At 73.0% G+C, this 457,929-nt stretch carries 410 protein-coding genes, 1 other RNA gene, 4 pseudogenes and 2 riboswitches (2 of these 417 cut by a window edge); of the genes and pseudogenes, 238 read left to right on the forward strand and 177 right to left on the reverse strand.

Annotated features, from left to right (window positions below; translation table 11 throughout):
- A protein-coding gene (locus BJY14_RS26130) for a gluzincin family metallopeptidase (RefSeq protein ID WP_179846029.1) crosses the window boundary here: on the reverse strand, positions 1–295 show its 5' portion. It extends 1,151 nt beyond the left edge of the window; 295 of the gene's 1,446 nt are visible here — the first part of the coding sequence; it begins with the start codon at positions 293–295; its stop codon lies beyond the left edge, outside the window.
- A gap of 360 nt (positions 296–655) precedes the next feature.
- Here BJY14_RS26130 and pcrA point away from each other — a divergent pair, with 360 nt between their 5' ends.
- Positions 656–2,911: a DNA helicase PcrA gene (pcrA, locus tag BJY14_RS26135; RefSeq protein WP_218905595.1), complete on the forward strand. Its 2,256-nt coding sequence runs from the start codon at positions 656–658 to the stop codon at positions 2,909–2,911.
- A 68-nt stretch (positions 2,912–2,979) separates the two neighbouring features.
- Here pcrA and BJY14_RS26140 read toward each other — a convergent pair whose 3' ends face one another.
- A complete protein-coding gene (locus BJY14_RS26140; RefSeq protein ID WP_179846030.1) occupies positions 2,980–3,945 on the reverse strand; it encodes a helix-turn-helix transcriptional regulator in 966 nt (321 codons plus the stop codon).
- Between the two features lie 62 nt (positions 3,946–4,007).
- Here BJY14_RS26140 and BJY14_RS26145 point away from each other — a divergent pair, with 62 nt between their 5' ends.
- Positions 4,008–5,183, forward strand: a complete 1,176-nt coding sequence (locus BJY14_RS26145) for an epoxide hydrolase family protein (protein ID WP_179846031.1) — start codon at positions 4,008–4,010, stop codon at positions 5,181–5,183.
- A gap of 68 nt (positions 5,184–5,251) precedes the next feature.
- Positions 5,252–5,872, forward strand: a complete 621-nt coding sequence (locus BJY14_RS26150) for a dihydrofolate reductase family protein (RefSeq protein ID WP_179846032.1) — start codon at positions 5,252–5,254, stop codon at positions 5,870–5,872.
- Here BJY14_RS26150 and BJY14_RS26155 read toward each other — a convergent pair.
- Positions 5,869–6,834: a GlxA family transcriptional regulator gene (locus BJY14_RS26155; RefSeq protein ID WP_179846033.1), complete on the reverse strand. Its 966-nt coding sequence runs from the start codon at positions 6,832–6,834 to the stop codon at positions 5,869–5,871. The two genes, BJY14_RS26150 and BJY14_RS26155, sit on opposite strands and share 4 nt — an antisense overlap.
- A gap of 71 nt (positions 6,835–6,905) precedes the next feature.
- Here BJY14_RS26155 and BJY14_RS26160 point away from each other — a divergent pair, with 71 nt between their 5' ends.
- On the forward strand, positions 6,906–7,238 hold the full coding sequence (locus tag BJY14_RS26160) for a cupin domain-containing protein (protein ID WP_246396099.1): 333 nt from the start codon (positions 6,906–6,908) through the stop codon (positions 7,236–7,238).
- A 13-nt stretch (positions 7,239–7,251) separates the two neighbouring features.
- On the opposite strand, the gene BJY14_RS45625 is transcribed toward BJY14_RS26160, so the two are convergent.
- Positions 7,252–8,745 (reverse strand): class I SAM-dependent methyltransferase, encoded by a 1,494-nt coding sequence (locus BJY14_RS45625; RefSeq protein WP_246396100.1) that lies wholly within the window; start codon positions 8,743–8,745, stop codon positions 7,252–7,254.
- Between the two features lie 61 nt (positions 8,746–8,806).
- Here BJY14_RS45625 and BJY14_RS26175 point away from each other — a divergent pair, with 61 nt between their 5' ends.
- Together BJY14_RS26175 and BJY14_RS26180 are read left to right on the forward strand one after the other, a co-directional pair.
- Complete coding sequence (locus tag BJY14_RS26175) at positions 8,807–9,436, forward strand: TetR/AcrR family transcriptional regulator (protein WP_179846034.1); 630 nt, start codon at positions 8,807–8,809, stop codon at positions 9,434–9,436.
- Positions 9,437–9,666: 230 nt separating this feature from the next.
- A complete protein-coding gene (locus BJY14_RS26180; RefSeq protein WP_179846035.1) occupies positions 9,667–10,494 on the forward strand; it encodes an alpha/beta fold hydrolase in 828 nt (275 codons plus the stop codon).
- Between the two features lie 33 nt (positions 10,495–10,527).
- Here BJY14_RS26180 and BJY14_RS26185 read toward each other — a convergent pair whose 3' ends face one another.
- Complete coding sequence (locus BJY14_RS26185; protein WP_179846036.1) at positions 10,528–11,271, reverse strand: AraC family transcriptional regulator; 744 nt, start codon at positions 11,269–11,271, stop codon at positions 10,528–10,530.
- Positions 11,272–11,404: 133 nt separating this feature from the next.
- Here BJY14_RS26185 and BJY14_RS26190 point away from each other — a divergent pair, with 133 nt between their 5' ends.
- Positions 11,405–12,535, forward strand: coding sequence for an MFS transporter (locus tag BJY14_RS26190; protein ID WP_312879403.1), 1,131 nt, complete (start codon positions 11,405–11,407; stop codon positions 12,533–12,535).
- A gap of 11 nt (positions 12,536–12,546) precedes the next feature.
- Here the strand turns inward: BJY14_RS26190 and BJY14_RS26195 are convergent, their stop codons facing one another.
- The 3 genes from BJY14_RS26195 to BJY14_RS26205 are packed head-to-tail and all read right to left on the reverse strand — an operon-like array spanning position 12,547 to position 14,168.
- Positions 12,547–13,041, reverse strand: a complete 495-nt coding sequence (locus tag BJY14_RS26195) for a MaoC family dehydratase (RefSeq protein WP_179846038.1) — start codon at positions 13,039–13,041, stop codon at positions 12,547–12,549.
- Positions 13,013–13,540 (reverse strand): PH domain-containing protein, encoded by a 528-nt coding sequence (locus BJY14_RS26200; protein ID WP_179846039.1) that lies wholly within the window; start codon positions 13,538–13,540, stop codon positions 13,013–13,015. The genes BJY14_RS26195 and BJY14_RS26200 overlap by 29 nt, the downstream gene beginning before the upstream one ends.
- A gap of 7 nt (positions 13,541–13,547) precedes the next feature.
- The gene (locus BJY14_RS26205) at positions 13,548–14,168 is read right to left on the reverse strand and encodes a TetR/AcrR family transcriptional regulator (RefSeq protein ID WP_179846040.1); all 621 of its coding nucleotides are present in this window, start codon (positions 14,166–14,168) and stop codon (positions 13,548–13,550) included.
- A 52-nt stretch (positions 14,169–14,220) separates the two neighbouring features.
- On the opposite strand from BJY14_RS26205, the gene BJY14_RS26210 reads away from it, so the two are divergent.
- Both BJY14_RS26210 and BJY14_RS26215 read left to right on the forward strand, forming a co-directional pair.
- Entirely contained in the window at positions 14,221–14,766 is a 546-nt protein-coding gene (locus BJY14_RS26210) for a GNAT family N-acetyltransferase (RefSeq protein WP_179846041.1), read from the forward strand.
- 99 nt (positions 14,767–14,865) lie between these two features.
- Positions 14,866–15,633 carry a sulfite exporter TauE/SafE family protein gene (locus BJY14_RS26215; protein ID WP_179846042.1) on the forward strand — a complete coding sequence of 256 codons (768 nt, stop codon included), beginning with the start codon at positions 14,866–14,868 and terminating at the stop codon, positions 15,631–15,633.
- A 6-nt stretch (positions 15,634–15,639) separates the two neighbouring features.
- Here BJY14_RS26215 and BJY14_RS45630 read toward each other — a convergent pair whose 3' ends face one another.
- Entirely contained in the window at positions 15,640–16,383 is a 744-nt protein-coding gene (locus BJY14_RS45630) for a glycoside hydrolase family 15 protein (RefSeq protein ID WP_246396101.1), read from the reverse strand.
- Positions 16,384–16,499: 116 nt separating this feature from the next.
- On the opposite strand from BJY14_RS45630, the gene BJY14_RS45635 reads away from it, so the two are divergent.
- The 5 genes from BJY14_RS45635 (at position 16,500) to BJY14_RS26235 (ending at position 21,547) form a co-directional block, all read left to right on the forward strand.
- Positions 16,500–16,670, forward strand: coding sequence for a hypothetical protein (locus tag BJY14_RS45635; RefSeq protein WP_246396102.1), 171 nt, complete (start codon positions 16,500–16,502; stop codon positions 16,668–16,670).
- A gap of 27 nt (positions 16,671–16,697) precedes the next feature.
- Positions 16,698–16,847, forward strand: coding sequence for a hypothetical protein (locus tag BJY14_RS45640; RefSeq protein ID WP_246396104.1), 150 nt, complete (start codon positions 16,698–16,700; stop codon positions 16,845–16,847).
- A gap of 606 nt (positions 16,848–17,453) precedes the next feature.
- Complete coding sequence (sucC, locus tag BJY14_RS26225; RefSeq protein ID WP_179846043.1) at positions 17,454–18,635, forward strand: ADP-forming succinate--CoA ligase subunit beta; 1,182 nt, start codon at positions 17,454–17,456, stop codon at positions 18,633–18,635.
- 2 nt (positions 18,636–18,637) lie between these two features.
- Complete coding sequence (gene sucD, locus BJY14_RS26230) at positions 18,638–19,525, forward strand: succinate--CoA ligase subunit alpha (RefSeq protein WP_179846044.1); 888 nt, start codon at positions 18,638–18,640, stop codon at positions 19,523–19,525.
- A gap of 147 nt (positions 19,526–19,672) precedes the next feature.
- Positions 19,673–21,547, forward strand: a complete 1,875-nt coding sequence (locus tag BJY14_RS26235; RefSeq protein ID WP_312879405.1) for a cell division protein PerM — start codon at positions 19,673–19,675, stop codon at positions 21,545–21,547.
- A gap of 36 nt (positions 21,548–21,583) precedes the next feature.
- Here the strand turns inward: BJY14_RS26235 and BJY14_RS26240 are convergent, their stop codons facing one another.
- Positions 21,584–22,057 (reverse strand): DUF4190 domain-containing protein, encoded by a 474-nt coding sequence (locus BJY14_RS26240; protein ID WP_179846045.1) that lies wholly within the window; start codon positions 22,055–22,057, stop codon positions 21,584–21,586.
- 102 nt (positions 22,058–22,159) lie between these two features.
- Here BJY14_RS26240 and purN point away from each other — a divergent pair, with 102 nt between their 5' ends.
- From purN to BJY14_RS26260, 4 genes are all read left to right on the forward strand, one after another.
- Positions 22,160–22,876 carry a phosphoribosylglycinamide formyltransferase gene (gene purN / locus BJY14_RS26245; protein ID WP_179846046.1) on the forward strand — a complete coding sequence of 239 codons (717 nt, stop codon included), beginning with the start codon at positions 22,160–22,162 and terminating at the stop codon, positions 22,874–22,876.
- Entirely contained in the window at positions 22,873–24,438 is a 1,566-nt protein-coding gene (gene purH, locus BJY14_RS26250) for a bifunctional phosphoribosylaminoimidazolecarboxamide formyltransferase/IMP cyclohydrolase (protein WP_179846047.1), read from the forward strand. The genes purN and purH overlap by 4 nt, the downstream gene beginning before the upstream one ends.
- 188 nt (positions 24,439–24,626) lie before the next feature.
- The gene (locus tag BJY14_RS26255) at positions 24,627–25,253 is read left to right on the forward strand and encodes a GAP family protein (protein ID WP_179846048.1); all 627 of its coding nucleotides are present in this window, start codon (positions 24,627–24,629) and stop codon (positions 25,251–25,253) included.
- 160 nt (positions 25,254–25,413) lie between these two features.
- Positions 25,414–25,590, forward strand: a complete 177-nt coding sequence (locus BJY14_RS26260) for a hypothetical protein (protein WP_179846049.1) — start codon at positions 25,414–25,416, stop codon at positions 25,588–25,590.
- A gap of 8 nt (positions 25,591–25,598) precedes the next feature.
- On the opposite strand, the gene BJY14_RS26265 is transcribed toward BJY14_RS26260, so the two are convergent.
- Entirely contained in the window at positions 25,599–26,192 is a 594-nt protein-coding gene (locus tag BJY14_RS26265) for a GNAT family N-acetyltransferase (protein ID WP_179846050.1), read from the reverse strand.
- A 128-nt stretch (positions 26,193–26,320) separates the two neighbouring features.
- Positions 26,321–26,406: riboswitch (ZMP/ZTP riboswitch) on the forward strand.
- A gap of 61 nt (positions 26,407–26,467) precedes the next feature.
- Here BJY14_RS26265 and BJY14_RS26270 point away from each other — a divergent pair.
- Positions 26,468–27,328, forward strand: a complete 861-nt coding sequence (locus BJY14_RS26270; protein WP_179846051.1) for a bifunctional methylenetetrahydrofolate dehydrogenase/methenyltetrahydrofolate cyclohydrolase — start codon at positions 26,468–26,470, stop codon at positions 27,326–27,328.
- 186 nt (positions 27,329–27,514) lie between these two features.
- Here the strand turns inward: BJY14_RS26270 and BJY14_RS26275 are convergent, their stop codons facing one another.
- A complete protein-coding gene (locus BJY14_RS26275) occupies positions 27,515–28,246 on the reverse strand; it encodes an FHA domain-containing protein (RefSeq protein ID WP_179846052.1) in 732 nt (243 codons plus the stop codon).
- A 294-nt stretch (positions 28,247–28,540) separates the two neighbouring features.
- Here BJY14_RS26275 and BJY14_RS26280 point away from each other — a divergent pair, with 294 nt between their 5' ends.
- From BJY14_RS26280 to BJY14_RS26300, 5 genes are all read left to right on the forward strand, one after another.
- Entirely contained in the window at positions 28,541–28,981 is a 441-nt protein-coding gene (locus BJY14_RS26280; protein WP_179846053.1) for a DUF3017 domain-containing protein, read from the forward strand.
- A gap of 138 nt (positions 28,982–29,119) precedes the next feature.
- Entirely contained in the window at positions 29,120–30,337 is a 1,218-nt protein-coding gene (locus tag BJY14_RS26285; protein WP_179846054.1) for an NADP-dependent isocitrate dehydrogenase, read from the forward strand.
- A 266-nt stretch (positions 30,338–30,603) separates the two neighbouring features.
- Positions 30,604–31,593, forward strand: a complete 990-nt coding sequence (locus BJY14_RS26290) for a malate dehydrogenase (protein ID WP_179846055.1) — start codon at positions 30,604–30,606, stop codon at positions 31,591–31,593.
- Between the two features lie 191 nt (positions 31,594–31,784).
- Positions 31,785–33,560 (forward strand): HSP90 family protein, encoded by a 1,776-nt coding sequence (locus BJY14_RS26295; protein ID WP_179846056.1) that lies wholly within the window; start codon positions 31,785–31,787, stop codon positions 33,558–33,560.
- Positions 33,547–36,213, forward strand: coding sequence for a hypothetical protein (locus BJY14_RS26300; protein ID WP_179846057.1), 2,667 nt, complete (start codon positions 33,547–33,549; stop codon positions 36,211–36,213). Before BJY14_RS26295 ends, BJY14_RS26300 begins: the two co-directional genes overlap by 14 nt.
- On the opposite strand, the gene galK is transcribed toward BJY14_RS26300, so the two are convergent.
- On the reverse strand, positions 36,206–37,354 hold the full coding sequence (gene galK / locus BJY14_RS26305; RefSeq protein ID WP_179849635.1) for a galactokinase: 1,149 nt from the start codon (positions 37,352–37,354) through the stop codon (positions 36,206–36,208). The two genes, BJY14_RS26300 and galK, sit on opposite strands and share 8 nt — an antisense overlap.
- Positions 37,351–38,304, reverse strand: coding sequence for a UDP-glucose 4-epimerase GalE (gene galE / locus BJY14_RS26310; RefSeq protein ID WP_179846058.1), 954 nt, complete (start codon positions 38,302–38,304; stop codon positions 37,351–37,353). The genes galK and galE (BJY14_RS26310) overlap by 4 nt, the downstream gene beginning before the upstream one ends.
- Before the next feature lie 100 nt (positions 38,305–38,404).
- Between galE (BJY14_RS26310) and BJY14_RS26315 the strand changes: the two genes are divergently transcribed.
- The 4 genes from BJY14_RS26315 to BJY14_RS26330 all read left to right on the forward strand — a co-directional run bounded on the left by BJY14_RS26315 (position 38,405) and on the right by BJY14_RS26330 (position 42,384).
- Positions 38,405–39,418 carry a hemolysin family protein gene (locus BJY14_RS26315; protein WP_179846059.1) on the forward strand — a complete coding sequence of 338 codons (1,014 nt, stop codon included), beginning with the start codon at positions 38,405–38,407 and terminating at the stop codon, positions 39,416–39,418.
- A gap of 18 nt (positions 39,419–39,436) precedes the next feature.
- The gene (gene trpS / locus BJY14_RS26320) at positions 39,437–40,513 is read left to right on the forward strand and encodes a tryptophan--tRNA ligase (protein ID WP_179849636.1); all 1,077 of its coding nucleotides are present in this window, start codon (positions 39,437–39,439) and stop codon (positions 40,511–40,513) included.
- An 82-nt stretch (positions 40,514–40,595) separates the two neighbouring features.
- The gene (locus BJY14_RS26325; RefSeq protein ID WP_179846060.1) at positions 40,596–41,156 is read left to right on the forward strand and encodes a 2'-5' RNA ligase family protein; all 561 of its coding nucleotides are present in this window, start codon (positions 40,596–40,598) and stop codon (positions 41,154–41,156) included.
- A 94-nt stretch (positions 41,157–41,250) separates the two neighbouring features.
- A complete protein-coding gene (locus BJY14_RS26330) occupies positions 41,251–42,384 on the forward strand; it encodes a YihY/virulence factor BrkB family protein (protein ID WP_246396106.1) in 1,134 nt (377 codons plus the stop codon).
- A 31-nt stretch (positions 42,385–42,415) separates the two neighbouring features.
- Here BJY14_RS26330 and BJY14_RS26335 read toward each other — a convergent pair whose 3' ends face one another.
- Both BJY14_RS26335 and BJY14_RS26340 read right to left on the reverse strand, forming a co-directional pair.
- On the reverse strand, positions 42,416–42,868 hold the full coding sequence (locus tag BJY14_RS26335; RefSeq protein WP_179846061.1) for a nuclear transport factor 2 family protein: 453 nt from the start codon (positions 42,866–42,868) through the stop codon (positions 42,416–42,418).
- Between the two features lie 141 nt (positions 42,869–43,009).
- Positions 43,010–44,287 carry a D-alanyl-D-alanine carboxypeptidase family protein gene (locus BJY14_RS26340; protein ID WP_246396107.1) on the reverse strand — a complete coding sequence of 426 codons (1,278 nt, stop codon included), beginning with the start codon at positions 44,285–44,287 and terminating at the stop codon, positions 43,010–43,012.
- Between the two features lie 512 nt (positions 44,288–44,799).
- On the opposite strand from BJY14_RS26340, the gene BJY14_RS26345 reads away from it, so the two are divergent.
- The 10 genes from BJY14_RS26345 (at position 44,800) to BJY14_RS26390 (ending at position 58,578) form a co-directional block, all read left to right on the forward strand.
- Positions 44,800–45,966 (forward strand): glutamate--cysteine ligase, encoded by a 1,167-nt coding sequence (locus tag BJY14_RS26345; RefSeq protein WP_179846063.1) that lies wholly within the window; start codon positions 44,800–44,802, stop codon positions 45,964–45,966.
- 175 nt (positions 45,967–46,141) lie between these two features.
- On the forward strand, positions 46,142–47,617 hold the full coding sequence (locus tag BJY14_RS26350) for an amidohydrolase (RefSeq protein ID WP_376770054.1): 1,476 nt from the start codon (positions 46,142–46,144) through the stop codon (positions 47,615–47,617).
- A gap of 304 nt (positions 47,618–47,921) precedes the next feature.
- Positions 47,922–48,947, forward strand: a complete 1,026-nt coding sequence (locus BJY14_RS26355; protein WP_246396109.1) for a BMP family lipoprotein — start codon at positions 47,922–47,924, stop codon at positions 48,945–48,947.
- Positions 48,948–49,028: 81 nt separating this feature from the next.
- Positions 49,029–50,567, forward strand: a complete 1,539-nt coding sequence (locus BJY14_RS26360; protein ID WP_179846065.1) for an ABC transporter ATP-binding protein — start codon at positions 49,029–49,031, stop codon at positions 50,565–50,567.
- Positions 50,564–51,907 carry an ABC transporter permease gene (locus BJY14_RS26365; RefSeq protein WP_246396111.1) on the forward strand — a complete coding sequence of 448 codons (1,344 nt, stop codon included), beginning with the start codon at positions 50,564–50,566 and terminating at the stop codon, positions 51,905–51,907. Before BJY14_RS26360 ends, BJY14_RS26365 begins: the two co-directional genes overlap by 4 nt.
- A complete protein-coding gene (locus tag BJY14_RS26370; RefSeq protein ID WP_179846066.1) occupies positions 51,904–53,262 on the forward strand; it encodes an ABC transporter permease in 1,359 nt (452 codons plus the stop codon). The genes BJY14_RS26365 and BJY14_RS26370 overlap by 4 nt, the downstream gene beginning before the upstream one ends.
- 84 nt (positions 53,263–53,346) lie before the next feature.
- Complete coding sequence (locus BJY14_RS26375; protein ID WP_179846067.1) at positions 53,347–53,751, forward strand: cytidine deaminase; 405 nt, start codon at positions 53,347–53,349, stop codon at positions 53,749–53,751.
- A 58-nt stretch (positions 53,752–53,809) separates the two neighbouring features.
- Positions 53,810–55,084, forward strand: a complete 1,275-nt coding sequence (locus BJY14_RS26380; RefSeq protein WP_179846068.1) for a thymidine phosphorylase — start codon at positions 53,810–53,812, stop codon at positions 55,082–55,084.
- A gap of 90 nt (positions 55,085–55,174) precedes the next feature.
- Positions 55,175–57,028 carry a Xaa-Pro dipeptidyl-peptidase gene (locus BJY14_RS26385; protein ID WP_246396115.1) on the forward strand — a complete coding sequence of 618 codons (1,854 nt, stop codon included), beginning with the start codon at positions 55,175–55,177 and terminating at the stop codon, positions 57,026–57,028.
- Between the two features lie 137 nt (positions 57,029–57,165).
- On the forward strand, positions 57,166–58,578 hold the full coding sequence (locus tag BJY14_RS26390; protein WP_312879406.1) for a serine/threonine-protein kinase: 1,413 nt from the start codon (positions 57,166–57,168) through the stop codon (positions 58,576–58,578).
- A gap of 24 nt (positions 58,579–58,602) precedes the next feature.
- Here the strand turns inward: BJY14_RS26390 and BJY14_RS26395 are convergent, their stop codons facing one another.
- Complete coding sequence (locus BJY14_RS26395) at positions 58,603–58,785, reverse strand: hypothetical protein (RefSeq protein ID WP_246396117.1); 183 nt, start codon at positions 58,783–58,785, stop codon at positions 58,603–58,605.
- 7 nt (positions 58,786–58,792) lie between these two features.
- Here BJY14_RS26395 and BJY14_RS26400 point away from each other — a divergent pair, with 7 nt between their 5' ends.
- The 3 genes from BJY14_RS26400 to BJY14_RS26410 all read left to right on the forward strand — a co-directional run bounded on the left by BJY14_RS26400 (position 58,793) and on the right by BJY14_RS26410 (position 60,643).
- Positions 58,793–59,287 (forward strand): TetR/AcrR family transcriptional regulator, encoded by a 495-nt coding sequence (locus BJY14_RS26400; RefSeq protein ID WP_312879407.1) that lies wholly within the window; start codon positions 58,793–58,795, stop codon positions 59,285–59,287.
- A gap of 165 nt (positions 59,288–59,452) precedes the next feature.
- On the forward strand, positions 59,453–59,962 hold the full coding sequence (locus tag BJY14_RS26405) for a hypothetical protein (RefSeq protein WP_179846069.1): 510 nt from the start codon (positions 59,453–59,455) through the stop codon (positions 59,960–59,962).
- 57 nt (positions 59,963–60,019) lie between these two features.
- Positions 60,020–60,643: a class F sortase gene (locus BJY14_RS26410; RefSeq protein ID WP_179846070.1), complete on the forward strand. Its 624-nt coding sequence runs from the start codon at positions 60,020–60,022 to the stop codon at positions 60,641–60,643.
- Between the two features lie 21 nt (positions 60,644–60,664).
- Here BJY14_RS26410 and BJY14_RS26415 read toward each other — a convergent pair whose 3' ends face one another.
- Positions 60,665–61,027, reverse strand: coding sequence for a hypothetical protein (locus tag BJY14_RS26415; protein WP_179846071.1), 363 nt, complete (start codon positions 61,025–61,027; stop codon positions 60,665–60,667).
- A gap of 217 nt (positions 61,028–61,244) precedes the next feature.
- Between BJY14_RS26415 and BJY14_RS26420 the strand changes: the two genes are divergently transcribed.
- Positions 61,245–62,900: an MFS transporter gene (locus BJY14_RS26420; protein WP_312879408.1), complete on the forward strand. Its 1,656-nt coding sequence runs from the start codon at positions 61,245–61,247 to the stop codon at positions 62,898–62,900.
- 52 nt (positions 62,901–62,952) lie between these two features.
- Here BJY14_RS26420 and BJY14_RS26425 read toward each other — a convergent pair whose 3' ends face one another.
- A complete protein-coding gene (locus tag BJY14_RS26425) occupies positions 62,953–63,540 on the reverse strand; it encodes a CGNR zinc finger domain-containing protein (protein WP_179846072.1) in 588 nt (195 codons plus the stop codon).
- Between the two features lie 84 nt (positions 63,541–63,624).
- Here BJY14_RS26425 and BJY14_RS26430 point away from each other — a divergent pair, with 84 nt between their 5' ends.
- From BJY14_RS26430 to BJY14_RS26440, 3 genes are all read left to right on the forward strand, one after another.
- Complete coding sequence (locus BJY14_RS26430) at positions 63,625–64,494, forward strand: alpha/beta fold hydrolase (protein ID WP_246396121.1); 870 nt, start codon at positions 63,625–63,627, stop codon at positions 64,492–64,494.
- A 96-nt stretch (positions 64,495–64,590) separates the two neighbouring features.
- Positions 64,591–65,682, forward strand: a complete 1,092-nt coding sequence (locus tag BJY14_RS26435; protein WP_179846074.1) for an adenosine deaminase — start codon at positions 64,591–64,593, stop codon at positions 65,680–65,682.
- Between the two features lie 7 nt (positions 65,683–65,689).
- The gene (locus BJY14_RS26440; protein ID WP_179846075.1) at positions 65,690–66,352 is read left to right on the forward strand and encodes a PH domain-containing protein; all 663 of its coding nucleotides are present in this window, start codon (positions 65,690–65,692) and stop codon (positions 66,350–66,352) included.
- 190 nt (positions 66,353–66,542) lie between these two features.
- Here BJY14_RS26440 and BJY14_RS26445 read toward each other — a convergent pair whose 3' ends face one another.
- The 3 genes from BJY14_RS26445 to BJY14_RS26455 are packed head-to-tail and all read right to left on the reverse strand — an operon-like array spanning position 66,543 to position 69,460.
- Positions 66,543–68,171 (reverse strand): phospho-sugar mutase, encoded by a 1,629-nt coding sequence (locus BJY14_RS26445; protein ID WP_179846076.1) that lies wholly within the window; start codon positions 68,169–68,171, stop codon positions 66,543–66,545.
- Positions 68,168–68,968: a purine-nucleoside phosphorylase gene (locus tag BJY14_RS26450; RefSeq protein ID WP_179846077.1), complete on the reverse strand. Its 801-nt coding sequence runs from the start codon at positions 68,966–68,968 to the stop codon at positions 68,168–68,170. The genes BJY14_RS26445 and BJY14_RS26450 overlap by 4 nt, the downstream gene beginning before the upstream one ends.
- A gap of 39 nt (positions 68,969–69,007) precedes the next feature.
- Positions 69,008–69,460 (reverse strand): gamma-glutamylcyclotransferase family protein, encoded by a 453-nt coding sequence (locus tag BJY14_RS26455; protein WP_179846078.1) that lies wholly within the window; start codon positions 69,458–69,460, stop codon positions 69,008–69,010.
- A gap of 156 nt (positions 69,461–69,616) precedes the next feature.
- On the opposite strand from BJY14_RS26455, the gene BJY14_RS26460 reads away from it, so the two are divergent.
- Positions 69,617–71,002 carry an NAD(P)H-quinone dehydrogenase gene (locus tag BJY14_RS26460; protein WP_179846079.1) on the forward strand — a complete coding sequence of 462 codons (1,386 nt, stop codon included), beginning with the start codon at positions 69,617–69,619 and terminating at the stop codon, positions 71,000–71,002.
- A gap of 21 nt (positions 71,003–71,023) precedes the next feature.
- Here BJY14_RS26460 and BJY14_RS26465 read toward each other — a convergent pair whose 3' ends face one another.
- Together BJY14_RS26465 and BJY14_RS26470 are read right to left on the reverse strand one after the other, a co-directional pair.
- Positions 71,024–72,307, reverse strand: coding sequence for an ArsB/NhaD family transporter (locus BJY14_RS26465; RefSeq protein ID WP_179846080.1), 1,284 nt, complete (start codon positions 72,305–72,307; stop codon positions 71,024–71,026).
- Positions 72,308–72,347: 40 nt separating this feature from the next.
- The gene (locus BJY14_RS26470) at positions 72,348–72,770 is read right to left on the reverse strand and encodes a CBS domain-containing protein (RefSeq protein WP_312879409.1); all 423 of its coding nucleotides are present in this window, start codon (positions 72,768–72,770) and stop codon (positions 72,348–72,350) included.
- A gap of 341 nt (positions 72,771–73,111) precedes the next feature.
- Between BJY14_RS26470 and BJY14_RS26475 the strand changes: the two genes are divergently transcribed.
- A complete protein-coding gene (locus BJY14_RS26475) occupies positions 73,112–73,783 on the forward strand; it encodes a response regulator (protein WP_179846082.1) in 672 nt (223 codons plus the stop codon).
- Positions 73,784–73,792: 9 nt separating this feature from the next.
- Here the strand turns inward: BJY14_RS26475 and BJY14_RS26480 are convergent, their stop codons facing one another.
- From BJY14_RS26480 to BJY14_RS26490, 3 genes are all read right to left on the reverse strand, one after another.
- Entirely contained in the window at positions 73,793–74,767 is a 975-nt protein-coding gene (locus tag BJY14_RS26480) for a HAMP domain-containing sensor histidine kinase (protein ID WP_179846083.1), read from the reverse strand.
- Positions 74,768–74,779: 12 nt separating this feature from the next.
- Entirely contained in the window at positions 74,780–76,177 is a 1,398-nt protein-coding gene (locus BJY14_RS26485) for a hypothetical protein (protein ID WP_179846084.1), read from the reverse strand.
- 142 nt (positions 76,178–76,319) lie between these two features.
- Positions 76,320–78,086: an acetyl/propionyl/methylcrotonyl-CoA carboxylase subunit alpha gene (locus BJY14_RS26490; RefSeq protein WP_179846085.1), complete on the reverse strand. Its 1,767-nt coding sequence runs from the start codon at positions 78,084–78,086 to the stop codon at positions 76,320–76,322.
- A 207-nt stretch (positions 78,087–78,293) separates the two neighbouring features.
- Here BJY14_RS26490 and BJY14_RS26495 point away from each other — a divergent pair, with 207 nt between their 5' ends.
- The 4 genes from BJY14_RS26495 to BJY14_RS26510 all read left to right on the forward strand — a co-directional run bounded on the left by BJY14_RS26495 (position 78,294) and on the right by BJY14_RS26510 (position 80,871).
- A complete protein-coding gene (locus tag BJY14_RS26495; protein ID WP_312879410.1) occupies positions 78,294–79,334 on the forward strand; it encodes an SPFH domain-containing protein in 1,041 nt (346 codons plus the stop codon).
- Between the two features lie 32 nt (positions 79,335–79,366).
- Positions 79,367–79,696, forward strand: a complete 330-nt coding sequence (locus tag BJY14_RS26500) for a hypothetical protein (protein ID WP_179846086.1) — start codon at positions 79,367–79,369, stop codon at positions 79,694–79,696.
- Between the two features lie 74 nt (positions 79,697–79,770).
- Positions 79,771–80,325 carry a hypothetical protein gene (locus tag BJY14_RS26505; protein ID WP_179846087.1) on the forward strand — a complete coding sequence of 185 codons (555 nt, stop codon included), beginning with the start codon at positions 79,771–79,773 and terminating at the stop codon, positions 80,323–80,325.
- A gap of 276 nt (positions 80,326–80,601) precedes the next feature.
- Positions 80,602–80,871: a WXG100 family type VII secretion target gene (locus BJY14_RS26510; RefSeq protein WP_179846088.1), complete on the forward strand. Its 270-nt coding sequence runs from the start codon at positions 80,602–80,604 to the stop codon at positions 80,869–80,871.
- Between the two features lie 102 nt (positions 80,872–80,973).
- Here BJY14_RS26510 and BJY14_RS26515 read toward each other — a convergent pair whose 3' ends face one another.
- From BJY14_RS26515 to BJY14_RS26525, 3 genes are read right to left on the reverse strand one after another with little or no spacing between them, the layout of a single operon-like run.
- Positions 80,974–85,500, reverse strand: coding sequence for a type VII secretion EssC family protein (locus BJY14_RS26515; protein WP_179846089.1), 4,527 nt, complete (start codon positions 85,498–85,500; stop codon positions 80,974–80,976).
- 42 nt (positions 85,501–85,542) lie between these two features.
- Positions 85,543–86,484 carry an NAD-dependent epimerase/dehydratase family protein gene (locus BJY14_RS26520; RefSeq protein WP_179846090.1) on the reverse strand — a complete coding sequence of 314 codons (942 nt, stop codon included), beginning with the start codon at positions 86,482–86,484 and terminating at the stop codon, positions 85,543–85,545.
- A gap of 44 nt (positions 86,485–86,528) precedes the next feature.
- Positions 86,529–87,002: an SRPBCC family protein gene (locus tag BJY14_RS26525; protein ID WP_179846091.1), complete on the reverse strand. Its 474-nt coding sequence runs from the start codon at positions 87,000–87,002 to the stop codon at positions 86,529–86,531.
- A 158-nt stretch (positions 87,003–87,160) separates the two neighbouring features.
- On the opposite strand from BJY14_RS26525, the gene BJY14_RS26530 reads away from it, so the two are divergent.
- The 11 genes from BJY14_RS26530 (at position 87,161) to BJY14_RS26580 (ending at position 97,868) form a co-directional block, all read left to right on the forward strand.
- Complete coding sequence (locus tag BJY14_RS26530; protein WP_179846092.1) at positions 87,161–87,862, forward strand: TetR/AcrR family transcriptional regulator; 702 nt, start codon at positions 87,161–87,163, stop codon at positions 87,860–87,862.
- 225 nt (positions 87,863–88,087) lie between these two features.
- Complete coding sequence (locus BJY14_RS26535; protein ID WP_179846093.1) at positions 88,088–88,960, forward strand: CpaB family protein; 873 nt, start codon at positions 88,088–88,090, stop codon at positions 88,958–88,960.
- A 2-nt stretch (positions 88,961–88,962) separates the two neighbouring features.
- Positions 88,963–89,916 (forward strand): hypothetical protein, encoded by a 954-nt coding sequence (locus BJY14_RS26540; RefSeq protein WP_312879411.1) that lies wholly within the window; start codon positions 88,963–88,965, stop codon positions 89,914–89,916.
- Positions 89,917–91,218, forward strand: a complete 1,302-nt coding sequence (locus tag BJY14_RS26545) for a TadA family conjugal transfer-associated ATPase (RefSeq protein WP_179846094.1) — start codon at positions 89,917–89,919, stop codon at positions 91,216–91,218.
- 19 nt (positions 91,219–91,237) lie between these two features.
- A complete protein-coding gene (locus BJY14_RS26550) occupies positions 91,238–92,176 on the forward strand; it encodes a type II secretion system F family protein (protein WP_179846095.1) in 939 nt (312 codons plus the stop codon).
- On the forward strand, positions 92,173–93,090 hold the full coding sequence (locus BJY14_RS26555) for a type II secretion system F family protein (protein WP_179846096.1): 918 nt from the start codon (positions 92,173–92,175) through the stop codon (positions 93,088–93,090). Before BJY14_RS26550 ends, BJY14_RS26555 begins: the two co-directional genes overlap by 4 nt.
- A 55-nt stretch (positions 93,091–93,145) precedes the next feature.
- Entirely contained in the window at positions 93,146–93,367 is a 222-nt protein-coding gene (locus tag BJY14_RS26560) for a Flp family type IVb pilin (RefSeq protein ID WP_179846097.1), read from the forward strand.
- Between the two features lie 5 nt (positions 93,368–93,372).
- Positions 93,373–93,813, forward strand: coding sequence for a TadE/TadG family type IV pilus assembly protein (locus BJY14_RS26565; RefSeq protein WP_312879412.1), 441 nt, complete (start codon positions 93,373–93,375; stop codon positions 93,811–93,813).
- Between the two features lie 8 nt (positions 93,814–93,821).
- Positions 93,822–94,268 carry a TadE family protein gene (locus tag BJY14_RS26570; protein ID WP_246396123.1) on the forward strand — a complete coding sequence of 149 codons (447 nt, stop codon included), beginning with the start codon at positions 93,822–93,824 and terminating at the stop codon, positions 94,266–94,268.
- A complete protein-coding gene (locus BJY14_RS26575; protein WP_246396125.1) occupies positions 94,265–94,750 on the forward strand; it encodes a TadE/TadG family type IV pilus assembly protein in 486 nt (161 codons plus the stop codon). Before BJY14_RS26570 ends, BJY14_RS26575 begins: the two co-directional genes overlap by 4 nt.
- Positions 94,751–94,814: 64 nt before the next feature.
- Positions 94,815–97,868 (forward strand): BTAD domain-containing putative transcriptional regulator, encoded by a 3,054-nt coding sequence (locus tag BJY14_RS26580; protein WP_179846098.1) that lies wholly within the window; start codon positions 94,815–94,817, stop codon positions 97,866–97,868.
- 10 nt (positions 97,869–97,878) lie between these two features.
- Here BJY14_RS26580 and BJY14_RS26585 read toward each other — a convergent pair whose 3' ends face one another.
- The 4 genes from BJY14_RS26585 to BJY14_RS26600 form a co-directional block, all read right to left on the reverse strand.
- Complete coding sequence (locus BJY14_RS26585; RefSeq protein ID WP_179846099.1) at positions 97,879–99,093, reverse strand: YncE family protein; 1,215 nt, start codon at positions 99,091–99,093, stop codon at positions 97,879–97,881.
- A gap of 257 nt (positions 99,094–99,350) precedes the next feature.
- Positions 99,351–100,409, reverse strand: coding sequence for an NYN domain-containing protein (locus BJY14_RS26590; protein ID WP_179846100.1), 1,059 nt, complete (start codon positions 100,407–100,409; stop codon positions 99,351–99,353).
- Between the two features lie 90 nt (positions 100,410–100,499).
- Positions 100,500–100,742 (reverse strand): acyl-CoA carboxylase subunit epsilon, encoded by a 243-nt coding sequence (locus BJY14_RS26595; protein ID WP_179846101.1) that lies wholly within the window; start codon positions 100,740–100,742, stop codon positions 100,500–100,502.
- A 30-nt stretch (positions 100,743–100,772) separates the two neighbouring features.
- Positions 100,773–102,365: an acyl-CoA carboxylase subunit beta gene (locus tag BJY14_RS26600; RefSeq protein WP_218905599.1), complete on the reverse strand. Its 1,593-nt coding sequence runs from the start codon at positions 102,363–102,365 to the stop codon at positions 100,773–100,775.
- 166 nt (positions 102,366–102,531) lie between these two features.
- Here BJY14_RS26600 and BJY14_RS26605 point away from each other — a divergent pair, with 166 nt between their 5' ends.
- The 5 genes from BJY14_RS26605 to BJY14_RS26625 all read left to right on the forward strand — a co-directional run bounded on the left by BJY14_RS26605 (position 102,532) and on the right by BJY14_RS26625 (position 107,962).
- Positions 102,532–105,132 carry a phosphoenolpyruvate carboxylase gene (locus BJY14_RS26605; protein ID WP_179849648.1) on the forward strand — a complete coding sequence of 867 codons (2,601 nt, stop codon included), beginning with the start codon at positions 102,532–102,534 and terminating at the stop codon, positions 105,130–105,132.
- Positions 105,129–105,578, forward strand: a complete 450-nt coding sequence (locus BJY14_RS26610) for a GNAT family N-acetyltransferase (protein WP_179846102.1) — start codon at positions 105,129–105,131, stop codon at positions 105,576–105,578. The genes BJY14_RS26605 and BJY14_RS26610 overlap by 4 nt, the downstream gene beginning before the upstream one ends.
- A gap of 34 nt (positions 105,579–105,612) precedes the next feature.
- Positions 105,613–105,948 carry a YciI family protein gene (locus tag BJY14_RS26615; protein WP_179846103.1) on the forward strand — a complete coding sequence of 112 codons (336 nt, stop codon included), beginning with the start codon at positions 105,613–105,615 and terminating at the stop codon, positions 105,946–105,948.
- Entirely contained in the window at positions 105,945–107,156 is a 1,212-nt protein-coding gene (locus BJY14_RS26620; RefSeq protein ID WP_179846104.1) for an RNA polymerase sigma factor, read from the forward strand. Before BJY14_RS26615 ends, BJY14_RS26620 begins: the two co-directional genes overlap by 4 nt.
- 80 nt (positions 107,157–107,236) lie before the next feature.
- Positions 107,237–107,962 (forward strand): DUF899 family protein, encoded by a 726-nt coding sequence (locus BJY14_RS26625; protein WP_179846105.1) that lies wholly within the window; start codon positions 107,237–107,239, stop codon positions 107,960–107,962.
- A gap of 322 nt (positions 107,963–108,284) precedes the next feature.
- Here the strand turns inward: BJY14_RS26625 and BJY14_RS26630 are convergent, their stop codons facing one another.
- Positions 108,285–109,073, reverse strand: a complete 789-nt coding sequence (locus tag BJY14_RS26630) for an enoyl-CoA hydratase/isomerase family protein (RefSeq protein WP_179846106.1) — start codon at positions 109,071–109,073, stop codon at positions 108,285–108,287.
- 80 nt (positions 109,074–109,153) lie between these two features.
- On the opposite strand from BJY14_RS26630, the gene BJY14_RS26635 reads away from it, so the two are divergent.
- Together BJY14_RS26635 and BJY14_RS26640 are read left to right on the forward strand one after the other, a co-directional pair.
- Positions 109,154–110,014: a biotin--[acetyl-CoA-carboxylase] ligase gene (locus BJY14_RS26635; RefSeq protein WP_179846107.1), complete on the forward strand. Its 861-nt coding sequence runs from the start codon at positions 109,154–109,156 to the stop codon at positions 110,012–110,014.
- 123 nt (positions 110,015–110,137) lie between these two features.
- A complete protein-coding gene (locus tag BJY14_RS26640; protein WP_179846108.1) occupies positions 110,138–111,145 on the forward strand; it encodes an adenylate/guanylate cyclase domain-containing protein in 1,008 nt (335 codons plus the stop codon).
- A gap of 3 nt (positions 111,146–111,148) precedes the next feature.
- Here BJY14_RS26640 and bfr read toward each other — a convergent pair whose 3' ends face one another.
- Positions 111,149–111,646: a bacterioferritin gene (gene bfr / locus BJY14_RS26645; RefSeq protein ID WP_141581003.1), complete on the reverse strand. Its 498-nt coding sequence runs from the start codon at positions 111,644–111,646 to the stop codon at positions 111,149–111,151.
- 95 nt (positions 111,647–111,741) lie between these two features.
- Positions 111,742–111,987, reverse strand: coding sequence for a (2Fe-2S)-binding protein (locus tag BJY14_RS26650; RefSeq protein WP_179846109.1), 246 nt, complete (start codon positions 111,985–111,987; stop codon positions 111,742–111,744).
- A 237-nt stretch (positions 111,988–112,224) separates the two neighbouring features.
- Between BJY14_RS26650 and glgX the strand changes: the two genes are divergently transcribed.
- From glgX to BJY14_RS26675, 5 genes are all read left to right on the forward strand, one after another.
- Positions 112,225–114,390: a glycogen debranching protein GlgX gene (gene glgX / locus BJY14_RS26655; RefSeq protein WP_179846110.1), complete on the forward strand. Its 2,166-nt coding sequence runs from the start codon at positions 112,225–112,227 to the stop codon at positions 114,388–114,390.
- A 16-nt stretch (positions 114,391–114,406) separates the two neighbouring features.
- Positions 114,407–116,818: a malto-oligosyltrehalose synthase gene (gene treY, locus BJY14_RS26660; protein ID WP_246396126.1), complete on the forward strand. Its 2,412-nt coding sequence runs from the start codon at positions 114,407–114,409 to the stop codon at positions 116,816–116,818.
- Positions 116,815–118,656, forward strand: a complete 1,842-nt coding sequence (treZ, locus tag BJY14_RS26665) for a malto-oligosyltrehalose trehalohydrolase (RefSeq protein ID WP_179846111.1) — start codon at positions 116,815–116,817, stop codon at positions 118,654–118,656. The genes treY and treZ overlap by 4 nt, the downstream gene beginning before the upstream one ends.
- Before the next feature lie 123 nt (positions 118,657–118,779).
- Complete coding sequence (locus BJY14_RS26670) at positions 118,780–119,451, forward strand: response regulator transcription factor (protein WP_019629095.1); 672 nt, start codon at positions 118,780–118,782, stop codon at positions 119,449–119,451.
- A gap of 100 nt (positions 119,452–119,551) precedes the next feature.
- Entirely contained in the window at positions 119,552–120,823 is a 1,272-nt protein-coding gene (locus BJY14_RS26675) for an ATP-binding protein (RefSeq protein WP_179846112.1), read from the forward strand.
- A gap of 3 nt (positions 120,824–120,826) precedes the next feature.
- Here BJY14_RS26675 and BJY14_RS26680 read toward each other — a convergent pair whose 3' ends face one another.
- Positions 120,827–121,417, reverse strand: coding sequence for a GtrA family protein (locus BJY14_RS26680; RefSeq protein ID WP_312879413.1), 591 nt, complete (start codon positions 121,415–121,417; stop codon positions 120,827–120,829).
- A gap of 259 nt (positions 121,418–121,676) precedes the next feature.
- Here BJY14_RS26680 and BJY14_RS26685 point away from each other — a divergent pair, with 259 nt between their 5' ends.
- On the forward strand, positions 121,677–122,834 hold the full coding sequence (locus tag BJY14_RS26685; protein WP_179849650.1) for a 5-(carboxyamino)imidazole ribonucleotide synthase: 1,158 nt from the start codon (positions 121,677–121,679) through the stop codon (positions 122,832–122,834).
- 50 nt (positions 122,835–122,884) lie between these two features.
- The gene (purE, locus tag BJY14_RS26690; RefSeq protein ID WP_179849651.1) at positions 122,885–123,352 is read left to right on the forward strand and encodes a 5-(carboxyamino)imidazole ribonucleotide mutase; all 468 of its coding nucleotides are present in this window, start codon (positions 122,885–122,887) and stop codon (positions 123,350–123,352) included.
- Between the two features lie 43 nt (positions 123,353–123,395).
- On the opposite strand, the gene BJY14_RS26695 is transcribed toward purE, so the two are convergent.
- Positions 123,396–123,815, reverse strand: a complete 420-nt coding sequence (locus tag BJY14_RS26695; protein ID WP_179846114.1) for a CoA-binding protein — start codon at positions 123,813–123,815, stop codon at positions 123,396–123,398.
- A 50-nt stretch (positions 123,816–123,865) separates the two neighbouring features.
- Positions 123,866–125,200 carry a UDP-glucose dehydrogenase family protein gene (locus tag BJY14_RS26700; protein WP_179846115.1) on the reverse strand — a complete coding sequence of 445 codons (1,335 nt, stop codon included), beginning with the start codon at positions 125,198–125,200 and terminating at the stop codon, positions 123,866–123,868.
- 114 nt (positions 125,201–125,314) lie between these two features.
- Here BJY14_RS26700 and BJY14_RS26705 point away from each other — a divergent pair, with 114 nt between their 5' ends.
- Positions 125,315–126,487, forward strand: coding sequence for an acyl-CoA dehydrogenase family protein (locus BJY14_RS26705; RefSeq protein ID WP_179846116.1), 1,173 nt, complete (start codon positions 125,315–125,317; stop codon positions 126,485–126,487).
- Positions 126,488–126,554: 67 nt separating this feature from the next.
- Here the strand turns inward: BJY14_RS26705 and BJY14_RS26710 are convergent, their stop codons facing one another.
- The 3 genes from BJY14_RS26710 to BJY14_RS26720 all read right to left on the reverse strand — a co-directional run bounded on the left by BJY14_RS26710 (position 126,555) and on the right by BJY14_RS26720 (position 129,848).
- Entirely contained in the window at positions 126,555–127,193 is a 639-nt protein-coding gene (locus BJY14_RS26710) for a hypothetical protein (RefSeq protein WP_179846117.1), read from the reverse strand.
- A gap of 114 nt (positions 127,194–127,307) precedes the next feature.
- Complete coding sequence (locus BJY14_RS26715; protein ID WP_179846118.1) at positions 127,308–128,114, reverse strand: thioesterase family protein; 807 nt, start codon at positions 128,112–128,114, stop codon at positions 127,308–127,310.
- Between the two features lie 66 nt (positions 128,115–128,180).
- The gene (locus BJY14_RS26720) at positions 128,181–129,848 is read right to left on the reverse strand and encodes an LCP family protein (RefSeq protein WP_179846119.1); all 1,668 of its coding nucleotides are present in this window, start codon (positions 129,846–129,848) and stop codon (positions 128,181–128,183) included.
- Between the two features lie 271 nt (positions 129,849–130,119).
- Here BJY14_RS26720 and BJY14_RS26725 point away from each other — a divergent pair, with 271 nt between their 5' ends.
- Entirely contained in the window at positions 130,120–131,172 is a 1,053-nt protein-coding gene (locus tag BJY14_RS26725) for a glycosyltransferase family 2 protein (protein WP_179846120.1), read from the forward strand.
- 111 nt (positions 131,173–131,283) lie between these two features.
- A complete protein-coding gene (locus BJY14_RS26730; protein WP_179846121.1) occupies positions 131,284–132,009 on the forward strand; it encodes a hypothetical protein in 726 nt (241 codons plus the stop codon).
- A gap of 12 nt (positions 132,010–132,021) precedes the next feature.
- Here the strand turns inward: BJY14_RS26730 and BJY14_RS26735 are convergent, their stop codons facing one another.
- Entirely contained in the window at positions 132,022–132,771 is a 750-nt protein-coding gene (locus BJY14_RS26735; RefSeq protein WP_179846122.1) for a glycerophosphodiester phosphodiesterase, read from the reverse strand.
- Positions 132,768–133,469, reverse strand: a complete 702-nt coding sequence (gene ispD / locus BJY14_RS26740; protein ID WP_179846123.1) for a 2-C-methyl-D-erythritol 4-phosphate cytidylyltransferase — start codon at positions 133,467–133,469, stop codon at positions 132,768–132,770. The genes BJY14_RS26735 and ispD overlap by 4 nt, the downstream gene beginning before the upstream one ends.
- A gap of 84 nt (positions 133,470–133,553) precedes the next feature.
- Here ispD and BJY14_RS47365 point away from each other — a divergent pair, with 84 nt between their 5' ends.
- The 6 genes from BJY14_RS47365 to BJY14_RS26770 all read left to right on the forward strand — a co-directional run bounded on the left by BJY14_RS47365 (position 133,554) and on the right by BJY14_RS26770 (position 138,572).
- On the forward strand, positions 133,554–134,315 hold the full coding sequence (locus BJY14_RS47365; RefSeq protein WP_179846124.1) for a DUF5941 domain-containing protein: 762 nt from the start codon (positions 133,554–133,556) through the stop codon (positions 134,313–134,315).
- Positions 134,312–134,965, forward strand: a complete 654-nt coding sequence (locus BJY14_RS47370; RefSeq protein ID WP_179846125.1) for a DUF5941 domain-containing protein — start codon at positions 134,312–134,314, stop codon at positions 134,963–134,965. Before BJY14_RS47365 ends, BJY14_RS47370 begins: the two co-directional genes overlap by 4 nt.
- Entirely contained in the window at positions 134,962–135,693 is a 732-nt protein-coding gene (locus tag BJY14_RS26755; RefSeq protein ID WP_179846126.1) for a phosphocholine cytidylyltransferase family protein, read from the forward strand. The genes BJY14_RS47370 and BJY14_RS26755 overlap by 4 nt, the downstream gene beginning before the upstream one ends.
- A 65-nt stretch (positions 135,694–135,758) precedes the next feature.
- On the forward strand, positions 135,759–136,814 hold the full coding sequence (locus BJY14_RS26760; RefSeq protein WP_179849652.1) for an iron-containing alcohol dehydrogenase family protein: 1,056 nt from the start codon (positions 135,759–135,761) through the stop codon (positions 136,812–136,814).
- The gene (locus tag BJY14_RS26765) at positions 136,804–137,694 is read left to right on the forward strand and encodes a CDP-alcohol phosphatidyltransferase family protein (protein WP_179846127.1); all 891 of its coding nucleotides are present in this window, start codon (positions 136,804–136,806) and stop codon (positions 137,692–137,694) included. Before BJY14_RS26760 ends, BJY14_RS26765 begins: the two co-directional genes overlap by 11 nt.
- A gap of 23 nt (positions 137,695–137,717) precedes the next feature.
- Positions 137,718–138,572 carry a glycosyltransferase family 2 protein gene (locus BJY14_RS26770; RefSeq protein ID WP_218906913.1) on the forward strand — a complete coding sequence of 285 codons (855 nt, stop codon included), beginning with the start codon at positions 137,718–137,720 and terminating at the stop codon, positions 138,570–138,572.
- A 342-nt stretch (positions 138,573–138,914) separates the two neighbouring features.
- On the opposite strand, the gene BJY14_RS26775 is transcribed toward BJY14_RS26770, so the two are convergent.
- The 6 genes from BJY14_RS26775 to BJY14_RS26800 all read right to left on the reverse strand — a co-directional run bounded on the left by BJY14_RS26775 (position 138,915) and on the right by BJY14_RS26800 (position 144,714).
- Positions 138,915–139,553, reverse strand: a complete 639-nt coding sequence (locus BJY14_RS26775) for a TetR/AcrR family transcriptional regulator (protein WP_179846129.1) — start codon at positions 139,551–139,553, stop codon at positions 138,915–138,917.
- A gap of 70 nt (positions 139,554–139,623) precedes the next feature.
- A complete protein-coding gene (locus BJY14_RS26780; RefSeq protein WP_179846130.1) occupies positions 139,624–142,068 on the reverse strand; it encodes a HelD family protein in 2,445 nt (814 codons plus the stop codon).
- Positions 142,069–142,156: 88 nt separating this feature from the next.
- Positions 142,157–142,783 carry an SDR family NAD(P)-dependent oxidoreductase gene (locus BJY14_RS26785; protein ID WP_179846131.1) on the reverse strand — a complete coding sequence of 209 codons (627 nt, stop codon included), beginning with the start codon at positions 142,781–142,783 and terminating at the stop codon, positions 142,157–142,159.
- Complete coding sequence (locus BJY14_RS26790; protein WP_312879415.1) at positions 142,780–143,517, reverse strand: acetoacetate decarboxylase family protein; 738 nt, start codon at positions 143,515–143,517, stop codon at positions 142,780–142,782. The genes BJY14_RS26785 and BJY14_RS26790 overlap by 4 nt, the downstream gene beginning before the upstream one ends.
- A 69-nt stretch (positions 143,518–143,586) precedes the next feature.
- The gene (locus tag BJY14_RS26795; RefSeq protein ID WP_179846132.1) at positions 143,587–144,084 is read right to left on the reverse strand and encodes an SRPBCC family protein; all 498 of its coding nucleotides are present in this window, start codon (positions 144,082–144,084) and stop codon (positions 143,587–143,589) included.
- A gap of 33 nt (positions 144,085–144,117) precedes the next feature.
- On the reverse strand, positions 144,118–144,714 hold the full coding sequence (locus BJY14_RS26800) for an HD domain-containing protein (protein WP_179846133.1): 597 nt from the start codon (positions 144,712–144,714) through the stop codon (positions 144,118–144,120).
- A 159-nt stretch (positions 144,715–144,873) separates the two neighbouring features.
- Here BJY14_RS26800 and BJY14_RS26805 point away from each other — a divergent pair, with 159 nt between their 5' ends.
- Entirely contained in the window at positions 144,874–146,844 is a 1,971-nt protein-coding gene (locus BJY14_RS26805) for an outer membrane protein assembly factor BamB family protein (protein WP_179846134.1), read from the forward strand.
- A 21-nt stretch (positions 146,845–146,865) separates the two neighbouring features.
- Here the strand turns inward: BJY14_RS26805 and BJY14_RS26810 are convergent, their stop codons facing one another.
- The 3 genes from BJY14_RS26810 to BJY14_RS26820 form a co-directional block, all read right to left on the reverse strand.
- Entirely contained in the window at positions 146,866–147,999 is a 1,134-nt protein-coding gene (locus tag BJY14_RS26810) for a glycosyltransferase family 4 protein (protein ID WP_179846135.1), read from the reverse strand.
- A 204-nt stretch (positions 148,000–148,203) separates the two neighbouring features.
- Entirely contained in the window at positions 148,204–149,466 is a 1,263-nt protein-coding gene (locus BJY14_RS26815) for a nucleotide sugar dehydrogenase (protein ID WP_179846136.1), read from the reverse strand.
- A gap of 19 nt (positions 149,467–149,485) precedes the next feature.
- Positions 149,486–150,940 (reverse strand): glycosyltransferase family 4 protein, encoded by a 1,455-nt coding sequence (locus tag BJY14_RS26820; RefSeq protein WP_312879418.1) that lies wholly within the window; start codon positions 150,938–150,940, stop codon positions 149,486–149,488.
- A 23-nt stretch (positions 150,941–150,963) separates the two neighbouring features.
- On the opposite strand from BJY14_RS26820, the gene wecB reads away from it, so the two are divergent.
- The 4 genes from wecB (at position 150,964) to BJY14_RS46710 (ending at position 155,375) form a co-directional block, all read left to right on the forward strand.
- Positions 150,964–152,076: a non-hydrolyzing UDP-N-acetylglucosamine 2-epimerase gene (gene wecB / locus BJY14_RS26825; protein WP_179846137.1), complete on the forward strand. Its 1,113-nt coding sequence runs from the start codon at positions 150,964–150,966 to the stop codon at positions 152,074–152,076.
- Entirely contained in the window at positions 152,069–152,764 is a 696-nt protein-coding gene (locus tag BJY14_RS26830) for a hypothetical protein (protein ID WP_179846138.1), read from the forward strand. Before wecB ends, BJY14_RS26830 begins: the two co-directional genes overlap by 8 nt.
- An 11-nt stretch (positions 152,765–152,775) precedes the next feature.
- Positions 152,776–154,941 (forward strand): glycosyltransferase family protein, encoded by a 2,166-nt coding sequence (locus tag BJY14_RS26835; RefSeq protein WP_179846139.1) that lies wholly within the window; start codon positions 152,776–152,778, stop codon positions 154,939–154,941.
- A 131-nt stretch (positions 154,942–155,072) separates the two neighbouring features.
- A complete protein-coding gene (locus tag BJY14_RS46710) occupies positions 155,073–155,375 on the forward strand; it encodes a class I SAM-dependent methyltransferase (protein ID WP_376770055.1) in 303 nt (100 codons plus the stop codon).
- 108 nt (positions 155,376–155,483) lie between these two features.
- Here BJY14_RS46710 and BJY14_RS26845 read toward each other — a convergent pair whose 3' ends face one another.
- Complete coding sequence (locus BJY14_RS26845) at positions 155,484–156,497, reverse strand: CDP-alcohol phosphatidyltransferase family protein (RefSeq protein ID WP_179846140.1); 1,014 nt, start codon at positions 156,495–156,497, stop codon at positions 155,484–155,486.
- Between the two features lie 123 nt (positions 156,498–156,620).
- On the opposite strand from BJY14_RS26845, the gene BJY14_RS26850 reads away from it, so the two are divergent.
- Entirely contained in the window at positions 156,621–158,120 is a 1,500-nt protein-coding gene (locus tag BJY14_RS26850; RefSeq protein ID WP_179846141.1) for a hypothetical protein, read from the forward strand.
- Between the two features lie 14 nt (positions 158,121–158,134).
- Here BJY14_RS26850 and BJY14_RS26855 read toward each other — a convergent pair whose 3' ends face one another.
- The 13 genes from BJY14_RS26855 to BJY14_RS26915 all read right to left on the reverse strand — a co-directional run bounded on the left by BJY14_RS26855 (position 158,135) and on the right by BJY14_RS26915 (position 175,489).
- Positions 158,135–158,962, reverse strand: a complete 828-nt coding sequence (locus BJY14_RS26855) for an urease accessory protein UreD (protein WP_179846142.1) — start codon at positions 158,960–158,962, stop codon at positions 158,135–158,137.
- Positions 158,959–159,648 carry an urease accessory protein UreG gene (gene ureG / locus BJY14_RS26860; protein ID WP_179846143.1) on the reverse strand — a complete coding sequence of 230 codons (690 nt, stop codon included), beginning with the start codon at positions 159,646–159,648 and terminating at the stop codon, positions 158,959–158,961. Before ureG ends, BJY14_RS26855 begins: the two co-directional genes overlap by 4 nt.
- Before the next feature lie 19 nt (positions 159,649–159,667).
- The gene (locus tag BJY14_RS26865) at positions 159,668–160,342 is read right to left on the reverse strand and encodes an urease accessory protein UreF (protein ID WP_179846144.1); all 675 of its coding nucleotides are present in this window, start codon (positions 160,340–160,342) and stop codon (positions 159,668–159,670) included.
- Between the two features lie 25 nt (positions 160,343–160,367).
- The gene (locus BJY14_RS26870; RefSeq protein WP_179846145.1) at positions 160,368–162,176 is read right to left on the reverse strand and encodes an urease subunit alpha; all 1,809 of its coding nucleotides are present in this window, start codon (positions 162,174–162,176) and stop codon (positions 160,368–160,370) included.
- Positions 162,169–162,831 carry an urease subunit gamma gene (locus BJY14_RS26875; RefSeq protein ID WP_179846146.1) on the reverse strand — a complete coding sequence of 221 codons (663 nt, stop codon included), beginning with the start codon at positions 162,829–162,831 and terminating at the stop codon, positions 162,169–162,171. Before BJY14_RS26875 ends, BJY14_RS26870 begins: the two co-directional genes overlap by 8 nt.
- A 100-nt stretch (positions 162,832–162,931) precedes the next feature.
- Complete coding sequence (locus BJY14_RS26880) at positions 162,932–164,131, reverse strand: glycosyltransferase family 4 protein (RefSeq protein WP_179846147.1); 1,200 nt, start codon at positions 164,129–164,131, stop codon at positions 162,932–162,934.
- Positions 164,128–164,886: a hypothetical protein gene (locus tag BJY14_RS26885; RefSeq protein ID WP_179846148.1), complete on the reverse strand. Its 759-nt coding sequence runs from the start codon at positions 164,884–164,886 to the stop codon at positions 164,128–164,130. The genes BJY14_RS26880 and BJY14_RS26885 overlap by 4 nt, the downstream gene beginning before the upstream one ends.
- A 71-nt stretch (positions 164,887–164,957) precedes the next feature.
- Positions 164,958–168,371 carry a bifunctional glycosyltransferase/CDP-glycerol:glycerophosphate glycerophosphotransferase gene (locus BJY14_RS26890; protein ID WP_179846149.1) on the reverse strand — a complete coding sequence of 1,138 codons (3,414 nt, stop codon included), beginning with the start codon at positions 168,369–168,371 and terminating at the stop codon, positions 164,958–164,960.
- Positions 168,372–168,443: 72 nt separating this feature from the next.
- Positions 168,444–170,663 (reverse strand): bifunctional glycosyltransferase/CDP-glycerol:glycerophosphate glycerophosphotransferase, encoded by a 2,220-nt coding sequence (locus BJY14_RS26895; protein ID WP_312879420.1) that lies wholly within the window; start codon positions 170,661–170,663, stop codon positions 168,444–168,446.
- 59 nt (positions 170,664–170,722) lie between these two features.
- A complete protein-coding gene (locus BJY14_RS26900; protein WP_179846150.1) occupies positions 170,723–171,880 on the reverse strand; it encodes an acyltransferase family protein in 1,158 nt (385 codons plus the stop codon).
- A gap of 47 nt (positions 171,881–171,927) precedes the next feature.
- Positions 171,928–173,088: an acyltransferase family protein gene (locus BJY14_RS26905; protein ID WP_179846151.1), complete on the reverse strand. Its 1,161-nt coding sequence runs from the start codon at positions 173,086–173,088 to the stop codon at positions 171,928–171,930.
- A 12-nt stretch (positions 173,089–173,100) separates the two neighbouring features.
- Positions 173,101–174,522: an LCP family protein gene (locus tag BJY14_RS26910; protein WP_179846152.1), complete on the reverse strand. Its 1,422-nt coding sequence runs from the start codon at positions 174,520–174,522 to the stop codon at positions 173,101–173,103.
- A 115-nt stretch (positions 174,523–174,637) separates the two neighbouring features.
- Positions 174,638–175,489, reverse strand: coding sequence for a TIGR03089 family protein (locus BJY14_RS26915; RefSeq protein ID WP_179846153.1), 852 nt, complete (start codon positions 175,487–175,489; stop codon positions 174,638–174,640).
- A 170-nt stretch (positions 175,490–175,659) separates the two neighbouring features.
- Between BJY14_RS26915 and BJY14_RS26920 the strand changes: the two genes are divergently transcribed.
- The 3 genes from BJY14_RS26920 to BJY14_RS26930 are packed head-to-tail and all read left to right on the forward strand — an operon-like array spanning position 175,660 to position 179,857.
- Positions 175,660–177,726: a hypothetical protein gene (locus BJY14_RS26920; protein WP_179846154.1), complete on the forward strand. Its 2,067-nt coding sequence runs from the start codon at positions 175,660–175,662 to the stop codon at positions 177,724–177,726.
- 39 nt (positions 177,727–177,765) lie between these two features.
- The gene (locus BJY14_RS26925) at positions 177,766–178,770 is read left to right on the forward strand and encodes a glycosyltransferase family 2 protein (RefSeq protein ID WP_376770017.1); all 1,005 of its coding nucleotides are present in this window, start codon (positions 177,766–177,768) and stop codon (positions 178,768–178,770) included.
- A 4-nt stretch (positions 178,771–178,774) separates the two neighbouring features.
- Positions 178,775–179,857, forward strand: a complete 1,083-nt coding sequence (locus tag BJY14_RS26930; protein WP_179846155.1) for a glycosyltransferase family 4 protein — start codon at positions 178,775–178,777, stop codon at positions 179,855–179,857.
- Here BJY14_RS26930 and trxA read toward each other — a convergent pair.
- Together trxA and BJY14_RS26940 are read right to left on the reverse strand one after the other, a co-directional pair.
- Complete coding sequence (gene trxA / locus BJY14_RS26935; RefSeq protein WP_179837481.1) at positions 179,838–180,161, reverse strand: thioredoxin; 324 nt, start codon at positions 180,159–180,161, stop codon at positions 179,838–179,840. The two genes, BJY14_RS26930 and trxA, sit on opposite strands and share 20 nt — an antisense overlap.
- On the reverse strand, positions 180,158–181,144 hold the full coding sequence (locus tag BJY14_RS26940) for a lysylphosphatidylglycerol synthase transmembrane domain-containing protein (RefSeq protein WP_179849658.1): 987 nt from the start codon (positions 181,142–181,144) through the stop codon (positions 180,158–180,160). Before BJY14_RS26940 ends, trxA begins: the two co-directional genes overlap by 4 nt.
- Before the next feature lie 66 nt (positions 181,145–181,210).
- Between BJY14_RS26940 and BJY14_RS26945 the strand changes: the two genes are divergently transcribed.
- The 3 genes from BJY14_RS26945 (at position 181,211) to manB (ending at position 184,308) form a co-directional block, all read left to right on the forward strand.
- Positions 181,211–181,927: a class I SAM-dependent methyltransferase gene (locus BJY14_RS26945; protein WP_179846156.1), complete on the forward strand. Its 717-nt coding sequence runs from the start codon at positions 181,211–181,213 to the stop codon at positions 181,925–181,927.
- A 134-nt stretch (positions 181,928–182,061) separates the two neighbouring features.
- Positions 182,062–183,210, forward strand: a complete 1,149-nt coding sequence (locus tag BJY14_RS26950) for a glycosyltransferase family 4 protein (protein WP_179846157.1) — start codon at positions 182,062–182,064, stop codon at positions 183,208–183,210.
- 30 nt (positions 183,211–183,240) lie between these two features.
- Positions 183,241–184,308: a mannose-1-phosphate guanylyltransferase gene (gene manB, locus BJY14_RS26955; RefSeq protein WP_179846158.1), complete on the forward strand. Its 1,068-nt coding sequence runs from the start codon at positions 183,241–183,243 to the stop codon at positions 184,306–184,308.
- 56 nt (positions 184,309–184,364) lie between these two features.
- On the opposite strand, the gene BJY14_RS26960 is transcribed toward manB, so the two are convergent.
- The gene (locus BJY14_RS26960; RefSeq protein WP_179846159.1) at positions 184,365–184,601 is read right to left on the reverse strand and encodes a hypothetical protein; all 237 of its coding nucleotides are present in this window, start codon (positions 184,599–184,601) and stop codon (positions 184,365–184,367) included.
- A gap of 263 nt (positions 184,602–184,864) precedes the next feature.
- Positions 184,865–185,716 (reverse strand): GON domain-containing protein, encoded by an 852-nt coding sequence (locus tag BJY14_RS26965; protein ID WP_179846160.1) that lies wholly within the window; start codon positions 185,714–185,716, stop codon positions 184,865–184,867.
- A gap of 283 nt (positions 185,717–185,999) precedes the next feature.
- Here BJY14_RS26965 and BJY14_RS26970 point away from each other — a divergent pair, with 283 nt between their 5' ends.
- On the forward strand, positions 186,000–186,938 hold the full coding sequence (locus BJY14_RS26970) for a DNA-3-methyladenine glycosylase family protein (protein WP_312879421.1): 939 nt from the start codon (positions 186,000–186,002) through the stop codon (positions 186,936–186,938).
- 287 nt (positions 186,939–187,225) lie between these two features.
- Positions 187,226–188,170 (forward strand): LysR family transcriptional regulator, encoded by a 945-nt coding sequence (locus BJY14_RS26975; RefSeq protein WP_179846161.1) that lies wholly within the window; start codon positions 187,226–187,228, stop codon positions 188,168–188,170.
- 39 nt (positions 188,171–188,209) lie between these two features.
- Here BJY14_RS26975 and BJY14_RS26980 read toward each other — a convergent pair whose 3' ends face one another.
- The 3 genes from BJY14_RS26980 to cofD all read right to left on the reverse strand — a co-directional run bounded on the left by BJY14_RS26980 (position 188,210) and on the right by cofD (position 193,170).
- The gene (locus BJY14_RS26980) at positions 188,210–190,774 is read right to left on the reverse strand and encodes a bifunctional FO biosynthesis protein CofGH (protein WP_179846162.1); all 2,565 of its coding nucleotides are present in this window, start codon (positions 190,772–190,774) and stop codon (positions 188,210–188,212) included.
- A 126-nt stretch (positions 190,775–190,900) separates the two neighbouring features.
- Complete coding sequence (locus BJY14_RS26985) at positions 190,901–192,220, reverse strand: coenzyme F420-0:L-glutamate ligase (RefSeq protein ID WP_179846163.1); 1,320 nt, start codon at positions 192,218–192,220, stop codon at positions 190,901–190,903.
- Positions 192,217–193,170 (reverse strand): 2-phospho-L-lactate transferase, encoded by a 954-nt coding sequence (gene cofD / locus BJY14_RS26990; protein WP_179846164.1) that lies wholly within the window; start codon positions 193,168–193,170, stop codon positions 192,217–192,219. Before cofD ends, BJY14_RS26985 begins: the two co-directional genes overlap by 4 nt.
- Before the next feature lie 117 nt (positions 193,171–193,287).
- Here cofD and BJY14_RS26995 point away from each other — a divergent pair, with 117 nt between their 5' ends.
- The 4 genes from BJY14_RS26995 (at position 193,288) to BJY14_RS27010 (ending at position 199,648) form a co-directional block, all read left to right on the forward strand.
- Positions 193,288–194,229 carry a hypothetical protein gene (locus tag BJY14_RS26995; protein ID WP_179846165.1) on the forward strand — a complete coding sequence of 314 codons (942 nt, stop codon included), beginning with the start codon at positions 193,288–193,290 and terminating at the stop codon, positions 194,227–194,229.
- A 236-nt stretch (positions 194,230–194,465) separates the two neighbouring features.
- A complete protein-coding gene (locus BJY14_RS27000; protein ID WP_021594342.1) occupies positions 194,466–194,729 on the forward strand; it encodes a WhiB family transcriptional regulator in 264 nt (87 codons plus the stop codon).
- A gap of 183 nt (positions 194,730–194,912) precedes the next feature.
- The gene (locus BJY14_RS27005) at positions 194,913–198,206 is read left to right on the forward strand and encodes a glycosyltransferase family 2 protein (protein ID WP_179846166.1); all 3,294 of its coding nucleotides are present in this window, start codon (positions 194,913–194,915) and stop codon (positions 198,204–198,206) included.
- Complete coding sequence (locus tag BJY14_RS27010) at positions 198,206–199,648, forward strand: DUF5719 family protein (RefSeq protein ID WP_179846167.1); 1,443 nt, start codon at positions 198,206–198,208, stop codon at positions 199,646–199,648. The genes BJY14_RS27005 and BJY14_RS27010 overlap by 1 nt, the downstream gene beginning before the upstream one ends.
- 180 nt (positions 199,649–199,828) lie before the next feature.
- Here the strand turns inward: BJY14_RS27010 and BJY14_RS27015 are convergent, their stop codons facing one another.
- The gene (locus BJY14_RS27015; protein ID WP_258942735.1) at positions 199,829–200,257 is read right to left on the reverse strand and encodes a metallopeptidase family protein; all 429 of its coding nucleotides are present in this window, start codon (positions 200,255–200,257) and stop codon (positions 199,829–199,831) included.
- Between the two features lie 173 nt (positions 200,258–200,430).
- On the opposite strand from BJY14_RS27015, the gene BJY14_RS27020 reads away from it, so the two are divergent.
- The 7 genes from BJY14_RS27020 to BJY14_RS27050 all read left to right on the forward strand — a co-directional run bounded on the left by BJY14_RS27020 (position 200,431) and on the right by BJY14_RS27050 (position 207,255).
- Positions 200,431–200,811: a DUF3499 domain-containing protein gene (locus tag BJY14_RS27020; protein WP_179846169.1), complete on the forward strand. Its 381-nt coding sequence runs from the start codon at positions 200,431–200,433 to the stop codon at positions 200,809–200,811.
- A gap of 115 nt (positions 200,812–200,926) precedes the next feature.
- Entirely contained in the window at positions 200,927–202,282 is a 1,356-nt protein-coding gene (locus tag BJY14_RS27025; protein WP_179846170.1) for a phosphomannomutase/phosphoglucomutase, read from the forward strand.
- A gap of 43 nt (positions 202,283–202,325) precedes the next feature.
- Positions 202,326–202,508, forward strand: coding sequence for a Trm112 family protein (locus BJY14_RS27030; protein ID WP_089315918.1), 183 nt, complete (start codon positions 202,326–202,328; stop codon positions 202,506–202,508).
- Positions 202,505–203,644 (forward strand): SIS domain-containing protein, encoded by a 1,140-nt coding sequence (locus BJY14_RS27035; protein WP_179846171.1) that lies wholly within the window; start codon positions 202,505–202,507, stop codon positions 203,642–203,644. Before BJY14_RS27030 ends, BJY14_RS27035 begins: the two co-directional genes overlap by 4 nt.
- Complete coding sequence (locus BJY14_RS27040; protein WP_179846172.1) at positions 203,645–204,604, forward strand: cation diffusion facilitator family transporter; 960 nt, start codon at positions 203,645–203,647, stop codon at positions 204,602–204,604.
- Positions 204,605–204,999: 395 nt separating this feature from the next.
- Entirely contained in the window at positions 205,000–206,550 is a 1,551-nt protein-coding gene (locus BJY14_RS47375) for a sensor histidine kinase (protein ID WP_258942738.1), read from the forward strand.
- A 33-nt stretch (positions 206,551–206,583) separates the two neighbouring features.
- A complete protein-coding gene (locus BJY14_RS27050; protein ID WP_179846174.1) occupies positions 206,584–207,255 on the forward strand; it encodes a response regulator in 672 nt (223 codons plus the stop codon).
- Positions 207,256–207,461: 206 nt separating this feature from the next.
- On the opposite strand, the gene BJY14_RS27055 is transcribed toward BJY14_RS27050, so the two are convergent.
- Positions 207,462–207,815: a MerR family transcriptional regulator gene (locus BJY14_RS27055; RefSeq protein WP_179846175.1), complete on the reverse strand. Its 354-nt coding sequence runs from the start codon at positions 207,813–207,815 to the stop codon at positions 207,462–207,464.
- A 159-nt stretch (positions 207,816–207,974) separates the two neighbouring features.
- Between BJY14_RS27055 and ahcY (BJY14_RS27060) the strand changes: the two genes are divergently transcribed.
- From ahcY (BJY14_RS27060) to BJY14_RS27075, 4 genes are all read left to right on the forward strand, one after another.
- A complete protein-coding gene (ahcY, locus tag BJY14_RS27060; protein ID WP_179846176.1) occupies positions 207,975–209,405 on the forward strand; it encodes an adenosylhomocysteinase in 1,431 nt (476 codons plus the stop codon).
- Positions 209,406–209,682: 277 nt separating this feature from the next.
- Positions 209,683–210,939 (forward strand): adenosylhomocysteinase, encoded by a 1,257-nt coding sequence (gene ahcY / locus BJY14_RS27065; protein WP_179846177.1) that lies wholly within the window; start codon positions 209,683–209,685, stop codon positions 210,937–210,939.
- Between the two features lie 3 nt (positions 210,940–210,942).
- A complete protein-coding gene (locus BJY14_RS27070) occupies positions 210,943–211,518 on the forward strand; it encodes a hypothetical protein (protein WP_179846178.1) in 576 nt (191 codons plus the stop codon).
- 146 nt (positions 211,519–211,664) lie between these two features.
- Positions 211,665–212,564, forward strand: a complete 900-nt coding sequence (locus BJY14_RS27075) for an LppU/SCO3897 family protein (protein WP_179846179.1) — start codon at positions 211,665–211,667, stop codon at positions 212,562–212,564.
- Here the strand turns inward: BJY14_RS27075 and BJY14_RS27080 are convergent.
- Together BJY14_RS27080 and BJY14_RS27085 are read right to left on the reverse strand one after the other, a co-directional pair.
- Positions 212,561–213,970 (reverse strand): cellulase family glycosylhydrolase, encoded by a 1,410-nt coding sequence (locus tag BJY14_RS27080; RefSeq protein ID WP_179846180.1) that lies wholly within the window; start codon positions 213,968–213,970, stop codon positions 212,561–212,563. The two genes, BJY14_RS27075 and BJY14_RS27080, sit on opposite strands and share 4 nt — an antisense overlap.
- Before the next feature lie 63 nt (positions 213,971–214,033).
- Entirely contained in the window at positions 214,034–215,071 is a 1,038-nt protein-coding gene (locus BJY14_RS27085; protein ID WP_179846181.1) for an RDD family protein, read from the reverse strand.
- Between the two features lie 70 nt (positions 215,072–215,141).
- Here BJY14_RS27085 and BJY14_RS27090 point away from each other — a divergent pair, with 70 nt between their 5' ends.
- Complete coding sequence (locus BJY14_RS27090; RefSeq protein ID WP_179846182.1) at positions 215,142–216,137, forward strand: stage II sporulation protein M; 996 nt, start codon at positions 215,142–215,144, stop codon at positions 216,135–216,137.
- Positions 216,138–216,321: 184 nt separating this feature from the next.
- Here BJY14_RS27090 and BJY14_RS27095 read toward each other — a convergent pair whose 3' ends face one another.
- The 5 genes from BJY14_RS27095 to BJY14_RS27115 all read right to left on the reverse strand — a co-directional run bounded on the left by BJY14_RS27095 (position 216,322) and on the right by BJY14_RS27115 (position 221,609).
- The gene (locus BJY14_RS27095) at positions 216,322–217,614 is read right to left on the reverse strand and encodes a DUF58 domain-containing protein (protein ID WP_179846183.1); all 1,293 of its coding nucleotides are present in this window, start codon (positions 217,612–217,614) and stop codon (positions 216,322–216,324) included.
- Positions 217,614–218,552, reverse strand: a complete 939-nt coding sequence (locus BJY14_RS27100) for an AAA family ATPase (RefSeq protein ID WP_179849660.1) — start codon at positions 218,550–218,552, stop codon at positions 217,614–217,616. The genes BJY14_RS27095 and BJY14_RS27100 overlap by 1 nt, the downstream gene beginning before the upstream one ends.
- 98 nt (positions 218,553–218,650) lie before the next feature.
- Positions 218,651–219,850 carry a DUF4350 domain-containing protein gene (locus BJY14_RS27105; protein WP_312879424.1) on the reverse strand — a complete coding sequence of 400 codons (1,200 nt, stop codon included), beginning with the start codon at positions 219,848–219,850 and terminating at the stop codon, positions 218,651–218,653.
- Positions 219,844–220,521: a DUF4129 domain-containing protein gene (locus BJY14_RS27110; RefSeq protein WP_179846184.1), complete on the reverse strand. Its 678-nt coding sequence runs from the start codon at positions 220,519–220,521 to the stop codon at positions 219,844–219,846. The genes BJY14_RS27105 and BJY14_RS27110 overlap by 7 nt, the downstream gene beginning before the upstream one ends.
- Positions 220,518–221,609: a hypothetical protein gene (locus BJY14_RS27115; RefSeq protein WP_179846185.1), complete on the reverse strand. Its 1,092-nt coding sequence runs from the start codon at positions 221,607–221,609 to the stop codon at positions 220,518–220,520. The genes BJY14_RS27110 and BJY14_RS27115 overlap by 4 nt, the downstream gene beginning before the upstream one ends.
- Positions 221,610–221,895: 286 nt before the next feature.
- Here BJY14_RS27115 and mtrA point away from each other — a divergent pair, with 286 nt between their 5' ends.
- From mtrA to BJY14_RS27155, 7 genes are all read left to right on the forward strand, one after another.
- Positions 221,896–222,573, forward strand: coding sequence for an MtrAB system response regulator MtrA (gene mtrA / locus BJY14_RS27120; RefSeq protein WP_021598338.1), 678 nt, complete (start codon positions 221,896–221,898; stop codon positions 222,571–222,573).
- A gap of 90 nt (positions 222,574–222,663) precedes the next feature.
- On the forward strand, positions 222,664–224,289 hold the full coding sequence (mtrB, locus tag BJY14_RS27125) for an MtrAB system histidine kinase MtrB (RefSeq protein WP_179849662.1): 1,626 nt from the start codon (positions 222,664–222,666) through the stop codon (positions 224,287–224,289).
- Positions 224,286–226,082, forward strand: a complete 1,797-nt coding sequence (locus tag BJY14_RS27130) for an LpqB family beta-propeller domain-containing protein (protein ID WP_179846186.1) — start codon at positions 224,286–224,288, stop codon at positions 226,080–226,082. The genes mtrB and BJY14_RS27130 overlap by 4 nt, the downstream gene beginning before the upstream one ends.
- 138 nt (positions 226,083–226,220) lie before the next feature.
- Positions 226,221–226,886 (forward strand): ComF family protein, encoded by a 666-nt coding sequence (locus BJY14_RS27135; RefSeq protein WP_179846187.1) that lies wholly within the window; start codon positions 226,221–226,223, stop codon positions 226,884–226,886.
- 653 nt (positions 226,887–227,539) lie between these two features.
- On the forward strand, positions 227,540–228,205 hold the full coding sequence (gene hpf / locus BJY14_RS27140; RefSeq protein ID WP_179846188.1) for a ribosome hibernation-promoting factor, HPF/YfiA family: 666 nt from the start codon (positions 227,540–227,542) through the stop codon (positions 228,203–228,205).
- A gap of 260 nt (positions 228,206–228,465) precedes the next feature.
- Positions 228,466–229,233 carry a response regulator gene (locus BJY14_RS27145; RefSeq protein ID WP_179846189.1) on the forward strand — a complete coding sequence of 256 codons (768 nt, stop codon included), beginning with the start codon at positions 228,466–228,468 and terminating at the stop codon, positions 229,231–229,233.
- 54 nt (positions 229,234–229,287) lie between these two features.
- Positions 229,288–230,691, forward strand: coding sequence for a winged helix-turn-helix domain-containing protein (locus BJY14_RS27155; RefSeq protein WP_312879425.1), 1,404 nt, complete (start codon positions 229,288–229,290; stop codon positions 230,689–230,691).
- A gap of 317 nt (positions 230,692–231,008) precedes the next feature.
- Here BJY14_RS27155 and BJY14_RS27160 read toward each other — a convergent pair whose 3' ends face one another.
- The gene (locus BJY14_RS27160) at positions 231,009–231,347 is read right to left on the reverse strand and encodes an HGxxPAAW family protein (RefSeq protein WP_179846190.1); all 339 of its coding nucleotides are present in this window, start codon (positions 231,345–231,347) and stop codon (positions 231,009–231,011) included.
- Between the two features lie 182 nt (positions 231,348–231,529).
- Between BJY14_RS27160 and secA the strand changes: the two genes are divergently transcribed.
- On the forward strand, positions 231,530–234,397 hold the full coding sequence (secA, locus tag BJY14_RS27165) for a preprotein translocase subunit SecA (protein WP_179846191.1): 2,868 nt from the start codon (positions 231,530–231,532) through the stop codon (positions 234,395–234,397).
- A gap of 185 nt (positions 234,398–234,582) precedes the next feature.
- Here the strand turns inward: secA and BJY14_RS27170 are convergent, their stop codons facing one another.
- The 3 genes from BJY14_RS27170 to BJY14_RS27180 all read right to left on the reverse strand — a co-directional run bounded on the left by BJY14_RS27170 (position 234,583) and on the right by BJY14_RS27180 (position 237,360).
- A complete protein-coding gene (locus BJY14_RS27170; protein WP_179846192.1) occupies positions 234,583–234,993 on the reverse strand; it encodes an Rv3235 family protein in 411 nt (136 codons plus the stop codon).
- Between the two features lie 235 nt (positions 234,994–235,228).
- A complete protein-coding gene (locus tag BJY14_RS27175; RefSeq protein ID WP_179846193.1) occupies positions 235,229–236,596 on the reverse strand; it encodes a PTS transporter subunit EIIC in 1,368 nt (455 codons plus the stop codon).
- A 23-nt stretch (positions 236,597–236,619) separates the two neighbouring features.
- Positions 236,620–237,360: a GntR family transcriptional regulator gene (locus BJY14_RS27180; RefSeq protein WP_141581197.1), complete on the reverse strand. Its 741-nt coding sequence runs from the start codon at positions 237,358–237,360 to the stop codon at positions 236,620–236,622.
- Between the two features lie 453 nt (positions 237,361–237,813).
- Here BJY14_RS27180 and nagA point away from each other — a divergent pair, with 453 nt between their 5' ends.
- The 7 genes and pseudogenes from nagA (at position 237,814) to ptsP (ending at position 243,416) form a co-directional block, all read left to right on the forward strand.
- Complete coding sequence (gene nagA / locus BJY14_RS27185; protein ID WP_179846194.1) at positions 237,814–238,974, forward strand: N-acetylglucosamine-6-phosphate deacetylase; 1,161 nt, start codon at positions 237,814–237,816, stop codon at positions 238,972–238,974.
- Positions 238,971–240,011 carry an SIS domain-containing protein gene (locus BJY14_RS27190; protein WP_246396132.1) on the forward strand — a complete coding sequence of 347 codons (1,041 nt, stop codon included), beginning with the start codon at positions 238,971–238,973 and terminating at the stop codon, positions 240,009–240,011. Before nagA ends, BJY14_RS27190 begins: the two co-directional genes overlap by 4 nt.
- Before the next feature lie 28 nt (positions 240,012–240,039).
- Positions 240,040–240,276, forward strand: a pseudogene (locus BJY14_RS27195) (PTS sugar transporter subunit IIB); the annotation flags it as partial.
- 37 nt (positions 240,277–240,313) lie between these two features.
- Positions 240,314–240,763: a PTS sugar transporter subunit IIA gene (locus tag BJY14_RS27200; RefSeq protein WP_179846196.1), complete on the forward strand. Its 450-nt coding sequence runs from the start codon at positions 240,314–240,316 to the stop codon at positions 240,761–240,763.
- A 4-nt stretch (positions 240,764–240,767) separates the two neighbouring features.
- The gene (locus tag BJY14_RS27205) at positions 240,768–241,445 is read left to right on the forward strand and encodes an HAD family hydrolase (RefSeq protein WP_179846197.1); all 678 of its coding nucleotides are present in this window, start codon (positions 240,768–240,770) and stop codon (positions 241,443–241,445) included.
- Between the two features lie 14 nt (positions 241,446–241,459).
- Complete coding sequence (locus BJY14_RS27210; RefSeq protein ID WP_179846198.1) at positions 241,460–241,732, forward strand: HPr family phosphocarrier protein; 273 nt, start codon at positions 241,460–241,462, stop codon at positions 241,730–241,732.
- A gap of 1 nt (position 241,733) precedes the next feature.
- The gene (gene ptsP, locus BJY14_RS27215) at positions 241,734–243,416 is read left to right on the forward strand and encodes a phosphoenolpyruvate--protein phosphotransferase (protein ID WP_179846199.1); all 1,683 of its coding nucleotides are present in this window, start codon (positions 241,734–241,736) and stop codon (positions 243,414–243,416) included.
- A 7-nt stretch (positions 243,417–243,423) separates the two neighbouring features.
- On the opposite strand, the gene BJY14_RS27220 is transcribed toward ptsP, so the two are convergent.
- The 3 genes from BJY14_RS27220 to BJY14_RS27230 form a co-directional block, all read right to left on the reverse strand.
- On the reverse strand, positions 243,424–243,918 hold the full coding sequence (locus tag BJY14_RS27220) for a hypothetical protein (RefSeq protein WP_179846200.1): 495 nt from the start codon (positions 243,916–243,918) through the stop codon (positions 243,424–243,426).
- A 74-nt stretch (positions 243,919–243,992) separates the two neighbouring features.
- Positions 243,993–245,630, reverse strand: coding sequence for a glycoside hydrolase family 3 protein (locus BJY14_RS27225; RefSeq protein ID WP_179846201.1), 1,638 nt, complete (start codon positions 245,628–245,630; stop codon positions 243,993–243,995).
- Between the two features lie 288 nt (positions 245,631–245,918).
- A complete protein-coding gene (locus tag BJY14_RS27230; protein ID WP_258942765.1) occupies positions 245,919–247,136 on the reverse strand; it encodes an N-acetylglucosamine kinase in 1,218 nt (405 codons plus the stop codon).
- Positions 247,137–247,197: 61 nt separating this feature from the next.
- Between BJY14_RS27230 and BJY14_RS27235 the strand changes: the two genes are divergently transcribed.
- Positions 247,198–248,178, forward strand: coding sequence for a MurR/RpiR family transcriptional regulator (locus BJY14_RS27235; RefSeq protein ID WP_246396134.1), 981 nt, complete (start codon positions 247,198–247,200; stop codon positions 248,176–248,178).
- Positions 248,175–249,071, forward strand: a complete 897-nt coding sequence (locus BJY14_RS27240; protein ID WP_179846202.1) for an N-acetylmuramic acid 6-phosphate etherase — start codon at positions 248,175–248,177, stop codon at positions 249,069–249,071. The genes BJY14_RS27235 and BJY14_RS27240 overlap by 4 nt, the downstream gene beginning before the upstream one ends.
- A gap of 281 nt (positions 249,072–249,352) precedes the next feature.
- On the opposite strand, the gene BJY14_RS27245 is transcribed toward BJY14_RS27240, so the two are convergent.
- Complete coding sequence (locus tag BJY14_RS27245; protein ID WP_179846203.1) at positions 249,353–250,549, reverse strand: acyl-CoA dehydrogenase family protein; 1,197 nt, start codon at positions 250,547–250,549, stop codon at positions 249,353–249,355.
- 61 nt (positions 250,550–250,610) lie between these two features.
- On the opposite strand from BJY14_RS27245, the gene BJY14_RS27250 reads away from it, so the two are divergent.
- From BJY14_RS27250 to BJY14_RS27275, 6 genes are all read left to right on the forward strand, one after another.
- The gene (locus tag BJY14_RS27250; protein WP_312879426.1) at positions 250,611–251,246 is read left to right on the forward strand and encodes an HAD family hydrolase; all 636 of its coding nucleotides are present in this window, start codon (positions 250,611–250,613) and stop codon (positions 251,244–251,246) included.
- A gap of 25 nt (positions 251,247–251,271) precedes the next feature.
- Positions 251,272–251,781, forward strand: a complete 510-nt coding sequence (locus BJY14_RS27255) for a DUF6912 family protein (RefSeq protein ID WP_179849667.1) — start codon at positions 251,272–251,274, stop codon at positions 251,779–251,781.
- A gap of 66 nt (positions 251,782–251,847) precedes the next feature.
- Positions 251,848–253,476 carry an L-glutamate gamma-semialdehyde dehydrogenase gene (gene pruA, locus BJY14_RS27260; protein WP_179846205.1) on the forward strand — a complete coding sequence of 543 codons (1,629 nt, stop codon included), beginning with the start codon at positions 251,848–251,850 and terminating at the stop codon, positions 253,474–253,476.
- 131 nt (positions 253,477–253,607) lie between these two features.
- The gene (locus tag BJY14_RS27265; RefSeq protein WP_179846206.1) at positions 253,608–254,318 is read left to right on the forward strand and encodes an HAD family hydrolase; all 711 of its coding nucleotides are present in this window, start codon (positions 253,608–253,610) and stop codon (positions 254,316–254,318) included.
- Positions 254,319–254,421: 103 nt separating this feature from the next.
- Entirely contained in the window at positions 254,422–254,736 is a 315-nt protein-coding gene (locus tag BJY14_RS27270; RefSeq protein ID WP_179846207.1) for a hypothetical protein, read from the forward strand.
- Between the two features lie 276 nt (positions 254,737–255,012).
- A complete protein-coding gene (locus BJY14_RS27275; RefSeq protein ID WP_179846208.1) occupies positions 255,013–256,968 on the forward strand; it encodes an acetoacetate--CoA ligase in 1,956 nt (651 codons plus the stop codon).
- Here BJY14_RS27275 and BJY14_RS27280 read toward each other — a convergent pair.
- Positions 256,958–257,551, reverse strand: coding sequence for a hypothetical protein (locus tag BJY14_RS27280; protein ID WP_179846209.1), 594 nt, complete (start codon positions 257,549–257,551; stop codon positions 256,958–256,960). The genes BJY14_RS27275 and BJY14_RS27280 overlap by 11 nt on opposite strands.
- 301 nt (positions 257,552–257,852) lie before the next feature.
- Between BJY14_RS27280 and BJY14_RS27285 the strand changes: the two genes are divergently transcribed.
- The 3 genes from BJY14_RS27285 to BJY14_RS27295 all read left to right on the forward strand — a co-directional run bounded on the left by BJY14_RS27285 (position 257,853) and on the right by BJY14_RS27295 (position 265,169).
- A complete protein-coding gene (locus BJY14_RS27285; protein ID WP_179846210.1) occupies positions 257,853–259,433 on the forward strand; it encodes a serine/threonine-protein kinase in 1,581 nt (526 codons plus the stop codon).
- A gap of 179 nt (positions 259,434–259,612) precedes the next feature.
- Complete coding sequence (locus tag BJY14_RS27290; RefSeq protein WP_179846211.1) at positions 259,613–264,445, forward strand: NAD-glutamate dehydrogenase; 4,833 nt, start codon at positions 259,613–259,615, stop codon at positions 264,443–264,445.
- Between the two features lie 466 nt (positions 264,446–264,911).
- Positions 264,912–265,169 carry a hypothetical protein gene (locus BJY14_RS27295; RefSeq protein WP_179846212.1) on the forward strand — a complete coding sequence of 86 codons (258 nt, stop codon included), beginning with the start codon at positions 264,912–264,914 and terminating at the stop codon, positions 265,167–265,169.
- Between the two features lie 418 nt (positions 265,170–265,587).
- Here BJY14_RS27295 and BJY14_RS27300 read toward each other — a convergent pair whose 3' ends face one another.
- Positions 265,588–266,571 carry a DUF8094 domain-containing protein gene (locus tag BJY14_RS27300; protein ID WP_179846213.1) on the reverse strand — a complete coding sequence of 328 codons (984 nt, stop codon included), beginning with the start codon at positions 266,569–266,571 and terminating at the stop codon, positions 265,588–265,590.
- Positions 266,572–266,697: 126 nt separating this feature from the next.
- Positions 266,698–267,807, reverse strand: a complete 1,110-nt coding sequence (gene prfB / locus BJY14_RS27305) for a peptide chain release factor 2 (RefSeq protein ID WP_179846214.1) — start codon at positions 267,805–267,807, stop codon at positions 266,698–266,700.
- A 150-nt stretch (positions 267,808–267,957) separates the two neighbouring features.
- Between prfB and BJY14_RS27310 the strand changes: the two genes are divergently transcribed.
- Positions 267,958–269,013 carry a DUF8094 domain-containing protein gene (locus tag BJY14_RS27310; protein WP_179846215.1) on the forward strand — a complete coding sequence of 352 codons (1,056 nt, stop codon included), beginning with the start codon at positions 267,958–267,960 and terminating at the stop codon, positions 269,011–269,013.
- Positions 269,014–269,026: 13 nt separating this feature from the next.
- Here the strand turns inward: BJY14_RS27310 and BJY14_RS27315 are convergent, their stop codons facing one another.
- Complete coding sequence (locus BJY14_RS27315; RefSeq protein ID WP_179846216.1) at positions 269,027–269,212, reverse strand: hypothetical protein; 186 nt, start codon at positions 269,210–269,212, stop codon at positions 269,027–269,029.
- A gap of 409 nt (positions 269,213–269,621) precedes the next feature.
- Between BJY14_RS27315 and ftsE the strand changes: the two genes are divergently transcribed.
- The 6 genes and pseudogenes from ftsE (at position 269,622) to ssrA (ending at position 275,822) form a co-directional block, all read left to right on the forward strand.
- The gene (gene ftsE / locus BJY14_RS27320) at positions 269,622–270,311 is read left to right on the forward strand and encodes a cell division ATP-binding protein FtsE (RefSeq protein ID WP_067453578.1); all 690 of its coding nucleotides are present in this window, start codon (positions 269,622–269,624) and stop codon (positions 270,309–270,311) included.
- A 183-nt stretch (positions 270,312–270,494) separates the two neighbouring features.
- Positions 270,495–271,400, forward strand: coding sequence for a permease-like cell division protein FtsX (ftsX, locus tag BJY14_RS27325; RefSeq protein WP_179846217.1), 906 nt, complete (start codon positions 270,495–270,497; stop codon positions 271,398–271,400).
- 93 nt (positions 271,401–271,493) lie between these two features.
- Positions 271,494–272,672, forward strand: coding sequence for a S41 family peptidase (locus BJY14_RS27330; protein ID WP_312879428.1), 1,179 nt, complete (start codon positions 271,494–271,496; stop codon positions 272,670–272,672).
- Between the two features lie 30 nt (positions 272,673–272,702).
- A pseudogene (gene smpB / locus BJY14_RS27335) lies at positions 272,703–273,195 on the forward strand (SsrA-binding protein SmpB).
- Positions 273,196–273,204: 9 nt separating this feature from the next.
- Positions 273,205–275,142, forward strand: coding sequence for a penicillin-binding transpeptidase domain-containing protein (locus BJY14_RS27340; protein ID WP_246396136.1), 1,938 nt, complete (start codon positions 273,205–273,207; stop codon positions 275,140–275,142).
- Positions 275,143–275,449: 307 nt separating this feature from the next.
- Positions 275,450–275,822: a transfer-messenger RNA gene (ssrA, locus tag BJY14_RS27345) on the forward strand.
- Between the two features lie 196 nt (positions 275,823–276,018).
- Here ssrA and BJY14_RS27350 read toward each other — a convergent pair.
- Both BJY14_RS27350 and BJY14_RS27355 read right to left on the reverse strand, forming a co-directional pair.
- The gene (locus BJY14_RS27350; RefSeq protein ID WP_179846218.1) at positions 276,019–276,300 is read right to left on the reverse strand and encodes a hypothetical protein; all 282 of its coding nucleotides are present in this window, start codon (positions 276,298–276,300) and stop codon (positions 276,019–276,021) included.
- Positions 276,290–276,505 (reverse strand): hypothetical protein, encoded by a 216-nt coding sequence (locus BJY14_RS27355; RefSeq protein WP_179846219.1) that lies wholly within the window; start codon positions 276,503–276,505, stop codon positions 276,290–276,292. Before BJY14_RS27355 ends, BJY14_RS27350 begins: the two co-directional genes overlap by 11 nt.
- 138 nt (positions 276,506–276,643) lie before the next feature.
- Between BJY14_RS27355 and BJY14_RS27360 the strand changes: the two genes are divergently transcribed.
- Positions 276,644–277,930: an XRE family transcriptional regulator gene (locus BJY14_RS27360; RefSeq protein ID WP_179846220.1), complete on the forward strand. Its 1,287-nt coding sequence runs from the start codon at positions 276,644–276,646 to the stop codon at positions 277,928–277,930.
- Complete coding sequence (locus tag BJY14_RS27365) at positions 277,927–278,478, forward strand: GNAT family N-acetyltransferase (RefSeq protein ID WP_179846221.1); 552 nt, start codon at positions 277,927–277,929, stop codon at positions 278,476–278,478. The genes BJY14_RS27360 and BJY14_RS27365 overlap by 4 nt, the downstream gene beginning before the upstream one ends.
- Positions 278,479–278,506: 28 nt before the next feature.
- Here BJY14_RS27365 and BJY14_RS27370 read toward each other — a convergent pair whose 3' ends face one another.
- Genes BJY14_RS27370 through BJY14_RS27380 form a run of 3 tightly spaced genes read right to left on the reverse strand, consistent with a single transcriptional unit; the run spans position 278,507 to position 282,241 of the window.
- On the reverse strand, positions 278,507–279,187 hold the full coding sequence (locus BJY14_RS27370; protein ID WP_179846222.1) for a DUF3841 domain-containing protein: 681 nt from the start codon (positions 279,185–279,187) through the stop codon (positions 278,507–278,509).
- Between the two features lie 13 nt (positions 279,188–279,200).
- Entirely contained in the window at positions 279,201–281,228 is a 2,028-nt protein-coding gene (locus tag BJY14_RS27375) for an AAA family ATPase (RefSeq protein WP_179846223.1), read from the reverse strand.
- A 32-nt stretch (positions 281,229–281,260) separates the two neighbouring features.
- Complete coding sequence (locus BJY14_RS27380) at positions 281,261–282,241, reverse strand: right-handed parallel beta-helix repeat-containing protein (RefSeq protein ID WP_218905603.1); 981 nt, start codon at positions 282,239–282,241, stop codon at positions 281,261–281,263.
- A gap of 177 nt (positions 282,242–282,418) precedes the next feature.
- On the opposite strand from BJY14_RS27380, the gene BJY14_RS27385 reads away from it, so the two are divergent.
- Complete coding sequence (locus tag BJY14_RS27385) at positions 282,419–282,853, forward strand: NUDIX domain-containing protein (protein WP_179846225.1); 435 nt, start codon at positions 282,419–282,421, stop codon at positions 282,851–282,853.
- An 81-nt stretch (positions 282,854–282,934) separates the two neighbouring features.
- The gene (locus tag BJY14_RS27390) at positions 282,935–284,275 is read left to right on the forward strand and encodes a serine/threonine-protein kinase (RefSeq protein WP_179846226.1); all 1,341 of its coding nucleotides are present in this window, start codon (positions 282,935–282,937) and stop codon (positions 284,273–284,275) included.
- Between the two features lie 5 nt (positions 284,276–284,280).
- On the opposite strand, the gene BJY14_RS27395 is transcribed toward BJY14_RS27390, so the two are convergent.
- Both BJY14_RS27395 and BJY14_RS27400 read right to left on the reverse strand, forming a co-directional pair.
- Complete coding sequence (locus BJY14_RS27395) at positions 284,281–284,892, reverse strand: dihydrofolate reductase family protein (RefSeq protein WP_179846227.1); 612 nt, start codon at positions 284,890–284,892, stop codon at positions 284,281–284,283.
- Positions 284,893–284,967: 75 nt separating this feature from the next.
- Entirely contained in the window at positions 284,968–285,810 is an 843-nt protein-coding gene (locus BJY14_RS27400) for a helix-turn-helix domain-containing protein (RefSeq protein WP_179846228.1), read from the reverse strand.
- A gap of 231 nt (positions 285,811–286,041) precedes the next feature.
- Here BJY14_RS27400 and BJY14_RS27405 point away from each other — a divergent pair, with 231 nt between their 5' ends.
- On the forward strand, positions 286,042–287,157 hold the full coding sequence (locus tag BJY14_RS27405; protein ID WP_179846229.1) for a glycoside hydrolase family 25 protein: 1,116 nt from the start codon (positions 286,042–286,044) through the stop codon (positions 287,155–287,157).
- 32 nt (positions 287,158–287,189) lie between these two features.
- Here the strand turns inward: BJY14_RS27405 and BJY14_RS27410 are convergent, their stop codons facing one another.
- The 7 genes from BJY14_RS27410 to BJY14_RS27440 form a co-directional block, all read right to left on the reverse strand.
- Positions 287,190–287,750 carry a GNAT family N-acetyltransferase gene (locus tag BJY14_RS27410; protein WP_179849670.1) on the reverse strand — a complete coding sequence of 187 codons (561 nt, stop codon included), beginning with the start codon at positions 287,748–287,750 and terminating at the stop codon, positions 287,190–287,192.
- 77 nt (positions 287,751–287,827) lie between these two features.
- Positions 287,828–288,241 (reverse strand): VOC family protein, encoded by a 414-nt coding sequence (locus BJY14_RS27415; RefSeq protein ID WP_179846230.1) that lies wholly within the window; start codon positions 288,239–288,241, stop codon positions 287,828–287,830.
- Entirely contained in the window at positions 288,238–288,735 is a 498-nt protein-coding gene (locus BJY14_RS27420) for an SRPBCC family protein (RefSeq protein WP_179846231.1), read from the reverse strand. Before BJY14_RS27420 ends, BJY14_RS27415 begins: the two co-directional genes overlap by 4 nt.
- Positions 288,732–289,067, reverse strand: a complete 336-nt coding sequence (locus BJY14_RS27425) for an ArsR/SmtB family transcription factor (RefSeq protein ID WP_179846232.1) — start codon at positions 289,065–289,067, stop codon at positions 288,732–288,734. Before BJY14_RS27425 ends, BJY14_RS27420 begins: the two co-directional genes overlap by 4 nt.
- Before the next feature lie 128 nt (positions 289,068–289,195).
- Positions 289,196–290,947 (reverse strand): phospholipase D family protein, encoded by a 1,752-nt coding sequence (locus BJY14_RS27430; protein WP_179846233.1) that lies wholly within the window; start codon positions 290,945–290,947, stop codon positions 289,196–289,198.
- Positions 290,948–291,166: 219 nt separating this feature from the next.
- A complete protein-coding gene (locus tag BJY14_RS27435) occupies positions 291,167–291,604 on the reverse strand; it encodes a nuclear transport factor 2 family protein (RefSeq protein ID WP_312879429.1) in 438 nt (145 codons plus the stop codon).
- A 17-nt stretch (positions 291,605–291,621) separates the two neighbouring features.
- Complete coding sequence (locus BJY14_RS27440) at positions 291,622–292,491, reverse strand: TIGR03619 family F420-dependent LLM class oxidoreductase (protein ID WP_179846234.1); 870 nt, start codon at positions 292,489–292,491, stop codon at positions 291,622–291,624.
- An 85-nt stretch (positions 292,492–292,576) separates the two neighbouring features.
- Between BJY14_RS27440 and BJY14_RS27445 the strand changes: the two genes are divergently transcribed.
- From BJY14_RS27445 to BJY14_RS45660, 9 genes and pseudogenes are all read left to right on the forward strand, one after another.
- Complete coding sequence (locus BJY14_RS27445) at positions 292,577–293,446, forward strand: SDR family NAD(P)-dependent oxidoreductase (protein WP_179846235.1); 870 nt, start codon at positions 292,577–292,579, stop codon at positions 293,444–293,446.
- Positions 293,447–293,457: 11 nt separating this feature from the next.
- Positions 293,458–294,396 carry an EI24 domain-containing protein gene (locus BJY14_RS27450; RefSeq protein ID WP_312879430.1) on the forward strand — a complete coding sequence of 313 codons (939 nt, stop codon included), beginning with the start codon at positions 293,458–293,460 and terminating at the stop codon, positions 294,394–294,396.
- A 99-nt stretch (positions 294,397–294,495) separates the two neighbouring features.
- Positions 294,496–295,737: a flagellar basal body-associated FliL family protein gene (locus tag BJY14_RS27455; protein WP_179846236.1), complete on the forward strand. Its 1,242-nt coding sequence runs from the start codon at positions 294,496–294,498 to the stop codon at positions 295,735–295,737.
- A 66-nt stretch (positions 295,738–295,803) separates the two neighbouring features.
- Positions 295,804–297,936 carry an acyl-CoA dehydrogenase family protein gene (locus tag BJY14_RS27460; protein ID WP_179846237.1) on the forward strand — a complete coding sequence of 711 codons (2,133 nt, stop codon included), beginning with the start codon at positions 295,804–295,806 and terminating at the stop codon, positions 297,934–297,936.
- A 30-nt stretch (positions 297,937–297,966) separates the two neighbouring features.
- Positions 297,967–299,679 carry an MmpA family trehalose lipid delivery protein gene (locus tag BJY14_RS27465; protein WP_179846238.1) on the forward strand — a complete coding sequence of 571 codons (1,713 nt, stop codon included), beginning with the start codon at positions 297,967–297,969 and terminating at the stop codon, positions 299,677–299,679.
- A complete protein-coding gene (locus BJY14_RS46715; protein ID WP_258942032.1) occupies positions 299,679–299,810 on the forward strand; it encodes a hypothetical protein in 132 nt (43 codons plus the stop codon). Before BJY14_RS27465 ends, BJY14_RS46715 begins: the two co-directional genes overlap by 1 nt.
- A gap of 13 nt (positions 299,811–299,823) precedes the next feature.
- The gene (locus BJY14_RS27470; RefSeq protein ID WP_179846239.1) at positions 299,824–300,753 is read left to right on the forward strand and encodes a glycosyltransferase; all 930 of its coding nucleotides are present in this window, start codon (positions 299,824–299,826) and stop codon (positions 300,751–300,753) included.
- Positions 300,750–301,934 carry a glycosyltransferase family 4 protein gene (locus BJY14_RS27475; protein ID WP_179846240.1) on the forward strand — a complete coding sequence of 395 codons (1,185 nt, stop codon included), beginning with the start codon at positions 300,750–300,752 and terminating at the stop codon, positions 301,932–301,934. The genes BJY14_RS27470 and BJY14_RS27475 overlap by 4 nt, the downstream gene beginning before the upstream one ends.
- Positions 301,935–301,970: 36 nt before the next feature.
- Positions 301,971–305,144 (forward strand): annotated as a pseudogene (locus tag BJY14_RS45660) (alpha-(1->3)-arabinofuranosyltransferase domain-containing protein); the annotation flags it as partial.
- Between the two features lie 1,021 nt (positions 305,145–306,165).
- On the opposite strand, the gene BJY14_RS27480 reads toward BJY14_RS45660, so the two are convergent.
- Together BJY14_RS27480 and BJY14_RS27485 are read right to left on the reverse strand one after the other, a co-directional pair.
- Positions 306,166–307,368: an acyltransferase family protein gene (locus BJY14_RS27480; RefSeq protein ID WP_312879433.1), complete on the reverse strand. Its 1,203-nt coding sequence runs from the start codon at positions 307,366–307,368 to the stop codon at positions 306,166–306,168.
- Positions 307,369–307,512: 144 nt separating this feature from the next.
- Entirely contained in the window at positions 307,513–308,304 is a 792-nt protein-coding gene (locus BJY14_RS27485; protein WP_179846242.1) for a class I SAM-dependent methyltransferase, read from the reverse strand.
- Between the two features lie 110 nt (positions 308,305–308,414).
- On the opposite strand from BJY14_RS27485, the gene pgfA reads away from it, so the two are divergent.
- The 3 genes from pgfA (at position 308,415) to BJY14_RS27500 (ending at position 312,329) form a co-directional block, all read left to right on the forward strand.
- Positions 308,415–309,650, forward strand: a complete 1,236-nt coding sequence (pgfA, locus tag BJY14_RS27490) for a cell envelope lipid trafficking protein PgfA (protein ID WP_246396138.1) — start codon at positions 308,415–308,417, stop codon at positions 309,648–309,650.
- 286 nt (positions 309,651–309,936) lie between these two features.
- Complete coding sequence (locus BJY14_RS27495) at positions 309,937–311,046, forward strand: NAD(P)H-dependent flavin oxidoreductase (RefSeq protein WP_179846243.1); 1,110 nt, start codon at positions 309,937–309,939, stop codon at positions 311,044–311,046.
- Positions 311,047–311,210: 164 nt separating this feature from the next.
- The gene (locus BJY14_RS27500; RefSeq protein WP_179846244.1) at positions 311,211–312,329 is read left to right on the forward strand and encodes a hypothetical protein; all 1,119 of its coding nucleotides are present in this window, start codon (positions 311,211–311,213) and stop codon (positions 312,327–312,329) included.
- A gap of 137 nt (positions 312,330–312,466) precedes the next feature.
- On the opposite strand, the gene BJY14_RS27505 is transcribed toward BJY14_RS27500, so the two are convergent.
- Both BJY14_RS27505 and BJY14_RS27510 read right to left on the reverse strand, forming a co-directional pair.
- Entirely contained in the window at positions 312,467–312,865 is a 399-nt protein-coding gene (locus BJY14_RS27505; RefSeq protein WP_179846245.1) for a hypothetical protein, read from the reverse strand.
- A gap of 104 nt (positions 312,866–312,969) precedes the next feature.
- A complete protein-coding gene (locus BJY14_RS27510) occupies positions 312,970–313,782 on the reverse strand; it encodes a crotonase/enoyl-CoA hydratase family protein (RefSeq protein ID WP_179846246.1) in 813 nt (270 codons plus the stop codon).
- 180 nt (positions 313,783–313,962) lie between these two features.
- On the opposite strand from BJY14_RS27510, the gene BJY14_RS27515 reads away from it, so the two are divergent.
- The 6 genes from BJY14_RS27515 (at position 313,963) to BJY14_RS27540 (ending at position 320,976) form a co-directional block, all read left to right on the forward strand.
- A complete protein-coding gene (locus tag BJY14_RS27515) occupies positions 313,963–315,522 on the forward strand; it encodes an acyl-CoA synthetase (RefSeq protein ID WP_179846247.1) in 1,560 nt (519 codons plus the stop codon).
- On the forward strand, positions 315,512–316,486 hold the full coding sequence (locus tag BJY14_RS27520) for a Zn-ribbon domain-containing OB-fold protein (protein WP_312879434.1): 975 nt from the start codon (positions 315,512–315,514) through the stop codon (positions 316,484–316,486). The genes BJY14_RS27515 and BJY14_RS27520 overlap by 11 nt, the downstream gene beginning before the upstream one ends.
- A complete protein-coding gene (locus BJY14_RS27525; RefSeq protein WP_179846248.1) occupies positions 316,486–317,526 on the forward strand; it encodes a thiolase family protein in 1,041 nt (346 codons plus the stop codon). Before BJY14_RS27520 ends, BJY14_RS27525 begins: the two co-directional genes overlap by 1 nt.
- The gene (locus tag BJY14_RS27530; protein WP_179846249.1) at positions 317,519–318,676 is read left to right on the forward strand and encodes a thiolase family protein; all 1,158 of its coding nucleotides are present in this window, start codon (positions 317,519–317,521) and stop codon (positions 318,674–318,676) included. The genes BJY14_RS27525 and BJY14_RS27530 overlap by 8 nt, the downstream gene beginning before the upstream one ends.
- Before the next feature lie 18 nt (positions 318,677–318,694).
- The gene (locus tag BJY14_RS27535) at positions 318,695–320,263 is read left to right on the forward strand and encodes an acyl-CoA synthetase (protein ID WP_179846250.1); all 1,569 of its coding nucleotides are present in this window, start codon (positions 318,695–318,697) and stop codon (positions 320,261–320,263) included.
- 242 nt (positions 320,264–320,505) lie between these two features.
- Positions 320,506–320,976 carry a MarR family winged helix-turn-helix transcriptional regulator gene (locus BJY14_RS27540; RefSeq protein ID WP_179846251.1) on the forward strand — a complete coding sequence of 157 codons (471 nt, stop codon included), beginning with the start codon at positions 320,506–320,508 and terminating at the stop codon, positions 320,974–320,976.
- Between the two features lie 83 nt (positions 320,977–321,059).
- On the opposite strand, the gene BJY14_RS27545 is transcribed toward BJY14_RS27540, so the two are convergent.
- Positions 321,060–321,575 carry a hypothetical protein gene (locus BJY14_RS27545; RefSeq protein ID WP_179846252.1) on the reverse strand — a complete coding sequence of 172 codons (516 nt, stop codon included), beginning with the start codon at positions 321,573–321,575 and terminating at the stop codon, positions 321,060–321,062.
- Positions 321,576–321,912: 337 nt separating this feature from the next.
- Between BJY14_RS27545 and BJY14_RS27550 the strand changes: the two genes are divergently transcribed.
- The gene (locus BJY14_RS27550) at positions 321,913–322,269 is read left to right on the forward strand and encodes a PLAT/LH2 domain-containing protein (protein WP_179846253.1); all 357 of its coding nucleotides are present in this window, start codon (positions 321,913–321,915) and stop codon (positions 322,267–322,269) included.
- Between the two features lie 174 nt (positions 322,270–322,443).
- Positions 322,444–322,965 (forward strand): pyridoxamine 5'-phosphate oxidase family protein, encoded by a 522-nt coding sequence (locus tag BJY14_RS27555; protein WP_179846254.1) that lies wholly within the window; start codon positions 322,444–322,446, stop codon positions 322,963–322,965.
- Here BJY14_RS27555 and BJY14_RS27560 read toward each other — a convergent pair whose 3' ends face one another.
- Genes BJY14_RS27560 through BJY14_RS27570 form a run of 3 tightly spaced genes read right to left on the reverse strand, consistent with a single transcriptional unit; the run spans position 322,966 to position 326,313 of the window.
- Entirely contained in the window at positions 322,966–323,541 is a 576-nt protein-coding gene (locus BJY14_RS27560; RefSeq protein ID WP_179846255.1) for a TetR/AcrR family transcriptional regulator, read from the reverse strand.
- A gap of 16 nt (positions 323,542–323,557) precedes the next feature.
- A complete protein-coding gene (locus BJY14_RS27565) occupies positions 323,558–325,675 on the reverse strand; it encodes a YhgE/Pip domain-containing protein (RefSeq protein ID WP_179846256.1) in 2,118 nt (705 codons plus the stop codon).
- A gap of 17 nt (positions 325,676–325,692) precedes the next feature.
- On the reverse strand, positions 325,693–326,313 hold the full coding sequence (locus BJY14_RS27570) for an ATP-binding cassette domain-containing protein (RefSeq protein WP_312879435.1): 621 nt from the start codon (positions 326,311–326,313) through the stop codon (positions 325,693–325,695).
- A gap of 363 nt (positions 326,314–326,676) precedes the next feature.
- On the opposite strand from BJY14_RS27570, the gene BJY14_RS27575 reads away from it, so the two are divergent.
- Positions 326,677–327,048, forward strand: a complete 372-nt coding sequence (locus BJY14_RS27575; RefSeq protein WP_179846257.1) for a DoxX family protein — start codon at positions 326,677–326,679, stop codon at positions 327,046–327,048.
- 75 nt (positions 327,049–327,123) lie between these two features.
- Complete coding sequence (locus tag BJY14_RS27580; protein ID WP_179846258.1) at positions 327,124–328,731, forward strand: serine/threonine protein kinase; 1,608 nt, start codon at positions 327,124–327,126, stop codon at positions 328,729–328,731.
- 6 nt (positions 328,732–328,737) lie between these two features.
- On the opposite strand, the gene BJY14_RS27585 is transcribed toward BJY14_RS27580, so the two are convergent.
- Both BJY14_RS27585 and BJY14_RS27590 read right to left on the reverse strand, forming a co-directional pair.
- Positions 328,738–329,928 carry a lipid-transfer protein gene (locus BJY14_RS27585; protein WP_179846259.1) on the reverse strand — a complete coding sequence of 397 codons (1,191 nt, stop codon included), beginning with the start codon at positions 329,926–329,928 and terminating at the stop codon, positions 328,738–328,740.
- Positions 329,925–330,374, reverse strand: coding sequence for a Zn-ribbon domain-containing OB-fold protein (locus BJY14_RS27590; protein WP_258942055.1), 450 nt, complete (start codon positions 330,372–330,374; stop codon positions 329,925–329,927). Before BJY14_RS27590 ends, BJY14_RS27585 begins: the two co-directional genes overlap by 4 nt.
- A gap of 221 nt (positions 330,375–330,595) precedes the next feature.
- Between BJY14_RS27590 and BJY14_RS27595 the strand changes: the two genes are divergently transcribed.
- The 3 genes from BJY14_RS27595 (at position 330,596) to BJY14_RS27605 (ending at position 332,752) form a co-directional block, all read left to right on the forward strand.
- Complete coding sequence (locus tag BJY14_RS27595) at positions 330,596–331,363, forward strand: SDR family oxidoreductase (RefSeq protein ID WP_179846260.1); 768 nt, start codon at positions 330,596–330,598, stop codon at positions 331,361–331,363.
- A gap of 35 nt (positions 331,364–331,398) precedes the next feature.
- Positions 331,399–332,358 (forward strand): LLM class F420-dependent oxidoreductase, encoded by a 960-nt coding sequence (locus BJY14_RS27600; protein WP_179846261.1) that lies wholly within the window; start codon positions 331,399–331,401, stop codon positions 332,356–332,358.
- A gap of 94 nt (positions 332,359–332,452) precedes the next feature.
- A complete protein-coding gene (locus tag BJY14_RS27605) occupies positions 332,453–332,752 on the forward strand; it encodes a Fe-S cluster assembly protein HesB (RefSeq protein WP_067637647.1) in 300 nt (99 codons plus the stop codon).
- A 63-nt stretch (positions 332,753–332,815) separates the two neighbouring features.
- Here BJY14_RS27605 and BJY14_RS27610 read toward each other — a convergent pair whose 3' ends face one another.
- From BJY14_RS27610 to BJY14_RS27620, 3 genes are all read right to left on the reverse strand, one after another.
- Positions 332,816–333,016, reverse strand: a complete 201-nt coding sequence (locus BJY14_RS27610; protein ID WP_179846262.1) for a hypothetical protein — start codon at positions 333,014–333,016, stop codon at positions 332,816–332,818.
- Between the two features lie 99 nt (positions 333,017–333,115).
- On the reverse strand, positions 333,116–334,216 hold the full coding sequence (locus tag BJY14_RS27615; protein WP_179846263.1) for an Rv3169 family protein: 1,101 nt from the start codon (positions 334,214–334,216) through the stop codon (positions 333,116–333,118).
- Entirely contained in the window at positions 334,213–335,280 is a 1,068-nt protein-coding gene (locus tag BJY14_RS27620) for a phosphotransferase family protein (RefSeq protein WP_179846264.1), read from the reverse strand. The genes BJY14_RS27615 and BJY14_RS27620 overlap by 4 nt, the downstream gene beginning before the upstream one ends.
- A gap of 116 nt (positions 335,281–335,396) precedes the next feature.
- On the opposite strand from BJY14_RS27620, the gene BJY14_RS27625 reads away from it, so the two are divergent.
- From BJY14_RS27625 to BJY14_RS27645, 5 genes are all read left to right on the forward strand, one after another.
- Positions 335,397–336,047 (forward strand): MBL fold metallo-hydrolase, encoded by a 651-nt coding sequence (locus BJY14_RS27625; RefSeq protein ID WP_179846265.1) that lies wholly within the window; start codon positions 335,397–335,399, stop codon positions 336,045–336,047.
- A complete protein-coding gene (locus BJY14_RS27630; protein WP_312879436.1) occupies positions 336,044–336,814 on the forward strand; it encodes an HAD family hydrolase in 771 nt (256 codons plus the stop codon). The genes BJY14_RS27625 and BJY14_RS27630 overlap by 4 nt, the downstream gene beginning before the upstream one ends.
- 145 nt (positions 336,815–336,959) lie before the next feature.
- Complete coding sequence (locus tag BJY14_RS27635) at positions 336,960–337,163, forward strand: PspC domain-containing protein (RefSeq protein WP_173397798.1); 204 nt, start codon at positions 336,960–336,962, stop codon at positions 337,161–337,163.
- A gap of 83 nt (positions 337,164–337,246) precedes the next feature.
- The gene (locus BJY14_RS27640) at positions 337,247–341,293 is read left to right on the forward strand and encodes a hypothetical protein (protein WP_179846266.1); all 4,047 of its coding nucleotides are present in this window, start codon (positions 337,247–337,249) and stop codon (positions 341,291–341,293) included.
- An 89-nt stretch (positions 341,294–341,382) separates the two neighbouring features.
- Entirely contained in the window at positions 341,383–342,471 is a 1,089-nt protein-coding gene (locus BJY14_RS27645; protein ID WP_179846267.1) for a winged helix DNA-binding domain-containing protein, read from the forward strand.
- A 12-nt stretch (positions 342,472–342,483) separates the two neighbouring features.
- Here BJY14_RS27645 and BJY14_RS27650 read toward each other — a convergent pair whose 3' ends face one another.
- The 3 genes from BJY14_RS27650 to BJY14_RS27660 are packed head-to-tail and all read right to left on the reverse strand — an operon-like array spanning position 342,484 to position 344,563.
- Positions 342,484–343,971 carry an alpha/beta hydrolase gene (locus tag BJY14_RS27650; protein ID WP_179846268.1) on the reverse strand — a complete coding sequence of 496 codons (1,488 nt, stop codon included), beginning with the start codon at positions 343,969–343,971 and terminating at the stop codon, positions 342,484–342,486.
- A 14-nt stretch (positions 343,972–343,985) separates the two neighbouring features.
- Positions 343,986–344,285: a type II toxin-antitoxin system RelB family anti-toxin gene (gene relB / locus BJY14_RS27655; RefSeq protein WP_179846269.1), complete on the reverse strand. Its 300-nt coding sequence runs from the start codon at positions 344,283–344,285 to the stop codon at positions 343,986–343,988.
- Complete coding sequence (locus BJY14_RS27660; RefSeq protein ID WP_179846270.1) at positions 344,285–344,563, reverse strand: type II toxin-antitoxin system RelE/ParE family toxin; 279 nt, start codon at positions 344,561–344,563, stop codon at positions 344,285–344,287. Before BJY14_RS27660 ends, relB begins: the two co-directional genes overlap by 1 nt.
- A 110-nt stretch (positions 344,564–344,673) precedes the next feature.
- On the opposite strand from BJY14_RS27660, the gene BJY14_RS27665 reads away from it, so the two are divergent.
- Positions 344,674–345,159, forward strand: a complete 486-nt coding sequence (locus BJY14_RS27665) for a hypothetical protein (protein WP_179846271.1) — start codon at positions 344,674–344,676, stop codon at positions 345,157–345,159.
- Here the strand turns inward: BJY14_RS27665 and lysX are convergent.
- Positions 345,156–348,455, reverse strand: coding sequence for a bifunctional lysylphosphatidylglycerol synthetase/lysine--tRNA ligase LysX (gene lysX, locus BJY14_RS27670; protein ID WP_179846272.1), 3,300 nt, complete (start codon positions 348,453–348,455; stop codon positions 345,156–345,158). The two genes, BJY14_RS27665 and lysX, sit on opposite strands and share 4 nt — an antisense overlap.
- Before the next feature lie 158 nt (positions 348,456–348,613).
- Here lysX and BJY14_RS27675 point away from each other — a divergent pair, with 158 nt between their 5' ends.
- The 3 genes from BJY14_RS27675 to BJY14_RS27685 are packed head-to-tail and all read left to right on the forward strand — an operon-like array spanning position 348,614 to position 353,722.
- On the forward strand, positions 348,614–350,458 hold the full coding sequence (locus BJY14_RS27675) for a serine/threonine-protein kinase (RefSeq protein WP_179846273.1): 1,845 nt from the start codon (positions 348,614–348,616) through the stop codon (positions 350,456–350,458).
- Positions 350,458–352,158, forward strand: coding sequence for a serine/threonine-protein kinase (locus BJY14_RS27680; RefSeq protein WP_179846274.1), 1,701 nt, complete (start codon positions 350,458–350,460; stop codon positions 352,156–352,158). The genes BJY14_RS27675 and BJY14_RS27680 overlap by 1 nt, the downstream gene beginning before the upstream one ends.
- Before the next feature lie 22 nt (positions 352,159–352,180).
- Positions 352,181–353,722, forward strand: a complete 1,542-nt coding sequence (locus BJY14_RS27685; protein WP_179846275.1) for a serine/threonine-protein kinase — start codon at positions 352,181–352,183, stop codon at positions 353,720–353,722.
- Here the strand turns inward: BJY14_RS27685 and BJY14_RS27690 are convergent.
- From BJY14_RS27690 to BJY14_RS47380, 10 genes are all read right to left on the reverse strand, one after another.
- Positions 353,638–354,774, reverse strand: a complete 1,137-nt coding sequence (locus BJY14_RS27690) for a DUF6114 domain-containing protein (RefSeq protein WP_179846276.1) — start codon at positions 354,772–354,774, stop codon at positions 353,638–353,640. The two genes, BJY14_RS27685 and BJY14_RS27690, sit on opposite strands and share 85 nt — an antisense overlap.
- Before the next feature lie 4 nt (positions 354,775–354,778).
- Entirely contained in the window at positions 354,779–355,372 is a 594-nt protein-coding gene (locus BJY14_RS27695) for a DUF6230 family protein (protein ID WP_179846277.1), read from the reverse strand.
- Positions 355,373–355,637: 265 nt separating this feature from the next.
- A complete protein-coding gene (locus BJY14_RS27700) occupies positions 355,638–356,249 on the reverse strand; it encodes a response regulator (RefSeq protein ID WP_179846278.1) in 612 nt (203 codons plus the stop codon).
- Between the two features lie 89 nt (positions 356,250–356,338).
- Positions 356,339–357,004 (reverse strand): response regulator, encoded by a 666-nt coding sequence (locus tag BJY14_RS27705; RefSeq protein WP_179846279.1) that lies wholly within the window; start codon positions 357,002–357,004, stop codon positions 356,339–356,341.
- Positions 357,001–358,272, reverse strand: coding sequence for a sensor histidine kinase (locus tag BJY14_RS27710; protein WP_179846280.1), 1,272 nt, complete (start codon positions 358,270–358,272; stop codon positions 357,001–357,003). Before BJY14_RS27710 ends, BJY14_RS27705 begins: the two co-directional genes overlap by 4 nt.
- A 58-nt stretch (positions 358,273–358,330) precedes the next feature.
- Positions 358,331–359,392 carry an alpha/beta hydrolase gene (locus tag BJY14_RS27715; RefSeq protein ID WP_179846281.1) on the reverse strand — a complete coding sequence of 354 codons (1,062 nt, stop codon included), beginning with the start codon at positions 359,390–359,392 and terminating at the stop codon, positions 358,331–358,333.
- 39 nt (positions 359,393–359,431) lie between these two features.
- Entirely contained in the window at positions 359,432–360,565 is a 1,134-nt protein-coding gene (locus BJY14_RS27720; protein ID WP_179846282.1) for an alpha/beta hydrolase, read from the reverse strand.
- A gap of 31 nt (positions 360,566–360,596) precedes the next feature.
- Positions 360,597–361,469 (reverse strand): cytochrome P450, encoded by an 873-nt coding sequence (locus BJY14_RS27725; protein ID WP_179846283.1) that lies wholly within the window; start codon positions 361,467–361,469, stop codon positions 360,597–360,599.
- Between the two features lie 101 nt (positions 361,470–361,570).
- Positions 361,571–362,218, reverse strand: a complete 648-nt coding sequence (locus BJY14_RS27730) for a response regulator transcription factor (RefSeq protein ID WP_179846284.1) — start codon at positions 362,216–362,218, stop codon at positions 361,571–361,573.
- Positions 362,215–362,946: a sensor histidine kinase gene (locus BJY14_RS47380; RefSeq protein ID WP_179846285.1), complete on the reverse strand. Its 732-nt coding sequence runs from the start codon at positions 362,944–362,946 to the stop codon at positions 362,215–362,217. Before BJY14_RS47380 ends, BJY14_RS27730 begins: the two co-directional genes overlap by 4 nt.
- Before the next feature lie 339 nt (positions 362,947–363,285).
- Here BJY14_RS47380 and BJY14_RS27740 point away from each other — a divergent pair, with 339 nt between their 5' ends.
- Both BJY14_RS27740 and BJY14_RS27745 read left to right on the forward strand, forming a co-directional pair.
- The gene (locus BJY14_RS27740) at positions 363,286–364,848 is read left to right on the forward strand and encodes a Rieske 2Fe-2S domain-containing protein (RefSeq protein ID WP_218905605.1); all 1,563 of its coding nucleotides are present in this window, start codon (positions 363,286–363,288) and stop codon (positions 364,846–364,848) included.
- A 177-nt stretch (positions 364,849–365,025) separates the two neighbouring features.
- Positions 365,026–365,178: a hypothetical protein gene (locus tag BJY14_RS27745; RefSeq protein ID WP_179278664.1), complete on the forward strand. Its 153-nt coding sequence runs from the start codon at positions 365,026–365,028 to the stop codon at positions 365,176–365,178.
- Between the two features lie 22 nt (positions 365,179–365,200).
- Here the strand turns inward: BJY14_RS27745 and BJY14_RS27750 are convergent, their stop codons facing one another.
- The 8 genes and pseudogenes from BJY14_RS27750 to BJY14_RS27780 form a co-directional block, all read right to left on the reverse strand.
- On the reverse strand, positions 365,201–366,121 hold the full coding sequence (locus BJY14_RS27750; RefSeq protein ID WP_179846286.1) for a hypothetical protein: 921 nt from the start codon (positions 366,119–366,121) through the stop codon (positions 365,201–365,203).
- Between the two features lie 26 nt (positions 366,122–366,147).
- Positions 366,148–366,441, reverse strand: a complete 294-nt coding sequence (locus BJY14_RS47385; RefSeq protein WP_312879824.1) for a hypothetical protein — start codon at positions 366,439–366,441, stop codon at positions 366,148–366,150.
- A gap of 61 nt (positions 366,442–366,502) precedes the next feature.
- A pseudogene (locus BJY14_RS47390) lies at positions 366,503–366,898 on the reverse strand (sugar transferase); the annotation flags it as partial.
- 2 nt (positions 366,899–366,900) lie between these two features.
- Entirely contained in the window at positions 366,901–369,606 is a 2,706-nt protein-coding gene (locus BJY14_RS27760; RefSeq protein ID WP_179846288.1) for a lipopolysaccharide biosynthesis protein, read from the reverse strand.
- Positions 369,603–370,823, reverse strand: coding sequence for a glycosyltransferase (locus BJY14_RS47395; protein WP_179846289.1), 1,221 nt, complete (start codon positions 370,821–370,823; stop codon positions 369,603–369,605). Before BJY14_RS47395 ends, BJY14_RS27760 begins: the two co-directional genes overlap by 4 nt.
- Positions 370,820–371,968: a DegT/DnrJ/EryC1/StrS family aminotransferase gene (locus BJY14_RS27770; protein ID WP_179846290.1), complete on the reverse strand. Its 1,149-nt coding sequence runs from the start codon at positions 371,966–371,968 to the stop codon at positions 370,820–370,822. The genes BJY14_RS47395 and BJY14_RS27770 overlap by 4 nt, the downstream gene beginning before the upstream one ends.
- Before the next feature lie 4 nt (positions 371,969–371,972).
- Positions 371,973–373,298 (reverse strand): YveK family protein, encoded by a 1,326-nt coding sequence (locus BJY14_RS27775; RefSeq protein WP_179846291.1) that lies wholly within the window; start codon positions 373,296–373,298, stop codon positions 371,973–371,975.
- A gap of 110 nt (positions 373,299–373,408) precedes the next feature.
- Positions 373,409–374,062, reverse strand: a complete 654-nt coding sequence (locus BJY14_RS27780; protein ID WP_179846292.1) for a response regulator — start codon at positions 374,060–374,062, stop codon at positions 373,409–373,411.
- A gap of 262 nt (positions 374,063–374,324) precedes the next feature.
- Between BJY14_RS27780 and galE (BJY14_RS27785) the strand changes: the two genes are divergently transcribed.
- Complete coding sequence (galE, locus tag BJY14_RS27785) at positions 374,325–375,329, forward strand: UDP-glucose 4-epimerase GalE (protein ID WP_179846293.1); 1,005 nt, start codon at positions 374,325–374,327, stop codon at positions 375,327–375,329.
- Between the two features lie 65 nt (positions 375,330–375,394).
- Here galE (BJY14_RS27785) and BJY14_RS27790 read toward each other — a convergent pair whose 3' ends face one another.
- Positions 375,395–376,093: a trypsin-like serine peptidase gene (locus BJY14_RS27790; protein ID WP_179846294.1), complete on the reverse strand. Its 699-nt coding sequence runs from the start codon at positions 376,091–376,093 to the stop codon at positions 375,395–375,397.
- 268 nt (positions 376,094–376,361) lie between these two features.
- On the opposite strand from BJY14_RS27790, the gene BJY14_RS27795 reads away from it, so the two are divergent.
- The gene (locus BJY14_RS27795) at positions 376,362–376,529 is read left to right on the forward strand and encodes a hypothetical protein (RefSeq protein ID WP_179846295.1); all 168 of its coding nucleotides are present in this window, start codon (positions 376,362–376,364) and stop codon (positions 376,527–376,529) included.
- A gap of 97 nt (positions 376,530–376,626) precedes the next feature.
- Entirely contained in the window at positions 376,627–376,902 is a 276-nt protein-coding gene (locus BJY14_RS27800) for a hypothetical protein (RefSeq protein ID WP_179846296.1), read from the forward strand.
- Positions 376,903–376,989: 87 nt separating this feature from the next.
- Here the strand turns inward: BJY14_RS27800 and BJY14_RS27805 are convergent, their stop codons facing one another.
- Entirely contained in the window at positions 376,990–377,613 is a 624-nt protein-coding gene (locus BJY14_RS27805; protein WP_179846297.1) for an NAD(P)-dependent oxidoreductase, read from the reverse strand.
- Between the two features lie 102 nt (positions 377,614–377,715).
- Here BJY14_RS27805 and BJY14_RS27810 point away from each other — a divergent pair, with 102 nt between their 5' ends.
- From BJY14_RS27810 to BJY14_RS27825, 4 genes are all read left to right on the forward strand, one after another.
- Positions 377,716–378,084, forward strand: a complete 369-nt coding sequence (locus BJY14_RS27810; protein WP_179846298.1) for a winged helix-turn-helix transcriptional regulator — start codon at positions 377,716–377,718, stop codon at positions 378,082–378,084.
- The gene (locus BJY14_RS27815) at positions 378,081–378,527 is read left to right on the forward strand and encodes an NlpC/P60 family protein (RefSeq protein ID WP_179846299.1); all 447 of its coding nucleotides are present in this window, start codon (positions 378,081–378,083) and stop codon (positions 378,525–378,527) included. Before BJY14_RS27810 ends, BJY14_RS27815 begins: the two co-directional genes overlap by 4 nt.
- Before the next feature lie 67 nt (positions 378,528–378,594).
- Positions 378,595–379,221 (forward strand): ABC transporter ATP-binding protein, encoded by a 627-nt coding sequence (locus tag BJY14_RS27820; RefSeq protein ID WP_179846300.1) that lies wholly within the window; start codon positions 378,595–378,597, stop codon positions 379,219–379,221.
- A complete protein-coding gene (locus tag BJY14_RS27825) occupies positions 379,218–380,708 on the forward strand; it encodes a DUF6297 family protein (protein WP_179846301.1) in 1,491 nt (496 codons plus the stop codon). Before BJY14_RS27820 ends, BJY14_RS27825 begins: the two co-directional genes overlap by 4 nt.
- Positions 380,709–380,864: 156 nt before the next feature.
- On the opposite strand, the gene BJY14_RS27830 is transcribed toward BJY14_RS27825, so the two are convergent.
- Positions 380,865–381,047: a hypothetical protein gene (locus BJY14_RS27830; RefSeq protein WP_179846302.1), complete on the reverse strand. Its 183-nt coding sequence runs from the start codon at positions 381,045–381,047 to the stop codon at positions 380,865–380,867.
- 78 nt (positions 381,048–381,125) lie between these two features.
- Here BJY14_RS27830 and BJY14_RS47400 point away from each other — a divergent pair, with 78 nt between their 5' ends.
- A complete protein-coding gene (locus BJY14_RS47400) occupies positions 381,126–382,280 on the forward strand; it encodes a sensor histidine kinase (RefSeq protein ID WP_179846303.1) in 1,155 nt (384 codons plus the stop codon).
- Positions 382,265–382,876: a response regulator gene (locus BJY14_RS27840; protein WP_179846304.1), complete on the forward strand. Its 612-nt coding sequence runs from the start codon at positions 382,265–382,267 to the stop codon at positions 382,874–382,876. Before BJY14_RS47400 ends, BJY14_RS27840 begins: the two co-directional genes overlap by 16 nt.
- 175 nt (positions 382,877–383,051) lie before the next feature.
- On the opposite strand, the gene BJY14_RS27845 is transcribed toward BJY14_RS27840, so the two are convergent.
- The 3 genes from BJY14_RS27845 to BJY14_RS27855 form a co-directional block, all read right to left on the reverse strand.
- Positions 383,052–383,663, reverse strand: a complete 612-nt coding sequence (locus BJY14_RS27845) for a hypothetical protein (protein ID WP_179846305.1) — start codon at positions 383,661–383,663, stop codon at positions 383,052–383,054.
- A gap of 18 nt (positions 383,664–383,681) precedes the next feature.
- Positions 383,682–385,004, reverse strand: a complete 1,323-nt coding sequence (hisS, locus tag BJY14_RS27850; RefSeq protein WP_179846306.1) for a histidine--tRNA ligase — start codon at positions 385,002–385,004, stop codon at positions 383,682–383,684.
- A gap of 624 nt (positions 385,005–385,628) precedes the next feature.
- Positions 385,629–386,027 (reverse strand): ATP-binding protein, encoded by a 399-nt coding sequence (locus tag BJY14_RS27855; protein WP_179846307.1) that lies wholly within the window; start codon positions 386,025–386,027, stop codon positions 385,629–385,631.
- Between the two features lie 178 nt (positions 386,028–386,205).
- Here BJY14_RS27855 and BJY14_RS27860 point away from each other — a divergent pair, with 178 nt between their 5' ends.
- From BJY14_RS27860 to BJY14_RS27880, 5 genes are all read left to right on the forward strand, one after another.
- Positions 386,206–386,991: a helix-turn-helix domain-containing protein gene (locus BJY14_RS27860; protein WP_246396140.1), complete on the forward strand. Its 786-nt coding sequence runs from the start codon at positions 386,206–386,208 to the stop codon at positions 386,989–386,991.
- Positions 386,982–387,167 carry a DUF397 domain-containing protein gene (locus BJY14_RS27865; protein WP_179846309.1) on the forward strand — a complete coding sequence of 62 codons (186 nt, stop codon included), beginning with the start codon at positions 386,982–386,984 and terminating at the stop codon, positions 387,165–387,167. The genes BJY14_RS27860 and BJY14_RS27865 overlap by 10 nt, the downstream gene beginning before the upstream one ends.
- A gap of 277 nt (positions 387,168–387,444) precedes the next feature.
- Entirely contained in the window at positions 387,445–388,023 is a 579-nt protein-coding gene (locus BJY14_RS27870; protein ID WP_179846310.1) for a PadR family transcriptional regulator, read from the forward strand.
- Positions 388,020–388,640, forward strand: coding sequence for a GyrI-like domain-containing protein (locus BJY14_RS27875; protein ID WP_312879437.1), 621 nt, complete (start codon positions 388,020–388,022; stop codon positions 388,638–388,640). Before BJY14_RS27870 ends, BJY14_RS27875 begins: the two co-directional genes overlap by 4 nt.
- Positions 388,641–388,717: 77 nt before the next feature.
- A complete protein-coding gene (locus BJY14_RS27880; protein ID WP_179846312.1) occupies positions 388,718–389,653 on the forward strand; it encodes a cyclase family protein in 936 nt (311 codons plus the stop codon).
- 75 nt (positions 389,654–389,728) lie between these two features.
- On the opposite strand, the gene BJY14_RS27885 is transcribed toward BJY14_RS27880, so the two are convergent.
- Positions 389,729–391,390: a hypothetical protein gene (locus BJY14_RS27885; protein ID WP_218905606.1), complete on the reverse strand. Its 1,662-nt coding sequence runs from the start codon at positions 391,388–391,390 to the stop codon at positions 389,729–389,731.
- A gap of 197 nt (positions 391,391–391,587) precedes the next feature.
- A complete protein-coding gene (locus tag BJY14_RS27890) occupies positions 391,588–393,324 on the reverse strand; it encodes a selenium-binding family protein (protein ID WP_218905607.1) in 1,737 nt (578 codons plus the stop codon).
- Between the two features lie 377 nt (positions 393,325–393,701).
- Between BJY14_RS27890 and BJY14_RS27895 the strand changes: the two genes are divergently transcribed.
- Together BJY14_RS27895 and BJY14_RS27900 are read left to right on the forward strand one after the other, a co-directional pair.
- Positions 393,702–395,255, forward strand: a complete 1,554-nt coding sequence (locus tag BJY14_RS27895; RefSeq protein ID WP_218905608.1) for an MFS transporter — start codon at positions 393,702–393,704, stop codon at positions 395,253–395,255.
- Positions 395,256–395,263: 8 nt separating this feature from the next.
- Complete coding sequence (locus BJY14_RS27900) at positions 395,264–395,833, forward strand: TetR/AcrR family transcriptional regulator (RefSeq protein WP_179849680.1); 570 nt, start codon at positions 395,264–395,266, stop codon at positions 395,831–395,833.
- A gap of 20 nt (positions 395,834–395,853) precedes the next feature.
- Here the strand turns inward: BJY14_RS27900 and BJY14_RS27905 are convergent, their stop codons facing one another.
- Positions 395,854–397,017 (reverse strand): cytochrome P450, encoded by a 1,164-nt coding sequence (locus tag BJY14_RS27905; RefSeq protein ID WP_179846315.1) that lies wholly within the window; start codon positions 397,015–397,017, stop codon positions 395,854–395,856.
- Between the two features lie 200 nt (positions 397,018–397,217).
- Between BJY14_RS27905 and BJY14_RS27910 the strand changes: the two genes are divergently transcribed.
- From BJY14_RS27910 to BJY14_RS27945, 8 genes are all read left to right on the forward strand, one after another.
- Positions 397,218–397,829: a TetR/AcrR family transcriptional regulator gene (locus BJY14_RS27910; protein ID WP_179846316.1), complete on the forward strand. Its 612-nt coding sequence runs from the start codon at positions 397,218–397,220 to the stop codon at positions 397,827–397,829.
- Between the two features lie 67 nt (positions 397,830–397,896).
- Entirely contained in the window at positions 397,897–398,526 is a 630-nt protein-coding gene (locus BJY14_RS27915; protein ID WP_179846317.1) for a LysE family translocator, read from the forward strand.
- Between the two features lie 144 nt (positions 398,527–398,670).
- Positions 398,671–399,900: a PucR family transcriptional regulator gene (locus tag BJY14_RS27920; protein ID WP_312879438.1), complete on the forward strand. Its 1,230-nt coding sequence runs from the start codon at positions 398,671–398,673 to the stop codon at positions 399,898–399,900.
- A gap of 31 nt (positions 399,901–399,931) precedes the next feature.
- Positions 399,932–400,540: a TetR/AcrR family transcriptional regulator gene (locus tag BJY14_RS27925; RefSeq protein ID WP_179846319.1), complete on the forward strand. Its 609-nt coding sequence runs from the start codon at positions 399,932–399,934 to the stop codon at positions 400,538–400,540.
- Positions 400,537–401,877, forward strand: coding sequence for an MFS transporter (locus tag BJY14_RS27930; RefSeq protein WP_179846320.1), 1,341 nt, complete (start codon positions 400,537–400,539; stop codon positions 401,875–401,877). The genes BJY14_RS27925 and BJY14_RS27930 overlap by 4 nt, the downstream gene beginning before the upstream one ends.
- The gene (locus tag BJY14_RS27935; RefSeq protein WP_179846321.1) at positions 401,867–403,291 is read left to right on the forward strand and encodes a pyridoxal phosphate-dependent decarboxylase family protein; all 1,425 of its coding nucleotides are present in this window, start codon (positions 401,867–401,869) and stop codon (positions 403,289–403,291) included. Before BJY14_RS27930 ends, BJY14_RS27935 begins: the two co-directional genes overlap by 11 nt.
- A 16-nt stretch (positions 403,292–403,307) precedes the next feature.
- Positions 403,308–404,060, forward strand: a complete 753-nt coding sequence (locus BJY14_RS27940; RefSeq protein ID WP_179846322.1) for a helix-turn-helix domain-containing protein — start codon at positions 403,308–403,310, stop codon at positions 404,058–404,060.
- Between the two features lie 49 nt (positions 404,061–404,109).
- A complete protein-coding gene (locus BJY14_RS27945) occupies positions 404,110–404,490 on the forward strand; it encodes a VOC family protein (protein ID WP_179846323.1) in 381 nt (126 codons plus the stop codon).
- Between the two features lie 164 nt (positions 404,491–404,654).
- Here the strand turns inward: BJY14_RS27945 and BJY14_RS47405 are convergent, their stop codons facing one another.
- A complete protein-coding gene (locus BJY14_RS47405) occupies positions 404,655–407,180 on the reverse strand; it encodes a D-alanyl-D-alanine carboxypeptidase (protein ID WP_312879440.1) in 2,526 nt (841 codons plus the stop codon).
- A 211-nt stretch (positions 407,181–407,391) separates the two neighbouring features.
- Between BJY14_RS47405 and BJY14_RS27955 the strand changes: the two genes are divergently transcribed.
- The 3 genes from BJY14_RS27955 (at position 407,392) to BJY14_RS27965 (ending at position 409,493) form a co-directional block, all read left to right on the forward strand.
- Positions 407,392–407,973: an RNA polymerase sigma factor gene (locus tag BJY14_RS27955; RefSeq protein ID WP_246396142.1), complete on the forward strand. Its 582-nt coding sequence runs from the start codon at positions 407,392–407,394 to the stop codon at positions 407,971–407,973.
- Positions 407,970–408,992 carry an LCP family protein gene (locus tag BJY14_RS45680; RefSeq protein ID WP_179846324.1) on the forward strand — a complete coding sequence of 341 codons (1,023 nt, stop codon included), beginning with the start codon at positions 407,970–407,972 and terminating at the stop codon, positions 408,990–408,992. The genes BJY14_RS27955 and BJY14_RS45680 overlap by 4 nt, the downstream gene beginning before the upstream one ends.
- Before the next feature lie 72 nt (positions 408,993–409,064).
- Positions 409,065–409,493: a CBS domain-containing protein gene (locus BJY14_RS27965; RefSeq protein ID WP_179846325.1), complete on the forward strand. Its 429-nt coding sequence runs from the start codon at positions 409,065–409,067 to the stop codon at positions 409,491–409,493.
- A gap of 58 nt (positions 409,494–409,551) precedes the next feature.
- Here the strand turns inward: BJY14_RS27965 and BJY14_RS27970 are convergent, their stop codons facing one another.
- Positions 409,552–410,706 carry an aminotransferase class V-fold PLP-dependent enzyme gene (locus tag BJY14_RS27970; RefSeq protein ID WP_312879441.1) on the reverse strand — a complete coding sequence of 385 codons (1,155 nt, stop codon included), beginning with the start codon at positions 410,704–410,706 and terminating at the stop codon, positions 409,552–409,554.
- 123 nt (positions 410,707–410,829) lie between these two features.
- Between BJY14_RS27970 and BJY14_RS27975 the strand changes: the two genes are divergently transcribed.
- Entirely contained in the window at positions 410,830–412,710 is a 1,881-nt protein-coding gene (locus BJY14_RS27975) for an ABC transporter ATP-binding protein (protein ID WP_179846327.1), read from the forward strand.
- Positions 412,711–412,858: 148 nt separating this feature from the next.
- Here the strand turns inward: BJY14_RS27975 and BJY14_RS27980 are convergent, their stop codons facing one another.
- The 5 genes from BJY14_RS27980 to BJY14_RS28000 all read right to left on the reverse strand — a co-directional run bounded on the left by BJY14_RS27980 (position 412,859) and on the right by BJY14_RS28000 (position 415,867).
- On the reverse strand, positions 412,859–413,293 hold the full coding sequence (locus BJY14_RS27980) for an SRPBCC family protein (RefSeq protein ID WP_179846328.1): 435 nt from the start codon (positions 413,291–413,293) through the stop codon (positions 412,859–412,861).
- 16 nt (positions 413,294–413,309) lie between these two features.
- Positions 413,310–414,104, reverse strand: a complete 795-nt coding sequence (locus BJY14_RS27985; protein WP_179846329.1) for an ABC transporter permease — start codon at positions 414,102–414,104, stop codon at positions 413,310–413,312.
- Positions 414,105–414,258: 154 nt separating this feature from the next.
- On the reverse strand, positions 414,259–415,203 hold the full coding sequence (locus BJY14_RS27990; protein WP_179846330.1) for an ATP-binding cassette domain-containing protein: 945 nt from the start codon (positions 415,201–415,203) through the stop codon (positions 414,259–414,261).
- Entirely contained in the window at positions 415,200–415,511 is a 312-nt protein-coding gene (locus tag BJY14_RS27995) for an ArsR/SmtB family transcription factor (protein WP_179846331.1), read from the reverse strand. The genes BJY14_RS27990 and BJY14_RS27995 overlap by 4 nt, the downstream gene beginning before the upstream one ends.
- The gene (locus BJY14_RS28000) at positions 415,508–415,867 is read right to left on the reverse strand and encodes a VOC family protein (protein ID WP_179846332.1); all 360 of its coding nucleotides are present in this window, start codon (positions 415,865–415,867) and stop codon (positions 415,508–415,510) included. The genes BJY14_RS27995 and BJY14_RS28000 overlap by 4 nt, the downstream gene beginning before the upstream one ends.
- 103 nt (positions 415,868–415,970) lie before the next feature.
- On the opposite strand from BJY14_RS28000, the gene BJY14_RS28005 reads away from it, so the two are divergent.
- Positions 415,971–416,891, forward strand: coding sequence for an NADP-dependent oxidoreductase (locus BJY14_RS28005; RefSeq protein WP_179846333.1), 921 nt, complete (start codon positions 415,971–415,973; stop codon positions 416,889–416,891).
- A 3-nt stretch (positions 416,892–416,894) separates the two neighbouring features.
- On the opposite strand, the gene BJY14_RS28010 is transcribed toward BJY14_RS28005, so the two are convergent.
- Positions 416,895–417,695 (reverse strand): hypothetical protein, encoded by an 801-nt coding sequence (locus tag BJY14_RS28010; protein ID WP_179846334.1) that lies wholly within the window; start codon positions 417,693–417,695, stop codon positions 416,895–416,897.
- A 135-nt stretch (positions 417,696–417,830) separates the two neighbouring features.
- Between BJY14_RS28010 and BJY14_RS28015 the strand changes: the two genes are divergently transcribed.
- From BJY14_RS28015 to BJY14_RS28025, 3 genes are all read left to right on the forward strand, one after another.
- Positions 417,831–418,076, forward strand: coding sequence for a hypothetical protein (locus BJY14_RS28015; RefSeq protein ID WP_179846335.1), 246 nt, complete (start codon positions 417,831–417,833; stop codon positions 418,074–418,076).
- A complete protein-coding gene (locus BJY14_RS28020; RefSeq protein ID WP_179846336.1) occupies positions 418,073–418,537 on the forward strand; it encodes an SRPBCC family protein in 465 nt (154 codons plus the stop codon). The genes BJY14_RS28015 and BJY14_RS28020 overlap by 4 nt, the downstream gene beginning before the upstream one ends.
- A 172-nt stretch (positions 418,538–418,709) precedes the next feature.
- A complete protein-coding gene (locus tag BJY14_RS28025) occupies positions 418,710–419,588 on the forward strand; it encodes a sigma-70 family RNA polymerase sigma factor (protein WP_312879442.1) in 879 nt (292 codons plus the stop codon).
- Between the two features lie 79 nt (positions 419,589–419,667).
- On the opposite strand, the gene BJY14_RS28030 is transcribed toward BJY14_RS28025, so the two are convergent.
- From BJY14_RS28030 to BJY14_RS28040, 3 genes are all read right to left on the reverse strand, one after another.
- Positions 419,668–420,405 (reverse strand): SDR family NAD(P)-dependent oxidoreductase, encoded by a 738-nt coding sequence (locus BJY14_RS28030; protein WP_179846337.1) that lies wholly within the window; start codon positions 420,403–420,405, stop codon positions 419,668–419,670.
- Positions 420,406–420,571: 166 nt separating this feature from the next.
- Positions 420,572–423,259 (reverse strand): ATP-binding protein, encoded by a 2,688-nt coding sequence (locus BJY14_RS46730; protein ID WP_179846338.1) that lies wholly within the window; start codon positions 423,257–423,259, stop codon positions 420,572–420,574.
- Between the two features lie 123 nt (positions 423,260–423,382).
- Positions 423,383–423,601, reverse strand: coding sequence for a hypothetical protein (locus tag BJY14_RS28040; protein WP_179846339.1), 219 nt, complete (start codon positions 423,599–423,601; stop codon positions 423,383–423,385).
- Between the two features lie 217 nt (positions 423,602–423,818).
- Here BJY14_RS28040 and BJY14_RS28045 point away from each other — a divergent pair, with 217 nt between their 5' ends.
- A complete protein-coding gene (locus tag BJY14_RS28045; RefSeq protein WP_179846340.1) occupies positions 423,819–424,277 on the forward strand; it encodes an SRPBCC family protein in 459 nt (152 codons plus the stop codon).
- Positions 424,278–424,450: 173 nt separating this feature from the next.
- Here BJY14_RS28045 and BJY14_RS28050 read toward each other — a convergent pair whose 3' ends face one another.
- From BJY14_RS28050 to BJY14_RS28065, 4 genes are all read right to left on the reverse strand, one after another.
- Positions 424,451–425,356 carry an ROK family protein gene (locus BJY14_RS28050; protein ID WP_179846341.1) on the reverse strand — a complete coding sequence of 302 codons (906 nt, stop codon included), beginning with the start codon at positions 425,354–425,356 and terminating at the stop codon, positions 424,451–424,453.
- The gene (locus BJY14_RS28055; protein ID WP_179846342.1) at positions 425,353–426,168 is read right to left on the reverse strand and encodes a carbohydrate ABC transporter permease; all 816 of its coding nucleotides are present in this window, start codon (positions 426,166–426,168) and stop codon (positions 425,353–425,355) included. The genes BJY14_RS28050 and BJY14_RS28055 overlap by 4 nt, the downstream gene beginning before the upstream one ends.
- A gap of 73 nt (positions 426,169–426,241) precedes the next feature.
- Positions 426,242–427,186, reverse strand: a complete 945-nt coding sequence (locus tag BJY14_RS28060; RefSeq protein ID WP_312879443.1) for a carbohydrate ABC transporter permease — start codon at positions 427,184–427,186, stop codon at positions 426,242–426,244.
- On the reverse strand, positions 427,187–428,434 hold the full coding sequence (locus BJY14_RS28065; RefSeq protein WP_179846343.1) for an extracellular solute-binding protein: 1,248 nt from the start codon (positions 428,432–428,434) through the stop codon (positions 427,187–427,189).
- A 367-nt stretch (positions 428,435–428,801) separates the two neighbouring features.
- Here BJY14_RS28065 and BJY14_RS28070 point away from each other — a divergent pair, with 367 nt between their 5' ends.
- Together BJY14_RS28070 and BJY14_RS28075 are read left to right on the forward strand one after the other, a co-directional pair.
- On the forward strand, positions 428,802–429,605 hold the full coding sequence (locus BJY14_RS28070) for an SRPBCC family protein (RefSeq protein ID WP_179846344.1): 804 nt from the start codon (positions 428,802–428,804) through the stop codon (positions 429,603–429,605).
- An 11-nt stretch (positions 429,606–429,616) separates the two neighbouring features.
- Entirely contained in the window at positions 429,617–430,780 is a 1,164-nt protein-coding gene (locus BJY14_RS28075; protein WP_218905610.1) for an SRPBCC family protein, read from the forward strand.
- Between the two features lie 15 nt (positions 430,781–430,795).
- Here the strand turns inward: BJY14_RS28075 and BJY14_RS46735 are convergent, their stop codons facing one another.
- A complete protein-coding gene (locus BJY14_RS46735) occupies positions 430,796–433,546 on the reverse strand; it encodes an AAA family ATPase (protein WP_179846345.1) in 2,751 nt (916 codons plus the stop codon).
- A 277-nt stretch (positions 433,547–433,823) separates the two neighbouring features.
- Here BJY14_RS46735 and BJY14_RS28085 point away from each other — a divergent pair, with 277 nt between their 5' ends.
- On the forward strand, positions 433,824–435,080 hold the full coding sequence (locus tag BJY14_RS28085; RefSeq protein WP_179846346.1) for a PucR family transcriptional regulator: 1,257 nt from the start codon (positions 433,824–433,826) through the stop codon (positions 435,078–435,080).
- Between the two features lie 6 nt (positions 435,081–435,086).
- On the opposite strand, the gene BJY14_RS28090 is transcribed toward BJY14_RS28085, so the two are convergent.
- A complete protein-coding gene (locus BJY14_RS28090) occupies positions 435,087–435,968 on the reverse strand; it encodes a poly(ethylene terephthalate) hydrolase family protein (RefSeq protein WP_376770018.1) in 882 nt (293 codons plus the stop codon).
- A 130-nt stretch (positions 435,969–436,098) separates the two neighbouring features.
- Positions 436,099–436,935 carry a class I SAM-dependent methyltransferase gene (locus tag BJY14_RS28095; protein ID WP_179846347.1) on the reverse strand — a complete coding sequence of 279 codons (837 nt, stop codon included), beginning with the start codon at positions 436,933–436,935 and terminating at the stop codon, positions 436,099–436,101.
- 271 nt (positions 436,936–437,206) lie between these two features.
- On the opposite strand from BJY14_RS28095, the gene BJY14_RS47410 reads away from it, so the two are divergent.
- The gene (locus BJY14_RS47410; protein ID WP_218905612.1) at positions 437,207–439,282 is read left to right on the forward strand and encodes a sensor histidine kinase; all 2,076 of its coding nucleotides are present in this window, start codon (positions 437,207–437,209) and stop codon (positions 439,280–439,282) included.
- 174 nt (positions 439,283–439,456) lie between these two features.
- Here BJY14_RS47410 and BJY14_RS28105 read toward each other — a convergent pair whose 3' ends face one another.
- A complete protein-coding gene (locus tag BJY14_RS28105) occupies positions 439,457–440,062 on the reverse strand; it encodes a response regulator transcription factor (RefSeq protein WP_179846349.1) in 606 nt (201 codons plus the stop codon).
- Positions 440,063–440,177: 115 nt separating this feature from the next.
- On the opposite strand from BJY14_RS28105, the gene BJY14_RS28110 reads away from it, so the two are divergent.
- Both BJY14_RS28110 and BJY14_RS28115 read left to right on the forward strand, forming a co-directional pair.
- A complete protein-coding gene (locus tag BJY14_RS28110) occupies positions 440,178–440,909 on the forward strand; it encodes an ABC transporter ATP-binding protein (protein ID WP_218905613.1) in 732 nt (243 codons plus the stop codon).
- Complete coding sequence (locus BJY14_RS28115) at positions 440,909–443,335, forward strand: ABC transporter permease (RefSeq protein ID WP_179846350.1); 2,427 nt, start codon at positions 440,909–440,911, stop codon at positions 443,333–443,335. The genes BJY14_RS28110 and BJY14_RS28115 overlap by 1 nt, the downstream gene beginning before the upstream one ends.
- A 6-nt stretch (positions 443,336–443,341) precedes the next feature.
- Here BJY14_RS28115 and BJY14_RS28120 read toward each other — a convergent pair whose 3' ends face one another.
- A complete protein-coding gene (locus tag BJY14_RS28120; protein ID WP_179846351.1) occupies positions 443,342–444,091 on the reverse strand; it encodes an SDR family NAD(P)-dependent oxidoreductase in 750 nt (249 codons plus the stop codon).
- Positions 444,091–444,786 carry an SDR family NAD(P)-dependent oxidoreductase gene (locus BJY14_RS28125; RefSeq protein WP_179846352.1) on the reverse strand — a complete coding sequence of 232 codons (696 nt, stop codon included), beginning with the start codon at positions 444,784–444,786 and terminating at the stop codon, positions 444,091–444,093. The genes BJY14_RS28120 and BJY14_RS28125 overlap by 1 nt, the downstream gene beginning before the upstream one ends.
- Before the next feature lie 176 nt (positions 444,787–444,962).
- Here BJY14_RS28125 and BJY14_RS28130 point away from each other — a divergent pair, with 176 nt between their 5' ends.
- The 3 genes from BJY14_RS28130 to BJY14_RS28140 all read left to right on the forward strand — a co-directional run bounded on the left by BJY14_RS28130 (position 444,963) and on the right by BJY14_RS28140 (position 448,120).
- Positions 444,963–446,006 (forward strand): PucR family transcriptional regulator, encoded by a 1,044-nt coding sequence (locus tag BJY14_RS28130; protein WP_179846353.1) that lies wholly within the window; start codon positions 444,963–444,965, stop codon positions 446,004–446,006.
- A gap of 335 nt (positions 446,007–446,341) precedes the next feature.
- On the forward strand, positions 446,342–447,145 hold the full coding sequence (locus tag BJY14_RS28135; protein ID WP_179846354.1) for an SAM-dependent methyltransferase: 804 nt from the start codon (positions 446,342–446,344) through the stop codon (positions 447,143–447,145).
- 138 nt (positions 447,146–447,283) lie between these two features.
- Positions 447,284–448,120 (forward strand): helix-turn-helix domain-containing protein, encoded by an 837-nt coding sequence (locus tag BJY14_RS28140; protein WP_179846355.1) that lies wholly within the window; start codon positions 447,284–447,286, stop codon positions 448,118–448,120.
- Positions 448,121–448,127: 7 nt separating this feature from the next.
- Here BJY14_RS28140 and BJY14_RS28145 read toward each other — a convergent pair whose 3' ends face one another.
- Positions 448,128–448,898, reverse strand: a complete 771-nt coding sequence (locus tag BJY14_RS28145; RefSeq protein WP_179845595.1) for a transposase family protein — start codon at positions 448,896–448,898, stop codon at positions 448,128–448,130.
- Between the two features lie 449 nt (positions 448,899–449,347).
- Between BJY14_RS28145 and hpnC the strand changes: the two genes are divergently transcribed.
- From hpnC to hpnH, 6 genes are all read left to right on the forward strand, one after another.
- The gene (gene hpnC / locus BJY14_RS28150) at positions 449,348–450,214 is read left to right on the forward strand and encodes a squalene synthase HpnC (RefSeq protein ID WP_179846356.1); all 867 of its coding nucleotides are present in this window, start codon (positions 449,348–449,350) and stop codon (positions 450,212–450,214) included.
- Positions 450,215–451,075 (forward strand): presqualene diphosphate synthase HpnD, encoded by an 861-nt coding sequence (gene hpnD / locus BJY14_RS28155; RefSeq protein WP_179846357.1) that lies wholly within the window; start codon positions 450,215–450,217, stop codon positions 451,073–451,075. It abuts the gene before it with no gap.
- Positions 451,072–452,475 carry a hydroxysqualene dehydroxylase HpnE gene (hpnE, locus tag BJY14_RS28160; protein WP_312879444.1) on the forward strand — a complete coding sequence of 468 codons (1,404 nt, stop codon included), beginning with the start codon at positions 451,072–451,074 and terminating at the stop codon, positions 452,473–452,475. Before hpnD ends, hpnE begins: the two co-directional genes overlap by 4 nt.
- On the forward strand, positions 452,472–453,482 hold the full coding sequence (locus BJY14_RS28165) for a polyprenyl synthetase family protein (protein ID WP_179846358.1): 1,011 nt from the start codon (positions 452,472–452,474) through the stop codon (positions 453,480–453,482). The genes hpnE and BJY14_RS28165 overlap by 4 nt, the downstream gene beginning before the upstream one ends.
- 32 nt (positions 453,483–453,514) lie before the next feature.
- The gene (shc, locus tag BJY14_RS28170; protein WP_179846359.1) at positions 453,515–455,380 is read left to right on the forward strand and encodes a squalene--hopene cyclase; all 1,866 of its coding nucleotides are present in this window, start codon (positions 453,515–453,517) and stop codon (positions 455,378–455,380) included.
- 61 nt (positions 455,381–455,441) lie between these two features.
- A complete protein-coding gene (hpnH, locus tag BJY14_RS28175) occupies positions 455,442–456,446 on the forward strand; it encodes an adenosyl-hopene transferase HpnH (protein WP_179846360.1) in 1,005 nt (334 codons plus the stop codon).
- A gap of 69 nt (positions 456,447–456,515) precedes the next feature.
- Here the strand turns inward: hpnH and BJY14_RS28180 are convergent, their stop codons facing one another.
- Positions 456,516–457,253, reverse strand: coding sequence for an NlpC/P60 family protein (locus BJY14_RS28180; protein ID WP_179846361.1), 738 nt, complete (start codon positions 457,251–457,253; stop codon positions 456,516–456,518).
- A 9-nt stretch (positions 457,254–457,262) separates the two neighbouring features.
- Positions 457,263–457,403, reverse strand: a riboswitch (cyclic di-AMP (ydaO/yuaA leader).
- Between the two features lie 228 nt (positions 457,404–457,631).
- On the opposite strand from BJY14_RS28180, the gene BJY14_RS28185 reads away from it, so the two are divergent.
- A protein-coding gene (locus BJY14_RS28185) for an MFS transporter (protein WP_179846362.1) crosses the window boundary here: on the forward strand, positions 457,632–457,929 show its beginning. 1,178 nt of this gene lie beyond the right edge of the window; the window shows 298 of its 1,476 coding nt (coding positions 1–298); the start codon lies at positions 457,632–457,634; its stop codon lies beyond the right edge, outside the window.

Consider the following 457,929-nt stretch of genomic DNA (forward strand, 5'->3'; position numbering starts at 1 on the left):
TGTTGCGCGCGACCGGGGTGACGCCCTGCAACTCGGTCTGGACGCGCACGTCCATGGGGCCGTTCAGCACCACGGTCGGGATGAAGGTCAGACGCGCGCCCATTTCGGTGACCGACGGGTCCTGCTTGTAGATCAGGAACCTGTGGCCGGGCTGCGCCGGAACCGGTACCGGCACCGGCCGCGGGACGGCGCGCGCGAGCGGCGGTGCCGCCGCCTGGGTCGTCCTTCCCGACCACTGCGCGGGTACCACGATCTCGGTGTCGAGCTGTGTCTGGAGTTCTTGCTGGTGGGTCATCAAAGCCACCTCCCCTGTGACAGTGCGCGAGTCCCTGATGACTCTGCGCCGCTGTGCGCGGACATGCGGGGATGCAATACGGGTCTTGCACTCCGGGTCCGGGCCGGGGGCCCGGCCGGTGTCCGCTCCATCTCCAACGTCTGCCGGGACGTGAGATCGAGTCAACCCACCGTGTCCAAATGGCGCCCCATCTGTCCACATGCTGCCGCCGGGCCCCTGATCAAGGTCACCGCGGGTATCGGCCGGGCGGAGGCGGGGGCGGCGCGGGGGGCGTCCGGGGCGCGGGCGGAGCGGGGCCGGGACACCCCGGCTCGGCGGACGCGCCGAAAACGTCCGCGCGGCGCCGTAGACTCGCACGTGATGTCGAAGACCGAAGCTCACCCCTTGCTTGACGGCCTCAACCCGCAGCAGCGCGCCGCCGTCGTGCACTCCGGCAGCCCCCTGCTGATCGTCGCCGGCGCCGGCTCGGGCAAGACCCGGGTGCTCACCCACCGCATCGCCCACCTGCTCGGCGAGCGGGAGGTGCACCCCGGCCAGATCCTCGCGATCACCTTCACCAACAAGGCCGCCGCCGAGATGAAGGAGCGGGTGGACGCCCTCGTCGGGCCGCGCTCGCGGGCCATGTGGGTGATGACGTTCCACTCCGCGTGCGTCCGGATCCTGCGCCGCGAGGCCAAGCGCCTCGGCTTCCCCACGAGCTTCTCGATCTACGACCAGGCCGACGCGAACCGGCTGATGGCGCTCGTCTGCCGCGAGCTCGACCTCGACCCCAAGCGCTACCCGCCGAAGTCGTTCAGCGCCCAGGTCTCCAACCTGAAGAACGAGCTGATCGACTACGAGACGTTCAAGGCGCGGGCGTCCACGCACATGGAACAGACGCTCGCCGAGGCCTACGAGATGTACCAGGCGCGGCTCCAGCAGGCCGGCGCCATGGACTTCGACGACCTGATCATGATGACGGTCAACCTGCTGCAGGTGTTCCCGGAGGCCGCCGAGCACTACCGGCGCCGCTTCCGCCACGTCCTGGTCGACGAGTACCAGGACACCAACCACGCGCAGTACGAGCTCGTCCGCGAGCTGACCGCGCCCGTGGAGGGGGTCGGGGCCGCCGAGCTGTGCGTCGTCGGCGACGCCGACCAGTCGATCTACGCGTTCCGCGGCGCGACCATCCGCAACATCCTGGAGTTCGAGCGCGACTACACCGACGCGACCACGATCCTGCTGGAGCAGAACTACCGCTCCACGCAGACGATCCTGTCCGCGGCCAACGCCGTCATCGAGCGCAACGCCGACCGCAAGCCCAAGAAGCTCTGGTCCGACCAGGGCGAGGGCCACAAGATCATCGGCTATGTGGCCGACAACGAGCACGACGAGGCCGCGTTCGTCGCCCGCGAGGTCGACCGGCTCACCGACGACGGCGAGGCCCGTCCCGGCGACGTCGCCATCTTCTACCGCACCAACGCGCAGTCCCGTGTCTTCGAAGAGGTCTTCATCCGGGTCGGGCTGCCGTACAAGGTCGTCGGCGGCGTCCGGTTCTACGAGCGCAAGGAGATCCGCGACGCGCTCGCCTACCTGCGCTGCCTCGCCAACCCCGAGGACACCGTCTCCCTGCGCCGCATCCTGAACGTCCCCAAGCGGGGCATCGGAGACCGCGCCGAGGCCTGCGTCGAGGCGTACGCGTCCCGCGAGCGCATCTCGTTCTGGCAGGCCCTCCGGACGCCCGAGGACGTCCCCGGCATGGCGACCCGCTCGCTCAACGCCGTCCGCGACTTCGTCGCCCTGCTGGACGAGCTGCGCGCCGCCGCCGAGTCGCTCGCCCCCGCCGACCTGGTCGCCGAGGTGCTGAAGGCCAGCGGCTACCTCGCCGAGCTCCAGGCCTCCAAGGACCCGCAGGACGAGACCCGCATCGAGAACCTCCAGGAGCTCGAAGCCGTCGCCCGCGAGTTCGAGGAGCGCCTCGACGGCGAGCCCGCCGAGGGCCGCCTCCCCGAGTTCCTGGAACAGGTCGCCCTGGTCGCCGACGCCGACTCCATCCCCGGGGGCGCGAAGGGCGGGCCCGTCCCGCCGGGAGAGCAGCCCGAGGAGAGCGACCACGGCGTCGTCACCCTGATGACGCTGCACACCGCGAAGGGCCTCGAATTCCCCGTCGTGTTCCTCACCGGCATGGAGGACGGCGTCTTCCCGCACCTGCGCGCCATGAGCAACCCCAAGGAACTCGAAGAGGAGCGCCGCCTCGCCTACGTCGGCATCACGCGCGCCCGGCAGCGCCTCTACGTCTCCCGGGCCACGATGCGCAGCTCGTGGGGAGCGCCGCAGGTCAACCCGCCGTCCCGTTTCCTCGGCGAGGTTCCGAAATCCCTCGTCGAGTGGGAACGCGAGGCGTCCTCCACGTCCGGCTCCGCCATGTCGCGGATGGCGGAGCGCCCGGGGACCCGCTCGCCCGGCAACCGTCCCGTCCCGTCCCTGTCCCCAGGCGACAAGGTCACCCACGACGCCTTCGGGCTGGGCACCGTCGTCTCCGTCTACGACAAGGGCGAGAAGGCCAGCGTCGACTTCGGCGGCGACTACGGCGTCCGCACCCTGGTCCTCCGCTTCGCCACCATCGAGAAGCTCTGACCCCTCACCGCCACCGCGGGCTGGACGCATCTGTTCCAGCGGGCAAGCCGACCGATCCGTGAGGACGTCTACGGGCGGGCATCGGTGGCGCGGGTGTACCGGGCGGCGAGGATGCGCAGGGTGTCGGCGAGTTCGGGGTTCGCGGTCTCGTCGATCTGGAAGTCGGCGTCCAGCATGCCGAGGTAGACGGTGAGCATGGACGGGTCGTCGGAGCCGACCTCCACGACGCAGGTGTCGTCCCCGGCGGGTTCCACGGTGATGCCGGCGGGCACCCGAGCCGCGATCTCGGTGGCCGGCGCGTTCACCACCACCCGCGCCCTGTAGGCCCACATCGCCTGGGCGAGGCCGGAGGAGATGCGGGCCGCGACGTCCTCGTCCGGCATGTCCCGAGGCGTGAACCGGGGCCCGGCGGGCGGGCGCGGGACGATGCGGTCGACGCGGAAGGTCCGCCAGTCGTCCCGCTCCAGGTCCCAGGCCAGGAGGTACCAGCGGCGGCCGGAGGCGACGAGGCGGTGGGGTTCGGTCACGCGGTGCCCCTCCGCGCCGCCGTGCGTGCGGTAGCCGAAGCGCAGGCGCTCGTGATCGCGGCAGGCGGCGGCGATCGCGGTCAGCACGGACGCGTCCACGGACGGCCCGGAGCCGGGCAGCGCGACCGTCGTCGACGCGAGCGTGCCGATCCGGTGGCGCAGCCGCGACGGCAGGAGGCGCTCCAGCTTCGCGAGCGCGCGGACCGAGGCCTCCTCGATGCCGGAGACCGCGCCGGTCGCCGCCGTCCGGAGCCCGATCGCCACCGCGACCGCCTCCTCGTCGTCGAACAGGAGAGGCGGCAGCACGGCGGCCGTGCCGAGGCTGTAGCCACCGCCGACGCCCGGGGTCGCGTCCACCGGATATCCGAGCTCGCGCAGTCGCTCGACGTCGTTGCGGACGGTCCGGGTGGTGACGTCGAGGCGCTCCGCCAGCTCGGGCCCGGTCCAGTCGCGCCTGGCCTGGAGGAGGGACAGCAGCCGGAGCAGCCGGACCGAGGTTCGCATCATTCCTCCATGATGCCGCGAATCGCGGAACGATCTGTTCCGCATTGCCGTCTAGCGTTCACGTCATGACGAACGAGATCCGTCCCTTCCGCATCGACGTCCCGGCGGCCGAGATCGAGTGCCTGCGCGCCCGCGTCTCCGCGACGCGCTGGCCGGCGACCGCGGGACCGGACGACTGGAGCCGCGGCGTCCCCGCCGGATACCTGAGAGAACTCGCCGCGTACTGGGCCGACGGTTTCGACTGGCGTGCCGAGGAGGCGGCCCTGAACGAGATCCCGCATTTCCGGACGGAGATCGACGGCCAGACGGTCCACTTCTTCCACGCGCGGTCGCCGGAGCCGGAAGCGCTGCCGATCGTCCTCACGCACGGCTGGCCCAGCTCGCCGGTCGAGTTCATGAAGGTCGTCGGGCCGCTGACCGATCCCCGTGCCCACGGCGGCGATCCCGCCGACGCCTTCCACGTCGTCCTGCCCTCGCTGCCGGGCTACGGATTCTCCAACCCGATCGGCGAGGCGGGCTTCAACCTGTTCGGCGTCGCGCGGATGTGGGCGGAGCTGATGCGCCGCCTCGGATACGAGCGGTACGTCGCCCAGGGGACCGACGTCGGGTCGGGGGTGGCGGGCATGCTGCCGCTGGTCGCCCCGGAGCGGGTCGCCGGCGTCCACCTTTCGGGGACGGGCGCGGCCCCGCCGTTCGGGCCCGCCCTTGAGCCGGATCTGTTCACCGGAGCCGATCGGGACCGGGCGCGGAAGTTCAACAGGTTCAGGGAGGAGGGGACCGGCTACCTGGCTCTCCAGTCGACCCGCCCGCAGACCCTGGCGTACTCCCTCAACGACTCGCCGGTCGGCCAGCTGGCCTGGATCGTGGAGAAGATCCACGAGTGGACGGACCCGGCGGCCGGCCTCCCCGACGACGCGGTGGACCGGGACCAGCTCCTCGCCAACGTGAGCCTCTACTGGTTCACGGGCTCCGGGGCGTCCTCGGCGCACGCCGTCTACGAGGGCATGCAGGCGTGGAAGGCCTTCGCGGCGCAGCAGAGCGGGCCCTCGCCGAAGCCGGCTGCGCCGGTGGGGGTCGCGGTGTTCGCCGCGGACACCACCATCCGTTCTCTCATGGACCCGGACGGCGCCATCGGGCACTGGTCGGAGTACGGGCGGGGCGGCCATTTCGCCGCCATGGAGGTGCCGGAGCTTCTGGTGGAGGACGTCCGGCTCTTCAGCCGTTCCCTGCGGCGCCGATGAGTTCGGGGGGCGGTGCCGGTCTCCATTCGTGAGCACCATGGCCGACACGCTGTTCAAGGAGTCCCAGCATGCGGAAGATCACCGCAGGGTTGTTCATCTCGCTCGACGGAGTCGTCGAGGACCCGCAGGACTGGCATTTCCCGTACTTCAACGAGGAGATGGGCCAGGCCGTCGACGCGCAGATGGGGTCGGCCGACACCCTCCTGCTCGGCCGCAGAACCTACGACAGCTTCGCGGGGGCGTGGCCGGACCGCGAGAAGGCCGGCGGTGAGGACGCCGACTTCGCCAGGAAGCTCGGGGACGCCCGCAAGATCGTGGTGACCGGCCAGGACCTCGACTTCACCTGGCGCAACTCCGAACGGCTCCGGGGCGACCTCGTCGAGGCCGTGACCGCGCTGAAGAAGGAGCCGTCCACGTCGGACATCGCGATGAGCGGTTCGGTCTCGGTCGTCCGGCGGCTCCTGGAGGCGGGCCTCCTCGACGAGCTGCACCTGCTCGTCCACCCGATCGCCGTCCGCAAGGGGATGCGGCTGTTCGAGGACGCCGACGCGCCGCTGCCGTTGAAGCTCGTCTCCTCGGAGACGTTCGGAACCGGTGTGGTCCACCTCGTCTACCGCCTGGACGACGTGCCTCCGACCGGCGACTACGAGACGGCCAAGGCCGACCTTCCCCAGTCCGGCGACGCTTAGGGCGAGTCGAGCCGGCGGGGCGCGGCGCGGAAGGTGCGGCGGTAGGCGCCCGGCGTCGTGCCCAGGGTGTTGAGAAAACGCCTGCGGAGGTTGGTGGCCGAGGAGAGGCCGACGCGCCGGGCGATGGCGTCCAGGGGGAGGTCGGAGGACTCCAGCAGGTCCCGCGCCGCGGCGATCCTCCGGGTGAGCAGCCACTGCCCCGGGCTGGTGCCGAGCTGCTCGGCGAACCGGCGGGCGAGGGTGCGCGTGGAGACGCCCGCGTGCGCGGCCATGCCCTCGACGGTCACCGGTTCGCCGAGCCGCCCGGCGATCCAGTCCAGCAGCGGCGCCAGCGTGCCGTCGATCTGGACGGGGTGCGGCGGCGCCGAGTACTGCAGCTGGCCGCCCTCGCGGTGGGGCGGCATGACCATGGTCCGCGCGACGTGGGCGGCGTACCGGGCGCCCTGGTCGGTGCGGAGCAGGTGCATGCACAGGTCGATGCCGGCTCCGGCTCCGGCGCTGGTGGCCACGTCGCCGTGGTCCACGTACAGCACGTCCGGGTCGACCTCGACGCGCGGGAAGGCCGCCGCGAACTCGTCCGTCAGGGCCCAGTGGGTGGTCGCCGTGCGTCCGTCCAGCAGACCGGCGTGGGCCAGAGCGAAGGCGCCGGAGCAGATACTGACGACCCGGGCGCCGCGAGCGTGTGAGCGGCGCAGCGCGTGGACGACCCCGGGGGACGGCGGCCTCCCGGCGGGCAGCCAGCCCGGGACGACCACGGTGTCGGCCTCGTCGAGCGCGTCCAGCCCCTCGGCCACGAGCATGTCGTACCCGGCCAGCGTCGCGACGGGGCCGGGGCTCTCCGTGCACACGCGGAAGGCGTACCTGACCGGGAGCCCGGCCCGCTCGATCCCGAACACCTGGGCCGTGAAGCCGAGTTCGAAGGCCGATTGCGGTGGCCGCACGAGCGCCGCGACGCGATGCATGGCATGAAAGTACCGCATCATGTCTTTCCTGACACTCGGCCGGACAGGGCGCCGGTCGCCAGGCTTGTCCCATGACGACAGAACAGGGCATGGCCGGCTATGTGTGGTCCACCCTCCAGGACGCCCCGGTCCGTGAACTCTTCCCGGGCATCCATCTGCGGCCGCTGTGGGAGGGGGGCGACGGCGCGAAGGCCTTCGTCCTGCAGATGGATCCGAACACGTGCTGGGAAGGGGTTGACGTCCACGCACCGGGGCCTGAAGAGGTGTTCGTGGTCTCCGGAACCTTCAACGACGGCGAACGGGACTACCCGGCCGGCTCGTTCATTCACGCCCCCGCGGGGTCCTGGCACGTCCCGCAGACGACGACCGGCTGCACGCTTTTCCTCTTCTACCCGGAAGGCTGACCACGCCACGAAGTCAGGGACGGATGGCGCTCACCAGCCACACGGAGCCGCGGATGCGCACACCGTCCGGAGTCTCGTAGGCCGTGAGTGCCGCCTGGAGTTCCTGGCGGACGCCGGTGATGGCGGACTGGTCCACGTCCTGGAGGTTGTAGCGGACCGGCCCCTGGCCGAGGACGAAGTCCGCGGCGTCGGCGGCATCGGTGCCGTAGTCCATCGGCGCCTGGACCGGACTCGCGGTCACGTCCGTCAGGCCTGCTTCATGGAGTACCTGGCGGATGCGGTCGGGGTCGGACAGCGAGCCCATGCCGCGGGCCGCGGGCGAGGGGCGGCGCATCAGCGGCGCGAGAGCGGCGGTCGCCTTGGCGTACTCGCTGTCGGGGCCACCGGCCTGCGGGACGATGAACACCATCCGGCCGCCGGGCCGCAGCGCGCGGGCGATGTTGGCGAACGCGGCGGCGGGATCGGAGAAGAACATGACGCCGCCGCGGCTGACGACGACATCGAAGCCGCCCTCCTCGAAGGGATGGGCCTGCGCGTCGGCCTGATCGAACCGCGCGTTCCCGATGCCCTGCTCGGCCGCGTCGGCGCGGGCGCGGGCGAGCATGGGGTCGGAGATGTCGACGCCGACCGCCCGCGCCGCCCGGCGTGCGGCCAGCAGGGTGAGCTGTCCGGTGCCGCAGCCGATGTCCAGGACGGTCTCGTCCTCACCGATCGCGGCGAGTTCCAGGAGCGGCTGGTTGAAGCCGCCCATCATCGCGTCGTACCGAGAGGCGTTCTCGGCCCAGGCCGTCCCCTCCCAGCCGTTCCATGCCTCGGCCTGCTGGACGTTGATGACCGTGTGCATCTCGCTCCTTTCCTGTGGTGTGGCCGTGCCGGTGCGCCTGAGCGTGAACCAGAAGGTGGGCACCGGGTTCGTTCCGGGTGTGGCGTCGACCAGCTCCCAGCCGGGGAACCTGGCGCGCAGCTCGTCCGCGGTGACGCCGGAGATCGGGTCGTCGAACGCCTCGGGGCCGTAGCCGAACATCAGCAGTAGCGCGCCGGGAGCGGCGCGGCCGGTCAGGCCGGCGGCGTAGGCGTCGCGGCGGTGCGGGGGGATCCCGCAGAAGCAGCTCAGGTCGAAGAACAGGTCGTACGGACCGGGCGCGTCCAGCTCATCGAGCCGGGTGGCGTCTCCGTGCAGCAGCCGGACCGCCGTCCCCGATGCGGTGGCCTTGGCCCGGGCCTGGTCGACCGCCCCGCCGATCAGATCGACCGCCGTGACGTCCCAGCCGTGCCGGGCCAGGTAGACGGCGTTGGTTCCGGTGCCGCAGCCGAGCTCCAGCGCGCGGCCGGGCGGCAGCGCATCGCCGCCTTCCACCAGGGCGACGAGCTCCGGCGGGGTCACGCCGCTGTCCCACGGCGGCCTGCCCGAGCGGTAGTAGGTCTCCAGCTCCCGGCGGACGGCCTCCTCCTGGTCGCGTTCGGCACCGACCCCGTGTGCCTCCGCCCCCTGAACGGCGTGGTCCATGGCCCCTCCGAAGTTTTTAGATGTGAACTCTAGTGACGGACTCTAGAGATATACTCCCGCCATGGACACCGTCAAGCGGCCGGACAAGAGGGCCGAGCGCTCACGCCGGACCCGGGGGAAGGTCGTCGAGGCGGCCCGGGAGCTGTTCGTCGCGCAGGGCTACGGGGCGACGAGCCTGCAGGAGGTCGCCGACCGGGCGGGGGTGGCCGTCCAGACGGTGTACTTCGTCTTCGGCAACAAGCGCGCGCTGTTCAAGGACGTCGTGGACACGTCCATCGCCGGGGACGCCGAGCCGGTCGCCACGATGGAGCGGGAGTGGTTCCGCGCGGCGTGCGCCGCGCCCACCGCGGCCGGCCAGTTGCGGGCGCACGTGCGCGGCACCGCGGAGATCCTCGGGCGGGTCGCCCCGATCATGTCGATGATCGCGGCCGCCGGTGCCGCCGACCCGCAGATCGCCGCGCAGTGGCCCGACGGCCCCGACCCGCGCTACACCGTGCAGCACGCCGCGGCCGAGGCGCTGGTCGCCAAGCCCGGCGCAGGCCCCGGCGTCTCTGCCGCGATGGCCGCGGACCTGCTGTTCGGCCTGCTCAGCCCGCAGCTGTACCTGGTCTTCGTACGGGACCGCGGCTGGGCGCCGGACGCCTGGGAAGAGTGGGCCTACGCCACCCTGGCCGCCCAATTGTGCGGCTGAGAACCGGCGGGCAACGGTGAAGCGGTCGGCGCAGACGCCGCTCGCCGCGCGTGCGGGCCGAGGTCCGTGTTCGTGGTGGAAGGCCAGGTAAAGACAGTTCGACCGGCCATTGGTCGTTTCGGGCGGTAGTCGGGGTATCGGTGCGGCTGGTTGCTGGACGGCCGTTTTGTCGCTGGGGGCGCGGGCCGTCCCGGCCATCGTGTCCACAGGAGCGCTACGGGGGTTCGAGCATGGGATTCGTCACCACTCGCGACGGCAACGAGATCTTCTACAAGGACTGGGGCGGCGGGCACACCGTGGTCTTCATCCACGGCTGGCCGCTCAACGCCGACGCGTGGGAGGACCAGATGAAGATGGTGGCCGACAACGGCTACCGCGGCATCGCCCACGACCGCCGGGGGCACGGACGCTCCAGCCAGCCCTTCAACGGCTACGACTTCGACACCTTCGCCGACGACCTCAACGACCTGATCAACAAGCTCGACCTGCGGGACGTCACGCTGGTCGCGCACTCGATGGGCGGCGGTGAACTGGCCCGCTACATCGGCCGGCACGGCACCGGACGGGTCCGCAAGGCCGTCCTGCTGTCGGCGATCACGCCGCTCATGCTCCAGGGCGAGGACAACCCCGAGGGCGTGCCCGCGGAGGCCTTCGAGGAGATCAAGAAGGGCATCCTGCGCGAACGCTCGCAGTACTGGAAGGACGCATCGGAGGCGTTCTTCTCGGCGAACCGTCCGGGCACCAAGGCCACCCAGGGCAACCGCGACGCGTTCTGGGTCATGGGCATGCAGGAGTGCATCCAGGCCAGCGTGAAGTGCGTGGACGCCTTCGCCCGCACCGACTTCCACGAGGACCTGCGCAAGTTCGACATCCCCACGCTGATCGTGCACGGCGACGACGACCAGATCGTGCCGATCGACGCGACCGCCCGCAAGGCCGCCAAGATCATTCCGAATGCCGTCCTGAAGGTGTACCAGGGGTCCTCGCACGGGATCGCGCTCGTGCCGGGCGACAAGGAGAGGTTCAACGCCGACCTGCTGGACTTCCTGAAGAACTGACCCCGCCGAGGGCCGGCACCGCCGGCGGCCCGCTCACGCGGGGTGGTGGGCGCCGGGGGTGTGGCCGAAGGCTCGGCGGAAGACGTCGATGAAGCCGCTGGCGGACGACCAGCCGCACTGGTGGGCCACGGCGGTCACCGGCGTGTTCTCGGCCAGGAGGATCAGGGCGTGGTAGAGGCGCAGCTGGGTGCGCCACTGCGGGAACGTCATCCCGAGGTCGCTCCTGAAGAGCCGGGACAGGGTGCGGTCGCTCGCGCCGACCTCCCTGCCCAGCTCTGCGAGAGTGCGGGCGTCGGCCGGGTCGGCGTGCAGGATGTCGCACAGTGCCTTGAGGAGCGGGACGGCCGGGGCGGGCAGATGCAGCGGCTGCTGGGACGAGACGCGCAGCTGGTCCAGCAGGACGGCGCGCAGCCGGGCCCGGGCGGGGGTGTCGTCGTCCGGGTCGCGGGTGTAGGCGAGGATCAGTTCGCGCAGCAGGGGGCTGACGCCGAGCACCGCCGGCTCGTCCAGCCCGAGCGGGTTGTCGGACGCGGGCAGGCCGACCAGGTGCAGTTCGAGCTCGCCGTGGGCCTGGTGGGCGTGGACGGCACCGGCCGGTATCCAGATGGCGCGGTCGGCGGGCGCCACCCAGGAGCCCGCGCCGGTGGTGACGGCCACCACGCCCCGTCCGGCGTAGGCGATCTGGTGGTCGTCGTGGCGGTGCGCGTCGATGGCGGCGCCCGGCGCCAGCGAGCGCGCCCGGGTCGGGGCGATCGGTTGATGGCGGGTTTCCTGCATCGGTTGGCAGATTATCGGAAGTCCGACACGGGCTCCCGGCGCGAGCATGAGGGACGTGTCAACGAGTTCACGAGAAGCGGCGCGTTCACGAGAAGCAAGGCCGATCCTCCTGCTGTCCGCCGGGCATGCGTGCGTGGACGTCTACCAGGGGTCCGTGACGGCGCTCGTCCCGTTCTTCGTGGCCGAGCGCGCCTACACCTATGCCGCCGCGTCGGGCATCGTGCTCGCCGCGTCGTTGCTGTCCTCGGTGGCGCAGCCGCTGTTCGGCGCGCTCACCGACCGGTGGGCGATGCCCTGGCTGCTCCCGCTGAGCACCCTTCTCGGAGGGGTGGGGATCGCCCTGAGCGGTCTCAGCGGCGACTACGCCCTCACCCTGGCGTTCGTGGCGGTCTCCGGCATCGGGGTCGCGGCCTACCACCCCGAGTCCGCCCGGGTCGCGCGGAGGGCGAGCAGGGGCAGCCACACCGCGATGAGCTGGTTCTCCGTCGGCGGCAACGTCGGGTTCGCGCTCGCGCCGCTCCTGGTCGCGGCGGTCGTCGCGACCGGCGGCCTGCGGTGCACGCCGTTCCTCGTGGTGCCGGCGCTCGCGGGCGCCGTGCTGTGCCTGCCCGTCCTGCGCGCCCTTGGAGGGACGGCCTCCGGCGGACGCGCCGGGGCGACGGCCGGGGTGGACGACGCACGCTCCTTCGTCAAGCTGTCGCTCGCCGTGGTCTGCCGGTCGATCGTGTTCGTGGGCCTGAGCACGTTCATCTCGTTCTACGCGAGGCAGCGCACGGGAGGTGGCGTGGCGGCGGGCACGGCGGCGCTGTTCGTCCTGTACGTCGGCGGCGCTGCGGGCACGGTGGCGGGCGGTTCCTTGGCCGCCCGCTGGGACCGGGTCACCGTCGTACGCCGGTCGTACCTGCTGACCGTCCTCGCCGTCGCGGGCATCGTGTTCGTGCCCGGCCCCGCGTTCTACCTGTTCGTCGCGCTGACCTCCGCCGGGCTCTACGTCCCGTTCTCGCTTCAGGTCACCCTCGGGCAGGACTACCTGCCCACGCGCGCCGGCACCGCCGCCGGCGTCACCCTCGGCCTGACGGTCAGCGTCGGCGGGCTCGCGAGCCCCGTCCTCGGCGCGGTCGCCGACGCCGCGTCGCTGCGCGTCGCCCTCGCCCCGCTGATCGCGCTGCCCGCGCTGGCCTGGCTGCTGTTCCGGACGCTGCCCGAGCCCGCCGTCCCGGCGCCGGCCGCCGAGCCCCGGCCGGTGCGGGAGTACGCCCCCTGATCAGGCGCCGCTCAGGCCGTGCGGCGGCGCAGGAGGTTCGCCGGCAGCGTGTGCAGGACGATCTGGTCGTCCTGGTTGAGGAGTTCGGCGCGGGTGGCGACGATGCCGCGGTCCGGCTTGGAGCGCGACGGGCGGGCCTCCAGGACGGCGACGCGCAGGCGCAGGGTGTCGCCGGGACGGACGGGGGCGGGCCAGCGCAGCTCGTCCACGCCGGGGGAGGCGAGGCTGGCGACCCGGGACAGGAAGTGGTCGGCGAACAGCCGCATCATGATCGAGCCGGTGTGCCAGCCGCTGGCGATGATGCCCTTGAACGGGCCGGACGCGGCGAAGTCCGGGTCCACGTGGATGGGCTGCGGGTCGAAGCGGCGGGCGAACTCGATGATCTCCGCCTCATCCACCGTGACGTGGCCGTACTCGTAGCTCGTGCCGGCGGTGTAGTCCTCGAAGTAGCGGTCGTCGATGGGGGCGGCGAAGTCGTCACCGAGGGCGCGCGTCCTGATCGTCATGGGACCAGGATGGCTCAGCTGCGCCGGGCTCGGTGTTGCGTCGCCATTCCTCCCAGAGCCCGGCGTGCAGCCGGTAGAGGCCGTAGGGGGTGTCGCCGGACGGCTCGCTGAAGCGGGTGCCCTGGTCCACCGGCATCGACGCCAGCCTGACGGGGAAGAACGCGGCCTGGCGCTCGCGCTCCTCGGAGCGCACCTGGAGCAGCCAGTAGGAGTGGTGGGCGTCCGCGCTGATCTCGAGGATCTCCGTCCACGCGAACCGGCGGCGGCCGTACCCCGAGACGAGGGTGAGGCCCTCCGCGTCCAGGATCATGCGCGTCCGCAGCTGGGGGACGACTCCGAGCGCGAGGGCGAAGCACGCGATCCCGGCGGCGAGCGCCGGGGCGCCCGCGCCGTCGCGGGCCTTGTCGACCGCCACGACGCCGAAGAGGGCGGCGATGGCGACCCCGGCCAGGATCATGCCGAGGTGGCGGGGGCAGCGCAGCGTTCGCGGCTTGGTCATCGGGGCATTATTCCTCGTCGCCGGGCGCCGGGGGGAGGGGGGAAGCCGTGGTCAGGGCGGCCAGGAAGGCCTCCAGGAGCGCGGTCTGGCGGGCGGGCGGGTAGGCGTCCGGGTCGAACAGGGCGTGCACGACGAGGCCGTGCGCGAACGCGGCGGCGGCCGCGACGGTGCCGTCCACGCCGGTCCCGGCGGGCAGTTCGCCGCGTTCGACGGCGGCCGCGGCGTGCGGCCGGAGCCGCGCGCGCCAGTTCTCGTAGCGGCGCCGCTGGCGCTCTCCGAGTTCGGGGTCGGCGAGCGCGACGTCCCACGAGCTCACCCAGATGCGGTTCATGCCGGACGCGGCGGGGGTCAGCGGCAGGACGTCCAGGAGCGCCGCGCGCAGGGACGCCAGGCCTGGCGGTGCCTCGCGGAGCGGGCGGTTCGCGGTGCGCTCCTCGGCGAGGTCGAGGGCGTACGCGACGAGGGCCCGCTTGTTCGGGAAGTAGTGCGTGAGCAGTCCGGTGGACGCGTCCATCTCCGCCGCGACCGCGCGCAGGGTCAGGCCGCCGAAACCGCGGCCGGCCAGGACGCGCCAGACGGCCTCGGACACGTCCCGGCGGCGGGCGTCGTGATCACCTCGGGCGGGCATTCCCGTAGAGTACATAACAAACGTTCGGTACGTACCCTCCCGGGAGGCCCCCATGTTCGCTCGCACGCTCGCCGAGGGCGCTGAGCTGCGCCCGTTGGAGCCCTGGCAGGCGGCCGAGTTCGCCGAGCACGCCGACCAGGTCCGGGCGGACATCGACCGGTACATCCCCTGGGCCCGGACCGTGGTGGACGAGAAGACGGCCCGCGAGCTGCTCCAGGCCTACGCCCACAGGCAGGCCAGGGACGAGGGGCGCCTCTACGGCATCTGGGTGGACGGCGTCCTCCAGGGCGGCACGGTCTTCCGGACGTTCGACGCCGCGCAGGGCGTCTGCGAGGCGGGCGTCTGGCTCGCGGCCGAGGCCCGGGGGCGCGGGCTGGTCACCGCGGCCGTCCGCATCATGATCGACTGGGCGGTCGGCGCCAGGGGGATGCGCCGGGTGGAGTGGCTGTGCGACCCGCGCAACACCGCGAGCGCGGCCGTGGCCGAACGGCTCGGGATGACGTGCGAGGGCGTCCTGCGGCAGGCGTTCGTGCTCGACGGCGAGCGGCGGGACGTCCAGGTATGGGCGATCCTCGCCGACGAGTGGCGGGCCGCCTGAGGGAGCGGGGCCTGGCCGGAGGCGGCGGCCGGTCGGTCGGGACGGCCCGCTAGGGTAATTGGTGATCTGACTTTCACTCCTTACCTCCCGGGAGCCCCCGTGCACGCCGAGCAGGTCGTCCTGCTGCTGGCCGCCGCCGTCGCGGCGGGATGGGTCGACGCCGTGGTGGGAGGCGGCGGGCTGATCCAGCTGCCCGCGCTGCTGCTGCTCAACCCGGGGCAGCCGGTCGCGACCGCGCTCGCCACCAACAAGCTGGGCTCGATCGCGGGCACCACGTCCGCCGCCGTCGCCTACGCGCGCAAGGCCAAGCCGGACGTGCGGGTGGCCCTCCCGGCGGGCCTGCTCGCGGTGTGCTGCGCCGCCGGCGGCGCCCTCTGCGCGGCGGCGATCTCCTCGGACGTGCTGAAGCCCGTCATCATGGTCGTGCTGCTGGCGGTGGCCGCGATCGTGGTGCTCAGGCCCGACCTCGGCCGGACCCCGCGGCCGGTGCTGCGGACGCGCCGCCGGGTCGCCGCCGCCGTCCTCGTCCCCGGCGTCGCGATCGCGTTCTACGACGGGCTGGTCGGGCCGGGCACCGGGACGTTCCTGGTGATCGCGTTCACCACGCTGCTCGGCATGGACTTCGTCGACGCCTCCGCCACCTCGAAGATCATCAACACGGGCACCAACCTGGGCGCGCTCGCCGTGTTCGCGGCGCAGGGGCACGTGCTGTGGGCCATCGGGCTGGCGATGGCGGTCTGCAACATCGTCGGCGCGCAGCTCGGCGCCCACATGGCGATCAGCCGCGGTGCCGGTTTCGTTCGGGTCGTCCTGCTCTGTGTCGTCAGCGCCCTCGTGCTGAAGCTCGGTTACGAGCAGTTCGGCTGATCCCCGTCACGGGACGGGGAGCGGCCGGTCCAGCGCGGAGAGGCTCAGCAGGACCAGCGACGCCGTCCAGCCCAGGGGCGCCGGGCCCGCGGGCCTGCCCGTGACGCCGACCTTCTCCGGCAGGACGCCCAGCGATGTGCGGTGCGCGGAGAGCCAGTCGAGCCGGTCCAGCGCCTCGTCCTCGCGGCCCGACGCGGCCGCGTTCAGCCCGAACAGCGCGGTCTCCGGCGTCCAGGCGACGTCGGGATCGCCCGACCAGCGCTCGCCCGGCAGGACGCCGCCGTTCGGCAGCGCCTGCTTGCGCGCGGCGTCCGCGATCGCGGCGGTCACCCCCGGATCGGCCGGCCCGAACGGCGGGGCGAGGAACGTCACCGAGGTGTCCATCAGCCCGCCGGGGATGGGGGAGCGCGGGTAGCCGTAGGGGGCGAACTGCCTGGCCAGCGCGTCCGAGACCCGCTGCGCCCCGTGCCGCCACTGCGCCGCCTTCGCGTCTTCGCCGCGCATCCGCGCGAGGTCGGCCGCCGCGCGCAGCCCCGCCAGCGCGGGGCCGACCACGCCGAGCGTCGGGCGCCGCGGGTCCTGCTCGCGCCGGTGGTCGCGTTCCCAGTAGTCGGACGAGGCGGGCGGCAGCCCCTCGGCGTCCAGGGAGCGCGCCAGATGGTCGGCGGCGCGCCGCACCATCGGCCACAGCGTGGGCAGCTCGTCCTGGCCCGCGGCCCTGACGGCGTAGAACCACGTCGACCACAGCACCCATCCGAGCGAGTCCAGCTGCGGGGGCCCGGCCGTCGGCGACGGCCGTCCCGTCGGCGTTGTACCGCGCGGCCCACATGCCGTCGTCGTGCTGCGCCCGGGCGAGGAAGTACAGGATGCGGCGCGCCTCGGCCGGATGCCCGGTCACGGTGAACGCGGCCACGGCGAACGCGGAGTCGCGGGGCCAGCAGTACCGCCACTTCGAGTACCAGGACGCGAGGGACGCGCCGTTCGGGCGGGTGAGGAGCCGGAGGTCGAGCAGGGCGCGCGTCGCCATGTCGCGGTAGGCGCCGTCCGTCGCGGCACCCGGGACGGTGCCCTGCGCCAGCCACGCGCTGTCGGACCGGACCGCCCGCTCCACCCGCGGGTCGGAGGCGTCCACGGTGATCGGCGTCTCCCCGCCGGACGGAACGAGCCGGACCTGCCCGTCCGGGAGCCTGACGACCGAGCTGCCCGGCAGGTAGGAGGCCCCTTCGGCCTGGTCGGGGGCCAGCGGGACGCCCGCGAACGGCCACCCGCCGCCGCCGACGAGCCCGGGGCTCGCCCAGCCGGGCGCGGGCGGCTCGGGGACGGTGGCGCCGCCGGTCGCGACGAGCGCCGCCACGATGAGCAGGCCGGCGGTGCGCCGCACCTTGCGGGCTCCCGACCGGCCGCGCGGCGCGGCGCGGCGGCGCGGGGCGGTGGGCCCGCCCGCGGGCGGCGGGACGGATATGACGGGCGCGACGGTGACGGGTGCCGCGACGGATGTGTCGCGTCTCTCAGCCATCGCCATGCGTTCGCCCCCTGTCCGCCTGGCCGTCTCGCCGAATTAGTACATCAAACTATGTCAATCGGTTCATCCTCCTCACGAGCCACTCGTGCCCTCCCTTGAGGATGAGCACACCTACCGCCCGGCGCGCTCCCGTTCAAGCGAAGTCCGCGTGACATACGGACCCGGCGGCCTCACCATGTGGATGGGTTGACTAGGCTGCATCGACGGAGCGGACCGCCGAGTGCCGGCCGCACGGACACCCGTGTAACCCCCACTCGTGTGGTCACATTTGGCAGTCGATCCGTAAAAGGACGCCCTCGTGGACCTGTTCGAACATCAGGCGAAGGAACTCTTCGCCGAGTACGGGGTACCGGTGCCGACCGGCAAGGTCGCCCATACTCCCCAGGAAGCCCGAGACATCGCGGCGGAGCTGTTCGCCGCGGGGAGCTCGAAGGTCGTGGTCAAGGCCCAGGTGAAGACCGGGGGCCGCGGCAAGGCCGGCGGCGTGAAGCTGGCCGACTCCGCCGACGAGGCCGAGCAGCTCGCCGGCCGGATCCTCGGCATGGACATCAAGGGCCACACGGTCCACAAGGTCCTGGTCGAGGAGGGCAGCGCGATCGCGCAGGAGTACTACTTCTCCTTCCTGCTCGACCGCGCCAACCGGACCTTCCTGTCCATCTGCTCCGTCGAGGGCGGCGTGGAGATCGAGGAGGTGCCGCACGACCGGCTGGCGATGGTGCCGGTCTCGCCGCTGGAGGGCGTCGACCGCGCCCGGGCCCGCGAGATCGCCGAGAAGGGCCGCCTCCCGCAGGAGGCCCTCGACGGCGCCGCCGAGCTGATCGAGCGGCTGTGGGCCGTGTTCACCGACGAGGACGCCTCCCTCGTCGAGGTGAACCCGATGATCCTCACCGCCGACGGCCAGGTGAAGGCCCTCGACGGCAAGGTCTCCCTGGACGACAACGCCTCGTTCCGCCAGGACGACCACGAGAGGCTCGAGGACAAGGCCGCGGCCGACCCCCTGGAGGCGGCGGCGAAGGCCAAGGACCTCAACTATGTCAAGCTGGACGGCAGCGTCGGCATCATCGGCAACGGTGCCGGGCTCGTCATGTCCACCCTCGACGTGGTCGCCTACGCGGGCGAGCAGTTCAACGGCCAGAAGCCCGCGAACTTCCTCGACATCGGCGGCGGCGCGTCCGCCGAGGTGATGGCGAACGGGCTGGAGATCGTCCTGTCCGACGCCGACGTCAAGTCCGTCTTCGTCAACGTCTTCGGCGGCATCACCGCCTGCGACGCCGTCGCCAACGGCATCGTGTCGGCCTACAAGCTCCTGGCCGACCGCGGCGAGACGGTCAACCGCCCGCTCGTCGTCCGGCTGGACGGCAACAACGCCGAACTCGGGCGCAGGATCCTCAACGACGCGGCGCTGCCCGGCGTCCAGCAGGTCGACACCATGGACGACGCGGCCAGGCGCGCCGCCGAACTCGCAGCGGCAGGTGCATGACAATGGCCATCTGGCTCACCGAGAACAGCAAGATCATCGTCCAGGGCATCACGGGCTCCGAGGGCACCAAGCACGGCCGCCGGATGCTCGCCTCCGGCGCCCAGGTCGTCGGCGGCGTGAACGCCCGCAAGGCCGGGCAGACGGTCGACTTCGACGGCACGACCCTTCCGGTGTTCGGCACCGTCAAGGAGGCCATGCAGGAGACCGGCGCCGACGTCTCCGTCGTGTTCGTCCCGCCGAAGTTCACCAAGGACGCCGTGGTCGAGGCGATCGACGCCGGGATCCCGCTCTGCGTCGTCATCACCGAGGGCATCCCGGTGCACGACACCGCCTTCTTCTGGGCGTACGCGGAGTCCAAGGGGAACAAGACGCGGATCATCGGGCCGAACTGCCCCGGCATCGCGTCCCCCGGCAAGTCGAACGCCGGCATCATCCCGGCCGACATCACCACGCCCGGCCGCATCGGCCTGGTGTCCAAGTCGGGCACGCTGACCTACCAGATGATGTACGAGCTGCGCGATATCGGCTTCTCCACCTGCGTCGGCATCGGCGGCGACCCCGTCATCGGGACCACCCACATCGACGCGCTCCAGGCGTTCCAGGACGACCCGGAGACCGACGCCATCGTGATGATCGGTGAGATCGGGGGCGACGCCGAGGAGCGCGCCGCCGCCTACATCGAGCAGCACGTGACCAAGCCGGTCGTCGGCTACGTCGCCGGGTTCACCGCCCCCGAGGGCAAGACCATGGGCCACGCCGGCGCCATCGTGTCCGGCTCCGCCGGCACCGCGCAGGCGAAGAAGGAGGCCCTGGAGAAGGTCGGCGTCCGGGTCGGCAAGACCCCGAGCGAGACCGCCGTCCTCATGCGGGAGATCATGCAGAACCGCTGATCCCCCCGGACCATCCGAAAGACGCCCGAGCCGCCCCGCGGTCCGGGCGTCTTTCGCGTCCCGGCCGCCGCCGCGGGGCGTGATCACAAAGGCGACACGCCGGGCGGGCGGGCCTTGCGGGGGCGGGCGCGGTGCCAGCATGGACCGGTGAGCGACAAGACCCCCGGGCAGCGCGCGAAGCGGGAGCCGTCGAAGGCCGCACCGGCGAAGGGTGCGGGGCCGAAGGGCGCCCCCTCCAAGGGCGCCCCCTCCAAGGCCGCGCCGCCGCCGGCCGAGGCGGGCCGGGCCGCCGCGCCGCCGGGCGCGGACTCCGCGCGCGGACGCCCGCCGGCCGCCCCCGCCAGGCCGCTGTACGTCACGGGGCTCGTCGCGGCGCTGTGGTGCATCGGCATCGGGCTCGCGGTGCTCACCACGATCACGCTGATCGGCTGGATCGCCGCGCCGAAGACCGCGCTCGGCCACGGCATGGCCGGGGTGTTCCGGACGGCCGTGAACTTCTGGCTGGTCTCGCACCACGCGGGCTTCTCCTACGGGCAGGGGCGGTTCGGGCTCCTCCCGCTCGGCGTGCTCGTCCTGCCCGGGGTCCTGCTGTACCGGGGCGGCGGGTGGATGATCCGGGTGGCGGGCCTGCCGCACCGGCAGCGCACCGCCGTCCTGCACGTGGCCGTCGCGCTGGCCGTCCCGTACGCGGCGCTGGCCGGGCTGCTCGCGCTCGCGGCGTCGTCGAAGGAGGTCCGGCCGTCGGCGTGGCAGGCGCTCGTCGGGTGCTTCCTCGTCGCCGCCGTCGCGGGCGGGCTCGGCGCGGCGCGGGCGATCGTGGTGGCGGAGGCCCGGGGGCGGCGCGTCCGGTCCGGGCTGGGCGCGCTGCTGCGGCTGCTGCCCGAGCGGCCGCGCTCCCTGGTGATCGGCGTGGCGGGGTCGCTGAGCGTGCTGCTCGCCTCGGGCGCGCTGCTCGTCGGCGGGTCCCTCGCCACGCACCTGTCGGACGCCGGCGACCTCTACGACATGCTCGCCCCCGGAGCCGTCGGCGGCGTCCTCCTGCTGCTGGTCGAGCTGGCGTTCCTGCCGAACGCGGCGATCTGGGGCATGGCCTACGCGGTCGGCCCCGGCTTCTCCGTCGGCGCCGGGACGAGCGTCTCCCCGACCGGGGTGTTCCTGGACGCCGTGCCCGCGTTCCCGCCGCTCGCGGCCCTTCCCCAGCCGGGCCCGGCGCCCGCGGTCTCGCTGCTGGCGCTGGCGGCGCCGTTCGTCGCGGGCGCGGTGGGCGGCGTCCTGACGATCCGGTCGCTGCCGAGCCCGGTGTCGGAGGGCGCGCCGCTGTGGGGCTTCGTGTCGGGCGCCCTGACCGGGGCCGTCGCGGCGCTGCTGAGCGCGCTGGCCGGAGGGCCGCTCGGCGGCGGGCGGATGGCGACCGTGGGCCCGTCGGCGTGGCAGGTGGGGCTGCTGGCCGCCCTCGAGGTGGGGATCTCGGCGGCGATCGCGGCGTGGGTGGCGAACTGGATGGTGCTGCGGCGTCCGGCGGGCGCCCCGTCCAGGAGATCGGGTTCCGGGAAGCGGGCGGCGAAGAAGGCCGCCGCCGCGAAGGCGCCTTCCAAGAAGAGGGCGGCGAAGAAGGCCGCCGAGCCGAAGAAGCAGGTGCGGGCGGCTCCGGAGCCCGCCATGCCGCTGTCGGCGCCCGTCCCCGAGGACTACGACCTGCGCCTGGAGGGCCCGCCCAAGCCGGCGCCGAAGGCCCCGCACGCGCCGGATCCGCTGGAGTTCGAGGAGGCCGAGCCCGTCCTCGCGCCCCGGCGGCCCCGCCGCCGGGCGGACCCGGTGCCGGGGCCCGTCGAGGACGAGCCCCCGCCGCCGGGCGACGGCACGATCGTCGTCGAGGGCCACCTGGAGCCCGAGGAGCCCGCCGGGCACGAGCCCGCCGAGGAGCGGCGCCCCGTCCCGCCGCCCCGCGAGGACTCGGGACGCACCGAGAACCGGGGCGGCGCCATCTACGTCCTGCGCGACGACCCTGACCAGGACCTCTAGCCGCGATCAGGGCGGGTCAGAGCAGGTCAGAGCAGGTCAGAGCAGGTCGCCGTACTTGTCCATGCTGCCGGCGGGAAGGTCGAGCTTCTTCTCGATCTTCGGGTAGTACTTCGCGCGGCACGCCTGCTTGTCGGTGGTGGTGTTGGACGTGCTGACGCAGCTCTGGTAGCCGCTCAGCTCCGTCCACAGGAACGCCGTCAGGGAGACCGACAGCAGCGAGAACACGAGCCCGATCGAGCCGAGCACCATGCCGGGGACGGCGCCGGGGGCGGCGTCGTGCGTGCGGCGCGCGCTCCGGCGGGCCCTGATGCCGACGACCAGCGCGGCGATGCCGAGCACCAGGCCGAGCGGGTAGAAGAAGAACGCGGTCAGCAGGGCGATGCCGCCGAGCCACAGGGCCCGCCAGCCGGTGCCCCGCCCGCCCTGGCGCGGCCCCGCGGGCGGCTCTCCCGCGGGCCGCGCGTCCGGGCGGTCTTCGGGCTGGGCCGGACGGTCCGGCTGGTCGCTCACGTTCTTCTCCTCCATGCGGGGTGTTCGTACGGTCTGGGGTGAGGCGGCGCCGGGGCCGCCCGATAGGCTTCGTGTCGTCCCAGTAACGTCCACCGGGGAGTCATGGTGTCCGCCCGGCTCGTCGTCCTCGTCTCCGGCGCGGGGACCAACCTACAAGCGCTGCTCGACGCGTGCGCGGATCCAGCCTACGGTGCGAAAGTGGTGGCCGTGGGGGCGGACCGCCCCGATATCGGCGGAACCGAGCGCGCCGAACGGGCGGGATTGCCGACTTTCACCCTCTGCATACCTGATTTCCCGTCCCGGGACGACTGGGACGCGGCGCTCGCCGGGACGGTCGCCGAGTACGAGCCCGACCTCGTGGTGTCCGCCGGCTTCATGAAGATCCTCGGCCCGCGGTTCCTGGCGCGCTTCGGCGGCCGGACGGTCAACACCCACCCCGCGCTGCTGCCGTCATTCCCCGGCGCGCACGCCGTACGGGACGCCCTGGCGTACGGGGTGAAGGTCACGGGCTGTACGGTTCACTTCGTCGACGAAGGCGTGGACACCGGACCCGTCATCGCCCAGGAGAGCGTCCCCGTGGGCCGGCATGACGACGAGGACTCCCTGCACGAGCGGATCAAGCAGGTGGAGCGCCGGCTCCTCGTCGACGTCGTCGGACGGCTGGCCCGCGACGGATGGACCGCGAGCGGCAGGCGGGTCTCGATGAAGTGCCGGACCGGCGCGGACGCGCCCGGCGGTGAGGGCTCCGCCACGGGTTCGTCCGGCAGCGGTTCGTCTGACAGGGGTTCGTCCGAATCAAGAGGGGAGCTCGGCCGGTGAGTCGGGTGGCGATTGAGCGCGCGCTGATCAGTGTGTACGACAAGTCCGGACTGGAGGAGCTGGCCCGCGGCCTGCACGAGGCGGGAGTGGAGATCGTCTCGACCGGGTCGACGGCGGGCCGGATCTCGGCCGCCGGGGTCCCGGTGATGAAGGTGGAGAAGCTCACCGGGTTCCCCGAGTGCCTGGACGGACGGGTCAAGACCCTGCACCCGAAGGTGCACGCGGGCCTGCTCGCCGACCGGCGCAAGGAGGACCACCTCCAGCAGCTCGACGACCTGGCCGTCGAGCCGTTCGACCTCGTCGTCGCGAACCTGTACCCGTTCGCCGACACGGTGGACTCGGGCGCGGCGCCGGACGAGTGCGTCGAGCAGATCGACATCGGCGGCCCCACGATGGTCCGCGCCGCCGCGAAGAACCACGCGAGCGTCTCCGTCGTGGTGGACCCCTCCGCCTACGGGACGGTCCTGGACGCCGTGCGGGCCGGCGGGTTCACGCTGGAGGAGCGCCGCCGCCTGGCCGCGCGGGCGTTCGCGCACACCGCGTCCTACGACGTGGCCGTGGCCTCCTGGTTCGCGGGCGACTACGCGCCCGACGAGACCGCCGCCGAGACGCGGTGGCCCGACTTCCTCGGTGCCACGTGGGAGCGCTCGAACACCCTGCGGTACGGCGAGAACCCGCACCAGCGGGCCGCCCTGTACCGCTCGCCGGGCGAGAAGGGCCTGGCCGGGGCCGAGCAGCTCTACGGCAAGGAGATGTCCTACAACAACTACGTCGACACCGACGCCGCGCGCCGCGCCGCCTACGACTTCACCGAGCCGTGCGTCGCGATCATCAAGCACGCCAACCCGTGCGGCATCGCGGTCGGCGCCGACATCGCCGAGGCGCACCGCAAGGCGCACGCCTGCGACCCGGTGTCGGCGTACGGCGGCGTGATCGCGGCGAACCGGCCGGTCACCGCGGACCTGGCCCGCCAGGTCACCGAGAGCTTCGCCGAGGTGCTGGTCGCCCCGTCCTTCGAGGACGAGGCCGTGACCGTCCTGAAGGACCGCTTCAAGAACATCCGCCTGCTGGTCTGCCCGGACGCCCCGGCGGGCGGCGCCGAGTACCGTCGCGTCGACGGCGGCGTGCTGCTGCAGGAAGTGGACCGCGTGGACGCCGGCGGCGACGACCCGTCCGCCTGGGAGCTGAAGACCGGAACCGCCGCGGACGAGGCGACCCTGCGCGACCTGGCGTTCGCGTGGCGGGCGATCCGCTCGGTGAAGTCCAACGCGATCCTGCTGGCCGCGGACGGCGCCACCGTCGGCGTCGGCATGGGCCAGGTCAACCGGGTCGACTCCGCCAAGCTCGCCGTCGCGCGGGCCGGGCAGGAGCGCGCCGCGGCGTCGGTGGGCGCGTCCGACGCGTTCTTCCCGTTCCCGGACGGCCTGGAGGTGCTGGCCGAGGCGGGCGTCCGCGCGATCGTCGAGCCCGGCGGGTCCGTCAACGACGACAAGGTGATCGCCGCGGCGGAGAAGGCCGGCGTCACCCTCTACTTCACCGGCGTCCGGCACTTCTTCCACTAGGAGGCCGCGGGCACGCCGTCCTGCCGGGCGCGCCGGCGGGGTCCGCCCCGCCGGCGCGCCCGTGTACGGAAAGGATCAGTTCCCGGTCAAGAACGCGTTGACCAGGGAATCCTCCGTCCGCTGCTCCTCTACCGTGAGTCCTGACGAGGGCGGTTCCCGCGCTGCGGGAGGCACGGCGGGGAGGGGCCATGAGTCTCCAGGTGCTCCCGCTGGCCATCACGATGATGGCCGGGCCCCAGATCATGTCCGCGATCATCCTGGTGACGACGCCGCGGCCCGTGCGGGCCTCGCTGGCGTTCCTGGCGGGCGTGGCCGTCTCGGCGAGCGCGGGGGTCGCCGTCGCGCGGGGCATCTTCGCGCTGGTGGGCAGCGGAGTCGACATCGGCAAGCCCTCCGACGACAGCTCGGTGGGAAAGATCGTCCAGTACGTGCTGATCGCGCTGCTGCTGCTGGCCATCCTGCGCAACTACGTGAAGCGGGCCACGATCGAGCCGCCCAAATGGCTCGGGTCGCTGATGAGCGCCGGACCCGGCCGGGCCTTCAAGACCGGGCTGCTGCTGATCATCCTGATGCCCTCCGACCTCCTCGTGATGCTCACCGTGGGCGCCAACCTCGCGCAGCACCACGAGGGCGTGGCGGCGGCGGCCGTCTTCGTCGGCGCGACGCTGCTGGTCGCGGCGCTGCCGCTGCTCGCCCTGCTGCTGTTCCACCGGCGTGCCGAACGCGCCATGCCCCGCGCGCGGGAGTGGATGACGAACAACAGCTGGATGGTCAACATCATCTGCTGCCTGATCTTCATCGCGATCATCCACTGAGGGACGGCCCCGCTCACCCCCGCGCTCTCCGCGATCCATGCTTTCGTGTCCGGTTTTCCGCCGCGGGACCGCGCATGGCCTTCGCACAGGTAGCCTCGTGGCTGCCGCGCCCCCTGACCCTCCCTTGACCTCGGCGCGGGCGTTCCGTGGTGGAGGCGGGATGAATCTGCTGATGTCCCTCATGCTCGGCGTCGTCTACCAGGCCGACTTGCTGCTGATGGAGTCCCGGCAGGTGATCGGGCTGATCGCCGCCTTCCTTGCCGCGATGCTCGCCGCCCAGCTCGGCTGGCACGGCACCGACCGCCTCATCGGCTGGCGCCAGCGCTCCGAGGACTGAAAGGCCGGTCAGCGCAGTCGCGCGCGCAGGGCGCGTTCGGCGGCGGGCCAGTCGTCGTCCGTCATCGCGTAGGCGGCGGTGTCGCGGATCGAGCCGTCCGCGCGGATCCGGTGCTTGCGGTGGACGCCCTCGAACGCCGCCCCGAGCCGCTCGATCGCCGCGCGCGACCGCTCGTTGCGGACGTGCGTGTGCCAGCCGACCCTGATCGCCCCCAGGTCGCCGAACGCGCGGCCCATGAGGAGCAGCTTCGCCTCGGTGTTGAGCCCCGTCCGCTGCCACCGCGACCCGATCCAGGTGTGGCCGATGCACAGGCCGCGGTCGGACGGGGAGATCTCGTAGTAGGACGTCGTCCCGGCGACCTCGCCGGTCGCCGCGTCGATCTGGACCCAGGGCAGGCGCAGCCCGCGCTCGCAGGCCGCCAGCGCCTGGTCGACCTGCGCGCGCATGTCCCCGGCGTTCCGCGGCTGCCGCTGGCTCATCCAGGTCCACAGATCCGGGTCCTTGGACGCCTCGAACAGGCCCGCCGCGTGCTCGGCGGAAAGCGGCTCCAGCCGCACGTATCGCCCGGTCAGGACGGGCCGCTCGAACCATTCGTCGGTCATGCGCAGCACGCTAGGAGCCAGGGACGGCATCCGGCAGAGCCACTCGGCGTCCTTTTTCGCAAGCCACTCCCGCGTCCGCCCTCCGCGCGAAGCCGCGGAGCCCTCGGATCCAGGCGGCCGGTTAGCATGGGGGCCTACGCGACTGGCGCGGTCAAGGTGGATCACCACCGGGGAGCGAACGACAGTCCGGACACCGCGCGCCTGGGTGACCGGGACCCCTCAGGCCGGGCTCCGCGCCCGGGGCCGGTCCCGGCCGAGATCACCCGGAGGAACGCATGACGGCACAGATTCTGGACGGCAAGGCCACGGCCGCCGAGATCCGCTCGAACCTCAAGGTCCGCGTCGAGGCGCTCCGCGAGCGCGGCGTCTCCGTCGGGCTCGGCACCGTCCTGGTCGGCGACGACCCCGGCAGCCACTCGTACGTGAACATGAAGCACCGCGACTGCGCCGAGGTCGGCATCGAGAGCATCCGCCGCGACCTGCCCGCCACCGCCTCGCAGGACGAGGTGGAGCGCGCCGTCGCCGAGCTGAACGCCGACCCCGCCTGCACCGGCTACATCGTCCAGCTGCCGCTCCCGAAGGGCCTGGACGAGCAGCGCGTGCTGGAGCGCATCGACCCGGCCAAGGACGCCGACGGCCTGCACCCGACCAACCTCGGCCGGCTCGTCCTGATGCAGCCGGGCCCGCTGCCGTGCACGCCGAAGGGCATCGTCGAGCTGCTGCGCCGGTTCGACGTCCCGCTGAAGGGCGCCGAGGTCACCGTCGTCGGCCGCGGCATCACCGTCGGCCGCTCCCTCGGCCTGCTGCTGACCCGCCGCAGCGAGAACGCGACCGTCACGCTCTGCCACACCGCCACCCGCGACCTCGCCGAGCACACCCGCAAGGCCGACATCGTCGTGGCCGCGGCCGGGGTCCCCGGCCTCATCACCGCCGGCATGGTCAAGCCCGGCGCCGCCGTCCTGGACGTGGGGGTGTCCCGCGTGGACGGCAAGCTCGCCGGGGACGTCGCCGCCGACGTCCGCGACGTCGCCGGCTGGGTCGCGCCCAACCCCGGCGGCGTCGGCCCGATGACCCGCGCCATGCTCCTGTCGAACGTCGTCGAGGCCGCCGAGCAGGCCACCGGACCGGTGGCCTGACCGGACGCGGTACCGGCACCGGCACCGACCTCGGACGGGCACGCCGCGGGGGCCGCCACCAGCACCCAGGTGGCGGCCCCCGCCCGCATGGCCCTGGGCCGCGCCGTCACTTGCGCGGCCGCGTCGGGGGCTGAGCGATCGCCCTCCGGGTTGCGCTGCCGGGGGAGGGCGACCGCGGGTCTCACATCAGCTGGCCCTCCGTCCCGCGGCCGTGCTGTGCGCCGGGCGGCCCGGGGCGTGAGCATGGCCGGTCGTGCCCGGCCGGCGCGTCTCGGTGGTGCCGCGCACCCCGGGGACGCGCCCGTCCATCGGCGGACGGCCCTGCTGGGGCACGTGCACCGGCGGCAGCGGGCGGACGAGGCCCATCGCGATGACCTCGTTGGCGAGCCGAGTGCGCCGGTTGGCGCCCTCGGGGATCCGGAACTTCTGGTAGAGGCGCAGCAGGTGCTGCTTGACCGCGGCCTCCGTGACGACCAGCTCGCCGGCGATGTCGCGCGCCGTGGCCGGGGCCACGAACGCCTCGTCGGACAGGGCGGGCCGGCACAGCGAGGTCAGCACGTCGACCTCCCGGCGGGTGAGCTCGGGCGCGACGGCGCGCCGCAGTTCGACGTCCGGGTCGACCTCCTCACGGGGGATGCCCCCCAACCGGCAGCGCGCCGTGCCGAAGCTCACGACGTCACCGTCCTCCAGCACACGGCGGGCGATCGGCCGGCCGTTGACGCGCGTCCCGTTGCGGGACAGGCCCATGTCCACCACGTAGACGTACGGGCCGCGTCGGACGATCTCTGCGTGCAAACGGGACACAGACGGGTCGTCGAGGCGGATGTCCACTCCTCTCCCTCTCCCGACCGTCGTAACGTCGGGGCGCAGCGGCACCACCAGCCCGCTGTCCTCGATCCGCATGAACGGCCCCTCCACGGCAGTCCTCCCAGCTAGTTAGCGACCCCTGTCTGCCGGGTTACCCGGGTGCCATGCCGTCACACCCTCCTACTGGCGAGTAGGACCGATGGCGCAGGGGATTGCGGGCTCTCGGCCATCACCTTGGGCACATAGGTCCCATCCGCATTTCGGCGGCGGGCGACAAGCCGGACTCTTCCCCCGCCGCTCCCCTTGCCTCTCCGTCCCGACCCATTCGCGTCCCCTCGCGGCTCGCTCCCGCCGGCCGGGGGCGCGATGTCGTGCCGGGGCCCGATTGCCTATACCGTGAGGGCCATGAGCACCCAGGTGCACCGGCGCAGGCGCAAGGCGCCGCGTCGGAGGAGCGCCGCCCCGCACTGGCTCGCGCGGCTGCCGTACCTCCTCGTGCTCAGCGGCGTCGGCGCCGGGCTCGGGCTGTGCGCCTTCAACTACTTCCGCAAGGGCTCGGGCCTGATGGCCGCCGCGCTGCTCATCGGCGCGCTCGCCCGGCTGCTGCTGCCCGAGTCGCAGCTCGGCCCGCTCGCCGTCCGGAGCCGGTCGGTCGACTGCTGGACGCTCGTCATCCTCGGCGAGATGGTCGCGTTCGTGTCGCTGAGCGTCCCGCCGATGAACAAGACCGGGCTCGTCCTCGCCGGCGCGTTCGGCGTGGTGATCGCGCTCACGATGCTGGTGCGCGGTGTGCGGCTGGTCCTCGCCGGGCGCTCGGCCCGGGCCGGTGAGCCGCCGCCCGGCTAGGGCGTCGGCGCAGGTCAGGGCGGAGGCGGTGGGTCCCGGGGCAAGGCCAGGTCTAGACCTCATGACCGCCTCGGCTAGCCTAGCCAGTTGAGCCTTACAAGGACTGCTGGCCAGGTGTAGGAAAGGGACAGCAACAGCATGCCCAAGATCAAAGTAGCGGGCCCGGTCGTCGAACTCGACGGCGACGAAATGACGCGGATCATCTGGAAATTCATCAAGGACCAGTTGATCCTGCCTTACCTCGATGTGGACCTGAAGTACTACGACCTGGGGATCGAGCACCGTGACGCCACGGACGACCAGGTCACCGTCGACGCCGCCAAGGCCATCCTGGAGCACGGCGTCGGCGTGAAGTGCGCGACCATCACCCCCGACGAGGCGCGCGTCGAGGAGTTCGGCCTGAAGAAGATGTGGCGGTCCCCGAACGGGACGATCCGCAACATCCTGGGCGGCGTGATCTTCCGCGAGCCGATCGTCGTCTCCAACATCCCGCGCCTGGTCCCCGGTTGGACGAAGCCGATCATCATCGGCCGCCACGCCCACGGCGACCAGTACAAGGCCACCGACTTCGTCGTGCCGGGCCCCGGCAAGGTGACGATCACCTACACCCCCGAGAACGAGGGTGAGCCGATGGAGTTCGAGATCGCCTCGTTCCCCGGCGGCGGCGTGGCCATGGGCATGTACAACTACGACGACTCGATCCGCGACTTCGCCCGGACGAGCATGCGGTACGCGCTGAGCCGCGAGATGCCGCTGTACATGTCGACGAAGAACACGATCCTCAAGGCCTACGACGGCCGGTTCAAGGACCTCTTCCAGGAGATCTACGAGACCGAGTTCAAGGCCGAGTTCGAGTCCAAGGGCCTCACCTACGAGCACCGGCTGATCGACGACATGGTCGCGGCGGCGCTGAAGTGGGAGGGCGGGTTCGTCTGGGCCGCCAAGAACTACGACGGCGACGTCCAGTCCGACACCCTCGCGCAGGGCTTCGGCTCGCTCGGCCTGATGACCTCCGTCCTCATGACCCCCGACGGCAGGACCGTCGAGGCGGAGGCCGCGCACGGCACGGTGACCCGGCACTACCGGCAGCACCAGCAGGGCAAGCCGACGTCGACCAACCCGATCGCGTCGATCTTCGCCTGGACGCGCGGGCTGGAGCACCGCGGCAAGCTCGACGGCCAGCCCGAGGTCATCGACTTCGCCCGCAAGCTGGAGCAGGTCTGCATCGAGACCGTCGAGAGCGGCCAGATGACCAAGGACCTGGCACTGCTCGTCGGCGGGGAGACCCCCTGGCTGACCACGCAGGGCTTCCTGGAGGCGCTCGACACCAACCTCCAGAAGAAGATCGGCGGCTAGAACGCGGCGGTCCCCCTCGCGCAGGCGATCACGAAGGCCGTTCCGGATCCGTCCGGGACGGCCTTCCGCCTGCCCGGACGGGGGCCGCGCGCCGGGAGGCGCACCTGCGCGGTGGCGGGCGGGACGTGCGCGATAGCCTGGCACCGCAACTATCTCGACGGCGAGAGAACCCGCGCCACGCAGGGCGGGCGGGCGGCCTCTCGGGCGGTCGGGTTCCCCAAGGATGGCCGCCTGAGCCCCGTCAGGTCACAGCAGGAGAAGGACGCATGACTCGCACCCCAGTCACCGTTACCGTTACCGGCGCCGCGGGCCAGATCGGCTACGCGCTGCTGTTCCGCATCGCGTCCGGGCACCTCCTCGGCGCGGACGTGCCCGTACGCCTGCGCCTGCTGGAGATCCCGCAGGCGGTCAAGGCCGCCGAGGGCACCGCGATGGAACTGGACGACTGCGCGTTCCCGCTGCTGTCCGGCATCGACATCTTCGACGACGCCGCGCGGGCGTTCGAGGGGACGAACGTCGCGCTGCTGGTCGGCGCCCGCCCCCGCACGAAGGGCATGGAGCGCGGCGACCTGCTGGAGGCCAACGGCGGCATCTTCAAGCCGCAGGGCGAGGCGATCAACGCCGGCGCGGCCGACGACGTCAGGATCCTGGTGGTCGGTAACCCGGCGAACACCAACGCGCTGATCGCGCAGCAGCACGCGCCGGACGTCCCGGCCGGGCGGTTCACCGCGATGACGCGCCTGGACCACAACCGCGCCCTCGCGCAGCTGGCGAGGAAGACGGGCGCCTCGGTCGCCGACATCCGGAAGATGACGATCTGGGGCAACCACTCCGCCACGCAGTACCCGGACCTGTTCCACGCCGAGATCGCCGGCAGGAACGCCGCCGAGACGGTGAACGACCAGAACTGGCTGGAGAACGACTTCATCCCGACCGTCGCCAAGCGCGGCGCCGCGATCATCGAGGCGCGGGGCGCGTCGTCGGCGGCGTCGGCCGCGTCCGCCGCGATCGACCACGTGCACACCTGGGTGAACGGCACCGCCGACGGCGACTGGACGTCCATGGCGGTCGTGTCGGACGGCTCCTACGGGGTGCCCGAGGGCCTGATCTCCTCCTTCCCGGTCACCACCCGGGACGGCGAGTGGGAGATCGTCCAGGGCCTGGAGATCGACGACTTCTCCCGCGCCCGGATCGACGCGTCCGTCGCGGAGCTGTCGGAGGAGCGCGAGGCCGTCCGCAAGCTCGGCCTCATCTGAGCCGCACCTGCTCCGTACCTGAGCGAGCCCTGAGCGGGCCTGCGTCACGAGCCCCGGACCGTGCCCCGGTCCGGGGCTCGTCCGCGTCCGCCCCCGGCGGGCCCACTGATCTGCGGACAAAAGATCTGAAGGCGTCGGTATCGGTCGCTAGGGTGTGATCGCTCGAAAAGTGATCGGGGGAGGGCGTGCCGGTGGCCGAACAGGCGTTCCAGGTGGACCTGCGGGGCGTGGTGGATCTGCTGAGCCGCCACCTCTACGCGAGTCCACGTGTCTACCTGCGGGAACTGCTGCAGAACGCGGTGGACGCGATCACGGCGCGCGGGGCGGGCGGGCGCGTCGAGATCGAGACGGGCGGCGGCGTCCTGCGCGTCCACGACGACGGCGTCGGCCTGACCGAGGACGAGGTCCACACGCTGCTCGCGACGATCGGCCGGTCGTCCAAGCGGGACGAGCTCGGATTCGCGCGCCACGACTTCCTCGGCCAGTTCGGGATCGGGCTGCTGTCGGCGTTCCTCGTCGCGGACGAGATCGAGGTCGTGACCCGGTCCGCGCGCGGCGGCGGAGCCGTCCGGTGGACCGGCCGCTCCGAGGGCAGCTACCGGGTCGAGCCCGGCGAGCGGGACGAGCCGGGCACGACCGTGACGCTGCGGGCGCGGCCGGGCTCGGCGGAGCTGCTGAGCCCGCCGGTCGTCGCCGAGCTGGCCGCCACCTACGGGTCGCTCCTCCCGGTCGAGCTGGTCGTGGACGGCGTCGCCGTCACCGGCGGCGCGCCGCCGTGGCGGGCGTCCTACCGCGACCCCGCCGACCGCAGGCGGGCGCTGGAGCGGTACTGCGAGGAGGTCTGCGGGTTCACCCCGTTCGACGTCGTGGACCTCGACGTGCCGGAGGCCGGGCTGACGGGCGTGGCGTTCGTCCTGCCCGGGCCGGTGTCGCCGTCCGCGCGCGCCGCGCACCGCGTCTACCTGAAGCGGATGCTGCTGGCCGAGAGCGTCGAGGGACTCCTTCCCGACTGGGCGTTCTTCGCGCGCTGCGTCGTGGACGCGGGGGAGCTGCGGCCGACAGCGAGCCGCGAGGCCCTGTACGAGGACGAGTTGCTCGAATCGACGCGGCACGGCCTCGGCGAGGTGCTCCGGCAGTGGCTGGTGAAGCTCGCCGAGACCGATCCGGCGCGGCTGCGGGCGTTCCTGCGGCTGCACCAGCTCGGCGTCAAGGCGATGGCCCTGCACGACGACGACATGCTGCGGATCGTCGACCGGTGGCTGGAGTACGAGACGTCCTCCGGGCCGATGACCCTGCACGAGTTCCGCCGCCGCCACCCGGGCGGCCGGTTCACCTCGGACGTGGACGAGTTCCGGCGGCTCGCGGCGGTCGCGGGCGCCCAGGGCGTGGGCCTGGTCAACGGCGGATACGTCCATGACACCGAGATCATCGAGCGGCTGCCGGACCTGGACCCCGATATCCGGCTCGCACGGCTGGACGCGGCGGAGCTGACCACCACGTTCGGCGTCGTCGACCCGGCGGCGGAGCTGGCGCTGCGGCCGTTCCTGGCGGCGGCGCAGAAGGCGGTGGAGCGGCTCGGCTGCGAGGTCGTCGTCCGCGACTTCGACCCCGCGTCGCTGCCCGCGCTGTACCTGACCAGCCGGGACGCGCAGTTCCGCGACGAGCTGGCCCGCGCGCGGGAGGAGGCGGGCGAGCTGTGGGCGGACGTGCTCGGCGCGGTCGGCGCCACCACGAGCGCCGACCGTCCCCAGCTGGTGCTGAACCACCGCAACCCGCTGGCGCGGCGCGTCACCTCCCTCGGTGACGGCGGACCGGTCGAGGCGGCCGTCCAGGCCCTCTACGGGCAGGCGCTGCTGCTCGGCCACCACCCGCTGCGTCCCGTCGACACGGCGGTCCTGAACCGTTCCTTCATCGGCCTGCTGGAGTGGGCCGTCCACTCCCCGGAGGGCCCTGATGAGCACGGATGACGTCTACGCGCTGATGGCGCGATCGCAGGAGCTGCCCTACGGGGAGGCCCGCACCGTCCTGATCGAGGACGCGCTGCGCCGCGCGGAGGCGGCCGGTGACGAGGTGCTGGCGTTCCACGTGCGGGTGAGGCTGACCGACGCCTACCGGTACGGCGGCGAGCCCGTGAAGGCGTTCGCGACGTTCAGCCGCACGCTGGCCGACCACGACCGCGACCCCGTCCGGTTCGACGAGACGCACAGCCTGCTGTGGCAGATGAAGGCCGTGGTCAGCTCCCTGACCTCGTTCCCGCAGATCCCGCTGGACCGCGCCTACGCCGTCCTGGACGACATGGAGCGGCGCTACAAGGCGGGCGGGCACAGCCTCCAGGCGGAGTACCACTACCGCAACGTGGTGGCGCGGCACATCGGCGACGGTTCGGCGCACGAATGGTTCGTGAAGTGGCGCGCGGCCGAGCGGGACGAGCTGTCCGACTGCGAGGGCTGCGACCCGACCGGCATGGCCCGCCACCTCGTCGAGGCCGGACGGTACGAGGAGGCGTTCGAGATCGCCGCGCCCGTGCTGAGCGCGCGGCTGTCCTGCAACGAGCAGCCGCAGTCGATCCAGACGGCGCTGCTGCCGGTGTACCTGCGCACGGGCCGCCTGGAGGAGGCCGCCGGCGCGCACCGCCGCGCCTACCGGGTGCACCGGGCGCGCCTCGCCGACCTCGGCGACGTCGCCGAGCACCTGGAGTTCTGCGCGGCGACGGGCAACGGGGCGCGCGGGCTGGAGATCCTGCAGCGGCACCTCGGCTGGCTGGACCGGGCCCCGAGCGCGCACGCCGACATGGAGTTCTCCGCCGCGGCGGCCCTGCTGCTGCGGGTGGTGGAAGAGGCGGGCCACGGCGCGGCGACCGTCCGCCGCCCGGCGGCGGACGACCGCCCGGCGGCGGACGTGCCCCTGCCCGAGCTCCGCGCCGAGCTGGCCGAGCGCGCGACGGAGCTGGCGGCCCGGTTCGACGCCCGCAACGGCACGTCCCACCAGGGCGACAAGGTGCGCGGCACGCTGGAGGCCGAGCCGGTCGTCGAGTTCCTGCCGCTGGCCGCCCACCACCGCCGCCCCGCGCCCGCGCCCGCCCCGCGGACCCCCTCCGCCGGCGCCCCGGCCGCCGCGGACGACCTCGCGTCCGTGGACGATCTCGGCGAGCTGCTCGACCTGGTCGAGCGGCGCCGCCAGGACGGCGACCTGCCCGGCATGCTGGCCGCCTTCCGGCGGTTCGACGCCGTCGCCGAGACCACCGAGCCGACGCCCTTCCAGAAGGCCCGCCGCCTCGACGGCCGCGGCGTCGAACTCGCCGTCGAGGGCGACGGGCAGGGCGCCGCGCGCTGCTGGGAGGAGGCGTCCCTGCTCTACGCGGAGCTGGGCGACGAGACCCGCCGGCACCGCGCGCTCGGCCGCCTCGGCGCGATGCGCGTCGACCTCGGCGACGAGGGCGGCATGGAGCAGCTGAACGCGTCCGCCGAGCACTTCTCCGCGCATCCCGGGGAGGACGGCGACGTCACGGCCGCGCTGCTCCGCCTCGCCACCGCGCATCTCTCCCTGGACCGTCCGGACGAGGCCCTCGCCGCCCTGGACCGGGCCGACGCCGGCGACGCGCCCGACCGCGCCGGCGAGCTGTGGTTCCTGCGGGGGCAGGCGCTCCTGCGGACCGGCGACACCGGCGGCGCGGTGGCGGCGCTGCGCCGCTCCGCCGACGAGGCGCGCGCCTCCGGCGAGCCGGAGACCGTCGCCTCGCCCGGCCTGCTGCTCGCCCGCACCCTGGCCCGCCAGGAGAACGGTCCGGACGAGGAGGTGTTCGCCCTGCTCGACGAGGTGATCGCCGTGCTGCCCCCGTCGCCGATGCGCGCGGCGGCGCACTGCGACCGCGGCCTGGCGCTCCTCGCCGCCGACCGGGCGGCGGACGCCGCCGCCGACCTCGCCGAGGCCATCGCGGCCTGGACGGCGGAGGGCATGCACGAGCAGGCCGTCCACCTGCGCGTGGACCTCGCCGCCGCGTACCTTGCCGCGGGCCGCCACCTGGAGGCCGCCGAGACCGCCGAGGAGGCGCTGCCCGGCCTGGACGACGACGCCGCCCGGCGCTGCCGCCTGATCCTCGCGCACGCGCAGAAGGAGATGGGCGAGGAGGACGCCGCCGCGACGTTCGCCGCCCTCGCCGAGGACGCCGCGCGGGACGGCCGGCACGACGCCGTCGCGCACTTCCTGGAGGAGGCCGGGGGCGTCCTGACCGCCCTCGACAGGGACGCCCAGGCCGCGGCCCGGTTCGCCGAGGCGGCCGAGGCCGGCGAGAAGGCGGGCGACCCCTACGCGGTGGTCCGCACCCGCCGCCGCGCCGCGATGTGCCTGCTGTGGAGCGGCGAAGCCGACGAGGCCGTCGCCGCCATGGACGCGGCCCGCGCGGCGCTGGCCGGGCTGCCCCCGGACAACGAGCCCGCCCGCGTCTGGGAGACCGCCCTCGTCTCCTACGACCAGGCCCGCGTCCTCGGCCAGGTCGGCCGCCTCTCCGAGGCCGCCGCCCACGCCGCTGCCGCCGCGGACGGCTTCAGCACCCTGGACGAGACCGACGCGGCCGAGGAGGCCGCCCGCCTCCACAAGGACCTGAAGGCGGCCCTCAACTGACGCGGTGGGCGCCCTCGGAGGGGGGCGCCTCCAGGAACTCAGGGGGCGTCCAGCCGCGCCGGGCGTAGGCGGCCGTGATCGCGTCCCGCACCGTGGCGGCGCGAGCGGCCGGGGTGAGGACGATGGCGGAGCCGCCGAAGCCGCCGCCCACCATGCGGCCGCCCCGGGCGCCCGCGCGCACCGCGGCGTCGACGGTGGCGTCGGCCTCGGGCCAGGAGACCTCGAACTGGTCGCGCAGTGACAGGTGCGAGGCGTTCAGCATGGCGCCGAGCTCGGGGAGGGCGCCGGCGCGCAGCAGCCCGACGGCGGCCTCGACGCGGTGGTTCTCGGTGACGACGTGCTGGACGCGGCGGCGCAGTACGGGGTCGCGCAGCGCCGCGAGGGCGGCGGCGAGGTCCTTCACGTCCCGCAGGGCGCTCACGCCGAGGAGGGACGCGGCCTCCTCGCACTCCGCGCGGCGGCGCCCGTAGTCGCCGCCCGTCAGGGCGTGCGAGGCCCGCGTGTCGACCACCAGCAGGACCATGCCCGAGGCCGCCGGATCGAACGGGACCTGCGACGACAGCCCGCTGCGGCAGTCGAGCATCAGCGCGCGGCCGGGCGCGCACAGCAGCGACGCCGACTGGTCCATCAGGCCGCACGGCATGCCGACCTGCTCGTTCTCGGCGCGCTGCGCCAGCCGGGCCAGCGCGGGGCGGTCGATCTCCACGCCGTACAGGTCGCACAGCGCCAGCGCCGTCGCGCACTCCAGGGCGGCGGACGAGGACAGGCCCGCGCCCTGCGGGAGGTCGGAGTCGATCAGCAGGGACGCGCCGCCCGTGCCGTGCTCGCGCAGCACGCGCGCGACGCCGACCGGGTACGCGGCCCACTCCCGGTCGGCGGGCCAGTTCTCGGAGGCGACCGTCCCGCCGTCCACGGGCGCGGTGACGGCGGTGGCGGCCTGCAGCGAGCGGACCTCCACCACCCCGTCGTCGCGGCGGGCGGCGGCGACCGAGACGCCGAGCGGGAGCGCGAACGGCAGCACGAAGCCGTCGTTGTAGTCGGTGTGCTCGCCGATCAGGTTGACCCGGCCGGGCGCGTGCCACACGCCCTCCGGGGCCCGCCCGAACGCCTCGGCGAAGCCCTCGCTGAGCGCGCCGGTCATCGGGAGCGCAGGAAGGTCCACGCGTCGCCGACCATGGCGCGCAGGTCGCGCTCGGGCTTCCAGCCGAGCCGCGCCTGGATCTTCTCCGAGGAGGCGACCAGCACGGCCGGGTCGCCGGCGCGGCGCGGCGCCACCTCGGCGGGGATGTCGCGGCCGGTGACCTCGCGGCAGACCTCGACGACCTCGCGGACGGAGTTGCCGGTGCCGCTGCCCAGGTTGAAGATCTCGTGGCGGCCGGGCTCGCAGGCGTCCAGCGCGAGCAGGTGGGCGCGGCCGAGGTCGGTCACGTGGATGTAGTCGCGGACGCAGGTGCCGTCCGGCGTCGGGTAGTCGTCGCCGAACATCTTCACGGCGTCGCCGCCGCCCTGCGCGATCCTCAGCACGTTCGGGATCAGGTGCGTCTCGACGGTGTGCCGCTCGCCGTGCCGCCCGTGCGCGCCGGCCACGTTGAAGTACCGTAGCGACACCCCGCCGATGCCGTGCAGCCGCGCGTACTCGGCGAGGGCCGTGTCGATCGCCAGCTTGGACGCCCCGTAGGGGTTGGTCGGCCGGGTCGGGTCGGTCTCCAGGATCGGCGTCGACTCCGGCTCGCCGTAGGTCGCGGCGGTCGAGGAGAACACGATCCGGGGGACGCCCGCGACGCGCATCGCCTCCAGCAGGGCGAGGGACTCGCCGAGGTTCTTGTCCCAGTACAGGCCGGGCTTCTCGACGGACTCGCCGACGAGCGACCGGGCCGCGAAGTGCAGCACGGCGCCGAACCCGGCGCCGCCGAGCACCTCCGCCGCCGCGTCGCGCAGCGTGCCGCGCACCAGCCGGGCGCCCTCGGGCACCGCGTCCGCGTGCCCGGTGGACAGGTCGTCCAGCACGACGACCTCGTGCCCCGCCTCCACCAGCAGAGCGGAGACGACGCTGCCGACGTAGCCGGCGCCTCCGGTGACGAGCAGCTTCACTGACGTACCTCCACGACGAGACTCTGGGACGGCGGGGGCGCGTCCAGGCTAGGGGGTCCGCCCAGGCTATCCGGAACGCCGAACGGGGAAGGCTGAACCCATGGACCGGACGCCGTCCCGCCCGCCGGCGGGACCGGCGGGCGCGCTCGCCCGCCCCCTGGTGTGGCTGCTGTCGAGCTCGACCCACCTCGTCGTGCGGCTGTCGGGCGGCGACCCGGGCGCGCTGCGCGAGGAGATCACCGCCGAGCGGATGCGGGCGCTGGTCGCGCAGAACACGCAGCTCACCCCGGACGAGCGGGCACTGATCGGGGAGGTGTTCGCGGCGGGGGAGCGGCCGCTGCGCGAGGTCCTCGTCCCGCGCACCGAGGTGGAGTTCCTGGACGCCGCGCTCCCGCTGGCCGCCGCCGCGCGGATCGCCGCGGGCAGCCCGCACTCGCGCTTCCCCGTCTGCCGCGACTCCCACGACGAGGTGGTCGGCTTCGTGCACATCCGCGACCTGCTGGCGCCCGCCCCGCCGGACGCGCCCGCCCGCGGCGGCGGCGCGGTGGGCGATCTGGTGCGTCCGGTGAAGTTCCTGCCGGCCTCGAAGCGGGTGCTGCCGGCGCTGTCGGAGATGCGCCGCGAGGGCTGCCACCTGGCGATCGTCATGGACGAGTACGGCGGCGTCGCCGGGATCGTCACGCTGGAGGACCTCCTGGAGGAGCTCATCGGCGACATCCGCGACGAATATGATGTCCAGGACGCGCAGGCACGGCGCCTGCACGGCGGGGTGGTCGAGGTCGACGGCCTGCTCAACCTGGACGACTTCGCCGCCGAGACCGGCATCCGGCTGCCGGACGGGCCGTACGAGACGGTCGCCGGGCACATCATGGCGGCGCTGCGCCGCGTGCCCGCCGAGGGCGACTCGGTGGAGGCCGGCGGACGCCGGCTCGCGGTGGTCCGGATGGAGGGCCGGCGGGTGGCCCGCGTGCGCGTCATGCCGCGGGCGTCGCCGCAGGCCGCACCGGTGCCGCCCGGCACGCCGTCCGCGACCCCGCGGGCGGCGATCGGCGACGCCGCCGCCGGCCCCGGCACCCGGCAGGCCACCGGCGGCGAAGCCTCAAGCGACACCTGAGAGAATCGGTCCGTGCACATGCCCGAAGCGCCCAGCCCCGAAGCGTCCGCCGGAACGGCCGCGGCACCGCCGCGCGTGCTGTCCGGCATCCAGCCCACCGCCGACTCGTTCCACCTCGGCAACTACCTGGGGGCGCTCCGGCAGTGGGTCTCGATGCAGGACACCCATGACGCCTTCTACTGCGTGGTGGACCTGCACGCGATCACCGTCGAGCACGACCCCGCGCTGCTGCGCCGCCGGACCAAGGTCGCCGTCGCCCAGCTCCTCGCGATGGGCCTGGACCCCGAGCGCGCCACGGTGTTCGTGCAGAGCCACGTCCCCGAGCACGCCGAGCTGGCCTGGGTGCTCGGCTGCCTCACCGGCTTCGGCGAGGCCCAGCGGATGACCCAGTTCAAGGACAAGTCGTCCAAGCAGGGCACGGGCGGGACGACCGTCGGGCTGTTCACCTACCCGGTCCTGCAGGCCGCCGACATCCTGCTCTACTCGCCCGACCCCACCACCGAGGCCGGCCGGGCGATACGCGTCCCCGTCGGCGAGGACCAGCGGCAGCACCTGGAGCTGACCCGCACCCTCGCGCAGCGGTTCAACCACCGGTTCGGCGACACGTTCGTGCTGCCGGACGCGCACATCCCCGAGGGCGCCGCGAAGATCACCGACCTCCAGGAGCCGGAGGCCAAGATGAGCAAGTCGGCCTCCTCGCCGCAGGGGATCATCGACGTGCTGGAGGAGCCCGCACCGATGCGCAAGAAGATCATGCGCGCGGTCACCGACACCGGTTCCGAGGTCGTCTACGACGAGGAGAAGAAGGCCGGCGTCACCAACCTCCTGCGGATCTTCTCCGCGCTGGAGGGCACCTCCGTCCCCGACCTCGAGAGCCGGTACGCGGGCTCGGGGTACGGGCAGTTCAAGAAGGACCTCGCGCAGGTCGTCCTCGACACGTTCACGCCGATCAGGGAGCGCACCCTCACGCTGCTGGAGGACGAGGAGCGGCTCGACCGGGTGCTCGCCCTCGGCGCCGAGCGCGCGTCCAGGGTCGCCACCGCGACGATGGAGACCGTGCGCCAACGGGTGGGATTCGTGGGACGTGGTCGCTGACGGCCCCGCTCCCGACGCAGCGGAGGGCCCTCGGAAGGCGCCCTCCGCCGCCGGGGGCGCGACCCCTGGCGAGGGCGGCGGCGTGCGCACGATCGGCGTCGCCATCCCCATTCCCGACCCGTACGGCGCGTTCCTGCAGGCCCGGCGCGCCTCGTTCGGCGACCCGCTCGCCCACGCGATCCCGACGCACATCACGCTGCTGCCCCCGACCGAGGTCCCCGAGCCCGAGATCGACGCCATCGAGGCGCATCTGCGCGGCGTCGCGAGCACCGAGACCCCGTTCCCGATCAGGCTGCGCGGCAGCGGAACGTTCCGGCCGGTTTCGCCGGTCGTCTTCGTGGCCCTCGCCGAGGGGATCGGCGGCTGCGAGCGGGTCCAGGCGAAGGTGCTGACGGGTCCGCTGGCTCGGCCGCTGCCGTTCCCGTACCACCCGCACGTCACCATCGCCCACCACCTCCCCGAGAGCGTCATGGACCAGGCGTTCAAGGAGCTCGCCGGCTACAGCGCCGACTTCGAGGCGTGGGGCTTCTCCTTGTACGAGCACGGGCAGGACGGCGTGTGGCGCCCGCAGTGCGACTTCATCTTCGGGGACGGCGCGGTGCCTTCGCCGGGCGGCAACCGCGGCGGGCCCGCGCCCCGATGAACGGATCCGGGGTGAGCGGCGCCACAAGACGCTGCGTTGACCGGATGATTACCGTCTGCGGCATCGAGTGACGCGCGTTGGGTACGTTGCGTGCATGCGGCAGGTGATCGGCAGGGTCCAACGGCGGAGCGAGTCCCTGTTCGGCGACGGGAAGGCGCTGCTGCAACGTTCCCGGGAGCGGTCCCGGTGGTTCGACCACCAGGCGCGCGCGTTCGAGCGGTACCAGGAGCGCCGCGGCGACCGGCTCGCGGCCGCCCTCACCAGCTACGCGTTCCTGTCGTTCTTCCCGCTGATGGCGCTGGCGTACGCGCTGCTCGGCTACCTCGTCGGGGTCAGCGACGAGGCCCGCGCCTACTTCGTCCGGGCGATCAACTCGCAGCTGCCGGGGCTCGCCGGCCAGCTCGACGTCGAGCAGATCGCGCAGTCCAAGACCGCCGTCGGCGTCCTCGGGCTGGTCGCGCTGCTGTTCACCGGGATCGGCTGGGTGCAGGTCCTGCGCGAGTCCCTGCGCGACATCTGGGGCAACGAGCCGGGCGGCGGCGGCAACTTCTTCCTGAAGCGGCTCTGGGACGCGTCCGTGCTGGCGTTCCTCGGCCTGATCCTGATCTGCGGCATGGCGGTCACGACGGTCGCGACCTCCGCCACCCACACCGTCCTCGGCTGGCTCGGCCTGGAGGACGTCCCCGGCGCCGGGACCGGGCTGCGGCTGCTGTCCCTCGCCTGCGCGATCTTCTTCGACACCGTGGTCTTCCTGGCCCTGTTCACCCGGCTGTCGGGCACCCGGGCGCCCTGGCGCCGGATCATCCGGGGCGCGCTGTTCGGCGCGGTCGGCTTCGAGATCCTCAAGCAGATCGCGGCGTTCCTGATCGGGCGGACGACGCAGAACCCCGTCTACGGCACGTTCGCGGTGCTGGTCGGGCTGATGGTGTGGATCAACATAGCGACCCGGTTCGCCCTGTTCGTCGCCGCCTGGACGGCGACCCGCCGCGTCGTGCTCACCGCGGACGCCGCCAACCCGGAGAACAGCGCCGACCGCGCGGAGGTGGAGGCGCTCCAGGAGCGCGCGGGCGAGAAGCCCGGCCGCCACGAGAAGCCGTCCTCGGGCGAGGACCCGCCCGAGGACGAGGCCCCGGATCGCCGGAGCGGGCCGGGCCGCCACGAGAGGCCGGCCGGGACCGGCGACGCGGTCAAGGACGAGAAGCCGCTGGGAACCGGGAAACCGGCCTGACCCGGAAGCCGGCCGAGCCGGGGAAGGCCGCTCAGGACCAGAAGGCGTCGTCGGCGTACTGGTCCTCGGCCAGCGTCCGGATCTCGGTGATCTTCCCGTCGCGGATGCGGAACAGGTCGACGGCGCGGGCGTCCAGGATCCGGCCGGCGCGCTCGGCGTAGGTCTGCACGAGGGCCGCGCCGTGCTCGTCGTTGGCCATGACCGAGTAGGGCTCGGTGTGGAACGTCCCGCCGGACAGCTCGAACAGCCGGACGTAGAAGCCCAGGACCTCCTCGGGCGTCCGGTACTCGCCGCAGACGGGCCCGCGCCCGGGGACGCGGTGGACGACGTCGTCGGCGAGCAGCCCGCGGATGAGGCCCATGTCGCCCTTGGCGAAGGCCGTGTAGCCGTCCTTCAGCAGCGTGACGTTCGGATGCTCGTACGCCGGCGGCGGCTCGGGTGCGAGGGCGGGTGCGCCGGGCATGGGGACGTACAAGTCGGACATGGCGCATTTCCTCCCCGCGGCGCCGTTCCGCCGTCCCCCGGCGGTGACGCGATCACCGGCGCCACCGCGAGCGTAAGCCCGCCGGAGGCGGAGGTGCCAGGCTCGTGGGAAGGGGTGGACGAAGCTTTACCGGCCTGCGCTCTACCGGCCGGCGCGGTAGCGGGCCGCCTCCAGGCGCCGCCTGCGGCGCAGCACCACGAACAGCGCCGTGATCGCGAGCAGGGCGCCCACCGCGCCGCCGCCGACGAGCAGCCACATGCGGGAGGAGTCGTCGGAGGCGAGCGGCGCGTCGGGCAGCACGCCCGAGCGGCCGTCCTTGCGGGTCTGCTCGATGTCGCCGGGCGGCACGAGCGAGCCCACCGGCGCGACCTTGCCGCGGGCGGCGAAGCCCCAGTTCAGCAGCTTGGCCGCGTACGCCGAGGGCGGCATGTCCGCGCGCATCAGCGAGATCACGATCGTGTGCCCGCCGCGGCGCGCCTGGGCGACGAACGTCTGCTGGGCGGCGATCGTGTAGCCGTTCTTGCCGCCGAGCATCCCCGGGTAGGCCAGCCGCTCGCCCGGGAGCATGTGGTTGTGCGTGTGGATCGGGTACCCGCCGACCTTCTTGCCCTTCTTGCGCTCCTTCTTCGTCGGGGGCGCCGGGAACTGGAAGTCGATCGCCTGCATGTAGGCGCGGTACTCGGGGTTCTTCATCCCCTCGCGCAGGATGAGCGCGAGGTCGTAGGCCGAGGTGTGCTGCGTCCGGACGTTCAGCCCGAGGTCCTTGTCCAGGCCGTTCGGCGACCCGGCGAGCGTGTCGCGCGCGTTGATCCGCCTGGCCTCGGCGTTCATGTCGGCGAGGGTCGTGCGCATCCCGCCGTCGGCCTCGGCCAGCGTCACCGCCGCGTCGTTGGCCGACATCATCAGCAGCGCGTGGAACAGGTCGGAGACCTTGTACTGCATCTTCGGGGTCAGCCCGACCTTGGTGCCCTCGGTGTCGCACGCCTTCTGGGACGGCCGGACGAGCCGGTTCGGGTCCAGCTTGGGGACGAGCGTCAGCGCGGTGAGGGTCTTGAGCGTGCTGGCGGGCAGGTAGTGCCCGTGCGGGTCCTTGGCGGCCAGGACCTGGCCGGTGTCGGCGTCCGCGATCAGGTACGAGGCCGCCTTGATCTTCGGCGGGGCCGGGACGCCCGGGGCGGTGCCCGCGACGACGCCGCGGCTCGCGAGCTGGGGCCCGCCCACGGTCTGCCCGGACGGCGGCGGCGCGCTGGGCGACGCCTCGACGCGCACTCCCGTGCCGGAAGGGCCCGCGGCGCGGGCGGCGCCGGCCGGGGCGGCGGCGAACGCGGGGGCCGCCGCGAGCGAGGCGGCCGTGACCGGCAGGGTGATCAACGTCAGGGCGCGGCGGACGCCGGCCGGCCCTCGTCGCTGTCGTGGCAAGCTCCCGACGCTCCTCAATCCTGTGGGAGCGCGATCGCTCCCGGCGCGCAGGCGCCCAACGCCCATGACTCCCCCCGAAGACTAGGCGACCTATCCGGCGAAGAGGTACCCGATCGCGAATCCGGCATGCGCGGGGCGGAGGCGACGGACGTGACGTACGGAGCGCCGGTCGTATCGCGGTACGTATGGGGCGGGGCCGATCGGTTACCATCCGTCATGGACGGGATTTTGAGACGGGCTGACGGTATTTTGGACGGGCTGACTAGTTCGATCTAGTGGTGCGCAGACCGAGATCGATGACCGAAAAGTAGGACGTCCGCCCGCGTTCCGACGGCTCGCATGAGTCAATTGATCCGCAAAGGGCATGGACGCCCGGCAGGGGGCGGGCACGGACGCCATCATGGAACGAACACGTGACCTGGACCGGCGTTTGTCCAGGCTTAGGGACCCGCTGGCTGAATTGCGCCACGTGCCACGCAACGACCTGCAAGGATTGTGGACGGAGGTTGGCCGTGGCCATTGACTTCAACGCATCGCACGGGTCGACGCTGGGCGTCGAGTGGGAGATCCAGCTCGTCGATGCGGAGACCAGGCACCTGCGGCAGGACGCACGCGAGGTGCTCGCCGCCCTGCCTTCGCTCAGCGAGGACGGCGACAACCCCCGCGTCCGCCACGAGCTGATGGAGTCCACCATCGAGGTGGTGACCGGGATCAGCGACACCGTCGGCGAGGCCAAGGCCGACCTGTCCGGCACCCTCACCGCCCTGCGCACCGCCGCCGCCGACCGCGGCCTCGCCCTGGCCTGTACGGGCACCCACCCGATCAGCGACTGGCGGGAGGCGGTGATGGCGCCCATGGGGCGCTACGCCCAGCTGATCGAGGAGATGCAGTGGCTGGCCCGGCGCATCCAGACGTTCGGCGTTCACGTCCACGTCGGCATCTCCGACGCCGCCAAGGTGATCCCGATCGTCAACGCGCTCTCGTCCTACCTTCCGCACTTCCTCGCGCTCACCGCGTCCAGCCCGTTCTGGAGCGGCAGCGACACCGGCCTCGCGTCCTGCCGGGCGGTCGTGTTCGGCCAGATGCCCACGGCCGGACCGCCCCACTTGCTAGACGACTGGGCGGCCTTCGAGGATTACATGGACACGCTGATGCGTTCGGGAACCATAAGGAGCATCAAGGAGGTCTGGTGGGACATCCGGCCGCATCCTGACTTCGGCACCGTCGAGATCAGGATGTTCGACGGGATTCCCACCCTGCGTGAGGTGGGGATGGCCGCCGCGCTGTGCCAGAGCCTCGTCACGCTGTTCGAGCAGCAGCTGGACCGCGGGTACACGCTGCCCCGGCCGGCCGCCTGGGTGGTCCGCGACAACAAGTGGCGCGCCACGAGGTACGGTCTCGACGCCATCGTCATCACCGACGACACGGGGAACACCGCTCCGCTCCGCGACGACCTGTACGAGCTGATCAGGGAGCTGGAGCCGGTCGCCGACCGGCTCGGCTGCGCCGAGGAGCTCAAGGTGGCCGGCGAGGTGCTGGAGCACGGCGCCCCGTACGAGCGCCAGCGCGCGATCCGCGCCGGCGGCGGGACGCTGGAGAACATCGTCGACGCGGCGGTCACCGAGCTCGCGGAGGACAGGTTCGTCACACTGGGGGAGGTCGCACATGCCGGAGCCTGAGCAACCGGACCGCGCCGGGAACCCCGCGAACACCGATCCCGCGAGCACCGATCCCGCGAGCAGACCCGAGAACGACACGTCGTACGAGAACGATTCCGAGAACCGCACCGCTTCCACCAACGAGAACATCACCCGGCGGGCGCCGTTCGGCACCGCCATCGCGCAGGGGGCGCACATGACACATCCGGGACCCGGGGTGATGCCCGGCCTTGAACCACCCGCCGCCCCGGGACTTGAGGGTCCCGAGGGCCGGGAGGACCGGGGGGCCGCCTCCGGCCCCGCCGGAGCGAACCCGATGGTGCCCGGCGGGCCCGTCCCGGGCGACGCCGAGCGCGCCGCGCCGCGGCGGGACGCCTCCGTCGCGGCGGCCGGAGCCCCGGTCGTGGCCGGGATCCCGGCGGTGCTCGGCGGTGCCGTGCTGCAACCGCAGCTCGACGCGTTCCTCGCCGCGCACGAGGCGGAGCTGATCGCGTTCCGCCGCGACCTGCACATGCACCCCGAGCTCGGCTACGCCGAGCACCGCACGACCCGCAGGCTCGCCGAGCGGCTCCGCGCGGCCGGGCTGGAGCCGGTGATCCTGCCGAAGGGCACCGGGCTGTTCTGCGACATCGGCCCCGCCGACGGCACCACCGTGGCGCTGCGGGCCGACATCGACGCGCTCCCGCTGCAGGACGAGAAGGAGGGCGTCGCCTACCGGTCGACCGTCCCCGGCGTCGCGCACGCGTGCGGCCACGACGTGCACACCACGATGGTGCTGGGCGCGGGCCTGTTCCTGGCCCAGCAGGCGGAGGCGGGGCTGCTGCCCGGCCGCGTCCGGCTGCTGTTCCAGCCGGCCGAGGAGACGCCCGGCGGCGCGCTGGACGTCATGGCCGCCGGCGGCATCGCGGGCGTCGACCGCGCGTTCGCGCTGCACTGCGACCCCCGCATCGAGGTCGGCCAGCTCGGGCTGCGCACCGGCCCGATCACCGCGGCCTGCGACAAGGTCTACGTGAAGGTCACCGGGCCCGGCGGGCACACCGCCCGGCCGCACCTGACCGCCGACCTGGTCTACGCCCTCGCCAAGATCGTCACCGAGCTGCCGTCCGCGCTGTCGCGGCGCGTCGACCCGCGCTCCAGCCTGTCGCTGGTGTGGGGGCGCGTGTCGGCCGGGTCGGTCGCCAACGCCATCCCCGACGACGGGATCGCCGAGGGCACCGTCCGCTGCCTGGACGACGAGGCGTGGCACCGGGCGCCGGAGATGATGAAGGCGCTGCTGCAGTCGGTCGCCGCCGCCTACGACGTGGAGGCGTCGCTGGAGTACGTCCGGGGCGTCCCGCCGACCGTGAACGAGGCGGCCAGCGTGCAGATGTTCCGCGACGCCGCCGCCCAGGTCATGGACGAGGACGGCGTCGTGCCGACCCCGCAGAGCCTCGGCGGCGAGGACTTCGGCTGGTACCTGGAGTCGATCCCGGGCGCCCTCGCCCGGCTCGGCGTCCGCACTCCCGGCGCGCCCGGCGAGTACGACCTGCACCGGGGCGACTTCGACGTCGACGAGCGGTGCATCGCCGTCGGCACGAAGGTGCTGAGCGCCACCGCGCTGACCGCGCTGTGGGACGGCGGCCGTCCCGGTGACGGTGACGCCGAAGCGATCGAGGGCGCCGCGCTCGCCTGACCTCCGCCCGCCGGCCGGGCCTGATCACCAGGAGTGATCGCCCGGCCGGTCGCCTTCCGTCCTTCCGGACGCCGCGCACGAGGGCTCACGTGCCGGTCAGCGCCGTGCATGGCCGCGCTGACCTGTGGCGATATGCCTACGCATTGGTAACGGACCTGTTGCGAAACCGTGCAAGCGGGAAGTTTGCCCTCATTAGCGAGGTAGCGTCCCAACGATTTCGGTGACCGGATCGGTCACCGGACCGTGGGTGGGGAACGGAAGGAGCGCTACCTTGCGCCGTGGACTGAAGATTACGCTCGTCACCATGACGGGTGCGGCGCTGACGCTCAGCGCTTCCGCGTGCGGTGGCAAGAAGGCCGACAGCGGTGACGACGGCGGCGACGGCAAGAAGACCCTCAAGATCGGTCTGGCCTTCGACATCGGCGGCCGCGGTGACCAGTCCTTCAACGACTCGGCCGCCGCGGGCCTCGACAAGGCCAAGAAGGACCTGGACGTCAAGACCGAGGAGATCTCCGCCAAGCCGGACGAGCCCGACTCCGACAAGGAGTCGCGCCTGCGGCTGCTGGCGAACAAGGGCTACAACCCGGTCATCGGCGTCGGCTTCGCCTACACGGCCTCGATCAACAAGGTCGCCAAGGACTTCCCGAACACCAAGTTCCTCGTCGTCGACGCCGACCAGTGCAAGGTCGAGGGCGCGAACGTCAGCGGCGCCTGCTTCTCCGAGGAGCAGGGCTCCTACCTGGTCGGCGCCGCGGCCGCGCTGAAGTCCAAGACCGGCACGATCGGGTTCATCGGCGGCGTCAACGTCCCGCTGATCAACAAGTTCTTCGCCGGGTACCAGGCGGGCGCGAAGAAGGCCAAGCCGGGCATCAAGGTGCTGCCCGCCAAGTACCTCACGCAGCCCCCGAACTTCAACGGCTTCAAGGATGCCGGCCTCGGCAACGAGGCGGCCAAGGGCCAGCTCGACGAGAACGCCGACGTGATCTACCACGCGGCGGGCGGCGCGGGCATCGGCGTCATCAAGACCGTCGGCGCGGCAAAGAAGTGGGCGATCGGGGTCGACTCCGACCAGTACAACCAGCCCGCGGTCGCCGGGGTGAAGGCCCAGATCCTGACGTCCATGGAGAAGCACGTGGACGTCGCGGTGTACGACTTCGTCGAGAGCGTCGCCAAGGGCACCTTCAAGGCCGGCACCACGCAGTACAACCTGAGCAACGACGGCATCGGGTACGCCACCTCCGGCGGCAACGTCGACGACATCAAGGCCAAGCTCGACGAGCTCAAGGCGGAGATCGTCAGCGGCAAGATCACCGTTCCGACGAAGGCCTGACGCCGCGGCCGGGCCGCGGGAGCCCGCTCCCGCGCCCCGGCCGCGTCCTCTCTCACGTTCTAGGCAGGAGGAGGGGCACTCGTGCCTGACCAGGTGCCGGCCGTGCGGCTGACATCGATCACCAAGCGGTTCCCCGGAGTGGTGGCCAACCGCGACATCAACCTCACCATCGAGCGCGGCGAGGTGCACGCGCTCTGCGGTGAGAACGGCGCCGGCAAGTCCACGCTGATGAAGATCCTTTACGGGATGCAGCGGCCGGACGAGGGCTCCATCGAGGTCGACGGCGAGCAGGTCTCCTTCCGGACGCCGGCCGACGCGATCGCCCGCGGCGTCGGCATGGTGCACCAGCACTTCAAGCTGGCCGACAACCTCACCGTCCTGGAGAACGTGATCCTCGGCGCCGAGCCCCGCGTCCGGGGCCGGCGGCGCGGCCGGATCGACTTCGCCGCCGCGCGCGCCAAGATCAAGGAGATGTCGCAGGCGTACGGGCTGCGCGTCGACCCCGACGTGCTGGTCGAGACGCTCGGCGTCGGCGAGCGGCAGCGCGTGGAGATCCTCAAGGTCCTCTACCGCGGCGCCCGCGTGCTCATCCTGGACGAGCCGACCGCGGTGCTCGTCCCGCAGGAGGTCGAGGAGCTGTTCGGCAACCTGCGCGAGCTGCGCGCCGAGGGCCTGACCGTCCTGTTCATCTCCCACAAGCTGGACGAGGTGCTGACCGTCGCCGACACGATCTCGGTGATCCGGCGCGGCACGACGGTCGCGACCCGGCTCGACCCGCGTGAGGTGACGTCCCGGCGTCTGGCCGAGCTGATGGTCGGGTCCGAGCTGCCCACCCCGGAGCTGCGCGAGTCCACCGTCACCGAGGACGTCCAGCTGGACGTGGCCGGGCTCACCGTGCTGACCCCCGAGGGCCGTCCCGTGGTGGACGGCGTGTCGCTGCGCATCCGCCGCGGCGAGATCGTCGGGCTGGCCGGCGTCGAGGGCAACGGGCAGAGCGAGCTCATCGAAGCGATCATGGGGATCCGCGGGGCCGACGCCGGGACCATCGGCTACGGCGGCGAGGACGTCACCTCGTGGACGACGCGGCGGCGCCGCGAGGCCGGCATCGCCTACATCCCCGAGGACCGGCACCGCCACGGGCTCGTCCTGGAGGGGACGCTCTGGGAGAACCGCATGCTGGGCCACCAGACCCAGCGCCCGAACGTGCGCGGCCCGTGGATCGACCGTCGCGGCGCCCGCCGCGACACCACCCGGATCGTCCAGGCCTACGACGTGCGGACGCCGGGGATCGACGTGCCCGCCGCCGCGCTGTCGGGCGGCAACCAGCAGAAGCTCATCGTCGGGCGGGAGATGTCCGGCGACCCGCGGCTGCTGATCGCGGCGCATCCGACGCGCGGCATCGACGTCGGCGCCCAGGCCGCCATCTGGGAGTACCTGCGGCAGGCCCGCGCGGACGGGCTGGCCGTCCTGCTGATCAGCGCCGATCTTGAGGAACTCATCGGTATGTCCGACACCCTGCACGTGATCCTGCGGGGACGGCTGGTCGCGGAGGTCGATCCGCGGACCGTCACCCCCGAGGAGCTCGGCTCCGCCATGACCGGCGCCGGAGCGCCCGCATGAGCGACGAGCGCAAGGACCTGGACCCGGCGGGCGAGGAGCCCGCGGGCGGCGGCGGACCGGCGGGCGGCGAGCCCGCGGGCGCGAAGCCCCCGGCCGGCGTTCCCGCGCCCCGTCCGGGCGAGGGCCCCGATCCCGGGAAGCGGCCCGCGAAGGCGTCCGGACCGGTGGAGCCGGAGACGGTGCCGTCGTGGAAGGCGATGCTGCAGGGCCTCGGCCCGCGGGGCCTCGGACTGAAGATCGGCGCGCCGGTGCTGGCGCTGCTGATCTCCCTCGCCATCACGATGATCCTGCTGCGGGTCACCGGCGCCGACCCGGTCAGCTCGATCCAGAGCATGATCGACTACGGCACCACCGACAACTCGATCGTAGACATCGTCAACCGCGCCGCCCGCTACTACCTGTCGGCCGTGGCCGTGGCGATCGGGTTCCGGATGGCGCTGCTGAACATCGGCGTGGACGGCCAGTACCGGATGGCCGCGTTCCTCGCCGCCGCGCTCGGCGGCGCGCTGGCGCTGCCCGCGCCGTTCGGCCAGATGCTGACGATCGCCGCGGCGATGGTGGTCGGCGGGCTGTGGGCGGCGATCGCGGGCGTGCTGAAGGTGACCCGCGGGGTCAGCGAGGTGCTGTCCACGATCATGCTGAACGCGATCGCGACCGGTCTGATCGCCTACCTGCTGAACGACAAGCGGCTCGCCGAGGTGCGGCCGGGCAGCAACAACGTCGCGACGCCGAAGATCCCCGAGTCGGGACGGGTCGGCGGCCTGAACAGCTTCCTGTCCTCGATCGGCATCGACCTGCCGGGCGACGTGTACGGGTTGCTGCCGCTGGCGATCCTGGTCGGCGTCGTGTTCTGGATCGTCATCAACCACACCAGGTTCGGGTTCGACCTGAAGATGTCGGGGCTTTCGCCGTCGGCCGCGCAGGCCAGCGGCGTCAACGCCCGCCGCATGATCGTCTACACGATGGTCGCGTCGGGCGTGGTGGCGGGCCTGATCGGCATGCCGGAGCTGCTCGGCGCGTCCTACGAGTACTCGCTGAACTTCCCGGCCGGGCTCGGCTTCACCGGCATCACGGTCGCGCTGCTCGGCCGCAACCATCCGGCCGGCATCGCGCTCGCCGCGCTGCTGTTCGCGTTCCTCGACCAGACCTCCGACGTCCTCCAGGAGGTCGACGTCCCGAAGGAGATCGTCGGGGTCATGCAGGGCGTGGTCGTGCTGACCGTCGTCATCGTGTACGAGCTCGTCCGGCGCTGGGAGATCCGGCTCCAGCAGCGGGCCGTCGCCGCCGAGCTGGCCACCGGCCACGACCTGGCCCGCGAGGCCGCTGGGAGTGCCTCATGAGCACCGCCACCGAGACGGCCCCCGCCCGGAAGGCCGCGGGCGGCGGCCGCCGGCTGCGCTGGCCGCACTACCTGCTCATCGCGTCCGGCCTGCTGGTGCTGCTGTCGCTGGTCCGGGTGATCGACGACGCCGACCCGGTGACCTCCAGCGGGACGGTGAGCGCCTCGCTGCGCCTCGCCGTGCCGATCTTCCTCGCCGGGCTCGGCGGGCTGTGGTCGGAGCGCTCCGGCGTGATCAACATCGGCCTCGAGGGCATGATGATCCTCGGCACCTGGACGGGCGCCTGGGCCGGCTACCAGTGGGGCCCGTGGATCGGCGTCCTCGCCGGGATCATCGGCGGGGCGCTCGGCGGGCTGCTGCACGCGATCGCGACCGTCTCGTTCGGCGTCGACCACATCGTGTCCGGCGTCGCGATCAACATCCTCGGGCTGGGGCTCACCCAGTTCCTCGCCGGACTGATCTTCGACAAGGGGGAGGCGAAGGCGCTCGGCGGCGGCCCCCGGCAGTCGCCGCCCGTCGATCCGATCCAGACGCTGACGCTGCCGGTGCTGTCCGGAGGCAAGATCGGCGGCTGGCAGAGCCCCGACTGGCTCGGCTCGCTGGAGAGGCACCACTGGTTCCTGGTGTCGGACCTCGCGGGCATCGTCCGCGGCCTGACCAGCGACATGTCGCTGCTGACGCTCGTGGCCCTGCTGCTCCTCCCGGCCAGCTTCTTCGTGCTGTGGCGGACGGCGTTCGGGCTGCGGATCCGCTCGTGCGGCGAGGACGCGTACGCGGCCGAGTCGCTCGGCGTGCAGGTCTACCGGATGAAGTACGCCGCCGTGATGATCTCGGGCGGTTTCGCTGGCCTGGCGGGCGCGTTCCTCGTCATCGTCGCCGCGCCGATCTACCAGGACGGCCAGACCAACGGCCGCGGGTTCATCGGCCTCGCCGCCATGATCTTCGGCAACTGGCGTCCGGGCGGCCTCGCCGCGGGCTCGCTGCTGTTCGGCTACACCGACGCGATGAACGTGCGCGGCGGCGGCCAGTCGGTGCACGCGCTGCTGCTGTTCGTGGCGATCCTGCTGATCGGCGTCGCCGTCTGGCAGGGCGTGCGCGCGAACCGCCTGCTCCCGCAGGCGGCGCTGGACGCGGCGCACCGCCGCGACATGCGCGGCGCCGTCGTCGGCTCCGCGCTGTCCCTGGTCACGGCCGCCGCGCTCCTCGCGTGGTTCCTGCTGAGCGACATCGTCCCGGGCGAGCTGGTCTCCTTCACCCCGCACCTGACGACGCTCCTCGTCCTGGCCCTGGCCAGCCAACGCCTCCGCATGCCCGCCGCCAACGGGCTCCGGTACCGGCGTGGTGAGGCACGCTGACCGGCGGCCGGAGCGAAGCGGAGGACGCCGGTCAGCCGCCTGTCGGGGGGTTTGGGGGGTCGTCCCCCCAGAAAGGTAGGGCTCATGGAGATTGATTGGGCTGCTTTGCGTGTTGCGGCGCGGGAGGCGATGGGGCGTGCTTACTGTCCGTACTCCGGGTTTCCGGTCGGGGCCGCCGCACTGGTGGACGACGGCCGGGTGATCACCGGGTGCAACGTGGAGAACGCCTCGTACGGCGTCGGCCTGTGCGCGGAGTGCGCCGTCGTCTCGGCGTTGCACGGGCCGGGGAAGTCGGAGCGGCCCCGGCTGGTCGCCATGGCGGTGGTGGACCGGCACGGGAACCCGCTGATGCCGTGCGGGCGCTGCCGGCAGTTGCTGTGGGAGCACGGCGGCGCCCCGATGCTGCTCGAGACGACGCGTGGCATCCTGCCCATGTCGGATGTCCTGCCGGACGCGTTCGGTCCCGATGATCTCGTGGACCGGGCCTGACCGACTCGTTCCGGCCGGCGCACCCTGGCCGGCCCGGCTTCACCCCTGAGAGGATTTCGTGGACGCCACCGATGTCATCCGCGCCAAGCGCGACGGCGGGACGCTGACCCCCGAGCAGATCGACTGGGCGGTCGACGCCTACACGCGGGGCGTGATCGCCGAAGAGCAGATGTCGGCGCTGGCGATGGCGATCCTGCTGAACGGCATGTCGCGGGCCGAGGTGGCCCGGTGGACCGAGGCGATGATCCGGTCCGGCGAGCGGATGGACTGGTCGGGGCTGGACCGTCCGACCACCGACAAGCACTCCACCGGGGGCGTCGGCGACAAGATCACCCTGCCGCTGGCGCCGCTGGTGGCGGCGTGCGGCGCGGCCGTCCCGCAGCTGTCGGGACGCGGCCTCGGGCACACCGGCGGGACGCTCGACAAGCTGGAGTCGATCCCGGGCTGGCGGGCGTCGCTGTCGAACACCGAGATGCTGGACGTGCTGCGCGCGGCGGGCGCCGTCATCTGCGCGGCGGGCAGCGGCCTCGCGCCCGCCGACCGCAAGCTCTACGCGCTGCGCGACGTGACCGGCACGGTGGAGTCGATCCCGCTGATCGCCTCCTCGATCATGTCGAAGAAGATCGCCGAGGGCACGGGCGCGCTGGTGCTGGACGTCAAGGTCGGCTCGGGCGCGTTCATGAAGACGGTGGACACGGCCCGGGAGCTGGCCGAGACGATGGTCGCGATCGGCGGCGACCACGGGCTGCGCACGGTCGCGCTGCTGACGGCGATGGACCGTCCGCTCGGCAACGCGGTCGGCAACGCCGTGGAGGTGGCCGAGTCGGTGGAGGTGCTCGCCGGGGGAGGCCCGTCCGACGTGGTCGAGCTGACCCTGACGCTGGCGCGGGAGATGCTCGCCGCCGCCGGGGTCTCCGGGAAGGACCCGGCCGACGCGCTGAAGGACGGCTCCGCCATGGACGCCTGGCGCCGCATGATCATCGAGCAGGGCGGCGATCCGGACGCGCCGCTGCCGGCCGCCCGCGAGACCCATGTGGTCACCGCCCCGTCCTCGGGCGTGCTGACCAGGCTGGACGCCTACGGAGTGGGCGTCGCGGCCTGGCGTCTCGGTGCGGGCCGGGCCCGCAAGGAGGACCCGGTCTCGTTCGGCGCGGGCGTCATCTGCCACGCCAAGCCGGGCGACACGGTCGAGGCGGGACGGCCGCTGCTGACGCTGCACGCCGACGACGAGGCCAGGTTCGGCCGCGCGCTGGAGGCCCTGGACGGCGCCTTCGACGTCGAGGCAGGCGGCACCGTGTCCGCGCACCCGCTGGTCATCGACCGGATCGCGTGAACCGGCCGATTTGTAAATAATCACCGTTGACGGGCGTTGTGTCCGCTCTGGAAGCTGATCAGGTTTCTCTCAGCAGCCAAGGAGCGGACGTTGCGACTCACACTCCTGCCCGTCGCGGCGCTCGCGGGCACGGTCGGCCTCGTGGCCGGCACGGTGCCCGCGTTCGCCGACGCGGGACGTCCTCACATCGTGGTGAAGGACGGCAAGACGCAGCCCACGTTCTCGTTCAAGGACGCCATCCGCGAGAAGGTGTTCGTCGAGACGAACGTGGACAGCGACGGTGACGGCGAACGCGACCGCGTCTCCGTCTACATCACCCGTCCCAAGGAGACGACCGGGGGCCTCAAGGTCGCCTCGATCCTTGAGGGCAGCCCCTACTACGCCGGCCTCCAGGATCCGCCGTACCACCCGGCCGACGTCACCGACTACCCGCGCCTCGCGCCGTGGACGCCGCCGCCCGGCCCGCCCGCTCCGACGAGCTACTCGCGCGTTTACTACGACAACTACTTCGTCTCGCGCGGCTACGCCGTCCTCGCGGCCGACACCCTCGGCACGGGAGACTCCGACGGCTGCCCGACCGCCGTCGGCCCGAACGAGGCGCAGGGCATGAAGTCGGTCGTCCAGTGGCTCACCGGCAAGGCGACCGCCTACGACGCCCAGGGCAACAAGATCAGCGCGGGCTGGTCGACCGGGAACGTCGCGATGGCCGGCAAGTCCTACGACGGCACGCTGCCCCTGGCGGCCGCCGCGACGGGGGTGTCCGGCCTCAAGACGGTCGTGTCCATCTCCGGTGTCTCCAACTGGTACGACGAGTACCGCGCCAACGGCGGCGTGGTCGCGCCGGACGGCTGGGAGGGCGAGGACCTCGACCTGCACGCCAAGGCCGTGCTGTCCCGGCGCGACCCCGCGGTCTGCGCGCCCGTCATGCACGACCTCGAAAAGAAGATGGACCGGGTCACCGGCGACTACAACCGGACCTGGGACGAGCGGAACTTCGCCAAGTCCGCGCCCCACTTCAAGGCCAGCGTCTTCATGACCAGCGGCCTCGCCGACTGGAACGTCAAGCCGATCCAGATGTCCCTCCTGTGGGACGGGCTGAAGAAGGCCGGCGTCGACCGAAAGCTCTGGATCCACCAGGCGGCGCACGACGAGCCGCTGGACGTCCGCCAGAGCGTGTGGCTCGAATCCCTGAACCTGTGGTTCGCGCATGAGCTCTACGGCGTCCGCAATGACATCATGCGCCAGCCCAAGGTCGACCTGGAGCGCACCCCCGGCCAGTGGGAGACGCACAAGGACTGGCCGGAGGCCTCGGCGCGCCCCGTGCCGCTCGGCCTGTCGGCCAAGGGCCTCGGCGGGCGCGGGCACGGCACCCAGCAGCTGGTGGACGACCCGTCCCGCAAGGCCGAGGAACTGGCCGCGAACCCGGACGCGGCGGACCCGAACCGCCTGGTCTACCTCACGCCGAAGCTGACCAGGGCCACCAGGCTCAGCGGCACGGCGCGGATCAAGCTGCGCGCCTCCGTGGACGGCCGCTCGCCGTACCTGTCGGCCCTCCTGGTCGACTACGGCTCCGACGAGCGCGTCTCCGGCTTCGTCCCGACGTCCGGCAGGTGGTGCTACGGCGACTCGATCCCCGGCGACGAGGGCTGCCGCACCGTCCGCGAGTACACGACCGCCGTCACCCCGTTCAAGATCGTGACGCGCGGCTGGACGGACGTCCGCAACCGCGAGTCGATCTGGCGCAGCACCCCGGTGAAGCCCGGCAAGGACTACACGTTCAGCTGGCCCATGCAGCCGTACGACTACGTCTTCAAGCCCGGTCACCGGATCGGCCTCATGGTGCTGGCCACCGACCACGCCTACACGCTCCGCTACCCGGCGGGCACGAAGGTCAAGGTCGACCTGGACGGCAGCACCCTGACCCTGCCCCTCACCAAGGGCTGACCCGTCGAAGGGCGTGCGCCCGGAACGCCGGATGGGCGTTCCGGGCGCACGCTTTCGGGAACCCCCGAGGCCCGGCGTCTGAGATGATCCCGACCAGGGTCGGTCAGACACGAGTGTTCCTGTGAGGGGTGCCGCCGGTGGAGCCGTTGGGACGGGAGGGCTCGCGGCAGGCGACGGGCGCGGACGAGCAGGTGCTGGCGGGCCGGTACCGGCTGGTCTCCCTGCTCGGCCGCGGCGGCATGGGAGCGGTCTGGCGCGCCCGTGACGAGGACCTCGACCGTGAGGTGGCGGTCAAGGAACTGCGGCTGCCCGAGCACCTGGACGACGCCGGGCGGCGGACCTGGATCGCGCGGCTGGAGCGGGAGGCCCGCGCCGCCGCCCGGCTGCGGCATCCGGGCATCGTCACCGTCCACGACCGCGTCACGGGCCCGGACGGGCGGCCCTGGATCGTCATGGAGCTGGTGCGCGGGCGCTCGCTGGAAGACCTGCTGAAGGCCGAGGGGCCCCTGCCGCCCGGCCGGGTGGCGCAGATCGGGCTGCAGGTGCTCGACGCTCTGCGGGCGGCCCACCATGCGGGCATCACGCACCGCGACATCAAGCCCGCGAACGTCCTGCTGGAGGACGGCCGCGCCGTCCTGACCGACTTCGGCATCGCGGCCGTCGAGGGCGACGCGACCCTGACCTCGGCGGGCGCGGTCCTGGGCACTCCCGCCTACATGTCGCCCGAGCAGGTGAGCGGTCACGAGGTCACGGCCGCGTCCGACCTGTGGTCACTCGGAGCCGCGCTCTACACCGCGGTAGAGGGACGCCCACCGTTCGAGGGCGCGAGCACGGGGGCGGTGTTCATCGCCATCGCCACCCGGGATCCCGGCCCGTGCGTGCACGCCGGCCCTCTGGAGCCGGTGCTCAGGGCGTTGATGCAGCGTGAGCCGTCGCAGAGGCCGACCGCCGAACAGTTGCACGCCTGGCTCGCCTCGCTCGCCCAGAGCCGCCCGCCCGCGCCGCCGACCGTCCCCCAGCCGCCGGAGCCGCAGGGCCCGCGCCCGGCCCGCTCGCGGAAGCGGAAAGCGGTCCGTCTCGTACTCGTCGCGACGTCCGCCCTCCTGGCGGTCGGCCTCACGCTGGCGGTGGTCTGGCTCGTCGACGTCACGCAGCAGAAGGCCCGGGACAAGAAGGAACGCGCGGCCTACACGACGAACCGGAGGGCGGTCGAGAGGATGACCTCGATCCCGGGAAGAGTCGTGGTGATCAGGGAGGCCAACGAGGCGGGCAAGGTGTACGTGGAGTCGGAGCTGTGCGATGACGCCCGATTCTCCGCGCATCAGTGCGACGTGGACGCGATGGTCGACTCCGTCCTCGGCTGGCTGAGGGTGCAGCCCTCGGTGATGTCCGTCCGGTTCGACGGCCCCAAGACCAGATGCGAGGAGAACCCCGGCTGCGATTTCACGGTCCTGAACCGTGGGGCCCCGAGGTTCGGCGAAGTCAGCGTCTACAGCCAGTACCTGTCGGAACCCGATCGTTCGATCGTTCTCGGCTTCCGCGTCGGCTGAGGCGGGCGGCGCTGTGCCGTGAGCTCAGCGGGCGGCGTCGGCGGGAGCGGTGCGAGTGGCCATGTGGGCTTGGCGCATCCGACCGTCGGGGGCGAACCAGCCGAAGAAGTAGACCTCGATGGAGAGGTCCTTGCCGCGCTGGCGGACGTGCAGGGTGTAGCGGGCGGCGAGGCGGTCGCCGTCCGCGACGGCCTCGTGCACCTCCACCCTGCTCGTGGGAGACGCCGGTCTGGGGGCGGTCGCGGACGCCGCCGGGGTGACCCGCCAGACCGTCTACGCCCACTTCCCCTCACGGGAGAAGCTGCTCCTCGCGCTGGCCGAGCGGCTCACCGGGGAGACGGTCGCCGCCATGGACGCCGCCGATCCCGAAGCGGGACCTGCCGCCGACGCGCTGGTGCGGCTGCTCGACGCCGCCGCGCGGGCGGCCGGGCGCCACCCCGCCCTGACGCGGCGGATCAGTGCGGTGCCCGTGAGCACGCGCGCCGACCACGAGCGGCACGAGCCCGTCGCCGACCGGATCGGGCGGGTGATCGAGCGGGGGCGGCGCGGCGGCGAGTTCGACGACCGCCTCCCGGTCGGCTGGCTGGTCGCGGCCGCCATCGCGCTGGCCCATGCCGCGAGCGAGGAGCGGCAGGCCGGCCGCATGCCCGGTGCGGTCGCCGACGACGCGCTCCGCGTCAGCCTCCTGCGGCTCCTCGGCGCCTCCTGACCGGTGCGGGCGGCCTTTTCGAATTCTCGGCCGGGGCGGCGGCCGGCCATTGAGAAAAAGGATCACCGAACCAAACGGGTGGCGCTCTCATCAGATGAGGGCATAAGGGGGCACGGTCTCGCGGGCTGAAAGTCGAGTAAGCCGCCGTGTCGATATGGAGAGAACATGCGACACGGTAAGGCGGCCGTTCTCGGCCTCGTGGTCGGCGCGGGGACGCTCGGCATGGCCGCGCCCGCGATGGCCGACCCCGGCGACGTCATCGTGAAGCCCGCGCAGGCCCGCCCCGGCGAGACGGTCACCGTCGTGGGGAAGAAGTGCCAGGTCGACGGGACGGCGGGCTCGCTGGCCTTCGTGGGCGGGGCCGTCCCGCTGAACGGCGCGGAGGAGGTCGACGGCCGGGCCGGTCTCGCGACCGTCAAGAAGGACACCTTCGCCGGCACCTACACGGTGCTGGTGCGGTGCGGCGCGTACAAGGGGACCGGCGAGGTCCACGTCGTGGACGGCAAGGCGCGTCCGATGGCGCAGCCCACGCCGACCGGCGGGCCGGCGACGGGCGTCGGCGGCGGGGCGGGCGGCGGAAACACCGCCCTTCTTGCCGGGGGAGGGGTCCTGCTGCTGGGCGGGATCGGCGCGGGCGCCATTACCGTCCGCCGCCGGAATGGCGCGAAAGCGTGACGGCCAGCCTTTCTGGCGAGTGCTGACACCGGCAATTCCGACGGGGCGGGAAGGGCGATGAGAGGAAAGGGCGGCCGGTGGGTTCCGGGGGCGCTGGCGGCGGTCCTGACGGCCGTCGGCCTCGCCCTGGTGGTCCTCGGGCTGCGCGGCCCGGCCGGGCCGCCGAGCCCGCCCGCATGGGCCGCGACGACCCGGGCCGTCGACCGGCACGGGCCGGCGCTGGACCGGTCCCTGCCCGTCCGGGTGTCGATCCCGTCCATCGGGGTGCGGGCGCCGCTGGCCCGCCTGGGGCTCGGGAGCGGCGGCGAGGTGCGGGTCCCCCCGGCCGACCGGCCGGGGGAGGCCGGCTGGTACGAGGGCGGGCCCGCCCCCGGCGAGCGGGGCGCGGCGGTCATCCTGGGCCATGTCGACTCCGCGAAGGGCGCCGCGGTCTTCTACGACCTGGGCCGGCTGAGGCCGGGGCATCGCATCGAGGTGAGCCGCGCGGACGGCAGGGTGGCCGTGTTCACCGTCGAGTCCGTGGAGCGCGTCCCGAAGGGGCGGTTCCCCACCGGGCGCGTCTACGGTCCGCTCGGCCATCCCGGCCTCCGCCTCGTCACATGCGGCGGCGCGTTCGACCGCGCCGAGCGCGGCTACCGCGACAACGTCATCGTGTACGCGGCCGAGACGGCGGTCCGGTAGCCCCGCCGAAGGCCCGTCCGGTCACTGCGCCGGCGAGACGAGGGTGCCGGAGGACTGGAACGCGGTGGTCAGGATCCGGCCGACCTCGTCGAGCTTCCTCCGCAGCTTGACGGCGCCGGCGGCGCCACCGGACAGGCCGGTCGTCGCGAGCCCGAGCTCGACGACCACGGTCCCGTCGGGCTGCGGCCTCAGGAGCACGTGGTACTTGTAGTGCGTGGCGAACACCCCGAGGAGCATCGCCTTGGTGCGGGTCCCCTTCTCGACGATGCCCTGGCCGGCGTGCTCCCACGTGAAGCGAAAGCCCTCGGGCTGCAGGGCGGCCTCCACGACGGCGCGGACCTGGTCGAGGGCACCGGACACCCTGAGGCTGACGGAATTGGCCATGGTTCTCCTTGGTCGGATGAGGTCTGGGGGACCGGCGCCGCCGGCCCCCTCGACAAGAGACGTCCGTCCACCCTGCGAGTACGCAACCCGCTGAGGCCCGCCCACGCCGGGATGACACCGAATGGTTGTGGTCCAGGGCCCGGCGGTTGTTTGATCCGCTGGCCCGCCGCCCGCTTTGATCTCCCTGACCGACGGAGGCGCGGCCGGTGGAAGGGGCGTGGCGAGGGTGCGCAGGGGGCGGGGCAGGTCGCTCGGGCGGCGGTTCGGGTGGCTCTGGACGGCCTACGCGGTCAGCGCGCTCGGGACGTGGCTCGCCTTCGACGCGCTCCCCCTGATCGCGATCACCGTGCTGCACGCCGGACCGGCCCGGGTGTCGGCGCTGGCCGCCGCGGGCCTGCTGGTGGGGGCGGCGGTGGCGGTGCCGCTCGGCCCCTGGGTGGAGTTCCGCCGCAAGCGGCCCGTGATGATCGCGATGGACCTGGTCCGGTGCGCGGCGCTGCTGAGCCTGCCCGCCGCTTTCGCCCTCGGCGGGCTCGGCTTCGCCCAGCTGCTGGTCGTGTCGGTCGTCGTCGCGGCGGCCGACATCGCCTTCACCTCCGCGAGCGGCGCCTGCCTGAGGGCGCTCGTCCGGCCGGGCGACCTGCTCGCCGCGAACGGGCGGCTGGAGTCCACGACCTGGACCGCCACCATGCTCGGGCCGCCGCTCGGCGGGGCCGCGATCGGGCTGTTCGGGCCGCTGGTCACCGTGGCGGCCAACGCGGTCAGCTTCCTGCTGTCGGCGGCCGGGATCCGCGCGATGGGCGGGACGGAGCCTCGCCCGGCCCGGAGCGGGGGCGCCCGGCTCCGCGCCGGTGACCTGCTCGAAGGCTGGCGCCACATCCTCACCGGCCGGGCGCTGCGGCCGCTGTTCCTCAACCAGATCCTGGTCAGCGGGCTGATCATGGCGACGGCGCCGGTGCTGGCCGTCCTGATGCTCGGCCGCCTCGGGTTCGCGCCCTGGCAGTACGCGCTGGCGTTCGCCGCCCCGTGCGTGGGAGGCCTCGCCGGTTCCCGGGCGTCCGGGCGGCTCGCCGCGCGGTTCGGGCGCCCGAGGACCATGCTCGTCTTCGGCACGCTGCGCGCGTGCTGGCTGCTCGGGCTGGCCTTCGTCCGTCCGGGCGCCGCCGGGCTGCTGCTCGTCATCGCCGTCGAACTCGGGCTGATCACCTGCATGGGGGTGTTCAACCCGCTGCAGGCCACCTGCCGGCTGGAGTGGACGCCGCCGGACCGCGTCGCCCGCGTCCTGTCGGCGTGGTCGGTGTCGAGCAAGCTGACGATCGCGGCCATGACCGGCCTGTGGGGGCTGCTGGCGGGCCTCACCGGCCCCCGCACCGCCATCGCGGTCGCCGGCGTCCTGTCCCTGGCGACCCCGGCGCTGCTGCTCGGCAACCGCCGCGCACTGTCGGGCCCGGACGCCTTGACGCAGGTCGGCACCAGTGCAAGCGTGAAAAATGAGGGGGAAGGGGGACCCATCATGATTGAGATCAAGAGCATCGAGAAGCCGGACGACCGGCGGGACTTCCCCAGGGGCCACGTGGAGATCGCCAACCTCAGCGGCCTCGTCTTCGGGAAGGCGACGTTCGAGCCCGGATGGCGCTGGACGGAGTCGGTGAAGGACATCGCGGGCACCGACCTTTGCGAGGTCCACCACAACGGATACGTCGTCCAGGGGCGGATGCACATCCGCATGCGCGACGGCGCGGAGCAGGAGGTCGGTCCGGGTGACGTGTTCGTCGCCACGCCCGGCCATGACGCGTGGGTCGTCGGTGACGAGGCCTGCGTCATGTTCGACTTCGCCGGCGGCATAGGCGACTACGCCAAGGCCAGTCACTGAGCGTTCGGTTCCGTGAAGCGGGGGCGCCGTCACATGCCCCCGCTTACGCGTGTCAGGAGGACCCCGGGCCCGGTTCCGCGGGCCTGTGCCGCCGGTAGTGCCGCGCGACCCGGACGCGGTTGCCGCAGCGCGCCGCCGAGCACCAGCGACGGCGCGGGTGCGCGGGCAGGAAGAGCAGCACGCAGTCGTCGGCCTCGCACTTGCGGATGCTGGTGACCGCCGGGTCGGCGAGGAGTTCGGCGGCGGCCTCGGCGAGCCACGACGCCGGGCGCAGTTCCGGCGGGCCGGTGCGGCGGCGGGCCGCGAGCAGGGACCGCCCGTCCCAGACCGGCTCGATGACCGCGGGCGCCGCGCACTGGGCCCGGGTGAGGGCCTCCAGGTCGGCGGCCGAGGGTGGTTCGCCGCGGCGGACGCGGTCGAGGGCCCGGGCCGTGTGCTCCCGGACGTCCCGGACGGCGGCCAGCGACGCGGCTCCCGTCTCCGCGGCGGCGAACGCCGCGGCCTCGTCGGACCGGTCGGCCTCCAGGCGCAGCCAGGCCCGGAGGTCGTCGGGCGTGGACAGCAGGTCGGCGCCCGCCGGTCGCGTGTTGACCAGGTCCAGGGCCGGGGGCTCGCCGGTCAGCGGGGTCGGGTCGCTCATGTTCTAACGGTACATCGACCGATTGACCCGTTAGGCAGGCGACCGCTATACCTAATGCATCATCCAGACAGACAGGCATTAGCTATGCTCTCGATCGCCCGCACCGCCCACCGGCACGTCGACGTGAACGGTGTCCGCGTCTTCTACCGCGAGTCCCTGCCGGAGAGGGAGGACGCGCCCGTCCTGCTGCTCCTGCACGGTTTTCCGTCCGCCTCGCACCAGTTCCGCCGGCTCGTCGACGTCCTCGGCGCTCGCCACCGGCTGATCGCCCCGGACTACCCGGGCTTCGGCCACACGCGGGCGCCGGACGACTTCACCTACTCCTTCGACGGGCTCGCCGACGTCATGGAGGGCTTCGTCGAGCGGCTCGGGCTCACCCGTTTCGCCATGTACGTGTTCGACTTCGGAGCACCGGTCGGGTTCCGGCTGGCCGAGCGGAGGCCCGAGCGCATCGCGGGCCTGGTCGTCCAGAACGGCAACGCCTACGCCGAGGGCCTGTCGGACGCCGCCCGCGACTTCATCGCCCTGCGTCCCGGTGCGCCGGGGGCGGAGGAAGCCGTCCGGAGCCTGCTGACCCTGGACGGGACGCGGAGCCAGTACGAGACGGGCGTCGCCGACCCCGAGGCGCTCGCACCCGATGGCTGGACCCTCGACCAGCACTTCCTCGACCTGCCGGGACGCAGAGAAGCCCAGATCGCGCTGGCCTTCGACTACCACTCCAACGTCGAGCGCTACGGCCGCTGGCAGGCCTGGCTGCGCCGGTGCACGCCGCCCACCCTCATCGTCTGGGGAGCCGGCGACCCGTTCTTCACCGCGTCCGGCGCCCGCGCCTACCTGCGGGACGTCCCGGACGCGGAGCTCCACCTTCTCGACACCGGCCATTTCGCCCTGGAAACCCACCTCCGCGAGATCGCGCCCCTCGTCGCCGCGTTCCTCGACCGTCTCGGGGCGTAGCGGGCCGGAAGGTCCGCAGGTCGCGGGGGGCGGGGGCGGCGAGGTCGGCGACAAATGACGACGCCCCCGGCAGGCCGGTACGGGTAGGTTCGGGGGATGAACGTTCGCCCGACTCTTGAGGACATCCGCCGCGCACCGAAGGTGCTTCTGCACGACCACCTGGACGGCGGGCTGCGGCCCGCCACCATCGTGGACCTGGCGCGGGAGACCGGGTACGAGGACCTGCCCACCACCGACGCGGACGCTCTGCGGACGTGGTTCGAGGAGGCGTCCAACTCCGGATCGCTCGAACGGTACCTGGAGACGTTCTCCCACACGGTCGGGGTGATGCAGACCGTCGAGTCGCTCACCCGGGTGGCCTACGAGTGCGCCGAGGACCTCGCCCGCGACGGGATCGTCTACGCGGAGGTCCGGTACGCGCCCGAGCAGCACCTGCGGAACGGGCTGTCGCTGGAGCAGGTCGTCGAGGCCGTCCTGGACGGTTTCGCGCGCGGCCGCGAGGACTTCGGGATCCGCGTCGGGACGCTCGTCACCGCGATGCGGCACCAGGCGCGCAGCATGGAGATCGCGGAGCTGGCCGTCCGGTACCGGGACGCGGGCGTCGTCGGGTTCGACATCGCGGGCGCCGAGGCCGGGTACCCGCCGACCCGGCACCTGGACGCGTTCGAGTACCTGCAGCGCGAGAACGCGCACTTCACGATCCACGCGGGCGAGGGGTTCGGGCTGCCGTCGATCTGGCAGGCGATCCAGTGGTGCGGCGCCGACCGGCTCGGGCACGGCGTGCGGATCATCGACGACATCGAGGTGGAGGACGGCGAGGCGCGGCTCGGCCGGCTCGCCGACTACGTGCGCGACAAGCGGATCCCGCTGGAGATGTGCCCGACCTCCAACATCCAGACGGGCGCGGCCAAGTCGATCGCCGAGCACCCGATCGGGCTGCTGCGGCGGCTGAGCTTCCGCGTCACGGTCAACACCGACAACCGGCTGATGAGCGGCACGACGCTGTCGGAGGAGTTCGCCAAGCTCGCCGACGCGTTCGGCTACGGATGGGACGACCTGCAGTGGTTCACGGTGAACGCGATGAAGTCGGCGTTCGCGCCGTTCAACGAGCGGCTCGAACTGATCAACGGCGTGATCAAGCCCGGTTTCGCGCAGCTCAAGTGGAGCGGCGCCCGGCCCCTGGCATGATCGAGCCATGACCATTCGCTCCACCGGCGGGCGCGTCGCCGCGTACGCGTGGCTGGTGTTCGCCGCCCTCAACCTCGTCGACCTGTTCGTCGGCATCACCGGCGACCCCGACTACTCGCTGACGACGGTGACGATCGCGTTCCTGCTGCTGCTCGGCTGCGGGATCGCCTACACGGTCGGGCTGCGGCCGGTGATCGTCGGCGACGAGGCCGGGGTGACGATCCGCAACCCGCTGCGGGACGTCCGGGCGCCGTGGGCCGCGATCCGCCGGATCGAGGGCAGGAACGCGCTGACGGTGGTGTTCGCCGGCCCGGACGGGACGGAGCTGGAGACCCGGGCGTGGGTGCTCCAGACCTCGCCCCGGGCGCAGGCCAAGGCGGAGGCCCGCGCCGAGAAGGAGGCCCGCAAGGGCAAGGGCCAGGCCCAGGGCTTCGACCTGCGGGGGCGGACGCCGACCGCGTACGCGGCGCAGCAGCTGAACGAGATGAGGGAGCGGCAGCGCCCCAAGGCCCGGTCGGGCGCGCCGGACAGGGCGGCCAAGGCCAAGGCCGAGGCGGAGGAGGAGGGGCCCGCCAGAGGGACGGTCCGCTGGTCCGTTCCGGCCGTGGCCTCACTGGCCGTCCCGCTGGTGGTGATCGTCGCCCTACTGGTCGCGGGCGCGGTCAGCTAGGGCTGTGTTCCAACAGTTCCGGCCCACTTCGCTCGCCTGGCGGCTCGCTACGTGACCGGTACTGGGCGAACGCGGCATCGCTTCGCGATCTGCCCGGCTCCGCTCGCCTCCGGCCTCGCTCCACCGGCCAGCTCACGCGTTCGCGCGCTTGACCGAAGCCACTCCGAGACAACCCCTAGGGCCGTCCCGGTCAGTCGAGGGCGGCGGCGACGTCCGCGCGCAGCGCCTCCAGGTCGGAGGCGGCGCGGGCGCGGACCGCGGCGACGTCGTCGTCCACGGGGAGGACGACCTCCAGGTAGCACTTCAGCTTCGGCTCCGTCCCGGACGGGCGCACGACCACCCGCGACCCTCCGGCCAGGCGGAACCGCAGCCCGTCGGTGGGCGGCAGGTCCCCGGCGGGCCTGGCGAGGTCGTCGAACGACTCGACGCGCCGCCCGCCGAGCTCGCGCGGCGGGCCGGAGCGCAGCCGGGCCATCGCCGCGGTGATCAGCGAGAGGTCGCTCACCCTGACCGACAGCTGGGACGTCGCGTGCAGCCCGTACCGGCGGGCCTGCGCGTCCAGCAGGTCGAGCAGCGTGCGGCCGTCGCGCCTGGCGTCCGCCGCGAGCGCGGCGACGGCGAGCGCGGCGCCGATGCCGTCCTTGTCGTTGACGAGCACGCCCCGGTCGTCGCCGACGCTGTAGCCGAGCGCCTCCTCGTACCCGAACACCATCCGGAGGCCCGGTGCTCCCGCCTTCATGATCCACTTGAAGCCGGTGAGCGTCTCGGCGAACCGGACCCGGTGCGCCGCGGCGATCGCGCGCAGCAGCGACGAGGACACGATCGTCGTCGCGACCAGGCGGTCGTCGCCCGTGGTGTGGCGCAGCACGTGCTCGGCCAGCAGCCCGCCGACCTCGTCCCCGGTGAGGGTCCGCCACCCGGACGGGCCCGGGACGGCGACGGCGCAGCGGTCCGCGTCCGGGTCGTTCGCGATCACCAGGTCGGCGCCCCGGGCCTCGGCGAGGCGAAGCGCCAGGTCGAGCGCGCCCGGCTCCTCCGGGTTGGGGAAGTCCACCGTCGGGAAGTCAGGGTCGGGCTCGGCCTGCTCCGGGACGACGGCCGGCGCGGGGAACCCGGCGCGCTCGAACGCGGTGAGCAGGACGTCGCGTCCCACGCCGTGCAGGGGCGTGTAGACGATCGAGACGTCCCGGTCGCCGCCGAGCCGCAGGGACGACACCGCGTCCAGGTACGGCCCGGCGCCCTCGTGGACGGGCCAGCCGTCGCCGAGGGGCAGCTCGTCCACGCGGCCGACGGCGTCGATCGCGGCGGAGATCTCCGCGTCGGTCGGCGGGACGATCTGCGCCCCGTCCGCCCAGTACACCTTGTAGCCGTTGTCGCGCGGCGGGTTGTGGCTGGCCGTGACCATGACGCCCGCCACGATGTCGTCGAACGCCCGGGTGAAGTGCGCCAGGACGGGCGTCGGGACGGGGTCGGCGAACACCTCGGGACGCAGCCCCGCCCCGCTCAGCACGGCGGCGGTGTCGTCGGCGAACCGCCGGGAGCCGTGCCGCGCGTCGAACCCGACGATGACCCGGCCGCCGGCGGGCAGCCGGGCGGCCAGACCGGCGGCCGCGCGCATGACCGTCACCCGGTTCATCCGGTTGGGTCCGGCGCCGAGCTCGCCGCGCAGCCCGGCCGTCCCGAACTCCAGCCGCGCCCCGAACCGGTCGGCGAGGGCCGCCTCGTCGCCCGCGTCGAGGATCGCCCGCAGTTCGGCGCGCGTCCGCGGGTCGGGGTCCTGCCCGAGCCACTCCTCGGCCCGCGCGCGCAGGTCGCTCACAGCTTCGCCAGGACGGTGCCGAGCAGCGTGCCCATCCGGCCGGCAGACGCGCGTCCCGCCGCGAGGACCTCCTCGTGGTCGAGCGGCTCGTCCGACAGCCCCGCCGCGATGTTGGTGACCAGGGAGATGCCGAGCACCTCCGCGCCGCCCTGGCGGGCGGCGACCGTCTCCAGGACGGTCGACATGCCGATCATGTCGGCGCCCAGCGTGCGCAGCATGCGGATCTCGGCGGGCGTCTCGTAGGTCGGGCCGCGGAACGCCGCGTAGACGCCCTCCGACAGGCTCGGGTCGGCCTCCTTGGCCAGGGCCCGCAGGCGTCCCGAGTACGCCTCGGTGAGGTCCAGGAACGTCGCGCCGGTCAGCGGGTTGGCGCCGGACAGGTTCAGGTGGTCGGAGATCAGCACCGGGTCGCCCACCCGCTGGTGCTCGGGCCGCAGCCCGCCCGCCGCGTTCGTGAGCACCATCGTCTTGACGCCCGCGGCGAGCGCCGTCCTGACGCCGTGCACGACGGCCTCGACGCCGCGCCCCTCGTACAGGTGCGTGCGGCCGAGGAACACCAGCGCGTTGCGCCCGCCGATCTCCACGACCCGGATCCGCCCGGCGTGGCCCTCGACGGCCGGCGGCGCGAACCCGGGCAGCTCGGTCACCGTCAGCTCGGCGACGGGCTCGCCCAGCCGGTCGGCCGCCGGAACCCAGCCGGACCCCATGACGAGGGCGACGTCGAAGGAGTCGATGGACGTGCGGGAACGCAGCTCGTCCGCCGCGTCCCGTGCCAGTGCAAAAGCGTCGTTGCTCACACGGCCGACACTACCGCCGCGCCATCACGCCACCGCCGGTCAGTCGCCCAGCGACTTGCAGGGACGTGTGCGCAGCTCCTTGACGTAGTCGTCGGGGGCGCCGGCCTTCTCGGCGGCGTCGGCGAGGATGCCGAGATAGCGCGCGGACGGCAGGCCGCCCTCGTAGTCGTCCAGGACGTACATCCAGCACAGCGCGTCGCCGTCGAGCGTCTGCACCCGCACCCTGATCTTGCGGTAGACGTCGAGCGCGGCCCCCTCCCAGGCGTCGAGCTCCTTCTCGTCCCAGGCGGGCACGTCGTAGATCACGACGAAGACCTGTTCGGAGTCGTCCTCGACGACGGTCGCGAGGGCGCCGTCCCAGCCCTTGTCCTGCCCGCCGAAGGTCAGGCGCCATCCGGCCAGCCAGCCGGTGCCGCGCATGGGCGAGTGGGGAGCCCGGCCGGACATCTGCTCGGGGTCCATGTTGGAGGCGTACGCCGCGTACAGAGCCACGGAGGCAGGCTACGCCACGCCGGAGGCCGGGGTGTTGCGGTTGGGTCGTGCGATGGAACGCGCCACACCGGTTGATGGGCTCCGGCAGGGTTGTTGCAGGAAGAAAGGGTCCGGAGCGGGACTTTTCACTGCCGGGAGTAGGAAACAATGGAAGATGTGACCCGCATCGTGATCATCGGAGGAGGCCCGGGCGGTTACGAGGCCGCGCTCGTCGCGGCGCAGCTCGGCGCCGACGTGACCGTCGTCGAACGGGACGGTCCGGGCGGCGCGTGCGTGCTCACCGACTGCGTGCCCTCCAAGACGCTCATCGCCACCTCGACCCGCATCGCGGTCATGTCGGAGTCGGCCGGCCTCGGCCTGCGCTTCAACGGCGGCCCCGACGGGATCGTCGGCGCCCTGGAGGCCGACATGGCGACCGTGAACAAGCGCGTGAAGGACCTCGCGCGGGCCCAGTCGTTCGACGTCGCCGAACGGCTCTCCTACGAGGACGTGAAGATCGTCCGCGGCGAGGCGCGACTGGTGGAGCCGCACGTCGTGGCGGTCGGCGACCGCCGCATCGACGCCGACATCGTGCTCATCGCGACCGGCGCGACACCGCGCGTGCTGCCCGGCGCCGAGCCCGACGGCGAGCGCATCCTGAACTGGCGCCAGCTCTACGACCTGCCGGAGCTGCCCGAGGAGCTGATCGTGGTCGGCTCCGGCGTGACCGGCGCCGAGCTCGCGGGGGCCTACCTGTCGCTCGGCTCGAAGGTGACGCTGGTCTCCTCGCGCGACCGGATCCTCCCGACCGAGGACGCCGACGCCGCGGCCGTCCTCCAGGACGTGTTCCTGCGGCGCGGCATGAACGTCATGTCGCGGTCGCGGGCGGCGGCCGTGGAGCGGTCGGGCGACGGCGTGATCGTCACGCTGGAGGACGGGACGAAGGTCGAGGGCACGCACTGCCTGATGACCGTGGGCATGGTCCCGAACACGCGGGGCATCGGCCTGGAGGAGGTCGGCGTGCGGTGCGACGCGCGCGGCTTCGTCGAGGTCGACAAGGTCTCGCGGACGTCCGTCCCGCACATCTACGCCTCCGGCGACTGCACGGGCGTGCTCATGCTGGCGTCCGTCGCCGGCATGCAGGGGCGCATCGCGATGTGGCACGCGCTGGGCGAGGCCGTGCAGCCGCTGAAGCTCGGCTGGGTCTCCTCCAACATCTTCACCGACCCCGAGGTCGCGTCGGTCGGCGTGACGCAGCACATGGTCGACTCCGGGGACGTCAACGCCCGGGCGGTCATGCTGCCGCTGTTCACCAACGCGCGGGCCAAGATGCAGGGCTTCGAGGACGGTTTCGTGAAGCTGTTCTGCCGCCCGTCCACGGGGATCGTGCTCGGCGGCGTCATCGTGGCGCCGCGGGCCAGCGAGCTGATCCTGGGCGTGTCGATCGCCGTCCAGCAGCACCTCACCGTCGACCAGGTGGCGCACACGTTCGCGGTCTACCCGTCGCTGTCGGGCAGCATCACCGAGGCGTCCCGCCGGCTGATGGCCGAGCACGCCTACTAGGGGCGTGCCCGGCCGGTCCGGCTAGAAGTAGCGCAGGGCCACGTAGACCCACGCCATCAGCGTGCTCAGCACCGTCACGACGATCCCGTAGCGGGTGAACTGCCAGAAGCTGATCGGGTTGCCGGTCTTGGCGGCGATCCCGATCGCGACCACGTTGGCGCTCGCGGCCACGGCCGTCCCGTTGCCGCCGAAGTCGGCGCCGAGGGCGAACGACCACCACAGCGCCTGCGCGGTCGTCGGGTCGGGCGCTCCCGCGGCCATCCCCTCCACGATCGGCGCCATCGTCGCCGCGTAGGGGATGTTGTCGAAGAACGCGCCGAGCACGGCCGACCCGAACAGCAGGGCGGTGGCGGCGGCGAAGTAGTTGTCGCCGACCGCGTCCGCCGACCAGGTCCCGATCCTCTCGATGACCCCGGTGTGCCCGAGGGCGGCCACCATCACGAACAGCCCCATGAAGAAGACCAGGACGGGCCACTCGACCTCTTCGAGGACGTCGGAGACCTGGACGCGCGAGACCAGCAGCATCACGCCCGCGCCGACGAGCGCGACGATGGACGGCTCGACGTGCAGCACCGAGTGCAGCGAGAACCCGGCGATGACGAGGCCGAGCACGGCCAGGCACCGGGTCAGCAGCGCCGGATCGGTGATCGCCTTGCGCTCGTCCAGCGACATCACCTCGGCCGCGTACCGCTCGTCGTACCGGAAGGAGGAGCGGAACAGCACCCGGGCGAGCAGCACGAACGCGATGAACACGATCACCACGATCGGCGCCATGTGGACGAGGAAGTCGTTGAACGTCAGCCCCGCCCGGCTGGCGATGATGATGTTCGGCGGGTCCCCGATCAGGGTCGCGGCGCCGCCGATGTTGGAGGCCAGCACCTCGGCGATGAGGTAGGGGTGGGCCGGGACGCGCAGCCGGTTGCAGACCACCACCGTCACCGGCGCCACCAGCATGATCGTGGTGACGTTGTCCAGGAACGGCGAGGCGATCGCGGTGATGAGCATCAGCATCACCAGCAGCCGGTACGGCCGGCCCCGGGACCGCTTGGCCGCCCAGATCGCCAGGTAGTCGAACAGCCCGGTGCCCTTGATGATCCCTACGATGATCATCATTCCGAGCAGCAGGAAGATGACGTTCCAGTCGATCCCGTCGTGCTCGGAGAAGAAGACCTCGGCGCCGGGGGTGAGCCCGAGCACCGTCAGCAGGCCGGCGGCGACGAGGACGACCTTGACCTTGTCGACCTTCTCGGTCGCGATGAAGAAGAACGCGACCGCGAACACGGCGAGGGCCGCGACCGCGGTCACCGCGCGCCCGCTCGCCGGGCGCCGGCGGGAGAGCCGTCCCTCAGTCGGCGGGCCTGGTCAGCGCCAGCGCCGACACCAGCCGGTCGAGCGTGACCGCGCCGGCCAGCAGCCCGGCCTCGTCCACCACGGCGACGAGGGGGCTGCGCTGCCGCGCCATCAGGGTGGCGAGCTCCAGCAGCGTCGCGGACGTCTTGACGATCACCGGGCGGGGAGTGGGCGTTGCGAGGCAGTCGCCGACCGTCAGGTCGCGGATCTCGTGCCAGAACACGTCGGCGTGCGCCTCGTCCACCGTCCGCGTCAGCGCCGGATCCTCCTGGAAGGCGACGGGGACCGCCAGCCGCAGCACCTGCGTGCCCGGCAGGACGACCCGGGGGCGCTGCGCCTCGTCGATCACGATCAGGCCGGGCAGCCGCCCGAGCGCGAGGACCTGGATCGCGTGGGCGATCGAATCGCCCAGGGTCACGGTGGGCACCTGTACGGCGATGTCCCGTGCTTGCATCTCGTCCTTTCGGCTTCCGGAAAGCCTGGTCCTCCGGGTGGATAGGGTCCTCCTTCTGGCGCCGGGGGCGGGCCCGCCACGGGACGGCCTCCGCGGTGCCATGGGCGGGGTACGGTGCCCTCCGCCTGTGAGCCGTGCCATGCGTCCGCCCCTTTCGTCCTGCGGCTTCCAGTCTTTTCGGCGGCGGCCCGCGTCCCCATCGGGTGCGTCACCCATTTCGGGGGGTGCGGATCGTGTATTCGCAGGCGGCCGCCGGTCGGTGCCGGGCGGCGCGCCTAGGATGAAGGCGAGAGCGGAGGTGATCGGTGCACGCGGGAGCCCACACCCGGGAGTCGGCCACCCGGATCCTGCTCGCCGACGACCACGCGCTGGTGCGCCGGGGGCTGCGCCTGATCCTGGACGCCGAGCCCGACCTGACCGTGGTGGCGGAGGCCGCCGACGGGGCGGAGGCGATCGACGCGCTGGCCGCGGGCGGCGTCGACCTGGCGATCCTCGACATCGCGATGCCGCGCATGACGGGGCTGCAGGCCGCGCGGGAGATCTCCCGCCGCTTCCCCGAGGTGCGGACGCTGATCCTGTCGATGTACGACAACGAGCAGTACCTGTTCGAGGCGCTGAAGGCGGGCGCGTCCGGGTACGTGCTGAAGTCCGTCGCCGACCGCGACCTGCTGCACGCCGTCCGCGCCGCGATGCGCGGCGAGCCGTTCCTGTACCCGGCGGCCGTGACGGCGCTGATCCGCGAGTACCTCGACCGGGACCGGCGCGGGGAGGGCCAGGGCAGCATCCTGACCCCGCGCGAGGAGGAGATCATCAAGCTGGTCGCGGAGGGCTACTCGTCCAGGCGGATCGCCGAGACCCTCACGATCAGCGTCAAGACCGTGGACCGGCACCGCGCCAACATCCTCGGCAAGCTCGGGATGCGCGACCGGCTGGAGCTGACGAAGTACGCGATCCGCGTCGGGCTCGTCGAGCCCTGACGCGGCGGGTCAGGCCCGGCGGGCGCCGGGCGGCGGGACGACCAGCCTCACCTCGGTGCCGCCGCCGTCGGCAGGGCCGATGGTGAGCTGCGCGCCGATGAGCATCGCGCGCTCCCGCATCCCGTGGATTCCGGAGCCCACCCTGTCCGGCGGGCCCGACCCGTCGTCGGCGACCCGCAGGACGACGCGCCCCTCCCCGTCCCGGGTGAGCGACAGTTCGGCGTTCCGCGCGCCCGAGTGCCGCCAGACGTTCGTCAGGCTCTCCTGCGCGATCCGGTAGATCACCAGTTCGGCGTCCGCGCCGAGCCCCTCCAGACCCGGCTGGACGCGGCGGGTCACGCGCGGGCCGCCGGTCCCGGAGAAGTCCGTGGCGAGGGCGGTGAGCGCGCTGGTCAGCCCGAGGTCGTCCAGGACGCCCGGACGCAGCCGCCGGGCGACGCGGCGCACCTCGTCCAGGCTGGACCGGACGGTCTCCTGGACGTCCCGCAGTTCTTCCGCGACGCCCTCCGGCGCCCGGTCCACCACCGGCTTCAGCTCCAGCAGCACCACGGTGAGGGTCTGGCCGATCTCGTCGTGGAGCTCCTGGGCGATGCGGCGCCGCTCGGCCTCCTGCGCGTCCAGGACGAGGGCGGTGCTGGAGCTGCGGTCGGCCTCCAGCCGGTCGAGCATCGCGTTGAACTGATCGACCACGTGGAACAGGTCGCCGTTCCCGCCGGCGGGCAGCCGGTCGCCGGAGCGCAGCGAGTCCATGCGCGCCATCAGCGCGGTGAGCCCCTCCAGCGGTGCCAGGCTGGCGCGCAGCAGCAGCGCGTTCGCGGCCACCATGACCGTCAGCCCGCCCAGCAGCACGAAGAACTCGCCCAGCAGGATCGGCGTCGACACGGTCACGGGCCCCACCGCGAGGACGAGGGTGCCGGCCACGAAGATCAGGCCGTTAATGCCGAGGATGCGCCAGAACAGTGCCGACGCGGGTGTCCTTCTCACGGGGCACGTCCCTCAGAAGCCGCCGAAGTCGCCGCCCCCTCCGAAGTCGCCACCGCCCCCGAAATCGCCGCCGCCGAAGTCCCAGCCTCCTCCGATGTCGCCGTCGCCCCCGCCGAAGCCGCCGCCGAAGCCGCCGCCCCAGATCGAGCCGAGCGCGGTGCCGATCAGCATGCCGCTGAGCAGGTCGACCCCGCCGTAGCCCTGGTAGTAGCCGCCCGCGTAGGGCGCGTACGCGGGACCGGCGTTCCAGTACGGCTGCCGACCCCCGCCGACCGGGACCATGCGGACGTCAGGGTCGCTCCCGCGCAGGACGGCCTCCGCGTCGGCCGCGCACGCCGGGACGGAGCGGGCGACGCCGCCGGGCGGCGCCCACGTCACGTCCTGGACGGACGGCCCGTGCTGCGGGTTGAAGAAGCAGGGCGCGCGCCGCTCGGGCACCGGGTCCCCGGCGAGCCGGGCGCGCGTCGCGGTCATGTAGTAGCGGCCGTCCTCCAGCGCCGTCGTGACCTCCTGCATGTCCTGCGGCCGGGCGGCGCGCTCGGTCGAGGACTTGGCCCGGTCGTAGGAGTTCATCGCGCGCTCGTAGTCGGCGCGCGTGTCGGGATCGAGGTCGCTGTCCATGACGGGCAGGTCGAGGCGGGCGATGTCCTCGCCCAGGAGCGTCACGTCCTCCTGCACGCCCGCCTTGAGGTCGTCCATCTCGCGGGCCGCGCGCTCCCGCCGCTTCTTGCGGGCGTTGAGCATGACGCCCACGATCGCCGCCACCACGAGGGCGAGCACGCCGAGCAGCACGTAGCCGACGGTCGCGCTGGTCCGGGCGCCGCTGTCGACCTTCTTCTCGGCGAGGTTCCCGAACTGGATCAGGCGCTGCTTCAGCGGCGCGCCCTCGGTGCGGGTGACGATCTGGTTGATCTCCGGGCGGTCGAGCTTCTTGGAGATCGCGCCCATCCGGCTGCCGTCGGCGGTGATCGCGACGTAGGTCCCGCCCTTGCCGACGCGCTCGGCGACGGCCGGGAGCATCTGCCGGACCTCGGTGGACGTGACGTCGTTGCGGACGACGACCGCGCGGATGTCGGCGTCGCTGTCGCCGCCCAGCGACGTCTCGATCTCGTTCCGGTCGGCGGGGGTCAGCGGGTTCCCGGCGCCGCTCGTCACGAACAGCCGTGAGTCGAGCAGGCCCTTGGCGATCTGTCCGACGGTGTCGTCGGCGGGCGCCCGCGGGACCACCGCGGGTGCCCCGGCCGCCTGCGCCCCCGCCGTCTGCGTCGTCGCGGTCGTGTGCGCGGTGGTCTCGGACGCGGCGGCGCCCGCCGGGGCGGCCAGGGCGAACGCCGGGACGGCGACGGCGACGATGATCGCCGCGGCGGCGCCCCCGCGGGCCGCCCGGGCGGCCCGGTTCTCGGTGCTCATTCCCCCAGTCTGCCCACGTGGACGCCCCGTTACGTCCTTCGCGGGACGGATTTGCGCACGCGCCGTATGGGCATCGCGCCCCATCCCGCCCGGAGACCCCGGTTCGGGGCCCCCGGGCGAGGACGCGGCGCGGCGGCCGGGGTCAGGAGTCCTTGATCTCGCAGATCACGGCGCCCGCGGAGACGGTCTGGCCCACCTCGGCGGACAGGCCGGTGAGCGTCCCCGCCTTGTGCGCGGTGAGCGGCTGCTCCATCTTCATGGCCTCCAGAACCACGATGGTGTCGCCCGCCGCCACGGTCGCGCCCTCCTCGACGAGGAGCTTGACGATGGTGCCCTGCATCGGGCTGACCAGGGAGTCGCCGGACGCCTGCGCGCCGCCGCCCTTCTTGGCGCCCCGCCGCTTGGCGGGCGCCGCCTTGCCCGCGGCCGGGGCTGCGGAGGCGCCGAACCCGGCGGGCAGGACGACCTCGATGCGCCGGCCGCCGACCTCGACGGTGACGCGCTCGCGCTCGCCCTCGTCCTCCTCGCCCGCGTGGGGGCCCTCATAGGGCGCGATCCGGTTGTCGAACTCCGTCTCGATCCACCGGGTGTGGACGCTGAACGGGGTCTCGTCGTCCGCCGGGACGAACGCCGGATCGTCCAGTACCGCCTGGTGGAACGGCAGGACGGTCGGCATGCCGTCGATGGCGAACTCGGCGAGGGCGCGGCGGGAGCGCTCGACGGCCTGCCGCCGCGTCGCGCCCGTCACGATCAGCTTGGCGATGAGCGAGTCGAACTCCTGCGGGACGGTCTGCCCGGCCTCGTAGCCGGCGTCCAGGCGGACGCCGGGACCCGTCGGGGGGTGCCAGGCGGTCAGGGTGCCGACGGCGGGCAGGAACCCGCGCCCGGCGTCCTCGGCGTTCAGCCGGAACTCGATCGAGTGGCCGCGCAGCTCCGGGTCGCCGTAGCCGATCTCCTCGCCGTCGGCGACGCGGAACATCTCGCGGACGAGGTCGACCCCGGCGACCTCCTCGGTGACGGGGTGCTCGACCTGGAGCCGCGTGTTGACCTCCAGGAACGAGATCGTGCCGTCCTGGCCCACGAGGAACTCGCACGTCCCGGCGCCGACGTAGCCGGCCTCCTTGAGGATCGCCTTGGACGAGGAGTACAGCAGGTCCAGCTGCTCCTGCGACAGGTACGGCGCGGGCGCCTCCTCGACGAGCTTCTGGTGGCGCCGCTGGAGCGAGCAGTCGCGGGTGGACACCACGACCACGTTGCCGTGCTGGTCGGCCAGGCACTGCGTCTCGACGTGCCGGGGCTTGTCGAGGTACCGCTCGACGAAGCACTCGCCGCGCCCGAAGGCGCCCACGGCCTCGCGGACGGCCGACTCGTACAGCTCGGGCACCTCCTCCAGCGTCCGGGCGACCTTCAGGCCGCGTCCGCCGCCGCCGAACGCGGCCTTGATCGCGATCGGCAGGCCGTGCTCGCGCGCGAACGCGACGACCTCGTCCGCGCCCGACACCGGGTCGGCGGTGCCGGCGACGAGCGGGGCGCCGACCCGCTGCGCGATGTGCCGGGCCTGCACCTTGTCGCCGAGCGCGGTGATCGCGGCGGGCGGCGGACCGATCCAGGTCAGCCCCGCGTTCCGCACCGCCGCGGCGAAGTCGGCGTTCTCCGCCAGGAACCCGTAGCCGGGGTGGACGGCGTCGGCGCCCGACTCCGAGGCGATCTTCAGCAGCTTGTCGATGTCCAGGTAGCTCTCGGCCGCCGTCCGCCCGCCCAGGGCGAACGCCTCGTCGGCGACCCGAACGTGCAGCGCCTCCAGATCGGGCTCGGCGTACACCGCCACACTGACCAGCCCAGCGTCGCGGCAGGCACGGGCGATACGGACCGCGATCTCGCCGCGGTTGGCGATCAGGACTTTGCGCACGTGGGTCTCCTCCTTCAACCTCGCAGGCAGTCTAGATAACCGCGATCCCAGGTTTTCGTAAGCCCCTCCTTATTGGGGGCGTGGTCCCGGATAGCGGGAGGTTTCACGAGAAAGCGGTACCCCTACGGGGATCCCGGCGGGGCTCCGCGCCGTCTCACCCAGGAACCCGCGGCACGACCCCCCCGCGCGGGTGTGAGAGGAGCCACTGTGGCCGAGAAGAAGACGTCCGCCGCCAGGGAGCGGGCCGGTGCGACCCGGCTCTCCGGGGTGAGGGCGCCCAGCAAGCGGACCGCCATCGTCACCGCCGTGCTGCTGGTCGTCGTGGGATGGCCGGTGCTGAGCGCGCTGTTCGGCGGCTTCGAGCGCACCGGCGGCGGCGAGATCGCCGTCGTCCGCAACGGCGGCTTCTTCGACAACAACAGGATCCGGCAGGTCATCGACCCCGGATCCGGCCGCGTCTGGATCGGGCTCTACTCGCAGGTCCACAAGTACCCGGCCCAGCAGCGCTTCTACACGATCACCTCGGACGCCGGGAAGGGCGAGGAGTCCGGCGTGGACGTCGTCACCGTGCCGAGCTCGGACGGCGTCAACATGGGCATCGAGGGGACGCTGTACTTCACGCTCAACCAGGACCACAAAGCCCTCAGGCAGTTCGACGACAAGTACGGCACCCGCAAGTTCCGCAGCGCGAGCGGCGAGACCTTCAACGTCTACGACGGCGACAAGGGTTGGTCGGCGTTCCTCGACCAGATCGTCCGGCCGGTCATAGACAACGACCTGCGCAGCCAGATCAACAGCTTCCGCTGCGCCGAGCTCGTCTCCTCCTGCGCCCTCGTGCAGAACTCCTCCGCGCCGAGGAACGTCCAGACCGCGGGCCAGCAGGCGCAGAGCAACAACGGCAACATCGCCAAGGTGCAGACCGCGATCAACACGAGCCTGGCCGCGGACCTGGAGCAGACGCTCGGCGGCAAGTTCGTCACCAACATCCACTTCAACCTGGTGCGGATCACCCTGCCGGCCAAGGTGCAGGACGCGGTGGACCGCGCGCAGGCCGCGTTCGCGCAGATCAGCGAGGCCCAGGCGAAGGTCGCCTCCGCCAAGGCGGAGGCCGCGGCCAACAAGGCCCGCCAGGACGGGTACAACAAGTGCCCGACCTGCGCGAGGATCGAGGAGCTGAAGGCCCTCCCGCAGGGCATCACGGTCTACGCGCCCGGCAACCCGAACGGCTCGCTCCTGCGGGGCAGGTAGGCGCCCGGACGCGGACGGCGAGGGAGGCGGTCATGCGGTTCCTGATCGTTCTGGTGGCGCTGGCGGTGGCGGCCGTGGTGGTCGTCCTGCTGGTATACGGGTTCTCCGACCGGTCGTCGCGGAGCCGGGCGCGGCTGGAGGGCGGCGCCCGGTGGGAGACGCACACCGAGTCGACCGGCGGCGTCACCGCGGTCGTCGTCCGGCGGGTCTCCCGCGGGGGCGGCGGGGACGTGCTCGCGGAGATCGGCCGCCAGACGGTCGCCACCATTCCGGACGGCGATCCGGAATGGGAGGAGCGCTACCACGAGGCGATGGCGCGGGCCCGCTCCCGCGTCGCCGCGCTGGAGAGCGAAAGGGACTGAACCGGCGTTCCACCCGGGGCCCGGCGTGTAATGTCGGCTCGGATCTACCAGCCTTTGATCAGCGGGAGAGGCCGATGGTTCGCCCGTGGCCCCGGGCGGGACTGGCGGTCGCCCTGGCCGCCTGCCTGCTGGCGCCCTCGTCCGGTGTGCGCGGGCCGACCCCCGCGGTGGAGGACTACGTCACCCGCCAGCTCACGGTCGCCGCGAACACCTACCTGGCGCGCCGCTCCCAGGCCCTCGTCCAGAAGGACGGCCGGGACCGCCGCGCCGCCGCGCCCACCGAGGTGCTCGGCGTGCGGATCTCCCCGTCGCTGGTGCGGTCGCAGGAGAACGCCGTCCGGGAGCTGGAGACCCGCAACCGCGCCCCCGTCGAGGGCGGCCCCGCCTACACCGGCGCCCGCACCCGGCTGGACGAGGGCCGCGCCGTCCGCACGGGCGACCGCATCACCCTGGAGGCGGTCGAGCACACCGAGATGCGCTACGGCCGAGGGGGCCGCGGGAAGGTCACCCAGTCGGTGCGGCGCCGGTTCGAGTTCCGCGCGACCGGCGAGCAGATCACCATGGTCGGCGAGCGCGTCCTGGACCCGGGGGCGCACCCGGTGAACGACCCGCTCGGCGAGAGCCGCTGACGCCCCGCTTTCCCTTTCCCGCCGCGGTCGTCCATTCGGCCGCGGAAACCGCTCTGAAACTCTCTTGACGGACAGTAATTATGCTCGTCACAAGCCATCCGGCCATGGCCTTCCTGGCCACATCCGGACAGGCGGGGATGGTAGGAATGTGGCCGTTTCGACGGGGGATCAGCAGGAGGACGCTGGCTGGAAGTGATCGGTGGGGCGTAGGCTGGCGCCATTCCCGCGGTAGCGGCTGGAAACGTTCCAACGATCAGCGAGGAAAGGGCCGGGGCGATGGGTGACAAGCGCGGCGCCAACCTGGGCGAGCTAGAGGAACTGTCCCGCATCTTCAGCAAGCACTCCCGCAACCTCGACGCCCTCATCAAGGACCTCAACGGCCGCACCGTGAGCAGCAGCGCGGCCTGGTGGGGCCCCGGGGCCGACCGCTTCCGCGCCGCCTGGGCCGAGGCCAAGACCTCCTTCGACAAGATGGCCGTCGCCCTCGAACAGGGCAGCCAGGACATCCGCAGGTCCCAGCAGAACATCGAGGCCGCCACGCGCTGAGCCTCCGCGAGCCGCGGGTCCCGGCCCATCCCCCCGAGGCCGGGACCCGCCTTTTTTCTGCCCGGGGTCTTTTCGCCCGGCTTTTCGCCGTCCGGGCGGCGATCAGTCGGCGCTGACCGGTGGGGGAAGCGCCACCTGGATCCGGGTGGTGGCGCCCGCGGCGACGAACAGGCCGCGGCCGGTCGGCCCGCCCAGCGGCGCGTTGCGGGGCAGCCGCAGACCGAACAGGTCGCCGTCGTCCGGCGAGTCCACCGACAGCAGGACCCCCGACCGGGAGCGCCGGGCGTCGGACAGGAAGCCCCGGTAGCCGCGGCCGAGATCGTCGGTGGTGCCGCCGATGACGACGGCGTGCTCCCCGTCGCGGGCGGTGCGCAGGACGTCGCTCAGGGCCTCGTCCAGCTCGGTCTCGTCCAGGAGTTCGGCGTCGTCCACGACGACGGCGTAGCGGTGCTCGTCGCCGATCGCGCGCTCCAGGTCGCCGGCGTCGGCGTCGGAGGCGAGCACGCCGAGCACGCCGGGCCGGCCCGACAGCAGGCGGAGCGGGGAGCGGCGCGGCGTGACCAGGACGACCGGGACGAGCCCGCCGCCGACCGCGGGGTCGAGCAGCGAGTGGACGATCGTGCGCAGCGTCGTCGAGCGGCCCGAGCGGGGCGGCCCGGCGACGGCGAACCCCGGGCCCTCGCCCAGCAGGTCGATCCCGACGGGCGCGAGCGTGTCGCCGCCGACGCCGACCAGCGCCCACAGGGGCGACGGGGCCAGGAACTCCGGGTCGAGCGACATCGCCTCCCGGTAGGTGACCCGGACGGGCAGCTCGTCCACGTGCAGGGGCCCCCGGCGGCGCGGCAGCCGGCCGTAGCGGGACACGGAGGTGCGGGCGATCTCCTGCAGCGCCGCGACCTGGGACGCGCCGGACGCGTCGTCACCGAGGAGCGCGATCTGCGACTCGCGGGGCGGCGCGCCTGGGCCGGAGGGTTCCAGGGCGCGTCCGGGCGGCATCTCGGCGGGGATCTGCCGGTCCTGCAGCCCGCCGTACCCGTAGTCGTTCGGGTCGGCCATGCGCAGGAGGAGGCGGCGGTCGAAGACGGTGGAGACCTGGCCGCCGAGACCGGAGCGGTCGCCGGTGAACACGGCGCGCAGCCCGGCCGCGGCGCCCTCGCGCAGCAGCCGGACGACCTGGTCCACGAGGCGCCCGTAGTCGTAGTGCTCGAACGCGCCGAGGAAGCCCTCCCAGCGGTCGAGGAGCAGGACCATCCAGGGGAGGCGGTCGGTGGCGGCGACGGCGGCGCGCTGCTCGGCGAGCGAGGAGAACCCCGCCTCGGCGAGCACCTGCTGGCGGCGGGCGACCTCGGCGGTGAGCGCGGTGAGCAGCCGCTCGCAGCGGTCGAGCTGGTCGCGGGTCACGACGGCGCCGCAGTGCGGCAGGGAGACCAGCGGGAGCAGCGCGTTCGCGCCGCAGTCGACGGCGTACAGGTGGGCGTCGTAGGGGGAGCAGGCGCCCGCGAGGGACCCGGCGATCGTGCGCAGCGCCGTGGAGCGGCCCGACTGCGCCGACCCGGCGATGTACAGGTGGCCGCCGGTCGCGAGGTCGAGCGCCAGCTCCTCGCGGGACTGGACGGCGGGCAGGTCCGTGACGCCGAACGGGACCGGCGGGACGTCCACGACGGAGCCGCCCGCGGCGGTGCGGGGCGCCAGCGCGACCCGCTCGGGCAGCGGGCTCAGCCACGGCGAGGGCTGCCGCGCGATCCCGGCGCGGCGGGCGGCCTCGTCGACCGCCTGGACGAGCACCGCGAGGTCGGTGGCGAGCACCGCGTCGTCGGCCGCCTCCCGCGGTGCGGGCAGCGGATGGCCGAGGCCCTGCCACGGCAGCGGGTGGACGGTCGGCCCCCCGGACCCGGCTCCGGCCCCGGGGCGGCGGCCGCCGATCCGCGCCGACTGGACGGCCTGCGGCGCCGACACCCCGGAGCGGACGTAGCAGCGCCCGGGCGTGGACTTGGAGATCTGCGCCGCGTCCGGGGAGTCGAGGACGTCGGCTGACTCGTCCGGGTCGGTGACGCGCAGCGCGATGCGCAGGTTGGTGTTGGCGCGGATGTCGGCGGTCACGACCCCGGCGGGGCGCTGCGTGGCGAGGACCAGGTGGACGCCGAGGGAGCGGCCCCGGCGGCCGATGTCGACCAGGCCGGTGACGAAGTCGGGCAGCTCGGTGACCATGGCGGCGAACTCGTCGATGACGAGGACGAGCCGCGGCATGGCCGGCAGCCCCGGATCGGAGGGGCGCAGGTCGTCGTAGTCGTCGACGTCCTTGGCTCCCGCGCCGAGCAGGATCTCCTCGCGGCGGCGGAGCTCGGCGGCCAGCGACTCCAGGGCGCGCTCGGTGGCGTGGCCGTCCAGGTCGGTGACCATGCCGACGGTGTGGGGGAGGTTCGCGCAGTCCTTGAACGCCGCGCCGCCCTTGTAGTCGATGAGGACGAACGTCATCTCGTCCGGGCGGTTCGCCACGGCGAGCGAGGCGATGAGGGTCTGGAGCAGTTCCGACTTGCCCGCGCCCGTGGTCCCGGCGATGAGGCCGTGGGGGCCGTCCACGCGCAGGTCGATCTCGTGGCGGCCGCCCGAGGCGAGCCCGATGGGGACGCGGGTCGTCCGCCCGCCCGTCCTGTTCCACGACTGGAGGACGTGCTCGGCCGTCGGCTCGGGCATGTCGAGGACGTCCAGGAGGCGCACGTCGGCCGGGAGCGAGTCCTCGGCGTCCTCGCGGGACACGTCCCGGACGGGGGCCAGCGCCCGCGCCACCCGGTCGGTCCAGGTCGCGGACACCTGGTCGGCCAGGACGGGGCCGACGGCGTCCAGGCCCTGCCCCTGGAGCAGGAGCGTCGAGTGGCGCTGCGCGTCCCAGGCGGCGACGGCGCTGCACTCCTCGGGGAGCATCCGCTCCTCGTCGTCCACGCAGATGGCGTAGAGCCCGTACTCGGCGCCGCGCGACAGCAGCATCGGCATGCCGGGGATGCGGCGCAGCGCGCGGGCGCCGTCCAGGACGATCAGGATGTTGTAGGGCGCGGCGTCGGCCGGCCGCGAGCCCTGCCCGAAGAACGACGACTCGGCCTGCGCGGCCCGCCGCCGCTCGGTCACCCGGATCGCCAGTTCGGTGACGCGGTGCGCCGCCGACTCGGGGTCGGTGCCGACGAGGGCCACGCAGTCCTCGCCCTCGCGCGGCGCGCAGTGCGGCAGCCAGCGCACCCAGTTCCACTCGTTCCCGGCGTCCTGGTCGGCGGACAGCACGACGATGGCCAGGTCGCGGGGGCTGTGCAGGGCCGCGGCCTGCGCGACCAGCCAGCGGGCCAGGGCGCGCGACGCGTGCCGGGGCCCGGTCAGCCCGATGACGCCCAGCTCGGTGAGGGGCAGCACCACCGGCACCTGCCGGGCCTTCGGGACCCGGATCCCGCTCCCGCCGTGGGAGGACGGCGCCTCCGGCCCGGTCTGCTCGCTGCCGGGCCTCGCCGGCAGTTCGGCGTCGCCGGTCAGCTCGATGCGGGCGGGCAGGTCGGCGAGGCCCACCCGGAGATGGAGGACGTCGGGGTCGTCGCGGCGGCGCTCCCACAGGCGGCGCCGGGGACCCGTCGCGGTGAGCAGGACCTCGGCGGCGTCGGGGTGCAGCGCGCGGCGCTCGGCCTCGTCCTCGCGCCGCAGCCGCTCCAGCTCGCCGTCGAACTCGCCCGCCTTGCGGTGGTACTCCTTCAGCGACCTCTTGTAGGACTTGCGGCCGTGCATCCGGTCGCCGAGCCACTCGCCCAGCGTCATCACGGGCCAGGCCAGCGCGAACAGCGCCCACCACCACTGGCCGAGCCCGAACGCCATGGCGAGCCCGAACGCCGAGAACAGCAGCGCGCCGAAGAGCCGGAGCCGCTCGCGCGGGTTGCGCTCGGGACGCTTCGGGACCTCCAGCGTCCGCGCCCGCCGCGGCCGGTTCAGACGCGGAGGGCGGTTGAACGCGAGACCGCCCTCCGGCAGCGGCTCCAGATGGGTGTCGGGGGCGGCGCACGGCGCGAGCGCCAGAACGCTGGCCCCCACCGTCAGCAGCGCGCCCATCGGCCATGCCGTCCTCGCGCCGAGGGGCGTCCCGTCCAGAGCGACCGCGCCCTGCATCGTCAGGGCGGACGCCTCGACCTGGACGGCCGCGCGCTCGACCGTGAGCCGCAGGGACCGGGCAGGGACGGACGGGTCGTCCAGCACCACGTCGACGTCGTGCCCGGACCCGATCGTGCAGACGCCGAGCCCCAGCCGGTGGACGGACCCGGCCGCAGGGCCGCCGACGACGCGCACCTCGACCAGCCCGGTCGGCTCCGTCAGGACGGTCGCGGCGGCGCCGCGCCGCTCGACCGCCACGACGGCGCCGTCCCGCAGCTCCTTCACGGCGAGCGCCTGCGGGTCCAGCATCCGGCCGTCCATCCAGAGGGCCTTGCGCGCGCCCCTGGACAGCAGCGCGTCCTTGGAGAAGCGCGGCGCCGGGACCGCGGGGCGGCCGTCCAGCGTGGCGGCGAGCGTCTGCGCGACGCCGTCGACGGTGGCCTCGGAGTCGAGGTTCAGCACGACGTCGCGGGGGCCTCCGCCGGTAAGCGCCGTGAACGAGATCCGCATCCGAGCCTGCCCTCCGCCGTCCTCGGGACAACCGGGCCTAGCTTAATTACCCGCACCCTCCGCCATCCGCGAAGCCGACACGACCGCCTTCAGAGCGTCGTCCAGCGGCGTCGGGGCCATCCCGAAAGTCGACTCGAAGGCCGAAGAGTCGAGGATGTAGGGCTTGTCGAACTGGTACCGGGTCTCCCGCAGCTCCTTGACCATCGGGGAGAAGAACCCGGCCGCGTGGAAGATCGGGCGGGGCACCTCGTGGATGCGCGGCGCCGGCGCCCCCGCGATCTCGCACAGCCGCTTCCCGACCTCGACCGTGGACACCGCCGGGCCGGTGGGGACGTGCCAGGGCCGGCCCCAGGCGCGCTCGTCCGTCCCGGCGATGGCGAGGGCCTGCGCGACGTCCGGCAGGTAGGTCCACGCGTGCGGGACGGACGGGTCGCTGAAGTACGGGACGCGCTTGCCCGCCAGCAGCGGCTTCACGAAGCGCGTCTCGCCGATGTACGCCTGGTCGGTGCTGCGCGGTCCGTAGTAGTCGGATCCGCGGAGCTCGGTGACCCTGGCGCGGCCCGCCTCGTGCGCGGCCAGGGCGTCCCTCCACATCGTCGCCCGCACCCGTCCCTTGGTGCCCGTCGCGGCGAGGGGCAGGTCCTCGGTCATCGGCCCGTCCACGGGCCCGTATCCGTAGAGGCAGCTCAATGTCACCAGGACGGCCCCGGTGTCCTCGGCGGTCCCGAGGAAGGACGCGGCCATCGGCGGCCAGTCCAGCGCCCACCGGTGGTACTGGGGGTTGACGCAGTTGTAGAGCGCGTCGGCGCCCTTGGCGAGCCGGGTGAGGCGCTCCCGGTCGGCGACGTTCGCCGCGACCCGCCGGGCCCCGTCCGGGCCCGACCCGGACCGCGTCACGACGGTGACGTCGTGCCCCCGCCCGGTCAGCAGTTCGGCGAGGTGCGTCCCGACCTGCCCGGCTCCGACGATCACGTGCTTGCCCATGCTTCTCTCCTGATTCAGGTGTGCTCGGTGGTCTCGGTCTCCGCTCAGGCGGAGCGCTCGACGTGGACCTTGAGGGCGGCGAGGCGGGCCTCGTGGCCCGCGCGGAGCCTGCGCTCCCCGTAGAACAGCCGGATCAGCGGGCCGTCCAGCGACTCCTCCACGGTCACGCGGGTCCGGCCGCCCTCGTCGGCCAGGACCATGCGGTCCACGGCCCGGTAGAGGGCGAGGAAGGTGCCCGTCCAGCTCAGCTCGCGGCCCGGGTCGACCACGGCGAAGCGGGACCGCAGGGGCGTGCCGCCCTGGCTCCAGCGGAACTCCCGGCCCGGCTCGACGGCGTCCAGGGCGCGCAGTTCGAAGTCGGGCGACCAGGCCTCCCAGCCGCGCAGGTCGGCCAGGACGTCCCAGACCCGCGCGACCGGCGCGTCGATCAGGACGGCCGAGGCGCTGGTGACGGGCGCGGCGTCGTCGATGCGTCCGCGCAGTGCGTACTCGTCGTGCAGGGTCGCGAGGCTTCGCATGGGACAGGCTCCTTGGTCGGTGCTCCGTTATGAGAGCAATGCTCTCTTTTGAGAGCAGTGTTGTCAAGAGCGGTGCTCTCGAAAGAGCGCGGCGCTCTGCTAGCCTGCGGGAAACGGGCGGAACGGAGGGGCGGGAGACCGCCCCCGAGGAGGTGGGCATGGGCGCGGGGCAGACGGCGCGCGAGCGGGTCCGGGCGGAGCTGGTCCGGGAGATCACCGAGATCGCGAGGCGGCAGCTCGCCACCGAGGGCGCGACGGGGCTGTCGCTGCGCGCCGTCGCCCGCGAGATGGGCATGGTCTCGTCGGCGATCTACCGGTACTTCCCGAGCCGCGACGACCTGCTGACCGCCCTGATCATCGACGGCTACAACGCGGTCGGCGAGGCCGTCGAGCGCGCCGACGCCGAGGCCGGCGCGCGCGACCACGGCGGCCGCTGGCTCGCCGTGTGCAGGGCCGTCCGGGAGTGGGCCCTCGCACACCCGCACGAGTACGCGCTGCTCTACGGGTCGCCCGTGCCCGGCTACCAGGCCCCGCAGGACACCGTCGCCGCCGCCATGCGCGACACCGTCGTCATGGCGCGGATCGTCACCGAGGCGCACGCGGCCGGCGCGCTCGCCCCCGCCGGGCCGTGCCCGCCGCCCCCGCCCGCCATCGCCGAGGACATGGCCCGCGCACGCGCGATGCTCCCCATGGACGTCCCCGACGACGTCATGGCGCGGGCGTTCACCGCGTGGGCCGCTTTGTACGGGACCGTCAGCTTCGAATTGTTCGGGCAGTACAACAACGTGATCGAGGAGCGGGCCGCCTATTTCGACCACACGACGGCCCTGCTCGCGCGCCTCGTCGGCCTGGAACCGTGACGCGGCGGGCCCTCCGGGCCGCCCGGTCCGGGGTCAGTGACGGATGTGACTGGTGGTAAGTGGCCATGTGATCCGTGAATTCGCAGGTCATCGCCGTCTGCTCGGATATGGGCGCGCCCGGCTCCCGCGAATCCATTGACGTGACCTCTCCGCCCCCGCGAGCATGGATCGCTCGAAGGCGCGGATTCCGGTGGGACGGGGCCGCGTCAGGGCGGGAAGGAGCGCGTGGGCAGCGCGATGAAGGCCAACCAGTCGACCATCTCCGGCGGCGGCGCGGCGGGCTCGTCCGGCGGGACGGGGCTCGGGCGGTCGGGGCTCGGCACCTCGGGGGGACAGCGGCTCCCCGCGTCGTCGCGCGAGCGCAAACCGGCGCTCGCCGCGCTCGCGGTGCTGCTGATCCTCGGCGGCGCTCTCGCCAGCGCCTACCTCGTGATGGCCAGCGGCGAGCGGGTCTCGGCGATCCGGATCGCCCAGCCGGTCGCGGCCGGGCAGCGGATCCCGGCGAGCGCCCTCGAAGAGGTGCAGATCGGCGACACCGGTATCCAGTACCTCAAGTGGTCCGAGCGGGCGAAGGTGAGCCGGTACTTCGCGGCCGTCCCGCTGGTGAAGGGCGCGCTGCTGACCAACTCCATGATCAGCCCGGCCGACGCGCCCGCGAGCGGCCGGCTCGTCGTCGGGCTCGCGCTCAAGCCCGGCCAGATGCCCTCCGGCGACGTCACCCGCGGCGCGCACGTCACCCTGTTCGCCGTCGGCGGCGGGACGGGCGGCGGCCCGCGGGCCGGGACCGTCCTCGCGCGGGACGCGGTCGTGCTGAACGTCGGCGCCGGGGACGGCGGCGGCCCCACGCGGCTGCGGTCCGAGCAGACGAGCGTCGACGTCGCCGTGCTCCCGGCGGACGCGGCGCGGGTGACGCAGGCGGCCTCCGCCGGGACGGTCGCGCTCGCGCTGATCCCGCCCGGCACGAACGTCTCGGTGCCGCCCGCGGCCCCCGAGGGGCAGGACGGCGGCAACGGCGTCCAGCCCGTCCCCGGGTCCGGCGGCTCCGGCAACGGTACCCAGGGCACCGGCACCCCGGGCCCAGGGGCGGGCGGTAACTGACGGTGGCACTCATCGCGCTGGCGGCCGACAAGGGGGCGCCGGGCGTCACGACCGCGGCGGTCGCGCTCGGCGCCGTGTGGCCGCGCCCCGTGCTCGTCGCCGAGTGCGACCAGGCGGGCGGCGACCTGGTCTACCGGCTGCCCTCCGCCCAGCCCGACGGCGACGCCGACGGCGGCATGCTCAACCCCTCGCGCGGGCTCCTCAGCCCCGCCGCCACGGCCCGCCGCGGGCTGCGCCCCGACCAGGTCGCCGAGCACTGCCAGCGGCTCGCCGGCGGCCTCGACGTCCTCGTCGGCGTCACCAACGCCGAGCAGGCGCAGGCGATGACGTGGCTGTGGGGGCCGCTCGGCCGGGCGTTCGCCGGCCTCGCCCCCGTCGACGTGATCGCCGACTGCGGGCGGCTCGGCGCGGCCAGCCCGCTGGTCGAGCTGATGCACGAGGCCGACCTCGTCGTCCTGCTCACCAGGGCCACCCTGGAGCAGGTCGCCCACCTGCGCGAGCGCGTCGCCGCGCTGACCGCGGAGCTGCGCGGCGGGCCGCCCGTCGGCGTGCTGGTGCTCGCCGACCCGCGCGACTTCCGCGGCTCCATCTCCGAGGTCGACCGGATCCTCGCGGGCGCGCGCGGCCGCGCCCCCGACGCCGCGCAGGGGCCCCCGCCGCCGGACGTCACCGTCCTCGGCGGCCTGGCCCTCGACCCGAAGGGCGCCGACCTGCTGTCGGGCAGCTGGGGCGGGCGCCTGGACCGCTCGCTGCTCATCCGGTCGGCGCGCGAGGTCGCCGCCGACCTCACCGCGCGCCTCCCCGCCGCGCCCCCGGCCCCGCCTCCCGCCGGGCACCCCGGGACGCCGCCCGCGCGGCAGGACGTCCCGTCCCCGGCGGGGCCGGCCCAGCAGCCGCCGTCGCAGCCGGCGCCGCACGTGCCCGCGGGCGGCGGGCACGAGGAGGGGAGGGGCTAGATGGACCACGCTCTGGTCAAGCGCCTCCGCCAGGAGGTCGGCGACCGGCTGGCCCGGCAGCGGCGGCTGGACGCCGCCAACGGGCTGCCGCCGATGTCCGGCGAGGACGAGCGGCAGTTCGCCCGCGCCCTGATCGGCCAGGTGCTGGAGGAGTTCGCGCGCGGCGAGATCACCTCGGGGCGCCGCCCGCCGAACGCCGAAGAGGAGGAGGCCCTCGCCGCGGGGGTGCACGCGGCCCTGTTCGGCGTCGGCCGGCTCCAGCCGCTGCTGGAGGACCCCGAGATCGAGAACATCGACATCAACGGCTGCGACCGCGTGTTCCTCGGCTACGCCGACGGCCGCGAGGTGATGGGCGAGCCGGTCGCCGAGAGCGACGAGGAACTGGTCGAGCTGATCCAGATCCTCGCCGCCTACAGCGGCCTGTCCTCGCGTCCGTTCGACACCGCGAACCCGCAGCTGGACCTGCGCCTCCCCGACGGGTCGCGGCTGTCGGCGGTGATGGACGTGACCGTCCGCCCGGCGCTGTCGATCCGCCGCGCCCGCCTCGGCAAGGTGTTCCTCGCCGACCTGGTCGGCAACGGAACGATCACGCAGGAGGTCGGGCAGTTCTTTCGCGCCGCCGTGCACGCCCGCAAGAACATCATGCTCGCGGGCGCCACCAACGCGGGGAAGACGACGCTGCTGCGCGCCGTCGCCAACGAGATCCCGCCGCACGAGCGGCTGATCACCGTCGAGCGCGCGCTGGAACTCGGCCTCGACGCGTTCCCCGAGCTGCACCCGAACTGCGTGGCGTTCGAGCAGCGGCTGCCGAACTCCGAGGGCCAGGGCGCGATCTCGATGGCCGAGCTGGTCCGCCGGTCGCTGCGGATGAACCCGTCCCGGGTGATCGTCGGCGAGGTGCTCGGCGACGAGATCGTCACGATGCTGAACGCGATGACGCAGGGCAACGACGGGTCGCTGTCGACGATCCACGCCAACTCCTCGGCGGAGGTGTTCAACCGCGTCGCCACGTACGCGATCCAGTCGGAGGAGCGGCTGCCGGTCGAGGCGACCCACATGCTGATCGCGGGCGCGATCGACTTCGTCGTGTTCATCGAGAAGCGCAACGACTACGCCTCCGGCGGGCGGCTGCGCCGCTACGTGGCCAGCGTCCGGGAGGTCACGGGCGTGGACGGGCGCGTGCTGTCCTCGGAGATCTTCGCGCTCGGGCCGGGCGGGTACGCCGTCCCCGCCGCGCCGATCGCGTGCGTCGCCGACCTCGTCGACCACGGCTACGACCCGTCCGCCGGAGGCGGCTGGTGACGCGCGGGGGTGGTGGGCGATGTACGCGCCGGACGTGATGCTCGCCGTCGCCGCAGGCGGCGCGGTCGGCGGCGGCCTGCTGCTGCTCATCGTCGCGATGCGCGGGCTGCCGCCGCGCCGCGGGCCCGCCCGCGGCCGCAGCCGCGAGGACCTGGTCCGCACCCTCACCACCCGTACCGCCGTCGCCGCCATCGTCGGCGCCGTCGTGCTGATCGTGACGCGCTGGCCGATCGCCGCCGCCGGCACCGCGGCGCTCGTCCTCGCCTGGAACGGCCTGGCGGGCGGCGCCGCCGAGGAGCGCAGGGGCATGGCGCGGCTGGAGGCCCTCGCCGCGTGGACCGAGTCGCTGCGCGACACCATCGCCGGCGCCGTCGGGCTGGAGCAGGCCATCCCCTCCTCGCAGCGCGCCGCCGCGCCCGCCCTCCAGCAGCCGCTGCGCAACCTCGTCGACCGGCTGCACACCCGCGTCCCGATGCCGGAGGCGCTGCGCCGGTTCGCCGACGACCTGGACGACCCGTCCGCCGACCTGGTGATCGCCGCCCTCATCCTGAACGCCAAGCTGCGCGGCCCCGGGCTGCGCGACATGCTCGGCGCCCTCGCCGACTCGGCCCGCGCCGAGCTCGACATGCGGCGCCGCGTGGAGGCCGACCGCCGCGCGACCCGCCGCAGCGTCCGGATCGTCGTCGCCGTCTCCGTCGGGACGGCCCTGGCGCTCGCCGTGTTCAACCACTCCTACGTCGAGCCGTACGACGACGTGCTCGGGCAGCTCGTCCTGTGCATCGTCGCCGCCCTGTACGGCGCCGCGTTCCTGTGGCTGCGCCGCCTGTCGCGGTACGAGATGCCCGGGCGGTTCCTCAGCGAGCCGCGCGGGGCCGCCCAGCCCGGCGTGCCCGGCGAGGTGCCGAGCACCGTCGCGGGCTGGCAGGGCCGGACCGCCGAGGGCGGTGGAGCCCCGTGAACGGCGCGATGATCGCCGGCGCCGTCGTCGGCTTCGGCCTGTACATCCTCGTCCGGGCGCTGTTCCCGTCGCGTCCGGGCCTCGCCGCGCGGATGGCCGCGCTCGACGCCGCCCGCCGCCGCGACCTGGAGGAGCAGCGGGCCGGGACGGCCTCGCCGACGCTGGAGCGGGTCGGCGGGACGCGGGCGAAGATCGGGCGGGAGCTGGCGCGGATCTGCGAGGCGCGCGGCTGGCGGCTGCGGTCGGTGCGCGCCGACCTGGCGATCACCGAGCGGTCGCTGGAGGCGTTCCTCGCCACGAAGTTCCTGCTGCCCGCCGCCGCGCTGCTGTTCATCCCGCTGATCGTCGCCTACTTCACGCTGCTCGGCCTCGGCTCCTCCGTCGCCGTCCCGGTGTGGATCTGCGTGCTGTTCGCCGCCCTGTTCTTCTTCTTCCCCGACATGCAGCTCCGGCAGGAGGCGCAGGCGCGCCGGCAGGACTTCCGGCACGTCGTCGGCGCGTTCCTCGACCTGGTCTCGATGAACCTCGCGGGCGGACGCGGCGTCCCCGAGGCGCTGATGACCGCCTCGAACGTCGGCGAGGGCTGGGCCATGCACCGCATCCGCGACGCCCTGTCCAACGCCCGCATCACCGGCCGGACCCCCTGGCAGGCGCTCGGCGGGCTGGGCGAGGAGGTCGACATCGCCGAGCTGCGCGACCTCGCGGGCGCGCTCGCGCTGGTGTCCGACGACGGCGCCCAGGTCCGCAAGTCCCTCGCCGCCCGCGCCGCGTCGATGCGCAGCCGCGAGCTGTCGGAGCTGGAGGGCAAGGCGGGCGAGCGCTCCCAGTCGATGCTCATCGCGCAGCTGTTCCTGTGCGCCGGCTTCCTGATCTTCCTCGCCTATCCGGCCCTGATGCGGGTGCTCGCCTCATGACCGCGACCTGTATGACCGTTGACAAGTCCCGCCGAACCCCTCTGGAGGTGTCACGATGAGTCCGCTCAATCCCCTGAACGACCCGGCCGTCGTCTACTTGCGCGCCCTGATCGGCACCCGGCTGGCGCGGCTGCGAGACGAGGAGGAGCGGTGCCGCGGCGCGTCCGCGATCGAGTGGGCGATCATCACCGCGATCCTGGCGCTGATCGCGATCACGATCGGGGCGGTGATCCAGAAGAAGATCCAGGACAAGGCCAACAGCATCAACACGGGCTGACCGCCGTGCGGCCCAGGGAACCCGGCGTCTCCTCCGACGCGGGGGCCTCATCGATGGAGTGGGCGCTGCTCACCCCCGTCCTCATCCTCATGATGCTCGTCGCGGTGCAGTTCGCCATGGTCTTCCACGCCCGGCACGTCGCCCTCGCGGCGGCGCAGTCGGGCGCCCGAGTCGCGCGCACCTCCCCGGTCGGCGGCGGCTGGGAGGGCGCGGCGACCGCGAAGGCGGCCGGCAGCGTGCGCGAGATCGGCCCGGACCTGCTCGGCGGACTCCAGGTCAGGGCGGGGGAGGACGACGACGAGCGCTGGGTCGAGGTCAGCGGCGAGGCCGTCCAGGTCGTCCCGTTCATGACGTTCCACGTGTCGCAGCGCTCGCAGGGTCCGATCGAGTGCTTCCGTCCCGACGTCGGCTCCGGGACGGCCTGCCAGCGGGGAGCCGCCGGATGAGGGCCCGCATGCCGCGTCCCGCCGCCGACGGCGGTTCCATGTCCCTGGAGATGGTCCTCGTCACGCCCATCTTCGTGGCGTTCCTGCTGTTCCTCGCGGGCGCCGGGCGGATGGTGGACGCCAAGAGCCAGGTGGACGGCGCGGCCCGCGACGCCGCCCGCGCCGCGTCCATCGCCCGCAGCTCCGGAGCCGCGCAGAGCCTCGCCGCCGACACGGCGTCCGCCGGCCTGCGCGGAACCGCCTGGTGCTCGGGCGGCCCCTCCGTGCAGACCGACGTGTCCCGCTGGGGGCCGGGAGGCAGCGTCGGCGTGACCATAACCTGCGACGTCGACCTCGGCGACCTGGCGTTCATCGGGCTGCCCGGCAGCAAGCGGCTCCAGGGCCACGCGATCGCGCCCGTCGACACCTACACCTTCCGCGGGACCGACGGCGAGCCGCCGGAGGACGCGCCATGACGAGACCGCCCACCGCCTCGGAGGCGCGGGCCGCCGGCGACGGCCCGGCCGGGGACGACGGCCGCGACCGGGGCACGATCGCGATGTACACGGTGCTGTTCACCCCGGTCGTCATCCTGCTGGCCGGGCTGCTCGTGGACGGCGGGCTCGCCATCCACGCCCGGCAGCGCGCCGCGGACATGGCCGAGCAGGCCGCCCGCGCCGGGGCGAACCAGATCGACACCGACGCCCTGCGGCGGACCGGGGAACCCGTCCTGGACCCGGGCCGGGCCCGCGCGGCGGCGTGCGACCTGCTGGCCTCCTACAGCGACCAGGTGACCGGGTCCCGGTGCGACGCCGACGAGCAGGAGGTCGCGGTCACCGTGCGGATCGGCGTCCGGCCGCAGCTGCTCGGGATCATCCCGGGCTTCGGCGAGTTCCAGCTGACCTCCAGCGCGACCGCCCGCCCCGTCACGGGCGGACCGGGAGGAGTCAACCCGTGAGCATCGGCGAGAACGGCTTTACCATGAGGACGACGTCCAGCGACCGGAGAACGGCAGGGGCGCGATGGTGACACGGCAGGGGCGCAGGGCACCCGTCCGGGTGCGCAGGCAGCGCAGCGCGGGTGACGTACTGGCCGGGATCGGGGCGCTCGTCCTGCTCGCCGCGCTGATGGCGGGCGTGCCGTTCGCGCTGCTGACGATCTTCGGTTCGCCGCTGCCGGACCACGTGCCGTCCGCGTCCGACCTCACGCACAAGGTGGGGCCGGGCTCGCTCATCGCGATCCTCGTGGTGCTGGTGTGGCTCGCCTGGATCCAGCTCGCGGCGTGCGTGGCCGTCGAGGTGTACGCGGGGATCCGCGGCGTCGGCGTGCCCGCGCGGGTGCCGCTCGCGGGCGGCACGCAGTCGCTCGTGCACCGGCTCGTCGTGGCCGCGCTGCTGCTGTTCACCGCCACCACCGCGATCATGCCGGCGCTCTCCGGCGGCGGGCTGTCCCAGCGGCCGCCCGCCGTGCAGATGCAGCCGCAGTCGCAGGAGTTCCACCGGATCCCCGAGGCGCCGGAGCGCCCCGCCGCCGCCCCGGCCGCCGAGAACCTCGCCGCGCACCCGGCGGAGAAGGCCGCCACCACCAAGATCTACCGGGTGCACCCGCCGGAGGGCCGGCACCACGAGTCCCTGTGGGAGATCGCCGAGAAGTGCCTCGGCGAGGGCCGCCGCTACAACGAGATCTACTCCCTCAACAAGGGCCACATCCAGCCGGACGGGACGCGGCTGACGATCGCGAGCCTGATCCGTCCCGGCTGGATCCTGGAGATGCCCGCGGACGCCAAGCACGCGCAGGTCATCCCCACCAAGGACCTCCACGACTACTTCAAGCACGGGCACGCCGTCCCCGACGCGCCCGCCAGGCCGAATCCGGCCCCGCCCGCGGCGCCGAAGCCCACCCCGCCGGCGCAGCAGACACCGCCCGCGCAGCAGGCGCCGCCGACTCAGGCTCCGTCGACGCAAACTCCGCCGACGCATCAGCCGCCCGCGCAGGAGGCCCCGCCGGCGCAGCCGCCCGCCTCCCAGGCCCCGCCGGCCGTCCCGCGGCCGTCGGCCACGCCGACCCCGGCGCCGCAACACACCGAGCCGAAGGCGCCCTCGACCGAGAAGCCCGCATCGGAGAAGCCGGCGCCGGAGAAGCCGGAGACGGCGCAGCCGCCCGCGCACGACGGCGGGACGGAGCGGCCCTCGGACGAGACCGGCCGCCCGTTCGACGTGAGCTGGCCGCACGGCATCGCGGCGGCGTCGCTCCTCGCCGCGGGGCTGCTCGGCGCGCTCGGCCGGCGGCGCCGCACCCAGATGTGGCACCGCGCGTTCGGGCACATGATCGTCCGGCCGGAGGGGGCGGCGGTCGAGGCGGAGCGGGCGCTGCGGATCGGCGCCGACGAGGACGCCGCGCGGCTGCTGGACCTCGGGCTGCGGCACATGTCCAAGTCGATGGCGGCGGGCGGGCGCGCCCTGCCGACCATCTACGGCGTGCACCTCGGGCACGGCAGCCTCGACCTGTGGATCGCGCCCGCCGACCGGAACCCGCCCGCGCCCTGGCAGGCGTTCGACGACGGGCAGGTGTGGCGGCTGGGCGCCGACGCGCTGCCGGGCCTGGAGGCCTCCGACCTCGTCGACGTCCTCGCCCCCTACCCCGGCCTGGTCTCGATCGGCACGAACGACAACGGCCGCATCCTCGTCGACCTGGAGGCCGCGCACGGGCTGATCGCGCTGCGCGGGCCCGAGGACACCCGCCGCGCCGTGCTGTCGGCGGTCGCGCTGGAGCTGGCCACCAACCGCTGGTCCGACCACATGCGGATCACGCTCGTCGGGTTCGACGCCGAGCTCGGCGAGGGCCTGGCGGAGATCGCCCCGGACCGCGTCCGGTCCGTCCCGACGCTGGAGGACGCGCTGCCCGAGCTGGAGGGGCGCAGCGAGGAGGTGCGGCAGGCGCTCGCCGCGTCCGGCGTCGACTCGGTGCTCACCGGACGCTGCCGCGGCGTGTTCGGCGAGGCGTGGATGCCGCACTACCTGATCATGGCGGACCAGCCCCCGGAGCGGGACGCCGACCGGCTCGTCGCGCTGGCCCGCACCGGCACCCGGATGGCCGCCGGCTACGTCGTGCCCGGCGACGTGCAGGGCGCCACCTGGACGTGGGACGTCGACGCCGCCGGGCGCCTGCAGGCCGGCGTGCTCGGCTTCGACGTCGAGGCGCAGCTCGTGGGCGACGACGACTACCGCGGCGTGTTCGAGCTGTTCCGGACGGCCGCGCGGCTGGAGCCGGTGGAGCTGCCCGGCCTCGCCGGCGGCGAGGAGCCGCCGACCGCGCAGGAGTCGTCGGTGGAGGTCCGGCTGCTCGGCCCGATCGAGGTCGACGCGCCGGGGCCGATGGACGAGTCCCGCCGCGAGCTGTGCACGGAGCTGCTGGTGTACCTCGCGGCGCACCCGGAGGGCGTCCACCCGACGGTGCTGTCCGGCGCGATCTGGCCGCGCGGCACCAGCGCCGGGGTCCGCGACGCGTCCGTGGCCCGCGTGTCGGACTGGCTCGGCCGCGACGCCCGCGGCCGCCCCAACCTCTACCACGACGACCGGGGCCGGATCCGGCTCGGCTCCGAGGTGCGCGTCGACCTGAACGTGTTCCGCTGGCTGGTGTGGCGGTCGGCGGCCGAGCCCGCGTCCGAGACCGCCTACATGGCGTACGCGCTGGACCTCGTCCGCGGCCCGCTCCTCGCCGACCGGCCGCGCGGCCGCTACGCCTGGCTCGCCGACCACGACCTGGAGTTCGAGGCGCCCGCACGGGTGATCGACGTCGCGCATCGCCTCGTCGTGCTGCGGCTGGAGGAGGGCGACCCGCGCGGCGCGGTGAGCGCGGCCCGCGCCGGGCTGCGGCTCGCCCCCGAGGACGAGGGCCTGTGGCGCGACCTGCTCCGCGCCACCCACGCGACCGGCGACGTGGCGCAGGTCGAGGTGGCCGTGGACGAGCTGCGCGGCCGCGTCGGCCGGGACCCGCTGTTCGACGGGCTCCAGCCCGAGACGGAGGCGCTCGTCGAGGAGCTGCTCCCCGACTGGAACCCTGTCGGTTCGCGCTAGTCGGGTCGCGCTAGCGGTACAGGCCGGTGCCGCCCAGCGAGTAGCGGCCGGGCTGCGGATGCACGCACAGGCCCGCCGGGCGGCCGCCGACCCGGACGGACCGGACGACGCGCCCGGTCCGGGTCGAGACGGCGTAGACGAGCCCGGCGGGGTCGGCGAGCCACAGCACCGTGCCGTCCGAGGACACCCCGCCCGGCGCGGGCGAGCCGCCGCCGGGCAGCGGCCAGCGGGCCGCGACCCGCCGCGATCCGAACTCGACGGCGGTGAGGGCGCCGCCGCCCACGACGAAGAGCCGCCGCGCGTCCCTGCTGATCGCCAGGCCCCGCGCGCCGGGCCCCGTCCGGACGAACCCGGCCAGGGCGAACCGCCGGGCGTCCACCAGCCACACCCCGCCGTGGCGGGCGTCCGCGACGTAGAAGGCGGACCCGTCGGGGGAGAGCCGCAGGTCGCCGGGCCGGGCACCGTCCGGCAGCCGGATCGTGCCGGAGACGGCGCGGTTCGCGATGCCGACGCGGGTGAGCAGGCCGGCGGCGGTGCACGTGGCCACGAGGGACGCGCCGTCGGGCGTGAAGTCGGCGTGCCCGGCCGCGCACGGCAGGGGCGCCGACCCCCGCGGCGCCATCGTGCGCGGGTCGCGCAGGTCGACCCGGTCCGGGCGGCGCGCCAGGACGAGCGCGTCGCGGCCGTCGGGGGTGAAGTAGAGCCCGGTCGGCGCGGTGACCCCGACCGGGCGGCCCCGCCGCCCGCTGCGCGGCCCGAGCGGGATGAGCAGGCCGTTCGCGCGGTCGGTGGCCCACAGCCGCCGCAGATCCCACGACGGCGCCAGCCGCGACGCCGCCCCGGTGTGGAAGCGGCCGACGAGCCGGAGCCCGGCGGCGTCGAGGACGTCGACGTACGGGCCGTTCGGCACGTACAGCCGCGGCGGCAGCCCGCGCGCGGTCGGCGCGAGCATTCCGGGGCCGGTGGCGGCGTAGACGGCGCCGCCCGCGGGCGCGACGGGCACCCCGCCGGGCGGCCCGGACTCGGACGCGCGCGGAGCGGCGCCGCCCGGGCGCGCCGGCAGGTAGGGCGCCGGCCCGCCGAGCCCGACGACCGGGTCGTCCGGGGAGCCCTCCCCGGGCCGGTAGAAGGGGACGGGCGACTCGCACCCGGCCAGGCCGGTCAGCGCGAGGCCCGCGGCGAGCGGCAGCGCGGCGGCCCGTGATCGTCCCTTGTGAGTTCGCATGCGCGGTCTCCCCCATTCACGGCGGGGACCTTACCTACGGACGACGCTCGGTATCCGGTTAATTGCCAAACGTGTTCCCCGCGGAGGCGGTATCGGGTGCCGGCCGGCCCGCGGGGTGCGCGGTCCACCGCCACGAAAGACGCAAAGCCGTCCAGGCTCGTCTACCGGCTCGGAGTGGGCGCCGCCATGCGCGTCGCCCGGCGACGCGCGCGCCGTGCGGGCCACGACATCCTCCACTGAGGCACCGCGGCCGGTCCTCAGTCGGACTTGCCGATGCCGATGCCGAACTCGCGGTAGACGCGCTCCCAGAAGCCGTCGCGCAGCCAGGTGCGGGCCTCCTGGTAGGGGCGCAGCGAACCGCCGAGCTCCTTCTCCGCCTCGATCAGCAGCTCCTTGTCGATGACGGGCGGCAGGATCGGGCCGGGCAGCAGGTCGCGGATGTTGTCCCGGCCCCGCTCGAAGATCCACTTCTGGGCGACGTGCTCGCCGATCTCCAGCATGTGGTCGCGGTCGGGGCCGAGCTTGCCGTCGGACGGCGCCGCCGTGGCGGAGTTCAGCGACGCGGCCACCGTGGCGGGCGTGGCGGCGCCCGGCACCGGGACGGCCGCGCGGGCCGCCGCGGGCGTCGGCTTGACCGACGGGGGGCGCCCCGCGAACACCTGCGACGGTGACGGGACGGGGCTGGAGCGCTGCGCGGCGGCCGCGGCGTCGCGGACCGCGGCGGCGGACCCGGGCGCGGGCACCGGCAGCACCTTGGCCTTGGTGAAGTACGGGCGCAGGAACTCGGCGGGCAGCACCTCGACCGTGTCGGACTCCCAGACCAGCCACTCGGCCTGGTTCGAGCCGTGCGTCGGCTCGACGCCCCACAGGTGCACGCGGATGCCGTAGCGCTGCGCGGCCTCCACGGCGGGCAGCATGTCCTCGTCGCCGGCCAGCAGCACCGCGTCGGTGATCCCGCGGTGCCGGGCCAGGGCCTCCAGGTCGGCGCGCAGCTGGGCGTCCACGCCCTTCTGCTGCCCCTGGGCGTTCAGGTTGCCGAGGCGCAGCTTCACCAGCGGCAGGTTGGCGATCACCCGCTGGTCCACGGTCGGCTGGCGCTTGGGCGCGGCGTCGAACCAGTACACCCGCAGCAGCTCGCCCCGCCGCTGCTCGTCGGCGTGGTCGGTGAGCGCCTTGATGAGCTTCTCCGCGGCGACCCGGTACTCCCGCCGGGATCCGCAACCGAGCAGCAGGGCACCGGAGGCCGCGTAGAGGTATCCCGCGTCGACGAAGATCGCGTATCGCGCGGGCTGTGGGACGTACTCCGAGGTGGCCATGGCCTTCCACCTTATTCGTGCGGAGCGCCCCGCCGGGTGCGAACCACGGTTACATGTCGCGGGGCGGCCCGGCGTGGCCCGCGTCGGGCGTCAGCGCGGCAGGCCGCTCGCCCGCCACGCCCCGGGCCCCCGCGGCCGCGGCCCGCCCGCGAGCGTGGTGCGCACGAGCCGGGAGCGGTCGGCCCAGCGCGACGGCGGGGGCGGGGCCGCGCCGTCGCGGGCCGCGGCGGCGGCCCCGGCGCGGGCGGTCAGCACGGCGACCAGCGCCGCGATCTCCTCCGGACCCGGGTCGCCGCGGACGATCCGCAGGAACGGCTTGCTGTCGGCGGTCACGAGATATCCCACCTTCCGGGCGTGTCCCCGCTAGAGCGGGATGTTCCCATGCTTCTTGGGCGGCAGGGTCTTGCGCTTCTCGCGCAGCGCCCGCAGCGCCCGCACCACCTGCCCGCGCGTCTCCGACGGCTTGATCACGTTGTCGATGTAGCCGCGGTCCGCCGCGATGTAGGGGTTGGCGAGCGCGTCCTCGTACTCGGTGATCAGCTCGGCGCGGCGGCCGTCGGGGTCCTCGGAGGCGGCCAGCTCGCGCCGGTACAGGATGTTCACCGCGCCCTGCGCGCCCATCACCGCGATCTGTGCCGTCGGCCACGCCAGGTTGATGTCGGCGCCGAGGTGCTTGGACCCCATGACGTCGTAGGCGCCGCCGTAGGCCTTGCGCGTGATGATCGTGACGAGCGGGACGGTGGCCTCGGCGTAGGCGTACAGCAGCTTCGCGCCGCGCCGGATGATCCCGTTCCACTCCTGGTCGGTGCCGGGCAGGAAGCCGGGGACGTCCACGAAGGTCAGCACCGGGATGTTGAAGGCGTCGCACGTCCGGACGAACCGGGCGGCCTTCTCGGAGGCGTCGATGTCGAGCGTCCCGGCGAACTGCATCGGCTGGTTGGCGACGATGCCGACCGAGTGGCCCTCGACCCGGCCGAACCCGACGATGATGTTGGGCGCGTACAGCGCCTGGACCTCCAGGAACTCGCCGTCGTCCAGCACGTGCTCGATGGCGGTGTGCATGTCGTACGGCTGGTTCGGCGAGTCGGGGATGAGGGAGTCGAGCTCCTCGTCCACCTCCGACGGGTCGACGGGCACGTCGAACGCGGGCGCGTCGGACAGGTTGTTCGACGGCAGGTACGACAGCAGCGCCTTGACGTACTCGATCGCGTCGTCCTCGTCCGACCCCTGGTAGTGGGCGACGCCGGAGCGCGAGTTGTGCGAGTGGGCGCCGCCGAGCTCCTCCATGGTCACCTCCTCGCCGGTGACCGTCTTGATGACGTCCGGCCCGGTGATGAACATGTGGGACGTCTTGTCCACCATGACGATGAAGTCGGTGATCGCGGGGGAGTACACGGCCCCGCCCGCGCACGGCCCCATGACCAGCGAGATCTGCGGGATGACGCCGGAGGCGTGCACGTTCCGCTTGAAGATCTCCGCGTACAGGCCGAGCGCGACCACGCCCTCCTGGATCCGCGCGCCGCCGGAGTCGTTGATGCCGATCACCGGGCAGCCGGTCGTGACGGCGTGGTCCATGACCTTGCAGATCTTCTCGCCGAAGACCTCGCCCAGGGAGCCGCCGGAGACGGTGAAGTCCTGGCTGAAGACCGCGACGGGACGCCCGTCGACCGTGCCGTACCCGGTGACGACGCCGTCGCCGTAGGGGCGGTTCTTCTCCATCCCGAAGCTGGTGGAGCGGTGCCGCGCCATCTCGTCGAACTCGACGAACGAGCCGGGGTCCAGGAGCGCGTCGATCCGCTCCCGGGCCGTCATCTTGCCCTTGGCGTGCTGCTTCTCCACGGCGCGCGCCGAACCGGCGTGCACCGCCTCGTAGCGGCGCCGTTCCAGGTCCGCGATCTTTCCCGCCGTGGTGTGGATGTCGTAGTCCACCGGGGGTTCAGGGGCTTCCATCGCCATGCGCGCCAGGGTAACCGCCCGCTGATGCCGCGCTCGCGGCCGGGGCCCGCTGACCGGGACCGACGGGGGCCCGGGGCGAGGCGCGGGCCGGTGGGAAGGGGCCTCGCGGCCTCTCGTTACCCTTGGTCGGGTGGCTACGAAGACGCGAGACATCCTCCGGCAGGACATGCCCGAACCGCTGCGCCGCGACGTGCGGCTGCTCGGCGCCATGCTCGGCGACTCCCTCGTGGAGTACGGCGGCCCGGGGCTCCTGGACGACGTCGAGCGGCTCCGCCACGCGGTGATCTCGGCCCGCCGCGGCGAGGCGGGCGGCGACGACGTCGCCGCCCTCGTCGACGGCTGGTCGCTGGAACGCGCCGGCCAGGTCGCCCGCGCGTTCACCGTGTACTTCCACCTGACGAACCTGGCCGAGGAGCACCACCGCATCCGGACGCTGCGGGAACGTGACACCGGCGGCACCGTCGCCGGGTCCGCGGCCGCCGCGGTCGAGGAGATCCGCGCCGCGGGCGACGGACGGCTGGAGGCGGTCGTCGAGGGCCTGGAGTTCCGGCCGGTCTTCACCGCGCACCCCACCGAGGCCCGCCGCCGCGCGGTCGTCACCGCCATCCAGCGGATCAGCGACCTGCTGGCCCGGCTGAACGGCGACCCCGGCGCGAGCGAGCGCGAGGAGACCGAGCGCAGCCTCCGCGAGGAGATCGACCTGCTGTGGCGGACCGCGCTGCGCCGCGTCTCGCAGATGGACCCGCTGGACGAGGTCCGCACCGCGATGGCCGCGTTCGACGAGACGATCTTCCGGGTCGTCCCGCACGTGTACCGGTCCCTGGACCGCGCCCTGGAGGGCGGCGCCGACGCCGGGACCCTCGGCGCCCGCCCGCCGAAGGCCCGCCCCTACCTGCGGTTCGGCAGCTGGATCGGCGGCGACCGCGACGGCAACCCCTACGTCACCGCGCAGGTCACCCGGGACGCCGTCATGATCCAGGCGGACCACGTCCTGCGCGCCCTGGAGGCGGCGTGCGCCCGGATCGGCCGGGAGCTGACCGTCCACGAGTCGACCACGCCCGCGTCCGGCGAGCTGCTGAACGCCCTCGCCGCCGCCCGCACCGCCCATCCCCGGCTGCTCGGGGAGACGGCCAAGCGCTCGCCCGGCGAGCCGCACCGCCAGTTCCTCCTGCACGCCGCCGCCCGCATCTCCGCGACCCGCGAGCGCGACGCCGACCTCGCCTACGCCTCCCCGGAGGAGCTGCTCGCCGACCTGCGCGCCGTCCAGGACTCCCTCGCCGCCGCGGGCGCCCCCCGGCAGGCGTACGGGCGCGTCCAGCAGCTCATCTGGCAGGTCGAGACGTTCGGGTTCCACCTCGCCGAGCTGGAGATCCGCCAGCACTCCGAGCTGCACGAGAAGGCCCTGGAGGAGGTCCGCTCCGGAGGCGCGCGCTCGGAGATGACCGAGGAGATCCTGGAGACCCTCCGGGTCGTCGCCTGGATCCAGCGGCGGTTCGGCGTCCGCGCCTGCCACCGCTACATCGTCTCCTTCACCCGCTCAGCCGAGGACATCGCGAACGTCCACGCCCTGGCCGAGACCCTCGGCGACGGCGCGCCGGTCCTGGACGTGATCCCGCTGTTCGAGACCGGCGAGGACCTGGAGCGCGCGCCGTCCGTCCTCGACGGGATGCTGGAGATCCCGGCCGTCCGGCGCCGCCTGGAGGACACCGGCCGCCGCCTTGAGGTCATGCTCGGCTACTCCGACTCCGCCAAGCAGCTCGGCCCGACCAGCGCCACCCTGCGGCTGTACGACACGCAGGAGGCCCTCGCCGCGTGGGCGGCCCGGAACGACGTCAGGCTCACGCTGTTCCACGGCCGCGGCGGCTCCCTCGGCCGCGGCGGCGGGCCCGCCAACCGGGCGATCCTGGCGCAGGCGCCGGGCTCGGTCGCGGGCCGCTTCAAGGTCACCGAGCAGGGCGAGGTCATCTTCGCCCGCTACGGCCACGCCGAGATCGCCAAGCGGCATGTCGAGCAGGTCACCAGCGCCGTCCTGCTCGCCTCGACCGACGCCGTCCAGGACCGCGCCCGCGAGGCCGCGGCCCGCTTCCGCCCCCTCGCCGACAAGATCAGCGAGGCGGCCAGGGGCGCGTTCCGGAGCCTCATCGAGACCGAGGACTTCGCCGTCTGGTTCGCCCGGGTCAGCCCCCTGGAGGAGATCGCCGAGCTGCGCATCGGCTCCCGCCCGGCCCGCCGCAAGGCCGCCCGCGGCCTGGAGGACCTGCGCGCCATCCCGTGGGTGTTCGCCTGGACGCAGACCCGCGTCAACCTCCCCGGCTGGTACGGCCTCGGCAGCGGCCTCGCCGCCGTCTCCGACGACGGCCGCGACCTCGCCGAGCTCCGCGAGGCCTACGAGGCGTGGCCGCTGTTCAACACCCTCCTCGACAACGCCGAGATGAGCCTCGCCAAGTCCGACCGCGCGATCGCCGAGCGCTACCTGGCCCTCGGCGAGCGTCCGGAGCTCTCCGAGACCGTCCTGACCGAGTACGACCGCACCCGCCGCCTCGTCCTCGCGGTCACCGGCCACGACCGCCTCCTGGAGAACCGCCGGGTCCTGTCCCGCGCGGTCGAGCTCCGCAACCCCTACGTGGACGCCCTCTCCCACCTGCAGCTGCGAGCCCTGAAGGCGCTGCGCGCGGGCGTGCGGGACGACACGGAGCGCGCCCACCTGGAGGACCTGCTCCTGCTGTCGGTCAACGGCGTCGCCGCCGGCCTCCAGAACACGGGATGACCGTGATCAGACCCGCCGCCCGGCCGGACCGCCCCCGCATCGAGGAGATCGTCGAAGCGGCCTACGCCCCCTGGGCCGAGATCATCGGCGCCCGCCCGATCCCCATGGACGCCGACTACGCGACCCTGATCGACGCCGGCCAGGTCTTCGTGACCGTCCCCGGGGACGGCCTGATCGTCCTCGTCCCCGAGGACGGCGTCCTCCTGGTCGAGAACGTGGCCGTGGACCCGGGCCGCCACGGCCGGGGCATCGGCCGAACGCTCCTGGCGTTCGCCGAGGACCGCGCCCGCACGCTGGCCCTGCCCCGCCTGCGCCTGTACACCAACGAGCTGATGACCCCCAACATCGCCCTCTACGAGCGCCTCGGCTACCACGAGACGGGCCGCGAGACCATCGGCGGCCGCGGCATCGTCCACATGGCCAAGCAGGTGCCCGCCCGCTCGTAGGGGGTGTGTCGGCGGCGTCGGGCAGAATCCTCCCATGAGGTACGCGCTGCTGATCTGCGACGACGAGTCGGTCTCGCCGAGCAACGAGGAGCTGGCGGCCGATCCCCGGCACCAGGCGTGGCAGGCCGATCTGGACCGGCGCGGCGCGAAGCTCGTCGGCGCGCGGCTGCGGCCGGTGGCGGACGCGACCACGGTCCGGGTCCGCGAGGGGGAGACCCTGGTCGCCGACGGTCCGTTCGCCGAGACCAAGGACTTCGTCGGCGGCCTGTTGATCATCGAGTGCGCGGACCTGGACGAGGCGATCGAGATCGCCGCCGGGCACCCCTACGCGCGCTGGGGCGGCGTCGAGATCCGCCCTCTCTGGGAATGACCGCGCCCGGCGACCGGGTGCGGTCGGCCGTCGAAGCGGCCTACCGGGACGAGTGGGGCCAGGTAGTCGCCACCCTGATCGCGGCCACCGGCGACTGGGACCTGGCCGAGGACTGCGCGCAGGACGCCTTCGCCGCCGCGCTGGCGAGCTGGCCCCGCGACGGCGTCCCGCGCCGCCCGGGAGCCTGGCTCACCACGGCGGCCCGCAACCGCGCGCTCGACCGGCTGCGCCGCGACGCGGCCGGCGCGGCCAAGCTGCGCCTGCTCGCGGCCGGCGGCACCGGCGAGCCCGCCGAGGAGGACATCCCCGACGAACGGCTCAGACTGATCTTCACCTGCTGCCACCCGGCGCTGCCGTTCCCGGCCCGGGTCGCGCTCACCCTGCGCACGCTGGCCGGGCTGAGCACCGGCGAGATCGCCAGGGCGTTCCTGACCGCCGAACCCGCGATGGCGCAGCGCCTGGTCCGCGCGAAGCGCAAGATCCGCGAGGCGGGCATCCCGTACCGGATCCCGGCGGCCGCGCATCTCCCGTGGCGCCTCGCCGCCGTGCTCGCGGTGCTCTACCTGATCTACAACGAGGGCTACGGCGAGGAGGGGCGGCGGGGCCTGGCGGCCGAGGCCGTCCACCTGGCGCGCGTCCTCGTCCGGCTGATGCCGGCCGAACCCGAGCCGCGAGGGCTGCTCGCGCTGATGCTCTTGCACGAGGCCCGCCGTCCCACCCGCACGGACGGCGGCGTCCTCGTCACCCTGGAGGACCAGGACAGGTCCCGGTGGGACCGGGCGCTCATCGCCGAAGGCGTCGAGACGCTCGACCGGGCGGTCGCGATGCGGCGTCCCGGCCCCTACCAGGTGCAGGCCGCCATCGCCGCCTGCCACGCCACGGCGCCCGGCGCGGCGGCCACCGACTGGCCGCAGATCGCGGCGCTGTACGGCGAGCTGGCCCGGCTGGCGCCGTCCCCGGTCGTGGACCTCAACCGCGCCGTGGCGGTCGCGATGGCGGACGGCGCCGCGGCCGGCCTCGCCCTCGTCGACGAGCTCGCGGCGTCCGGGAGGCTCGCCGGGTACCACCTCCTGCCCGCGACCCGCGCCGACCTGCTCCGCCGCGACGGCCGCGCCGCCGAGGCCAGAGCGGCGTACGAGGAGGCGCTGGCGCTCGCGCCCACCGAGCCCGAGCGCCGCTATCTGGCGCGCCGCCTCCGCGAACTCTGAGGAATTCTTCGCCGCGGGTGTCGATCCCGGCGGGCGCCCTTCGTCGGTGGGGCGAAGGTCCACCGAGAGGAAGGGAAGCCATGAACCCCACGACGCCGATGCCCGAGGTGGTCGACCGGGCCGCCTGGCAGGCCGAGCTGGACGCGCTGCGGGAGCGGGAGAAGGCCCACACCCGCGCGGGCGACGCGATCGCGGCGGCGCGGCGGCGGCTGCCGATGGTGGAGGTGGACGCCGCCGCGCCCCTGACCGGCCCGGACGGCCGCGTGACGCTGCTGGACGCCTTCGAGGGCCGCCGCCAGCTGATCGCGTACTACATGATGTGGTCCGCCGGCCGGCCCGCCGCCGAGCAGTGCGACGGCTGCACGTACTTCAACGGCCAGCTCAGGGAGCTGTCCAACCTGCACGCGGCGGGAATCACCTACGCCACCCTCTGCCAGGGCCCCTACGAGGAGAGCGTGCGGTACCGCGACTTCATGGGCTGGGAGATGCCCTGGTACTCCGCCCAGGACTCCGCCGAGACCCTGCTCACCGGCCGCCGGGCCGGCATGTTCCACCTGGTCTTCTACCTGCGGGACGGCGACCGCGTCTTCGAGACCTACTGGACGAACGGCCGCGGTGTCGAGGCCATGGACATCGCTTACTCGCTCATGGACATGTCCGTCTACGGGCGCCAGGAGACCTGGGAGGACTCCCCCGAAGGCTGGCCGCGCGAAGGCTCCGTCGACGGCGGCTTCTTCCGCACGGATGGCCGCCCGACGGCCCAGTGGCGCCGCCTGAAAGCAGGCCACTCCGACACCCTGACCTAGAATCTAAGCCGGGCCGCGGGCAGGCGCGTGGAGCGAGCGCAACGCGCGAAGGCTCGGTCGACGGCGGCTTCTTCCGCACGGATGGCCGCCCGACGGCCCAGTGGCGCCGCCTGCAAGCAGGCCACTCCGACACCCTGACCTAGAGCCTCAGCCGGGGTGCGGGCAGGCACGTGGAGCGAGCGCAGCGAGCGCAACGCGCATGCCCGCCGACGCAGGCGACCGCAGCGACGCCACACAAGCCGCAACAGGCACAACTGACCGCAACGGCGGCGTGAGGATCGCCTGCGTCGCAACGGGGGTTCCAGGGGGTCGCCCCCCTGGGCTAACTCGGCCAGGCGGGCTTGCGCTTCTCGTTGAAGGCGGCGATGCCCTCGCGGCGGTCGGCGGAGAAGGCGGCCGTGCGCCAGGCGTTGTCCTCGAGGTCCAGGGCGGCGTCCAGGGCGGTGCTGCCGCCGAGGCGCATGGCGCGCTTGGCGGCGCGGACGGCGGTGGGGGAGTTGCGGGCGATCGACCCGGCGATGGCGAGGGCCTCCGCGCGGGCGGTGCCCGCGGGGACCCGGCGGTCGGCGAGGCCGTAGGCGAGGGCCTCCTCGACGCCGAGGCGGCGGCCGGTGAAGACCAGGTCGGCGGCCCTGCCGGGGCCGAGGCGGCGCAGGGCGAGCTGGGTTCCGCCGCCGCCGGGCACGAGGCCGACGCTCACCTCGGGGAGGCCGAACACGGCGGACTCGTCCGCGACGATGATGTCGGCGGACAGCGCGAACTCGCAGCCGCCGCCGAGGGCGTAGCCGTGGACGGCCGCGACGACGGGCTGCGGGAGGTTCAGGACGCCGCCGAACGCGGCGCGGAAGACCGGGCGCTGCGCGAGGATCTCCGCGTCGGTCATGGTGCCCCGCTCCTTGAGGTCGGCGCCCACGCAGAACGCCTTCTCCCCGGCGGCGCCGAGGACCACGGCGCGGACCGAGGCGTCGGCGGCGACCTCGGCGCACACGTCGGCGAGGCGGCGGGCCATCGCGGTCGACAGGGCGTTGAGGGCCTCGGGCCGGTCCAGCACGATCTCCGCGACGTGCCCGTCGCGCCGCAGCGTCACGCCATCCAGCGTCGCACCATCCATGGGGGCACCCTAACGAGCGCGGTCGCCGCGGGCGGACGCCGGTCCCAAGATCGAAATCGTCATGGGGTTGGATTGGAGGTGTGAGCGACTCACCGTATGGGGATCTCGACCGGCCGCCGTTGCACGAGGCGGCGCTGCGGAGCGCGCTCGTGCGGGAGGGCGGGCTGTGGAGGGACGTCCGCGTGGTGGAGGAGACCGGGTCCACCAACGCCGATCTGGCCGAGCGGGCGCGGGAGGGCGCGCCGGAGGGGACGGTGCTGGTCACCGAGTTGCAGACGGCGGGCCGGGGGCGGCTCGGGCGGACCTGGACGGCGCCGCCGCGGTCGGGGCTGACGTTCTCGATGCTGCTGCGCCCCAGGGTGCCGGTGGCGCGGCTGGCGTGGGCGTCGCTGCTGACGGGCGTCGCGGTCGCCACCGCCCTCCGGCGGATGACCGCCTGGTCGCAGGAGGGGGAGGGGTTCCTCGGCGGCGGGGGCGACGCCGCGGTGGACGTGCGCCTGAAGTGGCCGAACGACGTGCTGGTCGGGGACCGCAAGCTCGCCGGGATCCTCGCCGAGACGGTCGACGGCGGGCTGGTGGTCGGGGTCGGCCTGAACGTGGGGCTGCACGAGGAGGAGCTGCCGGTGCCGACGGCGACGTCCCTCGCGATCGAGGGCGCGCCGCTCAGTGACCGGGCGCCGCTGCTGCGCGCGATCCTGCGCGAGTTCGGCACCTGGTACCAGGAGTGGACGGCGCTCGACGGTGATCCGGAGAGCAGCGGGCTGCGCACCGCGTACCGGGACCTGTGCGCGACCCTGGGCCGCGAGGTGCGGGTGGAGATGCCCGGCGGCGAGCGGCTGGCGGGGACGGCGCGGGACGTGGACGGGGCGGGGCGGCTCGTGGTGGCCGGACCGGGCGGTGATGTCGCGGTCAGTGCGGGCGATGTGGTGCACGTCCGGTGAACGGGACAGGACGATCCGGCATCCGGCCGCTGAAGTTGATGCTGATCTGCGACGATATGTGCGGGTACCGATTCACGACGCCGCCGCCACGGCCCACGGCGGCCGCGGACTGAGGGGCGGATGATGGCGGCCGGATTGCCGGATCCGAAGGAGATCGAAGAGCTCCTGCTCGGAGGCGAGCTGCGCTACAACCGCGTCCAGGCGGTCCGGCTGTCGGGGGTGTCCCGGGACTTCGCCGGCCGGATCTGGCGGGCGTTCGGCTACCCGTCGATGCCGGACGAGACGATCGCCTACACCGAGGGCGACGTGGCGGCGCTGGACCGGCTCCGCCGGCTCGTCGACGACGGGATCCTGGACGAGGACGGCGTGATCCGCCTGGTCAGGGCGTTCGGCCAGACCATGACGAGGCTCGCCGAGTGGCAGGTCAACCTGCTGCGCAGCATGCTGACGCAGGACCTGACCGAGACGCCGTCCGCGCAGGCGGTGGACACGGTGGTGGACATCGCCGAGAAGCACATCGGCGACTTCGAGCCGCTGGTGCTGCACGCGTGGCGGCGGCAGCTCGCGGCCGCGGGGACGCGGGCGCTGGCCGCGGCGGCGAGCCGGGAGAACGGCGATTCCGCGGGCCGGCCGATGACCACGGTCGGGTTCGCGGACATGGTCTCCTTCACCCAGGTCAGCCGGGAGCTGGAGGAGATCGAGCTGGCCCGCGTGGTGGAGTGGTTCGAGGAGACCGCCGCCGACATCATCGCCTCCTGCGGCGGCCGGCTGGTGAAGACGCTCGGCGACGAGGTGCTGTTCAGCGCGGGGACGCCGGAGATCGGCGCGGAGATCGCGCTGACGGTGGCGGCGGCGATCCAGGACGAGACCGAGGTCCCGGACGTGCGGGTCGGGGTGGCGCACGGGCCCGTCCTGCCGCTGATGGGCGACGTGTTCGGCACGACCGTGAACCTCGCGGCCCGGCTCACCTCGCTCGCCCGGCCGGGCGCGGTGGTGATCGACGCCGAGCTGGCGGCGTGCCTGGAGAAGGCGCCGGGCTACGAGGTCACGCGGATCGTCAAGCGCCCGGTCCGCGGCCTCGGCATCATCCAGCCGTACGTGCTGCGCAGGAGCGGCGGGCGGGCGACGTAGGGCTCAGACGGGGCTCGGGCCGCCCTCGCCGGGCGAGTCGGTGAGGCGCTGCAGGTAGTTCTGCTCGCCGAGGGCCTGGACGAGGCTCAGCTCGGTCTCCAGGTAGTCGATGTGCTCCTCCTCGTCGGCGAGGATGTCCTCGAAGATCCGGGCGGAGGTGACGTCGCCGCGCGAGCGCATGAGCTCGATGCCGGGCCGCAGCCGGGCCACGGCCTCCATCTCGATCTCCAGGTCCGCCTTGAGCTGCTCGACGATGGTCTGCCCGATGCGCAGGGTGCCGAGCTTCTGGTAGTTCGGCAGGCCCTCCAGGAACAGGATCCGGTCGGTGAGCCGCTCCGCGTGCCGCATCTCGTCGAAGGACTCGTCGCGGGTGTGCTTGGCGATACGGGTGAAGCCCCAGTTCTCCTGCATCTTGGAGTGCAGGAAGTACTGGTTGATCGCCGTGAGCTCGGCGGTGAGCTGCTCGTTCAGCAGAGCGATGATGTCGTTGTCGCCTTCCATGGCCCCCATGCTTCCATGCCGGGCCGGATCCGGGACAGTACCTAATCGCACACAGCGCGTTCCCTAATCGGAACGGAACGTAAGGGCGGGTCTGTTCAGGCGGCGGTCGAGGTCGCGGGGTCGTTGCCCCCGAGGAGCGCGTCCGCTCCCCCGAGGAGCGCGTCCGCCATGGCCGTGGAGGCGCGGTACTCGCTGACCATCGTGTGGATGCGCTTGGTGCACAGCCCGCAGCCGGGCTTGAAGCCGCAGGCCGCCTTGACGGCCTTGGCGGTCGTGCAACCGCTCGCCATGCAGCCGTGAACGTCGTCCTCCGTGACGGCGTTGCAGATGCAGACGTACATTCCGGTGGGAGACCTTCCGTGCGACTCGTTGTCTACGCAGCGTGCCCCACCGGTGCCGCTTAGGGCGCCCTCATTAAGGTAAGGCTCCCCTAACGTAACGCACGGATGTCCGTTCTGGCCAGTGGGGTCCCGATCGGTGTGATCCATCCCCCAGGGGGAAGGGGTTCGGGGGTGCGGCCCCCGGTACGCGCGCGGTCGGGCGCGCCCCGGCGCCGCACCCTACGAAGGGCGGAACAATTGGCTCAGGTTTGGCCGGGTGACGCCTACCCCCTGGGGGCCCGGTTCGACGGCGCGGGCACGAACTTCGCCGTCTTCTCCGAGGTGGCGGAGAAGGTGGAGCTGTGCCTGTTCGACGGTCCGGCGGGCGAAGGTGAGGAGACGCGGCTGACGCTGCCGGAGGTCGACGCCTTCGTATGGCACGGCTACCTTCCGGGGGTCATGCCGGGACGCCGGTACGGGTACCGGGTGCACGGGCCCTACGATCCGCCGCGCGGCCTGCGCTGCAACCCCGCGAAGCTGCTGCTCGACCCGTACGCGCAGGCCGTCGAGGGGCAGGTCGACTGGGACGAGGCGTGCTTCGGGTACAACTTCGGCGACCCATGGTCGCGCAACGACGCCGACTCGGCGCGCCACACGATGCGGTCGGTGGTGGTCAGCCCGTACTTCGACTGGGGGGACGACCGCCCGCCCCGCACCCCCTACCACGAGACGGTGATCTACGAGGCGCACGTCAAGGGGCTCACCGCCCGGCATCCGGACATCCCGCCGGCGATGCGCGGCACGTACGCGGCGCTCGGCCACCCCGTGATCACCGATCATCTGCGCTCGATCGGGGTGACGGCGGTCGAGCTGATGCCCGTCCACCAGTTCGTCCACGACGACGCGCTGACGAGCCGCGGGCTGCGCAACTACTGGGGCTACAACACCATCGGCTTCTTCGCGCCGCACAACGAGTACTCCTCGTCCGGGCACCGCGGCGAGCAGGTGCTGGAGTTCAAGGCGATGGTGAAGTCGCTGCACGAGGCCGGGATCGAGGTGATCCTCGACGTCGTCTACAACCACACCGCCGAGGGCAACCACCTCGGGCCGACGCTGTCGTTCCGCGGCATCGACAACGCCTCGTACTACCGGCTCACCGAGGACGACTCCCGCTACTACATGGACACCACGGGCACCGGCAACAGCCTGCTGATGCGCAGCCCCCACGTCCTGCAGCTGATCATGGACTCGCTGCGGTTCTGGGTGACCGAGATGCACGTGGACGGGTTCCGCTTCGACCTCGCCGCGACGCTGGCCCGCGAGCTGCACGCGGTGGACCGGCTCTCGGCGTTCTTCGACCTCGTCCAGCAGGACCCGGTGGTCTCGCAGGTCAAGCTGATCGCCGAGCCGTGGGACGTGGGCGAGGGCGGCTACCAGGTCGGCAACTTCCCGCCGCTGTGGACGGAATGGAACGGCCAGTACCGGGACACGGTCCGCGACTACTGGCGCGGGCAGCCGGGCACGCTGCCCGACTTCGCCTCCCGGCTGACGGGCTCGTCGGACCTGTACGCCGACGACGGCCGCCGCCCCATCGCCTCGATCAACTTCGTGACCTGCCACGACGGTTTCACGCTGCACGACCTCGTCTCCTACGACGGCAAGCACAACGACGCCAACGGGGAGGGGAACCGGGACGGCACCGACGACAACCGGTCGTGGAACTGCGGCCATGAGGGCGCGACGGACGACCTGGACATCATCTCGCTGCGCGAGCGGCAGAAGCGCAACTTCCTGACCACGCTGTTCCTGTCGCAGGGCGTGCCGATGCTGCTGCACGGCGACGAGATCGGCCGGACGCAGGGAGGCAACAACAACGCCTACTGCCAGGACACCGAGCTGTCCTGGGTCGACTGGACGGGCCTGCGCGACGACACGTTCTTCGACGAGCGCGGCCCGCTGCTCGACTTCGTCCGGCGGCTGTCCGCGCTGCGCACCGAGCATCCGGTGTTCCGGCGGCGCCGCTTCTTCAGCGGCGGCGACGAGAGCTCCGTCCGCTCCCGCGCGGGGGCGAGGCCCGAGGACCTGCCCGACCTCGTCTGGTTCACGCCCGGCGGGGCGGAGATGACCGGCCGGGACTGGTCCGCCGGCTTCAACAAGTCGCTGACCGTGTTCCTGAACGGCGACGCGATCGGCGAACCGGACCGGCGCGGGCGGCAGGTCAGGGACGCCTCGTTCCTGCTGCTCGTCAACGCCCACGACGGGGACCTGGCGTTCGCGCTTCCGCCCGTGCTGTACGGGCAGATGTGGATAAAGGTGCTCGACACCGCAGACCCGCTGCTCGCCGAGGAGGAGTCGCCCGTCGTGAAGTCCCGCGAGAACGTGCCGGTCGCCGCCCGTTCCATCCAGGTCATGCGCCGGGTCTGAGAGCAGGGATACGCAGATGGACGACGACACCCGGCCGGCCGCCGGCACGCGGATGGGCGGCGCGCCGGCGGACGGCGGCATGCAGGCCGAGCCCGTCCCAGAGGAACCGCTCCCCGTCGCCGAACCCCCTGAGGAAACCGTGTCCGAGGACCACAGGCCCGAACGGGCGGAGACATCCGAACGCGTGGACAGGGGCGTCCCGGAGGAGGACGCCCTCGCCGCGCCGCCGACCGGCACCTACCGCCTCCAGCTCCGCGGGACGCCCGAGGGGCACTTCGGGTTCGCCGAGGCGGCGGCGCTGGCCCCCTACCTGGCGGCACTCGGCGTGTCGCACGTCTACCTGTCGCCGGTCCTGCAGGCCGCGCCGGGCTCCACGCACGGCTACGACGTCGTCGACCACTCCCGGCTGTCGGAGGAGCTGGGCGGGCCCGAGGCGTTCGGCGCCATGGTGACCCGGTTCCGGGCGCACGGGCTGCGGGTGCTGGTGGACGTCGTCCCGAACCACATGGCGATCCCGGAGCCCGCCGGGCTGAACCTGCCGTTCGCGGACGTCCTGGCGGAGGGGCCGCGGTCGCGGTTCGCCCGGTGGTTCGACATCGACTGGGAGGCGGGCGGCGGGCGGATCGTGCCGCCCGGCGAGGGCGAGCCCAACTACCGGCGCTTCTTCGACATCTCCGGCCTGATCGGGCTGCGGCAGGAGGACGCGGAGGTCTTCGAGCGCACGCATGCGCTGCTGCTGAGCCTGGTCCGGGACGGCCTGGTGGACGGATTGCGCGTCGACCATCCCGACGGGCTCGCCGATCCGCGCGGCTACCTGCGGTGGCTCGCCGAGGCCGCCCCGGACCGCTGGCTGCTCGTCGAGAAGATCACCGAGGGGGAGGAGCGGCTGCCGCCGGACTGGCCGTGCGCGGGCACCACCGGCTACGACGCGCTCGGCATGATCGGCGGACTGTTCCTCGATCCCGCCGGGGAGAAGCCGCTGACCGACTACTACGTGGCGCTCACGGGCAACCCGGCCTCCTTCGAGGAGGTCGAGCGCGACGCCCGGGCGCACGCCGCCTCGCACAGCCTCAGGCCCGAGGTCGAGCGGCTCCAGCGCGTCCTCGAACGGGTCGTGGGCGAGCGCCGTCCGGGCCTGGAGCGGGCGCTGGTCGAACTGCTGGTCGCCATGCCCGTCTACCGCGCCTACGTCGTACCAGGCGAGGACGCCCCGCAGCAGGCCGTGGACGTCGTGAACGAGGCCGCCCGCCGTGCGCGGGCGCATCTGCCAGAGGAGATGCACGGCGACCTCGACATCGTCGTGGATCTGGCCCTCGGACGCGGTGAGCGCACCGACGCCGAGTTCATCGTGCGGTTCCAGCAGACGACGTCCCCGCTCGCCGCCAAGGGCGTGGAGGACACGGCCTTCTACCGGTGGAACCGCATGGCCGTGCTGAACGAGGTCGGCGGTGCGCCAGGGCGGTTCAGCGTCGCCCAGGAGGACTTCCACTCGTTCTGCATCCGGCTCGCCCGCGACTGGCCGTTGACGATGACGACGCTCTCCACGCACGACACCAAGCGTGAAGAGGACGTGCGCGCCTGGCTGGCGGTTCTGTCGGAGCTGCCCACCGAGTGGGCCGAATCCGTGGATCGGTGGCGGAACTGGGGTTCCGGCACATCGCCCCTAGAGCCGGACCTGGAATACCTGTTCTGGCAGACGTTGGTCGGTGCGTGGCCGCTCACCATCGGACGGCTGGAGGAGTTCCTCACCAAGGCGATGCGCGAGGCCAAGACGCGCACTTCCTGGGCCGAACAGGACCCCGCCTACGAGGAGGCCGTCCTGGACTACGCGCGGGGCGTCCTGGCCGACCCGGACCTCGTGACCGACATGACGTCGTTCGTCGCGAAGCTGACCCCGCACGCGCGCGTGAACACGCTCGGGCAGAAGCTCGTCCAGCTGGCGATGCCAGGCGTCCCGGACATCTACCAGGGCTGCGAGATGACGGGCCTGTCGCTGGTCGACCCCGACAACCGGCGGCCGGTCGACTACGGGCGGCGCCGCGAGCACCTGTTCCGGCTCGACACCGGGCGGCAGCCGAAGGAAGTGGACGACGAGAAGCTCCTGCTCACGTCCAGGGCGCTGCGGCTGCGCCGCGCCCATCCGGAGTGGTTCGGTCCAGGCTCCCGGCACGAGCCCGTCGCCGCGCGCGGGCCCGCCGCCGAGCACGTCGTGGGGTTCGCCCGAGGGGAGGCCGTCGCGCTCGCCACCCGGCTCCCCGTGGGCCTGGAGCGCCGCGGCGGCTGGAAGGGGACGCGCGTGGACGTCCGCCGCCAGGGCTGGAGGGACGTCCTGACCGGTTGCACGCACATGGGCCCGATCCTTGACGCCTCGCGCGTGTTCGAGCACCTTCCCGTCGCGCTGCTCGTCCCCCGGGAGATCGATCGGTGAGCGCCCGTTTCGAGGTGTGGGCTCCGGCCGCCGTCCGCGTTGACGTCGAGGCGGGCGGCGCCCGGTACGCCATGGAGGCACGGCCGTCCGGATCGGGGTCTTCTGGATGGTGGGAGGCCGAGGTCGCGGACGCCTCCCACGGGACCGGCTACGGGTTCGTCCTGGACGAGGCCGACGAAGTGCTGCCCGACCCGCGTTCGCCCTGGCAGCCCGAGGGCGTCCACGGTCAGAGCCGCGTCTACGACCACGGACGGTTCGCCTGGACCGACCAGCAGTGGCACGGCCGCCCGCTCGCCGGCAGCGTCCTGTACGAGATGCACGTGGGCACGTTCACGGCCGAGGGCACGTTCGACGCGGCGATCGAGCGTCTCGACCATCTGGCGGCGCTCGGCATAGACGCCGTGGAGCTGCTTCCGGTCGCCTCTTTCCCCGGCCGGCACGGCTGGGGCTACGACGGTGTCCACCTTTGGGCTCCGCACGAGCCCTACGGCGGCCCGGACGGCCTGAAGCGTTTCGTGGACGCCGCCCATTCGCGCGGTCTGGCCGTCGTCCTGGACGTGGTCTACAACCACCTCGGGCCTGACGGGAATCGCCTCGGAAGCTACGGCCCGTACTTCACCAGCGCCCATGCCACCCCCTGGGGCGACGCGGTGAACTTCGACCAGGAAGGCTCGGACGAGGTCCGCGCGTTCGTCGTCCAGAACGCGCTGATGTGGTTGCGCGACTACCACCTCGACGGGCTGCGCCTCGATGCCGTCCATGCCATCACCGACCACGGCGCGGAACACCTCTTGGAAGAGATGGGACGCGCCGTGTCGGCGCTTTCGGCTCACCTTGGCCGGGAACTGTTCCTCATCGCCGAATCGGACCTGAACGACCCGCGCCTGGTGACGTCCAGAGAGGCGGGCGGGTACGGCCTGGACGCCCAGTGGAGCGACGACTTCCACCACGCCCTGCATGCCGCGCTCACCGGTGAGAGGCAGGGCTACTACTGCGACTTCGGCTCCCTGGAAACGCTGAAGAAGGCCTTCACCAAGGCATTCGTGCACGACGGGACCATGTCGACCTACAGGGGGCGGCATCACGGCCGTCCGGTGAATGTCGGGGAGACGCCCGCGCACAGATTCCTGGGTTTCCTGCAGAACCATGACCAGGTGGGCAACCGTGCGGCGGGCGACCGCATCGGTGCCCTTCTGCCGTCTCCCGGTCTGCTCAAAGTCGGCGCGGCCCTGCTCCTGCTCGCGCCATTCACGCCCATGCTCTTCATGGGCGAGGAATGGGGCGCGGCGACTCCGTGGTGCTACTTCACCGACCACCAGGACCCGGAACTGGCGCGCGCGGTCAGCGAGGGACGCCGGCGCGAGTTCTCCCGGCACGGCTGGAGCGGCGAGGTCCCCGATCCACAGGCTGTGGACACGTTCCGGCGATCCGTCCTCGACTGGGCCGAACCGGACCGGCCGCCGCACGCCGACCTGCTCGCATGGCATCGCGACCTGATCGCGCTGCGCCGCTCCCGGCCCGAACTGAACGATCCCCGGCTGACCGCGACGGCGGTCGAGACCCGCGAGGAAACGGGCGACCAGGCGGACGACGTCGCGGCGCGGTGGCTGACCGTGCGGCGCGGCTCGGTGTGCGTGGCGGCGAACCTCGGTGACCGGCCCGTCCTGGTTCCGGTGCCCGGTCAGGGCGAGGCCGCGCCGGGGCTGCTGCTCGCGTCGGATCCGGCGATTCGCCTTGACCCGGTCGGCCTCGGCGATTCCGGAAGGGCTTCGGTGGTGCTGCCGGGCGCCTCGGTCGCGGTCCTCGATCTGGCCGGGCCCCCTGCACTGCGGGGATGATACGGCCTACATCCTGATAGAGCCCGAAATATTGTGTTCGCGGATGTACTACGAGTGGCAAACCGCAGGTCAAGAGCGCGGCGGTAGCCGAGCAAAGGTCAAGATTGGTCATACGATCGGTTCATGACCTCAGTACTGCTCGCCGAGGACGACACGTCCATCTCCGAGCCTCTCGCCCGCGCGCTGCGTCGCGAGGGGTACACCGTCGAAGTCAGTCCCGACGGCCCTCAGGCGCTGGAGCGGGCGCTCGGGGGCGGCGTGGACCTGATCGTCCTCGATCTCGGCCTTCCCGAGCTGGACGGCCTTGAGGTGGCCCGCCGGGTGCGGGCCGAGGGGCATGGCGTGCCCATCCTGATCCTGACCGCCCGTGCCGACGAGGTCGACACCGTCGTCGGGCTGGACGCGGGCGCCGACGACTACGTGACCAAGCCGTTCCGGCTGGCGGAGCTGCTCGCGCGGGTGCGCGCTCTGCTGCGCCGGGGCAGCACCGAGACCCCGATCGTCCAGGGGGTGCGGATCGACGCCGAGTCGCGCCGCGCCTGGATGGGCGACCAGGAGCTGCAGCTCACCACGAAGGAGTTCGACCTGCTGCGCGTCCTCGTGCGGGACGCGGGCAAGGTCGTGACCCGCGAACAGATCATGCGCGAGGTGTGGGACACCAACTGGTGGGGTTCCACCAAGACCCTCGACATGCATATTTCCTGGCTGCGCCGCAAGCTCGGCGACGACGCCGGCAGTCCCCGCTACATCACCACGGTGCGGGGCGTCGGCTTCCGGTTCGAACGCGGCGACTAGCACCGGCCGCCGCGGCCCGGCGGGACGCCGGGGGCCTTCCCGAGAGGCCCCCGGGGCGCGTGCCGCACGGTCCGCGGCCCCACCCTCAGAAGGAGCCCTGATGAGGCGCCGACTGCTCCTGTCGACGCTCGCGGTGGCGGTGGTCGCGCTGCTCCTGCTCGGCATACCCCTCGCCTACGCCGCGCACAAGCTCGTCTACGAGGAGGCCGGCCGGTCGCTCGACCGGGAGGCGTCCTCCATAGCCGGCGGCGTCGGCTACAGCCTGGAGGCGCGCCAGCCGGTGACGCCCGCGGTCCTCGCCCGCGAGTACCCGGGCCGGCACGTCTCGATCACGCTGCCGGACGGCCGGACGCTCGCCGCCGGGCCGCCGCGGCGCGGCCGCGTGCTGTCGGCGACGGCGGTGCACGGCCGGGTCAGGGTGCGGGTGTCGCGCCCGGAGGCGCAGGTCCGCGACGCCGCGCTGCGGCTGCTCCTGCTCGTCGGCAGCCTGGCCCTGCTCGGCGTGGCCGTCACGGTCGGCCTGGCGATGGTGCAGGCCCGCAAGCTGACGCTGCCGCTGGTCGACCTTGCCGAGACCGCCGACCGGCTCGGCAGCGGCAACGCCCGGCCGCGCCCGCGCCGCTACGGCATCCCCGAGGTCGACCGGGTCGCCGAGGTGCTGGATCGCAGCGCCGTGCGCATCACCGACCTGCTGGTCGCCAGCCGCGAGTTCGCGGCCGACGCCAGCCACCAGCTCCGCACCCCGCTGACCGCGCTGTCGATGCGGCTGGAGGAGATGATCGAGGCGGCCGACTATCCCGACGTCGTCCGGGAGGAGGGCGCGGCGGCGGTCGCGCAGGCCGAACGGCTCGTCGCGGTCGTCGAGCAGCTGCTCGCCCGCGCCCGGCACGACCGGACCGGCGGCGCCGTCCCGTCCCCGATCGACGAGATCATCGCCCAGCAGGTCGAGGAGTGGCGGCCGAGCTTCCGCAAGGCGGGCCGCGACGTGCGGATCATCGGCGAGCAGGGCCTCGTCGGCATGACGCACCCCGAGGGCCTCTCCCAGATCGTCGCCACGCTCCTGGAGAACTCCCTGACGCACGGCGCCGGCACCGTGACCATCCACACCAAGCCGGGCGCGAGCTCGGTGGTGGTCGAGGTCGGCGACGAGGGCGAGGGCATCCCGTCGGAGCTGGAGCCCCGCATCTTCGAGCGCAGCGTCTCGGGGGGCCGCGGCACCGGCCTCGGCCTCTACCTGGCCCGCTCCCTGGCGGTGGTGGACGGCGGGCGCCTGGAGCTGATCCAGTCCCGTCCCGCGGTCTTCGGGGTCTTCCTGCGCCAGACCGCCGAGGTCAGGCTGGCCGCCGAACGCGTGGTCATGGGCCCCGCCTGAGGGTCAGAGCTCGGCGTAGTCGCCGGCGGTGCGGTCGAGGGGGCGCAGGGCGCCGGGAGCGCGGCCCGGGGCGCCGGTCGCGCGGGTCGCGCCGGGGCCCTCGGCGGCGGGCCCGTCGGCGGGGGCCTCGGGCAGCCCGGACGCGGGGTCGACGTGCGGGGCGCTCGCCGGCAGGAACACCCACTTCTTGTAGGACCAGAAGCGGAACAGCGTCGCCACCCCGGTGCCGACGATCAGCGCGATGTTGAAGAACACGGCGCCGTCCAGCCCGAGGACGTAGTGCGAGAAGCCGATGAACAGCTCGGTGATCACCAGCCCGACGCCGTTCAGCGCGAAGAACAGCACGTACTCGCGGCCGAGGCCGGTGCGGTCGCGGTGCCGGAACGTCCAGTAGCGGTTGGCCAGGTAGGAGAACGTGGTCGCGATCACGGTGGCGACGCCGTTGGACGTGAGCGGGCCCACCCCCAGTCCGGTGTGCAGGCCGTTGCCGATCGCGAAGGTGATGACGAACGCGATGGCGCCCACGCTGCCGAACTGGGCCAGTTCTCGCACCAGGTGCGCGAACCGCCGGTGGATCTTGGCTACCAGGCTCACGAAGGGAAACCGTCCTTCCGGGCTTGCACTGTGCGGCGCGGCCGGCGGCCGGCGACTGCGGGGGAGGCACCACGAGAATAGACGTCCGCGGCTCCCGGGACGTCCGAACATGAACGTTTCACGCGCACGCCCCGTTCCGTGCCCATTGCCGTGCCCCCCACACACACCCGCGGCCCACCCCCACACGCCTTCGACGCGGACGCCGCGTGATTCGTTCGCCCCGGCGGCCCGATAACCTTTCGACGTGAAGGTTCGTGAGATGCCCGTGGTCGGGATGGCGGGCGGAGGGCAGCTCGCCCGGATGACGCAGCAGGCCGCGATCGCGCTCGGCGTGTCGCTGCGCGTGCTCGCCGGGGCGCCGGACGAGTCGGCCGCCAGAGCCGTCTCGGACGTGCGGGTCGGCAACGACCGCGCCCTCGACGACCTGCTGGCCTTCGCCCAGGGCTGCGACGTGGTGACGTTCGACCACGAGCACGTCCCGGGGCCGCACATCCAGAAGCTGGAGGCCACCGGCGTCCCGTGCCGGCCCGGGTCGGCCGCCCTCGCGCACGCCCAGGACAAGCTCGTCATGCGCGAGCGCCTGAGCGAGCTCGGCGTCCCCTGCCCCGCCTACGCGCCCGTCCCCTCGCCCGAGCCGCGGGCGTTCCTGGAGGCGTTCGGCCGCGAGCACGGCTGGCCGCTGGTCCTGAAGTCCACGCGCGGCGGCTACGACGGCAAGGGCGTCTGGATCGTCGGCGATCCCGAGGAGGCGCGGGTCGCCGACCGGCTGCAGGCCGAGGGCGTCGACCTGATGGTGGAGCAGCACGTCGCCTTCGGCCGCGAGCTGGCCGCGCTCGTCGCGCGCTCCCCGTACGGGCAGGGCGCCGCGTACCCGATCGTGGAGACCGTCCAGGAGGGCGGGATCTGCACCGAGGTGATCTCGCCCGCGCCCGGCCTGGCGAAGGACCTCGCCGCCGAGGCGCAGAGCCTCGCCCTGCGCGTCGCAGACGAGCTGGGCGTCGTCGGCCTCCTCGCCGTCGAGCTCTTCGAGACCGGCGACGGCCTGCTGGTGAACGAGCTGGCCATGCGCCCGCACAACTCCGGGCACTGGACGATCGAGGGCGCCCGGACGTCGCAGTTCGAGCAGCACCTGCGGGCCGTCCTCGACCTGCCGCTCGGCTCCACCGAGCCCACGGCCCCCTACACGGTCATGGCCAACGTCCTCGGCGGCGACGACCCGGACGTCTACCCCCGCTACATCCACGTGATGGCCCACGACCCGGGCGTCAAGGTGCACATGTACGGCAAGGAGTCCCGTCCGGGACGCAAGATCGGCCACGTGACCGCGCTCGGCGCCGACCTCGCCGAGGTCCGCGAGCGCGCCCGGCACGCCGCCGACTACCTGCGCTGGGGCCCGGCCATGAAAGATCATCGGTGAGACAGTTCGAAGTGGAGGCGCGCGTGAACGACCCGGTCGTCGGCGTGGTGATGGGGAGCGACTCGGACTGGCCCGTGATGGAGGGCGCCGCCCGGGCGCTGGAGGAGTTCGGCGTCCCCTACGAGGCCGACGTGGTGTCCGCGCACCGCATGCCGCACGACATGATCGCCTACGGGGAGGACGCGGCCGCCCGCGGCCTCCGCGTGATCATCGCGGGGGCGGGCGGCGCCGCGCACCTGCCGGGCATGCTGGCCTCGGTGACGCCGCTGCCGGTGATCGGCGTGCCCGTCCCGCTGAAGTACCTGGACGGGATGGACTCGCTGCTGTCGATCGTGCAGATGCCCGCGGGCGTCCCCGTCGCGACCGTGGCGGTCGGCGCGGCCCGCAACGCCGGGCTGCTGGCCGTCCGGATCCTGGCCGCCTCCGACGACGGTCTGCGGGCCAAGATGGCCGTGTTCCAGCGGCACCTCTACGGAGAGGCCAAGGCGAAGGGCGCGCGGCTGCGAGAGCGGCTCTGAGGGACGTCCACCGCCGGGGGCGCTCACGGCCCCGCTGAGCCGGTCAGCGCCGCAGGGCCCACTCGACGGCGGGGCAGCGGTCCATGACGACGTCGAGCCCGGCGTCCCTGGCGCGCCGGGCCGCCGCCTCGTCGATCACCTGGAGCGGCAGCCACACCGCCTTCGCGCCCGCCGCGATCGCCTCGTCCACCGCCTGACCGGCGTGCTCGGCGCGGCGGTAGACGCCCACCACGTCCACCTCGGAGGCGTCGGGGACGTCGGCGAGGGAGGCGTACCCCTTCTCGCCCAGCACCTCGCGCGCCTCCGGGTGCACGGGGATGATCCGCTTCCCGCGCTCCTGCATCAGCCGGGCCTGGCTGTGGACCTCCCGCGCCGGGTTGTCCCCGAGGCCGACGAAGGCCCACGTCCTCGACTCGTTCAGCAGGCGGCGGATCACGGCCTGGTCGGCGAAGTCAGCGCTCATGCCCGCTGCAACACCGCCCGCGGGCGCTTTAGTTCCGCCTCAGTTCCGCCTCACGGGCGTCCCAGGGCCCGGTAGTTCCACCCCGCCGCGCGCCACCGCTCGGGGTCGAGCGCGTTGCGCCCGTCCACGATGTTGCGCTCCGCCACGGCCTCGGCGACCACGGCCGGGTTCATGTCCCGGAACTCGGCCCACTCGGTCAGCAGCAGGACGGCGTGCGCGTCCTGCACGGCCGACATCGCCGACTCGCCGTACTCCAGCGTCGGCTGGGCGCGGCGCGCGTTCCGCATGGCCTGCGGGTCGTAGACGGTCACCCTGGCGCCCTGGGCGCGGATGGAGGCGGCCACGTCCAGCGCGGGGGAGTCGCGCACGTCGTCGGAGTTCGGCTTGAACGCGGCGCCGAGGACGCCGACCGTCCGCCCGGCGAAGGAGCCGCCGAGCAGCTGCCGGGCGAGGTCCACCATCCGGATCCGGCGCCGGATGTTGATCTCGTCGACCTCGCGCAGGAAGGTCAGCGCCTGGTCGGCGCCGAGCTCGCCCGCCCGGGCCATGAACGCCCGGATGTCCTTGGGGAGGCAGCCGCCGCCGAACCCGAGGCCCGGGCCGAGGAACTTGCCGCCGATCCGGTCGTCGTAGGACAGCGCCTCCGAGAGCTTCGTCACGTCCGCGTGCGCGGCCTCGCACACCTCCGCCATCGCGTTGATGAACGAGATCTTGGTGGCGAGGAACGCGTTCGCCGACACCTTGACCAGCTCGGCGGTGGGGAAGTCGGCGGTGATGAAGGGGGTCCCCTCGGCGATCATCGTCCGGTAGACCTCGCGGAGCACCTTCTCGGCGTGCTCGGCGGCGCCCTGGTCGGCGGGCAGCCCGGCGACGATCCGGTCGGGGTGCAGGGTGTCCTGGACGGCGAAGCCCTCGCGCAGGAACTCGGGGTTCCAGGCGAGCACCGCGTCCTCGCCCGCCGGCGCCGCCTTGGCAAGCGCCTCGCCGAGCCGCGCGGCCGTCCCGACCGGCACGGTCGACTTGCCGACGACCAGGCAGGGCCGCTCCAGCAGCGGCGCCAGCGCCGCGATCGCGCCGTCGACGTAGGACAGGTCGGCCGCGTACTCCCCGGCCTTCTGCGGGGTCCCCACGCACACGAAGTGGACGTCGCCGAACTCCGCGACCTCCTCGTAGGACGTGGTGAAGCGCAGCCGCCCGGTCTCCAGGCCCCTGCGCAGCACGGGTTCGAGGCCCGGCTCGTACACGGGCAGGTCGCCGGCCGAGAGCCGCGCGATCTTCTCCGCGTCCACGTCGAGGCCCAGCACCTCGAAACCCAGGTCGGCCATGCACGCCGCGTGGGTCGCGCCGAGGTAACCGGTTCCGATGACCGTCAGCCGGTGGGACAAGGCCTGCTCCTCTCCGTTCGCTGTCGCCGACGAGCGGCCCTACTGGACACGTGCCCGCTGCGGGCGGGTACCCGCGTCGGCCGCCACTGCCTACTGGCCGGTAGCATCGGCGGCATGAGTCCTGATTTTCCCACGTACGCGCCGTCGGAGGAGCACGAGCTGTTGCGGCGTTCGGTGCGTGAGCTGGCCGAGGCCAAGATCGCTCCTTTCGCGGCGGAGGTGGACGAGGAGTCGCGGTTCCCGCAGGAGGCGTTGGACGCGCTGGTGTCGGGTGATCTGCATGCGGTGCACGTGCCGGAATCGTACGGGGGTGCGGGGGCCGATGCGCTGGCGACGGTGATCGTGATCGAGGAGGTGGCGCGGGTGTGCGCGTCCTCGTCGTTGATCCCGGCGGTGAACAAGCTGGGGACGGTTCCGGTGCTTCTGGCGGGGTCGGAGGGGTTGAAGGAGCGGTTCCTTCCGGCGGTGGCGCGGGGGGATGCGATGTTCTCGTATGCGTTGTCGGAGGCGGATGCGGGGTCGGACGCGGCGGGGATGCGGACGCGTGCGGTGCGTGATGGGGATCACTGGGTGCTGGACGGCGCGAAGATGTGGATCACCAATGCGGGGGTGTCGCGTTTCTACACGGTGATGGCGGTGACCGAGCCGGGTGCGGGGGCGCGGGGGATCTCGGCGTTCGTGGTGGACTCGCAGGAGGATGCGGGGGTGTCGTTCGGGGCCAAGGAGCGCAAGTTGGGGATCAAGGGGTCGCCGACGCGTCAGGTGGTGCTGGAGGGGGTGCGGGTTCCGGCCGATCGGATGATCGGTGAGCCGGGGACGGGGTTCAGGACGGCGCTGGCGACGTTGGACCATACGCGGATCACGATCGCGGCGCAGGCGCTGGGGATCGCGCAGGGGGCGCTGGATTTCGCGGTGGGGTATGTCAAGCAGCGGCGGCAGTTCGGCAAGGCGGTCGCGGATTTCCAGGGTGTGCAGTTCATGCTGGCCGACATGGCGATGCGGTTGGAGGGGGCGCGGCAGCTGACGTATCACGCGGCGGTGAAGTCCGAGCGGGCAATGGGCGGGGAGCGGGTGCCGGATCTGACGTTCGTGTCGTCGGCGTGCAAGACGCTGGCCTCGGATGTGGCGATGGACGTGACGACCGACGCGGTGCAGTTGCTGGGCGGGTACGGGTACACGCGGGAGTTCCCGGTGGAGCGGATGATGCGCGACGCCAAGATCACCCAGATCTACGAGGGCACCAACCAGATCCAGCGCATGGTCATGGCCCGCCAGCTCCTCAAGTAGCGGGCGGCGGCACGGTCGAGGGGCGGGCCACAGGGCCCGCCCCTCGGATCCGGCGCCGTGCGCCGGCTCAGTCGTGCGAGATGTCGAGGATCATGGCGCCGTTCTTGGCCCGGTGCGGCCGCAGCGTGAGGCCGTTGTAGGTGGTGCTGGAGCGGGGCCAGGCCGAGTCGATCGAGGTGGCCATCATCCCGTTGCGGCCGCGCGAGGAGAGGATCACCCGGCTGCCGTCGATCTTGACGTGCAGCGGGTCGATCCCCAGCTTGCGGTCGAACTTGATGGTCTGACCGTCCCTGATCTCGACCTGGCACTCCGCGTCCTCGCACGCCTTCAGGCCGGTGCCGTCCTTGGCCTCGGACCCGCCCTTCGGCGGCGACTTGGGCGCCGCCGCCTCCGGCTTCGGCGCGGCGTTCGGCTTGGGTGCGGCGCTGTCAGGCTCGGGCGCGGTGTTCGGCTCCTGTGCGGTGTTCGGCTTCGGCTCGGCGTTCGCCGCCGAGTTCGGGTTCGCGTTCGACTCCGGTGCCGGGTCGGACGCCGAGTCCATGGTGAACGGGCCCATGTCGAACGACGGGTTCGTGTCGCCCGGGGCGTTCGCCTGCGGCGGGGCCGGCGGAGGCGCGGTGCGGGCGACGCTCGCGGCGGCGACGCCGCCGAGCGCCACCGAGACGGCGGCGGTCGTGGTGAGCAAGCCGAGAATCCTTGTGGACATCTCTGCACTCCTGACGAGGTGGGAACTCTGCTCTCTGTGCTCTCTGTCGCCCGGGCGCTACCCACCGTAGCAGAACGGTCGCACAGCGTGGCGATCACGCTGGGGCGGGCCGTGTCAGCCGGGCGGGCGCTCGTCCACGAGGAGGGTCTGCAGGACGCGGCCGAGCTCGCCGGAGCGGTCGGCGAGCGTCCCCTGGCAGAGCGCGCTGCCGCCCGGGGCGGCGTCCAGGGACGCGGCCAGGCACAGCCACTCGCCCACGGGGTCGCGGTGCAGCGCGACGGTCACGTCGGTGTTGATGATCAGCCACTCGGCCACGTCGAGCTGGCTGCCGACGCCGGAGGCGCTGTCGGCGAGCGTCAGCGCGCGGACGAGGGGCGTGTCGGCCTCGCCCGCCACCAGCGGGATCCGCGGCCGCGCCCAGACCGTCCCCGGGCCGGGCTCGCCGAAGGCGCCGCGGACGAGCCGCCACTCCATCGCGGACAGGTAGCCGTCCCGGTGCATGCCCGCCCACTCGCCGAACGGCTCCGGCGTCCCGGGCAGGTCCGGCGGCGCGGCGGCGTGCACGACGGGCTCCAGCCGGGACGGGGCCGCCATGATCCGCCAGGCGCTCGCGCGGGCGACCGGCCGCCCCTCGTGCGCGATCTCGCCTTCGAGGAAGGCGACCCTCCGGCCGGGGCGGACCACGCGCACGGCGACCTCCAGCTCCGCCACGGGCACGGGGCTGAGGATCTCGACGGTCACCCGCGCCAGCCGGGTGCCGGGGACGGGGTCGTGCCGCTCGAAGGCCCGCCCGACGAGGGCCGAGAACGGCCCGCCGTGCTGGAGGCCCGGCGACCACGGGCCCGCCGTCGCGGCCGTGGAGGCGAACCGCCCCCCGCCGAGCGCCTCGTAGAACGACTCGGCCGGCACGTCCTCGCCCATGCTGCTTCCTCCCCGCTCACGACTAGAAAAGCATTCTAGAAGGCGGGGAGGGCGGGGGCGTCCGGCTCAGCCGCAGAGCTTCTGGGTGGCCGTGCCGGTCTCGATGGCGGACCCTTCCGAAGGCGACGCGCTCGGCGACTCCTTCACCTCGACCTCCTTCACGCCGGCCCAGTCGGCGCCGTCCCAGTCCGCGCCGACCATCACCTGCACCTGGGAGCCGAGCGAGGCGACCTTCTTGCGCTTGGCGTCGGGGATCGCGGCGGCGAGGGTCTTGGCCGAGTCCTCCCGGCCCGGGCCGTACAGGATCTGTGTCGTCTGCTGCCCGCGCCGCGCCACCCCCGGCGCGACGGTCACCTTGAAGCCGGCCTTGCGGAGCTCGCCGCCCGCCTTGGTGGCCAGGCCGCGGGTGCCGATCGCGTTCAGGACGCGGACGGAGATGTCGTCCGGCGCCACCGTCAATTCGTCCCCGGTCTTCTTCGTCGGCGTGGCGCTCGGCTTCGGGCTCTGCGTCGCGAGCGGCTGGTCGCGGCGGAGCCGGGTGAACAGGTCGTGCGACTTGTGCTGGTCCCACTGGACGGTCGACTGCGGCGACGGCGCGTTCCACAGCACGGTGTCGTAGGCCGGGTTCGACAGCGGCACCTTCGCGAAGGTGAGGTCGTCGGTCGACAGGTTCTTCATCTGGTCGGCGAGCCCCGGCAGGTTGTCGGCCAGCTTCTCGTCGACGCGCAGCGACTTCAGCGAGGCGTTCAGGAACCTGGTGGACTTGACCGGGTCGCCGAGCGTCTTCGTCGACAGCGCCTGTTTCAGCATCGCCGCCATGAACTGCTGCTGCCGGTCGATGCGGCCGAGGTCGCTGCCGCCCGTCAGCGAGTAGCGGGCGCGGGCGAACGCGAGCGCCTTCAGGCCGTCCACGTGCGACTTCCCGGCCGGGAGCTTCAGGCCGCTCTTCTTGTCGTCGACGGCCTGCTCGGTGCACACGTCCACGCCGCCGATCGCGTCCACCATGCGCACGAAGCCGTAGAAGTTCACCTCGACGTAGTGGTCGATCGACACGCCGGTCGCCTGCTTGATCGTGCTGACGGTGAGGTCGGGCCCCCCGAACTGGTAGGCCCAGGTGAGCTTGCCCGGACGGGCCGAGATCCGCGTCCCCTTGGCGCCCTCCGACCCGTTCGACTTGTGCGCCGGGATCGTCACGTAGGAGTCGCGGGGCAGGCTCACGACCGACACGCTGTCGTGATCGCGGGACACGTGCACCAGCAGCATCGTGTCGGAGCGCTCGCCCGCCTCGTGCCCGAGCTTGGCCGCCTTCTGCTGCTCCTTCGTGAGGCCCTCGCGCCGGTCGACGCCCGCCACCAGGATGGTCATGGCCCCCTTGGGCGTGTCCTTGCCCTTGCCGAGCCCCCCGACCGACACCTTGTCGATCATGCCTGTGACGTAGTTCTGGAACGCCCACGCGCCGCCCGAGGTGAGCAGCACGAACGCCGAGGCCGTCCCGGTGAGGGTGAGGAAGCGCTTCTGCCGCCGCGCGCTCGTCGCCGCCCGCGGGCTCAGCCCCCGGCCGGGCCGGCGCGGCCCCCGCGGGCTCTCCACCGGGACGCGCGGCGCGGGCATCCCGTCGATGGTCACGCCCTCGATGTCGCCGTCGTCCTCGGCCGCGTGCGCGCCGGGACGCGGCTTGAAATAGCGCTCCAGGGGGTCGGCGTCGCCGCGACCCGAGTCGTGCCCGTCTGCCATGCCGGCCGCCGCCTCCCGATGATCACGTGCTGACGCGAGTCCACACCACTCTAAAGTGGGGGACACCCGTCCGTTCGCTACCTGGACCTCGTGTCCTTGCAGTAACGTGGCGCCGTCTTGACCACACCCCGGCGGCCCGCACGCAAACCTGGGTGGCGTGGGCTGCGTCAGACAAGCGAGCAAGAGAGAGGAAGGGGCGCCTCCCTCCGGTCCGCCGGACGGGTGCGCCCGCCGAGCCCACATGAATTCGTCTCCCCATGCCCAGCGCGCCATGAACCAGGAAACCCGCTACGCCGTGAAGCCCCTTCCCGACTCCGGTCAGCGCACGTGGCCCGCCGTCTCGGTGGTGATGCCGGTCCTCAACGAGGAGCGCCACCTGACCGACGCCGTGCGCCGCATCCTCAGCCAGGACTACCCGGGCGAGCTGGAGCTCGTGCTCGCCATCGGGCCGTCCCGCGACCGCACCGAGGAGATCGCCCGCAAGCTCGCCGCCGAGGACGCGCGCGTCGTCGTCGTCGCGAACCCGACGGGGCGCACCCCGCAGGGCCTCAACATCGCGATCAAGGCGTCGCAGTACTCGATCATCGTCCGGGTGGACGGGCACTCCCTGCTGCCCGCCGACTACGTGCGCGCCGCCGTCGAGACGATGGAGGAGACCGGCGCCGACAACGTCGGCGGGATCATGGCGGCCGAGGGCGTCACCGCGTTCGAGAAGGCCGTCGCGCGCGCGATGACCTCCAAGCTCGGCGTCGGCAACGCCCGCTTCCACACCGGGGGCGAGGCGGGCGACGTGGAGACGGTCTACCTCGGCACGTTCCGCCGCAGCGCGCTCGACCGCGTCGGCGGCTACGACGAGACGTTCACCCGCGCGCAGGACTGGGAGATGAACCACCGCATCCGGCAGACCGGCGGCCGGATCTACTTCACCCCGCGCATGCGCGTCACCTACCGGCCCCGGCCCAACCTGCGGGCCCTCGCCCGGCAGTACTTCCACACCGGGCGCTGGCGGCGCGTCGTCGGGCGCGAGCACCAGGGCACGCTCAACCTGCGCTACCTCGCGCCGCCGATCGCCGTCGTGGCGATGACGGCGGGCGTGGTCGCGGGGCTGTTCGGGTTCTGGCCCGGCTGGATCCTGCCCGGCGGGTACGCCGCCGCGATGATCGCCGGCGCCGCCGTGGAGGGGCGGGGGCTGCCCTTGGCCGCCTGGATCCGGCTCCCGCTCGTCTTCGCCACCATGCACCTGACCTGGGGCGTCGGCTTCCTGACCAGCCCGCCGCGGCTCGGCCAGCCCGCTCCGATCAAACCCGGCGAATCCGTACAGTAACGGGACAAAAAACTAGGATCACCTCCGAACCGCCATGGTGCGCGGCCCGTCTGACCGTTAGGTTTGGCGGGATTTGGGTGGGATTTCGCCCGCCGCAGTTCGGAGGTGGCCATGTCCAACGGAGCGCGCCACGGCCTCGGCGTGTTGATCGGGCTCGTGGTGACCCCGGTGATCGCGCTGTGCCTGATGTACAGCACGACCAGGTTCACGGAGTACTTCCGGTACTTCTTCACCCGGGGCGGCGAGGACCGCTGGATCGGCGCCGCGGCGGTCGTGGTGGCGGCGGTGCTGGTGGGCCTGGCCGCCGGGTCGCGCGTCTCGCCGCTCGGCTCGCTCGTCCCCGGGGCCGTCTACACGGCGATCGGCCTTCTCTGGCTCGCGTCGCCGCGCTTCGCGATCGAGCACTCCGGACGCGATCTGCTGGGCCACCGGCTCTACCTCGGCTACACGACGCTCGCCCCCTACGGGGTCTTCCTGCTGCTGGGCGTGGCGCTCCTGGTCGCCTCGCTCGCGCCGTCGCGGTGGAAGGCCCGGACGGCCCCCGCGCCCCGGTACGGCGGCCCGCCGCCCGCGCCGATGGGCCCGCCGCCCATGCCCGGCCAGGCGCCCATGGGAGCGCCCCAGCCGCCCCCCGCGCCGGGGCAGAGCCCGTCCTGGCACGGCGCGCCGCAGTACGGGCAGCAGCACGGGCAACAGCCCTCCTCGAACCCGCCTCCGCTGCCGCCGTCCCGGTCCGCCGACGACGGCCGGCCCGAGCCGCCCGCCAGGGGCCGCCCGGACGACGACGAGCCCCCGGGCGAGTGGACGCAGATGTACGGCGGCAACCGCCCGGGCTGACCCCGCCGGCGGTCAGACGGCCGCGAGCACGCCGGGGACGTCGTTGACCACCATCGCGTCGAACCCGGCCGCCGCGTAGGTCGGGGCGGCCTCGGCCGACGGGCACCAGGCGATCGCCTCCAGGCCCGCCTTGTGCGCGATCTCCACGCAGTGCTCCAGCGGCCGCAGCCGCGTGTCGGGGTGCTCGATGCCGCACGACCCGGTGTGCACCGCGACGACGTCCATGCCGAGGCCCGCCGCGGCCGGGACGGCGTGCCACAGCGGGAACCGCAGCCACGTCAGCAGCCCGAGCGGGACGCCCGGCGCCTCCTCGCGCAGGAGCATCAGCAGCGACGGGTCGAACGAGGTGACGAGCAGCCGGCGCCGCTCCGCCTCCCGCCTCAGCACCGGGGCCAGGAGCGCGCCGGTGCGGCGGGACGGCTCGTCCAGCGCGTCCTCCAGCACGGTCTTCACGTCCACGTCCACCGCCACCTCCGGCGGCAGCGCGTCGAAGATCTCGGTGAGCCGCGGCAGGCCGCTCGCGGTCGCGGGCAGGTCGACCAGGTGGTCGCCGTCCACGGTCGTCGGGTCGTGCCGCAGGACGAGGACGTCGTCGGCGGTCCGCGTCACGTCGATCTCGATCCAGGACAGGCCCGCCTCCACCGCGGCGAGCATCGAGGGCAGCGTGTTCTCGGCGACGGCCTCCCGCGCCCCGGGCGGGACGACCTCGCCCGAGCCGAAGCCGCGGTGGCCGATGACGGTGGGGGTGTTCTCGAAGATCACGGTGCTTCCTCGCTGGCGAGATGTTCGGCGATGACGGCGTCGAGTGGCTGGGTGACCTTGAGGTTGCGCTCGCTGCCCGCCACGACCCGGATCGGGACGTCCGGCAGGTAGCGGTGCACGATCCCGCAGTCGTCGGTGGCGCGCAGCCCCGGGTCGGCGAGGGCCAGCTCGTAGGCCTTGCGGATCGTGCCGAGGCGGAACCCCTGCGGCGTCTGGAACCGGGTCAGCGTCTCACGCGGCGGCATCGAGGCGACCGTCCCGTCCTCGACCACCACGATCGTGTCGGCCGACGGCACGCCGACCGCGACGGCCTCGCAGGCGTCCAGGGCGTCGAGCACGCGGTCGATGACCGGGCGGTCGACGAACGGGCGGGCCGCGTCGTGGAACAGGACGCGGACGTCGTCCGGGCGGTCCTCCAGCAGGCGCAGGGCCGCCACCGTGGACGCGGTCCGGGTCGCGCCGCCCTCGATCACCGCCGCGGTCTTGCGGAACGGCGCGGCGATCGCCGCCGCCTCGCGCAGATGCCCGGGCGCCATCACCACCACGACCTCGCCGACGTCCGGATGCGCATCGAACGCGCCGACCGCGTGCGCCAGGATCGGGCGCCCGCCGACCTCCATGAGCTGTTTGGGGCGCCCGGCGCCCATGCGCTCGCCGACCCCGCCGGCGAGCACCACCGCAACCGTCCGCGTCGCCATCTCTTCCCGGTTTCCATGACTCTGCGTATTCGAGCCACTACGCTTTGCACTGCTCTGCTTCTGCGACCGGCCCCGGAGGCGCCGATGGATCAGGCGCCCGCGCGTGAGCGGCCGGTCACGCTCAACGTACCGGACCACCCCGCGATCACCCGCCCGGATCGAGAGGCCGCCGATGCCGTGGACACCGTGGATGTGGAGGGCGCACGCCCGCGTCGCCGGACCGGCCCCGGCGACGGCCTCGTCGGCTCGTACCTGACCGGGCCCTGCGCCGCGGCCGTCGCCCGGTGGGCCGGCGTGCGCGGGATCACCGCCCGTGCCGTGTCGGCGTCCTCGCTCGCGCTCGCGGGCCTGGCGGCGGTGTGGTTCTCCGCCGGCGTGCGCGGCGGCCTCGTCGCCGGAGCCCTGCTGCTGGCCGCCTCGCTCGTCCTCGGGCAGGCGGGCGCGGGCCTGCGCCGCCGGGCGAGCCCGTCCGCCGCCCGGCCGGACACCGTCATCGACCGCGCCGGAGAGCTCGCCGTCTACGCGGGCCTGGCGGCCGGGGCCGCGGGCTCCGGCGCGTGGTGGCCGGCGGTAGGCGCGGCGGCGCTGCTGTCCGTCCGCGACACGGTCTCGGCCGCGTACGCGGCGGGCCGGCACGCGCGCCGCCCGCGCCCGTCCCGCCGGGGCGGGCTCGCGCGGCGGGCCGCCGAGAGCCTGCGGCTGCCGGTCGGCGAGCGGTTCGCGCTGATCGCGCTCACCGCCGCCCTCGCCGACGCCCGGCCGGTGTTCACCGCCCTGCTCGCGTGGGGCTCGGCCGCCGCCGCGCTGACCCTGGGCGGGCGGGTGGCGAGGTCGCTGTCGCCATGACGACCGTGCGGACGTACCGCGACGACGGCCCGCTGTCACTCGCCCTCGGCCACGCGGCGGGCGGACGGCTCCCGCCGCTGCCCGTCGCCGTCCTCGCGGCGGCCGCCGCGGGCGTCCTGCTCGCGGCGGGGCCGCAGCCCGGAACGCGGCTCGGGCCCGAACCGGCGGTGTTCGCGCCGCTCATCGTGCTGCTCCTGGCCGGGCCCGCGTCGCGCAGCCCGCACGCCGGGCGGCTGGACTGGCTGGTTCCGCCCATTCTGCGCGGGATCGAGTATGGTTACCTCGCCGTGTTGGGGGATGCGCGGGCAGTCCCGGCGCCGCTCGTCTACGTGCTGCTCACGGTTCTCGCGCTCCACCACTACGACGCCGCCTACCGCACCCGCCAGGGGCGCTGGCCGCCGCGGTGGGCCCGCCTCGCCGGGCTCGGCTGGGAGGGCCGGATGCTGTTCACGGCCTTCGCCGGGGTGTTCGCGCCGCTTCCGTTCGCGTATGCGGCGCTGGCCGCCTACCTTGGCGTGTTGTCCGGCGGTGAGAGCGCCGCCACGCGGGCGCGGCACGGTCGCGCCGGCGGAGTGACGATCGACCTGACGAAGAAGTTGTCCGGGGGAGTGGGGGACGGTCCCCACGGCGAGAGGGAGAAGAAAGCATGATCGGCATGGTGCTGGCGGCGGGCGCGGGCCGGAGGCTGCGGCCGTACACCGACACCCTCCCCAAGGCCCTGGTCCCCGTGAACGGCGAGACCACCATCCTCGACATCGCCCTCGGCAACCTCGCCGAGGTCGGGCTGACCGACGTCGTGATCGTCGTCGGCTACCGCGCGGACGCGGTGCACGAGCGCAGGGCGGCCCTTGAGGAGCGGTACGGCGTGTCGCTGACGCTCGTCCACAACGACAAGGCCGAGGAGTGGAACAACGCCTACTCCATGTGGCTCGCTCGGGAGCACTTCTCCAAGGGCGTCCTGATGGTCAACGGCGACACGGTCCATCCGGTGAGCGTCGAGAAGACACTATTGGCGAACCGCGGACCGGACATCCTCCTGGCGGTGGACGACGTGAAAACTCTCGCCGACGAGGAGATGAAGGTGATCCTCGACGGCGAGGGCCACCTGAAGACGATCACCAAGCTCATGGACCCCGCCACCGCGAACGGCGAGTACATCGGCGCCACCCTGATCGAGCCCGCCGCCGCCGGCCCGCTGGCCGACGCGCTCAAGGCCACCTGGGAGGGCGACCCCGACCTCTACTACGAGGACGGCTACCAGGAGCTCGTGAACCGCGGCGGCCGCATCGGCGTCGCGCCGATCGGCGAGGTCGACTGGGTCGAGGTCGACAACCACGACGACCTGGAGAAGGCCCGCCGGATCGCCAAGGGCTACTGACCGCACGCACGGCACGAACCGACCGCACGCACGGCACGAGGAGGCCCATGCCCCTGCTGACGCGGATGTTGAACGCGCCGCTCTCCATCGACGTGCGGCGGGGAGCCGTGGCGACCCTCGGCGAGCTGCTCGCCGACAGGCGGATCGCCACCGAGGGGCGCGTCGCGATCGCGGTCGGCCCCGGCCAGGGCGACCAGATCGCCGAGCACGTCCGGCCGTCCCTGGCGGCCTGCGAGGTGTTCCACGTCGAGGGCGGCACCGTGGAGGCGGCGGTCAGCCTCGGGTCCCGGCTGCGCGCCGGGTCCTACGAGGCGGTCGTCGGCATCGGCGGCGGCCGCACGATCGACGCCACCAAGTACGCGGCCACGCTGTCGGGCATCCCGATGGTGTCGGTCGCCACGAACCTGTCGCACGACGGGATCTGCTCGCCGGTCGCCTCCCTCGTCCACGACAAGGGCAAGGGCTCGTTCGGCGTCGTGATGCCGCTGGCGATGATCGTCGACCTCGACTACGTGCGCGCCGCGCCCGACCGGCTCGTCCGCGCCGGGATCGGCGACGTGGTGAGCAACTTCTCCGCCGTGGAGGACTGGCTCCTCGCGGCCGACGAGTGCGGCGAGCGGGTCGACCGGATGGCGCTCACCGTGGCGCGCACCGCCGCCGAGGCCCTGCTGCACCAGCCCGGCTCGATCGACTCGGACCGGTTCCTGACCGTCCTCGCCGAGGGGCTCGTGCTGTCGGGGATGGCGATGGCGTTCGCCGGGGACTCCCGCCCGGCGTCCGGCGGCGACCACGAGATCCTGCACGCGATCGACCATCTCTTCCCCGACACCGCCAACCACGGCGAGCTCGCCGGGATCGGCGCCGCGTTCTGCTTCCACCTGCGCGCCACCCGGCTCGGCACGGGGCACGAGCGGCTCGAGGAGATCCTCACCTGCCTCGGACGGCACGGGCTGCCGCGGTTCCCGGCCGACGTCGGGCTGTCCCCCGAGCAGTTCGCGGAGGCCGTGCGGTACGCCCCGCAGACCCGCCCCGGCCGCTATACGATCTTGGAACACCTCAGCCTCGACGAGGACGAGACGCGCAAGGCGGTGCACGAGTATGTCCAGGCCCATGGAGGCTGAGCTGTCCGGGCAGAACCCATCCCCGCAGCCCCCCGGCTCCCCCGAGCCGCCCGGCGCCGCGGAGCCCCCCGGCGACGATCACCGGCCGCACCGCAAGGGCGCGAGGATCGCCGACATCCGCCGGTACGGCCAGCCGCCCGGCCTGAAGGACCGGCGCAACGAGGAGCACTGGGCCGGCCGCCTCTACATGCGCGACCTGTCCCCGTTCTTCGCGTGGATCGCGCTGCGGCTCGGGTTCAGCCCCAACCAGCTGACCTACCTGATGATGCTCAGCGGCGTCCTCGCGGGCGTCGCGGTGTCGCTGCCCGTCGACCCGCTGTGGACGGCGCTCGCCGGCGCGTTCCTCATCCAGGTCTACCTGCTGCTCGACTGCGTCGACGGCGAGGTCGCCCGCTACCTGCGGCAGACGTCGGTCGCCGGGGTGTTCCTGGACCGCATCGGCCACTACCTGTCTGAGGTGTCGCTGCTCGCCGGGCTCGGCTTCATGGCGCAGGGCGGCTGGGAGAACGGCGGCTGGGTCGAGCTCGGCCTGCTCGCCGCCCTCGGCGCCGCGCTGATCAAGGCGGAGACCGACAACGTCGTCGTCGCCCGCGCCAAGTCCGGCCTCGCCGCCGACCCGACCGGCGGCGACCGCGCGCTGCGGCCCCGCTCCACCGGCATCGCGCTGGCCCGGCAGGCGGCGTCCATGGTGCGCTTCCACCGCATCATCGGCGCGGTCGAGCTGTCGCTGCTGATCCTCGCCGCCGCCGTGATCGACACGCTCACCGGCGCGGACGACCCCGTCGCGGTCCGCGTCCTGACGGTCGCGGTCGCCGCCGTCGCCGTCCTCCAGACCCTGCTGCACCTGGTCAGCATCCTGGCCTCCCGGAGGCTGAAGTGAAACTCTCCGTCGTCGTCCTCACCATGGGCAACCGGCCGGAGGAGCTCGCCCGCGCCGTCCGCAGCGCCCTGGAGCAGGAGCACGTGGACGTCGAGGTCGTCCTCGTCGGCAACGGCGCCGACCCCGTCGGCGAGGCGGCGGGCACGCCGCCGTTCGACGACGAGCGCGTCAAGACCCTCAGCCTCCCGAAGAACCTCGGCATCCCGGGCGGCCGCAACCGCGGCGTGGAGGCGTCCTGCGGCGACGTCATCCTGTTCCTGGACGACGACGGCTGGTACCGCTCGCCCCGCCTCGGCGCCCACCTGCGCGACCGGTTCTCCGCCGAACCCGACCTCGGCGTCGTCTCGTTCCGCGTCCGCGACCCCGAGGGCGGGCGCGGCGAGCGCCGCCACGTCCCCCGGCTGCGCGCGGGAGACCCGGAGCGCTCGTCCGCCGCCACCACGTTCCTCGGCGGCGCCTGCGCGATGCGCCGCGCCGCGTTCGACGCCGGCGGCGGCCTCCCGGAGGACTTCTTCTACGCCCACGAGGAGACCGACCTCGCCTGGCAGATCCTCAACGCCGGGTACCGCATCGTCTACGACGCCTCGGCGGTGATGTTCCACCCCGCCGTCCTGCCCACGCGGCACGCCATGTTCTACCGCTACAACGCCCGCAACCGCGTGTGGCTGGCCCGCCGCAACCTGCCGTGGCCGCTGGCGCTCACCTACCTCGCGGTGTGGGTCGGCATGACCGTCCTGCGCGAGCGCAAGCCGAGCGCCCTCAAACCCTGGTTCAAGGGCTTCCTGGAGGGCTGGCGCAAGCCCGCCGGCCCCCGCCGCCCCATCTCCTACCGCACCGCCTGGCGCATGACCCGCACCGGCCGCCCCCCGATCATCTAGGTGTGTCAGCCCAGGGGGGCGACCCCCTGGAACCCCCGTTGCGACGCAGGCGATCCTCACGCCGCCGTTGCGGTCGGTTGTGCCTGTTGCGGCTTGTGTGGCGTCGCTGCGGTCGCTGTGTTTCCCTGGGGGGCGACCCCCTGGAACCCCCGTTGCGACGCAGGCGATCCTCACGCCGCTGTTGCGGTTCGTTGTGCCTGTGACGGTGGTTGTGGCGTCGCTGCGGTCGCCTGCGTCGGCGGGCATGCGCGTTGCGCTCGCTGCGCTCGCTCCACGCGCCTGCCCGCACCCCGGCTGAGCTCTTGATCCAAGAGGGCGCGAATCTGTCTGGATGTGCCTCACTCAGGGGGTCGTCACGGCCGCGACGATCAGGTGGGTCAGTTCGGCGGTGATGGCGTCGAGGGGGGCGTCCTGGTCGCGGGCCGACCAGTGGTGGACGAGGTTGTTGACGGCGCCGATCACCGCGATCATCGTGAGGCGGTGGTCGCGGTCGACGGCCTCGCCGCGGGCGGCGGCCTCGCGGATCATCGCGAGCATCGCGTCCTCCCACTGGCCCCGCCAGCGGAAGCGGTGCCGTTCCAGGCCCGCGCTGACGCCGATCACCTCGACGAACGCGATGCGGGCCCAGCGGGGGTCGCTCGCGGTGACGGTGACGAACGCGCGGACGGCGCCCTCGACGCGGGCCGGGAAGTCGGCGTCCGCGGCCTGCGCGAACGCGGCGGAGACGGCCTCGGCGGCGCGCTCGTTGATGCCGCGGTGCAGCGTGGTGAGCAGCTCCTCGCGCCCGGAGAACTCCTCGTAGAAGTTGCGGGTCGACACGCTCGCCGTCGCGCACAGCCGCTCGATGGACGTCGCCGCGTAGCCGCGCGTCCCGAACAGTTCCAGCCCGGCGGCCAGCAGGCGGTCGCGCCGCTCCGCGCGGCGCTCCTCGGCCGACCGCCCCGCGTAGCTGCGCCTGGGTGCGCGATTGCGGCCGCTCATCGATCTCCGTTCACCCGATGCGGATGGGGCAGCGTCAGCCTAACCCCGCGCGGATCGGCGGAGGGCGCCGTCAGCCGGTGATGAGCGCGTCCCTCCACTGCGGGTCGGCGGTGAGGACGGTGAGGCGCTGCGTCGCGCGCGACACCGCCACGTAGAGGACCCGCAGCCCGCGCGGGGACTGGGCCGCGACGGTCTCGGGCGCCACGATCACCGCCGCGTCGAACTCCAGGCCCTTGGCCTCCAGGACGTCCAGCACCTGGACGCGCTCGGGCAGTCCCGCGCCGAGCCGGTCGCGGTCGGCGGCGTCCCAGGCCGTGGCGGGCCCGTCGAACAGCGAGGCCTGGCCGCCGGACTCCTCCAGGGAGAGCGGGACGATCAGGCCGATCGTGCCCTCGACCTGGCCGAGCAGCTCCTCGACGGCGGCGCGGGCGGCGGAGCCGAGCCCGGATTCGGGGACGACCCGGACGACCGGCTCGATCCCGGACGCGCGGACGGCGCGGGCGGGCTTCGCGTCCGGCAGCGCGCGGGCGAGCACCCGCGCGGAGACCGCGGCGATCTCGGTGGAGTTGCGGTAGTTCGTGGTCAGCTCGTACTCGTGCCGCGCGCGGGGCGGGGGAGCCTTGCGGCCCCGGCGGCGGCTCCGGGACGAGGGACGCTCGCCGCCGAGCGCGGCCTCCATCGCCCGCCGGGCCGCGGCCAGGTCCTCCCAGGCGCTCTGGGCGGGGTCCTCGACGATCGTCCAGCTCGCCTGGCGGCCGCGGCGGCCGAGCATCCGCCACTGCATGGGGGAGAGGTCCTGCGCCTCGTCGACGACGAGGTGCGCGTACTCGGGGCGCTCCTCCACGACGCCGTCGTCGACGCGCCGGGAGCGTTCGAGCCGCTCGATGGACGTGGTGAGCTCCTGCATCTCCGGCTCCCACGTCTCGTCGACGACCTCCTCGCCGGTGAGGATGTTGACGCCGTCCACGACGAACGGGTCGTCCTCGGACGGGGCCCTGCGGCGGCGGGACGGGCGGGGCGGGGAGCCGAGCAGCGCGTCGATCTCGTCGAGCAGCGCGACGTCCTGGTAGCTGAGCGGCGCGTCGCCGGCCCAGGAAGCGGCGAGGGGCTCGACGTCGGCGCGGTCGACGTCGCGCCCGGCGGCGCGGCGCAGCCGGGCCGGTTCGCCGAGCGAGCGCAGCACGTCCAGCGGGCGGCGGATCGGCCACCAGGCGACCAGGAAGTCGGTGAACGCGCGCTGCTCGCGGACCCGCGCGTCGAACTGGGCGCGCTTCGGGTCGCCGTTGCCGCCGCCGTGCCCGCGGGCGGGCTCGTCGTCGAGGGAGGCCAGGCCGTCGGCGGCGAGGATCGCGTTCCACAGGCCCGCCTCGGCGCCCTCCTCGGCCTCGGCCGCCTCGGGGCCCCCGATCTCGCCGAAGCGGTGCCAGAGGGCGTCCAGGAGCATCTCCGCGGCCCGGCCGCGCGCCGCGTTCACGCTGCCGCGGTTGCGCCGGTGGACCTCGTTCCTGATGCGGTCGAGGCGGGCGCGGTCGAGGGCGACGACGACGCCCTTGAACACCACGCGCAACTCGTCCGGGGCGCCGGGGGCGTGGTCGGCGACCGCGCGCCGCAGCACCGTCACCATCGTCTCGGCGCCCTTGGCGCGGGCGAGGCGCGGCGTGTCGTGGACGGTCGCGGTGGCGCCGTCGACGAGGTCGCCGAGCGAGCGGAGGGTCGCCGAGCCCTCGCCGAGCGAGGGCAGCACCCGCTCGATGTAGGCGGTGAACCGGCGGTTCGGGCCGACGACGAGGACGCCGCGGGACCCGAACCGGCGGCGGTGCCGGAACAGCAGGTAGGCGACGCGGTGCAGCGCCACGGCCGTCTTGCCGGTGCCGGGGGCGCCGCGGACGAGGACGGTCCCGTCGGCGGGCGCGCGGATCACCTCGTCCTGCTCCCGCTGGATCGTCGCGACGATGTCGCGCATGGCGCCCTCGCGGGTGCGGGCGAGCGAGGCGAGGAACGCGCCGTCGCCGACGACCGTCATCCCGTCGGACGCCTCCGGGTCGAGCAGGTCGTCCTCCAGGTCGACGACGGTGTGGCCGCGCGAGTGCAGCACGCGGCGGCGCACGACGCCGCGCGGGTCCTCGGGGGTGGCGCGGTAGAAGTCCTCGGCGGCGGGGGCCCGCCAGTCGATGACGAGGGAGTCGTGCTCGCTGGTGCGGACGCCGACGCGGCCGATGTAGCGGATCTCACGGGAGGCCAGGTCGAGCCGGCCGAACACCAGGCCGTCGTCGGCCACGTCGAGGGCCTGGACGCGCAGCGCGGCCTGGTGGACCATCGCGTCCCGGTCCACCAGCGAGCTCTTGGTGCCGGCGAGCGACTGGCGGTAGCCCTCGCGGATCATGGCCTGGGCGTCCGCGCGCATCTCCTCCAGCCGCGCGTAGGCGGTGTCGACGTAGCGCTGTTCGGTGGCGATCTCCCGGTCCTTCACCGTGCCGCCGGGACCGGGCGGCCGCCCGTTGACCTGGGACGACATGCAGGCTGCTCCTCGCGCGTGTGTCGTGCCGGGGACGTCCCCCGACACCCCGAAGGCGAAGAGACAGCTTATGCGGTTCCACCGACGTTCATCGTCGGGCGAGCGCCGCCAGGAGCGGTCGGCGCGCCGGCCGGACCCGTACGTGGAGGTCGGGGGCGGGGCGCGCGAGCGAGCGGTCCATCGCGTCGAGGACGAGGCCGTGCGGCGTTCCGGCCTGCGCGTGAACGCAGCGCAGCTTCACGCCCCGGCCGCCGTGCTCGGCCCACAGCGCGTCGGTGTAGGCGGCCACGGCGGCGGCGGACGGGCTCTGCGGCGGGCCCGAGGCGTCCGGGCACAGGAACAGCTCTCCGGCCCGGCGTTCCAGCATCCCCGGGAGCGTGGCCCGGACGACGTTGACGGTGCCGAGGACGTTCGTCCGCAGGGCGTCCTCCACCTCGCCGAGGGGCTGCGCCAGAACCGGCCCGGTCGGCGTGACCGACGCGGTGTGGACGACGCGGTGCACCGTGCCCGCCATCGCCAGCACCTGCGCCACGGCGTCGGGGTCGGTGACGTCGCACACCCGCGTGTGCGTGTTGGGGGAGCGCTGCGCGGTCTTGGCGAGGCCGAGCTCGTCCACGTCCACCGCGACGACGTCCCACGCCGCCGCGGCCAGGCGGCGCGCCGCCATGGCGCCGAGCCCGTGCGCGGCGCCGGTGACCAGGGCCGTCCGCTTCACGTGCGCACCTCCTCGGCGCCCTGGAAGACCATCTGCAGGTGCCCGACCGTGCTGGTGGTGAGGGCCCGCGCCCGGTCGAGCCCGAGGCCGCGCAGTTCGTCCGCCACCGGGTGGTCGCCGAGGACGACCTTCGCGCCGCCCGGACGTGTGCGGACGCCGGACGGCGTGAGCGTCCACGGCGTCCGGCGCGTCACGCCGTCCAGGCAGGAGTAGGCGTCGACGCTCGGGGCGGCCGAGCCGGAGGGCATCGGCACGCCCGGCCGGATCGCCACCTCGATCGCGGTCCGCCCGCCGAACCGCACCGCGCAGCGCTTCACGCGCCCGGCGAGGTCCATGGGGATGTCGGCGATCTCCTTGGGGAAGCCCCAGATCGTCCGTCCGGCCTCCAGGGTGAACTCCTGGTTGACCGGCAGCCAGTGGATGAACGCCCCGATCCCGCGCATCCGCCCGAGCACGCCCGGCGACGGCGCCGCGCCGGGCGGGCGCACCAGGAACGCGACGGCGAACTCGTGGTACGGGCCGAGGTCGCCCTCGGCGTACCGGACGAACGCCAGCGAGCAGACGGCCTTGCCGGGCAGGGGCTCCGCGACGGCGAGCCCGGAGTAGGCGATGACGTCCTGGGCGGCGCCGGCGGGCACGGCGAACATGGCCGAGCCGACGGCGGCGTCGCGGATCCGTACCGGGAGGGTGACCCGCTCCCCCTGGATCGCGTGCGCCTGCGCGGTAGTTGTCACACCGTTAAGTAGAACAGGTTCTCGTTTTGCTGCCAAGCGCCGGTACCGGCCGCGCGCCGATCCGGGGGGTCACCCCTTCTCGACGGCCGTCCGGATCCGGTCGAGCGTGGCGCGCATCCCCTTGCGGTTCACCTCGGCGCGCCCTTCGGCGGGCACGCCGGTGAAGACCCTGCCGAGCAGCGACACGAAACCGGCGCCCCGGTGGTCGCGGCGCTGGTCCTCCCAGTACTCGGTGAGCCGGGTCCGGGGCGCGGACGGGTCCTGCGAGACGTCCTCGAACCGGTACCCCCACAGCGCCACGGGCACCCCGAAGCTCGACACCCGGAACGCGAACGCCTCACCGGGCACCGCCGCGCTCACCTGGCACGTGGTGAACCACACGCGCCAGCCGATGCGGTTGAAGCCGACGAACCTCGTCCCCGGCCCGACGGCGCGCCCGCGCATCCAGGTCGCGAACACCTCGGGGCTCCACTCGCCCATCCGCCGCGGATTCGCGACGGCCGCGTACACGTCCCGTGCCGGCGCGGCGACGACCACGCTCTCCTCGACGACCCACTCGCGCTCCATGGCTCCGTATCCTCCCACCTCATGACCGGCGGGTCACTGGAGGTGGGCGAACTGCCGCCGCCAGTCCGCGAACCAGGCCCGGAACCACGGCTCGGGCTCGGCCAGCGGGACGATGTAGGTGAGGGTCTCGGCGTAGTAGCGGCGCTGGAAGTCCGGCGCCATCCGGTCGAGGGTCTGCACGTTGCTGACGCGGTCGGCGAGCTTGACCAGGACCGCCTCGCGCGGGGCCTCGCCCAGACGCCGCAGGTAGGCGGCCTTGGCGGCGCGCTTGGCCTGGCGCCCTGCGCCGGCGGCGGGCGGCTTGGTGACCCAGTCGACCAGTTCGGTCACCTCGGGGCCGAACTCGGCCTCCACGTCGGTGAGGGAGGCGGGCGTGTCCTCGACGACGTCGTGCAGGACCGCGGCGGACAGGACGGCGGGCGCCGTCACCCCCGCCCCGCGCACCAGCACTTCGAGCGCCTCCAGCAGGTGCTCGACGTAGGGGGCGCCGGTCGGCCGCCGCTGCTCGCCGTGCCAGCGCCGGGCGGCGCCGACGGCCCGCTCCAGGCCGTCCAGGTCGACCTGCGCGCCGGACGCGGCGATGTCCGCGCGAGCGGTCTCCCAGGCGTGCCAGCGAGTGAAGACCTCCACGGGTTCGCTCCGTTCTTCCCGGCCGTGTCGCGCGGGAGCCCCGCACAGGGCATGGTGGGTGTCGTCCTTATGAGCAAGCGTCGGTGTACACCGTACGTGGAGGGAGGCGGCGCGGTCGTGGTCGGGAGCCGGCAGCGGCCTGACGGCCGACCGGAGTCCGTGGGCAGGGTCCGCGTCGCGCTCGGCCTGCTGTCCGGGGCGGTCGCCGTCGCGCTCTGCGTCGTCCTCGTCGACACGTACGTGCTGCGCGCCGAGTGGTGGCAGGTCCGCCACACCGTGACCGGGGAGCCCGCGGCCCCGCAGAGCGAGGTGGGCCCGCCGCCGGGCCCGCTCGCGGTGAGCTGGGAGCTGGCGACCCGCACGCACCGCGGTTCGGTCGCCGGCTACGACGGCGTCGCCTTCCAGGTCGCGCGAGGGCAGGTCGTGACGGCGTCCGGGCACGGGATCGAGGCGCGGGACGCGCGCACCGGCGGGGCCCGCTGGAGCTACCGCCGCGCCGGGTGGTCCCTGCTCGGCTGGACGTCCACAGGGTCGCGCGTCGTCGCCTACTTCGAGCGGGACGGCGACCGCGGCGACCGGATGCTCGTCGCGTTCGACGCGCTGTCGGGCGGGCTGCTGTGGCGCCGCCAGGACGAGCGCCCCGCCGCGGTCTCCCGGACGACGCTGCGCTGGCCCGCCGGGTCCGGCGTGCTGCTCACCGCCGACGAGGGGCGCCGGACGCTGTTCGGCGTGTCGGCCGTGACCGGGAACCGGGTGTGGCGGCTGGCGCTGCCGCGCGGCTGCCGCCTGTTCGAGGGCGGGGCTCATCCGTCCGACGGCCGGGAGGACCTCGCCGCGCTGGGCTTGCGCTGCGCGGGCCCCGGCAGCGACAAGGGGCACCGCAGCCGGCTGCTGGCCGTCGACCCGACCAAGGGCATCGTGCGCTGGGAGCGGCGGCTCGGCTCCCGGGAGTCGCCCGAGGTGTCGATGCTGGACGGGGTGACGCTCGTCTCGGACGGGACGGCCCTGCGCGCGTTCGACGACGGCGGCCGCCAGTTCGGGATCTGGAAGGGCGACGGGGTCTGCGGCGACCTGATGTGCCCGGGCGTGCTGGCGCCGGGCCGTCTCGTGGTCGTCTACCACCCGGACGGCGCCGGCGGGACGGGCACCGAGGGGACGGGCTCCGACGGGGCGGCAGCCGACGGCGCGGGCATGGGCGAGGCCCGCATGGAGGCGGTGGACGTGCCGTCCGGGCGGGTCGGGTGGAGCCGTGACGTGCCCGCCTACACCGCGCTCGCGCAGGCCGGGGGGCAGGTGTTCGCGCTGCGTCCCCGGCTGTCGGAGCCGTTGCTGCCCGCGGGAGTCGACATCGTCCAGCCGGGCGACGGCAGCGTCACGACCGCGCCCGCGCCGTTCTCGATGGACCCGGACCTGCCGGGCGTCCGGCCCTGGCTGGCGGCCGCCGGCGGGCTCCTGTACGCGGCGCTCCCGCAGGCGGCGCCGCGCCCGGACGGCGGGGCCCGGCTGGTCGCCCTGCGCGGCGGGCTCGCCGGCGCCGGGCCGCCCGAGCTCGGCGGCGTGCCGGCGAAGGACTGGCCGGACGCGTGCTCCCTGCTGAAGAAGGCCGATCTGACGGCGGCGCGCCTGACCGGCTACGTCACCGAGCCGCGCCGCGCGTCGGCCGGGACGGTGCGCCTTCCGCACCCGGTGTCCTGCACGTACGAGCCGCGCGGCGGCGGGCGCGATCCGGCCGGGGCCGGCGCCCGCAGGTCGCCCTCGCCCAAGCCGAGCGCGGCGGGCTCGGCCACGCCCGACCCCTCGGCGGGGCCGCGGGAGGGCGGCCCGGACCGCGACGACGGCGGGGAGGCCGCGGTCACCGGCCTCACGGTGAGCGTCCGCTGGGTGGCCGACACCGACGCGGCGGCGGCGCGGATGCTGGAGACGCTGCAGGCCGCGCAGGCGCAGGCCCGGCGGCGGCGCGACATCGGGGGCGACGAGGCCTACGAGATCGGCCCCACCGCGGGGATGATCGCGCTGAGGGTCGGCCGGTGCGTGGTGATGGTCGAGGCGAACCGCCCGCCGGGAGCCGCCGCCCGCCTCGCCCGCGCCGTCGCCTACCGCCTGCGCCACCTGTCCCAGGCCCGCTCCTGACCCCGCCCGCTCCCGGCCGGCTCAGTGCTCGGGGACGGGCTCGGCCTCCGGTTCCGGGACGGTCGAGGGGGAGCGGCCCGCCCACGCCTCCAGTTGGGCGACGAAGCGTTCGGCGTGGACGGGCCAGTGGAACCGCTCCCGGGCGGCCTCGTAGCCGCGCTTGCCGAACCCGGCGCGCAGGACGGGGTCGTCCCGCAGCCGCAGGACCGCCTTGGCGGCGGCCTCCGGGGCGCCGAACGGGACGATCAGCCCGCACTCGGCGGGCTCGACGATGGCCACGGCCGGCGGGTTCGGCGTGCTGACCACCGGGATGCCGCGGGCCATGTACTCGACGACCTTCGTCGGCATCGAGTGCCGGTAGTTCGGCTCGTCGTGCAGCAGCGCGAGCCCGGCCATCGCGCCCTCGGCGATGCGCAGCGCCCGGTCGTTCGGGACGAACCCGTACCAGCGCACGATCCCCTCGCGCTGCGCCGCGCGCAGGGCGTCCCGGACGTCGGCGTCGGCCGCGCCGATCAGCTCCACCAGCACGCCCGCGGCGGCCAGCGTCCGGGCCATCTCGATCATGTCGAGGGCGCCGCGGGCCCGCGAGAGCTGCCCGACGTAGACGGCGCGGCGGCCGTCCGGCGGCCCGGGCGGCAGGTCGGACACGTAGGTGGTGTTGGGCACGACCGGGTGGTCCTCGCGGAACCGGGGCCGGTAGCCCTCCTCGGCGAGCAGCAGCCGGTGCCGCCGCTCGCTGCGGCGCTCCAGGTGGCGCACGGCCGGCCGCAGCAGGGGGCGGGCCGGTCCGGGCACCCAGCCCTTGGCGGACAGGGCGGCGGCGGTGTCCTCGTGGACGTCCCAGACGACCGTCCGGCCCTGGAGCTCGCGCGGGAGCGACACCAGCAGCTCGGGATCGTGCAGGAGGACCACGTCGGCGTACGCGGCGTGCTCGGCGAGCGCGCGGTGGGCGGCGCGCAGGGCCCGGATCCGGCGCCGTCCCGTGGCCCGCGGAACGTCCACCGGGCTGATCTGGCGCCACGGGGTCGCGTTGCACGCCCGGAAAGGGGCGATGTAGGTGACCTCGTGACCGGCGTCGAGCAGGGCGCGTATCTGCCGGTGCAGAATGCGCGCGTCCTCGGGGTGGTGCACGACCGTGCAAACGCAGACCCGCATCACACTCACTCCGCAACGTCCGATTGGTCCATCACCGGCGAGTCTCGGGTGCCGATGGAAATTGCCGATGAATTCCCGTTGTCCGGGGCGTGGCCGCTGCCGGACGACTCTTCCCTGACTGATAGGGAAGTCCGCCGGTCAGGCCGGCCCCGCCGGTTGGAAAAGCCCTGACAAAGAAAACCGCCATGAAAGGGAGCCCGCCCGTCAGAGAAGCTCGACGGTGTCCCGCTGGACGTTGCGCGTCCGGCCGCGGGTGTCGAACAGCAGCCGGGCGTGCCGCGCCAGCGTCGCCGCGTCGTAGACGGCGTGGCCGGCCAGCACGATCGCCAGGTCGGACGCCTCCAGGGCGGCGGCCAGGTCGCTTCCGGCCGGCGGCACCGGTGCGCCGTCCACGTCCCACGAGGTGACGAACGGGTCGTGGAACGACAGGTCGGCGCCGAGCCGGGCCAGGCGCCGCGCCACCGGGCGGGCCGGCGACTCGCGCTGGTCGGCGATGTCGGCCTTGTAGGTGACGCCGAGCAGCAGGACCCGGGCGCCCTTGAGCGCGCGGCCCTCCCGGTTGAGCAGCTGCTGGGCGCGTTCCGCCACGTACCGGGGCATCCGGTCGTTGATCTCCTGGGCCAGCTCCACGAACCGGAACGGGTAGCCCAGCGAGCGGACCTTGTAGGACAGGTAGTTCGGGTCGATCGGGATGCAGTGCCCGCCGACGCCCGGCCCCGGCCGGAACGCCTGGAACCCGAACGGCTTGGTGGCGGCGCAGTCGATGGCGTCCCACAGGTCGATGCCGAGCTCGTTGCAGAACACCGCCATCTCGTTGACCAGCGCGATGTTGACGTGCCGGTAGGTGTTCTCCAGCAGCTTGGCCATCTCGGCCTCGCGCGTCCCCTTCGCCTCCACGACCTGGTCCACGAACTTTCCGTAGAACGCCGAGGCCGCCGACGCGCAGGCGGGCGTCAGCCCGCCGACGATCTTCGGGGTGTTGCGGACGCCGTAGACCGGGTTGCCGGGGTCGATCCGCTCCGGCGAGAACGCCAGGTGGAACTCCTCCCCGGCGACCAGGCCGGACTTCTCCAGGATCGGCCGCACGACCTCCTCGGTCGTGCCCGGGTAGGTGGTGGACTCCAGCACCACCAGCGTCCCGGGCTCCAGGTGGCGGGCGACGGTCTCGGCCGCGCCGCGAACCGCGGTCAGGTCCGGTCCGCCCTCCGGCGAGAGCGGCGTCGGGACGCAGATGACCACGGTGCGGGCGCCGTCCAGGACGTCCTCGTGCAGGCTCGGGGCGAACCCCGCCCGCAGCATCCGCTCGACCTCCTCCGCCGACACGTCGTCGATGTGCGACATCCCGGCCTTGAGGCCGGCGACCACGCGCGCGTCCCGGTCGAGCCCGCCGGCCCGCAGGCCGGCCCGGCAGGCCTCCCGCACGAGCGGCAGCCCCACGTAGCCGAGTCCGATGACCACGAGATCCACGCGGCAGGCTCCCTTCGATCTATGTGCTCTGGGGTTTCGGGAAGAGGTAGGCGGCCCGGTATCCGGCCGTCACGGCGCCCCAGGTTCGTTCCGCCGCGACCCATTCACGGGCCGACCGCCCGATTTTTTGTCTCCTTTCGGGACTGTAAGCCAGATCTTCCAGACAATTCGCCCACGCTTCCGGGTCTTCCGGAACTGTTAACGCCCCCGTCACGCCCGGTTCCACGATTTCGCGAAGAGCCTTGACATCACTGGCTATAACGGGGATTCCCCCCGCCATGGCCTCGATCGGTTTCAGAGGCGTCACCAACTGGCACACCCGGTCCGCCCGGCGCGGAACCGCGAAGACATCGAGGACGGCGTGGTACTGGCGAACGGACTCCATCGGCACCCGGCCGGTGAACACGGCGTGGACGCCGCGTTCGGCCGCGCGCCGTTCGAGCGCGCCGCGCTCGGGGCCGTCCCCGACCAGCAGCAGCGTCACCGGCGCGCCGCGGTCGCGCAGCAGGGCGGCCGCGTCGATGAGCGTGTCGATCCCCTCGTAGCCGTAGAACGAGGACGTGAGGCCCACGACGGTGGCGCCGCGGTCGATCCCGAGGCGCTCGCGCATGCCGGAGCCGTCCGGGAGCGGCGCCAGGAACGCCTCGTCCACCCCGTTCGGCACCGTGAAGATCTTCTCCTCGGGGACACCGCGGGAGGCGATCTCCGCGCGCATCGCCTCGCCGAGCGTGACGACGGCGTCGGCCTCGGCCATCCGGCGGGTCTCCAGCTCGCGGGTCAGCCGGTAGAACTCGTCGTCCTCGCTGTGCGCGGGGTCGCGCGACAGCCAGGAGTCCTCCAGGAAGCCGCGCACCTCGTAGACCACCGGCACGCCGTGGCGGCGCCCGAGCTCCAGCGCGACCGCCGCGTTGAGGTGGTTGCTGACGGCGTGCAGGACGGACGGCCGCAGCTCCTCGACCAGCCGTCCGGCGAGATCGGCGCTCTTCGCCACGGTCTCGCGCGGGTCGGTCTGCGGGAACCAGGGCAGCAGCCGGTGGTAGGGGACGCCGTCCACGTCCACGACCGCCCGCGCGTCGGCGATGCCCTGGCTGAGCGGGTATCCGAGCCGGGTCACGATGTGGGGGGCGAACCCCATCTCGCGCTGGGCGAGGGCGATCCGGTGCGTCCGGACGGTGTAGCCCGCGTTCGTGCGCGGCAGGGCGTTCGTCACGAACTGCAGGACGGTCGTGCCCTGGACGGCCCGGCGCGTGCGCGCCGGCGCGGGCTCGGCGAGCAGGAGCCGCAGGTCCCGCGTCTCGCGTCCCACGTCCCGGGGCTTCGGGACGACGAGGCGGGAGCGCCGCAGCCGGGCGCCGAGCGGGGTCCGGGCGGCCAGCCGCACGGCGAGCCGCGACGCCCGTCCGGGGTCGTCGCGGAGCTGGCGCCAGGCGAGTCCTGCCAGGTAGACGGTTTTCTTCACGGGTTCGTCGGCCACAGGCCGGACGGTAGGCAACCCCGATGAACAGAAGGGAAATTGTGTTGGCACCCATCGTGCACGTCCTCGGAGCGCGGCCCAACTTCGTCAAGGCGGCGCCGGTCATCTCGGCGCTCGCCGCGGCGGGCGCCGAGCAGGCGGTGATCCACACCGGCCAGCACTACGACGCGCGGATGTCGGAGATCTTCTTCGACCAGCTCGGGCTTCCCGAGCCCGACGTCAACCTCGGCGTCGGGTCGGGCGGGCACGCCGAGCAGACCGCCGCGCTCATGATCGGGCTGGAGCAGGAGTTCACGGGGCGTTCACCCGCGCTCGTCATCGTGTACGGCGACGTGAACTCGACGATCGCCGCCGCCCTCGTCGCGGCCAAGCTGCACATCCCGGTCGCCCATGTGGAGGCCGGGCTGCGCAGCTTCGACATGACGATGCCGGAGGAGGTCAACCGCAGGATCACCGACCAGCTCTCCGCGCTGTGCCTGGTCACGAGCCCCGAGGGGATCGGCCACCTGGCCGCGGAGGGCGTCGCGGTGAGCCGGGCGCACCTGGTCGGCAACCCGATGATCGACACGCTGCTGGCCAACCTGGACCAGTTCGACACGGCCGCGGTGCGGGAGGCGCACGGGCTGCCGGAGCGCTACGTCCTCGCGACCATGCACCGTCCGGCGAACGTCGACGCGCCGGAGACGGCCGCGGCCCTCGTCCGGCGCCTGCACGGCGTCGCCGACCTCGCCGACCTGGTCATCCCCGTCCACCCGCGCGGCCGGGCGAACCTGCTGGCCGCCGGGCTGGACGAGCACGACCGCGTGCACATTCTGGAGCCGCTCGGGTACATCGACTTCATCGCGGCCGTGCGGGGGGCGGCGGCGGTCGTCACGGACTCGGGGGGCCTTCAGGAGGAGACGACGATCCTCGGGGTGCCGTGCCTGACCGTCCGCCCCAACACCGAGCGGCCGATCACGATCACCCACGGCACGAACCGGCTCGTCACGTTCGAGGAGCTGGTGCCGGGGGTCCGCAAGTGCCTGGAAGGGGGTCCGGCGCCGTCGGACGGGCCGGGCGGGCGCCGGCCGCCGCTGTGGGACGGCCACGCCGGCCCCCGCATCGCCGAAGTGATCATGGAGTTCCTGGGTGAGTGACGAGGAGAAGAACGCCAAGGCCTACCAGCAGCTCGGGCGGCTGAAGTCCACGCTGCGCGAGCGCGAGGCCCGCCTGGACGAGATGGAGAAGCGGCTCGCGGCGCTGGAGGCCTCGACCGCCGTCCAGTTCGGGCGGCTGGTCGCGGGAGCGGCGCGCAACCCCAAGCGCGGCAAGCGGCTGCCGCGGGAGCTGTACCGGCTCTGGCGCAAGCGCAGCGCCCCGGTCTCGGCGGCGGCGGCGCGCGCCGCGGGCGGCGGCGTCCACCCGGACCGCGTGGAGCGGCCGGAGGACCGCCTGCTCGTCGCGGGCCCCTCCGACCTGCCGATCGTCGCGGGCGTGCTCGCGCCCGGCACGGCCGCCGCCCTCGCCGGGCACGCCGAGGTCGTCGCCCTGTACCCGCACGACGCCGCGATCGCCCTCGAAACCGCCGACGTGGACGCGCTCGTGGTGGACGCGGCGGCCGGCGAGCCCGGCGGCCCGTGGGCCTACCTGGGCGTCCCCGGCATGTACGACCGCGATCTGGCCCTGCACGAGATCCGCCGGATCGCCGCGGCCCGCTCGCTCCCGCTCGTCCTGTGGGGCGAGGCGCCGCCCGCCACCCTGGCGTCCCTGCACTGGGACGCGACCGCCACCGCGCCCGCCGGGCTCGCCCGGCTCCTGCACGCCCCGGGGAGTCCGGCCCGTTGAAAGGAACCGCCATGCGACCACGCGCCCTCGTCTACGGCGACGTCGACCTCAACATCATCGACGGGTCGGCCATCTGGGCCCAGGGCATGGTGCAGGCCCTGGTCCGCGCCGGCTGCGAGGTGACCCTGGTCCTCAAGGCCCCCGTCCGGACCGGCCGGCTCGTCGACCCGCTGCGCGGCCTGCCCGGCGTCACCGTCCGCAGCCCGCACGAGGAGGGGCTGTTCGAGGGGCCCGCAGGCATGGCCGCGCGGCAGGCCGCCGAGGTGCTCGCCCGCGTCGACGCCGAGGAGCCGCACGACCTCGTCGTCGTGCGCGGCCGCGTCCTCGCGGGCAAGCTCGCCGCGGGCCCCCTGGCCGGGCGGCTCTGGACGTACCTCACCGACGTCCCCCAGTCGGCCGCGGAGTTCACCGCCTCGGCCAAGGGCGACCTGCGCCGGATCGCCGACGCCTCCCGCGTCCTGCTCTGCCAGACCGAGGAACTGCGCGGGTTCCTGGAGAGCGCGGTCCCGGCCACGGCCGGCAAGAGCGTGCTGTTCCCGCCGGTGGTCGTGCTCCCGGACGGCCTGGAGACGCGCCGCCCCGGACCCGCCGACGGCCCGCTGCGCCTCGTCTACACCGGCAAGTTCGCGCCGCGCTGGAACACCTACGAGATGACGTCCCTCCCGCGCCTGCTGGCCGTGCGCGGCGTGGACGCCGAGCTGCACATGGTCGGGGACAAGATCCACGACGACCCGTCCGACCCCGGCTTCGCGGCCCGGATGAGGACCGCGCTGGAGACGGGCGAGGGCGTCGTCTGGCACGGCGGCCACCCGCGCGCCGAGGCGATGCGCCTGACCGCCGCCTGCGACGTGGGCCTGTCGTGGCGCGACGCCTCCATGGACGCCAGCCTCGAAGTGTCCACGAAGGTGCTGGAGTGCGGGACGCTCGGCGTCCCGGTCGTCCTCAACCGCACCCCGATGCACGAACGGCTCCTCGGCACCGACTACCCGCTGTTCGCCGCCACCGAGGACGACGTGCTCGACGCCCTGGCCCTCATCGGCAAGAACCCGGAGGTCTTCACCCTCGCCGCGGACCGCTGCCGCGCCGCCGCCGCCGGGTTCACCCTCGACGCGGCCGCCGCCCGCCTTCGCGGCCACCTGGCGCAGGCGTTCCCGGAACCGTCGGAGAAGGTCCTCGCGGTGAAGGGGCGCCGCCTGCGCGTGGGCGTGGCGGGCCACGACCTGAAGTTCTTCTCCCGCCTGCTGGACTACCTTCGCTCCCGTCCCGACCTGGAGGTCCGGGTCGACCACTGGGCCGCGCTGAAGGCCCACGACGAGGAGCGCAGCCAGGCCCTGGTCGACTGGGCGGACGTCATCGTCTGCGAGTGGTGCGGCCCGAACGCCCTCTGGTACGCCCGGCGCAAGCGCCCGGACCAGCGCCTCGTCGTGCGCCTGCACCGCTTCGAGCTGTACGCGGGCTGGCCGAAGCAGCTCGACATCGGCGCCGTCGACAAGGTCGTCTGCGTCAGCCCCCACTACGACGCGCTGACCCGCGAGATCACCGGCTGGCCCGCCGAGAAGGTCGTCACGATCCCGAACTGGGTGGACGACGCCCAGCTCGACCGCGCCAAGCTCCCCGGCGCCGAGCACCACCTCGGGATGATCGGCATCGCCCCGTCCCGCAAGCGCCTGGACCTGGCCCTCGACGTGGTCGAGGAGCTCCGCCGCGACGACTCCCGCTTCACCCTCTTCGTCAAGTCCAAGCTCCCCTGGGAGTACTGGTGGATCTGGCAGAAGGACGAGGAGCGGGCCCACTACGAGGACGTCTTCCGCCGCATCCGCCGCTCCCGCGTCCTCTCCGGCGGCGTCGTCTTCGACTCCTACGGCCGCGACGTGGCCTCCTGGCTGCGCCGCATCGGCTGGGTGCTGTCCACCAGCGACGACGAGAGCTTCCACCTCGCCCCCGCCGAGGGCATGGCCTCGGGCGCCGTCCCGGCCCTGCTGCCCTGGCCCGGCGCCGACACCATCTACGACCGCCGCTGGATCCACGACGACACCTCCGCCATGGCCGCGTCCATCGCCGCCACGGTCTCCCTGGACCGCTGGCAGGACGACGCCGAGGAGGCCCGCGTCCAGGTGAAGGCCGCCTACGGCCTGGACGAGGTCTGCCGCCAGTGGACGGACCTCCTCACCGGCTAGGCCGCGCCTCCCGTCCGGACGGGACGGGGGACGGCGGCGAAGGGGGAGAGGGTGAACCGCGCCGGGACGCCGCGGCGCAGGTGCTCCGGCCCGTGCAGCTCCACCGTCCCGGCGCGAAGCTGGAGTGGCGGGTGGCCGACGCGGAGGCGCTGCCGTTCGAGGACGGGGAGTTCGACGCCGTGCTGTCCTGCGTGGGCGTCATGTTCGCCCCGCACCACGAGGCCGCGACGCGCTGCGGGTCGACCTGTTCGACGAGCCCGGCGGCTTCCGCGACTACTTCAAGAGCCGCTACGGGCCCACGATCAGCGTCTACGAGCGCATCGCCGGCGACCCGGACAAGGTCGCGGCGCTGGACGAGGCCCTCGCCGGGCTGGCCCGCGACCACGACCGGGGAGCGCCGACCCTGTCCATGGACTGGGAGTACCTCCTGGTGACGGCCCGCCGCGCCGGCTGAGGAACGGACCGCAAGAGATCCGTGGAGATCCGTCAAGACGGAGAAGGTCCCCGCGGCGCCGCCGCGGGGACCTTCGCTTCGGTACGGGTCAGCCGGAGCTGCCGACGGCGGCGCCGGCCGGGGCGGGCTCGGCGGGCAGCTCGGCGCGGTAGGTCTCGATCTTGGCGGTGAGCTTGGCGAGGCTGCGGCTGTAGTCGCGGCTGGAGAGCCAGAACTTGTAGATGATGATCAGCTCGAAGGCCAGCAGGCCGACGCCGCTGAGGACCACCACGGGGATGATGGCGCCCGGCACGATCGCGGCGGCGATCGGGGCGACGATGAACACGCCCATCTGGAACTCGATGCCGCTGATCAGGTGGGGGCGGATGCGGCCCGCCATGAGGACGTTGCGGATGCGGGCGTACCAGGGGAAGCGCTGGTTGAAGCCCGCCTGGAGGGCCACGACGTTGGGGTCGTCGCCGACGACGCGGTTCTCCGCGTCGGCCTCGGGGTCCTCGGTGAGCGCCTCGGCCGAGCGCAGGTCCTCGTCGGCGTCGGCCGCCAGGTCGCCGTTGGCGCGGCGGGCCGCGAGTTCGAGGCTCCGGGCCTCCTCGCGGGCCGCGGTCAGCGTCGTCCGCATCTGCGAACGGACCTTGTAGATCTCCAGCGCGTCCATGTAGCGCAGCATGTCGAGGAAGACGACGCCGAGCGCCGTCCAGACGTAGGCGACGTTGCCGGTGGCGGCGTACTGGCCGGCCATCAGGGCGATCGCGCAGGCCAGGACGCGGACGCGGTCGAAGATGTAGTCGAGCCAGGCGCCGAACACCGACCCGGTGCCCTTCAGCCGGGCGATCTTGCCGTCCATGCAGTCGAGCGTGAACGACAGGTGGTACAGCAGCGCGCCGGCGAGCAGCCACGGCCAGGACGCGACGGCGAAGCAGGCGCCGGCGGCGAGGCCGAGCACGAGCGCGCCGACGGTGAGCTGGTTCGGCGTCACGCGCGTCCTGTTCGCCGTGAACTTGACGAGCCTGGCGGCGAGGGGGTCGACCAGCAGCACGGTCCACCAGGCGTCACGCGCCTTGTACGTCCGTTGCCGAACGTCGTCGAGCGTGAAGTTCGCCATGGGGTTCCTTTCGTTCGCGGAGCGGTCTGATCGTATCGGCTGTCCGGTTCCGGACACCGGCGATCTCCCGGATCGTGATCGTCCGGTCACATGACGATCGCCGCCGTGGGTACACGAGGCGGGGTGCGCGTGCGTTCCGTCCTCCCCCACCTGCCCCACCTGCCGTTCCTCGCGGTGCTCGCGGTCGCGCTCTGGATCCGCGCCGTCGCCGTCCTCGCCTATCCGGCGCCGCTGTGGTTCGGCGACTCACCCGCGTATCTGAAGGCCGCGATCGAGTTCCGGCCGGACGAGATGCGTCCCAGTGGATATCCGATCTTGCTGTGGCTGCTCAAGCCCTTCCACAGTTTCGCTCTGATGGTGTCCGTGCAGCACGCCGTCGGGGTGCTCACCGGGGTCCTGGTGTACGTCCTGGTCTGGCGCGCCGGACGGGCGGCCTGGCCCGGTACGGACGAGAGTCGGTGGCGCGCCTGGCTGCCCGGCACGGCGGCGGCGCTGCTGACCGTCCCGGTGCTGATCCCCGTGCACCAGATCGCCCTTGAGCACATGCTCATGTCGGACTCGCTGTTCGCGTTCCTGCTGCTCGCGGCGGTGGCCGCCGTGCTGTGGCGGCGCCGGCCGGCCTGGTGGCTCGGCGCCCTGGCCGGGGCGTTCACGGCCTGCGCGACGCTCACCCGCACGGCGGGCCTGCCGCTGATCGCCCTGGTCCTGGCCGCGATGCTGATCAGGAGGGCGGGCTGGAGGGTGTGCGCGGCGACGGCGGCCGCGTTCGCCCTGCCCGTCGCCGGGTACCTGGTCTGGTTCCACGCGGAGTACGGCCAGTACAAGCTCGCCAAGGCCGACCAGGTGTTCCTGTACGGGCGCACCGCCGCGTTCGCCGACTGCCGGGTGATCAGGCCCCGGCCCGAGCTGGCGGTCATGTGCCCGAAGCGGAGCGACCCCAGGATCTCCAGGTCGTTCTCGGTCATGTGGACGCCCGACTCCCCGTTCCGCCGCATCCCGGGCTGGGTGTACGGCGAGGACGGCAACCGGCTCGCGGGCGAGTTCGCCTGGGCCGCTATCAAGGCGCAGCCCGTCGACTACGCGCAGGTCGTCGTCCGCGACACGCTGAGGGCGTTCGCCTGGCACCGGCAGCCGTACCCCACGCCGTGGACATGGCTCCAGTACGAGTTCCCCGAGGGCGAGGCGTGGAGCGACAAGCAGGCGGGTCTCGCCCGGCGGTACGGCGGTGACGGCGAGACGCGGGTCGTCCGGCCGTGGGCGGGGCAGGTCCTCGCCTACCAGGACCACGTGGTCATGCCCGGGACGATCCTCGGCGTCCTGCTGCTCGGCGGGCTCGCCGGGGCGGCGGCGCACGCGCGGTCGGACGGGCGGTGGCGCCTCGCCCGGCCCGTCCGGCACTGGGCGGGGGGCGCGCTGCTCCCGTGGGGGACGAGCCTGGCGCTGCTGGTGATCCCCGCCGCGACCGCCGACTTCGACTTCCGCTACGTCATGCCCGCCGTCCCGTTCGCGTGCGTCGCGCTCGGCCTGGCGCTGTTCCCGCCGCCCCGCCCGCCGCGCGTGCCCGCGCCCCGGCGCGAGCACGCCCCGGCGGCCCGGGCGAAGATCGACGCCGAGTCCGCCTAGCGCGGCCGGTCCGCTCAGGTGCGCAGGTCGAGGTGATGCAGTGCGGCGTCGAGGCAGCGGCGGAGGTCGCCGGCGTCGGGGGCCACGGCGGTGAGAAGGACGCCCGGGCCCGCGAGCGGTGTGATGACCCCGTGCGCGCGCGCCGGGACGCCGTCGAGGATGTGCGTGCCGGGCGGACGGTCCTGGTACGCGGGGTCGATGACGAGGAGCTGGCCGACGGCGCGGTTGCCGGCCAGCACGGCGGGGCCGTCCCAGCCGGGGGCGCCGGGACCGTAGGCGTTGTGCTGGTCCAGCAGCGTCCGGCCGTCGCGGCGGACCGTGATGCGGCTGGCCAGCCGTCCCGGCGGCTCGTGTGCGCGGCCGAGGATCAGCTGCTCGCTGAGGACGAGCCGCGCGGTGCCCGCGAGGTCGATGAGCGTGTGCTGGCGCAGGTCGCTTCCCGCGGCGGAGATGACGGGTTCGGGCAGCCAGTGCAGTCGTGCGGAGTCGTCCACGCGCAGTGCCGCGTCGAGGACGGAGTGGTCGGGTGTGCGGCCGGGCAGTGCGACCGTGGCGGCGGCGGTGATGACGTGCAGGTCGGCGTCCGGCCCGACGGCGACCTCGATGCGCAGGCGGTCGCCGTTGTGCGGGGCGCTCATGGTGTTCAGCGTGCAGACGCGCGCCTGGGCGCCGCGCGGGCGGAGCCGGCGGAGCGCGAAGGGGCCGTCGCCGTGCAGCAGCGGCAGGTCGGTGACTCCGTCGGCGGCCTCGGCTCTGATGCGGGCGATGGCATGCAGCCTGTAGGGGGCGGGCGCGGCATCGGCGGTGCGCGCCGCGGTCCGGAGGGGCGGCGCCGCGGTCATGCCCGGGCCGGGGCGTGCTCGGCGAGGCGGCGGCGGACCCAGTCGGCGACGGGCTCGATGCCGCCCTCGGCTCTGACGCTGGTGAGGACGACGGGCAACGAGCCGCGCGCCGACCTGGCGTCGCGTTCCATGGCGCCGAGGTCGGCGCCGACGTACGGGGCGAGGTCGGCCTTGTTGATGACCAGGAGGTCGGCGGTGGTGACGCCGGGGCCGCCCTTGCGGGGGATGTCGTCGCCGCCCGCGACGTCGATGAGGAAGATCTGGTGGTCGACCAGGCCCCGGGAGAAGGTGGCGGTGAGGTTGTCGCCGCCGGACTCGATCAGGACGAGGTCGAGGGACCCGATGCGTTCCTGCAGTTCCTCGACGGCTTCGAGGTTGGCGGAGATGTCGTCGCGGATGGCGGTGTGCGGGCAGGCGCCGGTCTCCACGGCGGTGATCCGCTCGGGTGGCAGCACCGCCTGGCGCAGCAGTGCCTCGGCGTCCTCGCGGGTGTAGATGTCGTTGGTCACCACCGCGATGGACAGGGTGTCGCGCAGCCTCCGGCACAGGGCGGCGACGGTGGCCGTCTTGCCGGAGCCCACCGGGCCGCCCAGCCCGATGCGCAGGGGGCGCGGGCGGCCGCCGGAGCGGGCCGCGCCGGGAGGGACGACGTCGCTGAGGACCGGGTCGGTGCGGTGCAGGTGCATGGTGCCCTCCGGGTGGTGTTCAGCTGGCGAAAAGGCGTACCGGCCAGGCCGCGTGCTGCTCGGCGGTGATGTCCAGCAGCGGCGCGGACGCGGCGGGCAGTGCGTCCACCCCGTCCGCCGGCAGCCGCGCCGCATGGCCGGCGGCCTCGGCGGCGACGGATTCCATGGCGCCGCTGAGGCGTGCGGTGACGGCGGTGGCCGCGAAGGGGTCGAGGCCGAGCAGGCGTATCACGGCGGTCACCGGGGCGCAGACGCTGTCGTAGGCGGCGGCCTGGGCGGCGCCTCGCGGCGTCAGCCCGGCCGAACGCGCGGCGAGGCCGAGCACGACGGGCTGGTGCGCCCCGGCGGGGCGTGCCGCGGCCAGGTGCTCCAGTTCGGGGCCGGGCCAGACGGCGCGGGCGGCGCGCATCAGCTGCCGGCCGAGCTTGCGCGCCGCCTGGCGCAGCGCCGGGGAGGGCGTGCGCACGTCGGCGGCGTCGTCCAGGGCCAGCGGGTCGTACCCGGCCGCCGCGGCGGCGGCCAGGGAGGCCGCGACCAGGCCGGTGGTGGCCAGCCGCCCGAGGCAGAAGGCCTCCAGGGACGCGGCGTCGTGGACGCGTCCGGCCGCGACGGCGGCCTCGGCCCCTCCGGAGTGCGCGTGGCCGCCGGAGGGGAAACGGCCGTCACCGAGGATCAGCAGCGGCAGCGGGCTCATCGTGGCTCCAGGGGGCGAGGACCGGTCAGAACAGGAAGTACCGCTGGGCCATGGGCAGTTCGGTGTGGTACTCCGGGGTGACCGCGTCCTCGCCGACCTCCACGCCGACGTCTTCGGTCCGGTCGTCCTGCTCGTCGGCTCCGCCGCTGCCCTCGATGACCACGGTGAAGCTGTCGGGGTCGACGTCGATGCGCGGGAGGGCGTCGTTCTCGCGCATGTCGGCCTTGGTCAGGCCCCGGGTGCTGGTGATCGTCTCGAAGGGCTTGCGGAGTCCGTCCACCCGCCCGGCGAACCGCTCGGAGACGAAGTTGACCGAGTTCCCGCCCGGGGCATGCCCGAGCGCGCCGAACATGCGGCGGGGAAGGACCGGCTGCGGGGTCGGGACGGCGGCGTTGGCGTCGCCGACCTGGGCGTAGGCGATCTGCCCTCCCTTGATCACCAGGTGGGGCTTGACTCCGAAGAACGCCGGCTCCCACAGGACCAGGTCGGCGAGCTTGCCGGTCTCCACCGAGCCGACCCTGTGGGCGACGCCCTGGGCGATGGCGGGGTTGATGGTGTACTTGGCGACGTAGCGGCGGGCCCGCAGGTTGTCCGCGGCCCCGTCGCCGTCCAGCGGACCGCGCCGCCGCTTCATCACGTGCGCGGTCTGCCAGGTCCGCAGGATCATCTCGCCGATGCGTCCCATCGCCTGCGCGTCGGAGGACATGATGGAGATCGCGCCCATGTCGTGCAGGACGTCCTCGGCCGCCATCGTGGACGGCCGGATCCGCGACTCGGCGAAGGCCAGGTCCTCGGTGACCTTCGGGTTGAGGTGATGGCAGACCATCAGCATGTCGACGTGCTCGGTGACGGTGTTGACCGTCAGCGGCCGGGTGGGGTTGGTGGACGCGGGCAGCACGTTGCGCCGGGACGCCATCTCGATCATGTCCGGGGCGTGGCCGCCGCCCGCCCCCTCCACGTGGAAGGCGTGGACGCAGCGCCCCGCGACGGCCTTCAGGGTGCTCTCCAGGAAGCCGGCCTCGTTGAGGGTGTCGGCGTGGATGGCCAGCTGCGCGCCGGACTCCTCGCACACGCGCAGGCAGGCGTCGATGACGGCGGGGGTGGCGCCCCAGTCCTCGTGCACCTTGAACCCGATGACGCCCGCGCCGAGCTGGTCCCGCATGGAGTCGGCGGACATCGTCGCGCCCTGGCCGAGCAGCCCGATGTTGACGGCGGAGCCGTCCAGCGCCTCCAGCAGCGAGGTGATGTGCCAGGAGCCCGACGTGACGGTGGTGGCCTTGCTGCCCTCGGCGGGCCCCGTGCCGCCGCCGATGAGCGTCGTCACGCCCGAGCCGAGCGCCTCGTCGAGCTGCTCGGGGCAGATGAAGTGGACGTGGGTGTCCACCCCGCCCGCGGTGAGGATCTTGCCGTTGCCGGCGATGATCTCGGTCTCCGGGCCGATCACGATGTCGGTGGCGACCGCGTGGCCGTCGTGCCGCCGGTTCATGGTCTCGGGGTTGAAGGCCTTGCCCAGGGCGACGATGTCACCGCCGCGCAGCGCGACGTCCGCCTTGACGACGCCCCAGTGGTCCAGGACCACCGCCCCGGTGATCACCGTGTCCGGAGCTCCCTCGGCGCGCGAGACGCGGGACTGGCCCATCGACTCGCGGATCACCTTGCCGCCGCCGAACACCGCCTCGTCGCCGCTGTGCCCCGGGCCGCCCGCCCAGTCCTCGGTGATCTCGATCCACAGGTCGGTGTCGGCGAGCCGGATCCGGTCGCCCGCGGTCGGCCCGTACAGGTCGGCGTACTCCGCGCGCTCCAGCCGGGGGCGGCACACCTCGGGCTCAGTCATGCAGCCCGCCTCCGACCATCCCGCGCAGCCCCATGACCTTCCGCTCTCCCTGGAGGGGGACGAGATCGACCTCGACGCGGCAGGCGGTCTCGAAGCGCCGCGACTTGCCCGCGGGGATGTTCAGGCGCTTGCCGTAGGCGCACTCGCGGTCGGGCGCCGCGTCCGCCGCCGTGACCGGCCGGATCTCCAGCGCCGGGTTCACCTCGTAGAAGTGGTAGTGGGAGCCGACCTGCACCGCGCGGTCGCCGGTGTTGCGCACCTCGACCCGCGTCACCGGCAGCCCCTCGTTGACCAGCACCGGCTCGGCGCCGTCCGGATGCTCGACGTGCCCGGGCGCGGTGACCTCGGGCCGCGCGGGGATGGGGTCGGTGATGGTCACCAGCTTGGTGCCGTCCGGGAAGGTCGCCTCCACCTGGATCATCTCGATCATCTCGGGGACGCCCCGCATCACCTCCCGGCGGGTGAGCACGCCCCGCCCGGAGGCCATCAGTTCGCGGACGGTCCTGCCGTCCCTGGCTCCTTCGAGCACGTGCGCGGTCAGCAGCGCCACCACCTCGGGGTAGTTCAGCCGGAGCCCCCGGGCCCGGCGTCTGGCCGCCACGTCGGCGGCCACGTGGATCATCAGGCGCTCCTGCTCATGCGGGGTCAGATGCACCGTGGTCCTCCTCCAGCTCCTACGTCTCTCTCCGGGGGTGAAGTGTCACTTAGAGTGATATCGCCTGGAAGAGGTTGTTCGGCCACTCTGGCCTCACCGTTCAGAGAGACAACGTTGGCCCGCGGCGTCCGGTGTCGCGGCGTGGTGCGGCGAGCAGCCCGCCGAGCATCCGCTCCCATCGCGCGGCGACCGCGGACACGGCGAACCTCTCGGCCGACGCGGCGGCGTTCGCCGCCATCGCCCGCCTCGCCTCCTCGTCGTCGATCAGCCGGATCAGCGTCTCGGCGAGCGCGCCGGAGTCCTCGGGCGGGACGAGCAGCCCGTCCGCCCCGTCGGTGATGATCTCGCGGGGCCCGTGCGGGCAGTCGAAGGCGACCACCGGCAGCCCGCACGCGAACGCCTCGATGATCGTCATGCCGAACGGCTCGGCGCGCGAGGGCAGGGCGAGGACGGACGCCTTGGCCAGCTCGCCCTCCATGTCATGGGCCGGCCCCATCATCCGCACGTGGTTGTAGAGGCCGAGGCGGGTGGCCCGGCGGCGCATCTCCTCGCGGCGCGGTCCCTCGCCGTAGATCCGCAGCCGCCACTGCGGATGCTTCTCCACGACCTTCGCGAACGCGTCGACGAGCAGGTCGAACCCCTTGATCCAGACGATCCGGCCCGCCGCCACGACGAGCCGGTTCTCCTGCCGCGACCGCGGGTGCACCCGCGGGGGAAGGCCGTTGCCGATCGTGTGGACGGGGCACGAGCCCGCGGGAAGCAGGCGCCCGTACTCCGCCGTGTCGGCGGCCGTCAGGCAGGTGAGGGCGTCCAGCCGCGGGTACCACTCCTCGATCTCGGCGAGGATCCCGGCGTCGTTGATGCCGAGCTGCAGGTGCTCCTGCCCGACCACGACGACCTTGGCCGGCGCCAGCCGCGCCGCCATCAGGTTGAGCCCCGCCCGGGTGGTGACCAGCACGTCCGTGCGCGGCCTGCGCAGGAAGCGGGTGAGCCTCTCGTCCGTCCAGGCGGAGTACTTGGAGAAGCTGCGCTCCTCGGGGTGGACGATCCGCGTCGGCTCGGCCATGAGCCGCGCGGCGCGCTCGGTGTTCGGCCACGGGACCTTCGCGCCCGGCCGGACGTCGACCAGGGAGCGCAGCCGGACGCGGTCCGAGAGCGGGAACACCGGCCGGTCGGCGGTGCGCCGCACGCTGACGATCTCGACGTCGTGGCGGCGGGACAGCTCGTCCGCGAGCGTGAAGGTGCTGCGCACGGTGCCGTCGACGGTCCAGGCCTCCAGCAGCAGGAACGTGATCTTCATGGGGCGTCGTCCTCGGGGAGGAGGTGGCAGGCGACCGCCAGCCCGTCCTTGAGCGTGTAGTACGGCCGCACGCCCATCCGCCGCGCGCCGGACGGGACGATCTGCCGGGGGTAGGAGAGCGTGCCGTGCTTGCCCGGCGCGTCGTCGAGGAAGGTGGCGAGGCGGGCGCGGACGTCGCCGGCCTCCAGCCAGAGGTCCCACAGGCCGGGCTCGTGCCGGGTGAACGCGTGAACGTCCAGGCAGGCGTCGAACGCGGTCCCGTCGAGCCGGGCGACCCCCGTCTCACGGCCGCCGCCGTCGCGGGCGACCGCGACCAGCCGGGCGGCGGCGCCCGGACGCGGCCCGGTGTGGGCGAGCCATCCGATGATCTTGATTTCGCCGTCGAGCGGGTGCACCTCCTCGACCTCCGCGTGCGGGACGACGTCGCGGACGTCGAGCGTGGCCCGCCCGTCCGGCGCCCGCACGACGCGGACGGCCCGCTCCCGCGCCCGCCCGGCGTACTCGCGCAGCCCGTCGAACGAGAACCCGGGATCGTCGGTCAGCAGCGGACGGTCCGCGCCGAGGAGCACGTCCCACGCGCCCGGCGCGAGCCCGCCGACCGCAAGCGCGGCGGAGCACCGGTCATCCGCGAGCGGTCCGGCACGGACCTGCCCGGTCGGCGCGTGGCGCAGGACGATCCGCTCGCCCTCCGCCGCAGGGCGCCTCCACCGGATGCGGAGCGTGTCGTCCGCGCCGACCCTGCAATGGTCGGCCACCCCGCACCCGTCTAACTCCTTGCAACGGTCAGGAACCGTGTTCACGGACCAGTCGCCTTCCCCGATGACGCCTACCGGCCTCCGCCGTCCGGGCCGAACACCCGGTCGACGGCACGGGAGGCGGCATGCCCGTCGTCGAGAGGGCAGAAACGCGCGACGAAGTCCTTGTAGCGGTCGCGATAGCCGTCCATGGCGGACTCCGCGTGGCGGACCGCCTCGATGAGGTCGTCGGAGGTCTCCACGAGCGGTCCCGGGGACTCGGCCTCGAAGTCGAAGTAGAAGCCGCGCAGCCGGTCCCGGTAGTCGGCGAGATCGTAGGTGAAGAACAGCATGGGCCGGCCGGTGTTGGCGTAGTCGAACATCACCGACGAGTAGTCGCTGATCATCACGTCGGAGATCAGGTACAGCTCGGTGATGTCGGGATAGGCCGACACGTCGCGGACGAAGCCGTGCCCGTCCTCGCGGACGCCGTCCACGACGTTGGTGTGCAGCCGGACCAGCAGGACGTGGTCGTCGCCGAGCGCCGCGCGGGCCCGCTCCAGGTCGATCCGCATGTCGAACCTGTAGCGGCCGCGGCTGTAGTACTGGTCGTCGCGCCACGTCGGGGCGTACAGCACGACCCGCTTGCCCTCGGGGATGCCGAGCCGGGCCCGCACCCGCGCCGCGACCGCGTCGGCCTCCGGGCTGTGCAGCAGGTCGTTGCGGGGGTAGCCGACCTCCAGCATCTCGCCCTTGAACGCGAACGCGCGGCGGAAGATCTCCGTGCTGAACGGGTTGGGGGACAGCAGGTGGCTCCACTCGGGCAGGGAGGGCCCGGGGTCCTTCGAGCGCGACTGGAGGGCCTTCTTCATGCCGGGCGCGTAGGCGAAGTGCACCTCCTTGATGTCACCGCCGATCTTCTTGAGCGGGGTGCCGTGCCAGGTCTGCAGGACGACCTGGTCCGGGTGCCGCTGGAACGCGTCGCCCAGCCGGTGGTTCGTCACGATGTAGCGGGACGTGGCGAGCGCCTCGTGCCACTCCCTGCCGTGCAGCCGGACGGGCCGCAGCGTGCCCGGCAGCTCCACCTGCGCGTCGTTGACGACCCAGAGCTGCTCCAGGTCCGAGCCCCGGCGCGTCAGCTCCTCATGGACGGCCTTCGGGCTGTCGGAGTACTGCCTCCCGCTGAAGCAGGAGAACAGGACGGTGTCGCGCAGCCCGTCGCGGTCGGCGCGGCGGCGCGCCTCCTCCCGGTACCTGCCTCCGGCGCTCTTCTCCTCCGCCGGCACGTCGCCCGTCACCGCCACGGCGAGCCGCCCGTCGCGCGCCTCCAGGGCGTAGCCCCGCCGCGCCACCTCCACCGGTCCGGGCAGCTCGCGCTGCGCCTCCGGCGACAGCCGGACGGTCAGCGCCCGCTCGCCCGGAGGCCGGAACAGCACGTCCCACCGGCCGGGACGCAGCGGCAGGACGCCCGCGACGCCCGGCACGGCCGCGGCCGGGACGTGCCCGCGCAGCACCCCCGACTCCGGGTCGGCGACGAGGTCGAACGCGTACTCCTTGCGGTGCCACCGGCCGCGCAGCACGATCTGGCCGCCGCCGTGCGCGGGGTGCGCCGCGGTCAGGACGAGCGTCCCGTCCGGCCGCCAGGCGCAGGCGTCCACGGAGAGCCGCGCGGTGGTGCGCCGGACGCGCAGGTAGCCGCCGGGCCCGCGGCCCGCGGCGACCTCCAGCGGGCCGAACGACCGCCGGGCGTCCTCGACCCCTTCGGCGAGCACCAGGGGGCGGCCCGCGACGCGGACCGTCCAGTCCCGGGTGTCGTCGATCTCCTCCGGAGGCAGCGGGGACCCTTCGAGGGACTCCGGGGCGACGCGGGCGACGTACCGGCCGCCGGACGCGGTGACCGGCACGTCGACGCGGTCGTCGCCGAGCGTGAGCGACAGCCCGTCCGGCGCCTCGTCCGCCTCCACCTCGACGACCAGCGTGCCGTCGTCCCACGACAGCGCGACGGCCGCCGTCGCGACGCGCTCGACCTCGATGACGAGGCGGCCGTCGTCGATGCGCGGGACGACGCGCACGCCGTCGGCGACGTAGCGGTACGGCGGGTGGGCGCCGCTGCCGGAGCTGCCGCCGCGCAGCGGCCCCCGCCGTAGCACGCCCGCGTTCAGCACCGACGCCTCGACCGTCCAGACGCCCTCGACCCATGTCCCGTGGTCGCGGAGGCGGCCGACGTCGAAGGCGAACTCGAAGCCGGACCAGCCCGACTTCTTGCCGGGCGCCGGCGCCTGCCGGGCCCGCGCGGTCATCTTCCGTCCGCCGGACCGCAGCGTGATCGTCTTCACCGACGTCCAGCGGCGCCGCATGCTGACGGAGTTGATGTAGGCCTCGCCGGTGACGGTGAGCCGGTCGCCGTCCCAGCCGACCGCGTGGACCCGGCCCCGCATCCGCAGCTCGCCGCGGGCCCGGTAGACCTCGCGCGGGACGTCGACCTTGGTGTCCTTCCAGTACGGGTAGACGACGTACCGGCGCAGCGGGTCGCGGACGATCGACGGCGACGCCTTCCCCCGCTCGTACCGGACGACCTTCACCAGCTCCGTCGTGTGCCCGGCCGAGGCGAGATGCCACTTCAGCCGGGTGAGCGCCGGGACGTCGGCGAGCAGCTTGGCGGGCAGTCCGGAGGCGTACCCGGCGGCCTGCGCGACGACCTGCTCGCGCTCGTCGGCGGGCAGGTCGGGCAGCGCGTCGAGGAACACCCGCAGCTCCTCGGCGGCCGCGAGGGCCTGCAACCGCCGCCGGGACCGGGTGTGGCCGTGCTCGCCGAGCCAGTCGACGGCGAGGGCGACCGCGCCGAACCCGTCCGCGATCTCCTGCGCCTCCGTCGTGGCCGCGAACCGCTCGCCCCGCCGGCGCAGGACGACGCCGGGCAGCACGTCCACGCCCGCCGCGAGGTGCAGCGCCCGCACCGCCGCCGGCAGGTCGTCGTAGCGGCCGAGGTCGGGGAACTCCAGCCCGTGCGACGTCCAGAACGACCGCCGGTACAGCTTCCCGCGGACCCCGCGCTCGCGGACCAGGTCGGGGGTGCGGCGCACGTCCGTGCCGGTGGCCGGGGCGAGGGCGGGCTCGACGGGCCGCCACACCGGCGCCCGGTCCGGCCCGCGGCGCACGGCCTCGCGGCCGATCGCGATGTCGGACCCGGACGCCTCCAGCGCCGCGGCCAGCGACGCGGCGGCGTCCTCGGGCAGCTCGTCGCCGCCGTCCACGAACAGCAGGAAGTCGCCGTCGCTCTCCGCGGCGCCTAGGCAGCGCGCCGCGCCCCGGCTGAGCGCGCCCCGCCGCACGACGCGGAACCGCTCGTCGGGCAGGACGGCCCCGGCGGCCGCGCCCGCGCCGTCGTCCATCACCAGGACCCTCAGGTCGGCGTGCGACTGGCCCGCGATCGACGCGAGGGTGCCGCCGAGCGACTCTCCGGCTCCGTGCGCGAGCACGACGACGCTGATCCTGCTGGAGGGCAAGCGACCCACTCCTTCGGGCGTGACGGGATGTGCGGGCCGGACGGTGTTGCGGCGGGGCCGGCGCCCGGCGGCCTACTGGGCCTGCGGCGGGTTCGGGATCTTCTCCCCGAGGAACATGCGGCGGACGGCGCGTTCGGCCGCGTGCCCGTCGTCCCAGGGGCAGAACCGCGCCCGGAAGTTCGCGAGGTTCTTCGCGGCGGCGTCGCTCCACGCGGCCCGGGACACGAACGCGTCGACCAGCTCGGCCTCGGTCGCGGCGACGGCGCCGGGAGGGGTCGCCATCAGGTCGAAGTTGACCCCGCGGGTGAGCCGGTAGGTCTCCCAGTCGTTCGCGTAGATCACGATCGGCCGGTCGAGGTTGGCGTAGTCGAACATCACCGAGGAGTAGTCCGTGAGCAGCGCGTCCGACGCGATCATGAGGTCCTCGACGGACGGGTGCTTGGACACGTCGATGACCCGGCCCTCCGGCCAGCCCAGGTCCGCCGCCATGTTCTTGATCTTGTAGTAGTAGTGCGCCCGCAGCAGCAGCACGTGCCCCTCGCCGAGCGCGTCCGCGACCCGCCCGATGTCGAACTGGGGCGTGTAGCGGCGCTGGTAGTCGCGGTGCGTCGGCGCGTACAGGATCGCGTTCGCGCCGTCCGGGACGCCGAGCTCGGCGCGCAGCCGGGCGCGCTCCTCCTCGCCGGCCGCGACGAGCCGGTCGTTGCGCGGGTAGCCGATCTCCAGCATCTCGTAGTCGCAGGGGAAACCGCGCTCCCACGCCTCCGTCGACAGCGGGTTGGACGACACGAGGTAGTCCCAGCGGTCCGACCGGGCGATGAGGGCCTTGAAGTCCATGTCGTTGGCGCCGACCGGGTACTCCATCTGGTCGAGGCCCATCTTCTTCAGCGGCGTCCCGTGCTGCGTCATCATGTGCACCTGCCCCGGACGCTTCACGTAGTTGTCGGGGAAGTTGACGTTGTTGACGAAGTACTTCGCGCGGGCCAGCGTCCGGTAGTAGTCGGCGGAGCCCGCCACGACGTACTCGACGCCCTCCGGCATCGTCTTGCGCGCCCCGGGCTTGACGATCCACACCGGGCGGACGTCCGGGGCCAGCTCGCGGACCTTCTCGTAGATCGCCGCCGGGTTGCAGGCGTACCCGCGGTACCAGTACGCGCCGAAGACGGCGAGGTCCTCCTCGATCGGGAGGCGCCGCTGCATCTGGTAGTAGCGCTCCTTGGCGAGCTCCTTGCCCAGCAGCACGCCGCGCCTGCGGATCTTGGCGGCCTTCCCGGCCCGGCTCCTCGTCCTGTCCTTGGCCTCGGCGGCGCGGACCCGCTCGAAGCCCCGGTGGTCGCCCGCCTTGATCATCTGGTGCTTGTCGGCGAGGAACGGCTTGTCGTCCGGCGGGACGTGCCCCGCGGGCTCGTACCTGCCGTACGTCTTCGACATCTCCGCGAAGAACCGCGCCTTCTCCGACTCGTGCACGCGGTCGGGGCGCTCGATGATGACGAGCAGGTGCCAGATCGTCCGGTCGAACATCAGCGGGCGGAACGGGTCGGCCTTCGCGCCCATCGCGTCCATGAACTCGAAGATGCGGTCGTACTGCGCGAACGCGTCGAAGTGCTTGGCGCTCGCGGTCTTGGTGATCGCCCCGCGGCGGCGCTGCCGGTAGATGTAGCAGACCCGGTCCAGCAGGCTCAGGCGCTCGGCGGCCATCAGGATCGGGTAGGTGACGTTGACGTCCTCGTAGTAGCCGCCGCTGAAGCGCAGCCCGAGGTCGAGCAGGAACTCGCGGCGGATCGCCTTGTTCCACGCCGTCATCATCATCTCGAGGACGCTCGGCCGCTCGGCGAGGGTGAACACGTCCGGCGCGGGCGGCTCGCGGAACAGGTGGTTGATGATGCTGCGCTTGACCTTGCCGTTCCAGTAGGACCGGGCGTAGTCGAAGACCAGCACGTCGGGGCGGGTCTCGGCGAGACGGTCGCAGATCGCGCGGACGGCGCCCTCGGTCGCGTGGTCGTCGCTGTCGAAGAACCAGACGTAGTCGCCGGTCGCCATGTCGAGCCCGATGTTGCGCGCCCGGCCGAGCCCGACGTTCTCCTCGAGGTGCCGGACCTTGACGCGCGGGTCGCGCTCGGCGAACTCGTCGAGGATCTCGCCGCAGCCGTCCGGTGAGTGGTCGTCGACGGCGATGACCTCGAGATTGGGAAGGTCCGGATCGAGGATGGAGTCAAGGCATTGCCGGATGTACCCCTGCACTTTGTGCACGGGCACGATGATGCTCAGGGAAATATCGTGATCAGAGCTCACGCGAAGGCCAATCAACTACTCGGTGATTCTGGACTATACCCACGGGTCGGGTTCGAACCTCAGGTCCTGCCGTGCGCGGGCCGCAGGAGCCACCGCGCGTCGGGCTCGACCGCCCACCGGGTGAGCCGCCGTACGGGCGCGGTGGCCAGGACGACGCCGAGCGCCACGGCCGCCACGGTGACCGAGACGATGCCCAACGGGCCGTGCAGGACTGGCTTGTCCAGCATGCCGGTGTAATCGAACGTCTTCATGACGAGTCCGTGCAGCAGGTACACGTACATCGTCCGCGTCCCCATCTCGGTGTACCAGGACCGTCCGCGCGGGATGCACGCGAGGAAGGCCGCACCGAGGAGAACGGCGAAGGCGAGGGCCACGAACCGCCACATCATGCCTTCGGCGGTACCGAAGCCCATGGCATCGTAACCCTGGTTCCAGTAGAGCAGACCGCTGTCGATCTTCGGGACGACGGTGCCGAGCTCCCAGACGTAGGCGACGGGGAGGGCGGCGGCCAGTACCGCGAACCCGGCCCATCGCGCCCCGCGGCCGCGCAGGCGCCGCACGTGCTCCGGGTCGACGGTCAGCCCGAGGACGAAGAGGGGCAGCAGGCCCGCGGTCCGGCTGAGCGTGGAGTCGGCGGTGAACGCCCAGCTCCCGCCGACGAGGGCGAACGCGACCGAGACGGCCACCGGATGGCGCAGGTGCCCCCACAGCGGCGCGCTCAGCCGCCAGAACACGAGCGCCACGAGGAACCACATCAGGAAGTGCGGCCGGAAGAGTTCGCTCAACCGGAACGGCACCCCGTTGATGAGGATCAATTGCGCCCGGTAGAGCAGGATGAAGATGACATAGGGGACGACGAGCGTCGGGAGAACGCTCCGGAACTTGTCCGTCGAGCGCATGAATCCGCGCGCGAAATAGCCGGAGATGAAAACGAATACCGGCATATGAAAAGCGTAGAGGACGACATATGCGGCATGTGCCGCACGGCTGTCCCCGAACTGGGACCAGAAGTGCCCGACCACGACCAGCACGGCCGTGAAGAACTTGGCGTTGTCGAAGTAGGCGTCCCGGGCGCGCGACGCGGGCTTCGGCGGCGCCGGGCCGGGCGCGGGACGCGGAGCGGGGACGGGCGGCGCCGCGGGCACGGCGAGCGCACTGCCCGTGGCGGGAGGCGCACTGCCCGTGGCGGATGGCGGGGTCGGGAGGACGTCGGTCATATCTCCGGGGGGTCGGGTCTCAGCGGGAGCGGAGGCGGGAGCGGGCGTCAGCGGGAGCGGGCGGGCCTTCTCAGGGGGGTGAAGACCCACATCATCTTCGGTTCCAGGGCCCAGCTCATCGTCCGCACGACGGGCTTGGAGCATAGGAACGTTCCGACCACCAGGGCGCCGACGACCACGATGCCCACCCCGGTCGGGGTGTGCATCCAGTCGGCGCCCCACCAGCCGGTGAAGTTGAGCAGCCGGGTCACGAACCCGTGCAGCAGGTACGCGTACAGCGTGTAGGAGCCGAGAGAGGTGAACCAGTACCGCTTGCGCGGGATGAGGCTGAGGAAGGCCGCGACGAAGACGACCGCCGCGGCGAACATCGCGATCCGCACCACGGTGCCGGTGAGGTTGCCGACGTGGAGTTCGAAGTTCGCGTGCTTCCAGTAGATCCAGCTACGCGACATGCGGTTCATGACGAGGTAGCTGCCGGCGAGGCCGGCGGCGAGCACCAGCGCGCCGATCGGCCGTGCGATCGGTTTCTTCAGCAGCTCGAAGTGCTGCGGCTTCAGCGTGAGCCCGAGGACGTAGAAGGGCAGCAGCCCGATCACCCGGTGGATGTCGAACGTCCCGCCGAGGTCGCTCATGTACGACAGCAGCGCGAACACCGTCGCCACGGCGAGCGGCCAGCGGATCTGCTGCCAGACCGGGGTGGACAGGCGCCACATGAACAGCGCGCAGAGGAACCACGTCAGGTAGTACGGGTTCAGCAGGCTGATCTCGAGGTGGTTGCGGCCCGCGAGCCAGTCGTAGATCGAGTAGGCGAACTCGAACACCACGTACGGCACCCCGACGTTGGTGATCAGTTTGCGGGCCTTGCCGCCGGCGAACGTCCAGTTCCGGGAGAAGTAGCCGGTGATCACGATGAACAGCGGCATGTGGAACGAGTAGATGAACAGGTACAGGCCCTTGGCCAGCGGGACGTTCAGCAGGTTGGCCAGGGAGTGTCCCGCCACCACCAGCAGGATCGCGAAGTACTTGGCGTTGTCGAAGAACGGGTCGCGTACCTTGCGCGCGGCGCCCTGCGGGGCCTGGCTCCCGGAGGGGGCGGTGCCCGCGGTGTCCGGCGGCCCCGCCTCGGGGGGCGCCGCCGCGTCCGTGGGGGACGGCCGTTCGGTGCGCTGTGCCGCGTCGGCCTCTGAGGGCCTGGTGGTGTAGGTCATACGGCTGCCCGGTCAGCTCTCCTTGCAGATGTCGTCGCTGGCGCGGATCTCACCCTGCTGCTTCGGGATGCCGGCGCCGGCGCTCTTGAGGTTGGTCCAGTCCTGGCCGACGATCAGGTCGACGAGGCCCGGCGTGCCGCCCGTGGTGCGCGCCGCTGCCTGCGGCCTGCTCGGGATCAGCGCGGTCAGGGTCTGCGCCTGCTGGTCGGCTCCGGCACCGTACATCACCTTCGTGACGGTCGTGGGCGCGGGGGCGTTCCCGCCGACGGTGACCTGGAAGCCCTGCGACTCCAGGTCGCTGGCGACGCGCCCGGCCTGGCCGTCGATGCCGCTGCCGTTGTAGACCCGCACGCGCACCTGGCTCGGCGGGATCTTCGTGGCGCCCGGCTTGGGCTCCTTCGGCACGGTCTTGTCGTTGCGGACGGCGGAGAAGAACGGCTGGGCGGCCGTGGTGAGCGCCACCCGGTTCGGGTCCAGCGGGTCGGGCCCGGACGGGACGGTCACGAACCGGAGCTTGCCGGTGGTCATGCCCTGCATCTCCTTGCCGATGTCCATCATGACCTGCGGAGTCAGCTCCTTGTCGGTGGTGAGCGACTTGGTCACGGCGTTCATCAGCTGGAGCATGCGCCGGGGGTTGCTGAGCACGCCGGCGCTCATCGCCTGGCCGGCCAGGGAGCCCATGAACTTCTGCTGGCGCTTGATGCGGTCGGTGTCGGAGCCGTCGCCGAGGCCGTGCCGCACGCGCACGTACGCCAGCGCCGTCTCACCCTTGATCTTGTGCTTGCCCCGGGTCAGGTGGAGCTTGGACTTGGGGTCGTTCACGTCCTTGGGCAGGCACACCGGGACGCCGCCGACGGCGTTGGTGATGGCCTTGAACCCGTTGAAGTCGACCTGCATGAAGTGGTCGATGCGGATGTTGGAGATGCTCTCGATCGTCTTGATGACGCAGGCCGCACCGCCGTTGCTGAACGCCGAGTTGATCTGCGCCCGGGTCTGCGCCGGGATCGTCCCGCCCTTGCGGCTCTTGCAGGACGGCATCCGGACCATGAGGTCGCGGGGGAAGCTGATGCCCATCGCCTGGCCGCCGCCCGGGGACAGGTGCAGCAGGATCATCGTGTCCGAGCGCGGCACCTCGTTCTTCATCGAGCGGCCGTACTTGGAGTTCGCGCCCTCACGGGTGTCGGACCCGAGCATCAGGATGTTCATCGCGCTGTTCAGCTTCTTCGGCCGGTTGGGGCCGAGCTGGGCGTTGACGTCCTCGTGCGAGATGTTCCCGAACGCCTGGCGGTACAGGCCGTAGGCGGTGAGAGAGCCGACCACCATGACCGCCGACAGTCCGATGCACACCCAGCCGAGGATGCGCCAGCCGCGTCGCGGCGCCGGCTGCGGGTCGGCGTCGTCGACGTACTCCATGTACATCGGGTTGCTGTTCATCGGCTCCGAGGTCCGGGGGTATGGGCGGTTCCGGGGGTCCGGGGGCGTCCCCCGGGAGGGGGCCGGCCCATGGCTCATGGTCGAACGGACGGGACGAGGGCAAGGGAAGCGTAGGTCAGGGGAGGCGGTGCACGGAGCCGGATTCGTCATTCGGTCCGGGCCTACCGGCCACCACCGTCACATGCTCCACGGTCAGGCGACGATCTAGGGCGGCTTTGTCAAAGTTTCGTTGGATTATGACGGAAGCACCCGAGGCTAGTGGTGCGAGAAGGCAGGTCAGTACCCCGTCGAGTGTGGTGAAGGACATGTCAACCAGGAGCCGGTCGCGTGCGTCCAGCTCCCATTTCTCAACGGCCCCGCGCGCGGCGCCCACCAGCTCGCCCGCAGTGAATGTGGTCTTTGTCACACTCAGTGCGGAGGCCTCCGGCGCCGCCTCCGGACCCGGGTCGAATCGGTCTCCGTACGCGCGCACCTCCGCCGCGTAGTCGGTCACGCCGGGCGGGCAGTCGGCGAGCGGGCCGCCGAGCGCGTGCAGCGACAGGCCGACGATCTCCTCGGCCCCTCCTGCGATCACGTCGTCCGCGAGCACGTCGTCCAGCACCTCCTGCGCCGCCGCCAGGATGTACGGCCCGGACGCCCCGGCCGGTTCGGCGCCGCCGCGACCGAACTCCTCCGGATCGACCGGCTCGGCGACCAGACCGGCCGACCAGCAGGCCATCAGCCACACCGCGGTCTGCCAATGCGGCGGCAGGACCAGGACGACGCGGGTCCCCGGCTCGGCGGCGAGGCCGTCCACCAGGAAGTTCGCCGTCTTGGCCACCCAGTTCCCGAACGTCCGCGCGGACAGCTCGACGCGCTCGCCGCGCGCGTCGTCGTAGAAGGTGACCAGCGGGCGGGACGGATCGTCCGCGACCCGCCTCCGCAGCAGCTCCGCGGGCGTGTCCGCGGCCCCGGCATGTGCGCTCATGGTCCGAGCGTATGCCCGCATGATCGTCGTGGCGCCGCCATCGCGCCGATGCCGCTACGCTCCGCACGGGTGAAGGACGGAACAGTGGCGGGCGCGCGCCGCGACGGCGGGCACCGCGACCGCGAGCGCCGCGACGGCGAGCACCGCGACGGCGAGCACGGGGCGGAATCATGAACGCTGGTCGGCTGCTCGTCCGCGCGACCGCGGCCCCGGCGCTGGTCCTCGTCGCGTGGCTGGCGGTGTCGCTGCCGCTGCTGATGGCGGGCGTGTTCCGCCCGGCCCCGGCCGTCGCGCTGTTCGTGCCGGTCGCGGCCCTGGTGCTGTGGCTCGGCCTGCGCACCCGCCCGGGCGACCACCCCGGCGGGCGCCCGGGGAGCCTGAACGCCCCGGGCGGCCTCGACGCGGTGCAGCGCTGGCCGGTGTGGTCGGTGTTCGCCGTCACCGCCGCGTTCCTGGTGCTCCAGGTCGTCATGTGCGCCGAGCAGGTCGTCGTCCGCCGCGACCCCGCATCCTACGTCCAGTTCGCGACGTGGCTGGCGAAGCACGGCTCGCTGCCGATCCCGCTGTCGGAGGCGGCGTTCGGCGGCCCCGACGCGGTCCTGGACTTCGCGAGCCCCGCCTTCTACCAGGACGGCGGCGCCGTCGTCCCGCAGTTCATGGCGGGATGGCCGCTCGTGCTGGCGCCGGCCGGATGGGCCGGCGGCGCCCACGGGATGGTGCTGATGGCGCCGGTGCTCGGCGCGTGCTGCGTGCTGTCGTTCGCCGGGCTCGTGGCGCGCCTCGTCGGGCCCCGGTGGGCGCCCGCGGGGGCGCTGCTGCTGGCGCTGACGCTGCCGATGCTCTACGTCTCCCGCAACACCTTCAGCGAGCTGCCCGCCATCGTCCTGCTGCTGGGCGGCCTGTCGCTGATGTACGACGTCCGCCGGGAGCCCCGCGACGGGCGGGTCGCCGGCGCCAAGGCGCTCCTCGCCGGGGCCGCGCTCGGGCTGATCGTGCTCGTCCGCATCGACGGGCTGCGGGACGTCCTGCCGGTGGTGGCGTTCGCGGGCCTGCTGGTCGCGCGCAGGCACGCGGCCGGCTACTGGACGGCCGGCGGCCTGCTGCTCGGCGCGGGCGCCGGCGTGGTCGAGGGCTTCACGATGTCCCGGCCCTACCTGTCCTACCTCCGGACGTCGCTCGTGCCGCTGCTGGCCATCTCCGCGGCCGTGCTCGTCGCGACCGTCCTGCTGGTCGCGGCGCTGCGCTGGGACCCTGCGGGGGCCCGGCTGCGCCGCGCCGGCGCGGCGGTCGCGCGCGGCCGCCTGCCGGGCGCCGCCGCCGTCCTCACCGTGCTGGTGCTGGCGGCCTTCGCGGCCCGGCCGCTGGTGCAGACGGTCCGCCGCCCGCCCGCGACCGGCGACGACGCGATGAACGTCCGGTTCATCGAGACGATCCAGAAGATCCAGGCCCTCCCGGTCGACGGCACCCGGCAGTACTCGGAGCTGTCGCTGTACTGGGTCCTCTGGTACGTCGGCGTCCCCGCGCTGCTGTTCGCCGCGTTCGGCGCGGCGCTGCTGGTGCGGCGGCTGCTGCGCGGGCAGTCCCCGGAATGGCTGCTGCCCTACGCGATGGTCGTCTGGACGACCGCGCAGGTGCTGGTCCGTCCGGGGATCACGCCCGACCATCCGTGGGCGTCCCGCCGGCTGATCGGCCTCGTCATCCCCGGCCTGCTGCTGTTCACCGTGTTCGCGTCGGCCTGGACGGTCAAGCGCGTCCGGCGGCTCGGCTACGGGCCGCGGGTGGTGCGGACGGGCACGGTCGCCGGTGTCGTGCTGATGCTGGTGCCGATCCTGCTGACGTCCGGCGGCTACCTGGTCACCCGCACCGAGCAGGGCGAGGTCGCCGCCGTGGACGGGATGTGCCGCGCGCTGCCTCCGCGCGCCTCCGTCGTGATGGTCGAGCAGTCCACCGCCGACCGGTTCCTCCAGGTCGTCCGCGGCGAGTGCGGGGTGCCCGCCGCGCGCACCGCCGGCTCCGCGTCGCCCGAGGACGTGCGGCGCGTCGCCGCCGGGGCGCGCCGGGCCGGACGGCGTCCGGTGATCATGGCGGCGAAGCCCGAGCAGGTCGCCCCGTACGGGACCCCGCGGCAGGTGCTGCACCTGGTGACGCGGCAGGACGGGCGCACGCTCACCGGCCCGCCCGGCGGCACCTGGGGGCTGACGATGGACGTGTGGACGGCCGAGCCCGCGCGGCCGTAAGGCCGCCGATGCGCGCGGGGGCGAGTATCCTCGCGCTGCGTGAGCACCCAGTCTGTCGAGCCGAAGCCCCAGCCGCCCGCCGATGTGGAGCCCGCGACCGATCCCGCGCCCGTGCCGGGCCCGGCGCCCGCGCCCGGTCCGCCGGCCGCGTCCGACAGCGTCCACGTCACGATCGTCCTGCCCTGCTACAACGAGCAGGACCACGTGATCGACGAGATCGAGCGCATCTGCAAGGCGATGGACGGCAGCGGCAAGACCTACGAGCTGCTGGCCGTCGACGACTGCTCGACGGACGCGACGCTCGCCCGGCTGGAGGAGGCGGCGCCCCGCTTCCCGAACATGCGGATCATGGCGTTCCAGCACAACAGCGGGTCGGGCACCGTCCGGCGCATCGGCTCCCAGCAGGCCCGCGGCGACATCGTCGTGTGGACCGACGCCGACATGTCCTACCCGAACGAGCGGATCCCCGAGCTGGTCGAGGTCCTGGACACCGACCCGGCCGTCGACCAGGTCGTCGGGGCGCGCACCACCGAGGAGGGGACGCACAAGGCGCTGCGGGTGCCCGCCAAGTGGTTCATCCGCAAGGTCGCCGAGCGGCTCACCAACACCAAGATCCCCGACCTGAACTCGGGGCTGCGCGCGTTCCGCCGCGAGGTGTCGCTGCCGTACCTGCGGCTGCTGCCGCCCGGGTTCTCCTGCGTCACGACGATCACCATCGCGTTCCTGTCGAACCAGCACCCGGTCCGGTACATGCCGATCGACTACGCCAAGCGGGCCGGCAAGTCGAAGTTCCACTTCACCAAGGACGCCTACCGCTACATCCTGCAGGTGCTGCGGATGGTGATGTACTTCAACCCGCTCAAGGTGCTGATGCCGCCCGCGCTGTGGCTGATCGTGATCGGGCTGCTCAAGGGCGTGTTCGACATGGTGGTGCACTTCGGCTACTTCGCCAACAACACCATCATGATCTTCGTGACGGGGTTGATCATCGCCTCGCTGGCGCTGCTGGCCGACCTGATCGTCCGCTCGCGCGGCGACGTCTAGCGGCATGCGCGTCGCGATCGTCGGGCCCGCGTTCCCCTACAAGGGCGGCGGCGCCCGGCACACCACCGAGCTGGCGCACCGGCTGGCGGCCGCCGGCCACGACGTCGTCATCGAGTCGTGGCGGGCCCAGTACCCCTCGTTCCTGTACCCGGGCCAGCAGACGATCTCCGAGCCGGAGGGGGAGCCGTTCCCCGGCACCCGGCGCCGGCTCGACTGGCGCCGCCCGGACGGCTGGTGGCGCACCGGCCGCGCGCTGCGGTCGTGCGACCTGGTCGTCCTGGTGGTGCTGAGCACCGTGCAGGTGCCGTCCTACCTGGGGATCCTCGCCGGACTCGGTGGCCGGACCCCGGTGGTGGCGCTGTGCCACAACGTCCTGCCGCACGAGCGCAAGCCGTACGACGAGCCGCTGATGAGGCGCCTGCTGCGGAAGGTGGACGGCGTGCTCGTCCACACCGAGGCCCAGGCCGACCTGGCGCGGGGGCTCACCCCGCGGCCGGTGCGGGTCGCGGAGATGGCCGCGCACCTGCCCGCGGCCGGCGCCGCCGCGCCCGGCGACGGGAAGGTCCGCCGGCGGCTGCTGTTCTTCGGGATCGTCCGCCCGTACAAGGGGCTGGACGTCCTGCTGCGCGCCCTGGCCGAAGGCCCGGACGACGTGGCCCTGACCGTCGCGGGCGAGTTCTGGGGCGGCCTCGACGAGACCCGGGAGCTGGTCGGCTCGCTGGACCTGGCGTCCAGGGTGGAGCTGCGGCCCGGTTACGTCCCGGCGGCCGATGTCCCGGGACTCTTCGCCGCCGCCGACGCGCTCGTCCTGCCGTACCGGACGGCGACCGCGTCACAGAACGTCTGGATGGCCCATGAGCACGGCCTCCCGGTGATCGCCACCGATGTGGGCGGGTTCGCCGGGCAGATCCGCGACGGTGTGGACGGCCTCGTCTGCACGCCGGACGACGTGCCCTCGCTCGCCGGTGCCCTCCGCCGCTTCTACGAGCCGGGGGAGCCGGAGCGGCTGCGCTCCGGCGTCCGCCCGGTCGACCACGGCCCGGTGTGGGCCGCCTACCTCGACGCGCTCACAGGTGCGGTTCGATGACCTTCATCAGGGCGCGCTTCGGCTTGGCGCCGACGATCTGCTCCACGACCTCGCCGTTCTTGAGGAGCAGCAGGGTCGGCAGCCCCATCACGCCGTACTTGCCCGGCGTCTGCGGGTTCGCGTCGTAGTCCATCTTCGCGATCTTGATCTTGCCGTCCTGCTCGGCGGCGATCTGCTCCAGCACCGGAGCGATCATGCGGCACGGCCCGCACCAGTCGGCCCAGAAGTCGACCAGCACGGGAGTGTCACTGCTCAGGACCTCGTCCGCGAACGTCGCGTCGGTCACGGTGATCGGGGCCGTCACGGTCCCTCCTTCGTAGGCTGCGTGCCTGTCGTGGGCTGCGTACCCGTCACAAGCTCCTTGGACCGCGGTTCATTCCCGGGTGCCGGGGCCGTCCTGCCCAGCAGGAACGCCGCGCCCGCGATCAGCAGGTCGGCGGCGGTCAGCAGCACCCGGGACGCGATCGCGACCACGACCGGCGCGCCCGCCGGGAGCACCGGCGTCAGCACGACCGTCAGCGCCGCCTCCCGGGCCCCGATGCCGCCCGGCGCGATGAAGACGAGGAAGCCGGCCACGAACGCCAGCGCGTACGCCCCGGTCGCCAGGAACGGCAGCCCCTTGCCGTCGCCGCCCACGGCCGCGCACAGGAGCCAGGTGTGCAGGCCGAACAGGGCCCAGCCGAGGACCGTCCATCCGACGGCCCTGAGCGTCGCGCCCAGGCTGACCGGGTGCTCCAGCGGCGGCCGCCGCACGAGCCTGAGCATCACGCCGAGCGCCCAGCTCACGATCCTCGGGTGCAGCATGGCCAGCAGGACGGGCGCCAGCAGGAACAGGTACCAGTACTCCCGGCGCGCCGCCGCGGACGTCAGCGGCAGCGTCACCGCCGCGACCGCGAGCCCGCACGAGGTGGACGTCGCGACCGCGAGCATCGTCGAGCCGAAGCTGCGCTCGGGCGGCACCTTGTGCTCGCGCGTCATCTCGATCTGGGTGACCAGCGCCCACACCTTGCCCGGGACGTACTTGCCGAGCTGGCTGATCCCCGAGATCCGGAAGACGGCCCGCACCGGCAGCGGCGACCCGAGGCCGGCGAGGAACTCCCGCCAGCCGAGCATCCAGACGAAGAGCCCCGCCAGGCCGGCGGCGAGCGCCCCGGCGAGCGTCGCCCACGACATCTGCCGGAACGCGTCCACGGCGGCGTCCCACTGGGACGCGACGCTGTAGCCGCAGAACGCGAGCGCGAGCAGGACCAGGAGCACGCGCAGGCCCCGGACGGCGACGACCTTCATCTTCACGCGCCCAGCGTAGGCGAACGTGACCTCGCGGCCGTCCGCTCCGCCTAGAGTTGGGTGGCGATGAAGATTTCGGATGTGGTCGCCTTCATGGGGCACCAGGTGCACGTGTGCCGGTACCGCGAGGCGGGGACGCTGCTCGACTGGATGGGGCGCGACCTGCGCGGCAAGCGGGTCCTCGACGTCGCGGGCGGTGACGGCTACTGGGCCGGCCGCGCGCGCCGGCGCGGCGCCGACGCCGTCTCGATCGACCTGGCCCGCGGCAAGATGGTCTACGGGCGGACGCTCGCGCACGCCCCCGCGCTGATCGAGTGCGACGCGCTGCGGCTGCCGTTCGCCGACGGTTCCTTCGACGCGGTCCTGTCGGTCTGCGCGATCGAGCACTTCGACGACGGCGGCAGGTCGCTGGACGAGATGGCGCGCGTCCTCAAGCCCGGCGGTGAGATCTTCATGTCCGCCGACGTGCTGAGCCGTGCCGACGCCTGGCCGAAGCTGCGCGACGCGCACAAGGCCAAGTACCACGTCCAGCACACCTACACCCACGACAGCCTGAGCAAGCTGATGGACGAGCGCGGCCTGGACCTCGTCGGCCACAGCTACCAGTTCCGCACGGCCGCCACCGAGCGCCTCTACCTGTCCCTCTCCACCTACGGCGGCAAGGTCGGCTTCAACGCGGCCGCTCCGCTCACGCCGCTCGTCGCCCTCGCCGACCGCGCCGCGCCGAACGAGCGCGGCAGCATCGTCCTGGTCCGGGCCCGGAAAAGAGCGCCGGGCGCGTAAGAGGTGGCCGTGTGGGGAGGGCCCCACACGATGAATCGCGTGGAACGAGATCCGGCGAGTTGGCGCCTTCCGGGCGTACGCTCGGAGGGTAAAGGGTGATCTACGCCACCGCGCGCTGGATGGGGGAGTGGACCGTGGCGCCTCGGATTCTGCTCGACGCCACCGCCGTGCCCGCCGACCGCGGCGGGCTCGGCCGGTACGTGGACGGGCTGCTGTGCGCCCTGCACCGGCAGGGCGCCGACCTCGCCGTCGCCTGCCAGCGCGCGGACGCCGCACGCTACGAGGGCCTGGTCCCCGGCGCGCAGGTCGTCGCCGGGCCCACGACGCTCTCGCACCGCGCCACCCGGCTGGCCTGGGAGCAGTCGGGCCTGCCGCACGTGGCCCGGCGCGTCGCCGCCGACGTCATCCACCTGCCCACCTACACGATGCCGGTGAGCGCCGGCCTCCCGACCGTGGTGACGATCCACGACGTCACCCTGTTCGCCGAGCCGGAGCTGCACGACCCGGTGCGCACCTCCTACATCAAGTCCGCGACCCGCACCGCGGCCCGCCGCGCGACCCGGCTGATAGCCCCGTCCCGCGCGACGCGCGACGAGCTGGTCCGCATCCTCGGCGCCGACCCGTCCCACATCGACGTCGCCTACCACGGCGTCGACCACGAGGTCTTCCACCGGCCGTCCGAGCCGGAGGTCAAGCACGTCTCCGACCGCCTCGGCCTGCACGGCCGCCCCTACATCGCCTACCTGGGCGCGCTTGAGCCGCGCAAGAACGTCCCGAACCTGATCCGCGGCTGGGTGCGGGCCTGCGCCGGCCGCGAGGACGCCCCGGCGCTCGTCCTCGCGGGCAGCGGCGGCTGGGACGACGAGATCGACGCGGCCCTCGCCACCGTCCCGCTGGAGCTGCGCGTCCTGCGCCCCGGCTACCTGCCCTGGTCCGCCCTTCCCGGCTTCTTCGGCGGCGCCCTGGTCGTCGCGCTCCCGAGCCGCGGCGAGGGCTTCGGACTGCCCGTCCTGGAGGCCATGTCCTGCGGCGCGCCCGTCCTGACCACCCACCGCGGCCCCCTCCCCGAGGTCGGCGGCGACGCGGTCGCCTACACCGAACCCGACCCGGACGGCATCGGCGCCGCCCTCACCGCGCTGATCGACGACCCGGCCCGCCGCGCCGAACTCGCCGACGCCGCCCACACCCGCTCCGAGCGGTTCTCCTGGTCGGCGTCCGCGGAGGCGCACATGGCCTCCTACCAGCGCGCCGTGGACCAGTACGCCGCCGCACGCACCCACTAGGCTCGCTTCCAACCCGGCGAAAGGAACCGAGTGGAAGCGATCCTCCTGGTGGGCGGTCAGGGCACCCGTCTGCGCCCCCTGACGATCTCCACCCCGAAACCCCTGCTCCCCACCGCCGGGGTGGCGTTCCTCGCGCACCAGCTGGCTCGCGCCCACGCCTCGGGCGTCGAGCGCATCGTTTTCGCCACGTCCTACCGCGCCGAGATGTTCGAGGCGGCCTTCGGCGACCGCGCCTACGGCGTCGACCTCGCCTACGTCAGCGAGGACGAGCCGCTCGGCACCGGCGGCGCCATCCGCAACGCCGCCCGCGCCCTCACCTGCGGCCCGGACGACCCCGTCCTGATCCTGAACGGCGACATCCTGTCGGGCCACGACGTCCGCGCCCAGGTGAAGGTGCACGAGGCCGCCGCCGCCGAGGTGACCCTCCACCTCACCGAGGTCGACGACCCGTCCCGCTTCGGGTGCGTCCCCACGGCCGACGACGGCCGCGTCACCGCGTTCCTGGAGAAGACGCCCCATCCGGTGACGAACCAGATCAACGCCGGGTGCTACGTGTTCCGCCGGTCGGCCATCGACGCGATCCCCGAGCACGAGGTGGTCTCCGTCGAGCGCGAGACGTTCCCGTCGCTCATCTCCTCCGGCGCGGTGGTCATGGGCTATGTCGAGTCGGGCTACTGGCTCGACGTCGGCACCCCCGAGGCCTTCGTCCGGGGTTCGCGCGACCTCGTCCTCGGCGCCCTGGCCTCGCCCGCCATGCCCGGCGAGCCCGGGGAGCGCCTCGCCCTCGCGGGCGCGCGGGTCGCGCCGGGCGCGGTCGTGCGGGGCGGCACCACCGTCGGCCGCGGCGCCGTCGTCGAGGCGGGCGCCACCGTGATCGGAAGCGTCCTGCTGGAGGACGCCTACGTCGCCGAGGGCGCCACCGTCCGCGACTCGGTCCTCAGCCGGGGCGCCCGGGTCGGCCCAGGCGCGGTCCTCGACGGCGTCGTCCTGGGTGACGGCGCCGTGGTGGGGCCCGGCAACGAGCTGCGCTGCGGCGTCCGCGTCTGGCCCGGAATCGAACTCCCGCCGACCGCCATCCGCTTCTCCGCCGACGACTGAGACGAGCAAAAGCAAGCCCGCCTTGCGCGGGAAGCGATTCCGGGCGGGCCTTTTGCTCAGAAAGTGCGGGTAGTGCTCCAGGTCGCCTGGCTGGAGGGGTGGTTCAGGTCAAAAGTGATGCCTGACAGGCGCCTGTCGCCGCCCAGCGTGCCGTCGTAGCGTCCCCGAGTGCCGTTGAACCATCCGATGATGAAGAAGATGGTGAAGCCGCTCACCGATCCTGTCTCGATCGTCCCGACCGTGCTGCCGGAGACCGCGGACCCGAAGAGCCGGCCGGCGCCGTCCTGGGTCACGTTCGGGTGAGGTCGGCGGCACCGGTGGGCGTGGGCGCCGCAGTGGAGCACACGACTCGGGAATCCGCTGGCAGCGACCGATGGCCTGCGGGCTCGGTCCGGGAATGTCTGCCAGTATGAACGCGTCGGCGTGGTCGCTTTTGGGCCGAGTAGAGAAATTCGCTTTATGGTGATCATTTAATGGCCCGGCCTCGGGTGGGAGGCCGGGCGAAGTGAGACCGCCTTGCGCCCGGGGCGCAAGGCGGTCTCGTGGGTGTTGCGGGTCAGCGGATGGAACGGACCCGGCCGTCCAGGCCGAGTACCGCCACCGTGCGGCCGCCGGGGCGCAGGCGCACCAGGAGGCGGGAGCCTTCCTTGGTCACCCGCACCGTGCTCCTGGCCGTTCCGGCGAGGACGAGGCAGATCTGGCGTGCGCTGCGGATCTGGTTCGCGCAGTCCAGTTTGAGGTCGGGCATGCCCGGGCTCGGGTTGAACGGGTTGTAGCGGACCGGGGTCGGCATCATCCAGCCGCAGGAGCCTCCGCCGCGCAGGGTGACGACCTGCGCGCTCGGGCTGACGGTCGCCGAGCCCGAGGGGTTGAAACCGCTCGTGGCGAACGTGTTGTCCACCTTGACGGACGTGCCGCGCAGGTCGATGTTCCCCTCGCCGACGGGAGTGCCGGTGCACGACATCGCGACGGCGTAGGGCATGCTCGTCACGGTCGTGGAGCCGCTGTGCCTGAGCGAGCCGGTGGACGACGCGTACTTCAGGTCGCCGATGTCAACGATGAACGTCGCGGGGTCGAGGCGGAGCCGGGTGAAGCGGGTCCTGACGTTCGTGCCGGGGGACGCGCCGCCGGCGGTGTACTGCGAGTAATTCTCGGACTGCCCGGTCTTTTCGAGCGTGACGTACTCCTTGGGAGCCGTCGCCATGTCGGCGCAGTACACCGTGAAGAGCTTCGCGCCATTGTGCAGCAGGTAGATGCCGTTCGGCGCGGTGGGGAAGTTCTGGCGGACCTGCTGGCAGCTTCGGTACACGACGCCGGCGTCGGCGTGCGCGGGGGGCGTCGCGACCATGGGCAGGGCCGTGCACGCGGCCGCGAGGACCAGCGATGCCCGGAATGGCAATTTCGCCATGAATTCTTCCTTTTTTTGGGGGGTGGTGCTGCCCGGCAGATTAACAGCCATTTTGTGATCACAAAATAGCGCAAGCCAGGGAGGGGGGGTAATGAATGCGTAAAGCCTTGCGGCAGCAATAAGGAAGAAGTTCGTTTTATGGCGACATTTATGTTTTGTGTCCCTGGTGGGGAGTCCGGGTGCGGGGCGGTGGCAGACTGGTGGCCGGGACCGTCGAGGCGCCTGAGTGCGAAAGGGCCTCGACGGATCTGGAGGGGCGTGTCAAGCAGGGAGAGTCGGCTCGTTGAGCGTTGCTGAACCGTCGCCCGGGGTGGCCGGGAAGGCGACCGCTGGGCGCCTCCCCGGCCGGGTCCGGATGTGGCGGCCGCCGTGGGAGCTGGATCTGAAGGACGCGCTCGCGCCGCATCGGCGCGGGGCGCGCGATCCGGCGTGCCGGTTCGAGCGGGACGGGTCCGTCTGGCGGACGTCCCACACCCCCGGCGGGCCCGGCACGCTGCGGGTCGGGTGGGCCGGGGACGCCGTCGAGGCCACGGCCTGGGGGCCGGGCGCCGAATGGCTGCTGGACGGGGTGCCCGAGCTACTGGGGTCGGCAGACGAGCCGGACGGGTTCGTCGCGCGGCACGACGTCGTCCGCGACCAGGTGCTCAAGCGCCCGGGGCTGCGGATCGGACGGACGCGGCGGGTCTTCGAGGCGCTCGTGCCCGCGGTGATGGAGCAGAAGGTGCTGGGGCAGGAGGCGTGGCGCGCCTGGGCCTACCTGCTGCGCCGGTTCGGGCAGCCCGCGCCCGGCGCCCCGCACCTGCGGGTCCCGCCGCCGCCGGAGGTGTGGATCCGGATTCCCTCGTGGGAGTGGCACCGGTCCGGCCTGGAGGCCGTCCGGGCCCGGACGATCATCGGGGCGGCGCGGGTCGCGGGGCGGCTGGAGGAGGACCCGGGCGAGGCCCGGCTGCGGTCGCTGCCGGGTATCGGCGTGTGGACGGCCGCCGAGGTCAGGCAGCGCGCGGTGGGCGATCCCGACGCCGTCTCCGTCGGCGACTACCACCTGCCCGGCCTGGTCGGCTGGGCGCTGGCGGGCCGCAAGGTCGACGACGCCGGGATGCTGGAACTGCTGGAGCCCTACGCCGGTCATCGCTACCGGGTCACCCGGCTGCTGGAATCGTCCGGGATGCACCCGCCGAGGCGCGGCCCCCGTTTGCCCGTTCGGGACTACCGGTCCTTCTGACCGGGGCCTTCGCCGTGCGGCGGCGCAGCCAGAAGTGGTTCGGGGTCCAGTCGAGGCCGTCCCGGCTGTCGGCGCCGAAGAGGGGGCCGAGGACGGCGAGGGCGATGATGAGGCCGAGTACGTACAGCATGGTCTTCTTCCTTGGGATCGCAGTGGAGGCGTTCCCGCGCGGGGCGATCGGAGGGGCCGGGGTCTCCGCCTCTTTCCGTCGCACCTACAGTTTGACTCCGTCCAACGTTCAGGTCCAGCGAGGCTTTCTGTAGGGATTGTGTAAGAATCGCTTCACCATGCTGGATCTCGGACGTCTGCGAGTGCTGCGCGAGCTCAAGCTCCGCGGGACGCTCGCCGCGGTCGCCGACTCCCTCGGCTACACGCCGTCCGCGGTGTCGCAGCAGCTCGCGCAGCTCCAGCGGGACATCGGCGTCCCGGTGGTCGAGCGGGCCGGGCGCCGGCTGCGGCTGACCGAGGCGGGCGAGGTGCTCGTCGAGCACGCCGAGGTGCTGCTGGCGCGGGCGAAGCGGGCCGAGGAGGCGGCGCTCGCCGCGAGCGGCCGCGTCGCGGGCGTGGTGCGGCTCGTCGGCTTCCAGACGGCGCTGCTGCACGTGCTGGCGCCCGCGCTGCCGCGGCTGGCGGAGGCCTACCCCGACCTCACGGTGGACGTGCTGGACGAGGAGTTCCACCGGGTGCTCCAGGCGCTGGTGCTCCAGGAGATCGACGTCGTGCTGACCGACGAGTACTCGCACCTGCCGCGCCCGCGCCGGCCCGAGCTGACCTCCGAGGTCCTCGTCACCGAGATCATGCGGGTCGGGATGCCGGAGGGCCATCCGCTCGCCGGGCCGGGCGGGCCGGTCCGGATGGCCGACCTGGCCGGATGCCCGTGGGCCACCGGGCACGTCGGCACCAACCACGCCGACCTGCTCGAACGGACGTGCGTGGAGCTGGGCGGGTTCCGGCCCGACGTCCGCTACAGGTCCAACGACCTGATGGTCATCTTCGCGATGGTCGCCCAGGGCGGCGCGGTGTGCCTGGTGCCCGACCTCGCGCTCGCCGAGCGGGAGGAGGGCATCGTCGTGCGGGACGTCGCGGACGCCCCCGTGGACCGCCGCATGGTCATGTGGACGCGCGTCGGCGCTGAGGTGCGGCCGTCGGTCGAGGCCGTCCTGCGGGAGCTGCGCCGCTCGGCCGACCTGCTGGTCGAGCGGCGCCCGAGCTGCCGCCGCGGCGCGCCCTGACCGGGCGTTCCGCGACGGCCTCGCAGGTCGGCGGGCCGGTCACACGGGACGCGTCACCGGCGTCAGGGTGAGACCCTGCCGTCCGAAGTGGCCGATGCCGTCGGTGCGGCGGGACGCCTCCAGCCGCTCGGCGGGGACGTCGCCGTAGAGGGTGGTGCGCTGCCTGGCGGGACGGCCCGCGCGCGCCGCGATCGCCTCCAGTTCGCTGATGGGCTTGAACGACCCGTTCTCCGAGCCGGCCATCCGGCTGATGGTCTCCTCCATGAGGGTTCCGCCGAGGTCGTTCACCCCTCCCTGGAGGACCCGCGTGCACAGTTCGTCCCCGAGCTTCACCCACGACGTCTGGATGTTGGGGATCGCGCCGTGCAGGAGGATGCGCGCCAGGGCGTGGACGGCGACGTTCTCCCGCGCGGTCGGCCCCGGCCGCGCCAGCCCCGCGAGGTAGATGGGCGAGTTGTGGTGGACGAACGGCAGCAGCACGAACTCGCTGAACCCGCCCGTCCGCTCCTGGATCGACCGCAGCAGCCTGATGTGCGCGACCCAGTGCGCGGGGGTGTCCACGTGCCCGTACATCATCGTGGACGTCGTCGGGATGCCGATCTCGTGCGCGGTGGTGACGACCTCGACCCACTGGTCGGTGGGCAGCTTCCCCTTGGTCAGCACCCACCGCACGTCGTCGTCGAGGATCTCGGCGGCCGTCCCGGGCAGCGAGTCGACGCCCGCCTCCTTCGCCGCCTCCAGCCACTCCCGGATCGACAGGTCGGTCCGGGACGCGCCGTTCACGACCTCCATCGGGCTGTAGGAGTGCAGGTGGATGCCGGGCGCGCGGCGCTTCACCTCGCGGGCGAGGTCGAAGTAGGCGGTGCCGGGCAGGTCCGGGTGGATGCCGCCCTGCATGCAGACCTCGGTCGCGCCCGCCTCCCACGCCTCGTCCACGCGGTCCCCGACCTGCTCCAGGGACAGCGTGTAGGCGTCGGCGTCCGTGCGGCGCTGCGCGAACGCGCAGAACCGGCAGCCGGTGTAGCAGACGTTCGTGAAGTTGATGTTCCGGGTGACGACGTAGGTGACCTCGTCGCCGACGGTGTCGCGCCGCAGGCCGTCGGCGAGCGCGGCGAGCGCGTCCAGTTCCGGGCCCTCGGCGTGCAGGAGGGCCAGGGCCTCGTCGTCGGACAGCCCCGCGGGGTCCTTCTCCGCGCGGGCCAGAGCGGCCTTGACGTCGGCGTCGAACCGCTGGGGGGCGGCCATGCGCTCGCGCAGCGCGTCCCAGTCGCCGTACACCTCGTCGAAGTCGTCGCGCCGGTCCGCGGTGCGGCCCGTCGTGTCGATCTCGGTGTGCAGGTCGGTGCGGCCGGACGCCTCGAACCCGCCGTCGGGCTCCTGCCAGGGGCGTCCCTCCAGGACGGCGTCCTCCCGCGCCAGCCCCGTCGCGGGGTCGGCGAGGGCGGCGACGTGCGCGGTGAGGCGCGGGTCCAGCCACGGCTCGCCGCGCCGCACGTACTCGGGGTAGATCGTGAGCCGCTCGCGCAGCGCGAACCCCGCCCCGGCGGTCCTGGCGGCCAGCTCCTCGATCTGCGGCCACGGCCGCTCGGGGTTCACGTGGTCGGGCGTCAGCGGCGACACCCCGCCCCAGTCGTCGATCCCGGCGCGCAGCATCAGCGCGTACTGCTCGGCGACGAGGTTCGGCGGCGCCTGCACGCGCGCCTTCGGGCCGAGGACGAGCCGCGTCACCGCGATCGTCGCGGCCAGCTCCTCCAGCTCGGCGTCGGGGGTGTCGCGCATCTTCGTGTCGGGCTTGGCGCGGAAGTTCTGGACGATCACCTCCTGGATCGCCCCGTACTCGCGCATGGTCCGCCGGATCTCGAAGATCGCGTCCGCGCGCTCCTCGACGGTCTCGCCGATCCCGATGAGGATGCCGGTCGTGAACGGCACGTTCGTGCGGCCCGCGTCCTCCAGCACCCGCAGCCGGACGGCCGGGTCCTTGTCCGGCGACCCGAAGTGGGGGCCGCCGCGCTCGCTGAACAGCCGCGTCGCGGTCGTCTCCAGCATCATCCCCATGGACGGCGCGACCGGCTTGAGGCGCTGGAAGTCGCGCCAGGTCAGCACCCCGGGGTTCAGGTGCGGCAGGAGCCCGGTCTCCTCCAGGACCCGGATCGCCATCGCGCGCACGTACGAGAGCGTGTCGTCGTAGCCGTGCGCGTCCAGCCACTCGCGGGCCGGGCGCCACCGGTCCTCGGGGCGGTCCCCGAGGGTGAACAGCGCCTCCTTGCAACCGAGCTCGGCACCGCGCCGCGCGATGTCCAGCACCTCGTCGGGGCTGAGATAGGGCGAGTCGAGCCGGTGCGGGACGGTCGCGAACGTGCAGTACCCGCAGCGGTCCCGGCACAGCCGCGTCAGCGGGATGAAGACCTTGCGGCTGTAGGTGATGACGCCGGGACGGCCCGCGGCCTCCAGACCGGCGTCGCGTGTGCGGGCCGCGTGGGCGAGCAGGTCGTCGAGCTGCGCACCGCGGGCCCGCAGCAGGGTGGTGGCCTCGGATCGGTCCAGTGTCTTGCCGTCGCGCGCGCGGGCCAGGGCCCGGCGAAGAGCGGAGCTCGGGGCGTCCATGCGGGCACTCTATGCCAATCGTCATATTCGGTGCCGCGCCGGGGGCCCGGAAACGGACGAAAAGGAAAAGGCCCCGGCCGTAGAAGCCGGGGCCCACCCGCGTCTATTCCCGCGGTCCCTGTCCCATCACCTGACCTCGATGAAGACGTCGGGGGAGCGCGGCGGCCGCTCGCGCGGGGGCGCGGCCGCGTGGCCCACCCCGACGGCGCCCATCGGGTCCCACTCGTCCGGCAGGTCGAGGACGTCGCGGACCACGTCCCGGCAGAACATCGTGCTGGACACCCAGCACGAGCCGAGCCCCTCCACGGCCAGCGCGACCAGGAGGTTCTCCACGCCCGCCCCGGCCGCCACCACGAACATCTCGCGCTCGGCGCGGGACCGCCGCTCGTCCGGATAGTCGTGCGACCCGTCCATGACCAGGCACGGGACGACGAGGTAGGGGGCCCGGCGCAGCACCTCGCCGCGCCGCAGCCGCTTGGCGACCGACTCGTCGGAGAAGCCGTCGCGGCGCAGGTCGGCCTCCCAGGCGTCGCGCATCGCGTCCAGCAGCCGCGTCCGCGAGTCCGCCGACTCCAGCAGGACGAACCGCCACGGCGTGGTGTGGTGCGGCGCCGGCGCGGTGATCGCAGCGCCGACCGCCCGCCGCACCGCCGCCGGGTCCACCGGCTCCGCGGTGAACTCGCGGATCGTGCGCCGCGCGCCCAGCACGTCCGCCGACCCGAACCGGAACATGTCCTCCTCCGGCGGACGCACCAGCGCCCGCGCGCCGGGCCCGTCCTCCGGCGTGAGCAGGCCGGACAGCCCGCGCACGACCGCGATGGGCACGCCCTCCAGCTTGCCCTTGACCAGCTCGCCGGCCGCCGCGATCTCGTCGGCGACCGCCGTGATCGTGGCGTCCAGGCGGTTGCCGTAGGCGTCGTCGCGGCCGCGCAGGTCGCTGAGCGGGGCCAGGCCGGCGACGCCGATCGCCGCGTCCGTCAGCCCGTTGCGCCAGGGCCGCCCGAGCGTGTCCGACACGATCACGGCCACGTCCGCGCCGGTCCGCTCCCGCACCCCGGCCCGGATGCGCCGGGCCGAGTCGTCCGGGTCCTCCGGCAGCAGCAGCACCGTGCCGGGCCGGGTGTTGGACGCGTCCACACCGGCGGCGGCCAGAACCAGCCCCTGCCGCGTCTCGACGATCCGGGTCTCGCCGCGGGCGTGTGCCCGCCGCGCCACCACCCGCACGGTCTCGGCGTCGATGGCCTTCTCCCGGTCGTCCGCGACCAGGGCCCGCCCCTCCGCCTTGCTGACGATCTTGGAGGTGACGACGAGGACGTCGCCGTCCTCGACCGTCCCGTCCGGGATCAGCGCGGCGATGTCGGCGCCCTCGGCGACCTCCGGGAGCCCCGGCACGCCGAACACCTCGATCTTGCCCGGGGGGACGGCTCCGCTCGGTCCCGCGCTCATTCGGCGACCCCCGCCCGCTTCAGCTCCACCGCCAGGTCCAGGGCCGCCCGCGCGATGGCGGCCGTCGTCTCGGCGTCGCGCATCAGCAGCGGCCGCGAGCGCACCTCGATGCCCTCCACCCGCACGTCCGCGTCGGCGTCGTCGACCAGCCAGCCGTCCAGCAGGCCGAGGCCGTAGTGCTCGGCGACCGCCCGCGCCGACGTCTCCACCCCGATCGCGGTCAGGCACGCGTCGGCCATCCCCCGCACGGGCGCCCCGCCGACGATGGGCGACACGCCCACCACGGTCTTGGTCGCGACCGCGTCCCGGATGCCGGGCACCGCCAGGATCGTCCCGATGCTCACCACCGGGTTGGACGGCGGGAACAGCACCACGTCGGCCGCCTCGACCGCCGCCAGCACCCCCGGCGCCGGCGCGGACTCCGCGGCGCCCACCGCCGCGATCGACAGTGCCGGGACCGAGGCGCGCATCCGCACCCACCACTCCTGGAAGTGGATCGCGCGCCGCCCCTGCTCGTCCTCGACCACCACGTGCGTCTCGACCTGGTCGTCGGTCATCGGCAGCAGCCGGACCCCCGGCCGCCACCGGTCGCACAGCGCCTCGGTCACCGCGGACAGCCGGTAGCCCGCCGCCAGCATCTGCGTCCGGACGATGTGCGTCGCGAAGTCGCGGTCGCCGAGCCCGAACCAGCCCGGCCCCACCCCGTAGGCGGCCAGCTCCTCCTTGACGGTGAAGGTCTCCTCCGCCCGTCCCCAGCCCTGCTCCTCGTTGATGCCGCCGCCGAGCGTGTACATCACGGTGTCCAGGTCGGGGCAGACCCGCAGGCCGAACAGGGAGATGTCGTCCCCGGTGTTGCCGATGACGGTGATCTCCGCCTCCGGGGCGGCCGCCAGGAGCCCGCGCAGGAAACGGGCGCCGCCGATCCCGCCCGCCAACGCCACGATCTTCATGGTCCCAACCCTACGGTGATCCCCGAGGAGAGCAGAGGGGTCGCCGCCCCGGGCGACACTATGCAAAGCTTTGCCTGCTATCGGAGAACACCCGGTCCCGAGTCTGGAGATGCCACCGTGAACAAGGAAGCCGTCCAGCGCCTGCGCGAACCGGCCGCCTGGGTCCTGCTCGCCGCGGCGGGCGTCCACCTTCTCGCGGGCATCATCTCGCTTCTCGGCGGCGGGGGCAGCTTCACGCTGCGCGCCCTCGGCCAGACCAACGACGGGACCTTCCTGCAGGTCGCGATGGTCGGCCTCGTCGTCCTGGCGATCGCGCTGACGACCTCGGGCGCCGCCCCGACCCCGCAGGCGCGGACGATCACCATGGGGGCGCTCGGCGTCCTCGGCGGCATCGGGCTGTTCGGCGTGATCTGCTGGCTGAGCGGGATGCTCGCCAACTCCGACTACGCGGGCGCGGTGACCAAGCTCACGACCTTCCTGGTCGGCGCCGGTGACCTGGCCGTCGTCGGCGTCGGCGGCTGGTTCGCCTTCACGGTCTTCAAGGGGATGCAGCCGCCCCGCCCGCAGCCGCAGATGCAGCAGCAGGGCGGCTACCCCGACTTCGGCTACCAGCAGGGCCAGCCGGGGCAGCAGCAGTACGGGCAGCAGCAGTACGGGCAGCCCGCCCAGCCGGGCTACGACCAGCAGCAGTACCAGCAGTACCCGCAGTACGGCCAGCAGGCCGGTGAGGGGCAGCAGCCCGCCCAGCCGGGGTATGAGCAGCAGCAGTACGGCCAGCAGCAGTACGGGCAGCAGCAGTACGGCCAGCCCGCCCAGCCGGGCTACGACCAGCACGGCCAGCCGCAGGAGTACCAGCAGTACGGCGGCCAGGGCGGCTACCAGCAGGGTGCGCAGCAGGGGCAGCCGCCCGCCGAGCAGGAGGACATGGGCGAGTGGACCCGTGCCTACGGCGGCGGCTCCGGCCAGGACCCGCAGGGCACCCAGCCCGCCCCGCCGCAGGGCGGCGACCAGGAGGGCGGCGACTGGTACCGGGACAACCGTCCCCCGCCGCCGCAGTGACGATCTTCCGGCGGGGCAGGGGTCCCGCCGGTGACCGCCCGATTAACTGATCTTCATCCAAAGGTCAGCATGCCCATCCCGGCAAAACCCGCTATGTCGCCCGGGAATGCCTTCCGGCTTGACGGGGCCACTGCTACACGCGTGTAATTTCGTCGGTGTAGTTTCAATGCCGTCTCGGGGGAAGGAACTCGTGGGAGGGCATTGACCAGGGGGTTCCACGGGCAGGGAGGTGCGCTGTGAGCGAGGTGGTCATCCCGCTGGCGCACGGCACAGACGGCGAAGAGTTGGGCTGGCAGGAGCGCGCCCTGTGCGCGCAGACGGACCCGGAGGCGTTTTTTCCGGAGAAGGGCGGCTCCACTCGCGAGGCCAAGAAGGTGTGCCGGGCATGCGAGGTGCGTACGGAGTGCCTTGAGTACGCGCTGCAGCACGACGAACGGTTCGGCATCTGGGGAGGGCTCTCCGAGCGGGAACGCCGGAAGCTGAAGCGGCAGGCCGTCTGACCCACGGGCCGCGTCCCCGGATCTCGGTGGATCCGGAGCGTGCCCGGCGCGGCCACGCGTACAGTTATCAGCCGTGCCGGCCCTGGGCCGGCACGGCTGCTGTCCGTCCGGGCACCGCGCGCTCGTCCCGCACCGCCCGTCCGGCCGGCACCGACACCGTCCGTCCCACAGATCGAGCCACCCTTGGCCCCCACCCTCGATCGCCATGTCGTCACCGCCGTCCTCGTCGCGCACGACGGCGCGCGGTGGCTTCCGGAGGCGCTGAAGGCGCTGCTGACGCAGTCGCGCCCCGCGCAGCGGCTCGTGACCGTCGACACCGGCAGCACCGACCGCGGACCCGCCGTCCTCGCCGAGGTCGTCGGCGAAGACCAGGTCCTCACGCTGCCCCGCACCACCGGCTACGGCGAGGCCATCGCCGAGGCGCTGCGGCAGGACGCCGCGTCCGCGCCCGTCCCCGAGGACGAGTCCGCCCCCGCCCCCCACGCCGACCAGGGCCAGGACTCCCGCAAGCCCCGCACGGAGTGGATCTGGCTGCTGCACGACGACTGCGCGCCCGACCGCGACGCGCTCGACCGGCTGCTGCGGACGGCCGACGCCGACCCCAACGTGGCGGTGCTCGGCCCCAAGGTCCGCGACTGGGACGACCGCCGCGTGCTGCGCGAGCTCGGCGTCACCGTCGACGCCGCCGGGCGCCGCCACACCGGCCTGGACCGGCGCGAGTTCGACCAGGGCCAGCACGACGGCGTCCGGGACGTCCTGTCGGTCGGCAGCGCGGGGATGCTGGTCCGCCGCGACGTGTGGGAGAAGCTCGGCGGCTTCGACGTCGAGTACGGCATCTTCCGCGACGACCTGGACTTCTGCTGGCGCGTCCACGCCGCCGGGTACCGGGTCGTCACCGCCAGCGACGCCGTCGTCTACCACGCGGAGGCGTCCCGGCGCGGGCTCCGCGGGATCGGCATGACCGCCGAGCACCCCGCCCGCCGCGACCGCCGCAACGCGCTGCTCACCCTGCTCGCCAACCAGCCGCTCGGGGCGCTGCCGCGGGCCCTCGTCCGCAACGTGTGGGCGTCGCTCGCGCACGCCCTCGTCCTGGTGGCCACCAAACGGCCGGGCATGGCCCGCGAGGAGCTGCGCGCGCTCGGCGACGTGCTGCGCTCGCCCGGCCGGCTCCGGCGCGCGCGGGCCGCCCGCGCCGAGGGCCGCACGCGCGTGCGGCGCAGCGTCCGCCGGTTCCAGACGCGCTGGGTCGTCCTGCGCCGGTTCGGCGAGGCCGTCTCGGAGCGCTTCGCCGCCCACGAGCGCGACCGCGAGGACAGGGACGACGACCTCACGGCCGACCAGCCCGGCCCGATCCGCCGGTTCCTCGCCCGCCCCGGCGTGATGGTCGTGCTCGGCCTCACCGCCGTCGCGGTCGCCGCCGAACGCTCCCTGGCGACGGCCGCCGGGCGGCTCGGCGGCGGCGCGCTCGTCCCCGCGTGGGGCGGCGCGAGCGACCTGTGGGCGCAGTACCTGTCGGGCTGGCACCCGGTGGGGCTCGGCACCGACGCCGGCAGCCCCCCGTACGTCGGGGTCCTGGCCGTGCTGTCCACCGCGGCGTTCGGCAAGCCGTGGCTGGCGGTGTCGGTCCTGCTGCTCGGCAGCGTCCCGCTGGCCGGGCTCACCGCCTACCGCGCGTCGCGGCTGCTGGTGGTGGAGGCGCCGCGGACGGGACGGCGCGCCCGCGCGTCCGGCCGCCGCGTCCCGCTCTCGGCCGTCCGGGCCTGGTTCGCCGCCGTGTACGCGCTGCTTCCCGCCGCGACCGGCGCCGTCGCGGGCGGGCGGATCGGGACCTGCGTCGTCCTCGTCCTCCTGCCGCTGATCGCCGTGCACGCCGCCCGCTTCTACGGCTTCCCCCGGTCGGAGGCCGCCGCGCTCGACGCCCGGACGCGCCGCAAGCGCGCCGGGCGGGCCACCTGGACGGTCGCGCTGCTGCTGGCCGTCGCGATGTCCTTCGTCCCGCTGATCTGGCCGATCGCCCTGCTGGCCGCCGGGATGGTGCGGGCGCTGCTGGACCGGCCGGGGCGCCAGGGCCTGCGCGGCCTGGCCATCGCGCTCGGCGTCCCGCCGCTGCTCACGCTCCCGTGGACCGCGGGCCTGCTGCTGCACCCGTCCCGGTTCCTGACCGAGGCGGGCCTGCACAGGCGGTTCGCCCCCGCCGCCCCGGCCGACCTGCTGGCGCTCGACCCGGGAGGGCCGGGCACGCCCGCGCGGTGGGCGCTCGCCGGGCTGCTCGCGGTCGCCGTGTGCGCGCTGCCGCTCCGCAGCCGCCGGGGCCACGTGCTCGCCGGCTGGCTGCTGGCGGTCTTCGGCCTGCTCGTCGCGGTGCTGACCAGCGCCGCCACCGTCACCAAGGGGGCGGACGAGGCGCCGGTGTGGCCCGGGGTCGCGCTGCTGTTCGCGGGCGCCGGGCTCCTGCTGGCCGCCACCGCCGCCGTGCAGCGCGCCACCGAGACCCTCGCCGGGAACCACCTGATCTACAAGGCGGGCGGGGCGGCCGTGCTCGCCGCGGCTCTCACGGCGCCCGTCCTGGCGGCCGCGCTCTGGGTGGCCGGCGGCGCGGGCGGCCCAGTGGGGCGGCTCGACCCCGACACCGTCCCCCAGTTCGTCCAGGGGGCCGGCGGAGTCAGGACGCTCGTCCTGCACCGAGAGCCGACCGGACGGGTCTCCTACACGGTCCTCAGGGGCGCGCGTCCCCGCCTGGGGGAGTCGGAGGTCGTCGTCGAAGGCCGGGCCCACGACCGTATGGACGACCTCGTCGCCGGTCTGGCCGTCGGCCGGGAGGGCGACGACGGGCCCGCGCTGACGCGGATGGGCGTCCAGTACCTGCTGGTGCCGCACCCGGCGACCGACCCGCTCACCAAGGTCCTGGACGCGTCCCCCGAACTGACGCGCCTCAGCCGCACGGGCACGTTCGCCGTGTGGCGACTCCAGGCGACGTCCGCTCGGTTGATGCTTCTGCAAGGCTCGACGGTCACGCCCCTATCCGCCGGGCGCGTCGACGCCCGCGTGCAGATCCCGCCTGGCACGGGCCCGCGAACGCTTCTCCTGGCCGAACCCGCCGACGGCGGGTGGCGGGCCGCGCTGAACGGCCACGACGTCAAGGCGCGGACGGTGGACGGCTGGGCGCAGGGGTACGACGTCCCGACCGCCGGAGGCGAGTTCGAACTGACCCGGTCGATGACGATGCGGCACATCTGGGTCGTGATCCAGGGGATCGCCGTCCTGCTGGTGGCCGTGCTGGCGCTGCCGGGCGCGCAGTCCGACACGCTGATGCTCGCCGCGGAGAAGGAGCGCCGCCGCCGCGGACGGCGGGGGCGGCGCCGCGCGCCGCGCGTGCCCCGCGCCCGCGTCCATCGCGAGCTGCCGTCCGCCGCGCCCGCGGAACCGCCGGAGCCACCGGAGGCGGTGGAGGAACCCAGTACCGAGGAGGTGTCCTGATGGACAGGGCCCTGCGCTTCCTCGGCATGCGCTACGCCACCGCCGCCCTCATGCTCGTCGCCGTCGCCGCCCTGTACGGCGCCGCGACGTTCTCCCGCCCGGGCGAGGCGTCCGAGAAGGGCCGCGAGGCGCCGGTCACGCACGCCGTGGCGGTCTGCCCGGGGCACGAGGGAGGCCGCCTCGCCGTCCAGTCCCTCGCCGGGAGGAAGGGCGGCGGGCGCGTCGACCTGACGCCGACGAGGGGCGGATCGCCGCTGGGGTCCATGACGTCGCCCGGCCAGGGCTGGGGCAAGGACACCAAGTCCGGCGAGGACTCCTACACCCTGCGCGCCACCGGCCCCATCGCCGGCGGTCTGGAGGCGGAGCAGACCACCTACTGGGACGGCGGCGACGACCGCGGCCTCGCCGGCGCCCGCTGCGAGGTTCCCGGCACCGATCTGTGGTTCATGGGCCCCGGGCCTGTCGCCGCCGACGAACTCGACCTCTACCTGACCAATGTCGACGCGCAGCCCGCGTCCGTCGACGTCTCCGCCCTGTCCGGCGAGGGCCCGCTCGACACCACCGAGGGCCGCGGCACGCCCGTCGAGCCCTACACGACCCGCGTCGTGAAGATCGGGGGGTCGCCCGAGGGGCTCGGCGACATCGTGAAGACCGCCGCCGACCTCGCTCTGCGCGTGCGCACCACCAGCGGCCGCGTCGCGGCGTCCCTGCGCGTCCGGATCGGTGAGAAGAAGGGCGTCGAGTGGCTGCCGCGGTCGCCGGCGCCCGCGGCCACCGCCCTCGTGCCCGGCGTGCCGGGCGGCTCGGGCGGGCGCCGCCTGCTGGTCGCGGTCCCCGGCGAGGCCGACGCCCGGATCAGGGTCCAGGTGATCACCGCGGACGGCGCGTTCGCCCCGCAGGGCCAGGACGTCCTGGACGCCCCCGGCAAGACGGTGACGTCCGTCGCTCTCGACGGCGCCCTGTCCGGCAAGGCCGCCGCGGTCCGGCTCGTCGCCGACCGCCCCATCCTCGCGGGCTTCGCCGCCGACCGGGGCGCCGACGTCGCCTACGGCACCGCCACGCCGCCGCTCGGCGCGTCCGCGCCCGGCGTCGTCGCCGACAACCGCCTCGACTCGTCGCTGTCCCTGACCGCACCGTCCGGCGCGGCGAGCGTCCAGGTCACGACCATGAACGCGCAGGGCGCCGGCACCCCCCGGCGGGTCGACGTCCCCGCCGGACGCACCGTCGAGACCGAGCTCGCCGCACCCGGCACCGGCGCGGACGCCTCCTTCGGCGCGGTGATCACTCCGAGGCCCGGCTCGGCACCCGTCTACGCGTCCCGCGTCCTCGCCACGGGCAAGGGCGACGGCTACCTGTTCACCGTGCTGCCGATCGTCCCGGCCCCCACGACCCTGCGCCTCCCGGACACCGCCGACTCCCAGACGGCCCTGACACCGAACTGATCCCGACGCGAGTGCCTGTCTCGAAGCGGCCTCGGTCAAGCGCGCGAACGCGTGAGCCGGCCGGTGGAGCGATGCCGGAGGCGAGCGGAGCCGGGCAGATCGCGAAGCGATGCCGCGTTCGCCCAGTACCGGTCACGTAGGGAGCCGCCAGGCGAGCGAAGTGGGCCGGGACTGTTGAAACTAGTCGTCGGGAGTGTCGTAGCTGGGGTCGACGGATTCGGGGGAGAGGCCGAGCAGGTCGGCGACCTCCTCGACGAGCAGTTCGCGGATCAGCTGGGAGAGCTCGGCCTCGTCGGCGGCGCGGGCCTCGACGGGGCGGCGGTAGACGACGATGCGCACGGGCCGGCCGCCGTCACCGGGGAGGGTCTGTCCGAGCGGGATGGGCCCGTCGAACAGGGGCTCGACCTCCGGCACCTGCTCGACCGTGAACTCCACCCGGGCCAGTTCGCGGCCCCAGCGCGCACCGAGCCGCCGGACCTCGTCGTCAACGAGGTCGGCGAACCGTTCCGCCCGGGTACGTGAGACCGGCGCCTGCGGGGGCGTCAGAGGACCACGGAGGCCGCGACCGTGCCGGTCGCGGCGGCGTACGCCTGCCACACGGGATCGCACGTCCCAAGAGTACCTCCGCTCGCACGGCGGACCCCACGGAAGGCCCTGTCCGGAACAGTCCGTGCAGCCGGTCATTACGGAATGTAGTTGTTACCAAGGAAATCGCCCGGTAACGGCGACACGTGCGCCGGGGTGGTGGCGGAGCCGGGTGGGGGGAGGTACGGTCAGCCATCGTGAGCCCCGTCCGCACTTGCTCCCGCACCGCCTGCAAGGCGCCCGCAGTGTTCACGCTCACGTACGTCTACCGCGACTCCACCGCGGTCCTGGGGCCGCTCGCAACGTACGCCGAGCCGCACTGCTACGACCTGTGCGCCGAGCATTCCGAACGGCTCACCGCCCCCATGGGGTGGGAGCTGGTGCGGCTCCCCGTCGAGGAGGAGTCCGAGCCCAGCGCCGACGACCTGGAGGCCCTCGCCGACGCGGTCCGCGAGGCGGCCAAGCCCGCCCCCGGGTCCGGCCACGAGCCGGTCGGCCAGGGCACCGAGGTCGGCCGCCGAGGCCACCTGCGCGTGCTCCGCTCCGAACCCGCCGGAACGCAGCCCGGCCAGGAGTGATCGCGGGGTCCGGCCCCGATCCCTGGTCCGACGCCCCGGCGGGTCGCCCCCGTCCTTCCCGGTAGGCTCGTGAGCCTGCCGTTTTCCGCGCACGGTTCTTCGGACAGGAGCAGGAGTGGGCGACCTCGCCAAGATCTTCAAGGCGTACGACATCCGCGGCGTGGTGCCGGACGAGCTCGACCCCGCGACCGCCGAGGCGGCCGGCGCGGCGTTCGTCCGCGTCACCGGGGCCAGCGCGGTCGTCACCGCCCACGACATGCGGGAGTCGTCGGTTCCGCTGGCCGAGGCCTTCGCGCGCGGCGCCACGTCCCAGGGCGCGGACGTCATCGAGGCCGGGCTCGGCTCCACCGACATGCTCTACTACGCCAGCGGCAGCCTCGACCTGCCCGGCGCCATGTTCACCGCCAGCCACAACCCGGCCAGGTACAACGGGCTGAAGCTGTGCCGCGCCGGCGCCCGGCCCGTCGGCCGCGACACCGGCCTCGGCGAGATCCGCGACATGATCGAGAAGGGCGTCCCCGCCTTCGACGGCGAGCCGGGCACGGTCACGCGGCGCGACATCCTCAAGGGCTACGCCGATCACCTCAAGACGCTGGTCGACCTGTCGTCCATCCGCCCGCTCAAGGTCGTCGTCGACGCGGGCAACGGCATGGGCGGCCACACCGTCCCGCCGGTGTTCGAGGGCCTGCCGATCGACCTGGTCCCGCTGTACTTCGAGCTGGACGGCACCTTCCCCAACCACGAGGCCAACCCGATCGAGCCGGAGAACCTGCGCGACCTGCAGGCCAAGGTCCGCGAGACCGGCGCCGACATCGGCCTCGCCTTCGACGGCGACGCCGACCGCTGCTTCGTGGTGGACGAGCGCGGCGAGATCGTCTCCCCGTCCGCGATCACGGCGCTGGTGGCGACCCGGGAGCTGGCCAAGCACCCGGGCTCCTCCATCGTGCACAACCTGATCACCTCCAGGGCCGTCCCGGAGATCATCGCCGAGCACGGCGGGACTCCCGTCCGGACGCGGGTCGGGCACTCGTTCATCAAGCAGACGATGGCCGAGACCGGCGCGGTGTTCGGCGGGGAGCACTCCGCGCACTTCTACTTCCGCGACTTCTGGTTCGCCGACTCCGGCATGCTGGCGGCGATGCACGTCCTCGCCGCCCTCGGGCAGCAGGACGGGCCGCTGTCGGAGCTGCTCGGCGAGTACACCCGCTACGCCGCGTCCGGTGAGATCAACAGCGAGGTCGACGACCAGGACGCGGCCGCCGCGAAGGTCAGGGACGCCTTCGCCGGGCGGTCCGGCGTCGAGGTCGACGAGCTGGACGGGCTGACCGTGCGCGACGGCGCCGCCGGATGGTGGTTCAACCTGCGGCCGTCCAACACCGAACCGCTGCTGCGCCTGAACGCCGAGGCAGGCGACGAGGACACCATGGCGGCGATCCGCGACGAGGTCCTGGCCCTGGTCAGGGAGAAGTGACCGGGCCGGCGAAAAGTGACTGCAAGGGAGATGTGACGCTGCCATGACGATGAAGCTGGACTCCTGGCTGCTGGAGATCCTGGCCTGCCCCAACTGCGGCGGCGACCTGCGCGCCGACGAGGAGGCCGACGAGCTCGTGTGCACCGGCTCCTGCGGCTACGCCTACCCGGTGCGCGACGACATCCCCGTCCTCCTCGTGGACGAGGCGCGGACCCCCGCCCCGTGAGCGTCTCCCTCGACCCCTCGCGGCTGGAGAGCGCGGAGGCGGCCGAGGCGGCCGATCCCGGCGGGATGCTCCGGCAGGTCGCCTCGTCGGCCGCGCAGGTGCGGGAGGCGCGGCGCGCCGCGGCGGAGGCCGGCGTCGCCGGGCTCGCCGACGACGGCCGCCCCCGCGCGATCGTGGTCGTGGGCACCGGCTCCTGCGCCGCCCCGGGCGACGTGCTCGCGGCGGTGTGCGGCACGGGCTGCGCCGTCCCGATCTCGACGGTGCGCGGCCACCGGCTGCCCGGCTGGGTGGGCGCGGCCGACCTGGTCGTCGCGGTCTCGGCCTCGGGAGCCGCCGAGGAGACCCTGGAGGTCGCCGCGGAGGCCGCCCGGCGCGGCTGCCGCCTGCTGGCCGTCGGCGGGGAGGACTCGCCGCTCTCGGACCTCGCGGGCAGGAGCCGCGGCGTCTTCGTGCCCGTCCGGTCCGCCGGGCGGCCGCGCTCCACCCTGTGGGGCCTGACGATCCCCCTGCTCCTCGCCGCGCGGACGCTGCGGCTGGCGGACGTCCCCGACGCCGTGCTGGAGTCCGCGGCGGCGCTGCTGGAGGACGTCGCGCACCGGTGCCGTCCGTCCAGCGAACCGTTCGTCAACCCGGCCAAGCGGCTCGCGCTCGACCTGGCGGGCGACGTGCCTCTGGTGTGGGGCTCCACCGACCTGACGGTCGCGGCGGCGTACCGGATGTGCTCCCAGCTCAACGAGAACGCCAAGTACCCGGCGGTCTTCGGGGAGCTCCCGGAGGCCGGCCAGAACCAGGTCGCGGTGTTCGACGGCCTCTTCGCGCGGGCCGGCTCCCCGGCCGATCCCGACGACTTCTTCCGCGACCGGCTGGACGAGCCGGAGCACGGCCTGCACCTGGTCAGCCTGCGGGAGGCGGAGGAGCATCCGCGGGCGCGCGCGGGGGCCGAGGCGGCCGCCGCGCTGGCCCGCGACCGGGGCGTGGCGGTCACCGAGATGCGGGCGGAGGGCGACCATCCGCTGGAAAGGATCGCGTCGCTGATCGCGTTGGCCGACTATGTCGCGGTTTACTTGGCTATCGCGCTCGGCGTGGACCCCGCGTCCGAGCCTGCCGTACAAGAGCTCAGAGCGAGGATTGCGTAGATGAGTGCTGAGGGTGGAACGAAGGCCATCGTCGCCGCGTTGGCCGCCAACCTCGGGATCGCGGCGTCGAAGGCCGTCGCGTTCGCGTTCACGGGTTCGTCGTCGATGCTGGCCGAGTCCATCCACTCGGTGGCCGACTCCGGGAACCAGGGGCTGCTGCTGCTCGGCCGCAAGCGGTCCGAACGCGACCGCACCCCCCAGCACCCGTTCGGGTACGGGCGAGAACGCTACTTCTACGCGTTCGTCGTCGCGGTCGTCCTGTTCACCGTAGGCGCGGCGTTCTCGCTCTACGAGGGCTACCACAAGATCTCCCACCCGGAGGAGGTCAAGGCCCCGATCTGGGCGTTCGCGGTGCTGATCATCGCGATCATCCTGGAGACGTTCTCGTTCCGCACGGCGATCAAGGAGTCGAACCAGGTCCGCGGCGAGCAGTCCTGGTGGAAGTTCATCCGCCGCGCGAAGGCCCCCGAACTGCCGGTGGTGCTGCTGGAGGACCTCGCCGCCCTCGTCGGCCTGATCCTCGCCCTGCTCGGCGTCTCGATGGCGGTGGCCACCGGCGACGGCATCTGGGACGGCGTCGGCACCGTGGCGATCGGGCTGCTGCTCGGCGCGGTCGCGACGATCCTGGCGATCGAGACCAAGAGCCTGCTGATCGGCGAGGGCGTCGACCCGCAGACCGAGCGGCGGATCATCGAGGCGCTGGAGTCGGTGGACGAGGTCGACCACCTCATCCACATCAGGACCGAGTACATGGGCCCCGACGAGCTGCTCATCGCCGCGAAGATCGCCGTCAACCACGACGACACGGCCGCCGACGTGGCGCGCGGGATCGACGCGGCGGAGGCGAGGGTCCGGGCGCAGATCCCGGAGGCGAAGCTCATCTACCTGGAGCCGGCGCTGGACGAGCCCTCCCGGGCGCATGCCCTGGAGGCGCAGCCGGAGACCCCCGCCTCGTCCTGACCGGGACGTTCCGCGCGGCCCGTTCCACGGGCCGCGCCGGACATGGGACCCCTCACCGGGCGGCCGCCGCAGGCGCCGGCCGAACCCCAGCCCAGGCGAGACCGGCGAGTGCCTCCGAGGAGGCGAGCCGCGGCCGTCCGGCGAGGTGCTTTCCCATGCCTCCCCGCCCGGACCCCTGAAACCGGGCGGTTCTGGTGTGACCGCGGCGGCCCCGCCGAACCCCCTACGTCGGCGATGGCCACCGTCGCGGTCACGATTAAGACACTACGTTCGCGGCACTCGTCCGCACGTCCCCCTCAAGGAGGGAACGCGGGTGGTACTCCAGGCGGATCCCCGCGATCCGCATACACCCGCCAGGTGAGGCCATGGCCCGACTCAACGGTCAGTATGGGGGAGTGACCACCGATGACAAGGCCCGGACCGGACCCGGCCCCGCGGGGTTCGGCCCAGCCGTCGCGCACCACGCGTGGCGGCTGTCCGGCCGGATCGTGGCGGGGGTCGGGCAACTGCTGCTGTGGATCCTCACCGGCGTCGGCACCCTCCTGCGCCCGCTCGCGGTCAGGCTCGGCGCGCGGCTGAACGGCGGAGCGGGACGCGGTCCCGGGGCCCCGCCCGGGCAGACGGCGCCACTGCCCCGCTGGATCAACACCTGGCGCGAGGTCGTCGAAGCCTGGTACTTCGCGCCGCTGACCGGGCTCGCCCTGACGATCGCGGCGCTGGCGGAGCTGGCGCCGCGCGTCGACTCCCCGATCAGCCTCGCGGGCGGGTTCGCGGTCGCGGCCACGTTCCCGCTCGTGTGGCGCCGCGAGAACCTGCGCGCCGTCGCGGCGGTCGTGCTCAGCGCCGTCGCCGCGAGCCTCCTCACCGGGCAGATCCTGCTCGTCACGACCAGCTTCGCGGCCCTCTACACGCTGTACGCGCTGGGACGGCGGCTGCCCCGCCAGTCGACCGGCGTCCTCGCGGTCGGCAGCGTCGCCGCCCTCGGGGTCGTCTACCTCGCGACCGGCACGCTCGACGACATCCCCTGGCCCGCGCCCATCGTCGCGGTCCTCGCCGCCATCGGCCTCGGGGACGCGCGGCGCGTCGTGGAGTCCGCGGGCCGGACGGAGGCCGAGGCCGCCGAGCGCACCAACGAGACCCTCACCCGGCTCACCGCCGTCCAGCGGGAGCAGGCCGTCATGCGGGAGCGCGCCCGCATCGCGCGGGAGCTGCACGACGTCGTCGCGCACTCCGTCTCCATGATCGCCGTGCAGGCGGAGACGGCCCCGTACACGATGGACGACCTGTCGCCCGAGGCCCGCGCCGGCTACACCGAGATCGCCAAGACGGCCCGGGACGCGCTGGTGGAGATGCGGCGGCTGCTCAGCGTGCTGCGCGCCGACGCCACGCCCGAGCCGGAGGCCGCGAACTCCCCGCAGCCGCGCCTGGACCGGCTGCCCGACCTGATCGAGCAGCACCGCGGCGCCGGCGGCCACGTCGACCTCGCCGTGCACGGCGATCCGCGCGCCCTGTCCACGACGGTGGAGCTGTCGGCGTACCGGATCGTCCAGGAGGCGCTGACCAACGCGCGGCGGCACGCGCCCGGCTCCGGCGTCCGCGTCGACTTGACGTTCCTGCCCGACCGGCTCGCGGTCCGCGTCCAGGACAGCGGCGCCTCCGCGTCCACCCAGGTCCTGAACCCGCAGGACCCCGGCTCGCGTACAGGTGGACCGAACCCCGCGGGCCCGCCCCCGGCCGACCCCGGGCGCACCCGCCTGGAAGGGGCCGGATCGGGTGGCGGACACGGCCTCGTGGGGATGCGGGAACGTGCGACCATGCTGGGCGGGCGGTTCTCCGCCGGCCCCGCCACCCAGGGCGGGTTCCTGGTGGAGGCCGAGCTTCCGGTGACGAGTGAGGGGAATTCCATCCGTGGACACGGTTCGCAGGCGCCGCCCGGCCGCCCCTGACCCTCGCGTCCCGCCGCCCCCCGGGCGGTCGCTGTGATCAACGTGCTGATCGTCGACGACCAGACGATCGTGCGGGCCGGGTTCGCCGCCCTGCTCGCCGCCCAGGACGACATCACCGTGATCGGCGAGGCCGGCGACGGCCGCGAGGCCGTCGCGCTCGCCGAGCACCGCCGTCCGGACGTCGTCGTGATGGACATCCGGATGCCCGGCATGGACGGCATCGAGGCCACCCGCCGCATCCTCGCGCTCCCGGGTTCGGAGAACGTCCGGGTCCTGGTGCTCACCACGTTCGACGTCGACGAGTACGTCTACGACGCGCTCGCCGTCGGCGCCAGCGGCTTCCTGCTGAAGGACGCGACGGCGGACGAGCTGGTCTCGGCGGTCCGGGTGGTGGCGCGCGGCGACTCCCTGCTGGCCCCGCAGGTCACGGGCCGGCTCATCCGCGAGTTCACCAAGCAGCGGCGCAGCCGCCCGCAGGCGCCGTCGGAGCTGTCGACGCTGACCGCCCGCGAGACCGAGGTGCTCGTCCTGATCGCGGGCGGCCTGTCCAACGGCGAGATCGCGCAGCGCCTCTTCGTCAGCGAGCACACGGTCAAGACGCACGTGGCGCGCGTCTTCACCAAACTCGGCCTCCGCGACCGCGCCCAAGCAGTCATGCTCGCCTACGAATCCGGAGTAGTAGTCCCAGGAGAGACCGGGAGCTGATCCCCCATCGCAGCGACCGCAACCACCACAGCAACCCCGCAACAACCTGAGTGGCCCCGATCGCGTCCGAAGGCAGATTCGAGCGAAGCAAGAATCTCATCGCGCAGCGAGCCGCCAGGCGAGCCGGAGCGATGCCAGCGATCGCCCGCTTTCTCGACGATGGAGGGCCCTTAGGGCCCGAAGGAGGAGAGAAAAGCAATAAACACTCAGCGGCGGCGTAGGAGGCGCATCGCTTTTTCCTTCTCGAAGTCCAGGGCTCGGGTGGGTGGGGCGGAGAGGCGGCCTATGCGTTCGCCCAGTTCGCGTACGTGGGCCTGGACCTGGGGTTCGGCCAGTACTCGCAGGCCGAAGGCCAGTTCGGCGGGGCCGATGTCGTAGCGCTTCTCCAGAGCCAGGGCCAGTGCCACCGCGCGGAGTTCGGCGTCCCCGAACCGGCGGTGGCCGCCGCCGCGCCTGCTGAGGGCGGCCTCGCGGGTGACGGGCAGCAGCCCGAGGGCCTCCCGGTAGCGGAGCATCCGGGGCGAGGTGCCGAGCCGCCGGGCGGCCTCCGTGATACGCATGGCGGTAATTCTGACAAATCAGTGTCAGAAAGTCCTCCCCGGCCGTGCCTTGGGGTACGCACCGCCCGTAGACTCGCCCCCGTTGACGCGGCCGTGCACTCGCCCGTCACGACCTCGCGTACCCGACGGCGCGCACATGACCAAGGGAGCAACGAAAGCATGGACTACAAGGTCGCCGACCTGTCGCTGGCCGACTTCGGGCGCCGGGAGATCCGGCTCGCCGAGCACGAGATGCCGGGCCTGATGGCGGTGCGCGAGGAGTACTCCGCCGCCAAGCCGCTGCGCGGCGCCAAGATCATGGGCTCGCTGCACATGACGATCCAGACGGCCGTGCTGATCGAGACGCTGGTCGAGCTCGGCGCCGACGTCCGCTGGGTGTCCTGCAACATCTTCTCCACCCAGGACCACGCCGCCGCCGCGATCGTCGTCGGCAGGGACGGCACCGTCGACGACCCGAAGGGCGTCCCGGTGTTCGCGTGGAAGGGCGAGACGCTCGAAGAGTACTGGTGGTGCACCGACCAGGCCCTGCGGTGGCCGGACGGCACCGGCCCCAACATGATCCTGGACGACGGCGGCGACGCGACGCTCCTCGTCCACAAGGGCGCCGAGTACGAGAAGGCGGGCGCCGTGCCGACCGCCACCGAGGACGACCCCGAGGAGTGGGGCATCATCCTCGACACCCTGCGCCGCACGATCGCCGAGACCCCCGGCCGCTGGACCGAGGCCGCCGCCGCGATCAAGGGCGTCACCGAGGAGACCACCACCGGCGTCCACCGCCTCTACGAGATGGCGAAGGCCGGCACCCTCGCGTTCCCGGCGATCAACGTCAACGACTCGGTCACCAAGTCGAAGTTCGACAACAAGTACGGCTGCCGCCACTCCGTCATCGACGGCCTCAACCGCGCCACCGACGTGCTGATCGGCGGCAAGGTCGCCGTCGTCTGCGGCTACGGCGACGTGGGCAAGGGCTGCGCCGACGCGCTGCGCGGCCAGGGCGCCCGCGTCATCGTCACCGAGATCGACCCCATCTGCGCGCTGCAGGCCGCGATGGACGGCTTCCAGGTCACCACCCTGGAGGACGTCGTCGACCGCGCCGACATCTTCGTCACCACCACCGGCAACTTCAACATCATCACGGCCGAGCACATGGCCCGGATGAAGCACCAGGCGATCGTGTCCAACATCGGGCACTTCGACAACGAGATCGACATGGCCGGCCTCGCGAAGACCCCGGGCATCGAGAAGATCGAGATCAAGCCGCAGGTGCACGAGTGGCGCTTCCCCGACGGCCACTCCATCCTCGTCCTCGCCGAGGGCCGCCTGATGAACCTCGGCTGCGCCACCGGCCACCCGTCCTTCGTGATGTCCAACTCCTTCACGAACCAGGTCATCGCGCAGATCGAGCTGTTCACCAAGACCGACGAGTACCCGATCGGCGTCTACGTCCTGCCCAAGCACCTGGACGAGAAGGTCGCCCGCCTCCACCTCGACGCCCTCGGCGTCAAGCTCACCGAGCTCACCAAGGAGCAGGCCTCCTACATCGGCGTCCACGTCGAAGGCCCCTACAAGCCCGACCACTACAGGTATTAATTGCTTTTTTCTCCTCCTTCGGGCCTGGCGGCCCTCCATCGTCGATAAAAGCGGGCGATCGCTGGCATCGCTCCGGCTCGCCTTGCGGCTCGCTGCGCGATCAGATTCTTGCTTCGCTTGAATCTGCCTTCGGACGCGATCGCGGCCCCTCAGGTGGTTGCGGGGTTGCGGTGGTGGCTGAGGTCGCCGTGGCACGGCTGGGCCGGGGAGTGAGAGTGTTCTGGGACTGCCGGACGGGGGTTCTCCCGTCCGGCAGTTACTTCGTAAGGGTGTGGGGATGAGCGATATCGCGGATCGGTCGTTGGCGTATGAGGGCGTCAAGCGGATCGAGTGGGCCGATCGGAGCATGCCGGTGCTGCGGCAGATCCGGGAGCGGTTCGCTGCCGAGCGGCCGCTGGACGGGTTGAAGGTCGCGGCGTGCATGCACATCACGACCGAGACCGCCGGGCTCATCCGCACCCTTCAGGCGGGCGGTGCGAGCGTGGCGCTGGCGGCGTCCAACCCGCTGTCCACGCAGGACGACACCGCCGCCGCGCTCGTGGAGGAGTACGGGGCCGAGGTGTTCGCGCGCGCGGGCACCGACCGCGAGGGGTACTACGCGCACATCCACCAGGCCCTGGAGACCGGGCCCGACTTCGTCCTGGACGATGGGTGCGACCTGGTCAACACCCTGCACACCGACCGGACGGATCTGCTCGGCACCGTGAAGGCCGGGTGCGAGCAGACGACGACGGGCGTCATCCGGCTGCACCAGATGGCCCGCGAGGGCGCGCTGAAGTTCCCCGTGGTCGCGGTGAACGACACCGACACCAAGCACATGTTCGACAATCGGTACGGGACGGGCCAGTCGACGCTCGACGGGATCGTGCGCGCGACCAACACGCTGCTGGCCGGCAAGACCGTGGTGATCGCGGGGTTCGGTTACTGCGGGCGCGGCCTGGCCGAGCGGGCGCGGGGCCTCGGCTCGCGTGTCGTAGTCACCGAGATCGACCCGGTGAAGGCGCTGGACGCGACCATGCAGGGTTTCGCCGTCCGGCCCATGGCCGAGGCCGCCGTGGAGGGCGACGTCTTCATCACTGTCACGGGTAACCGCGACGTGGTGAACGCCGACCACCTCGCCGTGATGAAGGACGGGGCCATCCTCGCGAACTCCGGGCACTTCGACGTCGAGATCGACGTGCGGGCCCTCAGCGACATGGCCGTGGAGGTGCATCACGGGATCCGGCCGCAGACGGACGAGTACGTGCTGGCCGATGGGCGGCGCCTGGTGCTGCTCGCGGAGGGCCGTCTCGTCAATCTGGCCGCCGCGGAGGGGCATCCCGCGGCCGTGATGGACATGTCGTTCGCCGACCAGGCCCTCACCTGCGCGTGGCTGGCGGCGTCCCACGCGTCGCTGTCCCCGGCCGTCCACGACGTGCCGAAGGAGATCGACACGGAGGTCGCGCGGCTCAAGCTGGCCTCGATGTCGGTCTCCATCGACCTGCTGACCCCGGACCAGGAGGACTACCTGCACTCCTGGCGCATCGGATCCTGAGCCGTGCCCGCCGGAACGTACCTGCACCTCGACGACGGGCTTGAGGAGCGCTTCAAGTGCGCACCGGGGCCCGGCGGGTGGCGGTACACCTCCACGCGCCCCGACGGCGTCCGCGTCGACCTCGTCGTGGACGCGCGCTGGCGCCAGATCCGCGTCGAGGTCATCACGCCCGGCTGGTGGGTGCGCGGCGGCGTGACCGGCCAGGAACTGGCCTGGGTGCGCGCGGCCGGTGAGACGGGCACCGAGCACAGCGAGCGGGCGTCGGGCTTCCTTCACGACTCGCCGGGGTTCCTGATCGCCGTCGCCCGTTCCCTGGAACTGGACGAGGGCGCGCAGAGCGATGTCCGTCTCGTCCGGTTGAGCGGGACGTCGCTGTCGGCGCTGACGGCCCTGTGGCGCTGGCGGCTGGCGGGGACGTCCGTCCACGAGACGGACACCGGGCCGCTGACGGTGACGGAGTACGAGGTCACCGACCTGTCCACGGGCGAGGTCGAGTCGGTGCACCTGGCAGGGGACGTCGTGCTGGCCGCGCCCGGCATCGAGCTCACCGCCCTGGAATCCCCGCCGAACCTGCCCTGACCTGGCGTGCGGTATCTTCTCGTACTCTTCCGACAAGATCAGGTGTGGGGGGTTGTGTCGTGTACGGGCAGGTTCCGGAGGGGCAGGGCCAGGGTCACGGGCAGGGGCGGCCGCCGATGCCCGGCCCGCCTATGAGCGGCCCGCCGATGACTGGACCGTTCCCGCCCGCCGGGCCGCCGGGCCCGCCGCCGGCGGCGAAGCGTCCCTCGCCGATCGTGTGGGTGGCCGTGGCCGTGGCGGGCGTGGTCGTGCTGGCGGGCGTGGCCTTCCTGGCGCTCAACGGAACGGGCGCGCCGACCGGCCCGGTGAAGGCCGAGCAGTGCGTCGACACCGGGTTCGGGATGGACGACGGCAAAAGGATCCCGCCGAGCCTCCGGGTGAGCTGCGACGACACCAAGGCGAAGGCCAAGGTGGTGAAGGTCGTCGGCAAGAAGGAGGCGTCGGCCTTCCAGTTCGGTTCGCGTGCCGAGCCCGACTGCCCGAGCGGCACGGACGGCTTCACGAACGTTCGCGAGAAGAAGGAAGACAAGACCTACTACGAGGCGTGCGTGCGCAACCTCAAGGGCTCCCACCCGGGCGACCCTGGCGCGGGCGGGGCGTTCCTCTCGGCGGGCGACTGTGTGAGCAGCGGTTCCATCGGCTTCGGCAAGGAGCAGCCGTGCTCCAAGCCGGACTGGTACGGCAAGGTGATCGCGCGCGTCGGCGCGGAGAACGCGTGCCCGGCCAAGACGCTGGAGACCATGAAGCTGCGGTCCTTCGGCGGCGGGAACGCTGCGAACCCGGTGCTGTGCCTGGGCCCGGGGGGCGGCGTGCTGTCCCCGGGCGACTGCATCGAGGACCCCTCGTTCAACGTCGGTGACCTGGGCAAGGCCCAGTGCGAGTCCAGCGAGGCCATCGCGAAGGTCGTCGGCAGGGTCGCCACCACCAAGGAGTGCCCAGCAGAGGCCACCAACTACATGACCAGCGAGGGCGCCTTCCGGCCGGTGCTGTGCCTGAAGAAGCTGCGCCCGACGCTGACCGAGAAGCTGCGCTCGCTGCCGGGCTAAGGCTTCACCGTGACGCTGTGGGACGGCGTTCCAGGGTCGGCCCACACCGACAGGACGTGGCGGGTCGCGTCCCAGGACGTCCGCCACGTCCCGTCCCGGTCGGTCGAGGTGACCTTCGGGGCGGAGGGGAACCAGATTTCCGTGGGGCCTGCCACGCCGGGCTTGTTGCGCCAGGTCACGGTGAGCGTCCCGGACGTGTGGGTGACGCTGGTGAGCGTGCCGGCGACCGCGCGCGGGTAGGGCCGGGCGAGCAGTTTCGCGAAGAGGGTCGGCTCGCCCTTGCCGTCGGTGATTCCGGACGAGCCCGGGTCGTTCGACCAGTACGCCCAGCCGATGCCGAGTTCGTCCGCCATGGTGAGCCAGTCGCCGGTGAAGTCTGCGGCGCCTGGAGCGTCCTGTCCCATGCCACCGACCTCGCCCAGCCACATCGGCGCGTTCAGGCGGCGTGCGGCGGCGGGCATGTTCCGCTTCCAGAGCGTGAACTGCGCCTGGACGAGCATCTTCGCCACCCCGTCATAGGAGCCGCCCAGGTCGACCCCACCCGGATAGAAGTGCGGTGCCAGGACGATCCGGGGCCCACTGGGGCGCGGGTCCCGGACGGTGCCCAGCGACGTTTCCGCGCCCTCGTTCGAGCCGAGCGCCTGCGGTTCGACGAACACCCAGTTGTCGCCGTCCACCTTGCGGATCGCGTTGACGATGCCCTGGTAGAAGGGCGTGAGGATCGGGCCCTCGAAGAAGCCGAACTGGCGCGTCCCGCCGAAGGGCTCGTTCATCAGGTCGTAGCCCAGGACGGCAGGGACGCGGGAGAAGCGTCGCGCGACGTGCTGCCACATCGCCGTGTAGCGCTGCACCAGTTCCGGGTGCTTGCCGGTGTTGTTCCAGAAGTTGTCGTAGGCGCGCAGGATTCCGGGCTGGAGATACGTCAGCACCCACGGGTCCTGCGGTGTGCAGGGCATTCCGTCGGTGAAGGTGGCCCAGGCAGGGGCGCCGTTACCGGAACCCTCGCACGCGGCCGGACCGTAGATGTCCTGGTGCATGTCGAGGATGACGTGCATGCCCTGCTGGCCGTACCAGGCGACACGTTCGGCGACGTCGTCCAAGTAGGCGTCGTCGTAGCGGCCCGGCTCCGGCTCGACGTTCTTCCACTGCACCAGGTACCGGACGGAGTTCGTGCCCAGCTCGCGGGCCTCCCGGACGACGTCCTCACGCTTCACCCACGGCAGCCCGTCCGGGCCTTTGGCGCTGCCCGCGGTGTTGAGCCCGTGCAGGAGGAGCGTCCTGCCCTGGTCGTCGGTGATGGCGGGAAGCGGCGCCGTCTGTGCGCGGGCGGGCGCCGCGGTCAGGGCCGGTGAAGTCACCGTGAGCGCCGCGAGGGCGACCCGGCCGAGGGCAGTACGGACGCGCATGCCGCCTCCTGAACCTGAAATTTCTTCGGATTCTAGGAGCCGGCGCCGTTATTGACAATCTTGTCAGTAGCCCTGATACGGGCCCTGCGGCGGCGGACCGCCCGCGGGCCCCGCCGGATACGGCACCGGCGGCCGGGGCGGGTTCAGGACGTTCTGGTACGGCCCGGCGCCGTACTCGTTGGGCGGGAGGAACCGCGGCTGCCCGGGCTGGGGAGCGCTGAACGGCGGCGGCGCGGGAGGCCCCTGCCGCGGCGGGCCGTACGGCGCGGGCCCCGCCACCGCCATCGCCGGGACGGGCACGGGCGCGGCGCCCCAGGCGGGAAGGCCGAAACGGCGCATCCGGCGCGCCCGGCGCTCGGCGAGCCGCAGCTCCTCCCGATGGCGGCGCTCCGCGAGGACGGCCGACAGCAGGATCTCGGGCCGCACCCCCGGCGGTGGTGGCGGACTCACCACCGCCACGACCTGCGAGGCGACCCGCTGCCCCAGCGTGTCGCGGACCTCCGGCAGCAGCTCCCAGAACCGCGACAGGTACTGGCGGGCCGTCATCGCCAGCTCGTCCGACAGCAGGGACAGCTCCAGGTTCCGCGCCCACCAGGCGAGCTGCGGCGGCATCACCGCGACGGGACCCAGCAGCGCCGACGCGGGCACCCGCTCCTGGATGACGATCGTCCCGGCGAACAGGTCGCCGAGCCGCTTGCCACGCCGGTTGCAGAACGACGTGATCAGCGCCGGCGAGCCGTAGAACAGCCAGAACTCGATGAACCCGGCGAGCGCCCGCACCAGCGCCTGCCGGAACCGGACCGGCCCGCCGTCGTCGCCGACGACGCGGAGCCCGACGGCCATCTTGCCCAGCGTCCGCCCCCGCGACAGCGTCTCGAACGCGCACGGATACCCGACGATCACGGCGACGACGGCGAGCAGCGTCAGCCCGACCGTCCAGGCGTCGTCGGCCACCAGCGAGGTCATCGCCGTGACGTAGACGACGATGTTCAGCAGCACCGCCTGGAAGAGCAGGTCGAGGAGGACGGCGCAGGCACGGCTGGCCAGCCGCGCGACCCGGATGTCGAGCGCGACGGCCTCGCCGGTGACGAGATCGGCCATGTCCTGTCCTCCGATGCGGGCGGACTGACCATTGTGCCGGTTCGGCGGACCGAGGCGTTAGTCTCGCCGGGTGGACGTCGACGCCTACGTGGCCGCGCACAACGCCGAATGGCTGCGCCTCGAACGGCTCATCAACCGCGGCCGCAGGCTGACCGGCGCGGAAGCCGACGAACTGGTCGATCTCTACCAGCGCACGGCGACGCACCTGTCGGTCGTCCGGTCCAGCTCGCCCGACCCCCAGCTCGTGGGACGGCTGTCGTCGCTCGTGGCGCGCGGCAGAGCCGCGGTGGGCGGCGCGCAGGCGCCCCTCTGGCGCGACGTCACCCGCTTCGCGACCGTGTCGTTCCCCGCGGCCGCGTACCGGATGCGGTGGTGGTGGCTCGGCAGCGCCATCCTCGGCAACCTGCTGTCGCTCGCCCTAGCGATCTGGGTCGTGCACAGCCCGGAGGTCCAGGCGACCATCGGGACGCCTGACGAGATCCGCGAACTCGTCGAGCACGACTTCGCGAACTACTACACCGAGCACTCGGCGTCCTCGTTCGCCTTCCAGGTGTGGGTCAACAACGCCTGGGTGTCGGCGACCGCGCTCATCTTCGGGATCCTCCTAGGCATCCCGACCGTGTACGTCCTGCTGCTGAACCAGGTCAACCTCGGGATCAGCGGCGGCCTGATGTTCGCCTACGGCAAGGGCGGGGTGTTCTTCGGGCTGATCCTCCCGCACGGCCTGCTGGAGCTCACCGCCGTCTACCTGGCCTGCGCCGGGGGCCTCAAGCTCGGCTGGACGATCGTCGACCCCGGCCCGCGCCGCCGCGGCCAGGCCCTCGCCGAGGAGGGCCGCGCCGCCGTCAGCATCGCCCTCGGCCTCGTCGCGGTCCTGCTCGTGTCCGGCCTCATCGAGGGCTTCGTGACCGGCTGGGTCCACATCACCTGGCTGCGCATCACGATCGGCGTCATCGCCGAGACCGCGTTCCTCGCCTACGTGATCGTCCTGGGCCGCCGAGCCGTCCGCCAAGGCGAAACCGGCGACGCGGACCTCCACCCAGACCTGGCACCGGTTTCTGCTTAGCATTTCTCTCCTCCTTCGGGCCTTGAAGGCCCTCCATCGTCGAGAAACGCGGGCGATCGCTGGCATCGCTTCGACTCGCCTGGCGGCTCGCTGCGCGATCAGATTCTTGCTTCGCTCGAATCTGCCTTCGGACGCGATCGCAACTCTTGAGGTTGTTGCTTGGTTGCGGTGGAGGCTGGGGTTCTTACAGCCTTCCTGCGGCTTTGAGGGCCAGGTAGGCGTCGGCTAGGGCGGGGGCTATTTCCGCCGGTGGGGCGTCCACCACTTCTACGCCGTGGCCTCTCAGTTCGGCCGTCAGGCGGCGGCGTTCGGCTCTCGACCGTTCGGCGGCGGCGGCGTCGTAGACCGACGCCAGGTCGCCGCGCGACTCCGCCATCTCCGCGACGCGCGGGTCCGACACCGCGGCGATCATGACGAGGTGCCGGGCGGTGAGCTGCGGCAGCAGGGGCAGCAGCCCCTCCTCGATCGCGGCGGTGTTCAGGTCGGTGAGCAGCACGACGAGGCACCGCTGCCGGACCCGCGCCATCAGCGTCGACACCATCCCGGCGGCGTCGCATTCGAGCAGCTCCGGGTCCAGCGGCGCGAGGGCGTGCACCATCGCGGGCAGCAGGTCGGTGCGGGACGCTCCCTCGACGCGGGCGCGTACGCGGCGGTCGTAGGCGAGCAGGTCGACGCGGTCGCCCGCGCGGGACGCCAGGGCGCCGAGCAGCAGCGCCGCGTCCATCGAGCAGTCGAGCCGGGGGATGTCGCCGACGCGGCCCGCGGACGTGCGGCCCGTGTCGAGGACGAGGTAGATGCGGCGGTCGCGTTCGGGGCGCCAGGTCCGCACGACCACGTCGCCGCGCCGTGCCGTGGCGCGCCAGTCGATGGACCGGACGTCGTCGCCGTCCACGTACTCGCGCAGGGAGTCGAACTCGGTGCCCTGTCCGCGGATCAGCGCGACGTGCGCGCCCGTCAGCTCCCGCAGCCGGGCGAGCTTGGCGGGCAGGTGGCGGCGGGACGGGAACGCGGGCAGCGCCCGGACGGTCCAGGGCGCGGAACGCGAGAGCTGCCGCGCGGCGAGCCCGAGCGGCCCCACAGAGCGGACGACGACGGTGACGGCCTTCCGGTCGCCGCGGCGGGTGGGCGTCAGGGTCATCTCGACGCGGCGCCGCTCCCCGGCGGGCACGTCCACCTTCACCATGCGGGGCGTGGCGCCCGCGCTGGGCGGCCACACGTCCCGCAGCCGGGCCTTGAGGCGCCGCCGGCCGAGGTTCTCCACGATCAGCGCCACCTGGGCCGTCTCGCCGAGGCGCACGCTGGTGTCGCCGGCGCGGTGGAAGCGCAGGGCCCGCACGTTCCCGGCCAGGGCGAGGTCGGCGACGACGCCGAGGAGCAGGACGCCCCACACCGCGAAGAGCGTCCACCAGCTCGGCGCGAGCAGCGGGACGATCGCGCCGAGGAGGGCCAGCAGCCCGAGACGCCCGGTCAGCGCCATCAGCGCGGGGCGGGGACGTGGGCGAGGATGCCCTCCAGCACGCCGTCGGCGGTCGCGCCCTCCAGCTCGGCCTCGGGACGCAGCTGGACGCGGTGCCGCAGCGTGGGCCTGGCCAGCGCCTTCACGTCGTCCGGCGTGACGTAGTCGCGGCCCGACAGCCACGCCCAGGCGCGGGACGTGGCCAGCAGCGCCGTCGCACCGCGCGGCGACACGCCGAGCTGCAGGGACGGGGACTGCCGGGTGGCCCTGCACAGGTCCACGACGTAGGCGGCGACCTTGGGGTCGAGGTGCACGGTCCTGACGGCGGCCTGCCCGGCGGCCAGCTCGGCCGCACCGGCGACCGGCTTCACCTCGGACAGGTCGCGGGGGTCGAACCCGGCGGCGTGCCGCTGGAGCATGGAGATCTCCTCGTCCCGGGTGGGGACGGGCACCGACAGCTTGACCAGGAACCGGTCGAGCTGGGCCTCGGGCAGGGGATAGGTCCCCTCGTACTCGATCGGGTTCTGCGTCGCGCACACGACGAACGGGTCGGGCAGGGGGCGCGCGGTGCCCTCCACCGAGACCTGGCGCTCCTCCATGGCCTCCAGCAGGGAGGCCTGCGTCTTGGGCGGCGTCCGGTTGATCTCGTCGGCGAGCAGGAGGTTGGTGAAGACCGGGCCCTCGCGGAAATCGAACTCCGCCGTCCGGTTGTCGTACACCAGCGAGCCGGTCACGTCGCCGGGCATCAGGTCGGGGGTGAACTGGACGCGTTTGAAGTCCAGGTCGAGGGCCCGCGACAGCGTCTTGATGAGCAGCGTCTTGGCCGTGCCGGGGACGCCCTCCAGCAGCACGTGGCCGCGGCAGAGCAGCGCGATCACCAGCCCGGTCACCACGGAGTCCTGGCCGACGACCGTCTTGGCGACCTCACCGCGCAGGGCCGCGAGCGCCGCGCGGGCCATCTCGGCCTGGCGCCGGGCGTCCTCGGAGATCGTGCCCGGCCCCGCGCCGCCGGGGGCGCCGCCGGGCACGTCGTCCTTCCCGAGCTCTACAGGGGGGTTCAAGACTGGCGTACCTGCCTTTCCAGGTCGTCGAGGACGTCGGTGAGGGCGATCAGCCCGGCGTCGTCCAAGGGTTCAGGACCGTACAGGGCCGCTCCGACGTACGTCTCTTCGTACGCCGTGCGGCGGGCGACCGCCGTGACGATCTCCTGCGCGGCGGAGGGATCCTGCGCGCTGCTGCGGGGGAGCCCGAGGAGCGGCACGAGGCGTTCGCGGGCGCCGGAGCGCAGTGCGTCCGAGGCCCGGTCGCGGGCGCGGCCCGCGCGGTACAGGCGGGCGAGGCCCTCGACCGTCTCGGCGGACCGGACGACGACGGGCAGCGCCTCCGCCACGACCGGGCCGAGGCGGCGGGCCCGCCACAGGGCCACCAGCAGCACCGCGACGAGCAGCTGGAGGATGAGCAGTTTCACGCCGAACGGCAGCAGGTCGCCGAGCGACCGCTGCCCCGCGCCGGAGCCGGCCTTCGGCAGGTCCGGGGCGAGCCAGACCGCCGACGTGCCCGCACCGGCGAGGTTCATGGCCAGGGCGGCGTTGCCCTCCTCGGTGAGCCGCCGGTTCGTCAGCGGCGCGGCCGAGCCGAGCACCGTGACGGTGTGCGCGCCGGTGCCGACCTGGACGAGCCTCGCGTCGCCGTAGTCGGTCCGGTAGCAGGCGGTGCCCGTGCCCGCGACCTCGTAGGTCTCCGACTCGTGGAAGTCGACCGGCCCCGCGAGGGACGCCACGGGCAGGTTGCAGCCCGGCCCGGCGACCTCCTGCGTCGACGGGCTCCGCCTGCGCACCTGCGGGGCGAACGCGTCCAGCGCGAACGACGTCGGCCGGACGAGCAGCACGTCGGCCGGGACGCCGCTCAGCCGTTCCAGGTCCTCCTCGGTGAGCCGCTCCGTGCGGGTCACCACGAGGACCGTGCCCGGTCCGGCCGCGCTCAGGGCGTCGCCGGTGTTCCGGGCCACCGTCACCGGCGTGCCGTGCTGCCGGAGGATCTCCGCGAGCGCCCGGCTGCCGTCCTGCTTCGGCGACTCCGGATCGAGCGCCTCGGCCGACGCGGAGGGGCGCAGCGCGGCCAGCACCACCGCGACCACGATCATCGCGACGACCGTCGCGACGACGCCGCGCGCCGACCGCCAGCGGCGCCCCGCGACCTGCCGGGCGGACGCCTCCGCGGCGGGCCGCGCGCCGCGCGGCGGGGAGGCCGTTACCACCGCGGCCCCCCTTCGTCGCCGGTTCCGGCCAGGGTGAGGTCGTCGGACTCCAGCGGTTTCGGCCGCGCCGCGCGCAGCCGCTCGTCCAGCTCCTTCATCCGCGCGTATCCCTCGGGGGTTCCCGGCCGGTCCCCGTACCAGACGTCGTCGAAGATCTGCACGCCCGCGGCCAGCTCCCCGGCCAGCGCGGGCACCGCCTCGCCCGCCTCGGCCGCCAGCTCGTCGGCGGTCCGGCCCGGCCGCGCCGACAGCACCGCGCGCTCCTCGAGGTCGCGGGCGATGGCGCGCAGCCGCTCCCGGATCGCCTCGGCCCACTGCCCGGCCTCCGCGTGCCGCTCCGCCGCCTGCCGGTGGTCGAGCGCGGTGGACGGCACGTCCTCCAGCAGCGGGTCCTTGCGGGAGCGCGGGTTGCGGCGCCCCCACATCAGCCACACGACCAGCGCGACCGCGACCAGAACGATCACGACGACGATGGCGATGGACGTCCACCCGCCGCCGCTGCCCTGCGACTCCGGGGCGGGCGCCTTCTCGAACAGATGGCGCAGCCACTCGGCGAAGTCGTCCCAGGCCCGCTCCAGCCAGGACGGCTTGTCGCGCTGGTAGACCTGCTTCTCCAGCTCGCGGCGGGCCATCTCGCGGGCCTCGTCGCGGCCGATCGGATCCAGGATCACGTGCCCGCTCCCGTCCACGGACGCGCCTGTGCCGGGCCGGCGTGCGCCGGGCCCGTCCGCCACAGGTCGATGAACCCCTCGTCCTGCTCGGCGTCCCGCTCTCCAGCGGCCGCCCGCTCCCCGGCGACGGCGGCGGCCGACCGCCCCCGGGTGCGCAGGTCCAGGTCGAAGCCCTCCCGGCGCATCCGCCGGTCCATGTAGAGCAGCGCGATCACACCTGCGTCGAACGGCATCACCACGGACCAGCTCACGATCCGCCCCGCGGTGTCCACCGCGAGCGCGCCCATCGTCGACCCGCTGCCGGAGGAGTCCTCAAAGAAGATCAGCTGCGCGAACAGGAACGGGATCCGCAACGCGAAGAAGCCCATGAACACGGTCACGAGCAGGGCCAGCAGGAGCGTCCCGCACGTCCGGAACCAGCGCCCCTTGGAGAGGGTCGTCGCGCGGCGCAACGCGCCGCCGACGGTCTGCCGCTCCAGGACGACCGCCGGGACCGCCTGGACGAACAGGATGTACAGCCACACCATCAGCCCGATGCCGACGGGGAAACCGAAGAACCCCGCGAGCACCGCGAACGCCGGGCGCTCCCCGGCGATCAGGAGGAAGAACGGCACGACCGGCAGGGCCAGCGCGCCCAGCGAGACGCCCATGACCGCCGCCGCGGTGCCGACCAGCCGGCCGAGGCGCGGGCGGGCGTCCCGCCACGCCTGCCCCGGCCCGATCGGCATGCCCACGAGCTCGCGTCCCAGGATCGGCGCCACCAGCCCCGCCAGCAGCAGGATCCCGAACGCCGACAGCACCAGCCCCAGCAGCGTCAGGGTCAGCTGGGCCCCCAGCGACTCCATCAGCACGTCCGGGGTCACCTCGTCGCGGGCCTCGTCGCCGATGAAGAAGTAGGCGGCGACCGAGCTCGTCACCTGGATCACCGTGCTGACCGCCACCGACAGGCCCAGCGTGGCGCGCGGCCTGCGCCGGATCCCGGTGATCGCGCCGTCCAGCATCTCCGAGATGGACATGGGACGGAACGGGACGCCCCGCGCCACATCGGTGGCGTCGGCGCCGTCGTCCCAGCCGTCCGGTCCCGGCATCCCGTCTCCCCTGCGCTCTCCGGCGGGTCGGCGGCGCGTCCGATCTGGCCCGTTCCGGGCCGTTACGTGGCCGCCGGTCAGGTCATCCTGTCACGGGCGCGGTGTGAATCTTGCGCCCGTTCCCGGAGTCGCGCCTACCATGGCGGGCCGCCCGGACGATGCGGGGGAGCGCCGTACGACGCAAACGCGGGTAACCTTGCACGCCAAGGCATAACTCTCCCTGGCGAGGTGGCGCCGGAGCATCGCGCCCCACTCCACCGAACCCCGACTTGTGACGATGAGGGCCATGAGAGGACGTGTACTGGTCGTCGACGACGATCTCGCGCTCGCCGAGATGCTCGGCATCGTGCTGAGGGGCGAGGGCTTCGAGCCGTCGTTCGTCCACGACGGCGACAAGGCGCTCGAGGCGTTCCGGGAGACCCGGCCCGACCTCGTGCTGCTCGACCTGATGCTGCCGGGAGCCGACGGCATCGACGTGTGCCGGCAGATCCGCGCCGAGTCCGGCGTGCCGATCGTCATGCTGACCGCCAAGAGCGACACCGTGGACGTCGTCCTCGGCCTGGAGTCGGGCGCCGACGACTACATCGTCAAGCCGTTCAAGCCCAAGGAGCTGGTCGCGCGCGTGCGCGCCCGCCTGCGCCGCACCGACGAGCCGGCGCCCGAGACCCTGCAGATCGGCGACATCACCATCGACGTCGCCGGCCACTCGGTCAAGCGCGGCGACCGGCACATCCCGCTCACGCCGCTGGAGTTCGACCTGCTCGTCGCCCTCGCCCGCAAGCCCCGCCAGGTCTTCACCCGCGAGGTGCTGCTGGAGCAGGTCTGGGGCTACCGGCACGCCGCCGACACGCGGCTGGTGAACGTGCACGTCCAGCGGCTCCGCGCCAAGATCGAGAAGGATCCGGAACGGCCAGAGATCGTCGTCACCGTGCGCGGGGTCGGCTACAAGGCCGGCCCGGCCTGACGCCGTCCCGCAGCCCGTTGACACGCCGATGACCGACCAGCGCCCCGCCGGACCGCCGCGCCGCCTCGCGGACCTCCCATGAACGTCGACATGAGGAGGGCGAAGCGGTTCGTCCGGCGCGGGCTGGGCGCGGTCCGGCGCGTCCTGCAGGGCGCCGCGCGCACCGGCTACCTGCGCTGGCGCCGGTCGATCCAGGTCCGCGTCGTCACGTCCACCCTGTTCATCTCGGCGATCGTGGTGGCGATCCTCGGCGCGTTCCTCATGCAGCAGGTGTCGTCCGCGCTGATGGACGGCAAGGTCAAGGCGGCCCGACTCCAGCTGGACGACGGCCTCGCGCAGGTCCAGCGCGACCTGGGCAACTCCACGGGGGACGGCAGCAGGCTGAACTCGACGATCGACCGGCTCAAGGCCCGCAGCGGGCCATCGGGGCTCTACGAGGTCTACATCCGCGACACCACCGAGCAGTACTTCGACGGGTACACGACCAACGAACTGCGCCAGGAGAGCGTCCCCAAGCGGCTCCGCGAGGAGCTGAAGAACGCGCCCGCCGGGTCCCGCGCCTACACCTACGGCAAGCTCTCCTACATCGGAGACCGCTCGGACGAGCGCGGCCTCATCGTCGGCGGCAAGACCGGCCAGTTCGAGCTCTACTACCTGTTTCCGCTGACGCAGGAGCAGCAGACGCTCACCAACGTCAGCCGCTCCCTGGCCGGAGTGGGCATCGTCCTGGTGCTGCTGCTGGCCGCGATCGCGTCCCTGGTCACGCGGCAGGTCGTCATCCCGGTCCGGCTCGCGGCCCAGGGCGCGCAGAGGCTCGCCGCCGGACGCCTCGAAGAGCGCATGCGGGTCCGGGGCGAGGACGACCTGGCCCGGCTCGCCCGCTCCTTCAACGACATGGCCGCCAACCTCCAGGAGAAGATCGGCGAGCTGGAGGACCTGTCGCAGGTGCAGCGCCAGTTCGTCTCCGACGTCTCCCACGAGCTGCGCACCCCGCTGACCACGATCCGGATCGCCGCGGACATGCTCTACGAGAACCGCGACGGCTTCGCCGACCCGTCCGTCGGGCGGTCCGCGGAGCTGCTGCAGAGCCAGCTGGAGCGGTTCGAGTCCCTCCTGGCCGACCTGCTGGAGATCAGCCGCCACGACGCCGGCGCCGCGACGCTCGACGCCGAGTCCCTCGACATGCGCGACCTCGTCCTGCGCGTCGTCGGCGACATCCAGGGCCTCGCCGAGCGCAAGGGCAGCAAGGTCATCCTGCAGCTGCCGGGCGAGCCCTGCATGGCCGAGGTCGACCGCCGCCGCGTCGAGCGCATCGCGCGCAACCTCCTCGTCAACGCCGTCGAGCACGGCGAGGGCGAGGACATCGTCGTCTCCGTGGGCGCCGACCGCGACGCCGTCGCCGTCGCCGTCCGCGACCACGGGGTCGGGCTGAAACCGGGGGAGGGGCAGATGGTCTTCGACCGCTTCTGGCGCGCCGACCCGGCCCGCGCCCGCACCACCGGCGGCACCGGGCTCGGCCTGTCGATCTCCCGCGAGGACGCGCAGCTGCACGGCGGCTGGCTCCAGGCGTGGGGAGAGCCCGGCGCGGGCTCCCAGTTCCGCCTCTCGCTGCCGCGCGTGGCCGGGGCCGAACTGCGGGGCTCGCCGCTGCCGCTCGTCCCGCCCGGAGCCGGTGACGCCCGCCCGCTGTTCGCGGAGCTGGAGGCCGGCGAATGAGCCCCTGCGCGGGAACCCGGCGGATCACGTGCCTGCTCGCCGCCGCCGTCCTGGTCCTGGGCGGCGCCGGCTGCGCGAACGTCCCGAGCGGCGGGCAGGTCGTCTCCGGCAAGCCCGCCGAGCGCGCCGAGCGCGTCGACGACCCCTACGTCCGGCTGATCCCGGTGAAGCCGCGCCCCGAGTGGGGGCCCGCCCAGATCGTCTCGGGCTTCCTCTCCGCGTCCGCGAGCTTCGACGACGGCCACAAGGTCGCCAAGCAGTACCTGTCCGGCCAGACGTCCTGGAACCCCGGCCTGCGGCCCTTCGTGACCGTGCTGGCGAGCCGCATCACCGACCCGCACGTGATCAAGTCGTCCGCCGACCAGGCGACCGTCCGCGTCACCGGCGAAGAACTCGGCACGATCACCGCCGACGGCCAGTACACCGCCTCCCCGAAGGCGCTCGACGCCACCTTCCAGCTCACCCGCACCCCGCAGGGCGTCTGGCGCATCACCGGCATACCCGGCGACGACAAGGCCGGCCTGCTGCTCACCAAGGACGACGTCGAGCGCGCCATGCGCACCGTCAACCTGTACTTCTTCGCGCCCGACCGGCGCACCCTCGTCCCGAACGGCATCTTCCTGCCCGTCGTGAACCGTCAGACGCTGCCCACCCAGCTCGTCCAGGCCCTGCTGACCGGCCCGACCTCCTGGCTGAACGGCGCGGTCGACACCGCCTTCCCGGAGGGCACGCGGCTCCGGCGCACCGTGCAGATCGACAAGGACGTCGCGACCGTCGACCTCACGGGCCAGGCCCGCGGCGGCGACGTCGAGCGCATGTCGGCGCAGCTCTCGTGGACGATGCGGCAGCTCTCGGAGATCAAGTCGTGGCGGCTGTCGATCGAGGGCAAGACCGTCGCCCCCGACGGGACCGACGCCACGCAGCCCGTGAACGGCTGGGAGGGCAACTCGCCCGACGGCCAGGTCCCCTCCGAGGGCGTCCAGCAGAGCGCCTACGTCGTCGGGCCCTCCGGCTTCCTCGGCACCCTGGAGAGCGACCGCGCCCAGCCCGTCGTGACCGGCGCCGCCGGCCGCCTCACCCGTCCCGCCGTCGCCCCCGACCACCAGGAGTTCGCCGGTCTGAGCGCCGACGAGAGCCAGGTCCTGGTCGCCGCCCCCGTCACCGGCCAGCCCGCGCCCCGCCTCCTGCTGACCGCGCGTCCCGGAGCCCGCTTCACCGCGCCGACCTGGAGCCACGACGGCACCCTGTGGGTCGTGGAGACGAAGAAGGACGAGTCCTCGCTCTGGGTGCGCAAGCGCGGCAAACCGCCCGTCCGCGCCGCCCACTGGGGCCTGGGCGGCCGCGAGGTCCTCGCCTTCCGCGTGGCCCGCGACGGGGTCCGCGCGGCGGTGATCGCCCGCGTGGACGGCCGCCCCCAGGTCCAGGTGGGGCGCATCGTCCAGTCTTCCGGCGGCGCCGTGGACGTCGGGTCGTTCCTGCCCGTCAGCTCCGAGCTCCAGGACGCCGTCGACCTCGCCTGGCGCGACTACGGCACCCTCGCCGTCCTCGGCCGCGCCAAGCGCGACTCGCAGACGCTGCCGTTCCTGATGCCGATCAGCGGCAGCGCCATCACGTCCCTGGGCGTCGGCTCCCTCGGCGAACCCCGCACGATCGCCGCCGCGCCGGGCGCCCCGATCCTCATCGGCACCCGCTCCTCCGGCAAGGACCAGGTCTGCCGCCAGCGCTCCCCGAGCAACTCCTACAGCGCCTGGATCTGCCCCACCCCCGCCAAGGACCCCTCCTACCCCGGCTGACCCGCGCCCAGGACGTCCGCGACACGCCGAAGCGTCGAGGCGGTCCGCCGATCGCTCGGGGCCTCCTTGATCACGGAGAGTTATCCACAGTTCGGGGAGTCCGGGCGAGAGGCGGGGGCGTCCGGCATCGTCGGGGGCATGGGTGTTCTCGCTGAACTGATCGACCTGCTTCTTCCGCAGTGCTGCGCCGGGTGCGGGCATCGGCCCGGGCTGCTGTGCGACGCGTGCGCACGTCCCTTGCGGGCGGATGCGCGCCCGGCAGGGCAGGCGCCCGCCGGGCTGCCCCCTCCGTGGACCGTGGCGGCCTATGAGGGGCCGCTCCGCACGATCCTGGCCTCCTACAAGGAGCGCGGACGTGCGGCCCTCGCCGTCCCTCTGGGGGAGGCCCTGGCGACGTCCGTGTACGCGGCCCTCCCGTCCGGCCCCGACCCGCCGATGGTGGTGTGGGTGCCGTCGGGGCGCGGCGCCGTGCGTCGACGCGGCCACGACCCTTTGCGGGGGGCGGTGCACGTCGCGGTTCAGCGGCTTCGCGCGAGCGGTGTCCCCGTGACCTCGCTCGGCGCCCTTCGGCAACGGGGGCGGGTCGCCGACCAGGCCGGGCTCTCCGCCAGGGAACGGGCCGCCAACCTGGCGGGGGCCATCGAGGTGCGCGCCGAGGTCGCCGGGCGCAGCGTCGTCCTGGTCGACGACGTGGTCACGACGGGCGCGTCCCTCGCCGAGGCCGCGCGGGCCCTGCGGGCCGCCGGCGCTGACGTGGCCGGAGCGGCGACCATCGCGGCGACGCCCCGGCACCGGCTCTGGTGACTCCGCGTAGTGAAAGTTGTCGGACCTGTGTGGTGTAGGGGGACAGTGTGAAGTTAATCGAGTCACATTGGGACATGGGGCAGCAGAGATTTCGGAAACTCACCGGGGAGTCAGTCCCATCTGACCTGGGCGGGCGTTGGGCCTGTGAGCGGCTTGCACACAAGGGTTTCGCGTCCGTGACGGGCCCTCGCGGGGGCGGCGGAAGACCCCGCTGAGGCAGTCAACGATGACGGTCAGTGAGTTTTTCCTCGCCGCACCCCCCTGACATTCGTGGCGTAAGGGGTTAGCGTTCCTGACATGGCACCCGCCCGGGTCCGTGGTTGCGTTGGATCGCAGTGCCCGTCAGGGGCACGGCAGACGATCCGGCTAGCCGATGCCAGGCGCAGGCGAAACGGCCCACGTAAGGCGACTTCTCGTCGACCGATCACGGTGCGCCTTAGAGGTAAGTCCTGCCCCGTCGAGGGATCCGACATCCCCCGAACCGGGAGAAGGGCAGTAGTGGCGAGAGCGCCGCGAGCCCCTCAGCAGGCGGATGTGGGGACGAAGACCAGGTCGGCCGGGCGGGTGCGACCCACCGTCCTTTGGTACCCGTACGGGGCCGTCAGGGGCCCCGGAACGGGCAGGAAACGTAACCGGGAGAAGGGGGGTCCCACGTGAACATCACCGTGAGGGGCCGGCACACCGACGTCAACGACAGGTTCCGTCGGCACGTCGACAACAAACTCGCCAAGATCGAGCGGCTCGACCAGAAGGTCATCCGCGTGGACGTGGAGGTCTCAGAGGAACGCAACCCGCGCCTTGCCGACCAGCGCGAGCGAGTGGAGCTCACGATCCGCTCCCGCGGCCCGGTGATCCGGGCCGAGGCCGCCGCCGACGACCGCTACGGAGCCCTCGACCTGGCGCTGGACAAGCTGGAGTCGCGGCTCCGCCGCGACTCGGAGCGGCGCAAGGGGCACGGCGCCAAGAACCACGGCGGCAAGGGCCGCGCCAAGCTCGCCACGATGGAGACGCTCCCCGAGGCACTCCCCGCCGTCGCGCCCGAGCCCGCCGAGCAGCCCGCACCGGCCGCGGAGGCCGAGCCCGTGGCGGTCTCGCCGGAAGAGAACCTCGTCCCCATCCCCATGGACGGCGACGGCCCCCTCGTCGTCCGCGAGAAGTTCCACCAGGCCGAGCCGATGGGCATCGAACAGGCCCTCTTCGAGATGGAGCTCGTCGGCCACGACTTCTTCCTGTACCGCGACAAGTCCACCGGGCACCCCTCGGTCGTCTACCGGAGGCGAGGCTGGGACTACGGAGTCATCAGGCTTGTCGAAGAGTGATGCGGTACTCGCGTCACGTCACCGCCCGAACCATGTCATGATCTGAAAAGGCGCACCAGCCGACCGCGACGCGGCGCGTCCCGGGAACCTCCCGGGGCGCGCGGCGGTTAACCGGGAGACACCCCGGTCCGAAATCCCCCGGGTTCGTCCCCGGACCCCGTAGGTTCCCAGGACGACCCGTAGGAGAACGACCCTCCGGCAGTTCCATATCGCTGAATAGTGAAGGGGGGAAGCGGCGTCTCCTCCACGCCGCGACTCTGGTGAGCGAGAAGCCCGAGACTCGCGACGCCGCGGCGGTACCCCGCCAGTCCGGCGCCGGCACCGCCCCCGCCGGCCGGGAGGCGAAGGCGCCGACCGGAGCGGCAGACCCCATCGGCGTGCTCATCGTCGACGACCACGCGCTGTTCCGCCGCGGCCTGGAGATGGTCCTGCAGGGCGAGGACGACATCGAGGTCATCGGCGAGGGCGGCGACGGCCAGCAGGCCGTGGAGATGGCCGGCGACCTGCTGCCGGACGTCGTCCTCATGGACATCCGGATGCCGCGCCGCAGCGGCATCGAGGCCTGCACCGCGATCAAGGACGCCGCGCCCAGCGCGAAGATCGTCATGCTGACCATCAGCGACGAGGAGGAGGACCTCTTCGAGGCGATCAAGGCCGGCGCCAGCGGCTACCTGCTCAAGGAGATCTCGATCGACGAGGTCCCGCAGGCCGTCCGCGCCGTCCACGGCGGCCAGTCGCTGATCAGCCCGTCGATGGCGTCCAAGCTCATCACCGAGTTCGCCTCGCTGGCCAAGCGCAGCGAGGAGCGCACCCAGCAGGTCCCCGCGCCCCGCCTCACCGAGCGCGAGATGGAGGTCCTGCGCCTCGTCGCCCGCGGCCTCGGCAACCGCGAGATCGCGCGCGAGCTGTTCATCTCCGAGAACACGGTGAAGAACCACGTGCGCAACATCCTGGAGAAGCTCCAGCTCCACTCCCGGATGGAAGCCGTCGTCTACGCCGTCCGCGAAAAACTCCTCGAGATCACCTGAGCCAGGGCAACCGGCAATCCGGTTTTGTCGGTGTTGTGTCGTAGCATCGCCGACGTGGTGGAACTCAGCGCGGACGAGGCACGGCGGATCCAGTTGCGCGCCCAGGGATTCCTGGGGGCGCGCCCCAAGGGGGGCGTGCCGGCGATGCTGGAACGGCTCGGCGCCGTCCAGCTCGACACGATCTCGGTCCTGGCCCGGTCCCACGAGCTGGTGCCCTACGCCCGCCTCGGCGCGGTCGGTCGCGACAGGATCGAGGCCGCCTACTGGGGCGCGCCCCGCGCCGCCAAGTCCGGAACGCGCCGCTCCGCAAAGCCCGCGCCGACCCCCGGGCCGACCGATGACCGCCCAGCCGCCAACGGTCCGGCCGCCAACGGTCCGGCCGCCAACGGGCCGGGGCCTGGCGATACCGCTTTCGGTCGGGCTCCTGGCGGTTCGGTTTCTGGTGGCTTGAGCGCGGGGGGCTCGGGGGGCGCTGGGGCGCTCTCGGGCGGTTCGCGTGCGGGTGGGACGTTCGAGTACTGGGCGCATGCCGCGTCCATCCTGCCGATGGCCGACTGGCCGCTGTTCGCGTTTAGGCGCCGTGCCTACGTGCGTCGCGGCTGGCGGTGGCACAAGGTGCCCGAGGGCGTCTGCGACGAGATCCGCGCACGGCTGGGCGCGGACGGCCCCCTCACCACCAAGGAGCTCGGCGGCGCCAAGGCGAGCGCCGACTGGTGGGACTGGAGCGACCACAAGATCGGCATCGAGTGGCTGCTGGACATCGGCGAGGTCGTCTGCGTCGAACGGATCGGCTGGCGCCGCGTGTACGACCTCGCCGAACGCGCCGTCCCTGGAGACCTTCTCGCGCTGGACCTCGACGACGACGCCTGCCTCACCGCCCTCGTCGCCCGCGCGGGGCGGGCCCTCGGCGTGGCCACCCGCGGCGACCTCGCCGACTACTACCGGATCAAGCAGGACCAGGTCGACCGCGTGATCGAGGCGACCGGGCTCGTGCCCGTCGAGGTCGCCGGATGGACCCAGCGGGCCTGGGCCGACCCCGGCGCGCTGGAGTCGACGCCCAAGGGCAGGCACGCCACCGTGCTGCTCTCGCCCTTCGACTCCCTCGTCTGGGACCGCGCCCGCGCCTCGCGCGTGTTCGGCTTCGACCACCGCCTGGAGGCGTACGTCCCGAAGGACAAGCGCGTCCACGGCTACTTCGCGATGCCGCTCCTGGCCGGCGGGCGCCTAATCGGACGCGTCGACCCCGCGCGGGAGGGCCGCACGCTCATCGCCCGCCAGGTGTCCATGGAGCCGTGGGCGACCCGCACCGCCGCCCGCACGGAATCGTCGGCGACGGCCCTCGCCACCGCCCTGTGGCGCGCCGCGGAGTGGGTGGGTTGCGACGATGTCCGCGTAGAGCGCACCACCCTGCCCGCCGACCTGCTCAAAACCGCCCTCACCACCACGGCCCCCGCCTGAGACCCGGCCGGTCTGGGGTCCGGCCCGTCTGCAATCCGGCCCTTCTAACGTCCGGTCCGTTTGAGGTCCGGCCGGTCTGGGGCCGGTCCGTCTGAGGTCTGGCCTGTTTGAGGTCCAGCCCCTCTGACGTTCCGGTCCGTTGGAGGTCCAGCCCGCCGGAGGCCCGGTCTCTTCGACGTCCGGCCTGTCCGGCGTCTCGCCTGTCTGGCGGTCGGTGGGGTCGGGGCCTGGCTTTGAGGCGAGGCGGGGGGTGGAGTTGCCAAAAGTAGGGAGCCCCCGGGGGGCGGGGGCTGGTGCTGGGGTGGCCGTGGGGGCGGTCAGCCGTGGGGGGCCTGTTGGGTGTCGGTGGCCACGGGGACGTCCAGGACCTCGCCGGCGTCGCCGCCGCGCCGCTTGTCGGAGTGGGATCCGAACAGCGAGTAGTCGACGATCTCGGGGATGACGCGGGGCGCGTCCACGACGACGTCGGAGAACAGGTGGACGGCCCAGCTGACGAGCATGCCGAGCACGACGATGCCCGCGCCGACCCAGAACATGATCCACATGGGGCCCAGGCAGAGCCCGACGCCGCCGACCACGAAACCGATGAAGATGACGGTGACGGCGATCCACGAACTCGGCCGGCCGGCGTGCGAACCGTGCGACTCTTCAGACATAGCGGCTCCCTCCTGAGGTGTGAGACATCTTCTCCGGGACCCTGACAGTCAAACGGGGCGCTCTGTGGATTGCGCTCCGGAGTGACCTAGACCATTCTGGGTCTCGCCTACGATGGGCATCGTACGTGTGGTGTGCGCGCCGCCTGGAGCGGTGACCCACGATCTGCAAGGAGCCTTCGAGAGTGCCGCCAGTCATCGACAAGATCCTTCGTGCGGGCGAGGGAAAAACTCTGCGCAAGCTCAAGAAGCTCGCGGATCAGGTCAACTCGATCGAGGAGGACTTCCTCGAGATGAGCGACGCCGAGTTGCGCGAGCTGACCGACAAGTACCGGGAGCGCCTCGCCGACGGCGAGACCCTGGACGAGCTGCTGCCCGAGGCGTTCGCGACCGCACGCGAAGCCGCCAAGCGCGTGCTCGGCCAGCGGCACTACGACGTCCAGGTGATGGGCGGCGCGGCGCTGCACCTCGGCAACATCGCCGAGATGAAGACGGGTGAGGGCAAGACCCTGACCTGCGTGCTCCCCGCCTACCTCAACGCCCTCGCGGGCGAGGGCGTCCACGTGGTCACGGTGAACGACTACCTGGCCAAGCGCGACGCCGAGTGGATGGGCCGCGTCCACCAGTTCCTCGGCCTCGAGGTCGGCGTCATCCTCCCGCAGATGACCCCGGACGAGCGCCGGGCGGCCTACAACTGCGACATCACCTACGGGACGAACAACGAGTTCGGCTTCGACTACCTGCGCGACAACATGGCGTGGAGCCTGGAGGAGTGCGTCCAGCGCGGCCACAACTTCGCGATCGTGGACGAGGTCGACTCGATCCTCATCGACGAGGCCCGCACCCCGCTGATCATCTCCGGTCCGGCCGAGCAGAACTCCAAGTGGTACTCGGAGTTCGCCAAGATCGTCCCGCGGCTGAAGCGCGCCGAGCTGGTCAGCACGGCCGGGCAGGTCGACGAGTACGGGCCCGGCGACTACGAGGTGAACGAGAAGAAGCGCACGGTCGGCGTCACCGAGTCCGGCGTGGAGAAGGTCGAGGACTGGCTCGGCATCGACAACCTCTACGACTCGGTGAACACGCCGCTGGTGAGCTTCCTCAACAACGCCCTGAAGGCCAAGGAGCTCTACAAGCGCGACAAGGACTACGTCGTCATGAACGGCGAGGTCCTGATCGTGGACGAGTTCACCGGCCGCATCCTCCACGGCCGCCGCTACAACGAGGGCATGCACCAGGCCATCGAGGCCAAGGAGGGCGTGGCGATCAAGGACGAGAACCAGACGCTCGCCACGATCACCCTGCAGAACTTCTTCCGCCTCTACGGCAAGCTGTCCGGCATGACCGGCACCGCCGACACCGAGGCCGCGGAGTTCAACAAGACCTACAAGATCGGCGTGGTGCCGATCCCGACGAACAAGCCGATGGTCCGCCAGGACGTCGCGGACGTCGTCTACAAGACCGAGCAGGCCAAGTTCGAGGCCGTGGTCGACGACATCGCCGAGCGGCACGAGAAGGGCCAGCCGGTCCTGGTCGGCACGACGTCGGTGGAGAAGTCCGAGCGGCTGAGCAAGATGCTCAAGCGGCGCGGCATCCCGCACGCGGTGCTGAACGCCAAGCACCACGAGAAGGAGTCGGCGATCGTCGCGGAGGCGGGCCGCAAGGGCGGCGTCACCGTCGCGACGAACATGGCGGGGCGCGGCACCGACATCATGCTCGGCGGCAACCCCGACTTCCGCGCCGACCTGGCGCTGCACCAGCGCGGCCTGTCGCCGCTGGAGACGCCCGAGGAGTACGAGGCGGCCTGGCCCGAGGCGCTGGAGAAGGCCAAGGAGGACGTCAAGGGCGAGCACGAGGAGGTCGTCGATGTCGGCGGCCTGTACGTGCTGGCGACGGAGCGGCACGAGTCGCGGCGCATCGACAACCAGCTGCGCGGGCGCTCCGGCCGGCAGGGCGACCCGGGCGAGTCCCGGTTCTACCTCTCGCTCGAGGACGACCTGATGCGGCTGTTCAACTCGGCCCGCGTCGAGGCGATCATGACCCGGCTGAACATCCCGGACGACCAGCCGATCGAGTCCAAGATCGTCTCCAACGCGATCAGGTCGGCGCAGGGCCAGGTCGAGCAGCAGAACTTCGAGATGCGCAAGAACGTCCTGAAGTACGACGAGGTGCTGAACCGGCAGCGCAAGGTCATCTACGCCGAGCGCCGCAAGGTGCTGGAGGGCGAGGACCTGCAGGAGCAGGTCCGCCGGATGATCGACGAGGTCGTCGCCGGGTACGTCGCGGGCGCCACCGGCGAGGGCTTCGCCGAGGAGTGGGACCTCGACAAGCTGTGGAAGGCGTTCAAGCAGCTCTACCCGATCTCGATCACGGTGGACGAGCTGGTCGAGAGCGTCGGCGGCGACATCTCCGGCCTGGACGCCGAGACCCTCGCCGAGAAGATCCGCGAGGACGCCCTGGCGGCCTACGACAAGCGCGAGGAGGAGCTCGGCGCGGAGGTCATGCGCGAGCTGGAGCGCCGCGTCGTGCTGTCGGTGCTGGACCGCAAGTGGCGCGAGCACCTCTACGAGATGGACTACCTCCAGGAGGGCATCGGCCTGCGGGCCATGGCGCAGCGCGACCCGCTGGTGGAGTACCAGCGCGAGGGCTACGACATGTTCAACGCGATGCTCGACGGCATCAAGGAGGAGTCGGTCGGCTACCTCTTCAACCTCGAGGTCGAGGTCGAGGACCAGCCGGAGACCCCGGTCGTGGGCGCCGAGCCGGTGTCGGTCGCCAAGTCCGCCCCCGCGGTGGACATGGACAAGGCCGGCGAGGACGAGGTCGAGGAGGCCGAGGAGGCCGTCGCGATCAAGGCGAAGGGCCTCGACGAGCCGAAGCGTCCGAAGAAGCTGGAGTACTCGGCCCCGACCGTCGACGGCGAGGGCGGTGTCGAGCGGCACAGCGAGGAGACCGCGGACGAGTACGCGGACGTCAACCGCAACGACCCGTGCCCCTGCGGTTCCGGCAAGAAGTTCAAGCGCTGCCACGGCGACCCGCGCAGCAAGGCCAAGTAGGGCGCCTGGAAGCACGCACGGAACGCGCTGAAGCGGCCTCCCGACGCCTCGGGAGGCCGCTTCCGCATGTCAGGGCCGTCTCCGCCTGCCGGGCCCGCTCTCGCGCGCCAGGGCCCGTTCCCGCGCATCCGGCCCGCTCTCGCGCATCCGGCCCGCTCTCGCGCGCCAGGGCCCGTTCCCGCGTGTCAGGGCGCGGTCGTCTCCAGGGCCGTGCAGCGCCACCGTCCCCGCGCGTGTTCCAGCCGCAGGGCCAGCGCGTGGACGCGTCCCGCCATGACCACCAGGGCGACCGCCTCGGCGACCGCGGGCGCCGGCCGCTGCGAGCGCGTCGACAGCACCTTCGGCGGGACGACCCGCCCGCCGCGCGCCCTCCGGCCGAGCTGCGCGGCGATCTCCCTGCACACGGCCGGGACGGCGACGAGCGACAGCTGGTGCGCGGGCCGCGCCCCGGCCAGCACCTCCACGGCGAGCCGCACGGCCGCCTCCGCGACGGCCTGGACCTCCGCGTCCTCCCCGGCCGCCGGACGGACGAGCCGCAGCCCCGGCCCTCGTGGGGCGGGCCCCGCGGCGGGCCGCAGCGCAAGCGCTCCGTTCACGGGAGGCGCCGGGCGGTACTGAACGAATCGAACTGCCCCGGTTCTGGCCGGCTGCACCATGAAACCTCCTGAATCGCTTTTTGAAACAGGAGTCACGAAGCTTGTGAAAAATACGTCCCTGACCGCATACGGCCGCTCCCGTAACGGGAATGGGAAAGGCGGCGGGACGCGAAGCGCGTCCCGCCGCCTTCGGGAGCGAGTCACGGGGTGCGGGGCCCGGGACTCACGGGTGGGCTCAGCCGGCCGCGGAGTCCTGCGGTTCGGCGGTGCCCTTGCGGTTCCTCTTCTTCTTGCCGCCCGCGAGTTCGGGGTCGGCGCCCGCGTCGACGGCCGTCGACTCCTCGTCCTCGGGTTCGCGGCCCGGGGTCGCGAAGTTGAACTTCGTGATCAGGAACTTGAAGATGAAGTAGTACAGGAAGAAGTACAGGACGCCCATGCCGAGGATGAGCCACAGTCCCTTGGTGTTGTCCTTCGAGGCGTTCAGCAGCAGGTCGATGCCGCCCGCGGAGAAGCCGAAGCCGAGCTGGGCGCCGGCCGCCTCCAGGACCGCCATCGAGATGCCGGTGAGGACGACGTGCACCCCGTACAGGACGGGCGCGACGAACATGAACGCGAACTCGATCGGCTCGGTGACGCCGGTGACGAACGCGGTGAGCGCGGCGGAGATCATGATGCCGCCGACCGCGGGACGGCGGTGCGGGGGAGCGGCGCGCCAGATGGCGAGCGCCGCGCCGGGCAGGCCGAACATCAGGACGGGGAAGAACCCGGCGAGGAAGCCACCCGCGTGCGGGTCGCCGGCCAGGTACCGGTTGATCTCGCCGTGCACGGTGCCGTCGGGGCCGTTGTAGGAGCCGAACACGAACCAGATCAGCGAGTTCGGGATGTGGTGCAGGCCGAACGGCAGCAGCAGGCGGTTGATGACGCCGTAGATGCCGGCGCCGGCCGCGCCCGCGCCGGTGATCCAGTTGCCGAAGTCGGTCAGCCAGCTGCCGAACACCGGCCAGATGAAGCCGATCAGGACGCCGAGCACCAGGGCGGCGAGCGCCGTGATGATCGGGACGAACCGCCGGCCGCCGAAGAACGCCAGGTAGGTGGGCAGCTTCACCCGGTAGAAGCGCTGGTAGAGCAGCGCGGCGACGACGCCGATGAGGATGCCGCCGAGGACGTCGGTGGGGTTCTTGGCCCCGAAGTCGATGACCTCCTTGGGCGCCCCGTCCACCACCTTGGTGATCAGCACGTTGCCCTTGAGCTCGTCGCTGTGCGAGAACATGATCTTGGAGACCTGGTCGAACACCAGGTACCCGACCACGGCGGCGAGCGCGGTGGAGCCGTCGGACTTGCGGGCGAACCCGATCGCCACGCCGACCGCGAACAGCAGCGGCAGGTAGCTGAACAGGGCCTGGCCGGCGCCGCCGACGACCTCGGCGACGCGGTTCCAGCCGAGGCCGTCCTCACCGAGCATGTCGGGCTGGCCGAACCGGAGCAGCAGAGCGGCGGCGGGCAGCACGGCGATCGGCAGCATGAGGCTGCGGCCGATCCGCTGCAGCACCGCGAGGGCGCTCGACCCGCGCCGCGGCGCGGAGTCCACTGTTGTCGCAGTCATCGCGAGGTTCCTCCTCAGGGGTTTCAGGAGTGCGGCGGGGGATTTCCGAGGGCCGTGTGGATCTGGTACCGGTCCGCCCTGTAGGTCGACACGCCCAGCTCGGCGCACACTCCTCCGGTGTAGGAGCGCCTTTGCAGGAGCAGCACGGCACTGCCCCGGGCGATCTGCAGGTGCCTGGCGTCGGCGGCGTCGGCCAGGCTGGCGTCGATGGTCTGGTCGCCCGCGTCGAAGACGAGCCCGTAGACCGCTTCGAGGACGCCGTACAGGGAGCGGTCGGCCAGCCTGCGATCGAGCAGGTCAGGCGCGAGCGAAGCCAGGATATGCGCGCGTTCGAGTGCCATGGGCTCGCCGTCGGCGGTGCGCAGCCGCTCGATGACGTGGATCTGCGTGCCCGGCTCGACGTCGAAGATGCGGGCGAGGCGCGCGTCCGCCGGGACCGTGCGCCGGTCCAGGTCGACGGCGCCGGGCCGCAGCCCGCGGGCCAGCATGTCCTCGGTGAACGAGACGAGCCGCAGCGGCATCTCGATCTTGGGCCGGGCGACGAAGGTGCCCTTGCCGGGGACGCGGTAGAGCCGCCCCTCGGACACCAGCTGGTCGACGCCCTGCCGGACGGTCATGCGGGACAGCCGGTACCGGACGCACAGCTCGCGCTCCGAGGGGATCGGGGCGTCGACGGGCAGCTCCGCGCTCTCGATGAGGTCGAGCAGGATGGCGCGGAGCTGGAAGTACTTCGGTACCGGACTGTGCGGGTCGATGGTCGTCACGGGGGTGTCCTCGATGGCCGGTGGCCGGATCGATGGGATTCGCCGGGTTTCGACGGATGGGTGGGCTAGTCGGTTTTTCGACGGTATTCGATTTGGTTCGTACTGGTCTAGGCCGGACTAGACCACAGCACCGAAAGGCATGTCAATGCACGAATCCGTAACGGCCCGATCACGCCGCGGCGACGTCAAGATCGACAAACTCGCAGGTCAGGTCGGGGCGCCGGACGGTTCCTCCGGTTCCGATCGGGTCGTCATGACCATTTCCGGCTCCCGTCCCCCGCGCCCCGGCGGCCGGAACTCCCGTGGCGGTCGGTCGCCGTACGAAGTTTCGCCCCGCATCTTCATCTCCCTCCGATTCGTGGAGTATGGTGCGTACTGGTCTAGTCCGGACTAGACCAGTTGGTATCCGGAGGAACTCATCCGCGATCATCGCGTCACAGAGAGCGCGCCCCCATGGCATCACTGCTGATCACAGCCGACCGCATGATCCTTACCCCGCCGGCCGGCCCCAACCGCGTCGTGTCCCCGGGACACGTCCGCGTCGCGGACGGAGTGATCACCGAGGCCGGGGAGGGGCGACCGGACGACGTGCCCGACGTCGACCTCCCGGACGGCCTGCTCGCGCCCGGGCTCGTCGATCTCCAGGTGAACGGCTACTACGGCCACGACATGGTGGACGCCGCCGATGACGGCTGGCGCACCGTCGTGTCCCGCCTTCCCGAGACCGGCGTGACCGCCTTCCTCCCCACCTTCATCACGGCCCCGGTGAGCACGCAGGCCGAGGCGCTCCGCCGCGCCCGAGACCTCCTGCCGGACCTGCCGCCAGGGGCCCGCGTCCTCGGCGTCCACCTCGAAGGCCCGTTCCTGTCGGAGAAGCGCAAGGGCGCGCACAACGCCGCCCACCTCACCGACCCGGCACCCGGTGACATCGCGACCCTGCTGGAGACGGGCCTGGTCAAGCTCGTCACCCTCGCGCCCGAACGGGACGGCGCCCTGGAGGCGATCCGCACCCTCACCGCGGCCGGAGTGCTGGTCAGCGTCGGGCACAGCGACGCCACCGCCGCGCAGGTCAGCGCCGCTGCCGACGCCGGGGCACGCAAGGTCACCCACGTCTTCAACGCGCAGACCGGCGTCCACCACCGCGACCCGGGCGTGGCCGTCCAGGCCCTCATCGACGAGCGGCTGAGCCCCGGGCTCATCCTCGACCTGCACCACGTCGGCCCCGAGGTGGCGACGCTGGTGCTGCGGGCCGCGGCGGGACGGGTCGTGCTCGTCACCGACGCGGCCTCGGCCGCCGGGATGCCGCCCGGCACCTACGACCTCGGCGGCGAGCCCATCACCATGCCCGAGCAGGGCCCGCCGCTGCGCGCCGACGGCACCATCGCCGGTTCCGGCCTCCGGCTGGACGAGGCGGTCGGCAACGCCGTCGCGCTCGGCGTCGACCCCGCCGACGCGGTCGACGCCGCGACCCGGATCCCGGCCGACCTCGTCGGCCGGCCCGATCTCGGCAGGATCGCCCCCGGCGCCGCGGCCGACCTGGTCTGGCTGGGGCCGGACCACCGGGCGCTTGCGACGTGGGTCAACGGGCAGGAAGTCTTCGGAGGGGGATCATGACCAGTCAGATGCGCGCCGAGATCGGTGAGCAGCCGGACGCGCTGCGCCGGACGATCGACGCGCTCCTCCCGCGCGTGCCCGACATCGGGGCACTGGCGCGGGAGACCCGGCAGGTGCTGTTCGTCGCGCGCGGGTCGTCCGACAACGCCGCGGTGTACGGGCGCTACCTGGTGGAGGCGCATGCCGGCCGGCTGGCCACGCTCGCCGCGCCGTCCATCGCGACCGCCTACCGCCGCCGGCTGGACCTGTCCGGCGTGCTGGCCGTGGCGATCAGCCAGTCCGGCAAGACCGAGGAGATCGTCGAGACCCTCGACTGGGCGCGCGACTGCGGCGCCCGGACGGTCGCGGTCACCAACGGCGCCGGGTCGCCGCTCGCCGAGGCCGCCGAGGTCGCGCTGATCACCCAGGCGGGCGCGGAGATCGCGGTGCCGGCCACCAAGACCTACACGACGCAGCTCGCCGCGCTGTCGGTGCTCGGCCTCGGGCTCGGCGCGGGCGTCGCCGAGGACGACCTGCGCCGCGTCCCGGACGAGGTCGCCCGGATGATCGCGCTGACCGAGGCCTCGCCCGCGCTGCCGGAGATCGTCGAGGCGCTGGCGAAGGTGCCGGGTACGGTGGTCTCCGGACGCGGAATCGCGTTCGGGACCGCGCTGGAGCTGGCCCTGAAGATCAAGGAGGCGTGCTACCTGCACGCCATGGGGCTGTCGTACGCCGACCTGCTGCACGGTCCGATCGCCGTCGTCGACGCGCAGACCCCGGCGCTGCTGGTCGCCGCCGACTCCGGCCCGACGCTGCCCGGCACCGTCGCGCTGGCCCGCCGGGTGCGGGGCGCCGGCGCCTCCGCGTTCGGCGTGGGCGGCGGCGCGGAGCTGGCGGAGGCGTGCACGGCCGCGCTCCCCGGTCCCGCGCTGCCCGAGTGGGTGGCGCCGCTGGGCCTCATCGTCCCCGGCCAGATCATGGTCGAGAGCCTGGCCCGCCGGCTCGGGATCGACCCCGACGTCCCGCGCGGCCTCAACAAGGTCACCCAGACCGACTGAGCGACCCGGACCCCGAGAAGAGAGAACGAGCATGGACAAGGCCGAGGCCATCGTCGCCGCCCTGGGCGGGGCCGAGAACATCGTGGAGATCGAGCCGTGCGCGACGCGGCTGCGGACCGAGGTCTCCGACGCCGGGAGGGTCGACGAGGCGGCGCTGAAGAAGGCGGGCGCGTACGGCGTCATGCGCAGCGGCACCGTCGTGCAGGTCGTCGTGGGCCCTGAGGCCGACACCATCGCCAGCGACATCGAGGACATCCTCGACTGATACCCACCGTCCCCGACCGACCAAGGGAACCCCTCTGATGACCCGAGTACTGTCCCCGGTCTCCGGCCGGGTCGTCGGCCTCGCCGGCGTCCCCGACCCGGTGTTCGCCCAGGCCATGGTCGGCCCGGGCACGGCCGTCGACCCCGAGCGCGGTCCCGGCCACGCGATCGCGCCCGTCACCGGGAAGATCGTCAAGCTGCATCCGCACGCCTACGTCGTGGTGGACGCCGAGGGCCACGGGGTCCTGGTCCACCTCGGCATCGACACCGTCAAGCTGAAGGGGCAGGGTTTCGAGCTCCTGGCCGCCGAGGGCGACGAGGTCACCGCCGGGCAGCCGCTCGTCGGCTGGGACCCGGCGGTGATCGAGGCGGGCGGCCGCTCGCCGATCTGCGCGGTCGTCGCGCTGGACGCGGGCGCCGACGCCCTGTCGGACGTGCGCGAGTCGGGCGAGGTGGCGAAGGGGACCGAGCTGTTCACATGGAGCTGAGCGCATGGCGGTGATCGGTATCGGCGCGGCGGTGTTCGACCTCGACGGCACCCTCATCGACACCGAGCCGCGCAACCGCAGGATGTGGTCGCGGCTGTTCGACGCCCACCGCGTCCCCTACGACGAGGCGCTGATCGGCTCGTTCGCGGGGCGCCGCGGGATCGAGGCGCTGGCGGACCACGCGCACCTGTTCCCCGGGCGGACGGTCGAGGAGCTGTTCGAGCAGGCGGTCTCCTACGAGTCGCTGCCGGGGATGCCGGACGTGGCGCCCGTCCCCGGGGCGGTCGACCTCGTCCGGTCGCTGGCGGACGCGGGCGTGCCGCTGGCGGTGGTGACGTCGGGGCAGCGGCCCTACGCCGAGCGCCTGCTGGACGTGCTGGGCATCCGCGGCCTGCTGGACCTCGTGGTGACCGCCGGGGACGTCGTCACCGGCAAGCCGCACCCGGAGGGGTACCTGGCGGCCGCGCGCGACCTGGACGTCCCCCCGCGGGAGGCGGTCGGGTTCGAGGACGCCCCGGCGGGCGTCGCGGCCGTCAAGGCCGCGGGAATGACCTGCGTGGGCGTCGTCACCACGCAGACGGTGGTCGCGCTGTCCGGGGCCGACCACGTGGTGGCCGATTTCATGGAAGTGGACGTCGTGCCGGGCCCCGCGCTGCGGGTGCTGCGGACGGTAACGAGCTGATTGGGAGTAATGCGGTGACCGAGCGCAACGTCAAGATCGAGTCCAGGGTGGGGCTGCACGCGCGGCCGGCCGCGCTGTTCGTCCAGACCGCGGCCAAGGCCCCGATGGACGTGACGGTGTCCAAGCGCGGCGGCGTCCCGGTGAACGCCAAGAGCATCCTCGCCGTCCTCGGGCTGGACGCTCGGCACGGCGAGGAGATCGTGCTGGCGGCCGACGGCGAGGGGGCCGACGAGCTGCTCGACAACCTGGAGAAGCTGCTGTCCACCCCGGAGCCCGAGGGGGCGTGAGATGGGCGAGGTGATGCAGGGCGCGGGCGTCAGCCCCGGCGTCGGGACCGGGCCGGTGCGCACGATCGCCGGGGCCGTCCCTGAGCCTCCCGCCGGATCGCGGCACGGCGGCGACGCGGGAGCCGAGGGCGACTCCGCCCTGGCCGCGCTGGAGGCGGTCGCCGCCGACCTGGAGGAGCGCGGCGAGCGCGCCGCCGCGGCCGGCAACGCCGACGGGCGCGACGTGCTGAACGCGCAGGCGCTGATGGCGCGCGACCCCGGCCTCGCCGACGGCGTCCGCGCCAAGATCGGTGAGGGGACGTCGGCGGCCCGCGCCGTGTTCGAGGCGTTCGGCGTGTACCGGGAGATGCTCGCCGGGGCCGGCGAGTACATGGCCGCGCGGGTCACCGACCTAGACGACATCCGCGACCGCGCGATCGCGCGGCTGCTCGGCCTGCCCATGCCCGGCGTCCCGGAGTCCGACGAGCCGTTCGTGCTCGTCGCCCGCGACCTCGCCCCGGCGGACACGGCCGTCCTCGACCCGGCGCAGGTCGTGGCGTTCGTGACGGAGGAGGGCGGCCCCACCAGCCACACCGCGATCCTGGCCCGGACGATGGGCGTCCCCGCCGTGGTCGCGCTCGCGGGCGCGACCTCGCTTCCCGAGGGGACCCGCGTCCTGGTCGACGGCGCGGCGGGGACGGTGCTCCCCGACCCGTCCGAGGCGGAGGTGGCCACGGCGCGTGCCGCGGCCGCCGCCCGCGCGTCGGCGCTGGAGGAGTCCACCGGGCCGGGCGCGACGAAGGACGGGCATGCGGTCCCGCTGCTGGCCAACGTCGGCGGCCCCAAGGACGTGGAGGCGGCGCTGGCGAACGGCGCCGAGGGCGTCGGCCTGTACCGGACGGAGTTCCTGTTCCTCGACCGCGCGGCGCCGCCGTCCGACGAGGAGCAGGAGGAGGCGTACCGGAAGGTGCTGGAGGCGTTCCCGGAGGGCCGCGTGGTCGTCCGGACGCTCGACGCCGGCGCCGACAAGCCGCTGGCGTTCCTGCCCGCCCCCGGCGAGGAGCCGAACCCGGCGCTCGGCGAGCGGGGCCTGCGGATGATGCGCCGGCACCCGGACGTGCTGGTCTCGCAGCTCGCCGCGCTGACCCGCGCCGCCGCCGGTCTGAGCGTCAAGCTCCAGGTCATGGCGCCGATGGTGACCGGCGCGGACGAGGCCGCCTACTTCGCGGCCGCGTGCCGGGAGGCCGGCGTCGAGCATCCCGGCGTCATGATCGAGGTGCCCGCCGCCGCGCTGCGCGCCCGCGACCTGGCGTCCGAGGTGGAGTTCTTCAGCATCGGCACCAACGACCTCACCCAGTACGCGTGCGCGGCGGACCGGCAGGTCGGCGGCCTCGCGCACCTCCAGGACCCGTGGCAGCCCGCCGTGCTCGACCTGGTCGCCCCCGCGGCCGGCGCGGGCGTCCCGTGCGGCGTGTGCGGGGAGGCGGCGGGCGATCCGGCGCTCGCGTGCGTGCTGGTGGGCCTCGGTGTGACGTCGCTGTCGATGAGCGCGCCGTCCCTTCCGCTGGTGCGGGCCGCGCTCGTGCGGCACACGCTGGAGGAGTGCCGCGCGGCGGCCGCGGCGGCCCGCGCCGCCCGCACCGCCGATCAGGCCAGGGAGGCGGCCCGCGCCCACCTGCCCGGGCTGGCGGACCTCGGGCTGTGACCCCCGGTCAGCCGGCGACCTGCCAGCGGTTCCCGTGCCCCCGCAGGACGAAGCTGGCGGCGAGCAGGCCGCCGGGCCGGGCGGGGGCGCCCTTCCACCGCAGGTGCTCGAACCGGACGGTGCACTCCCCGGCGCCGGGCCCCTGCTCGCAGGTCGGGACGGTCACGCCGCGCAGCGCGGCGAGGTCCTGAGGGCGCAGCCTCGCGCGGGCCCGGCCGAGCCCTGAACGGCAGCGGCCGGGCCCGCCGAACACGCGCCGCTCGTAGCCGGGCGCCAGATACGCGCACGCTCTGGCGTTGCCCGCCGCCAGCCCGCGCAGGTACTTGTAGAGCGCCAGCCGCGCCGGGAGCGTCTGCCGCGCCGGCGCGGCGGGGGAGGCCGCGGCGGGACGGGAGTCGCCGGGCTCGGGGGTGAGCGGCGGCATCGTGACCTCGTTCCCGCCCCCGCAGGCCGCCATCAGCGGGAGCAGCGTCAGGGCGGCGAGGGACGGGCGGACGCGCACGGGGGACCTCCTGGGGGCGCGAAGGCGGCCCGATCTTCCCAGCAGAGCGGCCCCCGCGTCCATCGGCGGCGGCCCTACCGGTAGCCCGTCCCGTACCCGGCGCGCTTCCCGCCCGCCGGCACCGGCAGCCTGCCCGTGGGCTTCACCGCTCCGCCCAGCACCCGGGCCAGCGCCTCCACCGAGACCCGGCTGGAGGAGTAGGTGGCGAGCGCCGCCTTCGCGCCGCCCGCCGAGTCGAGGTCGTAGGGGCGGCCGAGCGCGGCGACGACCACCGGCTTCGGGCCGAGCGCCCGGATCCGGGACGCGGTCGCCGCACCGGCGTTCAGGGTCGTCAGCACCGTGACGTCCGCCGAGCCGGGCGCCGCGACCGCCACCCCTTGGCGGCGCAGGGCGGCCTGGAGCCGGTCGGCGCCCGGGCCGGACACGGCGACCTTCTTGCCCTTGAGCGGCAGCAGGCCGCCGTCGTTGCGGACGAGGGTGACCGCGTGCTCGGCGACGCCCCGCGCGACGGCCTTGTTCGCGGCCGTGCCTACCGCCGCCGCGGCCTTGGCGGGGTCGACGGCGGTCCCCTGGAACAGGCCGCGCCGCTGCTTGAGCCTGAGGATCCGCGTCACCGACTCGTCCAGCCGCTTCCGCGTGATCTTCCCGGTCTCGACGGCCTTCATCACGGCGCCGTAGGCGCGCGGCAGGTCCGGCGGCATCAGCAGCTGGTCGGCGCCCGCGTTGATCGCCCTGACCGGGACGCCGGCGTCGCCGTACTTCTCGCGGACCCCGGCCATCTCCAGCGAGTCGGTGGTGATCACGCCCTGGTAGCCGAGCCTGCCGCGCAGCAGCCCCGTCAGGACCTTCTTGGAGAGCGTGGACGGGTCGCCCGACCCGTCGAGCTCGGGGACGACGATGTGCGCGGTCATGATCATGTCGACGTCCGCCGCGATCGCCGCCCTGAACGGGGGCGCGTCCAGCAGCTCCCACGTCCGCGGCGAGTGCCGGATCACCGGGAGGCCCGTGTGGCTGTCGGTGGCGGTGTCGCCGTGGCCGGGGAAGTGCTTGGCCGCGGCGGCGACCCCGGCCTCCTGGAAGCCGCCGATCGCGCCCCGCACCAGCGTGGACGCCAGGCCCGGCTCGGACCCGAAGGAGCGCAGCCCGATCACCGGGTTGCGCGGGTTCACGTTCACGTCGGCGTCGGGCGCGTAGTCGAGGTTGATGCCGACCGCGCGCAGCTCGGCGCCGGTGACCCGGGCGGCGGCGCGGGCGTCGGCCGGGCTGCGGGTCGCGCCGAGCGCCATGTTGCCGGGGAACGTGGTGACGAACGGCGTCCGCGACACGATGCCCTGCTCCTCGTCCACGCCGAGCAGCAGCGGGATCTTCGAGGCCTTCTGCAGCGCGTTCGACTGCGCGGCCGTCCGCGCCGGGGTGCCGATGTTGCCGGGGAAGTAGATCAGCCCGCCCACCCGGTACTTTCTGATCTTGGTGAGCGCGTCGGCGCGGCTGGAGAACGTGGGGACGAACAGCTGCCCCACCTTCTCGGCCACGCTCATCTTCGCGACCCGGCCGGGGATCCAGGCGTCCGGCGCGGGCGGCGAACCGGGCGCGGCGGACCCGGCGGACGGCGTCCGCCCGCCCTTGCCGCTCTCGCCGCCGCCGCAGCCGGCGGCCCCCGCGACCAGCGCGGACACCGCCGCCGCGAGCGCGAGTGAACGTGAAGCACGCACCTGACCAGGCCCCCCGACGTGGTCTCGGTTACTCGGTCGCATCGGACGCCCGCGACCGTAGCCGCTCCCCGCGCCGCTGTCGACTCCGGCGGCCCCGGACGACCTGGACGACCTGGACGGACGGGGCGGCTCACAGGGCTCTGCGGCCACGGGGGTCACACGGTGATCACGATGGACCCCGGACCGCGAGCGGTGTCGGATCATGTGGGGTCCATCGCGATGGACCGGCGGCCGGGCCGGATCGGCCGGGCCGGGCCGGGCGGGCCCTTCGCCGCGTGGCGGCGGTGCTCAGCCCGGCAAGGGGTGGCCGAGGCGGCGCAGCGCCATCCCGGCCGCGCCGACGGCTCCGTCGCCGGCGCTGCGGGGCGCGTCGGCGAAACGGGCGCGCAGCCCGGAGCGGACGGCCTCGGCGACGGGGCCTTCACGGAGCACCGAGCCGTGCATGACGACCGGTGCGCAGGGGTCGGACAAGGCCGGGCGCACCGCGTCGACGTCGGCCAGCAGCCACTGCGCGGCCTCGTCGGTGATGCGCCTGGCCACGGGATCGCCGGCGGCCGCGGCGGCGGCGACCACCGGGCCGAGGCGGCCCAGGGCCGCGGGCGGGCGGCCGTACACCTCCTTGATGATCGCCTGGGCGAGGCGGGGATTGGGCGGGGTGCCGGGAGACTCGGGATGGCACGGCGGCCCGTGCGGGCCCGGCGGCCCGCCGCCGTGGGCGGGGTGGCGGGCGGACGGCGGGTAGGCGGATTCGAGGGCGAGGACGGCGGTGCCGGTGGCGCGCCCGCCAGGGGAGCCCCCGCCGGCGGACAGCGCGGCGGACTGCGGCGGCACAGCGGGGCCCGGTGACGGCGAAGGGGCGCCGGCCATGGCCAGCGCCCTTGGGTGGCGGGGTCTTCGCCGTTCCGAGTCGATCTGTGCGACCACGGTGGCTCCGAGCAGCGCCCGGGGGACCGAATCGGTGAGCAGCGTCGGGGAGCCGCGGCCGTCGTAGGCGGCGAGCGCGGCCCGGACGGCCTCCTTCCCGAGCCACACCGCCGAACCCTCGTCCCCGACGAGCCAGCCGTAGCCGTCCGCGCGCTGCACGATCGCGCCGTCGTTGATGACCGCCGCGCCGGCGCCCGTGCCGGAGAACACCACGATGCCCTTGGGCTCGCTGGTCCCGGCGGCGAACGCCACCGCGATGTCGGTCACCACGGCGGGCGAGCCGCGCAGCCCGACGGCCTGCCAGGCCCGCCGGGCCGCCGCGACCGCGGCGGGCCGGCCGGCCGAGCCGGCGCCGGCGATGCCGAACACGCCGGTGAGGATGTGGGTACGGTCGAGATCCCCGAGTGCCTCCCGCAGGGCGGTGGTCAGCGCCCCGGCGGTGTCGCCTCCTGAGTTGGGGTTGGCCCCTGGGCCGGTGCCGGAACCGGCCAGGGCTCCCCCGAGCGTCAGCACGACGCAGCGGGTCTTCGTGCCACCCGCGTCGATACCGACCACGTAAGGACCGGCCAAATGGGTCAACACATGGCGACCGTAGCCTTTCCTAACGTTGACGTGACATCCAGCGCGTAAGAAAATTTCCTCCATGAGGAAACCCATCGGCCCCGCTCGGGGCCCCGAGCGGGGGAACACGGGGGAGCCCGCGGCGCCACGGGACGACGCGGCGGGCAGGGACAGGGACGCCACGCCGCTGAGCACGGTGGTACGGGTCCGTTCGCTGCTGCCCTCGCTGCCCCCCGCCGAGCGAAGAGTCGCTCAACGCGTCATCGACGACCCCGAAGGGGTCGCCAACTCGACCATCACCGAACTCGCCCAGAACTGCGGCACCTCCGAGACCACGGTCATCAGGTTCTGCCGGGCGATCGGGTTCCATGGTTACCCAGAGCTGCGGCTGACCCTCGCCACCGAGGCGGGACGGGCCCAGAGCGCCACAGGCGGCCGGGTCATCGGCAGCGACATCAGTCCCGACGACTCGCTGGAACAGATCGTGGAGAAGGTCACCTTCGCCGACGCGCGCGCCGTCGAGGAGACCGCCTCCCAACTCGACATCAAGATGCTGGAGCAGGTCGTGGAAGCGGTCGTCAACGCCAACCGCGTCGACGTCTACGGCGTCGGCGCGAGCGCGTTCGTCGCGGCCGACTTCCAGCAGAAGCTGCACCGCATCGGCCGGGTCTGCTCCGCCTGGGCGGACGCCCACATCATGCTGACCAGCGCCGCCGTCCTGAGCCCCGGCGACGTGGCGATCGGCATCTCGCACACCGGGGCGACGGTGGAGACCATCGACGCGCTGGAGGTCGCCAAGACCCGGGGCGCCAGGACCGTGGGGCTCACCAACTTCCCGAAGTCCCCCATAGCGGAAGTCGCGGACATGATCCTGACGACCGCCGCCAGGGAGACCACGTTCCGCTCGGGCGCGACCGCCAGCCGGCTGGCGCAGCTCACGGTGGTGGACTGCCTCTTCGTCGGAGTTGCGCAGCGCACCTACGGGTCTACCCGCAAGGCCCTCGAAGCCACGTACGAGGCGGTCCGCGGACGGACCGTGCGACCCGACCGGAGGCGTCGGTGATCGATTGCGAGCTCCCCACGGAGGGACGGAACCCCCGGACCCTCGACGTCGACACGCTGCCGACCATGGAGGTGCTACGCCTGATCAACTCTGAGGACGCGACCGTGCCGAGGGTGGTCGGCTCCGTGCTTCCCGAGGTCGCCCGGCTGGTCGACCTCGCCGTGGAGTCCCTGCGCGCGGGCGGCCGCGTGCACTACTTCGGCGCCGGCACGTCCGGCCGGCTCGCGGTGCTCGACGCCGCCGAGCTTCCCCCCACGTTCGGCATCTGGGGCCGGGTCGTGGCCCACAACGCCGGCGGGCCCGGCGCGCTGTCGCAGGCCGTCTCCGGCGTGGAGGACGACGTCGATCTCGGCCGCCGGGACGCGCTCGACGTCGGGCCGGGCGACGTCGCGATCGGCATCGCGGCCAGCGGACGCACCCCGTACGTGGTGGGGGCGCTGCGCGCCGCCGCCGCGGTCGGGGCGCGCACGGCCCTGATCAGCTGCAACCCGCACACGCCGTACGGGGACGAGGTGGAGGTGCACATCGGGCTCGCCACCGGGCCCGAGGTGATCAGCGGTTCCACCCGGATGAAGGCGGGCACCGCGACCAAGCTGGTGCTCAACTCCTTCTCCACCACCCTGATGATCAGGATGGGGCGCACCTACTCCAACCTGATGGTCAGCGTGAACGCGCTGAACTCCAAGCTGCGCGCCCGGCTGGTGCGCATCCTCACCGAGGCGACCGGGATGGACGCCCGCACCTGCGAGAACGCGCTGTCCGAGGCGGGCGGCAACACCCGCGTCGCCCTGGTCTCGCTCCTCGGCGAGGTCCCCGCGTCCCGCGCCACGATGGTCCTGGAGGAAACCGACGGCGGCGTCCGAGAGGCCTTGCAGAGGCTCAGATCCGCCTAGCACCGCAAGCGAACCGCTGCCCCCCACCTCATCCCGCGATCCCGACGACACCGGCCACCACAACAACCCCGCAACAACCTGAGTGGCCGCGATCGCGTCCGAAGGCAGATTCGAGCGAAGCAAGAATCTGATCGCGCAGCGAGCCGCCAGGCGAGCCGGAGCGATGCCAGCGATCGCCGCGGTGTCTGACGATGGAGGGCCCTCCGGGCCCGAAGGAGGAGGGCACCGCAATAGGCACAGCAGGGCCCTCCGGGCCCGAAGGAGGAGAGAAATGCAATAAATCAGCGCTCGTACCTACGGAGTTCCTGGCGGGCCACGGTGCGGACGTGGACCTCGTCGGGGCCGTCGAAGATGCGCATCGCGCGGACCCAGGAGTACATCGCCGCCAGCGGGGTGTCGTCGGAGACGCCGGCGGCGCCGTGCACCTGGATCGCGCGGTCGAGGACCTCGTGGGCGATGCGCGGCACGACCACCTTGATCGCGGCGATCTCCGTCCGCGCGCCCCGGGCCCCGTGCCGGTCGATCAGCCAGGCGGTCTTGAGGGTCAGCAGCCGGGCCTGCTCGATCGCCATCCGCGACTCGGCGACCTGCTCCCGGACGACGCCCTGCCGGGCCAGCGGCCCGCCGAAGGCCTCGCGCGACAGGGCGCGGCGGCACATCAGCTCCAGCGCCCGCTCCGCCATGCCGAGCGCCCGCATGCAGTGGTGGATGCGGCCGGGCCCGAGGCGCGCCTGCGCGATCATGAATCCGTCGCCCTCGGCCGCGACGAGGTTGGACACCGGTACCCGGACGTCCTCGAAGAGGATCTCCGAGTGGCCGTGCTGGTCCTGGTAGCCGAACACGGGCAGGTGCCGGACGACCGTCACGCCCGGGGTGTCGCGCGGCACGAGCACCTGCGACTGCTGCCGGTGCGGCGGCCCCCCGGGGTCGGTCTTGCCCATCACGATGAAGATCTTGCAGCGCTCGTCGGCGGCGCCGGTGATGAACCACTTGCGGCCGTTGATCACGTACTCGTCGCCGTCCCGGACGATCGAGGTGGTGATGTTGGTGGCGTCGGAGGAGGCGACCTCGGGCTCGGTCATCGCGAACGCGCTGCGGATCTCGCCGTCCAGCAGGGGCCTGAGCCAGCGCTCCTTCTGCTCGTCCGTCCCGAACATGTGCAGGACTTCCATGTTCCCGGTGTCGGGCGCCGCGCAGTTGACCGCCTCGGGCGCGAGGTCGGGCGACCGTCCGGTCAGCTCGGCGAGGGTCGCGTACTCCAGGTTGGACAGGCCGGAGACGTCCGGCAGGAAGAGGTTCCACAGGCCGCGCTCGCGCGCCTCGGCCTTCAACTCCTCGACGACCGGCGGCAGCGCGTGCGGGTCGTTCTCCGCCCGCCAGGCGGCGTAGACGGGCTCGGCCGGGTAGACGCGCGCCTCCATGAACTCCTGGAGCCGGTCCCGGTAGTCGCGTGCCTTCGGGCTGAGTTCGAAGTCCATGGGCCGCATTCTGACAGAACGGGATTCGGTCGTTTCGCCGGGGATCGCCTACCATCGGCGCGTGAGCGTCAAAGCTGTGATCACCGACTGGGGCGGCGTCCTCACCTCGCCCCTGGCCGAGGCCATCCAGGTCTGGCTCGCCGCCGACCGCATCGACGTCGAGCGCTACAAGACCGTCATGCGCGCCTGGGTGAAGCAGGCCTACGACGGCGCCGGGACGAACCCCGTCCACGGCCTGGAGGACGGCTCGCTGCCCACCTCCGAGTTCGAGCGCCTCCTCGCGGCCGAGCTGCTCACCGTCGACGGCGCCCCCGTGGAGGCCGCCGGGCTCATCGCCCGGATGTTCGGCGCGTTCGCCCCGGTCGAGCCGATGTACGAGGCGCTGCGCGCGGTCCGCGCGGCGGGCGCCCGCACCGCCCTGCTGTCGAACTCCTGGGGCAACGACTACCCCCACGACCTGTTCGCCGAGCTCTTCGACGCGGTCGTCATCTCCTGCGAGGTCGGGATGCGCAAGCCCGACGAGCGGATCTTCCGGCACGCCCTGGACCTGCTCGGCCTGGACGCCGCCGAGTGCGTGTTCATCGACGACATCGAGCACAACATCCGCGCCGCGCAGGCCCTCGGCATCCGCGGCATCCTGCACACCGACCCCGACACGACGATCGCCGAACTGCGCGGAATGGACCTGCTGCCCTGACCGTCTGGCAGACTTGCTGACCGTCATGCGCGTCTACCTGCCGTCCACGCTCACGCTGCTCGCCGGCGTCCACGCCGCGCGCGAGATCGGTCCCGCGCCGCTCGCCGCCCACGCGGTCACGCCCGCGCTGCGCGAGTGGTACGCGGGCGGCGACCAGGAGGAGCTGGAGTACGCGGCGATGTCGGCCGCCGCCCGCGCCTCGCTGCGCCTGCTCGCCGCCGACCCGTCCGTCCCGCGCCGCCGGGTCGTGCTGGCCGCCGAGGTCCCCGACGACCAGGTCTCCTGGGCGCGCGGCGACGCGGCCCTCGGCAACGGCGACCGCGCCCTCGTCCAGATCGCGGCCCCCGTCGCGTGGAAGCGGATCGCCTCCGGCCACGTCGACGACCCCGACGCCGCGCCCGACGTCGACGCCGCCGCGGAGGCCCTCGCCGCCGCCGACGCCGGAGACGAGGACGCCCGCTTCACCGTGGACGGCGCCGAGGGCCACGAGCTCCTCTGGTACGCCACCCAGGAACTCGTCCACCTGCTCGACTAGCGGCCCGGGCGCGGGGTAGGTCCCTCGGCACGTCGACAATGCCGTCGGATCGCAGGGAGACGTCAGATGGACGCCGTCACCACCGTGCCGGTTCCCATGAACGAACCGGTCAGGACGTACGCGCCGGGAAGCCCCGAGCGCGCCGCGCTGGAAGCCAGGATCAAGGAGCTGGGCGGCGCGCAGACAGAGCTGACCATGGCGATCGGCGACGAGCGGCGCATGGGCGCGGGCACGCCCGTCGACGTCGTGGAGCCGCACGACCACGGCCACGTGCTCGGCCGGATGGGCGAGGCGACCGAGGCGGACGTGGCCGAGGCCGTCGCCGCGGCGCGGGAGGCGGCGCCCGCCTGGCGGGCCATGTCCTTCGACGACCGCGCCGCGATCTTCCTGCGCGCCGCCGAGCTGCTCGCCGGGCCGTGGCGGTCCACGGTGAACGCCGCCACGATCCTCGGCCAGTCCAAGTCGGTGCAGCAGGCCGAGATCGACGCCGCCTGCGAGCTGATCGACTTCTGGCGGTTCAACGTCCGGTACGCGCAGCAGATCCATGAGCAGCAGCCGCTGTCGCCGCCGGGGGTGTGGAACCGGCTGGAGTACCGGCCGCTGGAAGGCTTCGTCCTTGCCATCACCCCGTTCAACTTCACCGCGATCGCCGGGAACCTGCCGACCGCGCCCGCCCTGATGGGCAACGTCGTGGTGTGGAAGCCGTCCCCTACGCAGCAGCTCGCCGCCCACCACACGATGCGCCTGCTGGAGGCCGCCGGGCTCCCGCCCGGTGTGATCAACATGGTCACCGGCAACGGCGGCGCCGTCTCCGCGGTGGCCCTGCGCCACCCCGAGCTCGCCGGCCTGCACTTCACCGGCTCGGCCGCCACGTTCCAACGGCTCTGGCGGACGATCGGCGAGAACATCTCCGGCTACCGGGGCTACCCGCGCATCGTCGGCGAGACCGGCGGCAAGGACTTCGTCGTCGCGCACCCGTCCGCCGACCCGGCCGTGCTGAAGACGGCGCTCGTCCGCGGCGCCTTCGAGTACCAGGGGCAGAAGTGCTCCGCCGCGTCCCGCGCCTACATCCCGCGCTCCATCTGGGCCGGCATGCGCGACGACTTCTGCGCCGAGGTGGACGCCCTCACCGTGGGCGACGTCGCCGACGACCTGTCGGCCTTCATGGGCGCCGTGATCGACGACCGGGCCTTCGCCAAGCACCGCCGCGCCATCGAGCGCGCCCGCGGGACGGGCACCGTCCAGATCCTCGCCGGCGGCGAGCTGGACGACTCGCGCGGCTACTTCGTCCGCCCCACGGTCCTGGAGTGTTCCGACCCGACCGACGAGATCTTCACCACGGAGTACTTCGGCCCGATCCTCGGCGTCCACGTCTACGACGACGCCGACTACGACGGCGTCCTCACCCAGATGGAGGGCGTCTCCGACTACGCGCTGACCGGCGCCGTCATCGCCGACGACCGCGCCGCCGCGGCCGAGGCGACCGAGCGGCTCCGCTTCGCCGCCGGGAACTTCTACATCAACGACAAGCCGACCGGCTCGATCGTCGGCCAGCAGCCGTTCGGCGGCGCCCGCGCGTCCGGGACCAACGACAAGGCGGGCTCGATCCTCAACCTCACGCGCTGGACGAGCGCCCGCTCCATCAAGGAGACCTTCGTCCCGCCCACCGACCACCGCTACCCGCACATGGGCTGAGGCCCCGCCAGGCCCGCCCCCCGGGCCCTCTTCCCGACCGGTCGTTGGGGTGGGAGGCTTGACGATAGGCTCGCCTCGCCGTCCGGTGGACGGCGCCTGAGCACACCCCCTGGAGGCGTCATGGGAACGGGATGTCGACGCTGAACCGTCTCGTGCTGTGGAACATCGACCACACCCTGGTCGACGTCGGGCGGATCACCCGGGACGCCTATGCCGAGGCGTTCCAGCGGACCATCGGGCGCCCGCTGGTGCGCCTGCCGCCCACCCCCGGCCGCACCGAATCCGAGATCATCTTCGAGACCCTCGCGTTCAACGACGTCGTCACCACCGACGACCACCTCCCCGCCTTCTTCGACGCGCTGGCCGAGGCGTTCGCGAGCCGCCGCGCCGACCTGGGCGCGCACGGCCGCGTCCTGGCCGGCGCCCGGGAGGCCGTCGAGGCGCTCGCCCACGTGCCCGGCGTCGTCCAGTCGGTGCTGACCGGATCGCTCCAGCCGAACGCGGTGCTGAAGGTGACCGAGCTCGGCCTGGCCGGCCGCCTCGACCTGGAGGCCGGCGGCTACGAGAACGGCGTCTACAGCAAGGCCGCCCTCCTGGAGCTCGCCCGCGCCCGCGCCGGGGAGCGCCACGGCGCCCGCTACCCCGAGTCCGCGACCGTCTACGTCGCCGACTCGCCCCGCGACGTCCAGGCCGCGCACATCGCCGGCTCGCCGATCATCGCCGTCGCCACCGGGAGCGCCACCGAGGCCGAGCTCCGCGCCGCGGGCGCGGACCACGTCCTGGCGACGCTCGCCGACACGAACGCGGTGGTGAGCGCGGTCGCCGACCTGACCCGCATGTGAGCCGCGCCCGCATGTGAGACAAGGTTGTCACCTCGGAAGGGCGGCGCCGTCCGGACGGTATCGCTAACTTTGAGTAATCACTTGACGTCAAGGAGTGATTACCGTGCCGTGTCGTACCGTCGCCCTGTCCACCGTCCTCGCCGCTGCCCTCGGCGCCGCAGCGCTCCTCCTCACCACGCCCCCGGCCGATCCCGGCCGGGCCTCCGCGGAGCGCGCCGGGGAGATGCTCGTGTGCGAGCAGGTGGAGTCGCGGTATCCCCAGGTCTTCGGCCGGAACTGCGACCCCGCCCAAGGGGGGCCGCTCTCCGACTTCACCGTCATCGACCGCCGCAACGACAACACCTACCACTGCCGGACGGGCTGGGCCGAGGGCTCGCTCTGGGCCGACGGCCAGAACTGCCGGCCCCGGCAAGGCTGATCTCTCCCTTCGGGGTCCTCGGTGCGGCGGCCGACACACCGCCGCGCCCGCCGGTGTGCCCTCTCCAAGCTGCCCGTTCTCGCGGGTGTGTGGGGGCGGGGGATGTCCGGGGCCGGTTCTGTGTGGGGGCGCGGGGTTGTCCGAGGACGCGTTTTGACCTGCGATGGGACCGGGTTCGGGGCTTGACGGCGGGCGTGGCGGGCAGGTTGCGCGGTGTGCCGGGCGGGCCCGATATTGGGATGGCCGCGCGGCGTGGCGCGGCGGGGAGGGAGAGAGATGGCCCGGGAGGTATCCGAGGGTTCGGCGCTGTGGGAGCCGTCGGAGGAGGTGGTCGCGAACGCGCGGGTGACGCGGTTCGCCCACTGGCTGGGGGACCGGGGCGTCCTCAAGGAGTCCTACGACGAGCTCTGGCACTGGTCGGTCACGGAGGTCGACGCGTTCTGGGACGCGATCTGGTCGTACTTCGACGTCGTCGGCGAGCGCGGTGAGGGGCCCGTCCGGACGGGCGGACCCATGCCGGTCGACGGGCTGGAGTGGTTCCCGGGCGCGACCGTCAACTACGCGGCGAACGCGCTGCGCCGGGCGCGGGAGGCGCCCGACGAGACGGCGGTCGTGTTCCGGTCGGAGGCGGGCGGGCACCGGCTGCTGTCGTACCGGGAACTGGCGCTGCACGTCGCGGAGGTGCGCGCGGGCCTGGCAGAGCTGGGGGTGGGCAAGGGCGACCGGGTCGCCGCCTACATCCCGAACATCCCCGAGGCGCTGATCTGCTTCCTGGCGACGGCGTCGCTGGGGGCGGTCTGGTCGTCGTGCTCGCCCGACTTCGGGTCCTCCTCGGTGATCGACCGGTTCGCGCAGATCGAGCCGAAGGTCCTGATCGCCGTGGACGGCTACGCCTACAACGGCAAGCGGTTCGACCGCCGCGGAATCGTCGCGGAGATCGAGGCCGCCCTGCCGACCCTCGCCGCCACCGTGCTCGTCCCCTACCTGGACCCGGCCGCGACGCCGGAGGGCCTGCGCGTCGGCATGCACTACGGGGAGCTGCCCCGCCAGGGCCACGACACCCTGGAGTTCGAGGACGTCCCGTTCGGCCACCCGCTGTGGGTCGTGTACTCGTCCGGGACGACCGGGCTGCCGAAGCCGATCGTCCACGGCCACGGCGGCGTGGTCCTGGAGCACCTCAAGGCGCTGTCGTTCCACCAGGACGTCGGCCCCGGGGACGTGTTCTTCTGGTACACCACCACCGGCTGGATGATGTGGAACTACCTCATCGGCGGCCTGCTGGTGGGGTCCACCGTCGTCATGTACGACGGCGCCCCCCTCGACCTGTGGTCGCTCGCCGCCGAGAACGGCGTCACCTACATGGGGGTCGGCGCGCCCTACATCACCGCCTCGGCGAAGGAGGGGCGCCGCCCCGGCGAGGAACTCGACCTGTCCCGCCTGCGCGGCATCGGTTCCACCGGCTCACCGCTCCCGCCGGAGGGCTTCGCCTGGGTGTACGAGTCGGTCGGCCGCGACCTGCTGCTCGGCTCGTTCTCCGGCGGAACCGACCTGTGCACCGGCTTCGTCGGCCCCTCGCCGCTGCTGCCGCTGCGCGCCGGCGTCATCCAGTGCCGCGGCCTCGGCGCCAAGGTGGAGGCGTTCGGCGAGGACGGCAAGCCGGTGATCGACGAGGTGGGGGAGCTGGTCATCACCGAGCCCATGCCGTCCATGCCCGTCTTCTTCTGGAACGACGAGGGCGGCGAGCGCTACCGCGACTCCTACTTCGACATGTACCCGGGCGTGTGGCGGCACGGCGACTGGATCAAGGTCCTGCCGGACGGCGGCTGCGTGATCTACGGGCGGTCCGACTCGACCCTCAACCGCGGCGGCGTCCGCATGGGCACCTCCGACTTCTACCGGGTCGTCGAGGCGTTCGACGAGATCACCGACAGCCTCGTCATCGACACCGGCCGGCTCGGCCAGGAGGGTCGGCTGCTGCTGTACGTCCAGCTCGCGGAGGGCGCGTCGCTCACCGACGAGCTGGTGGCGGACCTGCGCGGGCGGATCCGGTCGGCGCTGTCGCCCCGGCACGTCCCGGACGAGATCACCGCGGTGCCCGGCATCCCGCGCACGCTGTCCGGCAAGAAGCTGGAGGTCCCCGTCCGCAAGATCCTCCAGGGCACCCCGGTCGACCGGGCCGCCAACCGCGACTCCATGGCCAACCCCGAGGTGCTCCGCCACTTCACCCCTTAGCGGCGGCGTAGGCGAGGACGTCGCGGCGGCGGTACAGGCGCCGCACGCGGCCTCCTCCCAGAGGTTCCACCCTGGCGGGCTCCGGCCAGCCCGCCGGCGGGCGCCTGGCGTAGACGGTGACGCTCGTCTGCGCCAGGCCGAGGATGCGGGCGGCCTCCGCCAGGGTGACCAGGTCGTCCGGCCCTTCCTCGGCGGGACGTTCCTCCAGGGCGCGGTACCAGGCCGTCCAGGCGGCCTCGTCCCAGTACAGGGCCTTGCCGGCGCGGTGGGCGACGTCGGGGTGGCCGTTGGACGCGCGGTCCGCCCAGAGCTGCTTGAGGCGGTGGCGGCTGAGACCGTGGCGTTCCGCCAGCTCGTCGCGGGTGGCGAGGCCGGGCGGGACGTCCCGGGACCCCCGCGCCGCGTACCAGCGCTCCCACTCGTCGGCGTCCCACGCCAGCTGGGAGCCGACCGTCCCGACCGGTTCGGGGTGGCCGTTGGCGGCGCGCTCGCGGTACCACTTCTCCAGGGTGCTGCGCCCGAGCCCGTGCTCGTCCATGAGTTCGGCGCGCGTGCGAACGCGGCGGCCGTCGAGTGTCGCCATGGGCTCAGTCTCCCGCGTGTGGCAGCGTTCCGCTTGTACGCCTCCGCCGCGCCAGCGAGACTGCCGGATGTGAACGCCGCTTCCGTAGTGACAGCGGGCGCGCCCCCGGCGCTGGGGGAAGTAACGCCATTAAGGTGGTCTACGACCCAAAGCCGACCCGCGGAGATGATCGTCCATATCGCTCCGAATGGTCGCGGGATCCGGTGAACTCGGCTCGGGCCTCGCGCGTCACACAGTCGGAGGGGTGATCCGGGTCGAAGCACACTCGATTCACCGATCAAGGAGAGGGACGGTTCCACGCATGGAGGTTGGGGCGCTGCGGTCCGGAGACCCGGACCGGCTCGGGACCTACGCCCTGATCGGCCGGGTGGGCGAGGGCGGCCAGGGAACGGTGTTCCTCGGCGTGGCCGAGGACGGCCGGCAGGTCGCGATCAAGCTGCTGCACGCCGAGCTGACGTCCGACGACAAGGCGCTCGCCCGCTTCCTGCGCGAGCTGGAGGTCGCCAAGCAGGTGGCGCCGTTCTGCACGGCGCAGGTGATCGACGCCGACGCGACCGGCGACCGGCCCTACATCGTCAGCGAGTACGTGCCCGGCCCGTCGCTGAACCAGCACGTGCTGGCGGACGGCCCGCTCGCCGGCGCCGCGCTCGACCGGCTCGCCGTCGGCACCGCCACGGCCCTCGCCGCGATCCACCAGGCCGACATCGTCCACCGCGACTTCAAGCCGCACAACGTGCTGATCGGCCCCGACGGCCCGCGCGTCATCGACTTCGGCGTCGCCCGCGCGCTCAGCGGCGGCACCACTCTCACCAGCCGGGTGATCGGCACCCCGTCCTACATGGCGCCCGAGCAGATCAGCGGCGACGAGGTCGGGACGCCCGCGGACGTGTTCTGCTGGGCGGCGACGCTGGCCTACGCCGCGACCGGGGAGCCGCCCTTCGGGCAGGACACCATCCCCGCGGTGATCAACCGGATCCTGCACGAGGAGCCCGAGCTCGGCGACCTCGACGGGCCGCTGCGCGACCTGGTGCTCGACTGCCTCGACAAGGACCCCTCCCGCCGTCCCGGCGCCCGGCAGGTGCTGATGCGGCTGCTCGGGCACGAGGAGGCCGCGGCGCGCCCGGCGGCCCGCCCGTCCGGCGACACCGACGAGACCGCGATGCTGGCCGCCGGGTCCGTCCTCGCGGCCGAGGGCGGCGACGAGGACGAGGTGTTCGAGCCCGCCGCGGCGCGCGCCGGCGCCCCCCTCCCCGCCGATGACCCGATCTTCGACGACGCCGCCTTCGAGGCCCCCGCGGCCGCCGGCGCCGTCCCGGACGCCTACGACGCCGACCGCACGCCCGCCGAATGGGCCGCCGACGAGACGATGCCCGGCTCCGGCGGCAAGGGCGGCGGCCTGCGTCGCTCGCTCGCCGGCTCGGGACGCTCCGCCGTGCTCGCCGGGGCCGCGGCCCTGGTCGTCGCGTTCATCGTGGTGTCCTCCGTCCTGCTGCTCGGCTCCGGCGACAGCGGCAAGGCGGGCCGCAAGGTCAGCGACCCGAGCGCGCCGCCCGCCTCGACCGACGTCGCGCCCACCACCGCGCCGCCGACGAGCCGCCGGGCCGTGCAGGAGCAGCCGCCGACGTCCTACGACCCGGAGCCGACCGGCAGCCCCACCCCGACCGGCAGTCCCACGCCGACCGACAGCCCGACCCCGACCGGCACGCCGACCCCGACCGACACGCCGACGGGCACGCCCACCGACCCGGGGACCCCGCCCACGGACCCGGGCGACCCGCCGACCGACCCCGGTGACCCGCCGACCGATCCCGGAGGCGGCGGCACCGACCCCGGCACCGGAACCGGATCCGGAACGGGCACCGGCGGCCAGGCCGCGGGCTGACGCGAGCGCGGCACCGATTTTCAAGATCACCCTGAGCGGCGGCGGTGGCCCTGGCAGGGTGGGATAGGCCACGTCGGCCATGCACGCGACCAGGTCGGCTTTGCGGCGATTCCTGGTTACGCTCGTGCAGTGAGCGGCGCCACAACGAGGTGGCGATGGGTCTCAAGGGGAGATTGTCGATGAGCGGCATGCTCGATCAAGAGAAGGACGACCTGCTCCGGCGGGCCGCCGAGACGTGCGCGCGGCGTCCGGACGCGCGCGGGGACGCGGAGGAGGTCCTCGCCTACCTCCGCCTCTACTACCGCCAGGTCGCGCGGGAGGACCTGCTGGAGCGCGACCCGGCCGGCATCTGCGGGCCCGCGCTGGCGCACCGCGCGCTCGCCGAGGAGCGGCCGCAGGGACGCGCGAAGGTGCGCGTGTTCACGCCGACGCTGGAGGAGGACGGCTGGAACCCCGGCCGCACCGTCGTCCAGGTCGTCACGGACGACATGCCGTTCCTGGTCGACTCGGTGACGATGGAGCTGAGCCGCCACCAGCTCGCGACCCAGCTGATCGTCCACCCGCTGCTGGGCGTGGACCGCGACGTCGCGGGCCACCTCAGGGCGTTCCGCGGCAAGCGCGACAGCGACGCCGACGTCGACGAGTCGTGGATGCACATCGAGGTCGACCGCACGACCGACCAGGCCCTCCTGGACGTCCTGGAGAAGGACCTGATCCGCGTCCTGCAGGACGTGCGGGTCGCCGTCGAGGACGAGCCCAAGATGCGGGCCCGCGCCCACGAGATCGCGACCGCGATCCAGGAGGTCCCGCCGCCGCTGTCCGACAAGGAGCTCGCCGAGGGCGTCGAGCTGCTGGACTGGCTGGCCGACGGGCACTTCACGTTCCTCGGCTACCGCGACTACACCCTCACCGACGACGGCACGGCGCTGCGCCCCGAGCCCGGCTCGGGTCTCGGCATCCTGCGCATGGACAAGCGCGAGTCCGCCGGTTTCGCCGCGCTGCCGCCCGAGGTCCGCGAGAAGGCGACGGAGAAGCGACTGCTCGTCCTCACCAAGGCGAACTCGCGCTCCACCGTCCACCGCCCCCTGTACCTGGACTACATCGGGGTGAAGAAGTTCGACGCGTCCGGCGAGGTCGTCGGGGAGCGCCGGTTCCTCGGCCTGTTCACGCACGTCGCCTACAGCGAGTCGATCGCGCACGTCCCCGTCCTGCGGCCCAAGCTCGACGAGGTGCTGGAGCGCGCCGGGTTCACCCCCGACAGCTACGACGGCCAGGACCTCATCGAGATCCTGGAGAGCTACCCGCGCGACGAGCTGTTCCAGATCTCGGTGGACGACCTGCTGAAGATCTCCCTCGGCGTGCTCCGGCTGCGCGAGCGCCGCCAGTTGAAGCTGTTCCTGCGCAAGGACCTGTACGGCCGCTTCATGTCCTGCATGGTCTACCTGCCGCGCGACCGGTACACCACCAAGGTCCGGCTGCGCGTCCAGGACCTGCTCAGGGAGGCGTTCGAGGGCGTCAGCGTCGACTACAGCGCGAACGTGACCGAGTCGAACCTGGCCCGGCTGCACGTCGTGGTCCGCGGCGAGCGCGGCCGCCCGCTGCCGGACGTCGACGTCCCGGAGCTGGAGGAGCGCCTCGCCGACGCCACCCGCTCCTGGGAGGACGACCTCGCCGACGCGATCGTCGCCCAGTGCGGAGAGGAACGTTCCGGAACGCTCGGCCGCTCGTTCGGCGAGGCGTTCCCCGAGGGCTACAAGGCCGACTTCCCGGCCCGCACCGCCGTCAGCGACCTGCGCCGCCTCGACGCGCTCGACGAGGCCGTCGACACCTCGATCGACCTGTACGAGCCGGCCGGCGCCGGGCCCGGCGAGCGGCGGCTGAAGATCTACCGGATGGGCGAGCCGATCTCGCTGTCCCGGGTGCTGCCGCTGCTGCAGAACATGGGCGTCGAGGTGATCGACGAGCGTCCCTACGAGATCAACACCTCCGACGGCCGCCGGTTCTGGATCTACGACCTCGGGCTGCGGTACGTGCCGCCCGCGGACGTCCCGGAAGAGGCCGTCAAGGACCTGTTCCAGGACGCGTTCACGGTGCTGTGGCGCGGCGACATCGAGAACGACGGCTTCAACGCCCTCGTCCTGCACGTCGGCCTGACCTGGTGGCAGGCGATGATCCTGCGCGCCTACGCCCTGTACCTGCGGCAGGCGGGCGCCGCGTTCTCCAAGCGGTACTTCGAGGAGGTGCTGCTGCGCAACGCCTCCATCACCCGGCTGATCATCCGGCTGTGGGAGAGCAGGCTCGACCCGACCCTGCAGGGCGGCGAGGAGGAGCGCAGCGACGGCATCACCGAGGAGATCCGCGGCAAGCTGGACGACGTCGCGAGCCTCGACGAGGACCGCATCCTGCGCTCCTACCTGGCGCTCGTCCAGGCGACCCTGCGCACGAACCACTACCAGAACAAGCCGTACCTGGCGATGAAGTTCGACCCGGCGGGCATCCCGGACCTGCCGCTGCCCCGCCCCACCTACGAGATCTTCGTGTACTCGCCGAAGGTCGAGGGCGTGCACCTGCGGTTCGGGTCGGTCGCGCGCGGCGGGCTGCGCTGGTCGGACCGGCGCGAGGACTTCCGCACCGAGATCCTCGGCCTGGCCAAGGCGCAGGCGGTGAAGAACACCGTCATCGTCCCGGCCGGCGCCAAGGGCGGCTTCGTCGGCAAGCAGCTGCCCGACCCGTCCGTGGACCGGGAGGCGTGGCAGAAGGCCGGCATCGACTGCTACAAGGACTTCATCTCCGGCCTGCTCGACCTCACCGACAACCTCGTGGACGGCAAGGTCGTCCCGCCGCCGAACGTCGTCCGCCACGACGGCGACGACACCTACATGGTCGTCGCCGCCGACAAGGGCACCGCGACGTTCTCCGACATCGCCAACGGCGTCGCCGCCGACTACGGGTTCTGGCTCGGGGACGCGTTCGCCTCGGGCGGCTCGGTCGGCTACGACCACAAGGGCATGGGCATCACCGCCCGCGGCGCCTGGGAGTCGGTGAAGTACCACTTCCGGGCCCTCGGCAAGGACATCCAGAACGAGGACTTCACCGTCGTCGGCATCGGCGACATGTCCGGGGACGTGTTCGGCAACGGGATGCTCCTGTCGGAGCACATCCGCCTGGTCGCCGCGTTCGACCACCGGCACATCTTCATCGACCCCGACCCGGACGCCGCCGCCTCGTTCGCCGAGCGCCGCCGCCTCTTCGAACTGCCGCGCAGCAGCTGGGCCGACTACGACACCTCGCTGATCTCCAAGGGCGGCGGCGTGTTCCCCCGCACCGTCAAGTCGATCCAGATCACCCCGCAGATGCGGGCGGTGCTCGGGCTCGGCGACGGCGTGAAGACCCTTCCGCCCTTCGAGCTGATCCGGGCCATCCTGCGCGCCCCGGTCGACCTGCTGTGGAACGGCGGCATCGGCACCTACGTCAAGTCGTCCTTCGAGAACAACGCCGACGTCGGTGACAAGGCCAACGACCCCGTCCGCGTGGACGGCGCTGAACTGCACTGCAAGGTCGTCGGCGAGGGCGGCAACCTCGGCGTGACGCAGCTCGGCCGCATCGAGTTCGCCCGCGGCGGCGGCCTGATCAACACCGACTTCATCGACAACTCCGCGGGCGTCGACACCTCCGACCACGAGGTCAACATCAAGATCCTGCTCGACCAGGCGGTGCGGGACGGCGAACTGGCCGGCAAGCAGCGCGACGGCCTGCTCTACGAGATGACCGACGAGGTCGGGCGGCTCGTCCTTCGCGACAACTACGCGCAGAACGTGGTGCTCGCCGCCGCCCGCGCGCAGGCCCCCGCGATGCTGCACGTCCACGCCCGCTACATGCGCAAGCTGGAACGCGACGGCCGCCTGAAGCGCCGCCTGGAGGCCCTGCCGGACGACAAGGCCCTCGCCGAGCGGCGCCAGTCCGGCCTCGGGCTGACCAGCCCCGAGTTCTCGGTGCTGCTCGCCTACGCCAAACTCGCCCTGGACGCCGACCTCGTCGCCTCCGACCTCGCCGAAGACCCCTACCTGGAGTCGTGGCTGGTCGACTACTTCCCGACCCCGCTGCGCGAACGGTTCCGCCCCCACATGGACCGGCACCCGCTCCGCCGCGAGATCATCACGACGGCCGTGGTGAACGACGTGGTCAACGCCAGCGGCTGCACGTTCGTGTTCCGGATGAACGAGGAGACCGGCGCCTCCTCCTCCGACATCGCCCGCGCCTACCTCGTCGCCCGCGACGTCTTCCAGATGCCGCGATTCTGGCGATCGGTGGAAAGCCTGTCGCACCACGTCGAGGAGTCGACACAGGTCGCGATGCTGCTGGAGGCCCGCAAGCTCACCGAACGCGGCGCCCGCTGGCTCCTGCACAACCGGCGCCCCCCGTTCGACATCCAGGAGACGATCGACTTCTTTCGCGGCGGCGCCGCCACCCTCAGCGAACACCTCTCGAAGCTGCTCGTCGGCCTGGACCTGGCCGCCTTCGAACAGCGCCGCGACGGCTTCGCCGAACTCGGCGTCCCGGACGAACTCGCCGAACAATGCGCCACGTTCGTCCCCGCCTACTCCACCTTCGACGTCGTCGGCATAGCCCACGACACCCAACGCCCGGTGGAGGAAGTAGCCGAAATCTACTTCGACCTGGCCGACCGCCTCCAACTGTCCCGCCTGCGCGAACGCATCATCGCGCTACCCCGCGACGACAAGTGGCGCTCCATGGCCCGCTCCGCCCTCCGCGACGACCTGTACGCCGCCCACTCCGCCCTCACCCGCGACGTCCTCGTCACCAGCGAACCCGGAGGCAACCCCGAAGAACGGATGATCTACTGGGCGGAAAAGAACAAACCAGCCGTCCGACGAGCCCAGCAGACACTGAGCGAAATCTGGGAAAGCGACAGCTTCGACCTGGCAACCCTCTCAGTAGCCCTAGGCGCCATCCGCACCCTCGTAACCTCCAGCAGCCTGCCCGCTGAATAGCTTTTTCTCCTCCTTCGGGCCTGGCGGCCCTCCATCGTCGAAAAAGCTGGGCGATCGCTGGCATCGCTTCGACTCGCCTTGCGGCTCGCTGCGCGATCAGATTCTTGCTTCGCTCGAATCTGCCTTCGGACGCGATCGCAATCATTGGGCCCGCGGTGCTTATGGCAGTGCCCTCCTCCTTCGGGCCCGGAGGGCCCTCCATCGTCGGGCACCGCGGGCGATCGCTGGCATCGCTTCGACTCGCCTGGCGGCTCGCTGCGCGATCAGGTTCTCGCTTCGCTCGAACCTGCCTTCGGACGCGATCGCAACCATTGAGCCCGTCGCGTGGTTCACTTCAAACCACGCGGCGGGCGCCCTTGCCCGGGCGCTTGATGAAGGGCGTCCCGAACAGGTAGTGCGTGTCCCACCGGCCGTTGGCGATCTGACGCGGGCGCGCTAGCCACTGCCTTTTGCCGAAAGGACTGCCGTGAACCTCGGCATGCGCAAGCTGTGCATATCCCTCGCGCTCTCCCTGGGCTTCAACGTCGCCGCGCTGATCACCTTTCTCCTCCTGGCAGGCGGCGAGACCGGAGCCATCATCGCCACCGCCCTGGGCGTGGGCACAGGAGCCAGCGGCGTGACCTTAGCGATCATGGCCTCCCACGGCCTCCTGACTCCACCCCACCCGCCCACTAGCTTCGAGAACCCGTCCCGGCGCTATCCGCAGACCCGGCAGCAGCCCTGAGCCCGCCCACCGCCAAGGGCCTCGCCGGCGATCGCGTCCGAAGGCAGGTTCAAGCGAAGCGAGAACCTCATCGCGCAGCGAGCCGCCAAGGCGAGTCGAAGCGATGCCGTTGCCCGCACCTTCTCTTAAAGAGGACCACCGGGCGCAACAAGCTCAGCCGATACAGCAACCCCGCAGCAACCTGAGGGGCCGCGATCGCGTCCGAAGGCAGATTCGAGCGAAGCAAGAATCTGATCGCGCAGCGAGCCGCAAGGCGAGTCGGAGCGATGCCAGCGATCGCCCGCGGTGCTCGACGATGGAGGGCCGCCAAGGCCCGAAGGAGGAGAGCACTGCAGAGAAAACTGCAAAAAACCATCGGACACCGGCCGGTTCCGCCGCAGCGGTCAGGAGGGGCGGGCCGGCCGGCATCCGACGGGGTTCAGGAGCCCTGGGCGGTGACGGCTTTGCGGTACATGCCGCTGATGGTGGCTCGGCCTTTGGGCGGGATGGTGGCCAGGTACTGCACGAGGACGGTGGTGTCGAGGCGCGTCCGGGCGGTGGTGGATGGGGCGAGGCCGACGAGGTCGCCGCTTACGGCGAGTTTGCCTCGTTGGGCGGCCGAGTAGGCCTCGTTCTGTTTGAGGACGTACCAGACGACGGCTCCGCGGTCTTTGGTGCGGAGCCCGTAGACCTTGTACTCGGCGGGAGAGAAGCGGGACGAGAGTGTGACGCCGCGGGTGGCGAGGGTCTTCTCGCCTGCTTTGAGCGCCTTGTAGGTTTCGCTGGTTTTCGCCCCGTCGGCGAGGACGGAGGCTCCGGAGGCGCGGGGCCCGTCGGTGAGGAGGGCGGCGTGGGCCTTCGGGAGCTTCGCGGGGGCGACCGCGAGGTCTTCGACGTCGGGGGCGACCGGGGTGGCGTACCCCTGCGGGTCGAGCGCGACGTGGGCGAGGGCGAGTTCGGACGGGTACGGGTCGGCGGCGAGCAGCCAGGGCGCGTTCTCGCTGGACTGGGTGAACAGCAGCGCGTGCCGCAGGGCCTGCTTGCCCTTGCCGCTGACGGCGTCGGCCGCGAACCAGCGCGGGTGGCCGGTCAGCCGCGGGATGTAGAACGTGGTGTGGCTGAAGACGACCTTGGGTGGACGCTGCCGGACGGCGCGGCGGAGCTTGAGGGCGGCGACGTCCATGGTGAGCTGCGGGTCGGTCTCGACGGTGCGCAGTGTTCTGCCGCTGAATCTGAGCCCTGCCTGGTTCATGCCCGAGGCGAAGGACGTGAGTACCTGCTGTGCCTGCTCTTTGGTGAGGGCGGGCGGCCCCTGCGGCTTCCCCGGGGCCGCGGAGGACGTGTTGTTGCCGGAGCAGCCGGTGCTGACGGCGGCGGCCAGCAGGCCGGGTAGGAGTAGTGGGACGAGAGTGCGTGCTGCCATGAGGCCCCCCGAATGGCGACGTTGGTCCGGACCACCCGGCATCCTCGCAGAGTGATCATGTGATCACTCTGCGAACACGAAAGTCGGCCGTAAAAGGTGGGGGACCGGTCAGGGGACGGTCTCGGGTCAGGCGCTCTCCTGCTGGCGCAGCCAGCGGATCTCGGCCTCGATGAACTCGTCGATGTCGCCGTCCAGGACCGCGGAGGTGTTGCCGACCTCGACGCCGGTGCGCAGATCCTTGACGATCTTGAACGGGTGCAGCACGTAGTTGCGGATCTGCGTGCCCCAGCTCGTGGTGCCCTCGCCGCGCAGTTCGGAGAGCTTCTCCGCCTCTTCCTTGCGCTTGCGCTCCAGCAGCTTGGCCTGCAGGACGTTCATGGCCGTGGCCTTGTTCTGCAGCTGGCTGCGCTCGTTCTGGCAGGACACGACGATGCCGCTCGGGATGTGGGTGATCCGCACGGCGGAGTCGGTCGTGTTGACGCCCTGGCCGCCGGGCCCCGACGACCGGTAGACGTCGATCCGCAGTTCGCTCTCGTCGATCTCGACGTGGTCGCTCTGCTCCACCACGGGGACGACGTCCAGGCCCGCGAACGACGTCTGCCGCCGGCCCTGGTTGTCGAACGGGGAGATCCGGATGAGCCGGTGGGTGCCGTGCTCGCCGCGCAGCGTGCCGTAGGCGTAGGGGGCCTTCACGGCGAAGGTGGTCGACTTGATCCCGGCCTCTTCGGCGTAGGACGTGTCGTAGACCTCCGTCGGGTAGCCGTGCCGCTCGGCCCAGCGCAGGTACATCCGCCGCAGCTGCTCGGCCCAGTCGGCCGCGTCCACCCCGCCGGCCTGGGCGTTGATGGTGACCAGCGCCTCGCGGGCGTCGTACTCGCCCGACATGAGCGTGCGCACCTCGAGCTGCTGGACGGCCTTGTGCAGCGCCGCCAGCTCCTCGTCGGCCTCGGTGCGCGTGTCGGCGTCGTCCATCTCCCGGGCCATCTCGTACAGCGTGGCGGCGTCCTCCAGCCGCTGCCGCAGGCCCTCGACCCGGTTGAGCTCGCTCTCCAGGTACGACAGGCGGCGCGTCACCCCCTGGGCGCGCTCCTGGTCGCTCCACAGGTCGGGGTCGGCCGACTGCTCGCGCAGTTCGGCGATGTCGCGGCGCATGGTGTCGAGGTCCAGCACCTGCTCGATGCTGGACAGGGTCGAGCCGAGCTCCTTGAGCTGTTCTTCGGGTTCGATGCCTGCCACGTTCCGAGCTTATCGCCGTCCCGGCACTGCTTATCGCCTCGTGGCGGGCGACCGGAGGTCCGGTCAATACCATGCGGGTGGCAGAATCACGGGCCGAGGAGGTCGGCCGAGGACGGCCGGCCCGGGATTCTCGCTCCGGGGGACGGGTCTTTGCACAGCTTCCTGCGGGTGGTCGCGGCCGGGGCGCTGCTCACCCTGCTCACCGCCGCGGGCTGCGCCGAGGGGAAGACGGAGGCGCGGCCGACCGTCACCGTGCCCGAGACGTCCCCGCCCGCGCCGTTGGCACTGACCCCGCAGGTCGCCAGCCAGGCGTTCCGCTCCTACGTCACCGACGAGGACGTGGCCAGGGCCGCGGGCGACGAACGTCTGGCGCTGACGTGGACGTCCGACGGCCAGTCCCAGCTGACCGCGGCCGAGTTCCGCAAGGCGGCCTACGACGGCGATCCGGTGCGGCGTTTCGTGTACGGCACGCCCAAGCTGTACGTGCCGAAGCTGAGGGACGCCGCCTACCCGCAATGGTTCGTGGTGTCGGTCGACCGTTCCGTCGTGGGCCAGCCCAAGAGCAAGCGCAGGGCGCTGATGAGCTTCATCCTGCGGGGGCCGTCCGACCACTGGAAGCTCACCCTCGCGACCCTCCTGCAGGAGAAGGCCAAGGAGCCGAAGGTCGCGATCGACGCCGCCGGCTACGCGACGGCCATGAGCGCGGAGGACGCGTCCGTGCTGATCCGCCCCCGCGACGTCGGCGGGATCCAGGCGACGATCGCCGCGGAGGGGCCGCGCAGCGTCGCCGCGAAGGTGATGCGGTCGAACGCGGTCACCACCGGCTTCTACCAGGACGCCAAGAAGGCCAGGAAGAAGGCCAAGAAGAAGGACGTCACCTACACGGCCGTCTACACCGCGACGCCGTTCCCCTACTTCGGGCTACGGACCGAGCACGGCGGCGGCCTGGTGATCTACTCGCTGTTCCGCAACACCTCGCTGATCGCCAAGGATCCGGGCACGCCGAAGCCGGAGATCCCGCAGGAGGCCGAGCACCTGCTCGACGGGACGGTCGAGGGCAACGAGGTCGACACCACGGCCACGCTGCACTTCGCCGCGTTCGATCCGCCGAAGGCCAAGAAGGGCGCGACCCAGCCGAAGGCGCACATGGTCGCCGACGACGGCACCGTGACCAAGGCGGGTACGCCGCCGGTCAAGAAGCCGTGACGCGCCGGGCCGGTCAGCCGTAGACGCGCTGCAGGACGAGCGCCGCGAACAGCAGCGCGACGAGGACCGCCAGGACGACGGCGGGCGGCACGGACGGGCCGTGGTGGTGCAGCTCCGAGCGGGCCTCCCGGCAGGTGGGGCAGCGTCCCTCCACCACCGGGTTCGAGCACCGAGCGCAGATGAGATGTTCGCAGCTCATGTCGTGGGCCCCAATCTCCGTCAACGGCACGTGGTCCGTGCGGGAAGCGTCGGCCTGTCTGGTCGGTCGTCCACCTATTAGGTATCTTTCGCCGTCATCCAGCCTAGCCGGACTGTATGGTCGTTCCGGCAAGTCCGGGGGCTAGACGGTATAAAACGGCCGGACGTCGGGAGACGGTTTACATGGCACTGATCGGACGTCACGCACTGATCGGACGCGGTGCCGGCCCCGGACGCCCGTACCACTGCGAGTGGGACGAGGTGGTCGCCTCTCCCCTCTACACTGCTCGAAGGCTCCGCGTCCCACCTGGCCGTGAAGCCGGGCGGCGCAGGCAAGGGGTCACGGACGCTTCCGTGGCCGCGGGCCGGCCCGCTCCCCAACCCCTACAGCGAACCGCCGTGATGCAGCCGTGATCCATTTCGACAACGTCACCAAGGTCTACCCGAGCCAGAACCGGCCCGCCCTGCAGCATGTGAACGTCGCCATCGAGAAGGGCGAGTTCCTGTTCCTGGTGGGCCCGTCCGGCTCCGGTAAGTCGACCTTCCTGCGCCTCGTCCTGAAGGAGGAGCGTCCTTCCCAGGGTCACGTGCACGTGGCGGGCAAGGACCTGAGCAGGCTGAGCAACTGGAAGGTGCCGCACCTGCGCCGCAGGATCGGCTGCGTCTTCCAGGACTTCCGGCTCCTGCCCAACAAGAACGTCTTCGAGAACGTCGCGTTCGCCCTCGAGGTGATCGGCAAGCCGCGGCGCTTCATCGGCAAGGTCGTCCCCGAGGTCATCGACCTGGTCGGCCTGGAGGGCAAGGCCCACCGGATGCCGGACGAGCTGTCCGGCGGCGAGCAGCAGCGCGTCGCCATCGCGCGGGCGTTCGTCAACCGCCCGATGATCCTGCTCGCCGACGAGCCGACGGGCAACATCGACCCCGCGACCTCGATCGGCATCATGAAGGTGCTGGACCGCATCAACCGGACCGGTACGACCGTCGTCATGGCCACCCACGACGCAGCCATCGTCGACGCCTTCCGCAAGCGCGTCGTCGAGCTGGAGGACGGCCGCGTCGTCCGCGACCAGTCGCGCGGCGTCTACGGCCAGGCGTACTGATACGGGCGCGCTGACACAGGCGTACTGACACAGGCGTGCCGACAAGGGCGCACTGACATCTGAACCATCGATTCCCGCCGGGTCGTAGGAAACCCAGAGGGGTGCCCGAAAGGAAGCCGCCCGCGCCGCATCCCGCGGCGCCCCGGCTCCCGGCCCAGCAACGGCGATCAAGGACAGCGAGGCATGCGCGTACAGTTCGTTCTCCAGGAGATCTGGATCGGTCTCCGCAGGAACATGACGATGACGATCTCCCTCGTCATCACCGTCGCCATCGCCATGGCGCTCTTCGGCACCGGGCTGCTCCTGCGGCAGCAGGTCTCCGCCTCCAAGAGCTACTGGTACGACAAGATCGAGGTCTCGATCTTCCTGTGCGCGAAGACGAGCTCCAACCCCGTCTGCCAGAAGCAGGACGTCACCGAACAGCAGCGGGAGACGCTCAAGGCGCAGCTGGCGAAGATGCCGCAGGTCTCGGATGTCCAGTACGAGAACAAGCAGCAGGCCTACGCCCGCTTCAAGGACCGCTTCGCCGGCTCGCCCGGATTCGTGGAGAGCACCCGCGAGGGCGACATCCCCGACTCGTTCCGGGTCAAGCTGAAGAACCCGGAGGAGTACAAGGCGGTCGCGCAGGCGATGCTCAACCAGCCCGGCGTCGACTCGGTCATCAACGAGCAGGAGATCCTGAAGCGGTTCTTCCGGATCCTGAACGGACTGCAGGTCGCCGCGCTGACGATCGCCTTGATCCAGGTGATCGCCGCGGTGATGCTGGTCGGCAACACCGTCCGGCTGTCGGCGTTCAACCGGCGCCGGGAGACCGGCATCATGCGGCTGGTCGGGGCGTCCAACACCTATATCCAGTTGCCGTTCATCCTGGAGGGCGCGATCGCCGGGCTGATCGGCGGGTTGTTCGCGTCCGTCCTACTGATCTTCAGTAAGAAACTCCTGGTCGACAGACTCGCGGGGGACGTCCAGCTCGTCAGCCAGCTCGGCTGGAGCGTGGTGATCCTCGTCATCATCGTGTCGATCTGCTTCGGCGTCCTGCTGTGCGCCGTCTCCTCGTTCCTGACCCTGCGCAGATACCTGCGAATCTGACGTGACGGCCGGATCCGGCCCAACCGCCGGATCCGGGCCGCGGCACCGCCCTACACTTGGCCGCATGTTCCCCTCCGCGCCCCCGTCGCGCCCGTGTCCCCGCTGAGCAGGCGACCGGGCGGCGTGCTGCGCGGCGCCGCCATCGCGGCGGCGCTCCTCTGCGCCTACGGCGCGGGGGTCGTGAGCGGTTCGGGCTCCGAGCGCCACGCGGCCGTCGCCGGGGGCGGCACCGTCCTCGACGAGGCCGCCGCGAAGATCGGCGGCCGGGCCGCGCGGCCCGTCGACCGCGGCGCCCTCGACCGCGCCGCCATCGAGGGCATGCTGCGCGGGCTCGGCGACCGGTGGGCGCACTACTACTCGGCCCGCGAGTTCGACGACGTCGAGGGGCGCCTCACCGGCCGCTACAGCGGTGTCGGCCTGTGGCTCGGCCGCGAGGACGGCGACTCCCGCGTGCTGGTGGCGAGCGTCCAGCCCGGCACCCCCGCCGCCCGCGCCGGCGTCCAGGCCGGTGACGTCGTCACCCGCGTCGGTGACGCCTCCGTGACCGGCTGGGGCATCTCGCGCGTCGCGGAGGCGCTGCGCGGGCGCCCGGACGAGACGGTCGAACTCACCGTGGAGCGCGAGCGTCGAACCAGGAGGTTCCACCTCGTCCGCACGAAGGTCTCTGGAGGGGACGTCACCGTGACCGAGCTTCCCGAGCGCGCGCGGATGATCCGGGTCGGCGCCTTCACGCGCGGGACGGGCGGCCAGGTCCGCGCGGCCGTCACCGGGCGCTCGCCCGCGGGCCGTCCCCGGGGCGGCGTCCTGCTCGACCTGCGAGGCAACCCCGGAGGGCTGGTCGACGAGGCGGTCGAGACGGCGTCGGCGTTCCTGTCCGGCGGCCCGGTCGTGACCTACGAGCCGCGCGGCAGGCCCGTCCAGCGGCGCACCGTCACCGCCCCCGGCGACGCCGAGACTCCGCTCGTCGTGCTGGTCGACGCGGGCACCGCGAGCGCCGCGGAGATCGTCGCGGGCTCCCTGCGCGACCGCGACCGCGCGGTGATCGTAGGATCGCGTACGTACGGGAAGGGCTCGGTGCAGGAACCCCTCCGGCTCGCCGACGGGTCGGTCATCGAACTGACCGTCGGTCGCTACCGCACCCCGAGCGGCCGTAACCTCGACGGGGTCGGCATCGAACCCGACGTGGAGGTCTCCGCCGACCGCCCCGCCAGGGCGGCCGAGCGGCGCGCCCGGACGGTGCTGCGCGGCCTCCACGCGACGATGCCGGGCTGAAGACGACGACGCGGGACGAGGACTGAGGACGTGGCACGGGACACCGGGCGGAAGAACGACACCGGGCGCAAGCTCATCGCCCAGAACAAGCGGGCCCGCTACGACTTCCACATCGACGACACGTGGGAAGCGGGCATGGTGCTCATGGGCACCGAGGTGAAGGCGCTGCGCGCCGGGCGGGCCCTCCCTGGCCGACGGCTTCGCGCACGTGCGCGACGGCGAGGTGTGGCTGGAGAACGTCCACATCCCCGAGTACACGCAGGGCACCTGGACCAACCACGCGCCCCGCAGGCGCCGCAAGCTGCTGCTGCACCGCCGCGAGATCCAGAAGATCATCGCGAGGTCGGAGGAGCCGGGCTGGACGCTGATCCCGCTCTCGCTGTACTTCAAGGACGGGAAGGCCAAGGTCGAGATCGGCCTGGCCCGTGGTAAGAAGACCTACGACAAGCGCCAGGCCATCGCCAAGCGGGAAGCCGAGCGTGAGATGCAGAAGGCCGCGGCGGCCCGGTTCAGGAGACGGTGAAGGGTGTCGATGACGAACCGAGGCCGGAGGCGGGCCCGTACCGGGGCCCGGACGCCGCTGCTTTCGCCCGCGCGGCGCCGGGCGGTCGCGCTGGCGTCCTGCGGCGCCCTGGTCGGGACGATGACGACCGGATGCTGGGCCGAGCCGTCGGCGATGCCCGCCGTCCGCGACTTCCTGATCGCCTGGCAGGTCGGCAACTACGAGGCCGCCGCCGGGCGGACCGTCGGCGCCGACCGCAGGCAGGTCGAGGACGCGCTCGGCCGCGTCCGGCAGCAGCTCGACGCGGCGTCCCTGCGGCTGTCGCTCGGCACCGAGGTCGAGGGCTCCGGCGTCGACCAGATCGTCAAGAAGGGCGACGAGGCCGACGCCCGCTTCACCGTGAAGATCGACCTGGGTGAGAACGGGCAGCCGTGGGAGTACCCCGGCCTCATGCACCTGCGCCGCGTCGGCGGCAAGTGGAAGGTCGTCTGGGACCAGTCCATCATCAACACCAAGCTGAAGCCGGGGCAGCGCCTCGCCGTGGTGACGCAGGTGCCCAAGCGCTCCCCGATCACCGACACGCAGGGCCGCTCCGCGCTGCGCGAGATCGGCGCCTACCAGGTCGGGGTGTATCCGGGGCAGCTCGCCGACCCGCAGAAGACCATCGACCAGCTGACGAAGCAGACCAAGATCGACGGTGGCCGGCGGCTGGACTCCGAGCGCCTGCTCGGCCGCGTCCGGTCCGCCCCGCCGCAGACGTACCTGCCGCTGCTGACCCTGCAGGTCCCGACGCACAACCTGCTGATCCAGCGGCTCACCCACATCCCGGGCCTGCGGTTCCAGGGCGTCCGCGCGCCGATCGCGCCCGCGTACGCGCCCGAGCTGATCGGCAACCTCGGCCCCGCCACCGCCGACCGGCTCCAGCAGGTCGGCGCCCCCTACCAGCCGGGCGACACGATCGGCGTCAGCGGCATCCAGCTGCTCCAGCAGCGCCGCCTCGCCGGGACGCCCACCGTCAGCGTCGTCGCGCAGGACGAGACCGGCAAGAGCACCGAGCAGCTGCGCTCCTGGCCCGGCCAGGAGCCGCAGCAGGTCCAGACGACCCTCGACCCCGGCTACCAGCGCCACGCCGACGACGCGCTGGCCGGCCTCCAGTTCCCGGCGTCCATGGTCGCCGTGCGGCCGAGCACCGGCGAGGTGCTCGCCGTGTCCAACCACGGAACGGGCGGCCGGAACTCCGCGTTCGAGGGCCACTACCCGCCCGGCCTGACGTTCGGGATCGTGTCCGCCGAAGCGCTGTTCTCCCAGGCCGGCATGAAGCAGTCCACCGAGACCACCTGCCCCGGCACCGTCACCGTCGGCGGCAAGACGTTCACCAACAACGCCCGTCCCGACAGCAGCTTCGCCAACCACTTCGCCGCGTCCTGCAAGACGACCCTCGCCCAGCTCAGCAGCAAGGTGGACGCGCAGACCCTCCTCCGGGAGGCGTCCCAGCTAGGCCTCGGCAAGAACTGGGGCCTCGGCGTCCCCGCCTTCACCGGCTCCGTCCCGGCCCCCGCGAACGACGGCGACAAGGCCGCGGCCATGGTCGGTGAGGGCGCCGTCCAGGTCAGCCCCCTCGCGATGGCCATGGTGGCCGCCGCCGCCTACAGCGGCACCTGGCGGCCGCCCTACGTCCTCAAGGACCCGTCCACGACGGCCCAGGCGCCGGCGGCGCAGAGCCTGCCGCCCGAGTCCATCTCCAACCTCAAGAAGGTCCTGAGCCGCACCGCGTCCCGCGGCAACGCCAAAGGCGCCCGCGTCTCCGGCGACGTCGTCGGCGTCGCCGCCCTCACGACCTACAACGAGGGCGGCCGCCCGAAGACCGTCTCCTGGTTCGTGGGCTCCAGCGGCGACCGCGCCTTCGCCATCGCGGTCGAGGGCGTCATCAACACCCCGGCGCTGGCCGCCAAGTTCCTGGGCGGCTAGGTCCTTTGTCGGCTCTTTACGGACCGGACGCAACCAACCCGCCCCCCGCGTGCGTCTTTACGGGTGACTGAGCCACCGCTTGGGGGGTTGCGGACTCAGTCGCCGTGATGAGACCAGAGCCTCGTCTCGGGGGAGGCTCTGCCGTCCGGACCGGCCCGACCCTGCCGGTCGACCCCGGTGGACGTGACATCGTTCGCGTCCACCGGGGTTCACGTGTGCCCGGGGGAATCACGTTGCCCCCGCACGCGTTATCCTTGTAACGTCATCGTGCGGACGTCTTCGGACCGACGCTTTGACAACTCAACATGGGGGTGACCGGCTTCGACTTCGGTCGTTCGAGCCAGGGGAAGCGGGTCGAGGGTTGCTGTCGTGACCTCGTAAATCCTGTGACAGCAAACCAATAACTGCCAACAAGAAGCAGTCCGAGTTCGCCCTCGCCGCCTGAGCGAGGAGCGAACTCTGTCAGCCCGGGCGCGTCTCCGTCCCGGGGTCTGGCATCGCAAGGAGACTCCACCTACCGGTCCGGTCGCGGGCCCGGCAGGGACATCTAACAGCGACTGAGTCCGTCGGCGACACGCCTGCGTGAGCGCCGGGACTGAGAAAACACTAAGCAGGCTGCACCCGGAGAAGCCCTGACCCATCACCGAAGGACGCGGGTTCGATTCCCGCCACCTCCACGGCAAGAGAAGCCGCTGATCAGACGAGTTCTGGTCGGCGGCTTCTTGCGTGTGCACCCATGTAAGGCACCCCCTTCCCGAGCGCCCCGGCGACCGCCGCGCTACACCCCCCATGTAGACGTCTACGGCCGACGCGCGGATGGAAGGGGCAACGCGCCCGGGAGTGAGGGGGAAGTCTCGACCGGCCGCGCTGCCCCGGCTATGGGCGCCCGGCCCGCCGGGCGCGGTCCCGCTCGCGCTGCCGCTCCGGATCAAGCGAGGCCACGCCGCCCCGCGCCGCCGCGATGGCCGCGCCGAGCCGTTCCGGGGTCGTGCCTTCGACGAGCCGCGCCTCGGGGAGGAGCGCCCACCAGCTCCGCGTGAAGTACCCGAACCACACGGCCGTTCCGCCGTAGTGGTCCTGGATGCGGCGGGCCTCCAACACACGGATCGGCACGGGATCGATCACGGCCGTGTCGCGCGGCGCCTGCTCACTCGTCACGGGTCACCGCCCGGATCTTGTCCGCGAGTTCCTCGGCCGTGTCGGCGCAGACGTCGGAAGGCCGGTCGAGGATTTTGCGCGTGAGGGGCCCGCGGGTCGCCCACCATCGCCCGGTGTCCCGGGTATGGATGATCGACCAAGCGGGAAACGCGTCCCGCAACCTCGCCTTGGCCTCTTCGACTGACACGTCAGGGGCGTTCACCATGCGCTCCCTCACTCGTGGTGATTGGGTCACGCTCAGTGAAAGCCCTACGCCTGCGACGCGGGAGCCGGATACTGGCTGTCAGAAGGCGGACTGTTCAGAAGGGTCCGCCTGCCCCGGTCCCGGCGGGATGGTGCACGCATGACCGACGACGAACTCCCGCGCTGGGCAGCGCGCTTAAGCACCGAGCGCGAAGCCCGCGCATGGTCCAAACCGAGGATGGCGAAAGCCCTCTACGCCGCCCGTGACCTGCGCCCCAACCGCACGCAGGTGGAGTCGCTCGCCCGTCAGATCCGCAAGTACGAACGCGGCGAGCACTTCCCCCGGGAGTGGGCCGCCGACTACGCGGCGGCGTTCGGGATCGGGGAAGTCGAACTGTTCGGGCGGCTTGACAGCGTCGATGACAATGAAGACGTGGAACGCCGTACCCTCCTCGGTCTGCTGGCCACCACGGCCGCCGCCGGCTCTCTGGCCCGTGACGCGGCACCGTTACGCGAGGCGTTCGAGGCCGGGGTCGCCGCCGATGCCAACGACCGCGACGCCGATACCTGGGAGCGCGTCGCGCACGACTACGCCCACGAGGTCGGCTGGGCTTCCGCGACCGCCCTCCAGCCGGAACTCGCGGCGGACTTCGCCGAGCTGGCGAGGCTCGTCCCCACCGCCCGCGGAACCGCCCAGCTCCGTCTGATCCATGTCGCCGCCCAGATGGCAGCGCTCATGGCGATCAACCTGACCAACCTCGGCGAGGGGCGTGCCGCGCGCCGCTGGTGGCGCACCGCCGCCCGCGCCGCCGACCACACCGGCGACCACGCCACCGCCGCCCGCATCCGGGGCCGCGCCGCGATCTTCGCCCTCTACACCGAGACGCCCCGCCTGTCGGTCGTCGAGGCTGCCGAAGAGGCGATCGCGGTCGGGCGCGGGGACGCCGCAGGTGCCGTGAACGCGTACGCGGCCAAGGCTCAGGCCCTCGCCGAGCTCGGCCGTCATGCCGAGGCCGGGGACGCCCTGCGCGACCTGCGCGGCGTGTTCGAGCGCCTCCCCGAGGCCGTGCGGAACGGGCGAGGCAACTGGGGCTGGTCGGTCGGCCGCCTCCACTTCGTCGCCAGCCTCGTCCACACCTGCGCCGGGAACGTGGGACCGGCGTTGGAAGCTCAGGACGCTGCGCTGGGTGTCTGCTCCCCTCAAAATTGGGGATTCCGCGGCCAGATCGAGATGCAGCGCGCCGGCGTACTGATCGGCGCCGGGGACGTCGACGATGGTGTGCACCACATGACACGGGTCTTGGAGGGCCTGTCGGCCGAGCAGCGCGGAGACGGGCTCGTGCGCGGCAGCGCGCTTACCTCGTTGCGGCTTGCGGCACCCGCTCAGGCCGGGCGCGCCTCGGTCCAGCAGGCGCGCGAACTGCTCGCAGCAACGGGAGACCGATGACCGCGGATCCCACCTTCACCCGCCACGACCCCGCCGACGCCGAGAAGGTCCTCGACAGCGTGATCGTGCCCGTCTATGTGGCCTCGCACCAGGACGTGGTCGACCAGCCTTTCTACTCCGCGGAGCGGTTCGGCGAGCGGTTCCCTGGCTACGCCAAGGCCCCGGGCTTCGAGATCGTCATCGCCTACGTCGGCGGGCGCCCGGTGGGCCAGGCGTTCGGGTACGCGCTGCCGGTGAACGCGCGCTGGTGGAACGGGCTGACGACCCCGGTCCCGGACGGGTTCACCGTCGAGACCGGGTCGAGGACGTTCGCGTTCAACGAGCTGATGGTGATTCCGGAGTGGCAGGGCAGGGGGGTGGCGCACGCGCTGCACGATGCACTGCTGGGCGGCCGGTCCGAGGAGCGGGCGACGCTGCTGGTCCGCGAGGACAACGACTCCGCGCAGCGCGCGTACGCACGGTGGGGATGGCGCAAGGCGGGCAAGGCGCAGCCGTTCCCCGACTCCCCGCACTTCGATGTGATGGTCGTGGATCTGCCGTTGAGCTAGGGCCGTGTGCCGGGCCGCGTTTGGCCGCTCAGATGATCCGGACCGCTTCCACCACCTCGTCGGCGGTGAGGGCATGGACGGTGGCCTGCCAGCACTCGAAGGGGCCGTAGTTGTCCCGGTTGAGGATGCACTCCCAGGACGTCTCGATTTCGTTCCGCAGGGTGGTGGGCCAGTTCCGGGTCGGGGCTTCACGCATCCCCGCTGCCCGGAGGCGGGCGTCGAACTCGTCGTGAGTGTCCTCCCAGCGGGCGAACGCCTCGTCCTCGGACTCGCCGGGCAGCCTCGGCATGCCGAGGCCCCGGTTCAGGACCATGTGCCACTCGTCGAAGTGTGAGAGGAGTACGCGGTCGCGGGGGACCCGGCAGGTGAGCAGCACCTGGCCGCGCGAGTGGCGGCAGGCACTGACCAGATGCTTGCGGTTGGTGCGTGCCCAGAGCCACAGCGCACCCTGGCCGCTGGTCGGTAGGCGCGCCGCCATCATCCGGTACATCCAGTCGTAGGCGTCCGCGAACTCGGTCACCGCCAGGGCCGGGTCCGGCGTCAGTGTGCCCGTCGTGAGCAGGGCCTCGAACGCCTCGACCGATTGGACGGTGTGCAGCAACAGCCGTTCCGCGTCGAGGTCGTAGCCCATCGGACCGGCGGGCACGGCCTGCTCGGGCTCGGCGTCGCGGATCGGGAAACGGGTGCCCGCCGTCTCGTCGTCCAGCAACGGGTTGGGGCCTCTAGATGATGTCTTCGGGGAGGAGGGTGGTGAGTTGTTCGGTGGTGAGTTCGGCGCCGGTGTTGGCGAGTTGTTCGGTGCGGCGGGCGTGGGCGGTCACCGCGGAACGGAAGAGTTTGTCGATCTCGCGTCCGTTGCCCACCTGGAATCGGTCGCGGTTGGCCGCCAGGTAGGTGGTGAGGGCCTGCTGGGTGGGTTCCGGGACGCGGTAGTCGGCCGTCTTGGCCTTGCCCAGGAAGATCGAGACCAGGCCGTCGACCTCGTAGGGGGAGAAGGTGAGGGTGCGCGCGAAACGCGACGCCAGGCCCGGGTTGGTGGCCAGGAACCCCTTCATCTCCGAGGTGTATCCGGCCGCGATGACGATGATCTCGTCGCGGTGGTCCTCCATGAGTTTGACGAGGGTGTCGATGGCCTCCTGCCCGAAGTCGTTGCCTGATCCGGCCTGGCGCGACAGCGTGTAGGCCTCGTCGATGAACAGGACGCCGCCGCGGGCGCGTTCGAAGACCTCGCTGGTCTTCTGTGCGGTGTGTCCGACGTACTGTCCGACCAGGTCGAGGCGTGCGGCTTCGACGACCTGGCCTTGTGCCAGGACGCCCAGGGCGGTGAGGAGTTCTCCGTAGAGGCGTGCGACGGTGGTCTTGCCGGTGCCGGGGGGGCCGGCGAAGATCAGGTGGCCGGTGAAGGGTTCGGCTTCGAGTCCGGCGGCGCGGCGGCGCCGGGCCGAGGCGATGAGGTCGAGCAGGTCGCGGATGTCGCGTTTGACCTCGTCCAGTCCGGTCATCGCCGCCAGCCGCGCCAGCAGGGCGGTGACCTGGTCGGGGTCGCGGGCCTCTCCGAACCGGGCGGCCAGGCCGGTGTCGACGTCGAGGTCTTCGGCGATCAGCCGGGACAGTTCCTCGCCGGAGGGCAGTTCTTCCATGTCGGCCAGGCGTTGTGCCTGCCGTTCCACCGCCGCTTCGAAGACGCGGCGTGCGGCGCGGCCGTTGCCGAACGAGGCGTCGCGCTTCATGGACGTGAAGTGCGCCAAGAGTGCTTGCCGTGCGCTGTCCGCTAGCTGGTAGCCGTCCTTGTCGGCCTGTGTTCCGACGATCTGGACGAGTTCGGCGGGGCTGTAGTTCTCGAACTCCACCGTCCGGGAGAACCGCGAACTCAACCCCGGGTTGGCGGACAGGAACTCGCGCATCTCCGCCGAGTATCCGGCAGCGATCACCACGACCTCGTCGCGGTGGTCCTCCATCAGCTTCACCAGGGTGTCGATGGCCTCCTGACCGAAGTCGGTGCCGGTCGCCTTGCGCGACAGCGTGTAGGCCTCGTCGATGAACAGCACACCGCCGCGAGCCCGGTCGAACACCTCGGTCGTGCGCAGCGCCGTCCCGCCGATGTTCTCCGACACCAGATCGGCCCGGCTGACCTCGACCACCTGGCCCTTCTCCACCACACCCAGCGCTGCGAGGATGCCGCCGTACAGCCGCGCCACGGTGGTCTTACCAGTGCCGGGCGGGCCCGCGAAGACCATGTGCCGGCCCTTCGCCGAACCCGGCGGCAGGCCCGCCAACCGCCGCTGCTCGGCCACCTTCTGCACTTTCGCCAGAATGCGGATCTCACGCTTGACCCCGGCCAGACCGATCATCGCGTCCAACTCGGCCAGCAGCACGTCCGCCGACGGCCCGCCGACCTTCTTCGGCGCGGGCGGCGCGGCCTTGGGCTCCGCGGGCGCATGGCTGACGGGCTCTGCGGGCTTCTGGCTCGCGGGCTCTGCGGGCTTCTTACTCGCGGGCTCGGCCGGTTCCTTGCTCTTGGGCTCGGCCGGCGCCTGCTTCTCGGCCTTGGCGGTCGCGGCGGCGAAATCGAAGTCGAACAGGTCGGGCCTTGCGTTGCCGACGCTCGTCAGGTCCTCGATCTCCACGCTCGCCCCGAGGCTGGCGAGGACGCCCCGGCTGTGGTTGCCGGCCAGCGTGCAGCCGCGGAGGGTGAGGTGGCCCTCCGGTTCCACGTTCACGCCGGAGAGCTTGCTGCCGGTGATCGTCATGCCGTCCAGCAGGACGCGGGGATCGCCGCCCTTCAGCCCGACGCCGGACCTCCCGCATCGGCGACCCGCCCCCGGACGACCGTGACGTCCGCCTTGTCGGAGAGGTAGAAGCCGCTGGAGGCCGCGCCGACGACCTCGCAGTCCTCCAGAAGCGCCCTGCCCTTCTGCACCACCGTGCCGATCCGCCGCGGCGAGGTCATCTTGATCCGCCGGGCGATCAGCGAGCCGCCGGCCGTCACCCACACCCCGTCGAACCCGGGGCGCACGAGACGGCAGTCCTCCGCGAGCGCGACGCCCTTGGTCGTCACGAACAGGGACGCCTTCTCGGTCTCCTTGTCCGAGCCGTCGATCTCGCAGTCGCGGATCGTCGCCTCCGCACGGTCGTCGACCCTGATGCCCGCGTTGGCCGGGTTGCTGACCGTGCACCGCTCGATCTGCGGCTTGGCGCCCTCGGTCACCCAGATGCCGTCCCCGCCCGCGTCCCTGACCTGGCACGACCGGAGGGTCACCGTGCTGCCGCTGCGGAGTGCCACCGCGTTGCCGCTCGTCCCGGTGACGGTGGTGCCTTCCATGACCCCCGACGAGGCGCTGTACACGACCGCGCCGTCCTGGACCTCGCAGTCCCGCAAGGTGAGGTTCGCGCCCTTCGACGCCCGCACGGCGAGGGAGCCCTTGGTCATGAACTCGCACCGCTCCGCCACGATGGTGCCTTCGGCGGCCTCCAGGGCCAGGCCCTTGTCGCTCCAGTTCCGGACGATCAGGCCCTGCAACGTCACCTTGCCCGTGACCTCGATCGTGCCGACGGTGCGACCGTCCAGCGTCACCGAGCCGAGCCCCTCCACGGCGGTCATGACGAAGTCGCCCGTACTGCGGAATCCCGTGTTCGGATACGAGCCCGGCTCGATCAAGATGTGCCGTCCAGGGGGTGCACCCGACGGCAGCGGCGCCTTCAGCGCTTCGAGTACCGTCCGATACGCCCCGGGGGAGGTCAGTGACACGACCAGACGATGCACCCCGAACCTCCTCATGAATCACCGCAATGGTGCCATGGCGAGGCCCGTTCCCGCTTCGGCAATCCTCGCCTCTGAACTGGACGCCGGTGACTCGCCATTGGTTCGGATCACGAGCCGTGCCGCTCGTGCCGGACGGCCGGCGCCCCCGCCGCTTCCGCGGCCCGATAGGTTGCCCGCGTGGACATACGGGTCACCGGGATCGTCATCGAGGACGAGCGCATCCTGCTGCTCGACCAGGACACCGACACCGGACGGTCGTGGTCCTTGCCGGGCGGCAAGGTGGAGGCGTCCGAGCCGCTGGCCGACGCGCTGGTCCGGGAGATGCGGGAGGAGACGGGCGCCGACGTCGAGGTCGGCCGGCTGTTGTACGTATGCGACCACATCCGTGGTGACGTGCATGTCCTGCACATCACCTTCGAGGTGCGCCGCACGGGTGGAACGGTCGGAGTCGTGCCCGGGACGGCGGACTCACGTCCGATCCGCGGGGTCGAGTTCGTGCGCCTGGCTGACCTGGCGTCGCTCGGTTTCGGCGAGCGGTTCGCCGACCTCGCCAGGGCCGGATTCCCCGGCGCCGGCTCCTACATGGGCGCCAAGAGCAACATCGGTCTGTGAGGCCGGGGCCCTGCCGGAAGGCCCGCGACGGCAGAAGAACATTCTTGTACGAGTGTTGAGGGCGTCGGTAGGTTCGCCGGTGTGACAAGTGCACCGGAGGCGGCCCCCGGACGGCTGGTCGGTGGGCGGTACCGGCTGATCGGGACGCTGGGGCGAGGCGGGTTCGGGCTCGTCTGGAAGGCCCACGACACCGCCCTCGGGCTCGACGTGGCGGTCAAGGAGATGCGGCCGCCCGCCGCCGAGCTGACCGAACGGATCGCGCGCGCCACCCGCGAGGCGCGCAACGCCGCCCGGCTGCGCGACCATCCGAACATCGTCAGCGTGCACGACGTCGTGGTCGAGGACGGCCTCCCCTGGATCGTCATGCAGCTCGTCGACGGGCACTCGCTGCACGACCGGATCGCGCTGTCCGGACCCCTGCCGGTCGCCGCGGCCGCGCGCGTCGCCGCCGGCCTGCTGGACGCGCTGGACACGGCGCATCGCGTCGGGATCGTCCATCGGGACGTGAAACCGGCCAACGTGCTGCTCACCGGTGACGGGGACGCCGTCCTCACCGACTTCGGCATCGCGATCCATCACGCTGACACCACGCTCACCGCGACCGGCGCGTTCATCGGGTCGCTGGAGTACATGGCGCCGGAACGCATCGACGGGAACGGCGACCCCGCCTCCGACCTGTTCTCCCTCGGCGCGACGCTCTACCACGCGGTGGAAGGCGTCTCCCCGTTCCGCCGCGACACCACCTCCGCCACGCTCAAGGCCGTCATCAGCGACCCTCCGGCACCGCCGAGGCGCGCAGGGAAGCTCGCCGGGCTCATCACCCGCCTCCTGGCCAAGGACCCGGCCGAGCGTCCGACGATCTCCGAGGCGCGGGTTCTGCTCGCGCGCGCCACCGGGCCGGAACGCCCGGGCCTCCGGGACTCGGGCCCGGCCGAGCGTTCGACGGTCACCAAGGTCCGCCGGCCGCCCGCCGAAGCCGAATCGAACGACGGCCGCACACGGATCGGTGCCAAGGCGTCGTGGTGGAGCCGGGCTTCGATCGTCCACCGGACGGCCGCGGTGGTCGCGGTGGCCGCGGCCCTGCTCGTCCTGGTCATGCTCATCGGCCGCCAGGTCTACGGGCGGCCGGCTTCCGGCGCGACGATCGGCGACTGCGTTTACCTCTCCGGCTCCTCCGACTTCGCGTTCGGCACGAAGCAGGGGGACTGGTACCGGACGCCGTGCGGCCTTCGATTCGCCAAGGGCACGGCCTACCGGGTCGTCGGCCAGACCGCCGACGACCCCGACGACCCCGATCGGACGGATCCCACCCACGGCTGCAAGCACTACTCGGGCTGGAACAGCAGCGCGATGGTCAAGACGTTCCTCGGCGTGGACCCGAGGGGGCTGGCCAAGAACCTGTGTCTCGCGCCGGTCGACTGACCTGCCTAGCGGCGCACCTTGTACCTGAGGTGCAGGACCCGTTCGCCCTGGATGACCACGTGGGGGTCCTCCAGCAGGTGCTGCCGGTCGACGCGGCCGAAGAAGCGCTTGCCCGACCCGAACACCACCGGCACGACGTCCATCGCCACCTCGTCCACGAGACCGGCCGCGAGGATCTGGCCGCCCACGTCGCCGGCGTTCACGGCGACGCTGCGGTCCCCGGCCAGTTCCCGGGCCTTGCCGATCGCGGCCGTCACGTCGTCGACGAAGTGGTACGACGCCTCGGGGTGCCAGCCCTCGGGCTTGGGCCGGTGGGACACCACGACCACGTGGTCGCCCGTGGGCGGCCGGCCCTCCCAGCCGTTCACCAGGTCGAACAGGGTGCGGCCCATCACGATCGTGCCGATCTGCTCCCATGTCGACCGGACGTACTCCGCCGACGCCTTCGAGACCCGGACGCCGCCTCCCGTCCCGGAGTGGTCGTACTCATCGCCGCCGCCTCCGCCGATCGGGACGTCCCCGTCGAAGTACCAGTCGTGGAGCGTTCCGACCTCGTCGTTCTCGTCGGCGATGAAGCCGTCGACCGACATCACGCTGTGCATGATCACCGTGCTCACGGGTCCCCCCTCGGGTCTCCTTGCGTCCTCGCCCTCGATCTTGTCGTTCCCGGGAGGGGCCGGGCATGTAAGAAATCAATCGGCGGGCATCGGGCCGCTGTCCGGAGGGAACCCCGCCTCGGCGGGGAACCGGCGCCGCAGGGCCAGGTACTCCGTCGGGGTGTGGCCGGTGAAGTCCTTGAACTCCCTGCTGAAGTGGGCGTGGTCGAAGTAGCCCGCCATGTGGGCGAGATCCGACCAGTCGACCGGGCGCAGCGCGTCCACGGAAAGGATCAGCCGGGCGAAGCGGTAGATACGCGCCACCCGCTTCGGGGTGACCCCGACATGGGACTTGAACTGCACGGCCAGGTGATTGCCGCTCACTCCGGCGGCATCTGCCAGGGCGCCGACAGGGACAGCGCCGTGGGACGTCTCCAGACGCACGCCGGTGTGCCGGACCAGGCCGAGGCCCCGCGCGGGCGCCTCGGCGAGGCGTGCTAGCAGCTCCTCCTCCACGATCCGCAGCGCTTCGGCGGCCGATGCGACCTCGCCGACCTGGTTGCGGATCCGGTCCAGCGAACGTTGCCAGACGGCGTCGACCGGCACCCACCGGTCCCGCAGTTCGGCCACGGGCATGTCGACGAACGGCGACAGGCCCCAAGGCTTGAAGTGCACTCCGACCAGGCGGACGCGCGTGGGGTACTCGACGAGGAAACGCCGGGTCCACAGCCCCATGAACCACCCGTCGGCGAACACCTCCGACGGAACCGAAGGGTCGGAATCCAGCAGGCGGGCCGGCTCGCCCAGGTTGATGAACAGGTGCGCGGACGGCATCGGCGGCACGTTCATCCGGCGGTGGCGCGGCACCCCGGACAGGCAGTAGATGTCGTCGATGAACCGGTCGAGCGGCGGGGCGGGCACCCGGCCGAGGTATTCCATGGCCTCAGTGTGGCCGAGTAGGGCCCGCTCCGAGGAGGGCCCGCTTCGCGGAGGGACGGCGCGTCAGCGGGTACCGGCGCCGCCCGCGGCGAGGGTCGTTACATTCTGTTCCGCGATGATTTCCTACCGTATCGGGGAGAGTATCTGCGGGTCCGCTCGCCGTAGCGTCTCTCTATGGCGGCACTTGGTATCGCCCCTTGGTGGTCTCAGTGCCTCAGGAGGGAGACCACCGTGCTGTACGGGGTCGACGTGGCGAGTTACGAGGGCAGGCCAGACTGGCGGCGCGTCTACGATTCGGGGATCCGGTTCGCCTTCTCCAAGGTCAGCGAATCGACGGATTACGTGAACCCGACCTGGAGCCACAACCGTTCCGGGATGCTCGGGCTCGGCGGCGACTTCGTGCCGGGCGCCTACCACTTCCTTCACGGCGGCAACGGCGCCGCGCAAGCCCGCTACTTCCTCGACAAGGCCGGCGAGCTGTCCGGTGTCGCCGTCGCGCTCGACGTCGAAGCGTCCGGTGCCGACGCGCCCACCGCCCGGGCATGGGTGGCCGAGGTGAAGAGCCGCACGGGCGGCCACCCCGTCATCGGCTACTTCCCGCGCTGGTACTGGGAGGAGCACGGCCGGCCCGATCTCGGCTTCTTCGACACGATCTGGGAGTCCCGGTACGTCTCCGGCTCCGGCTCCCCGACCGCTCTCTACCGGAAGGTCCCCGCCTCGTTCTGGACCCCGTACGGCGGGGAGCCGATCTCGATCCTGCAGTACTCGTCCAGCGGCTCGGTGCCGGGCATCACGGGCCACTGCGACGTCAACGCCTTCCGCGGCTCGGTCGCGGAGTTGAAGGCGCTGGCCCTCGGGTCACACGAGGAGGACGAAGTGCCCATCCGCAGCAGTTACGGCAAGTCCAGGACGCAGGCTCTGGCGTGGGGGAAGTTCACCGTCCTCAACTGGGACGTCACCCACGCCGACCCGGCCGGCTCCCACTCCGAGCCGGACAAGGACCATCCCGACGGCTATCCCGGCTACGTCGCTCCGCTCTCGACGTGGGCGGACATCACCGCCATCGTCGGCGTCGAGGGAATGGGCGTCGGCGACGAGTACCAGATGCGGTTCGAGGTGCACGACTGGGAGGACGGCCAGTCGGCGGGGGTGTGGACCGAGACCCGCGCCGACGCCCTGGCCACCAGCGGCGCCCAGTACGTCACCGGTGCCATGCCCAAGGGGCTCAGCAAGGGCCAGCACGTGTACGTCGCGATCGCCGTGTTCCCCTCAGGAGGCGACCCGGGAACCCGTCCCGTGCCCCGTGCGACGTCCGGCCGCTGGACGATAGCCCAGGACCGCGGCTGAACGGCGGGCCAGGCGGCTCGCCGAGAGCGGTACTAGGACGTTTGCTTGGCTTCTCGCCATTCGGGGGCGAGCACCGACCAGACTTCCATGTCCTGCCGTTTTCCGCGGTAGAGGTAGCTCTCCCGCAGGGTGCCCTCCTTCGTCATTCCGAGCCGCCTGGCGACGGCGATGCTGGGCTGGTTGGCGGTCGAGACGTGCCACTCCACGCGGTGGATGCCGCGCTCTTCGACGGCCCAGTCGATGATGGCGCGCACCGCCCTCGTCACCAGGCCCCTGCCCGCCGCCGACGGCTCCAGCCAGCAGCCGGCCTCGGCCGTGCCCTGCCCGACGTCCATCGTCACGAAGAGCACCCCGCCTACCAGCCGGCCCTCGGCCCATATGCCGTAGATGCGTCCCTTGTCGGCTGCGGCTTTGTCGGCGTACCCCTGGAGGTGCGCGCGGCTGGAGTCCAGGTCCGTGACGCGGTCCGGAAGCCCGACGTACTGGCCGATGAACTCTCGTCCCCGGTCGATATGGGCCAGGAACTCCCCGGCCTGCCATGGTTCGAGCGGACGCAACTCCGCGCCGTCGTCACCAAGGGACACCGCGTACATCCACGCCTCCACGGTCAGGACCAGCACAGACTGCGCTGGATCCTCTCATGGGAGCGGGGCGCCCGGCGCCGCGGAACTCAGGGGCGCCAGGGCATGTGCTGGAGGGTCCAGGTGTTGCCGTCCGGGTCGGCGAAACGGGCGTAGAAGACGCCGCCCATGTCCTCGACCGGGGCCACGTCCGCGCCGCGCCCGATGAGGTCGGACCTGGCCTGCTCGATGTCGCTGACGACGAGGTGCAGGCCGCGCTGCGTCCCGACCGGCATGTCCATTCCCGGCAGGCCCTCCGTCAGCGCGATCGAGCAGGCCGAGCCTGGCGGTGTGAGCTGGACGTACCGGACGCCGTCCGCCGGGCGCACGTCGACGTCGGCGTTGAAGCCGAGACCGGTGTAGAAGTCCTTGGCCCGGTCGATGTCGCGGACGGGTACCGGGACGAGTTCGAGCAGGAGCATCCCCGGGCGCACGGGCAGCACCGGGGTCTGGGACTCGGTCATGTGCGGTGTCCTTTCGAAAGCAGGTCGTCGAGTCGGTCGTAGGACTGGCCCGCGCCGCGTCTCATCGGGCTGCGGAGCACGCCGTCGCGTATCTCGCGGGTGGGGTAGCGAACGGTGACGGCCATGGCGGTGCGGCCGTCCCGCTCGTCGAAGACGGTGGTGACCAGGGCCTCGCCGGCCTCCCAGCCGTCGCGGACCTCGCTCTGCACCAGCCTCGCGGGCGCGTCCACCTCGAAGAAGACGCCGCCGTAGCCCATCTCGGCGCCGCCCGGGCCGCGGGAGACGAAACGCCAGGCGCCGCCGGGGCGCAGGTCGATCTCGCAGACGGCGAGCCGCCAGCCGCGCGCGCCGTGCCACTGCCTGAGCAGTTCCGGACGGGTGAACGCGTCGAACACCCGGCGGCGGGGCGCGTCGAACGTCCTGCTGAGCAGGATCTCGGTACCGGACGGCGTGCTGACCGCGAGGCCCGCCCCGCGGGGCGGCCACGCCGTCACGATTCGTCCTGCTCTTCGAGCCTTGCGAGCAGCTCGTCGAGCCGCTGGTAGCTCTCCTCCCAGTACTCGCGGAAGTCGGCGAGCCAGTCCAGGGCCTCCCGGAGGGGACGGGCCTCAAGACTGCACGGCCGCCGCTGCGCGTCCCGGCCGCGCGAGACCAGGCCGGCGCGTTCCAGGACGCGCAGGTGCTTGGACACGGCGGGCTGGCTCATGGCGAACGGCGCGGCCAGCTCGCCCACGGACGCGTCGCCCTGGGTGAGCCGGCTCAGGATCGCCCGCCTCGTCGGATCGGCCAGAGCGGCGAACGTCGTGTCCAGGGTGGCGGTGTCCACAGAGAACCTCCGGTTATATAACCAGTTGGTTTTCTATCCGTGGACGCCGCGGCCTGTCAAGCGAGGGGCCGTGTCAGGGGCATGCCCGCCGGGGGCGCCCGCATGCCGGACGCCCCCGGTACGGTCGCTCAGAGGGTCTTGCGCGAGTCGGCGTCTCTGCGGTCGTGCTCCTCCTGCGAGTACGGGCGGGTCACCGGCATCGGCAGCTGGAAGCCCCTGATCCCGGGCAGCAGCTTGACGTTGGCCGGGAGCGTGCCGGGCCAGCTCTCCGACCACACGGACAGCGCGTTGTCGAGGTCGAGGAGCTCGTCGTAGCCGTGGTCGACGGCGCCGGACAACAGCAGCTCCGACGGCAGGTGCATCCCGCAGTACTTGGCCCACAGGTCGCGGCGCAGGCGGCGGACGAGGCCGGTGCCCGTGGCGTCCAGGACGGCGACGGACAGCTCGGTGTCGGTGTAGAGGCTGCGCCGCATCGCGTTCGCCGACCCCACGACGCAGAAGACGTCGTCGATGATCGTCACCTTGCAGTGCACGGTCGTGCCGGGCCAGCCGTACATCTCCAGGTTCTGCAGACCGCTGCGGCTGCCCAGCAGGAGCTGCGGGAGGCGCGGGACCAGGTGATGGTTGACCGCCTCGGGCATGTCCCCGCTCGGCGGGTCGGTGGGATCGCCGCCGTGCAGCAGGATCACCTTGAGGTCCGGTTTCGCCAGCATCCGGGCGTTGATCCAGCCCATGATCTCCTGGCTGCTGAAGGCCTGGTCGGCGATGAAGATGTACTTCTCGGCCTGGCCGATCGCCTTCTGCAGCGCCAGCTTGAACTCGAAGAGGCCGTCGGGCGCGAAGCTGATCGGTGCCTTCCTGAAGCCGACGCCGGCGGTGATGAGCGCGCGTACCACCGAGTTCTTGTCGTAGAGCCACTCAGGGCCGGACGAGGAGAACCGCATCTGCGGCACCGTCCGGAGCACCTGGACGTGGGCGCCGGTGCCGTTGCCGTCCGGCGGTTTCGGCGGGTCGGGGACCGGCGTGGCCGTCTTGAGCCGTGACTCGATCGGGTGGCGGTCGACCGTGAAGCTCTCGACGGGCAGCTTGAGGTTCTCGGCCCACATCTGCTGGAAGAAGCGGTGGACCGCGGCGGCCGCGGGCCCGGTGACCCGTACCGCGAGGTCGTGCCAGGCCGGGGACGTCCGGTCCATGACGGGGTCGATGCCGCCCGTGAACGCGCGCGTGGACGTCTGGTCGCCGGCCACCACCAGCTTGCAGTGCACCGCGCCCAGCGGGTGCGCGGTCAGGTTGAGCATCACCTTGCCGGCGCCCTGCTCGCCGAAGCGGCTGCGCATCTCCGCGACGCTGAGCAGGGTCTGCGCGTTCACGATGCGGATCCCGCCGAGCTCGGGAATGGCGTACCGGGCGCCGAACGGCGACACCCAGGCGAGGATCCGCACGTCGACGCCGGATTTGTGGAGTTCCTCCAGGTGCCGGGAGAACAGTGTGCCGCTCGGGAGCGTCAGCGGCGGGTACTCCGCGCCGACCCGCACCGGCCGGGCGTAGTCCTTCAGGACCGGGAACTGCTGGAGGACGGCGTTGCCGAGCTCTCCGAACGGCTGGATCTCGGTGTCGGGCGGCAGGTGGGCCAGGCCGAGCCACCATGCCGTCAGGTAGAGGTACCGGCCGTTCGCGGTGGACCTGCGCAACGCCTCGATCTCATCTTCCAGCGCCTTGAAGTACGCCACCCCGTTGACGAAGTGGTCGACCGCGTTTCCGGACAGGTCGCTGAGGAAGTTCTGCTGCGGCGCGTGCTCCCCGTCACCCCAATTCGTCCGGTCGGTCTCGCGCACCAGGTACTTGCCGATCAGAGCCTGTGGTTTCGATGAAGGATTCATCCGAGCCCCCTTCTCCCCGGTCCCCTCCGAGGAAGAGCCCTGACGGTAAGGCCGCGGAACCATCCGCCAGAATGCGCAAAAGGGTGACATTCAACGCACAAGACTGACCGAGATTGGACAGGCAACTGCACGCCTGCCGGTGACTTTTCCGGCAGGTCATGGCCCAGGAGCGCGATCGCGTCGCCGCGCACGCCCGGTCCGAGCCCGGGCCCCGCCGGATCAGGGGGTGGTGAGGGTGGACATGGCGCGGTCGGGTTCCCAGTGGGCGCGCAGGGATGTGATCTTGCCGGTGGCGTCCACCGTGTAGATGAGGACGCAGTCGATGGTCATCGCGGCGCCGTCGGGGGTCGTGGTCGTGATCGTCGCGACGTTGGCGCAGCAGGGGCCGTTGGCGAAGGAGTCGGCGACGCGGAAGCGGAAGGCGGCGATCGTCGAGATGAAGGAGTCCCAGAACTTCTCGATGCCGTCCGGGCCGCGGTGGCCGGCGCCCTCCGGGTCGAGGAAGGACGGGCCGACCGGGTCCTCGATGAGGGCGTCCGGGGCGAACAGGGCCAGCCAGTCGTCCTTGCGGCCCTCGGCGACGGCGGTCATGGAGGCGCGGGCGGCGCGGCGGGCCGGGTGGTCGGCGTCGGGGGCGTCCCAGGCGATGGCATCCACTGTAACGTGTTCTCGTTTCAGGAGGCGGTGGCGGCGATGACGGTCTCGGCGAACCGTTCGAGGTGCTCGATCTTCTTGTCCAGCGGCTCGGTGTCGGGCCCCTTGGCGTAGGGCATCCGGAAGCCGACGATCACGTCGGTGACGCCTTTGTCCTCCAGCCGCCGCACCCCGTCGGGCGTGTAGGCGTCCATCGAGATCACGTGCACCTCGAAGGGGGCGCCGGCCTTGCCCTCCGCCTCGCGGATGCGCCCCAGCCGGGCGAGCAGGTCGTCCAGGTCGTCGCCGCCGCCCGCGTGCATCCAGCCGTCGCCGCGCACGACGGCGCGGCGCAGCGCGGCCTCGCTGTGCCCGCCGACCAGGATAGGGAAGGGCTGTGCCGGGCAGATCTTGAGCGCCGGGACGTCGAAGTGCTCGCCGTGGTACTCGAAGTACCCGCCGCGGCTGAGCCCCCGCACGATGTCGATGGCCTCGTCCATCCGCTTCCCGCGCCGCTCCCACGGGACGCCCATCACCTCGAAGTCCTCACGCCACGGGCTGAGCCCGACGCCGAGGCCGAGCCGCCCGCCGGTCAGGCACGCGATCGACGTCGCCTGCTTGGCCACCAGGACGGGGGGACGCACCGGCAGTTTCAGCACGAACGGCGTGAACCGCAGGCGGGTGGTCACCGCGCCCATGGCCGCGATCAGCGTGAACGTCTCGATGAAGGGCTTGTCCTCCAGGAAGTCCCGGTTCCCGTCCGCGGTGTACGGATACACCGAGTCCGACTCCTTCGGGTACACCAGCGAGTCGGCGACCGACATGCTCGTGTACCCGGCCTCCTCGGCGGCCTTGGCCAGCGGCAGGTAGAACGACGGATCGGTCATCGCCTCGGCGTAGGTGAACCTCATGCCGGAAATACTAGAACGTGTTCCACTTCGGTGCCAGGGGCGCCGCGCTGTTGCCCGGGGGTGCGGGGGGTGGTTCGGTGGGGGCATGGAGCGCAGGATCGCGATCGTCACCGGAGGGACGTCCGGGATCGGCAAGGAGATCGCGCGCGGGCTGGCCCGGGCCGGGCTGCTGGTGGGGATCGTCTGCCGGAACGAGCTGCGCGCCGCCGCGACGGTGGAGGAGCTGACGGCGGACGTGCCGGGCGCGCGGGTCGAGACGTTCATCGGGGACCTGTCGGTGCAGATGGACGTCCGGCGGGTCGCGGCGTCGCTGGAGGAGCGGTTCGACCGGCTGGACGTGCTGGTCGACAACGCGGGCGTGTACCTGCTGCGGGCCAAGGTCAGCGCGGACGGGTACGACCGCGTGGTCGCGACGAACCATCTGGGGCCGTTCCTGCTGACGAACCTGCTGCTCGGGCTGCTGGAGAAGGGCGCGCCGTCGCGGGTCGTGATCATGGCGTCGGAGGCGCACCGGTTCTCGGACCGGATCGACGTCGAGCGGATGGCCGAGCCCGGTTCGTACGGGCCGGCCGGGGCGCTGCGCGTGTACGGGCGGTCGAAGCTGCTCAACATCCTGTTCGCGCAGGAACTGGCCAGGCGGATGGAGGGCAGCGGCGTCACGGCGAACGCGGTCTGCCCCGGCTTCGTCGCGACGAGCCTGGGCAGGGACGTCCGCGGGACCGAGCGCGCCCTGGCCCTGTTCTCGCACACCCCGATGATGCGGACGCCGGCGCAGGGGGCGCGGATGGCCCTGCGGCTCGCGCTGGACGAGGAGTTCGAGGGCCGCAGCGGTGCTTACTACAGCTCGACGCCGGGCGCCGGGATGCTGCCGACGGTGGAGGCCCTGAAGGATCCGGAACTGCGGCGTGCGGTGTGGGACCGTTCTGTTCGTCTTGTGGGGCTTCCCGCCCTATAGGGTCAGGGTGCGTGAGCCAACCGTACGGACCGCCGGACCGGCCGGGCGCCTGGAGCGGCCCGCCGCAGCCGGGCCCGCCGCCGGGCCCGCAGCCGCCCCGTCCCGCCCAGCAGCCGCAACCACCCGGCTGGCAGCCGCAGCCGCCCGCCCCGCAGTCGCGGGAGCGGCCGTCCGCGTTCAAGGACTTCTTCAACGGCGTGGGCTACCTGCTGCGCGGCATCGGGTGGACGGCGCGGCATCCGGCCCAGTGGCTGTTCGGGCTGATCCCCGCGCTGATCGTCCTGGCGGTGTACGTCGCGGCGCTGGTGTTCCTGGCGTACCGGATCGACGACCTGGCCGGATGGGTGACGGGGTTCGCCGACGGCTGGTCGGACGCGGCGCGGACGTCGGTGCGGGTCGTGGCCGGGATCGCGCTGTACGGGTCGGCCCTGTTCCTGGCGATCATCACGTTCACGGCGGTGACGCTGCTGGTGGGCGACCCGTTCTACGAGGCCATCGCGGTCCGGGTGGAGGAGTCGCAGGGCGGCGCGCCGCCGGAGCCGGACGTCCCGCTGCTGGTCCAGATCGGACGGGCCCTCAAGGACGCGCTGATCCTCGGGGCCGTTGCGCTGGTGTTCGCGGTCGTGTTCTTCGCCTGCGGGTTCCTGCCGGTGGTGGGGCAGACGGTCGTGCCGGTGGTCGCGGCGCTCGTGTCGGGCTACTTCCTCGCGGGCGAGCTGACGTCGATCGCGCTGGAGCGGCGCGGGCTGCGGCGCCGGGACCGGTTCGCGCGGCTGAGGACGCACCGCCCGCTCGCCGTCGGGTTCGGCGCGGCGACCTTTGTGGTGTTTCTCATCCCCCTGGGCGCGGTGCTCGCGATGCCGGGCGCGGTGGCCGGCGGGACGCTGCTGGCACGGGAACGCCTGGCCGACGAGCCGCCGGCCGAGGCGGGCCTGACGAGTCCCGGCTGACGAGGCGTGGGACGTCGCCACCGAGGCGATGAGAAGATGTGTCCTGAGCGTGATGACCGGCCGGAACGGCACGAGTGATCTTGGCGTAACGTGTGCCGCATGTCCGATCAGGGGGAGCGCAGTGTGCGCTGGACCGAAATGAGCGAGAGCGAGCCGCGGGACGGCGCGGACGGCACGACCGGGCCGCAGGCGGCCTTCCCCGAGCCGAAGGTGCCGGAGGTGCCGGTGCCCCCGCCGACGGGCCGCACCGACTTCTCGGCCGGCGAGGGCGCCGGGACGCACGACGTCTGGGGCAAGGTCGAGACCCGGCGTCCGGAGCCCGCGGCTAGCGAGGAGCCCGACCCCGAGGACGTCAAGGTCGCGCCCGTGGCCGAGGAGGCTCCCCAGTGGGAGGGGTCGCTTTTCGAGGAGGGCGACGACGACGGCGGCGGCGACGACAAGTACGTCCCGGCCGTCCCGACCGGGTCCGGGCAGCCGGCCAAGCCCGGCAAGCCGAGCAGCGGCAACTGGCAGATGCCCGACTGGATGGCGGACGAGAGCGCCGCGGACGCCAAGCTCGGCGGCTCGCCGAAGCCGGAGCGCGACGTCCTGGACGGGGGCGGCGGCCGCTCCCGGCTCGTGCTGTTCGGCGGGATCGGCCTGCTGGTGGTCGCGCTGCTCGCGGCCGGCGGCGTGTACTTCATGAAGAGCGGCGACGACGAGCCCGCCGACACGTCCGGCAACGCCGACCGGCGGGCCGCGGCGGAGCAGTCCGAGGCCGCGCCGGTGGACATGCCGCCTGACAAGCGCCTCGCGACGTTCCCCGGGAAGCCGAGCCGCATGCTCGGGCGGGTCAACGACGTCCACTCCGGGCTGTCGTACCCGCGGCTGGCGGCTCCCTGGCAGGTGCCCACGAAGAAGAACAAGCTGGGCACGCCCGGTTGGTCGGGGCAGCAGATCCTCCTGACCGAGCGGCACGCGGGGCGGTACTGGTACGGGCAGCTCCTCACCGGCACACTGATCCCGACCCTGCAGAGCTCCTACCAGGGGCCGGACAGTGTGAAGACCGTGGCCGGGCTGGCCGCGAAGGGCTACGAGGCGCAGTACTACGCGTTCCCCCACAAGACGGCGCCGCTGGCGTCGCAGGCCCTGAACGTCGACGGCCACAAGGGCTGGCTGGTGGCCTCGTACCTCACCTACAAGCGGTCCGGGGTGCGCGCGACCGGTGAGATCGTCGCGATGGCGGTGGTCGACACCGGCCGGAAGGCGCCCGCGGTGGTGTTCGCGTCGATGCCGAACACGAACCGCAAGCAGTGGCGGGACGTCAACCAGTTCCTCGGGCAGCTCAAGATCGCCTCCTGACCGTCCCCTCCTGACAGCCGAATCGCGTTCTAATACGCTGGGGCCACCCCTGAGAAAGGTGTGGCCATGGCCATCGGGCTGACCGAGGAACACGAGGCGCTGGCGGCGTCGGTGCGCGGCTTCGCCGAGCGGGCCGTCACACGGGAGGCCGTCCGGAACGCCGACACGGGCTTCTGGCCCGCACTCGCCGAGCAGGGGCTGCTCGGCCTGCACCTGCCCGAGGACGCAGGCGGCGAGGGCTTCGGCATCCTGGAGCAGGCCGTCGTTCTGGAGGAGCTGGGCCGGGCGCTCGTTCCCGGCCCGTACGCGCCGACCGTGCTCGCGTCCGCGATCCTGCACGCCGCCGGGGTCGAGGTGGGCGGGCTCGTCACGGGAGACCGCAAGGCCGCGATCGGCCTCTCGGGCGGCCTCGACATCGACGGCTCCACCGTCTCCGGGACGGTTCGGCCGGTGCTGGGCGCGCCCCTGGCCGACGTCTTCGTGCTTCCGGCCGGTGACCGCTGGGCCGTCCTACGGCGGGGCGACGTCACCGTCGAGCCGCTGGAGTCGCTCGACATCACCCGTCCGGTGGGAGCGGTCACGGTCGAGAACGTGTCCCTTCCAGACGACTGCATCATCAGCGGCGTGGACGTGCATGCGCTCGCCGCCGTCCTACTAGGGGCCGAAGCGTGCGGCGTGGCAGGACGTGCCTTGGACGACGCCGTCGCGTACGCGGAGCTGCGCGAGCAGTTCGGCCGTCCGATCGGGCAGTTCCAAGGCGTCAAGCACAAGTGCGCGCGAATGCTCATCGCCGTCGAGCGCGCCAGGGCGGCGGTATGGGACGCCGCGCGCGCTCTGGACGAGCCAGAGGAGCAGCGCGCCTACGCCGTCGGAGTAGCAGCCGCCCTGGCAGCGGACGCCGCCGTCACCTGCACCGAAGGCAACATCCAGGTCCATGGGGGCATCGGCTACACCTATGAGCACGATGCCCACCTTCTCTACCGGCGGGCCCTCACTCTGCGCGCGCTCCTGGGACGGGCGAGCGCGCATCGCGCGAACGTCGCCGCGCTCGCGGTCGGGGGCGTCCGCCGCCCGATGAGCATCGAGCTGGCCGAGGACGCGGCGCCGGTCCGCGAGGAGATCCGGGCACGCGTCGCCGAGCTCGCCGCGATGGAACCGCTCGAACAGCGCGCCGCGATGGCCGAGGGCGGCTGGGTGACGCCGCACCTGCCGAAGCCGTGGGGACGCGACGCCGGTCCCCTCGAACAGATCGTGATCCAGCAGGAGCTCAGGGCGGCGAACGTGCGCCCGGTGCCGCTGATGATCGCGGCGTGGGTCGTCCCGTCGCTGGTCCGGTACGGGACGCCCGAGCAGCGGGAGCGGTTCCTGCCGCCGACGCTGCGCGGTGAGATCATCTGGTGCCAGCTGTTCTCCGAGCCGGGCGCGGGCTCCGACCTCGCCGGGCTGCGGACCCGCGCCGAGCGCGCCGAGGGCGGCTGGACGATCACCGGGCAGAAGATCTGGACGTCGCTGGCCCGCGAGGCGCGGTGGGCGATCTGCGTCGCGCGCACCGATCCGGACCGTCGCAAGCACGACGGGATCACCTACTTCCTCGTCGACATGGCCTCGCCCGGCATCGAGGTCCGCCCGCTGCGCGAGTGCACCGGCGACGCCGTGTTCAATGAGGTGTTCCTCGACGGGGTGTTCGTGCCGGACGACCTCGTCGTCGGCCCGGTCAACGAGGGCTGGCGGGTGGCCCGCACGACGCTGGCGAACGAGCGGGTCGGCCTGACGAGCAGCTTCCAGCTCGGCGGGGACCTGCCCAAGCTGCTCGACCTCGCGGCGGAGCTCGGCCTGGACGCCGACCCCCTCGTCCGCGACGGGATCGGGCGGCTGGCCTGCGACGAGCACGCGTTCGCCCTGCTCGGGCTGCGCGCCACGCTCAAGCGGCTGTCGGGCACCGACCCGGGCGCGACGGCGAACGTCCGCAAGCTGGTGGCGATGGAGCACGGCCAGCAGGTCACCGAGTTCGGGTTCACGCTGCTCGGCGAGGAGGGCGCCCTGACCGGCGGGCGCCGCGACCCCCTGCGCGCCCGCTGGACCCGCTACCTGCTCGCCTCCCGGGCGATGACGATCGGCGGCGGCACCACCGAGGTCAACCTGAACGTGATCGGCGAGCGGATCCTCGGCCTGCCCCGCGACCCCGAGCCGGTCGGGTAGCGTCCAGGCTCACATGCGGGAGCGGACTGCTTGACCGACCGGACGCGGCACCTGGTGGCCGCCCTGACCGGCCTCGGGCTCGGGCTCGCGGCACTCGGGCCGGGGCTCGCGCCCGGCTTCGTGCTGTCCTACGACATGGTGTTCGTGCCCGACCCGGCGTTCACCCGCCTGACGTTCGGGTTGACCGGCGTCGTGCCCCGGCACGTGCCGAGCGACGCGTTCGTCACCGCGCTCGCCGCGGTCGTCCCTGCGGACGCGGTGCAGAAGCTCGTCCTGCTGGCGGTCTTCGTGATGGCGTGCACGTCGGCGGCGTCGCTGGTGCCGTCGCCCCGGCTGCTGCCGCGCCTGGCCGCCGGGGTCTGCTACGCGTGGAACCCGTTCGTCGCCGAACGGCTGCTGCTCGGGCAGTGGGCGCTGCTCTTCGGCTACGCGGCCCTGCCCTGGGTGGTGGCCGCGGCCGCGCGGACGGACGAACCCGGCGGCGGCCGCCGCCTCGTCCGCTCCCTGCTCCCCGCCGCGATCGGCGGATTCGCGGCCCTGGCGGTCTCCGCCATGACGGCCCTGGCCGTCGCCCTCGTGACCGCGCCGGGTGCCGGACGCTACCGCGCCGGCCTGCGGGTCGTGGCGGCCGCGGGCGTGCTCAGCCTGCCCTGGCTGGTGCCGGGGGCGCTGCGCCCCGCGGGCCTGCCGGGGGACGGGACGGCCGTCGGCCTGTTCGCGGCCAGGGCGGACACCCCGTTCGGGACGCTCGGCAGCCTGCTCCTGCTCGGCGGGGTGTGGAACGGCGAGACGGTCCCGAGCGGCTACGGGGCGCCGGTCGTCGCGACGATCTGGCTGGTCGTGGTGGTGGTCGCGCTGGCCGCCTACGGAAGATGGTGCCGCGAGCCGGTCTGGCGGCGGGGCGCTGCCGTCGCGGCGGCGGCCGGGTTCGCCGTCGCGGCTCTGGGAGCGGTGGCGGCGCGCGTCCTCGAAGGGGTCATCGACCTCTGGCCGGGGTTCGCCGTCCTCCGGGACGGGCAGCAGTTCGTCGCGCCGCTCGCCGTCGTGGTCGCCGTGGGTCTGGGGGTGGCCGCCGACCGGGCGGCCGAGGCCCGGTGGCCGGGAGTGGCCGCCGCCGCGGTGGCGGCCCCGGTCCTCCTGCTGCCGACGCTGGCATGGGGTGCGGCGGGCGACTTGCGGTCCGTCCGATACCCGGACGACTGGGCACGCGCACGGCAGATCATCGACGGCGACCCCGCCCCCGGAGACGTTCTGGTCCTTCCCTGGGCGTCCTACCGGAGCTACCCGTGGAACGGCGGCCGCCGGGTTCTCGACCCGATGCCCCGCTATCTGCACCGCCGCGTCGTCGTGGACGACGCCGTCACCGTGGGCGGCACGACCGTCGCGCCCGAGGACCCCAGGGCCGTCAAGCTCGCGCCCGTCGCGCGGACCGGAACACCGCCGGCGGCGACGCTGCGTGACGAGGGCGTACGGTACGTCGTCGTGGACGCGGAGCCCGGCGCCAACCGCCCCTCCGGCGCGGCCACGGAGGTGCTGCGCGGCCCTGACCTGGTCGTCTACCGGATCGACGGGGCCGGGGGCGGGGTCCGGGACGCGGTGCCGGTGGCGCCCGTGGTGGCCGCGTGGGTGCTGACCGGTCTCGCCGTTTTCTGGTCAATCGCGGCCTCAAGGACTACTCTGAGCTTCCCGTTACTCGGCGGTATCAAGCCCCGCAGACCCCATCCCCGACGAAGGACCCCCTGATGCGCATCGCCATCGCCGCAATCGTCGGCGTCCTGCTGGCCTCCGGAGCGTCGTTCGGCGCCGTCCAGCTCGCAAGCGCCTCCCAGAAGGACCCCGTCATCAAGCCGCTGTACAACTACGGCTCCCGGTGACGTGTAGGCCCTGATGGGGACAAGGCGTGACCGGCCCGCACTTCTGGAGATCGTCGTTCCCGCCTTCAACGAGGCCGACCGGCTTCCGGCGGGGCTCGATCTGCTGTGCGCCAAGCTCGCGGGGCTTGCGGGGCTCGCGGGGCGGGCCGAGGTCATCGTCGTCGACAACGCCAGCACCGACGGGACGGCCGGCATCGTCGAGTCCTGGGACGGGCCGGTCCCCGTCCGGCTGGTGCGCTGCGAGCGCCGGGGAAAGGGAGCGGCGGTCCGCGCCGGACTGCTCGCGACGAAAGCCCCTTACGTGGGCTTCATGGACGCCGATATGGCAACAGACCTCGCCGCGCTGGACGAAGCCATCGTCCTGCTGCGCGAGGGCCGCCCGGTCGTGGTCGGGTCAAGGCGCCACGGTCGGTCGGTCGTCCAGGGGTACGCACTGCCCGTCAGGCGCCTCGGCGCCATCACCTTCAACCGGATCGTCCGCGACCTCGTGGGCGGCATCCCCGACACCCAGTGCGGGTTCAAGTTCTTCTACGGCCCGCTGGGACGGGCCGCCGCAGCGGACCTGCACACGGCGGGCTTCTCGTTCGACGTCGAACTCCTCGCCCACTGCGTGCGGCGCGGAGCGTCCGTGACGGACATCCCGGTGGTCTGGCGCGACCGTCCGGGATCGACGTTCTCGGTCCGGCGGCATTCTCTGCAATGCCTGCTCGACCTGGCCCGGATCCGCGCACGCGCCGGAGTCCGGTTGCCCGTCATCCCGGTGAAGCCGAACCTTCCGATGGTGCCGCTGCGGGCGGTGTTCGGTGAGCCGAGCACGGTGCCGGTCGTCCTGTCGGAGCCCATCGCCCTGGCAGGTCCGGTCGGCCTGTCGGGTCCGGTCGGTCTGTCGAACGCGGCCGCACTGGCAGAGAACGTTCACACGTCGCGCGCGAAGACGGGATGAGCGAGAACCTGCGGCTGGCGGTCGTCAACTGGCGGGATCCCTGGCATCCCTCCGCAGGCGGCGCCGAACGCTACGCGTGGGAACTCGCACGCAGGTTCGCCGGTGAAGGAACCCGCGTCCACTACGTGACGAGCAGGGCGCCGGGGCAGAAACGCAGGGAACGCGTCGAGGACGTGGAGTTCGTGCGTCTCGGCGGCCGTTTCACCGTCTACCCCCTCGTCCTGCTGTGGATGCTGGGGTTTCGCCTCAGACGGCGACGCTTCGACGCGATCGTTGACTGCCAGAACGGGATCCCTTTCTTCACGCCGTGGGTCATGCCGCGCCGTGTCCCGGTGTTCTGCGTCATCCACCATGTGCACGACGCCCAGTTCGGCCTGTACTTCCCCGGATGGCTTGCGTGGGTCGGCCAAGTCCTGGAGGGGCCGGTGAGCCGCTGGACGTACCGGCGGCATGCGTTCGTGGTCGTCTCGCCGTCCACGCAACGCGCCGTCAGGGAACGCCTGGGCTGGACCGGCCCGACCCACGTCGTCCCCAACGGAACGGTGGTCGCCGAACCCGAGGGCGCGGTCACGGAACCCGCCGGAGGCCCCGATCTCGTCTGCGTGACCCGGCTCGTGCCGCACAAACGACTCCCTCTGCTCCTCGACCTTGCCGGCGACCTTGCCGAGACCCATCCCGGGGTGAAGCTCCACATCATCGGGGACGGCCCAGAGGCGGGTGCTCTCGCAGCGGAAATCAGATCCCGTGGCTTGGAGAAGGTCGTCATCGCGCACGGTTACGTCCCCGAGAACGTGAAGTCGGCCCTGGTCGCCCGCGCCGACCTGCACCTCAGCACATCCCAGGGGGAGGGCTGGGGCCTCAGCGTCATCGAGGCCGCCGCGCTCGGCGTCCCGACCGTCGCGCACGACGTGGACGGCCTGCGCGACGCCGTCCGCGACGGGTCCACCGGATGGCTCGTCCGCGAGGGCGACGACCAGGCCGACGTCGTCCGGCGCGCCCTCAAGGACCTGGGCGAACGCGCGGAGCGTGATCGCATCGCCACGGAATGTCAGAGGTGGGCGGCAGAGTTCGACTGGGCGCGCACCGCCGCGCTGATGCGGGAGCTCGTCGCCTCCGCCGTCCGGGCCGGGCCGGACGGCGCGCGGGGCGGGCGAAGGTACGGTGACGGACACCCCGGCTGACGCCCGGGGCAGCACAGAGAGGGGCAGAGGGCGAGCATGGCCGTGGGAGAGGCGAATCCGCCCCGCGCCGGCGCGTCCCGCCGACCCGTGCCGGACGGTCCGGACGTCGCGGGCCGGGTGCGGGAGCGGCTGCGCGTTTTCGCGTGCTGCCTCGCGCTGACCGCGCTCGCGTTCGGCACCCGGCCCGGCGCGATCCTGGCCGACACCAAGATCGACATGGCGGTGAACCCGCTCGGGTTCCTCGGCCGCTCCCTGCACCTGTGGGACCCCGAGCAGTTCGGCCAGCTCCAGAACCAGGCCGTCGGCTACCTGTTCCCGATGGGCCCGTTCTTCGCGCTCGGCGACGTCGCCGGGATGCCCGCGTGGATCACCCAGCGGTTCTGGCTGGCGCTGCTGATGTGCCTGGCGTTCATCGGCACCTGGCGCCTCGCGGGCCGCCTCGGCTTCGGTGCCGGTGGAGGCGCCGCCGGGGACGGGCAGGGCGCCCGCCTGTTCGCCGCGATGGCCTACGCGCTGGCCCCGAACGGCCTGGCCACGCTCGGGCAGATCTCCTCGGAGTACCTGCCGGTCGCGATGCTGCCCTGGATCGTCCTGCCGCTGGTCGGCGCCGCGTCCGGCGAGACGGGGCGGCTCAGGGCGGCGGCCCGGTCGGGCCTGGCGATCGCCTGCTGCGGCGGCGTCAACGCGACCGCGACCGTCGCCGTGCTCGTCGTCCCGGTCGTCTACGTGCTGACGCGGCCGCGCGGGTCCTTCCGGGCGCGGACGCTCGCGTGGTGGTCGGCGGCGGCGGCCGCGGCCGTGGCCTGGTGGCTCGCCCCCCTGCTGCTCACCGGGACGTACGGGTTCTCCTGGCTGACCTACACCGAGAAGGCGCGGACGACCGCGGGGCCGACCGGCCTGATCAACGTCCTGCGCGGCGCGGAGCGCTGGGTCAACTACCTGATCGTGGACGGGCAGGTCTGGTGGCCGGTCGGGCACGGCCTCTCGCTCGGCCCCGTGGCGATCGTCTGCACGGGCCTGGTCGCCGCGCTCGGGCTCGCCGGGCTGCTGAGCCGGCTCCTGCCCGAGCGGACGTTCCTGCTGCTCACGCTGCTCGCCGGGCTGGCGATCCTGTCGATGGGCCACCTCAGTGACCTGCCGGGCCCGTTCGCCGGGCAGCTGCGCGACCTGCTGGACGGCCCGCTCGCCCCGCTGCGCAACCTGCACAAGTTCGACGCGGTCGTCCGGCTGCCGCTCGCGCTCGGCCTCGCCCACGCGCTCGTCGCCGCGGCCCGCCGCGCCGCGGCCGGCGCGCGGGGCCGCGCCGCCGGGCCGGCCCCCGGCCTGACGCTGAGGTCGCTGCTCGGCCTGCCGGTGGCCGCCGCCGTCGCGCTCGGCGGCATCGGCGTCACCGCCGCCTCGCACGGCCTGTCCGGGCCGGGCGAGTTCAAGGACGTGCCCGGGTACTGGCGGGACGCCGCGGCGTGGATCAACACGCGGGCCGGGCGGCAGGGAGTGCTGGCCGTCCCCGGCGCGCCGTTCGGCGAGTACCTGTGGGGCCGCCCCATGGACGACATCGTGCAGCCGCTGCTGTCGGCGCGGTGGGGCGTCCGGCAGCTCGTCCCCGCCGGGTCGCCCGGGTACACGCGCGCGCTCGACGCGATCGACCAGCAGGTCCGCTCCGGGCAGGGCTCGCCGGGCCTGAGCGCCTTCCTCGGCCGGATGGGCGTCCGGTACGTCCTGGTCCGTAATGACCTGCGGCGCGAGACGCTGCGCGGCGCCTGGCCCGCCCGCCTCCACCAGGCGCTCGGCGACTCGCCCGGGATGCGGAGGGTCGCCGCGTTCGGCGCCCCCGTCGGCACCGACGCCGACGACGCGGTGACCGCCGTCGACCAGAAGTACCCGGCGCTGGAGGTCTACGAGGTCGACGGCGCCGCCGGCGTCGCGAATCTCGCCGACGCCGAGAACCCCGTCCGCGTGTACGGAGGGCCCGAGTCGCTGCTGCCCATGGCCGACGGCGGCACGCTGCCGAGCGGCCCCGTCCTGCTGGACGACGACGCCGGCGACCTCAAGGGCGCCCCGGTCGTGACCGACTCGCCCCGCCTGCTGCGCCGCAACTTCGGCGAGCTGCACCAGACGTCCCCGACGCTGACCGCCGGCCGCGCGGGCGAGGCCGCCGACGTCCTGGACACGGGCTGGAAGCGCTACGCGACCCACGTGACGTACGGCGGCGGCGTCCGCGACGTCACGGCGTCCACGTCGGCGGCGGGCGACGACGCCGTCCCGCAGGCGCGCGAGCCCGAGGCGACCCCGTTCGCGGCGCTCGACGGCGACCAGTTCACCGCCTGGAAGACGGGCGGCTGGAAGGGGCCGGTCGGGCAGTGGCTCCGCGTCGACTTCGACCGGCCCCGCGAGGTCCGGAGCCTCACCGCCGCGTTCCTCCAGGACGGGTCCCTCGGCCCGGCCGTCTCGCGCGTCGCCGTCGAGACCGAGAACGGAACGGTGCGGCAGGACGTCCAGAAGATCGTGACCGGGCAGCCCCTCCGCGCGCCCTCCGGCACGACCCGCTGGCTGCGGCTGCGGATCCTCGGGCTGGCCTCCGAGCCCCTCGTTGCGGGGTTCGCCCGCGCGGGCGTGGCGGAGCTGTCGATCGGCGGCGTCCGGCCCGCCCGCACGTTCACGATGCCCGCGCCCGCCGGCGTCGACGGGCCCGCCACGTACGTGATGAGCCGGGCGCAGGGCGCCGCGGGCGAGTGCGTGAAGGGCAGCCGCCGCTGGGTGTGCTCGCCGTCCCTCGGGTCCGGTGACGAGGAGGAGGCGGGGTTCGACCGGACGTTCACGTCCGCCGCCGCGGGCAGGGCCGCCGTCACCGGGACGGCCGTGCTCACCGACCGGCGGCTCGTCGAGCGCTTCACCACCGCCCGCGGGCAGCCGGCCGTCACCGCGAGCTCGGTCCTGGCCGACCATCCCGCCGACCAGCCGAGGTCGGGCTTCGACGGCGACCCGCAGACGGCCTGGATCGCGGGGGAGAGGGACGAGGCGCCCACGTACACCGTCCGGTGGAAGGGCCGCAAACGGCTGGCGGCCGTCACCGTCACCCGTCCGCCCACCGCGTCGGGGCCGATGCGCATCCGGGTCGAGGGGGAGAGGGGCCAGACACGTGAAGGGCTGTCCGACGTCCAGGGCAGGCTGGCGTTCGCCCCGATGGCGACCGACCGGGTCACGTTCACCTTCTTCCGGGAGAGCCAGGCCCAGCCCATCCAGGTGACCGACCTCGTCATCCCCGGCGTCAAGCCGATGCCCGACGTCCGAGGCCTCCCGCTGCGGCTGCCCTGCGGGTACGGCCCGAAGCTGCGGATCGACGGTGCCACCGTCCGGACCAAGGCGACCGGCACGCTCGGCGACCTGCTCGCGGGCCGGCCGCTGCGGTTCAGTTCGTGCACGCCGGCCGCGCTCCAGGCGGGCCGGAACCGGCTGGCGTCCGTGCCGTTCGACCCCTACCGCCTCGACACCGTCACGGTCGGCGCGAAGCCCGGCGCGGCGGAGGCCCGGCCACCGCGGCAGGTCAAGGTGCTCAGCTGGGGGACCGGCAAGCGCAGGGTCGAGGTCGACGCCGCCACCGCCTCCTTCCTCACGGTGAACGAGAACTTCAACGCCGGGTGGCGCGCGACCGTCGGCGGCACCGAGCTCCGGGCCGTCCGCCTGGACGGCTGGAAGCAGGGCTGGGTCGTCCCGAAGGGAACCCGCGGCGTCGTCGAGCTGGCCTACACCCCCGACCGGGCGCAGCGGACCGCCGTGGTCGCGGGCCTCAGCCTGCTGCTCGTCCTGCTGCTGGTCGCCGTCCGGCCGTCCGGGCGCCGCGGCCGGCGCCGCCCGGAGCCCCGCGCCCTCGTCGCCGGGACGGGCTGGCCCGCGTGGGCGGCGATCGGCCTGGCCGCCGCGCTCGGCGGCTGGATCGCCGGGCTGCCCGGCCTCGCCGTCACGGTCGCGGTCGCCGCCGCCTGCGGCTGGGCCCGCACCCGCCGCTCCGCCGTACCGCGCGCCCTCGCCTCGCCGTGGCCGGTCGCGCTCGCCATGCTCGCCGGGGCGGGCTGCCTCGCCGCCGGCGTCCGGCTCGACAACCCGGCGGCCCCGTCCGGCCCGCTCGGCGACATCGTCCCGCAGCTGCTCGGCCTCGTGATCGTCGGGCGGCTCGCGGTCGAACTGTGGCGGCCGAAGCCGCCCGGTGGCGGTTCCGGCGGCCCGATCTCGCTCAGCTGGACGGCGCCCGGGCAGGGTCCGCCGGACGGGACGGGGCCCGGCGCCGGGTCAGGCGCTGGACCGGCCACTCCACCAGATAGTGGGTCAGGGCCCCCGCTGCGATGGTCGCCGCAGCCATCAGCGGCAGATCCGTCACGACGTTCCCCCGGAAGCCGCGGCCGGTCGCGTCGTACCAGGCGATGATGATCAGGAGCTGCCACAGGAACACGCCGTAGGAGATCCGGCCGAGGAACCGCATCACCGGATTCCCCAGGATCGCGCCGAGCGCCGGATGATCCGCCGGAGCCAAGGCGACCGGCGCCACGAGCGCCGCCGCGCACAGCCCGAAGACGACCACGTGCAGCAGGGACGTCCAGAACGCGTCCGGTGTCTGGAGGCTGAGCGGCCCGGCGGCAGGGGTCGCCGCCACCACGTACAGCATCGCCGCCGCGACCCAGCACGCCGCCCACGAGTCCGACACGGCGCGGCACACCGCGGCCACGGGACGGCGCTCGTCCAGCCGCGCCCACACCGTCACCACCGCGAGCGCCATCCCGATCGCGAACCAGGCGAAGTACCGCGGAAGCCAGACCCCCATCCCGGTGTGCCGCTCCGGGACGAACATCAGGACGGTCCACGGCAGCGACAGCGCCGCGTACACGCCGATCCCGACGAGGAGCCGCCTGGCGCGCACGCCGGGATCGCCGCTGCGCGTCCGGCGCGCGTACCAGGAGAGGGCGGCCGCGGTGAACGGGAGCAGCACGTACCAGCCGGCCTCGACGACGAGGCTCCACATCTGCCCGAGCTGCGCGGGCCCGAGGTCGCCGTTCCACCACGGGTCGGGCAGGTAGGTCTGCGTCAGGGTGAGCAGCGAACCCCAGGTCAGCGGGTCGCCGATGTGGTCGCGCCCGGCCGTGAGCATGAAGACGACGACCACGGCCCAGTACGCGGGCAGGATGCGGAACACGCGCCTGCGCAGATATTCGGCCGTCCGCGGAGTGGCCCGCCCCTCCAGGACGGCCGCCGCCCAAGGGCGGTAGAGCAGCAGCCCGGACAGCGCGAAGAAGATCGGCACGCCCACCTGACCACCGTTGAACAGCCACCGCGCACCGTTCGGGTTGGTGATCGAACCGGCCGCGCTCGCGACGTGGAAGACCAGCACGACGAGTGCCGCCACGGCCCGAAGACCGTCCAGGGTGTCCTGATGCCCCGACACTGGCGGCACCACGGCCTGTCCCCCCTGCTCGGCAGACCTCACGAGCCAGGCCCCTCGAACACGCCAGACTTCCCGCGCAGGTCGGGCTCCCGGGGTTCGCTGAGCTCTTCGGGTTCGCCAGGGTTCCCGGGTTCGCTGAGCTTCCTAAGCACGTCGGGCTTCTTTGGGAGTGCCGTGCTTTTGGAGGACGAGGACGAGGTTCCAGGTGGCTATCTCGCGTAGGCCTGGGACGCGGACGATGGGCTCGGCCCAGCGGGGGTGGTAGCGGGGTAGGGCGTCGAGGACGGTCACCTGGTCGTTTGCGCGGGCCCATCTGAGCGCCGACGACACCGATACCGGATGCAGGCCGAGTCCGAAGCGGTTCTTCGGTGGGAAACCGTTTCGGCGCTCGTACCGGCGCGCGGCCCGGTCGCCGCCGAGATAGTGCCAGGGGGATGTCTCGTGGCCGCCCCATGGGGACAGCCAGTTGGTGAACGACAGGAAGACCGTCCCGCCCGGCCTGGTCACCCTGACCATCTCGTCGGCCATGCGCCAGGGTTCGGGGACGTGTTCCAGGACGTTCGAGGAGAAGCACACATCGACCGACCCCGTCTGGAAGGGGAGGGCCAGCGCGCTCCCGACGAGGGTGTTGGGTACGTCGACGGCGTGCGCGGTCAGTTCGGAGAGGTCGTGGTCGATGCCGGTGCAGCGCGCTCCCGCCGACGTCAGCGCGCGGGCGAAGAACCCGGAACCGGTTCCCACGTCGATTACGGTCGCTCCCGCGAGGTCGGTGTACGAGCCGAGCTGCGCGACGGTGTCGCGCGCCATCAGCTCGTAGAAGTACTCCGGTTCGCTCTGCTCGCGCCGGAACGCGCTCAGCAACCGGACCGACCGCGCCAGCGTGGCCCGGTGCCCGTGCTCCGGACGCGCTTCGTCCCACCTGGGGGGCGCCGCCATCGCCACCTCACCGTCTCCGTCGTCCCGCCCGGCCCTCCCGCCGATCGGGCGCCCGCAAGGTAACGGGGAGCTTACCGACCAGTACAGCGGTCCGGTAGGGTGACCCGGACATGCTGGAGGCGGGGCCCGGCGGCTCGGCGCGGCCCCCGCCCGCCGTGCGCGCGACGGCAGCCCCGGAGGTGTTCATGCGGCGACCGGTCGGCCTGGTCCTGATCGGCCTTGGCGCGTTCTTCCTCACGCTCGCGCCGCTCGTCCGTTTCTACGTGGCCGACCAGGTGGTCGTCGCGCCCCTGAACCGCTACCAGGTGACGAACCTGGAGTCGAAGGACTCGACATACTTCGACGAGGCCGACGTCAAGCTCAAGACCGGCGTCACCCTGCTGGCCAAGAACACCGTCCGCGGGGACGTCCGCGCCAACGAGGGCAACGACGACATCGCCGTCTGGGACTCCACCACCAACATCTACAACCAGGCGAAGCCGGACAAGCCCGTCCAGATCCAGGGCTACCGCATCGCCTTCGACCGCCGGACGGGCGTCCTGACCAACTGCTGCGGCGCCAACGTCGACGGCGACAACGGTGTCCGGATGGTCGGATACGGGCTGCTGTTCCCCATCGCGAACGTCCAGAAGAAGGACTATCCCTTCTACGACATGACGACCAGGCAGACGGCGCCGATGCAGTTCAACGCCGTCGAGAAGGTCCACGGGCTGACGACGTACCGTTTCACCCAGACGATCCCGCTGACCAAGACGGCCTCGCTGGACGCCAAGCTGCCCGCGAAGATGCTGGGCCTGCCCAAGGACGCGGGCAACCAGAAGGTCGACCGGTACACGGAGGCCTACAACACCGTCTGGGTCGACCCGCGCACGGGCATCCCGGTCAAGCACCGCGAGAACATCCGCAGCACCGTCCGCACGTCCGACGGCCGGGGCTCGATGATCGTCGCGCAGGCCGACCTCATCACCGTCGACCGGGACCAGCGGGGCCTGGTCGACATGGCGAACAGCACCGCCCTGCAGATCGACATGGTGCGCAGCTACGTCCCCGCCACCGGCGTCCTGCTCGGCCTGATCCTGCTGTTCGTCGGCGGCTACCTCGGCATGGGCCGCCGGGAGGCCCCACCCCTGGAGGCCCCGCGCCGCCCCGACGGCAAGTTCGGCGACATGACCGCGCCCGGACCGCCGAGGCCGTCCGGTCCGCCCGGCCCGTCCAAGCCGTCCGCGGTGCCCACCGAGTCCGCCGCGCCCGTCGTCCCCTCCGCGGGGCCGCCCGAGTCGCGCCGCCCGGCCCCCCTCAGCCAGCGCCAGCAGCGCAGGGCTGCGGGCCCCGCGAAACGCCGCTGACCCCGCAGGCGGCCCGGCTCGCCGCGTGCGTCCGGCCGCATTCGTGCCGTTCTCGCCACCTTCCGCCGCGACGTTCATGGCGCGGTGAGCGCCGCCCCCTGAGCGGCGCCCCCGTGCTCCCCTGTGGCCTCCGGCCCGCGCCCGCGGTGTGCCGCCGCGCGTCGGCCGCAGGCCCCGGAGATCCTTGCTGATACGTGTTCTAGAAGCCCTGCACGCATGCGTCCGGGATGAGATTCCTAACTAGAACCTGTTGCAGTTTTGTGGGTCCGCGCCTAGGGTCGAGGCTGTGCGGACACGAGTCACCGAACTATTCGGCATCGAGTACCCGATCTTCGCGTTCAGTCATTGCCGCGACGTGGTCGCGGCGGTGAGCCGCGCCGGCGGCATGGGCGTCCTCGGCGCCCTGCACTTCACCCCCGAGGAGCTCGAACTCGAGCTGAAGTGGATCGACGAGCACGTGGGGGGCAAGCCCTACGGCGTGGACGTCGTGATGCCCGCCAAGTACGAGGGCGCCGACGTCGGCGACGCCGAGGAGCTGCTCGGCAGGCTGCAGGGCATGATCCCGGCGCAGCACCGGGAGTTCCTGGAGAACCTGCTGGCCGAGCACGGCGTGGAGCCGCGCGGCGAGCAGGCCGGCAAGGCGCTGCTCGGCTGGACGGACGTGACCGCGCGGCCGCAGGTCGAGGTCGCGCTCAAGCACCCGATCGCGCTGCTGGCCAACGCCCTCGGCCCGCCCCCGGCGGACGTCGTCGCGCAGGCGCACGAGCACGGCGTGAAGGTCGCGGGGCTGGCCTCCAACGCCCGGCACGCCCGCAAGCAGGTCGAGGTCGGCGTGGACATCATCGTCGCGCAGGGCACCGAGGCCGGCGGGCACACCGGCGACGTCGCCACGATGGTCCTCATCCCCGAGGTCGTCGACGCCGTCGGGAAGGACACCATCGTGCTCGCGGCGGGCGGCATCGGCCGGGGCCGCCAGATGGCCGCCGGCATGGCGCTCGGCGCGGACGGCGTCTGGACGGGCTCGATCTGGCTGACGGTCGACGAGGCCGACACCCCCGAGCGGGCCCTGCCGAAGCTGCTGGGCGCCACGTCCCGCGACACGGTCCGGTCCCGGGCCTGGACGGGCAAGCCCGCGCGCTTCCTCAAGACGGCGTGGACCGAGGCGTGGGAGAGCGAGAACTCGCCGGGCTACCTCCCGATGCCCATGCAGTTCATGCTGATCGCCGACGCCCTGCCCCGGATCCAGCGGTCCGGCGACGGCGAGCTGGTCACCTTCCCGGTGGGCCAGATCGTCGGATCGATGAACCAGGTGAGGCCGGCCGCCCAGGTGGTCTACGACCTGATCGAGGAGTACGTCGAGGCGATCGAGCGCCTCAACGCCATCACCGAAGGCTGACCGCCCGAAGGCCCCGGCCGGCGCCGATCCTCCCGGCGCCGGCCGGGGCCGCACGCGTTCCCGGCCGCGCGGCGGCCGGACGAAGATCATTAAAGCCCGGATATCGCCGGTGATCGCTGTTACGGTGTGGCCGCACCAAGATCATTCAACGGGGAAGGTATCGGGTGAAGAGAAGCAGAAGGCTCGCCGTGTTCGCGGGGTCCGCCCTCGCCCTGGGGGCGGTCGCCGCCGTCGGGATCACCGCGGCGCGGCCGGGCGAGCACCGCGCGGCGTCCGTCGCGGGCGCCGCAGCGACCACGTGGCCGCTCGTCCAGAGCAGCCCGAACACCGACACCGGAACCAGCCTCAGCGGTCTGACCGCGGCACCGGACGGCACCATGTGGGCCGCCGGCGGCCGGCAGGCGAGCGGCGTCTACAAGCCGATCCTCCAGCGCCTGACCGGCGACACCTGGAGCAACGTGACACTGCCGGCGGCAGCGGCCCCGTACCGCTTCAACGCCGCCGCGGCCACGTCGACGTCGAACCTGTGGCTGGCCGCCCAGCTCAACACCTCGGGCGACTCCCACGCCGTGCTGCGCTGGAACGGCACGGCCTGGAGCACGTTCAAGGTCCCGCTGAGCTTCCAGCCCAGCGACATCGCCACCGCGGGCTCCGGCAGCACATGGGTGGTCAGCAGCACGGCGGCCAAGCACTGGAACGGCACGGCCTGGGCCGACACCCCGATCGGGATCAAGCCGCGCGCGATCACGGCCGTCTCGCCCACCAGCGCGTGGGCGGTCGGCTGGGCGGGCGAGGGGCTGCCCGCCGCGGCCCACTGGAACGGCACCGCGTGGAGCACCGTCCCGTTCCCCAAGATCGACGGCGTGGACGCCAAGAGTGAGATCGCGTCCACCCTGAGCGACGTGTACGCCGCCTCTGAGAACGACGTCTGGGCGGTCGGGTCCGTGCGGGTGCTGGACGAGTCGGGTAAGAGGGTCTCGCGTTCGGTGCTGGCGCACTGGAACGGCACCGCGTGGAGCAACGTCCTCGGCGCTCCCGGGACCTACCTGACCAACGTCGCCTCGGATGGCGCGGGCGGTATCTGGGTCTCCGCCGGCACCGCCATGCGCCACCGCACCGCGGCGGGGGTCTGGTCCGACGAGACCCTGGCCCAGCCCACCGGGACGAAGGCCGTCCCCGCGGAGCTGGCGCTCCGCCCGGGCACCACGACCATGTGGGCGGTCGGTTGGACGAGCAACAGCGCGACCGGGTGGGCCGACCTGGCCCACTGGCGCAGCAACTGACGTTGATCTGACCGGACCGGCGCCCGCCCCCGTAGAACTGTCGTCCAGGGGCGGGCGCCGGTCCGTTCACGTCCGGGGCGGCGGCTCTTCCCGCGCCTCCGGCGGGATCCTCGACCCGCGGGCGGGCCGGAGGCGGGTCAGAAGCGGGTCATCCAGGACAGCGCGCGGGCCAGGAGGTAGTAGACGGCGCCGGCGAGGGCCCAGTTGATGTAGAGCTGCTCCTCGGGGTCGCTGCGCGTGAAGACGTCGTGGAACGGCGTGGCGAGCCAGCGTCCCGCGTCGAGCGTGGCGTCCACCAGGGTGTTCCCGGGGTTCGCGCCGCCCCACGTCAGCAGCATGCCGAGGGCGAGGATCGCGACCGCCGCCCAGCCCGCCGCCATGATCATCGCGCTGACGGGGTTCGGCCTGGTGCGCCGCCACCGCGGCGGCTTGCGCTGGACGGCGGTGCCGTCCGTCCGCCGCCAGAGCGCCCGCCGGGGCGGACGGGGGGACGCCTCCTCCGGCGTCTCGTGCTTGCGTCCCAGATGCAGGGCCATGGCCAGGTCCTTCCGTGCTCGCCTTCGCCCCAGGCGATGCCACGCGAGGCGCCCCGCAAACCCGGCCCCTATTTACGGACAGCCCATTACTGCCGGGCTGGACGTCACTTGCCGTGGTAGACGGGCGGGCGCTTCTCCTTGAAGGCGCGCGAGCCCTCCTTGGCGTCCTCGGAGCCGATGACCGGCCAGCCGATCTCGTCGGAGATCTTGAGGGCGTCCTCCTCGGACAGGTGCTGGGTCTCGCGGTAGGTGCGCAGGATGCCCTGGACGGCGAGGGGGCCGCAGGCGGCGATCTGGTCGGCCAGCTCGCGGGCGGCGGCGAGCGCCTGCCCGTCCGGGACGATCTTGTTGATCAGGCCCATCGCGAGGGCCTCCCGCGGGGTGACCGAACGGGCGGTCAGCAGGATGTCCATCGCGTTGGCGTAGCCGATCTGGCGGGGGAGCCGGATCGCGGAGCCGCCCATGGGGAACAGGCCGCGCTTCGCCTCGTACAGGCCGAGGGTGGCGCCCTCGGCGACCACGCGCAGGTCGGTGCCGACGAGCAGCTCGGTGCCGCCGGCCACAGCGTAGCCCTCGATGGCGCAGATGAGCGGCTTGGTCGGCTGGCCCTCGCGCAGCAGGCCCTTCCAGTGGAAGTTGGGGATCTGCGCCATCCGCTCCTGGACGCGCGGGTCGGACGGCTGCTGTCCCATCGCCTTCAGGTCGGCGCCCGCGCAGAACGTGCCCTCGGCCCCGGTGAGGATGGCGACGCGGACCTCGGGGGTGTCGGAGATGTAGGTCCAGGCGTCGGCGAGGCCCACCAGCATGGACGAGCTGAGCGCGTTGCGCGCCTCCGGGCGGTTCATCGTGACGATGACGACGTGCCCGTCGCGCTCCACGGTGCAGTGCTCGGTGCTGATCGGCAGCCGTTCCGTCATGGTTCCTCCAGCTCAGATAGCAAACGAGAACAGATTCTAGTTAAGCCGTTGCCCTACCGGTAGGGGTTGAACTGCAAAACGAGAACGTGATCTACTTTCTCTGCCGGGCGCCCGCAGAGGCACCGGTGCTCTGTGCTTTCTCTGCTCACTGTGCTCTCTGTGCTCACGTAGGGAGATCCGATGGGGTCATTGGGCTTTTGGCGGCTGGCGCAGGCCGATCCCGAGTGGGTCGCCGCCGTCGATCCGGACGGGACGCCGCACGCCGCGGGCGACCTGCTGGCACGCGCGAACCGGCTCGTCCACGGCCTGCGCGCGCTGGGCCTGGAGAAGGGCGACGGCATCTGCGGCCTCGTCCCGAACGGCGCGGACGGGGTCGTCCTCTACCTGGCGGCGCTCCAGGCGGGCTGGTACTACACGCCGATCAACTGGCATCTGACCGGCCCGGAGATCGGCTACATCGTCGCCGACAGCGAGGCCAAGGCGTTCTTCGTCCACGAGCGGTACGCCGCCGAGGGCGCGCGGGCGGGCGAGGAGATCGAGGCCCACCGGCGGTTCGCGTTCGGGGAGGTCGAGGGCTTCCGGCCGATCGCGGAGCTGGTCGACGGGCAGCCCGACACGCTTCCGGACGACCGCAGCAACGGCGCCACGATGCACTACACGTCCGGGACGACGGGACGGCCGAAGGGCGTCAGGAGGGCGCTGGCCGGGCTCGACCCCGACGACAGCGCCGAGCTGATGACGTTCCTGCTCGGCATGTTCGGCATCCCGCCGGGCCGCCCCGCCGGGGGCGAGCACCAGGCGCACCTCGTCACCTCGCCGAACTACCACACGGCCGTCACCCAGTTCGGCGGGACGGCCCTGCAGATGGGCCACACGCTCGTCTACATGGACAAGTGGGACGCCGAGGAGACCCTGCGGCTGATCCAGGAGCACCGCGTCAGCAACACCCACATGGTGCCGACGCACTTCAAGCGGCTGCTGTCGCTGCCGGAGGACGTCCGGACCCGGTACGACGTGTCGAGCATGAAGTGGGCGATCCACGCGGCGGCGCCGTGCCCGGTGCCGCTCAAGCAGCAGATGCTCGACTGGTGGGGCGACTGCATCTGGGAGTACTACGCGGCGACGGAGGGCGGCGGGACGATCGCCAGCCCGGCCGACTGGCGCGCCCACCCCGGAACCGTCGGCAACGCGTGGCCGATCAGCGAACTGCTGATCGTGGACGACGACGGCGAGCCCGTCCCGACCGGGACGCACGGCACGATCTACATGAAGATGGCCGGCGTCGAGTTCGAGTACAAGGGCGACCGGGAGAAGACGGAGAAGAACCGCCTGAAGGACTTCTTCACCGTCGGGGACATCGGGTACCTGACCGAGGACGGGTTCCTGTTCCTGTCCGACCGCAAGGCCGACATGATCATTTCGGGCGGCGCGAACATCTACCCGGCCGAGATCGAGAACGAGATCATCCTGCATCCCAAGGTCGGGGACGTCGCCGTGTTCGGCATCCCGGACGAGGAGTGGGGCGAGCAGATCAAGGCCGTCGTCGAGCCCGCCGAGGGCGTCGAGCCCGGCCCGGAGCTCGCGGCGGAGATCCTCGCGTCGCTGGAGGGGCGGCTGGCCAAGATGAAGTGGCCGAGGTCGGTCGACTTCATCGAGGCGATGCCGCGCGAGCCCAACGGCAAGCTCCTCAAGCGCAAGCTCAGGGACCCGTACTGGAAGGACCGCGACAGTGCCATCTGACACGGCGCCCGTCGAGAACGCGCCCGGCGACACCGGGCCGCCCGAGCCGAACCACGTCCTGGAGTTCCCCGGCGGCTACACGCGCTCGGTCGGCCCGGTGATCGGCCGCTTCTTCAGCGAGCTGCGCGACGGCCGGCTCGTCGGCGTCCGGACGGCGGACGGCAGGGTCCTCGTCCCGCCGTCGGAGTACGACCCGCAGACCGGCGAGGACGTGACGGACGAGTTCGTCGAGGTCGGTCCGGTCGGGACGGTCACGACCTGGTCGTGGGTGGCGCACCCGGCGAAGGAGCATCCGCTGGACCGCCCGTTCGCCTGGGCGCTGATCCGTCCGGACGGCGCCGACACCGCCCTCCTGCACGCCCTCGACCTCGGCATCTTCGAGGAGGGCGCCAAGCCGCCGAAGTTCCTCAGGACGGGGATGCGCGTCCGGCCCCGCTGGCGGGCCGAGCGGACCGGCGGGATCGGCGACATCGAGTGCTTCCAGCCCGAGGTCACCATGATCAACGCGCCGACGCGGCTGGAGTACCGGCTCAAGGGCGGCCAGGCCCTGCGGCGCTTCCTGGAGGGCATGTCCGAGGGCCGCATCCTCGGCCACCGGTGCCCGGTGTGCGAGTCGGTCATCGTCCCGATGAAGGGGCTGTGCCCCCGCGACGGCGTCCCCACGACCGAGGAGGTGGAGCTGCCCGACACCGGCACCGTCACCACCTTCGCGGTCAACAACATCCCCGACCCGCGCGCGCCCGAGGTGCCGTTCGTGTCCGCCTACGTCCTGCTGGACGGCGCGGGCCTGACGATGCTGACGCTCGTGGCGGGCATCCCGGCCGACCAGGTCCGGATGGGCATGCGGGTGAAGGCGGCGTGGCGGCCCCGCGAGGAGTGGGAGCGGACGATGGGCAACATCAAGTGGTTCGAGCCCATCGACGAGCCCGACGTCCCCTTCGAAGAGATCAAGGACTTCATGTGATGCCTCGTCCCGTGGCCGTGGTCGCGTTCGCGCAGACCGAGCACAGCGGTGAGGACCGGGGGATGGCCGAGATCGAGATCCTGGCCCCCGTCATCACCGAGATCAAGGAGCGGACGGGCCAGAAGCAGTTCGGCTTCACCTGCTCCGGATCCTGCGACTACCTCGCCGGCGCCCCGTTCGCGTTCGTGTCGGCGCTGGACGCCATCGGCGCGTGGCCGCCGATCTCCGAGAGCCACGTCGAGATGGACGCGGCGTGGGCGCTGTACGAGGCGTGGGTGAAGCTCCAGCACGGCGACATCGACACCGCGCTGGTGTACGGGTTCGGGAAGTCGTCGCAGGGCAACCTGCGGGCCGTCCTCACCCAGCAGCTCGACCCGTACCACCTGGCGCCGCTCGGCATCGACGCGGTGTCGCTGGCCGCGCTCCAGGCCCGCGCCTACATGGAGCGGTCGGGTGCGAAGGAGGACGACCTGCGCGCCGTCGCCGCGCGATCCCGTGAGGCCGGGCACGGCAACCCGTTCGCGCTGCACCTGCCCGCCCCCGAGGGCGACGACTACGACGTCGCGCCGCTGCGCCCCTACGACGTCGCGCCCGTCACCGACGGCGCCGCGGCGATCGTCCTCGCGGCGGGCGACCGGGCCCGCGAGCTGTGCGAGCGCCCCGCGTGGATCACCGGGATCGACCACCGCACCGAGCCGCACGCGCCCGGGGTCCGCGACCTGAGCCGCTCGGACTCGGCCCGCGTCGCGGGCGAGAAGGCCGGCGCGACCGGCATCGAGGTCGCCGAGCTGCACGCGCAGTACACGCACGAGGAGCTGATCCTGCGGGAGGCGCTCGGCCTGGGCGAGGACACGGTGGTCAACCCGTCCGGCGGGCCGCTGTCGGCGAACCCGATGATGGCCGCCGGCCTCATCCGGATCGGCGAGGCCGCGGCCCGCGTCCACGACGGGTCGGCGTCCCGCGTGCTGGGGCACGCCTCGTCCGGACCCTGCCTCCAGCAGAACCTCGTCTGCGTCCTGTCGGGAGAGAACCATGGCTAACCGTTGCGCGATCATCGGCGTCGGGCAGACGGCGTACAAGACCAAGCGGCTGGACGTCTCGATGGCCGGGCTGCTGCGCGAGGCGGCCCGCCGGGCGCTGGAGGACGCGCAGCTGACCTGGAAGGACATCGACGCGGTCGTCGTCGGCAAGGCCCCCGACCTGTTCGAGGGCGTGATGATGCCGGAGACGTTCCTCGCCGAGGCGCTCGGCGCCGCCGGCAAGCCGATCATGCGGGTGCACACCGCCGGGTCGGTCGGCGGCTCCACGGCGATCGTCGCGGCGGGCCTCATCCAGGGCGGCGTCCACGACCGCGTCCTCACGATCGCGTGGGAGAAGCAGTCGGAGTCGAACGCGACGTGGGCGCTGACGGTGAACTCTCCGTTCACGACGTCGCTGGTCGTGGGCGCGGGCGGCTACTTCGCGCCGCACATCCGCGCCTACATGCGCCGCTCGGGCGCCCCCGACCACATCGGGACGCTCGTCGCGGTCAAGGACCGGCAGAACGCGCTGAAGAACCCGTGGGCGCACCTGAAGATCCCCGGCATCTCCCGCGAGATGGTCGAGTCGACGCCGATGCTGTGGGAGCCGATCCGCTACCTGGAGACGTGCCCGTCGTCGGACGGCGCGTGCGCGATGGTGCTGGCCTCGGAGGACGCGGCGAAGAAGGCCCCGGCCCCGCCCGCCTGGGTGCACGGCACGTCGATGCGCTCGGAGCCGATGCAGTTCGCGGGGCGCGACACCGTGAGCCCGCAGGGCGGCAAGGACGCGGCGGCGGACGTCTACCGGCAGGCCGGGATCTCCGACCCGCGCCGCGAGCTGGACTGCGCCGAGGTCTACGTCCCGTTCTCCTGGTACGAGCCGATGTGGCTGGAGAACCTCGGGTTCTGCGGCGAGAGCGAGGGCTGGAAGCTCACCGAGGCGGGCGCGACGGCACTGGACGGCGACATCCCGTGGAACCCGTCCGGCGGCGTCCTGTCTTCCAACCCGATCGGGGCGTCCGGGATGATCCGGTTCGCCGAGGCGGCGCTGCAGGTGCGCGGCCAGGCGGGCGAGCACCAGGTGGACGGCGCGCGGCGCGCGCTCGGCCACGCCTACGGCGGCGGAGCCCAGTTCTTCGCCATGTGGATCGTCGGCAGCGACAAACCCTGATTCCCGGAGGCCCGTCCGATGGAGTTCAACCACGCTGACCTGTTCGAGGGCGTCGCGGACGCGATCGGGGACCGTCTCGCGCTGGTGTGCGGCGACCGGCGCCTCACCTACGCCGAGCTGGACGAGCACGCCAACCGCCTCGCGCACCATCTGGCGGACGCGGGCGTCGGGCCCGGGCAGCACGTCGCCGTCCAGCTCTACAACGGCGTCGAGTACGCCGCCGCGCTGCTGGCCGCGCTGAAGATCCGGGCCGTGCCCATCAACGTCAACTACCGGTACGTGGAGAGCGAGCTGCTCTACGTGTACCGCGACTCCGACAGCGTCGCGCTGCTGTACGACGTCGAGTTCGAGGACCGCGTCGCGGCGACCGTCCCGCAGGTGCCCGAGCTGCGGCACCTCGTCGCGGTGGGCGGCGAGCCGTCCATCCCGGGCGCGGTCGCCTACGACGCGGCGCTGGAGGACGCCTCCGGCGCACGGGACTTCCCGGCGCGCTCCAAGGACGACGTCTACATCATCTACACCGGCGGGACGACCGGGATGCCGAAGGGCGTCATGTGGTCGACCGAGCAGATGCTGCTCGCGTTCTGGAACCCCACCTTCCCCCGTCCGACCAGGCCGGAGGACGTGGTCGAGAACGCCCGCGGCGGCGGCCCGATGACGATGATGCCGGTCGCGCCCCTGATGCACGGCGCCGCCCAGATGGCCACCTGGATCGCCTGGTTCATGGGCGCGACGCTCGTCTACACGCGCAAGTTCGACGCGGCCGACGTGTGGCGGACGATCGAGCGGGAGAAGGTCAACTCGCTGACGATCACCGGGGACGCCATGGCGATCCCGATGGCCGAGGAGCTGGCGCGCGGGGACTACGACACCTCGTCCCTCCTGGCATACGTCTCCACCGGCGCGATCTTCACCGGGACGGTCCGCGACCGCATCCAGGAGCTGCTGCCGAACACGATGATCCTGGACCGCTTCGGCTCGACCGAGTCGGGCTCGACGGCCGAGGCCGTCGCCGGCTCCACACCGGAGAAGGGCCTGCGGTTCGCCCCGGACGTGGAGAACGTCACCGTCCTGGACGACGCGTTCCAGCCCGTCGAACCGGGGTCAGGCGTGATCGGCCAGGTCGCCCGCACCGGCTACATCGCGCAGGGCTACTACAACGACCCGGAGAAGACGGCCAGGACGTTCCCCCTGGTGGACGGCCGGCGCTGGCTGCTCACGGGCGACATCGCGACCGTCGAGGAGGACGGCTCGATCGCCGTGTACGGCCGAGGCTCGCAGGCGATCAACACCGGCGGCGAGAAGGTGTTCCCCGAAGAGGTCGAGGCCGTCCTCAAGGGCCACCCGTCCGTCTACGACGCGGTCGTGACGGGCATCCCGGACGAGCGCTGGGGCAACCGCGTCGCCGCGGTGATCCAGCCCTCCGGCGCGGAGCCGTCCTTCGACGAGCTGAACGAGCACTGCCGCAAGGAGCTGTCGGGCTACAAGGTGCCGCGCGTCTACGCGTTCGTCGCGGAGATGAAGCGCTCCCCGGCCGGCAAAGCGGACTACCGCTGGGCGAAACAGGTGGCGGAGGAGGCCAGATAGGGGGGCGGCCCCGAACCTTCGTGGGATTCGGGGCCAGGAGCGGACCTGCTGTTAGCGGTCCTAACGAAACCCATGGTAGGTGCCGCCCGGCAGTGGTGCGATCATTGAACGGTGTCGGCTGCGCCACACGCCGTCGCCGTCCCGCCTGGTCCCGCCGGGTTCGGGTCGATAGAATCTCCCTCAAAGAGTCGCTCTTAAACTGAGTGTCTCTATTTGAGAGCAAAAGGGAGAGAGGTCAAGGCGTGTCGACCCCGGAGCGCGAGCGGATGGCGGCCGAGCTGCAGATGGCGATGCAGCGCAGCACGATGTTCACGGTGCTGCTGCACCATGCCACCGCGAGCAAGGCGGGCATGAACGTCACCGACGCGCAGTGCGTCAACGCGCTGACGCTGGACGGCCCCCAGACGCCGGGCCAGCTCGCCCAGCTCATGGGCATCACGACCGGCGGCGCCATCACCGCCGTCATCGACCGCCTGGAGCGCGCCGGCTACGTCCGCCGCACCCGCGACCCCGACGACCGCCGCCGCGTCATCGTCGAACTCGTCGAGGAGAACGTCGCCCAGTTCGCCCGCTACTTCGAACCGATAGGCCGCGCCTTCCGCGACCGCCTCGCCTCCTACAACGACGATCAGATCGCCCTCCTCCTCGACTGGATCCACCACAACAACGAAACAATGCCGTCTGTAATAGAAGAAATCCGCAAACTCCCCTGACAGCGCCCGGGAGCCGGGCGGTGGCGCTCGCGCGGGAACCCCGCCGGTTGTCGGCGGGGTTCCCGGGGCTGAGCGGCTGCGCGTTACTGGGTCTCGGTGATGCGGACGGCGGTCTGGCCGGAGAAGCGAACGCTGGCGTTGTGCGGGGCGGCCTTCGCCCACTGGTCGAGTCCGTCGACCGTGCACTTGCTGACGTCGGGCGGCGTGGGGGAGCCGTCGGGGCAGGTGCTGCCGGCGACGTACACGACGGTGTCGGTGGTGGTGAAGAAGGCGACGTTGCCGACGGTGTACTTGCCCGGCGCGAGGTAGCGCAGCGGGCCCCACTTGGTGGTGATCTGCTGGCCGCCCTCCTGCGCGAGGGGGGTGTGCCGGCTTCCCGGGGTACCTGAACCGCCCGGGCCCTGCGGGTTCGAGGGGCCGCCCGGAGTGGAACCGCCACCGGGCGTGGACCCGCCGTCCGGCGTCGTGGACTCGCTCGGCGCGGGCGCGGAGCCGGTGGGCGAGGAGGGCGGGGCCGCCGCGGGGTCACCGTCGCCGCCGCAGGCCGTCAGGCCGAGTGCCAGCGCCGCCGCCATACCGGTGATCACGATCTTCCGCATGGGTCCTCGCTCTCGTGCTCGGTGCGCGGCCCCTTGTGGTCGCGCTCTGCAGGATGAGATGCGGGACGGCCCGCCGCGAGTTGGCCCGGCGGGACGTGATCAATCCGACCGGCCGCCGCCCGAACCCGCGCCCCGGCGCGGCCGTCTGGATGTCCTGACGGTGGCGAGAAGTTCGCGCGGAGTCCCAGAACCTTTGCGCGGTTCGCGAGGTATCGGTGACCGCTCGGATGCATGAAGTCACCCGGACGCTCCGTTTGTGGTCACCGCGCCGGAGGGCACATCAGTCACGCAGAGTACTTGGACGAACACAGTGCTCAACGATGCGAGGGAGCCCCCCATGGCCCGTTACGAGATCACGGTGGAGACCGGCAACGTCGACGACGCCGGGACAGATGCCAACGTCCACATCACCCTCTACGGTTCGCTCGCCTCCGCGGGCCCGGTCAAGCTGGACGACAGCAGGGACAACTTCGAGCAGGGCGCGACCGACCACTTCACCCTGGACCTGACCGACGTCGGGCGGCTGGAGACCATCGTCATCGGCCATGACAACTCAGGGAACAAGCCCGGGTGGTTCCTGAACCGGGTCAGCGTCACAAAGGACGGCGACACCGCGGAGTTCGCCGCCTACCGCTGGCTCGCCACCGACGAGAACGACGGCAGGACCGAGGTGCGGCTGACGCGCCAGAGGTGACGGGAGGCGGACGAGGCCGCCTCCGCGCCGCCCCCGCCCGGCCTGGCGCCGGACGGGGGCGGCTGTTCGAGGAAAAGACTGACGGTAGATGTCAGGTTTTGGAGGCAGGGTGGGGTCACCGGCCGTCGCTGGGGGATTGAGATGTGGACCGGACCCTTCGTACTAGGACTTGCCATGCGTGAAACCCGAGAAGAACTCGTCGAGCTCCAGGCCCTTCTGGACGACTCCCGTTCCCGTTCCACCGCGCATCTGCGCTCGATCATCAATGCGGAGAGGTCGGTGACCGCGGAGCGGCTCTGCCGGATCCTCACCGGCATGTGCACGCTGGCGCTGTCCACGGTGACCGCCAAGGGCGAGCCGCGGATCAGCGGCGTGGACGGGCACTTCCTGCACGGGAAGTGGCTTTTCGGCACGGCGCGCGACGCGGCCAAGGCCCGCCACATGGCCGCCCGCCCGGCCGTCAGCGCGGCGCACATGCGCGGCGAGGACCTGGGCGTGTTCACGCACGGGACGGTGGAGGCCCTCAACCCTCCGGGCGGCGAGCCGGCCGCGGACTGGCCGGACCTGCTCGCCTACCTCAAGGGCTTCTACGGCGAGAACGCCTTCGACTGGGACGAGGACGTCGTCTACTACCGGCTGCATCCGCACTGGATGGCCGCCTACGCGCCCGACCTCGCCAAGCTCACGGAGGCCTGATCAGGCGCTGAGGCGGCCTCGGAGGAGGGCCAGGAGGGTCGTCTGGACGTCGTCCAGGGAGCGGCCGGGCTGGAGGGCGCGCCAGTCCAGGGCGACGGTGAGGACCATGCCGAAGACGGCGGAGGCGGCCGTTCCGATGTCCAGGTCGGAGCGGAGGTCGCCCGTGGTGACCGCTTCGCGCAGGACGTCGGCCACGACGCCGATCGCGCGCTCGCGGATGAGGCGGGCCGCGTGCTGCCAGTCGCCGCCGGCCCGCCACGTCTCGGCGATCAGGAGCCGGGCGAAGGACTCGTGCTCGCCGACGAACGCGAGCTCGGCGGCGACGACGGCGTCCAGCGCCTCCAGCGGGGGGCGGCCGGACGCGGCGTCGCGCAGCGCGGTGGCGAGGCGGTCGACGCCGTACTCCAGCAGCGCCGCGAACAGCGCGGCCTTGCTGTCGAAGTTGTAGTAGACGGTGCCCTTGGCCACGCCGGCGCGCTCGGCGATCTGGTCGACGGTCGTCGCGGCGAGCCCGCTCTCGGCGATCAGCTCGATCGCCGCGGTGAAGAGCTTCTCCCGGGTCGCGATGCGGGCCACGTCCCCTGCCTTCCGATCAGAGCTTCAGTGCCGGGTGCAGGCGCTTCATCGTCCAGACCCGGTTGTGCCGGACGGTCAGGGCGGTGAGCGCGAGCCCGCCGGCCAGGAAGGCGGCCAGCACCGCACAACCCTGCCACACGGGCGTCAGGTCGCCGCCGCTGATCAGGTGCCGGACGGCGTCCACGACCCACGGCATCGGCAGGTACGGGCGGACGGCCTGGAAGAACGCCGGGCTCGTCTCGATCGGGTACGTGCCGGCGGCCGAGGTGAGCTGGAGCATCAGGAGCGCCAGCGCGATGATCCGGCCGACCGGCCCGAAGCGGGCGTTCACCCACTGGATCACCGCGAGGAACGCGGCGGACGCGAGCGCGAGGAACGCGACGAGGCCGGGCCAGTGCTCGGCGCGCAGGCCGAGCGCGAAGTGCAGGACGGCGAGGACGACGCAGGCCTGCGCCGCGCCGATCGCCGCGGCGGGCAGCCAGCCGGCGAGGGCGACGCGGCGGCCGGGCGCGGTGCCCGCGAGCGCGCGGGGGTTCAGCGGGCGCAGCAGCATGTAGATGATCATGCCGCCGACCCACAGGGACAGGGGCACGAAGAACGGCGCGAACCCGGTCCCGTAGTTGGGCACCTCGTTCTCGGTGGCGCTGGCGAGCCGCACCGGGTTGCTCATCATGTCGTCGCGCGCGGCGCGTTCCTTGCCGTCGTAGTCCGGGATCTGGGAGACGCCCTTGTTCAGGCCGTTCGCGAGCTGCTCGTTGCCGTCGGAGATCTGCGCCAGGGCCGTCTCCAGCGTCACCGCGCCGCCGGACAGCCGCCCCAGCCCGCCCTGGAGTTCGCCCGCGCCGCCCGACAGGGTGCCGAGACCGGTCGTGAGCCGGGACGATCCGGACAGCAGGCGACCGGCGCCCGCGTTGACCTGCCGGGTTCCGGCGTTGAGGCGGTCCACGTCGCGGCGCGCCCTCTCGACCTTGGCGGCCAGGGAGGGCGCGTCCTTCGCGATCGTGCGGGCGGCCCGCTCGACCGTGCGGGCGTCGGCGGCGACCTTGCGCAGGTCGCCGGTGTGGTCGCTGACGTAGCCGTCCACCTGCTTCGCGACGGTGACGACCTGCGCGGCCGCCCGGGTGAGGTCCCGGCGGACGTCCGCCGGGACCTCCGGGTGCGCGGCGAGATAGGCGTCCAGTTCGGCCTGCGCCCTCTCCGCCCGCTGGACGGCGGCGCCGGTCTGGGCGGGCAGCCGTCCGGCGCCGTCGGCGAGGGCGTCCGCCCCCTGGGCGACGGCGAGCGCGGCCCGGCGGATCTCGGGGGCGTTGTCCCTCAGCAGCGGGACGAGGGTGTCGCCCGCGCGGTCGACGGTCGTGGTCAGCCGCTGCATCCCGGCGGCGACCTGCCCCGTTCCGGTGCGGAGAGCCTCCAGGCCGGAGGTCAGATCGCCGCTGCCCGCGCGGGCCTCGTCGATGCCGCCCTTCAGCTTGCCCGCGCCCGCCTCGGCCTTCCCCGCACCTTCTGCGAGCTTGCCCGCGCCGTCGTGCGCCTGGCCGGAACCCGCAGCGAGCTCGTCCGCGCCCTGGGCCGCTTCGCCGAGTTCGCCGTGCAGCTTGCCGAACGACAGGAAGATCTGGTCGAAGTAGCCGTGCACGGCCTCGCTCCCGGCGGCGGCGCTGATCTCCTTGAACGCGGCCTGGGCGAGCGTCCCGACCACGTAGTTGTTCGCGTCGTTCATCTGGAGCCGCAACCCTGCCGGCGTAGGCGTTCCGTCACCGGACGGCGACGCGATCCGCGCGCTGAAGTCGGCGGGGATCGTCAGCGACATGTAGTACTTCCCCGACCGGACGCCCTCCTCGGCGTTCGCCGCGGAGACGGTGCGCCAGTCGAAGACCTTGCGCTTCTTCAATTCGTCCGCCAGGTCGGCGCCCGCGTGGACGGTCCTGCCGCCGGCCTTGGCGGGCTCGTCCTGGACGACCAGCGCGACCGGAACGTGCTGGAGCCGCGCGTAGGGGTCCCAGAACGACCAGAGATAGAGCCCCGCGTACAGCAGCGGGAGCAGGACGAGCCCGGCCATCGCGACGCGGGTCAGCCGGTTGCGCTGGAAGCGGCGCAGCTCAAGGCCGCCCGAGGTCAGTGCGGGAAGTCTCATCGGGGGGATGTCCTCGGCTAGAGCGGGAGCGTGTGCGTGGCGACGCCCTCGGCGGGCGCGGCGTCGTGGCAGGACGCGATGACGGTGACGCCGTCGGCGGCGATGGCGGCCAGGCGCCGCCACAGGTCGCGCTGCCGGTCGGCGGGCAGGCCCTCGTCGACGTCGTCGAGCAGGAGCAGTCCGGGGTCTCCGGCGAGCGCGAGGGCGGCGCCCAGGAGCTGGGCCTCGTCGGGCGCGAGTTCCTCGGCGAGCGTCCCGGGAGCGATGTCCAGTCCGACCCGTTCGAGGGTCCGGCGCCTGCGGGCCTCGCGGCCCCGGAACCGGCCGAGGACGCCTTCGCGCAGGGCGAGCGCCTCGTCGACGTGCTCCCGGACGGTCAGCGCCGGGTCGAGTTCGGTCACGCCCGGCACGATCCCGAGGGCCGCGACCCGCTGGATCCGCCTGAGTCCGGTGACCCCGCCCACCGCGACCGTGCCCGCGGCGGGCCGCATGCGCCCGGCGAGCGTGAGCAGCAGCGCCGTGCGCCCGGTGCCGGCGATGCCGCTGACGGCCATCAGCGCGCCGGCCGGGACGTCCAGTTCGACGTCGCGGAACACCCAGTCGCGCGCGCCCTTCGCTCCGAGGCCTCGCGCCCGCACGGACGATCCGCGCGCGGAAGCCGGACCGGCTCCGGGGCGGCCCCCGCCAGCCCCCGAGCCGATCGGGCGGGGTCCAGGGACGGGCACCGCGGTCCCCCCGGCCGCGGCGGCCGCCCCTGGAGTCTGGTGCTCGGACGTCATCGCGACCTTCCGGAGAGCCTGAATTTGAACTGACTGGTCAGTACAAACGTAGCTCCGCTTCCGACCTCACGAATCCACCCGAAGCGGTGACATCAGACACGTCACCCCCACGACTCGGGTCACACAGGACAGGTGAGTGATTTGAGTCACATAAGCCGCGTCCGACCAGGGAGTCGACGGTGCCGCTATTGGACGAGATGTCTGATCTGACAGACTTCAGGGATGACCGAGTCGTCACGCGCGCACCGCAGGCTGGCCACGCTCATGGCCGGGATGGGCACCCTCCACATGATCGCTCCGAAGCCGTTCGACGCGCTCGTCCCCGAGCGGCTCCCCGGCGGCCCGCGGACCTGGACCTACCTCAGCGGCGCGGCCGAACTGGCCTGCGCCGCCGCCGTCGCCCACCCGCGCACCCGCCGGGCGGGCGCCCTCGCCACCGCCGGCCTGATGGCGGCGGTCTTCCCCGCCAACGTGAAGATGGCCCGCGACTGGCGCCACCGCCCGCTGCCGTTCCGTGCGGCCGCCTACGGCCGCCTGCCGTTCCAGGCCCCCCTCATCGCCTGGGCCCTCCACGTGGCCCGCGAGGCCGACTGACGACCCGTCCACGCGGCTCCTCCCACAATGAGATCATTTGGCGGCGGTGCGGGTTGACGAGGGGCCGGGGAAAGTATGGAAGCACTCCGTCTTGAAGATCCTTCTGAGATCGGCGGCTACCCGCTGCTGGGACGTCTGGGCGCGGGTGGCATGGGGCAGGTCTACCTGGGGCTGACGAGCAGCGGGCGGCATGTCGCGCTCAAGGTGATCCGGGAGGACTTCGAGGGGCCGACGGCGCTCGCCCGGTTCCGGCGCGAGGTCGCGACCGTCGAGCGGGTGCGCAGCAGGTTCGCCGCCGCGATGGTCGGCGCCGGCCTGGACGCGCCGCCGTACTGGCTGGCGACGGAGTACGTCCCGGGGCCGACGCTCCGGCAGGCGGTGGCCGCGCACGGGCCGCTGCCACCCGAGACCTGCCTGCGGCTGCTGGTCGAGCTTGCCCAGGGGCTGCTGGAGATCCACCGGCACGGCGTCCAGCACCGCGACCTCAAGCCGGGCAACGTGATCCTCGCCCCGGACGGGCCGCGGCTGATCGACTTCGGCATCGCGCGCGGCGAGGGCCAGACGCAGATCACCCAGACCGGCGCGTGGAACGGCACCCCCGGCTTCGTCGCGCCCGAGGTCGTCCGCGAGCAGCAGCCCCTTCCCGCGTCGGACGTGTTCTCGCTCGCCGGCACGGTCGCCTACGCCGCCACGGGGCGCCCCCCGTTCGGCGGCGGCCGCATCGAGGCGATCATCCACCGGACGCTCAGCGGCGAGATCGACCTGGAGGGCGTCGACCCGCGCGTCGCCGGCCTGGTCCGGCAGTGCGCGCAGAAGGAGCCCGGGGCCAGGATCCCGCTGGAGCGGCTGCTCCAGCAGGTGCCCCCGCTCGGCCCCCTCGCCGCCGACCCCGCCTACCGGCGGATCGTGGGCGTCCCGCGGCCGATGCCCGCCAGCGTCACGGACGCGGTCGCGTCGGGCCTGGTCCCGGCCGACCGCACGAGGACGGTTCCGGGCCTCTCGCGCGGACGGACGCGCGCCGCCGTCATCGCGGCGGGCGCCGGGGTGGCCGCCGTCGTCCTCGTGGGCGCCTTCCTCGCGCGGTACGTCCTCAACGGTGACGGCGGCGCCGAAGAGAACGGGAAGAAGCCGCAGGCCGGGCAGGGGACGCAGGGCGGAACCGCGACCGGCGGCCCCGCGGGCACGACCCCCGGCGCCAAGACCACGGGCGCGGCCAACGGCGTCCCACCGGACCGGATCCTGGTCAAGCAGCCGGGCGAACTCACGGACCTTCGGTGGACCCAGGCGAGCAAGACGTGCCAGCCCGCCGCTCGTCCGGAGGACTTCGACCTCACCAGCGACACCCAGACGTCAGTACCGCGCGAGCCCTACACCGGGAAGACCGTCGACTTCGGGCTGCGCTTCAAGTACGCGGAGCCGTCCAAGTACTACGTGGCCATCCAAGTGCGCCCCCCAGCGGAGCAGCAGGGGAACGGCGTCACCGGGGTGGTGCAGAGCAAGCCGCACCTGTACCCCGGCCAGGCGGCGTGGCTGAACATCCACTACCCGTCGGAGTTCAGCTGGGAGGGCGCCGGAAACGGCACCTACCCGTTGATGAAGGGCGACTGGACGGTCATCTGGTTCCACGTCCGTCCGAACGGCGACGCCTACTACCTGACCTGCGACGGCTTCACCGTCGCCTAGACCGGGTCAGCGGACGGCGATGACGGCGGAGCCGTGGCCGAAGAGGCCCTGGTTCACGGCGATGCCGGCCCGCGCGTTCTCCACCTGCCGGCCCTCGGCCTGACCGCGCAGCTGCCAGGTCAGCTCGCAGACCTGCGCGATCGCCTGCGCCGGGATCGCCTCGCCGAAGGAGGCGAGCCCGCCGCTCGGGTTGACGGGGACGCGGCCGCCGAGCGTCGTGGCGCCCGACCGGAGCAGCTCCTCGGCGCCGCCCCGCTCGCACAGGCCGATGTCCTCGTACCAGTCGAGTTCGAGGGCCGTGGACAGGTCGTAGACCTCGGCGAGGGACAGGTCCTCGGGGCCGAGGCCCGCCTCCTCGTAGGCGGCGTGCGCGATCGCCGACCGGAACGGCCGCTCGGGCACCGGGACGGTCATCGCCGAGTCCGTCGCGAAGTCGGGCAGGTCCAGGACGGTCTTCGGGAACGTGGGCGTCACCGTCGACAGCGCGGGGATGCGCACCGGGTCGGCGATCCCGTGCTCGCGCGCGAACTCCATGGACGTCAGGACGAGAGCCGCGCCGCCGTCGCTGGTGGCGCAGATGTCCAGCAGGCGCAGCGGGTCGGCGACCACGGCGGACTCGCGTACGTCCTCCACGGTCACCTCCTTGCGGTACCGGGCGTTGGGGTTCGCCAGCCCGTGCCGGGCGTTCTTCACCTTGACGGCGGCGAAATCGTCGAGCGTCGCGCCGTACATGGCCATCCGCCGTCGCGCGTACAGGGCGAAGTAGATGGGGTTGGTCGCGCCCAGGAGGCGGAAGCGGAGCCAGTCGGGGTCGTCAGGACGGTCCCCGCCGACGGGCTTGAAGAAGCCCTTGGGCGCGGCGTCGGCGCCGACGACCAGCGCGACGTCGCACAGGCCCGCGAGGATCTGCGCGCGCGCGTTGTTGATGGCCTGCGCCCCGGACGCGCACGCGGCGTAGCAGCTGGACACGCGCGCACCCGACCAGCCGAGCGCCTGCGCGAACGTCGCGCCCGCGATGAACCCCGGGTAGCCGTTGCGGATGGTGTCCGCGCCCGCCACGTACTGGACGTCCGTCCACGCGAGGCCCGCGTCGGCGAGCGCGGCCCGCGCCGCCGCGAGCCCGTACTCGACGAAGTTGCGTCCCCACTTGCCCCACGGATGCATGCCCGCACCCAGCACGGCGATGTCGCGCGTCATCTGACGGGCCTCCACATCCAGACGGTGTACTCGGCCTCGTCGTCCTCGTAGAGGACGCCCTCGGTCAGCTCGACCTCCATGCCGACCGCGAGGTCGTCGACGGTGTGGCCGGGGGCGACCTGCCCGAGGACGACCATGCGCTCGGCTTCGAGCTCGACGGCCGCGACGGTGTACGGGACGTACGGGTCGGGGGAGACGTACGGGGGCGGCGGCTTGTAGCGGGAGTCGGCGTAGGACCAGATGCGCCCGCGCGCCGACAGTGCGTACGGCTCCAGCTCGGAGCCGTCCTTCGGTCCGGCGCAGCCCGGGTTGCGGCAGGCCAGCTCGTTGCGCGGGAAGTACGGCGTTCCGCAGGCGCCGCAGCGGGTACCCAGCAGGCGGACGTCGCCGTCCCCGGTGGTGAACCAGCCCTCGATCGCCGGACGGCGTTCCTTGGTCGTGGTCACGCGGTCCTCCTCGTCTCCGACCGGGCGCAGCGTAACAACCGAGCAAGCGCTCGGAACGCGGCGTGTCCGGTGAGCGGGACGGACCCGGCACCGGCCGGCGAACCCACCTAACTGACTCGTCAGTCACTTCGGTACAGTGAACCGAGTCGGATTCTGCTCAGGCCGCCCGGAGGGTGCGAACAGCCAGGCCCCCAGGGTGCCAACAGGTAGGGAGCGTGCGGATGCGGACCGGACTAGAGGGCAAGACGGCGCTGATCACCGGGGCGTCCCGGGGGATCGGGAAGGCGATCGCCACCGCGCTCGCCGCCGAGGGGGCGAACGTGGTCCTGTCCTCCCGAAAGCAGGAGGCGCTGGACGAGGTCGCCAAGGAGATCGCCGCGGCCCACCCGGGTGCGGGGGTCCTGGCCAAGGCGGCGCACGTGGGCGACGCCGAGCAGGCCGCCGCCTGCGTGGACGCGGCCGTCGCCGAGTTCGGCGGCCTCGACGTCCTCGTCAACAACGCCGGCACGAACCCCTACTTCGGCCCGATGGCCGACATCGAGCCCGCCGCCGCGGCCAAGACCGTCCAGGTCAACCAGTTCGCGATCGTGCAGTGGACGCAGCTCGCACTGCGCGCCTCCCTCGCCGAGCGCGGCGGCGCGATCATCAACATCGCGTCGGTCGGCGGGATGATGACCGAGCACGGCATCGGCTACTACAACGCCACCAAGGCCGCCGTGATCCACCTCAGCCGGCAGTTCGCGATGGAGCTGGCTCCGAAGGTGCGCGTGAACTGCATCGCGCCCGGCCTGGTCAAGACGCACCTCGCCCGCGCCCTGTGGGAGGACAACGAGGCCGAGATCAGCAGGCACATGCCGCTCGGCCGCCTGGGCGAACCCGAGGACATCGCCGACGCCGCGGTGTTCCTCGCGGGCGACGCCTCGTCCTGGATGACCGGGCAGACGCTCGTCGTGGACGGCGGCGCCACCATCCGGGCCTCGATCGCCTGACCGCCCGGGAACAGAGCCAGGAACAGGAGAAGCGCATGTCACGCTGGGGACTGACCATTCCGCTGACCGGCCTCCCGCTGGCCGAGCACCGCGAGATCGTTTCCGGGCTGTCCGGGCTCGGCTACACCGACGCCTGGTCGGCCGAGACGAACGGCGCCGACGCCTTCACCCCGCTGGCGCTCGCCTCGCAGTGGGACCCCGGGCTGCGCCTCGGACCGGCGATCGTCCCGGTCTACACGCGCGGCCCCGCCCTGCTGGCCCAGCAGGCCGCCACCCTCGCCGACCTCGCGCCCGGACGGTTCGTCCTGGGCATCGGCACCTCGTCCGACACGATCGTGCAGCGCTGGAACGGCATCCCGTTCGACGAGCCCTACAAGCGCACCCGCGACACGCTGCGTTTCCTCCGCAGGGCGCTCGCGGGGGAGAAGGTGAAGGAGGAGTACGAGACCTTCGCCGTGAAGGGCTTCAAGCTGGAGAGCGCACCGGCGACGCCGCCGCCGATCGTCCTCGCGGCGCTGCGCCCCGGGATGCTGCGGCTCGCCGCCCGCGAGGCCGACGGCGCGATCACCAACTGGCTCGCGCCCGGGGACGTCCGGACGGTCCGCGGCGCCCTCGGCGACGAGCCGGAGCTGATCGCGCGGCTGTTCGTCTGCCCCACGGCCGACCCCGAGGAGGCCCGCGCCATCGGCCGCTGGATGATCGCCGCGTACATGACGGTCCCCGTCTACCGGGCGTTCCACGAGTGGCTCGGACGCGGCGAGGCGCTGCGCCCGATGAACGAGGCGTGGGCGGCCGGCGATCGCAAGAAGGCACTGGAGGTCATCCCGGACGAGGTGGTGGACGACCTGATCGTGCACGGCTCCCCGGAGCGGTGCCGGGCCCGCGTCCGCGAGTACGTCGACAGCGGCCTCACCACCCCCGTGCTGGCGATCGTTCCGGGCGGGGGCCTCTCACAGGCGGAGGCGGTGCGGGCGCTCGCCCCGAGTGCGGACTGAGATCGTCCGATCACGTCCCGATGTTTACGGCCGGGAGGAGCGGGGAGGGTGGGGCAAATCCCGACAGCGAACGAAGAGACGTGAGGAGCTGATCGTGCTCACCCTGACCAGCGGTGCCGTCCAGGTCATCCGTACGGTGACCGCCAATCCGGAGCTTCCGCCCGAGACCGGCATCCGCATCGAGTCCGGGCTCGACGGCTCGGACGCGCTGCGGCTCTCGGTGGCCCCGGCCCCCGAGGCAGGCGACCAGGTCGTGGAGGAAGAGGGCGCCAAGGTGTACCTGGAACCCACGGTCGCCGAGATGCTCGACGACAAGACTCTCGACGCCCAGGTCGACCCGCAGGGCGACGTGGCCTTCACCATCGCGGAGGGGGCGGAGGGAACTCCCACCTGACGTAGGAGGACGAGACCGGGGCGCGCCCGCCGGGCCGTCCCGGTCTCGTGTTCTCCGAGCGTGTCAGCGCATCGCCGCGACCACGGCGACCACGGCGAACACGAACGCCGCCGCGGTGAGGACGGCGAACGCGGCGATCACCGCACAGGCCAGGGCTCGCGGCTGGTCGCGCCAGGCGGGGGAGCGGTCGCGCGCCTGCCGGTCCGGTTCTCGCCGGAACGACCGTCCCGCGTCCGGGGGGTCGGGCGAAGGCGGGGTCGTCACGAGCGCCAGTGTTGCAGATAGATCGCTCCACCCGCCGCCCGCCCGGGACGTGTCATCGCGGGGCCCGGAGCCCGCGTCCCCGCCGCCTCCGGACACCGGTCAGTCCGGGAACGACGGGTGCGGGCCGAGGGCCCAGTACTCGAAGAGGCCGTAGCCCGTGGTGGCGCCGCTGGGCTGCGCCCCGTCCAGGTACTCGTACCGGCCGACCGCGTCGACCATGCCCCACATCCGGGCCGCGTCGCCGGGCTCGCGGGTGTCGTAGGTGACGCCCTGTACCTTCAGGTCGGGTCCCTGGTACATGCCGTGCTTCCAGTCGGGCTCCAGCCCGTAGCCGGTGCCGACCATGAGGTGGACGGGCAAGATCGGCGTCGCCTTCACCTCGAACGGCTCCCCGCCGGGCGGCGCGAACCGGAGCGTCGCCGTGACCACCTCCCGGGTGCCCTCCGCGTACTCCGGGCGGTACTCGGGACGTCCCAGATACTCGGGCTCGCGGTCGGGCCACACGCGGGTGGCCTCTTCCAGGAGGCGGCGCCCCTTCTCGTCCTCCTGCACGATGCAGAGGATGGCGTGGTCCTCGAACTGCATCGGTGCGTAGAGCCAGTAGAACGTCCCCGCGTTCTTCGCCTGGATGCCCGGCGGCTCCGGCTCGCCCACGGGCCGGACGCCCCAGGAGCGGTCCCGCGAGCCCCACCAGTGGTCGGGCGTGACCTCGATCGTCTCGCCGTCGACCGTGATGGAGCCCGTCCATCGGCCGGTCTGCGCGAGGCGGCGGGAGTCGAAGACGACGCGCTCCTGCCAGCGCAGGTAGTGCGGCGGCTCCAGCGTCGCCGGGACGGAGCCCTCCCACGTGAGGTCGAACGAGAGGCCGTGCCCGTTCTCGTCCAGGACGACCCGGAGCCGCTTCAGCCCCTCGATGACCTCGACGCGGAACGGCCCGACCGTGGTGTCCATCCGGTCGTTCCCGAGTTCGCGGGACGCCCGGACGACCTTGTGCACCGGCCCGCGCCGCACGACCGCGAACGCGTCCATGACGCCGAGGTTCGGGTACTGCCCGATCCCGATGATCATCATGAGGTCGTCCGAGCACGGGTGGACGTTGAAGTAGTACCGGTCGTAGAAGTTGCGGTCGGAGGTGGTGACGTGCCGCATCACCTCCGGCGCCTGGTGGATCGGGTAGTCGTCGAGCGGCGAGAGCGTCACCGGTCCCCTCCCAGGATGCGGGCCAGCAGCTGCGTGCAGTTGTTGTCGTGGGGAAAGTCGGCCGACTCCTCGATCCAGCCGAAGTCGATCATCGCCTGCCCGATCCGCGCCATGATCACCGAGAACTTGAAGCCGGACAGGATCTCGTAGTACGCCATGTGGCGCATCGGGCGTCCGAGCAGCTCCTCGTAGCGGGCGACGGTCTCGGCGTAGGACGGGAAGCCCGCCAGCCGGGCCGCGCCGACGCCCTCGGAGTGGTGCCGGTCCAGGAACATGAACCAGGCGAGGTCCTCCTCGGGTGCGCCGAGCACGGCGCCCTCCCAGTCCAGCACCGCCGCGGGCGCGCCGTCCTGGAAGATCACGTTGCCGATGCGGGCGTCGCCCCACAGCGCGACGGGGTCGTCCGGCTCGTCGGGGCGGTTCGCCTTCAGCCAGTCCAGGGCCCTGAGCGCCGTCTCCTGCGGACCCCGGTAGGCCCAGCCGAGGTAGTGCTCGTAGTAGTTGAGCCGCTGGTCGAGGCCGGGCGCCCCCCAGGCCGGCTGGTCGAGGAAGCCCAGGCCCAGGGCGCCGACGTCCAGCCGGTGCAGCCGCGCCATGATCTCCAGGGTGGACCACCACATCGCGGCCCGCTCGCCCGGCGGGACCTCGGTCACCCAGCCGTCCATGTGGTAGGGCGGCATGTCGGTCGGGACGCGGCCGTCGACGCGGCCCATCACGAAGAACGCGGCGCCGAGCACGTCGCGGGACGGCTCGTACCAGCGGATCGGCGGCACCGGGATGGTGGTGCGCTCGTCCAGGATCCGCATCAGCCGGTACTGCTCCTCGAACCGCGGCTCGGGGAAGATCTGGTACTTCTCCGGCGCGACCCGCGCGACGAGCGGCTCGTGCCTTGGCGCGCCGTCCTCGCCGCTCCATTCGGCTTCGAACAGCAGGGTCTCGTTGGAGAATCCGCTCGTCTGGGGGGTGTCCACGTGCGGGATGCGGACGCCGGGCAGACGGCCGTCCAGCCACCGCGTGAGGGACCGCCTGGTGATCTCGGGATCGCGCTGGTCGGGAACGGGCATCGCACCGCCTCCTTGCCGTGCCTGCTGGCCGGGGTCGCGCCCAAATTAGAACGTGTTCTATCAACGGTGCGGGGGGTGGTCAATGGGCGGGGCGGCCCCCGTGAAAAAATCGCCGGATGCGTCTCACCAAGCTCGGACACGCGTGCGTGCAGCTCACCGAGGACGACCGCACGATCCTCATCGACCCCGGCTCGTTCAGCGAGGCCGGGGACGCGCTGGCCGCCGCCGACGCCGTACTGATCACCCACGAGCACTTCGACCACTTCGACCCCGACGCGCTGCGCGCCGCGATGGCCGAGCGCCCCGCGCTGGAGGCGTGGACGTCCCGCGCCGTGGCCGAGAACCTCGCCGACCTCGGCGGACGCGTCCACCAGGTCGGCCACGGCGACGCCGTCACGATCGCCGGCTTCGACGTCCACGTCTACGGCGAGGACCACGAGCTCATGCACCCCGACCTGCCCCCCGTCCCGAACGTCGGGTTCCTGGTCGACGGCGAGGTCTTCCACCCGGGGGACGCGCTGACCGTCCCGTCCGAGCCCGTCCCGACGTTGTGCCTGCCCGGCAACGCGCCCTGGATGCGCGCGCTCGACCTGTACGAGTACACGCGGGCGGTCCGCCCGGGCCGCGCCTTCGCCATCCACGACGGGCTGCTCAACGACATCGGCCTCCAGGTGATGGAACACGTCCTCACCAGCGCCGGCGACGAGCTCGGCAAGGAGTTCGTGCGCCTCACCCCCGGCGCCTCCGTGGACCTGGCCGCCGAGTGAACGCCTCCCCCCGCATCCCCCCGGCGGCCGGGCCTCAGGCCGGCGAGCGCGCCGGCGCCGCCGAGCAGGGAGCCGGCCTTCCCACGCCCCGCTCCATCCAGGCCGTGTTCTTCGACATCGGCGAGACCCTTATCAACGAGGGCGAGATCTACGGGCGCTGGGCCGACTGGCTCGGCGTGCCCAGGCACACCTTCCTCACCAAGCTCGGCGCGCTGCTCGCGACCGGTGGCGACCACATGGACCTGTTCGAGTACTTCCGCCCGGGCTTCGACCTGGAGGACGAGCAGCGGCGCCGCGAGGAGGCGGGCGTCCCGAACGGGTTCGGACCGGACGACCTGTACCCGGACGCGCGGGCGTGCCTGTCGGGCCTGCGCGACCAGGGCCTGTTCGTCGGGATCGCGGGCAACCAGCCGGTCCAGGCGGCGGAGCAGATGGCGGAACTGGGCCTGGACGCCGACGTCGTCGGCATCTCGGACGTGTGGGGCGTCAGCAAGCCGTCCCACGAGTTCTTCGAGCGCTGCGCCCAGCTCGCCGACGTGCTGCCCGACCGCGTCCTGTACGTGGGGGACCGCATCGACAACGACGTCCGGCCCGCCGTGGAGTTCGGGATGCGGGCGGCGTTCCTGCGCCGCGGCCCCTGGGGGAACATCCAGAAGGACGACGAGGCGCTCGGCGAGTGCCTGTTCGTGCTCGACGACCTGGCCGCCCTGCCGAGTCTCGTCGCCGACCACAACGCCGACCGCACTCTGGGGCAGGCCGCCCCCTAGGGGACGTCCCGTACTCCTGAGGTAGCAGCAGGGAACGGGCCGCGAGAGCGATGTGAGGCCGCCCGTCCGGTTCGTAGCGTGAGAGACATGGCCGCGAAGACCGCGGCCGTGTTCACCGCTCGACGAATCGGGGAGAGAAGAACCCATGAACGGCCTCTACCGCCCGCGCCGCGACCGCGTCATCGCCGGGGTCTGCGCCGGCCTCGCGCGCCGGTTCGGCATGACCCCCTGGACCGTCCGGATCCTGTTCCTGCTCTCGTGCCTGCTGCCCGGGCCGCAGTTCGTCGTCTACCTGGTCCTCTGGGTCATGATGCCGAACGAGGACCGCCACATGGCCGGCGCCCGCTAACTCAAGATCAACGATTGCGCTCGACCGGGGCCGCCCGGGGGTGTTGAATCGGGGCACCACCATTCCCGTGGGGAGGAGCCGCGGTGCCTGACGAGGCTCCGGGTCCCGGCCGGCCGGACCGCGCCCTGGACGAAGCCGCCGCGCGGGAGGCAGACCACGCGGCGCGACTGCTCGGGTACCTGCGCGACCTGGCGCGGTCCCGGTGGCGCCCCTCGCGCGACCTCGCCGACCACGACCACGTCCACTGGCTGGCCGGACTGCCCGGCGACGTCTACGTGGAGGCCGACGCCGGGCCCGGCGAGGTGCTGTTCAGCGTCCCGGTCATCCCGCTGACGCCGCCGGTCGTGCTGGAGGAGTTCGACGGCTGGCTCGCCCTGCGCAACTGGTACCGCATCCTGCGCGACCTGTCCGGCGAGGAGGCTGTCCTCGCGACGGGCCTGCTGTCGTGGCGGCCCGCCGTCCACGACCACCTGCTGAGCACGCCCGTCCGGATCGTCCTGGACGAGCGCACCGAGCGCGTCGACGTCGTCCTCGCCGGGCACACGACCCTGCGCGACCGGGAACTGCTGTCCGGCCACCCCGGCTTCCGGCCCGCGGACTGGATCGCCGACGCCGTCCAGGCCGGGCAGGGCTTCGGCCTCAACGCCTCCGTCGGGGACGTCCTGCGCAAGTGGTGCCAGGTCGCGCTGACGAGCCCCGCCGACTACCGCGAGGACTGGACGCCCGACGCCGACGCCGCCTCACCCGTCCCGCGCCTGCGGCTCGCGCCCGCGCTGGTCGTCCGCCCGGCGCGCCGCGAGGCCGTCGCCGACCACCACGCCAGGCTGCTGAGCCTGCTGCCGCGCGGCGTCCCCGAGGGTGTCGCGCGGTTCGTCTCACCCGAGCTGAAACCGCAGGTCATGCACATACCGGAGCGGGCGCCGGAGACCGTCCCCGACCTGATGGCCGGGCTGCTGGCGCGGGGCCGCCGGGTGCTCGTCGCCACGTCCGGCCCGGCCGCGTCCGCCGCGCTGCGCGGCGCGCTCCCGCCCGGCCTCGCCGCCCTCACCGCCACCGACGCGGCCATGGCGGCCCGCGTCGCCGAGGCGGTCCGCGCCGCGGGAGACCCCGGCCTCGACGCCCTCGCCGAGCGCGAGGAGGCCGCCGCCCTGCGGGTCGCCGAGATCACCGAGCGGCTGCGCGGCGGCGGGCCCCCGGAGCCCCCGCAGGACCTGCGCGGCGAGGAGCCCGAGCTGTCGTGGATGCCGGTCCGGCCCGACCTTCCGCCGGGCCCGCCGATCTCCCGGTCCGAGGCCGCCGAACTGGTCGTCCTCCTCGCGGAGGAGACCGCCGCCCGCAAGGCCCGCACCGAGCAGCGCGACGTCGACCCGGGCGCGCTGCCGAGCGCCGCCTACGTCCGCACCCTGATCGAGGCGGAGAGCGCCGCCGCCGAGCGCGCCGAACGGTCCAGGACCGAGCTGTCGCAACTCCTTCGCGACAGCGACGTCACCCTCCTCGCCCGCCTCGACGGGGACGCCTCCGTCGTCGGCGCCGCGCTCCGCGACCTCGGGCTGGAGGGCCACCCGGGCGGCTGGAACCCCTCCGACCTCGCCGTCCGCGCCCTCGGCGACGCCCTCGCCGAGCGCCGCCCCCTCATCTGGGCCCGCGTCGTGGAGATGACGTCCCGCGCGCAGTGGGCCGAGCACGCCCTAGGCGAGCTGAGCGGCCACCGCGTCGAGCTGCCCTCCGACGCCGACCTGCGCGGCCTCGCCGCCGCCGCCCAGGACCTGCGCGCCTACCTGGCGGACGGCGGCGCCCTCAAGCGCGGCCCGCTGCGCTCCGGGGCCCAGCGCCAGGCCGAACCCCTCCTCGCCACCGTGAAGGTGGACGGTGCGGCGCCGACGACGCCGGAGCTGCTCGACATCGTCAACACCGACCTCATGGTGCGGATCACCTGCCGGGAGCTGCAGTACGTGTGGGAGGCGGCCGGCATCTCCTTCCCCGCCGACCTGCCGCCCGGCGAGCGCGTCGCCCGCTTCGTCCGCGCGCACGCCCGGCTCGCCCGCGTCCGCGACGCGATGACCGCGCTGGACTCGACGCGGCGGCTCCTCGAACGCTCCGGCTTCCGCGTCCCGCTCGCCCATCCGATCCAGTGGCACGACTACGCCGCCGCCCTGCGCAACGCCCTGGAAGGGCTCGGCGTGAGCCGCGCCACCGCCGACCTGGACGCCCTCCGCGACTCGATCGGCCCCGCCGACGGCGACGATCCCCCCGAGCTGCGCGCCGCGCTCGCCGCCGTCGACGCCCGCGACGCCGCCGCCTACGGCCGCGCCCTCGGCGCCCTCGCCGAGGCCCGGCACGAGCGCTCCCGGCAGATCCGCTGCGAGGAACTGGTCGCCCGCGTCCGCGCCGTCCACCCCGACCTCGCCAACCTCATGATCGCCACGGACGGCGACGAGGTCTGGCACGCCCGCACCCGCCGCTGGGACGACGCCTGGACGTGGGCCCGCCGCCGCGCCGCCGCCACCGGCCCCGCCGCCGCGGACCGCCTGCGCGACGCCCTCGCCGAGGCCGAGGGCGCCCTGCGCGAGGCCCGCGCCGACCTCACCTCCGCCCGCGCCGCCGCGGCCGCCCGCGCCCGCTCCGGACCCGACATCGTGCCCGCCTGGATCCTGCCCCTGTGGCGCGTCCCGGACGTCCTCCCACCCGCCCCCGACGGCTTCGACGTCGTCATCGTCGACGGCGAGCACGAGGCCGGCGCCGAGGCCCTCTTCGTCCTGTGGCACGCGCCCCGCACCATCCTCGTCGGCCCGTCCGGCCCCGACCTCCCACCCCCCGAGGGCCCGCCGCCGAACCCTCGCCTCCCGTCCGGCCTGCACGAAGTCATCACCCCCACCACCCCGCTCTTCACCGCCCTCACCGCCCCCCGCACCCGGCCGGAGCGGCCGGACGTGACCCAGCGGGACATCCCGATCCAGCCGCCGAGGCCCAAGCCGCACGAGCCCCCGCGCCCGCAGACTCCGGCCCCGGGCCCGCCGCCGCGCAAGGAAGCGGAAACGAGACCCCGAGACCCGCGCCCGCTGGAACGTCCGAAGGAACCGCGCCAGGACGCGCGGCGGCCCGATGTGACGCAGCAGGACGTACGGGCTCGCCCGCCTGCGCGCCCCGGCGCGGGCGCGTCCGGGCAGGGCATCCCCCCGCGCCGCCTGGACGCGGCACGACGGGAAGCGCAGGGCGAGGCGCAACCCCGCCCCGGCGGCCGCGCGGCAGGCATTCCACCCCGGCGGCTGGACGCCATGAGGCGAGACGACCCCACCAAGGAAGCGGGCACGCAGCCCACAGGCCCCAACCCACGCGTCCCAGAGCCCGAGCACGCTCAGCCTCCCAGCCACTCAGACATCCCAGCAATCTGGGGCAAACCAGGCCCCCTGCCAAAACCCCCACAGCAGCCGCACCCGCAGGCAGAGAACCCGGCGCGAACGGCTCCCGCGCCGCAGGCGCAGCCTGGGCACCAGGTACCGTCCCGCCCGCAGTCGGACGATCCCACGCAGGCGGGCCCCCGGCAGCGCCCCCAGCAACCGCAGCCGCATACACAGGCGGAGGGCCCGGCGCGGACGGGCCCCGCGCCGCAGGCGCCGCCCCGCCACCAGGTACCAGCTCGCCCGCAGTCGGCGGATGCTGCGCAGGCGGGCCCCCGGCAGGAGCGTCCGCAACAATCGCAGCCGCGCCCGCAGGCGGAGGGCCTTGCACGGACGGGTCCTGCGCCGCAGGCGCAGCCTGGGCAACAGGTACCGTCTCGCGCGCAGGCGGAGGATGCCGCGCAGGTGGAACCCCGGCAGCGCCCCCAGCAACCGCAGCCGCGCTCGCAAACCGAGTCCCCGCCGCAGGCGGAGGCCCGGCAGGAGCGTTCGCGGCGCCCGGAGGGTTCGGGTGGGCAGGCGAAGGTGCGGCGGGGGCGGTCGATCGCGTCCTACAAGCGGCCCGAGCTGGTCGAGATCGTCGGGCATGTCGCCGAGCTTGAGCCGGATCTCACCGACGACCAGATCGTCGAGCTGGTCACGCGGCTCCTCGGGTGTCCGGAGGACGAGGCGCTGCTCGTCGGGGCCCGGCTGCGGTACGCGGTGGAGGCGTACCGGGAGGGCACCCGGTAGCGCTCACCGGGCCGACCGGCGAAAGGTCGTGCGGGAGCGCGCGTGACACAAGTGTGGAATAGAGCATTCCGTTCTGTTAGTGTGGAGGCATGACGCGGACACTGGATCGCCGGACGTTGAACCGGGCGGCGCTGGAGCGGCAGCTGCTTCTGGAGCGCTCGCGCATGCCCGTCCTGGACGCGGTCGAACGGCTCGTCGCCATCCAGGCGCAGGAGACGAACATGCCGTACATCGGGCTCTGGACGCGGCTGGAGGGCTTTCGCCGCGACGACCTCACGGGGCTCCTCTACGACCGGTCCGCGGTGCGCAGCTCGATCCTGCGGGGGACGCAGCACATGGCGTCCGCCGCCGACTACCTGTGGATGCGTCCCCTCGTCGAGGAGAGCCTCCTGCGCGGGCGCCAGGCGGCCTTCGGCAGCGCCACCCGGGGCTGGGACCTGGACGAGCTCGCCACCGAGGCGCGCAGGCTCCTGGCGGGACGGACCCTCACCCGCCCGCAGCTCGGCCGCGCCCTCGCCGAGCGCTGGCCCGACCGCGACCCGCTGGCGCTCGGCTGGTCGGCGCAGGCGCTGGTCTCCGTCGTCCATCCGCCGCCCAGCGGGACGTGGAACACCGGCGGCGCGACGCCGTTCGCCCTGGCGGAGGAGTGGATCGGGCGCCCGCTCTCCAAGGAGTCGCCGGACCGCCTGATCCGCCGCTACCTGGCGGCGTTCGGCCCGGCCTCCGTCAAGGACTTCCAGATGTGGTCCGGAATGCGCCGTATGGACGCCGCCTTCGAGGAGCTCCGCCCGTCCCTCCAGACCTACCGGGACGAGGACGGCGTCGAGCTCTTCGACCTTCCCGGCATGCCGCTCCCGGACGCCGGCGTCCCCGCGCCCGTCCGCTTCCTCCCGGCCTTCGACAACCTGATCCTCGCCTACGCCGACCGGAGCCGCATCATGACGGACGAGCAGCGCAAGGCGGTGTGCGTGGGGGCGCTCACCAAGCCGTCCCTTCTCGTCGACGGCCGGGTCCACGGCGTGTGGACGCTCAAGCACGACCGGAAGGCGGGTCGCGCCGAGCTGACCGTGGAACTGCTCGCGCCGCTCGCCGACGAGGAGCCCGTCCGCCAGGAGGCGGCCCGCCTCCTGGCGTTCGCGGCCGACGGCGCCGACCACGTCCTGCGCTTCACGCGGTGAGCCCGCCGGACGTCAGACGATCGGCATGGTGACCGCGAGCGGCCAGGCCAGCAGCACGCCGCCGACGAGCGCGGTCACCCACGCCGGGGCGCGGACCGCGCGCAGCGCCGCGGCCTGGACGCCCTGCCACACCAGGAGACCGGCGATCAGCGGCGACACCAGCAGCACGAACGACGAGACGGCCCCGACGAGGGCCGCGGCGAGGAGCGCGGCCAGCGCGGCCATCGCCGCCCAGGCGTGCACGCCGATCGCGGTCGTCCGCTCATGCCCGGCGCACAGCGCCTCGACCCCGAGGCAGTAGAGGGCGGCGCCCACGGTGATCGGGACGAGCGCCCACATCCGCGGGCCGACCGGCACCGCGTGCGCCCACCCCAGCTGGGCAGGGACGGCGAACGACACCACGGTCCATACGACCAGGACGGCCGCAGCCGCCACCGTCCGCGCCCTGGGCCGTTCGCCGAGGAAACCGGCGTCCCTCGCGCAGACGAGCGCCACCACGCCGGCGACGCCGAAGAACCCGGCGAGCGGACCCGCCACCGCGAGCGGCAGATGGAAGAACCCCATCACGGGCACCGCGACCCCGGCCGCGAACGCCGCCGCCACCAGCGCGAGCCTCACCGGGACGCGGCGGCGCGCCCGGACGTCCGAGGGGCGTCCGAGCAGCGCCGAGGCGATCGCCCCGAAGGTCAGCACGGCCGCCAGGTGCAGCAGCAGCGCCGACCCCGCCCGCTGGACGACCCGCACGTCCGGGACGGGCGCCGAGCGACGCCCGAACGCCGCGTCGAGCCAGGCGCCGGTCTCGCGATGGGTGCGCGCGCTGAACAGCACGCCGACATGCTCGACGCCCGCGACGATGACGGCCCGCCGCGCCGTCCCGTCCCGCGGGTCACCGTACGTCGCCTCTGGCCGCCCCTCCGGGTAGACGTTCCGCAGCGCCTGGACGGCGCCGTCGCGATACGCGGGAAACTCCAGCCCACCGGCGACCAGCAGTACGTTCCGGACGGCCGCCGGCACTGCCATGACCCCCTGCGAGATGGCGACCGTCGCCCCGATCGACGGATGCGCCGCGCCGTACCGGATGACCGCGGCGGCCCCCAGCGAGTGCCCGACGAGCCCGATGCGCTCGCCGTCCACCCACGGCACGGCCCGCAGGTGCGTGACGGCGACGTCCAGATCACGGTCGAGCCGCGCGTCGGCGGCGGGCCCGTCCCCGTTTCCGGGCAGCCGCCGCGTGTTGGCTCCGTGCCCCGCGAGATCGACCAGCGCCACCGCGTACCCGCGCCGCGCCAGCGTGTCCGCGAACCCGCGCATCAGCCGCCCGCTCGCCCCGAGTCCGTGCGCCACCACGACACCCGGCACCTGCCCGGACGCCCCGGAGCCCCGCACGATCTCGACCGGCACCCCGTCCACCACCGAGGCCCGCCGCCGAAGCCCCGCGTCCGCCGCGAGCACCCCCACACCCCCGACGACGGCACAAAGAACCCCCACCACCAACGCCACGATCCGCAGGGGAGTCAGGCCGCGGCGTCCTCTCCCACGGTGATCGTGAAGGTGGTGTGCATGGCCCTGGCGATGCGGTCCAGCATCGCCAGGGTGGGGATTCCGCCACCTCCTTCGAGCCGCGACAGCGCAGGCTGGGTGATGCCGGCGCGCTCGGCGACGACCGCCTGAGTGAGCCCGAGTTCAATGCGGCGTTCGCGCACCATGTCACCGAGACGGAGGTCGAGCCCCGCCTGCTCGTACTCGGGATGGGCCGTGGCTCCTTCCCGCAGCCGCTTCGCGCGGTAGGCCCGCCACCCGCTGTGCCCGGCCATCACTCGCTCCTTTCGTAGACGTGCCCTGCAGGTGCCAAGTGGGACGACTCGCGTCCGCGAGCCGACGGTAGCCAGTAGGTGATTCGCCACGCGGTGTCCTCCAAGTGGAGACGCAACTCACGAACGCCCTCTCGTAACGCCCTGGTGTGGTCGCCGTCGAGGAGCTCGCCTCGGTCCACAAGGTGGTCGTCCACGTTCCGCATGACGCGCTGGTACTGAACGAAGCTCAGAGTGTCCAGCCATGTGACGACCTCGGGTTCCATCTCGATCTCGAACATACCATCCAAGTTATATGTCTTCGATGTTATGGGGTTGCCGTTCACAAAGTCCAGGCCGTAGGGGCAAGGAGCCAGCGCGGGTGTCAGAGGATGTCTGTACAAATGTGTTCGTGACGGAATGGGGCGAGGAGGCGCTGGCGCGGTTGCGGGCGGCCGCGCACCGGGGGTTCGGGGACGCCGACCTGCTCCAGGGGCGTCCGCTTGGTCCCGTGCTCCAGTACGCCGGGGACGTGCTCGTCGCCGCCCTGGAGCAGGGACGTGACGTGCGGTCCCTCGCCCTCGCGTGCCTGGACGAGCTGAACGGGCGCGCTCTGCCCGGCGACGCCGAGCTCGCGGACGAGGTCGCCGCCGCGCTCGGGGTGCGGGCGCCGACCGGGCTGGTTCCGCTTCCCGTCGACCTCGGGGCGGTGGCCGCGGCGATGCAGGACGGGTGCCAGGTGCTCGATCCCGAGCGCGGGGACGTGCTCCCGGCCGGTGAGGCGGACGGGCTGCCGGTCCCGCCGGGCGTCCTGCCCGAGGGGGAGGACGCCCGGCGCGGAGCGGCGCGGGCGTGGCTCGCGGGGCAGGGTTTCCGGCCCGCTCCGCGGAGCCTCTAGGATCCGGGGCGCACCAGCGGGAACGGGATCGTCTCGCGGATGCTGCGGCCGGTCAGCGTGATCAGCAGCCGGTCGATGCCCATGCCCATGCCCCCGGCGGGCGGCATCGCGTACTCCAGGGCGCGCAGGAAGTCCTCGTCGAGCTCCATGGCCTCCGGGTCGCCGCCCGCGGCCTGCAGCGACTGCTCGGTCAGCCGCTGCCGCTGGAGGATCGGGTCGATCAGCTCGGAGTAGGCGGTGCCGAGTTCGAGGCCGAAGATGATGAGGTCCCACTTCTCGGCCAGCCGCGCGTCGTCGCGGTGGGGGCGGGTCAGCGGGGACGTCTCGGCCGGGTAGTCCCGGACGAACGTCGGCGCCGCCAGCTTCTCCTCGACGAGCGCCTCGAACAGCTCCTGGACGACCTTGCCCTGCCCCCACTGCGGGTCGGCGTTCAGCCCCGCCCGCTCGGCGAAGGCGTGGACCCGTTCGGGTGAGGTGCCGGGGGTGATCTCCTCGCCGAGCGCCTTGGACACCGACTCGTAGACGGTGATCTCCTGCCACGGCTCGGCGAGGTCGTACTCGACGCCGTCCCGGACGACGACCGTGGTGCCGAGGGCGGCGCGGGCCGCGTCCACGACGAGGGAGCGGGTCAGCTCGGCCATCGTGTCGTAGTCGCCGTAGGGCTCGTAGGCCTCCAGCATCGTGAACTCGGGGTTGTGCCGCGGTGAGACGCCCTCGTTGCGGAAGCTGCGGTTCAGCTCGAAGACGCGGCCGGCGCCGCCGACGAGGAGGCGCTTGAGGTACAGCTCGGGCGCGATCCGCAGGTAGAGCTGCATGTTGTAGGCGTTGATGCGGGTGGTGAACGGGCGGGCGGTGGCGCCGCCGTGCACCGGCTGGAGCATCGGCGTCTCGACCTCCAGGTAGCCGCGGGCGCGCAGGCCGTCCCGGACGGCGGCGACGGCGTCGCCGCGCATCCGCAGCATCCGGCGGGAGTCGTCGTTGACGATGAAGTCGACGTACCGCTGCCGGACGCGGGCCTCCGGGTCCGACAGCCCGGAACTCTTGTTCGGCAAGGGGCGCAGGCACTTGGAGGCGAGCGTCCACGAGGACGCGAGGACCGACAGCTCCCCGCGCCGGGACGTCACGACCTCGCCCCGGACACCGACCTGGTCGCCGAGGTCGAGGAGCGACTTCCAGCGGCGCAGCGAGTCCTCGCCGAGGGCGTCGGCGGTCAGCATGATCTGGAGGTCGCCGGTCTCGTCCCGCAGCGTGACGAAGATCAGCCGGCCGTGCTCGCGGGCGAGGACGACGCGCCCCGCGATCGCGACGGTGTCGCCGGTGCGGGTGTCGGGGGCGAGGCCGGCGTGCCGCTCCCGGATGCCGGAGGCGACGTCGGTGCGCTCGCAGCCGAGCGCGTACGGCTCCATCCCGGCGGCGCGGATCTGGTCGAGCTTGGCGTGCCGGACCCGCTCCTGCTCCGACAGCCGGCGCTGCGGGGCGCGGGCCGCCTCCGCGGCCTCCTCGATCTCCTTGATCCTGTCGACGAGGTCGTCGGAGGGGACCATCGCGGCGGCCCGGTCCAGCTTGGGGCGGTTCAGGCTCGGCAGGAACCCCTCGGCGCGGGCGTAGGCGAGGCCCAGCCGGACGAGGTGCCGCCCGTGCTCGTAGCAGATGAAGCGGGGACGCCACTCGGGCATGTACTTGGCGTTCGACAGGTAAAGCGACTCCAGCTGCCAGAACTTCGACGCGAACGACAGGAACCGGTAGTAGAGCCGGGCGACGGGGCCCGCGCCGATCTGGGAGCCGCGCTCGAACGCCGAGCGCAGCATCGCGAAGTTCAGCGACAGCTGCTGGGCGCCGACGGCGGCGGCCTTCTCGGCGAGCTTGGCGACCATGTACTCGTTGAGGCCGTTCTCGGCGAGCCGGTCGCGGCGCATCAGGTCCAGCGACAGCCCGGCCCGCCCCCACGGGACGAAGCTGAGGAGGCCGCGCAGCTCGCCGTGCGCGTCGAACGCCTCGACCATGACGCAGCGCCCGTCGGTGGGGTCGCCGAGCCGGCCGAGCGCCATGGAGAACCCGCGTTCGGTCTCCTCGCCGCGCCAGGCGTCGGCGCTGCGGATGAGCTTGGCCATCTCCCAGCCGGGGATCTGCGAGTGGCGGCGGATCCGCACGGTGTACCCGGCCCGCTCGACGCGCCGGACGGCCTGGCGGACCTGCCGCATCTCCCGTCCGTCCAGGTTGAAGTCGGTGAGGTCGACGACGGCCTCGTCGCCGAGTTCCAGCGCGTCGAAGCCGTGCCGCTTGTAGATGCGGGCGGCGCGCTCCCCGACGCTGACGGCGCCGGGGATCCAGGCGTGCGCGCGGCACTCGCCGAGCCACGCCTCGATCGCCTGGTCCCACGACTCGGGGTCGCCGAGCGGGTCGCCGCTGGCCAGCGAGACCGAACCCTCCACCCGGTAGGCGATGGCCGCCTTACCGTTCGGCGCGACGATGACGTCCTTGTCGCGGCGCAGCGCGAAGTAGCCGAGGGAGTCCTGGTCGCCGTACTCGGCGAGCAGCGCGCGCGCCGCGAGCTCCTCCGGGGGGCTGAGGACGGGGTCGCGCCGCCCCGGCCTGAACAGCGCCCAGAACGTGGCGATCAGCAGTCCGGTGCCGAGCACCCACAGGATCACGTCCACCCAGAACGGCACCGACACGTCGATCGGCTTGCCGGTGACGCGCGGCCCGAGGACGGTCTGGGAGATCGCGTAGAGCGGGTGCGTCCAGAAGTCGCCGCGGGAGTTGCGGTCGGTCACGGTGACCAGGAACGTCCCGATCCCGCAGGTCACGACCAGGAGGCTGGTGAACACGACGGTGGCCAGGCGGCGGTTGCCCCGGTCGGGCAGGGTGGTGAACTGGCCGCGCGCGGAGATCAGCAGGCCGAGCACCGCCAGGTACACGGCGGCGGTGACGATCAGGCCGACGGGGGTGGGCCTGTCCGGGTTGAACAGCGTCGTCAGGACGGCGGTGACGCCGAGCGCGGTGGGGAGGCAGAAGATCAGGACGAGGATCCGCCACGCGGCCTTCTTGCGCCGCCGCACGCCCATCGACAACAGGATCCACAGCAGGCCGATCGGGACGCTCGGGAACCAGCCGAGATAACCGATCCATCGCAACGCCCAGATATCGGCTATCTCAAGGATGAGACCATAGGAGACCCATGCGAGCAGCGACAGGATCCCGGAGAGTCGGGTGTACCAGAAGAAGATCGTCGGCGCGGCCTGGATCAGCCGCCCCCACTCGCCCCGCAGGCCGCGCTGCTGGCCCTGCTCGGTCATGGTCCCCTTTCTACCGGGTCGCACGTCGATCACGCCCTTGCCCCCGTGTTCCCGTCCGGCGGCGAACCGCATGGTGATCTCGGGCGTCGTACGGGTAGGGGGATGTGGCTTGCACTCTCAGTCCAAGGTTGTCAGCAAAAGTCGATATGGTCGCGGATATGCCAAATGAACCCACCGGTGAGCGGTTGCTCGCCCGCCGCTACCGCCTGGTGACCCAGGTCGGCCGAGGCGGTATGGGGACGGTCTGGCAGGCGCACGATGAGGTCCTCGGTCGTGACGTTGCGGTGAAGGAGGTCATCCTCCCGCATGGTCTCACCGATGAGGAACGCGCCGTGCACCACAAGCGCACGTTCCGTGAGGCCCGCACCGCGGCCCGGCTCAGCCACCCCGGCGTCGTCGCCGTCTACGACGTCGTCGAGGAGGACGACCGCCCCTGGATCATCATGGAGCTCATCAGGGCGCGCTCCCTGGACCAGGTGATCAAGGCGGAGGGGCCGATGGAGGCCCGCCGCGCCGCGGAGATCGCCCGGCAGATGCTCGCCGCGCTGCACGCCGCCCACGAGGCCGGGGTGCTGCACCGCGACGTCAAGCCGAGCAACGTGCTGATCACCGGCACGGGGCGGATGGGCGAGCGCGCCGTGCTCACCGACTTCGGCATCGCGACCGCCTCGGGCGACGCCACCCTCACCCAGACCGGGCTCGTCATGGGCTCGCCCGCCTACATCGCGCCGGAGCGGGCCCGCGGCCGCGTCGCCGGGCCGGCCTCCGACCTGTGGTCGCTGGGCGTCACCCTCTACGCGATGCTGCACGGCAAGTCGCCGTTCGAGCGTCCCGAGCCGATGGCCGCGCTGGTCGCGGTGATCTCCGACGAGCCCGACCCGCCGGAGAAGGGCGGCCGGCTCGTCCCGGTCATCGAGGGCCTGCTGCGCAAGAACCCCGACCAGCGGATGGACGCGATCGAGGCCGGCCGGATGCTGGACGAGATCGTCCGGCAGGAGACCGTCGACACCCAGCGGACGATGGCCGTCGAGTACCCGGTGGAGGAGTCCCCGGGCACGCAGACGACCATGCCGGAGGCCCCCGAGGAGGCGCCGCGCCCAGCGGACGCGGGAGCCCGCCCCGACCAGCTGACCAGCTTCGACCTCCCGATGGGGAAGCCGAGCGCGCGCGAGTCCGCGAACCCCGCGGAGACCGCGCCCGACCCCGACCGGGTCCGCTCGTGGCGGCCCGGCCCCGGCACCCAGCCCGCCGGGCGGGTCACGGTTCCGAGCGGGGGGCCCGAGCCCGGACCCGACACCCACTTCCCGCCGACCACCCACCACCCGTCCGCCGGGCGTCCCGCGCTCGCCTCCAACCGCAACGTGCTGATCATCGCGGGGGTGGTGCTGCTGGTCATCCTGGTCGTCGCGGGGATCGCGCTGGCCAGCAGCGGCGGCGACGGCGACGACGGGAAGGGCGCGAAGAAGAGCGCGTCGACGCCGCCGGCCACGGGAAAGGCGTCCTCGTCCTCCCCGGTCAACTCCAAGGCACCGAGCCCGGCCGTCCCCGCCGGGTTCAGGACGCACAAGGACCGCAGCGGCTACTCCGTCCAGGTCCCGGAGGAGTGGAAGGGGCCCGAGCGCAAGAACGGCGGCGACTTCTTCTACGCGCCCGGCCGCAAGACCTACATCCAGATCGACCAGACCGATGACCCCGGCCCGAGCGCCATCGACGACTGGCGGCGGCAGGAGCGGGGCGGCTCCGGCTGGCCCGGCTACGAGAAGCTCAAGATCGCGGCGACCGGGGACCACCCGCCGGTGCCCGACACCGGGAACGGCGACAAGTCAGCGGACTGGGAGTTCACCTACGACGGCGACGGAGGCCGGGTGCACATCCTCAACCGCGGGTTCGTGACGAAGGGGCACGGCTACGCGATCCTGCTGCGGGCCCCCGCCGGCGACTGGGACGAGACGTACTCCGAGCTCCAGCCTGTCTACCGGTCCTTCAAGCCCGCGGACGCCTGATGGACGGGCGGCTGCTGGCCGGTCGGTACCGGCTCGAATCGGTCGTCGGGCGCGGGGGCATGGGCACCGTGTGGCGCGCCACCGACGAGACCCTCGACCGCGAGGTCGCGGTCAAGGAGGTCGTGCTGCCCGCCGGCCTGAGCGACGAGGAGCGCGAGAACCGGCACCGCCGGACGCTGCGCGAGGCCCGCGCCTCGGCCAGGCTGAACCATCCGGGCGTCGTGACCGTACACGACGTCGTGGACGAGGACGGCCGGCCGTGGATCGTCATGGAGCTGGTGCGCGCCCGCTCCCTGCAGGAGGTCGTGGAGGAGGACGGCCCGCTGCCGCCCGGCCGGGTCGCGACCATCGGCGCGCAGATCGCGGGCGCGCTGCGGGCGGCGCACGCGATCGGCGTCCTGCACCGCGACGTCAAGCCGGCGAACGTGCTGGTCACCGGCGACGACCGGGCCGTGCTCACCGACTTCGGCATCGCGCAGGTGGCGGGCGACGCCACCCTCACCGGCACCGGGCTGATCATGGGGTCGCCCGCGTACATGTCGCCGGAGCGGGTGAACGGCGACCCGGCGATCCCCGCGTCCGACCTGTGGGCGCTCGGCGCCACCCTGTACGCGGCGTCGGAGGGCAGGGCGCCGCACCACCGCAGCGACGCGATGGCGGTCCTCGCCGCCGTGATGACGCAGGACGTCCCGCCGCCGAAGAACGCGGGTCCGCTGGCGCCCGTCCTCACCGGGCTGCTGGAGCGCGACCCGGTGCGGCGGATGACCGGGGACCGGGCCGAGGCGGCGCTCAGGGCGGTCGCCTCCGGGCACGCCGCGGACGCGGCCGCAGCGCAGATCGCCGCGAACGAGGCCGCGGCCGCGGCCGCCGGGGCCACCTGGACCGCGACGCTCCCGTCCGGCGGGTCGGCCTCCGCGGCGCAGTCGTCCGCGTACACGCAGGCCTCCGTCCAGGTGCCCGTCCCGCCCGAGTCGACGGAGCACTACCCGCCCGGAATGGGCACGCAGTGGACGCAGGGGCACACGCCGGCGTCTTCGCGGAAGAAGTCCCCGGTCCTGCCGGTCCTCGCCGGCGTCGTCGTGGCGGTGGCGGTCCTGGCGGTCGCCGGGTTCGCCCTCTGGCCGGAGGGCTCCTCGGGCGGCGGTCCGAAGACGTCGCAGCCGCCGCAGGCCGCCGGGCACACGACACCGACGGGGCAGACGAAGCCGACGACGCCGTCGGACGACCCCGCGCCCCGGCCGAGTTCGAGCGAGCCGCAGATCCCCGCGGGGCTCGTCCCCGCGCGCGGGCCCGGCTACACGATCGCGGTCCCGCGCGGATGGCGGCGCTCGGTGCAGGGCAACAGCGTCGTCTGGACCGACCCCGCGTCCAGCGCCTACGTGCAGGTCGACCGGACGGTGTGGACCGGCGACCCCTACGAGCACTGGGTCACCTGGGAGCGGGAGGCGATCGCCGACGGCAAGCTCAAGGACTTCCAGCGCATCGGACAGATCACCCGCACGACCGTCGCCGGGCACCCCGCGGCCGACATCGAGTTCACCTGGTCCCGCTCGGGCGGCACGCGCGCGAAGGACCGTGGCGTGATGGTGAACGGTCAGCCCTACGCCGTCGTGGTGGCGGTACCCACCTCCCACTGGATCGAGAACATGACACTCGTGAACAATGTGCTCGACACGTTCCAGCCCTCCGGGGTGGGATGACCAGTGGGGGGACCTTCTAGAGATGGCACAGGCACGTCTGCTCGGTAACCGCTACCGGCTCGACTCAGTGGTCGGCCGAGGCGGCATGGGCACCGTGTGGCGGGCCGTCGACATCATGCTGGACCGCGAGGTCGCGGTGAAGGAGGTCGTGCTTCCGCCCGGGCTGAGCGAGGCCGAGCGCGCCGTCCTGTACGAGCGGACGTTCCGCGAGGCCCGCGCGTCGGCGCGGCTGAACCACTCCGGGGTGGTGACGGTCCACGACGTCGTCGAGGAGTCGGACCGGCCCTGGATCGTGATGGAGCTGGTCCTCGCCCCGTCGCTGCAGGACATCATCGAGCGCGGCACGCTGGAGCACCGCCGCGTCGCCGACATCGGGCTGCAGATGCTCGGCGCGCTCCAGCACGCCCACCAGAAGGGCATCCTGCACCGCGACGTCAAGCCGAGCAACGTGCTGGTCACCGACGCGGGGCGGGCCGTGCTCACCGACTTCGGCATCGCGCAGATGGAGGGCGACTCGACCCTCACCCAGACGGGCCTGGTGATGGGGTCGCCCGCCTACATCGCGCCGGAGCGGGTCCAGGGCGAGCGCGCCGTCCCCGCCTCCGACCTCTGGGCGCTCGGCGCGACGCTGTACGCGGCCGTGGAGGGCCGTTCCCCCTACGAGCGGTCCGACGCGATGTCGTCGCTGCAGGCCGCGCTGACCGAGCCCGTGCCGCCCGCGCGGAACGCGGGGCCGCTCGGCCGGGTGCTGGAGGGGCTGCTCGCGCGCGAGCCGGTCGGCCGGATGACGGCGGTGCAGGCGCTGCCGCTGCTCACGCAGGTCGCGGCGATGCCGCAGCCGTCCCCGCCGCGGCCTCCCGCGCCGCTGCTCCCGAACGAGACGCTGGCGGACGAGCCGTCCGTCCGCTACCTGCCCGAGACCGCTTCGAGGACCGTCCTCGACCCCGAGGACCTCGACCCGGTCACGCGCCGCGACGTGGGGACGGGCGCCCGCAGCGACCCCGGCGCCCGAGACGAGCCCGAACCGGTGACCCGCCGCGACCCGGGACGGTTCCAGGACCGCGGCGCCTCGCACCGCCCTCCGCCGAGTCTCACGCCGGCCCCCGCGCCGTCCCCTCCCCGGCCTGATCCGGAGCCGCGCACGATGCTGGAGAGCGAGTGGGTGCCGCCGCCCCCGTCCCAGCACCCGTCCGTGCAGCCCGTACAGCCGGTGCAGCCCGTGCAGCACCCGTCCGTGCGGCAGCCGCATCCGAGCCTTCCGCCGCAGACGCCTCCGCCCTGGGAGCAGCCGCAGCAGTACGCGAACTGGCAGCAGCCTCCGCCGCCGCCCGTCCACGACCGGCCCGCCGGTGGCCGGGAGCGCCGCAGGACGGTGCTGTTCGTCACGGTCGCGGTCGTCCTCGTCGTGGCGGCGGTGCTGCTGGGCGCGTTCATCCTGCGCGGCAAGGTGGGGAGCGGCGCGCTGGGCGGCGCGCCCGGTCAGCCGGCGGCGAGGCCGCTGATCTGCGCCCCGGCGGCGGTGACGGAGGGCTGCTCGGAGACCACGTCCGTCATCACCATGTAGGGCAGGGTCAGCCCCGGCGGCGCCGCCGGGGTGAAGGTCACCGGGATGCCCAGCAGCTTGGCCGACATCTTCGTCGTGTACATGACGACGTCGCCGGTGAGCGTGAGACCGTCGGTCCGGGTTCGCGCGGTGGCGCCGCCGTGCGCGGCCGTCTGGTCGACGTTCTTCAGGACGGCCTTGGACATGCTGAACTTCAGCGCCTTCACCGTCCCGCCCGCCGAGGGTAGGGACGCGACGCCGTCGTAGCTGAGCCCCGACATCGTCAGCGAGTCGGCGCGCAGCGTCCCGGCGTCGGTGTAGACGCGCGGCCCGGTGCCCGCGTCCTTGGCCGGGGTGGGCGTCGCCGTCGGGGTGGGCGTCGCGGTCGGCGTGGGCGTGACGCTGGGTGAGGGCGTAGCGGAGGGCGTGGCGGAGGGTGTGGGCGTGGCGGAGGGCGTGGCGGAGGGCGTGGGCGTGGCGGAGGGCGTGGCGGTGGGTGCCGCCGCCGCGGCGGTGCCGGGCTGCGCGGACGGCGTCGCCGGGGGCGCGGGCGTCGAGGCGGCGGACGGCGACGGGGAGGGCGTGGGGGCGAGCAGGTGGAACCCCAGGAGGGCGGGGATCGCCAGGGCCGTGAGCCGCCCGCCGCGCGGCGCCGCGTGCGCCCCGCGGCCGTCCCGCGGCGCCGCGTCCGGCCGGGGCCCGTCGGGTGCGGGCGACCAGGCGAAGCCGAGCGCTCCGCCGAGCAGGCCCAGGAGCATCCCGACGAGGAACCCGCCGAAGTTGGACGTGAGGAACGACGCCAGCGACAGCAGGACCGCGAGGATGCCGTAGAAGCTGCGTTGGGCGGGTTGCAGCCACATCAGCGCGCCCGCGGTGACGAGCAGCGCGCCGATGAGCCAGCTCGCCACCCCGGCCAGGCCCTGGTGGACGACGAGCGGCATCGGGGCCAGCGGGATCGCGACCAGTTCGACGCCGCCGAGGACGGCGAACACGCCTCCCCAGAAGGGGCGTGTCCGCCGCCAGCGGCGGAACCCGTGCGGCGCGCGGGAGGCGGATGGGTCGGTGAAGGTCATGGCCTCAGAAGCACTCGGCGCCGAGCTTCATGCTGAGGTCGTTCAGCTTGAAGGTGCCGGCGGTGGTCGCCCACGCGACCTGCTTGACGTTGCGGAGCTCGATCGAGGACGCCTGCTGCCCGAACATGCCCGCCGGGCCCTGCGCGCCGCCGGGGCCCTTGTCCAGCGTGCTCGCGTCCCGGCCGATCTCGATGTTGGAGAACGTGGCGTCGGCGTTGAGCTGCTCCACGTCCAGGACGAGGTCGCTCGCCTCGACGGGCTTGGCGCCGGTGCCCGCGGTGAGCCGCAGGGTGAAGGGGCCGACCTTCACCGACTGGCACATGTCGCGGATCTGCGCGGACCTGATGGCGGAGACCTGCACGGGGTGCTTGGCGCCGTCCTTGCTCGCGTCGACCCCGCCGTACTGGACGAAGCCCTGCCCGCTCAGCGAGTCGGCGCTGACCTTGAAGCTGCCGCCGGAGACGGCGAAGGAGGAGGCGATCGCGCCCTGCGCGGTCATGAAGACCAGGGCGCCCGCGCCGATCGCGGCGGGGGCGGCGATCGCGGCGAACCGCTTCCAGCGGACGCGGCCGAGCGCGGCGTCGGACGAGGGGGACATGGGGGCCTCCGGGGGGTTCGTGGTCCGGTGGGGACCGCGGTGACGCTGGTCACTGGTGTGACGCAGAGTGCAAGTTACCCCCAAGTACTTACTTGCGACAAACCGGACAGACGACCTCAAAGGTAAAAGATTCCGGTTCGCTGACCTGCAAGATCATGTTCTCGCGGTGCCGTCCGGCCCGGGCGGCCGCGGAGCGCGGAACGGCTACATTAAGTAGTCACTGATGGATGCGGGAACCCCGCCCCCGCAGGGGATGCGGAGGGGTTCAGCCGCCCGCGGCCAGGGTGTCGAGCGCCGTCCTCAGATCGGCGACATGGGCGTCCAGCTCGTCGGCGGGCTCACCGGCCCGCAGCCGGGCGACGTCGGCCTCGATGCGCGCGACCCGCTGGTCGAGGGCCGCCAGCAGCCGGTCGCATCCCGCCGGGGCGGCGCCGCCCTCGCCCTCCTCCCGCGTCTGGCGCAGCAGCCGGGCCTGCTGCTGGAGTTGCTGGTTGCGCCGGTGCAGCTCCACGAACACCGACACCTTCGCGCGCAGCAGCCACGGGTCGAACGGCTTGGTGAGGTAGTCGACCGCGCCCGCGGCGTAGCCCCGGAACGCCTGCTCGCCGGTGTTGCCGCCCGCGGTGAGGAAGATGATCGGGACGTCCCGGGTGCGCGGCCGGGCCTTGATGTGCTCGGCCGTCTCGAACCCGTCCATGTCCGGCATCACGACATCGAGCAGGATCAGCGCGAAGTCGTCGTTCAGCAGCTCCTTCAGGGCGGCCTGGCCGGAGGTGACCGGCACGACCTCGACCGGCAGCGCGTCGAGCACGGCCGCGAGGGCGGTGAGGTTCTCCTCGCGGTCGTCGACGGCCAGAATCCTCGCGTCGTGCGGCACCGGACTCCCTCACGTCGGTGACGGCCTGCGCCGTCCACCCTGTCATGGTCCTGCGGGCGACAACAGTGAATCCCCGCAGAGTAAAATTTCTAGGGCAGCCAGCCCGGTTTGACCAGCCCCGACTCGTAGGCGAACACCACGAGCTGCGCCCGGTCCCGCGCCCCGAGCTTCACCATCGTGCGGCTGACGTGCGTTTTCGCCGTGGCGGGGCTCACCACGAGCCGGGCCGCGATCTCCTCGTTCGACAGTCCCTCGCCGACCAGCGCCATGACCTCCCGCTCCCGGTCGGTGAGCGCGTTCAGCCGCGGCGAGGGCGCGGGCTCCTTCGCCCGCGCGGCGAACTCGGCGATCAGCCGCCGGGTGACGCCGGGCGAGAGCAGCGCGTCCCCGTCCGCGACGGCGCGGACGGCGTGGATCAGCTCCACCGGCTCGGTGTCCTTGACCAGGAACCCGCTCGCCCCGCCGCGCAGCGCCTCGAACACGTACTCGTCGAGCTCGAACGTGGTGAGGATCACGATGCGCACGCCGTCCAGCCGCTCGTCGGAGGCGATCCGCCGGGTCGCCTCCAGGCCGTCCAGGCCGGGCATGCGGATGTCCATCAGGATGACGTCGGGGCGCAGCCGGCGGGCCTGCGCCACCGCCTCCTCGCCGTCGCCCGCCTCCCCGGCGACCTCGATGCCCGGCTGCGCGTCCAGCAGCGCCCGGAACCCGGCCCGCACCAGCACCTGGTCGTCGGCCAGCACCACCTTGATCATCGCGCACCCTCCTGCGGCCCGGCCGTCCCGGCGTCCAGCGGCAGCCGCGCCCGCACGGCGAACCCGCCGCCCGGCCGGGGCCCGGCGTCGAACGCGCCGCCGAGCGCCGCGGCCCGCTCGCGCATGCCGCGGATACCGCTGCCGCCCGGCCGGTCGTCCAGCGGGGACGCGCCCCGGCCGTCGTCCTCGACCTCCACCACGATCTCGTGCTCACCGTAGGCGATGCGGACCCGCGCCGTCACCGGGCCGGGCCCGGCATGGCGGGTCACGTTGGTCAGCGACTCCTGCACGATCCGGAACGCGGCCAGGTCGGCCCCGGCGGGCAGCGGCCGCCGCTCCCCGGTGATCTCGGTCTCGACCTCCAGCCCCGCGGACCGCGCCCGCGCGAGCAGGTCCTCCAGCCCGTCCAGCCCGGCGGTCGGGGCGCGGGGCGCGGTCTCGCCCTGCGCCCGCAGCGCGCCGATCACCCCGCGCATCTCGGTGAGCGCCTCCTTGCTGGCGTCCTTGATGGCGGCGAGCGCCGTCCTGGCCTGCTCGGGGTTCTCGTCCAGCAGGTGCAGCGCCACGCCCGCCTGCACGTTGATCATCGAGATGTTGTGCGCGAGGACGTCGTGCAGTTCGCGGGCCATCCGCAGCCGCTCCTCGCTGGCCTGGCGGCGCTCCTCCTCGGCGCGCGTGCGGGCGCTCTCGGCGGCGCGCTGCGCGCGCATCCGGATCAGCTCCGCGGTGACCAGCACCACCAGCGCCCAGCCGACCACGAAGGCCGACCCGCCGAGCGTCGGCTCCTCCACCGGGAACGGGCCGCCCTGGCCGCGCTCGGCGGCCGGGACGCCGATCAGCGCGGTGAGCCCGAAGAACGCGGCGAGGCCGAGGCCCGTCCCCGCCCAGACCAGCAGCCGGTGCCCGGCGAAGACGGCGGCCATCATCGCGACGACCAGCGCCAGCGGCGCCGGGCCGTAGGTGTAGGCGCGCAGGAAGTACAGGGCGGTCACCGCCGCGGTGGAGCACACCGTGAACACCGGGTACCGGCGCCGGAACAGAAGCAGGACGGGCCCGGCGAGGAGCAGCGCGAAGCCGAGCCCGTCCAGGTCCGTGTGCCCGAGCGAGTCGCTCCCGTGCTCCCAGGGCGGGCCTCCGGGCCGCCCTCCCGACGACCGGTCGCTCTGCGCCCCCAGCGAGCCGCCCACCTGGATGACCGCGACCAGCAGCGGGACGATCCACACCGGCCACGCGGCGGGCCGCGGCCAACGCGGCGGCGAAGAGCTCATTCCTGCACGTTAAGTCATGGGCCCGCGGCGCCACGTCGCCCCCGGGGAGTCACCGCGCCTACTCCGCGGGAGGTATCCGGAGCCGGGCCCCCAGCCACGCCAGGGCGGGCGTTATCTCTGATGCGGCCGCGGGGGAGCCGTCCACCAGGGACGCCTCGACGCGCATCGGCGGGCGCGCCAGCGCGGCGAACCGCCGGGCCTGCTCGTCGCCCTTCCCTGCCGCGACCAGCACCGCCACCGGGGGCGGCGGGACGTTCTGGAGCCGCCACAGCAGGTCGTTGCCGAGGCGGTAGCGTTCGCTGCCGCCGTAGAGGTCGCCGTCCGGCGCACCGAACCCGCCGCCGAGGCTCGCGGCGGCGGCGAACCGGTCGGAGCGCAGCATCGCGAGCCGCGCCGCGCACCACCCGCCGTCGCCCGTCCCCGCCACGGCCCACCCCTCGCGGGCCTCCGTCACCCGGTACTGCGAGGCCAGGGCCTCCGGAAGGTCCTGCGTGAGGTAGGTCTCGCCGAGGGTGGCGTGCCGTCCCGGAACGTCCATGCAGTCGGCGGGGCCGTGGAGCCGCACCATCGCGTACACCATCGGCTGCGTTCTCCCGGCGGCTCTGGGCAGGTCGGCGTCCCGCAGCAAGTCCGTGGGAGCGCCGTCGCCCATGAGGACGACCACGGGCAGCCGCTCGGCCCGCTGGAAGTAGCGCGGCGGGAGGTAGACGTACGCCTCGGCGTCCATGCCGCTGCGTGCGCCGTGGATCGCCAGGCGGTCGACCCGTCCGTCCTTGGCGGGGTCCGGCTTGTGGCCCGCCCGTCCAGGGACGAGCCCGGTCTCGGTGCGCTCCACGAGCCGTCCCGCCGCGCGCTGCGGCTGGACGTGCTGGACCTGGAGGTGCGCGGGATCATTGCCGAGCAGGTCGCTCCACGTCGCGTAGAACACGAAGTACCGGTTGGCCAGCAGCACGACCGACGCGGTGAGCGCGGCCTGCGCGGCCACCAGGAGCCCGGAGCGCGCCAGCACGGCCCGGAAGCCCGTTACCGCGAGCCGCCGCCACAGGACGACGGTCGCGACCGCGAAGCCCAGCGCCAGCAGGCACACCGGGCCGATGAGGGCGGCGCTCACTGGTTCCATGTCAGCTCACCGGTTCCATGTCAGCTCACTGGTTCCATGTCACTCGCCCCGCAGCCGCGCGCTCAGCCACCGGATGGACGGCGGGATGTACTTGCGGAACGTCTTGAAGTTGTGGCCGCCGCTGCGCAGCAGCACCTTGTCCACGACCAGCGGAGGGCGCGCCGCTCTCATGAACCGCTGCGCCGACGGGAACGTCTTCTCGCCCGTGTCCGCCGACGCCACCAGGATCGACACCGGCGGCGCGGGAAGGTGCCGCAGCCGCCAGACCAGGTCGTCGCCCATCCGCACGGCCCGGCTCCCGCCGTACAGGTCGCGGGTCGTCGGATCCATCAGCGCGTCGAAGTGCCCGGCCATGCTGACGGCGGCGGAGAACCGGTCGGAGTGGAGCATCGCCAGCTTCGCGGCGCAGAACCCGCCGGTGGAGTACCCGGCGAGCGCCCATCCGTCCCGGCCACGCGGCACCCGGTAGGTCTCGGCGACCGCCTCGGGGACGTCCTGGGCGAAGAACGTCTCGACCTGGGGCCCGCCGGGCACGTCGGCGCACTCGGTGTCCCAGCCCCGCACCACGGTCGGCCGCATCATCACGTAGATCATCGGCTGGATCCGCCCCCGCGCCTGCGCCCGCGCCGCGTCCTCGGGGACGTGCCCCTGGTGGATCCACACGAGCCGGTCGGCCGCCGGGTACCCGGCCAGCAGGATCACCACCGGGAAGCGGCGGGCGGCGTGGGCGCGCTGGAAGTACTGCGGCGGCAGGTACACGTACGCCTGCGACGACAGGCCCGTCCGGACGCCGCGGATGTCGAGGCGCTCGACCTGGCCGTCCTTCGCCGGGACGTGCTCGGCGCGCGGTCCGGGGTCCAGGCCCGCCTGCACCGTCCGCACGACCCTCGTCGCGGCGGCCGCGTTCCCTCCGGCCGGCCGGTGCGCCTGGGCGCCTCCGCCGGCGGCGCTCAGCAGGTCCGTCCACGACCCGTAGAACAGGTAGTGCGCGTTCAGGGCCGTGACCAGCGCGAGCAGGACGGATAACTGGCAGCCCAGCAGCATCAGCGCGCGGGCTCCCACGGCGCGCGGTCCGGGCGCCGCGGCACGCGGCCAGGCGCGCACGGTCGCGGCCATGCAGCCGAAGGCCAGCAGGAAGAGCAGGCTCAGCGTCCCCGCGCTCGTGAGTCCCACGCATCTACTACGACCGAGGGGCGGAAAAAGTTCAGCGCGTCCAGCGGACGGGAAGGTGCGCGAACCCGTGCCGGGCGCTCGACCGCAGCATCACCGGCTCGCCCGCCGGACGCGGCAGGCCGGGCCGCTGGAGCAGCGCGGCGAGCAGCGCGCGCAGGTGCACCCGCGCGAGCCGCGCGCCCAGGCAGGCGCGGTGGCCGAACCCGAAGCACAGATGGGGCGGGGCGTCCCCCAGGAACCGGTCGGGGACGAAGCGCCCCGGCTCGGTGAACACCCCGTCATCGTGGTTCGCGGAGACCAGCCACAGCATGACCTCCTCGCCCGCGAGCAGCGGCACGTCGGCCACGACCGTGTCGCGCTGCACCGTGCGCCGGACGTTCAGGACCGGCGTCCACCAGCGCAGCATCTCCTCGACCGCGCTGTCGAGGAGCCGCTCGTCCCACCGCCCCTCGCGGAGCCGGGCGTATTCGGCGGGGTGGCGCAGCAGCGCGTGCAGGCCGCCGGCGAGGGTGTTGCGCAGCGTCTCGGGGAGGTCGCGGGCGACGTCGCGGACGAAGTCGACCTTCTCCCGCGGCGGGATCCGCGCGAGCATCGCCTCCACCGGGGGGTCCATGTCGATCAGCGCGGCCTCGCCCGGCGGCTCGTCCGCGCTCAGCGGCCCGTGCACGACGCCGTCCACCTGCGGGGAGAACAGCTCGGGATGCGCGAGCGCGTACCGGACGTCGTGGTGGCGCAGCACGGCCCAGGCGCCCGGCCGTCCCGCCGTGCGCCCGTCCAGCCACACCACCGGCGTCCGCGTCCGGAGCCGTTCGAGCCTGTCGTGGGGGACCCCGCGCGCGTAGGCGTCCGGGCAGTCGAGAACCCCCGTGTCGGAGATGGGCGGCGTGCCTCGCCGTTGAGGCATGGGAACCTCCTCTACCAGGCAGACGCTAACGCGTTACGGTCGCCCGTTGAAGGGCCAGGTTCGGCCGTCCCCGCCGAGAATCCCGCCGAAACGCGCGGCGGCTATCCCGCGAGCCACTCTCCGGTCTCCACGCTGACCAGACCGTGCCGGGCGGCCTCGATCACCGCCTCGCGCTGCGAGTGCACCCCCAGCTTGCTGAGCACGCTCTGGACGTGGCTGCGCGCCGTGCTGCGCGTCACGCCCATCGCCCGGGCGAGCGTCTGCGTGGACTCGCCGCGCGCCAGCCGGGTCAGCACCTCGCGTTCCCGGGGCGTGAGGAACCGGGCGAATCTGCGCGCCTGGTCGCGTCCCCGGGCGTCACCGCGGCGGATCTCCTGGTCGACGACGATCTCGTCGTCCGCGACGCGGCGCAGCACGGCGAGGATGTCGCCGGCCTGCTGCCCCTTGTGCGCGAACCCGCGGACGCCGGCCGCGAGGCCCGCCTCCAGCACGGGCCGCTCCAGGAATCCGGTCAGCACCACGAACCTCGTCCGCGGGGACGAGCCGCGCAGCCGCGGCATCCATTCGAGCGCGGTGCCGGACGGGAAGTGCAGGTCGATGAGGCACAGGTCGGGCTGCCCGGCCCGGAGCACGGGCAGCGCCTCGGCGGGGGAGTAGGTCACGTCCACGACGCTGTGCCCGGCGTTCGCCAGCACCAGGGACAGCGACTCGGCGAAGACCGCGTGGTCGTCGCAGATCACCATCCTCATGGGTAGGGCCGCCAGTCGTCCGAGCAGGCGTCGGCGAGGGCGTCGGCCGCGCGGTCCTCCGGGGGCGGCGCCGCGGGCAGCAGCATGCGGACGCGCGCGCCGCCCATCGCGCTGGTGCGGATCTCCAGGCTGCCGCCGTACCCGGAGATGAGGTCGTGCACGATGCCGAGCCCCAAGGACGCCAGGCCGGGCCGGGCCGGTCCTCGCCCCGCCGGTGCCCCCAGGCCCGCGCCGAACCCCGGGCCGTCGTCGTCGACCTGGATGACGAGCCGGCCCTGCGCGGCCTCGACCTGCACGTCCACGCGTCCCTCCGCGACGCGGCACGCGTTCTCCAGGACGTTCCGTACCGCGCGCCATAACGACACCGGGTCCATGTGCGCCCACGCCTCTTCGGCGGTGAGGCGTATCTCGTGCGGGGTGACGAGCCGCATCCCGGTGACGACCTCGGCGGTGAGGTCGTCCACCCGGATCCGCTCGGGGGCGGGCGCCGGGCGGTCGTCGTCCTCGTCGAGCCGGCGCAGCAGGTGGTCGAGCCACCGCGTCTCGCCGAGCAGCTGGTCGATGCGGGCCCGGCTGGTCTCGCCGACGTCGTCCGCGACGGCGACGGCCGAGGCCAGCATGATGATCGTGCCGAGTTCGTGGCGGATGTCGTGCCGCAGCCGCCTGCGCCACAGCTGCCGCCCGCCGCGGTCGGACGCCCCCGTCCGGTCGCGGTGTTCGTGACGCACGCCCTCCCGGACGCCCGTGCCCGCGAGCGCCCGCGCGCCCGCGGCAGTGTCCGCTCGGGAAGATCGAGCCCGCCCGTTGTTCATGACGACCACCGCCCGCTATTCCAGCACCCCAGCCGACGATCGCCCGGCGGCCCGGCGGATGTCCAGTGGAGCGTCCGCGATATGTACCTTTTGTCCAGAAGCGGTCATTGCCCGGCAGAGCGTAAACTCGATCTGTTTCCGGGCGTCTCCACCGGCCTATCAAGACCATGCACATATCGCTTTCATGCTGACGGCGTAGCCGCTTTACGCACTCCGGCGGGTGCGCCGGCGGGGCCGGAGAGCGACAGTCTGGACATGCCGACTGTCACATTTATCGGACATGCGGGGGTGTCGGTGGACGCGGCCGCGTTCCATCTGCTCGCGGACCCGTGGCTCGCTCCAACCGGGGCCTTTCTCGGCGCCTGGCACCAGTACCCGAGAAACGATCATCTGGATCTCGCTCCGTTGCTCGACGCGGACTGGGTGGCGGTCTCGCACGAGCATCTCGACCATTTCGACCCGTGGGTCATCGAGCGCCTTCCCGTGCGGACCCGGATCCTCATTCCGTGTTATCCCGGACCCGCCTTCCGGGAACGCATCACGGCCGCCGCGGGCGGGCGTCAGGTAATCGAAATACGGCCGTGGGAGAAATTCACGCTCGACAATCGCGGCTCCTGGATCACCGTCATTCCGGAACTGTCGCCCATGTGCCATGACGCCGCCTTTCTGATCGTGGCCGACGGCCGCGCGATCCTGCACTGCAACGACGCCAGGCTCACCGCCGCGCAGGCCCGCCGGGCCAAGCACATGGCGGGAGGCCGGCTCGACCTGATGGCGCTCCAGACGTCCGGGGCGTCCTGGCACCCGATCTGCTACGAGTACTCCGCCGCCGAGATGGCCGAGGTCTCGGCGGCCAAGCGCGTCTCCAAGCTGCGCGCGGCGCAGCGGCTCGTCCGGCAGACCGAGCCCGTGCTGGCGGCCCCGTTCGCCGGGCCGCCGTGCTTCCTGGACGCCGAGGTCGAGCACCTCAACAGGGTGCTCGACCAGGCGGACGGTGCGTTCTGCGACCCGGAGGTCGCCACCGGCTGGCTGCGCGAGCATCTGCCGGGGCAGCGCTGGGAGTGCTTCAAGCCGGGCGACGCCGTCGACCTGGACACCGGGGAGATCACCCGTGACCCGGTCTCGGCGGAGTTCTCCTTCGCCGACGACGCCCGGGCCGGCTACCTCAGGCGGTACGCCGCCGACCGGGCCGGCGCCATCGCCGGCGTGCTGGCGGAGCACCCCGAGCCGGGCCCGGACCTGTTCGACCGGTTCACCGCCCACTTCGCGCGCCTCGGCGGGCTCAGCGACTACTTCCTCCGGCGGATCTCGATGATCGTCCGGTTCGACGTCACCGGTCCGAACGGCGGCTGCTGGGACGTCGACTTCTCGCCCGGCGGCCTCACCGTGGCGCAGGCCTCCCCGGACGTCCGCCCGCACTACCGGATCACCACCGCGGCCCGCTGGCTGGACGGCGTGCTGACGGGCCGGATGGCGTGGGAGGACCTGCTCATCTCGTTCCGGCTCAGCCTCTACCGCGACCCCGACGTCTACAACGACCACCTGGTCGGGCTGCTCAAGCACGCGAACGCGCCGGCGCTGAACGCCGTCGAGGCGTACGAGACCGGACGGGACGAGAGCGAGCGCATCGTCGTCGCCGACGCCGGCGCCCGCTACGACATCCCGCGCTACTGCCCGCACGCCGGTGAGGACCTGTCGGTCGGGGCGGTCGTCCGGGACGGGCAGATCCACTGCCTGGCCCACAACTTCGCCTTCGACCTCGCCACCGGCGAGTGCCTCAACGCCCGCGCCGCCAACCTCACCAGCCGAGCCCTCTGACCGCGCCGCGGGGGGCGCCCCGGGGGCGCGGGGGACGGGGCGGGGGACGGGGTGGGGCTGCACAGGATCACAAAGGCGTTACAAAGGGTTAGAAACGGGCAGTTCCGGAACAGAGGAAAGATCACTGCATGTTAAGTTCTTGACCTGCTCGTTCGGGGGTTTCAAAGGGGTGCGCGGTTGAACCGCAGGAAGCTCGGCCTGGTGGCCGTCGCGTTGATTCTGGCCGTCGGTGTGATGGAGGTCCTGGCCCTGAGGCTCGGATCGCTGGAGTTCCAGGTTCCGTCGAAGTCGCGGCATCCGGCCGTCGCCGACCAGCCCGGCGGGAACTGACCTCCGCGCCCGTCCCGGTCTCTCAGCGCGCCGTGTTGCGCGCCCGCATGAGGCTCTGCAGGTCGGGATGGGCGCCGCCGGAGGCGTCCGTGAGGGTGGGGCAGGCCCACTTCTCCTGGTGTCCCCAGGAGTAGGAGATCTCCAGCGGCGGCCGCGGCGCGAGCCGGTCCCAGCGCGCGAGGATCGCGCGGAACTGGGCCCGCGTCGGCAGCCAGTACTGCTTGTCGCCCTCGGTGCAGCCCTGCCCGAACGTCTGCAGCACGGGCGCGACCTTGGCACGCGGGATGCCGGCGGCGTCCGCCATCCGGACCATCCGGTCGATCGCCCCGATGTCGCAGTGCTCGCGGGCCTTCGGGGAGCCCTTGCAGGGGTAGGGGTCCAGGCCGACGAGGTCGACGCCGACGCGCCGCGGCGTGAGCGGTCCCATCGGCCAGTCGGTCAGCGAGATGAACGAGACCTGCCCGGGCGCGTTCCGCTCGATGTAGCGGGCGCGGCGGCGGATCTCGCCGGCGACCTCCGGGCAGTCGCCGGTGTTCGGCTCGTCCGACAGGTACCACCCGTACACCTTCGGGTCGTGCCCGAACCGCCGGACGGCGCGCTGGAACTCGTCCCAGCCGAGCTGGAAGTCGCCGCAGGTGAAGTTTCCGACCCACAGCAGCGCCCGCATCCCGGCGGGGACCCCGGCGACGAGCGACGGGTCCGCCTCGACGTCCACCAGGTCATAGCCGAGCTCCCGGAGCCGCGGATAGTCCGACGGCCGGGTGTTCAGCGCGATCCGGCGGGTCTGCCCGGGCCCGGTCGCGGGCGTCCCCGGCGTGGCGGACGGCCCCCGGTACGGCCGCTGGTCCGGCGCCCGCCGGTGCAGGTGGAAGAGGAATCCGGCCGCCAGCACGACCGCCGTGGCGACGGCCGCGATCTTGAATCGGGCGTCCTGGACGTCCATCCCGCGTCACTCCCCGGAGGCGATGGTCAGGCGGCGGAGCCGGGCTCCTCGGCGGCGAGCGCCGGCGTGTCCCGCGCCTCCTCGGCGGCGGTCCCGTGCACGGCCCCGGCGGCGTCCACCCGCAGGGGCGGGACCGTGAAGCCGAGAAGGTGCCGGACGGTGTCCCAGAGCGCGCCGAAGGTGGCCCGCATCGACGGGTCCCGCAGGTAGACGGCGTCGACCGCGACCCGCGCCGGGACGATCCGCTCGATGTAGCCGGCGAGGTCGACCTCCTCGCCCGGGCCGAGCACGTCGAAGTCGCGGAACCGGACCTCCGACACGCCCGTCAGGGCCGGGCCGGTGGTCGAAGATCCAGCGGTGCCGCCCGTCGTAGTGGACGGCGAGGTCGTAGGTCTCCGGGCGCGGCCCGACGAGCGTCATCTGGCCGCGCAGGACGTTCACCAGCTGCGGCAGCTCGTCCAGCGACCACCGGCGCAGGATCTTCCCGGTCCGCGTCAGGCGCGGGTCGCAGTTGGCGGTGACGGCGAGGCCGCCGACGCCCTGCCGCATCGTCCGGAACTTGTACATGGTGAAGGGCCTCCCGCCCTGCCCGACCCGCGTCTGCCGGAACACGCCCGGCCCCGGGCTGGACAGCCGCACCAGCAGGTAGACGACCAGCAGCGGGACGCTGAGGAGCAGCAGCCCGGCGGCCGCTCCGGCGACGTCCAGCACGCGGCGCGCCGTGGACGGAGGGACGCCGTCGGACGTGTCGACGGGACGGCTCGCGAACTCGGACATGATCACCCCTTGTCTTCGGGTGCGGGGGACGCGGGTGCGGGGGACGCGGGCGCGGACTTCCCGACGCGCCGGAACAGGACGAGCAGCGCCGCCGTCGTGGCGACGAAGGAGACGGACGTGGCGACCGCGGCGCCGACCGCGCCGTGCGCGGGGATCAGGACCGCGCCGAGGGCGACGACGACCGCGAGCCCGATGCCCTGCCCGGCGGACGCGGCGCCCGGCCGCCCGACCCCGTACAGGCAGGCCATGACGAGCCCGGTGACCCCGAACGTCACGACGCCCGCGAGCCGGATGTAGGTGGGCACGACCGCGTCGTCGAACACGTCACCGAAGATCCACGGCAGCGCGGTCCCGGCGATGAGGGCGAGCGGCAGCGCGGTCAGGGCCGACACGGCGAGCGCGGGCAGGATCAGGCGGGCCGTCCGTCGCACCGCGGTGTCCCGGTCGTCCTTGGCGAAGTCCGGATACAGGATGTAGTTGACGGCGAGCCCGGGAAGCTGCACGAGCTCGGCGAACTTGCTCGCGACCGTGTACACGCCTAGGACCTTCGGCCCGGCGAGCGCGCCGAGCAGCGCCATGTCGAACCGCAGTTGCAGCAGGTCGATGAGCTGGCCGAGGTAGCCGCGGAGCCCGTACCCGGCGATGGAGCCGCCGAGCCGCCGGTCGGGGCGCCCCCACCCGGCGAAGAACCCGCGCCGCGCGAGCCGCCGGGCGATCCACGCGGCGGCGGCGACGTCGGCGAGCACCAGACCGCTGATCAGCGCGCCGGGCCCGTACCAGCCGGTGAGGAGCACGAGGTAGATCGGCAGGAACACGAACTCCTCGACGGCGATGGCGAGGCTCGCGCCCGGCTGGTCGCCGGTCCCCTGGAGCAGGCCCTTGCCGACCGAGACGAAGCCCTGCGTGAAGGACGGCGCGGCGGCGGCGACCGCGACCCACGGCCCGAACGACTTGAAGAACACCAGGTAGACCAGCGGGCTGAGCGCCAGCCAGCCCGCACCGGAGATCGTCGCGCCGATCACGGTCAGCCACGCCAGCGTGGGCCGCACCCGGCTCTGGTCGTAGTCGCTCCGGGCGAGGAAGTACGGCGCCGCGCCCGGCAGCCCGGCGCTGGACAGCTGGCACAGCAGTCCCGGCAGGATCCGGACGAGCGTGAACGCGCCGACGAGCTCGGGCCCGCCGATCCGCGCCACCAGGATCGTCGCCACGCCGAGCGAGGCGAGCGCGCCGACCCGTCCCGCCACGTTCCCCGCGACCAGCGCCAGCAACCTGCGCCGCGCGTTTCCCCCGCCGCCCCCGCCGCCCTCGGGCTCGGGCGCCCGGGGCGGCGGTACGGCGACCGCCGCACCGTTCCGGTTCGCCGGGGGGCCGGGCATGGCCGATGAGACGGCGGGCGTGCTCGCCCGCGGCCGGGGGCGCCGGCGGGCGGGTGCGTCGCCGCGGCGCCCGAAGAGGTCGAGCGCGGCGATCAGCCCGAAGATCGCCCAGCCGTGGCGGTAGTGGAGCGTCTCGTAGAACAGGCCGGAGACGAGGAAGACGGCGACGAGCGCGCCGAACAGCTCGGGACGCGGGACGAGCCGCGCGTACTCGCCGGTCAGGGCGTTCCGGCGGGCGATCCGCACGCACTTCAGCAGCAGGACGAAGACCAGCGCGACCAGCGCGACGCCCCCGAGGAAGCCGCGCTCCAGGACGGCGGCGACGTAGTCGTTGTGCGCCTCCCGGACGTAGGTCTCCTGCCGCACCAGCATCTGCCGCTCGGTCTGGCCGGGGCCGATGCCCCACGGGTGCGTCTGGTCGTCGATCATCTGGAGGGTGGTGCTGAGAACCGTGCCGCGCGAGTTCGTGCTCTCCCCGGTCGTCCGCCCGATGGAGTCGCGCAGGATCGGGGACGCCTGGCTGGCCTGGTCCAGGTACGGCTGGACGTCGACCTGGGTGACGACCGCGACGCCGGCCCCACCGACGAACACGGCGAACAGCCCGACGGCCAGCGCGTGGTGGGCTTTGCCTTCGCGGAACAGCCGGAACAGGTGGCCGAGCAGCACCGCGACGCAGAGCGCGAGCAGCCCGCCGTTCGAGCCGGTGAGGATCTCGGCGGCGAGCAGGATCCCGCAGACCGCCCACCTCTTCCCCCTGGCCCGCGGATACCCGGTCGCTCGGGCGATGAAGAAGACGCAGATGAACCAGTTGGAGGCGTAGTTCGCGTCGCCGAACGTGAACATCGCGCGCTCGCCGTCGACCTGCTTGCCGGACAGCGCCTCGATGCCCAGCACGAAACCGACGATCATGACGGCGGCGTAGCTCGTCCCGATCCACACGAACGCGCGGAGCGCCACCCTCAGCAGCGCCGGGTCGCGGCCGAGGTTGGCGACGCTCACCGCCCACAGCAGCACGAACATGTCCTTGAGCAGGGTGAGCGCGCCCGCCTCGTTGACGATGGCGGCGATCCCGCCCGCGATGATCGTCAGCAGGGTCGGGACGAGGAACGGCCACCGCACCGGGAGCCCGCGGGTGCCCGCCCACACCAGCGTCGTCGCGATGAGACCGACCAGCGCCAGGTCGGGCAGCCCGGTGTTGCCGGGGCCCGGCGGGAGCCCGGCCGGCATCAGCATCGGCAGCGAGGCGATGCCCGCGACCAGCACGGCGGCCACCGGCCGCGGGCCGCGCTTCAGCGGCGGCGGCGCGGGCGGGGCCTCGATCACCGTGGTCATGGCCGGCGGGAGTCGCCTCGGTAGGTCTCGTCCAGGACGGTCCCGAGGTATCCGGGCGAGAACCATTCGCCGACCCTGGCCCGGGCCCGCTCCGCCATCCGCGCGGCGGCGGCCGGGTCGTTCAGCAGCGCCGACACCCCGGCGGCGAGCCCGGCGGGCTCCCCGGGCGGGACGAGCACGCCGGTCTCCCCGGCGAGCACGAGGTCCTGGTTGGACGGGACGGCCGTCGCTACCAGCGGGATCCCCGCCCCGATCGCCTCGACCAGCACGCACGGGAGGCCCTCCCAGCGGCTCGCCATCGCCATCACGTCGAAGGCGGGCAGCACGTCGGCGACGTCGCCGCGGTGCCCGAGCCAGCGCATCCGCTCGCCGATGCCGAGCCCGGCGGTGAGCCTCTCCATCTCGCCCGCCATCGGGCCGCCGCCGACCCACAGGCCGAACACGTCGTCCGGGAGCCGGGCGATCGCCCTGGCGAAGATCTCCGGTCCCTTCTGGAACGTCAGCCGCCCGACCGACCCGACGACCTTCACGCCGAGCGGCAGGCCGAGGCGGCGGCGGGCCTGGGCGCGGGAGCCGGGCGCGGACGCGTAGGCGTCCACGTCCACGGCCGGCCATGACAGCCGGACCCGCTCCGGCGTGGCCAGCCCGAGCCGCAACGCCGTCGTCACCGTCTCCGACCCGATCGCGAGGAACGCGTCGGTGCGCTTCGCCGCGATCCGTTCGAGGCGGATGTAGAGGTGCCGCCGCGCCCGCGACTGGAACTCGTTGAACGGGAACCCGTGCCACGTGTGGACGATGCGGGGGACGCCCGCGCGGGCCGCCGCGATCCGTCCGAGCACGCCGCCCTTCGCGCTGTGGGTGTGGACGACGTCGTACCGCCCCTCCGCCAGGACGCCGGTCAGCGTCCTCAGCGCGGCGAGGTCGTCGCGCGGCGACACCTGCGGCACCAGCGGCCCCACCTGGACGATCTCCATCCCGGCCGCGTGCGCCCGCCCGGTGAGGTCGCCGGCGGCGGCGTTCGCGACGGCCTCCTCCCCGTAGAGGACGCCGTCGCCGGTGGAGGAGGCCGTGCTGTCCATGCCGACGCCGCCGGTGACGATCGTGCGCTGGTAGCCGCCGTCCGGCAGAGCCAGCGCGCCGTTCAGCGCGACCTGGCCGGCGCCCCCGTTGAACCGGGTGATCACCGTCGCGACTCGGAGCTTCCTCGTGGTGCTCACGCGCTCCGGCTCCGCAGCGCCGTGGAGAGCGCGGCGACGACGCGTTCGACGCCGTCGGCCGTCAGCCCCGGGTACAGCGGAAGCGACAGCAACTCCTCACCGACCCGGTCGGTCACCGGCACCTGAGCGCACTCTTCATCGCCCAGGATCCGCTGGTACGCCGTCATCTGGTTCGCCGGGATGAAGTGCACGGACGTCGCGACGCCCGCCGCCTCCAGCTCGGCGCTGACCGCGTCCCGGTCCGGCACCCGGACCTGGTAGAGGTGCCAGGCGTGCTGCACGCCGTCCAGGTCGCGCTGCGGCAGGACGAGACCGGGCAGGCCCGCGAGCTCCGCGTCGTAGCGGGCCGTGATCTCGGCGCGGTCCCGCTGCCAGCCCGGCAGCGCCGCGAGCTGCGCCCGCCCGATCGCCGCCTGGACGTCGGTCATGTTGGCCTTCAGCCCGACCGTCTTCACGTCGTAACGCCAGCTGCCGCCGGGCAGGTACCGCTTCCACGAGTCCTTGCTCATCCCGTGCATCCGCATCGCGCGGACCCGGTCGGCGAACTCCCCGTCGCTCGACGCCACCGCGCCGCCCTCGCCGATGGGCATGTTCTTGGTGGCGTAGAAGGAGAAGCACGCCGCGAACGACTCCGACCCGACCGGCCTGCCACCGCGTCCGGCGCCGGGCCCGTGCGCCGCGTCCTCGACGACCTTCGTCCGGTCGAGGCCCGCCGCCGCGGCGAGCGCCGCGACGTCCACCGGGTAGCCGCCCTGGTTCTGGACGACCATCGCCGCGGGAACGGCGCGGCGGGCCGCCGCCGCGACCGTCGCGGGGCTCGGGACGAGCGTGTCCTCGTCGATGTCGACCAGCACGGGCCGGTGCCCCGCGTGCAGGATCGCGTTGATCGCGCCGCAGAACGTCAGGCTCGGCGTCAGCACCGCCGAACCCGGGGGGAGGTCCAGCGCCCGCAGGCACAGCTCCAGCGCGGCCGTGCACGAGGACACCGCGACGACGTGCGCGGCGCCCAGATGATCGGCGAACTCCTGCTCGAACGCGGCCGTCTGCGGCCCCGTCGTGATCCAACCCGAGTCGAGCACCTTGACGACGGCGTCGGCCACCTCACCGGACACCGACGGAACCGTGAACGGAACGGACGTACTCATCTGGTCACCCCTTGATCTTCCGGGACGCGCCGACGACGCCGAGCAGCGGCCAGCCGGACGCGGCGACCAGGTCGCGGACGGTCTCCAGCCCCGCCGCCCTCGTCACCGGACCGACGACCACGACCACGCCGACCAGGTCGTCCGAACCCGGATCGATCTCCTCGAACGCGTGCACCTGGCAGAGCCGGAGCGCCGGGACCGCCTTCTTCGCCATCACGGCGGTGCCGGCGCGGACCACCGACGTGCTGCTCTTCCCCTTGCCGGACCCGCCGCCGGCCGGCGGCGTCCCGCCCTTGCCGTCGCCGTCGCCTTCGCCGTCCGGGGCGTCGTCTCCGGGGCGGGCCGTGACGACCTTCGTGCCGTCCCCGTAGACGGCGGACGCGACCGACGACACCACGCCGGCCGGCAGCGGGCCGGGCGCACCGACCAGCGCGACCCGTCCGACCCCCTCCTTCTTCACCGCGAGCCGGACGCGCCGCCCGAGGTCGGCGAGCTGCTCGGGCCCCCGGTCGGCCCAGCCGAGCAGCGGAACCCCGAGCCGCCGCGCGACCCGCCGCTGCCCCGGGATCGTGGGACGGGCCGTCTCCGTCACCACCGCGATCAGGATGCCGCCGACCAGCCCGACCAGCCCCGCGATGGCCGCCGTCATCACGACCGGGTTCGTGCGCGGTGCCAGGACCGCCGGCTGCACCACCGACGCCGTCCCGGCCGACGACAGCTGCGTCTGCAGGTCCGACCGGTTCGACCGCAGGTCGGTGAGCTCGGCCTGCACCCGCTCGCGCTCGTTGGCGGCGCCGATGTCGGGGTTCGGCTGCGCGCCCGCCCGCCGCGACAGCGGGCCGAGACGCTTCTCCAGCGTCCGGACGCGCTTGTCGATGTCGTCCATCTGCTGCCGGATCGAGCCCTGGTTGGACTCGTTGATCTCCTTGACGACCGCGGCGCCGAGCGCGTCGGCCAGCCGCCGCGCCACGCCCGGGTCGCGGTCCTTCACCGACAGCTCCACCACGGTGGACGTCCCGAGCCCGGTCACCCCGATCGCCTTCGCCGTCTTCACCGTGGACCGGTCGGCGCGCTGCTGCCGCAGGACCCCGCTCAGCAGGTTCTCGCTGGTCGCGAACGCCTTCACCTGGCTGACCACGATGGACACGCCCGCGTCCCCGGGCGCCGCGTCGGTCGCCCTGCTGCTCGCCTGCAACCGCGTCGCGGCCGTGTACGGCGGCTCCCGCCCGTTCATGGCCAGGCCCACCAGCACCAGGGGGAGGAGCGTCATGACCAGCAGGAGCGCCCAGTAACTCCGGACCACCCGCGCGGCGACTTCGTCGATCTCCACGATCCCCCCTCCGGCTCCGTCATGGCCGAGCGTAAGAAGCCGCTTGTCCGGAGGAATCACACAAATGACGACCCCGCTCTACGCCGTTTGCACCAGAGCGCGCCCCACGCTCAGTAGTCGTCCGAGGTCGGCCGCATGCCGGCGCGCATCGCGAGGGTGATGGCCTCCAGGGCGGAGTGCAGGTCGAGCTTGGCCAGCAGGTTCTGCGTGTGGGTGCGGACGGTGTTCGCCGACAGGCCCAGCCGCTCGGCGATCTCCGCGCGGCCGAGGCCGTCCACCATGCACTGCAGGACCTCGCGCTCCCGCGGCGTCAGCTCGGCGATCAGCCCGTCGCCGCCGCCCTCCGTCAGCCTGCGCAGCACCTCGCCGAGCACGTCCGGGGGGATCCAGCCGCCCTGCCGCGCCGCGGACCGGATCACCCGGGCGACGAGGTCGGCGCTCTCGGTCTTCTCCACCCAGCCGACGGCGCCGGTCCGGACCGCCCGCACCATCGCGTCCACGTCGCTCATCGCGGTCAGCATGACGACCCGGACGTGGGGGTACCGCTTGCGGACCCGCTCCAGGACGTCCAGCCCGTTCTCCGTGTCCAGCGTCATGTCGAGGACGAGGACCCGCGGGCGCTCGGCGGCGGTCAGCGCCAGCGCTCGCCGCACGTCGGCGGCGATCGGGAGGATCACCAGGTCGGGCTCGCGCCCCAGCCGGGCCGCGAGGGCCTCGGCGAAGAGCGCGTGATCGTCCACGATGAGGACACGGATCGGTTCCATGCACCGACGATGACCGCTGCGCGGGCCCGGCGGATCCTGCAAACGCTGTACTTCGTTTCGGCCGCCCGATTGCCGGAACCCGATTTGCGGCCTCGCAGCGCGAAGGCTCCGGGGAAGGCTCGTGCGCGGACGCGGCCGGGCCCGGCCGGTTCACGCGAGTCCGGACCCGGTCACCTCGAACGCGGGACATTGACCGCCCGCCGCCGCCTGCTCATCCTGTGGCTGGAACTTCAGGGGACGCACTGGCCTGCAGGGATGCCACATGAAAGTGCTGATCACAGGGGGAGCCGGCTTCATCGGCAGCACGATCGCCTCCGCCTTCACCGAGCGCGGCGCCACTCCCGTGGTGCTCGACAGCCTCATCACCGGACGGCGGGAGTTCGCCGACGGCAAGGTCTTCTACCAGGGCGACATCGGGGACGGGGACCTGGTCGACGAGATCTTCCGCGACCATCCCGACATCGCGCTCACCGTGCACTGCGCCGCGCTGATCGTGGTGCCCGACTCGATGACGGACCCGCTGCGCTACTACCGGGTCAACCTGTCCAGGACCCTCGACCTCGCGGGCCACCTCGTCCGCAACGGCTGCGATCGGATGATCTTCGCGTCCACCGCGGGGATGTACCGCCCGGAGGCCGACCTGTCGGTCACCGAGACGTCCGAGCTCGAACCGCAGAACCCCTACACCCGCTCGAAGATGATGGCGGAGCTGCTCTTGCGGGACTTCTGCGAGGCGTACGGGCTGCGCGTCATCTCGCTGCGCTACCTCAACCCGATCGGCGCCGACCCGCGCCTGCGCACCGGCCTGCAGAACAGCAAGCCCACCCACGCCCTCGGCAAGATGATCGAGTGCTACGCGACGGGCGTGCCCTTCAAGATCACAGGGGTGGACTGGGAGACCCGCGACGGCACCGCGATCCGCGACTACATCCACGTCTGGGACATCGCCCGCGCCTTCCACGCGGCCGCCGCCCGCTTCGACGCGATCATCCCGCCGGCCGGCGACCACGCCCGCTACGAGGTGATCAACCTCGGCACCGGCGACGGCGTCACCGTCCGCGAACTCGTCGCCGCCTTCCGCGAGGTCGTCGGCGACTCCTTCCGCGCCGAGGACGCCCCCGCCCGCCCCGGCGACGTGGTCGGCGCCTACGTCGACCCGGCCAAGGCCTGGGATCTGCTCGCCTGGAAGCCCGAGTACACCGTCGAGGACGCCATCCGCCACTCCCTCCAGTGGGCCGAGCGCCGAAGGGAATCGGACGTCGCCTGACCCGCCCCCCACCGGTCCGTCCGGTCGCCCGTACCTTCCGCTGGGGCGACCGGACGGACCGCGTCTCAGTAGGTGGCGGAGCGCTCGTACTGCGCCCAGACCCCATCGTCGAAGTACGGGGAGAGGTTGTAAGTGGGGTCATGGACGATGTGGCTGAGGACGCCGTTGATGAGGCCCAGACGCGTGCTCGCGTCGTAGTCCTTCAGCCACGGGCCGCCGCTGCTCCCACGGGGGTAGTCGCAGTCGATCCTGACCCTGCTCTCGGGCGGCGGCAGGAAGATCCGCGTCTCCCCGAAGCACTCCTTCTGGGTGAGCAGCGGGCCCAGGTAGGAGATGACGGTCCGGGGAGCGACGTACGGCTGGTTGATGATGATGCCGTTCTCACCGACCGCGTCGCCGAGCCGTCTGCCCTGCTGATTCGGCTTGACGTTGATGAAGCCGAAGTCGTAACGGTCGTCGCCGTCCACGCCCCACTGCTTGACGCTGTTGGCCCGGAAGCCTTCGAAGACCCCGAACGGCGCCGGTTGGTCCTTGGAGGCGCCGGGCCGGAACTTGAAGTTCTCGTACTTGCGGCTCTCACCGCCCTTCGACATGCAGTGCCCGGCGGTGATGACCAGGTTCCTGTTGTTGCTCCTGACCACGGCCCCCGTGCAGAGACCGTGCTCGTGGGTGACGGGATCGTCGAACTCCAGGCGTCCCACGGTCGGGTTGAAGCCCGCCGCGAGCCGCGAGGCGCCGACGTGGGCGGGGCCGCGTGGAAGCACCAGATGCGGCGCCCCTGACGGCGCCGACGCCCCCTCCGTCTCCACGGACGCGACGGCGGCACCCCCGACCCCGGTGACGAGCACGGGAGCGAGAAGTAACGCCCCTATTTTGATATATTTTAGGGCGAAGTATCTTTTTCTCATCGAATTCTCCGTACCGGCGAATTGGTGCACGGATGGACGAGAGTCCAATCTAGAGAAGAAAACGGTGCGCGAAATCCACTTCCATGCCGATGTGTTTTCGCCTGGCCTGAGTTATGGCCGATCGATGACCGGGCGCCCCGCCGCGGCGGTCGGCGTCATCGTCGCCACCGACGACTCCGGCGGCCCGCGCACGCCCGCACCGGCCGCGTCGCAGCGGCTCGACGCGCGCACGGTGCTGCTGGCCAGCGCCGAGGGCGCGGCCCATACCCCTGCGACCACCGGGGCCTACTGATACCCGGGAACGTGAGACCCGCCTCGTCGGCCCCACCAGGAAGCCGCCCCCCGGCAGCGAGAGGGCGCGGAAGAAGCGCTGGACGAAGTCTCCGCCGGTGACCGCCTACGTGAGCACGACGCAGGACACCTGGAGCGGCCTTGATCGCCACGAGCGCACGATCACCGGCATCGACCGGAAGATCACCTTCCCGAGCGCGGCCGAGCAGGCCAGGTGGAGTGCGCTGGGCGCGCCGGAGCTGGAGCCGTGGTCGGCCAAGCGGCAGGTCAACGACTACGACTTCTCGCGCATCAGGCTCACCAAGACCCAGCGGAACACGACGGTCTCCGCGCTGACAACTCGGGCGACCGGAAGTCCCCGTCGCTCGTCATGACCTACCAGACGACGGGCTGGGTGCGTCACCTCGGCGACCGTCCCTGACGTGGGCCCGGGATCACGCGGCGTGGTCCCGGGCCGGGTGTCACGCCTCCCGGACGCTGACCGCGGCGCGGTGGTGGCGGGGCGCCTCGATCTCGTCGAGGAGGGCGATCGCGAAGTCCGCGTACGTGATCCGGCTGGCCGGGTCGCCATGGTCGGCGACCCGGTACCGGCCGGTGGGCGTCCCGTCATGGTCGAAGTCGCCCGCGGGGGCCACGTACGCCCAGTCGAGGCCGGAGGTTCCGAGCTCGTCCAGGCCCGCCGCGTGGCCGAGGTAGAAGGAGCGGTACTCGGTGGGGTAGCCGGGCTCGTCCATCAGGGGAGCACCGGACGCCCCAGGCATGATCGATGCGAGGCCGACCACCACGAGGCGGCTCACGCCCGCCTTCGCCAGGCCGGTGGCCAGGGCGCGAGACGACGCGGTGAAGAAGTCGTGCGGCGGCACCGACAGGTCCACGGCGGCGCTGACGGCGGCGTCGTGCCCGGCGGCCACCTGCTCGATGCTCACCGCGTCCGTGACGTCGCCCGCCACCACACGCACGTCGGCCAGGTCGCCGTGACGCCCTGGGGCGCGCACCACGGCGGTGACCTGGTGCCCGCGCCGGCGCGCCTCCGCGACGGCCTGCCGCCCGGCCCGTCCACCCGCACCGAAGACCACGATGTTCATGAAGAGTCCCCTTCTCACCAGGGCCGGAACCCGATTCCCGACCGCTGTGCGGACGCTATAAGGGGCCGTGGTTACCGCCGGGATACCGGTTAATCTGGGGCCATGAGGGAACCCCTGCCCGCCGACATGTTCGACGAGCTGTGCCCGTCCTCGCTCAACCCGATCCGGTTCGGCGACAAGTGGGCCGGGCTCATCATCCGCTGCCTGGAGCAAGGGCCCCGCCGGTACTCCGAGCTGCGCGTGCCGCTCAGCCGCGTCACCCCCAAGGTCCTGACCCAGTCGCTGCGGGCCCTCGAACGCGACGGCCTGGTCAAGCGCACCGTCTACGCCGAGGCCACCCGGCACGTGGAGTACGAACTGACGCCCCTGGGCCGCAGCATGCTCGAACCGATCGCGTTCGCCTGCGCCTGGGTGGAGGAGCACTGGGACGAACTCCTCGAAGCCCGCGAGTCGAACACCCTCGCCCGATGACGCCGGCGGCCGTGCTGGAGAATTTGCCGGACGGCCTGTGGGCCACCCGGTATGTCGGCGCTCGCTTTCCGGGCTCGCCGCAGGTGGCCGCCACGCCTGGGCTCGCCGAAGGGGCCAACTGCCAGCTGTTCGCCTACGAGGTGCTCAGATGGTTCGGATTCGACCCGCCCGACCTGCGGTCGAGCGAACTCTGGGCTGATGCCGAGTTCACCGAGCGGGTAGATGCGGCCCGCCCCTACGACCTGGTCCTGTTCAACGCCACCCAGAACCCCTGGGGCGCCCACGTGGGAATCTGCGCCGGCGAAGACCAGATCCTGCACCTGTGCGCCGAGGTAGGACACCCCGCCGTTTGGACCTGGCAAGACTTCAAAACCCGGCCGAGATACCAGACCCTGATAGGCGCCAAACGAGTCCTCCGCCGCCTCCCCGCCCCGGGAGCATGAGCGCCGCCGCAGACGAGTCACACGGGGGGCCACCCGATCGCGACGGCGAATGCGGAAAACTGGGGGCATGGTGCCTGAACCGGTCGTCGAGGCCGTGGACGTGAGGATCGCGCTGGGGGGCGGCCCGGTTCTGCGCGGGGTGGGCCTCCGGGCGGAGCGGGGTGAGATCGTGGCCGTGCTCGGGGAGAACGGCGCGGGCAAGTCGACCTTGCTGCGCTGCCTGGCGGGTCTTCAACCCGGCGTGGCGGGTCAGATCCGGATCTTCCGTCGGGCGCCGGTGGACGCGGCGTGGTTCTGGCGCGATGTCGCGTGCGTCGCCGAAGAGCCCGCGTGGTATCCGGGCCTGAGCGTCCGGGAGCATCTGGAGTTGATGCCGGCGGTGCACGGCGGGGCGCGGATGGAGATCGGCGCGGCACTTGAGGCGTTCGGCCTGGACGGGCGGGCGGACATGGCGCCGCCGGCGATGTCCACCGGGCAGCGGCAGCGGCTGTCGCTGGCGATGGCGCTGGTCAGGCCGAGCCGGCTGCTGTTGCTGGACGAGCCGGAGCGCGGGCTCGACCCGGACTTCAGGGAGCGGCTCGCGGCGGGCATCCGCGCGTACGCGGCGGGCGGGGGAACGGTGGTGATGGCGACGCACGATCTGTCGCTCGTCGATGCCGCCCGCGCCCGTCCGGTGACGTTGGAGGCCGCGTGACAGCGTCGCGTTCGGGCGGGCGCCGCGCCCGCGGGAGAGGCGAGCGGGACGTGAAGTCATGGTCGGACCGGTACTCCGCGGCGTTCGGCGCGGTGATGGCGCTGGTGCTGCTGGCCCCCCTGTCGGGCACGGTCCTGGCGAACCTGCCGGAGCGGGTGTCCGCGCCCAGAGCGGGGGCCGGTGTCGCCTTGGTCGCGCTGGCTTATGCGGGCTATCTGGCGCTGGCCCGATCGTTCGGGCCCGTCGCCGTGTCCGCGGCCGACGCGGCGTGGCTGGTGCTGTCACCGTTGCCGCGCCGGAGCGTGCTGCGCAAGACGGTCGTGGTCCTGGCGGCGGTGTCGTTGCTGGCCGGCCTGGCGGTCGCCCTGGGCCTGCTGTCGGCGGTCGGCGTGCGCGACCAGTTCGCGCCGCGGCTACTGGTCGCCGCCGTTCTGGGCGTCTCGGCGGGCGTCGGGGGCATGGCGGCGGCCGTCAGGGCGCAGGCGTCCCAGATCTGGGACGCCTGGCTGGTCGCCGCGATCGTCGTGCTCGCGGTGTTCGCGGTGCTGGCGGCTCTCCAGGTCGGCGGCCGGGCGTCGCCGCTCGCCGCCGCGGCGGGAGGTTCCGCGGACGCGTGGGCCGCCTCGGCGGTCGCGGCGGCGACCGCCGCCGCCGTGCTGGTGCGGTGTGCGTGGACGGCGCTCGGGCACGTCCCGGCGCACCGGATCCTGGCGGCCTCGACGCGGACGGGCACCGTGGTGGCCGCGGCGGTCGTCCTGGATCCCGGCGCGCTGAGCTGGATCGCGGAAGACGCCCACTGGCGGCGCCGCATCCTGCGTTCGCGGCCGCTGCCGCGCTGGTTGCGCGGCTCGCCGGCGCTCGCGTGGGCCGAGTGGCGCGGTCTGGTGCGGCGCCCGGGCCGGGCGGCGCTGCTGGCCGCGAGTACCGCGCTGCCCGCACTGGCGGCCCGCGCGGGCGATGGCCTCACGCCGGTCGTGTCGGTCGCGGTCGCCGCTGGAACGCTCGCCGCGGCGGCGGCCTGCACGTCCGGTGCCCGGCGGGACGTCCAGGATCCGAGCCTGATGCGGCTGTCGGCCGCCGGGGGCCGCTCCCTGCTGGCCGCCCGGTCGCTGTTGCCCGCGCTGGTGGGCGGTGGCTGGCTGGCCCTGGCACTGACGGGCCTGTCGGCGACCGGCGTGCTCGGCGCGGGCCCGTGGTGGCTGTTCGGCCCGGCCTGCGCACCGGCGGTCGCCGCCGGCGCACTGCGCATGGCGCGGCGCCGCCCCATCGACCATTCGATGCCGGTCGTCGCCACGCCCTTCGGCGCTCTGCCGACGGGCCCGGTCATCTGGGCACTGACCGGCGCCGACCTGGCCTCGCTGGGCTGCGCGCCCTTCCTGCTGGCCCTGAACGGCCCGGGAACCGTCCTGCTCCCCGCCCAGGCGCTGTTCGGCACGGCCACCACGGCCCTCTACCTCCTGACCGCCCACCCACGGGACGGCAGGTAGAGCTCTCTGCCGCCGCAGCGGACAGATGCCTGCTGGGCGCTCACATGTCCAGACAGAGCAGAGCAGTGATCGTCTTCTTGCGGATGTCGCAGTGCATGGGCGCCTCCTCAGGGCTGAGCGCCCTCGCCGAGGCGTCGCAAGTGGAGTCGGCCCTGGTCAGTTCTGAGGCTTGTGGCGGGTGAGCATGCCGGAGAAGCCCCAGCCGAGGCCGAGGAGTACCGCGCCCGCGGCTGCGATGAGGCCGAGGGCGTTCACGTCGAGGACGGCGAGGAGCCCGATGACGAGGCCGTAAACGATGGTGAGGACGAAGAGGGCCTGCCGGACGGGGTTCTTGTTCATGGGCACGATGATCCTGTGACTTGGAGGGCAGTACTATCCACCGGTCGGTGGACAGTAGGGCGGGCGGGGGATCGGGGCGTGACCGGTGATCCTGGGGTGGCGCGGGCGGAGAACGCCTGGCAGCGCTCGTATCCGTTCTGGGACGCCTACTTCGCGATGGTGCTGGTCGGGACCATCGCCGCGACGGCCGCCGACGCGGTGCCGCCGGGCAGGCGGGCCGCGGCGATCGGGTTGCTCGTCCTGCTGAGCCTGGCGTACGCGGCGACCGGGCGGAAGGCGCTGCGGTCGCAGGAGGTGCCGCGGCCCGGGTGCAGGATCTACGCGGTCGCGCTGATCTGCATGTTCGTCCCCGCGACGCTGCTCGCGCCGGTGGCGGCGACGGGGCTGGCCGCGCTGGCGCCGCAGGTCTACATGATGTACGGGACGGCCCGCGGCTTCGCGCTGATGGTCGCGCTTTTCTCCGGGCCGGTCGGGCTCGGGCTGGCGAGGTCCGGGGCGGGCCGGGCGGTGGCGGTCGTGATCATCACGGCGGCGCTCGCGTGCAGCGTGCTGCTCGCCGTGTTCATCGGACGGCTCGGCCGTCAGAACCGCGAGCGGATGCGCCTGATCGAGGAGTTGGACCGGACGCGGGACGAGCTGGCCGGGGTGAGCCGGGAGGCGGGGGTGCTCGCCGAGCGGGAGCGGCTGGCCCGCGACATCCACGACACGATCGCGCAGGGGTTCACGTCCATCACGATGCTGCTGCAGGCGGCGGAGGCGGAGGTCGGGCCGAACCGGCATCTGGAGCTCGCCGCCCGGGCGGCGCGGGAGAACCTGGCCGAGACGCGGGGCCTGGTCGCGGCGCTGGCACCGCCCGCGCTGGACGGCGGCTCGCTCGTGGAGGCGCTGCGGAAGATGGCCCGCGAATTCGACGTACCCGTCGATCTGGTCGTGGACGGGGAACCGCGGTCGCTGGACGCGGTGGAGGTCGTCCTGCTGCGGGTGACGCAGGAGGCGCTCGCGAACGTCCGGAAGCATTCGGGGGCGGAGTCGGTGCGGGTGTCGCTGGTCTACGGCGATCCGGTGCGGCTGACCGTTGCCGACGACGGGTGCGGGTTCGAGCCGGGGCGAGCCGGCCGCGGATTCGGGCTGCGCGGGATGCGGAGCCGGGTCGAGCAGGCCGGCGGGACGTTCACCGTCGCGGGAGGGCGGGGTACGAGGGTCGAGGTGGCGGTGCCGTGCTCCGCGTCATGATCGTCGACGACCATCCGATCGTCCGGGAGGGGCTGCGGGGGATGCTCGCGGCGGAGACGGACATCGAGGTGGCGGCGGAGGCCGCGTCCGGGGACGAGGCCGTCGCGGTGGTGCCGTCCGTCGGTCCGGACGTCATCCTGATGGATCTGCGGATGCCGTCCGGGGACGGGGTGAGCGCGATCGAGCGGTTGCCGGGCCACCGGATCCTCGTGCTGACGACGTTCCAGGAGGACGCCGGCATCGTCCGGGCGATCGAGGCCGGCGCCGCCGGGTACCTGCTCAAGGACGCCTCGCGGGCCGACCTCGCCGCGGCGGTCAGGGACGTCGCGGCCGGCCGGCGGGTGCTGTCGCCGGAGGTGTCGGCGCGGCTGGCGGCGGCGGGCGAGGCGCGGCCGCCCGTCCTGTCGGCGCGGGAGTCGCAGGTGCTCGCCCTGGTAGCGGAGGGCCTCACCAACGCCGAGATCGGCGCGCGCCTCTACATCGGCCAGGCGACCGTGAAGACCCACCTCCTGCGCATCTTCGGCAAACTCGGCGTCTCCGACCGCACGGCGGCGGTGATGGCCGCCCTGGAGCACGGCATCCTGCCTGCGCCCTGACCAACACGCCCCGAAGGTCTGCTCGGCATTCCGGCCAACGCCCGTCATCTCGCCTCCTCGATCCGGAGCCTGCGCGCCGGCCGGGCCCAGCCGCACGAACTCATCGGAGACGGTGAACAGGGCACCGAGTGAGAGCTTCTTCACGCCGGAGGCTTGGGATGGGCTCGTTGGACGCCTACACGTCCAGGTAGAGGAGTGCCGTGATGGTCTTTTTGCAGATGTCGCAGTGCATAGGGGCCTCCTCGGAGGCGAGGTCGCACTCGACGGTGGTGACGCGGTCGACGACGCCGGTTTCCTCTTCGGCAGCCCAGGCTTCCGCCCAGCGGCGCGTGTTCGCGCTGAGACCGTCGAGGTAGCCTGCCGTCATCTCGTAGAAGGCGCGGACGCCGTGTTCTTTCATATAGCGCCAGTTGAACTGGAGGGACAGCAGCGCGATAGGGAACGGGTGCTCGACCAGGCCGCGGGCCCAACGCTCGGAGACGTCGTCGATGTCAAGGCGGGAAGCGCGTTCGTCGAGGAGCCGCCACATGCCGCTCCGGTCATATTCCGTCAGTGTTCCAGCGAGGAGACGACGGGCTGCCGCGAGATTGCCGGTCTTCTTCTCGAAGAGGTCTGAGACGGTGGCGAGGACTAAACCGTCCGAGCCCTTCCGTGCGTCGTCGATGGCCTGCTTGAGCAGTACCGCGTAGGCCGATTCCCAGGACAGGCATTCCCCGAACGTCGACCAGGGGTCCGGAAACCCCCGCTCCTTGATCGCGGCGAAGATGCGATCTCCTTGGACACCCATGCTCGGCTCCTTCTGAAGTCACCTTGACGGCGCGCATCTCCTGATGAGGTGCGCGGCGAGTTCGTTGGTCGGGATCTGCGCCTGCTCGCCCGAGTCCATGTCCCGGACGGTGACCACTCCGGCCTCCTTGTCGGACGCGCCGTAGATCAGCGCGAAGCGGGCATGGCGGTCGGCAGCCCATTTGAGCTGTTTGGCGAGCTTGCGGCTTGCGGCCAGATAGATCTCGGTGCTCAGCCCGGCGTCTCTCAGCCGCGCGGCGAAGCCCGCCAACTCTGTCGAGGTGTCTTCGGCGATCACTGTCGCCGCCACATCGAGTCGATGGACGTCGCCTTCGTGGTCGCTCAGCAGGCCGATGATCCGCTCGATGCCGAGGGAACCGCCGCAGGCGGGGACGTCCGGGCCGCCGAGCGCGGAGATCAGCCCGTCGTAGCGGCCGCCGCTGGCGATCGAGCCCGGCATTCCCTCCGCCGTCACCTCGAAGATCACGCCGGTGTAGTAGTCGAGCCCCCGCACGAGGCTCGGAGTGAAGGCGATCCGTTCACGACCCACCTTCCCGGCGGCCAGCTCCAGCAGCCCAGTGATCTCCTCAAGGCCGGCCCGCCCGGCTTCGCTGTCCTTCAGCGTGGTGTGCATCCGTTCCACCGCATCGGCGGCGGTCAGGTCGTTCACCAACGCCTCGGCGATATGCGCTGGGAGAGACCGCGCCTCCACCAGCTCGGCGGCGACCCTTTCCGGAGCGAGTTTGTCGAGCTTGTCCAAGGTGATCAGCACGCCGCCGCCCAGCTCTGCCGGAACACCGTAGACCTCCAGCAGTCCGGACAGCGCCTGGCGTGAGTTCACCAGAACCTGGTAGTTCCGCACGCCGACCGCGTCCAGCGCGTCGGTGAGGGCGCACACCACCTCGGCATCTGCGAGAGGAGATGCCGACCCGACCACGTCCACGTCGCATTGTGCGAACTCCCGGAAGCGGCCCTTGCCCGGGCGGTCCGCCCGCCACACCGGCCCCATCGCATACCGCTTGTACGGGGTGGGCAACTGGGACCCGTAGTTCGCGACGACACGGGCGAGCGGCACGGTCATGTCGTAGCGCAGCGCGAGATCGGCCTCACCCGTGGCCTCGTGCTCACCACGTCGAAGGATCTTGAAGATCAGTTTGTCGCCCTCGTCGCCGTACTTGCCGGTCAGAGTCTCCAGCCGCTCGAACGCCGGCGTCTGCAACGGCTCGAATCCATAGCGTTCGAACACCTCGCGGATCTGCGTGAACACACGCTCGCGGGTGCGCAGGACACCGGCGAGGAAGTCGCGGGTGCCGGACGGGGGGTCGAACTGCCGTGATGCCATGGGGACTCCTGACCCAACGTGATCGAAGAGGCAAAAGGGCGAAGAATGGAACAGGTCCGAAGAGGCCGCCGGGTGATACCGCCTCCTCGCAGGCCGGACAGTGCTGCCGTTCCTCGATCGTAGCGACCGGAAATCATCCGTCGTGTCGAAGCACACCCGCCTTCCGGAAACCGCAGCTTGTGGCGTGATGTCTCCCTTAAGGCGAAGTGCTCGTTTGGCGTGCTGCCTGCAATGAGGTGGGGGCAGGGGCGTTGACCGGCCCGAGGTTCGGCCATCGGTCGGACAAAAGCACATGGATAGCCTGGGGTAGAGGCGAGTTGGCCCAACACGCCCGATCTGAAATTGTGCGAGCGGACCGGGGCCTAGTGGAGCGTCCCCCGAGAAGGCGGGTCATCGCCTATCTGTGGGTGACGCTTGCTGTTACCAGGTGGAGGGGAACATGCGGTGTTTGAGGAGGGTGTCTACCTCGGCGGCGGCCTGTTCGGTGTTGTCGCAGGGGGAGAGATAGCCGTTCTTGCCGCGTCCGACCTGGTAGTAGGCCCAGTTTCGTCCGGGTGTGGGGCGGACGCTCACGGTCAGGCGGACGTGGTCGTCGGGGCTGAACGCGGCCTCTCGTCTGGACGATCAGCGGGCGCAGCGGGCCCATACGACCTTTCCCTCCTCGTTGAGCGGCCGGACGCCCCAGTCGTGGGCGAGCTCGGACAGCAGGAGTAACCCGCGCCCGCCCTCGGCGTCGTCGTCCTTGCCCTGGACGACGGGAAGGGCCCTGCTCTCGTCCCACACCTCGATGACGGTAAGCGGCTCACGGACGTCGGGGAAGATCCGCACGACGATGTGCCCGACCCCCACGTGCTTGTAGCTGTTGGTAACCAGCTCGGTAACCACGAGCCGCCCGACGAAGTCGTCAGCGTGCCCGAGGGCCGTGAAGCGCTCGGTGAGGTAGCGCCGCGCTCGCCTGGGTGCCTCCTTGTTCGGCTCCAGGACGAGCGCCGGAGCCTCCGGCGCAAGAGCGATTCCTGACATCCGCCTGACCTCCATTCGTGTCCGGTCCTCGTAGCTCCCAGTAAGCACCCCGAGAACATGGAGTTACTGTTAACCTTCGGAAAGAAGAAACAACTCGATGTTGATCTGCGAGTAAGGGTTGATGATCGTCCTCCCTGGTTAAGGAATGGTGATCATGACGTCCCCCCGACGACGTGCGATGACGTCGCCCGCGCTGGCGGCATTCGGGCGGCAGTTCAGGCGCCACCGAGAGCGCGCGGGGTTAAGTCAGGCCAGGGTGGCGCAGCGCACCGGCAAGACCGCGTCCTTCGTCTCCCAGGTCGAAAGCGGGAAGAAACGGTGCAGGCGCGACTTCGTCGAGATCATGGATCCGGAGTTCAGGGCGGGAGGCGTCCTCCTCAACCTCTATGACGACCTGAACGGTGACGGAGGGCTGGGCTTCCCGACGTGGTTCGACTGGCCCGATGTGGAGGGCGAGGCCGACGTGCTGACCTGGTGGGAGCACTCGGTCATTCCGGGGCTTCTGCAGAAGGAGAGCTATGCTCGCGCCTTTCTTGCCGCCGACGAGGCCGTGGCCGCCCGCATGGCACGCCAGGAGATCCTCACTCGCGAGGTTCCCGCTCCCGTCTGCTTGATCGCGTACATCAGCGAGCGTGTGCTCACCAACTTCATCGGCTCGAAGGAAGTCATGCGAGAGCAGCTCGAACATCTGACGGTGGTGAGCGAGTTGCCGAACGTGACGATCCAGGTGGTGGTGAACGATGACGGTGTTCCGGTCGCGACTGGCGGAGCCTTCATTGTCGCGACGATGAGAGACCGGAGTGAGGTGGCGTACCTTGACACGACGGTGCGTGGCATCACCACCGACGATGAGAATGATCTCGCCGGGTTGGCCCGCACGCTGAGGGCATTGGGAAGCAGGGCACTGCCGGCGAACATGTCGCGGGACTTGATACGAAAGGTGGCCGAGGAGAAATGGACTTGAGCGGCGCCGCGTGGCGCAAGGCGACGAAGAGTGGTGAAAACGGCGGTGCGTGTGTCGAGGTAGCTGACATCACGGGAGCTGTGGCCATTCGCGACAGCAAAGATCCCGATGGTCCAAAACTCGTCATCGGCCACGGTGATTTCTGGCGCTTCGCCGCCGCACTCAAGAAACTTTGACCCGTCACTGGTCAAAGGAGTGATCCGGCTTCCTGGGCGGGGCGATAGGAGCCGGTTGTGGAATCTCAGACTGATGGTTTTGTTGCCGCATAAAACTGCCGTTACCTGTGGAGATGGCCGTCGTCCGCGACGACGGGGTGATGTCCGCACGTCACGGAACACCGCCCGCCGTCGTCCCGCCGATCCGAGGGTCTGGCCGCCCGCATCGCGAAGGTGGTCGCGGCCTCGGCGAGTGGTGGTTGCGTGCGGTGCTTTATTCTAGTGCTAGAGTAATGCTGTGGCTGCTGATCTGACGCCTGCTGAGCTGACGTTGCTCGGGCTGCTCGTGGAGAGGCCCAGGCATGGGTATGAGCTGGACGAAGTCATCGACGGCCGGGGGATGCGGGAGTGGACTGAGATCGGGTTCAGTTCGATCTACTACCTGCTGACGCGGCTGCGGGACCGTGGGCTGATCGCCGAGGTCGACGCGCCGCGCGGTGGGCGGGGGAAGGCCCGGCGGGTGTACGGGCCGACGCCTGAGGGGTACCGGGTGTGCGCGCGGGCGGCCGAGGCCGCGGTGGCCGAGCTCCGGCCGGTGTTCCCGCCTCTGCTGGTCGGCCTGGCCAACCAGCCGGTCATTCCGCCCGACCGCCTGCGGGCCGCGCTCGATCGGCGGTCCACGGCGCTGGCGGAGAAGATCGCGGCCGTCAGCGCGGCCCGCGACGCGCAACCCGACGCGCCCGGGTTCGTCCGCGCCACCTTCGACTACTCGCTGGGTCAGCTCGCGGCCGAACAGCAATGGCTGGACGACTACCGGGCGGCCGAAGTCGGCGACCAGTCTCCACCAAGCCCCCGGCCGGAAGGCAGACGACCGTGACCCGCTATGACGTGAAGCGCGAGCTCAAGCAGTGCTACGCGCCCAAGAACACCGACTGGGCGCTGGTCGAGGTGCCCGCGCAGCAGTTCATCGCCGTGGAGGGCAGTGGCGACCCCAACACCGGCGCCGACTACGCCCGCGCCGTCGAGGCGCTCTACGCCGTCGCCTACACGATCAAGTTCGCGAGCAAGGCCCTCGACCGGGACTTCGTCGTCGGGCCGCTCGAAGGGCTGTGGTGGTCCGACGACCCGGAGGTGTTCGTCACCCGCGTCAAGGACGCCTGGCAGTGGCGCATGCTCATCAGCCAGCCCGACTGGATCACCGAGGACCTCATCGACGAGGCCAGGAAGACGGCGCTGGAGAAGAAGGGCCTTCCCGCCATCGCCGAGGTCCGCCGCGAGACGTTGGACGAGGGCACCTGCGCCCAGCTCCTGCACGTCGGCCCCTACGACGACGAAGGCCCCGCGCTCGCCAGGCTCCACCACGTGTACCTCGCCGCCAACGGCCTGCGCATGTCCGGGCACCATCACGAGATCTACCTCGGCGACCACCGCCGCACCGAGCCCGCCAAGTTCAGGACCGTCCTGCGCCAGCCCGTCCAGGTGTCCGACCTCTGAACTAGGGTGATGCCAGTCCAGCGGGCCCTGGTGCCTGGGAGAGCGTGACCGGAGGATCGATGGCGGCAGGGCGGCCGATGCCGACTCAGGACGACGTGCTCGGGTACTTCGACACGCTGTCGAACTGGGGGCGGTGGGGCGACGACGACGAGCTCGGCACGCTGAACCACATCACCGACGACGTCCGGCTGGCGGCGGCGCGGGCCGTGCGGCACGGCCGGAGCGTGTCGTGCGCGTGGGAGGTCGCCGTGCCGGACGACATGGAGCGGTCGACGACGACGTGCCCGTGCGCCGCCGACATGCCGGGCGCCGAGCACATGCCGAAGGCGTTCCACGACGACCGGCGCTGGGGCTACTCGTCCGAGCGGCTCGGCATCACGTTCCACGGCAACACCCTCACCCACGTCGACTCGCCGTGCCACATCTACTGGGACGGCACGATGTACAACGGGCGGCCGCACTCGCTGGTCGACGCCGCCACGGGGTCGGCGTGGGCGGCCGTCACGGCGGCGGCGAACGGGATCGTCACGCGAGGTGTCCTGCTGGACGTCGCGAGGGTCCGCGACGTGCCGTGGCTGGAACCGGGGCAGGGCGTGACTCCCGACGATCTCGAAGAGGCCGAGCGTCGCCAGGGCGTGCGGGTGCGCCCCGGCGACGCGGTGCTCCTGCGGACCGGTTACGGCCGCGCCCGGCACGGGTCCGGTGCGAGCGGCGGTATCACGCAGGCGGGCTGGCACGCGTCCTGCCTGCCGTGGCTGCACGAACGGGGAGTCGCGCTGATCGGCGCCGACACCCCGCAGGACGTCCAGCCGTCGGGGTACGAGGACGTACTGATGCCGGTCCACGCCGTGGGTCTCGTCGCGATGGGCCTGTGGCTGCTCGACAACTGCGACCTGGAGGCGTGCGCGACGACGGCCGCCGACCTCGGCCAGTGGGACTTCCAGCTCGCCGTCGCCCCGGTCCGCTTCGCCGGGACGTCCGGCAGCCCGGTCAACCCGATCGCCACGTTCTGACCGCGGGCGCGACGTCCCGGTCTCGAACACGTGCTCAGATGTCGTAACAGAGTCGGCGGTATGCGTCGTGCCGGCTCACTCCGCGAGCGCGCTCGTGATCGCAGTGATGCTGCCGTGCGGCAGCCACGCGCCGGTGGGGTGACGATGGTCCGGGACGCCGGGTACGAGAAGCGGCGAGGCCGCGTAGAGCCGTACCGGCCCCTCGCGGGCGGTCTTCAGCCACGCGGTGTACCCCGCGGCGGATGCCGGTTCGCCGGGGAAACGGCGGCTCAACTCGGCGATGTACCTCACCGCCGCCGGATCACCGGTGGGGAACCGCAGCGGTAGCAACTGACCGGCCGGCGGTACGAGCAGCGACGTGTTGAGCAGCCAGGGCGCGAGGTAGGTGCCCTGGGAGGCCGTGTGCCCCGTGCCGACGTCACGTACCACTCCGTAGGCGGTCCCCCAGCCCGCCACGATCATGAGTGGAATCCGCGCCCGGCCCGGGGCGGCGACGGTGATGTGCTCGCGCCGCGCCGCGGCTCGGACGATCGTGGCCGCCTGCCGGCTGCGGGGTGCGGAGTCCGCGACCAGGCCCAGCGTGCGCGCACCGCGGCCGGCCACGAACCGGACCATGGCCCTCAGCGCGGCGGCGTCGGCGGCCGTGAGCCGGTCGGCCGGGCAGGACCGGAGCGGGCCGGCCGCCCCCGCGAGGATCCGGCCCAGGGCGACGCTGGCACACTCCGGCCCGTCCGATCCACGAAGATCGGGAGCACCACCGTCACGGGGGCCGGTGTCGACCTCCACGGCTTTCAGGGTGCCCATGACCTTGACCCACAGCCGGCTGCGCCCGGCGGGAAGCCATACCTGCGCCCAGATGTTCCCGGTGCCGGGCCGGGCGGCCGCGGCAGTGAGCCGGCCGCGCCCGGCCCCGACGTACGCGCGGTCGGCACCGACATGGACGAGGTTCCAGCCGGGCCGGGCAGGCGCGACGAGAACCGGTATCAGCCGCCCGCCGGCGTCGATACCGTCCATGAACGGAACCCCCGGCGCGGGCGGTACGGCCGGCGGCGGCATGGCCACGAGCGCCGCTCCGGCGAAGCCCGTGAGGGCGAGGCCCACCGCCGTGCTCGCCGAACGGGCCGGCGCCCGCGTCATCGGGCGGCCGGAGCGCCTGAGCCAGACCACCGTCACGGCTGCGGCACAGCCCGCGGCAAGGATCGCATCGGCGGCGAGGACGGCCGTCCAGGTGGCACTGGACGATGGCGGGCCGTCGTTCGCCAGTCGCGCCGTCGTGGCCGCGGTCAGCGCCGCCGTGGCTGCCAGGATCGCCGGCAGCAGCCGCCGTGCGGTCCGGTCTCGGTCCTCGGCCCGCGCCGTCGCCAGGTGACCCGCCGAACCTGTCCACACGGCCGCGGCCACCCCCTGGAGGAGCACCGCGGCGGCATCGACGACGCCGCGGGCACCCGAGGCGCTTCCGGCCGACAGGGTGGTGGCCAGGTACGTCGCGAGGGCGGCGGTGGACAAGGCGCCCGCGGCGGCACTCGCGGCAGCGCGCGAGAGCAGTGGCGGCAGCGCGAGCGTCAGCACCGCCATCCCCGCGAGCACCGGCGGCAGGGCGCCTCCTATTCCGATCGCCATCACCGGGGAGACGGCGGCCACGGCCGCCGCCATGCGGGTCAGATTCCGGCAACCCGGCGTGGGCGCACCGGCGAGCGGCCGCAGCAGGGCGCTCCCGGCGGCCACCGCGATCGCCACGACCGCAAGGTGACGGAAAGCGGCCAGGACTGTGACGGGCGGCGAGGCCGGGGCGTGGTGGGTGTGGCTCCCGTCCCAGCCGGGAGCGGTCAGGAGCAACGTGACGAGCGCCATTCCCCACCTCGCCTAACGAATGCGCTACTATAGGTTACTTAAGTTGCTCGACTCGGATGGGGGCAGCCTCGCCCACCGGCTGCTCAGCGCAGATCGGCGTCGGCGACCGCGAACACCACTCCGTGCGGCCTGGCCGGCCCGTGGTCGCCGTGCGGCCACTTGTCACGGTTGAACTCGACACAGGGAGCATGGGTGTTCTCGTCCACGAAGCCTGTGTCAAGCGACGGCTTTCCGCTCGGGCTCACCTGGCTGACGCAGATCTGATGGTTCCCGTCGACGCCGGTGAACGCGACGAAGTAGTTCGACGTCACCACCCGGCGAATCTGTGCCGTCTCGTGGTAGAAGCCGTCACGGCCGAGCGCGAAATTGTCCAACGAGCCCCAGTGCGCACCACCTGAGGTGACATCGCGAATCGGAACGGCGCCGATCAGGGACGGGCAGTCGGGCTCGGCGCCTCCGGCGGTGACTTCCGCGGGAGAATCTATCGAGCACCGTGTGCGATCGCCCGCGGCGAGGAGTCGTCGCAGATCGAGGACGTACAGCATTCCGGTCTCACGTTCTCCAGGTGACGTGTAACCGCCCGAGACCACGACGTGGAAGAGAAATCGATCGTCCGGGCTGACCTGCACCCAGCTCCCGGCGTCCCCATCGGAGGTCGGGGTGTCTTTCGGGAACAGCGACTTGAACGCCGTGGCGTCGTCGAAGACCTCCCGCCACCGCGGCTTCTTCGCCGTGATGTCGGGGGTGTAGTAGATCACGCCGCCGCCGCTGGTGGCGACGAAGGCGCCCCGGTGCCGGGGTTGGTGCGTCACTCCCGTCTCCATCGCCCCGCGCGGTTCGGCGGTGTTGAGGTCGGCGTCGTGTCGAGGGCCGGCCGGCAGGCGTGACACCGACAGCAGGCGAGGCGCGTTGCGATCGGTGATGTCGAAGATCCGCACGGTGTCGCGTGCCAGGTTCGGGTTGTCCACGATCGGAGTCCGAAGTTCGACGAAATCGCTGGTGATCAGCCGATTGAGATCTTCGCGCACCTGGAGGCCGTGCGGGTTGGCGCAACTCGGCTGAGGGAGCGCCGGGACGTTGGGGCACAGCTTCGGGTCTTCGCCCTCCTTGGTCGCGGCGGGTGCCTCACTGAGGACCTTGCCGTTCGGGCCGATGCGGACTATTTCGCCCGGCGAACCCGCGAAACCGTTTCCTTCGCGGACCTGCCCACCGGAATAGCGGCACGGTCCGGTCACGTCCGGACCGCCCACGGCGCTCATGTACGCGGTTCCGTCGGAGAGGACCTGGAAAGCGTCGGGCGCGGATCCACACGGAGTGTCGGAGGCTTGGACCACGCCGCTCAGGCCGATCTGCGGCAGCCGTGTCGCGTCGAACACGAAGACCGTGTCCGACAGGATGCCGCCTGCATAGATCTTCTGACCCTTGTGCCACATGTACTGCATGTGGTGGGGCTCGTTGCCGGTCGAATTGTCGATCGTTACGGTGTTGACCACTTTCCCGTAGTCGGGGGTGCCGGCGGTGGCGTCGATGACCGCCAGAAAGTCCGGGTTGGGCGAGCCCTCCGTGCCCGGATCGGCGGCTCCGGCCCAGGCGAGGACGTACTCCCGCCGCGTGTGGCGATTCGTGCGAGTCCGCGTCCTGACGAGATGGTTGGTCACCGAGTGCCGGACGCCGTCGCTGCCGACGACGCTCGAACCGACGCGGATCACGCTCGCCGCGGCACTCGGGTGGCGGGAGGGATCCGCGACGGCGCCACCCGTGGCGAGGATGAGCACGGCCACCAGGGCCAGCGCTCGTCGAACATCGAGTCTTGAACGCACGCGCTTCCTCCTCGGGTTCGGGCGGCCGGCCGGTGACAGTGCCGCGCGAGCCGAGGCTGCCGGTCGCCCGGAGGCTAAACACTTGCACTATATATAGCGACTCCGTGCTGTAGTCGATATCTTCGTCAGCCGTTTTCGGCCATTCGGGAGCCGAAACCCCGGCCGGGCGTGGTGACCTGCGGTGTCGCCACGCAGTCGGGATGGCCTGTGGTGGGACGTGGCTGCGACACGCCATCGGCCCCGCCGACCCGTCCGGCCGGCGAACCGGCGCGGGTCCGCCTGCGCCCTTCCCTGCGCTCCAGGAGGTGCGCTCGGCCGACATAAGTTGAACTATGGTACAAGTAGTACGTTCGTTCAATTTTTGACGGCGGGGTGTGATGGACATGGGGCGGCCGGTGCGCGCCGGGTGGCGCGAGTGGACGGGGCTCGCGTTGCTCGCGCTGCCGACGATGCTGCTGGGGCTGGACGTGACGGCGCTCTACCTCGTCGTTCCGAGCCTGGCCGCGGACCTGGACCCGTCCGCGACGGAGACGCTGTGGATCATGGACGCCTACGGCTTCCTCATCGCGGGCTTCCTGATCACGATGGGGTCGTGGGGGGACCGGGTCGGGCGGCGCCGGATGCTGATGATCGGCATGGCGGCGTTCGGCGCGGCCTCGGTCTTCGCGGCGTTCGCTCCCAGCGCGCCCTGGCTGATCGTGGCGCGGGCACTGCTCGGAGTGGCCGGCGCGACGCTCATGCCGTCGACGCTGTCGCTGATCGGCACCATGTTCACCGACGTCCGGCAGCGGGCGCTGGCGATCGGCGTGTGGGCGACGATGTTCGCCCTCGGGATGGCGGCGGGACCGGTCGCGGGCGGTGCGCTGGTCGCCGGCTTCTGGTGGGGTGCGGCCTTCCTCATCGCCGTGCCGGTCGCCGTGCTGGTGCTGGCCGCCGCGCCGGCACTGCTGCCGGAGTACCGGAACCCCGGCGGCCGTCCGGACCCGCTGAGCGTCGGGTCGTCCCTCGCGGCGATGCTGCTGATCACCTTCGCGCTCAAGCACGCGGCGGCCCACGGCCTCGACGCCCGGGCGTCGGCCGCCGCCCTCGCCGGCGGTGGCGCCGCGGTCGTGTTCGTCCGCCGGCAGTTGCGCCTGAGCGAGCCGCTGCTGGACATGAAGCTCTTCACCGGCCGGACCTTCCGCGCGGCACTGTCCGTCCTGCTGATCGGCCTGGTCGGTTTCGGCGGGGTGATGTTCCTGGTCACCCAGTACCTGCAGTTCGTCGAGGGCCTCTCCCCGATGGCGGCGGGGCTGTGGATGGGGCCGCCCGCGCTGGCGATGCTCGTCGGCGCCCTCGGTGCCCCGCTCGTGGCGGCCCGGGTGTCGCCCGGCGTCGTCATGTCGGCCGCCTTGGCCCTGTCGCTGGTCGGCTACGTGCTGCTCGCCCTCGCGGGGACGGACGGCAAGCCGGGCGTGATCGCTGGATTCGCGTTCGTGTACCTCGGGCTCGGGGTCATCGCCGCGCTCGGCACCGACATCGTCGTGGGTGCGGCGCCACCGGAGAAGTCCGGATCAGCGGCCGCGCTCTCCGAGACCGTTCAGGAACTCGGCGTCGCGGTGGGGGTCGCGCTCCTGGGAAGCCTCACCACCGTGCTCTACCGGAGGGAAGTCGAGGCCCCTTCCGGGCTGACGCCGTCCGCGGCCGATGCCTACAACGACAGCCTCTCCGGAGCCTGGTCCCTCGCGGACCGGTTGCCGCCCTCGGCCTTCGACGCCGCGAGAACCGCGTTCACCAGCGGGCTCAACACCGCCGCCGCGGTGGCGGGCATCGCTGTGGCGGCCGCTTCGCTGGTCAGCTTCACGGCGCTGCGCCGCCTCCGGCCCCTCGGCGACGCCGGCCGTGAGGCGGAGCCGATAGCCTCGGCGAGCATGAGCGGCGGTGACGGGTGAGCAAGGGGATGGCGGCCGAGCACGGCACCGCCGACGGGCGGAGGGCACGCGGTGAACGCCGCCGGGCCCAGATCATCGAGGCGACGCTGGCGGTCGTCCTCCGCGACGGCGCCGCCGGTGTCACCCACCGCAGCGTCGCGAAGGAGGCGGAGATCACCACCAGCCTCACCCTCTACTACTTCGCGACCCTGGACGACCTCCTGATCGCGGCCCTGAGCAGCGTCACGGAGGAGTACACCGAGCGCATCCGCCGGCTCATCGAGTCCGAGGACGACCCGCTCGACGGCCTCGCGCGGCTCATCGCCGAATCCGCGGGCCCGGGCCGGGAGCGCGCCCTCGCCGAACGGGAGCTGTCGACCCTGGCGGCCCGCCGCCCCGCCCTGCGGCCGGTGGCGCGACGCTGGCGCGACAACGTCGCGGAACTCGCCCGGACGCGAACGGACGACCCGGACGCGGTCGAAGCCTTCGTCGCCGTGTCCGACGGCCTGTGCGCGTCCCTCCTCCTGAACGACGCCGAGGCCGATCCGGAGCACATCCGCGCCGTCCTCGGCAGAACACTGCGGCGAACTCACCAATAGCCCTTGCCCGACCTCGGCGGTCACCTGGGCGTCAGGATCACCGGGAATTCGGTGACGCCCCTGACGAAGGCGTTGCGGAGGATTCGGGGGCCTTCGTCGTCCGCCCATTCCGCCGTGTCCACGCGGGCGATGAACTCCTCGAAGAAGATCTGGAGTTCCAGGCGGGCGAGAGAGGCGCCCAGGCAGAAGTGGGGGCCCAGGCCGAAGGCGATGTGGTCGCCTGGGCGGCGGGTCACGTCGAAGACGTCCGGGTCCTCGAAGACCGCCTCGTCGCGGTTGGCGGACCCGTACATCAGCAGGATCTGGCCGCCCGCCGGGATCTTCACGCCTGCGATCTCGGCGTCGCGCGCGGCCACCCGGCACATGTTGAGGATCGGGGTCGTCCAGCGGACGAACTCCTCGACGGCGTCCGGAATGAGGGACGGGTCGTCGCGCAGTTTCCGCCATTGCGCCGGGTGCCGGATCAGGGCGTCCAGGGCGGTCGCGATGACCGTCCGGGTCGTCTCCGCGCCGCCGACCAGGAGGAGCAGGGCCTCGTGCGCGAGGTGCTCGTCGTCGTAGGCGGGCTGTTCAGGGCCCGCGTTCGACCAGACCGACAGCAGGTCGTCGGTCGGGCGGGCGCGGCGGTCCGCGGCCATCTCCAGGACCGCGAGGGCGTACTCCCCGGCGGCGATCGTCGCGTCGTCGGTGATGTAGCGGAGGCCGCCGCCCGCGTACACGGCCGTCGCCGACCAGTGGACGAGGCGCGGCCACATGTCCTCGGGGAAGCCGAGCAGCCAGCCGATGACGCGGGCGGGCAGGGGCGCCGCCAGGGCCGGGACGGCGTCCACGGTCCCCTTCTCCAGGGCCGTGGCGATGCAGTCGACGGCGGTCGACCGGATGCGGTCGGCGTAGCGCGAGACGCCGCGCGGGGTGAAGCGCTGGTAGACCATGCGGCGCCGGTGCGCGTGCTCGGGGTCGTCCTGCCCGATCATCGACGGGTCGGACGGCAGTTGCGGCCGGTAGCCGCCCGAGTTCGTCCACACCTTGGGATTGCGCTCGACCGCGAAGACGTCGGCGTGCCGTGAGACGCCCCACAGGCCGTTCTCCTCGTCGTGGTGGACGGGTGACTCGGCGCGCAGCCTCGCGTAGACGGACCAGGGGTCGGTGGCGTACATCTCGCCGTCGAGAAGGTCGAGGGCCATGGGCTCGCTCCTCCGGGTCCAGGAGAGGGAGACGTGAGTCGAGACTAGCGTCTCACCCAAGCAAGCGGTAGGTCTATCGTGGCTCCCGACGGGCTGCCGGTAAAGGGGTATACGCCCGGGAATGGGAGCGTTCGGGGGTGATGTACGGAAGAATGGGGGACGGTCACGGCGAGGCGGGCCATGCGGAAAGGCAGGGCGAATTGAGCGGCGATGCGCGGTTCACCGTCACGCGGACGCTGAGCAAGGATCAGCAGGCGCGGCGCGAGCGGCTGATCGACTCGGCCCGCGAGCTCGCGCTGGAGGGCGGCTACCCGGCCGTCACCATGCACGACGTGGCCGACCGCGCCGGCGTCGCCCGCGCGACCGTCTACCGGTACTTCGCCACCAAGGACCACCTGCTCACCGAGGTCGCGGCGACGTGGGCGCACCGCGTCACCGACGACGTCGACGCGCTCGCCGTCGGCGACACCCCGCAGGAGCGGCTCACCGCGCTGCTGGAGCGCATCGTGTACGTGGCGGCGGCCGAGCCGACCCTGACATCGGCGATCATCCAGGCCGTGACCTCGGACGACTCCAGCGTCGACGACGCCCGCACCGTGCTGTTCCTGTTCCTGCGCGACCGGCTCTCGACGGCGATCGGCGACCCGGTGCCCGAGCGGGACGACGTCGAGATCGTCCTCGGCCACATCCTGCTCGCCGCGCTGATCAGCCTGGCGTCGCTGCGCCAGCCGGCCGAGGAGGTCGCCGCGATGGTCCGCACCGCCGGGCGGCTGGTGCTGGCCGGCGCCTTCGCCGCGCCCACCCAGGCCTGATCTGGTCCACTCCGCTCGGCGCGGATTGGACCTGGGAACCGGACCATGACGGTCCTAGCGTGCTCCCATGACCCACCCGCTGCTGTTCCTGCTGGCCGCCCTGACGCTCGTCGCCATCCCGGGCCCGAACCACCTCTACATCACCACGCGCAGCGTCGGTGAGGGCCGCCGCGCAGGGATCGCGTCCGCGCTCGGTGTCGAGACGGGCACGCTCGTCCACATCGCCGCGGCCGCGGCCGGGCTGTCCGCGGTCGTCGCCGCGTCCGCGACCGCGTTCGGGTTCCTGCGCTACGCGGGTGCCGCATACCTCGTCTACCTCGCGTACCGGACGCTGCGCGGCCGCGACCACACCGGCGGGCCCGGCCTCGAACCGCGGCCGCTTCACCGCGTCTACCTGGACGGTGTCCTCGTCAACGTCCTCAACCCGAAGGTCGTGCTGTTCTTCCTCGCGTTCCTGCCCCAGTTCGTCGACCAGGACGCCGGCGCGGTGCCGCTGCAGATCGTGGTGCTGGGGGCCGTGACCGCGCTGATCGGGCTGGCCAGCGACATCGTGTACGCGGTCGCCGCCGGCTCGATCGGCGCGTGGCTGCGGGCCCGTCCCGCGTTCGCGAGGCGGCAGCGGTACGCGACCGGGCTGATCTACCTCGCGCTCGGCGCGGCGGCCGTGTTCGCCGCCCCGAGCGCCCGCCGTGCGTAGCGGTGCGGGACGCCCGACTCGCTCGGCGCTCCCGGGCGCGGTGGGTTTGTCAATTCGCTTACAAGTGGCGCGGCGCAATGCGTATCGCGTCGTGCAGCCCGCCCGGCCGGTCGTCGGTAGCTTCCGGATCGGGAGGTGCGAACGGTGACCACGAGCCTTGAGCAGCGCTCGCCGCTGAAACCCTGGGCCGGCGTCCCCCGCGAGCTGTCCGCCGTGTTCCGCCCGCACCTGGACGCCCTCGCCGAGGAGATGATCGAGGAGATCCTCGCCGGGATCCCCGAGTACTCCCGCCCGCAGGACGAGGAGTACGCGCGGCTCGTCCGGCTGGCCGTCGAGGGCGCGCTGCGCCAGTTCGTCGACCTCATCATGGACCCCGAGAGCTCCTGGGAGCCGGTCGCCGCCGTCTACCGGGAGATCGGCTGGGCGGAGGCGCGCGAGGGCCGCGACCTGGACATCCTGCAGACCTCGCTGCGGCTCGGCGCCCGCGTCGCCTGGCGGCGGCTCGCCGCCGAGTCCGAGCGCTACGACGTCTCCCGCCGCACCCTCGCCGGCATCGCCGAGGCGATCTTCGCGTTCCTGGACGAGATCGCCCGCGCCGCCACCGAGGGCTACACCAAGGCCCGCGAGCAGGAGGCCGGCGAGCTGGAGCACCGCCGCCGCAGGCTGCTCGACCTGCTGCTCGCCGAACCGCCCGCCGCGCCGCAGGCCGTCGCCGACCTGGCCCGCCTCGCCCACTGGCGCGTCCCGCGCACGGTCGCCGCCGTCGTCCTGTACGAGCGGGGACGGCGGCCCTTCTCGCACCCGTCCCTGCCGCCCGACGTGCTCGCGGACGTCAACCGCCGCGAACCCTGCCTCCTCGTGCCCGACCCGGAGGGCCCGGGACGCGGCCGGATGCTGGAGTCGGCGCTGCGCGACTGGGTCGCCGCGCTCGGCCCCACCGTCCGCACCGAGGACGCGGCCAGGTCGCTGCGCTGGGCCCGGGAGGCGCTGCCGCTCGCGCGCCGCGGCGTCCTGCCGTCCGACCGGCTGATCCGCTGCGCCGAGCACATGCCGGCGCTCGTCGTCTTCAAGGACGAGGAACTGGTCCGCGCCGTCGCCGAGCTGCGGCTCGCGCCGCTGAAGGAGGTCCGGCCCCGGCACCGCGAGCGGCTCGTGCGGACGCTGCTGGCCTGCCTGCAGAACGGGTTCAACGCCACCGAGGTCGCGAGCCGGCTGCACGTCCACCCGCAGACCGTCCGGTACCGGCTGCACCAGCTGGAGGAGCTGTTCGGCGAGCGGATGTACGAGCCGGAGCTGCGGCTGGAGCTGGAGATGGTGCTGACCGTCTGGCTCACCGCGCCCCCCGCCGCGCCCGCGTCTCCATCAAACGATTGACCGGGCGCGGGCGAGCCCCTAGCTTGGGCGGATGAGCAGCAGCGATACCGGACGTGACCGGATCATCGAGGCCGCCACCCGGCTGTTCGCCGCCCTCGGCTATGACGGGACGTCCACCCGGATGATCGCCGAGGCCGCCGGGCTGAACGTCGCCACCGTGGCCTACCACGTCGGCGGCAAGCGCGACCTCTACCTCGCCGTCATGGAACGCGCCCACCAGGCCGAGCGGCAGGTGCTGGAGAAGGCCCTCGCCGAGATGACCCCGGACGTGGAGGGGCTCCTCACCCTCGTCGACCGGTACGTCGAACTCTGCGTGACGCGGCCCGAGATCCCCGCGCTGTGGATGCACCGGTGGCTGTCGGACGCCGCCGACGTCGCGCATCTCGACGACGAGTACGTCCGGCCGCTGATGGAGATGGTCAGCGAGGCCGCCCGCGGGGTCGTGGGCGACGAGGTCGACCTCGACTTCCTCGTGTGGACGGTCGTCTGGTGCACGCACGGGTTCGGCTCGGGCGGCGTCCTCGACCAGCTCGGGAAACGCCGGAAACTCGACGACCCGCAGGCGGTCGACCGGTTCCGCGCCCACATGCGCCGGACGGTCGCCACGGCGATCGGCGCGCCCGCCGGGCGCGCCGGATGACCGCCGCGCTGCCCCGGCGGCGGCTCCTCGGCTACGGCGTCGGCTCGATCGGTACCGGCGTCTTCTCCTCGGTTCCCGGGCTCCTGCTCCTGTACTACCTCACCGACGTCCTCGGCGTGTCCGCGGCGATCGCGGGGGTCGTCCTCGTCGTCCCCAAGGCGTGGGACGTGCTGCTCAACCCGATCGTCGGCGCCGCCAGCGACCGCGAGGCCGTCCGCACGGGGCGCCGCACCCGCTTCCTGCTGCTGGGCGCGCTGACCCTGCCGGTCCTGTTCGCCGCGATGTTCGCCGTCCCGGTCGACTCCCCGGGGTTCGCCGCGACCTGGGCCGGGGTGACGTTCCTGCTGGCCGCCAGCGCGTTCGCGTGTTTCCAGGTGCCGTATGTGGCGCTGCCCGCGGAGATCTCCGGCGAGCCGTCCGAGCGCGGCCGCGCGATGGCGTGGCGGGTCGTCTGCCTGACGGTCGGCATCCTGGTCGCGGGCGGCCTCGCCCCCCTCCTGACCGATTCCGCCGGCGGCGGGCGCGGGGGATACGCCCTGATGGGCGGCGTGATCGGGCTCATCATGGGCGCGGCGATGGTGGCGAGCACCCTCGCCACCCGCTGGATCCCCTCCCGCCCGGGGCCGCACCCGCTCGGCCTCGTCGCCGCCCTGCGCACCGCGCGCGGCAACCGGCCGTTCTTCCTGCTGCTCGGCGCGCACGTCGGGAACACCCTCGCCGTCGCGATCATGCTGGCGGGCGCGCCGTACGTCGCGACGTACCGGCTGGACGACTACGGGCTCACCTCGGCGATGTTCGTCTGCATGGTCGCGCCGAGCGCGTTCGCGGTCCCGCTGTGGCGGCGGCTGGCGCGCCGGTACGGGGAGGTCGGCTGCTACGCGGCGGCGCTGGTGGTGTTCGCCGCGACCGGCGCCGCGGCCTACCCCCTCATCACCTCCACCGCCGGGGTCCTGGCCCTCAGCGCCCTGGTCGGCGTCTGCTACGCGGCCGTGCAACTGCTTCCGCTGTCGCTGATGCCCGAGACCGTCCACGCCGACGCCGGGCGGACGGGGCACGCCCAGTCCGGCGCCTTCACCGGGCTGTGGACGGCGGCGGAGACGGGCGCGCTCGCCCTCGGCCCCGGCGTCTTCGCGCTGATCCTGGCCGCCTCGTCGTTCCAGTCCTCCGACCTGGACACCCCCGTCGTCCAGCCCGAGTCGGCCCTCACCGGGCTGACCGCCGGGTTCACGCTCGTCCCGGCGGCGCTGCTGCTGCTCAGCCTCCCCCTCCTGCTGGCCTACCGCCGGCGGGCCGCCGTCCACCGCCCGATCGAGGGAACACCGGAACATGCCGTCTGAACGCCTTCCCGAACCCGGCCGCCCCGGCGCCGACCTGCTCGCCGAACTCGCCCGGCTGCGCGGCGCCGACCTGCCCGTGCGCGGCGGCCAGGTCACCGCCTACGTCTACGACACCGGGCGGGAGGCCGTGCACGACCTCGCCGCCACCGCCTACCAGGAGATGCTGGAGGTCAACTGCCTGGACCCGACGGCGTTCCCGAGCATCGTCGCGCTCGAACGGCAGATCGTCGGGTGGGTCGCGGACAAGCTCGGCGGCGGCACCGGCATCTTCACCAGCGGCGGCACCGAGTCGATCATGCTGGCGGTGAAGGCGGCGCGGGACGCCCGCCCGGTCGACGGCACGCCCCAGATCGTCCTCCCGGCGACCGCGCACCCCGCGTTCCACAAGGCCGCGCACTACCTCGGCCTTGAGGTCGTGCACGTCCCCGTCGACGACGCGTTCCGCGCCGACCCGGCCGCGACCGCCGCCGCGCTCACGCCCCGCACGGTGCTTGTCGTGGCCTCGGCGCCGTCCTACCCCCAGGGCGTCATGGACCCCGTCCCGGAGATCGCCTCCATCGCCGCGTCCGCCGGGGTGCCGTGCCACGTGGACGCCTGCGTCGGCGGCTGGGTGCTTCCCTGGCTGCGCGACGCCGGACGGGACGTCCCGCCGTTCGACCTGTCCGTGCCCGGCGTCACGTCCCTCTCCTGCGACCTGCACAAGTACGGCTACTCGCCCAAGGGGGCCTCGGTCGTGCTGTTCGCGGACGAGTCGCTCCGCAGGCGCGCCTACTTCGCGTCCGCGGAATGGCCCGGGTACACCGTCATCAACGCGGGCGTGCAGAGCAGCAAGAGCGCCGGGCCGCTGGGCGCGGCGTGGGCGACCCTCATGGCGGTCGGCGCGCGCGGCTACCGCGACCTCGCCGAGTCCGCGATGAAGGCGGCCGAGCGGCTGGCCGCCGGCGTCGCCGAGATCCCGGGCCTGCGGGTGCTCGGCGACCCCGCCGCCCCGCTCGTCGCCGTCGCCTCGACCGACCCGGCGCTGGACGTGTTCGTCGTCGCCGACGAGGCCCGCGCCCGCGGCTGGTTCTTCCAGCCGCAGCTGTCCTACCAGGGCATCCCGCCGAACCTGCACTTCACGCTGACCGGCGTCAGCGACGTCGAGGCGCTCCTGGCGGCGCTCGCCGACGCGGTGAAGGCCGCCCGCGAGGCCGGACCGCCGGACGTCCCGTCCGGCCTGGTGGACGCGCTCGCCGGCCTCGACCTCGACAGCCTCGACGACGCCGGCTTCGCGGGGCTGCTCGCGTCGGTCGGCGTCGACCTCGCGGGCGGCGCGGAACCCGAGATGGCCATGGTCAACGCCATCCTGGACGCCCTGCCGCCCGCCACCCGCGAGGCCCTCCTGATCCGCTTCCTGTCGGCCCTGTACGCCTGAGCCGTAGGCTGGGGGTGTGCTGATTCATCGCGGGCCTCTCCATCCGGCCCTCGATCCGTTCGTCGCGGGCCTCGGCTATTCCGAGTCGCGCGGCCCCGTCGTTCGCGAGCAGTCCATCCCGACCGGTTGCGCCCAACTGTTCGTCAACCTGTACGCCGACGCGTTCACCGGCGGAGCCGGTGGAGCCGCGGTCCTCGGCGCGACGTCGCGGCCCTCCGTGATCGACACGGAGGACCAGCGCGCCATCGCCTGGGTCGCGTTCAAGCCCGGCGGCGCGTTCCCCTTCTTCCCGCCGGAGCCCGGGCTGGTCGTCCTGGGGGATCTCTGGGGCCGCGCCGGGGCGGTCGTGCGGGAACGGCTCCTGGAGGCAGGCGGCCCCACCGAGATCCTGGACACGCTGGAGTCGGTCCTTCTCGAAGCGGGCGACCTGCACCCCGACCCCGCTCTGGGTGCCGCGGTCTCGGCGCTCGACCGGGGCGTCCCCGTCGGCGAGGTGACCGATCGGCTCGGCTTCACCCGCAAGCGCCTCATCGGGCTCTTCCACGACCGCGTCGGCCTGACGCCCAAGCGGTTCTCCCGCGTGCGGCGGTTCCAGCGCACGCTCCGGCGGATACCGTACGACCGGCCTGCCGACTGGGCGGAGCTCGCGTCCACCTGCGGTTACGCCGACCAGTCGCATCTGATCCGCGACTTCCGCGACATCGCCGGGCTACGGCCGTCCGAGTACCGTCCCCGTTCCCCCGACCAGCCCAACCACGTGCCGCTCTGAGGGAAATTCGTCCAATACGGGGCACGTGGGCGGCCCGCACGATGGTGTCATGAACCTCTTCCCGAAACTCGTCGTCGACGACGCGAGCCGGGCCGTCGAGTTCTACACGACGGTGCTGGGCCTCCAGGAGACCGAACGCTTCGAGACACCGGACGAAAAGATCGTCCACGTCCGGCTGGTCCACGGGGACGTCCAGCTCACGCTCAAGGACGAGGACGCCGTCGACGCCGGGCCGACCGCTCTCGGCCTCGACCGCTCACCCGTGATCATAAATCTCGACGTGGCCGACCCCGACGCGGTCGCTTCCCGCATGGAGGCGGGAGGGGCGACGGTGATCTACCCCGTCGAGGACCACCCGTACGGCCGCATGGGCCGGCTCCGCGACCCGTTCGGCCACGTCTGGATCGTCCGCCGGCTCGACGGCGGATGACCCGGCCCGGCCAGGACATGCGCGGGGCGGCACACATGTGCCGTCCCGCGCATGCCGGTGCCGGTGCCGGACGGGCGGCAGGTCAGGCACGGAAGGTGCGCCGGCCTGGGTCCGGCGGACTTCTACCAGCTGGCCGCCCGCGCCCGACGCGGGCGCCGCCGGGCCTAGCCGAGGCGTGTCAGGCGCTTGACGATGGACGGGGGGCGCCCCGTGCCGACCTTCACCGGGACGCGCGCGGCGCCCGCGTCCACGACACCGGCCCTGGCGCCGCGCTCGGGCTCGGCGGGCGGGTCGCCGTCGAACCCGACGCGCACGGTCAGGCCGGGCCAGCCGACGACGTTCACCGGAGCCTCGGCCGTCAGCGCCTTCCGGCCGCCGAGGCCGTCGTCGAGCCAGGCGACCGTCTGCCCCGGGCGCGCCAGCGGCACCGCGACCATGGCCTGCTCGGCCGCGACGAGGATGCCCTCCGCCGTGTTGACGGCGTCCGCCGCGCTGGGGGAGCGCTGCCCCATCACCGCGCCCACGATCAGGGTCTGCGCGCCGCCGACGTTCCGCCGCGCGGCGAACACGAAGTTCCCGCCCGCCGCGTCCGTGTACCCGGTCTTGCCGCCGACCACGCCGTTGCGCCCCAGGATGAAGTTGCCGCCCTGGCGCGGGGAGCCGCCGCCGTCCGGCACGTACATCCGGTTGTTCACGATCTCGCTGAACGTGGGGATCTCCATGGCCGCCCGCAGCAGCTTCACCTGGTCGGCGGCCGTGCTGACGGTGCCGGAGTGGTAGCCGCTCGGGTCGGTGTAGCGCGTGGCGGTCATGCCCAGCCGCTGCGCCGCGGCGTTCATCTTCGCCACGAACGCCTGATCGCTCCCGGAGTCCCAGCGCGCCAGCTCGTGCGCCACGTCGTTCGCCGAGATGATGAGCAGGGCCTCCAGCGCCTTGCGCTGCGTCAGCCGCTGGTTCGCCGTGACGCCGAGCAGCGACTCGCCGCGCCGCTTGCGCGCCGGGATCTGCGCCGCCGCCTGCGGCGACACCGTCAGCACCGGCCCCGCCTCGCCGGTCTTCAGCGGGTGCTCGCTCAGGTAGACGTAGGCCGTCATCACCTTCGCGACGCTCGCCGTGGGCGTCGGGACCGCGCCGCCCGACGAGCCCATCGTGCCGAGCCCGTCGACGTAGAGGACCGCCTGGCCCACCGCGGGCCACGGCAGCACGGGCGCCTGACCGGGGAAGGTGTGGCTCGACGCGAGCGTCAGCCGCACCGTCGGGTCGGGCGGTGGCCGCAGCAGCTGCCCGGCCACGACCCCGGCCACGAGGACCAGCATGGCCGCGACGACGACGAGCCAGCGCCGCTTGCCCTTCCGCTTCCCCGTTACGGCGGGCGCGGCCGGAGGCGTCGGCTGGACCGGCTGAGGCGATGGTGCCGGTGGTGCCGGTGGCGCCGGTGGGGCCGTCCCGTCCCAGGGCACGCTCCACTGCCCGGACGTCCGCGCGGTCGGAGCCGGAACCGAGGCCTCCCAGGGCCCGCCCTGCGAAAGATCCGGCAGCCGCTCGACCCGCGTAGGCCCGGCGGACGAAGGGGCGCCGCCGCGGACGTCGCCGGGCGCCTCCGGCCACATGGCCGGTGCGGCCGCGGCCTGGGGACGTTCGGCCTCGGGCTGCGCGGGCGGCCGCTGCGGGGCGGGCAGCGCCCGGTCGGCCCGCGTCTCCTGGACGTCGCGGGACTGTTCCTGGTGTTGCGGCGGTGCGGGGGCGGTGCGCGGGGCCGCGCCCTGGGGGCGTCCCGTCTCAGGAGGCGCGGTGCGCCGGGCGGGGGCGGGCGGGGCCGCGTTGGCGCGCGCCTCGTGGACATCGCCCGGCGTTTCCTGCTGGGCGGGCGCCCTTGGGGGGCGTTCCCTCTCGGGACGTGGCGCCTGCCGTGACGGAGTCGCTGGTGCCGCGCCGGCAGGGGCCTCGCGGACGTTGCCGGGCGTGTCCTGCTGCGCCGCCGGCGCGGGCGCGTCTTGCGGACGTCCCGCGTCGGGCGGCCCTGGCCGCGCCCGCTTGCCGCGCGATTCGTAGAAGTCGCCGGGGTGTTCCTGCTCTGCCTCCGGCTCGGGCGCGCCCTGAGGGTGTTCGGTCGCGGGGCGTATCGCGTGGCGGCCGCTGCTTCGGGGCGTCGTGGCCTGTGGTGGGGCGTTGCCGGGCTTCGGGGGCGCGGCATGGCGCGCTGCCTGGGCGGTGCGCGCCTCGCTGGTGCGCTCCTGCTGTTGCGGCGGCGTGGGGTCGTCCTCGGGAGACTCCTCCGCCGGGGAGGCGGCGTCGTCCTCCTGGGCGGGCTCCTCGTCCTGGGCGGACTGGGACGTGGGGCGCCAGGGCTCGGTCTCCGGGGGTGGAGGAGCGGCGGCGGAAGGAGCCTTCTGCTCAGGCTCCTCGTCCGGGGGAGGAGGCGTGAACTGGACGTACCAGGTGGGGCCCGCCGGTTCCTCGGGCGCCTCGTCGCCGACCTCGTCGCCGACCTCCTCGGCGGTTTCCTCGGCGGTTTCCTCGACGACTTCCTCGGCGGCGGCCTCGTCGGTCTCCTCGCCGGGCTCGTCCTGCGGCTTGGCGGGACGGCGGACGGCGATGTCCGGGCGGGTCAGGTTGACCTTCACCGGCACGCTGAACTCGGCGGTTCTGTTGCGCGCCGGTTCCGCGTCAAGCTCGGCGTCGTCGCCCACGTGCAGACCCCCTCTGCTCGTCCCTGACAGGCGGCGGAGCGGTCCTGCCGACAACCCCGTGCATCTAGAGGATGCGCATTTTATCGGGAAGGTTCGCCAGGATCCGTATCCGCGCGCCGTGTCGCGTGAACCTTGGACGCGGGTTGCGGAGATACATCGCTGACAACGTCCCCGCATGGGAAGGCCCGGTGCGCATGCCATGGTGGCCGCGATGACCGTTCCCCCGACGGCCCGGGAGTGCGACGCCGCTCTCATCGAGAGCTCGCTCGCCGACCCCGAGGCGTTCGCCGCGCTGTTCGACCGCTACTCGGCGATGCTCTACCGGTACGTCTCCCGCAGGCTCGGGCCGGAGGCGGCCGAGGACGTCGTCGGGGAGACGTTCCTGGTCGCGTTCAGCAAGCGGAGCCGTTACGACCTGGAGCAGCGGGACGCGCGGCCGTGGCTGTTCGGCATCGCGACGAAGCTGGTCGCGCGGCACCACCGGGCGGAGGCCGCGCGCTACCGGGCGCTGCGGCGCAGCCCCGTGGACGGTCCGGTGGAGGGGCCCGACGAGCGCGTCGCGGCGGGGGTGACCGCGTCGGCGACGCGTCCCGCGCTGGCGGCGGCCTTGTCCGGTCTGGCGCGCCGCGACCTGGACGTCCTTCTGCTGGTGGCCTGGGGCGACCTGTCCTACGAGGAGGCGGCGCGGGCCCTCGGCATCCCGGTCGGCACGGTCCGCTCCCGCCTCAACCGGGCGCGGCGCAAGGTGCGCGCGGCGCTCGGCGACACCGACCCGACGCGCGAGGAGGCGTGACCGTGGACGACCTGGACCTGATCCGCGACCTCGGCCGCGACCTGGAGCACGAGCCGCCGCCGTCCCTCGCCCGGCAGCGGACCCGGCTGCTGGACGAGACCCGCCGCGGCACCCGGTGGACGACGGCGCTGCGGTGGACGGGCACGCTGCGCTGGACGCTGCTCGGCGTGGTCGCGGCGGTGACGGCCGCGGCGATCCTCGTCCCGGCGGTCCTGCTGCACGGGGGCGGCGCGCCGCCCGCGGCGGGCCGCTCGACCGCGCCCGCCGCCGCCAGGGCGCTGAACGTACTGGTCATCGGGCTGGACGCCCGCTACGGCGGGCCGCCGCGCTCGGACACCCTGATGCTCGTCCACGTCCCCGCCGACCGGAAGAGGCCGCAGGTCATGAGCATCCCGCGGGACGTGCTCGTGCGGATCCCCGCCTGCGGCCGGACCCCGGCACGGCAGGCGACGGTCAACACGGCGTTCCCGCTGGGCGGCGCCGCGTGCACGCGCAGGACGGTGGAGGCGCTGACCGGCGTCCGGATCGACCAGACCGTGGTGATCGACTTCGGCGGGTTCAAGCGGGTGGTGGACGCGCTCGGCGGGGTCGAGGTGACGCTGCCCACGGCGGTGAACGATCCCAGGTCGGGGCTGGTCCTGCCCGCGGGGCGGCACTGGCTGAACGGGACGCAGGCGCTCGCCTACGTCCGGGTCAGGCACGGCCTCGGAGACGGCTCGGACCTGGACCGCGTCAAACGCCAGCAGCGGTTCCTCGCCTCGCTGGCGCGCCAGGCCAAGGCGGTCATGGCGAAGGACCCGGTGAGGTTCGCGCGCTTCCTCGCCGTCGCGGCCGACTCGGTCGGGAGCACACCGAAGCTGGACGCCGGGACGCTGCGCACGCTCGCGCGCGGGTTCGACGGGAGCGGCGGGGTCGCCGCGGCCACGATCCCGGTCCGTCCCGCGCCCTCGGACCCGAACCGTCTCGTGGTGGACGAGGCCGCCGCCCGGAAGGTGCTCGCGCCGTTCCGGACGCGATGAGTGATCCCAATTCTGACGGGTAGGGGCCGCATCGCCCCCGGCTACGACCCACGAGCAAGGAGTGTGTGAGCGATGGCCACGAAAGTCCGCGACATCATGACCGGCTCGCCGACGTCGGTGTCGCCGGAGCTCGACATCGTGACCGTGGCGCGTGCGATGCGCGACGAGCAGATCGGTGCGGTCCTGGTGGCCGAGGGCGACGACCTGAAGGGCGTCGTCACCGACCGCGACCTGGTGGTGCGCGGGCTCGCCGCGGGCGGCGACCCCGCCCAGGTCAAGATCGGCGGGATCGCCAGCAAGGTCACCGCGACGGTGCGGCCGGACGACTCCACCGAGAAGGCGGCGCAGATCATGCGCGAGCGGTCCGTGCGGCGGCTTCCCGTCCTGGAGGACGGCCGTCCGGTGGGCATCGTGTCCATCCGCGACCTGGCGAGCGGGGCGAGCGGTGAGGACGCGGCGGCGGCGCTCGCCGACATCGGCGCGGCGCGTTCCACCACCTGACCGGCCCAGCACCTGACCGGCCCAGCACCTGACCGGCCCACCACCTGACCTGCCCGGCCTACAGCACCGACAGGAGCCGCTCCAGTTCTTCGTCGGTGTTGTAGTAGTGCACGGAGGCCCGCACGGCCGATGGACGGGCGTGCGGGTCGTATCCGTGAGCGAGCGGGTCGGTCACGTTGATGTTCACGTCCAGCTCCCTGGCCGCCGCCTTGACGGCGGCCGGCTCGCGTCCGTCCACGGTGAACGTGACGATGCCGGACGGCCGCGCGCCCCTGTCCAGGACGGTCACCCCGGGCCGGGCGGCCAGTTCCTCCCGGAGCCGGGCGGCGAGACCCAGGACGCGCTCCTCGATCCGCGCCATGCCCAGGCCGGCGGCGTAGTCGGCGGCGACGCCCAGGCCGATCTGCCCGGCGACGTGCCGTTCCCACGTCTCGAACCGCTGCGCGTCCTCGCGCAACTCGAACCCGTCCGGCGCCTTCCAGTCGGCGGCCTGGAGGTCGAGGAAGGGCGGGACGAGCGTCCGCAGGATCTCGCGCCGGACGTAAAGGAACCCCGTGCCGCGCGGGCCGCGCAGGAACTTGCGCCCCGTCGCCGACAGGATGTCGCAGCCGATCTCTTCCACGTCCACCGAGAGGTGCCCCACCGACTGGCACGCGTCCAGCAGGTACAGGACGCCGTGCGCGCGGCACAGCCGGCCGACCTCGGCGGCCGGATTGATGAGCCCGTTGTGCGTGGGAATGTGGTTCAGCGACACCAGCCGCACGTCGCCCTTGGCCAGTTCGGCCTCCAGCGCGTCCAGCGAGAGGGTGCCGTCGGGCTCGTCCGGGACGACTTCCACCCGCGCGCCCTTGGCCGCAGCCACCTGCTGGTAGGCGATCGCGTTGCTGGAGTACTCGCTCGTCGTCGTCAGGATGCGGTCGCCGTCCGCGAAGGGGATCGCGTAGAACGCCATGTCCCACGCCCGGGTGGCGTTCTCCACGAAGGCGATCTCGTCGGGACGGGCCCCGAGGAGCCCCGCGACGGCGTCGTAGAAGCGCGCGATGGGCGCCTCGTTGCGCTCGGCAGCCTCGTACCCGCCGATCAGCGTCTCCAGCTCGAAGTGCCCGGCGACGGCGTCGATGACGGGACGCGGCGGCAGCGCGGCGCCGGCGTTGTTGAGATGGGCCACCTTCGCGCAGCCGGGGGTGTCGGAGCGGAGTTCGTCGATGTCCACAGGCGCCCTTCCCTCAGGAAATGTCGTACCCCCGCGAGATCCTGGGATCCGGCGGCGGCTTGACCTCAACCATTCTTGAGGTCGCATGCTTGCTGTTCCAGGCTAACGATCACAGGGGTCTCCATGGACATGGAAGTCACGGCGTGGATGTCGCTCCACCACGCCATGAACGCGCGGGACAGCAGGCCGTTCTCCCGGGCGACGCTGCGGCGCATCGGCCGCTTCGCCCGCCCGCACCGCGGCATCCTCACGGCGTTTCTGCTGCTCAGCGTGGTGATGGCCGTCATCGCCGTCGCGACGCCCGTCCTCGCCGGCTGGGTCGTCAACGCGATCGTCGACCATGACGCCACGTCCACGGTCGTGTGGCTGGCCATTGTGATCGCGGCACTGGCGCTGGCCGAGGGCTCCCTCGGCCTCGTCAACCGGTGGCTGTCCGCGCGCATCGGCGAGGGCCTGATCCTCGACCTGCGCACCTCCGTGTTCGACCACGTCCAGCGCATGCCGGTCGCGTTCTTCACCCGGACCCGCACCGGCGCCCTGGTCAGCCGGCTCAACAACGACGTGATCGGCGCCCAGCGCGCGTTCAGCGACACCCTCTCCGGAGTGGTCAGCAACCTCGTGACGGTGCTGCTCACCTTCGCCGTGATGGTGCGCATCTCCTGGCAGATCACGCTGCTCGCGCTGGTCCTGCTGCCCGTCTTCGTCCTCCCCGCCCGCCGGATGGGCACCCGCCTGGCGAAGCTCGAACGCGAGGCCGCGTCGCACGACGCCGCGATGAGCACGCAGATGACCGAGCGTTTCTCCGCCCCCGGCGCGACGCTGGTGAAGCTGTTCGGGCGCCCGGCCCGCGAGTCGGCCGAGTTCGCCGCCCGGGCCCGCCGCGTCCGCGACATCGGCGTCCGCACCGCGATGGTGCAGCACGTCTTCATCACGGCGCTCACCATGGTCTCGGCGCTCGCCCTCGCGCTCGTCTACGGCGTCGGCGGGTTCCTGTCCCTGCGCGGCCACCTCGACGCCGGCGCCGTCGTCGCCCTCGCCCTGCTGCTCACCCGCCTCTACGCGCCGCTGACCGCCCTGGCCAGCGCCCGCGTCGAGGTGATGAGCGCGCTCGTCAGCTTCGAGCGGGTCTTCGAGGTGCTCGACCTCAAGCCGCTCGTCGCCGAGAAGCCCGAGCCCGGCGACGTGCCCGAGGGCCCGGTGGCCGTCGAGTTCGACGACGTGACCTTCGCCTACCCGTCCGCCGACAAGGTCTCCCTCGCCTCCCTCGAAGAGGTCGCCACCCTCGACACCCGCGGCGGCGTCGACGTCCTGCACGACGTCTCGTTCCGCGCCGAGCCCGGCCAGATGGTCGCCCTGGTCGGCTCGTCCGGCGCGGGCAAGTCGACCATCGCGCAGCTGCTGCCGCGCCTCTACGACGTCGACTCCGGCGCCGTCCGGCTCGGCGGCGTCGACGTCCGCGACCTGTCGTTCCAGGCCATCCGTGACACGCTCGGCATGGTGACGCAGGACGGGCACCTGTTCCACGAGTCGATCCGCGAGAACCTCCTGCTGGCCCGCCCCGAGGCGCCCGAGGAGGAGCTCTGGGACGTCCTGCGCCGCGCCCGCCTCGACACCCTCATCGAGGGCCTGCCCGACGGCCTCGACACCATCGTCGGCGAGCGGGGCTACCGCCTGTCCGGCGGCGAGCGCCAGCGCCTCACCATCGCCCGCCTCCTGCTCGCCCGCCAGCGCGTCGTGATCCTGGACGAGGCCACCGCGCACCTCGACTCCACGTCGGAGGCCGCCGTCCAGGAAGCTCTGACCGAGGCCCTCGACGGCCGCACCGCCGTGGTCATCGCGCACCGCCTCTCCACCGTCCGCGCCGCCGACCTGATCCTCGTCGTGGAGAGCGGCCGCATCATCGAACGCGGCACCCACGAGGAACTCCTCGCAGCGGACGGCCGCTACGCCGACCTCTACCGCACCCAGTTCGCCGACGACCCGCCCCTAGAGCCCGTCGCCTGACCACCCCGCCCAAGCCCCGCGCCCCCGCCCCAGACCCAAGCGGGGGCGCTCCCACGCCCCCGCCGCGCTCGCGAACCCCACGTGACCGGGCCCGAACGCCGTCACCCTTTCGCGCCTGGCTCCTGCCATCTCGGCGGGCTGCGGTGGGTCAGGGGAGGGCGGTGAGGAGGTCGTGGAGGGAGCGGTGGACGTTGGTGCGCCAGCCGCCGCCCATGCCGCGGAAGGCGTGGGCGTTGACGGGGTCGTCCAGGTCGAAGCCCGCGTGCTCGACGAAGAGGCGGGTGCCGTGGCCCTCGGGGACGATCCGCCACGTCACCGTCGTGTCGAGGCCGCCACCACGCCAGCTGATGCGCAGCAGGCTCACCTCCTCGACGTCGAGGACGCGGCACGCGATCGTCCCGTCGAAGCCGATCGCCGGGATCGGCTTGGCGGTGAACGTGAAGCGGTGCCCGACGACGGCCTCGAAGTCGTTCGGCATCAGCCACCGGGCCAGCAGGTCCGGCTCGGTGAGCGCCCGCCACACCTTCGCGGGCGGATGCGGCAGGAACTCGTCCACCTCGATCGAGGCCCGCTCACCGCTCATGTTCCCCTCCTCCACGTCACACCCTGCGGAAACGGGCGACGGCGACGGCGCCCGACACCAGGACGATGGCGGCGGTCCATGCCAGCGCCCGCCCCACGTAGTGCCCGGCGCCGTGCCCGAGGCCCGCCGCGCCGCCCTGGGTGAGCGCCCGCACCGCGTCCATCATGACGGTGACCGGCTGGTGCTCGGCGAAGCCCCGCAGCCATCCGGGCATCGTCCCCACCGGGACGTAGGCGCCGGAGACGAAGCTCAGCGGCAGCGCGAGGAACCCCACGCCCTGCGCCGCCTGCGGGTTCGCGGTCAGCAGCCCCAGCGCCACGAACATCCACACGAACGCGGACCCGAACAGCGCGCACAACCCGAACCCGGCCAGCGCGGACGCCCAGCCGGCGTGCACCCGGAACCCCACGGCGAACGCCAGCGCGGCGCTCACCGCGAGGATCAGCGCGACGCGCACCGTGTCGGCGGCCACCTGGCCCGCGATCGCGGCCGTACGGGGCATCGGCAGCGACCTCAGCCGGTCCAGGTAGCCGGACGCGAGGTCGTCGGCGACCGCGACGGCCGCGCCCATCCCGGCGAACAGCCCGCTGACCGTCAGCAGCCCCGGGATCATGTAGTCGACGTACCCGACGCCGCCCGTGCCGATCGCGCCGCCGAACACGTACCGGAAGATGAGCAGGAACGCGACGCTCTGCACGAGGCCCATCACGATGATCTGAGGCGTCCGCAGCGTCCGCCGCACCCCTCGCTGAGCGACCACCCACGCCGCCGCCGCGAACCCCGTCCCACCGTCCACCGAAGTCACCGCCATGCCCCCTCACAACGCCACCGCCCGCTCCCGCGCCCCTGTGGGGTGACGGCCTCCGGCAGGGGTGGGCAGGCCGTACTTGAGCCCGTTCTCTGCATTGGCCGTTCTCGCCGGGTGGCGGCCCTGGAGGGGGGCTTGCACAGTGCGGCCGTGGTGTTCATGTGGGGGCCTTGTCCGGGGTGGTGGTGAGGGTCAGGAAGACCTCGTCGAGGGTGGGGCGGCGCAGGGTGATGTCCTCGATGGGGACGTGGTGGTCGGCCAGGGCCCGGACGGCTTTCAGGAGGTCGTCGGGGCCGTTGCCGGCGGGCATCGTCACCAGGAGGGACGACGGGTCGGTGTGGACGGGGGCGAGCGGCTCCAGGGCGCGGGCGGCGGGCGCCAGCGCGGCGCGGTCGCGGACGTGGACCTCGACCAGGTCGCCGCCGATCCGCGACTTCAGCTCCCGGGGGGTGCCCTCGGCCGCCACCCGGCCCCCGTCGATGATCACGACGCGGTCGGCGAGGCGGTCGGCCTCGTCCAGGTACTGGGTGGTGAGCAGGACGTTCGCGCCGTCCGCCACCAGCGCGCCGATGGCGTCCCAGAGTTCGATGCGGCCGCGCGGGTCGAGGCCGGTGGTGGGCTCGTCCAGCAGCAGCAGCCGGGGCGCGCCGACCAGGCTCGCGCCGAGGTCGAGGCGGCGGCGCGTCCCGCCCGAGTAGGTGCGGACGAGGCGGTCGGCCACCTCGTCCAGGGACAGCCGCGCGAGCACCGCGGCGGCGCTCGCGCGGGCGGTCCGGCGGTTCTGGCCGAACAGGCGCGCGACCATCTCCAGGTTCTCCCGGCCGGTCATCGCCGCCTCGACCGCCGCGTACTGGCCGGCCAGGCCGATGAGCCGCCGCACCCGGGCCGGGTCGCGGGCCGCGTCGACGCCGTCCACGCGCAGGGTGCCGCCGTCGGGCCGGACGAGCGTCGCCACCGAGCGGACGAACGTCGTCTTGCCGGCGCCGTTCGGGCCGAGCAGCGCGACGACCCGGCCCGGTTCGGCGACGAGGTCGAGCCCGTCGAGGGCCCGCACGTCCCCGAACCGTTTGACCAGGCCGGACGCCTCGACGACGGGGGTCACAGGTCCTCCTCGTCCAGCAGGTCGCGCAGGGTGGAGAGCTTCTCCCGCCAGAACCGCTCGTACGGGGTGAGCCACTGCGAGAGCTCCCGCAGGGGCGCGGGCTCCAGCCGGTAGAGGCGCTGCCGGCCGCTGCGCCGCTCGCTGACCAGCCCGGCGTCGCGCAGCACCTTGAGGTGCTCCGACACGCTCGGGCGGCTCATCGCGAAGTGCGCCGCGAGGTCGTTGACCGGGCGCGGCCCGTCCAGCAGGAGGGCGGTGAGCTCCCGCCGGACGGGGCTGGCCAGGGCCGCGAAGACGTCGACCGTCACCGCGCGGCCAGCACGATGCCGTTGCCGTCGGGGTCGGTCAGCGTCGCCTGCCGTCCCCACGGGAGGTCGTGCGGGCCCTCGACCTCCACTCCCGCGCCGCGCAGGTGCTCGCAGTCGGCGTCGAGGTCGGACGTCTCCAGCATCAGCCCGTGCACGCTGCCGGGCGCGGCGCCGGGCACGTGGTCCGCCAGGACCACGTTCGTCTCCGCGCCCTTCGGCGCCAGCTGGAGCCAGCGCACCGGCCCCGTAGAACGGTCCATCACCACTTCGAAGCCGAGCTTGCCCGCGTAGAACTCCTTCGCCGCGTCCTGGTCGGAGACCGGCACGGTCAGCAGCCGCACATGCGTGATGTTCATGCGCCCGAAGATAGGTAGGGGAACTCCTACCTGTCAAACGTAGGCGGACTCCTACGCATTGGCCGCCATGTTTGCCGGGCCGGTCGGGTGGCAGGTTGAGGGCATGCGTGCCGTCACCTACGACTCCTATGCCGACGACAACTCCCGCCTGAAGGTCGGGGACGTCCCGGACCCGAAGGTCGGTCCCGGGCAGGTCCTGATCGAGGTCCGCGCGGCGGGGGTCAACCCCGTGGACTGGAAGGTCATGACCGGCGGCCTGGACGGGATGATGGACGCGGTGTTCCCCGTCATCCCCGGCTGGGACGTCGCCGGCGTCGTGCGGGGGAGGGGGCCCGACACCCCGGAGTTCGCGGACGGCGACGAGGTCATGTCCTACGCCCGCAAGGACGTCGTCGGTGCCGGGACGTTCGCGCAGTACGTCGCGGTCGCGGCGGACGACGTGGCGCGCAGGCCCGCGTCGCTCGACTGGAACCAGGCCGGTGGGCTGCCGCTCGTCGGGATGACAGCGCAGCGCTCCCTCGACCGCCTGGAGATCGGGCCGGGCGACGTCCTGCTCGTCCACGCGGCGTCCGGCGGGGTGGGGAGCCTGGCGGTCCAGATCGCGCGCGACCGCGGCGCCCGCGTCATCGGCACGGCGTCCGAGAACAACCACGCCTTCCTGCGCGGCCTCGGCGCCGAGCCCGTCGCCTACGGGGACGGGCTGGTCGAGCGCGTCCGGGACCTGGCGCCGAGCGGGGTGAGCGCCGTCGCCGACTTCGTGGGCGGCCAGCTCGACACGACCCTCGCCGTCCTGGCCGAGGGCGGGCGGCACGTGTCGGTGGCCGACAACACGGTCGAGGAGCACGGCGGGCAGTGGATCTGGGTGCGTCCGAGCGGCGCGAAGCTGGCGGAGCTCGCGGCCATGGCCGACCGCGGCGCGCTCACGGTGGAGGTCGCCGGGACGTTCCCGCTGGAGAAGGTCGGCGAGGCGTTCGACGCCAGCCGCGGCGGGCACACGCGCGGCAAGCTCGTCATCACGCCCTAGCCCTCAGATCGACTTGCGTGCGAGACCGGCTCGCTCGGCCCTGTCCCGGTGCTCCGGGTCGGCCTGAAGCCGGTCCCTGTCGTGCGCGAGCCAGGTCGCCGGCTGCATGCACATCAGCTCACCGGTGACCGGGACGAGGATCACCCCGCCGAAGGGGTCGTCCCCGGCGAACCACACTCCGCGCTCTATTTCCCGGGGCCACCGGTCGGAGAACAGCGGCTCCCGGGCCGACATGCGAGGAGCGCCGTCGCCCACGGTCAGGAGTCGCACTCCACGGCCGTGGAGGTTGGACTTCCGCACGGGGGAGCGGAACCCGAACTCGTAGACCTTCAGCACCCGGTCGCATTTGCGCAGGTAGAAGATCTGGGGGAGCCAGAACCTCGTCCCCAGCGGCAACGCGACCAGGCCCGCTCCGATGAACGGGTAGAGGAAGCCGACGTCGGCGACGAGCGGCACGACCACCATCGCCGCGCCGGCCGCCACCAGCAGCAGGTAGCGCCTGATCAGGACCCTGTAGTGGTACCTCACCGGGCCCCGGCGGTCGGTGCCGTCGGTGGCGTAGGGGACGGCGCCGCCGAACGGCCTGTGGAGCAGCAGTTGCAGCGCCAGGAGCACCACGGTGCCGAGCCCGAGCATGCCGGGGATCGCGACCCAGAAGAAGGTGTCGCTGGCGACCGTCAGGACGAGCCCGTAGGAGACCGCGAAGCCCGCCGCGAGCCAGGCCGCCCGCCGCGCGCGGTCCCGCCGGTCGTGCGACCGCGGTTCCTCGCCGGTGCCGCCGGGCTCGGCCGGGGGCCTCCCCATGGCGCTCCCCTTTCGTCCGCTACGCCCGAAGATCAGGTGGTCGTCCAAGGTAGGGGTGGAACGCCCGGTATGGCCACCCCGTGCCACCGTCCGGCTCCATTCGGCGACCATCGTGGAGACTGGTAACTTGGTACCATGGTAAAAATTGAGCGGGTGCAGACCGGTGTGCGGATCGAGCGGAACGTCCTCAAGGTCCTCAAGGCTCTGGCCGAGTACCTCGACCTGTCCCTGGGCGACCTCGTGGAAGGCATCGCCCTGCACGCCTTCGAGGGCAAGGCCCCCTTCTCACCGGAGACGCTCGCCAAGATCGAGCAGCTCAAGGACGTCTACGGCCTGACGCTGACCGCGGCGGACGCGCACGTCCTGGACGAGACGCGATGACCGGCGCCCGGCACCGCCTCACCGGCCGCCTGACGGTCGCGCTGCCTCCCGGCGAGGCGTTCCACCTGTTCACCGCGCAGGGCGAGCGGCGATGGGCGCCGCGTTGGGAGCCGTCCTTCCCCGCGCCCGCCGCCGACGACGCCGAGCCCGGGACGGTCTTCCAGACCCCCGACCACGATCACGGCCGGACCACCACCTGGATCGTCGTGGACGCGGCCCCCGGGCGGCGCATCCGCTACGCGCGCGTCACCCCGGGCGTCAGCGCGGGAACGGTCTCCGTCGTCCTGGACGAGGCCGGCGCCCACAGCAGGGTGACCGTCAGCTACGAACTCACCGCGCTCTCCAGCGACGGAGCCGTCCACCTTCGCCGTTTCGCCAACGGATACTCCGCATTCCTGGACGCCTGGCAGGACGCCATAGCCAAGGCCCTGCGCGAAGGCTCCCAAGGCCCGGTCGCCTGACCGGCGACCGACGCTCAGGGCGCGCACTCGTCCCGCTTCGCAGGCAGAGGGAACCCGTTCGCGGCGACCGGTCGAGTACCGGGTGAAAGCCCACCGAAAGGACCCCTGTGAACGGACGAGTCACATGATGGCCGTACCTTCCGGGACGGAATCAGACGTCCCACCCGGCACGGTGACGGACGCCGCGGTCCTGCGGGAGTCGCTCCGGCAACCCGAGCGCTTCGCGGACCTCTTCGACCGGCACGGCGACGAGATCCACCGCTACGTCGCCCGCCGTCTCGGCCCCGACATGGCCGAGGACGTCGTCGCGGAGACGTTCCTGACCGCCTTCCGCAAACGCGCACGGTACGACCTCGGGCGGGCGGACGCGCGCCCGTGGCTCTACGGGATCGCCACGCACGCCCTGCGCGAGCACCGCCGGGCGGAGGCCCGCCGCAACCGGGCCCTGGCCCGCGCGGCGCCGGACCGGCCGGAGGAGTCCTTCGACGAGCGCAGCACCGCCCGGGTGGCCGCCGGCCGGCTCCGGCCGGAACTCGCCGCCGCGCTCGCCCGGCTCTCGGCCGCCGACCGCGACCTGCTCCTGCTCATCGCCTGGGCGGAACTGAGCTACGACGAGGCGGCCCGGGCCCTCGGCGTCCCCATCGGCACGATCAAGCTGATGAAGAAGGCGAAGCCGAAGCCGCCGACGGCCGAGGAGCGCGACTCCACGGCCTTCGAACTCGTCAGCCGCTCCATGCGCGACGCCGTACTCCCCTCGAAGATCGAGGCGGCGCTGTACGGCGCCGCCGCCCGGATCCCCGGCGTGCGCTACGAGCCCGCGGCCGCCGATCTGGGGCGTCGCCGCGGGGTCACGCTCTACCGTGTCGAGAACGGCTACCTGCGCAGCGAGATCCTCATCGACCCGAGGACCTATGCCTACCTGGGCTTTCGCGCGATCGCCGTGAAGGACCACCGAGAGCCCGGCCTGCTGCCGTTGAAGCGGGGCCAGATCACGGGCTGGGGCGCCCTGACGGCGTCGTCCTTCGTGCCGAAGCCGGGCGGTCGCGGCTGACCGGGGGCGAGCCCGGGATGACGCCCCGCCCGGCCGGAGCCGCCGGAGCGGGCGGGGCGTCGTCGCCGCTCGCGTCCGGTCAGTCGACCAGCGCACCGGCCGTGATGTTGACCTGGGTGGACGTCAGGCTGGCGGCGTGGTCGGAGGCCAGGAACGCGGCGACTCGGCCGACGTCGGTGAGCGTCGCGGCGCGCTTGAGCAGGGTGGCGTCGACCATCTGCTGCTTCACCGGGTCCGGCAGGGCGTCGCCGGGGATGCCGCCGGTGCGCATCGACAGGACGCGGACCGAGTGCGGCCCGAGTTCGCAGGCCCACTGGCGGCGCATCGCCTCCACCATGTCGCAGCCGATCTGCACCGTCCCGATGCCGGGCATCCTGTTGGTGGCGTCGGACCCGCCGAAGTGCAGGATGACGCCCGAGCCCTGCTTGACCATGTGCCGCGCGGCGGCCTTGGTGGTCACGAGGAACGAGCGCGCGATCTTGTCCATGGCGCGGCCGAAGTCCGCGGCCGGCATCTCGATCATGGGCCGGAACAGCGCGTCCTGGGAGATGAGGTTGACCGACACGTCGACGCTGCCGGCCGTCTCCACGACCGAGTCGACCCAGCCGTTCACGGCGTCCTCGTCCAGGGCGTCCACGCGGGCCGTCTCGGCGAGGCCGCCCGCGGCCCGGACCTCCTCGGCGACGGCGTCGAGCGTGGCGGGAGTGCGGCCGGCGAGGAAGACCCGCGCGCCCTCGGCCGCGAAGCCGCGCGCCATGGCGCCGCCGATGGTGCCGCCACCGCCGTAGATCACCGCGGTCTTGTTCTCGAGAAGCATCGTGGTTCTCCGTTCCGTTCGAGGTGGCCACGACGCTACGAGCGCGGCGGGACGACCCGCATCGGTCATCGAACGGATGTTCAACGGCGCAGGTCGGCAGGGGTGTGCGGGCCTGGAAGGGGCCGGGCGGGCGAGTCGGGCGCGGGGATGCGGCGGCAGGCCTAAGTCATGTGTCCGATACCAGCCGGGCCAGTTCCGCGCGGCGGGTGACGCCGATCTTCGGGTAGGCCTTGTAGAGGTGGTGGCCGACGGTGCGGGGGCTGAGGTAGAGCTGCGCGCCGATCTCCCGGTTGCTGAGCCCGGCGGCGGCGAGCCGAACGACCTGGAGCTCCTGCGGGGTCAGCCTCCTCAGCGGGTCGGCGTCCCCGGAGCGGGCGGCGGGCCGGTCCCCGAGGACCTCCAGCTCGGCGCGGGCGCGCTCGGCCCAGCAGTCGGCGCCGAGCCGGGCGAACGCCTCCCGCGCGGCGATCAGCTCCTCCCGGGCCTCGGTGCGGCGGCGCCGGCGGCGCAGCCGTTCCCCGTACAGCAGGCGGGTCCGCGCGGCGTCGTAGGCGCGGTCGCCGTGCAGGCCGAGGGCGGTGCGGTAGTGCTCGTCCGCCTCGTCGCCGGTGGCGAGGAGGGCGCGGCAGCGGGAGACCAGTGCGGTGCTCGACGTGGCCGCCGCCCACGTCTCGAACGCGGGAAGGTAGGTGCGGGCCAGCTCCGGGCGCCCGGCGCGCACCGCCGCCTCCGCGTGGTCCGGGACGGCGCGGATCAGCACGTCGTGCCGTGCCGGGCCGGAGCACACCGCGTCCAGCCGGTCCAGGGCGGCGCCGGCGTTCCCCTCGGCGAGGTCGAGCAGGCCGAGGCCCCACGACGCGAGCGCGGTGTTGGTCGGGTGCAGGTCGGCGTGTTCGAGGACGCCCGGCGCCAGGGTCCGGCTCCGCGCGGCGTCCGACTCCAGCCGCACCGTGATGCACCGCAGCGCGGTCACCTGCGTGTCCATGCCGATGTCGGCGGCCAGCGACATGCCCTCGGACGCCGCGGCGTCCGCGCCGCGCAGGTCGCCGAGCAGCACCCGCCCGATCGCGAGGCCCTCCAGGATGTAGGGGAGCCAGCCGAGCGCGCCCCGTGCCCTGGCCTGCGCTGCCATGTCCTCCAGCAGCCCGGTCGCGCCCCGGTCGTCGGCCACGAGCAGGCCCATGAAACCGCCGATGATCAGTTCGACGGTCTCCTCGACGTCGCCGCTCCGCGCCGCCTCGAACAGGGCCCGCATCCGGGGGACGGCCGCCGCCGCGCCGTCCCCCAGCCGCCCGTAGGCGATCAGCGCGGCGGTCACCGACGCCTTCGGCGAACCTCCGGGCAGCCGGATCCGCCCGAGCAGCTCGACGCCGCGCCGCACCAGGTCGTGGGCGCCGGCGTCGCGGGCGGACCAGACGGCCTCCGTCAGCATGGACACCGCCTGCTCGGGATCGCTCCCGGCGATGAGCGCCGCCGCCCGCAGCGCCAGCTCGGCGTCGGCCGCGGGCGAGACGCGCTCGTAGGCGACCTGGGCGCGGATGAAGGTGGCCTCGGCGACGACGCCGTCCCGCGCGGTGAGGTGCTCGGCCTCCTCGGCGAGGCGGGTGGCCTGGTCGGGCCGGCCGGCGTCGTAGGAGGCCCGCGCCGCGTGGACGAGCCGCCGGGCCTTGCCCTCCGGCTCGGTGCTGAGCCGCGCGGCGCGCTCGTAGGCGGTGGCGACGGCGGCCGTCCCGCCGCGCAGCTCGGCGCGGTGCGCGACCCGCTCCAGCTCGGCGGCGACGCCCTCGTCCGGGCCGGTCGCGGCCGCCGCCAGATGCCAGGCGCGCCGGTCGGCGTGCTCGTCGCCGCGCAGGACGCCCGCCAGGGCGCCGTGGACGTCGATCCGCCGGTGGTGGGCCGCGTCCTGGTAGGTGACGGCGCGGATGAGCGGGTGGCGGAACCGCACCTCCTCGCCGTCCAGGACCACGAGCCCGGCCTCCTCGGCGGGCCCGAGGTCGGCGGGCGTCAGGCCGAGCGCGTCCCCGGCGCGCAGCACGATGCCGAGGTCGGCGGTGCCGTCGGCGGCGACGACCAGGAGCAGCCTGCGGGTGGCGTCCGGCAGCTCGGCGAGCCGGCGCCGGAACGTCTCCTGCACCCTGCCGCCGACCGGCAGCGGACCGGCGGGACGGGCGGGCCGCGACCGCAGGGCGTTGCCCAGCTCGATGAGCGCCAGCGGGTTGCCGGCCGCCTCGTCCAGCAGGCGCTCCCGCACCGGCACGGTCAGGCCGGGCGCGCGCGCCGCCACCAGGTCCTCGGCGGCGGCGCGGTCCAGGCCGGTCAGCCGCAGCACCTCCAGGCCGCGGTCGGGGAAGGGGCGGGCGCCGTCCCGCGCCGTGAAGATCATGGAGATGGGGTCGGCGCCGAGCCTGCGGGCGGCGAACAGCAGCGCGTCCAGCGACGCGGTGTCCAACCACTGCGCGTCGTCCACCAGGCACACCAGCGGGCGGTCGGCGGCCAGCTCCGACAGCAGCGTGAGCGTGGCCGCGCCGATCAGGAAGCGGTCGCCCGCGGGGCCGGAGCCGAGGCCGAACGCCGACCGCAGCGCCGCCGCCTGCTGCCCGGGCAGCGCGTCGAGGCGGTCGCCGTACGGGTGGAGCATGAGGTGCAGCCCGCCGAACGCCAGCTCGGTCTCGGACTCGACGCCGGTCCCGCGGATGATCCGCATGTCCCCGGCGCCCGCCGCGATCTGTTCGACCAGGGCCGTCTTGCCGATCCCCGCCTCGCCCTGGACCACCACGGTCCTGCTCCGCCCGGCGCGAGCGTCCACCAGCAGCCCGGCCAGGTGGCCGAGCTCGCGGTCTCGCCCTATGAACACGTCGAGAACACTACAAGCCGGACCGCCCGCCCACCGGCCGCATCCACGACAGGGAGAGGCCCTGGGGAGCGATGTGCTCCCCAGGGCCTCGGTAGTTGCTCTCAGAGTGTCAGCGGACGCGGATCAGTTCTGGTTCCGCGCCTGCTCCACCTGCGCCTTGATCTCGTCGGCGGATTGGCTGCCGCTCACCGTCGTGATCGTGTGGTGGGCGCCGTTGTGGCCGGACTGGACGTCGACCTGCCCGGTCGGCGAGAGCTCCGCCTGGTTCTTGAGTATCTTCGCGTTCGTGTCCCCCATGCCCTGCGTGGGGTTGTCGAAGCGCTGCGGGTTCTTCTCGGCCATCTCGGTTTCCCTTGTTTGGCGTGTTGGGTGACCTCCGTGCTGCCACCCCTGCGGGTGATCGTTGCCGGGAAGGCCGCCGCTGTCAAAGCCCGCACCTCGGACCAGGGGGCCTGGGCTCGGCCGCGGTGCCGTTTCACCCGGTACGTCGGCGTCCGCCGACCGGCTACCGGCGTGCCTTCCGCTCCGGCGTGTCCGCCCCCGGCCGTAGGGTGGGGCCATGTACTCGACGCGGGTGTCGCGGCACGTGAAGGCCCGTCCCTCGGACGTCTACCGGGCGCTCGTCGACGCGGACGCGATCATGAGGTGGCGGGTCCCCGACGGCATGACCAGTGAGGTGCACGAGTTCGACGGCCGCGAGGGCGGCGCGTTCCGGATCTCGCTCACCTACGACGCGCCGACAGCCGCCGGCAAGTCGTCGGCGCACACCGACACCTACCACGGGCGGTTCGTGGAGATCGTGCCCGGCGAGCGCGTGGTCGAGGTGTTCGAGTTCGAGACCGCCGATCCCGCTCTCCAGGGCGAGATGACGATGACCACGACGCTCACCGAGGTCGACGGCGGCACCGAAGTGCTCATCGTCCACGAGGGCATGCCCGACACCGTGCCCGCCGCCGACAACGAGACCGGCACGCGAATGGCCCTGGACAACCTCGCCAGGCTCGTCGAGACGTCCTAGGCTGTGGTTCAAAGTTCCGGCCCACTTCGCTCGCCTGGCGGCTCGCTACGCGACCGTGCCTTGGCGAACACGGCATCGCTTCGCGATCTGCCCGGCTCCGCTCGCCTCCGGCATCGCTCCACCGGCCAGGTCACGCGTTCGCGCGCGTGACCGAAGCCACTTCGAGACAGGCCCTAGCCGCCGTTCAGGGCGCGTTGGGCGAGGATCGTCGCGCCCTTGACGGCGGCCTGGTCGTCCAGGTGTGTGCGCAGCACGCGGGGCGGGGTGCGGAACGTCAGGCGGGCGGCCAGGCGTGATTCGAGGGGGGCCAGCAGCGCGTCGCCGGCGCGGGCGAGGCCGCCGCCCATGACCACGAGGCCCGGGTCCAGCAGCAGCGTCGCCGCGGCGAGGCCGTCGGCCAGGCAGTCGAGCGCCTCCGACCAGACCCGCCCCGCCCTCTCCTCGCCCCTCCCGGCCCGCGCGATCACCTCTTCGGCGGGGACGCCCCCGCCGTGGCGGCGGGAGACGGCGGAGGCGGAGGCGTAGGTCTCCAGGCACCCCCGGTTCCCGCAGGCGCAGGGCTCGCCGCCGGGACGGACGACGACATGGCCGATCTCGCCGCTCCAGCCGACCGTCCCCGGGTAGGGGGCGCCGTTCAGGACGAGGGCGGCGGCGATTCCGGTCCCGATGGCCATGAAGACGAAGTCGCCCGCGTCGCGGCCCGCCCCCAGCACGGCTTCGGCCAGGCCGCCGGTGCGGACGTCGTGGCCGATGGCGACGGGGACGCCGAGGCGCTCGCGGGCCAGGCGCAGGAACGGCACGTCCCGCCACCCGAGGTTGGCGGAGTGGACGGCCGTGCCCGCCGCCTCGTCCACGATGCCGGGCAGAGCGATGCCGGCGGCGCGGGCGGGGGAGCCGAGGGACGCGGCGCGGGCGGCGAGGTGGGCGGCGAAGTCGAGGACGCCGCCCACCGGGTCGGCCCGGTCGGTGGGCCGCGACTCGCTCGCCAGAACTGCCGCGTCCGCGCCTGCCGGCGCATCCTCGCCGACCAGGGCGGCCTTCATCGTCGTGCCGCCCACGTCCAGGCCGATCAGGGTCACTTGACCGAGCCCGCCGTCAGGCCGCCGATGAGGTAGCGCTCGATGAAGACGAACAGGACGACCACCGGAATGATCGCGATCAGCGAGGTGGCGAACAGGTACTGCCAGTGCGCCTGGTACTGGGTCACGAAGGACGGGATGCCGACGGTGAGCGGGCGGCGGTCCGGGGACGCGGTGACCGTCAGCGCCACGATGTACTCGTTCCAGGCCGCGATGAACGTGTAGACGATCGCGGTCACGACGCCCGGCATGGAGATGGGCAGGGTGACGCGGGTGAGGGCGCCGATGCGGCCCGCGCCGTCCAGGAAGGCGGCCTCTTCCAGTTCCTTCGGGATGCTGGAGAAGTAGCCGTGCAGGATCCAGATGCAGAACGGCAGGTTGAACGCCGCGTTCACCAGGATGAGCGACAGCAGCGTGTCGGTGAGGTCGAGCGCGACCATCTCCCGGTAGATGCCGATCACCAGCGCGGTCGGCGCGAACATCTGCGTGACCAGGACGAGCAGCAGGAACGCCCCGCGCCCCCGGAAGCGGTTGCGGGCCGTGTAGTACGCGGCGGGCATCGCGCAGGCGAGGGTGACGAGGGTGGCGGCGGCCGCGACGGTGAGGGAGACCCGCATGTAGGTCCAGACGGGCGCGGCCGACCAGACGTCCACGAAGTTCGACCACGTCCAGTGCGTGGGCAGGTAGGTGCCCGGCGACTTCGTCAGCTCGCGTTCGGGCTTGAGCGCGGTGACGAACATCTGCAGGTAGGGCAGCAGGAACGCCAGGGCGACCAGCCAGCCGACGCCCGTGAGGACGATCCGGCGCGTCATCGGACCCTTCCTTCCTGGGGGCGACCCCCGGGCCCCCGGGACCGGAGGTCCGATGATCCTCGCTTCGCTGCGGTCATCGGACCTCCTCCCGCCAGCGGGCGGCGCGCAGGTACAGCAGCACCATCACGAGGATCAGGGCGAAGTTCACGACCGCCATCGCGCCGGACTCGCCGACGTTCTGGTCGTAGAAGGCGAGTTTGTACATGAACGTGGTGGTGGTGTCGGTCTTGCTGCCGGGGCCGCCGCCCGTCATCGCCCAGATGATCGGGAACGAGTTGAAGACATTGATCACGTTGATGATCGACGCGATGAGGATCGCGGGGCGCAGCAGCGGCAGCGTGATGGCGAGGTAGGTGCGCAGGTGCCCGGCGCCGTCGACGCGGGCCGCCTCGTACACGTCGGCGGGGATCGTCTGGAGCCCGGCGAGGATGACGAAGGAGGTGAACGGCAGGGACACGAACACCGCCACCCACATCATCCACAGCATCGCCTGCCCCGGATGCGCCAGCCAGTTCACCGGCTCGTCGATCACGTGCAGGTCGAGCAGCACGCGGTTGACCAGGCCGGAGTAGTTGTCCAGCATCCACTTCCAGATCAGCGCCGTCATCAGCACCGAAGCCGCCCACGGGACGATGACCGCCCAGCGCACGACGCGGCGGCCGGGGAAGCGGGCGTTCAGCAGCTGGCCGAGGGCGAGCGAGAGCACCATCGTGATGACGACGACCCCGGCGACCCACAGCAGCGTCCGCAGCACGACCGGGACGAGGTCGTCCTCGCCGAACAGGTCGGTGTAGTTGCCGCCGCCCCGGTAGCCGAGCGTGACGCCGGACGAGCTGATCTTCTGCAGCGAGGTGCGGACCATCTCGATGACGGGCCACAGCACCACGATCGCGATGAGCGCGAGGGACGGGGCGAGCCACGGCAGCGGCGCCAGGGCCCGTCCGGTCCGCCGGAGGAGGGAGGGGCGGGGGGCCGTCGAGGCGGCGGCCCCCCGCTCCCTGGCCTTGAGTTCCTGCACTCAGCCGGCCTTCTCGGCCGTCTCCTGGATCTTGTCCAGGACCTTCTTCGGGTCTTCGTTCGCGGCGGCGGTGCCGAGGTCCTGCTTGACCGCGCCCGCGACCGCCGACCACGCCGGGTTGGACGTCGGCGCGAACTTCGACGTCGGCAGCGCGTCCACGAACTGCTTCATGTACGGGTCGGCGCTGAGCGCGTCACCGGCCGACTTCGTCACCGGAAGGAAGCCCTCGGTCTTGAGGAACTTCGAGGTGTTCTCCTTCTGGTAGAAGAAGTCGAGGAACTTCTTGACGGCCTCCTTGTTCTTGCCGCCGTCCTTCTTGAACGCGGCGAGGACGTCCATCACGCCGAGCGTGTTGTGCTCGGTGCCGCCCTTGCTCGGCAGCGGCGCGACGCCGAAGTCCAGGTCCTTGTTCACCGGGTCGATGAACCCGGCCTTGGTGAACGGCCCGCCGATCGCCATGCCGATCTTGCCCTGCGCGAACTGGTTGAACACCGTCTTGCGGTCGGTGGTCTCCGGGTTCGGCTGGGTCAGCCCGGACTTGTTGAGGTCCTTGAGGAAGGCGAGGGTGTCGACGTTGGCCTTCTGGTTGATCGCCCACTTGCCGGACGCGTCGACCCAGCCGCCGCCGTTGTTCATCGCCCAGGAGTAGAACTCGGCCTGCGACTCCTCGGGGCCGAGCGGCAGCCCGTACCCGGTCGCGCCCGCCTTCTTGATCTTCTCCGCGTCCGCCCTGACCTCGTCCCAGGTGGCGGGCGGGTCGCTGATGCCGGCCTTCTTGAACAGGGCCTTGTTGTAGAAGAGCAGGCGGGCGCTGGAGATGAACGGCAGGCCGTACTGCGCGCCGTTGTACTGCGCCTGCTGGACGAAGGTCGGCGTGAAGTCGCCGAGCGTGCCCGGCGACAGCACCTCGTCGGCCTTGTAGATGAGGCCGTCGCGGGCGAAGTCGGAGAACGCGTTGTAGTTGAGGACGTCCGGAACCTGCTTGGTCTGGACGTAGGTCTTCACCTTGGCGTCCATCTGGGTCCAGTCGACCATCTCCAGGTTGACCTTGTAGCCCGAGTTCTTCGCCTCGAAGTCCTTGATCAGGGCGTCCCAGTAGGGCTTGGTGTTGTCGTCGTAGATCGCGGCGACGAACTTGATGGTCTTGCCGTCGGAGTCGCCTCCCGACGAGCTGCCCTTGCCGCAGCCGCTGACGCCGAGTGCCACGGTCAGGCCCGCGGCGACGACGCCCATGAGGTGCCGTTTCATCTGTCCCCGCCTTCTCCGGCTTTCGCGCATGAAAGATTCTGCGCGGTGTGAACGCCCCCCGAGCACAAACGCGCGTGGTGGGGAAGAAGATAAACACTGGTCCGTACCAGTTCAAGGGGCCCGTAAAGCACGAATCTCAACCGTTATGCGAGGTTTCGGAGCGACCGATCTGGTCCGGTGCCCACGCTGGGCTGGTCTGGTCGTCCGACAGCAGCGTCCGTGTGTTCGCTCCGGGCTCCGCCGGGGGCGCCGTCCTGATGCGGCCAGCCGACTGAGATGTCCGTCATCTTGCCTGCGTCCTGTTTTGCCCCAGCTTGACCGGGTAACCCGGCGCCGTACCCGAGTTGGACGATGAGGTGGACAGGACATGAAACTCCGGACGGGCCCGATCGCGGGCGCGGCCGCCGGCGCCGGCGGGGCGCTGGCCGCGCTCTCGGCGCGGCGCCTGGCACGCCGTGCCTTGGCCGGGCTCGTCACCCGGCTCGAACGGCGGCTCGACCGTGCGGTCCGGAGCCTCACCGCGAAAGCGGAGCAGGCCGGCCCGCTGGGCAAGGCCGCCCTGGCCGGGGTGAAGGCGCTGCAGGAGGGCAAGTCCCCCTTCCGCGCGCTGCTGAGCTTCGGCTGGACGGCCCTGAAGGAGACCCTCGCCGGCATCTTCGGGCGGGGGCGAAAGGGGAAGCTGACCAACATCGTCGAGCAGATCGACGTGGGCGCGCCGCGCCGGCTGGTCTACGACCAGTGGACGCGGTTCCAGGACTACCCGTCCTTCATGAAGAAGGTCGTCAGCGTCGACCAGGCCGACGAGGCCAGGCTGAACTGGAAGGCCAAGATCTTCTGGTCGGCGCGGACCTGGGAGTCGACGATCGTCGAGCAGGTCCCCGACGAGCACATCGTGTGGCGTTCGAAGGGCCCCAAGGGCTACGCCCACGGGTCGGTCAGCTTCCACGAGGTGACGCCCGACCTGACCCGCGTCCTGCTCGTCCTGGAGTACCACCCCGTCGGCCTGTTCGAGCGGACGGGCAACCTCTGGCGCGCCCAGGGCCGCCGGACCCGGCTGGAACTGAAGCATTTCCGCCGCCACGTGATGACGCAGGCGCTCCTCCACCCGGACGAGGTGGAGGGCTGGCGCGGCGAGATCCGCGACGGCGAGACCGTCACCAACCCCAAGTGAGGAAGCGGAACATGGCACGCGCAAACCCGATGGGCAAGCTGCCCGTCGGACAGATCGCCAAGAGGCTGCCGATCGGTGGGCGCAAGCGCTCGTCCGGTCTGAGCGCCATCACCAAGGCCCTCCCGGGCGGCCGGGCCATCGGCACCGCCGGCGGCGTCCTGCTCGGCGCGGGCGCGGCCGTCGCGGCGAGCCGGGCCATCGCCGGCAACCGCGGCGCGCAGGGCTCCGACCAGGGCGACGAGGAGCAGCCGAAGGCCTCCGGCGCCAAGAACGGCGCCAAGGACGAGAGCGAGAAGGACGCCAAGTCCGGCGCCAAGGACGAGGCCAAGGCCGACGCCAAGAAGGACGACGCCAAGGACGCCAAGGACGCCGGCAAGGACGAGCAGTCCGACGGCAAGGGCAAGGGCATCTTCGGCAAGCTCAAGAACATCCTGCCCGGCGGCGGCAAGGGCAAGGGCGGCAAGGGCGGCGGGAAGAAGGTGAAGGTCACCAACATCATCGAGCACACCGACATCGGTGCGCCCGCCCGCCTCGTCTACGACCAGTGGACGCAGTTCCAGGACTACCCGTCCTTCATGAAGAAGGTCATCAGCGTCGACCAGGCCGACGACACCAAGCTGAACTGGAAGGCCAAGATCTTCTGGTCGGCGCGCACGTGGGAGTCGACGATCGTCGAGCAGGTCCCCGACGAGCACATCGTGTGGCGCTCGAAGGGCCCGAAGGGCCACGTGGACGGGACGGTCAGCTTCCACGAGCTGTCGCCGAACCTGACCCGCGTCCTGGTCGTCCTGGAGTACCACCCGCAGGGCTTCATGGAGCGGACCGGCAACATCTGGCGTGCCCAGGGCCGCCGCGCCCGGCTGGAACTGAAGCACTTCCGCCGGTACGTGATGACGAACTCGCTCACCCGCGCGGACGAGATCGAGGGCTGGCGCGGCGAGATCCGCGACAGTGAGGTCGTCCGGACGCACGAGGAGGCCATGGAGGAAGAGGAGAAGACCGGCAAGGGCGGCTCCGCGACCTCCAAGGACAAGGGCTCGGAGAGCGCCAAGGACTCCAAGGACTCCGACGCCAAGGCCTCCCGGAACGGCCGGAGCACCCGGAGCTCCTCCTCCGGCACCTCCCGCAACGCCAAGTCCGAGGACCGCGAGGAGGAGTACGAGGAGGCCCGCTGACCGGCGGCCGGCCGGTCAGCGGATCAGCCGGGCCAGCTCGACGCGCGAGCGGATCCCGAGGCGGGTGAAGACGTTGCGGAGATGGTGGTCGATCGTCCGCGGGCTGAGCAGCAGGCGCGCAGCGATCTCCCGGTTGGTCGCCCCCTCGGCGGCCATCCGGGCGATCTGCGCCTGCTGCGCGGTGAGCTTGCCGAAGCCGCTCGCCGCCCGCGGCGCGGTCTCCCCGGCGGCGCGCAGCTCGGCGCGGGCCTGCGCCGTCCACGGGGCGGCGCCGTAGCGCTCGAAGACGCGCAGCGCGGCGCGCAGGTGCTCGCGGGCGGCACGGGGACGCCGCCCGCGCCGCAGCCTGTGCCCGAACAGCAGCTCCGTGCGGGCCAGCTCGAACACGGCGTCTCCGGCCTCGTGCAGGCGGAGGGCCTCGGTGAAGTGCTCCTCGGCCTCGCCGTCGCAGCCGGCCAGCAGGGCCAGGCAGCGGCGGGCGAGCGCCTCCGGTCCGGGGGGTGAGCCGATCCCGTCCACCCAGCGGCGGAAGTGCTCGTAGGCGGCGGCCGCCGCGTCGTGCTCGCCGGTGCGGACCAGCGCCTCGACCAGGTGCGGGACGGCGAGCAGCCGCGCCGGCGGATGCGCGAGCCCGGCGCCGCCCGGCAGCCGCAGCCGCGCGGCCGCGTCGGCGGGCCGGTCCGCGGCGAGGTCGAGGCACGCGGGCGCCCAGGACCCGAGGGCGCCCGCGCGGGCGAGGCCGCGCTCGTCGGCGGTGCCGGTGAGCTGCTCCAGCAGCTCGCGCGTCCTGGCCTCGTCTCCGTTGAAGGAGGCGGTGAGCGCCAGGGTGGCGAGCTGCTCCGTGGCGTGCCCGTGCAGGTGGGTGGCCCGGGCGAGGCGCAGGCCGTCGTGGCAGGCGGCGATCGGTGCGGGGGGATGCCCGAGGAGGACCTCGCAGCGCCCGGCGGCCACCAGCGCGAACGACTCGGCGGGCACGTCGCCCGCCCGCCGGGCCGAGGCGACCGCCGCGGCCGTCAGCGCGCGGGTGCGGCGGGCGTTCCCGAGCGAGAGGGCCGAGAGCGCCGCCCACACCTGCGCGACCGGGTCCGCCACGTCCGTGCCGAGGCGCTGGGCCTGGTGGAGCCGTTCGGCCGCCTCCCGGTACCGGCCGCGGATCGTGGCCGCGACCCCGGCGAGGTGGGCGAGCAGCAGCTCGGTGCGCGGGCCGGTCCGGGCGAGGCCGAGCGTGCCGGCGCGCTCGGCGATCTCCAGGTGGGCGCGGCGGTCGCCGGCGGCGTCGGCGGCCTCGGCGGCCCACATCAGCGCGTCCAGCGCCGCCTGCGCGTCGGTCCCGGCGAGCCGCTCGGCCGCGTCGCGCAGCCTCCGGACCGCCGTCGCGGGGGAGCCCGCCGCCGCGTCGATCTCTCCGCGCAGGGCGGCGGCGCGAGCGGCGCGGTGCCCGTCGCAGGCGCGCGGGCGGACCTGCCGGAGCATGGCGCGGGCCCGCCGCGACCGCCCGCTCGCCCAGGCGTCCCCGGCGGCGGACAGGTACCGGTCCGTCCGCGCGCCGTGCTCGACGGTCAGCGCCGCGGAACGCTGCCACATCCGCCAGGAGTCGGCGTACCGGCCCGCCCTCCTGGCCGCGTCCGCCGCCCCCGCCAGCTCGGCGGCGAGCCGGTCGTCGGGTTCGCCCGCCACGGCCGCGCGGTGCCAGAGCCGCCGCGGCCGCTGCCACTCCTGGACGAGGGCGCCGGCGAGCAGCGTGTGGGCGTCCTGCCGCTCCTCCCGCGAGGCGTCCGCCCACAGCGAGGACCGGACGAGCCGGTCGCGGACCGCGACCCCGTCGCCTTCGAACCGCAGCAGTCCCGACTCGCGCGCGGCGTCGAGGTCGCCGTCGCCGACGCCGTCCGCCCGGGCGGCCCGCGCCATCGTCGCGGCGCCGAGCCACTCCTCCGCCGCGGCCATCAGCACGAGGCGCCGGGCCCCGGAGGGCAGCGCCAGGTAGCGGCGCCGGTGCAGGGCGCGCAGGGAGCTGGACGGGGGCAGCGCCCGCGGCGGCGGCGCGGCCCCCGACAGCTGCCCGGGGGTCAGCGCGGCGGCCAGCTCGCGGATCGCCAGGGGCCGGCCGCAGGCCAGGTCGACGATCTCCTCGATCAGGTCGCCGCCCGCCGAGCCGTCCAGGTCGCTGCCGAGGGCGTCCCGCAGCACCCGCCGGCCCGCGTCCTCGGCGAGGGGGCCGAGCCGCAGCCGCCGGACGCCGGCGAGCGCGCCGGCGTCCGGTTCCCCGTCGCGGGCGGCGAAGAGCACGGCCGCGCGCTCGTCCGCGACCCGCCGTGCCGCGAAGGCGAGCACCTCCAGGGACCTGGCGTCGAGCCAGTGGACGTCGTCGGCCCAGCACAGCACGGGCCTGTCGCGCGCGACCCGGCCCAGCAGCTCGCACACCGCCGTGGACAGCACGAACGAGTCGCCGCGGGGCGCGCCGTGCAGGATCGTTCCGAGGGCGTCCCGGTGCGCCGGCGTCAACCGCGCGACCTGCTCGGCCAGCGGCCGCAGCAGCCGGTGGAGCCCGGCGTAGGCGACGCCGGACTCGCCGGGGACGCCGGTCGTGCCGAGCACGCAGAAGGCCGTGCCCGCGCCGCGTGCGGCGGCCTCCAGGAGGGCCGTGCGGCCGGCGCCGGCCTCCCCGGTGACGACCAGGGCTCCGCCGTGCCCGTCCCGGGCCCGGCCGAGGATCTCCTCGACCGTCCGGAGGTCGCGTTCGCGCCCGTGCAGCTGTTCGTCCGTCATGCCGGTCCCTCCTAAGCGGGGAGCCTCCCTCGCCCGGAGCCGCGGGAGGGAGGCTCCACCGGGCGGGATCTCAAAAGGGAAGGGGACCCCGAGTCAACACGGGCGCCCGGCACGGGTCCAGAGCGACTTCCGGTTTCGGGGACGCGGCGCAATCCGGACCGGCGCCCGTTGTGAGCGGCCACAGTGTCGCCGTCCCTCGTTGGCCCGTGCGCCGCCGCGGGTGGCACGATGAGGCCCCCGCGTTGTGCGGGAGCGCCAGTGCTGGAGGTGGCCCGCGATGAACGTCGGCCAGGTGGACGCCGATCGCACGATCATGCGCAAGGCGGTGCTGCGGCTCGCGGACCGGCTGCCCGACCTCGCCGACCGGCTCACCGCCGAGATCCTGTCCGGTGACCGCGGCGACCGCGACGACGCGTTCCGCCACGACGTGTGGGAGATGTGCCATACCGGGCTCGGGCACGGCTTCAAGACGATCCTGGACCCGGACCGGGGCCGCGCCGACCTGGAGTGGGCGCGGCGGCTCGGGCAGCGGCGCGCGCACCAGGGGCAGCCGCTCGACCAGCTGCTGCGCTCCTACCGGCTCGCCGGGCGGGTGTTCTGGGAGGCCGTCGTCGAGGTCGTCGGCCGGCACGACCCGGAGAACGTCGCGGCGCTGATCCGGCAGGCGACCCGCACCTGGGACACGATCGACCAGCAGTCCGGGGCGGCGGCCGCCGCCTACCACCGCACCGAGCTCGACCTCGCGCGGCGCAGCGAGGAGCGGGTCCAGGCGATCGTGGACGCGCTCCTGGAGGGGCAGGGCGCCGACGGCGGGCTGCTCGCGACCGCCACGTCCGTCCTCGGGCTGCCCGCGACCGGCCGCTACGCCGTGGTGATGCTCGGCGCGGAGGGCGGCTTCGGGGACGGCGTGAACCGGCGGCCCGGCGACACCGGCGGGATGCGGTTCATCTGGCGGCTGCGCACCGACGCCCAGGTCGCGCTGGTCGCGCTCGGCGCCGCCGAGCTCGACGCACTCGTCGACGCCGTCCGGCCGTACGCCCGGTCGCACGCGGGCGTGAGCCCGGTCGTCGGCAGCCTCGCCGAACTGGGCGGCGCCCGCTGGTTCGCCGAGCTGGCGCTGCGGACCTGCCGCGGCCCCGGCAACCAGATCGCCCGCCTGGACCGCCGCCTCCCCGACGCCCTCGTGCTGTCGCAGCCGCGCCTCGCCGGGCGCCTCGGGGAGGTCGCGCTCGGCGGGCTCGGCGGCGTCGACCCCGGGTTCCGGGACGCCCTGCTGACGACGCTGGAGACCTGGCTGGAGTGCGACGGCTCCGCGGCCCGCGCGGCCGACCGGCTGTTCTGCCACCGCAACACCGTCCTCAACCGGCTCCGCAGGATCGAGCGGCTCACCGGGCGGACCCTCGCCCGGCCCGGCGACCTGGTCGAGCTCGTCCTCGCGCTGAGCGCGCTGCGGCTGCACGGCTCCGGGGACGGCGCGCCCGGCCCGCACGCCGAGGGGCCGCCCGCGCGGGGAGGCGGGCGGCCCGTCCGGTGAGCGGGGTCAGGAGTTGGGGCAGGTGTCCCGGTACTCGGAGATGGTGGACGCGCGGGGCGCGGGGCACAGGAACTGGTCGTAGCGGGTGTCGTTGTCGATGTACCGCTTGAGCCAGGAGATGCTGTACTTCGCGATCGTCGTGTTCGAGCTGTTGGGGGCGGTGTGGCCGGCGCCCGCCAGCTCCAGGTACGCCTTCTCCGACGACGCCGGGATGCTCTCGTAGAACGGCTCGGCGTGCGAGGACACCGGGGCGACCGCGTCGGACTGCGCGCCGATGATCATGGTGGGGACGCGCACGTCCGAGAAGTTCTTCTGGGTGTCCCACGGCGTCAGCGGGATCGCGGCCTGCAACTGCGGGCGGTCCTCGGAGGCCTCCAGCGACCCGCCGCCGCCCATCGAGTGCCCCATCACGCCGAGCCTGGTCGCGTCGATCCGGCTCCGCACCCCGCTGCTCCGCGTGAGGTAGTCCAGCGCCGCCCCGAGTTGCCGGGCGCGGCTGTCCGGCTGGTCGTACCGGCTGAGGGTGTTGATCGTGAAGATGACGAAGCCCTGCGAGGCGAGCCGCGGGCCGTACCAGGCCATGCTGCTCTGGTCGGCGGTGAAGCCGGGCGCCACCGCGACCGCGCCGAAGGTGCCCTCGGCGGTGCTGGTCGGGTAGTAGATCGTCCCGCCGCCGAAGCCGGAGACGGCCGAGGCCGGGACGCTCGTCTGGGCCGTCGCGAACGGGCCGCGCGCCGCCTCGATGCTCTGCTGCGTCGGTGCGGGTCCGCGCTCGTAGGGGTTGTCGGCGGCCTGTGCGCTCTGCACGGCCTGGGGGGCGGTGAGGGCCGCCGCGGTCAGCACCGCGGCGAGCACGGTCTTCGCCGCGCGGGGGGTGGGGGAGGACACGTGGATCGCTCCTGTTCCTGGGAGCGGAGCCGGTCACCCGGCTCCGGAAGCGGGGCGGAGCCGGGTGACCGGCTCCGGGCGCGCACATTGTGACGCGGGCCACGCTCCCGGGCATCGGCGAAATCGCCGGTCATCCCGTGACGGTCGCCCTGACCAGCCGGAAGAAGTCGAACGGCCGCAGCGCGTCGTCCCGCCGCCACAGGCGCGCCGGGACGGCGTCCCGCACGGTCACGTTCTCGGCGACCTCGAACCCGTGGACGGCCAGCAGCGCGTCGATCTCGGCGGGCGCGAACAGGGAGCGCTGGGGCTCGCCGCGCTCCCGGACGACCCGCGCGGCGATCTCCGCGTACGCGTCGCCCTCGGCGTCCCGCAGGCCGTCCGGGAGGGCGTAGTCCAGGACGAGCTCGCTGCCGGGCGCCAGCTGGGCGATCGCCTCCAGGGTCCTCGCGACGGCGGCCCGGGTGAGGTAGTAGCTGACGCCGAGCCAGCCGACGAGCGCGGTCCGCCCGAGGTCGAGCCCGGCGGAGGCCAGCCTTTCCACGGGGTCTTCGGTCTCGAAGTCGACGGGCACGAAGACGACGTTCTCCGGAACCGGTATTCCGGCCGCCTCCAGCAGCCCTTTCTTCCATTCCTGCGTCGCCGGGCGGTCGACCTCGAAGACGCGGACTCCGGGATCGGCGCGGTACCCGTAGGTGTCGAGCCCCGCCCCGAGGACGACGTACTGGCCGTGCGGGCCGATCCTCCGCTCGGTGTACCGGCTGCGCACCGTCGTGATCGCCCTGGTGCCGGCCAGGATGATGTGGTCGCCGTGCGTGCGGTGGTAGCCGATCATCTCGGCGGCGAGCGCGCCGACCAGCCGGGGCGCGACCGCGTCCTCGAACACCGCCGGCGCGCCGTCGGCGACGAGATGCGCCGCCCGCGCCGCCGCCGAGGAAAGCGCCGTCGGGCTGGGTTCCGCCTCGTTCATTTCCGCTCCCTTTCTCGATCGAAAGGGAGCTTACGGCAGACAATTATCAGCATATCAGAACAAAATAAATTATCGATAAATGCGGCATTGCGGTTTCGGTGCCGCCCGCGGGGTTCGAAACCGCCCGTACCGGCTCGTACCCTGGCACCCGCCGCCGTGGCCCGGACTCGCGGGCGCGGGCGGCGGGGACGGCGGCCCTCAGAACGGGAGACGGGGGCCGGGAAGCGGGGGACGGGTGGCAGGGGCGGTACCGGGGCCGCGGTCGGCACGGGTGATCGTCGGGGTGGTGCTCGCCGCGTTCGCGGGCGTGTACGCGCTGGCGGCCCCCTCGCGGACGGAGGGCGCCGCGCGGGCGGCGGCGGCGACCGCCCTCGTGGTGGTGGTCCTGCTGGCCCAGTTCGTCCAGGTCGTGCCGCGGTGGCGGAGGCGGCGCGGTGGCTGGGGCCTGGCGGCGCAGGCGGCGGCCGCCTACACGGGCGTCATCGCGTTCGGGACGTCGGCCGGGATCCTCGGCTTCGTCGTCGGGACGCTGCTGCTCGCGGGCGCCTGGCCGGCCGCCGCGTGCGTCCTGGCGAGCGCGGCGCTCGCGGACGCCCTGCGCGGCGGCGCGAGCGCCGACGTCACGATCAGCTGCCTGCTGACCGGGCTCGTGGTCTACGGGCTGGTGCGGCTGGCGGACCGGGCGGACGACGTCGCGGCGGCCCGGCTGCCCCTCACCGTGGCGGCCGTGGAACGGGAGCGGCTCCGGATCGCGGCGGAGCTGGACGGCGGGCTCGGCGACGGCCTGCGGGCGATCTCGGCGGGCAGCCGCCGCGCGCTGGACCGGCCGGAGGACGTCGCGGACGTGCTGGCGGTGGCCAGGGAGTCGCTGAACAGGGCGCGCACCGCCGCGGCCGGCCTGCGGAGCATGTCGCTCGCCCCGGAGATGGCGGCGGCGCGGGCGCTGCTGGAGGCCGCGGACGTCCGGGCCGAGGTGCGCGAGGGGCACCGCGAGCCGCTCGGCCCGGCCGGTGCGCTGCTGGCGACGGTGCTGCGCGAGGCGGTCACGGACGTGGTGCGCGCCGGTTCCGCGCGCACCTGCCTGATCGCGACGTCGGAGCGGGGCGGCCTCGTCGGGCTGCGCGTGGTCAACGACGGCGTCCGGACGGCCGAGCGCGGCGCGGACGGGCTGGAGGCGGCGGCCGGACGGGTGCGCGCGGCGGGCGGGACCTTCGCGACCGGGCTGGACGGGGACGGCCGGTTCGCGGTGGAGGCCGCCGTCGCGGCGGGGGAGCGCGCGGTGAGCCTGCCCGACCGGACGGCGTACCGGCTCTCGCTCGCGCTGCTGGCGGCGGTCCTGGCGGGGTTCTCCGTGAAGGGGCTGCTGCTGGTTCCCTGGGGGCCGCTGTGGCCGGCCGCCGCCGCGGGGCTGGCGCTGATCTCGGCGGTGCAGCTGCTCTGGGCCGGGCGCGGGCGGCCCCGGTGGTGGCCGCCGGTCCTGGCGGTGATCTGCTTCGCTCCCCTCGCCGTCTTCGGGAAGGCGTGGCTGGGCGTCGCCGGGTTCCTCGCCGGGACGTTCCTGGTCGGGCTCCCGGCCTGGGCCGCCGTTCCGCTGGTGGCGGCGTGCATGGCGGCGACCGGCGTCGCCGCGCGGGCGCTCGGGCTCGGCACGGCGGCCGTCGCCAACTACGTGATCAGCACGCTGGTGACGGGGCTGGTGGTGTTCGGGCTCGTCCGGCTGGCGCGGCTGGTGCGGGACCTGCGGGCTGCCGGGGACGAGCTGGCGCGGGCGGCGACCGTCCAGGAGCGGCTGCGCGCCGCCCGCGACCTGCACGACCTGCTGGGGCACAGCCTGGCCGCGATCCTGCTCAAGTGCGAGCTGGCCCGCCGGCTCGCCGAGGCGGACCCGGACCGCTCCCGCGCGGAGCTCGCCGAGGTCGTCGGCATGGCCGAGCAGGCCCGCGCGGACCTGCGCACCGCGACCGGCGGCGACGCCGATCTCGCGCTGGACGGTGAGGCGGCGTCGGCGCGGTCGGTGCTGGCGGCCGCCGGGGTCGAGGTCGAGACCGTCCTCGGGCACCCGGTCCTGGACGGGCCCGTGTCGGCGGTGCTCGGCACGGTCCTGCGCGAGGCGGTGACCAACGTGCTCCGGCACAGCGCCGCCACCCGCTGCACCATCACGACCGGACGGGACGGCGACACCGTCTGGCTGGTCGTGGAGAACGACGGCCTCGACCCGGCGGCTCCCCGGACCGCCCCCGGCGCCGGGATCGGGAACCTGACCACCCGGCTCGCCTCGGCAGGCGGAACGCTGACCGCCCGCGCCGACGGCGAGGGACGCTTCCGCCTGGAGGCAAGAGTCGGCTAGAGCCTGTCTCGAAGGGGCCTCGGCCACGCGCGCGAACGCGTGACCTGGCCGGTGGAGCGAAGCCGGAGGCGAGCGGAGCCGGGCAGATCGCGAAGCGATGCCGCGTTCCCCCAGGCCCGGTCACGTAGCGAGCCGCCAGGCGAGCGAAGTGGGCCGGGACTGTGAAAATACAGGCTAGAGCCAGCCCGCCTCGCGTGCGATGCGTGCGGCGTCGGTGCGGTTGCGGGCGTTGAGCTTGGTGACGGCGGCCGTCAGGTAGTTGCGCACCGTCCCGGCCGACAGGTGGAGGCGCCCGGCGATCTCCGGGGCCTCCGCGCCCTCCGCCGCGAGCCGCAGCACGTCCGTCTCGCGCGGGGTCAGCGGGTTGTCGGCGAGGTCCCAGGCGGTGAGCGCGAGGTTCGGGTCGAGGACGCGCTCCCCGGCGGCGACCTTGCGGATCCCGGCGGCGAGCTCGTCCGGCGGCGCCGTCTTCAGCAGGAACCCGCGGACGCCCGCCGTCAGGGCGCGGCGCAGGTGACCGGGCTTGCCGTGCCCGGTGAGCACCAGCGTCGCGATGTCCGGGACGGCCTCGCGCAGCGCCGCCGCGGCCGCGAGGCCGTCCAGCCCCGGCATGTCGATGTCGAGCACGGCGACGTCGGGACGGGACGAGCGGGCCGCGGCCAGCACCTCGTCCCCGCGCTCGACCTCGGCGACCACCGCGAGGTCGGGTTCGAGCGCGAGCAGCGCGGCGAGAGCGCCGCGCACCACATGGTGGTCGTCGGCGAGGAGCACCCTGATCACGGCCTATGTCTACCAGCCGCCGGGACGGCGTCACGACCGCACCCATGACGAGGTCACGGGTGGCCGATGATCTCCTCTCTGGTGGCCGGAAGCGCAGGTCACAAGACTGGTCTGCATGAACGACGCGGTCCGCATGAACGCGGTGAGCAAGGTCTACGGACGGGGCAGGGGAGCGGTGGCGGCGCTGCGAGAGGTGACGGCGTCCCTTCCGCGGGGGCGCCTCACGGCGGTGATGGGGCCGTCCGGCTCGGGCAAGAGCACGTTCCTGCACTGCGCCGCCGGTCTCGACACGCCCACGTCCGGCACGGTCCGGCTCGGGGACACCGAGCTGTCCTCCATGAACGAGACGAAGCTGACCGAGTTGCGCAGGCGGCGCGTCGGCTTCGTCTTCCAGGCGTTCAACCTGGTGCCGTCGCTGACCGTGGAGCAGAACATCACCCTTCCGCTGCGCCTGTCGCGCACGCGCCCGGACAAGGCGTGGCTCACCGAGGTCGTCGCCCGTGTCGGGCTGGCCGACCGGACCGGGCACCGGCCCGGGCAACTGTCCGGCGGGCAGCAGCAGCGGGTCGCGATCGCGCGTGCCCTGGTGACGCGCCCGGACGTCGTGTTCGGGGACGAGCCCACGGGCGCGCTCGACACGATGACGGCGCGGGACGTGCTGACGCTGCTGCGCGAGACCGTGGACGGCATGGGCCAGACGGTGGTGATGGTCACGCACGACCCGGTTGCCGCCTCCTATGCCGACACGGTGCTGTTCCTGGCGGACGGACGGATCGTCGACGCGATGGACGCTCCGTCCAGCGACAAGGTCGCCGCCCGCATGACCCGGCTGGGGGCGTGGAAGTGATGCTCGGAATCGTGCTCGGCACGCTGCGCCATCGCAAGGCGGGCTTCGCGGGAGCGTTCGCCGCGCTGCTGTGCGCGGCCGCCCTGGTCTGCGCGTGCGGCATCCTGCTCGACACCGGCCTGCGCGGCTCGGTCGCGCCCGAGCGGTACGCGGGGGCGCCGGTCGTCGTCACCGGCGACCAGTCCGTCCACAAGGTGATCGTCAAGAAGAAGGGCAAGCGCAAGCACAAGGCCAAGCCGCTCGCCGAGCGCGTGTGGCTGCCCGCCTCCGTCGCCGCGAGGGTCCGGGCGGCGGACGGCGTCCGGGGCGTCGTCACCGAGGTGACGTTCCCCGCCGGGATCGGCGCCCCCGAGGACGGCCGCGAGGCCTGGGGCCACGGATGGGAGTCGGCCGCGCTCACCCCGTTCACCCTCCGCGAGGGACGCGCCCCGGCCGCGGACGACGAGATCGTGGTCGACGCCGCCACGGCGCGGGACCACCGCCTGCGCCCGGGCACGGCGGTGCGGGTCGAGTCCGCCGCCCCCGGCACCTACCGCGTCGTGGGCGTGACCCGGCAGGCGCTCGCGCACCAGAGCGCCGTCTTCTTCTCGACGGCTCAGGCGGCCCGCCTGTCCGGACGCGGCGGCATGGTCACCGCCGTCGGCGCCCACGGCCCCGCCGGGGCCGTCGAGGCGGCCGTGCGCGGCACCGGGGCGACCGTCCACACCGGCGGCGACCGGGGCCGGGCGGAGTTCCTCGGCGCGGAGAAGGCGCGCGTCAAGCTCATCTCGATGGGCGGCGCCCTCGGCGGGACGGGCCTGCTCGTCGCCGTCCTCGTGGTGTCCGGGACGTTCGCGCTGTCGGTGCGGCAGCGGGAGCGGGAGATCGCGCTGTTGCGGGCGGTCGCCGCCACGCCGCGGCAGGTCCGCCGGATGATCGGGGGCGAGGCGCTGCTGGTCGGGCTCCTCGCGGGACCGCTCGGCGCGGCGGCCGGCGTGCCCCTGGCGTTCCGGCTGCGGGACGAGTTCCGCGGCCTCGGCGCCCTCCCGCCGAACCTGGACCTGGTCGTCGGCCCGTTCCCGCCGCTCGCCGCCGCGCTCGCCGCGGTCCTGGCCGCGGTGGCGGCCGCCCGGATCACCGCCCGCGGGGCGGCCCGGGTCCGTCCGGTCGAGGCCCTCGGCGAGGCGGCGACGGGCCGCGCCCGGCTCGGCGCCGTCCGGATCGCGGCAGGTGTGGCCGTCGCGGCGGGCGCCGCCGCGCTGACGGTGCTGCTGGCGCACCTCGACACCGAGGCGGCGGCCAGTCCGGTGACGATGCTGACCGCGATCGTCTGGACCGCGGCCGTCGCGCTCCTCGGCCCCGCCGTGGTCCGGGCCGCGATCGCCGTGCTCGCGGTCCCGCTCCGGGGCCTGCCGGGCGGCGGCCACCTGGCGGCGGCCAACCTCGCCGCCGCCGCGCGGCGGCTGGCGTCCGTGGTCACCCCGCTGACGCTGATGATCGGGCTCACCGCGACGATCCTGTTCGTGCAGACGACGATCGGCCACGCCGCGACACGGCAGGCGCGCGAGGGCACGGTCGCCGCGCACGCCGCCGGTCCCAGGGTCCCGCACGGCACCGCCGAGCGGATCCGCCGGACGCCCGGGGTGACCGCCGTGACCGAGGTCCTGCACGGCACCGTCCGGGTCGGCCTCGAGAACTACGGCGTCCAGGGCGTCACGCCGGAGGGCCTCGGCCGCACCATGGACCTGGACGTCCGGGCCGGGTCCCTCGACCGCCTGGACGCCTCCGGGGTCGCGGTCAGCACCACCGCCGCCCGGCGCCTCGGCGTCCGGCCAGGCGACCGGCTGCCGCTCACCCTGGGCGACGGCACGCCGTTCGCGCCCACCGTGATCGCGGTCTACGGGCGCGGCCTCGGCTTCGGCGACCTCACCGTCGACCGCGACCTGCTGGCCGCCCACGTCGACGACCCCCGCGGCACGCTGCTGATCGCGGGCGCCCCGCCGCGCGGTCTGCCGGTCGCGGACCCGGGCGCGCTCGCCGAGGCCGGCCCGGCCGCGAACGCGGAGGTCGCCTACGTGGCCATGGGTCTGATCATCGCGTTCACCGCGATCGCCGTGGTGAACACCCTCGCGATGGCCACCGCCGGCCGCTCCCGCGAGTTCGCGCTGCTGCGCCTGGTCGGGACGACCCGGCGCCAGGTCATGGCGATGCTCGGGTGGGAGACGCTGGCCGTCGCCGTGATCGCCGCCGTCCCCGGCACCGCGATCGCCCTCGCCACGCTCACCGCGTTCGGCGCGGGCATGACGGACGGCCCTCCGTACGTCCCGCCGCTCGGGCACCTGGGCGTCCTCGCCTGGGGCCTCCTGCTCGCCGCGGCCGCGACCTTCCCCGCCGCGCGCCTCGCCATGGCCGCCCGTCCGGCCGAGGCGGTCGGCGCCCGCGAGTGACGCCGGTCAGGCGCGGGCGCGGGTGGTGCCCCCGTTGACGTGGAGGATCTGGCCGACGAGGGTCGGGAGGCGCTCGTCGGCCAGGAACGCGACCGCCGCCGCGACCTCCTCGGGCGTCGCGATCCGGCCGAGGGGCGCCTGCGCCGCGTACCGGGCGCGGATCTCCTCGGCGCTCACCCCCGCGGCCGCCGCGTCCACCTCCAGCAGCGGCGTGTCGATCGCGCCCGGCGCGACGGCGTTCACCGCGATGCCGAGCGGGGCCAGTTCGAGGCCGAGCGACTTGGCCAGGGCGATGACGCCCCCCTTGGACGCCGAGTAGGCGCTCGCGTCCGGCCACCCGATCACGCCCCACTCGGACGCGGTGAACACCATCCGGCCGCCGCCGCGCTCGACCATGCCCGGCATGACGGCCTGCGCGCACGCGAACGTCCCGCCGAGGTCGATGTCGATCGTCCGCCACCAGCCTTCGAGATCCTCCGCTCCGGTGAACGGGGCCATCTCCAGCCGGCTCGCGCAGGTGACGAGGAGCGCGATCTGCCCGCCCGTGCGGCGCTCGACCTCGGCCACCATCGCCGTCACCGCGTCCGGATCGGAGACGTCGGCCGGCGCGGCGACGCCGTTCAGCTCGGCGGCGAGCCCGGCCACGTCCCGCCCGGGAAGGTCGTTCAGGGCGACCAGGCGGCCGCCGGCCGCGAGCCGGCGCGCCACGGCCGTGCCGAGCCCGCCGGCCGCCCCCGTGATCAGCGCGATCGTCATCAGAGCACCGTCCCGGCGTTCGGGGAGAGGACCTCGCCGGTGCAGAACGTGGCGTCCTCGATGACGTAGGCGACGACGAGCGCGACCTCCTCCGGAGACGTCAGCCGGCCGGCGGGAGCGCCCTGCAGGTAGGACGGCCTGCGCCAGGGCGAGTCGGGCGGGAGCATCGGCGTGTCGGTCGGGCCGGGCGCCACCGCGTTCACCCGGACCCCGGACGGCCCGAGCTCCGCCGCCAGCGACCGGACGAACCCGATCACCGCGCCGGTGGCCGCCGAGTAGTGCGCCTCGGCGCTCGCGCCGCCGACGGCGAGGTGCGAGGCGAGCGCCACCACGGCGCCCCGGCCGCGCTCGGCCATCCCCGGCACGACGGCCGCGCACACGTTGACCACGCCGCCGAGGTGCACCCGCAGCATCCGCCGCCAGTCGGGCCAGGCGATGTCGGACACCGGGACGATCGCGTGGTGCCCGGCCGCGAACACCGCCGCCTCGATCGGGCCGAGCTCCCGCTCGATCCGCCGGACGGCCGCGCGCACCTGCGCGGGTTCCGCCACGTCCACGCTCACCGAGTGGTCGGCGTCCGGGGCCCGGCGCAGGTCGAGCCCCGCCGTCCGCCAGCCGCGCCCCGCCAGCTCGCGCACCAGCGTGGAGCCGACACCGCCGGCCGCCCCGGTGACGAGCGCGACCCGTCCCCGCATCCGATCACCTCGCAACAGTCGCAGAGCACCAGGCAAACCCGGCATAACTGCTGGTGACAAGCGTCATGGGGATTTCTTGGCCGAACCCACCGCGGCGCGCCCGACCTTTCGTGCACTTGCCCAAAACACGGTCACGGGCACGGGACGGCGCCCGGACGGGGTGAGAGGGTGAGGCTGTGACCAGCGAATCCGCGCTGCCGCACCCCACCGTCCGGCAGCTCCTCGAGGTGCCGCGCTTCCGGCTGCGCCTGGTCGCCGGGCAGGACGGCCTCGACCGCCCGGTCCGCTGGGCGCACTCCACCGAACTGCCCGACCCCGGCCCCTACCTGCGCGGGCACGAGGTCGTGCTGACGGTCGGCGCGTCGCTGCGGGACGCGGGCGCGTGCGCCGCGTTCGTCGACTCGGTGAAGGCCGGCCGCGCGAGCGCGATCGGCTACGGCGTCGGCGACGTGACCGACGCCGTCCCCGAAGAGCTGCGCGACGCCTGTGACCGCGTCGGCCTCCCGCTGCTGGAGGTGCCGCCGGAGGTCCCGTTCCTCGGGTTCACCGAGTGGTTCGCCGAGCGGCTCGCCTCCGCCGGCGACGAGCGGCACGAGCGGGAGGAGACCGGGCGGCTGCTGCGCATGGTGCGCGACGGTCTCGCGTCCGCCGAGGCGCTGCGCCCCCGGATCGACGACGCCGGGCTCGACCACGCGTCCCTGCTGGTGATCGCGATGGACGGCGCGGCCGAGGACGAGCTGCCGGGCGTCCTCGGCGTGGACGACGACAGGGCCCTGCTCGTCACCAACGACGCCCACGCCTGGAGCGAGCCCGCCGGCGTCGGGAGCCCGGGCCCGCTGGAGCACCTGCCGGTCTCGCTCGCCGAGAGCCTCACCGCGCTGGACGCCGCGCGCCGGAGCGGCGGGGTCGTGCACGCCGCCGACCTCGCCACCTTCCAGGCCCTCCTGGGCCGCCTGGAGCAGCACCAGCTGGCCCCGTTCGTCGAGCAGATCGGCCGGCCGCTGAGCGACTACGACGCCGCGCACGGCACCCGCCTCACCGAGACGCTGCGCACCTTCCTGGACATGGGCGGCGCGGTCGGGGCGACGTCGCGGGCCCTGTTCCTGCATCCGAACACCCTGCGCCACCGGCTGTCCAGGATCGAGTCGCTGACGGGCCGCGACCCGATGCGGTTCGACGACCGGGTGGCGCTCGCGATCGCCGTCTGGGCGGGCCGCTGAGGACCGTTCCCCGGCCGGGCGCGTTCCAAATCGCCTGATATGCACACTCTTAGGGCATTTAACGCCTTCATTCATGAAGGCGGCTCGGTTCGGTGAAATCTCGGCAAAGCGGGAAAGTGGATTTCCGGTCGGCCGGCCCGGCCCACGTTGATCACCTTCGTCACACCAGGCGCACGCGCAACGCCGATTTCCGCGTTCTGACCACCCTGCGTATTCATTATCGTCCCGAATCGGTCGGTGGACAGGTCCGAATTCCACTTTTCCGGCCGCTCTTGGGGTGCGGGGTCTAAGTTTGCCGCGAGAGGTGCCCGTACCTGCTGGAAGGAGCGTCAGACATGACGGATACCACCCGGGGCCCGGGAAAGGGAGCGGACGCCAAGATCAACACTGACGTTCCGCAGTCGGCGCGGATCTGGAACTACTGGCTCGGGGGGACCGACAACTACGAGATCGACCGGGTCGCCGGCGACCACTACGTCGGGCTCTACCCCGGCATCGTGGAGATCGCCCGCGCGGGCCGCTACTTCATGGACCGGGCGATCCGGTTCCTGGCCCGCGAGCGCGGGATCCGCCAGTTCATGGACTGCGGGACCGGCCTGCCCACCGTCGACAACACCCACGAGATGGCCCGGCGCGCCGCCTCCGACGCCAAGGTCGTCTACGTCGACAACGACCCGCTCGTCCTCGCGCACGCCCGCGCCCTGATGAACGAGGGCCGCACCTCCTACATCGACTGCGACCTGCACGACCCGAAGACGATCATGGACCGGGCCTCGGAGCTGCTGGACCTGTCCCGGCCCGTCGGGCTGATGATCATCGGTGTGCTGGGGCACATCGTCGACCCCGACGAGGCGTACGACGTCGTCCGCGGGCTCATGGACCCGCTGCCGTCCGGCAGCTACCTCATCCTGCACGACTCCACCGACGAGAACGAGAGGTTCAACGCGGCGCAGCGCGCCTACGACGAGACCGGCGCGATCCCGTTCCGGCTGCGCAGTCCCGAGTTCATCCGCGGCTACTTCGACGGTCTGGAGATCGAGGAGCCGGGCCTGGTGACGAGCGGGGCGTGGCGGCCCGAGGTGGGGCCGATCGAGGGCGAGAGCCTCCCGACCAGGTGCGGGGTGGCCCGTAAACCCTGACGAGCCGTGCCGGGAATCGCCTCCGGGGTCCGGGCCGCGTGGCCGGGACGGTAGGTAACATACGGTCTTATCTCCGACGCGCAGCGTGAACTATAGTCGGAGCGGTCGTCCATGCCGTCTTCCGATGAGGAGTCCCCCTTGGCCTCCGTCACGATCACCGGCAGCACGAAACCGCCGTCGGCGCGGAGCGCCCCGGCCGGTGCGGCCCGCGCGCAGGGCGACCCGTTCGTCCCGCGCATGCTGCTCGGCAAGCGGCTGCGGGAACTGCGGGAGGGGGCCCGGCTGTCCCGGCCCAGGGCGGGCCTGGCGGTCGGCGCCTCCGAGTCGAAGATCGCCCGGCTGGAGCTGGGCCGCACCCGCGCCAAGCCGGGCGACGTCGGCGGCCTGCTCGACCGCTACGGCGCCGAACCCGACGAGCGCGCGACCCTGCTCGCCCTCGCCGAGCAGACCGGCGCGCGGCCCTGGTGGCACGGCGACGGCGACATCGTCCCGCGCTGGGTCCGCGACTACCTCAGCGCCGAACAGGCCGCCAAGCTGGTCCGCACGTTCGAGGCCCAGTTCGTCCCCGGCCTGCTGCAGACCGAGGACTACGCCCGCGAGCTGGTCCGCGGGCCGAGGCCCGAGGACGAGGCCGAGGTCGAGCGGCGCGTGGAGTTCCGGATGCGGCGCCAGCGCGTCCTGCGCCGCAGGCCGCGCCCGCTCAACCTCTGGGTCGTGCTCGACGAGGGGGCGCTGTGGCGCCCCGTCTGCGCGCCCGCGACGATGCGCATGCAGATCCTGCACATCATCGAGCAGTGCCGGCGTCCGAACGTCACCATCCAGATCGCGCCCCTCGGCATCTCCGGCCAGATCGCCGGCGACGGCTCGCTCACCCTCGTCCGGTTCCCGCAGCAGGGCCTGCAGGACATGGTCTATCTGGAGCGTCCCGACAATGCCGTCTACCCGACGCGGCGCGCCGAGATCGAACACCACTGAGCTCTTTTCAACGTGATGCGGTCTCGCGGAGTTGAAGGGTGTGGATGGCTTTGGCGAGGCGGCCGGCGCGGTGGGGGCAGCAGCGCAGCTTGCGCAGGATGCGCCATGACTTGAGCTGGGCATTCGCGCGTTCGCCGGGTCCGCGGAGCCTGGCGTGTGCACGGTTGGCGTCCTTTTGCGGTTCGGGCTTGTCGCGTCCCTTGTAGGGCGTGAGGATGTGCGGGCCGGCGCCCTGGTAGGCCTTATCGGCCAGCACCGGCAGGCCGGTGGCGGCCAGTGCCCGGACGACGCCCCAGATCCTGGCCGCGGCCAGGTCGTGAACTGACCCGCGCAACGGTCCCGACACCCACAGCAGGCTCCCGTCCGGTGCGGCGATGACCTGGAGGTTCATGCCGTGGCGGCGGTGTTTCCCCGAGTAGTAGGGCCGGTCGGCGGCGACCCGGTCGATCGAGATCAAGGTGCCGTCCAGCAACAGGTACGGCAGGCCGTCCTTGACCGCTTTGGCCAGCGCCGCGCCGAGTTTGGGCGCGTGGGCGGCCAGTACGTCGACGGTCTCGTTGATGTAGCGCCATGCGGTGGTGGTGGAGACGGCGAATCCGGCGCCCAGTTCGGCGTAGGTCTCGCCCTTACGCAGGTAGACCAGGGTCATCAGTGCTTGCATGCCCGGGGGTAGGCGCCGGCCCTTGCTGCCGATGGCCCTTCGGTGGCGGCGGACCACACCGGTGGCGTAGGTCAGGGTCTGACGCGACAAAGGCAGCGAAGCACGGTACAAAAGCATGCGAGGCCTCTGGTGGGGACGGGGGTTGTGAGAGATCAACCGTCCTACCAGGGGCTTCTTGACGTCCGGCATCGTCCACGCCGTCCGCGATCATGCTGTGACCAGCGCCTCCGAAGCTGCCGCTGAAAAAGGCTCACTGGCACATTTTCAACACCCTGGTGACCGAGGCGGCACCGCCCGAGCGGACGCCGCACCGACTCGCGCAAATCCTCGCCACCTACTGAGCCGCCACTCGTTCTGCCGCTGATCACTCGGCGCTCCGATTTCCTGTTCCCGCGTGACCACTTCCGGCCTATATTCATAAAGGACGGTAATTCGGGAGGCTCGGCGCGGCCGATCGGGGACGTACGCATCATGGGCCCCGTCGACGTCCATGTTTACCGGCCGGTCACCCGGTTAACGGGCATCGATGTACGCCCCCGCGCCGCCACCGCCCCAGGGGGAACGCCATGTCCGTCAGCGAGCGTCTGTGGAACGCCACCGAGGAACGCCGGGCGAGGACCGAACTCCAGTCCGGGGAGAACTTCCCCGTCGCCTCCCGGCTGCTTCCCGCACGCCACCGCGCGCACCTGCTGAACGTGTACGGCTACGCCCGGCTGGTCGACGACATCGGCGACGAGGCCCCGCCGGGCGAGCGGGCCGGCCTCCTCGACCTCGTCGAGCGCGACCTCGACCGCGTCTACGCGGGAGAGCGGCCGGAACTGCCCGTGCTGCGCGACCTGGCCGGGACGATCGTGGCCCGCCGCATCCCCGCCGAGCCTTTCCGCCGCCTGGTCCAGGCGAACCGCCAGGACCAGGAGGTCACCCGGTACGCGACGTTCGACGACCTCCTCGGCTACTGCGCGCTGTCCGCCGACCCGGTCGGGCACATCGTCCTGCACGTGTTCGGCGCCGCCACACCGGACCGGCTGCGCCTCTCGGACGAGGTGTGCACCGCCCTGCAGATCATCGAGCACTGCCAGGACGTCGGCGAGGACCACCGCAACGGGCGCGTCTACCTCCCCGCGGACGACCTGCGGCGGTTCGGCTGCACCGAGGACGATCTCACCGCCCCGGCGACCCCGACCCGGCTGCGCGGCGTCGTGGCGCTCCAGGCGAGGCGGGCGCGGCGCATGCTCGACGAGGGCGCCGCCCTCACCGGAGGGCTCCGGGGATTCGCGCGGGTCGCCGTCGCCGGATACGTCGCGGGCGGGCTCGCCGCCCTCGACGCGCTGGAGCGCGCCGCCTACGACGTCCTGCCGGGCCCGCCGCGGCCGAGGAAAGTGCGGCTGCTCGCCGAGTGGTCGCGGACGATGGGAAGGAGAAGGGCAGCATAGATGGACGCATCCACCGCCTACCGGCACTGCGAGAGCGTCGTACGCTCCCAGGCGCGCAACTTCTCTTACGGGATCCGGCTGCTTCCCCCGCCAAAAAGGCGAGCCCTCAGCGCCGTGTACGCGTTCGCCCGGCGGATCGACGACGTCGGCGACGACCACGGCGCGCCCGTGGCGGACCGGCTAGCAGCGCTCGCGGACGAGCGCGCGCGGCTCGCCGACCTCGGCGCCCACCCCGGCGACCCGGTGCTGGTCGCGCTGGCCGACGCGGCCCGCCGCCACCCGATCCCCCTCGGCGCGTTCGGCGAGCTCATCGACGGCTGCGAGGCCGACGTGCGCGGCGAGGCCTACGACACCTTCGACGACCTCCTCTGGTACTGCCGCTGCGTCGCCGGCTCCGTCGGCCGCCTGTCGCTCGGCGTGTTCGGGACGGCCGACCCCGCCGCGGCCGCGCCGCACGCCGACGCGCTCGGCGTCGCGCTCCAGCTGACCAACATCCTCCGCGACGTCCGGGAGGACGCGCTGAACGGCCGCGTCTACCTCCCCGCCAAGGACCTCGCCCGGTTCGGGTGCACCCTGGAGCGCGACGGGACGGGACGGACGACCGACGACCCCGAGCGTTTAGCGAGCCTCATCCGCTTCCAGGCCGACCGGGCGGGACGGTGGTACGCCGACGGCCTGAAGCTGCTGCCCATGCTCGACCGGCGCAGCGCCGCGTGCGCGGGCGCGATGGCGGGCATCTACCGGCACCTGCTGCGGCGCATCACGGCCGACCCGCTGACCGCCCTGGAGACGCGGACGTCCCTGCCCGCCTGGGAGAAGGCGACCGTGTCCGCCCTGGCGATGGCCGGGATCCACCGGTGAGCGCCCGCGACGGCGGCCCGGCGGAGGTCGCGATCGTCGGCGGCGGCCTCGCCGGGGTCACCGCCGCGCTGGCGCTCCAGGAGGCCGGGGCCCGCCCGACGATCTACGAGGCGCGTCCACGGCTCGGCGGCGCCACCCACTCGTTCTCGCGGGACGGGCTGACGGTCGACAACGGGCAGCACATCTTCCTGAAGTGCTGCTCGGCCTACCGGGGGCTGCTCGCCCGGCTGGACGCCCTCGACAGTGTCCGCGTCCAGGACCGCTTCGACGTCCGCGTCCTGGCCCCGGACGGACGCTCCGGACGCTTCCGCCGCGCGGCGCCCACTGCGCGGCTCCGCCGTGTCAGGGCCCCGGGGCCGCTGCACCTGCTGCCCGCGCTCGCCGGGTACCGGCTGCTCGCGCCGTCCGACCGGCTGCGGGCGGTCGGCGCGGCGCTGGCGCTCGACCGCCTCGACCCGGCCGACCCGTCCCTCGACCGGATCAGCATGGGCACCTGGCTCGCCGAGCACGGCCAGGGCCCCTGGGCGCGCGAGGCGCTCTGGGAGCTGTTCGTCACGGCCGCGCTCAACGCCCGGCTGGACGGCGCCGCGCTGGGTTCCGCCGCGTTCGTGTGCCGGACCGCGCTCCTCGGCCGCGCGGACGCCGCCGACATCGGCGTGCCCGCGGTCCCGCTCGGCGACCTGCACGGCACGCTCCCGGCGGCCAGGATCGAGCGGGACGGCGGCCGGATCCACCTGAACGCGAAGGTGACGGCGATCGACGCCGGGCCGAAGCTCGTCGTGAACGGCTCCCCGGTCGGCGCCGACGCCGTCGTCCTCGCCGTGCCCCACCGGGCGGCGGCCGCGCTCGTCCCCGAGGAGGCGGCCCCGGACCGGGCGCGCTGGGGCGGCCTCGGCTCCAGCCCGATCGTCAACGTCCACGTCGTCTACGACCGTCCCGTCCTGCGGGTGGACGGCGCGGACCCGCCGTTCGCCGCCGCGGTCGGCTCGCCCGTCCAGTGGGTGTTCGACCGCACCGGGGTGAGCGGCCTCACCGGCGGCGGCCAGTACCTGGCGGTGTCGGTCTCGGCGGCCGACCGCTGGATCGGCGCTTCCACCGCCGAGCTGCGCGCGGTGTACCTCGCCGAACTGGAGCGGCTGTTCCCGGCCGCCCGCCGCGCCCGCGTCACCGACTTCTTCGTGACGAGGGAACGGCACGCGACGTTCCGTCAGAGCCCCGGCAGCGGCGCGCTGCGTCCCGCGTCCGCGACCCGGCTGCCGTGGCTGTTCCTCGCCGGCGCGTGGACCGACACGGGCTGGCCCGACACGATGGAGGGAGCCGTGCGCAGCGGGCTGACCGCGGCCCGGCTCGTCCGCCGCCACCTGGACCGGACGGCCCCGGGCGAGGTGAGCGGCCGATGACCGCCGTCCCGGCCTCGATCACCGGCGGCCGCGCCCTGGTCGACCGGGCCATGCGCGCCTCCGCGGACCGGCTCGACCCGTGGACCCGCCGCGTCGTCGCCTACCACCTCGGCTGGACCGACGAGAACGGCGAGCCCGCCGCCGCGGGCGGCAAGGCGCTGCGCCCCGCGCTGGCGCTGCTGTCCGCGCGGGCCGCCGGCGCGTCCGAGGAGACGGCGCTGCCCGGCGCCGTCGCCGTCGAGTTCGTGCACGCGTTCTCGCTGCTGCACGACGACATCATGGACGGCGACCGGACCCGCCGGCACCGTCCCGCCGCGTGGACGGTGTTCGGCCCGTCCGCCGCCATCCTCGGCGGCGACGCGCTGATGGCGCTGGCGGAGAACCTGCTCCTGGAGCGGCGGACGCGCGGCGCCCACTGGGCTGCGCGCGCGCTGACCGCCGCCACGCAGCGGCTCATCACGGGCCAGGCGCTCGACATCGGGTTCGAGCAGCGCGACGACGTGGCCCTCGACGAGTGCCTGGCGATGGCGGCGGACAAGACGGGCGCGCTGCTCGCCTGCGCCTGCTCGATCGGGGCGATGCTGGCCGAGGGCCCCACCCGCCTCGTCGCCGGCCTCACCGGGTTCGGCGCCGAGACGGGCCTGGCGTTCCAGCTCGTCGACGACCTGCTCGGCATCTGGGGCAGCCCGGACACGACCGGCAAGCCCGTCCTGGCCGACCTGCGGGCGCGCAAGAAGTCGCTGCCGGTCGTGTACGCGCTGAACGCCGGGCGTCCCGAGTCGCGGCGGCTCGCCGCCCTGTACGCCGACCCCGGGCCGCCGTCCGAGGACGCTCTGCGGGAGATGGCCCGGCTCGTCGAGGCGGCGGGCGCGCGCGACTGGGCCGCCGCCGAGGCCGCCCGCCGCGTCGCCGCCGCCGGGCGCCACCTCGACGACTCGGGCATGGACGGTTCCGTGGCCGCCGAGTTCCGCGACATCGCGCTGTTCGTCACCTCCCGGGACCACTGACCCCGCCGCGTCGGGGAGAAGGGAAGCGCCGCATGACCACCACCGACGTGTCCGGGCTCACGGACGCGGCCGCCGCCGCGGTCGAGGCCGCCCGCGACCACCTGCTCGGCCTGCAGTCGCCCGAGGGCTGGTGGAAGGGCGAGCTGGAGACCAACGTCACCATGGACGCCGAGGACCTGCTGCTCCGCCAGTTCCTCGGCATCCGCTCCGACGCCGACACCAAGGACGCGGCGCGCTGGATCCGCTCGCGGCAGCGCGACGACGGCACGTGGGCCAACTTCCACGGCGGCCCGGCCGACCTGTCCACGACGATCGAGGCGTACGTCGCGCTGCGGTTCGCCGGCGACCCGGTGGACGCCGGGCACATGCGCAGGGCCGCCGCGTACGTGCGGGAGGCGGGCGGGATCGAGGGCAGCCGCGTCTTCACCCGCGTCTGGCTGGCGCTGTTCGGGCAGTGGTCCTGGGACGACCTGCCGGTCATGCCGCCCGAGCTGGTGCTCCTGCCGAGCCGCGTCCCGCTGAACGTCTACGACTGGGCGTGCTGGGCGCGGCAGACGATCGTCCCGCTGACGATCCTCGGGTCGCTGCGCCCCGTCCGGGCGCTGCCGTTCGACCTGCCCGAACTGCGCCGCGGCGTCATGCCGGCCCGGGACGCCCGGGGCTGGGGGGCCGCGTTCAACGCCCTCGACCGGGTCCTGCACGTGTACGAGAAGCGGCCGGTGCGCCCGCTGCGCCGGGCGGCGCTGCGCCGGGCGGCCGACTGGATCATCGCCAGGCAGGAGGCCGACGGCTGCTGGGGCGGGATCCAGCCGCCGTGGGTGTACTCGCTGATGGCGCTGCACGAACTCGGCTACGGCCTCGACCATCCGGTCATCAGGCGGGGCCTGGACGGGCTCGAACGCTTCACGATCCGCGACGGGAGGGGACGTCGCCTCGAGGCGTGCCAGTCGCCCGTCTGGGACACGGTGCTCGCCATGAACGCGCTCGCCGACGCGGGCGTGGCCGCCGACCACCCCGCCCTGCTGCGGGCCGCCGAGTGGGTAGCCGGTGAGGAGGTCCGCGGTCCGGGGGACTGGGCGGTGAAGCGGCCGGACGTCCCGCCGGGCGGCTGGGCGTTCGAGTTCGACAACGACGTCTACCCCGACACCGACGACACCGCCGAGGCGATCCTCGCGCTGCGCAGGGTCGCCTTACCGGAGGCTGAGGAGCCGATCAGGCGGGCCGTCCGCTGGCTGGAGGGGATGGCGTCGCGCGACGGCGGCTTCGGCGCCTTCGACGCCGACAACACCCGCGAGCTGTGCACGAAGCTGCCCTTCTGCGACTTCGGCGCCGTCATCGACCCGCCGTCCGCCGACGTCACCGCCCATGTCGTCGAGGCGCTGTCGAAGGAGGGCCTCGCGGAGTCGGCCGTGGTCAGGCGTGCCGTCGTGTGGCTGCTCAGGGCGCAGGAGGCGGACGGCTCGTGGTTCGGGCGCTGGGGCGCGAACCACGTCTACGGGACGGGCGGCGTGGTGCCCGCGCTGGTCGCGGCCGGGGTCGGCCCCGGCAAGCCCGCGATCCGGCGCGCCGTCGTCTGGCTGGAGGACCACCAGAACCCGGACGGCGGCTGGGGCGAGGACCTGCGCTCCTACGACGACCCCGCGTGGATCGGGCGTGGGGAGTCCACCCCGTCGCAGACGGCCTGGGCGCTGCTGGCGCTGCTGGCCGCGGGCGAGCGCACCCCGGCCGTGGAGGCGGGCGTGCGGTGGCTCGTCGAGCACCAGCGCCCGGACGGCACCTGGGACGAGGACCTGTTCACCGGCACCGGCTTCCCCGGCGACTTCTACATCAACTACCACCTGTACCGGCTGGTCTTCCCCGTGAGCGCCCTCGGCCGCTACCTGGACGGTGCGGCGTGAGGCGGGCGCGCGGTCCGGTGAAGGCCACCGGGTCCACCCTGCACAAGGAGGTCCGGACACCATGAGCATGCCGCTCCGCCAGAGCCTTCGCATCGGGGGCTACATCCTGCGCAACAAGCTGCGCGGCCGGGAGAAGTTCCCGCTCATCGTCGAGCTGGAACCCCTGTTCGCCTGCAACCTCGCCTGCGCCGGCTGCGGGAAGATCCAGCACCCGCACGACGTGCTGAAGAAACGCATGCCGGTCGAGCAGGCCCTCGCCGCCATCGAGGAGTGCGGGGCGCCGATGGTCTCCATCGCGGGCGGCGAGCCGCTCATGCACCCGCAAATCGACGAGCTGGTGAAGGAGCTCGTCCGGCGCAAGAAGTTCGTCTTCCTGTGCACGAACGCCTTGCTCATCCCCAAGAAGCTCGACAAGTTCACGCCGTCGCCGTACTTCGCCTGGGCGGTGCACATCGACGGCCTGCGGGAACGCCACGACGAGTCCGTCTGCAAGGAGGGAGTGTTCGACGAGGCCGTCGCGGCCGTCAAGGAATGCAAGCGGCGCGGGTTCCGCGTCACGACCAACACGACGATCTTCAATACGGACACGCCGCAGACCGTCATCGACGTCATGAACTACCTCAACGACGACCTCCGGGTCGACGAGATGATGATCTCGCCCGGCTACGCCTACGACAAGGCGCCCGACCAGGACCACTTCCTCGGCGTCCAGGAGACGCGGGAGCTGTTCCGCAAGGCGTTCGGGGACGGCAACCGCAAGCGGTGGCGCTTCAACCACTCGCCCCTGTTCCTGGACTTCCTGGAAGGCAAGGTCGACTTCCCCTGCACGGCCTGGGCGATCCCGTCCTACTCGCTCTTCGGCTGGCAGCGTCCCTGCTACCTGATGTCGGACGGCTACGCGCAGACCTACCAGGAACTCCTGGACGAGACCGACTGGGACTCCTACGGACGGGGACGCGATTCCCGCTGCGCCAACTGCATGGCCCACTGCGGCTACGAACCCACGGCCGTCTTCTCGACCCTCGGTTCCCTGAAGGAGTCCCTGCGGGCCGTCCGCTCGGTCTGACCTGTCCCGCTCCTCGGCCCGTTCCGCCCGGCACCGGCGTTGAGCCGATGCCGGGCATCTCCTGCCGGCCTACTTGAGGGACGTCGGCCGGTACGCCTTGTACTCGTCGTCCGAGGACAGCCCGTAGTCGAGCGTCCGGTGGTCGGTTCCGTACCGGCCGCGCTGCTCGTAGGCCCAGTACGACGAGTGCTCCTTGTCGGCCCACTTCTCGAAGATGACGACGTGCCGCGTGGTGTTGCTGCCGAGGGCGTCCATGACGAGGTCGCCCTTCTTCAGCTCGGACATCTCGATGCGTTCGGTGTACCGGGACGAGGTGAGGCCGACGGTGTTCGTCCCGGGCTCGGGCAGGCCGAGCGCCATGGACACGAAGCCCGAGCAGTCGGTGCGGTAGCCGTTGTGCGTGCTCGTCTGGCTGTAGGGGACCCGCTCGTCGGAGTGCGGATGCCAGGTCTCGGCCCGCTTGATGACCTTGGACCGCTCGTCCGACACGGGCTCGGCGGCCAGCTTCTTGGTCTTGGTCTTGGTCTTCGTGGACGGCTCGGCCTTCGCCGGTGCCTTGAACTCCTTCAGGACCTCGGCCTGGGCCCTGACCTGCTCCTGCGGTGCCGCCCTCCGCGGCGCGGCCTGCTGCCCCGCGGTCCGCTGCTGCGGCACGGTCTGGACGGCGGCGACGTTCTCGGTGGACGCGTGCTGCAAGGTCGTCGGCACTGCCGCCGTCACGCCGAAGACGGCGAGACCTGTCAGCGTGACCGTGGCCCAGGGGCCGGGCCGGAGGACGCGCGACCGCTTGCTCTGCTTGCCTTTCAAGGGGGGCTCCTTGCTTCCATGTGCCGCCTACCGGGTTAGCTGACGGGTTCGGACGTGGAAGTCGCCCTACGGCCCGAGAACAGGCCGATTCACCCCAGTGCGGGTTGGGTCCCCGGCTCCGCGCCACGGCGGACTCGGCGGGTGCCGCTGGAAGACAGCGGCTCTGACGATGTGGGGCCCGATCGATGAGGGGTCTCGGGCCTTGGCGCACGGGGATGGCACCCCGCCCCACCGGAGTGGGACAAAACGCCTGGCAGACGCCTTGAAGGGGCAAAGCTACTGAAACCTCCCAGGGAGGGCAAGGTCACCTCTAGACGGAGGAGAAGCCTCCAGTTATTATCCGGAGGAGAATCCTTCATTTATTGGGAGGTGGGTTCCATGACCGCCATCACGGCGCGGACCGCGTCCGGCCCGTCCGCGGGCACCCCGAACCGGCGCTGGGCGGCGCTGGTCGTCATCGCCGTCGCGCAGCTGATGATCGCGCTCGACGCCACGATCGTGAACATCGCGCTGCCGACGGCCCAGCACGCGCTCGGCTTCGGCGACGCCGACCGGCAGTGGGTGATCACCGCCTACACCCTCTCCTTCGCCGGGCTGCTCCTGCTCGGCGGCCGGATCGCCGACCTGGTCGGGCGGCGCCGCAGCTTCCTGGCCGGGCTGGCCGGATTCGCGATCG

It is taken from the genome of Actinomadura luteofluorescens, assembly GCF_013409365.1.
In the GTDB taxonomy this organism is placed as follows: domain Bacteria; phylum Actinomycetota; class Actinomycetes; order Streptosporangiales; family Streptosporangiaceae; genus Spirillospora; species Spirillospora luteofluorescens.

Excerpts from the sequence above, each read along its gene's own strand:
- pcrA (WP_218905595.1), top strand. The coding sequence starts at position 656 with ATGTCGAAGACCGAAGCTCACCCCTTGCTTGACGGCCTCAACCCGCAG.
- BJY14_RS26140 (WP_179846030.1), bottom strand. The coding sequence starts at position 3,945 with ATGATGCGAACCTCGGTCCGGCTGCTCCGGCTGCTGTCCCTCCTCCAG.
- BJY14_RS26145 (WP_179846031.1), top strand. The coding sequence starts at position 4,008 with ATGACGAACGAGATCCGTCCCTTCCGCATCGACGTCCCGGCGGCCGAG.
- BJY14_RS26150 (WP_179846032.1), top strand. The coding sequence starts at position 5,252 with ATGCGGAAGATCACCGCAGGGTTGTTCATCTCGCTCGACGGAGTCGTC.
- BJY14_RS26155 (WP_179846033.1), bottom strand. The coding sequence starts at position 6,834 with ATGCATCGCGTCGCGGCGCTCGTGCGGCCACCGCAATCGGCCTTCGAA.
- BJY14_RS26160 (WP_246396099.1), top strand. The coding sequence starts at position 6,906 with ATGACGACAGAACAGGGCATGGCCGGCTATGTGTGGTCCACCCTCCAG.
- BJY14_RS45625 (WP_246396100.1), bottom strand. The coding sequence starts at position 8,745 with ATGGACCACGCCGTTCAGGGGGCGGAGGCACACGGGGTCGGTGCCGAA.
- BJY14_RS26175 (WP_179846034.1), top strand. The coding sequence starts at position 8,807 with ATGGACACCGTCAAGCGGCCGGACAAGAGGGCCGAGCGCTCACGCCGG.
- BJY14_RS26180 (WP_179846035.1), top strand. The coding sequence starts at position 9,667 with ATGGGATTCGTCACCACTCGCGACGGCAACGAGATCTTCTACAAGGAC.
- BJY14_RS26185 (WP_179846036.1), bottom strand. The coding sequence starts at position 11,271 with ATGCAGGAAACCCGCCATCAACCGATCGCCCCGACCCGGGCGCGCTCG.
- BJY14_RS26195 (WP_179846038.1), bottom strand. The coding sequence starts at position 13,041 with ATGACGATCAGGACGCGCGCCCTCGGTGACGACTTCGCCGCCCCCATC.
- BJY14_RS26200 (WP_179846039.1), bottom strand. The coding sequence starts at position 13,540 with ATGACCAAGCCGCGAACGCTGCGCTGCCCCCGCCACCTCGGCATGATC.
- BJY14_RS26205 (WP_179846040.1), bottom strand. The coding sequence starts at position 14,168 with ATGCCCGCCCGAGGTGATCACGACGCCCGCCGCCGGGACGTGTCCGAG.
- BJY14_RS26210 (WP_179846041.1), top strand. The coding sequence starts at position 14,221 with ATGTTCGCTCGCACGCTCGCCGAGGGCGCTGAGCTGCGCCCGTTGGAG.
- BJY14_RS45635 (WP_246396102.1), top strand. The coding sequence starts at position 16,500 with ATGCGGCGCGCCTCGGCCGGATGCCCGGTCACGGTGAACGCGGCCACG.
- sucD (WP_179846044.1), top strand. The coding sequence starts at position 18,638 with ATGGCCATCTGGCTCACCGAGAACAGCAAGATCATCGTCCAGGGCATC.
- purN (WP_179846046.1), top strand. The coding sequence starts at position 22,160 with ATGGTGTCCGCCCGGCTCGTCGTCCTCGTCTCCGGCGCGGGGACCAAC.
- BJY14_RS26255 (WP_179846048.1), top strand. The coding sequence starts at position 24,627 with ATGAGTCTCCAGGTGCTCCCGCTGGCCATCACGATGATGGCCGGGCCC.
- BJY14_RS26260 (WP_179846049.1), top strand. The coding sequence starts at position 25,414 with ATGAATCTGCTGATGTCCCTCATGCTCGGCGTCGTCTACCAGGCCGAC.
- BJY14_RS26265 (WP_179846050.1), bottom strand. The coding sequence starts at position 26,192 with ATGACCGACGAATGGTTCGAGCGGCCCGTCCTGACCGGGCGATACGTG.
- BJY14_RS26270 (WP_179846051.1), top strand. The coding sequence starts at position 26,468 with ATGACGGCACAGATTCTGGACGGCAAGGCCACGGCCGCCGAGATCCGC.
- BJY14_RS26280 (WP_179846053.1), top strand. The coding sequence starts at position 28,541 with ATGAGCACCCAGGTGCACCGGCGCAGGCGCAAGGCGCCGCGTCGGAGG.
- BJY14_RS26285 (WP_179846054.1), top strand. The coding sequence starts at position 29,120 with ATGCCCAAGATCAAAGTAGCGGGCCCGGTCGTCGAACTCGACGGCGAC.
- BJY14_RS26290 (WP_179846055.1), top strand. The coding sequence starts at position 30,604 with ATGACTCGCACCCCAGTCACCGTTACCGTTACCGGCGCCGCGGGCCAG.
- BJY14_RS26300 (WP_179846057.1), top strand. The coding sequence starts at position 33,547 with ATGAGCACGGATGACGTCTACGCGCTGATGGCGCGATCGCAGGAGCTG.
- galK (WP_179849635.1), bottom strand. The coding sequence starts at position 37,354 with ATGACCGGCGCGCTCAGCGAGGGCTTCGCCGAGGCGTTCGGGCGGGCC.
- BJY14_RS26315 (WP_179846059.1), top strand. The coding sequence starts at position 38,405 with ATGGACCGGACGCCGTCCCGCCCGCCGGCGGGACCGGCGGGCGCGCTC.
- trpS (WP_179849636.1), top strand. The coding sequence starts at position 39,437 with ATGCCCGAAGCGCCCAGCCCCGAAGCGTCCGCCGGAACGGCCGCGGCA.
- BJY14_RS26330 (WP_246396106.1), top strand. The coding sequence starts at position 41,251 with ATGCGGCAGGTGATCGGCAGGGTCCAACGGCGGAGCGAGTCCCTGTTC.
- BJY14_RS26335 (WP_179846061.1), bottom strand. The coding sequence starts at position 42,868 with ATGTCCGACTTGTACGTCCCCATGCCCGGCGCACCCGCCCTCGCACCC.
- BJY14_RS26350 (WP_376770054.1), top strand. The coding sequence starts at position 46,142 with ATGACACATCCGGGACCCGGGGTGATGCCCGGCCTTGAACCACCCGCC.
- BJY14_RS26355 (WP_246396109.1), top strand. The coding sequence starts at position 47,922 with ATGACGGGTGCGGCGCTGACGCTCAGCGCTTCCGCGTGCGGTGGCAAG.
- BJY14_RS26365 (WP_246396111.1), top strand. The coding sequence starts at position 50,564 with ATGAGCGACGAGCGCAAGGACCTGGACCCGGCGGGCGAGGAGCCCGCG.
- BJY14_RS26370 (WP_179846066.1), top strand. The coding sequence starts at position 51,904 with ATGAGCACCGCCACCGAGACGGCCCCCGCCCGGAAGGCCGCGGGCGGC.
- BJY14_RS26375 (WP_179846067.1), top strand. The coding sequence starts at position 53,347 with ATGGAGATTGATTGGGCTGCTTTGCGTGTTGCGGCGCGGGAGGCGATG.
- BJY14_RS26405 (WP_179846069.1), top strand. The coding sequence starts at position 59,453 with ATGCGACACGGTAAGGCGGCCGTTCTCGGCCTCGTGGTCGGCGCGGGG.
- BJY14_RS26410 (WP_179846070.1), top strand. The coding sequence starts at position 60,020 with ATGAGAGGAAAGGGCGGCCGGTGGGTTCCGGGGGCGCTGGCGGCGGTC.
- BJY14_RS26415 (WP_179846071.1), bottom strand. The coding sequence starts at position 61,027 with ATGGCCAATTCCGTCAGCCTCAGGGTGTCCGGTGCCCTCGACCAGGTC.
- BJY14_RS26425 (WP_179846072.1), bottom strand. The coding sequence starts at position 63,540 with ATGAGCGACCCGACCCCGCTGACCGGCGAGCCCCCGGCCCTGGACCTG.
- BJY14_RS26430 (WP_246396121.1), top strand. The coding sequence starts at position 63,625 with ATGCTCTCGATCGCCCGCACCGCCCACCGGCACGTCGACGTGAACGGT.
- BJY14_RS26435 (WP_179846074.1), top strand. The coding sequence starts at position 64,591 with ATGAACGTTCGCCCGACTCTTGAGGACATCCGCCGCGCACCGAAGGTG.
- BJY14_RS26440 (WP_179846075.1), top strand. The coding sequence starts at position 65,690 with ATGACCATTCGCTCCACCGGCGGGCGCGTCGCCGCGTACGCGTGGCTG.
- BJY14_RS26485 (WP_179846084.1), bottom strand. The coding sequence starts at position 76,177 with ATGAGCACCGAGAACCGGGCCGCCCGGGCGGCCCGCGGGGGCGCCGCC.
- BJY14_RS26500 (WP_179846086.1), top strand. The coding sequence starts at position 79,367 with ATGCGGTTCCTGATCGTTCTGGTGGCGCTGGCGGTGGCGGCCGTGGTG.
- BJY14_RS26505 (WP_179846087.1), top strand. The coding sequence starts at position 79,771 with ATGGTTCGCCCGTGGCCCCGGGCGGGACTGGCGGTCGCCCTGGCCGCC.
- BJY14_RS26510 (WP_179846088.1), top strand. The coding sequence starts at position 80,602 with ATGGGTGACAAGCGCGGCGCCAACCTGGGCGAGCTAGAGGAACTGTCC.
- BJY14_RS26515 (WP_179846089.1), bottom strand. The coding sequence starts at position 85,500 with ATGCGGATCTCGTTCACGGCGCTTACCGGCGGAGGCCCCCGCGACGTC.
- BJY14_RS26520 (WP_179846090.1), bottom strand. The coding sequence starts at position 86,484 with ATGGGCAAGCACGTGATCGTCGGAGCCGGGCAGGTCGGGACGCACCTC.
- BJY14_RS26525 (WP_179846091.1), bottom strand. The coding sequence starts at position 87,002 with ATGCGAAGCCTCGCGACCCTGCACGACGAGTACGCACTGCGCGGACGC.
- BJY14_RS26530 (WP_179846092.1), top strand. The coding sequence starts at position 87,161 with ATGGGCGCGGGGCAGACGGCGCGCGAGCGGGTCCGGGCGGAGCTGGTC.
- BJY14_RS26545 (WP_179846094.1), top strand. The coding sequence starts at position 89,917 with ATGGACCACGCTCTGGTCAAGCGCCTCCGCCAGGAGGTCGGCGACCGG.
- BJY14_RS26550 (WP_179846095.1), top strand. The coding sequence starts at position 91,238 with ATGTACGCGCCGGACGTGATGCTCGCCGTCGCCGCAGGCGGCGCGGTC.
- BJY14_RS26560 (WP_179846097.1), top strand. The coding sequence starts at position 93,146 with ATGAGTCCGCTCAATCCCCTGAACGACCCGGCCGTCGTCTACTTGCGC.
- BJY14_RS26570 (WP_246396123.1), top strand. The coding sequence starts at position 93,822 with ATGCCGCGTCCCGCCGCCGACGGCGGTTCCATGTCCCTGGAGATGGTC.
- BJY14_RS26575 (WP_246396125.1), top strand. The coding sequence starts at position 94,265 with ATGACGAGACCGCCCACCGCCTCGGAGGCGCGGGCCGCCGGCGACGGC.
- BJY14_RS26580 (WP_179846098.1), top strand. The coding sequence starts at position 94,815 with ATGGTGACACGGCAGGGGCGCAGGGCACCCGTCCGGGTGCGCAGGCAG.
- BJY14_RS26585 (WP_179846099.1), bottom strand. The coding sequence starts at position 99,093 with ATGCGAACTCACAAGGGACGATCACGGGCCGCCGCGCTGCCGCTCGCC.
- BJY14_RS26590 (WP_179846100.1), bottom strand. The coding sequence starts at position 100,409 with ATGGCCACCTCGGAGTACGTCCCACAGCCCGCGCGATACGCGATCTTC.
- BJY14_RS26600 (WP_218905599.1), bottom strand. The coding sequence starts at position 102,365 with ATGGCGATGGAAGCCCCTGAACCCCCGGTGGACTACGACATCCACACC.
- BJY14_RS26605 (WP_179849648.1), top strand. The coding sequence starts at position 102,532 with ATGCCCGAACCGCTGCGCCGCGACGTGCGGCTGCTCGGCGCCATGCTC.
- BJY14_RS26610 (WP_179846102.1), top strand. The coding sequence starts at position 105,129 with ATGACCGTGATCAGACCCGCCGCCCGGCCGGACCGCCCCCGCATCGAG.
- BJY14_RS26615 (WP_179846103.1), top strand. The coding sequence starts at position 105,613 with ATGAGGTACGCGCTGCTGATCTGCGACGACGAGTCGGTCTCGCCGAGC.
- BJY14_RS26620 (WP_179846104.1), top strand. The coding sequence starts at position 105,945 with ATGACCGCGCCCGGCGACCGGGTGCGGTCGGCCGTCGAAGCGGCCTAC.
- BJY14_RS26625 (WP_179846105.1), top strand. The coding sequence starts at position 107,237 with ATGAACCCCACGACGCCGATGCCCGAGGTGGTCGACCGGGCCGCCTGG.
- BJY14_RS26630 (WP_179846106.1), bottom strand. The coding sequence starts at position 109,073 with ATGGATGGTGCGACGCTGGATGGCGTGACGCTGCGGCGCGACGGGCAC.
- BJY14_RS26640 (WP_179846108.1), top strand. The coding sequence starts at position 110,138 with ATGGCGGCCGGATTGCCGGATCCGAAGGAGATCGAAGAGCTCCTGCTC.
- bfr (WP_141581003.1), bottom strand. The coding sequence starts at position 111,646 with ATGGAAGGCGACAACGACATCATCGCTCTGCTGAACGAGCAGCTCACC.
- BJY14_RS26650 (WP_179846109.1), bottom strand. The coding sequence starts at position 111,987 with ATGTACGTCTGCATCTGCAACGCCGTCACGGAGGACGACGTTCACGGC.
- treY (WP_246396126.1), top strand. The coding sequence starts at position 114,407 with ATGGACGACGACACCCGGCCGGCCGCCGGCACGCGGATGGGCGGCGCG.
- BJY14_RS26670 (WP_019629095.1), top strand. The coding sequence starts at position 118,780 with ATGACCTCAGTACTGCTCGCCGAGGACGACACGTCCATCTCCGAGCCT.
- BJY14_RS26675 (WP_179846112.1), top strand. The coding sequence starts at position 119,552 with ATGAGGCGCCGACTGCTCCTGTCGACGCTCGCGGTGGCGGTGGTCGCG.
- BJY14_RS26685 (WP_179849650.1), top strand. The coding sequence starts at position 121,677 with ATGCCCGTGGTCGGGATGGCGGGCGGAGGGCAGCTCGCCCGGATGACG.
- purE (WP_179849651.1), top strand. The coding sequence starts at position 122,885 with ATGGGGAGCGACTCGGACTGGCCCGTGATGGAGGGCGCCGCCCGGGCG.
- BJY14_RS26695 (WP_179846114.1), bottom strand. The coding sequence starts at position 123,815 with ATGAGCGCTGACTTCGCCGACCAGGCCGTGATCCGCCGCCTGCTGAAC.
- BJY14_RS26705 (WP_179846116.1), top strand. The coding sequence starts at position 125,315 with ATGAGTCCTGATTTTCCCACGTACGCGCCGTCGGAGGAGCACGAGCTG.
- BJY14_RS26710 (WP_179846117.1), bottom strand. The coding sequence starts at position 127,193 with ATGTCCACAAGGATTCTCGGCTTGCTCACCACGACCGCCGCCGTCTCG.
- BJY14_RS26715 (WP_179846118.1), bottom strand. The coding sequence starts at position 128,114 with ATGGGCGAGGACGTGCCGGCCGAGTCGTTCTACGAGGCGCTCGGCGGG.
- BJY14_RS26720 (WP_179846119.1), bottom strand. The coding sequence starts at position 129,848 with ATGGCAGACGGGCACGACTCGGGTCGCGGCGACGCCGACCCCCTGGAG.
- BJY14_RS26725 (WP_179846120.1), top strand. The coding sequence starts at position 130,120 with ATGAACCAGGAAACCCGCTACGCCGTGAAGCCCCTTCCCGACTCCGGT.
- BJY14_RS26730 (WP_179846121.1), top strand. The coding sequence starts at position 131,284 with ATGTCCAACGGAGCGCGCCACGGCCTCGGCGTGTTGATCGGGCTCGTG.
- ispD (WP_179846123.1), bottom strand. The coding sequence starts at position 133,469 with ATGGCGACGCGGACGGTTGCGGTGGTGCTCGCCGGCGGGGTCGGCGAG.
- BJY14_RS47365 (WP_179846124.1), top strand. The coding sequence starts at position 133,554 with ATGGATCAGGCGCCCGCGCGTGAGCGGCCGGTCACGCTCAACGTACCG.
- BJY14_RS47370 (WP_179846125.1), top strand. The coding sequence starts at position 134,312 with ATGACGACCGTGCGGACGTACCGCGACGACGGCCCGCTGTCACTCGCC.
- BJY14_RS26755 (WP_179846126.1), top strand. The coding sequence starts at position 134,962 with ATGATCGGCATGGTGCTGGCGGCGGGCGCGGGCCGGAGGCTGCGGCCG.
- BJY14_RS26760 (WP_179849652.1), top strand. The coding sequence starts at position 135,759 with ATGTTGAACGCGCCGCTCTCCATCGACGTGCGGCGGGGAGCCGTGGCG.
- BJY14_RS26765 (WP_179846127.1), top strand. The coding sequence starts at position 136,804 with ATGGAGGCTGAGCTGTCCGGGCAGAACCCATCCCCGCAGCCCCCCGGC.
- BJY14_RS26770 (WP_218906913.1), top strand. The coding sequence starts at position 137,718 with ATGGGCAACCGGCCGGAGGAGCTCGCCCGCGCCGTCCGCAGCGCCCTG.
- BJY14_RS26775 (WP_179846129.1), bottom strand. The coding sequence starts at position 139,553 with ATGAGCGGCCGCAATCGCGCACCCAGGCGCAGCTACGCGGGGCGGTCG.
- BJY14_RS26780 (WP_179846130.1), bottom strand. The coding sequence starts at position 142,068 with ATGTCGTCCCAGGTCAACGGGCGGCCGCCCGGTCCCGGCGGCACGGTG.
- BJY14_RS26795 (WP_179846132.1), bottom strand. The coding sequence starts at position 144,084 with ATGGAGCGCGAGTGGGTCGTCGAGGAGAGCGTGGTCGTCGCCGCGCCG.
- BJY14_RS26810 (WP_179846135.1), bottom strand. The coding sequence starts at position 147,999 with ATGCGGGTCTGCGTTTGCACGGTCGTGCACCACCCCGAGGACGCGCGC.
- wecB (WP_179846137.1), top strand. The coding sequence starts at position 150,964 with ATGAACAGAAGGGAAATTGTGTTGGCACCCATCGTGCACGTCCTCGGA.
- BJY14_RS26835 (WP_179846139.1), top strand. The coding sequence starts at position 152,776 with ATGCGACCACGCGCCCTCGTCTACGGCGACGTCGACCTCAACATCATC.
- BJY14_RS26845 (WP_179846140.1), bottom strand. The coding sequence starts at position 156,497 with ATGGCGAACTTCACGCTCGACGACGTTCGGCAACGGACGTACAAGGCG.
- BJY14_RS26855 (WP_179846142.1), bottom strand. The coding sequence starts at position 158,962 with ATGACCGCGGCGCCGCCCCTCCGGACCGCGGCGCGCACCGCCGATGCC.
- ureG (WP_179846143.1), bottom strand. The coding sequence starts at position 159,648 with ATGCACCTGCACCGCACCGACCCGGTCCTCAGCGACGTCGTCCCTCCC.
- BJY14_RS26865 (WP_179846144.1), bottom strand. The coding sequence starts at position 160,342 with ATGAGCCCGCTGCCGCTGCTGATCCTCGGTGACGGCCGTTTCCCCTCC.
- BJY14_RS26870 (WP_179846145.1), bottom strand. The coding sequence starts at position 162,176 with ATGACTGAGCCCGAGGTGTGCCGCCCCCGGCTGGAGCGCGCGGAGTAC.
- BJY14_RS26880 (WP_179846147.1), bottom strand. The coding sequence starts at position 164,131 with ATGAAGATCACGTTCCTGCTGCTGGAGGCCTGGACCGTCGACGGCACC.
- BJY14_RS26900 (WP_179846150.1), bottom strand. The coding sequence starts at position 171,880 with ATGACCGACGTCCTCCCGACCCCGCCATCCGCCACGGGCAGTGCGCCT.
- BJY14_RS26905 (WP_179846151.1), bottom strand. The coding sequence starts at position 173,088 with ATGACCTACACCACCAGGCCCTCAGAGGCCGACGCGGCACAGCGCACC.
- BJY14_RS26910 (WP_179846152.1), bottom strand. The coding sequence starts at position 174,522 with ATGAACAGCAACCCGATGTACATGGAGTACGTCGACGACGCCGACCCG.
- BJY14_RS26915 (WP_179846153.1), bottom strand. The coding sequence starts at position 175,489 with ATGAGCGCACATGCCGGGGCCGCGGACACGCCCGCGGAGCTGCTGCGG.
- BJY14_RS26920 (WP_179846154.1), top strand. The coding sequence starts at position 175,660 with ATGAACGCTGGTCGGCTGCTCGTCCGCGCGACCGCGGCCCCGGCGCTG.
- BJY14_RS26930 (WP_179846155.1), top strand. The coding sequence starts at position 178,775 with ATGCGCGTCGCGATCGTCGGGCCCGCGTTCCCCTACAAGGGCGGCGGC.
- BJY14_RS26940 (WP_179849658.1), bottom strand. The coding sequence starts at position 181,144 with ATGAAGGTCGTCGCCGTCCGGGGCCTGCGCGTGCTCCTGGTCCTGCTC.
- BJY14_RS26945 (WP_179846156.1), top strand. The coding sequence starts at position 181,211 with ATGAAGATTTCGGATGTGGTCGCCTTCATGGGGCACCAGGTGCACGTG.
- BJY14_RS26965 (WP_179846160.1), bottom strand. The coding sequence starts at position 185,716 with ATGGCGAAATTGCCATTCCGGGCATCGCTGGTCCTCGCGGCCGCGTGC.
- BJY14_RS26975 (WP_179846161.1), top strand. The coding sequence starts at position 187,226 with ATGCTGGATCTCGGACGTCTGCGAGTGCTGCGCGAGCTCAAGCTCCGC.
- BJY14_RS26980 (WP_179846162.1), bottom strand. The coding sequence starts at position 190,774 with ATGGACGCCCCGAGCTCCGCTCTTCGCCGGGCCCTGGCCCGCGCGCGC.
- BJY14_RS26985 (WP_179846163.1), bottom strand. The coding sequence starts at position 192,220 with ATGAGCGCGGGACCGAGCGGAGCCGTCCCCCCGGGCAAGATCGAGGTG.
- cofD (WP_179846164.1), bottom strand. The coding sequence starts at position 193,170 with ATGAAGATCGTGGCGTTGGCGGGCGGGATCGGCGGCGCCCGTTTCCTG.
- BJY14_RS27010 (WP_179846167.1), top strand. The coding sequence starts at position 198,206 with ATGGACAGGGCCCTGCGCTTCCTCGGCATGCGCTACGCCACCGCCGCC.
- BJY14_RS27030 (WP_089315918.1), top strand. The coding sequence starts at position 202,326 with ATGACGATGAAGCTGGACTCCTGGCTGCTGGAGATCCTGGCCTGCCCC.
- BJY14_RS27040 (WP_179846172.1), top strand. The coding sequence starts at position 203,645 with ATGAGTGCTGAGGGTGGAACGAAGGCCATCGTCGCCGCGTTGGCCGCC.
- BJY14_RS27055 (WP_179846175.1), bottom strand. The coding sequence starts at position 207,815 with ATGCGTATCACGGAGGCCGCCCGGCGGCTCGGCACCTCGCCCCGGATG.
- ahcY (WP_179846176.1), top strand. The coding sequence starts at position 207,975 with ATGGACTACAAGGTCGCCGACCTGTCGCTGGCCGACTTCGGGCGCCGG.
- ahcY (WP_179846177.1), top strand. The coding sequence starts at position 209,683 with ATGAGCGATATCGCGGATCGGTCGTTGGCGTATGAGGGCGTCAAGCGG.
- BJY14_RS27075 (WP_179846179.1), top strand. The coding sequence starts at position 211,665 with ATGACTGGACCGTTCCCGCCCGCCGGGCCGCCGGGCCCGCCGCCGGCG.
- BJY14_RS27080 (WP_179846180.1), bottom strand. The coding sequence starts at position 213,970 with ATGCGCGTCCGTACTGCCCTCGGCCGGGTCGCCCTCGCGGCGCTCACG.
- BJY14_RS27085 (WP_179846181.1), bottom strand. The coding sequence starts at position 215,071 with ATGGCCGATCTCGTCACCGGCGAGGCCGTCGCGCTCGACATCCGGGTC.
- BJY14_RS27095 (WP_179846183.1), bottom strand. The coding sequence starts at position 217,614 with ATGGCGCTGACCGGGCGTCTCGGGCTGCTGGCCCTCCTCGGCGCGATC.
- BJY14_RS27100 (WP_179849660.1), bottom strand. The coding sequence starts at position 218,552 with ATGGCCCGCGCGGCGCTCGCGGCCCTGCGCGGTGAGGTCGCCAAGACG.
- BJY14_RS27115 (WP_179846185.1), bottom strand. The coding sequence starts at position 221,609 with ATGCCGGGACCGGACGGCTGGGACGACGGCGCCGACGCCACCGATGTG.
- mtrA (WP_021598338.1), top strand. The coding sequence starts at position 221,896 with ATGAGAGGACGTGTACTGGTCGTCGACGACGATCTCGCGCTCGCCGAG.
- mtrB (WP_179849662.1), top strand. The coding sequence starts at position 222,664 with ATGAGGAGGGCGAAGCGGTTCGTCCGGCGCGGGCTGGGCGCGGTCCGG.
- BJY14_RS27130 (WP_179846186.1), top strand. The coding sequence starts at position 224,286 with ATGAGCCCCTGCGCGGGAACCCGGCGGATCACGTGCCTGCTCGCCGCC.
- BJY14_RS27135 (WP_179846187.1), top strand. The coding sequence starts at position 226,221 with ATGGGTGTTCTCGCTGAACTGATCGACCTGCTTCTTCCGCAGTGCTGC.
- BJY14_RS27160 (WP_179846190.1), bottom strand. The coding sequence starts at position 231,347 with ATGTCTGAAGAGTCGCACGGTTCGCACGCCGGCCGGCCGAGTTCGTGG.
- BJY14_RS27175 (WP_179846193.1), bottom strand. The coding sequence starts at position 236,596 with ATGACTGCGACAACAGTGGACTCCGCGCCGCGGCGCGGGTCGAGCGCC.
- nagA (WP_179846194.1), top strand. The coding sequence starts at position 237,814 with ATGGCATCACTGCTGATCACAGCCGACCGCATGATCCTTACCCCGCCG.
- BJY14_RS27190 (WP_246396132.1), top strand. The coding sequence starts at position 238,971 with ATGACCAGTCAGATGCGCGCCGAGATCGGTGAGCAGCCGGACGCGCTG.
- BJY14_RS27200 (WP_179846196.1), top strand. The coding sequence starts at position 240,314 with ATGACCCGAGTACTGTCCCCGGTCTCCGGCCGGGTCGTCGGCCTCGCC.
- BJY14_RS27205 (WP_179846197.1), top strand. The coding sequence starts at position 240,768 with ATGGCGGTGATCGGTATCGGCGCGGCGGTGTTCGACCTCGACGGCACC.
- ptsP (WP_179846199.1), top strand. The coding sequence starts at position 241,734 with ATGGGCGAGGTGATGCAGGGCGCGGGCGTCAGCCCCGGCGTCGGGACC.
- BJY14_RS27235 (WP_246396134.1), top strand. The coding sequence starts at position 247,198 with ATGAGGAAACCCATCGGCCCCGCTCGGGGCCCCGAGCGGGGGAACACG.
- BJY14_RS27245 (WP_179846203.1), bottom strand. The coding sequence starts at position 250,549 with ATGGACTTCGAACTCAGCCCGAAGGCACGCGACTACCGGGACCGGCTC.
- BJY14_RS27255 (WP_179849667.1), top strand. The coding sequence starts at position 251,272 with ATGCGCGTCTACCTGCCGTCCACGCTCACGCTGCTCGCCGGCGTCCAC.
- pruA (WP_179846205.1), top strand. The coding sequence starts at position 251,848 with ATGGACGCCGTCACCACCGTGCCGGTTCCCATGAACGAACCGGTCAGG.
- BJY14_RS27265 (WP_179846206.1), top strand. The coding sequence starts at position 253,608 with ATGTCGACGCTGAACCGTCTCGTGCTGTGGAACATCGACCACACCCTG.
- BJY14_RS27275 (WP_179846208.1), top strand. The coding sequence starts at position 255,013 with ATGGCCCGGGAGGTATCCGAGGGTTCGGCGCTGTGGGAGCCGTCGGAG.
- BJY14_RS27280 (WP_179846209.1), bottom strand. The coding sequence starts at position 257,551 with ATGGCGACACTCGACGGCCGCCGCGTTCGCACGCGCGCCGAACTCATG.
- BJY14_RS27285 (WP_179846210.1), top strand. The coding sequence starts at position 257,853 with ATGGAGGTTGGGGCGCTGCGGTCCGGAGACCCGGACCGGCTCGGGACC.
- BJY14_RS27290 (WP_179846211.1), top strand. The coding sequence starts at position 259,613 with ATGAGCGGCATGCTCGATCAAGAGAAGGACGACCTGCTCCGGCGGGCC.
- BJY14_RS27300 (WP_179846213.1), bottom strand. The coding sequence starts at position 266,571 with ATGGCAGCACGCACTCTCGTCCCACTACTCCTACCCGGCCTGCTGGCC.
- BJY14_RS27315 (WP_179846216.1), bottom strand. The coding sequence starts at position 269,212 with ATGAGCTGCGAACATCTCATCTGCGCTCGGTGCTCGAACCCGGTGGTG.
- ftsX (WP_179846217.1), top strand. The coding sequence starts at position 270,495 with ATGCGCGTACAGTTCGTTCTCCAGGAGATCTGGATCGGTCTCCGCAGG.
- BJY14_RS27340 (WP_246396136.1), top strand. The coding sequence starts at position 273,205 with ATGACGAACCGAGGCCGGAGGCGGGCCCGTACCGGGGCCCGGACGCCG.
- BJY14_RS27355 (WP_179846219.1), bottom strand. The coding sequence starts at position 276,505 with ATGGTGAACGCCCCTGACGTGTCAGTCGAAGAGGCCAAGGCGAGGTTG.
- BJY14_RS27360 (WP_179846220.1), top strand. The coding sequence starts at position 276,644 with ATGACCGACGACGAACTCCCGCGCTGGGCAGCGCGCTTAAGCACCGAG.
- BJY14_RS27365 (WP_179846221.1), top strand. The coding sequence starts at position 277,927 with ATGACCGCGGATCCCACCTTCACCCGCCACGACCCCGCCGACGCCGAG.
- BJY14_RS27375 (WP_179846223.1), bottom strand. The coding sequence starts at position 281,228 with ATGACGATCACCGGCAGCAAGCTCTCCGGCGTGAACGTGGAACCGGAG.
- BJY14_RS27400 (WP_179846228.1), bottom strand. The coding sequence starts at position 285,810 with ATGGAATACCTCGGCCGGGTGCCCGCCCCGCCGCTCGACCGGTTCATC.
- BJY14_RS27410 (WP_179849670.1), bottom strand. The coding sequence starts at position 287,750 with ATGTACGCGGTGTCCCTTGGTGACGACGGCGCGGAGTTGCGTCCGCTC.
- BJY14_RS27415 (WP_179846230.1), bottom strand. The coding sequence starts at position 288,241 with ATGACCGAGTCCCAGACCCCGGTGCTGCCCGTGCGCCCGGGGATGCTC.
- BJY14_RS27430 (WP_179846233.1), bottom strand. The coding sequence starts at position 290,947 with ATGAATCCTTCATCGAAACCACAGGCTCTGATCGGCAAGTACCTGGTG.
- BJY14_RS27440 (WP_179846234.1), bottom strand. The coding sequence starts at position 292,491 with ATGAGGTTCACCTACGCCGAGGCGATGACCGATCCGTCGTTCTACCTG.
- BJY14_RS27445 (WP_179846235.1), top strand. The coding sequence starts at position 292,577 with ATGGAGCGCAGGATCGCGATCGTCACCGGAGGGACGTCCGGGATCGGC.
- BJY14_RS27455 (WP_179846236.1), top strand. The coding sequence starts at position 294,496 with ATGTCCGATCAGGGGGAGCGCAGTGTGCGCTGGACCGAAATGAGCGAG.
- BJY14_RS27460 (WP_179846237.1), top strand. The coding sequence starts at position 295,804 with ATGGCCATCGGGCTGACCGAGGAACACGAGGCGCTGGCGGCGTCGGTG.
- BJY14_RS46715 (WP_258942032.1), top strand. The coding sequence starts at position 299,679 with ATGCGCATCGCCATCGCCGCAATCGTCGGCGTCCTGCTGGCCTCCGGA.
- BJY14_RS27470 (WP_179846239.1), top strand. The coding sequence starts at position 299,824 with ATGGGGACAAGGCGTGACCGGCCCGCACTTCTGGAGATCGTCGTTCCC.
- BJY14_RS27475 (WP_179846240.1), top strand. The coding sequence starts at position 300,750 with ATGAGCGAGAACCTGCGGCTGGCGGTCGTCAACTGGCGGGATCCCTGG.
- BJY14_RS27485 (WP_179846242.1), bottom strand. The coding sequence starts at position 308,304 with ATGGCGGCGCCCCCCAGGTGGGACGAAGCGCGTCCGGAGCACGGGCAC.
- pgfA (WP_246396138.1), top strand. The coding sequence starts at position 308,415 with ATGCTGGAGGCGGGGCCCGGCGGCTCGGCGCGGCCCCCGCCCGCCGTG.
- BJY14_RS27505 (WP_179846245.1), bottom strand. The coding sequence starts at position 312,865 with ATGGCCCTGCATCTGGGACGCAAGCACGAGACGCCGGAGGAGGCGTCC.
- BJY14_RS27510 (WP_179846246.1), bottom strand. The coding sequence starts at position 313,782 with ATGACGGAACGGCTGCCGATCAGCACCGAGCACTGCACCGTGGAGCGC.
- BJY14_RS27515 (WP_179846247.1), top strand. The coding sequence starts at position 313,963 with ATGGGGTCATTGGGCTTTTGGCGGCTGGCGCAGGCCGATCCCGAGTGG.
- BJY14_RS27525 (WP_179846248.1), top strand. The coding sequence starts at position 316,486 with ATGCCTCGTCCCGTGGCCGTGGTCGCGTTCGCGCAGACCGAGCACAGC.
- BJY14_RS27530 (WP_179846249.1), top strand. The coding sequence starts at position 317,519 with ATGGCTAACCGTTGCGCGATCATCGGCGTCGGGCAGACGGCGTACAAG.
- BJY14_RS27535 (WP_179846250.1), top strand. The coding sequence starts at position 318,695 with ATGGAGTTCAACCACGCTGACCTGTTCGAGGGCGTCGCGGACGCGATC.
- BJY14_RS27545 (WP_179846252.1), bottom strand. The coding sequence starts at position 321,575 with ATGCGGAAGATCGTGATCACCGGTATGGCGGCGGCGCTGGCACTCGGC.
- BJY14_RS27550 (WP_179846253.1), top strand. The coding sequence starts at position 321,913 with ATGGCCCGTTACGAGATCACGGTGGAGACCGGCAACGTCGACGACGCC.
- BJY14_RS27555 (WP_179846254.1), top strand. The coding sequence starts at position 322,444 with ATGCGTGAAACCCGAGAAGAACTCGTCGAGCTCCAGGCCCTTCTGGAC.
- BJY14_RS27565 (WP_179846256.1), bottom strand. The coding sequence starts at position 325,675 with ATGAGACTTCCCGCACTGACCTCGGGCGGCCTTGAGCTGCGCCGCTTC.
- BJY14_RS27575 (WP_179846257.1), top strand. The coding sequence starts at position 326,677 with ATGACCGAGTCGTCACGCGCGCACCGCAGGCTGGCCACGCTCATGGCC.
- BJY14_RS27580 (WP_179846258.1), top strand. The coding sequence starts at position 327,124 with ATGGAAGCACTCCGTCTTGAAGATCCTTCTGAGATCGGCGGCTACCCG.
- BJY14_RS27585 (WP_179846259.1), bottom strand. The coding sequence starts at position 329,928 with ATGACGCGCGACATCGCCGTGCTGGGTGCGGGCATGCATCCGTGGGGC.
- BJY14_RS27595 (WP_179846260.1), top strand. The coding sequence starts at position 330,596 with ATGCGGACCGGACTAGAGGGCAAGACGGCGCTGATCACCGGGGCGTCC.
- BJY14_RS27600 (WP_179846261.1), top strand. The coding sequence starts at position 331,399 with ATGTCACGCTGGGGACTGACCATTCCGCTGACCGGCCTCCCGCTGGCC.
- BJY14_RS27620 (WP_179846264.1), bottom strand. The coding sequence starts at position 335,280 with ATGCCCGTTCCCGACCAGCGCGATCCCGAGATCACCAGGCGGTCCCTC.
- BJY14_RS27625 (WP_179846265.1), top strand. The coding sequence starts at position 335,397 with ATGCGTCTCACCAAGCTCGGACACGCGTGCGTGCAGCTCACCGAGGAC.
- BJY14_RS27635 (WP_173397798.1), top strand. The coding sequence starts at position 336,960 with ATGAACGGCCTCTACCGCCCGCGCCGCGACCGCGTCATCGCCGGGGTC.
- BJY14_RS27645 (WP_179846267.1), top strand. The coding sequence starts at position 341,383 with ATGACGCGGACACTGGATCGCCGGACGTTGAACCGGGCGGCGCTGGAG.
- relB (WP_179846269.1), bottom strand. The coding sequence starts at position 344,285 with ATGGCCGGGCACAGCGGGTGGCGGGCCTACCGCGCGAAGCGGCTGCGG.
- BJY14_RS27660 (WP_179846270.1), bottom strand. The coding sequence starts at position 344,563 with ATGTTCGAGATCGAGATGGAACCCGAGGTCGTCACATGGCTGGACACT.
- lysX (WP_179846272.1), bottom strand. The coding sequence starts at position 348,455 with ATGACCGAGCAGGGCCAGCAGCGCGGCCTGCGGGGCGAGTGGGGGCGG.
- BJY14_RS27675 (WP_179846273.1), top strand. The coding sequence starts at position 348,614 with ATGCCAAATGAACCCACCGGTGAGCGGTTGCTCGCCCGCCGCTACCGC.
- BJY14_RS27680 (WP_179846274.1), top strand. The coding sequence starts at position 350,458 with ATGGACGGGCGGCTGCTGGCCGGTCGGTACCGGCTCGAATCGGTCGTC.
- BJY14_RS27685 (WP_179846275.1), top strand. The coding sequence starts at position 352,181 with ATGGCACAGGCACGTCTGCTCGGTAACCGCTACCGGCTCGACTCAGTG.
- BJY14_RS27690 (WP_179846276.1), bottom strand. The coding sequence starts at position 354,774 with ATGACCTTCACCGACCCATCCGCCTCCCGCGCGCCGCACGGGTTCCGC.
- BJY14_RS27695 (WP_179846277.1), bottom strand. The coding sequence starts at position 355,372 with ATGTCCCCCTCGTCCGACGCCGCGCTCGGCCGCGTCCGCTGGAAGCGG.
- BJY14_RS27705 (WP_179846279.1), bottom strand. The coding sequence starts at position 357,004 with ATGATCAAGGTGGTGCTGGCCGACGACCAGGTGCTGGTGCGGGCCGGG.
- BJY14_RS27710 (WP_179846280.1), bottom strand. The coding sequence starts at position 358,272 with ATGAGCTCTTCGCCGCCGCGTTGGCCGCGGCCCGCCGCGTGGCCGGTG.
- BJY14_RS27715 (WP_179846281.1), bottom strand. The coding sequence starts at position 359,392 with ATGGAACCAGTGAGCGCCGCCCTCATCGGCCCGGTGTGCCTGCTGGCG.
- BJY14_RS27725 (WP_179846283.1), bottom strand. The coding sequence starts at position 361,469 with ATGCCTCAACGGCGAGGCACGCCGCCCATCTCCGACACGGGGGTTCTC.
- BJY14_RS27730 (WP_179846284.1), bottom strand. The coding sequence starts at position 362,218 with ATGAGGATGGTGATCTGCGACGACCACGCGGTCTTCGCCGAGTCGCTG.
- BJY14_RS27740 (WP_218905605.1), top strand. The coding sequence starts at position 363,286 with ATGCCGACTGTCACATTTATCGGACATGCGGGGGTGTCGGTGGACGCG.
- BJY14_RS27750 (WP_179846286.1), bottom strand. The coding sequence starts at position 366,121 with ATGGACGTCCAGGACGCCCGATTCAAGATCGCGGCCGTCGCCACGGCG.
- BJY14_RS27760 (WP_179846288.1), bottom strand. The coding sequence starts at position 369,606 with ATGACCACGGTGATCGAGGCCCCGCCCGCGCCGCCGCCGCTGAAGCGC.
- BJY14_RS27770 (WP_179846290.1), bottom strand. The coding sequence starts at position 371,968 with ATGAGTACGTCCGTTCCGTTCACGGTTCCGTCGGTGTCCGGTGAGGTG.
- BJY14_RS27780 (WP_179846292.1), bottom strand. The coding sequence starts at position 374,062 with ATGGAACCGATCCGTGTCCTCATCGTGGACGATCACGCGCTCTTCGCC.
- galE (WP_179846293.1), top strand. The coding sequence starts at position 374,325 with ATGAAAGTGCTGATCACAGGGGGAGCCGGCTTCATCGGCAGCACGATC.
- BJY14_RS27795 (WP_179846295.1), top strand. The coding sequence starts at position 376,362 with ATGACCGGGCGCCCCGCCGCGGCGGTCGGCGTCATCGTCGCCACCGAC.
- BJY14_RS27805 (WP_179846297.1), bottom strand. The coding sequence starts at position 377,613 with ATGAACATCGTGGTCTTCGGTGCGGGTGGACGGGCCGGGCGGCAGGCC.
- BJY14_RS27810 (WP_179846298.1), top strand. The coding sequence starts at position 377,716 with ATGAGGGAACCCCTGCCCGCCGACATGTTCGACGAGCTGTGCCCGTCC.
- BJY14_RS27815 (WP_179846299.1), top strand. The coding sequence starts at position 378,081 with ATGACGCCGGCGGCCGTGCTGGAGAATTTGCCGGACGGCCTGTGGGCC.
- BJY14_RS27820 (WP_179846300.1), top strand. The coding sequence starts at position 378,595 with ATGGTGCCTGAACCGGTCGTCGAGGCCGTGGACGTGAGGATCGCGCTG.
- BJY14_RS27830 (WP_179846302.1), bottom strand. The coding sequence starts at position 381,047 with ATGAACAAGAACCCCGTCCGGCAGGCCCTCTTCGTCCTCACCATCGTT.
- BJY14_RS27845 (WP_179846305.1), bottom strand. The coding sequence starts at position 383,663 with ATGGGTGTCCAAGGAGATCGCATCTTCGCCGCGATCAAGGAGCGGGGG.
- hisS (WP_179846306.1), bottom strand. The coding sequence starts at position 385,004 with ATGGCATCACGGCAGTTCGACCCCCCGTCCGGCACCCGCGACTTCCTC.
- BJY14_RS27855 (WP_179846307.1), bottom strand. The coding sequence starts at position 386,027 with ATGTCAGGAATCGCTCTTGCGCCGGAGGCTCCGGCGCTCGTCCTGGAG.
- BJY14_RS27860 (WP_246396140.1), top strand. The coding sequence starts at position 386,206 with ATGACGTCGCCCGCGCTGGCGGCATTCGGGCGGCAGTTCAGGCGCCAC.
- BJY14_RS27865 (WP_179846309.1), top strand. The coding sequence starts at position 386,982 with ATGGACTTGAGCGGCGCCGCGTGGCGCAAGGCGACGAAGAGTGGTGAA.
- BJY14_RS27880 (WP_179846312.1), top strand. The coding sequence starts at position 388,718 with ATGCCGACTCAGGACGACGTGCTCGGGTACTTCGACACGCTGTCGAAC.
- BJY14_RS27895 (WP_218905608.1), top strand. The coding sequence starts at position 393,702 with ATGGACATGGGGCGGCCGGTGCGCGCCGGGTGGCGCGAGTGGACGGGG.
- BJY14_RS27900 (WP_179849680.1), top strand. The coding sequence starts at position 395,264 with ATGGCGGCCGAGCACGGCACCGCCGACGGGCGGAGGGCACGCGGTGAA.
- BJY14_RS27905 (WP_179846315.1), bottom strand. The coding sequence starts at position 397,017 with ATGGCCCTCGACCTTCTCGACGGCGAGATGTACGCCACCGACCCCTGG.
- BJY14_RS27915 (WP_179846317.1), top strand. The coding sequence starts at position 397,897 with ATGACCCACCCGCTGCTGTTCCTGCTGGCCGCCCTGACGCTCGTCGCC.
- BJY14_RS27925 (WP_179846319.1), top strand. The coding sequence starts at position 399,932 with ATGAGCAGCAGCGATACCGGACGTGACCGGATCATCGAGGCCGCCACC.
- BJY14_RS27930 (WP_179846320.1), top strand. The coding sequence starts at position 400,537 with ATGACCGCCGCGCTGCCCCGGCGGCGGCTCCTCGGCTACGGCGTCGGC.
- BJY14_RS27935 (WP_179846321.1), top strand. The coding sequence starts at position 401,867 with ATGCCGTCTGAACGCCTTCCCGAACCCGGCCGCCCCGGCGCCGACCTG.
- BJY14_RS27945 (WP_179846323.1), top strand. The coding sequence starts at position 404,110 with ATGAACCTCTTCCCGAAACTCGTCGTCGACGACGCGAGCCGGGCCGTC.
- BJY14_RS27955 (WP_246396142.1), top strand. The coding sequence starts at position 407,392 with ATGACCGTTCCCCCGACGGCCCGGGAGTGCGACGCCGCTCTCATCGAG.
- BJY14_RS27965 (WP_179846325.1), top strand. The coding sequence starts at position 409,065 with ATGGCCACGAAAGTCCGCGACATCATGACCGGCTCGCCGACGTCGGTG.
- BJY14_RS27975 (WP_179846327.1), top strand. The coding sequence starts at position 410,830 with ATGGACATGGAAGTCACGGCGTGGATGTCGCTCCACCACGCCATGAAC.
- BJY14_RS27980 (WP_179846328.1), bottom strand. The coding sequence starts at position 413,293 with ATGAGCGGTGAGCGGGCCTCGATCGAGGTGGACGAGTTCCTGCCGCAT.
- BJY14_RS27985 (WP_179846329.1), bottom strand. The coding sequence starts at position 414,104 with ATGGCGGTGACTTCGGTGGACGGTGGGACGGGGTTCGCGGCGGCGGCG.
- BJY14_RS28000 (WP_179846332.1), bottom strand. The coding sequence starts at position 415,867 with ATGAACATCACGCATGTGCGGCTGCTGACCGTGCCGGTCTCCGACCAG.
- BJY14_RS28005 (WP_179846333.1), top strand. The coding sequence starts at position 415,971 with ATGCGTGCCGTCACCTACGACTCCTATGCCGACGACAACTCCCGCCTG.
- BJY14_RS28010 (WP_179846334.1), bottom strand. The coding sequence starts at position 417,695 with ATGGGGAGGCCCCCGGCCGAGCCCGGCGGCACCGGCGAGGAACCGCGG.
- BJY14_RS28015 (WP_179846335.1), top strand. The coding sequence starts at position 417,831 with ATGGTAAAAATTGAGCGGGTGCAGACCGGTGTGCGGATCGAGCGGAAC.
- BJY14_RS28020 (WP_179846336.1), top strand. The coding sequence starts at position 418,073 with ATGACCGGCGCCCGGCACCGCCTCACCGGCCGCCTGACGGTCGCGCTG.
- BJY14_RS28030 (WP_179846337.1), bottom strand. The coding sequence starts at position 420,405 with ATGCTTCTCGAGAACAAGACCGCGGTGATCTACGGCGGTGGCGGCACC.
- BJY14_RS28040 (WP_179846339.1), bottom strand. The coding sequence starts at position 423,601 with ATGGCCGAGAAGAACCCGCAGCGCTTCGACAACCCCACGCAGGGCATG.
- BJY14_RS28045 (WP_179846340.1), top strand. The coding sequence starts at position 423,819 with ATGTACTCGACGCGGGTGTCGCGGCACGTGAAGGCCCGTCCCTCGGAC.
- BJY14_RS28055 (WP_179846342.1), bottom strand. The coding sequence starts at position 426,168 with ATGACGCGCCGGATCGTCCTCACGGGCGTCGGCTGGCTGGTCGCCCTG.
- BJY14_RS28065 (WP_179846343.1), bottom strand. The coding sequence starts at position 428,434 with ATGAAACGGCACCTCATGGGCGTCGTCGCCGCGGGCCTGACCGTGGCA.
- BJY14_RS28070 (WP_179846344.1), top strand. The coding sequence starts at position 428,802 with ATGAAACTCCGGACGGGCCCGATCGCGGGCGCGGCCGCCGGCGCCGGC.
- BJY14_RS28075 (WP_218905610.1), top strand. The coding sequence starts at position 429,617 with ATGGCACGCGCAAACCCGATGGGCAAGCTGCCCGTCGGACAGATCGCC.
- BJY14_RS46735 (WP_179846345.1), bottom strand. The coding sequence starts at position 433,546 with ATGACGGACGAACAGCTGCACGGGCGCGAACGCGACCTCCGGACGGTC.
- BJY14_RS28085 (WP_179846346.1), top strand. The coding sequence starts at position 433,824 with ATGAACGTCGGCCAGGTGGACGCCGATCGCACGATCATGCGCAAGGCG.
- BJY14_RS28095 (WP_179846347.1), bottom strand. The coding sequence starts at position 436,935 with ATGAACGAGGCGGAACCCAGCCCGACGGCGCTTTCCTCGGCGGCGGCG.
- BJY14_RS28110 (WP_218905613.1), top strand. The coding sequence starts at position 440,178 with ATGAACGACGCGGTCCGCATGAACGCGGTGAGCAAGGTCTACGGACGG.
- BJY14_RS28115 (WP_179846350.1), top strand. The coding sequence starts at position 440,909 with ATGCTCGGAATCGTGCTCGGCACGCTGCGCCATCGCAAGGCGGGCTTC.
- BJY14_RS28120 (WP_179846351.1), bottom strand. The coding sequence starts at position 444,091 with ATGACGATCGCGCTGATCACGGGGGCGGCCGGCGGGCTCGGCACGGCC.
- BJY14_RS28125 (WP_179846352.1), bottom strand. The coding sequence starts at position 444,786 with ATGCGGGGACGGGTCGCGCTCGTCACCGGGGCGGCCGGCGGTGTCGGC.
- BJY14_RS28135 (WP_179846354.1), top strand. The coding sequence starts at position 446,342 with ATGACGGATACCACCCGGGGCCCGGGAAAGGGAGCGGACGCCAAGATC.
- BJY14_RS28145 (WP_179845595.1), bottom strand. The coding sequence starts at position 448,898 with ATGCTTTTGTACCGTGCTTCGCTGCCTTTGTCGCGTCAGACCCTGACC.
- hpnC (WP_179846356.1), top strand. The coding sequence starts at position 449,348 with ATGTCCGTCAGCGAGCGTCTGTGGAACGCCACCGAGGAACGCCGGGCG.
- hpnD (WP_179846357.1), top strand. The coding sequence starts at position 450,215 with ATGGACGCATCCACCGCCTACCGGCACTGCGAGAGCGTCGTACGCTCC.
- BJY14_RS28165 (WP_179846358.1), top strand. The coding sequence starts at position 452,472 with ATGACCGCCGTCCCGGCCTCGATCACCGGCGGCCGCGCCCTGGTCGAC.
- shc (WP_179846359.1), top strand. The coding sequence starts at position 453,515 with ATGACCACCACCGACGTGTCCGGGCTCACGGACGCGGCCGCCGCCGCG.
- hpnH (WP_179846360.1), top strand. The coding sequence starts at position 455,442 with ATGAGCATGCCGCTCCGCCAGAGCCTTCGCATCGGGGGCTACATCCTG.